The sequence below is a fragment of the Salinimicrobium oceani genome (assembly GCF_012037645.1).
Genome location: NZ_JAAVJR010000001.1, coordinates 57,672 through 519,044 on the forward strand (window position 1 = coordinate 57,672; position 461,373 = coordinate 519,044).

The following is a 461,373-nucleotide window of genomic DNA, read 5'->3' on the forward strand; positions in this document are numbered from 1 at the left end:
ATATAAAGCAGGAACATCAGGTTCCTCTGTGGTACCTATGAGTTCATACTTCCCCGGAACTTCTGTATAGGTGAAGGCTGTGGGAATAGGGGCGATCTCAATATCAACTTCTTCCTGTGAATACAAGTGCCAGCCTTTTTCCAGGTGCGCTGTGAATACAAGCGTGTAGATAGAATCGTTATCCTGTTCGATGGAAGCATTCCACTCGATGGGATCTTCGATATTATTCCCCAGGTTCTTTGGATCAAAAATCTGGGCCTGAAGTTGGAAAAATGAAACAATGAACAGGACTAAAAACGCCGTAATTCTCATGGTGTATAACTTATTCTCAATATTTTTTTTGACTCGTCATTTACTGCAAAGCGCCCATCCAGGCGATGGCCAATTACCCAAACGATCTTTTCACCGGAACAAAGGATCCAGCAATTTTCTTTCTGCGGCAAAGATAGCTTCTCATCTTTAAAAAACTTGCTCAGCTTCTTTTTTCCCTGCATCCCAAATGGATAAAAATAGTCGCCTTTCTGCCATTTCCTTACAATTAGTGGAAATTGTAACTGCTCACTATCCACGTGAATAGTTTTTCTTAGATCTGTAGAAACATCTTCAACTTTCTCAAAATGAAAGGTTCCCATTGGCAACATGACCACTTCTTCGTCCTCTTTGATCTCAAATATTTTTTGGTCATCAACGGGAATTGTGGTGAGCAAGAGACTATCCCTGTCTCTTATCAACCGGTGGGTTCTTGAAAAGACCATTTTCCCAGGCTGCGCATCCAGCAACCCATGAACATCCTCCCATTCTGTAAACCCAAAAGATTTAAAGAGTTCGTACAAGACGGCTTTGAGGTGGGGAAGTGTTTTGAGCAGTTTTATTCTAAAGGAATAGCCAAATTCTTCTTCCTTCGCTATCTGCGGAAAGAGTGCCGAGATATAGTCTTCTATGAGCTGGGAACTTTGCTGCAAATAGCTACGAGTTTTTCCGAAGCTATCCAGTAACTGCGGATTCAATTCCAGCAGCCGGGGAATCACCTCCAGCCGCACCTTATTTCTGAAATATTTAGCCGACTGGTTACTACTATCTTCCCGCCATTCGAACTTTTCGTTTTTTGCGTAGTTTTCAATTTCATTTCTGGTAAACGGCAAAAGAGGCCTTAAAATGCAGTTATTGACATCGGGCATTCCGGTTAGTCCTTCCAGACCTGTTCCCCTAATGAAATTGATCAACACAGTTTCCAGGTTATCATTGGCATGGTGAGCGGTAAAGATGTAATCGAATTGAAGAGTTTCACAAAGCTCGGTAAACCAGTTGTACCTTAATTCCCGGGCAGCCATTTGAATGGACATTTTCTTTTCGGCCGCATAGGCTTCAGTTTCAAATCCTTCAATAAAGACCTGTACATCGAGGGCATCTGCCAATTCCAGAACAAAGATTTCATCCTGGTCGCTTTCCTCCTCTCTCAAATTAAAATTACAGTGCGCAATGGAAAAGTTGAGACGGGCCTCTTTACATAAATGTGCAAGCACCACGCTATCAACTCCCCCACTAACCGCAACGAGGATCTTAGATTCTGCTACTTTGGGAAACTGGGCCTGTAAATGATTTTTAAAAGGTAGAAGCATAGGTTCCAAAGATATCAAAAATGCCCGTGCTTTTAGCTTCGATCCTGTTAAGCTTAAGGCTGCTTCTGCCCTTCTAGCACCTGTTTAAGTGCACCTGCCTTTATGAGACATTCTTCATATTCTTTCTCGGGAATGGATCTGGAAGTAATGGCGCCACCTACAGAAAAGGATACATACTTATTTTTTGCATTATAGAGAATGCTTCGAATAACAACGTTAAAATCGAAATTTCCATTAGGATCAAAATATCCTACCGCTCCACTATACAATCCGCGCCTGCTTTCTTCATAATGTTCAATGATCTCCATTGCCGAGATCTTTGGCGCTCCGGTCATACTCCCCATAGGGAAAGTGGTTTTAAGCACTTCAACTGGTGGAATCCCCTCCTCAAGTTGTGCTGTAACCGTTGAGATCATTTGATGCACCTGCTGGAAACTGTAGACCTTACAAAGTTCGGGCACTTGAACGCTTCCTTTTTTTGCCGTTTTTGAAAGGTCATTTCGAACCAGATCAACGATCATGATATTTTCTGATCTTTCTTTTGAATCCTGCTCGAGCTCCTGGCAAAGCCTGAGGTCTCTTTCAGGATTTAAAAGATCTCTTGGGGCTGTGCCTTTTATGGGTTGGGAGATCAAGGTATTCTCGATCTTTTGCAGGTACCTTTCTGGGGAAGCTGAAAGTAAAAAATGCTCATGATTCTTAAAAAAGCTCGCAAAAGGAGGTCTTGAGATCTTATTTAAGGCTGAAAAAGTGTGCAGGGGATCCAGCCCGACTTCTTCCGCATAAAACTCCTGGCAAAAATTAGCCTCATAAATATCTCCCCTGTGAATATGAGCCAGTATCTTTTCAACTTTGGAGTAATAGTCTTCCCTTGAGATTCTAGGTTTCACCTGAATTCCCTCATGGTTGGAAAAAAATTCCGGTCCAAAATGCTCTTTTTGAAGGAGCTGTTCAAGATCCTCTTCCATTTCATCATCCACTACGCCGAGATACTGCATCTCAAGTTCCCCGCCCCTTAGAATGAACAGTCTTTTCGGTTGAAAAAAGAAAAGATCGGGAAAGCCAAGTTGATCATGATTATCTGACTTCAGCTGCTCTACATCATTTTTAAGATCATAGGAGAGATAACCAAAGATCCAGTCTTTCGTGATCTCCTGATATTCCTGCAGCTTTTCAAAAGCCCGGTGATAATCGGTTTGCACTGCCGTAAATGCATCTACGGCAAGCATCGCATCTATCTGAGAATAATGATCTTTATGATCATTGCTGTCAAACCACACCACTTCGTTGTACTGCTGTGCCCAGCATAGTAGTTGCTGTTTTAACCGGGAAGCATCTTTGATTTTGACCTTTTTGGATACCCTCACTTACTCCTTTATTTGTTGGGAGAAAGCAGTAATTACTTCTGTGATTCCCAGGTCAAAGACTTCATTCAGGATGATCCCTTTCTCAGAATCGAAATTTTCATAAAATAGTGGCAGACTAAAACTTTCCACTACCTGTCCTCCAAACCGGGGAAACTGATTTTTACAATACTCCAAGGCCGAAGCGCCACCTCTTTTGCCTGGAGAAGTGCTCATTAAGAGTATCTTTTTCTCCTGGAGAAATTTTCTGTCCAGGCGGGAAAGCCAGTCTAATATGTTTTTAAAGAATCCTGAAACATTGGCATTATATTCATTCACAGAAATGATCAAAGCCGAAGCGTCGAGTATCTTCTCGTACAGCAACTTTACATTTTTCGGAAAGCCTTCTTTCTCTTCAACTGTGCTGTACATGGGAAAAATAACATCATGAAGATCCAGCACCTCGATCTCATGATCACTAATTCTATTTGTCACATTGAGTATCAACTGGTGATTAATGGAAGTAGGGCTACTGGAACCTGCAAAAGCGAGGATCTTTTTCATTCGGTTTTTTTTATTTGCTCAAAAATACGAATTCGGCCGAAAGCACAGAATTTAAAACCCGCATTGGCAAAACCTTTAGCCTTTCAACAATTTAGGCTTACCTTTGCGGCAATAAATTAATTATCTGTGACTTTCCAGGACCTCCAACTCAATACACCTTTATTAAATGCCCTTGCCGACTTAGGGTTGTCAACCCCCACTCCAATTCAGCAGGAGTCAATGCCTGTTATTTTATCGGGCAGAGATATGGTAGGTATTGCACAGACTGGTACTGGAAAGACCTTGGCTTATCTTTTACCTCTGCTTAAAACGCTAAAGTACAGCGAACAGAAAAATCCACGAATTCTTATTCTGGTTCCTACCCGGGAGCTTGTTGTACAGGTGGTTGAGGAACTCGAGAAGCTTACTCCATATATCAATACCCGGATTTTAGGAATATACGGAGGCACCAATATCAACACACAAAAACAGCTGGTAGCACAGGGGCTGGATATTCTCGTAGCTACGCCGGGAAGGCTTTATGATCTTGCTATCAACAGAGATCTACAATTAAAATCAATTCAAAAGCTGGTCATTGATGAGGTGGATGTGATGCTCGACCTGGGCTTTCGCTTTCAGCTAAACAATATTCTGGAGCTTCTTCCAGCTAACCGCCAGAATATTATGTTTTCGGCAACGATGACCCTGGATGTAGAAAATCTTATTCAGGAATATTTCCGAGCTCCCGAAACTATTTCTGTTGCGGCCAGTGGTACTCCGCTAGAAAATATAGATCAGCAACTATTTGAAGTCCCTAACTTTTATACCAAGATGAACCTGCTTGGGCATCTTTTAAAAGATAAGGAAGCCTATTATAAGGTGCTGATTTTCGCTGGGAATAAGCGAATCGCCGATAGGATCTTTTCCAATCTGGACCCTGTTTTTCCGGAAGAGTGTACCATAATTCATTCCAACAAGACTCAGAACTACCGTTTGAGAAGCATCAGGCAGTTTGGAGAGGGCTTTTGCCGCATACTCGTAGCTACAGACGTTATGGCGCGAGGACTGGATATTGAACAGGTAAGCCATGTGATCAACTTTGATACCCCAGCTTATCCCGAGAATTATATGCACAGGATTGGCCGTACAGGGAGAGCAAAAAAGGAAGGACAAGCCATCTTATTCACCACCCCTTCTGAAAGGGAAGACCTGGAAAAGATCGAATCGTTAATGAATTTCAAAATTCAGGTGACCCCGCTGCCTTCAGAAGTAACGATTTCCACTGAACTTATTCCGGAAGAACAACCCAAACCCGTAGAGATCAATAACCCCACAAATTTCTCAGATGAGGATAAGCCGGGTCCTGCATTCCATGAAAAAAGTGAGAAGAATAAAAAGGTAAATCTTGGAGGTTCCTACAAGAGAGAGATCAAGAAAAAATACAAAAAACCCAAGACCAGGGGAGACAAAAATTACAACCGCAAAAAGAAGAAATAGCGGCAATTCCCATTTTTGCTCTCAAAAAGTTTAAGAAAATCTTTAGTAAATGAAAAGTTAAGATAAAGTGTAGGATTTTATCGACAAAATTCCTGCATTCTGTCCACTCCTGAGCGGGGTTATTTCATTCTCTTCTTCCAAAGAAATCTATTTCCTCTTCATTCTTATGCTCATTTAAACCTGAATTCTGCTGCCTCTATATACAATTCAGGTCCAGATCCCTATAAAATCAAGTGAGGTTCACCTCCTAAAATTCAGGAAAAACGCGGCCTGCGGGAATTGAGGCAGAAAAAAAATAAAAAACTGAGCCTCTGGTACTTATAAATCAAAATTTTATACTAAATTTAACTTTACCCCCTGTCATATATTAATGAATTACGAGCAACAGTAATTACCTACTTGTTGTTTCTAATCTTATCCCCATGAAGAAACAAACTTTTATGCCGGAGGATTATACTATAGGTGCGGCACATAGCCTTTTTAATGCTTATAATGGCCATGACAATCAGGAGTTTTTACTTTTTATAAGTACTCCCGATGATCATGCCTTAAAGGCTATGAATTATCGTTCGCTTCAGTATTTCAAAAATTTTCAACCTTTCCCGTCGCAAGAAGATAATTTCTTCAAAGAAATAATTCATCCTGAAGATTATCACCTCGTACTTCATGTATTGGAGTGTGCTACCGAGTGCACCGAAATTGCAGAGAGAGGCGTTACTGTGAGAGTGCGATCTCCTTTTGGTTACTGGAAACGTTTCGAGTTTAAAAGCAGAAATTATACGGGGTTCAATAATGATGAGCAGTATGTCCTTACTTTAGCACGCCCGGTAGAGCCGGTAAAAATGTCGGCCAGGAAAGGAATCAATATAGAAACAGAGAAATCCCTTCAGGAAAGTTTGAGCCGATACAGAGTATTGGTTAATTCCTTAGATCAGGGCTTTGTTGTAATGGAAATGATCTTTGATCTGGAAAAAAATCCTCTGGACTACCTTTTTGTAGAGGTGAATCCCGCTTTTGAAGATCATACAGGGCTGCTTGAACCCTTAGGACGAACCATGAAGGAATTCTTTCAGCAACATGAGAGCCACTGGTTCCACACCTTTGGAAAGGTCGCTTTCACTGGGGAATCCATTCGGTTTGAAGAATATTCAATGGGACACGACCGCTGGTTCGATGTCTATGCATTTCCCATTGGGAATAAGAGAAGCAGAAAAGTAGCCTGTCTTTTTTCTGATATCACTCCTAGAAAAGAAAATGAGGAAAAACTAAGAAGGCTTAATGAAGATCTTGAATTAAAAGTAAAGAGCCGCACTTCTGAGCTGGAGGAGAAAAATGAACTTCTGCAACTGGTATTTGACACTGTAAAACAGGGAATCTTCTTGCTGAAGCCTCTCTTTGGTGAGAACTATGACATTGTAGACTTCACTTATGTACGGGTAAATAAGGTGGTGAATAGATATTACCATCAAAAGCGAATGGTAGGTCGCAGTTTTCTAAAGCTTAATCCAATAGCGACGGAAAGAGGCATTTTTGAAGCCTTTAAGCAAACCATGCTCACGGGAGAATCTGTTGACTTTGAAGTAGATTTTGAGCAGAATGGAAGAAAGAACTGGTTAAGGATCACTAGCAGGCGCCAAAAAGGTTTGTTGATCAACTCCTTTGAAAATATTACTCGTGAGAAGAACAAAACCCAGGATCTAAAAGACACCGTGCGGTTTAAAAAGCAATTGATCCAGACTACGCCAGACATTATTATGATCTTTAACCTGTATGATGAAAAGGTAAATTACATCAATAAAGACCTTTCTACCGAAAATGGTATGACCGTACAGGATGTTGAAGGTATGCCTCTCCTTAATATTCTGCCATTTGTGCATCCCCAGGACCGAACAAAGGCATTAGAATTTCATACCCGAATCACGGAAGCATCAGACCAGGATGTAATAGAACTGGAATTCAGGTTACGAGGCAAAGAAAAAGCATGGGAATATTACAGTGCGCGTGGTAAGGTCTTTATGAGGAATAAGAACGGGAAGGTCTACGAATACATCGTGCTGCTCAGGAATATACAGGAAGAAAAACGTATCCAACAGGCACTCATTTCAGCAGAAAAACTTTCTATAAAAGGAGAGATCGCCCGTACCCTTGCACATGAATTGAGGAATCCTCTGGCCAGTATCGGGATGTCTGCAGATATCCTGGATAAGGTCATTAAGGGACCTGAAAAAACCGGGGTCAAAAATTATATTGGTATTGTAAAAAGAAGTACTACCACCTTAAATAACCTGGTGACTGATCTTCTTTCTGTTTCGAATTATTCAAAGGCTTCCCTTAAAAAATGCTGCCTTGCCAGAACAACGAACAAAGCTTTGGCACTCGCAAAAGATAGGATCTATCTTACGAATATTACCGTATTTAAAAAATACAAAGGCTCCTATTTTATTAATGCTGATGAGGAAAAGCTGAAGATCGCCATCCTAAATATTATTGTAAATGCGAGTGAGGCCATGGAGCCCGATAAAGGAAAATTAAGGATTAACATCAATAAGAAAAAAGAGAATTATCTCCTCTCAATCAGTGATAATGGATGTGGCATTGAACCTGAGCAGCTGGACAGGCTCTTTGAATCCTTCTACACCCAGAAACCCGGAGGTTTGGGAATAGGTTTAAATTCTGTAAAAAATATCCTGGATGACCATGGCGCCACCATTAGCGTGGAAAGCATCCCCAAAAAGGGAACGACCTTTATTCTTAGCTTCCCTTGTCATGAAGACGTTTTAAAAGGAAATTGAGCACATCGAGATGCAAAAAACTGATTATTGTGTATCTTCGGCCTTGAAAAGTACATGAGATTCAGGTAAATTTCGTGTGTCAAACCAACTAAAATTGGAACCTGATATATGGGGATAATTGATTCCATAGGAAATCTGGTCATGAAAAGCCGGATAGACGACTTAGAACATGCTGTAAATAATCCTCATGAGACGCAGAAAAAAGTTCTGCGTCAGCTAATAGACACCACCAAGGACACCTATTACGGGAAAAAATTCCATTTTAACGAAATTGGAAATTACAGGCAATTTACAGAGCAGGTTCCTCTTAATAATTACGAGGATCTATACCCTTACATAGATCTTATTCTAAAAGGGGAGCAAAATGTCTTGTGGCCTACCCCAATTAAGTGGTTTGCGAAATCATCGGGCACTACAGGAGCTACAAGTAAGATCATTCCTGTTTCTACAGAAGGATTGGAGCAATGTCACTACCAGGGCGGGCGAGATATGCTTGCCTTATATATTAGGAATTATCCCGATGCACAACTCTTTTCGGGCAAGAACCTCTCTATTGGTGGTAGCCAGGAATCCAATTATCAAGGGGAAAAGAGATTCTATACTGCTAATATTTCTGCCATCGTCATGAAGAATTTGCCTTTTTGGGCTCAGTTTGGAAGGACTCCGGGACTGGATGTCACGATGATGAACAATTGGGAGGAAAAGATCAGGAAAATAGCAGAGATCACTACGCAGCAACGCGTAACGAGTCTGGCTGGTTCCCCCATGTGGATGTTACTCCTGTTGCAGCATATTATCAGGGAACGCCAAATTACACATATTCAGGATGTGTGGCCAGACCTGGAGGTATTTTTCCATGGTTCGGTCTCTTTCGCCCCATACAGGCCACTATTTGAAGAACTGGATCGTGATAAAAGTTTGCGTTACCTGGAGATCTTTAATGCAACAGAAGGCTTTTTCGCCTTGCAGGACCAACCAGATGACAGCTCCCTTCTTCTTATGCTCAATTATGGTATTTTCTACGAGTTCATTCCGGAAAAGGAATTCACATCAGATAATCCAAAGGTGATCCCTTTGAGCGAAGTCGAGCTTGGTAAGAATTATTCCATGGTCATAAGCACTAACTCTGGCCTGTGGCGATATAAAATTGGGGATACTGTGAAATTCACAAGTCTAAATCCCTACAGGTTTACCATTAGCGGTAGAACCAAACACTGTATCAACGTATTTGGAGAAGATCTTTTTGCTGAGCATGCAGAAAAAGCAGTATCTCACGCCTGTCGTGAAACCGGGGCAATTTTAAGAGATTTTACAGCGGCGCCATATTTTTATGACCGCAGTAAAAAGGGGTACCATGAATGGCTTATTGAATTTGTGCGATCCCCAGAAAATAAGGAGGCTTTTACTGAAATTCTTGACAAGGAACTCGGTAAATACAATGATGATTATGCCGCAAAAAGAAAAAACGATATTGCTATTGAAAGACCGGTGGTGAAGGAAATGCCCGAAGGTACCTTTTATGAATGGCTAAAGCGGAAGAACAAGCTCGGGGGCCAGCATAAAGTTCCAAGACTTTCCAACAGCAGGGAATTCGTGGAGGAGCTGCTATCGATCAAAAATTCAATGCAGGCAGAGATCTAGTGCTCTTCCTTCAGTAAGTCTTCAAGCAATTTCTTAAATCCTGAATCATTCCAGTTTGCCGATCCTTTTTTATCTACTACAACTTTTCCATTTCGTGAAATCACATAGGTGGTAGGCAGGCTTCTGGACCTCATCTTTTCAGGAGCAAGGCCAAGAGGTAGATAGACGGGAAGATCATAATCCTTTTTGTCCATAAATCTCTTCAGTTTTTCAGGATCTTCAGAAGTGACAAAGTAGAAATCCACACGATCTCCGTATTCAGAATATAATTTCTGAAAGGAAGGCATTTCAGCAATACAGGGAGGGCACCAGGTTGCCCACAGGTTCACAATTGCTACCTGGCCAATACTGTGCTTGAAATTTACAGGCTTGCCTTCAAGGTCCACGAGATTCCAGTTGTAGCTTTCCAGGTTTTCCCTGTCCTTTTCAGATATCCTCGTGGGGCTAAATGCGATCACTCTGTTCAAACCTATTTGTATGGGTTTTCTGGTTTGAGGTACGATCAAAAGGATGATGATGACAATGAAGATCAAATTTGACCAGTTCTTCTTGAGAAATTCCATGTGATGGCATTTAATTCACAAAAATAGCTGAATAATATTACCTGCGAAAAATGCCATTTTTGGACCAGATTTTTTTTTGAATATTAGTATCTTCCATTGTCAAAATTCAAAATAAAAAAAATGATCCCCACAAAGAAAATTAGTTTAGGATTGATAGCAGCCATGACCTTAGCTGGTTGTGGCTCTGGGAGCACAAATACTTCCCAAGATCCAGATATCACAATTTCTGATGAAAAAACATCTATGGAAAATATACTGTTACAGGAATGGAAAGGCCCGTATGGCGGAGTGCCTGCCTTTGATGAAATGAAACTTGAAGACCTGCAGCCGGCTATGGAGCAGGGAATGGCCCAGCATCTTCAGGAAATAATAGCCATTGCAGCAAATCCTGCACCTCCTACCTTTGAAAACACCATCCTGGCAATGCAGAAATCGGGTGAAGAACTGGACAGGGCTTTCACTTACTACAGCATTTGGAGCAGTAACCTTTCTTCGGAAGAATTTAGGGAGATACAACAGGTGCTTGCTCCCAAGATCTCAGAATATTCCTCAAAAATATCTCAGAATAAACAGCTTTTTGAAAGGATAAAGTCGGTTTATGAGCAATCTCAGAAAACTCCGCTGCCTCTACAGGAACAAAGAGCGGTACAGCTTATTTACGAAGACTTCGCCATGGAAGGTGCCAATCTATCTGAAACAGAAAAAGCCAGATACGCGGCTATAAACAAGGAACTTTCCCAGCTCTACACTAAATTTTCAAATAACGTCCTGGCTGAAGAAGAGAACTATGTTGTTTTCCTGGAGCAGGATCAATTGAGCGGACTTCCGGATTCTTATATCAAGGCTGCTGCAAAAGCTGCTGAAGATCGTGGCGAGAAAGGAAAATATGCAGTCCTCAATACCCGCTCGTCCATGGATCCCTTTCTCACCTACTCAGACGAAAGAGAACTTCGGAAGAAAGTTTGGACCAACTATTATTCAAGAGGTGATAACAATGATGAGTATGATAACAAGCAGCTCATCAAGGAGATCTTGAAATTGAGGGATGAACGTGTGGAACTCCTGGGCTATGAGAATTATGCGCAATGGCGCTTACAGAATCGCATGGCTAAAACTCCCGAGAGAGCCATGGAACTCATGGAAGCTGTATGGCCGGCGGCCCTTGCAAGGGTTGAGGAAGAAGTAGCCGATATGCAGGCCCTCGCAACTGCCGAAGGTAAAGACATCACCATAGCTCCCTGGGATTACAGGTATTATGCTGAAAAAGTAAGACAGGAGAAATATGATCTGGAATCGGATGAAGTAAAACAGTACCTCCAACTCGACAAGCTGACTGACGCTTTATTCTACACAGCATCTGAAGTTTTTAATTATGAGTTCAGTCCGGTTCCTGAAGGTACAGTACCTGTGTTTCATGAAGATGTAAAGGTGTGGGAAGTAACCGATAAAGATACAGGCGCTCATATTGGTCTTTGGTACCTTGACCCCTACGCGAGAAAGGGTAAACGGTCGGGCGCATGGGCTTCTCAATACCGAAGCCATTCAGAAATGGAAGGAGAAAAAGAAACAGTTCTGGCTTCCAACAATTCAAATTTTGTAAAACCGGCACCCGGGGAACCTGCTTTGATTTCCTGGGATGATGCAACTACTTTCTTCCATGAATTTGGGCATGCATTGCATTTCTTTGCTTCAGAAGTAAAATACCCGATTCTTAACAGCGGAGTAAGAGATTACACCGAATTCCAGTCACAGTTACTTGAGAGATGGCTATCGACAGATGAGGTGATCAATCAGTTCCTGGTGCACCACGAAACCGGAGAACCAATTCCGCAGGAGCTGGTGGCAAAGATCAAAAAGGCTGCTACGTTCAATCAAGGCTTTGCAACAACAGAATTCCTGGCCTCGGCTCTTATGGATATGAAACTTCATACTACAGATCCTGACGATATTGATATGGACACCTTTGAAGAAGAAACACTGGCAGCGCTTAATATGCCAGAGCAGATCGTAATGCGTCACAGAACTCCCCATTTTGGGCACGTTTTCTCAGGAGAAGGATATGCAACAGGTTACTACGGCTATTTGTGGGCCGATGTTTTGACCTCAGATGCCGCTGAAGCTTTCAAAGAGGCTCCGGGAGGATTTTATGATAAGAACGTCGCTGAAAAATTAGTGAAATATCTCTTTGCACCCAGAAACGCGATGGACCCTGCAGAAGCCTACAGGCTCTTTAGAGGTCGCGACGCCACCATTGATGCTTTGATGAGAGACCGCGGTTTCCCGGTACCTTCTCAGCAAAATTAGTATAACTTCTGTACAGTCATGAAAAGCGCCCAATGTAAAAATTGGGCGCTTACTTTTAGGACAGGTCTCTAAAATGGTCTTTTAATGCCTTCTCTGCAGCATGATAACCGCACATGCCATGCACTCCCCCACCCGGAGGTGTTGAGGAAGAACAAATATAAACCCGGGGATCTGGCGTAGCATATGGAGAAAGTTTGGCTATGGGCCTCGTAAAAAGCTGGGTGATGTCCTGTTTTCCTCCATTGATATCTCCACCAATAAGATTAGGATTGAACTGTTGAAGATCTGAGGTGTTCAATGTTGATCTTGCAAGAATTGTTTCTTTAAATCCTGGAGCTGCACGCTCGATCTGGTCTTCCACGATCTTTGTATAATCTTCTGTGCTGCCGTTAGGAACGTGGATATAAGCCCAGGCAGTGTGGTGGCCTTCAGGAGCCCTGGTGGGATCAAAGGGAGAATGCTGTGCAACAAGAACATATGGGGTGCTGGTCATGTTCTTTTGATGAATCTCTTTTTCAGAATTTTCAATCTCTTCTTTGGTAAATCCCAGGTGAATAGTGGCTGCTTTTCTACATTTCTCATTTGTGAATGGAATTGGCTCTTTTAGCGCCCAGTCCATTTTAAAAACACCCGCACCATACTTGTAGGCTTCCATTCTTTTGCGGTAAAGAAGATTAAAATTCAGACCTTTTATCTTTAAAAGCTGCTTAGGCGTAAGATCAAAAAGATAGGCATACGCATTAGGAAGATCTCTGATATCCCTGATATACTGAGAGAGAAAAATTTCTCCTCCCAGAGATTTGTAGTAGTCGAGTAAAGCTTTCGTAAAATTCCCAGCACCTCCTTTAGGAAATGGCCAGTTGTATTTGTGTGCGCTTGTGGTCAATACGAGACCGAACGAGGCGGATGCAATATTTGTCAATGGCAAGGTCGAATGAGCCGCAGAACCATAGAAAAATGCTTTCGTTTTGTCATTTTTAAAGTAATGATTCGCCAGCATCTGTGCAGAAGGCATGGCCTTAAGGCCAAATTTCAAAAATGGGATGGGATGTTCAGGAATTCCCAAAGGCCCCAAAAGGTCGCTGTTCAGCTTATCCCAGTTGTTAAGCAAAGGACGGAACAATTTTAGATATGCTGCTTCATCTTCTCCCAATTGTGCTGCCGTTTTTTCAATGTCTTTATAGCAGCCAAATGCCGTACCATCATCAAAAGGATGAGCATAGGCGATTTCGGGAAATATCCATTCCAGTCCAAAATTGTCAAGAGGTAGATCTCGAAAAAAAGGGGAAGCAAGCCCAAGGGGAAGAATTGCCGAACCCACATCGTGCTTGAAGCCAGGCATGGTCAATTCCATAGTTCTCGTGGCACCTCCCGGGGTAGCAGCTTGCTCAAAAATGGCAGTTTTTAATCCTTTTTTTTGCAGCCGAATTGCAGCAGCAATCCCATTGCTTCCACTTCCTACTACAATCGCATCATATTTTCCTGACATTACGGCAAATCATTTTCGAGATCAAGCCCATCGAGATAATCCTCAAAGGTGATCTCTCCATTTACTTCTCCAATCATATCATTAGTTGTGACAAACTTAAAATATTTGAGTTTGGCAGATATATCATCATCGACAAGTTCCGGGAGAAACATCCCCCATTCAGCGAGTTTCTCAGGCACCTGGATTACTTTACCTCCCACTTTTCTCTCTATCATCTTTGCCATTTCCATACGGGTGTGAATCAAAGGACCTCCTACTTCCTTTATCTCGGGACCTTCATATAAATGCTCTACCACCACCTTAGCAAGATCCTTTTGATGGATGCTGTTTGTTCTCGAATGCCCGTCTCCTACTATTGGAATGACCTTTCTTTTCGCCATAATAGCAAGATCGTTCAACCCCGAGAAAAAACCAACAGGTCTTATTATCGTATAATCCAGTCCCGATGCGCTTAAGGCATCCTCAAACATCTTATGAGATTTCGCCACTTCATATTCCAAAGCTTTATCTGCTCCCTTAATGGATACGTAGATAAATCGCTCTACACCATTCTTAACTGCGTCATCAAGTACGTTACTATTAGCATAGAAGTCATTTTCCATAAAAGACTTTCCTCTGTTTGTAAAGAGACTTACGCTTTTCCCGAGAGTAGAAACAACAATATCCACATCTTTTGTGATATCCTTTATTTTCTCGTTACCTTCACTTGCATCTGCTTTCCAAACGTCTTTTGTGTATGCAGCAACCTTTTCGGCCCCATCTGCTGAATGTACTAAGGCTCGTACATCCAATCCCTGCTCGCTTAGCAACTTGAGTACTTCAAGACCCAGAGCCCCGGAAGCACCAGCAAGGAGAATTTTTTTCTTCTTCATATACGTTCATTTACTCCTGAAATTACAGGAAATAATCTGAAGATATTACTGAAAGTCTGTGATTAACAAAAAATTAGACTGGCGATTGATCTTGCCGCTCCCGCTCCATTTCTCTGCGACAAAAATTCTTGAGATATTCTTTGGCCTTACTTAAGGAATGTATCTTGCGGTGGTGGCAGGTGACCTTCCCGGGCGTGCGGGTATTAATAAGCTTGGTGAGGGAATCTTTTTCGGAAGGTGCTAAACCATCCAGGTGAGGTTTCATAATTCTATAAAGCGTATGAGCATCCATATTTAAGGTTTTGAGCCTAACAGCTGCTATTACTCTGTTCTAAAGTTACAAAAAAATATTTGAGACCCATGAAAGGCATCCTTTTAACCATTTTTAAAAGTTGGCAATACAAATTCGCCCCCTTGAATCAAGAGGAAATGAAATAAAGGTGCTCTCCTTCTACTTGGTGAATTCAAGGATCACCAATACGATTGCTAAAAGTGCAACAAGAATAATGAGCCCCAGAACTATTGCAACAATAACTTTTTGCGCTGTAGAAAATTCCACAGTATAGTTATTCCAGATGTTTGTTAAAGCGTTCATATGAATAATGGTTTTCGGTAACTTTAGATCATATTGTTTTCAACTGCTTGTTAATTAGCTATAAGTTAAGCATTTATTGGTTTTCATACAAGAACCTTTAGAAAAAATTTTCTGAGGAATACGATAATCCTTGCGGAAGTATTACCGAGCTCAGCCGGAAATATGGCTCTGCCGAAATGTTTAGCTTAAGGTGGTCCTGGGGATTTCAAAACTTCCGGATTTATTATATTTTTAGCACTCCATCCATTTCACCTGCCTTATTTTTGCCTATCGATGACTAAAAGCAGAAAATATACTGAAGGCAGGATCTTTAATTCTCTGTTCAGCCTTGCCGCACCTATTATATTTGCAAATATTTTACAAACGGCTTATCAACTAATTGACACCTTTTGGTTAGGTAGGCTTGGTGCTGATGCTGTGGCGGCGGTGAGTATAAGTTTTCCATTATTGTTTTTGGTATTATCACTCGGCTCCGGGCTCACACTAGCTGGAACTGTTCTGGTTTCTCAGTATTTTGGAGCTGAAGACCAGAAGAAGGTAGATTTCAATTCTTCCCAAACCATGTCCCTCATTTTTTTTGTTGCCCTTGCCCTTTCCGGGTTCAGCTATTTTGCTGCCGCCCCTTTAATGCAGCTCATTGGTGCTGGACCTGAAATATTTCAGGATGCAGTAGATTATTTCCAGGTTTCCTCCCTGGGCTTTGTGTTTCTATTTATGTTCTTCTCCTTCCAATCTCTTATGCGTGGAATTGGCAATGTGATGCTCCCGGTGTACATTGTCCTGTTCACAGTTTTATTAAACCTTATTCTTGACCCGTTGTTCATCTACGGGTATGGACCAGTTCCGGGATTTGGAGTTGCGGGGGCTGCCGTTGCCAGTGTCATCACGCAGGCGCTATCTGCTGTTATAGGTCTCTTTATTCTCTTTCGAGGAAAGAGCGGAATAAAGATCCACTTCAATCAAATGAAACCACACCTTTTCACGCTCCGGCGGATATTTAACCTGGGGCTGCCGGCAAGTGTAGAACAATCTACCAGAGCTCTGGGCATGACTTTTATGGTAATCCTAGTCACCGGGTTTGGAAGTGAAGTCGTGGCAGCTTATGGAATTGGTGCCAGAATTTTGAGTTTCATCATCATTCCTGCACTAGGTCTTGCTATAGCCACAACTTCTTTGGTAGGTCAAAATATTGGTGCCATAAAGATCAAAAGAGCCGAAAAAGTAGCTACCCTTAGCAGCCAGGTGGCATTCTTTGGACTTACAGGAATGGGAATTCTCATGTTCTTATTTGCTGAACCTCTTACGGCATTCTTTATTCCTAATGACCCCGACGTCATAGAAGATGCTTCCTTGTTCATTATGATCATGGCTCCAAGTTTCGGGCTTTTAGGAGTACAGCAGGTTTTGAACGGAGTATTCAATGGTGCCGGCTTTACCAAAGCTTCCATGCTCATTTCCATTCTCAACCTGTGGATTATTAGATTTCCGCTGGCATTTCTCCTCTCTCACAAAACACATCTCGGTGCTGAAGGAATCTGGTGGTCTTTCCCAATTTCAAATGCTATTGCGGCGCTCGCAGCCTTTATCTATTTTAAACAAGGGTACTGGAAATTGCGACTTTTCCGGAAAAGAAACTAAAGCTCTCTCCTGATTCACAATTGATTAACAGAAAAATTATTTTGCTGTTAAATCTCTTTTTCTTCCGCCTTAAAAAAAAGAATTTAGGGTCATATATAACTTAAAAACCGAGAAGCAATGGCAAAATCTGATTCCAAGACCACCAAAGATCATAATACAATTAAAAAATGGACAGAGGCCAGAGATGGAAAACCGGCTGTTGTTGAGAGTACAGCCAATAATGAGAAGGGTGGCGGACTTTTAAGAATAAATTTTCCAGGATATGCTGAAGATAATTTAAAGAACATCTCTTGGGAAGAATTTTTCAAGATCTTTGATGAAAACAACCTGCAGTTCCTCTACCAGGAGGAAACAAAAGACGGTGGAGAGAGCAGGTTCTTTAAATTTGTAAGCGACGATTAAAGCTTATTAACCATTCTAAAAGAAAGGCTGTCCCCAGGGAACAGCCTTTTTCTATTTCTACTAAAAGTTAGCTTCTGTTTTTCTTCTTGGCGGCTTTAGCAGCGCGCTTTTCTTTTAAACTCAGCACGGGTTCTTTTTTAGCCGAATTTTTTGAGGGTGATTTCTCCTTTGCCATCTTAGATAATTTTGATTCAGGAGATAAATGTAATAAAACTGAAGGCACAAAATTTAGTTCCTGGAACAATCCACAAAAAAAACCTCTTAAAAAAGTCATTTTAAGAGGCTCTTCTAAACTATTGATATGTAAGCTTAAATATGAATGGGTCTATTGTCGGTTGCCGCCAGAGCAGCTTCCTTAACAGCTTCAGCATATGTGGGGTGAGCGTGACTCATCCTTGCAATATCTTCAGCCGAGGCTCGGAATTCCATTGCTGTAACAGCTTCAGCAATAAGATCGGCCACCCTGGCTCCTATCATATGAACCCCCAGAACTTCATCTGTAGCTTCATCTGAAAGTATTTTGACCATTCCTTCTATATCGCCACTGGCTCTCGATCTTCCAAGGGCCCGCATCGGGAATTTACCTTCCTTATACTTTACTCCTTCTTCTTTCAACTGCTCCTCGGTTTTTCCAACCGCAGCAACTTCTGGCCAGGTATATACCACACCAGGGATGAGATTATAGTCTATGTGCGGCTTCTGGCCTGCAATTACTTCAGCTACTAGCGTACCTTCTTCTGAAGCTTTATGTGCCAGCATAGGACCTTTGATCACGTCGCCGATGGCATAAATGTTCTTTACATTGGTTTGAAGGTGCTCATTTACCTCGATCCTTCCGCGGTCATCAATTTTCACACCTGCGGCAGCTGCATTAAGACCTTCTGTATAAGGTCTTCTTCCTACAGAAACAAGGCAGTAATCTCCTGTGAACGATACATCTTGATCCTTTTTGTCTTTAGCGCTAACCACCACTTCATTTCCTTTTCGCTCTACAGCATTCACTTTATGCGAAACGTAAAATTTCATCCCCTGCTTTTTCAGGCTCCTGGTAAGTTCTTTTGCAAGAGCCGAATCCATGGTAGGAATAATGCTGTCCATGTATTCTACAACTGAAACCTTAGCTCCAAGTCTCATATATACCTGCCCCAGCTCAAGACCTATCACGCCTCCACCAATAACCACCAGGTGCTCAGGAATTTCCTTAAGCTCCAGTGCCTCTGTTGAAGTGATGATCCTTTCTTTATCCAGGTTAATAAAAGGAAGATTTGAAGGCTTGGAACCCGTCGCAATTATGGAATTCTTTGCCTCAATAGCCTCCGTTTTACCTTCAGCATTTGTAATATTGATATGCGTTGCATCCTTAAAGGCACCAACGCCTTCAAAAACATCTATTTTATTCTTGTCCATAAGGAACTTGATACCATCTACTGTCTGGCTAACAACAGAACGCTTTCTCTCTATCATTTTTCCCAGGTTCACTTTTACCTCTCCGGGGATTTCTATCCCGTGTTCCTCAAAATGTCTAACTGCATCATCATAGTGATGGGAGGAGTCAAGAAGTGCCTTACTTGGAATACATCCCACATTTAAACAAGTGCCACCCAGGCTGGAATATTTTTCAATAAGTGCGGTTTTCATTCCCAGTTGGGCGCAGCGAATAGCGGCTACATATCCTCCAGGGCCCGATCCAATAACAGCAACATCATACGTGCTCATAAGTAAATTTTTTGTTGATTTTTTATAAGAGTTACAAAAGTACGACTATAATTGACATTTGAAAAGCCAGATGAATGCGCTATTCCACCTAAACTTTTAAAACCGTGCTATTCTTAACCGGACTAATTACAAAGGTACTTTGGGTACTGCCAATATGGTCAAGTGCCGTCAATTTATTAAGCATGAATTCCCGGTAGGCCTCCATGTCCCTTACCATTACCTTTAAGATATAATCATATTCGCCACTCACATGAAAAACCTCAAGAACCTCCGATAATTTTGCGACCTGGCTTTCAAAGGCAGTCACGTTGTTCTTGGTATGTTGAACAAGCTTGATCTGGCAGAAAGCCGTAAAAGCTCTGTCTACCTTTTCGGGTTTTACAAGAGCAACATATTTTGAGATCACTCCAGCCCTTTCCAGTTTTTTGATTCGTTCATAAACTGCGGTTACAGACAAACCCAGCTTCCCTGCAAGTTCTTTATTCGTTTTCTTTGCATCCTCCTGTAGAAGTCCCAGTAGTTTCCTGTCTAAAGTGTCTGTATTCATCTGTAAAATTTTCTCTTAAAATTCAGTTAGAGCAAAGATATAAGATTAATCATCCTAGGATTTACGCATTTATAGATTTATATTCTGAATTTACCTCCTTCTGTTGTTATTCTTTCTGAATCTCATTTCCTTTGAAATAACTATAAACAAGTTCATTATGAAATTCAAGCCCGCAGATAAGATCCAGGATCTTCAGTATTTCGGAGAATTTGGAGGAGTCAATCCCAGTATTTCCGATTCTTCCACTTATACTTTTCTTTCAGCAAAAACCATGTTCGACACCTTTGAAGGCAATGCCGAAGGTTGCTACCTCTATTCTCGTCATTCCTCTCCTTCTAACCTGTATTTAGGAGAAGCGCTTGCTGCCATGGAAGGAACTGAAGCTGCCAACGTAGCGGCTAGTGGTATGGGGGCTATAACTCCTGTTCTGTTGCAGTACTGCCAGGCAGGAGATCATGTTATCTCCAGCCGAACTATTTATGGTGGGACCTATGCTTTCCTCAAAAATTTCGCACCTCGCTTAAACATCAGCACTTCATTTGTAGACATAACAGACCTTCAAAAGGTGGAAGCTGCAATTTCTGAAAACACCAAAGTCCTTTATTGCGAAGCAGTAAGTAATCCGCTACTCGAAGTAGCCGATCTCAAAGGCCTATCAAAAATTGCAAAAAAGCATGGTTTAAAACTAGTAGTTGACAATACCTTTTCTCCCCTTGCAATTTCCCCGGCCACTATGGGAGCAGATGTGGTTATTCATAGTCTCACAAAATTCATCAATGGGTCAAGTGATACTGTGGGTGGTGTTGCCTGCGGAACCCAGGAATTCATTAATGAACTTCGTAGTGTAAATGATGGTGCCAGCATGTTACTCGGTCCCACCATGGATTCCCTGAGAGCCGCCTCTATTCTGAAGAATTTGCGTACGCTGCACATTCGCATTAAACAACATAGCCAGAATGCTCAATATCTGGCTGAGCAATTTGAAGCTGACGGTTTAAGAACGGTTTACCCTGGTCTGGAGAGTCATCCGGGCCACGAATTCTATAAGAGTATGATGAATGAAGAATATGGGTATGGAGGCATGCTAGTGGTAGACGCCGGGTCTCTGGAAAAGGCCAATGCCCTCATGGAGCTTATGCAGGAAAGAAACCTTGGTTACCTGGCGGTTAGCCTCGGATTTTATAAAACTCTATTTAGCGCCCCGGGCACTTCCACTTCTTCAGAAATTCCTGAAGACGAACAAAAGCAAATGGGCTTGACCGACGGGATCATCAGATTCTCTATTGGCCTTGATAATGACATTAAGCGCACGTACCAGATGATGAGGGAATGCATGGAAAAAACAGGAATTCTTTCCCCTTCAGAAGAAACAGCAGGTTAATTCAACCCCAAACATAAGGTACAGACGAACCAAGGGTAAAGCTTTGATTTTGAAGTAAGAAATAAGAGGATCCTAAAATGGCATTTTTGGATCCTCTTTTTTTTGAGCTTTTTCCAGCTAATCCAATATTTGAATCTTTATATTTGTGAGGTTTTGCCAGCCGCAGTGATCTCTGAAACTCTTGATCTGGATCATGTTTTAAATGGCTGAGATGTCGCATTTTTGAAAAAACAGTTATTTATGATTGAAATAAATAAGTATATAGATCACACTATTTTAAAAGCAACAGCTACAGAAAAAGATATTGTCGACTTATGCGCAGAAGCTAAAGAATACAATTTCTTTTCAGTTTGTGTAAACAGCGCCTTCGTACGTCTTGCTAAGGAGCAATTAAAAGGTTCTGACGTTAAGGTATGCACGGTGGTTGGTTTTCCATTGGGAGCAATGTCAACAGAAGCAAAGGTTTTTGAAACCAGGCAGGCGCTTAAAGACGGTGCCGAAGAGGTGGACATGGTAATCAACCTCGGAGCATTAAAATCAAGAAACTTCAAAATAGTAGAAGAAGAAATTGCAGCCATAAAAAGAGAAACAGGAGATAAGATCCTGAAAGTGATCATTGAGACCTGCTATTTAACTCCGCAGGAAATCGTCGTAGCCAGCGAAATAGCGGTGAAATCCAAAGCCGATTTTGTCAAGACCTCTACTGGTTTTGGAAATGACGGTGCAAGATTGGAAAATATCGAATTAATGAAGAATGCTGTCAACGGCAAAGCAAAATTAAAGGCCTCTGGCGGCATAAAAAATCTGGACACTGCGCTTTCATTCATTGAAGCAGGTGTCGAAAGAATAGGAACTTCTTCGGGAGTATCAATCGTAAAGGAATTAAATAAATGAGCATACACATTGGCGCCAAAAAAGGCGAAATAGCAGAAACAGTTTTATTACCAGGAGACCCTTTAAGAGCAAAATGGATAGCAGAGACCTTTCTCGAAGATATCACCTGTTACAATAAAGTGCGTAATATGTTTGGGTTCACAGGGACCTATAAAGGCAGAAGGATCTCTGTACAAGGCACAGGAATGGGAGTGCCATCTATTTCAATTTACGCACATGAATTGATCAATGATTTCAATGTGAAGAATTTGATTCGGGTAGGAAGTGCAGGATCTTACCAGAAGAACGTGAAACTTCGGGACATAGTTATTGCCATGGCTGCATCTTCAACATCTGGCATCAATCAATACCGATTCCAGGGAGCAGATTTTGCTCCTACTGCAAGTTTCGAGCTTTTTCAACAGGCTATCGAAAAGGCGAAGGAAAAAGATATCAAAGTAAAAGCGGGTAACGTCCTTACCAGTGATGAATTCTACGCAGACGAGTTCGAGTCATATCAAATGTGGTCAAACTTTGGTGTGCTATGCGTAGAAATGGAAACTTCAGGCTTATACACCCTTGCTGCAAAACACGGGGTAAGCGCGCTCTCTTTACTTACCATTTCTGATTCTCTTGTCACCGGCGAAAAAACAACTACCGAAGAAAGGGAGACAACTTTTAAAGGAATGGTCGAAATTGCCCTTGAGTTAGGGTAAAAGAAAATATACTAAAGAAACGAGTCTACCTGAAAGGATCTTATACGTCATCCTGATTTTACCCCAGGGTCCTAATAAATTGACTATCATCATAAATTGATAGCTGAAGCAAATTCAGATTGACGAAAAATGTACTTTTTAGACAGTCTCGTTTCTTAATTATTACCAGGTCAGATTTTCTCCAGGTCGTAACGATTGCTTTAAAATAATGCGGAATTGCCTCAGGAATTGAAGCCGCACCTTTCTAATTTTATTGAAAAAATCGTAACATTACCCTTTAAAATTTAGATCCCCCCTTAAATGGAAGACGAAAAATTTATCAAAGACACCAAAATTCTTGAAAATCGCGAATTAAATATCTGGGAAGCTCTCTTTCCTGTTTTTGCTTTAATTGGAATGCTCGCCTATAATGTGTTTGTTTATGGAGATGATTCCTTAAGTGGTTCAAATCAATTCATTTTACTACTTGGAGGTGCAGTTGCAGCCATCGTGGGAATCCTGAACAAAGTCTCATTTGATACCATGATCGAAGAAGTGGCCAATAACATCAAGTCTACTTCTGGCGCCATCCTCATTCTGTTAATGGTAGGGTCTCTGGCGGGAACCTGGCTAATTAGCGGCATCATTCCAACCATGATCTATTATGGCCTTCAAATTCTTAATCCTACCATTTTCCTGGCTGCAACCGTCATTATTTGTTCGGTTATCTCTGTAGCTACCGGAAGTAGCTGGACTACCAGTGCAACGGTAGGAATTGCTCTTATAGGAATCGCAGAAGCTCTGGGCATTTCTGTAGGTATGACTGCAGGCGCGATCCTTTCGGGAGCTTATTTCGGAGATAAGATGTCACCTTTGAGCGACACGACCAACCTGGCTCCTGCCATGGCCGGTACAGACCTTTTTACGCACATAAGGTATATGACCCTCACCACGGTACCAACTATAGTAATCACTCTGCTGGTCTTTATTATTCTAGGCTTCACTATTGAACCTGCGGGTACTGCAGATACTGGTGCTATCCTGGCATCAATTGACAGCGCCTTTAATATAAGTCCGTGGCTTTTTGTTGTTCCTTTACTGGTTATTGTGCTCATAGTCATGAAAACTTCCCCACTCATCGCACTCCTTCTTGGCACCTTGCTTGGTGCTGCGGCTGCCGTAATTTTCCAGCCAGAAGTGGTAGTGGCAGTTTCAGGATATGAAAGCTTTTCCTTTGAAGCAGTTTATGTTGGACTTATGAATGCCATTACCATAGATACATCTATAGTTACTGACAATGATCAATTGAATGACCTGTTCTCTTCGGGAGGAATGTCTGGTATGCTGGGAACTATCTGGCTTATATTATGCGCAATGGTCTTTGGTGGAATCATGGATGCCATTGGAGCATTAGCCACCATAAGTAGAGCACTTTTAAACCTTTTCCATACCACCTTCGGGCTTTTTGCGAGCACTGTTTTTAGTTGTATCACCCTGAACGCAACGGCATCAGATCAATATCTGGCGATAGTTGTGCCCGGTAAAATGTTTGCCAAAGCCTATCGCGACAAAGGCCTTGCACCTGAAAACTTAAGTCGGTCCTTGGAAGATTCAGGAACCGTGACCTCTGTACTTATTCCTTGGAATACTTGTGGTGCTTACCATAGTGGCGTCTTAGGAGTACCGGTGGCTTCTTATTTCGTATATGCAATCTTTAATTACCTAAGTCCCTTCATGACGCTTTTCTATGCTGCATTTAATATCAAGATCAAGCAGCTTTCTTAAAGTGCCAGAGCCTAATAACAGGAATTTATGATTAACTAGATTTAGCATTAGCAAAATCTATTCTGAAATAAAAAATAAAGATTTGCGTCCCTAGAAGGGCCGCTCTTTGTTTTTATCTTTGCACACGAAAAATAATCAATAATTAAAACATAAATCAAATGGCATTAGTAGGAAAAAAATTTCCAAACTTAGAAGTAAACGCAATGAATGAAATGGGTGACACCTTTAAGATCAATGTGTTTGAAGAAGCTAAAAATAATGGTAAAAAAGTCCTGCTTTTTTGGTATCCAAAAGACTTTACTTTTGTTTGTCCAACAGAACTTCACGCTTTCCAGGAAGCTCTGGGAGAGTTTGAGAAAAGAAATGTAATGGTAATAGGAGCCTCTTGTGACACTCCCGAGGTTCATTTTGCATGGCTTAACACCTCAAAAGATAACGGCGGTATAGAAGGTGTAACTTACCCTATCCTTGCCGATTCAAATAGAAACCTTGCGAACCAGCTGGGAATTCTTGATATCACTAATGAGAACTATAACGAAGAAACCGGCATCTACACTGTAGAAGGTGACAATGTGACCTATCGTGCTACTTACCTCATTGATGAGGAAGGAACGGTTTTCCATGAAGGTATCAATCATATGCCACTTGGAAGAAACGTAAAGGAATTCATTCGTTTAATAGACGCTTACACACACGTTCAGGAAAAAGGAGAAGTTTGCCCTGCTAACTGGGAAGAAGGAAAAGAGGCAATGAATGCCAACCGTGAAGGTGTAGCTTCTTATTTAAGCGCAAACTAAAAAAAAAGTAAAGCATCATGAGAGAACTAGATAATGATAATCTTGCAGCAGTAGTTTCTGAAAATGATACAGTAGTCGTACAGTATATGGCTGGCTGGTGTGGAAACTGCCGGGTGATGAAACCCAAGTTCAAAAAACTGGCTGCAGAAAACCAGAACGCAACTTTTCTCCTGGTAGATGCCGAAAAATTCCCTGAATCCAGAAAACTGGCCAAAGTAGATAATTTACCAACTTTTGCCACTTTTAAAAACGGGCAATTGGTCAACCAGGTACAGACGAATAAATTTGAACTTTTAAAAGACCTAGTGAATGAAGTTACCAGTAATTAGACATCTGCAAAAGAATAATGATCAGGTAAAACTGGAACACACGCTGGAAGTTCTTGAATCATTCTGCGACCACAGGTCTGTGAGTGATGAAGAAATGGACGTGGTGGGCGAATTGATCAGTAATATTTGTGGAGCTCTTGAGGTACAGAAGATGATAGATAAAGGTATGGCCGAACGCGATGCCGCAAATACTTTCATGCAAAAAGTCATGGGTTCTATAGACAGGTAATTATTTTACGCTGATATTCAAAAATGGGCTGCTTTTGTTTTTAAAAGCAGCCCATTCTGTTTTATGACAATTTTAGTAAAATCCACGAGGTAAAATTCTAAATTTAGTAGCTCAACCACCAAGAAAAACAGGATATGTCACAGATTATACAAAATGGAAAAACCGTAACTACATATGGGCATCTGCCCGAAAAAGGAGAAAGAGCTCCTCACTTTGAATTATTAAAGTCTGATCTCAATGTTGCAACGCTTCAGGATTTTAAGGGGAAGCGAGTAATTCTCAATATTTTTCCTAGTATAGATACTCACGTATGTGCCACTTCTGTAAAGAACTTCAATGCTAAGGCTGCCGAACTTGAGAATGTTGTTGTATTAAATATTTCCAGGGATCTCCCATTTGCTCAGGAGCGATTCAAAAAAGATAACGACCTTGGAAATGTCACCAATCTTTCCGACTTTCGGGAAAGAAATTTTGGAAAAGATTACGGTCTTGAAATGATTGATGGCCCATGGGAAGGATTATTGTCTCGAGTAGTTATTGTTCTTGACGAGAATGGAAAAATTCTTCATACAGAACAGGTAAAAGACATTGATAACGAACCAGATTATCTCGAGGCCCTAAAAGTACTTTTATAATGTATGATTTTATCACCGGCCGAATAAAAGGAGGTGGATATGCGATAAAGGGCGCCTGGTTGCTCTTAAAACATGAACCTAGTATTCAAGTTCAGTTTGTACTTGCTATACTTGTTACCGCTGCCGGTTTTTACTTTGACATTACTGCAACCGAATGGATTTTGCAACTACTGGCCATAGGGTTGGTTATGGGCACAGAAGGCCTCAACACAGCTATTGAAAATATTGCAGATTTTGTTCATCCAGATTATCACATTAAAATTGGCCTTATAAAGGATGTTGCAGCCGGGGCAGTTTTCTTTACAGCCGTAATTGCCGCCATCATTGGTGTGATCATTTATTTCCCATATATTTTCTATACTCTTTAAAGGAGTTAAAGAACTTTCAAATAGATTTTTCCTTTTCTTTATATTAGCTGGTGCGAATTTGTATTTTTGCCCCCAAACCCTTAATTCCATTATGGCTAATAAAAAAGCTGTCAAGAAATCCTCTTCTAAATCTACTTTTTCTAAGTCTTCGTTTGCGCTATCCCCAAAGGGCAAAGTGATTCTTGGAAGTTTTTTGATATTCTTTGGCCTTGCTTTATTGATCGCCTTCACCTCTTTCTTATTCAATTGGCAGGCAGATCAAAGTACACTGCAGCAATTTGACAATCGCGAAGTTGAAGCTCAGAATCTGTTGAGCAAATTTGGCGCAGCGATAAGTGACTTCTTTATTTTTGACGGGTTTGGAATTGCAGCTTATGCTATTGCTTTACTTACCATTACTACAGGGCTTTACTTTTTTCTAAGCCTAAGTAAGAAACCTCTTTTTCGATTCTGGTTCTGGGGGCTTCTGGTAATGGTTTGGCTGGCAGTCTTTTTTGGATTTTTTGCTGAATCAAATGCTATTTTGGGAGGTACTGTGGGATATGAAATGAATGATTACCTTCAGGACTACCTGGGCTTTACAGGTACTGTGCTTCTGCTTGCATTCTTATTTATCGTTTATCTCGTAGTGCGCTTGAAGCTGACGCCAGATAAGATATTTTCCATCTTTAAAAAAACTAAAAATACTATTTCTGAAGACTTTCGATCTTCAGCTTCAGTTTCTGAAACGGTCCAGGATAAAAAACCAGCCGCCGAAGTAAAGCCAGAACCTGTAAAACCTATTACACCAGCTCCTTCAGAACCTCCAAGACCTGCGCAACCTGCTTCAGAAAAGGTAGTTATAAAATCTAATGAAGATCCAGATGATGTAGCTATGGAAGTAGAAACAGCTCCCGAAGAGGAAGTGGACAACAGCTTAAGTAAAAAGCTCGTTGAAGATTATGGAGAATTTGATCCTACTTTGGAACTTAAAAATTACCAGTTTCCCACCCTGGAGCTGCTCAAGGACCACAATGCCAATGGCGGTGGCATCACTATCAATCAGGAAGAGCTTGAAGAGAATAAGAACAGGATCGTAGATACGCTCAAGAATTACAAGATCGATATTGCTCAGATCAAAGCTACAGTTGGTCCCACGGTTACCTTATATGAAATCATTCCTGAAGCAGGAATCAGGATATCAAAAATAAAAAGTCTCGAAGACGATATTGCCCTTTCCTTATCTGCCCTCGGTATTAGGATCATCGCTCCTATTCCGGGAAAAGGAACCATTGGAATAGAGGTGCCAAATAAAAATTCCACAATGGTCTCAATGAGGAGTGTAATTGCCTCTCCCCGATTCCAGAATGCAGAAATGGAATTACCTATGGCTTTGGGTAAGACAATTTCCAACGAAACCTTCGTTGTAGACCTCGCCAAAATGCCTCACCTCCTAATGGCAGGAGCAACCGGGCAGGGTAAATCTGTAGGTCTTAACGCAATACTTACCTCTTTGCTTTACAGCAAACATCCGGCTGAAGTAAAGTTCATCCTTGTAGATCCAAAAAAGGTAGAATTGACACTCTTTAATAAGATCGAGCGACACTATCTTGCCAAACTTCCAGATACCGAGGAAGCAATAATTACAGATAATACCAAGGTAATTAATACCCTCAATTCCTTATGTATAGAAATGGACAACCGTTACGAGTTGCTCAAGGATGCCATGGTTCGAAATATCAAGGAGTATAATGTAAAATTCAAGGCAAGAAAACTTAATCCTGAACAGGGCCATAAATTTCTGCCTTATATAGTATTGGTGGTAGATGAATTTGCAGACCTTATAATGACAGCTGGCAAAGAGGTGGAAACGCCAATTGCAAGGCTGGCCCAATTGGCTCGGGCTATTGGTATACATCTCATCATAGCAACCCAGAGACCTTCTGTAAATGTAATTACAGGAATTATCAAAGCAAACTTCCCGGCTAGGATCGCCTTCAGGGTGACTTCAAAGATTGATTCCCGAACAATTCTGGATAGCCAGGGTGCAGATCAGCTCATTGGAAAAGGAGATATGTTATTCACCCAGGGGAATACTTTACTACGGTTACAATGTGCTTTTGTTGACACCCCCGAGGTTGATAAGATCACCGAATTCATTGGTTCTCAAAAGGCTTATGCCGATGCTTATCACCTGCCGGAATACAGCGGCGAGGAAAGTGGCACATCTCTTGATATTGATGTAGGCGACAGGGATAATCTCTTCCGCGAAGCAGCTGAAGTCATCGTCCTGGCCCAACAGGGATCGGCTTCTTTACTTCAAAGAAAACTGAAGTTAGGTTATAACAGGGCAGGAAGAATTATAGACCAGTTGGAAGCAGCCGGCGTAGTTGGCCCCTTTGAAGGAAGCAAAGCCCGACAAGTTCTGGTACAGGATATAGACGGCCTTAACCAGCTTTTGAATGATGAATAGAAAATAAAAGAAATGAAAAAATTAGTTTTTGTAGCAGTAGCATTTATGACCTTTTTAGCAGGAACGGCACAGTCCGCAGACAAAGCTACGGCCTTGCTCAATGAAGTTTCCTCTAAAGTGGATTCTTACCAGAACATAGTTATCGATTTTAAGTACGGCCTTGAAAATACTGCTGAAAATGTAAAGCACGAAACCCGTGGCGACGTAAGTCTTCAGGGAGAAAAATATCTTTTGAATATCATGGGTACTACCAGGCTTTTTGATGGTAAGAAGTTATATACCATCATCCCGGAAGATGAGGAGATCAATATTTCCACCTATGATCCAAAAAAAGATCAGGACATCACGCCCTCAAAAATGCTTACCTTCTACAATGATGGATACAAGGCAAAATGGGGCCCTACCCAGGATATTAAAGGGAGAAAGATCCAGTATATTCAGCTTACGCCTATCGACTCCAAAGCCGAGATCAAGGAAATCCAGCTAGGAATTGATAAGCAGACAAAGCATATTTATAATCTTATCCAGACACAGGATAATGGAACAAAGATCACAATTACCGTGAACAGCTTTAAAACAGATCAACCCCTTCCTCAATCTCTCTTTGAGTTTAAGGAGAACAGGTACAAAGACTACTATATTAACAGACTCGACTAATTGAAGATTCTAGACAGGTACATACTTACCAGCTACCTAAAAACATTTTTCTCGGTTTTTGTAATACTCATGTTCATATTTGTATTACAAACTATCTGGCTGTATATAGGCGAATTGGCTGGAAAGGATCTGGACCTGGAAGTTATCTTTAAATTCCTGCTCTATTTTAGTCCTAAGCTTGTACCCCTTGTACTTCCGCTTACCATTTTACTTACTTCCATTATGACCTTTGGAAGTTTTGCAGAGAATTATGAATTCGCCGCTATGAAGTCGGCTGGAATTTCCCTGCAAAGGGCAATGCGTTCGCTTACCTTCTTTATTCTTTTTGTGAGTGTAACTGCTTTCCTTTTTGCCAACAACGTTATTCCTGCGGCCGAATACAAATCGATAAACCTTCGCAAAAACATTGCCCAACTCAAGCCTGCTATGGTGATTTCTGAAGGTGTTTTTAATGATCTGGGTCAGATCAACATCAAAGTGGATGAAAAGTCGGGTGAGAACGGGCAGTACCTGGAGAATGTTATTATTCATAAGAAGAATGAACGCAGACCAGGAAATTATACCGTGATCAAGGCAACCGAAGGCGAACTTGTAGGCGGCACCGGCACAAATATTCTGAGTCTTATTTTAAAAGACGGGAATTATTATGATGAGATCATGTCGAACTCTCCTAAAGACAGGATCAAAAAACCCTTTGCAAAGAGTTATTTTAAAGAGTACACCATTAATATGGATCTTTCGGGATTTAATGATGTAGATCTTGATGAAGAGCGATACAGCAATTCACACAATATGCTCAAGATCTCCGAATTAAATCAAACCATTGACTCCTTCTCCACCTCCTATAATGAGGAAATCGAAAGGTTATCTACTAATATGTATAACCGCACCGGACTAGAGAATTTGCGGAAAGAAATAAGACCCGAAGACAGTATAGCAAATCTGGAAGAAGGAATTCTTCCCTTATATGAAACTTACAGGGCTTCTCAAATCCTGAATCTTGCGTTAGGAAGCGTGACCCAGGCTAAAACCGTTTTAAACGCAAAACAATCTGAGCTTAATCAGGCTGCGAAAAGATTAAACAAATTTGAAATTGCTTTGCATGAAAAGTATGTACTGGCTTTTGCCTGTGTAATTCTTTTCTTTGTTGGAGCTCCTCTTGGCGCCATTATTCGAAAGGGAGGAATGGGATTGCCAATGGTTATTGCTATTTTGATGTTCCTCACCTACCACTTTATTGGAATTTTTGCGAAAAACAGCGCTGAAGAGGGACAAATAAGCCCCTTTTTGGGAACCTGGCTTTCTACGCTGGTAATGTTACCTCTGGGAATTATCCTTACATATAGGGCAACAACAGATCAAGGTCTTTTCAGTTTTAGTATACTTTTTGAGCCCTTTAAAAAGCTTCTGAAAAAGGCTCATATCATGGGACGATCCGAAAAGGATTAATATCTTTGCCTGAAATAATCACAGGTAAACCATGACCACGGAAACTTCTCTCAAACTACATACGATTAAAGAAGCTATTGACGACATAAGAGCCGGCAAGGTGATCATAGTTGTTGATGATGAAGACCGGGAAAATGAAGGAGATTTTCTCGCTGCCGCCGCAAAGGTAACCCCCGAAATGATCAATTTCATGGCTACCCACGGTAGAGGTCTTATTTGTGCACCACTTACAGAAAGGCGTTGTAAGGAGCTGGAGCTGGAAATGATGGTGGGAAATAGTACAGATCCTCTTGAAACTGCCTTTACAATTTCCGTAGATCTTAAAGGTAAGGGTGTTACTACCGGTATTTCAGCATCTGACAGAGCAGAGACCATTCGTTCCCTTATTGATAAGGAGACCCGCCCCAATGATCTAAGCCGCCCAGGTCACATTTTTCCATTAAAGGCTAAAGAAGGTGGTGTTCTTAGGCGCACTGGTCATACAGAAGCAGCCATTGATTTTGCACGTTTAGCAGGATTTGAGCCGGCAGGAGTTATCGTGGAGATCATGAACGACGATGGTACGATGGCAAGATTGCCCCAGCTCGTAAAAGTAGCAGAGAAGTTTGACCTTAAGATCGTTTCCATTGAAGACCTGGTTGCCTACAGAATGCAACATGATTCCCTTATAGTAAAAAAGGAAGATTTTGATATTGAAACGAGGTTTGGAAACTTCAGGTTAAGGGCCTATGAACAAACTACTAATAAACAGATCCATATTGCTCTGTCAAAAGGAGCATGGAAATCTACAGACCCGGTGTTGGTGCGCATGAATTCAACACTGGTCAATAATGACATTTTAGGGACCCTAACCAGTAATGCAGACAAAAAACTGGATGATATGTTCAAGGCTGTTAATGAAGAAGGCAAAGGCGCCATAGTCTTCATTAATCAGGAGAGCCAGTCAATGAACCTTCTTTCCAGACTTAAAGATTTAAAAACCCTTCAGAAGCAGGGAGAAATGAAGGCTCCTCCCCTAGTTCTCGATACCAAGGATTTTGGTATTGGCGCACAAATTCTGCATGACCTGGAAATTCATAAGATCAGGTTACTGTCTAATACTAGACAAACTAAAAGAGTGGGAATGATTGGATATGGATTAGAGATCACCGAATATGTGAACTACTAGAGTTCGATCACTGTCTCTTCGAGCGGTCTTCTTACCTTTTTTAACTCCGAAAAGAAATCGTCTTGTGCCCTGTATCCTACAGGCAGCGCAAGCACCGCCTCAAGGTTATGGTCGTCCAATTTGAGTAACCCATTATATTTTATGGGTTCAAAACCTTCCATGGGGCATGAGTCGATCTCTTCAACAGCACATACGGTAAGTAAGGTTCCCAATACAAGGTAAGCCTGATGTGTCGCCCAGATCTTCACTTCATCTATAGGCTTTTTCTCAAAACTTCCAATAAGAGATTCCCGAAATGGATCCAGGATCTCGTCTGGAGTTTTTCTGATATCCTGTACAGTTTTAAAATGTTTCTCTATAAAATCCTTGCCAACAGATTTTTCAATACAGATCACAAGAACATGTGAAGCAGTACCAATTTGTTTCTGGTTATAAGAAGCAGACATCAACTGCTCCTGAATCTCCTTATTCTGAACCACTACAAGCTTTAGAGGCTGCAGTCCATAAGAAGTAGCTGTAAGGTTAAAAGTTCTTTTTAATATTTCGATTTTCTCTGCCGGAAGGATCTTATTGGGATCAAATTTCTTTGTGGCATAGCGCCACTTTAATGCTTTAACACTCTTCATCTTTTTCCTTTGTGCAAAGATACATCAGCCTTACCGACGTTCCAAATAGCAAACCTGCCAGGCAGTGCCTGGTCCTTAACGCCTTCTGTCCTTTCGCTCGCGATACATACTATATACTTTCCGAAAAAGAAAGATACTTACGAATAAAACTACCAGAACTTCCAGTCCCAGTATAAGGTAAAATAAAATCATAGGCTAAAACCCAGGGATTTAAAATTTTGTACGAAAAAATTAAAATTAGCTTAAAGAAGCGTTAAACGTTACCGTTTTTGGCACGATCTGTACAATTTATAACACAATTTTGGCGCACAGATCCTTCAAAAATACCTAGGTTTAAGATATACATGAACATATAAAACAGCTCATTTAGGAGTCTGTTTTTGAACTTTTATTTTTCTGGTTAGAAATTAAGAAAAAACAATAATGGAATTATTTGTCAAGGCTCTTCCTGTGGAAGAAATTATAGAAAATTTTTCAAAACAATTTAAAACACCTTTTAAAAAAGATGGCGGAGAACTCACCGTTGAACTCCCTGAGCAAATGGGACAAGGATATATTAGAGGCTCCAGTTTTTCTTCTGGAGTAGGAATTATTGAATACCACGTGACATTCTATCACGACCTGCAAATCCATTTCACCATTAATGAAACGCATCCGCTAAAATTTATTTTCTGTTCTGAAGGTAAAGTAGACCATGCTTTTGAGGAAAATATGGAAGTGCATACCATAGACATGTATCAGAATGTGATAGTCTCAAGCAGCGGCCATAATGGTCATGTGCTCTTTTTCAAGGCGAATGAAACTGCTCATGTGACCAGTCTGGAAATTATAAGAAGTGAATTCAGTAAGCGTCGCAATTATGATTTTAAGGATCTGGACCCGAAAATGGATAAGATCTTTCGAGATAAGGTGGCTCAGGAATTATTCTTTTATCAGGGAAACTACAGCATCCAGGCTGCAGATATTGTTGAAGCCATCAGCAATAAAGAACATACTGGGTTTTTAAGGTCTATCTTCCTGGAAGGAAAAGCATACGAAATGCTTGCCAAGCAAATAAGTCAGTTTCACGATGACCAGCAAGACGGGAACAGGTCAATTATCTTGCGCCGCTCAGATGTTGAAAAAGTGAAAAAAGCAGTTGAAATTATTTCTCAGGACCTCAATAAGAATTATTCGGTAGATCATCTGGCCAAAGAAGTAGGAACCAACGTAAATAAGTTGCAGGAAGGATTTAAGTACATGTTCAATCTTACAGTAAACAAATACGTACAACAGGTGAAACTTGAAGCTGCGAAAGAGATGTTGCACAATTCAGATCACAACATTTCGCAAATTGTTGGACTTATTGGCCTTAACAACCGCAGCTATTTTTCTAAAATTTTCAAGGAGAAATATGGAGTAAGCCCTAAGTATTTTCTGCAACAGCACGCTGTAGAATTAGATCAGGACGTCGAGGACTAATATTCTGCTTATTCTCCAGAAAGGGCATTTATTGCTTTTTCAATATCAACTCCCTTTCCTAAAACAGGCTTGAAGAAATCGGGCTTTTCCTGAATCCTTGCTGGCATCGTCTTAATATTAAAGTCTCTCATATCCAGCCCCGGTTTTACCTCTTTCCAATCAAGAGGAGCTGAGACTGTCGCCCCGGGTTTCGGTCTTGCGCAATAAGGAGCTGCAAGGGTCTGCCCCTTTCGATTCTGTAAAAAATCAAGATAGATCTTCCCCTTTCTTTTTTTCACATTTCTTTCCATGGAAGTGAGATCAGGAAGCTCCTCTTTGATGAAATAACATAAGATCTTGGTGAAATCTTTTGCCTCATCGTAAGTATATCTGGCACCCAACGGGATGTAAATGTGGATGCCGCTGGAACCTGAAGTTTTTACGTAACCTTTGATCTTAGCCTTATCCAGCACTTCTTTGGCTACAAGAGCAACTTCAATTACCTGTTCAAAAGAGGTTTTTTCTGAAGGGTCTATATCGATAACTGTATAGTCTGGATATAACAAATTCTCTTTACTTGAATTCCACGGGTTTAGCTCAATGCATCCCAGGTTGGCCAGGTAAATAAGACTCGCCTCATTCTGACACATGAGGTACTCGATCTCCCTGTTATTGTGCTTTGAAAAGACCTTGATCGTTTCCAGCCAGTGAGGAAAGATACCGGCGGTGTCTTTTTGATAGAATCCCTCCTCGTTAATTCCGTTTGGATGACGATGCAGGTTTTGTGGCCTGTTGACAAGGTAGGGCAGAATAGTTTCTGAAACCTGAAGGTAGTATTCAATAAGATCATATTTTCTCAACCCCGATTCTGGCCAGTAAACCTTATCCAAATTACTTATAGGCACAGAGATCCCTCCTATTTCAAGTGCTTCCCCTTCCTTCTTTTTGGCGGGGTTTTGCTTTGGCACCTTTACTGTTTTCTCTTTGGTTACTTCCTGTGGAACCTTATCCATGCGCAGCCCCTTGAAAGAAGGATGTCTCATGTGACCAGAACGGGTCCATTCCGCAAATTTCACTTCACATATAAGTTCAGGATGAAGCCAGGTGGCCACCCGTCCCTTCAGGTTGATCTTCCTGGAAAAGGGTTTTTCCTGAGTGATCAAAGGCTGAAATTTTTCATGTAAATCCTTCTTGTTCTGATCGCTGAACCCAGTCCCACAATTTCCAATATATACTAACTCATCATCCCGATGCATTCCAAGAATTATCGAACCAAAAGGACCACCCGTGTCAGAATCTGTATAGCCGCAGATAAGGGCCTCCTGACTTTCAAAAGCTTTTATCTTTAACCATTTATCGCTTCTGATGCCGGGAGCATATTGAGAATCAGCTTTTTTGGCTATCACCCCTTCCATCCCAGATTCTACTGCCTGCTCAAAAAAGGTTTTTCCCATACTTTCCACATGGTCACAGTAAAATACCTGCGGAATATCTTCAATTACTGCTGGTAAAAGGCTTTTCCTTTCGGTAAGGGGCAGGTGCATAATATTATGGCCGTTGAGATACAGCAAATCGAAAACATAATATCTTAATTCCCCTGAAGGTGCCTTTTGATAATTCTGAAGCTTCTGAAACACCGGTTTACCCGACTCATCCAGCACCACAATCTCCCCGTCTAAAATGACATCATGAGGGATATTTTTTAATTGTTCATAGATCTCTCTGAATTTCGCTTTAAAGGAAATCCCATTCCTGGAGTAAAGATCTACCTTCCCTTTTTGAATATTTGCAAGGGCGCGATATCCATCCCACTTCAGTTCATAGATCCAGTTGGCCTTATTAAAGATCTCTGGGGCTTTTGTAGCCAGCATGGGCTTTACCAGTTCGGTGATCTCAAGTTGCTTTACCTTTTCGGTCGCCGCGTGATCACTCAAGTTTTCAGCATCATAAACAAGATCTGTTGAGAATTCGTCTTTCTTTTTAATAAGCAGCCATTGGTTGTCCTTTTCTCCTCCTCTTCTGGTATGGACCAATGCAAAAGTTCCTTTGATCTTAGTGCCCGAAAATGTAATTTTAAGATCTCCTTTTTTTAGCATTTTTAAGAGGTCTTTCTCAGTCCCTCCACCAGAAGCTTCGTATGTCCCTTCATCCCAGATACTCATTTCTCCGGCCCCGTAATTTCCTTTGGGAATAGTCCCGTGAAAGTTGAGATACTTTATAGGATGATCCTCGGTCATGATGGCCAGCCGCTTATCATCTGGATTCATGGAGGGTCCTTTAGGCACGGCCCAGCTTTTAAGGACACCTTCCATTTCCAACCGAAGGTCATAATGCAGGCGCCTCGCCCGGTGTCTTTGGATGACAAATCGCAGGCTCCCGTTATTTTTTCCAATCTCAGCATCAGGTTCGGGAGTCTTTGAGAAATTCCGTTTTTTGATGTACTCGTCAAGTGCCATTAAGATGCTTTACTTTTCTTTTTCTTTTTGTCGAGACTAGCTTTTAATTGCGCCATAAGATCGGTCGCAGGTGTCGCTTTGGATTCAAATTTCTCCACTTTCGTTTTCTTGCCTCCGGTTTTTGCTTTTATGATCTTTAAGAGTTGATCATTGTAGACATCCTTATATTTTTCGAAATTGAACTCTTCAGTATATTGTTCAATAAGAGACTTGGCCATATCTATCTCCTTTTTTGAGACCTTTGTATCTGGAAGTTTAAGCTCTGAAGGATCTCTAATCTCATCGGAAAATCTTATAACGTGCAGCACCAGGGCATCCTTGTAAACTCCTACAAGGCTCAGGTTTTCTTTTGCTCTCATTACAAAAGTAGCCACTCCTAATTTTCCCGTGTCTTTTAAAGCTTCCTTTAAAAGATTATAAGACTTCTCACCATCCTTTTGTGGTTCAAGAAAGTAAGGTTTTTTGAAGAGAACGTCGGCAACATCTTTTTCTTCAATGAATTCTTCAATATCAATGGTGCGCGACTTCTTCATATTGGCCTTGTCAAAATCTTCCTTTTCAAGGACAATGTATGAGTCATCCTGTCGATAACCTTTTACAATATCTTTCCATTCCACTTCTTCCCCTGTAACCTCATTAACGCGCTTGTATCTTATCCGCGCATGATCGTTCTTATCGAGCATATCCAGTTCCAGTTTCCTTTCTTCGCTCCCGGAATACATCTTAATGGGAATGGTTACTAAACCAAAGCTAATCGAGCCGTTCCATATTGACCTCATGACCTCAAATCCTTTAATGTTCCCATACAAGATACCTGAATTTTTGTGTCTTAAATTACTCATTAGCATTGCCTTAACTGAATCCTTTCAAAATTTTGAATTATCGTTAAGATTTGAGAAAAAAACCGCTAAAGCTTTCTTAATCCTTTTGTGACGGGAGCAAAAGCTTTTAAATTAGAAATAGGCGGCTTTGCCTTATAATCAGAAAATGAAAAAGACTATGAAAAGATTGGAAAAGAAAGTAGCTGTGATTACAGGCGGAGCTACAGGGATTGGCGAAGCGATCTCGAAAAAATTTGCTGCAGAGGGAGCCGAAGTATTTCTCATAGGCATGCCACAGGACCCTGTCAAGGATGTGATCAATGATATCAAAAAAACAAAAGCTAAAGCCATAGGTTTTTCTGCTGATATTTCTTCTGAAGAAAATGCACGCGCAGCAATTGAAACCGCTGTAAAGCACTTTGGACGTATCGATATTTTGATCAATAATGCCGGCGTTTACCCTGAAGCTAATACCATTGATGAATACACCATAGAAGCATTTGACAATCTCATCAAGAATAACCTTAGAACCGCATTTCTAATGACCAAATTTGCTATACCGCATTTAAAAAAAAGCCGTGGATGCATTGTCTCTGCCGGCTCTGAGGCAGGGAAAATTGGCATTCCAAATGTAACTCCTTACGGTGGTACAAAACGCTTCATTCACGCCTTCATGAAAGGAGTAGCTGCTGAACAGGCTAAGAATGGCATTAGAGCAAATTGTGTAGCTCCAGGGCCAATTGATACTGCATGGACACACAAGGAAACCAGTGATATCAATAAAAAGATCGAAAAGCAAATGATGAGTGCTACTCCTCTTGGACGCAGAGGTACGCCCGAGGAAATTGCGAATGTTTATCTCTTCCTGGCATCAGATGAAGCCTCTTATGTAACAGGAGCGATCTTCTCTGCCGATGGGGGAATAACTATAGGGAAAGGTCCCGTTGGGGATGAGGTGCCCTCAAAGCTAAAAAAAGAACCTAAAGGTAATCTAAAACTAAAGCATCAAATGGATGGTGCAACTAACATGAGATAAAAATTATGGCATTAAAAGCACTCTTTCTGAATTGTACATTAAAGAAATCTCCAGAAACCTCAAACACGGCCGCTTTCATCAAACAGGCGGAGAAAATCTTTGCAGAGCTCGACGTTAAGACCGAGCAGGTAAGGGTGATTGATCACCAGGTGAAGTTTGGAAATTCCTCAGATGAGGGTACTAGAGACGATTGGCCGGAAATCCTTGAAAAGGTAAAGGCCAGTGACATCATGATAATCGCAACCCCAATTTGGCGTGGTGACCGCAGCTCTGTTGCCAAACTTGTAGCCGAAAGGTTTGATGGGATCTGGAATGAGGCCGATGAGGCCACCGGCCAGTATCCTACCTTTAATAAAGTGGCCGGCGTAATGGTAGATGGCAATGAAGATGGTGCAAAAAAAGCCATTTCCAGTATCTGTTTTGATCTTTCAGAGCATGGTTTTACAGTGCCGGTGAACGCTTTTAGCTATTACGTTGGCAAGGCAGGACCTGGCCCTGCGTACATAGAAGCAAAAGGAGACAGGCATTTCTTCACCAATCGGAATCTTTATCACATGGTTTACAATCTGGTTCACCTGGCGAAGGTCCTTAAAGAAAAACCTTACCCAACCAATGTGAATGACCTCAAGAAAAAAGCGGAAAAAATAAGCGATACTGAAAACTAACCAATAAACCAAACACATATGCTTAACTGGCTCCTACACATTATCATTGATGCTGCTGTACTCCTAATTGCAGCAAAAATGTTACCTAAAGTTGAGATCAAGGGATGGAAGACAGCCCTGGTAGTAGCATTACTTATAGGTATCCTGAGCTTCTTTTTGAGCTGGATCCTCACTGCAGTTCTCAATATCGCAACTCTGGGATTATTTTTCTTTCTTGGCCTTGGTTTTATCACCAGGATCATCGCTTTCGCGATCATCATTGAACTGGCCGATAAGTTGAGTACCGGGTTTAAAACTCATGGCTTCATGCCTTCCTTATGGCTTGCTATACTCATTGCTATTGTAGGTTCTCTGGTAGATTGGATCATTCTTTAACAGAGGTGCCAAAAATGACAAATCCCGCCATAATTTCCTGGCGGGACTTTTTTATTCCCGAGGTCTGGATCGCAGATACTGTTTAGGCCAGCTAACTTCTGCTCCCAATTCCTGGGCTGCCTGGAATGGAAAATATGGATTCCTTAGCAATTCTCTTCCTAGAAAAATAAGATCGGCCTGCTCCTGTTCAAGTACTTCTTCAGCTTCCTTAGCTGTTGTGATCAAACCAACCGCAGCAGTCATTATTCCTGATTTTCTTTTTATTTCTTCTGAAAATGGCACCTGATATTTCTTCTGCACGGGAATATTTACCTTAGGCACCAGGCCACCAGAAGAGCAGTCGATAAGGTCTACCTCATTTTTCAGAAGCAACTTAGATAATTCTACTGCTTCTTCCAGATTCCAGCCTCCTTCAGCCCAATCTGTTGCCGAAATTCTTACGAACAGCGGTAGTTCCTCCGGCCATTCTTCCCTTACGGCATTTACCACCTCAAGCAGTAACCGGGAGCGGTTTTCAAAACTTCCGCCATAACTGTCCTTTCTTTTATTGCTTAGAGGAGAAAGAAATTCGTGAAGCAGGTAGCCGTGAGCAGCGTGAATTTCTACTACTTTAAAGCCCGCTCTTTTTGCCCTTTTTGCTGCCTTTCTAAAATCGCTTATCACCTTTTTTATACCAATATCATCAAGAGATAATGGGGCCGTATGATCTTCATAAAAAGAGATGGCAGAGGGCGCAACAGGTTGCCAGCCTCCTTCGTTTTCATTCACTACAGCTCCCCCTTCCCAGGGCCTCAAGGTAGAAGCTTTTCTTCCGGCATGCGCAAGCTGGATACCGGGAACACTTCCCTGTTCTTCCAAAAATGCCGTTATCTCCTTCAGTTTTTCCACGTGTTCATCTTTCCATATCCCAAGATCACCTGGAGAGATACGGCCTTCAGGAGAAACCGCAGTAGCTTCAGAAATAATGAGTCCGGCGCCTCCAACTGCCCTGGTGCCTAAATGTACGAGGTGCCAGTTATTTGCAAAACCATCTTCACTGCTGTACATACACATAGGAGAAACTCCAATGCGGTTTTTGAGTTCAATGCTTCTTATCTTTAATGGCCTGAAGAGCCGGTTCGAATTTTCTGTCATAAATTTTACTTTCGTTTGATCTTGATCTGTTCCTCCAAAATTAATGAAAGGAAAAGCATTAAGCCGGAAGGCATCATAGGAAAACCGGATCATGAGATCGACATACGTGATAAAAGATCAGGAAACGGCAGATCGCTATTTTCATGCTTTTATTTTTTCTACTGAAATTTTAAAATATCTTCGCTTATAACAACAGTAGCAAAATGGCCAAAAGAGTCTTTTCCCTTTCCAAACTTACCGAAGCTATCGAAAATGTGATCAATGCACATTGCAGCAAGGTTGTTTGGGTCAAGGCCGAAATAGTAAAGCTGAATCATTACCCCCACACCGGTCACTGTTATCCAGATCTTGTTGAAAAAAAGGATGGAAGGATCATAGCTGAATTGAAGGGAAATATCTGGAAGGCAAATTTTGATCATATTAATGAGAAATTCAGGCAGATCTTAAATGAAGATCTGCGTGATGACATGACGGTGGTTGTAAAGGCTACGGTAACCTATCATTCGGTTTACGGTCTGGCCCTGAATATTCTCGATATTGATCCTGAATATACTTTGGGCGAACTCGCTCGCCAGCGTGCAGAAGCCATAAAAAAACTCATGGCAGAAGGCCTTTTTGAAGCCAATAAAAAATTGTTGCTTCCTGTACTGCCAAAAACCCTTGCAATCATATCTGTAGACAGCAGCAAAGGATATCAGGATTTCATCAATGTGATTGAGCATAATCAATGGGGTTATAAAATTCACTATAAACTCTTTCCCGCAATTCTACAGGGAGAAAGGGCCGTGATCACCATAAGATCCCAGTTGTCGAGGATCAGAAAACACCAATCTAAATTTGACGCCGTTGCCATTATAAGAGGAGGGGGCGGGGATATTGGTTTAAGCTGCTATGATAATTATATTTTAGCAAAGGAGATAGCAGGCTTTCCAATTCCGGTTTTGACTGGCATTGGCCATTCCACAAACGAGACCGTTAGTGAGCTGGTAAGTTATCGAAGTTTCATCACCCCTACCAAGATTGCGGAATTTCTGCTCCAGGAGTTTAACGATTTTGCAATGCCTCTAAGAGAGCATGTACGCAGGTTAAAGAATGCATCGACGCTCCTGCTGGAAAGGCGTACTTCCCAGGTGGACCAGGTAACCAGCTCCTTTGGATTTTTGGCAGGTCGCACCTTAGTACATCACAAGAATATTCTTAAAAGTTATAATACAAGTTTAATTGGCAGCAGTAAAGGCAAATTCAAAGAGGAAGGGGCAGAGCTTAAGTCTCTTGCCGGTGCTGTAGCTTTACTATCTCCAAAGAGTATTTTAAAAAGAGGCTTCAGCATTACCAGGAAGGATGGAAAGGTCATTACCAGCACCGCATCGCTTAAACCAGGAGACCAGATTGAAACCGAATTATTTTCAGGAAAAACTTTTGCTACCATTACTAAAAATGAAGGCTAGACCACTATGGGAACTAAATTGACATATACAGAAGCATTTTCTGAATTACAGCAGATCGTGGAAGAAATGGAAAATTCTCAAATAGGAATTGACGAACTTGATGCCAAAGTAAAGCGTGCCTCTGCCCTTCTAAAGATTTGCCGGGAGAAGCTTTTTAAAACAGAACAGAACGTCCTGGAAACCCTTAAAAACATAGAATCAGGGGATTAAAACAACCTGATGGTTATTTCAAAATTTATTCGTAAGTTGCATGATTCTCTGTAATTTATAAAATTCAGCTTTTATCGAAGTTAAGCGTAAAAAAGATTTATCTGGTGACGTTGCTGCCATAAATCAGATCTCCATTGTTCCTCAATTGCTTCAAATCGTTTGTAGCACAACAAACCTTCGATTTGCCGCGATTGCCCGCGTTACAAATGAGAGATGGGTAGCCTGTGCTACAATGGATAATGTTCCACTTGGTTTAAATCCTAGTGATGAACTCAATATAGATGATACCTTTTGCCAGCAGGTTCACAGGGAGGGAGAGATCGTTATCTTTGATGATGTAGACAAGAGCGAGAGATACTGCGATCATCACGTGCCCAAACTCTACGGGATCAAAAGCTATATTTCTGTGCCAATCTACAAAAGGAATGGAGAATTCTTCGGAACGCTCTGCGCGCTTGATTCTGTTCCCGGTAATATTGATACTGACGAAGTAAAAGGTATGTTCAGGCTTTTTACAGATCTAATTTCCTTTCACCTGAATGCACAGGATGAAGTAAAAGCTGCAGAAGCTGAACTTCAGGAAGAGCGTAAAGTGGCCGAACTTAGAGATCAATTCATAGCCATTCTTGGTCACGATCTTAAGAATCCCATTGCCACCATGCGCATGAGTGCAGACATTCTCTTGAAGATGTCTAAGGAAGAGCTAACGCAGCGGCATGCAGCCATGATCAAATCCACCTCGTACAGAATGCAGGGCCTCATTGAGAACATCCTGGATTTTGCTCGCGGCCAAATGGGAGAAGGGCTTGTACTTGAGAAAAAAGCTCATAATGGCAGCCTGCAGGAAATGATGGAACAGGTCATTAAAGAAATAAAGATAACTACTCCAAACAGAGAAATTATTTTCACTTGTGAGCTACAGGATGAAGTGTGGTGTGATAAAAACAGAATTGGCCAACTGCTCTCAAACCTACTTGCAAACGCCGACCAGCATGGCCATGCAGATGCTCCTATTTTTGTTAAGGCAATTACAACCGGAACAAATTTCGAACTCAGCGTTACCAATAAAGGTAAGAAGATCCCTACGGAATCTCTTGAGCATCTTTTTCAGCCGTTCTACAGGGAAGATGATGATACCAAGAAAGGACTGGGACTGGGGCTGTTTATAGCTTCAGAAATTGCCAAAGCTCATGAGGGACAACTTCTGGTGACCTCGACAGAAGAAGAAACTTCGTTCACTCTTCAAATTCCAGCCAGCGCCTGAAAGAGGTTCCAAAAATGCCATTTTTGAGACCCCTAATTTTTACTTTTCCCTGACTTGAGATTTTTTATTGGAATTTGGTGAAAATTTGCAAAGCTTAAACATCCTGTGTTAAGGTTTATTAAGCATCTTGCCCGCAGCATGAAGTCTTTTTATCTTAGGTAGATACAAAACTACTGCTATGAAAAGAAATCAACACCCACAGGTAATTTCCCTCCCCGTTCCAGGCTTACAAAGATTCTGGATCAGCTTTTTTCTAATTGTTCTTTTAAGCGCTGCAGCGCTGGCACAAAAGCCCACGGTCAAAACAGACGCGGGCGATGTGAAGATCCATAAAATTGCTGAAAACCTTGATCATCCCTGGGGAATGGCTTTCCTCCCCGATTCCCGGCTTCTAGTCACCGAAAGAGCTGGTGCCTTGAGAATTCTGGAAAAGGATAGCACTCTTTCTGTACCGCTATCAGGAACTCCTAAGGTTTTTGCTGAAGGTCAGGGTGGTTTGCTTGATGTTGCTTTACATCCAAATTTTGAAGAAAATAATTATGTATACCTAACCTTTTCCGAGCCCGGTGAAAATAATACAGCGACAACAGCTCTAGGAAGAGGGAAGCTTTTAGGGAATTCTATCGAAGGTTTTGAAGTACTGTTCAGAATGGAACCAAAAGTTGAAGGTCCCAATCATTTTGGAGGTCGAATCATCTTTACTCCCGAAAATGACATTTTTCTCACCCTTGCTGAAAGGTTCAAATTTGAACCCGCCCAAGACCTCTCAAGTCATTTAGGAACTATTGTAAGACTTAAAGAGGATGGAACTCCTTCTGAAGCAAATCCTTCTTTTGAAGAATCGGGTGCCAGGGAAGAGATCTGGTCTTACGGTCACAGGAATATCGAAAGTGCAGCCCTTCATCCCGAAACCGGAACCTTGTGGGTAGCAGAGATGGGACCTATGGGAGGCGATGAATTGCAGCCTGTTGAAGCTGGTAAGAATTACGGCTGGCCAGTAGTGAGCTGGGGTGATAACTATGACGGCAGCAAAATTCCCAGGCCCACTACCCGACCCGAATTTGCAGATGCTTTAATCAAGTGGACGCCTACCATCTCTCCTTCGGGAATGATCTTTTACAACGGCGATCTTTTTCCTGAATGGAAGAACAGTATGATGATTGGCGGGCTCACTTCTACCGGAATCGTACGTGTTCAAGTAGATGATGGCAATGCAAAAGAAGTAGAACGCATTCCGCTTTCTGTAAGAGTAAGAGATGTGGAACAAGGTCCAGATGGGTCGATATGGGTGTTGACAGATGAGGATAACGGGAAGATCTTACAGCTAAAACCTCTGAAATGAAAATCGCCACTTACAATGTAAATGGCATTAATGCGAGGTTGCCGGTACTACTTCAGTGGCTTAAGGATTCTGAACCCGATGTAGTTTGTCTTCAGGAGCTCAAGTCTCCCGACGAGAAAATTCCGAAGGAAGAGATCATAAAGGCAGGTTACAAAGCCATCTGGCACGGCCAAAAACGGTGGAATGGAGTAGCTATACTCGCAAAGGAACATCTTGAGATCCAGGAAGTAGGCCGCGGCCTGGAAGGAGAGCCCGAAGATGAACAGAGCCGATACATAGAGGCAATGATCAATGATATTTTAATTGGCTGCCTCTACCTTCCCAACGGTAATCCCGCTCCCGGTCCTAAATTTGATTATAAATTAAGATGGTTTGACCGACTTTCCACCAGGGCAAAAGATCTTCTCGATCAAGATATCCCGGTACTTCTCACTGGAGATTTCAATGTCATGCCAACAGAAAAAGATGTATATAAACCTGAAAGGTGGATAGATGATGCGCTGTTTCGGCCAGAGGTAAGGCAAGCGTATCACAAGATCGTCGCCCAGGGCTGGACAGATGCAATAAGAAAATTATATCCTGAAGAAACTATCTACACCTTCTGGGATTACTTTCGGAATGCCTACGGAAGGAATGCCGGTTTGCGGATCGACCATTTTCTGCTAAGTCCGCAGCTTAGTGAAAAACTTAGGAATGCCGGAGTAGATAAGCAGGTGAGAGGTTGGGAGAAAACCAGTGATCACGCTCCTGTTTGGATAGAACTTGAAGTCTGAGCCCCGGCAGCTGTGCCCGATCTAATTTTTCTAAAGAGCAGGAAACTGAAGAGGAGCGTTAGTACCAGGGCAGTAGGCATAATGAAAACCACCGGAACTACATTTACACCTGTCATTGCCATAGCAACAATCTTTGCAACCAAAGCAGTTAACAGGAAGCAAAGGAAGATAAGGGTTACTGCGGACATCATGTAACCCAGATCTTTGTTTTTCCAAAGTAACAGGCCAGAAACAAAAGCCAGAGGAAGAAAGAGAGACAGATCCAGTCCCTGAACTGTGAGGCTTGTGTAATGCGCTACAGCAGCCGGAAAAATACTTCCGTCAAGCAATGGTGTAATAATGATCTCCAGCCACAGTAAAGCTATTGCTATCGACAGGAACATTAAGAATCCTCCAATAAGCTTTCGGCTTAAATCGGTATGGAATTTCTCTTTTAAACCAGAAAATCTTACTTCAAAAAGTGTGATCGCTAAGGCAAAAAATGAAAGCGATGTAATAAGAACATAAAGCAGGAAAAGAGTATTGTACATACCCATGTTCATATAGAACAGATAGGTTAGGAAGAAAAAATGCAATATTCCGGCATGAAAGAGAACAGCCTTCAGCTTTCCCCTTTTCAGGAAGTATAGGGAAACAAGAAGTACCGGGACTGCGATGAAAAGTGTAACATAATCATGTGCTATTCCCTGGATGGCTACATCTGCAGACATGTGTTGATAGAGTCCGCGGCCATAGATCTCCACTTCTTTTCCTCTAATGGATTCATAAAAATATGGCTCCCCTCCATTAGTGTAAAAGATTCCTGCAGCCGCTGCTATTGCTGCACTTATTGAAGTAAGAATTGACAATACCGAAATGATCCTGAAATTTCTCATTTTTAGAAGGAATTAAAGGATAAAGCTCAGAATCTGGAAGCTGAAAAACAATGATAAAAATCAAGCGTTCCAGTTCAACAGGAATAATTTCTATGGAACCTAAAACTATGCTCTCAAAAATGTCATTTTTGGGAGCTTTTTTAGTTAAAAAACCTGAGAGGCTATTGCCTTGATGTTAGCGCTCTTACCCATGGAATAATAATGAAGCACAGGAATACCTGCAGCAACCAGTTCCTTGCTCTGCTCGATACACCACTCGATCCCAACCTGGTGCACCTCTTCGTTATTGCTGCATTTTTCAACTTCGAGGGTAAGATCATTGGGCAGGTCGACGTGAAACCGGTGAGGAATAAGCGTAAGCTGCTTTTTTGTGGCAATTGGTTTGAGTCCCGGAATTATAGGAACTGTAATCCCGCTCTCCCTGCATTGAGCCTCAAATTCAAAGAATTTTTTATTATCAAAGAACATTTGTGTCACGACATATTCGGCTCCTGCCTCGATCTTTGCCTTTAGCCGCTGAATATCCTTCTGAAGGCTTGGAGCCTCCATATGTTTTTCGGGATATCCCGCCACGCCAATACAGAAATCGGTATTATGCCCGTTTTCCAGGGCCTCATCCAAAAACCGACCATGATTCATTTCAGAAATTTGCTGAACAAGTTCATTTGCGTAGTTATGCCCCTGAGGATCGGGGGAAAAGTAGATCTCGCTCTTTACTGCATCTCCTCTCAAAGCCATTACATTCTTAATTCCGAGGAAATCGAGGTCGATGAGGAAATTTTCAGTATCCTCTTTTGAAAATCCGCCGCAGAGAATGTGTGGTACAGCATCAACTTTGTATTTACTTTGTATCGCTGCACAAATCCCAACTGTGCCGGGTCTTTTTCGAACCACTCTTTTTTCCAATAAGCCTTTAGCGCGCTCAATATAAACATACTCTTCCCGGTGATAGGTCACATCAATAAAAGGAGGATTGAATTCCATAAGAGGATCGATCCCGTCAAAGATCGACTGAATATTCTGCCCTTTTAAAGGGGGTAAGATTTCGAAGGAAAAAAGGGTTTTATTTTTTGAAGCAGCTAAGTGTTCGGTTATTTTCATGGATAATTCTTCAGAATTCTATAGGATCTATTTTTTTTCTATTCATCTGCAATGGAAGGGCTGAGCCATTTTTCGGCCTCCTCAAGCGGAATTTCCTTCCTTTTGGCAAAATCTGCTACCTGATCTTTAGTGATCTTGCCAACTCCAAAATACCGGGCTTCGGGATTTGCAAAATAATATCCGCTTACACTTGCGGCAGGCCACATGGCAAGGCTTTCGGTTAGCTTTACCCCAATGCGCTCTTCCACTTTGAGAAGGTCCCATATTGTCAATTTTTCAAGATGATCTGGACAGGCTGGATATCCTGGAGCAGGCCGAATTCCTTTGTAGCTTTCTTTGATAAGCTCTTCATTGCTCAGGGCTTCATTGGGTGCATAACCCCAATCCTGAGTTCTTATTTTTTTATGGAGATATTCAGCAAAGGCTTCTGCAAGTCTATCGGAAAGCGCTTTTATAAGAATGGAGTTGTATTGATCGTGTTCTGCTTCAAAGCTCCTGGCAAGTTCTTCTGTTCCGAAGCCTGTGGAGACACAGAAGCAGCCAACGTAATCCTGTACTCCCGACTCTTTTGGTGCAATAAAATCTGCAAGTGCGAAATTCGGTTTTCCTTCGTATTTGCTTAACTGCTGCCTAAGGGTCCTGAAAATGACATTTTTGGCACCCGTTGTTGCTTCGGAATTCACTTCAATATCATCCGAATTTACAGAGTTTGCAGGAAACAGGCCAAAGACTGCCTTTGCTTTAAGCAGCTTTTTTTCGAGAATCAAATTCAGCAGTTCATTTGCATCTTTGAAAAGGGAGGTTGCATGTTCTCCTACGATCTCGTCATCAAGAATGGCCGGAAATCTTCCATGCAGCTCCCAACTTCTGAAAAACGGAGTCCAGTCTATAAACGGAAGCAATTTTTCAAGTTCCATATCTTCAATCACCTGAACTCCGAGTTGATTTGGTTTTGTAATTTCTGTTGTTTGCCAGTCAATCTGGTACCGGTTCTCTCTTGCTTCAGCAATACTTAGATATTCCTTGACCTTACTTCTCTTTTTGAAGTTCTTCCTGAAATTGTCGTATTCAGCTTTAAGATTGGCCCGAAATTCCTGATTGGTCTCTTTTTTCAGCAGCTCCCCTACCACTGTCACGGCCCTGGATGCATCATTAATATGAACTACTGCATTGCTGTAATGAGGATCGATCTTGACCGCAGTATGCGCCTTTGAAGTCGTGGCACCTCCAATCAATAACGGAACCTGAAATCCCTGTCTTTCCATTTCCTGAGCCAAAAAGGCCATTTCATCAAGAGATGGAGTGATGAGTCCGCTAAGGCCAATCGCATCAACCTGTTCGGCTTTTGCGGTCTCAATGATCTTTTGTGGTGGCACCATTACTCCCAGGTCAATGATCTCATAATTATTGCAAGCCAGTACGACGCTCACTATGTTTTTGCCAATATCGTGAACATCACCTTTAACGGTGGCCAAGAGGATCTTTCCAGCTCCCCCCGCCCCCGAACGAGGAGTAAAAGCTTCCTCCTCGGTTCGCACCTCTCCCTGGCTCCTCTCCTCCTTAAGAGTTTGGGGGGCTTTCTTCTCTTCTTCAATATATGGCAGCAAATGAGCCACTGCTCTTTTCATTACCCTGGCCGATTTCACTACCTGGGGCAGGAACATCTTTCCACTGCCAAAAAGGTCTCCTACTACGTTCATTCCTGTCATGAGCGGACCTTCAATTACATCTAAAGTACGGGAAGACCTCGATCTTGCCTCTTCCACATCTTCTACTATATACTGGTCTATTCCTTTTACCAACGCGTGGCTGATTCGTTTTTGCAGGGGCTCGTCTCTCCAGGAAAGGTCTACTTTACTTTCCTTTTCCTTTCCAACAACAGTTTCAGCAAAAGTGAGAAGTCGTTCTGTCGCATCATCCCTTCTGTCGAGAACAACATCTTCCACATGTTCCAGGAGTTCCTTCGGAATGTTATCATACACCTCCAGCAGGGCCGGATTAACAATTCCCATATTCATTCCTGCCTTAATAGCGTGATACAGGAACACAGAGTGCATTGCTTCGCGGACAGGATCATTTCCGCGGAAGGAGAAGGAAACATTACTTACTCCGCCGCTGAGGCTCACAAAAGGCAGATTTTCTCTGGCCCAACGAGTCGCTTCAATATAATCTAGAGCATTTCGGCGATGCTCTTCCATTCCCGTCCCCACAGGAAATATATTTAAATCGAGGATAATATCTTCGGGAGGAAATTTTGCTCTTTCCGTTAAAAGCTGGTAAGATCGTTTTGCGATTTCCACCCGTCGCTCGTAATTATCGGCCTGGCCTGTTTCATCAAAGGCCATAACTACCACAGCAGCCCCATAACGGCGTATCTTCCTGGCCTGAGCAAGAAAATCCTCTTCTCCTTCCTTTAAACTGATAGAATTCACGACACATTTGCCCTGCACTACCTGCAGCCCTGCTTCTATGATCTCCCATTTAGAGCTATCGATCATAATAGGAATACGGGCTATATCGGGTTCAGCAACTATGAGATTAAGAAATTTCACCATGGCTTCCTTTCCGTCAATGAGTCCGTCGTCCATGTTAACATCCAGGATCTGCGCTCCTCCTTCTACCTGTTCGCGCGCTACAGAAAGTGCTTCTTCGTATCTTTCTTCCTTGATCAATCTCAGGAACTTTTTGGAACCGGCCACATTGGTGCGTTCCCCAACATTAATGAAATTAGATTCGGGTGTCACCACTAGTGGTTCAAGCCCAGAAAGTTTTAGATGTCGCTCCTGCTTACCTGTCAAAAATGTCATTTTTGAGATACTTTTTTCTTCTACCATTTTTTACTCTGTTTCAGTTTCAGGTTGAACGAGATTCGAAAATTTTCTGGGAGCATAATCTTTAGCTACGCTTGCAATAGCCTTGATATGCGCGGGAGTTGTTCCGCAGCAGCCACCAAGAATATTGACGAGGCCGCGGGACAAATACTCCCGAATTTGCTCTGCCATCTCCTTCGGACTCTGGTCGTACTCCCCAAAGGCATTTGGCAGCCCGGCGTTGGGGTAGGCAGAAATTCCGAAATCAGATTTTCTGGCCAGGACTTCCAGGTGCGGCGTAAGCTGTTTTGCACCTAAAGCGCAATTGAATCCAACACTCAGCAGCGGAATATGAGAAATCGAGATGAGGAAGGCTTCAGCAGTTTGCCCACTTAAGGTACGGCCCGAAGCGTCGGTAATAGTCCCGCTTATCATCACCGGAATTTCGATCTGCATTTCTTCCTTCAGGTCTTCAATGGCAAAAAGGGCAGCCTTGGCATTCAAGGTGTCAAAAACCGTCTCTACCAGTAACACATCTACCCCACCGTCTATGAGAGCTTTTGCCTGCTCCTTGTAGGCAGCAGATAATTCTGTAAAGGAAATTGCTCTAAACCCTGGATCATTCACATCTGGAGACATGCTGGCTGTTTTATTGGTAGGACCAATAGCTCCCGCCACAAAGCGTGGTTTTTCAGGGTCTTCAAAAGTGACTTTCTGAGCCACTTCTTTAGCGATCCTTGCCGACTCATAGTTGAGCTCGTACACAAGGTCCTGCATTTGATAATCGGCCATTGCTATACTGGTAGCCGAAAAGGTGTTGGTTTCAACAATATCTGCTCCTGCATCGAAATACTTCCGGTGAATTTCGGCAATTGCTTTGGGCTGGGTAATGGATAAGAGGTCATTGTTGCCCTTGAGAGAAACAGGCCAATCCTGAAAACGATTTCCGCGGAAGTCATCTTCTGTGAACTTATATTCCTGCAACATGGTACCCATGGCACCATCGAGGATCAATATTTTTTGAGAGAGTAAATCTTCAATTTTTGACATATTTTGCACAATAGAGCTATCAAAAAAGAAGACGAAAAAGAATTCTTAGTTATCTATCCACAAATTTGTGGTAGAACGTAGCACCTTCTCCTAAGGAGGGTTGCTAAGGTTTCTTCGGGTCTAATCCCTCAACCTTTCTTGATAACTTGTTTAATAAATAAAGAACTGAAGCAAATATATCTATTAATGCCGGAAAACCAAAAATGCGGTGCTTTAAAAAAAAACAAAATCCCTATTTAACCTGCAGAAGAGAAAATTTCACTGCGGAAGCCATGACAATCAATTTTCCCAAAATGAGCTAAGCTCCTGCGGGGCTGATCATTAACCGGGGGAACAAAATTTCTTACCTTAAAAATTGAATTTTATTCTTCCTTATTTGAAAAAGCTTATTATATTTGCATCCGCTAAGGAGAAATGGCAGAGTGGTCGAATGCGGCAGTCTTGAAAACTGTTGAGGGTCACACCTCCGGGGGTTCGAATCCCTCTTTCTCCGCACTTTAAATGCTTCCCTGAAAGGGGAAGCATTTTTATTTTTAGGAAGGTTTAAACGGAGTTTAAAAAACCTGGATTAAAATATAAATATTTACAGGCGCAGCCTGAAGCATTGAAGGTGTGTAAGGATCCCCCTTTTTGGATCATCTTCAAATAATCCCTCTTTCTCCGCAAGGAAAATCCGCGAAAAAAAGTAGAACAAAAGCATTTTCTGGATCATTCCGGAAGGCCCTTCTGGGTTTCAGAAATAAAAAAACCACTAACTTATGAGTCAGTGGTTTTGTTTAAGATCGGTCATAATGTCCGAGACAAAAATTAAGGTTCGACAGCTGCCAGTCTTCCCGGAAATTTCTTAATACCCTACATATAATTAATTATCCGGAGTTTTGGAAAACTGCCCTCTCTAATTTTTTGTAAACTTAGTGCTTATTTCATACCGGAAAAAAACCGTTTAGGGAACGTATGGATTTTAAAAGTTACCGTTAGATCTTTAGTTCAAGCAGGATGCTCGTTCCCCCATTCTTACTGGAGAGGATCTTAACCGACTTATCAACCTCATAACCCAGAAGTGCCAGTCTTTCCTTTACCAGATTTACTCCTTTAGACTTATGAAGTTTATTTGAGGTCTCAAAATTATATCCCACACCATTATCTTCGATCTTGCACTGTAAAATGTCATCTGCCAACTTTTGAAACTGAATATGAAGTGTTGGGTTTACTATACTCGTAGGAAAGGCGTGGACAAAAACATTTTCGATAAATGTTTGAAGGAGCATAGTAGGTATTTCAACGTCATAAATATCGATTTCTGAATCTACCTGCAACTTTACTTCTATTGCGTTATTAAATCTTGTGTTTTCCACTCTAATATAAGATTGCAGATATTCAATTTCTTCAGAAAGTAGAATTGTGGGTTTAGTGCAGTGATCGAGGTTAAGCCTTATCAATTTTGCAAAGTCACTTAAGAACCTGGTGGCGTTGTCAATATCGTTTTCTACAATGTAATATTGGATGGAATTCATCGCATTAAAGATAAAATGAGGATTCATCTGTGCCAGGAGCGCTTCCATTTTTGTTTCTTCAAAACGCTTTTGGATCTGACCTTTCTGTTCCTCAAATCTGTGAGTTTGTTCCAGCTGATACCTGTAAATGACCAAGGTTGCCACCACGATCAAGCTTGCAATAAAAAAGCCAAACCACCAGGTTTTCCAAAATGGAGGAAGTATAGCTAAGCTCAAAAGTGGCTGGCTATAGCTGAACCCTGTACTTTCGTCTAAAATTTTGACGTGAATATTATATTTGTCTGATGGTAATGAAGGCAGAAAAATTTCGGGACTCGAAGTAGGCAGGCTCCAGTTATCATTGCTACTTAAGCGATATTGATACTTGAGCTTCTGGGGAAATGGATGTGCGTTGGTGCTAAACTTTATTAAGATCGTATTTTCATCATGAGCCAGTTCAAGACGTTCATTAGTGTTCAACGGTCCCACAGAAATTTTACTGTTGTTTATATAGACCTCTTTAAGGTTTACCTCATCTATAAGGGCTTGAGATTCGATAACCGCATCGAGATCTATGTTATAAATGCCGTTTTTGCTACCTATAGATAATACACTTCCATTCACCTTGGCACTTAATAACGGCTGGTCCAGACCTTGCTCCTCATCTAAAAATATATATCTGTGTTCTTTATAGAGCGTTAATCCCTTTTCTGTTCCAATTAAGAGCGTGCCATCATAAGCTTTTAAAAAGGAAATGGTATTTCCATTTATTTTCGCCCGTGGAATTTTTTCCAGCAGAGTAAAAACATGATCATCATTTACAAGAAAAACGTCCCCGAACTCGTTCGAGATAGCAAGATTGTCTCCAACTGCAGTGATATGTTTTAGCTTTTTCTCCTGCCAGGCACCATTTTCTAAATAAGATTTAAACTTTCCCTTCTCCCAGGTATACAATCCCGAAAAAATAGAAAGAAAGTATGTTTTCTTCTTTTTTGAAAGACTATTCACCACCATGGTGGGTGTTAAGGGATCGTCTGGTTCAAAATAAGTATAATTAAAAGCATCCAGGTCATCATACAACCTCACTCCTCCATACGGGTGGGTTTCGATTAGTTTACCCTGCTCTGTAAAATTGATCTCTTCAGAATGTAAGGGTAAGTATCGCTCCAACTCTCCCGACTCCTTTACGACGAAGATCCCGATATTCGTATTTACCCAATACGATTGCTGTGCATCTTTAATGTCATAAAATTTAATATCCTCTGCCCTTGTGCTGTAATCCAGCTCATAAAAATGATCTTCAAGTTTGGGTAATGGCATTTTCGTTCTGGACACAAAGTTTTCCTGCCAGTTTTTAAAAAGCGGCAAAGAGATCTTTTTCCCAGCAGCTGTTCCTCTAATAAGAACCCCATCATCAAATAAAGTAGCTGCAGTATTTCCTGTTTTTGCAAATCCAAGAATATTTTTGCCTTCAATCTCATTGAATTTGATCTGGGGATTTAGTGCGATTTCAAAGAGGCCAGCATCTTTGGTACCTACATAGAGCCTTTCAAACTTTTGATCATAAGCCAGGGAAACCACCTCTTTGCTTGGAACTTCAAAGTCGGCCATTCTTGGGTTCATTTTCTGATCCTTCAGCTCATAGATTCCGCCATTTGCATCATATATTCCCCATGCTCCCGCAAAAATTTCATCATTAATTGTTTTTACATAGTCCCATATTATTGACTTTCCCATTCTTTTTTCTGAAGGCAAAGTTTTTTCATGAGTAAATTCGGCGAGGCTGTGCTTTAAGTAATATCCCTTATTACTACTGAAGATACTATCGTTATCTACCAGAACAGAGTAAATATATTTTTGTCCATTTACTTTAATAAGTTCAGGGCGGTTCAGGTCTATTCTGTAAACTCCTGAAATATAGGAAACCACATAAGTTTCACCCCGATATTCAAAGAAATTCTGAATTCTGAAAAGCTCATTTCCGGGCGGAGTTTCAGGAGTCCATACTTTGAAAGTGTTAATGTCTATTATTGAAACTCCATCACTGGTTCCCACCAGCATTTTATCTTCAAAAGCATAGAGCTTCGTAATTTCATTATGCACCAGGCCCTCCTGTTCAGCAATAACTTTAAAATTATAACCATCATAGACACTCACTCCCCCGCCATAGCTCCCAAACCAGATCTTTCCATTTTTATCTTCTTCAATGGCCCAGCAGCTATTCAGGGCCAGACCATCTTCCTCAAAAAAATATTTGAAAACTTCGTTCTCCTTTTTCACCACTCCGTTTTCAGTGCCTATCCAGAGAATATTATTGCTGTCAACAAGAATCGACCTTACGGCGTTATTGGGTAAGTCATTGGCTGCAGTGTAGTTTTTACTGGGAAAGTTCTGTGAAAAGGATAAATTGAACCAGAACAGGCAGAAGAAGAGAAACTTAATGATTTTGTATGAGGGCATGAATAAATTCTTCTTCTTTGCGAAAAGAAACAGGAAGTTTCTCACCATTGGTTAATTCTACTTCCTTGTTTGCCTTATGATATCTCACTACGTAATTGAGATTGATGACGTAAGTTTTATGAATTCTTAAAAAAGAATTTTCAGGAAGCACTTCCTCTACATACTTCAAAGTCTTGGTTGCCATCTTTGTGTAGCCATCAATCCTTTTTATACTGCAGTAATTGCTTTCGGCTTTACAATACAGGATCTGGTTAGAGTGGATGAGCTCAAAACCCTCAACAGTAGGAAAAGCGATTTTATTGACCTGTTGATCGTTCACATTAAGATTTTCAAGCAGCAGAGTGAGTCTTTTTTGTGCGAAACTGCCTTTATTCTTATTCTCGAATTTTTTAACAGCTTCAGAAAGCTCCAGAGTATTAATTGGTTTCAAAAGATAATCCAGCGCACTGCGCTTAATTGCCTTGATAGCAAACTGATTGTAGGCAGTAGTAAAGATCACTTCGAAGTTCACCACATCAAAGTACCTGAAAAGTTCAAACCCATTCTTTTCAGGCATCTGTATGTCCAGGAAAACAAGCTCTGGTTCATATTCCTTTATAGCGCGAACCCCGGCATCTACAGAATTACATTTCTCTACAATGTTGAATCTATTTGGGAAAGATCTGTTCAGAGTTTTCTCCAACAGGTTCTGGGCATTGATTTCATCATCAATAATTACTGCTTTTATCATGCAACAAAACTACAATTTAATGACAATTTAGATCTTTTCTTTTTTAGGAAGCCAAAGCTAAGATTAAAATGGAGGAACTCAATTTTTAGCACAATTGTTAAATGCAGGTTAAACAGGATGAAAAGGTATAAATTTGTAGGAATATTTAAATTATCTTGGTGAATCAAGCATTAGCCTGCAAGGGCACCACAAGTGAGAAGCGTATCCCCCTACAGTACTCTTCTCACTTTTTTGTTTTCACTCATTTCCTTCGTTTAGAAAATATCGAATTATATCAGTAGTAGTCACTATCCCTGTAAGACAGTCATCATCTACTACAGGCAAGGCATGAAATTCAAATTCAAGAAATAATTTTGCGGCTTCAGCTATGCTTGTTTCCGAAGAAATCCATTCCACTTTTCTCGTCATGATCTGTTCGATAGTAAACATGTCATAAACCGCGCTTTCCACCTCTTCCCCATTGGCATCAACTGCATCTGCAAAGGAAATACGAAGCAGATCATTAAGACTAATCATTCCAACTATGTGTTCATTTTCAACTACCGGAAGATGCCTTATATGATTTTTCTTCATTAAAGACTCTGCTGTTGACAAACTATCTGAAAGTGAAAGTCGCAGTATATTTTTTGTCATGATTTGAGAAACAGGAATATCTTTTTTCATGAGATAGATGTTTAAAGACCATAGATGAATTACTTTAAAAATACGATAAAATCCTCTTATTAAGCGCTATTAACATTGAAAATTGTCCACAACGGCTGGCAAGTTCCTTGTTCCTTTAGAGAGTATCAGAAAATCTGTTATCTTGCCAGACTTATTTAAAACTTCAAATTAAACCATGAAAAAAGTATTATTATTTTCTCTTACTGTGAGTCTTCTGGGATGTAAGGCTCAGCAGCCCGGGGATGTGGCCGACGCTAACCCCATGGAATATGCTAACACCATTACGGCAGGAGAACTAAAGGACCATTTGTACACTTTCGCAAGTGATGAATTTCAAGGACGCGATACAGGGGAACCAGGTCAAAAAATGGCAGCAGAATACCTTAAGAACGAATACAAGAAATTAGGAGTAGTTTCTCCTTTAGGGGGTGATGATTACTACCAGGAAGTTCCAGGTTCTTACTTTACACGCGGTGAGATCAAGGATACCGAGAACGTGCTTGCATACATTAAAGGCAGCAGTATTCCTGAAGAAATTTTAGTTATTTCTTCTCATTATGATCACGTTGGTGTAGACGATGAAGGCAATATTTATAATGGTGCCGACGATGATGGCTCGGGAACAGTAGCCATTCTGGAAATCGCCGAAGCATTTAAAAAAGCTCAGGAAGACGGGTACACTCCAAAAAGATCTGTTCTGTTCCTTAACGTTACTGGAGAAGAAAAGGGATTGGTAGGATCAAAGTTCTATTCTGAAAATCCTGTTTTCCCACTGGCCAATACCGTTGCCAATTTGAACATTGATATGATTGGTAGAATTGGAAAAGACATGGAGAACGCAGGAGATTATGTTTACCTTATTGGAAGCGATAAACTGAGTACCGAACTTCACGAGCTAAGTGAAGCAGTAAATGAAAAATACCTGAACCTTAACCTGGATTATACCTATAACGATGAAAATGATCCAAACAGATTTTATTACAGAAGCGACCATTATCATTTTGCAAAGAATGACATTCCCATCATCTTCTACTTTAATGGAGTTCATGAAGACTATCACCGTCCAACAGATACACCAGATAAAATAGAATATGATCTGCTTGAAAAACGTGCAAAACTGATCTTCCTTACAGCATGGGAAATTGCTAACAGAGAAACCAGGCCATTTGTAGACAAGCCTACATTAACTGAAGCTGCTGAATAACAGGTTCTTTAAAGAAAAAGCCTCCCAGATTCGATCTCGGGAGGCTTTTTTTTTAGTATAAATCTTGTCATTCTCGTTTCTTAAAACTCAGCTTCCTAAGCACTTTTCTTCTAAAAGAACGAACCAGCCACAAAAAAAAAGCTCCTCGTTTTCACAAGGAGCTTATAAAACGGGTGGAAGACCGGGTTCGAACCGGCGACCTCCTGAACCACAATCAGGCGCTCTAACCAGCTGAGCTACAACCACCATTTTAATCGGAGGCAAATGTAGTATAAATCCTTTTTTTTACAAAAGAAAAAAATCTCTTTTTTTACTTCAAATCGAATAAGGAATCTACCGCTATATAACGGCTGGAATTAAATCCTTCGGCATATTCCACCCCAGTTAGCCTACCTAAATCTCTGGCTCTGTAGGTGATACTGTCAAAAAAATTACTGCTGGAAATAGGCGTTTCGGGCTCGTTGCTGTTTTCATCAAAAAATTGAGAACGATATGCCTTGACAGCTGCTAACTTCTTATCCATAAATCCCGTAACATCTACAACTACATCGGGCTCCAGATTTTTCCACTGGATGTAATGAAATACCTGTCTTGGGCGCCAGGGTTTTTGTGAATTCCCGTTGTAGATAGTTTCAATTTTCCTTAATCCGCTTAAAAAACAAGCATCTGCAACCAGTTGTGCTCCTTTTGCATGATCTATATGACGATCATCAACTGCATTGCACAAAACAACATCGGGTCGATATCTTCGCAGCACCTTCATGATCTCCAGCTGGTGTGAAACATTGTTCACAAAGAAGCCGTCGCTAAATTCCAGATTTTCCCGAACTGCCACTCCTAAGATCTTCCCGGCCTCCTCTGCTTCCTTGTCTCTTATTTCGGCTGTGCCACGCGTGCCCAATTCGCCCCGGGTGAGATCAAGGATTCCCACCTTTTTTCCGCGGGAAATTTCTTTGGCAAGTGTCGCAGAGCAGCTAAGTTCTACATCATCTGGGTGTGACCCAATGGCTAGTATATCTAATTTCATTTTTTAATTTGTCTGTCTTTAATCTTTATTCCTGTAATTTCCACCGATATCTGTTCAACGCCCCTTTAAGATTCAATTGAAAACTTCCATCTTTTGTGCTATAGGCGAATATCCAGCATATCTTTTCGGGTTTCCTCGAGCGCCTGTTCTATATCGGCAATGAGATCTTCAGTTTCCTCGATGCCCACAGAAAATCGCATGAGGTTATCGCTTATCCCCTGCTCCTGTCTTTCTTCAGGACTAAGAAGCGCATGTGAAGTTTTAGTTGGAGATAAGATGGTAGATTCTACCCCGGCAAGACTCATAGAAGGTTTGATAAGCTTCAGGTTCTTCATGAAAGTGGAAGCATCTAGCTCCTTCAACTCGAAGGAAAGCATTCCTCCAAATCCTTTCATCTGTTTTTTTGCAAGCTCGTGATCTTTATGGGAGCTGAGGCCTGGATAATAAACTGTTTTCACAAGCTCATGCTGCTCAAGAAACTCGGCCAGCTTCTGTGCATTCTCACTTTGCGCCCTTACTCTAATCCCCATGGTTTTTATACTTCTTTCCAGCAACCAGACTGTGTAGTCACTCAAACTCCCCCCTAAATTCTTGGCAAGCTGAAAGATCTTGTTGATCTTTTCTTCTGAAGCTATCACCGTTCCGGCAAGGATATCACTGTGGCCGCCCATATATTTTGTTGCCGAATGTATAGTCACGTCGATCCCAAAATCCAGCGGGGTCTGATTGACGGGTGAAGCAAAAGTATTATCTATCATGCTCACCAGCCCCTTCTTCCTGCACAAATTGGCTATGGCTTCAAGATCGGTAATGGTGAGAAGTGGATTTGAAGGTGTTTCAATATAGATCACTTTCGTATTTTCCCGAATTTCCTTTTCAAAGGCTTCGATAGACAAATTTTGTGTAAAACTGAATGCTATCCCGAATTTCTCGAATTCCTCTGTAACCAGGTTACTCGTCCCGCCATACAGCGTTTTTTGTAGCACCACATGGTCTCCCTGTTTCAGAAAAGCGAGTAGAGAAGTACTAACGGCTGCCATGCCGCTGCCAAAGATCAATGCGGCTTCCCCGTGCTCTAAGGCTGCCATCTTTTGGGCCAGCGCCTTCTGGTTTGGAGTATTGAAATAGCGCGGATAGCGCTTTGTCTCTACATCTTCAAAAGCATAAGAAGTAGACATGTATAATGGTGAAACTGCTCCCTTGAACTGCTCATCCTTAAGCTCTCCCACGTGGGTGCAAATGGTATTTAATCCCGGTTTTTTTCTGGTCATGATCGTTAAAAAAATTCTTCCCTAAGGTAAAAATAAATCCTGAAAATGAAGAGGCTTCAAAAATGCCATTTTTGACACCTCTTCCTGGAATTTCCTGCAATTTCTCGCTACTTTTCTATCTTTACCCTATGAAAACTTTATTTAAGAACGTTAAGCAGCTCATACAAGTGCGGGAAGAAACTCTGCAACCTTTAAAAGGTAGCGAAATGCAGGAACTTCCGGTACTGGATGATGCCTGGTTACTTGTTGAAGACGGAAAGATCGCAGACTTCGGAGCTATGGATACACTTCCCGATTTTGAAGAGGTCATGGAAATTGATGCCTCCGGAAAGATGCTGCTTCCCGGCTGGATCGACTCACATACTCATCTTGTGTATGCCGGAAATCGGGAGCAGGAATTTGTAGACCGCATTAACGGCCTCACCTACGAGGAAATAGCCGAAAAAGGTGGCGGGATCGTTAATTCTGCTAAGAAACTTCAGGAAACTTCTGAAGGTGACCTTTACCTGCAATCGGCTAAACGTCTTGAAGAGGTGATGAAGATGGGAACTACGGCAATAGAGATCAAATCTGGTTACGGTTTAACTACCGAAGCCGAATTGAAGATGCTGCGGGTCATTCAGAAATTAAAGCGCAACTACGATCTTCCTATTAAATCAACTTTTCTTGGAGCTCACGCCCTTCCGCCAGAATATAAGGAAGACAAAGAAGCTTACATAGACCTGCTCATCAACGAAATGATGCCGAAAGTTGTGGAAGAAAACCTGGCAACATATGTGGATGTTTTCTGCGAGAAAGGATATTTTTCGCTGGCAGATACCAGGAGGATCCTCAAAGCCGGTCGGGACTTGGGATTAACTCCGAAGATACATGTCAACCAGTTCAATGCCATAGGCGGAATACAGGCAGCCGTTGAAAATAATGCCCTCTCTGTTGATCATCTCGAAGTACTTTACCCTGAAGATATAGAAGCCCTTAAAGAGGGAGAAACCATGCCTGTTGCGCTTCCCTCCTGCTCGCTTTTTCTCGGCATCCCTTACACCCCTGCCCGAGAGATCATTGACAGCGGCTTGCCATTAGCGCTGGCTACAGATTATAATCCCGGTAGCACGCCCAGCGGCAATATGAATCTTGTGGTTTCCCTGGCCTGCATCAAAATGAAGATGAATCCGGAGGAGGCGATCAATGCAGCCACTGTGAATGCTGCTTACGCAATGGGCATTCTCGATACTCACGGCAGCATTACAAAAGGCAAAGCAGCCAATCTCATTCTCACAGAAGCCATTCCTTCCTACGGGTTCCTCCCTTATTCATTTGGTGCCAATCATATTGATTCGGTTTATATTAACGGTAAAAAAGTGCAGGGATGCTAAAGCTTTTTTCTGAAAGAGATATCGCAAAATTAGTCTCAAAGCGACCTGGAGAAACAAAACTTGGAGAAAGGATCAATTTTCTTCAGGATCTGGAAAGCCTTGAAAAAATCTCTGCAAAATTTGTCATTTTTGGAATCCCGGAAGATATCGGGGTTCGGGCTAACTTCGGAAAACCCGGAGCCGCAACTGCATGGGAAGATTTTTTGAGATCGTTCCTGAATGTTCAGGAAAACGATCATAATTCGGGGGAGGACATCCTGCTGCTAGGGGAAGTGAAAACTTCAGAAGCAATGGAAAAAGCCGGAAATATTGATGCTGCCGATCCCAATTATTTTCAGAAGCTGGGAGATCTCGTCGCACAGCTCGATTCCGCAGTAAGTGAGGTGGTCAAAAAAGTGATCTTAGCCGGCAAATTTCCTGTGATCATTGGCGGCGGACATAACAATGTGTATGGCAACTTAAAAGGTGCTGCCTCAGCTTTTGGAAGGCCGGTGAATGTTCTCAACATCGATGCGCACACAGATCTTCGCACCACAGATTATCGCCACAGCGGAAATGGATTTAGCTATGCTCTCAAAAATGGCTTTTTGAAGAGGTATTCCGTTTTCGGCTTACATAAAAATTATACGCCTCAATACATTTTTGATAAGAACCAGGAACTGGAAGATATGAACTTCAGTTTTTTGGAGGATCTGACTTCTGACAATTATAAATCAACTTTAGCTGAAAATTTAGACTTCGTAAAGTCCGAAAAATTTGGTCTGGAACTGGATTGTGATGTGATGGAAAATTTTCCGAGTAGTGCTGTTTCTCCTGCTGGGCTTAGCATAAACCAGGTTCGGAAACTTCTGCAGGTAGTGGCAAAAGAAAAAAATTGTTGTTATCTTCATATTTGTGAAGCCATGGCCAGCAGTCATTTTGCTTCTGGTAAGGCTTTAAGCTATTTCGTGACAGATTTTATAAGAGAGAGAAGATATGCATGAAAATATACAGGTTTATGTCAACTGGGCAGCTTTAATTATTGAATTTACAGGGGTTCTGGTGATGATCATCGGACCTTTTTTTGCGCTGTACAGATATTTCTTTAATGAACATGAAGATGGCAGTACTTACCGCACCTTTCGGCATGATTTGGGAAAGGCAATTCTTTTAGGCCTGGAATTTTTAGTAGCTGGTGATATTATTGCCACAGTGAGTACAGCGCCAACTATGGATAATGTGCTGGTGCTGGGATTAATTGTGCTTATAAGAACTTTTTTAAGTCTTTCTTTGCAGGTAGAACTGGAGGGCAAATGGCCCTGGCAAAAAAGACAAATAGGAGATTAGTTCATGGAGATCATTTCATTTGAACCCAGGTACGCCAAAGATTTCAAAGATTTGAATATTGAGTGGCTGGAGAAGTTTTTCTGGGTAGAACCTCATGATGAGGAAGTATTAGGGCAACCTGAAAAGTATATCATCAAACCCGGCGGTAACATCTTTTTTGTTAGAGAGGAAGAGAATATTCTCGCCACTGTTGCACTCATGAAAATGGATACCGGAGTTTTTGAACTCACTAAAATGGCAGTAACTCCTGCAGCCCGAGGAAAGAACATCGGTCAGCAGCTTATGAAGCACACCCTTGATTATGCTAAAAACAGGGGCTGGAGCAAACTTGTCATCTATTCCAGCCGCAAACTACACAACGCCCTGCATATCTATGAAAAGTATGGGTTTAGGGAAATCCCTATAGAAGCAAACAATCCATATGCTCGCGGGGACATCAAAATGGAATTACTACTTTCTTAAAGTACTATTAAAGCAGTGGTAAAAAGCTAGAGTTTTAGGTAGTTTTATGAAAATTATAATCATGAAACGACTTAGTTTATTACTTTTTGCAGGTTTTATCATAGTGGGATGCCGAAATAATTCTGAAGAAACAGACGGCACTGTTCCACAGGAGGAAGCTGCAGCAGCGAGGGATACTATGGAGACTGCCCAGATAGACATTCAGCCTGTCTCCCATGCTTCGGCAGTTATTAAGTGGAACAACACAACGATCTATGTCGATCCAGTGGGCGGTGCCGAAGCGTATGCCGAAAAGGACAGCGCAGATATCGTTTTAATTACAGATATCCATGGAGATCACCTGAATCCTGAAACACTGGGTAATCTAAAGATCGGGAACGTGATGATCATTGCGCCTCAGGCTGTAAAAGACCAGCTCCCTGATTCTCTGGCCACAAAGGTGAGGGTGATGAATAACGGCGAAAAACGCAACGAGCTCGGTTTTTCAATAGAAGCAATCCCCATGTACAACTTACGGGAAGAGGCTAAACAGTTCCATCCAAAAGGCCGGGGAAATGGATATGTGCTTGAAAATGAAGGCAAGCGGTTATACATAGCCGGAGACACCGAAGATATTCCTGAAATGAGAAATCTCAAAGATATTGATATTGCCCTTGTCCCCATGAACCTGCCTTACACCATGCCAGTCGAGAAAGCCGCTGAAGCAGTGATTGAATTTGGACCAGACAAGGTGTATCCTTATCATTTTAGAGGCCAGGATGGAAAAGCAGATGTCAACAGGTTCAAACAGCTGGTCAACGAAGGAAATGATGATGTAGAAGTAATTCTTGCCAACTGGTATCCGGAAGATGCCCAGGAATAATGCTCCAAAAATGACATTTTTGACCCCGCTCTCAAGGCGGGGTTTTTTATCTTGATCTAAATGAAAACTATCTTTTCCAGCCTCTTTTCTTTCTACCGTAACATTAAGAGCAAAATTGCCTTTTACCCTTCCCTGTTTGCCCTTTCTGGTTTGGTGTTTGCCTTTCTTATGATGTACCTCGAAGAAAGAGGAATTTCCGGTTACCTGGTGGAGAACATCCCGGTGCTGGTTGTCAACAATGGAGATACTGCTCTAACCATTCTTAGTGCGTGTATTACCGGTTTGATCTCTATGATGGTCTTTAGCTTTTCAATGGTGATGGTCCTCTTGAACCAGGCCTCTACAAATTATTCCCCACGCCTGCTGCCGGGCTTGATCTCAGATCATAAACACCAGATCATCCTTGGAATTTACCTGTCGAGCATCCTTTACTGTATCTTCATTTTATTCTCAATCCAGCCAACGGGAGATCAATACCAGATTCCGGGATTCTCTGTTCTTGTAGGCATTCTTTCAACGGTAATTTGCATATATGCTTTTATATATTTCATTCACACCATTTCTCAAAGTATCCAGATAACATTTATCCTGGATAAGATCTACATTTCGGCGAAAAGGAGAATGAACGTGCTTTTAGAGCGGGAAAAAGATGCTCCCACCGTCTTTCCAGATTCTTCAGGATGGTATAGCTATAACAATGAGTTCAGTGGCTATTTCAGAGATATCGATAGAGAAAATATCATAGAATTCTGCAAGGAAAAAGGTACAATGATAGAGATCCTTCCTGTAAGAGGAATGTTTGCACTGGAAGGCATACCCATGTTCCGCAGTAAAAAGGAACTAAATCGGGATGAGGTCAGCCAATTTTTTACGTATTTCCATTTTGCAAGAGAAGAATTAGTGAGCAATAATTATGTGCTGGCCTTTAAACAGATCGCCGAAGTGATTGCAAAAGCGATGTCACCAGGGATCAATGATCCCGGTACTGCTCTCAATGCTATAGATTATCTAACGGAATTACTAAGACTGAGAATGCTCAAAAGTGACCATTCCTATATTTGTGAAGACCAAAAGATCTTTGCCTGCGAACGTGCAGTACATTTTGAAGAGCTGCTTTACACGCTTCTCGCCTCGATTCGCACCTATTGCAAACATGACATAGTGGTGGTACAGAAGCTGGGCGCGATGTTCCAGTATTTACAGAAACAGAAATTCAAAGAGGCTACCTATCCCGCAACTCTTAAAACTGAAGCTGAACGACTACTGCGTGACGCTCAGGAAGTGCTGGATAACAAATCTGATCTCGATATTATTTCTGAAATGGCCACCAGGCTGAAGATTGCATTAGAATAATTGATGAACTTCCTTAAAAGCAGCAGATGTTTTGATAAAACCTGCCTGAAAAATATGCTCCAAAAATGACATTTTTGGAGCCCTATTATTCCTCGCTTCTCCTAAGGTAGACGGAATTATTAGACCTGAACATTTTATAGGAAAAAGATCTTGCTTCAGAAAAGTGCCAGGAAAATTATAATTCCTCCTCTATTTTAATTAGTTTTAAAATCTGCGTCAAAACTTGGAACATAAACTTCCTTGGTAACCAGGCGATTAGTCAATGATCAAAAATGTTTTATTAGTTTTTACAATATGCTTTAGTTTCGTTGTCCAATCTCAAAATCTTAAACTTCCCCTACAAGATACTTTAAGAGTATCACAAATTGCGCAACAAGAAGGCCTTTCTCAGCTCAACGTTTTGCAATTTGATTTTGATGAAAACGGATATTTGTGGGCAGGAACCGAAGATGGCCTCAACAGGTTCAATGGGAATGCTATGAAAGTGTTCTCCCAGAACTACCTGAATGGCTATGGACTCACCGATGATCACATTCGCGGACTTTTTTACAGCAATGATACGCTTTGGCTTGGCACCAATACCCATTCTCTTCAAGCTTATATTCCTTCCAGGGATGAATTCATCCATTTTAAGGAAACGGAGATAATCACTGCAGATCCTTCTCTGAGTTATGCCCACGGAATTTTTGAATTGAACAGCCAGTACCTGCTCGTTAGTACTTTAAAGAACGGCTTGTTGGTGGACAGGAAATTGAGGGAGCTACATAGAATCCCACTTCCCGAAATTTCTGCCAATGATTATATTCTGAGTATTTTTCAGAGATCAGAGAATGTTTTCTGGGTGGGCACCTACTTCAATGGAGTACTGGAACTGGACCTGGAAAGGAGAGTTTTCACCAACCTTGCCCATTTTGACGCCCTCGATAATGATCCAGTGCAGGCATTTCAGAAAGCAGAGAGAGGACAGCTATTAATAGGTACTCAAAAAGGGCTTTTTTCCTATGCTCTTGATAATGGAGAATTGGCGCCAATTCCGCAGCAACAGGAAGATGGGGTGCGATGTTTCTTTAACTGGAATGAAGAATATTACCTCATGGGAGTCACCCACGGCATAAAATTCCTCCATAAAGAGACTTTAAAGACAAAACCAGTGGTACTGGCAGGATTTGAAAAGGAGATCTATTCACCTGTTGAGATCCTGCAGATCAAGCAGGATTCCACCATGGGCATCTGGTTAGGCTCCCAGGGAAAAGGTTTGTTCTATTATCACCCCGCCCGCCAAAAATTCACTCCTAAACGCATTGATCTGAAAGATGAACCTGAAAAGGAATTCATTAGCATTTTTAATTTTCTGCGGGAAAAGGACACGCTCTGGATGACCACCACCATTGGATTTGTAAAACACGAACTTAAAAACGGAAACTATAAACTTTATCGTAAAGACAGGCTTGGATATACACTTATCAAAGATCAACACGGGCAGATATGGGGAGGCGGCTTTGATCAAGGGCTCGAAAAATATGATCGTGATAAAGATAGATTCATTGAGGTCACCCCCTTCACCTCTATTCCAGACCGCGACGTCGCCGAAATCATTCCCGTATCCAGAGACAGCCTTTGGGTAAGCACCTGGTCTTCGGGCATATTCTCTGTAGATCTTGAAAGCTATGCGTCCCGCCCAGTAAAGATCATGGGCAAGGACCTGTACAGATCCAGAGCCTCATACATTGATAAAGATGGATCCATTTGGCTGGGCGCCGATGATGGCCTCTACCATATCACTCCCAAAACCACCACAAAATATGAACACAGACCTGAAGAAGTTAATTCTTTAAGTAACAACAGAGTTTTCAGCATTACTAAAGATGAATTGAACAATTTATGGATAGGCACGGCCAAGGGTTTGAACAAGCTGAATCTCGAAACCGGTGAGATCACACAATACCTGGAACAGCCTGGGTTACCCAACGATTTTATATACGGAGTGCTTACAGATGAGAACAATGACGTTTGGGTGAGTACGAACAGAGGATTATCCAAACTGGACCAACCAGGTGAGACATTCACAAATTTCACTGAACAAGATGGTTTGCAGAATAACGAGTTCAATGGAAAGGCAGCTTATAAGGACAGCCTGGGCTATCTCTATTTTGGTGGGATGAATGGATTTAATGTTTTCCATGCAGATAGTATTCCGGTTAATCAGCATGTCGGGAAAACCATTATTGAAAACGTGGAGCTTTTCGGAAATCCTATTGAAAAGAACATTATCTATGCCGATACACTTTCTTTAAATTATGATGAGAATGTGATCACCTTCAATTACACCTCTCTTAATTTCTTGCTTCCGGAGAAAAACAGGTACCAGTTCAAAATGCTGGGCTTCGACAAGGAATGGAGGCCCATTACAAAAGAAAGAACCACAACTTATACCAACCTTAACCCCGGCACCTACACATTTATGGTCAAGGGAAGTAACAATGATCTGGTGTGGGGACAACCAGATAGTCTAGTCCTTACCATACGAGCGCCCTGGTTTGATACTACATTTTTCAAACTGTTTCTCATTTTTGCAGTATTGCTTCTTATTACGGCTATTTATCTGTTCAGGTATAATCAAAAGAAGGCCGAAAACCTGCGGCTCCAAAGAATGGTAGAGGGAAGAACCTCTGAACTTAAGAAATCCAATGAAGACCTGAATGTTGCCATGAAGCTTTCAAAGGAGCAAAATGAGAACATTGCTTTCCTGATGCAGGAATTGAATCACCGGGTGAAAAATAACCTGCAGCTCATTGCTAGTTTACTGGACATTCAAAAGGAAAGTATCAATGACGAACTGGCAAAAAATAATCTTCAGGCAGCTCAGAATCGACTCTTTACCATTGCTACAATCCATGACCTGCTGAGTGGAAAAAGGCCCGAAGAACATTTCAAACTGGACGAATTTGTATCGACATTGGCAAATGAGCTGGTGCGCTTTATGGGTGCCGGGGTACAATTGAGCTTTAACCTCCATAGTATGGAAGTACATAAAAAGTGTATAACACCTTTGGGGATCATTATTAATGAACTCGTAACCAACAGCCTTAAACATGCCTTTCCTGCGAATCAGGAAAGTAAACACCTTTGGATCTCCCTTACAAAGAAGAAATCTTTTATAGAACTGGAATATAAAGACAATGGAATAGGAATATCAAAAGAGCTGCGGGAAAGTAAAAATTCTCTTGGCTTTGATCTCATAGAGAATCTTGCAAGGCAATTAAAAGGCAGAATGGAAATAAAAAGAACTAAGAAGGGCACCCATATAATTGTCCTTTTTGAATGCTAAGGTTCAAGAGATTACGTAATTTGGAAGTGACTTATGAATAAGATATTATTAATTGAAGATGAAATTATTATAGCAGAGAGCCTGAGGTTATTCCTGGTAAAGCATGATTATAAGGTAGAGATAGCTTCTAACGTGGAGAAAGCAGTTGGAAATCTCGAGCGGTCTGAATTCAGCGGAGTGATATGTGACATCAATCTTCAGGAGATGATGAATGGTATTGAAATCATTCAGAGATACCATGACCTGGAGAAACATGGCCCTGTAATTTTCTTAACAGCTTATTCCAATCCACAGGTTATTGAAGATGCCGAGGCGGTTACTCCATATGCCTATATCATAAAGCCTTTTAATAATCAGCAATTGCTCACTACGCTCAATCTGGCTATAAAGAACAGGGCTGCTTTTTCACCACCTCAGAATTGTAAGGAACTCATAGAGAATCTGAGTGAGCGCGAAATCCAGATCCTGCAGTTACTGGCAACAGGTAAGACCAATCGCGAAATTGGCCGATCTTTGTTCATTTCCAAATTCACAGTAGATACTCACGTCAAGAACATCAAGGAAAAGCTGAATCTCAATAAAAAAGGAGAGCTCATAAGATTTGTATTATCTAACCGGCTCCAATCTTAAAGATGGTCAGAAAATAATGGCACAAAAAAACCCCTTACCAACTGTTCAACGAGCAGGAAGGGGCTTGAATTTAATAGAATAATTATCTATCTCACTAGTTTCTTGTACTTGATCCTCGTAGGCGTAACATCTCCAAGTCGTTTCTTCTTATTCTCTTCATATTCCGAGAAACTGCCTTCAAAGAAGTAGACTTCAGAGTTTCCTTCAAAAGCGAGAATGTGCGTACAAACGCGGTCCATAAACCAGCGGTCGTGGGAAATGATCACAGCACAACCTGCAAAGTTTTCCAGACCTTCTTCCAAAGCCCGAAGCGTGTTTACATCAAGATCATTGGTTGGCTCATCAAGTAACAGGACGTTACCTTCTTCCTTAAGGGTCATGGCTAAGTGCAGCCTGTTTCTTTCCCCTCCAGAGAGTTTACTCACTTTCTTGTTCTGCTCACTTCCGCTAAAGTTAAACCTGCTTAAATAGGCTCTGGAATTTACTTGTCGGCCGCCCATCATGATCAGCTCCTGCTCATCGCTGAAATTCTGCCATATGGTCTTTTCCGAATCAATATTAGTATGGCTTTGGTCAACATAAGCGATCTTAGCGGTATCACCCACCTCGAAAGTTCCTTTATCTGGTTTTTCCTCGCCCATGATCATTTTGAAGATGGTGGTTTTACCAGCCCCGTTGGGTCCAATAATTCCAACGATCCCCGCCTGCGGCAGTTTAAAATTAAGATCATCATAAAGCAGTTTATCTCCAAACGCCTTACTTACCCCCTGGGCTTCAATCACGTTTGTGCCCAGCCTTGGCCCATTGGGAATATAGATCTCCAATTGCTCGTCCATTTGCTTTTGATCCTGGCTAAGCAATTTATCATAGTTATTAAGACGGGCTTTTTGTTTTGCCTGCCTTCCCTTAGGTGCCATACGAGACCATTCCAACTCACGTTCGAGTGTCTTTTGTCTTTTGCTGGCCTGCTTTTGTTCCTGGGCCAGGCGTTTAGCCTTTTGGTCAAGCCAGGAAGAATAGTTTCCTTTCCATGGAATGCCCTCTCCCCTGTCAAGTTCCAGGATCCATCCTGCAACGTTGTCAAGAAAATACCGGTCGTGGGTCACGGCAATTACTGTCCCTTTATATTGCTGAAGGTGTTGTTCCAGCCATAACACAGATTCTGCGTCGAGGTGGTTGGTAGGCTCATCGAGCAGCAACACATCGGGCTCCTGAAGCAATAGGCGACATAGCGCCACTCTTCTTCTCTCCCCACCCGAAAGTACTCCGATCTTTTTCTCGGGGTCTGGAGTACGCAATGCATCCATGGCGATCTCCAGTTTAGTATCCAATTCCCACGCGTTGCTTGCATCGATCTGGTCTTGAAGTGCAGCCTGCTTATCCATAAGCTTCTGCATTTTATCGGGATCTTCATAAACCTCGGGCAGCCCGAACATGTCATTGATCTTATTGTATTCTTCAAGAATGGCAACAGTTTCGGCCGCCCCCTCTTTTACTATTTCCAAAACTGTCTTCTCGTCATCAAGCTTTGGTTCCTGTTCAAGGTACCCCACAGAATATCCCGGAGCAAAAACAACATCTCCCTGATAGTTCTTTTCTTCGCCAGCAATTATCCTTAGAAGCGTTGATTTTCCCGACCCATTTAAACCAAGAATTCCAATTTTCGCTCCGTAAAAAAAGCTGAGGTAAATGTTCTTAAGAACCGGAGTATTTGCTCCCTGGTACGACTTTGTCAAGCCCGACATGGAGAAAATCACTTTCTTGTCATCTGCCATAAAACGTGTTTTTTATTTATTTCTGAAGGATCTTTCGCCCTTCATTAAATTTCTGCTTAAAGAACAAATATCCAAAATTTCAGAATCATTTAAGGGATGCTGCTCAATTAAATTCCGAAGCAGGATCGCCTGTATTGCTTCTGAAGACTAACGAGCGGCAGACAGGTTATAAAAAACTATGTGATCTGAATCATTGCTGAAGCTATTTGCATCAGAATAACAAGGTTGAACTTCTGAAGAAGTCCGTTTTTATAAGGCCTCTAAAATGTCATTTTTGAGACCTCATTAAATTTTCCTTTCGGCAATTTCCAATCCTTTAAAATTTGCCGAAATACCTAATTCTGGGTATTGTGGTATTCCGGTTAAAAGAATACATTCACTTGAATGAATTTAAATATCAGGATATGAGAAAGTTAAAAGGATTCTTTTTAAGCGGATTATGTTTAACGATCTCATTATTATGTGCCACCTCTGGCCTCAGTCAGGAAATCACAACTTCCGAAAGAGATTATAAGGTGAGACCGGTAAGGCTGGGAATAAAATTAGGCTTTCCTAACGTTGCCGGGGGGAATCTGGAATATGTAACGCCTTTACTTAATGACAGGCTATCGGCAACCCTGGATTACTCCATCATAAAATCTGACTGGATCCTTGCTGAAGAAGAACCAGATAATACGGATAACACTAGTATGGATTTTTCTTACTTCGAAATTGGCCTGAACTACTATCTCTTTAAGTCGGGCAAAGGATTGTATACCGGTATAGGTTACAATAATTTCAGTTTTGAAGGCGAGACCAGTGTGGAGAGCAACGGTAGGGATGGCACCGGCTTCGTTGATTATAAACACGGCTCCCTTCACGTCAAGCTGGGCGCAAAGCTTGGAGGCCTTTTCTACTTCAGGCCCGAAATTGGTTACTCCTTTTCTTCCCTGCCAGAGACCATCAGTTACATTGCCGATTATGAAGATGGCACCTCAGAAACTGAAACTTTTGACCTGGTTGAAGAATTAGCAGTGCCAGATATTTTCTTTAAGGGATTAATGGCCAATATAGGAATTGGCTTTGCATTTTAAATTTGAAAAAGATTTGATTTCAGCAAGATCTTAAGGATCATACCTTTACCTAACCTCTTCATTGAGGGAGGAATACTTCTGCTAAACTCTGCCTTTTAGGGCGTTAAAAGCCCAGGACATAACGAAAAACCCGATTCCCACTGTAGAAAATCCTATAGCATAATCCTCATATTTCAATACACCCAATAAAACAAGGGCGATGCCAATAAGGAGCATGCAAAATGATGCCCAGGCAAAAATTGAATTCTTATTCATTCCCATCGGTCTTCAGATAATAGTTTTTGAAAAATCTGCTTAAAGGTGATAAAGGTATGGGCATGCAGGTGCCCGTACTATGACAAAGATCGTATTTTTAATTAATTTATTAAAGAAATTTTAGTTGTCGGGTTTTTGTATTTTAGCAACCATCGATAAAAACCGACAGGTGGAAATTTAACCCTTCTGCCAATTCTAAATAAAAAAACGATCATTTAACCTTATCAATGGATATTCAATTCAACAAAAACGAAGACCATAATAAATTACTAGTTTCCGACCTTAAACGACGCCTTAAAGAAATAAAATTAGGCGGTGGGGAAAAGCGAATTAAAAAACATCATGCCAAGGGCAAGATGACTGCGAGAGAAAGAGTAGATTACCTCCTGGACGATGCAGCCTCGGCAATAGAAATAGGCGCCTTTGCAGGAGATGGCATGTACAGGGAGCACGGAGGTTGTCCCAGCGGTGGGGTAATTGTAAAAATTGGAAAGGTTTCAGAGAAACAATGTATCATTGTTGCCAATGACGCTACTGTAAAGGCTGGCGCCTGGTTTCCTATTACCGCCAAAAAGAACCTCAGAGCTCAGGAAATTGCCATCGAGAACAGGTTACCCATCATTTATCTTGTGGATTCTGCAGGAGTCTATCTACCTATGCAGGATGAGATCTTTCCCGATAAGGAACACTTCGGAAGAATATTCAGAAATAATGCTGTAATGAGCAGCATGGGAATAACCCAGATCTCTGCTGTTATGGGCAGCTGTGTCGCCGGTGGGGCTTACCTGCCAATTATGAGCGACGAAGCTCTGATTGTGGAAAAGACCGGCAGTATTTTTCTGGCAGGCAGCTACCTGGTAAAAGCAGCTATTGGAGAAAGTATTGACAATGAAACCCTGGGCGGTGCCACTACCCACAGTGAAATTAGCGGGGTGACAGATTACAAGGCAAAAGACGACAAAGACGCTCTCGATACCATTAAAGGCCTAATGGACAAAATTGGTGATTATGAGAAGGCGGGGTACAACAGGAAAGCACCAAAAAAGCCGGTCAAAGATCCGCAGGAGATCTATGGGATCCTTCCTAAGCTGCGCCATGAGCAGTATGACATGAGAGAGATCATCGCCCGACTCGTTGATGATTCGGAGTTCCAGGAATACAAGGAAGGTTACGGACAAACCATTATCACGGCCTATGCCCGAATTGATGGTTGGGCCGTAGGAATTGTTGCGAACCAACGTAAGATCGTCAAAAATGCCAAAAAAGAGATGCAGTTTGGGGGAGTGATCTACTCAGATTCTGCAGATAAGGCAACAAGATTCATAGCCAACTGTAACCAAAAGAAGATCCCGCTGGTATTTCTTCAGGACGTGACAGGATTTATGGTAGGCAGCAAAAGCGAACACGGCGGAATTATCAAGGACGGCGCAAAAATGGTAAATGCAGTGAGTAATTCGGTAGTTCCCAAGTTTACCGTGATCATTGGAAATTCCTATGGTGCCGGTAATTATGCCATGTGCGGAAAGGCCTATGACCCGCGCCTCATTTTTGCATGGCCTAGTGCCGAACTGGCGGTTATGGGCGGCACACAGGCTGCAAAAGTACTGGCGCAAATTGAAACTGCTTCCATGGAAAAAAAGGGACAGCAAGTGGATGCCGAAAAAGAAAAGGAGGTATTCGAGGAAATAAAAGCAAGATATGACCGGCAAACCTCTGTATACTATGCAGCAGCACATTTATGGACAGACGCAGTGATAGACCCATTGGATACTCGCCGATGGATCTCAACAGGGATCGAAGCTGCCAACCATGCACCCATAGAAAAAGACTTTAACTTAGGAGTGATCCAAACCTAATTCCCCTCAAAAATGCGAAATTTTGCACTCATTCTGGTAGCCGGTCTTTTGGCTGCCACCCCAGGTAAAGCCCAGGTGTTATCGAACAAACAACAATTTACAGAAGCCGATACCCTGCGCGGGTCTCTGCGGCCAGAACGAGATTATGATGTTCTGAAATACGATCTCGACGTACGGGTAGTACCTGAAGAAAGATATATTTCAGGTTCAAATAAGATCAGCTTACAGGCTGAAGCAGATTTGCCGGTAATTCAGGTGGATCTTTTTCAGAATATGAAAGTAGATTCGATTTTGTTCCGAGGTAGAAGAATGGAATTCAAAAGAAGACATAATGCAGTCTTCATTGATCTGGTTCCAAAAATGACAAAAAACACTGTTGATTCCATACAATTCTATTATTCAGGAAAACCTGTTGTGGCCAAAAATGCACCCTGGGACGGCGGCTTCGTTTTTGAACAGGATGAAGAAGGTAATCCCTGGATCGCAGTTGCAGTACAGGGAACCGGAGCTAGCCTTTGGTATCCTAACAAAGATCACCAGAGTGACGAACCCGGGGAAGTGTCTATTGGAGTTGCAGTGCCCAATAACCTCATGAATGTATCTAACGGCCGTTTTGTAGGCAAAGATATCCTTGAAGATGGCTACACCCGCTGGAACTGGAAAGTGGAGAGTCCTATTAATAATTACAATGTGGTGGTCAATATTGGGAACTATGTTCATTTTAAGGATAAATTCCGAAATCTGGACCTCGATTATTATGTGCTGCCATACAATCTGGAGAAAGCTAAAAAGCAATTTGAGGAAGTAAAATTCATGATGGATTGCTTTTACGAAAAATTCGGAGCCTACCCTTTTGAAAAGGATGGCTTCAAACTTATTGAGACTCCGTACCTGGGGATGGAACATCAGAGTGCTGTTGCCTATGGTAACCAGTATAAAATGGGATATTTAGGAAATGATCTGAGCGGCACCGGCATTGGTTTGAAATGGGATTTTATCATTATTCATGAAACGGGACACGAATGGTTTGGGAATAGCATCACAGCTCGTGATATAGCCGATATGTGGATACATGAAGGCTTCACTTCCTATTCTGAAGCTGTGTATATTGAATGTCGCTGGGGTAAGGAAGAAGCTTTGGAGTACCTTCAGGGAATTCGGGCCGGCATTGGTAACAAACGCAGCATTATTGGAGATTATGGCGTGAACAGTGAAGGTTCTGGTGATATGTATCATAAGGGTGCCAACCTGCTCAACACGATTAGAAGTATCTATAATAACGATGAACTATGGTGGAAAACGCTTAAAGATTATACGGAAACAAACCGTCACAAGATCATTGGTACCAGCACTACCGAAGATTTCTTTAATGAGGCCATAGCTTATGACCTGCAGCCAGTTTTTGATCAGTACCTGCGGCACACTGCAATCCCCGAATTGCAGGTAAAGAAGCAGGGAAAGCAAGTATTGTTTCGCTGGAAAGCTGATGTAGCGGGTTTTGATATGCCGGTAGATGTCTTGATCAACGGCAAGGAAATTCGCCTTCACCCCACGAGTGAGTGGCAAACCCTTAAACAAAAAGTTAGCAATCCAGAGGAGATCAAGGTGGTTAATAAAGAATTTTACATCAACAGAAAAAACTTGTAAGCCACTTCTGAAATACAACAAAAGGTTTCTGATATTTCGGAAACCTTTTTTTTTGTACCCAAAGCTAAATAAGTGCCTAATTTTTAGTAATTTATACCTTCTAAATTTCAGGTCATGATGACGATAAAATCACTCAACAAGTGGGCCAATGCGCATACTTCTTATCCGCTTGACCTTCTAAGAATTATTCTGGGGGTATTCTTTTTTCTGAAAGGCGTCCAGTTTGTGGCGCAGACCCAGATGCTCACCGAACTCATTGCTCCACTAAAAGGCTATGGCGGGGTGATGTTGTTGATCCATTATATTGCACCCGCGCACCTGGTAGGTGGGCTGCTTATTGCCTTTGGATTATTGACCCGCTGGTCTCTTATTGCACAAGTGCCGATCTTACTCGGCGCAATTTTCATCAACTTTGTAGGTGCCTTCCACTGGGGCAATCTCTTACTGGCTCTGCTGGTTCTGGCTATAACAGGCTTCTATATTTACTATGGATCTGGAAAACATTCGTTGGACTATTATTTCAAGATGCAGGTCTAAGACATCCTGCTTTTAAGAGTATTAGCACGATGGATCTTTCCGTTTTGCGTTTCTTCAAATTTCTCTACGAAATATATCTTTTTTGGCACCTCAAATTTTCCGAGTTTACGGCAATTCTTTATTTCTCTTTCCAGGTTGTGAAGCGCGGTTTCGGAGAACTCGCTTTCTACCATTAGAACAAGCTTTTCACCCAATGCAGCATCGGGAAGGGAGGTTACAAAGAATCTATGTGCTATTATGGGCGCAAGCTTTGATTCAATTTCTTCAGGATATAATTTCACTCCTCCCGAATTTATCACGTTATCAATTCGGCCTTTCCATATAAAATTCTTTTCAGAAAGTAGTTCCACCACATCGTTGGTCACCAGGACCTCATCTGTAATTTGCGGAGCCTCAATTACCAGGCAGCCTCTATCGTCTGTAGATAACACCACATGTGGCAAAGCCGAGAACGGGATAGGATCATCCTCGTTTTTTCGGGAATTTACATGCCTGGCAGCGATATGTGAAACTGTTTCGGTCATTCCATAGGTTTCATATACCTCTGTACTTATACCCTGCACCAGGCTGCGCAAATTCGTTGAGACTGCTCCACCTCCTACTATAAGTTTCCTAATGAGGTGCAGGCGACTTAAAGAATTATCAAGCTGAAAGGGAGTCATTGCACAGAAGTCATAGATCTTAAAGATCCTGTCTAAGGGATTGGCCTTTGGAAGTTCCAGGTCGATTTTCCACCCCAGCAGCATGGCTCTTACCAACATCATCTTACCGGCAATAAAGTTGACCGGCAGGCAGTGCAGAGCCGTAGTCCCTGCAGGCAGTTCAAAGAATTTACCTGTAGCACGGGCACTATTGATCATGTATTGCTTTTTGATCCTTATGCGCTTTGGAGGTCCTGTGGATCCAGAAGTCTTTACCTCGACATAGTCCTTATCATTCAACCAGTCAAGCAGAAAGTTTCCAGCCTGTCCTTCATAGGGTTCTCCCTCCTTGATAAGGCTGTAAGCTACTGCTGCCAACTCTTCATTCGTATAATACAGACCGTTCAATCTGAATTCCGGATGAGTTTCTGGTAAACTGAATTGATTTTGCATTCCTTTAATAAAATTTAACTGCTTAAAGCCTAAAGTTAACAAATTGAGCAGAAAAACTAAATCTCTTCAGAATACTTTAAGGTTTCGGGCCGGGTCACCCTTCCAAATAATTTGTCTTTCCAGTTATTCCAGCGATAGGTTTTGGCCATAAGGAAAAGGAAAACCGGATACACGATAAGCACCGGAAGCAAAATATCCAGTCCTGCCGAGGGTTCAGAAACATCTTTCAGAACAGAGTTTGTTTCGAAAGCCGTCCAGTCGGCAGTGATCAGTAATGCTCCTACCAGGTTATTACCAGCATGGAATCCTAAAGCCAGTTCCATACCCTCATCCATGAGGGTCATGATCCCTAAAAGCAGTCCCGTACCAATGTAGTAGACCATAATAATATATCCCAGTTTTTCCACTTCCGGATTCCATAAGTGCAGACTACCAAAGATCACAGAGGTCACTATGAGCGGCACCCATTTGTTCCCAGCAAGTACTCCCAGCCCCTGCATAAGATAACCCCGGAATAAATATTCTTCAAAACTGGTTTGTAACGGCACCATGATCAATGCAATCGCTGCTAAAATAAGAAAAGGAACTGCTTGAAAATTCCATAAAAAATCTTCCGGCCTTAAATTATAGTCTATCAAAGTAGTAACCACGGTAAAAACTGCGATAATGCTAAACCCAAAGAAAACTCTTCCCCAGTCTACCTTTTTTCGAGAAGTGGTAGCATCTTTGATCTTTTGGTTATGAAGATATCTTATCACGAAGAACAGCGCAGCCAGCCCTACTGCAAAAGACAGTAGCAATAGAAAGAAAGCCAGATTTGACTCCAGTACGTTAAGCATTTCTTCCTGGGTAAGCGTGAGGATCTCGGGCCCTGTCTCAAGAAAGATCGCTGCCATTAACGGCAAAGCTCCAAATAATTGCCAGGCTAGAAAAACGAGGATGATCCCAATAAAATAACGCCACCACTCGGTTTTTGCGTTGTAAGCTTGCTTTATGAACATTGTATAAATTAAAGGTTAAAATTCCAGTTTTTGGATGGTCTGTACCACAATTCTCCTGCAGCAACTTCTAGAGGGGCTTCAAAATTGTTGGTGTACAATCCTCCCGTCCCCAATCCCTGGGGCATTTTATTTTCAAGAGTAATGGTATATTGAGCAATGGCGTTCAAACCCACGTTACTTTCAAGGGCACTCGTGATCCACCATCCCACATTATTTTGGGCAGCAGCTGTAATCCATTCATTAGTCCCTCGTATCCCTCCAATTAAACTAGGTTTAAAAATAAGATACTGAGGCTTTACTTTCTCAATAAGCTCCTCTTTATCATTGACTCCTGTAACGCCAATGAGTTCCTCATCAAGCGCAATAGGTAACGGCGTCCCGGCACATAGATTGGCCATTTCCTCCAGCTGGCCCGCCTTAACGGGTTGTTCTATACTGTGCAAGGATAAATCACTAAGGCGCTTCAATTTTTCCATAGCTTCGGAAGCTGAAAATGCCCCGTTGGCATCTACCCGAATTTCAATTTCATCTGAAGAAAATTCCTTTCTTATAAATTTCAACAGGTCCAGTTCGGCTTGAAAATCTATAGCTCCGATCTTCAGCTTAATACAGCCAAATCCCTGTTCTATTTTTTCCACGATCTGCTCCTTCATAAACTTCTTCTCTCCCATCCATACCAGTCCATTTATGGGGATCGAAGAATTTCCGCGGGTGAATTCAGAAGGAAATAAGAGGAATGGAGTACTGGCAGCGAGAGATCTGAATGCCATTTCTACTCCAAATTGTATACTGGGAAATTGCCGCAGTTCCTCCCAGAGTTTTGCAGGCCCCTCCTCTATATGCTCACATACCCATTTTAACTGTTCCTCATATTCTGGCCTGTCATCATAGCTAAGTCCTTTAAGAATTCCGCATTCTCCAATTCCTTTGCGGCCATCTTTTTCCAGGATCAAAAACCAGCTTTCCTTGTGAGTGATAATACCCCGTGATGTGCCGCTGGGCCGTTTAAAATTGAGAGTGTACTTTTGGTAGGTTGCTTGCACGATTCCAGATTACAGTTCTAGACTTTCCCCTGTTTCCAGAAGCATGAGATCCTTGCCTTTTTCATAAAATTTTCTTTTGGCCTCCTCATGATCAATTTCAATATATCCAAAAGTATCATAGTGGCAGCCTAAGACCTTGTCGCAGCCTACAAAATCACTGGCAATAATAGCATCCTCAATGCCCATTGTAAAATTATCTCCAATTGGTAAAATTGCCAGGTCGAGCTTTGTATGCATCGGGATAAGCTTCATATCCATAGTGAGCGCGGTATCTCCTGCAATATAAATGTTCTTGTGCTCTCCTTCAATGACAAATCCGCCGGGTTGGCCACCGTAACTGCCATCTGGGAAGGAACTGGTATGAATAGCATTAACATATTTGACGGTACCAAAATCGAAAGTCCATTTTCCGCCATGATTTAAGGGATGAACTTCTAAACCTTTTTTCTCGTAGTGTGAGGTGATCTCATAATTACTAATGATCACAGCTCCTGTCTTCCTGGCTATAGCTTCAGCGTCAAGAGTATGATCTTGATGAGCATGAGTGAGCAGGATATAATCTGCCTTGAGCTCTTCAATATTCACCTTATCTTTCACCTTCTCATTTCCTGTTATAAAAGGATCTACCAGGAGATTAATACCTTTTACTTCAATAGCAAACGTGCTGTGCCCATAGTGTGTGATCTTCATGATTTTCAGTTTTAACACAAATTACAAAATCCCTCAAATATACCTCTCAAAAATGCCATTTTTGAGCCTATATTATTTGAGCCAGAGAAAAAAGCAGCGCTAATAAGAATGTACTTAAAGCGAGAGTTTTCAGTTCCGGATCCAGTAGAACGGGATTATCATTTTCCATTACTCTTTTCAGGTGAAAGAGTAATGGAATAAAAGCAAACAGATAAAGCAGGTCGTCAATTCCTGTAAAGGAAAAAGCAGAGAAGAGAATACTGCTGGCAAATGCCAGCAGGAGCAGGAAATAATGATATTGTTTTGCATTCTCGGCGCCCATTTTTACTGCAAGCGTGTGTTTTCCTGCTTTTTCGTCGGCAGCCCTGTCCCGCATATTATTTAGGTTTAATACACCTGCGCTCAACGATCCAATTGCGGCAGCAGGTAGAAGCACTCTCCAGTCCCATGCCATGCTGTATAGAAAATAGGACCCATATACGCTCACAATTCCAAAAAAGAGAAAAACAAAGATGTCTCCCATGCCTTTATATCCATAGGCCGACTCTCCCACTGTATATTTTACGGCTGCTACAATTGCAGCTATTCCGAGGAGTAAAAAGAAGAGGCCGTAAAAAAGATTTCGGGTTCCAAAGGCCACCCAAATTAGCAGGACTGCAAAAATAAAGGTAAGTACCGCTGTACCTACCATTCCCCAGTACATTTCTTTCCGGGTAATCAAGCCGCTTTGCAAGGTGCGCTGTGGCCCTACCCTGTCTTCATTATCTGTACCCTTCACAAAGTCGCCATAATCATTAGCAAAGTTAGAAAGGATCTGCAGGCCCAGGGTCGTGGCAATGGCAAGAGCAAAAATTACAGCATTGAACTTTTCTTGTGCCACGGCAATCGAACTCCCCACTAATATTCCCGAAATAGACAGGGGAAGGGTACGCAGTCTCGCGGCACTCAACCAGGAATTAAAATTAGCCATTATCGCATTATTTTTACCAGTAATTCTTTTAGCAGATCGCCCTGCGGTACATTTGCTGCTCCCACGCCCTTGCCTTTTACATCGGCCTCTCGAAGAAAGGAAATGATACTACTCACCTTTTTCATATTGTAATTCTTCGCTGCCGTGACATAATCGCTCACGAAAAAAGGATTGATCTTTAAAACTTTGGCTACATTTCCTTTAGATTGATCGGACAGGGCGTGATACTGTTGCAACTGCGAGAAAAAGCTGAAGAGCAACGCAACGGTCACTACCATAGGATTGTCTTTTTCGTTTTGCGAGAAGTAGTTAATGATCCTGTGCGCCTTTAAAGAGTCCTTCATCCCTATGGCCTTGCGCAGCTCAAAGTTGTTAAAATCTTTGCTTATCCCAATGTTTTCCTCAATAAGTTCGGGGGTAATAGTTGTTCCTTTAGGCGCAATAAGCTGTAATTTCTGAAGCTCATTGTCAATTTTTCCCAGTTCATTTCCCAGGAACTCAAGCAGCATTTGGGCAGCTTTTGGAGCAATTTGGTAACCCCTGCTGTGCATTTCCTTTTGAATCCAGTCTACCACCTGGTTATCATAGAGCCGCTTATTGTCGTAAAGCACTCCATTCTTTGCTATCGCCTTGTGTAATTTTTTACGCTTGTCAAGTTTCTTATACTTGTAATTGATCACCAGCACTGTTGTTGGCTGCGGATTCTCGGCATAACTAGTAAGCTGCTCAATGGTTCTGGAGAGATCCTGTGCTTCCTTTACTATGATCACCTGCCTCTCGGCCATCATGGGAAAGCGCTTAGCGTTTCCTATAATATCATCTATAGAAACATCTCGGCCATAAAGCACCATCTGGTTAAAACCTTTCTCATCCTCCTGCAGCACGTGATCTTCTATGTAGTCTGAAATCTTATCAATAAAATACGGCTCCTCTCCCATTAAAAAATAGATAGGCTTCACCTCTCCTTTTTTGATGGCAGTCACAATACTTTTTACATCATCCATTTATTGGTGGTTTTCTGAAGGTACAGTGCAGAATTTTATTCTGAAAACTCTATTTTTGGGCATGCATACGCTTAACTTTCCCCAGTACTCATTCAGGCTCAAAAATAGCGAAAATAAAATAGCTGTTTTTGACGAGCTTCGGAAAAAATTTATTCTCCTTACTCCCGAAGAATGGGTAAGGCAGCACGTGGTCCAATTTCTTTTGCAGGAAAAGAGATTCCCCAAAAGTTTGCTGAATGTTGAAAAGCAGTTAAAGATCCATGATCTTGTAAAAAGATATGATATTATCGCATATCAACCCGATGGCGGTATTCACCTGGTGGTAGAATGTAAGGCCGCTTCTGTTCCTATTACTCAGGAAACTTTTGATCAGATTGCCCGATATAACCTGGCGCTCCAGTCAAAATATCTTATGGTGACCAACGGGCTGCAGCATTATTTTTGTCGGCTGGACTATGAAAATGAACGCTATGACTTCCTGCCCGACCTGCCGGAATGGGTTTGAAAAATGTCATTTTTGGCACCTCTCTTTTTTTTAACTTCTGAAGGTTGCTGGATTTTAACTTAATTTGCAGCAGTGAAAGTCGCCGTCGTCATATTGAACTGGAATGGAAAATCCCTGCTAAAGCAATTCCTACCTTCAGTTGTAAAGCATTCTCCAGAAGCTGAAATCTATGTAGCCGATAATGCATCATCTGATGATTCCATTGGTTTCTTAAAGAAAAATTTTCCGCAGGTAAGGCTCATTCAGAATAAATTCAATGGTGGATTTGCAAAAGGATACAATGACGCACTCGAGCATGTCAAGGAGGAAATCTTTGTGCTGCTCAATAGTGATGTGGAAGTGACACCTGGCTGGTTAGAGCCTTTGATCGAGATCTTTGATCAAAATGACGATGTTGCCGCTGTACAGCCAAAGATCCTCGACTTTAGAAAGCGGACACATTTTGAATATGCCGGTGCTGCCGGTGGATTTATTGATGCCCTTGGCTATCCTTATTGTCGGGGACGCATATTTGACACCCTTGAAAGAGATGAGCACCAATATGACGATACGACGCAGGTATTCTGGGCCACTGGTGCCTGCATGGGCATTAGGCGAAAGGATTTTTTTGATGCGGGAGGCTTCGATGAAGATTTCTTCGCACACCAGGAAGAGATAGACCTGTGCTGGAGACTCTTTAATCGCAATAGGAAAGTAATGGCAGCTGGTAACTCGGTTGTTTACCATCTTGGAGGGGGCACTCTTAATAATATGCATCCAAAGAAGACATTTTTGAATTTCAGGAACAGCCTTTTTACACTTGTGAAGAATGCTCCAAAGAAAGGATTACCTCAAAAAATCATTTTAAGACTTCTTCTTGATGGGGTCGCAGGGATGCGGCTGCTCCTGCTCCTCCAGCCTTCTCATACCCTGGCGATCCTAAAAGCGCATTTTGACTTCTACAAGAATTTAAGAAAAATGTGGCAAAAAAGGCTAAAAATTCAGAATAAAGAAAAATATTACACCGAATTTACCGTTGTAGGGGCATATTACCTGAAAGGGAATAAGAAGTTTACAAAGCTCTAATTTCCCTTAATTAGGTGTAATAAAATTTCGCAGAGAACTCAGATTTTGTATTTTTGACACGTTTAACATTTAATCACAACAATTAGGAATTATGAAAAAATTCATGCTTTTATCGGCCACTGCCGCTCTCCTTTTTTCTTCCTGTGTATCTCAGAAGAAATATGCCGAGTTGGAAGCTCAACAAAAAGAAACTCAAGATAAGCTCAACACTGCTACAGTGAAGCTTAACTCGTGTCTCGATGAAAAAGAAAGATTAAACCAGCAAATTAGCCAATTAAGCAATCAAAATACAGCGTTATTGAACAACGTAGGTGATCTTGCTACTTTATCTAAGAAAGAAGCTGAAAACCTTGAGCGTTCTCTGGAAAGTATCAAAGAAAAAGATATGAAGATCCAGCGTATGCAAGATGCTATCACTAAGAAAGACTCTGTTACTTTAGCTTTAGTAACCAGTCTTAAAGGTGCTCTTGGAAATATCAATGATGAAGATATCCAGATCAACGTAGAAAAAGGTGTGGTATATGTTTCTATTTCTGATAAACTTTTATTCGAAAGCGGAAAATACAATGTAACTCAACGTGCTAAGGAAGTTCTTGGTAAAGTTGCTACAGTTGTAAAGAACAGACCGAACATAGAGTTTATGGTTGAAGGTCATACAGACGACCAGCCAATTAGAAATGCAGTGCTTCAGGACAACTGGGATCTATCTGTGAAGAGAGCTACATCTGTAGTTCGCGTACTTCAGGAAGACCATGGAGTTGAGCCACAAAGAATGACTGCTGCAGGTAGAAGCTACTATGTACCAGTTGCATCTAACGACACTGCTGAAGGAAGAGCTCAAAACAGAAGAACACGTATCGTGATCCTTCCTAAACTTGACCAGTTCTACAACCTTATTGAAGAAGGTATGCAGACTGCTAAGTAAGCATTTCTCTTACAAGATCAAAGCCCGGCCAATGCCGGGCTTTTTTTGTTTCAGACCGTTTCCTTCAAAATTTCCTACAACTTTAACATGTTAATATTCAGTTAATTACGAAACATTAAGAAGGCTTTGGGTTATTTTTACGACCCCTACCCGAACCTAAAATCATACCTGCAATGTTACATGTGCCTGTTAGAAAAATCCTTCTAGTGGTTTCCCTGGCTTTTTTAGCCTCTTGTGAACCAGAAAACGTAAATATTGAAACTCCCGAAAGCAAAGTCCTGAACTCTCTTCTGGAAAAAAGCAACAAAGACCAGGGAAAATCAAACATTCCGAAAGCACCAAAGACAGAAAATCTTAGAGATCATATTCTGGAAGCGGTGTCGCCAACAGAATGTGGCGCAACAGAGTTCACGGAAGTGGTTTGGAGACATTTCTCTGCCCTGGCTTCAGATGAACTTGCAGTAGCCAGTATGGATCATTACTTATTCCTGCAGCAAAATGCAGTGCGACTTGGAATAGGAACCGATTATTTTGGCAGAAACGGGGAATATACCAAACATGTTGAAAGAACCAGGCGATCACTGGAAAGGTTCTGGAATATGCACAACCAGATAAGGGTGCTGGGTCAGCACAATGAAACTCTTGATCACCGGGAGAAATTATCTGAGATCATCTGGTATTCTATGCAGGATCTCGAATCTAAGGAAGACGTATATCCAATGGTCGATGAAATACTGGAAAGAAACAAACTTTCACCAGTGCTACCCGATTCTCCTTTCTTTGCTGCCGACGGCGTTGCACGCCCCGATAACGAGATTATCCTGGGGGATGGCCTTATACAAATGTTTTCTGAAACGGGACTCGAGGAATCGATCGTTTGGTCGGGAATCCTTTCTCATGAATGGGCGCACCAGGTGCAGTTTGATCATTTTGCAAGCTGGTACCCGGCCGGCACCTTTAGCTCTACCGCAGAAGAAACCAGGGCAGTGGAACTCGAAGCCGATTTCTTTTCTGGATACTATCTAACTCATAAAAGAGGAGCGACTTTTAATTGGAAAAACGTAGAGCAGTTCTTCGAACTCTTCTACCAGTCAGGAGATTGTTCTTTTAATTTTGAACAGCATCATGGCACTCCACTGCAACGTAGAAAAGCCACTTTTGAAGGTTACTTATTAGCAGAAGCTGCAAGTAAAAAAGGTCATATCCTAAAGGCAGAAGAACTTCATGAGATCTTTGTAAAACAGGTCCTGCCTCAAACCGTGAGTTCGCTATAGGATCTCGATGCTGCCTTTCCCCTCTCTTATCACCTCTGGTTCAGGAGTGGTGAGATCAATTACTGTTGAAGGAATATTATCGCCGTAACCACCGTCAATTACGAAATCCACAAGCTTATCCCACTTCTCCAGGATCAATTCTGGATCTGTGGTATATTCCAGCACCTCATCATCATCTCGAATGGAGGTCGAGATAATTGGATTCCCAAGGCCTGCCACCAGTGCACGACAAATATTATTATCGGGAACTCTTATGCCTACAGTTTTCTTTTTTCTAAAGACTGCTGGCAGATTGTTGTTTCCAGGCAGTATGAAAGTATATGGCCCAGGAAGATTCCTTTTTAGAATTCTAAAGGTTTGTGTATCGATCTGTCTTACGTAGTCTGAAAGATTACTCAGGTTCTCACAGATAAAGGAGAAATTTGCTTTTTCAAGTTTCACGCCGCGAATCTGAGCTATTTTTTCAAGAGCTGCGGTATTGGTGATATCACAACCCAGCCCGTAAATAGTATCTGTAGGATAAATGATCAAGGCACCATCTCGCAGGGCGTCAACTACACGTTTTATTTCTTTGGGATTTGGGTTTTCCTCATAGATCCTGATAAGTTCTGCCATAATGTGATTGATTTAAATGCACCAAAAATTACAAAATTCCGGTGCCTTCTAACAATAATTTCAGAAAAAATTAATCGATCCGCTCTACTTCACTTTCCAGTTTGAGTACTTCGTTCCCATTTTCCTGCTGTATGAACAGGGCTTTGTTCCCAGGTTTCCCTTTTCGCGTAACCTTTGTGCCCTTAATGGTAGTGGTCACTTCATGATCAAAGGTGTTCTTTACTTTGCCTTTTCCAAGGCCTTTCCCCCATTTCCATTGCACATTTGTTCCTTCTCTAATCATCTTTTTTCCTTAAAACTAAAAAAGAGGAAGTAGCCTAACACAAAGAATAACAAATACTTAACCTCAGGAAAGAACTTTTAACTTGGCGAACTTCAGCAGCAATTTCTTCAGCCCTCCATTTTCAAAATTGATCTCGGCTTTCTTATCCTGGCCCACTCCCTCTATGCTAAGAACTTTACCCTTTCCGAATCTCATGTGTTCCACCTCATCTCCAGTTTCCAGTTTAACTGCGGGCCCGGGCGGTACAGAGGTTGCAGCAGCGGTTGCAGGCCTCAGTTTTCTTAACTTTTGCAACTGCTCATCTGTTGGTTTATGAGAGGGCGGCGGCGTACCGTTTACCGGCTTGGATTGCCTGAACTTGCTTTTATCTACCTCTCCAAAAATGTCGGTATCGATAAGGGGTTTGTATTTGTAATCGTCCTGCGGAATCATGAAGTCAAGATATTTCTCTTCTATTTCCTCTATGAACCTACTGGGTTCGGCATCTACCAGTTTTCCCCAGCGATAACGAGACTGCGTATAGGTAAGAAATGCCTGCTTTTCGGCCCGGGTGAGGGCTACATAGAACAACCGCCTTTCTTCTTCGAGTTCAGAGCGGGTATTCATACTCATGGCAGATGGAAAAAGATCTTCCTCCATACCCACAATGTACACGTAAGGAAATTCCAGACCTTTTGCAAGGTGAATGGTCATTAGAGCAACGTGATCTTCATCTCCCGTTTCCTTATCCATATCTGTTGCTAAAGCAACATCTTCAAGGAATTCGGTTAGAGAACCTGTAGCATCGGCTAATTCCTTTTGTCCTTCTACAAAGTCTCTAATCCCGTTGAGCAATTCTTCGATATTCTCTATACGCGCAATACCCTCTGGGGTACCGTCTTTTTTAAGCTCCTGAAGAAGACCTGTTTTTTTGGCAACAGTTTCGGCTATTGTAAAAGCATCTGCCGTTTCGTTCATGATCTGGAAACTTTTGATCATGTTCGCAAAATTCTCCAGTTTGTTCTTCGTGCCTTTATTGATCTTTAGATCGATCTTATCCAGGTTCTCGATGATCTCAAAAATGGATCTTTTATAATGATTTGCGGCTATTGTTAATCGATCAATAGTAGTTTGTCCAATCCCACGGGCAGGGTAATTGATCACCCGTTTTAATGCCTCCTCATCCTTTGGATTGATCAGCAATCTTAGATATGAAAGAACATCTTTGATCTCCTTTCGCTGGTAAAAGGAAAGTCCGCCGTAGATTCGGTAAGGAATGTCTTTTTTCCTCAAGGCATCTTCCATCGCCCTACTCTGGGCGTTGGTGCGATAAAGAATGGCAAATTCCCCATTTTTCATCTGTTTTTCCATTTTATTTTCAAAAATGGAACTGGCAACGAATCGCCCCTCCTCCCCGTCTGTCAGCAATCGATTCACAACAATTTTAGGGCCTTCATCATTTGCGGTCCACACTACTTTGTCAAGACGGGTCTTATTTTTTTCAATAATGGAGTTTGCCGCCTCGACTATGTTTTTAGTAGACCGGTAATTCTGTTCCAGGCGATACATCTGTACATCATCGTAATCCTTCTGAAAGTTGAGGATATTGTTGATGTTCGCACCGCGGAAGGCGTAGATGCTCTGCGCATCATCTCCCACAACACATATATTCTGAAATTTATCTGACAGTGCCTTTACTATAAGGTACTGGGAATGGTTGGTATCCTGGTACTCATCAACCAAAATATACCTGAAGCGATTCTGATATTTCTGAAGTACATCTGGAAAGCGATTCAGGAGCTCATTGGTCTTTAGCAGCAGGTCATCAAAATCCATTGCCCCAGCTTTAAAACAGCGATCCACATATTCTTTATAGATCTCCCCCAGCCTCGGCTTTTTAGACATAGCATCAGCTTCCATAAGTTCAGGGTTCTGGAAGTAAGCCTTTACGGTGATGAGGCTGTTCTTATAAGATGAGATCCTGGAATAAACCTGCTTGTATTTATATACATCCTTATCAAGTCCCATCTCTTTAATGATCGCCGAGATTAGCCGTTGGGAATCCTGAGTATCATAGATAGTAAAGTTGGAAGGATAACCGAGCTTATCTGCTTCAAAGCGCAGCATTTTAGCAAAAATGGAGTGAAAGGTCCCCATCCACAAGTTCTTTGCCTCACTGTTCCCAACGATCCTGGCGATACGAGTTTTCATTTCTCGGGCTGCCTTGTTCGTAAAGGTGAGTGCCAGAATATTAAAAGCATCTACACCCTGGCTCATTAGGTAAGCGATCCTGTAGGTGAGCACGCGAGTCTTCCCCGACCCTGCACCGGCAATTACGATCATAGCTCCGTCCTTTTGCAGCACTGGAGCCCTCTGCGCGTCATTAAGTTCTGCTAAATAAGATTCCAATATAAAATTCCTTTTAAGGGGTGAAAATAACTAAAATGAGGCAAAAACTGAACGCAGGAGCCATATCTTTTTGCCTCAATTTGAAAAGGAGAAAGACTTAATTAATATTATTTTAAAGGGAATAATTTTGAAAGAGCAGCAGTATAAAGTAACTTCTGCTTTTGTACTCAAAAATTAAATTTATGGAGCCTGTTATGGAATTTTTCGCAGAAATGTCATGGTGGATGTGGTTGCTGGGGGTACTGCTTTTGATCGTTATCTATGATATCTTTATTAACAAGAAACATACGATCCTCCACAATTTTCCTCTAGTAGGGCACTTTAGATATATGCTGGAAAGCATTGGCCCCGAACTTCGGCAGTACATCGTTGCAGGAAACAGAGAAGAGTTGCCTTTTAACCGCATAGAACGTGGATGGGTCTATGCCTCTTCAAAGAATGAAAATAATTATGAAGGCTTTGGTACAGACCAGGATATTTATGAGGTGAACTATGTATTCATCAATAATGCGGTAATTCCCTTTACCATGCCCAAAGATCACATCAATCGTGAAGACCCGTATTTTCTGGCTTGTGCAAAGGTCATGGGTGAATTCCATAAAAGGAAACGCCCCTACAGGCCAGCCTCTGTGATCAATGTTTCTGCAATGAGTTTTGGGTCGCTCTCGGCCAGAGCGATCGAAGCTCTTAACATAGGCTGCAAAAAAGCTTACGCCTTCCATAACACTGGGGAGGGCGGACTTTCACCCTATCATAAAAAAGGAGCAGATGTCGTTTTTCAGATTGGAACCGGCTATTTTGGGGTTCGAAATCCAGATGGTTCCTTTTCAATGGAAAGGCTGGTAAAGCTCGTAGAGGAAAATCGGGAAATTAGAGCAATTGAGATCAAATTGTCACAAGGTGCAAAACCTGGAAAAGGCGGAGTACTTCCGGCATCAAAGATCACCAAAGAAATTTCTGAAATAAGACATGTGCCTATAGGTAAAGACGTGCTTTCCCCTCCTTCTCACAGCACCTTCAGTAATATGCAGGAGCTGGTGGATTTCATTGAAGAAATAGCAGAGCAAACAGGTTTACCTGTAGGTTTAAAAGCAGCCATTGGAAAGCTTGACGAGTGGGAGGAATTAGCTTCCATCATGGCAGAAACTAACAGAGGGCCCGACTTCCTGTCAATAGATGGTGGCGAAGGAGGAACAGGAGCTGCCCCTCCAAGTTTTGCAGATCATGTGGCTTTACCATGGACCTATGGATTTACAGATGTTTACAAAGTTTTCCAGGCAAGGGAACTTACCAACAGGATCGTGTTCATAGGAAGTGCCAAGCTGGGTTTCCCTGCAAAAGCAGCAATGGCTTTTGCCATGGGAGCAGATTGCATAAGTGTGGCCAGGGAAGCAATGCTAAGCATAGGCTGTATCCAGGCTCAATCCTGTCATACCAACACCTGCCCCACCGGGGTTGCCACTCAAAACCGATGGTTACAGGCTGGGATCAACGTTAAAAACAAATCGGAGAGGGTGAATTATTATTTTACAAATTTTAAAAAGGAACTGCTGGAGATCACCCACGCCTGTGGTTATGAACATCCATGCCAGTTCACAATGGATGATGTAGAGATCAATCTTGGAGATCGTTTCATTGCAAAAACTCTTGCCCAAACCTTCATGTACAACAAAACAAAAGTTCCTTTTGATTCTGTTGCTACTTTGGCAGGATGTCCTAACTTAGGGGGCTCATACAGAAAAGGAGAAGAAACCGATGTAAAAGAAGTGGAAACTGAAGATACCTCGGTCTCAGAACAATAATTAACATATGACAGAAGATTCTATTTGGCAGGTACTTTTCTATCTCTTACCTGCGGTAGTTGTAGGCGTTATTGCCTTTTATTTTTTCAATCTCCATATCCGCAATGAAGAAAGACGGCGGCGATTTCTGCTCCACAGGGAAACCCAGAAACAAGCTTTACCTGTAAGACTCCAGGCATATGAACGAATGGCGCTGTTCCTGGAACGCATTGCGCCTGGTAATCTCCTGGTACGGATAAAACCTGTTAAAAACAAAAAAGAGGATTATTCCAATCTCCTTATTAAAACCATTGAGCAGGAATATGAACACAATCTAGCGCAGCAGATCTATATTTCAGATGAATGCTGGAATGTGATCAAGGCTTCAAAAAATGCAACCATCAACAACATTAGAAAGACCGAAGCCAAAGATGAAATCGAAACAGCTGTAGATTTACGGCATCATATTTTGAATTCTCTCATCGACCAGCAACCTCCCAGTGAGACCGGGCTGGCCTACATCAAAAAGGAAGTAAAAACCCTCTGGTAACATAACTCTTTCGAAATTTCCTTTTGTTCATAAAGATTTCGAGAAAATACCCCTCAAAAATATCATTTTTAAGACCTTATTTTCAGCGCTGTTAGTGTGATAATTTAGTAAGCGCAATAGAGAGCCGCACTACGGAATATTGTTCAAGGTCTTTAATAAGCCGCGGGCAAATTCTCTGAAACGATAATTTGGATGCTGAGCAGCTTCCTCTAAGTGCTCTCTTACTTCATCATTAATAGCATCCAGCTGGTAAAGGTACCCAAAGGCTTTCTCCCTTACCTGGAATTTCTGATAAGGCGCTGTCAATTCTGAAAGCTGCTCGAAATAAACCTTTTTTGAGGCCGCAGGAACTTCAGCAGTTGCTAAAGAAAGTGTCAGCCATAAAGTTTCCACATTTTTATCTGGCAAACCTTTAATTCCTTCGAGCCGGTCGAGATATTCTTTCCTGTCCTGCGGAAAAGACATCCAAAGATGATATAGGGCCATTTCCATTGTAAGATAGGAGTCATCATTCAGCAAAGATTCATAGGCTGTCTTTAAGCTTAAGGGAACATTCTGCAAAGAAAAGGCAATAGCCTGGCGCGTATAAAGGTTGCCACTTGCGAAGGCTTTTTTATAAAGATCTGCAACTTCATTGGGATCTTCTAACGCTAATTGAAGTACAGCCTCCTGGCCCAGATAATCATTCACCGGAAATCGAAGCGCGCCCTGCAGTAAATTTCGCTTTTCACTAACAGGCAAAGGTTTGGCTGCTGCAAGTTCAAGATACTTCTGAATAAAAGGTGATCTTTTTAAAGACTCTAAAGCCTCTGTTCCCTGAAAAGCAACCTGCCGCAACCAATTCTTTTCAAAATCTGAAAGATCCAAGCCGCTGGCTGCCTCCATTTCGGCTAAGAAATTGATGGTTGTTGCTGAAGAAAATTCATACTTATTCAGGAAGTTCCTTATTCCCTCGTGGAAAGCCTCCTGCCCCACGAGCTCATTAAGAATGTGCAAAGCCCAGGCTCCTTTTTGGTAATAAGTTAGAGAACTGCCATTGCGCATAGCAACTGCCTCACCTTTTCCGGCATCACTGAGTTGCTTAAGTTCTTCGGCGGTTTTGAAAAGTTTCCGGTAGAAATAATCTTCTCCAAAGATCTCCTTTTCGGCAAGTAAGGCAAAGTAGGTAGCAAAACCTTCCTGAAGCCAGTGGTCATCATGAGTTGCAGCGGTGACTAAATTACCGAACCACTGGTGCGCAAGTTCGTGCGCATTGACATTGACGTAATTCTGATCATGGTAACCAATACTATCAATGAGATAAATATCTGAAAAGATCGTAGCCGCGGTGTTCTCCATTCCTGCATAAAGAAAATCCTGCACGGGAATTTGCTTGTAAACTTCCCACGGATAGGGAATGCCAGTCTCCTTCTCGAAAAAGTCAAGTAGAAATTCTGTAAATCTGTAAGTTGGCTCCACCCTGTTCTTCTTTCCGGTTGGATAATAAAGTTCGATGGGAATGTCATTTTTGGAAGATCTAACCACCTTCTCATAATCTCCGGCAGCCACGGCGACGAGGTAGCTGCTCATTGGGCTATTCATATCAAAGTCCCAACGAGCGAGAGAATCATTGATCTCCACCTGCTCCTTGAGAACACCATTGGCAATTACTGTCTTGTTATGTGGATATACAAAACTTAGATCAAATTCCAGTTTTTCTGTAGGGTCATCAAAACTTGGTAACCAGTGAGAAGTATATTTCCCCTGGCCCTGGGTCCACACCTGGTATTCCTGCTCCTGCTCCCCTTTCCTTACTTCCACGAAATACATAGCCTGGCTGGGTTTCGCTTTGTAATGGAACTGCAATTCCTGATTCTTTGCAGGATCGAAATGCTGTTTTATCCAGAATTTGCTGCCATTGGTTTGGTAATCGACCTTTCTTCCGTTAAGAAGTACTTCAGAAAATTCCATTTTACGAGCATCAATTCCGAGGGAATCTGTAGGGCTTACAACATCGAAAGAAAAACTAAGATCTCCTGAAACTGCCTTTTTTGAAGGCTCAATATTGACTACTGCTTTAAGGTGAGTAAAATCTATCGCCGATCTTTGCTGAGCCACTCCTCCCAAACTATAAAGTGCCAAAAATGATAAAAATACGAGGCCTTTCATTCTTCAAATATAAGCCTCCTGCACCAAAGATTTAAAAACTTACCTTCCTAAAAGGCTTTTTTTTATCTTCGTTTCCATGAATCCCAATCTGCTGCAAACTCCCATTGATTACCTCAAAGGCATTGGCCCCCAGAGAGCAGATATTCTTCGGAAGGAAATTGGAGTTCATACTTATGGAGACCTGCTCAACTTTTTTCCCAACCGTTACCTAGATAAAACCCGATTCTACAAGATCTCTCAGCTGGAGAAAAACTCCTCAGATGTTCAGGTAATAGGAAAAATTGTGCACCTGCGAACTGTCGAGCAAAAGAAAGGCAAACGGCTGGTGGCCGATTTTATTGATGACACCGGAAAAATGGAACTCGTTTGGTTTCGAGGGCAAAAGTGGATAAGAGAAAATCTTAAACTCAATACGCCTTACGTGATCTTTGGCAAAACCAGCTGGTTCAACGGACTCTTCAGTATGCCGCATCCCGAGATGGAACTTCTTGAAGATTATAAAAAGAACCTTCGAACGGCGATGCAACCGGTTTATCCATCGACCGAAAAATTAGGAAAAACAGGTATTACCAACCGCGTAATAAGCCGCTGTATACAACAGCTTTTTGTTGAAAGCGGAGGGAAATTCATAGATCCGCTGCCCGAGGAGCTAAGGCAGGAACTCCATTTGCTTCCCAAAGCCGAGGCCCTGTTCAATGCTCATTTTCCTAAGGACCAGGAGCTATTGGCAAAAGCTGAATTCAGGTTAAAATTTGAGGAGCTTTTTTACATCCAGCTGCAGCTGTTGATGAAGAATCTTATTAGAAAAAAGAAGATCAAAGGATTTCCCTTTGAGGAGGTTGGCACCTACTTCAGCGATTTCTACGAAAATCATCTTCCATTCGAGCTGACCAGTGCACAAAAGAGGGTAATAAAAGAAATACGGCAGGACCTGGGTAGCGGGGCACAAATGAACCGACTGCTGCAAGGAGACGTAGGATCTGGGAAGACTATTGTGGCACTCATGAGCGTTTTACTTGCGCTGGACAACGGATTCCAGGCTTGTATTATGGCTCCTACAGAAATTCTGGCAATTCAGCATTTCAACGGAATTTCGGAGTTAGTGGGCGAGCTGGGAATCAGCGTTCGGCTATTGACAGGTTCTACAAGAACTTCAGAAAGAAAAGAGATCCATGCGGCCCTGGAGAATGGAGAACTCAATCTCCTTATAGGTACTCATGCTCTTCTCGAGGAAAAAGTAAAATTTCAGAATTTAGGCTTGGCCATTATTGATGAGCAGCACAGATTTGGAGTTGCCCAACGTGCCCGCCTGTGGAAAAAGAATCATTTGCCACCACATGTGCTTGTGATGACGGCAACTCCTATTCCAAGAACCTTAGCCATGAGCTTATATGGAGATTTGGACGTTTCGGTGATCGATGAGCTACCTCCGGGTAGGAAGGAGATCAGAACGGTGCACAGGTACGACAGCAACAGGCTCAAGGTATTTCGCTTCATTAGAGATGAAATCAAAAAAGGCAGACAGGTGTATATTGTTTATCCGCTCATCCAGGAATCTGAGGCGCTCGATTATAAGGATCTTATGGATGGCTATGAGAGCATCGCCCGGGAATTTCCCACGCCTGAATTTCAGATTTCCATCGTTCACGGACAGATGAAACCGGCCGATAAGGATTATGAGATGGACAGGTTTGTGAAAGGAGAAACCCAGATCATGGTAGCTACTACAGTGATCGAAGTTGGCGTGAATGTGCCTAATGCCAGTGTAATGATCATTGAAAGTGCAGAGCGGTTTGGATTATCTCAATTGCACCAATTACGTGGCCGGGTGGGGCGAGGTGCCGAACAGAGCTATTGCATTCTTATGACGGGTCACAAACTTTCCAATGACAGCAAGACCCGCCTGGAGACCATGGTGCGTACTGCCGACGGCTTTGAGATAGCAGAGGTCGATCTAAAACTCCGTGGTCCGGGAGATCTTATGGGTACGCAGCAAAGCGGGATCCTGAATCTTAAGATAGCAGATATTGTCAAGGACAATGATACTCTCAAAACGGCCCGATATTATGCCCTACAACTGCTTAAGGAGGATCCCAATCTCGGGCTGGAAAAGAACAGGGTTGTGAAATTCACTTATTCTCAGCTGGTTAAGGAGAAAAACATCTGGAATTATATCAGTTAATTCCCACACGTCGATTTTTCTTACATTCTCATCGAATACCTGACGCCCAGTAATTTAGGGACGTGATTTTAGTTTAGATTCGTGATCAAATTAACCTAAACTACCAATCACTTATGAAAAAAATCTATTTACTATTTGTAGCTGCAGGTCTTGCAGCTTGTACCGCAGAGCCTGTAGAAAATTATGAACTAAATTCTTTAGATGCATCTGTGGCAGGGAAGAACAAAGTTGTTGCAACAGTTGTCTATGAAGGATTAGAAAATCCTGGATTTGCAACAACATCTTTTGACCTTATAAAATATCATTCCAATGATCCGACTAAAGATCAGATAAAAGGAAAGGTTTTTGTTTCCAATGACTGTAATAACATAATTTTTAAAGTAGAGGGAGAAGACGTTGGAGACATTAATTTAGGTATCTATACTGATGAAAACGATTTCCCGAAAATTAATGGTGCAAATTCAAATGTCGCACCAGAATTACCTATTACTGAAGATTCTTTTTCTAATGGCATCTACACTCTTCCTGTAGGTGATATAAAGGAAATATTTGTTTTTGTTAATGCCGGTGGACATTCCTGGGGTGGAGATCTACATTGGGGAAATGCTAATTATTTTTTATACGAGTTACAACTTGATACCTGTTCCACGCCTTGTACTTTTGGAAAAGGATATTGGAAGAACCATTCCAATGATAATCCTGGAGGACAAAATGACGTATGGCCTGTAATGAAGTTAACGTTAGGTGACCGGGATTATAACCGGGAAGAATTGAACAATATAATGGACGCGTCTAATAATGTAGGACATAGCTTAATCAATTTTTCTCAACATCTTATTGCAGCAAAATTAAATGTTGCAAACGGAGCAGGAAACGTGGACATAGAATATACAATTTCAGAAGCTGATTCACTCATTGGGAATATGGATATTTTATTAGGTGAGTTCACTCCCGAACAAAAACAATTAGCTAAAACTTTAAAAGAAATTCTTGTGAATTATAATGAATCATCGCCATGTGAGGATGATTCAGAAGCATAAAAAATAGATATAAAGAAGTAAAGATTAGGCCCCTGTACAGGGGCCTTTTTTATTTAAGGGTTTTCCCCCTATTTTCATTCAAAAGCTCCAGCCCTTTATATTTTATCTTAAAAAAGAGTAAATTTATTAGATAATAAGTTAAAAATAGGTTAGTTATGAGAAAGCATGGGGTGTTTATGAAATTTAGCTTTTTGTTGCTTATCATTTTCGCATTCGACGGATTTGCACAAGAAAAGACATCAACCTCTATACAGGAGGAAATTTACAAGGAGTATAAATCCAACGGGGTGGATCAGGCCATTTCAAAGTACCGGCAACACAAGAAGAATGCTGCACATGAACTTACACAGGCCGAACTTAATCTTGTAGCCTACAGAATTATGAATGAGGATAAAGACCTCGATGCCGCCGGAAAGATCTTCAAGCTTAACATGGAGGAGTATCCACAAGCAGCCAACCCTTATGATTCTTATGGAGATTATCTCGTGGAGAAAGGAAATGAAAAGGAAGCTAAAGAGTACTTCCAAAAATCGGCCGCCCTTTCCAAGAATTCACAGGATGAATGGGAGAAAAAGACGCTCTATCCCAACACGACAAGCAAACTGGCAAAGCTTGACAGGAAGCATAAACAAATGGACTTCCTGCTAGGTGACTGGAATATTGATGCAACCGCCTATCAGGACGGGAAAGAAACCATTAAGATGAAGATCAAGGATAAGATACAGTTCGATGAAGATACCAACTCAATTTTCATTCATCATTTTAATGAGCAAAATGAGCCAGATGGTATAAGGATCATCACCTATGATGCGCTTGACGATGAATTTGATGTAGCGTATTTCCATTCCGACAGGTTAAGAGGCATAGAGGTTTCCAGAATGAAAATGAAAACCATCGGGGATAATCAATTCGAATTCATGGATTCCTTTACCACTGGTGATGGAGAAGAAATGCAGTTAAAGCATGAAATCAAAAAAGTTTCTGACAGCAAAATGGATTGGGTGATCCTGGAGCAAAATGACAACAACGAATGGCAGCGAGTCTACGCTATGAACATGACTAAATAGCGCTGTTTTACTAGTAAAATTAAAGGAAGGAGCACATTTTCTCCTTCCTTTTTTTATTATGTCAAAATCATTCGTAATGCTATCTTTGCACCTGGAAAAAATTATTCAATGAAGATTTCATATAACTGGCTCAGACTATTTATCAAAGTTAACCGCACTCCTGAAGAAACAGGAGAATTACTTACCGATCTAGGGCTCGAAGTAGAAGGCATTCAGGAATTTCAAAGTGTAAAAGGCAGCCTCCGTGGTATTATCGTTGGAGAGGTACTCACCTGCGAGCAGCACCCAAATGCAGATCGTCTTAAGGTTACCACAGTTAACCTCGGAAATGGAGAACCTGTACAGATAGTTTGTGGAGCACCTAATGTTGCGGCAGGACAAAAAGTACCGGTCGCCACTGTGGGAACTACACTATATGATGACAAAGGTGAAGCCTGGGAGATCAAGAAAAGTAAGATTCGGGGAGAAAGCAGCCACGGAATGATCTGTGCTGAAGATGAACTTGGACTTGGGCAAAGCCATGATGGGATCATGATCCTTGACAGCAGTATTACTCCCGGCACCCCTGCAGCCGATCTTTTTGAAATTGAAGATGACCACGTTTTTGAAATCGGCTTAACCCCAAACCGCGCCGATGCCATGAGTCACTGGGGAGTTGCAAGAGATCTAAAAGCTGGCCTTCAACAACAGGGAGAAACACAGGAATTGATCACTCCCTCGGTAAGCAGCTTCCATATAGATAGCCGCAGCAAAAGAATTCCCGTAAAAATAAAGAATCCCGATCTGGTACCTCGCTACTGCGGAGTGACCATAACCGGAGTTGAAATAGCTGAATCCCCAAAATGGTTGCAAAACAGGCTAAAGGCAATAGGAATATCTCCCAAGAACAATGTTGTGGATATCACTAATTATGTGATGCACGAACTTGGGCAACCTCTTCACGCCTTTGATGCCGACCGAATTGCAGGAAATGAGATCATTGTTCAAACCCTTGCGGCCGGAACAAAATTCACCACGCTTGATGAGATAGAAAGAGAATTGCATGAAGAAGACCTTATGATCTGTGATGCAGAAAAACCCCTGGCCCTTGCTGGTGTCTTTGGAGGCATTGGAAGCGGAGTGACATTGGGTACTACAAACCTTTTTATTGAGAGTGCTTATTTCAATCCAGTAACCGTTAGAAAAACCGCCAAAAGACATGGCTTGAATACAGATGCTTCTTTTAGGTATGAAAGGGGAATTGATCCAAGTATAACAGAGTATGCACTAAAGCGGGCGGTTCTACTTATTCAGGAGATGGCTGGTGGTAGCGTGAGCAGTGATATTGACGATTACTATCCGAAGAAAGCAGAAGACTTCCCTGTTTTCCTCACTTTTGAAAAGATCAACACCTTGATTGGACAAAACCTTTCAAAGGAAACAATAAAATCTATCCTGGCATCCTTAGAGATAAGGGTGAATAATGTTACCGAAACAGGAATGGGTCTTACCATTCCTCCATACCGCGTAGATGTAAAGCGAGAGGCCGACGTTATTGAAGAGATCTTACGCGTCTATGGATATAACAATATTGAATTTGGAGAAAAGATCAATGCCTCCATTGCAAATTCTACCAGGTTCGAAGATTACAAGATCCAGAATCTTATCGCGAACCAATTGGTGGGACAAGGGTTCTTCGAAACCATGGCTAATTCTCTTACCAGTCCGGCACATTTTGGCTTGAGTGATAACCTGAAGGAAGAACAGGCTGTGAAAATGCTGAATCCACTTAGCCAGGATCTTTCGGTGCTTAGACAATCCTTGTTGTTTTCAGGTCTTGAAGCGGTAGCTTACAATCTTAACCGAAAGAGAGCCGACCTAAAATTCTTTGAATTTGGAAAGACTTACCACCAGTATGCTGGTGGGCGACAGGAAAATAAACATCTGGCTGTTTTCATTTCAGGAAATCGAAACAGAGAATCCTGGACTGGAGGCAATAAACCTGGTGACTTCTTCTACCTAAAGGGAATAGTGACCACAGTTCTGGAAAGACTTGGCATCAAAGAAGTAAAAAACTCACCTGTCAAAAATGACATTTTTTCTGAAGGAATTTCCTTTAATTCCGGTAAGACGCGATTGGTGGAATTTGGGGTGATCAAAAAGAAGATCCTTAAGAAATTTGACATTGAACAGGAAGTATTGTTTGCCGATTTTAACTGGGAGGCCCTTGTAGAGATCTCTAAAAGTCAACAGAACAAATTCAGGGAGATTTCGAAATTTCAGTCAGTGCGACGAGATTTTGCCTTGCTCCTGGACAACGGAGTGAAGTTTGAAGATATCTATGATCTTGCATTTCGAACCGAGAAGGATCTGCTTAAAGAGGTTAACCTGTTTGATGTTTACGAAGGTGCAAATCTTCCGGAGGGTAAAAAGAGCTACGCAGTTAGTTTTATCCTTCAGGATGAAAAGAAAACCCTCACTGATAAACAGATAGATAAAATAATGAAAAAGCTTCAGCAAAACCTGGAAAAACAGGTGGGCGCCGAGCTCAGATAAAAAAAAGAGGCTGTTCCAACGAACAGCCTCTTCTCTTTCATAGCAATTTCTTATTCCTGAAAGGTCTTTCCTTATTTAGGTAACCTCTCAAAAATGGCGTCTACATAAGACCTTAATTCGGTCTCTAGATTATTGCGCTCAATGACATCCTGGGCAGTTCCCCGCCAAACAATTTCGTTTGTTCGGCGGTCTATAAGGTCGATCACCAGAGTTCCCTCTTTATAAGGTATTTGCTCCACACTGGAACCAACGATTCGTGGTATGGTGAAGTAGTTGTTGTAAGCATAATTCCTGTAATAGGGCCCCACGTAGTACCCTGGCCTGTAATAGCTGTAATTGGTATAGACAGGATTCGCATTTACAGCCATCTCTTCATCCATCATAAGGTGGTAATAGACCAGAAGATCTGGTTGATTACGGTCCAGTCGGTAATTTTTCTCCTGCATGGAGGTACGAATCTCATCTATTACAACCTCGTTCACTCTGGCATTGTCATAATTTGATGTTTGTATAGTGTCTTGATTTGGCAGGAACGCATAGCTGGAATAACTGCTCATACTGCGCGCTACTTTTTTATTGGTATCTACCTTTGGCCCACAGCTGGTAACAAGAAGTCCTGCAAGAATACTAAGGCTCAAAAAGTGTTTAAAAGATCTCATTTTTGAAGGGTTTTAATGTTCTATTCTCAAGATAAGATATCCCCTGCATTTTGAATTTACTGAAAGAACATTTAAAATTACTTTAACCAAAGACTCTTAAATTTAACAATAGAAAAACTAAGAAACAGCTAAAATCAAATGTTTGTACTTGTTGCAGTTATTCTCTAAATTTAATAGCTAAATGAAATGGGAGATGCAGATAGAAAGAGTGAATCTTCAGAAAAAACTGGAGAAGCTTCAGAGAGGAGCCAGAAAGCAGGAAGAACTGCTCGAAGAAGTGCGTTTAATTCTTCAGGGAGAAAATATCTCCGCGAATGTTCTTCAGCGGATAACCGCAAGCGAAACTGATGAGGCTACAGAAAATATATTCCGATTTGACCTTTTAGAAACAGAAAGGATCTTCCACATCTCACAGATCCAGAAGTTATGCATACAATACCGGCTGCGGTTCTTAGGCACCCGGTATTTTAAAGGAGAGATCCCTCCAGAAGCCCTCACAGCAGTGCGCAGACTTGAAGCGCAGCATGAGACAGAGATGGCTGGCTTTAAGATAATGGCACCAGCGGCATATTTTAGATTGGAAAATGCCGACGATCCTATGCTCTTTGCGCCTATAGGAAATGGTTATTATTATCTCCTCCATAAATGGGGCACAGATATGCATCCATTGCGGAAATTGATGGTATGGCCGCTAAGAAACCTGGAAAATATCATCATTTTTAGCTTTTTTGCGAGTTTCTTTCTCACCTTTGGAGTAAGGGAAATATTTTTTCAAAGATTTCAGGAGACCTCTCAATTCATAGTTTTATTTATGTACACCTTCAAATCTTTTGTGGCGCTCACCTTTTTCTACGGAATTAGCCTCGGAAAAAATTTTAGCTCAGGAAACTGGAACAGCAAATTCTACAACGCCTGAAATGTTAAACTGAAATTAAATGAGACACAAAAAGGTTTATCTTAAGTAATTTTAGAACAAATACAGCAAAATGAACGAGGAAGAAGAATATAAAAGAGTTTATACAGGAAGTGAGGTCAATGTGCAGCACTTACAGAATCTTTTGAACGAAAAAGGTATTCCTAACAGGGTGCGCAATGACTTTGATTCCGGCTTAAGAGCAGGTTTTGGAGGCGGCTTACCGGGACAGGTATTGTTGTTTGCTAAGACTTCTCATTTTGAGGAAGCGCTGAAAATTGCCAGAGAAACTTTTCCTGAAGAGAATTAATGAAAATGAGTGCTGCCCCTAGAAGGAACTACTTCAATCTATTTTTAGGCATTGCTTTTTTAGGCTATGGTGGGTACAGGCTCTTTAGTTTTTTCAATGGCGCCCCCTACACTACTTTCAGGATCATTATCGCCCTGGGATTCATTATTCTTGGTGCTTTTGACCTTTACAAGTTTTATAAGAACAAACCTCCAATATAAAAGGGTTTCAAAAATGCCATTTTTGAAACCCTTTCTTCAATCTGTTCCTTAGTATCTAAGAACGGTCGTACATCTTCTCTCGCTGCTCCTTTATCTTCTTGTCACTCATATACTCATCAAAAGTGAGATACCTGTCTATCGCTCCGTTTGGAGTTAATTCTATCACTCTGTTTGCCACAGTCTGCGCAAATTCATGGTCATGGGTAGTAAATAATACCGTGCCTTTAAAATTCTTCAGGGAATTATTAAAGGCAGTAATAGACTCGAGATCGAGGTGGTTGGTAGGTTCATCGAGCATCAGCACATTTGCCCGCATCATCATCATACGACTCAGCATGCAGCGCACCTTTTCTCCTCCAGAAAGAACACGAGAAGTCTTTAAGGCTTCCTCCCCGCTAAAGATCATTTTCCCAAGGAAACCACGTATATAAACCTCTTCCCTCTCTTCTTCAGTTTTAGCCCATTGACGCAACCAGTCAACCAGTGTAAGATCATTATCAAAATATTCAGAATTGTCCAGTGGCAGGTAAGACTGGTTGGTGGTAACGCCCCAGTTGAATTTACCTGCAAGCGGCTTTTGCTTTTCATTTAAGATCTCATAGAAAGCAGTTGTGGCCCTGGAATCTTTAGAATAAATCACAACCTTGTCACCCTTTGCAAGGTTGATGTCTACATCTTTGAAAAGCGTTTCTCCTTCGATCGAAGCTGCAAGCCCTTCCACATTCAGGATCTGATCTCCAGCTTCTCTTTCTCTCTCAAAGATAATGGCAGGGTACCTGCGGCTGGAAGGCTTGATGTCATCAATGTTCAATTTGGCGATCATCTTCTTACGGGAAGTCGCCTGTTTCGATTTAGCCACGTTAGCACTAAAACGACGAATGAATTCTTCCAGTTCCTTTTTCTTTTCTTCAGCTTTCTTGTTTTGCTGTGAACGCTGACGGGCGGCTAATTGCGAAGACTCATACCAAAAAGTATAGTTCCCGCTGTAGTGATTGATCTTTCCAAAATCAATATCTGATATATGCGTACAAACCGCATCCAGGAAGTGACGGTCGTGAGAAACCACGATCACTGTATTGTCGTAATTGGCAAGGAAGTTTTCAAGCCAGTTAATGGTTTCATAATCCAGGTCGTTGGTTGGCTCATCCATGATCAAAACATCAGGATTCCCAAATAACGCCTGTGCAAGCAGCACCCGCACTTTTAGCTTGTTATCAAGATCGGCCATCAGGGTGTAATGATTTTCCTCCTTGATCCCTAAGCTCGAAAGCAAAGCCGCAGCCTCACTATCGGCGTTCCAGCCATTCATTTCTTCAAACTCTACCTGTAGTACTCCTACGCGCTCGCCATCGGCATCATTGAAATCTTCTTTGGCGTAGATCTCATCCATTTCTTTTTTGATCTTGTAAAGCGGCTTGTTTCCCATGATCACAGTTTCCAGAACAGGATGCTCATTATAGAGGTTGTGATTTTGCTCCAGAACCGACATTCTTTTTCCGGGCTCAAGATGTACGTGCCCCGAAGTAGGTTCCGATTGACCGCTTAGGATCTTTAAAAAGGTTGATTTTCCGGCGCCATTGGCGCCAATTACTCCATAACAGTTACCCTGGGTAAAGGTGGTATTTACTTCATCGAATAATATTCTTTTCCCGAACTGTACAGAAAGATTTGAAACTGATAACATATAGTCTACTCTAAATTTTTGCAAAAGTAGCTAATTAAGCTCATTACATAAAAGATTAACTTTTATAATTCCCTATTTAACGATGAGTTAACATTGTTGTGAGCCCGTCAAATCTACATTTGTTTCCCCATAAATTTTGGCCCTCCAGACCTTTGAACAGATTAGGATTAAATAGACTGTCCCGTGCCACGTCAGCACTGCTTTTGCTGTTGCTGATAGTTTTGTTTCAGGGCTGTGGTCACACCTCAGATAACCTTCAGAAGTCGACTTATATTGGAGGCGAAATTATTAATCCCACTACAGATCATGTTTTAATAAGGCGCCGGGGAAAACTGCTTGACACTGTTTTTCTCGACGAGGACAATAGATTCAGCTATAAGATCGATAGTGCCGAGCATGGACTCTATCTCATTCAGCATAAACCCGAAACGCAGAATCTCTACGTTGCCCCGGGAGACAGCCTGCTGTTGAGGGTCAATACCCTTGCCTTTGACGAGTCCATCCACTTCAGCGGAAAAGGCAATGCCGAAAACAATTTCATGTCTGAAATGTTTCTCCTGGACGAGGCTAATTCTAAGTTACTATTGTCCTTTGACGATTATCCTCCCGCCGAATTTCAAAAAATAGCAGATTCCATACACCAGGAAAGATTAAATGAACTGCAGAAAATCGCAAAAAAGAAAAAATTTTCCAATGATTTCGTTGCCCTGGCAAAAGATGTGATCAAATATGAAAATTTCGATCTTAAAGAGCGATATACCTATCTCGTTACAAAGTACTTTAAGGAATATGCGAAGCAGTTCCCAGAGAACTTTCACGATTACCGGAAAACTGCCGATTTTAATTCTGAAGCCTTGCAATGCAGCCCTGGTTATAAAAGGTTCCTGGAAAATTACCTTATTAATTATTCCCTTTCATGGTGCGCCACCAGCGGACTAGACTCTGCCGATTGTTCAAGCCTTACTGATGTGGAAAACGTCATGGCAAGGATAAGAAAGGCTGGGGAATTGGTTCAACTTTCTTCCCTTCGTCAATCCCTGCTCAAAAAGATCGCGGTGAGAGGTGTTGTCATGGCCGAAAGCAGAGATCATATCATTGCGATCATCAATGAGCTGCGAAATCAAAAATTACCAGAAGAAGACATTGACGAAATGCGGCAGCTGGGCACCATTCAACTTGCCTATCTTCCGGGCACTTCTGTAGCAAATGTGAGGCTCCTAAATCTGGAAGGAGAGTTTGTAAAGATCAACGATGTGCTGGAAAAACCAACAGTCATTTTTCTGTGGTCTGTTTACAAAACCGGCCATCTGGAAGAACATAAGCTTATCAACCAGTTTAGAAAGAAATATCCTGATGTTGACTTCATAGGTATTAATCTCGATATCAAGGAAGAACCAGCCTGGAGAGTTGCGGTACGAAACAATAATTATAATACCAATTTCGAATATCAACTGGCTCCTACCCGCATCAATAAAAAATTCTTCGAATATTACCTGGACAAAATGTTATTCCTCGATCCTTCAGGGGAAGTTGTAAACGGTGATACTTACCTCACCTCACCCAGGTTCGAAACCACCATCCTAGAACTACTTAATCAATAAAAAAGCCTTTCTTCCGCAGAAAAAAGGCTTCAAAAATGTCATTTTTGGAACTTATTAATTCCCCTTCTTATGATCGGCAAGGAACTTCTCGAGTCCTATATCAGTCAATGGATGGTTCAAGAGTCCGGTAATTGATGACAATGGTCCGGTCATAACATCTGCTCCAATTTTGGCACAATCGATCACATGCATGGTATGTCTTACAGATGCAGCGAGGATCTGAGTTTGAAAATTATAGTTATCGTAGATCTGACGAATTTCCATGATCAGGTTAAGACCATCTGTCGAAATATCATCAAGTCTTCCAATAAATGGAGAGACATAAGTTGCTCCCGCCTTTGCAGCCAGTAAAGCCTGCCCGGCAGAAAAAACCAGGGTACAATTTGTTTTGATCCCTTTGTCACTAAAGTATTTGATCGCTTTGATACCCTCTTTGATCATAGGTACTTTTACGATGATCTGCTCATGAAGCGCAGCAAGTTCCTCGCCTTCCTTTATGATCTCATCAAATGTAGTTGCAATTACTTCGGCGCTTACATCTCCTGTAGTGATCTCACAGATCTTTTTGTAATGTTCAAGAATGTTTTCCTTACCTGTAACTCCCTCTTTCGCCATAAGAGAAGGATTGGTGGTTACCCCATCAAGCACTCCAAGATCTTGTGCTTCCCTAATCTGGTCAAGATTTGCGGTATCAATAAAAAATTTCATAGTGTGTTGTTATAAATAATTAAAGCATATCGAAAAATCCCATTTTTCGAACTTCTGCAAAACTACAATTTATAATGCTTTAAGAGTAACCTCTCATACATTTTGTCGGGAAGTATCCTTTTGAGGGCAATGGAAAATTTTTGGAGTGGCTCGCCAACCTTGTAATGAGCTTTGGGTTCCTTTGTATGAATCACCTTTAAAATAGCTTTTGCCATAAGTAATGGATCTTTACCCGCATCAACATGCTCATTCATGATCTTAAGGGTATTACCATAAGGCTTTTCATAGGGCGAGTCTTTAACAACGGGCGCGTGATACCTTCCCGCAGCGATGTTTGTTGCAAAATCTCCCGGGGCAATATTGGTCATGTGAATATTGAAATCCTTTAATTCCATTCTAAAGGCTTCAGTTGTAAGCTCCAATGCGCCTTTTGAGGCCGAATAGATGCCGCGGTATGGAAGGCCCATATAACCCGCAATAGATGTGATATTGATAATAAGGCCTCCGTTGTTCATACGCATTTGAGGAAGCACAGCTTTAATTACATTGATAGGACCAAAATAATTAGTGTCAAATGCTTTTTTGATCTCCTCATCAGGAGTTTCTTCAATGGGACCGGTAATTCCAACACCGGCGTTATTGACCAGCACATCAATCTTTCCTGCGGCAGTAATAACTTCGGAAATAGCCGATTTGATTGTCTCTGGTTTCGTAACATCTAGAGCGATAAGCGGAAATGAAGTAACCTGCTGAGATGGATTTCTACTGGTTCCAAAAACGGTAAAATTCTTTGATAGAAGGAATTCGGCTATTGCTTTCCCAATTCCTGAAGAGGCGCCGGTAATAAGAACGACTTTTGAGGTTGTTTCTGTCATGCTGCAAAGATGCAAAAATCTGACATATGGAAACAAAAAATGGCAAGCTACCCACATCACACCGCTACGACCGCTTACCCTTGCTGCGTTCCCGCCCTGGGGGATTCAGCAGGAGCTGGTTGTGTGGGACTTGCCGGGGCAAATATACAACCTTTCATACTTTTTGCAAGTATTTTCTAAGCTGAATTAGTTATTTTAGCTCTGAAAAAATTACTACGAAGAATGAAGATTTATAACCTCTTCTTACTGTTTGGCTTAGGCCTAATTTTCTTTTCCTGCGGAAATGATCCTGAAGATGCTGATACCGAATTTGTACTCGAAATTCATGAAAATAAAAAGGAATTCAAGCTCGGGGAACAGCTGCAGGCACAGGTAAAAGGTAAAAAGGATTCGGTAATTTACTACCTGGGATCACAGCGCTTGAAAAAAACTGTAGGTGCAGAAAGCCTCAATTATACTTTTGACAAGGAGAAATTGGGTACATGGGATCTTACGGCTCATATTTATAATGATGGAAGTTTTACCGAAAGACAAACCGAGATCAGTCTTTTTAATGCGACTGCCCCTGTCACCTACACCTATGAGATCATTAATAAATTTCCTCATGCAACAGATGCTTATACGCAGGGCCTGGAGTTTTACAACAATGAACTCTACGAAAGCACGGGGCATTACGGCAGTTCATCCCTGAGAAAGGTTGACCTGCAAACAGGGGAAGTACTCCAAAAGATCGATATTCCCGCTAATTTTTTTGCAGAGGGCATCACCATTCTTAATGGAAAGCTCTATCAGCTCACCTGGAAAGAAGACAAGGGCTTCATATATGACATAGCAAGCTTCGAAAAGACCGGAGAATTTAGTTATGGGGAAAGTGAAGAAGGCTGGGGCCTTACCAATGACGGCAGTACAATTTATAAAAGCGACGGCACCGAAAAAATATGGTTCCTCGATCCTCAAACACTTTCTGAAGAAGGTTATATTCAGACGGTCACAGATCGTACAGTGGCCACGCAACTTAATGAACTGGAATGGGTGGAAGGAAAAATCTACGCCAATACGTATCAAAAGGATGGCGTTGCAATCATAAATCCGGAAAATGGCGCTATTGAAGGCGTGATCAATTTCTCCGGATTACGGGATGAACTTGGCAATACCGAAGATCTTGATCCTCTTAACGACGTACTTAATGGAATAGCTTATAACAAGCAGACCAAAAAGCTTTACGTAACCGGAAAAGACTGGGACACCTTGTTTGAAGTAGTCATAAAGGAAAATTAAATGGTAGTACCGGCAGAAACATATACGCACGAACTAAAGGTGACTCCCAGTGATCTTGATGATCTAAATCACGTTAATAACGTGCGCTATGTGCAATGGATTCAGGATATTGCTAAAGACCACTGGGAAGTAAGGGCAACAGGTGAGCTCAAGAAGAATTTTATCTGGGTCGTTATTCGACACGAGATCGACTACAAGAAACAAGCTTTTCTGGGCGATGATATCCTGGTTGAAACTTATGTGGGAGAAACCACCTTTGTGACCTCCGAACGATTTGTAAATATCAGGAATGCCGAATCTGGCGAGATCCTCGTGGCGGCCAAGTCCATGTGGTGCCTGCTGGATGCCAGTTCCAAACGCCCTACCAGGATAACCGAAGAACTTCGGACAGTATTTCACAAAAGATGAGATGCGTCTCCGCTTTTCTTTTGATGTTCCTCCTGGTGCTCTGGAGTTCCTGCAGGAGTGACTTTGAATCGGAAGAGTTCAGCGGAAAGCTCAAATTTTCCCGGGACACGGTTTTCCTCGACACTGTTTTTTCCAATCTAAGCACTTCCACCTATGCGCTGAAGGTTTATAATCTTTCCAATGAAGATATCCACATCCCAGAGCTTGGATTAAAAAATGGCGAAAATTCCATGTATCGCCTCAATGTGGATGGAATTCCCGGAAAGATCTTTGAGAACATTGAGATCCTGGCGCGCGACAGCATTTATATTTTTATCGAAACTACTGTAAGCGCTGCTACTTTTGAAGCGGAGGAGTTTTTATATCTCGACCTGTTGCAATTCAGATCTAAAAATCATGTGCAGGAGGTACCGCTGGTGACCCTCGTGAAAGATGCGATCTTCCTGTTTCCTGCCAAAGATGCGCAGGGTTTTTCAGAAACGATCTCCATTGGCGAGAATGCAGAGGGAAAGCCACAGGAAGTCACAGGATTCTACCTGCCCGAACAACGCCTGAAGTTCACGGCAAACAAAGCCTACGTGATCTATGGCTATGCTGCTGTACCCAAAGATGAGACCCTGGTGGTGGAGGCCGGAGCTCGGATACATTTTCATGAAAATAGTGGCATATTAGTACCCGAGGGTGCTTCCATTCAGGTAAAGGGAGAATTAAGCATGAACCCTGCTGAAATGGAAAAGGAGGTGATTTTTGAAGGAGACAGGTTACAAGGTGCATTTGCAGAGCTTCCCGGGCAGTGGGGCGCCATATGGTTGAGACCAGGCAGCAAAAACAACCTGTTTCAAAACACCACGATCAAAAATGCCAGCGTCGGAATTCTGGTGGAAGGAAATACAAATTCTCTTATTCCGCTGCAGCTCCATAATGTGCAGATCTATAATTCGGCCATTTCTGGAATACTTGCAGAAAATGCTGATATCTCTGGAAAAAACCTGGTGATCAACCGCAGCGGCCGTGCTTCACTTCATCTTACTGGCGGAAAACACAGTTTCATTCATGCTACAATAGTTAATTACTGGCAGCAGAACTTCAGGGATTATCCAGCATTATTCCTGGAGAATAATACAACAGAAAAAGCCGCACCTCTCGAAGCAGCCTTTTATAACTCGATCATTTTTGGAAATGAAAAAAAGGAATTAGGATTTAATATTGACGAGGAAGTAGAATACGATCTTAGATTCAGTCATAGCCTTATAAAATTCAATTCTTCCGGAGAAAATGCAGCCTGGTTTGACTTCAGCAATGAAAATATCTATTCTGGCATTCTCATCAACCAGGAGCCGCTTTTTATAAATGCTTCAGAAAATGATCTGCGCCTCAAGGAGCTTTCAGCGGCGATTGACCGTGGCGCTCCAGAATTTGGTGCACAGGTACCTCTCGATATTTCCGGAAACGATCGCACCTCCGCTCCCGATCTTGGAGCGTATGAATTCAAAGAGGATGCAGGAATAAAAAAAGCTGCCAGAAAATCCCTTTTTTGAGACCTCATGGCAGCTCTTCTTTATGTTGAGGACCGGGTTACAAAACCCGGCCCGGCTTAAATTTACATTTGAAATAATGGTCTTCCCTGCATCAGGTCGAGCACATCTTCTCTTACTCCCTCAAGTTTATCCTCATCCTGATAATTGGTGATCACTCTATCAATAAGTTCTACAATGGTGTCCATATCGTCTTCCTTTAAGCCACGCGTGGTGACTGCCGGAGTACCAATTCTGATTCCGGAAGTGACAAATGGGGATTTGTCATCAAAAGGAACCATATTTTTATTCACCGTTATCTCAGCCTTTCCAAGGGCCTCTTCGGCATCTTTTCCAGATATATTTTTGTTCCTAAGGTCGATCAACATCATGTGATTATCAGTTCCGCCAGAGATCACGTCATATCCTTTTTTCATAAAAGCTTCTGCCATTCGTTTGGCATTCTTTTTCACCTGTACCGTATAGTGCAGGAACTCGTCGGTAAGTGCTTCTCCAAATGCAACTGCTTTGGCTGCAATGATATGTTCCAAAGGCCCGCCCTGATTTCCAGGGAAAACCCCGCTGTTGAGTAGAGCTGACATCTTTTTCAAACTTCCGTTTTTGAGCTTTTCTCCAAATGGATTATCGAAATCTTTTCCCATCATAATGATCCCGCCACGTGGCCCGCGAAGGGTTTTATGCGTAGTAGAAGACACAACATGGCAATGAGGGATCGGGTCACTGAGAAGGCCTTTGGCGATCAAGCCAGCCGGGTGTGCAATATCTGCAAACAGAATGGCACCTACGCTATCGGCTATTTCCCGGAAACGCTTGTAATCAATTTCCCTGGAATATGCCGAAGCTCCAGCAATGATCATTTTAGGCTGCTCTTTTTCAGCTATTTTCTGAACTTCATCATAATCTATCAGTCCGGTTTCTTTATCCACTCCGTAGAACACAGGCTGGTAAAGCTTTCCGGAGAAATTCACGGGAGAACCGTGAGTTAGATGTCCGCCATGTGAAAGATCGAAACCAAGAAATTTATCTCCCGGTTTCATACAGGCATGGAATACTGCTGTATTTGCCTGGGAGCCCGAATGAGGTTGCACGTTGGCATATTCGGCATTGAAAAGTTCCTTTAATCTCTCGATCGCAAGATTTTCAACTTCGTCAACTACATCGCAACCACCATAATATCTCTTTCCGGGATAACCTTCTGCGTACTTATTTGTGAGCACAGAACCGGCTGCTTCCAGCACCTGCTCGCTAACAAAATTTTCACTTGCAATTAACTCTAAACCATTAAGTTGTCTTTCTTTTTCTGCTTCAATTAAATCAAACAATTCTTTATCCCGTTGCATATAAACTTTTTACGTTAAATAATACTCAAAAATAGCAAATACATTCGGTTCTTAGTAAGAAAATAATATATTTGGTTTGAATTGATTTTAACAAAATACCAACATTTATTATGTCCATTACAGCTAACGACCCTACAAGAAAAACATGGCTGGAAGTACCCGAAAACTCTGATTTTCCTATTCAAAATATTCCTTTTGGGGTTTTCCTCACAAGGGATGATATTATCACAATTGGTACCCGCATAGGAGATACCGCCATTGACCTTGGTGCTCTGCACCAGCTGGGTTATTTTGAAGGAATTCCTCTTACAGATGATATCTTTCTTCAGGATACCTTAAACGATTTCATATCTGACGGAAAGAAAACCTGGAGATTGGTAAGGAACCGTATCGCAGAAATTTTTGATATTAATAACAATGCTCTTCGCGATCATGAGGAGCATAGAAAAGTTGTGCTTTTTAGTCTTGATGAAATTGAAATGCAACTGCCGGTGCAGGTAGGAGATTATACAGATTTCTATTCAAGTAAAGAACACGCTACCAATGTGGGAACCATGTTTCGCGATCCCGAAAATGCACTGTTGCCAAACTGGCTGCACATTCCTGTAGGTTACCACGGAAGGAGCTCCTCGATAATCCCTAGTGGGATCCCGGTGCATCGCCCCCAGGGACAAACAAAACCAAAAGATGCCGATACTCCTGTATTTGGACCGTCAAAACGGGTGGATTTTGAACTGGAGATGGCTTTTATAACCACAGATGCTAATCATTTAGGAGAACCTATTCCTATTGAAGAAGCGGAGGATTATATTTTTGGGCTTGTGCTATTCAATGACTGGAGTGCTCGAGATATTCAAACCTGGGAATATGTTCCTTTGGGGCCATTTTTGGCGAAGAATTTTGCCTCTTCGATCTCCCCGTGGATCGTTACTCTTGATGCTCTGGAACCTTTTAGAGTAGAAAGTCCCAAGCCAGAAAAGGAGCTACTCGCCTATTTAAGATCAAAGGGAAAGAAAAGTTTTGATATTGAGCTGGAAGTCTTTCTACAACCAGAAGGCGGTGAGGAAACCAGAGTTTCTAAATCCAACTTTAAACATATGTACTGGAATATGAGTCAGCAGCTGGCGCATCACACTATAAATGGCTGCCCTGTAGTTTCGGGAGACATGATGGGATCTGGAACTATTTCGGGCCCCACTCCAGATTCTTACGGTTCCATGCTGGAACTCTCATGGAAAGGTGAAAAACCTATTGCACTTAAAGATGGAAGCACTCGCGCCTTTATAGAAGATAATGACACTGTTATTATGCGTGGCTACTGTCAAAAGGAGAATTACCGAATAGGCTTTGGAGAAGTAAGCACCAAACTGCTGCCGGTCTTTGAACCGAAGAAAAAATAAAATAAAAGAGCCGCTAATGCGGCTCTTTCTATTAGTCTCTAAGGGGTTCAGGTTATAATCTGTCTTCCCTGCTATTGCGATCTTCTCTATTACTATCGCGTTCCATGTCTCTTTCTCTCTCGGCATCTTCCTGTCTCTGCTTGTCACGATCACCAGCAGCATGTTGAGAAGGATTTCTTGTTTCCTCCTGCTGTTGATTTCTCCTTTGCTCTTCTTGACGATCTTGCCTGTTACGGTCTTCTCTTCTCTCTTCCATATTACAAGTTTTTTAGTTATTAAAAATTTTATTGTAACTAATATAAAGAGATATCATCCTCCTATAAACCTGATTATAAAAGATTTAACTGCATTTTATAGTTTAACATAAAACCAGTTTCCCTTATTTGATTTCTGCCTTTACGCTGGCGAGATCTATGGAATGATGAGAAGCATGATGCACCACTTTTCCATCCCTGATGATGATCATTTGCGGACTTTCATGTCTAACTCCAAAACGACTGGCAACTTCATTAGAAAGTTCGCGATTGGCCAGCAGATCCAGGAAATAAAGCTTTACTTCCTTGTCCTTAGGCAGGTCGTACTCCCGCTCGAAATTATTCAGTACCATTTTACTTATTCCGCAGCGGGTGGAGTGTTTGAAGATCACCACGGGTTGCTTTTCAGATTCTTTCTCAATTTCTTCTAATTGTTTGCTTTCGGTAAGCGCATGCCATGGCACCTCCTCGATTTCCTTCTTCACAATATCCCGCTCGCTTTTAAAAACTTTATCAAATAATCCCATTTTTGAATACTTAAATTAAACAATTCTAGTGCCTTGAAAAGTAAGAAATCTGCATGGTTTTCTCCTTATCAAAATACAAATTTAGTATATTTATAAGAGACAAAAAGTCATTGAATTTTCCTCTGTTCCAGTCATTTTGTCCGCTGTTTTTCACTGGTACATGCTTTGCTATTTCAGAAGAAAAAGATCAAACAACAACAACTATGAATTTGAATAACTTCACTATAAAAAGCCAGGAAGCCATTCAGCAGGCCCAGCAACTGGCTCAGGAATTAGGGCATCAGCAAATTGAGAACGAACACCTGTTTAAAGCGATTAGCCTTGTCGATGAAAATGTAACGCCGTTTCTTTTGAAGAAACTGAACATCAATGTGGGGCTTTTTCAACAGATCCTGGATAAGACCTTGCAGAGTTTTCCAAAAGTAAGCGGTGGTGATATCATGCTTTCCCGCGAAGCTTCGAGAACTTTAAATGATGCGTCTTCCATAGCGAAGAAAATGGGAGATGAGTATGTTTCCGTCGAACACCTTATTTTAGCCATTTTTGGATCGTCGAGCAAAGTTGCACAGATCCTGAAAGATCAAGGAGCTACAGAAAAAGCCTTAAAAGCCGCTATTCAGGAGCTTCGGAAGGGAGAAAATGTCACCTCTCAAAGTGCCGAGGAGACATACAATTCCCTGAATAAATACGCGAACCACCTCAACAAACTTGCCGAGGAAGGTAAACTGGATCCGGTAATAGGAAGGGACGAAGAAATAAGACGTGTACTTCAAATCCTATCCAGAAGGACCAAGAATAACCCAATGCTGGTTGGAGAACCTGGAGTTGGAAAAACTGCCATTGCCGAAGGTCTCGCACATCGTATCATTTCGGGAGATGTACCCGAAAACCTCAAGGACAAGCAGATCTATTCCCTTGATATGGGTGCCTTGATCGCAGGAGCAAAGTACAAAGGTGAATTTGAGGAAAGACTTAAAGCTGTAATTAAGGAGGTGACTTCTAGTGAGGGTAATATTGTACTCTTTATCGACGAGATCCATACTTTAGTTGGTGCCGGTGGCGGACAGGGCGCTATGGATGCAGCCAATATTCTTAAACCTGCTCTTGCGAGAGGCGAACTGAGAGCTATTGGGACAACCACGCTTGATGAATATCAAAAATACTTCGAAAAAGATAAAGCCCTGGAACGACGTTTCCAGAAGGTTACGGTAGATGAACCAGATACCGAAAGTGCGATTTCCATATTGCGTGGGATCAAAGAAAAATATGAGACCCACCACAAAGTGCGCATTAAAGATGAGGCGATCATCTCGGCTGTTGAGTTGTCTCAGCGGTATATCACGAACAGATTTTTACCCGATAAGGCTATCGACCTTATGGACGAAGCAGCTTCCCGACTTCGCATGGAGATCAATTCCAAACCCGAAGAACTTGATGTGCTCGACCGTAAGATCATGCAGCTGGAGATCGAAATGGAAGCCATTAAACGGGAGAATGATGAAACTAAATTAAAGGCTTTAAGGGCAGATCTTGCCAATTTCAAGGACGAGCGCAATGAGCTCCATGCCCAGTGGAAAAATGAAAAGGAGGTAGTAGATAACATCCAGACGGCAAAGTCCAGGATCGAGGATTATAAACTGGAAGCCGAACGCGCCGAGCGGGAAGGCAACTACGGAAAGGTTGCTGAACTTCGCTACGGAAAGATCAAGGAAGAACAGGAAAGATTAGCCGAGCTTCAGAAACAACTGGAAGAAAATCAGCAGGGAAAATCCTTGATCAAGGAAGAAGTTACTAATGAAGATATCGCTGAAGTAGTAGCAAAGTGGACAGGCATTCCTGTAACCAAAATGCTTCAGACAGAGCGTGAGAAACTTTTAAAACTGGAAGATGAGCTCCATAGAAGAGTTGTTGGCCAGGACGAAGCCATACAGGCAGTAAGTGATGCTGTACGAAGAAGCAGAGCCGGCCTGCAGGATCAAAAGAAACCAATAGGCTCCTTCTTATTTTTGGGTACTACTGGAGTAGGTAAGACCGAACTAGCCAAAGCTCTGGCCGATTATCTCTTTAATGATGAGAGTGCCATGACCCGCATAGATATGAGCGAGTACCAGGAGCGCCATGCAGTTAGCAGGTTGGTTGGGGCACCTCCAGGATATGTAGGTTACGATGAGGGCGGACAATTGACCGAAGCAGTTCGCAGAAAACCCTATTCTGTGATCTTACTGGATGAAATTGAAAAAGCCCATCCCGATACTTTTAACATCCTGCTCCAGGTGCTGGATGAGGGACGACTTACAGATAATAAAGGACGCCTAGCCGATTTTAAGAATACGATCATCATCATGACATCAAACATGGGTTCTCATATCATACAGGAGAAGTTTGAAGCAGTAGAGGATCTCGACACAGCAATGGAAAGTGCTAAAACTGATGTTCTGGCATTGTTAAAACAAAGCGTAAGGCCTGAATTCCTGAACAGGATTGATGATATTGTCATGTTCACACCTCTCAGCAAGAATGACATCAGGGAGATTGTAGGATTACAATTAAAAGGAGTAAGAAAAATGCTTGCAAAACAGGGGATCACTCTGGATGCTACCGCAGATGCTATTGAAGATCTTGCTCAAAAGGGATTTGATCCCCAATATGGTGCGAGGCCTGTGAAACGAACGATACAGAAAGAAGTTCTGAACAAGTTGTCTAAGGAAATTCTTAGCGGAAAGATCCATACGGAAAGTATTATTTTACTCGATTCCTTCAATGGGGAACTGGTTTTCAGAAATCAGGAAGAGATTGCCCAATAACAAATCAGACCCCGATATCGGGGCCTGATCTATTTTAAAAGATGTTTACCATCTGTCTATTTCGCGCTTTAGATCTTCTTTGCTGCGTCCGGTTCTTTCCTGAAGCCGTCCCAGCATTTCATCAAATTTTCCTTCGCGATAGGTCACATCATCATCTGTGAGATCTCCATACTTCTGTTTGAATTCTCCTTTGATCTGTTTCCATTTTCCTTCAATTTGATCATCATTCATAATTATAGTTTTATGGTTTCTTCCGAAATTAGGAAAAGAGGGCATACAACTCCATTAAAAATATCCCATTTTGCTCTTAAGATTTTGTTATTTTTATCGGCATGAAAAAGATTTTCCTTCTCGCTTTTTTAGCCACCGCCCTCTTTAGTTGTAAGAGTACACGCCTGGGCAGCACAGACAATGTGCAGGTAAAATTTTTAGATGATTATACGATCCCTGAAGATCTCGAAATAGAAAGCACCCGCGTAGGAGGCCTCTCAGGCATTGACTACCATGAAGGAACTTTATTTATGGTAAGTGATGATCCTTCAAATCCTCGCATCTACGTTGCAAGCCTGGAACTTTCCGAAGAAAATATTGACAGCCTTCAAATCAAAGAGGTCATCCTTCTGGAGAAAAATCATGACCAGCTTAAAAATGAGCATCTGGACCTGGAAAGTCTGATTTTTGAACCTGCGGAAGAAAACTTCCTTTTAAGTAGTGAAGGAAGCATCAACAAGCAAAAAGACCCTATGCTCTTCAGGGTGTCAAAAAGGGGAAATTTCGTAGATACTTTTCTGCTGCCCGAAAATCTTTTGGCAGCAAGTATTAAAAAGCCCAGGAACAACGGAACTCTTGAAGGTCTTGCAACCTCTTTTGACGGCAAAGGCCTTTGGGCAGCAATGGAACTGCCTCTGGAAACTGATGGTCCAAAACCGAAGTTGTATCCTACAAAATCACCTGTGAGGATCACCTATTTTGACAAGCAAAGTAAAAAAGCCACAAAACAATTTCCATACAGATTGGAGCGTATTGCAAAAATCCCATGGCTGTACTTTGCAGTAAATGGCGTAACTGATCTTCTGGAATATGCACCCAACAAGTTTCTCATTCTGGAAAGAGGTTTTGCTGCCGGTCACGGTCAAAAAGGAAATACCATTAGAATATTTGATGTGGACGCCAGCCTGGCCACAAATACCCTGGATATTAACAACCTGCGGGTTTCCTTCAACAATCCGGCGAAGAAAACTTTGTTGTATGATTTTAAATGGGCTAAGGATTTTCTTAGTCAGGAGATCATTGACAATATCGAAGGCATCACCTTTGGACCTGTTCTACCTAACGGAAACAGGTCTCTCCTACTAATTTCCGATAACAATTTCAATTCTATGGGACCACAGCTTAACCAGTTGATCCTCATGGAATTCACTCAAAGGGACTAACGCTATGAACTCTTATTTTATTATTCTGCTATCTTTCCTTTCCATGGGAGCTTCTCACAATTCAGCTGAACCACCTATGCAGGAAAGTACTACCTACTATTTTATTCGCCATGCAGAAAAGGACGAGGGTGATCCTCAAAATAAAGATCCGAAGCTAACAGCTGCAGGACATCTTCGGGCTGAAAAATGGGTGGATATCCTCAAAGAGGTACAATTCGACCTCATCATGTCCACCAACCTTGAAAGAACCCGTTCTACAGCTGCCAAGATTGCTGAGGCACAGGGAAAAGAGGTGCAATTTTATGATCCCCGCAATTTAAACAGCGTCGAATTTCAAGGGAAGACCAAGGGAAAGACGGTTCTGGTGGTTGGCCATAGCAACACTAATCCTGCGTTTGTTAATGCCATTCTTGGTGAAGAGAAATTTGAAGCTCTTGATGAAAAGGAATACGGAAGCCTTTTTATCGTAAATATAGATGCAGATGGCAAAAAATCTGCCCAGGTGAAATACCACAACTAGATATTCAAAAAAGCTATTCTGAAATCCCTTTTTTGAAAGAAAGTAAAATCTAATGTTGCTGAATAAGTTACGTCTTTTGAGGTCTACTCCGCTATTCGCTGCTATTCCTTGATCTCCACATTCAGAATTTCGTTCTCAATTTGGGACACTTTAATTAATTCCCCTTTTTGGAACATGTCATCAAGGTCTTGCAACGGGGTAGTGAGATCATTGGTCTTGTAATTCTCGTAATCTACAAATCTTATTCCTCCCTCAGTCCTTGGATTCACTGCCTTCCTGAACCTGATGCCGCCGTCATTTACGAAAAACCGGTAAGCCAGATAATCTACGCTGTAGTTCTCCTTATCAATCCAGTACATATAAACATCTTCGTGATCCTGGCCGCCGCCTTCCTGCCTGAAGGTCACCTTGATCTCGTGATATAATTTTCCATTTACAGTGTCCTGCCCCACCAGCTCTTTGACCACTGCATCATCGTTCAATCCAAATGGTAACTGCACAAAATAATGCACCGCATTAACACTTTCGGAATAAACCCCAGCCAGAGAATCTGAAATCGCTACCTCTTCGTCCTGGTGAAAGCGCTTAAAGCCCTTATTGTTCAACACGTCGTAATAGGTGGTGCCGGTAGAATCTGTGATCTTTCGCGTTAATTCAAATTCACCGCCATTTCTTTGACTGGTGTAAAGATTTCCGCGGAAGTTGAATTCAATGCTGGCACGAGAATATTTTTCGCCACCCGCCTGTTCAATTGCTTTGGCTACTATTTTGTCTGCTTCAGAAGTAGATGCTTCATCATTACAGGAAAACAACGCTAATAAAAGGGAGAAATAAAGATACTTTTTCATCATGGGGAACTGTAAAACGCAAAAATAACTTTTCTGTGAGTGAAACAGAAATTATCGCGTAGGTTTTAAGAATTCGCTAAATAGACTGCTATTTCAACAAAGCTTGTTATTTTTGTTAGCATGAAGAACGATATCAATATAAAGAACCGCAAAGCGAAATTCGAATACGAGATCCTCGATACCTATGTCGCCGGAATAAAGCTCGCCGGTACCGAGATCAAGGCCATTCGGGAAGGAAAGGCATCTATTGCTGAGAGTTTTTGTGAGTTCTCCAATAGTGAATTGTTCGTGATCAACATGACCGTTCAGGAATACTCGCATGCTACATATTTTAATCATGATCCAAAACATGCACGTAAGCTGCTTCTTAACCGAAAAGAACTTCGGAAGTTAGAAAAGGAAGTGAAAAATTCAGGTCTTACTATTGTACCCCTTAGGCTTTTCATCAATGACCGCGGACTTGCAAAGATGCAAATAGCTTTGGCTAAAGGGAAAAAATTGTTTGACAAAAGAGAGGTCATTAAAGACCGGGAAAACAAGCGAAAACTCGACCGGATTCAGAAGGAATACAAGTAGAAAAAATCCTTTCCTTTTGCCTTACACGAAACCTTAATTTCTGAATATCAATATATTAACTGCGTTGTATTCTTCCGAAGAAATCGGCCCTTCGGGATCATTTTTTTTAAACTAATTACTGGTTTTCCCCTATTTCATCTTCTCCAGCAGCAAACTATATTAGTTCTCCTATTTTGCCCTCCAAAGTTTAAAGTGGATCATTAAAGTCTCCACCTTTTACCTTTCCCCCTCTTGTTGCCTCGATCCTAAATGTTAGCCTGCTTGTGGTGTTTAAGTTTGAATATTAACCATTCAATATAACCAAAACCACTAACTATGAAGAAGACAAAACTTCTCTCCGCAATTTTCCTTAGCTTTTCCCTGCTGTTTGCTTCCTGTAGCAAAGAAGATGAATCTCCAGCCATAAACAAGGATACCGCTTACCTCTCCTTTCACACCCTCCTCAATGATCTCGCTCAAAAACAACAGAACAAACAGGTGAATTCTGATATTCCGGAATGTTCTGATGGTATTCCAGCGTTCGTAGAAATTATTCTTAGTCTGGACGAGGTTTATGTGGCTGGATCAGAATCTACTCCGCTAAGATTAGATCTTCACCCAAATCCAAGTGATATGGATGGAGACGGTGCTTTGGATTATTTTACCGAAGAGTCTGCCACCCTGGAACTTGTTCCCGGTACTTACACCCTAGAATACTTCACTGTACTTGATGCAGATGGGAACGTACTTTGGATAGCCCCAATGGATGATGGGCAGCCGGGAGGAATTGACGACATGGTGGAACAATCTCTTCCTATGGATATAAATCTTGGTGCAGGAGTTAAAAAATATCAGAATGTAGAAGTAGTTTGTTTCGATGACAGAAACGTAAACCAGTATGGGTACCTCTTTTTTGATCTTAATGGTTATGAGGTGATAGAATTTTGCATTTTTGGAAACTACTGTGATGAAACAGGCCGACATGCAGAATTTATTCAATATGAAGTAGATGTCTGGAAATTCAGTGGCGATGCCTTTTCTCCTAAAGGAGATGTACTTCATGAAAACCTTCAGAATTCTGTTATTGTTACCGATTATGAGGATTACGCAGAAACAAACTCCCTTCCTTTATGCTTTACCCTGCCCGATGGTCCTGGATTTGATGAGTATTATATTGAGATCACTCAACTTCAACCAGGTCCTGAACCCGTACTCATTCGCAGCGGTCTGATTTCAGATGTTGATGTTAGAAACTTGTTTAGCGGAGATGAAGCTATGGAATATTACCACTTTAGAGAGGGAAATTGTAATTTAAGTGATGATCCAATTCTGTTAAGTGATCACAGAAATATCCTTGATGTTACCTGGGAATTCACCTTCAACTTTGGGGATGCCATGATCGCGGCCGATGTTGATTTCTACGCAGATGGTACTGCCTCTTATAAACCTTATGGTGACGAGGCAGGAATTGTTTGGGGCACCTGGTCTTTTTTCGACAACTACCTATTCTATGACCCAGATGGAGACCAAGATATACTCGGATTCCTTGTGTCGGGAAAATGGACTAATAATTCTTTTTCTGGGGATTTCTGGCACAACGGTGTGAAAGATAGCTGGTCAGGATACCACAAAAATTAATGCTTTAGCGCTCAAACAAAAAGGAGGTCTCGAGCCTCCTTTTTTTATTTTTGTTAAGTTTCAGCTTTAATTTTTGTCTTCCAGTAATGGAACGAATCTGAAATTTCCAAATTCTGTTTTTTCAAATTCTGTATCAGATTTTCTCTCAAACAGAGTCATTACCTGCAGATCCTTCCCCACAGGGATCACCATCCTGCCACCAACTTTGAGCTGGCTTAGCAATGGCTTGGGTACAAAAGGAGCTCCCGCGGTAACTATTATCCTGTCAAACGGAGCGTATTCGGGTAGGCCTTTATAGCCGTCTCCAAAGCTCAAATAGCGCGGCCTGTATCCTATTTTGGAGAGAAACAACTTGGTTTTTTTAAATAACTCCTGTTGTCTTTCTATACTGTAAACCCTGGCTCCAAGCTCACATAGTACAGCAGTTTGATAACCACTTCCGGTACCAATTTCCAGAACGGAATCTCCCTTTTTTACTTGCAATACCTCTGTTTGAAAAGCGACGGTATAAGGCTGCGATATGGTTTGATCTGCAGCTATGGGAAAGGCCTTATCCTGGTACGCGTGATCTTCAAAGCTGCTATCCATAAAAAGATGACGCGGAATCTTTTTTATAGCATCAAGAACCTTTTCGTCTTTTATCCCTTTGTCTTCCACAACCTTGGCCAGCTGCAATCTCTTACCTTGATGTTTGATCGTATCCTTTCGCACCGTTTTGCTTTTGCGCAAAATTACATAAAGATTACCTCAGGATAAAGAAAAAATAGAAAGGCCGATAATGATTCCGGCGTAATTGGCATTGGCTTTAGCTCAATTAATATTATTTTTGTTCAAAACAGAAATTATGCTAAAAGCCGGCGTCCTGGGAGCAGGACACTTAGGAAAAATTCATCTGCGCCTTCTGCAGGAATCTCAGGAATATGAATTGGTTGGTTTCTATGATATAGATGAAGCCAGCGGGCGAAAGGTAGAAGAGGAATTTGGCTATAGATATTTCAACGACCTTGATGCGCTCATAGCTGCAGTAGATGTGGTAGATGTGGTTACCCCTACCTTATCCCATTTCGAAACTGGAAAAAAATCCATTCTGGCAGGAAAGCACCTGTTTATTGAAAAACCTATCACCAATACGGTTGAGGAAGCCGAAGAGCTTACGCGGCTGGCAAAAGAGCATAATGTAAAGGGGCAGGTGGGGCATGTAGAGCGTTTCAATCCTGCCTTTAAGGCGGTTGCAGGTAAGATCGATAACCCGATGTTCATTGAGGCGCATCGCCTGGCAGAGTTTAATCCGCGGGGGACAGATGTACCGGTTGTACTCGATCTTATGATCCATGATATTGATGCCATTCTTAGTGTCGTAAAGTCTGAAGTAAAGGAAATTAAGGCCAATGGAGTCTCGGTGATTAGTGATACACCCGATATTGCCAATGCGCGTATCGAGTTTGAAAACGGATGTGTTGCTAACCTTACAGCCAGCCGAATTTCCCTGAAGAACATGCGGAAGGCAAGGTTCTTTCAACGAGACGCTTACATCTCTGTAGATTTTCTCGAGAAGAAATGCGAGGTGGTAAAGATGAAAGATGCTCCCCAACAACCTGGGGATTTCGATATGATCCTTCAGAATGCAGAAGGTTTAAAAAAACAGATCTACTTTGATAATCCACAAGTGAACCCCAATAATGCCATTTTAGAGGAGCTGAATTCCTTTGCCCAGGCCATAAAGAATGATACCACTCCTGTGGTGAGTCTGGAGCAGGGAACCAATGCCCTGCGGGTAGCAAAAAAAATTATCCAATCATTTAACTAATATCACTATGAAAAATATTGCAGTAATTGGAGCAGGAACAATGGGCAACGGGATTGCCCATACTTTTGCCCAGTTTGGTTATAAAACAAACCTTATTGATGTTTCAGAAAAAAGTCTGGAAAGAGGCATGAACACCATCTCTGGAAATCTTGATCGCATGCTCGCCAAAGAAAAGATCTCTGAAGATGACAAGAACAACACCTTAAGCAATATCACAACCTTTACTGAGCTTTCCAAGGGAGTAAAAAATGTTGACCTGGTTGTGGAAGCAGCTACAGAAAACGTTGACCTCAAACTTTCTATTTTTAAGCAACTTGATGAGCTTTGTTCAAAAGATACTGTACTTGCTTCTAACACTTCTTCCATCTCCATTACAAAGATCGCTTCGGTTGTTTCAAATCCAGAGCGCGTAATTGGGATGCATTTTATGAATCCGGTGCCTGTGATGAAACTGGTAGAGATCATAAGAGGTTACAACACCAGTGATGCTATTACTTCCAGTATCATGGACCTTTCAAAAAAGCTGAAAAAGGAGCCGGTCGAAGTAAATGACTATCCTGGCTTTGTCGCAAACCGAATTCTTATGCCCATGATCAACGAATCTATAGAAACACTTTATAACGGCGTAGCTGGGGTTCAGGAGATAGATACAGTGATGAAACTAGGCATGGCACATCCTATGGGCCCTTTACAGCTTGCCGATTTCATCGGGCTCGATGTATGCCTCTCCATTCTTGAGGTAATGTACAACGGTTTTAAAAATCCGAAATACGCGCCCTGTCCTTTGTTGGTTAACATGGTACAGGCCGGAAAGCTCGGGGTGAAATCTGGAGAAGGTTTCTATGATTATTCAGAAAGTAGAAAAGCAGAAAAAATATCTCGCCAGTTCACCTCTTAAAAATGGCATTTTTGAACCCTCTTAATTAGCAATGTTTGGCACAAATCATTCCGTTTAAGGCAGTACGGCCCGCTCGTGACAAGGTAGGCCTTGTTCCTACCCGTCCGTTCCAGGAATATGCTGTAGAAGAAGTAAAGTTTCAGTTGGAACACAATCCGTTTTCTTTTCTTCACATCCTCAATCCGGGTTATAAATTTCAGAAAGAAATATCGGGAAGTGAGCGTTTTCAACTGGTTAAAAATCGATACCTGGAATTTAAGGAGGAAGGTATTTTTATTCAGGATGAAGTGCCGGCATATTATATCTATAAGACCATTTCCCGAAACCAGGTATACTCTGGGATCATTGCTGCCACCAGTGCCAATGATTATGAGAATGATGTGATAAGGAAGCACGAGGATACAATTTCTCACCGCGAGCAATTGTTCAAAGATTATTTGAAAACTGTAGGCTTTAACACAGAACCTGTGCTCCTCACCTATCCCGATAGTGACGTGATCAATGAGATAACTTCGGAAGTGATGCAGGAGCGACCAGAATATGAGTTTTCTTCGCTTAACCGTGATGTACATTACCTGTGGATCGTCAATGATCCTGAAAGAACTGAGAAGATAAGGGAGGAATTTGCCCAGATGGAGGCCGTTTACATTGCCGATGGTCATCATAGAAGCGCCTCCTCATGGCTACTGGCTAAGGAATCTAAAGAAAAGAACCCACAGCACACGGGCGAGGAACCCTATAATTTTTTTCTGAGCTATATGATTGCCCAGAGCAATTTGAAGCTTTATGAATTCAACCGGCTAATAAAAGACCTAAATGGCCTGGGGAAAAAAGAATTTCTCATGCAGCTGGACGAATGGTTCAGGATCGAAAATCGAGGCACTGAGTTTTATAAGCCTTCTAAGAAACACCATTTTTCGATGTACCTGGATGGAGAATATTACTCCCTATACCTGCGCAAAACCAATTATGAATTTACAGATTCCCTGAGCACCCTAGACCCTTACATCTTATACATCAAGGTGCTACGCCCGCTTTTAAGGATCGAAGATCTTAAAAATGACCATAGAATATCTTATCTTCCCGGTAGAAACGAAAGCTTCGATGTAAAAAAACAGGTCGACGAAGGCAATTTTGCTGTTGGCTTCGGAATGTTGCCCCTTACCTTTGATGAGATTAAACAAATTGCAGATGCCGGCCTCACTATGCCTCCCAAAAGCACCTGTATAGAACCCAAACTTAGAAGCGGATTAACGGTTTACGAATTCTGAAGAATCAATGCGTATGAATGTTGCAGACAATCTGAAAAAGATAAAATCAGAAATTCCGGAGGAAGTTAGCCTTGTTGCAATTTCCAAAACCAAGCCCGAAAATGACATTTTAGAGGCCTATAATACAGGGCACCGCATTTTTGGGGAGAACAAGATCCAGGAGATGACGACCAAATGGGAAAATCTTCCGAAGGATATTGAATGGCATATGGTGGGACATGTACAGCGAAATAAGGTAAAGTACATGGCCGAATATGTCACGCTTATTCATGCTGTAGACTCCCTGAAACTACTCAGGGAAATAGACAAGCAGGCAGAAAAATTCGGTCGCAACATCGATTGCCTGCTCCAGATCAAAATAGCCGAAGAGGATTCGAAATTTGGAATAAATGTTGCTGAAGCAAAGGGAATCCTGGAGAGCGAAGCTTACAGCAAAATGGCTCACGTCAAGGTGGTTGGCTTAATGGGAATGGCAACCCTTACAGACAATACTGACAAAATAAAAGAGGAATTTAGCTTTTTAAAGAGTACATTTGAAGAGTTTAGATCCAGGTATAATTCCTTCACAACTTTATCGATGGGAATGAGTGGCGATTATAAGATCGCCATTGAGTGCGGAAGTTCAATGATAAGAGTAGGAAGTTCAATATTTGGAGAAAGAAATTACAATAAATAAGGGTTAAGCATTTGTACGCAATTTTAGACATAGAAACTACCGGCGGGAAGTATAATGAAGAGGGAATTACAGAGATTGCTGTCTATAAATTTGACGGACATAAAGTAGTAGATCAATTCATAAGCCTTGTGAATCCCGAGATCCCAATACAGCCTTTTGTTGTTGGGCTTACGGGAATTAACAATGAAATGCTGCGAAATGCCCCTAAGTTTTTTGAGGTGGCAAAAAGAATTGTCGAGATCACAGAAGATGCAATTCTTGTTGCCCATAATGCAAAATTCGATTACCGTATCTTAAGGACGGAGTTTGGCCGACTAGGATTTGATTTTGAGCGCAAAAGCCTTTGTACAGTAGAACTTTCAAAAAAACTTATTCCCGGGCAGCCTTCATACAGTCTGGGAAAACTGGTAAGATCACTGGGAATTCCTTTGAGCGACCGGCACCGTGCAAGTGGAGATGCACAGGCTACGGTAAAGCTTTTCAAGATGCTGCTCGCTAAGGATTCAGATAAGGAAATTCTAAAAAATACCGTTAGAAATGCTCCCCGGCTCCAAATGGACACAAAACTCGTTCAGCTACTCGATGAACTTCCGTCGATAACCGGAGTTTATTATCTTCACAATGCAGATGGCGACATTATCTATATTGGCAAGAGCAAGAATATTAAAAAAAGGGTAAATCAGCATTTCACCAGCGAAAACAGGAAATCCCTGGAAATTCAGAAAGAAGTAGCCTCTGTGAGCTATGAAGCCACGGGAAATGAGCTGAATGCATTGCTTAAGGAAAATGAAGAGGTTAAACGTAACAAACCCAAATACAACAAGGCTTTAAAAAGATCTATTTTTTCCCATGCCCTGTATCAGATACGGGACAAGGATGGATTTATTCATCTTCGAATTGGTAAAATAGATGGTCGTAAAAAATATATAACAGCTTTTGCAAATCTACAACAGGCAAGGGCTGCACTTGAAAACATTCAGCAGGAATATGAACTCTGTCAAAAGTTTACGGGACTACATACCGGAAACGGCAATTGCTTTAGTTATAGCATTAAAGAATGTAAAGGTGCCTGTGCAGGCCAGGAGAATGTACTCGAGTACAATGAGCGCGTAAACCAGGTGCTCAATAAATACAGCTACGAAAATCAAAATATGCTGGTCATTGACCGCGGTAGGGAATTAGACGAGAAGAGCGCGTTATTAGTGGAAGAAGGAGAGTTCAAAGGAATTGGTTATTTTAACCTGAATTATCAATTGAACAACATGGAGATCATCAAATCGATCATTACCCCCATGAAGAGTGACAGAGATGCACAGCAGATAATTCAAAATTACCTACGAAAGAACAACCGACTGAAAATCATCCACTTAAATACTCATGACTAAATATTTACTTCTCCCATTTCTATTTATTTCTCTTTCTCTTTTCTCTCAAGAACAATTATTCAACCTTAAGGACCTTACTGTAAATAAAGCCGAACTTGAGGCTACAGGCTACAGCAAAGATGCTACGGCGAATGCTTTTTACATCTACGAAAATGGATACAGCCGGTTTCAACAGGGAGGAGATTACCATCTGCTTTCAGATTATAAAGCCAAAATTAAGATCCTGAACAAAGAAGGTTTTAAGCACGCCAGTATCCAGATCAGGCTCCGTAAGAATGGGTCAAATAGAGAAAAAATTCATGACCTGGAAGCTGCAACGCATTTTCTTGAAAATGGAATTATTCAGGTAAGACGGGTCAAACCAGAGATGATCTTCACTGAAGAGAACCCGGAATACGATGTGGTTAAGTTCACTTTCCCCTCTGTACAACCTGGAGCAGTAATCACCTACTCCTTTCAAAAGGAATCCCCATTCTACTTCAATTTTGAATCCTGGTGGTTTCAGGAAGACATTCCTAAAATGTACAGCCGGTATCTCGCCGATATTCCTGGGAACTACAGGTACAATATCAGGAAAGTAGGTACCCAGGCGTTGGACGTTGAAAACAATGACGTGAAGAAACGTTGCTTTCATATTCGTGGTATTCCTGAACCTGCAGACTGTATGAGTTCTGAATACGTAATGAAAGATATTCCCGCCTTTAAGGAAGAGAAGTACCTTACCTCAAGATATAATTTCCTGTCAAGAATTGAATATGAACTGCAGGAAATCTTCATCCCAGACGGGCGCACAAAGAAGTTCACAAAAACCTGGGACGATGTAGACAGGGAGCTTAGACGAGACAACGATCTGGGAAAACAGCTAAGAAAAACAAAATGGGTAGAAGGCGTACTGCCTGCCGCTATTAGCAGTAAATCCAATTCTCTTGAAAAAGCACAGGAGATCTTTGATTTCGTAAAGAACAACTATCGTTGGAATGGAGATTATAAGATCTTCCAGGATGTGAGCATTAAGGAGCTGTTAGAGGAAAAGACAGGTAACGTATCTGCCATCAATATCCTGCTTCACAATATCTACGTGGAAGAGGGATTTGAGGTACTGCCTCTTTTGAGCTCCACACGTGAAAATGGAATTCCCACCCAGTTATATCCCGTCCTCTCAGAATTCAATTACCTTATGGTTCATCTCACTCTTGATGAAAAGGAATACCTGCTGGACGCAACAGAGAAAAATACCAATTTTGGGATCACTCCTTTTCGCACCCTGAATAAATACGGAAGATTACTGGATTTTGAAAACGGTAGTAGCTGGTACCAAATAGAACCCGAAGGTATTTCAACCATCATTCTTCATGATTCTATAAAATTACATCCCGATGGTACGGCAACAGGTAAATCTCTACATTCCTTTTCTGGCTATCATGCCCTTTCTGTAAAGAATATCCTGGAGGATCTTAAGTCTGAAGAAATTTTTGAGGAGCTTTCAAATCCCAATCCGCATACAATGAGTCTAGCTGTTGCTCAGGCACAATCTTCAAATAAAGTTGATCTGTCTTTTGATCTTCAGAATTCGAGTCAGAAGATCAATGACCTCTATTACGTCAATCCCTTCAGCTTTAAGTTTTTCAGGGAAAATCCATTTAAGTTAAAGGAGAGAACCTATCCCATTGATTTCGGTTATAAGGATGCTTACACTTATAACATCAGCATTGAAATCCCGGAAACTCATGAATTTGTGGAACTTCCGGAAAATAGGGTGATCGCGCTTCCAGAAAAGGGAGGTTCTCTTCATTTCCTGACACAAAAAATAGATAACCAAAACCTTATGGTTCACTGCAGGGTCTACTTTCCCTTAGCTGTTTATGGCGCAGGTTACTATCCATACCTTCAGAAGTTTTTTACCGAAATGCTTAATATTCAGGAGCAGTCTATTATTGTGGTACGAGAAAAGGCTTAAAAATGTCATTTTTGACAGCTTATATGTTGAGGCGAGCAGTAACAATTCCTTCGAAATAAAGGTGTATCTGCCGAAAAATTTTATTTTTACGAGATAATCTATATCGGTGGCCGACTCAACTATACCTTCCTGGAAAAAAAAGCTTCATGAGATCATTTATGAAGCAGATACTCCTGCAGGTAAAGCTTTCGACATTGGCTTGCTGATTGTTATTGTACTGAGCATCGTTCTGGTAATGCTAGAAAGCATTCCCAGGATGAGTGAGCGCTATTACTGGGAGTTCTATACAGCAGAATGGATAATTACTGCGATCTTTACCTTAGAGTATATTTTAAGGATCGTTGTGATCAACAGGCCTTCCCGCTATATCTTTAGCTTTTACGGCATAGTAGACCTGCTTTCTACCCTTCCTACCTACCTTGCAATTCTTGGTGGTGGCCACAACCTGCTTTTTGCAGTAAGGGCGCTACGATTGCTGCGCATTTTCAGAGTCCTTAAGATCACGAGGTACATTGGAGAATCGCAACGCCTCCTGCTTGCCTTGAGGAACAGCCGGGCCAAGATCCTGGTGTTTTTGTACGCCGTGATCATTCTTTGCGTTATTATGGGAACGGTTATGTACCTGGTGGAAGGCCCCGAGAACGGCTATACCAGTATTCCCACCGGTATTTACTGGTGTATTGTTACCCTTACAACGGTAGGATTTGGCGATATCCATCCGGTGACGCCGCTGGGCCAGTTCATTGCATCGGTAATTATGATCACTGGCTACGGAATCATTGCCGTACCAACGGGAATAGTGACTTCCGAATTTTCAAAGTCATCAGCAAGACACACCCATGTAAATACGCAGGTTTGTCCTCATTGTAATGAATCCCAGCATCTCGACAAAGCGGAATATTGTCATAACTGCGGAAATCTCTTAAATGAATAAAAAATACCTGATCGCCGTTGTTGGCCCTACAGCTATTGGAAAAACTTCCCTTGCCATTGAAATTGCAAGGCATTATAATACAGAGATCATCTCTGCCGATTCCCGTCAATTTTACCAGGAAATGGAAATTGGCACTGCAGTTCCCTCTAAAAATGAACTTGCTGCTGTAAAACATCATTTCATCCAGCACATACCTGTCAAAAATGACTATTCTGTAGGAGATTTTGAACGAGATGCTATGAAGCTGCTTAAAGATCTTTTTGCTGAAAATGACGTGGTAGTTATGGTTGGAGGCAGCGGTTTGTTTGTAGATGCAGTGATCAACGGACTGGACGAATTTCCTGAAGTACCTTCATCTGAAAGGGAATTACTGAAGGAACAATGGGAAACAAATGGAATTGAATTCCTTCAGGCAGAGCTGAAGGAAAAGGATCCGGAGTATTATTCCGAAGTTGATCTGCACAATCCGCAAAGGTTAATACGAGCTCTCGAAATTTGCAGATCCACAGGTCTTCCTTATTCGAGCTTCAGAAAGAAAGGTGTCAAAAATCGCTTTTTTGAAGCCCTGTATATCGGACTATCTGCCGATAGAGAGGTCGTTTACGACAGAATAAATAAGCGGGTTGACCTAATGATGGAGCAGGGTTTATTAGCTGAAGTAAAGGCACTGGAACCACAAAAAGAGCTCAATGCACTCAACACTGTGGGATATAAAGAACTCTTCAGGTATCTGGAAGGCGACTGGAGCCTAGAAACCGCAGTTGCAGAAATAAAAAAGAATACACGGCGCTTCGCGAAAAGACAGTTCACCTGGTTCAGAAAGAATGATAAGATCAACTGGTTTGACCATTCCACTTCCGCCGGAGAGATCCTTACTTTTTTAGATAAAGAGATCAATCGTTCCTGATGATCGCTCTCTTCAAAAATTGTTTTTTATTGGTAAAGATCAGGATGGAATAGACTCCCGACTGGTATGCTCTTAGATCCAGCTTGTTGTCAAAGATCGTTTCTCCCTCGTATTGCTCTTCAAAGAGGAACCGGCCTCTCATATCGAAAACCTCAACTTTTTGAATCTCTAAGCTGGGGGAGGTTTGAAAGCGAACGAGTCCCGCACTGGGATTTGGATAAAGTATAATATAATCTCCTGCAGGCTCTGCTGGCGTTTCACAATGGTTATTTGGATCTTCAACAACTACCGTGATCTCGCAGGAACCCTCTTCATTGGGTGTAGAATAATTAAAAGTTATAACGTTTTCACCAAGCTCATTGCATGTAAAGCTGTCTTTACTAACAGTGTATTGGGCTGTTCCCGAACCACCCGAGAACAAGTCACGAGGATTAAGCACTGCTCTTCCGTTTTCACCTATTTCCAAAAGTATCCGATCCACACATTCCACCGGCTCTACCTCCTCGCTGTTAGCAATCACATTGACTTCCACCAGACAGGTGCTGCTGTTTCCTGAATTATCTGTAACAATAAACTCTACCTGTTGCAACCCCGCATCGGCTTCAGTAAAATTGTATTTACTAAGACTATAGGAGGAAATTCCGCAGTTATCTGTAGAATTGAGATCCAGTTGCTCGGCAGTGAGATTTGCTGTTCCCGAAGCATTTAGCCTTAACGTGATTTCCTGCACGCATTGAGCTACAGGTGGCAAATCATCAATAACCGTTACGTTGATGTCACAGCTACCCGTATATTCTCCCAGATAGGTCGCAGTGACCACCTGGGTTCCAATATCATCACAGGTAAAAAATTGCTTGCTTACCTCTATCTCTATATTGTCTGCTTCTCCCGAATATCTGAGGTTAAGTTCATATTCCCCATCATTACGTAGAGAAACTGTAATATCTTCGGGACAGGTCACTCCAGTTTCTTCTTCAAAAGCCACTACAGTAACCGCGGTTTCACAAGTAGCAGTATTTCCTGAACTGTCGGTTACGGTGAGAATAACTTGTTGAACTCCAATATCTTCAGTGGTAAAATCGGCTTTGCTAAGGCTCTTACTTACACTGCCACAATTATCTGCAGATCCATCATCCAGAATTTCTGCGGATAATTTTCCGAAGCCTTGTTCATTGAGATAAATTGTAAATTCTGAAACGCAGGAGATTACAGGGGCGAGATCATCCTTAACAGTCACCATAGCCGTACAAGAGGCTGTAGTTCCATTTGTATAATTGATCGTAAGATCTACTGGTACCGGAGCCGAAAGATCCTCACACGAAAAGCTATTCCTGTTGATAGATAAATTATCAATGGCAGAGTCGTTTGCATCACCGTCATAGATCTCATGAGGCTCCAGGGTCGCATTGCCACTGGCATCCAGATAGACAATTGCAGGCTTGCAAGAGGCAGGATTGGAAGCATCATCGACGACTACTATCGTTGTGGTACATTCACTAAGATTCCCTGAAGTATCTTCGGCAATAATCGTGATATTCTTTGTGCCGGTAGTTGTAAATGTATTTTGTGCAAGACGGTAATTTTTTAATCCGCAATTATCATCAATATTTTCAATCAGGTCCTCCACATCTACGCTTACAGATCCGTCTTTGAGCGTATAGGATTTCCCAGGGGGCACGCAGAAAATTTCAGGAGCAATGGCATCGCGAACAAGAATTTCTGTTTCACATTCCTCGATGCTACCATCCTTAAAGTGTACTGAAAGAGTCACCTCCTGCCGTCCCAGATCTTCACAGGTAAAGAACTGCCGATCTACAGTGAAATCTTCAATTAAAGGGTCATTTACATCCCCGTTAAAAAGCTCTTTAGGATCAAGAGTATTTTCGCCGGAAGCCTTAAGAAAAAGATCTGTTGTCTTACAGGAGATACTACTTCCTGAGGGAGTTATCACTACCGGAAAAGAACAGGATTCTGCCGTGTTTCCCGAAGCATCTACCAGCTGAAAGAACACATTGGTGCTCTGAGTAATTTCTGTACCTGCAGCGGGCACCTGCGAAATTGTTACTTCCCCGCAGTTATCTGAATATGAAACCCGATCTACATAATTGGGGAGCGAAAAACTTTCTCCCGAAGATAAACTGATATTCACCGGGCTTTCATCGCAAGAGGTAAACTGAGGTTTTGAATTATCAAGAAGCGGAATTTCAAAATTACATGTACCAATGAGATCCCCACTTTTATCAAGGCCATGATAGACCTGTATGTTTATCTTCAGGGTATTTCCAAGTCTTTCCTCACTCTGTTCTGTGTAAATTCCATTTACAAAATTCTTACGATCTATAATGAGGTAACCATAATCATTAGAGCTATAGTTGCAGTCTTCATCCAGTTGCTGGCTAATTCCATTTGCAGAGGCACATTGAAAAGAAGGTGCCTCCTCTTTTTGAAGTACCAACTGTACAGCACAGGCTTCAGAGCTGTTGCCGTATTCGTCAGATGCCGTGATAAGCACCTCTGTATCTGCGGTTATTTCTGAACCCTGGGGTAATGACTGACTATATTCAATTTCAGAACTACAATTGTCCGTGGCCTCCACCATGGGTAAGAGGTTTGGTATTCTATAAACCCCGTTTTCAGCCGAAACATATTGAACTGTGTTTGAAGGACAGGTCGTAAATACCGGCGGCTCTTCATCCTTAACCGTGATTTCAAGCGTACACGTACTTGTATTTTGAGCAGCATCTCGTGCTTCAAAGACTACATTATATACTCCCACAGTTAAAAAATCTCCCGTTTCAGGGCCACTTAGTTTTGTAATAACTGCAGTTCCACTGTTGTCGCTGGCCGATGGAAACTGATAATCTATTACAGCACCACAGGCTCCCTCTTCGGTTAAGGAAATTATAGGCTGTGGACAGGAGATGACAGGATCTTCCTCATCAACAGACTCCTCAATTGTTACTGTAAAGCTACAGGTGAATATATTATCTGCGGCATCTGTAACAACAAAGGTATTCGTGATAGTCTCCCCTACCGGAAATTCACTTCCAGATGGCAATCCCAATGTCTGCTGCATCGTTGAGCCCGGGCAGTTATCACCAAAGCTTGGCAGGGTGTAAGTCACAACCTTTGTTGTTTCTCCTATCGCTGCTGTTTCTGTAATGTTGGGCGGGCAGGTAATGGTGGGTACCTCATTGTCTGTAACAGTAATAGTGAAACTACATTCAGCAGTATTACCAGAACCGTCTGTAGCTGTATAAGTTACAGACGTAGAGCCAACAGCGAAAAATTCACCCGGTGCGGGACCAGTAGTAAGTTTGATCTCCGGAGCTACTCCTGACTCATCAGTAGCTTGAGGAATAGTATAGTTCACTAAAGCACCACAAGTGCCTGGATCATTTACCACGGTCTTACTACTTGCAGAACAATCAGAAAAAACGGGTTTTGTGGTATCTGGAGTTTCTTTTATGACTACCTGAAAAGTACATTTATCTGACTCATTTCCAGAATCATCGACTGCAAAAATTGTAATTGTAGTCGTCTCAGTTATCAAGGTGTTCGGTGGTGGATCTTGAACTATTTCAAGATCATCATCGCAGTTGTCTGTGAACTGTACAAGATCAGTGTAATTTTTCACAGAATGATTACCGTTGACTAATTCTTCCTCAGAGTCGTTAAGACAGGTAACCAGGACTGGAGCTTCAGTGTCATATCCGGCAGACCTTTCATACACTTCCAGGTCGAAGTCAAGGTCGAAATCAGGAACATTTGTACAACCGAGGAAGGGAAGACAATATCTTGACACATCACCGTCGAAGATTGCATTATTTACGAAGAGATTCCCGCAAGAAGAAATTGAAAAATCTATAGGAAAATCAATTTCAGAGGTTATTTTGGATCTAAAAGTATTATCTGGATTATAGAAATTTATATTGAAAACATTGTTCTTTATCCCATTTTTGATAATTTCAAAAACAGCATAAAATTCATTAAGATCATCAGTAGCTGCTAGCAGTCTTGGCAAGTCGATCTCATTTCCAAAGTCCGCTACCAAAATGTAATCATACTTGTCAATGATTATGCTTCCTGGAGCTCCCAAATTAGCAGAAGGCCCATTTCTTATTCCTAACGGATTAAAATTTGAATCGAAGTCAATAATTTTTACTTCTGCCTTATCATCCTGGCCTAATTCAGACATGTACAGCTCTCCAGTGCTATTTATCGCTATTCTGTAAGGGAAATTCAGAATTTCTCCATTTACATTATCAAACTCCTTTACAAGATTGTTCTTATAATTTCCTGCAGCGTCTTTTTTATAGATCTTTATTGCACTGGGCCTGGAAGGAGGAGGGTTTGCATCACCTAGATAATGATCGGCAACATAAAGGTTGTCATTGTTATCAAAAGTCAAACCCGATGGGCCTTTAAATTCATCTGGGCCAGTACCGTAGTCTCCATTTCCTAATGTCTCACCAGGAAGATATACACCCTGAGGAGAATAAACCCGGATAAATCGCCGGTTGCTTTCATTAGTTGCCACAAAGAATTTCCCTTCACTATTAATAGCGAAATCAAGGGCGTTGCTGAGCCTGTCACTTTGATTGGGAATAAAATTTATCAGTCCTCCGCTAGGCCCCACCTTTTTTATCCCACTACCAAAAGTCAGGACAAAGATTTCGCCGGAAGGAGCAACATCTACGGCAATTATTAAACGGTTGATTTTAGCCTGAGGATTCAGTGCATCTGCGACTGTAATACTAAAATCATCAAGATTCCTGGTTTGGTTAGGATCATGGGTATAATCTGGAGCTTGTCCCAGAAGTGACCATCCGCCAAGATTTGTAACAACAAGAAATAATATTGCAACACGCAATTTCTTTAAAGTGGAAATTCTCCAACCAAAAAAATGCCGCAGGAATACGGCAGTAGAATGACATTTTTGGATAGGGCGGAGTCTCCTCATTTAGTGCGGGTTACACGGCAAATATAAGTAAGTAAAACGAAGACCCCGAAAACTTATTGTTAACATACAAATACCCAACATTACCACAGGAGGTCCTGTGGTAATGTTGTGGTATTAGAAACTGAAAATCGTATGTCTAACTTTGAGCTTCCTCCTTGTTTCTAATTACAAGCCTGAAGCCTTCCCCGTGAATATTTAAAATTTCCACGTTTTCGTCCTTTTTAAGGTACTTACGCAACTTGGCAATGTAAACATCCATACTACGGGAGGTGAAATAGTTATCATCTCTCCAAATCTTCGTCAGGGCCAATTCCCTTGGCATAAGATCATTTTCATGTAAGGCGAGAAGTCGAAGTAGCTCGTTTTCCTTGGGAGATAATTTTGAAGGTTCTTCATCTCTAAAGGTCAGGAAACGAAGTTTTGAATTCAGGTGGAAATCTCCAATCTGGAATTCAAACTGCTTACTGTCGGCCACGCTGTCTGTAGCCTTGCGCTGCATGATAGCTTTGATCTTCATGAGCAGTACTTCGCTGTCAAAAGGTTTGTTAAGGTAATCGTCTGCCCCTACTTTGTATCCTTTTAGAACATCCTCTTTCATAGCCTTAGCCGTTAGAAAGATAATTGGAATTTCCTCGTTCTTCTCTCTAATTTCCTTAGCAAGAGTAAAACCATCTTTATAAGGCATCATTACATCGAGAATACAAAGATCGAAATCGTCCTTTTTGAACTTTTCAAATCCTTCCATTCCATTTTTAGCATGAGTGACCTCATAGTCATTCATAGCCAGGTAATCTTTTAATACCGTTCCGAAGTTCGGATCGTCTTCAACTAGTAAAATCTTCTTATTTTCAGTTTCCATAAATTAAGATATTAGTGGTAGTTTAATTATAAATGTACTTCCTTTTCCTTTCTCACTCTCCACGCTAATTTGTCCGTGGTGGTCATCGAGGATTCGCTTTGCGTAGGCAAGACCCAGGCCGTGGCCTTTGACGTTGTGAATATCACCTGTGTGCTCGCGATAAAATTTTTCAAATATTTTCTTCTGAACAGGTTTGCTCATTCCGCTTCCCTGGTCTCTGATTTTCATTACAATATAGTTCCTAACGTTCTCGGTATAGATATCTATCCTTGGATCCTCTGGTGAATATTTAATGGCATTGTCAAGAATATTCACTACAACGTTAGTAAAATGTGCACTGTTGGCCAGGATCGAAGATTTCAAGGCGCCAAAATGCGTCATCACATAACCCTGCCTGTCTTCTACGATCAATTCGACATGAGTAATAGCCTCTTCGATCAATTCATGAAGGTCAAGCCTCTCCTTCTTGAGATCTAATTCATTTTTCTCCAGGCGTGAAATTCTCAAGACATTCTCGACCTGAGCATGCATCCTTTTGTTCTCATCCCGAATCATTCTATGGTAATGGGCCACCTTCTCAGGATCACTGCTCACCTTCGGATTTTTGATCGCATCTAAAGCCAGATTAATGGTTGCAATAGGAGTCTTGAACTCATGCGTCATGTTGTTGATGAAATCTGTTTTGATCTCAGAGATCTGTCGTTGCCTAATAAGTTGTGAAAGCGCACTTGAATATGCGATCACAATGATAAGGGTGAAAATGATGGACAATGCGGCCATTAGCGTAATGGACGATAATACTACCTGTTTCTTTTCGGTGAAATTCACGAACAACTGATAATTGTTTGTATTGTTTCCCGCTCCAAATAGTGGCACCCTGTAAGTTGTCTTGGCATCCAACTCAAAATTTTCTGACCGCACTTTTGTGGCCAGGCCATTCCCATAGATCCCATACTCAAAAGAGGTATTCATCCCTCTGTTTTGTAGCTCATTCTGGATCAATTCCTCCAGGTATGTATTAGAAACTCGTTCATGTATGGGTTTCTTACTTGTATATTCATTCACAGTAGAACGGATAAATTCCTTCTCCACATCCTTCATCCGGAAAATGCGGTTGATCCTGCTTGAGGTGGCCAGCGCATCTTTGTTAAGGCTATCATTCTTCACCAGCGTGGACACTTTATCATTTATGAGCTTTTCAAACTGTATCGTGTCTAACGAAGCATCCAGAAAAGCAGCCGATAATTTATAATCCTCCTCCAGCACTCCCTGCGAATAGACATAAACGTCTTCAGAAAATTCATCCCGCTGTACCTGGAAAATTTCGCTCATCATAGCACTGTTTGGCTCTACGCCTAAACTGTCCACTAAATCCTGCATTGCGAAATAATAATTCTCCAGCTCATTATTTTCTATTTCCCTGGCAACCCTTCGCAGTATCTGTTTTGCATTGAAAGAAAATTGCTCTTCCTTGCTCTCAACCGTGTTCTTTATCCAAAATCCCTGAACGAATATTATTCCTATTAAAGAGAGGCTCATGAGAACCACCAAAAGAAAAAATATCTTTTTGTTCATATTTTCAAAAGTATGATTTTAACATTTAGCCAAATAACCATTTAACCAAATGTTAACAAAAGAAACTCAGTATTTACGCGCTCTTAAGGAGGGTTTCATGTAGTTTGAGTACCGCCGCACGTGTCCTGGTGAGGTCAAGATTTTCAATCACGAAATCTGCCAATTCCGCTTTTCTTTCATCTGTCCATTGATGATTCATTCTCGCTTCGATTTCTTCGGGTGAAGACCGATCTCTCATCTGGACTCTTTTTATTTTTTCTGAAAGTGGTGCGGTGATGAGAAGATTGAAATCACATTTTTTGTAGCCTCCTTTTTCGAATAATATAGCTGCTTCATAAACGACATATTCTGCATCCTGCTCATGTTTCCAGCGCTCAAAATATTGCGCCACTGCCGGATGGATGATGTCATTTAACCGCTCCAGTTTATTCTTGTCTGGAAAAACCTGGGAGGCAATAAATTTACGATTGGGATGTCCATTGGAATAGGCCTCATCGCCCAGTAGTCTTTTTATTTTCTCCTGCACCTCTACATCCTCTTCCATGATCTTTCTGGCTTCAAGATCTGCTATGAAAACTGGCACCCCCAGCTCTTTGAAGAAATTCGCTACTGTAGTTTTTCCACTACCAATGCCCCCGGTCAACCCCAGTGTTTTCATTTCTTGATAATAAACTGGATCCTTTTTTCATTCAGCCGAATATTGGAAGTGAATTCTGGCTTCTGAACCACCTCGGGAATGATGAAATCCTGGTTCTCCTTTACGCTCTTGAAGTTTGCCACCACCCGAAAATCTGAAGCAGTCACTTTACTGAAGTCCTTTAGATTCACCTGAAAAAACAAAACTGTCTCTTTTGGAAAGATCACCACATTAAGTCCTGCTGGTACATTGGTGAGCTCAATGGGCACCTGCACCTTGCCTTCTGTGAATTTTTCCACATCCAGGCTATACTTGATCTTGTTCTGGTAAAAACTAACATTTGGCAGCTGCGAAGTATCAAGCTGCACAGTGCCAGAAATGTCATTTTTAACCTTAGTAAGTGAAACGGCGGTGGTATAAAGTGCTGCAAGAGTGTCCAGTATATTGTCGGGACCGCTTACTCTTACAGAATCTGGGGTGAATCGTAAATCTTCTATTGCAGAATAGCCTGCGGCAAATTCAATATCGATTCGCGGAATCACCGGTAATTTCTTCTCCTGCTTTTGTTCAAAACCTATGACTACACCTTCCCTAATGAAATTGCTATCTTCAAAGTCTATATTGAGCTGATTAAGAATTTCTGCTCTGTGTTCATCAAATAGATATACCAACCGTCCATTTTCTTCATCTGCATTTGTGACATTGATCTCCAGAGTTGGCGGAAAAAGAGAGAACCAGGCAATTCTAAATCCATTTTCCTGCATGCGAAGTTCAACAGTTGTCGGGTTGTCCTCCTTCAGAAGCTTATCTGGTGGCACATTGATATAAACTACAGGAATCTGGAGGATCTCGTTATACTGCTTTGAAAATTGTACAAAGACCCATATGACTATGGCGAAAAGCAGAAAAAACAGAAAGGAATTAAAATCTGTCTTTTTAAACCTGGTTCTTGTACCTGACTTAATTCTTTTGAGCATTTTTAAAAAATAGCTCCGGAAAAATTTCTTCCGGTGGGGCGTTCAGGAACCTAAGATAGCAGGTTGACTTACAGAAACCAAACCCATACCCAAAAAACTGAAGCATCGCCGCAACCAGCGTCAAAAAAGCAATTTTCAGGCTTCCGTTAAGGTGCCAGGAATGGAAAAAGAGAAGAATCAAATAGAGTGCATAGCCTATTAATAACCAATACCACCCAAAAATGACAAAAACAACAGCTGTTATTATTCCAAAGCTAAAGAGCGTGGGAAACCAGTAGGTAATTTTGGCTGATTCCGGATGCCATTTATTAAGAATAGGCCTCACCAGGCCGAATTTCTTCACTTGTTGATAGAACTTGTTCCAGTCGATCCGGCGCTTATGAAAGACAAAAGCTTCAGGAAATAAGCGGGTCGTAAAATGCCCTTTTTGAAGCCTTAGTGCAAGATCGGGATCTTCGCCTGGGTGAATTCTTCCGAAGCCACCGCTTGCCTCAAAAGCTTCTTTTGAAAGTCCCATATTAAAACTCCTCGGCTGGAATTTCCCCAGCATTTTCTTTCCGCCTCGAATTCCGCCGGTGGTGAGGAAAGAGGTCATAGCGTAGTTGATCGCCTTTTGCAGGTCACTGAAATCTTCATGAGCAGCATCGGGACCTCCGAAGCAATGGACAAAATCCTTGTTGAGCTCCTCCTCTACTTCAGCTAAATACTGAGGCGGCAAAATAACATCTGAATCCAGGATCAAAAAGTAATTTCCGGCAGCCTTTCTCATTCCAAAGTTACGGGAATCACCGGGTCCGGAATTCAGCTTTTTAAAATAGCTGATCTTCAGGCGCTCTTCAAACTCCCTTACCACTTCTTCCGAAGAAATTGTAGAACCATCTTCCACGATCACCACCTCAAATGGCTTATCGTAATTGAGATGCAACATACTTTCAAGCAGCTCCCTTATTTCCGCCGGGCGGTTGTAAACGGGAATAATAAATGAAAAAGAGAGCTCCATAGCGCAAATGTATTAAAGAATTTGGGACAAGACCCAAAAAACAAGGGGTCTCAAAAATGGCATTTTTGAGACCCCTTACCTATAGATAATGAACTAGCTTACTCTCCTTTGCTCTTAACAAAAGCTTCCATCACCTGCTGACTCACTCCCATGTTGGAGAAGCCGCCGTCGTTGTACAGATTTTGCAGAGTTACTCTTTTCGTAAGGTCCGAGAACAGAGTGACAATGTAGTTGGCACAATCCATTCCGGTTGCATTTCCTAGTGGTGACATCTCTTCTGCATATGCAATGAAGCCGTCAAAACCTTTCACACCCGTACCTGCAGTAGTAGGCGTTGGGGACTGGGAAATGGTATTTACTCTTACCTTTTTCTCTTTTCCGAAGAAATACCCGAAACTGCGGGCAATTGATTCCAAATACGCCTTGTTATCGGCCATATCGTTATAGTCCGGGAAAACTTTTTGGGCTGCGATATAAGAAAGCGCCATAATGCTTCCCCACTCATTCATAGCGTCCTTCTTGTAAAGGCTCTGCATGGTCTTGTGAAAAGAAACCGCCGAAACGTCCCATCCTTTGGTCGTGAAATCATAATTCTGATTCGTGTAGTGATTGCCTTTTCGCACATTTACAGACATTCCGATAGAATGCAGCACGAAATCTAGTTTTCCACCAAGGATCTCCATGGCTTTTTCTACCAGGTTGTCAAGGTCTTCAACGCTGGTCGCATCTGCAGGAATGATCTCTGCATTTGTTTTTTCAGCAAGCTCCTTGATACTCCCCATTCTCATGGCGATTGGTGCGTTGGTAAGAACGAATTGCCCTCCCTCTTCATGCACTCTCAAAGCTGTTTTCCAGGCAATAGAATTCTCATCAAGGGCTCCAAAAATGATCCCTTTTTTTCCTTTTAGTAGATTATATGACATGGTTTGGTTTTATAGTGTTGTTAAGCGGGTAAATATAAGAAACATCTTTTAATTCAGAAGCGCTTTGGCGTGTGCCACGGCAGATTCGCTAATGTTTTTACCGCCCAGCATCATGGCCAGCTCTTCAATTCTGTCTTCCCCCTTCAATTCCTTGATATTCGTTATCGTGCTGTGGGCTGCATCTTCCTTGTAGATCTTGAAGTGCCTGTCCCCTTTTCCGGCGATCTGCGGAAGGTGAGTAATGACAATAACCTGCATGTTTTTTCCCATTTTCTGAAGGATACCGGCCATTTTTTGGGCAATATCTCCGGAAACTCCGGTGTCGATCTCATCAAAAATTATTGTCGGCAATTGACTGTAGGTGGCTAAAATGCTTTTTACGGCCAGCATTATTCTGGATAATTCCCCGCCCGACGCCGCTTTTTTGATGTCGTTGTAACTTCCGCCTTTGTTAGCAGCAAGTAGCCAGGTAAGTTTATCCTGCCCGTTTGCATAAAATTCCTTCTGTTGCTCCAGCTCGATCTTCAATGTCGCATTCGGCATTCCCAGGTCGTCGAGGATAGTCTCCACTTCCTGAATAAACTTCGGAATAATGCTTTTTCTGGAGGTATGTATCTCTGAAGCTATTTTGTGCAGCTCTTCTTTCTTCTCAAAAATGGCTTTTTCTGAACGCGCTATTTCTTCATCGGCATTTTCTGAAACTGCTACTTTCTTCGCCAGCTCCTCCTGAATTTCCTTCAGTTCCGCCACAGTTGCAACTGCGTGTTTCTTCTGAAGGTTATACAGCACCTGAAGCTTTGCGTTCACCTGCTCCAGTTCCGCCGGATTCGCTTCCACCTTATCTAAAGCCGAATCGAGTTCCGAAGCGATATCGTCAAGTTCGATGTTGACGCTCTGCAGCCGCTCAAACAGCTGATGATATTGATTGGAAATTCCGGAGATCTTCTGAAGACTATTCTTTGCCTCTCTCAAGGAAGCGGCTGCGCCTATCTCCTCCTGCTGAATATTGTTTATGGCACCTCCCAGCTGTTCGGTAAGCTGCTCTACATTGCTCAGCTCCTCATAGCGCTCCTCCAGCTCTTCCTGCATTCCCGGCTCGAGTTTCGCCTGTTGCAATTCGGTAAGCAAAAAAAGGTTGTAGTCATATTCTTTTGTAGCCTGGGCCTGGTCCTCTCTTAATTGCTGAAGTTCTTTCTGAAGCCTTTTAAGTTGCTGCAGCTCTTTTTGATATTCCTTCAGCCTGGCCTCATTTGCGGCCAAAGAGTCGATCACCAGAAACTGATAGTCATTATCTCCCAGGCTCAGGGTCTCATGCTGACTGTGAATATCCAGCAGTCTCTCCCCCAGCGCCTGCAGCGAAGAAAGATTCGCCGGAGTATCATTTATAAACGCCCGACTCTTGCCAGAAGGAAGTATTTCTCTCCTTATGATAGTTTGCGGTTCGTAGTCAAGATCTTCTTCAGCAAAAAGATCTTTCAGGTTGTATGAAGAAATGCTGAAAGTGCCTTCAATGACACATTTCTTTTCTGCATTTCGTATCGCACTAAAATCGGCGCGTTTGCCCAACAATAAAGAAAGCGCACCCAGCATAATGGATTTTCCTGCGCCGGTTTCCCCTGTAATTATTGTAAAGCCACTCCGAAGATCCATCTGTATATCTTCGATGAGGGCGTAATTCTTAATAGAGAGATTTGTGAGCAAAAGCCTGTAAAATTTCGTTAAAGATAAAGTAATTTATAATTGCCGATCAGCAATTAACACACGACAAATTTAAAAGAATCGAAGACGAAGCACCAAATTACAAAAGGATTTAAAATTCAAAATTCAGGGTTCAGAATTCTATTGTGGGAATTGTGCTGCCAAAGGTTTCCCTCCGATTACGCAGATTTGAACCCCTCCATGTTTTGACTCCTGGCTCTTAAATCTTGGCTCTTTATAAACTGATCACCGACCACTGAATACTGAATACTGAACTTAGTACCTAATATTCCCCCACTTTTCTGAATGGGTAGGAGCCATGGCATTGAGCGCATCTACCACTTCCCGAATGTCTACAGATGGGCCGCCACTAAAGATCTGCTGCACTTCATCTGCTTTGGCATCAAAAAATGTTCTTACAAGAAGGGAGTTGGGCCTGCGACTATGCATTCTTCGAAGATCAACAATTGCGACAGCGATCTCTTTCTTGCCTTCAACTGGCGACATGTGCATTACGTCCAGCCCTTGTCTATGATAGGTATAAAGCGCATTGCGGTATCCGGAATAGGTGTTGGAAAGCAAATCGGCATTCAATTGATATCTGGATCTACTGCCATCTGTAGCTTTCCATCCTCCATGTGCCCCCTGTTGGGCTGTACCCACAATTTGATTTGCAGTTTGAAAATGTGCCGTGCCACCCTGTTCAATAAACGTATCGGCATCAAGTCCTAAGATGGTGTAAGCGTAAAAACTAATGATCGAAACCAGATTGGACTCGTATTGGTTAGGACTGTAACTAAATGGCTGATACTCGGTATAAGAAAATGCGAGCTGTTCGTCATTAAAATTAAATACCGGGCTTACCATGGTCGATCCAAAAACGGGACGGGAGGATTGCACCTGAATGGTTCCCGTAAAATCATTGCCGTCATAACTGTTAATATTGATGAACATACTACAGTTGATTCGCTCCTGCGGAAGAAACTCCTGACTGGTCCACCTGGTTTGGTTGATGAATTCTGTTAGAGAATTTTCCAGGGTTTTGAACACAGAAGCATTTGCCTGCCCCGTTTGCTCGGCATTTATAACTACCTGGCAATTGAGCTCCTGTGCGACAGCTGTCCCACCAAATATCATCAAAACAACCGTCAATATTTTACGCATTGAGTAACCCAATTATTTCAGTTAATATATCCTGAGCCACTTCTTTCTTCGATTTTAGATCGAAGGCCTTTAAAGTTCCATTACGAAACAGGATCTTGATCTTGTTAGTTTCAGATTTAAATCCGGCACCCTGGTCATTCAAGGAATTAAGAACAATAAAATCGAGATTTTTCCTTTCCAGTTTTCCGGCTGCATTTTCTTCTTCATTTTCAGTTTCCAACGCAAATCCCACTAAGACCTGATTCTTTCTAGCACTTCCTAAAGTAGCCAAAATATCGGGATTTTTTACCAGTTCCAGCTCCATGATCTCCGAAGATTTCTTGATCTTTTGTGTGGCTGAAATTCTTGGTCGATAATCTGAAACTGCAGCCGAAGCGATAGCAACATCAACTTCAGAAAAATACTTTGTAGTGGCCTCAAACATCTCCATTGCACTCTGCACCCTTATCAATTTGATATCTTCATTCGGGTTTTGCAAATGAGTAGGGCCCGAGATCAGAATAACTTCAGCACCCGCAGCATGAGCAGCAGCAGCAAGTTCATAGCCCATTTTGCCGCTGGAGTGGTTTCCTATAAAACGTACGGGATCAATAGCTTCGTATGTAGGCCCGGCGGTAATTAATACCTTTTTCTTTCTTAGCGGAAGATTTGAAGATAAATGTTCCTCAATAAAATGAAGAATATCCTCAGGTTCTGCCATTCGCCCTTCCCCAGATAGTCCGCTGGCAAGCTCCCCAGAGGTTGCGGGGATCATGACATTCCCAAAAGATTGCAGCTTTTCAAAATTTTCTTTGGTAGAAGGATGCCTGTACATATCAAGATCCATCGCTGGTGCGAAAAAAACAGGACATTTTGCAGAAAGGTAGGTTGCAAGCAGGAAGTTATCGCTGTTTCCTGTGGCCATCTTGGAAAGCGTATTTGCCGTTACAGGAGCAATAAGTAAAAGATCGGCCCAAAGACCTAACTCCACATGATTATTCCATTGCTTTTTATGGTCTTCCTCTTTTGTAAAAGAGGAGATCACTTCGTTCTTGGAAAGTGTGGAAAGTGTGAGCGGAGTAACAAATTCTTTGGCAGCGGGGGTCATCACCACCTTTACCTCTGCCCCGGCCTTTATCAAAAGCCGTACTAAAAATGCTGTTTTATAAGCGGCAATACCCGCGGTAACGCCGAGAAGTATTTTTTTGCCGCTTAATACAGACATATGAAATTATTCTTCGCTTTTAGTGTTGCGATGATAAATTTTCCCATCAAGCCATTCCTGAACAGCTAAAGCATGTGGCTTAGGTAATTTTTCGTAAAATTTGGAAACTTCAATTTGCTCCTTGTTTTCGAAGATCTCATCTAAACTATCATTATAAGTAGCGAATTCATCCAGCTTCTCAAGAAGTTCCTTTTTGATCTCTGAGTTGATCTGGGTCGCCCTTTTGGCAACTATTGAGATCGCTTCATAAATATTATTTGTAGAAGCATCGATCTTGTTCTTGTCAAGAGTCGTAGTGTTTATTGGAGCATCTGTCTTCTTTAGATCTATCATATTCTCGTCGTCTAAAATTATAATTGTTGTTCTTTTTGTTCGATATCCTTAATGGCTGCCTCAGCAAGGCCAATAAATTCACCTTCAGGATAATATCTCTTGTAATCTTCGTAATAATCACGCGCCCTGGCTAACCTCTCGGGCATGGCATAGGCATAACTGTTGACGGCATAAATATAAGCCGATTCAAATCTGTAATAAAAAGCTTTTTCTCTAAAAGGAGATCCTGGATATTCAGAAATAAAATTATCAAAAGCAGTCATAGCAGCAATGTAACTTTCTGTATGATGATACTGCTTTGCAATCTCATAGGCTTTCTTTTCAAGCTTTACACGTAGTTCTGTGACCAAATCATTGGCTTCATCCATGTGCGTGCTTTCAGGAAACCTGTTAATGAATTCCTGCAGTTCCCCTATGGCCTTGTCAGTTTCTGACTGGTCTAAATAATATGGCGGGGAAAGGAAGTAATAACTTTTAGCTCCTTTATAGGCTGCCTCTTCAAGTTTTTCACTTTCGGGATAGGTTTCTACAAACCGTTCAAACTGGTATCCGGCGAGGTAATAATCATTTAACTGATAGTAAGTGTCAGCAAACAGAAACATTAATTTCTGGCCCTGAGGTTTGCCGCGATATTCCGGAACCAGTTGTTCGAAAAGCCTTAGCGCTTTTCGGTACTTTCTCCTGCTATTTTCTTCTGCGGCTTCATTGTAAAGCTTCTCGGCAGTTGAATATTTAAGGCTTGTGTCTTTGCTTTTCAGCACCTTTTGATATTCTCCACAAGAAGTAAAGAGAAAAACTATACTTAAAAATAAGATTATTTTCTTCATTCCGAATTTTAACATCTGGCAAAAATACTCTTTTCTACCTTATTATAAAAACTTTAGTTTCAGCCGGATTTCCGCTGAAAATAAAGGTCTGCTACAGCGTAGTGACTAAAAATTATCTATAAAAGCATCGATCTTTTGAGCAAGACTTTCAGTTGAAGAAACCAACGGTAAACGAAGATTGTTCTCAACGATATCCTTCTTCTTAAGAAGTGCTTTTATTCCAACTGGATTCCCTTCAGCAAAAATGAGATCTATTGAAGGAGCGATCTTGTAGTGTAACTTGTAAGCCGCGTCTACTTCCCGGTCAAGGCCTAATTTTACCATTTTTGAGAACTCAGCCGGAAGACCCTGTGCAATTACGGAGATCACCCCGTGTCCTCCCGCAAGCACCATAGGAAGGGTGATCATATCATCACCAGATATTACCAAAAAATCTCCTGGCACCGCCTCGATCACCTTCATTGCCTGCACCATATCTCCCGCTGCTTCTTTGATCCCTATGATATTTTCCACTTGAGCCAATCGCTTCACAGTTTCGGGCAACATGTTGGAACCGGTTCTTCCGGGAACATTGTACATGATTATAGGCTTTGGCGATGCCGCTGCTACGGCCTTATAATGCTGAAAAATTCCTTCCTGTGAAGGCTTGTTGTAATATGGAGATACAGAAAGCACTGCATCAAAGGCTTCAAGATTTGTATGCTTCACCTCTTCCACAACTTGCGCAGTATTATTACCCCCAATACCCAGAACAAGAGGAATACGCCCGTTATTTTCTGAAACCACAGTATCTATGACCAGTTGCTTCTCTTCTGTTGTAAGGGTTGCGCTTTCACCAGTGGTACCAAGAACTACCAGGTAATTGATGCCATTTTCGATCTGGAAATTCACCAGCTTCCTTAGTGCATTAACGTCTACCGAAAGGTCATTTTTGAACGGAGTGATCAATGCTACCCCGGTTCCATGAAATTTATTCATTATGCTGTTGTTTTTAAAATTTTCAAATACTCCTTAAGTTCTACAGTGAAAACTTCAGGCTTATCAAGCTCTGCGGAAATATTCAGGTCAAAAATGCCATTTTTATCTTGCGTTTTTCGACCTACCTTCAGCCGTGCCCGCATGACAGAAACGAGAAAATCGGCCATTTTATTTTTAGCGGAAGTAAAAGATATAAGCACGTCGTAATTGGCAGTCAGAAAAGCTGAAGACGTTTCACTCCAAGCACCGTTCCAGCTGAAATCTTTCAATGAAATAAATGGCTGCTCAAAAATGTCATTTTTGGGACCTCTTTTGTGGCAGATGATAATTTCCAGATCGCCCTCCTGAAGATCGAGTTCCTCCTGAAAGCGTTGGAATGTGGTAATAGCATTTTCATCACCTGGCTCCAGAAGAACAGCTATTTTTCCCCTTTTTGAATCAGCAGCCGACAGGTCTGCATAACCCTGCAATCTTTTGCGCGCTAACGCAATCTTGATATCTGAAATTTTCACCCCGCAAAATTAGGAATTATAACAACACAAGAAACGGGTTGCACCTGAATTTACTTACACAAGATGGAGCAGCCGAAGTTTCTTTTCGCGAGTGACATAAAAGAGGAACACTAATTTTAAAGCTGCGAATTTTATAAGCGTACCTACCACCTCAACACTCATATCCCTGAAATAAAAGACCTCCATATCGCGAAGTACATCCGAAAATATGAAGGAAAGGGTAAGGCAAATGAAGAATACCGATTTCTTAGAAAAGGAATTGAGGTAATATACCAGTGCAGCAATGGCCAGAAACAGAATATTCAGATAATAGATAATGTACAGAGAAAAGGTAAAGCTATTATTTACGCTGGGTTCAATTTCCAGTACATGAATGGATAACAGGTAGACGTAGATGGCTATTATGGCGAGGAAATATAGAGAAGTGAAGCGGCTGCCCTTTTCATATTCTGTGTGTTTAATAGCCTCTCTTGCAAGAAATATGTAACTCACCAGCCACAACCCCAGCTTCACCTGTTCAAAATACCAGAGATTTTTAAAACATGTGACAATAGTCGCCGCAACAGCAAGGGAAACAAACAATAGAAAATTGAGGTTCTTGAGAGGCGCCCTTTTGAGGTAATAGAAGGTTAATGGGAGGAAAAACAGTAGTTCTCCACCTCTTCTCATCCAGAAATCTTCATTAATGATACCTGCAATGTTTACAATAATCGCAAGGATTGTAAGGGAGGCAAAAACAATCTTTGGTTTCATATTTCAGGAAATATCCGGGTGCAATATAAAAATAATGTCAATAAAAAGTAAAGTTTGTTTAGATTTTAGCAATTGAATCTAAAATTAACTGCGGGTTTGCTTTCATTGTCTCAGAAGCCAGGGAGCCTCATGGATGGTCTTCGGTTTATCGCGTGTTTCACCATTGCGAAATATGCCAGAACATGGAAAAGCGGAAAAAAAATATTCACGCTGATATCAGATATCACAAAGAGCTTGAAGAACAGGGAAAGTTCAGAAATAAGTAAGGAGGCTGAAGCCAGCATTAGCCAAAGTGAGGCGTAATGCGATTTTAGAAGGTACTGGGTGAAAGTTATTGCAAGTAGCAGGGAAAGAGAAATGATATAAAAATAAATAACCATCTTTAAAGAGGGAACGACCTGTGGCACGAGATCGGCAATAGTATAATAAAGAAAAGCAAGAAATCCATACATGATCATCAACGAGAAGAATTCCACAAGATGCATTCTGGATTTTTGAAAACCAGTAATTGCAAAAATGTACAGGATCAAAATGGCTGCGCTAAATGACCAGAAGATCAATTCAATATTTTCACCAAAATCCTGAAGCATAAAAAGATCACGTGCATAAAGGAGAAGCAATGCCACGACCATAGGCAAAAACCATCTTTGTGCCACAACCCTATAGTACAGGATGAGGGTGGGAACTAAAAGAACAGTAGCAATGGCAGCCAGCTGCTCAAAGGAGAAAATAGATCCCACAATAAAAAGGAGACCCAGGAGCGTGAACAACCATAAAACTTTTTGATGGGCCTTCACCTAATTCCGGTAATTTTTACGCATATATTTCTACTTATTCTGAGGAAAAGTAAATATTTTTTCCGAGTATGCTGCAAAATCAATTAAAAATGTCATAATAACTCACTTTTCTGAAAAATTTATTTTTTTTCAGTCATCCCAGAGGAAGTTCCTATTTTTGTGACCAACCATATCAAACATGAAGAAATTTTCCCTTCTGCTCATCCTGGCCCTGGCCTCCTGCAAACTTTCACCAGATTACGCACCTGAAAGGATTGAAGGTAAACAACTCACAATTTCTGACAGTATTCCGCCGAATGCGTCTATCAGTGAATTTATTGAACCTTACAGGGAAAACATTGAAAAGGAAATGAACCTCGTGCTCTCCTATGCACCGGTTGACCTTACAAAAAGTGAAGGGGAATTAAATACGGCAATAGGTAATATGATGGCCGATGCCGTAATGGAGCTTGGAAATCCCATTTTTACGAAAAGGACCGGTAAGACCATCGATATTGTACTGCTCAACTATGGCGGAATAAGATCTTCAATTGGCAAAGGGGAGATCACCACTCGTACGGCCTACGAGGTAATGCCGTTCGAAAACGAATTGGTCATTGCCCACTTAAAAGGAGAAGATGTTCGGGAAATGGTGAGATATCTTATAGATGACGGCAGCGCTCATCCCGTTGCCGGGATTGAGCTTGAAATTGGAGAGGACAACACGATTAAAAAAATGCTCATCCAGGGAAAACCCTTAAATGACGAGCAATTGTATTTTGTTGCCACCCATGATTATTTACTTCAGGGAGGCGATAATATGACCTTCTTTTCCAACGCCCAGGAGGTAACACCGCTCAATTATAAGATCAGGAACATCCTTATTGATTACTTCAGGCAATACGACACTATTGCCCCCGTTAGAGATCAAAGGTTTATAAGAAGTAAATAATGAAAAGAAGAACTTTTTTAAAACGCAGTGCAGCAGCAGGAGCTCTTGCAGGAGCAGGAAGCTTAGGCCTCTTATCCTTTTCTTCTGAAAAGACCTTTAAGCACATCACGATATTGCATACTAATGATGTTCACAGTCATATCGACCCTTTTGACAGGGACCATCCACAATTCCCGGGAATGGGAGGTGTAGCGAGAAGATTCACGCTTATTGAAAACATAAGAAGAGAGAATCCAAATACCCTGTTACTGGATGCAGGTGACATTTTTCAGGGTGCGCCATATTTTAATTTCTATGGCGGGGAACTGGAATTTAAGCTTATGAGCAAGATGAAGTACGATGCAGCCACCATTGGGAACCACGATTTTGACAATGGCATTGATGGTTTGGCAGCCCAACTTCCTCATGCAGATTTCAAATTCCTGAGTGCCAATTACAATTTCAAAAATACTATTCTTGATGGGCAGGTTCAGCCTTACCACGTTTTTGTAAAAGATGACATCAGGATCGGAGTTTTTGGCTTAGGGATCAAGCTGGAAGGTTTGGTAAACAAAAACCTCTATAAAGAGACTGTCTATCAGGACCCCGTGGAAATGGCCACCCAAACCGTTCAAAAGCTAAAAGAAAATGAGAAATGTGATTTGGTGATATGTCTTTCTCACCTTGGATATAATTACCGAGATGAGACTATAAGCGACATGAAATTAGCATCGCTAACACGAAATATCGATCTCATTATAGGTGGACATACTCACACTTTCCTGCCTAAGCCTACAGTAACTAATAACCTCGACGGAAATAACGTGCTTGTGAACCAGGTGGGATGGGCTGGCGTAAATCTCGGAAGGATCGACTTTTTCCTTGATCCCGAAGGAGGTAAAAACAGTAAGGGCGCAACAATCCTTGTTTAAAATTTACCATAAATTTATATCTACCTGCTGCATCTGCCGCATTCTCGTGACCATATATTTTATAGTTTTACTATAATCAATTTAATTTCAAGGAGATAAAAACGGAGCGTATTTTCCCCCCTATTAAACACTTCTCCTGTTAAAGATCTCCTTATGATGTGGGGTCCTTACCCTAATATTTATGGGGAGATCAAAAGTTATTCAGGGGAATTGGTTTTCTGGCTACTTTCTGCTAATGGAGCCGGGATCGTGGTCACATTTAAAAGAACCCTTGGTATTGAAGATCTTGCTCCCCGGCCTGCAGGTACAGAGTCCTAATTATTTTCTGTGGGTTTTGGTGAGTCTTCTAATCATACTCCTGGTTGTATTAATCTTTGCTTTTCTCCTCAAGTATAAAGTAGATGTCACCACCAGGGCCTTATGGAGAAGGAACAGGCAACTTACTTTGGCAAAAGAAAAAGCTGAAGAGAACGAAAGATTAAAAACGATCTTTCTTCAAAACATGTCTCATGAGATAAGAACCCCAATGAACGGGATCATTGGCTTTCTAAGCCTCCTCAAGCAACCTGATCTCGATGCCGAATCCCGTCAAAAGTATATTGACATTGTAAGCAAAAGCGGAAAAAGATTATTGACCACCATCAACAATATCATTGAAATTTCAAAGATCGATTCAAAACAAATAGAAGTTCGGAATACCCAGGTAGATCTCATTGAGATCCTGAACTTTTATTACAATTTTTTCCTTCCGCAGGCAAAGGAAAGAAAGCTGGAGTTCAGGCTTAATTGCTTGATCCCGCCAGAAGACGCAACAATATTAACAGATAAGTTTATACTGGATAACATTCTCACCAATCTTATCAATAATGCTTTGAAATTCACAAAACAGGGATCGGTAGAACTTGGAGCCTCCGTAATGGAAAAGGAAGTATTATTCTATGTCAAGGACACAGGTATTGGCATCCCAAAGGAGCGTCAAAATGCCATTTTTGAAAGGTTTGTACAGGCGAATCTAAGCATGACAAGGGCGCATGAAGGTTCGGGACTGGGCTTGGCTATTGTCAAAGCTTATGTCGAAATCCTTAAAGGAAAGATCTGGCTTGAATCGCGAGAGGGAGAAGGCAGCACCTTCTCTTTCACTATTCCCTATGTCCCTTCGGAAGCTCCTCAGGAACCTGACACTGATGCCCAGCAGGAAAAACTTGAGACAGAGACCTTGAAGATCCTCATTGCAGAAGATGACAACATTAGTTTTCTTTTCATTCAGCAGCTCCTGAAGTCTCCCCAAATAACGCTGTTGCGTGCTAAAGACGGCAGCAACGCTGTTGAGCTGGCACGCAGAAATCCCGATCTTTCCCTGATCCTTATGGATATTAAAATGCCGCTGCTCAACGGGATCGAAGCTACTCACCAGATAAGGCAATTTAATCCCAGCGTACCCATAATTGCACAAAGTGCCTATACATTTTCAGGAGAACAGGAACAGGCGATAAAAGCAGGATGTAATGATTATATCACCAAACCCATCAACAAGAACATTCTACTTCAGCTAATCAAAAAATATACCCAGCAATAAATTTTCGGTAAATAAGGTCCGCAGAAAAACAGATCATTGCTTAAAATAAATTTCCTGCGCTAAGGCCCTTTTCCAGGGTGATACTTAAATATGTCTGACTCTATTTTTTAAGAATTTCTTTGTAAAAGAGATGATTTAAATCATGATTTTACTACCAGTTCCTGTTGTAGCTTTGCAACGCAAAAACAGAGCTGAACTTTTGATTTTTAGTATAATATGACTTTTTTCAGATTTGGTGCGAAACAGAAGATAGAATTCCAATATCTCAAAGTTGGGTTAAACTCAATAGCAGAGGCACCTGCTACACATCAAAAAACTAATTTTGCTTTGCTTTTGCAGAAAAACAGATGATTGTTAATTAAAAAGTTGACCATGATCAAAAGAATGTTTCTTAGAAGTTACAGACAAATGTGTTTTCAACAGAGATCGATGCTGGCTATCGTTCTTATTCTTTCAGTTATTCTAACAGCAATAATTTCAACCAGCTACTAAGCTCACTCCAGCATTTTCAGGAACTTCTGCTCATCGATAATTGGGATCCCGAGGTTTTCGGCCTTTGCCAGTTTGCTGGGACCCATATTTTCGCCGGCAACAACATAATTTGTTTTAGAAGATATGGAGCCAGAAACTTTGCCACCATTATCTTCGATCAGCTTTTTCAAGTCATTGCGGGACATATTAAAAACTCCGGAAACAACAAATGACTGGCCTTCCAGTTTATTGGTCTGGTTGGCTAATTTCTCAGCAGAAATCTCCAGCTGCACTCCGTAGTTCTGCAGTCGTTTCACTACCTCTACATTTTCCTGGGAAGAAAAGAAGTCCACTACGCTTTCTGCAATACGCTCTCCAATTTCCTCAACAGATTCCAGTTCCTCTTTGGAAGCCTGCATTAATTTTTCAACCGTTTTAAAATGCCTGGCCAGCTTTTTTGCTACAGTTTCGCCAACATACCTTATTCCTAACGCGAACAACACCCTTTCAAAAGGAATGGCTTTGGAATTCTCAATGCCATTGATAAGATTATCTGCCGACTTTTCGGCCATGCGCTCAAGAGGCAGGATCTGTTCCTTTTTCAACTCATACAGGTCGGCGTAATTCCCTATAAGGCCTTCATTGACAAATAATGCCACCGTTTCTCCACCAAGCCCTTCGATATCCATGGCTTTTCTCGATATAAAATGCTGAATACGACCAATGATCTGCGGAGGGCAACCATTGGAATTAGGACAGTAATGCTGCGCCTCACCTTCATTTCTCACTAAAGGAGTATCACACTCAGGGCATTCAGAAATGTAGTTTGTAGGTGCTGTATTGGGATCCCGTTTGGTAAAATCGACACCAATGATCTTGGGAATGATCTCCCCGCCTTTTTCAACATAGACCTCATCTCCTTCCCTGATATCGAGTTTTTCAATTTGATCGGCATTATGTAGGGAGGCTCTTTTGACTGTAGTTCCTCCCAATTGCACCGGCTCCAGATTGGCCACCGGAGTAATTGCACCCGTACGCCCCACCTGATAGGTGATCTTGGTGAGCCTGGTCGAAACCTGCTCGGCCTGGAATTTATATGCCATAGCCCAGCGTGGTGCCTTTGCTGTATATCCCAGTTCCTCCTGCTGGTGAAGATCATTTACTTTGATGACCACACCATCTGTCTCGTAGGGAAGATCGTGACGATGCACATCCCAGTAATTCACGAAATCAAGAACTTCCTTCAGGTTTTTGGCCAATTTGGCTTCCTGTGGAACTTTAAATCCCCACTGCCTGGCTTTTTGAAGACTTTCAAACTGCGTTTTAATGTCTCCAAGGTTCCCCGATAAATTGTAAAGCAAACAGTCTAAAGGCCTTTTTGCCACCTCACCGCTGTCCTGGAGCTTTAAACTGCCCGAAGCTGTGTTCCTTGGATTTGCATAAGGCTCCTCCCCTGCTTCTACGCGAGCAGCATTTAAATGCGCAAAGCCTTCATATGGAAGGACGATCTCTCCCCTTATTTCGAATTTTTCTGGATAATCGCTCCCCTTCAGTTTTAAAGGTACAGAGCGAATAGTACGCACATTATTAGTAACATCATCGCCTTTAAAACCGTCACCCCTTGTCACCGCCTGTTTAAACGCTCCATTTTCATAGGTGAGGCTAATTGAGGCTCCGTCGAACTTTAGTTCGCAGGTATAGTTTACTTCACCATCCACCTGTTTTCTAATCCTTTTTTCCCAGTTTTCCAGGTCTTCCTTAGAGTAGGAATTGTCTAAAGAGTACATTCTGTGGTCATGGACTACGGTTGCAAAGTTCTTGGTCACCGCACCGCCGACTCTTAAAGTGGGAGAATTTTCATCGTGATACTCGGGATGTTTTTCTTCCAGCTCCTGTAGCTCCTTTAACTTTTGATCAAAATCATAGTCAGAAATTTCAGGCTTATCCAGTACGTAGTACAAATAATTATGGCGGTGCAGTTCTTCCCGCAGCTGCTTAATTTTTTCTTCAGGTTTCATAGAAGTGTTAGTCTTTCGTCTCTATATGAGGCTCCAAAAATGGCATTTTTGACAGCTATTTTTATTTCAAAGGGAGATGCATGTGCTTTGTCTCCCACCGGGAACCAATCTTTCTCATTTTTATTGATGATAATAAATAATCCCATATCGTCTCCCGTAGCACAGAATCTTTCATAATCACCACTGAATTTCGTTAAGCCGAAATGGGTATTGAGGAAATCAAAATTTGCGCGCACCTGTGAAGTAGCAAGTCCAATCTCGCTGATCCCCAAAATTCCTGCTTCTGAAAATTCCCGGGTTTCCGATTCAAACAAATGTTCCCGTGAAATGAATTCCAGGATATTCTTATCATGGTCGTAGAAATAGACCGATTTTGCCTGCCAGGCTGGAAAATCCATGATCTTGTCCTGTCCATCTCTCAGGATCTCTACCCGCTCCTCCAGCCAGTTCAAAGCTTTAGTTTCCTGCCTTGCAGGAATGTGAAAAGCAATGTGATATGGTTTTGCACCCTCGTCTTTTGCAAATTCAAGCTTTGAATAACCTGCCTCCACCCTAAACACATCCTTAGCGATCCATTGCACCGGAAGGTTTAGAACCTCCTTATAGAAGCGGTATTGCGCTTCAGGTTGAGGAGTATAGATTTTCAGGAATTCGATCTTCATAGTTTAGTTCCGCTTAACATGCGGTCCACTCCGAAAATATCCTTTTTTAATCGGGTTTGGAAATTTTTTTCAGCTAAAAGCATTTCAGTTTCTTTACCGAGGTACTGGTTGATCTCAAAAAAGAGTTTTCCACCAGGATTTAAATTTTCGCCGGCTAATTCTGAAACCTTTCGGTAAAAAAGCAAAGGATCATTATCCTTAACATATAAAGCTGTTTCAGGCTCATAATCGAGCACATTTCGCTGCATCTCCTTTTTCTCCAGTTCCCGGACATAGGGCGGATTGGAAACTATTAGATCGAACTTCTGTGATAACGCGGGTAACGATAAGATATCTTCCTGCTGAAAATCAATTTCCACTTCATTCAAAACTGCATTTTTTCGAGCCACTTCCAAAGCCTTTTCAGAAATATCTACTGCCGAAATCCGGGCATTAGGCAAATGCTTTGCCAGTGCAATGGCTATACAGCCGCTTCCTGTTCCTATATCGAGGATCTGTATTTGCTGGGAGGGCTCGTATTCCTGAAGGATCCACGTTACCAGTTCTTCGGTCTCTGGTCTTGGAATAAGCACATTTTCATTTACCAGAAACTTCATACTATAAAAATAGGTAGCTCCGGTAATGTACTGCACAGGTTCATGCGCCACCAGCCTTTTTAACGCCAGCTCTAACCTCGCCTGTTCCTCCATTGATATCTCCCGCTGTGGATCGAGAGCTATACCAAGTCGTGATAAACCAAGAAACTCCTGCACAAGAATGTTGAAGAAAGAGCCTACTTCCTCCACGGGATAGGCTCCGGCTAAGGTCTCAAAAAAGTGATTTTTAAAGGCTGTTATTGTCATTAATATTTCTGAAAATCAATGTTTTCGTGGTCCATCCCTGGGAAAAAGTTTTAATTTTATAAATGCTCCCTAGAGATCTTTAATCATCCAGACAGAACAGTTATAATGACCAGTGTCTCCTAAAGGTCCCTCCAGGGGAGTGAAACCGCTACGAGCATATAGCTTTTTTGCGTGTTCCATATAAGGCATTGTCTCGAGGTAACATTTTTCGAAGCCTTCTTCCCTGGCAAAACTGAGGCACTTTTGCATCATTTCGGCTCCTGCGCCTTTTCCTCTAATTTCAGGAAGAAAATACATTTTTTGAAGCTCACAGATCTTTTCATTTCCATTGGCTAAAGGTGCGATCCCTGCGCCGCCAATGATCCTGCCATGCTCCTCCACCACAAAATAAGCCTGACCTGGTTTATCATATTCACTGTACATGTCGTTAAGAGAAGCGTCTTCGTAAGCTGTTCCCACTTTTGGTACTCCCATTTCAACCAGAACGCTTTGTACCACCTGTTTCACCTGCAGATTATCTTCAGGTTTTATTTTCCTTATGCTATAATTGCTCATTAATTTCAAAATTATTTGCCAAAAGTACTATATAAGGCGTTTCCTGCCAATATTGACTGCCACAACTTCTGCATTAGAGTGCCGTTCCGGTAGCATGGATCTCCAAAAAATTCTTCCTGAATAAATAATACTTCAGAAATGCTATTTTTGTGCGGTGAGCAATCATGAAAATTATATAGAACGCTGCATCCAGTTAGCCCGGAACGGACTTGGCAACACCTATCCAAATCCTATGGTAGGCAGCGTGATCGTACACCAGGATGTTATCATTGGTGAAGGCTGGCATCAAAAAGCAGGGGAAGCACATGCCGAAGTCCACGCCATTACCGCTGTAAAGAAAAAAAGTCTTCTAAAAGATGCTACTATTTACGTAAGCCTGGAACCCTGCAGCCACTATGGAAAAACCCCTCCCTGCAGTAATCTTATTATTGATAGCGGAATAAAAAAAGTGGTTATTGGAACAGTAGATCCCTTTTCCCAGGTTGCCGGAAAAGGAATTAAGAAGCTTTTTGATGCGGGTTGTGAGGTAAGAGTAGGTGTTCTGGAAGAGGAATGCAGGGAACTGAATAAAAGATTCCTTTCCTTTCATCTTAAAAAGAGGCCGTACATCATCCTAAAATGGGCGCAAAGCAGCGATCACTTTATTAGTCCGATTAATGAGGACAACGCAGAACGCGAACCAATCTGGATCACAAACCAGTATTCGCGGCAGCTGGTCCATAAATGGCGAACAGAAGAACAGGCGATTATGGTGGGAACAAATACTGCCGTAGTTGATAATCCAAAGCTGGACGTTAGATTATGGCAGGGAACCAATCCTGTGAGGGTGGTACTTGACAGGGAGCTTCGAATTCCTGCCGCATCACATTTGTTTGATAACAGCATTAAAACTCTGGTTCTTACCGAAAAAACTTCGGAAGAAAGGGGTGCCAAAAATGTCATTTTTGAGCAGGTAGATTTTCAGGCCGAGATTCCGCAGCAAGTTTGTGAGATCCTTTATAAGTATGAAATTCAGTCCCACATTATTGAAGGGGGAAGGCAGACTCTTCAAACCTTTATCGACGCCGGATTGTGGGACGAAGCGAGAATTTTTACCGGCAAGCAGATGCTGGGAAGCGGAACCAAGGCTCCCAGTCTTCATGGCCGTTTGAGTAGTGAAAAACAGATTGAAGGAGACGAGCTAAAGATCTACAACAATGATTAAAACAATAATTTTTGATTTCGGAGATGTTTTCCTGAACCTCGACAAACCAGCCACGGCCAGAGAATTAAAGAAGTACAATATTTCACATTTTTCAGAAGAGATGCTTCAGAAGAACCTGGAATATGAAAAGGGTTTAATAACTTCCGAAGAGTTCATTGAAAGCTATTGCAGCAGCTTTCCAGATCTTACTTCCGAAGCTTTTACCGGTACCTGGAATTCTATTCTTGTAGATTTCCCGGAACACAGGTTAAAATTTCTTCAGAAATTAAAACAGGAAGGGAAATTTGAACTTATTTTATTAAGCAATACCAATCACATCCATATGGACTGGGTGAAAAAGAATATCGCTTTCTTTGAGGAATTCAAGGCTTGTTTTGATGCTTTTTATCTTTCACAGGAGATCAATCTTCGAAAACCAGATCCCGAGATCTATAAGTTTGTTTTAGGAAAACACAGCCTCGATCCAGATGAAGTGTTATTTATTGATGACACTGCCGAAAACACGGCTGCTGCCTCAAAACTGGGGATCCACACCTGGAATATCGACCCTGTCACTCAAGATGTGACAGACTTATTCACCATTAAAAGCGACCTGTTTTGATCTACCTGTTGCTGAGTGTGCTTTCGTCGAGCGTGATCTTTGTTATTTTCAAGCTGTACGAACGCTTCGGAATAAATACCCTGCAGGCGATCATTTTCAATTATTTCTTCGCCTTTGCAAGTGGAATGCTCGTTGACCAGCAGCCGCTAAATCTTTCTAAAATCATTGGCGAACAATGGTTTTTAGGAACGGTGATCCTTGGCTTTCTCTTTATATCGGTTTTTTACCTGGCAGCCCTCACCACACAGCGCAGCGGATTATCGGTAGTCTCGGTAGCCACAAAAATGTCTGTAGCCATACCTGTGCTTTTTGGAATTTTTCTTTACAACGAAAGTACCGGGCCCATTAAGGTTGCCGGAATCATCCTGGCCATGGCAGCTGTTTATCTCACTTCAATAAAAAAGAAGGAAGGTATTAAGATCAAAAAAAGGAATTTAATTTTTCCAATGCTTGTATTCTTTGGAAGCGGGATCATTGACTCAACTCTTAAATTCCTGGAGACCACTTACGTAGCTGCAGAAGATGTTGCCCTCTTCTCCTCTACTATCTTTGCTATTGCAGGTTGTATTGGAGTATGTATCTTGACCATCCAGGCAGTTCTGGGAAAATTAAGGCTAAGCCTAAGAAATTTAATTGGAGGTATAGCATTAGGCATACCCAATTTTGGATCCATTTACTTTCTTGTACTTGCATTACGTACTGAGGGAATGGAAAGTTCGACTGTTTTTCCATTAAATAATGTTGCAATCGTAATGATCTCCACCTTCCTCGGAATTTTGCTATTTAAGGAGAAAATGCTTCCAAAAAATTGGATAGGCATTGGGCTGGCAATCATGAGCATCATTTTAATCGCAACTTCTGAATCATGGATGTAAAAGATACTTACAGGACGATCACCAGGGCTTCGGAGGAGGTGCTTTTTAAAGATAAGAACAGTAAATTCTTCGGATATGCCTTTCCAGTGACTTCTGAAACTGAAGTTAAGGAACACCTGGAAGACCTGAAAAAAAAACATCATGCTGCGCGGCATTGGTGTTATGCCTGGCAAATAGGTAAAGTCGATCCACAATATCGCGCTAACGATGATGGAGAACCTTCAAATTCGGCCGGAATGCCAATTTACGGTCAAATCCAGTCTTTTGATGTTACCAACATTCTTATTGTAGTTGTTCGATATTTTGGCGGAGTGAAATTAGGCGTTGGAGGTTTGATCCATGCCTATAAAACCACCGCCCAAATGGCATTGGAAGCGTCGAAAATAGTTACCCGGACCATAGATGTAAAATTCGAGATCAAATTTGATTATCCCGAAATGAATAAAGTGATGCGGGTGGTCAAAGAAAACAATTTAAATGTGGTAGATCAAATTCTTGAACTGGATTGCCGTATCATTCTTCTTGTTCGAAAAAAAGAAGCCGAAAGGATCTATGATAAATTTGATGCCACATATAAAGTAGCCATTAAAGAGCTGGAAGATCAATAACCTAATTTTTCCAGTAGGTTTTGCGGACATTTAATGGGCTTGTTCTTTACCATGTCCATAAAAACAAGAGTGGTTTCGGCCTCAGTTAATAATTCTCCGTGCTGATTATATATTAGGTAACGGAAAGAAATTCGGACGCCCGGTTTTTCTTTCAGAAAAGTTTCAATTTTAAGCTCGTCATCAAATTTTGCAGATCTTAAAAATTTGAGATGTAGCTCATAAACAGGAAGCATCACTCCCTCCTCTTCCATCTTTCTATAGGAGATACCAATTGCATCAAGCCAGTCAATTCGGGCGATCTCAAGATATTGCGCATAGTTGCCGTGGTAGACAACTCCCATTTGATCTGTCTCTCCATATCGAACTTTAACATAGGTGGAGTGGCTTTTCATGATTTTTTTATGTGTTTATTTGATTCGGTTTTGTACTTTCACAGAGAACGAAGTATGCTAAAATTTTTGTTAAAATTCAAGTGGCTGGATGTTTTTTTTTCAGATAATTTGTTCACATATTTGTTGCACTAATAAACCCGGGAGAAAGAAAATTTTCTCTTTTTCTTATGGAAGTCACTACTAACACACGAATCGTAAATTTAGAATCCGGAATGTCAGAAACTGCGCAATCAGTTTGGAATAGCTGCCTAGCTTTCATTAAAGATAACATTACACCACAGGCATATAAAACCTGGTTTGAACCTATACAGGCAGTTAAACTTACAGATAAGGCACTGAGCATCCAGGTACCCTCTAAATTCTTCTATGAGTGGCTTGAAGAGCACTATGTTAAACTTCTTAAAGTTTCGTTAAATCGAGTTCTCGGGGATCAGGCGAAATTGGTGTATGTAATAAGGATGGAAAATACCTATGGCAATAAACAACCTTTTACCGAAAAGATTCCAAGCACCAATAGATCGAACATGCAATCTCAGGAAGTAGATGTACCCATAAAGAATAAAAATCCTGAACTTAAGAATCCGTTTATCATTCCCGGAATAAGGAATGTCAAAATTGAATCTCAGTTAAACCCAAGTTACAACTTCGACAATTTCCTGGAAGGAGATTCAAATCGTCTTGCTCGATCTGCAGGATTAGCTGTAGCAAACAAACCAGGAGAAACTTCATTCAACCCCTTGTTGATCTTTGGAGGAGTAGGATTGGGAAAAACACATCTAGCGCATTCCATTGGTATTGAGATCAAGGATAAGTATCCTGAGAAAACTGTACTTTATATTTCTGCCGAAAAATTTACACAACAGTACATAGAGTCTGTCAAGAAGAATAACCGAAATGATTTTATTCATTTCTACCAGATCATAGATGTTCTTATAGTTGATGACATCCAGTTACTTTCCGGAAAAGCAGGAACACAGGATGTCTTCTTCCATATTTTCAATCACCTTCACCAGAACAGGAAACAGGTGATCCTTACCAGCGATAAGGCGCCGGTTGATATGCAGGATATTGAGCAAAGATTGCTTTCCAGGTTCAAATGGGGACTTTCTGCAGAGCTGCAACATCCAGATACTGATACCCGTATCTCTATCATTAAGAATAAACTCTACCGCGATGGCGTAGATATGCCTGAAGAGATTGTAGAATTCCTGGCAAACAATATCAAAACCAATATCCGCGAGCTAGAGGGTGCAATAATTTCCCTTATTGCGCATTCCTCTTTCAATAAGAAGGACATTACCCTTGATCTTGCAAAAAAGATCGTGGATAATTACGTGAAAAACACAAAGCGGGAGGTTTCAATCGATTATATTCAAAAGATAGTGAGCGAGTATTTCCAGATGGATGTTGAAACCCTTCAGTCAAAGACCAGAAAACGCCATATTGTGCAGGCACGGCAACTTGCTATGTTCTTTGCCAAAAAATTCACGAAGGCTTCTTTGGCAAGTATAGGCTCGCAAATTGGAAAAAGAGATCACGCCACTGTATTACACGCCTGTAAAACTGTCGACAACCTCGCGTCAACAGATAAGCAATTCAATAAATACGTTGAGGATATCAACAAAAAACTGACGCTTTAAATAATGAAAACCAGGATCCTCATGGTGTGTCTTGGCAATATTTGCAGGTCACCCCTGGCCGAAGGTATCCTGAAGTCTAAAGTTGACCCTCAAAAGGTTTTTGTTGACTCTGCAGGAACCAGCAATTATCATGTTGATGATTGCCCAGACCCTCGGTCCATCTCTATAGCCAAAGAATATGATCTCGATATCACTTCCCAGCGAGGAAGACAATTCTCTGTAAAAGATTTTGACGATTTTGACAGGATCTACGTAATGGACATGTCAAATTACCACGACGTTCTAAAGCTTGCCCGAAATGAAGAAGACAGGAAAAAAGTTGATCTTATTTTGAACGAGCTTTTTCCAGGAGAGAACGTTGAAGTTCCCGATCCTTATCATGGAGGTGCAGATGGTTTCAAGAAAGTCTATGAGATGCTAAATGAAGCCTGTGAAGTAATATCTAAAAAATATAACTGATTTTGAGTCTGTCCTTCTCACACTCCGGAAAACTTTATTTGCTGCCTACTACGCTTGGTGACAATGATCCTCTTGAGGTGTTACCAGCAACTGTTAAACAACAGATGGAAAAGCTCACCATTTTTATTGCAGAGAATGAGAAAACTGCAAGAAGATCAATTAAAAAACTCCTCCCCGAAAAGTCGCAGCCTTTACTGAAGTTTCACCTCCTTAATAAACATACAGATCCATTAGAGATACCTTCTTTTCTTGATGCATGTAAGGAAGGCCAGGATGTAGGCCTATTAAGTGAAGCGGGATGTCCTGGAGTGGCAGACCCGGGTGCTGAGGTGGTAAAAATTGCCCATAGAGAAGGTATAAAGGTAATCCCCATGGTAGGTCCATCCTCTATTTTATTGGCTATGATGGCCTCTGGAATGAATGGGCAGAATTTTGCCTTTAATGGTTATTTACCTATAGACAAGGGAGAGCGAAAAAATGAGATCAGAAATTTAGAAAAGTTATCGCTAGAGAAAAATCAAGCTCAATCTTTTATTGAGACGCCTTATCGCAATAATAAGATGCTTGAAGATCTTATTCTGTTCCTGCACCCGGCAACGCGAATTTGCGTAGCATGTGACCTTACCTTAGCTTCTGAATTTATTGCTACTAAAACAGCATCAGAATGGGGCAAAACAAAAGTGGACCTTCACAAAAGGCCCACGATCTTTATATTACAGAAGGATTATTGACCTTTGCAGTCCTGTCTGGCACTACAGAGGAAGTGTCGTATCCCGCGAACTTTTTAAAATAATGCTTAATCGAGGTTCCAAATCCGTCGTTAAAGCTATTGGCTCCATTACTTCTAAGAAATTTTTTGACATTTCCGGGGCCAGCGAGATGAGCGGCTGCAAGAATACCAGATTCTGTTATCTGAATTCCATTCACAACCTGATCTTTAAATTTCTCAATGTCTTTTCTTAAGATCCACTTATTACGGGAAGCATTAGCGTAAAAGGCTTCTTCCTGAAGATCGGGAGAATTAAGAAATAAGTTAGTATCCCGTATTCCAATTAACTTAAGAGTACCTCTTCCAAACTGGTATTTCCCCATGTAACCAAACTCATTGATTATCTTATAATCTCCCCCAGATTCTTTAAATCCCAGCGCTTCTTTAAAAGCAACATAAGATTTACCTAATTCTGGAAAACTGGTGGTTTCTGGCTCTATGACTAGAACCTCGGGCGCGGCAGGCACTTCAAAGACCATTTCCTCATTAAAAGTTCTGAATTCTTCCAGAACTGCATCGTTAATATCCTGCGCTTTTTTAGTTGAAAAGCTATAAAAGAATATAGACGCTCCTACAACCGGTAATACTGAAAATTTTGCAACTTTCTTCTTCATCCTATTTGTTTTTGTTCCAAGAAAAACCTTACAGATCTCCTCGAATCGGCCGACAAATGTAAGAATTTTTTTAATAATCTTACTATCAGCATGTTAAACCGATCTTAAAGGTTTATTTCCTGGTCCAGAATAAAGCATAGAACGTGCCAAAGACAGTTTTAGTACAGCAACCTATTTTCAATAGAGAAATGTCTACCTGTTAATTCTCTGTTGATTTATCCAGCGCACATATTCACTCTTGTTTCTATTGTGCTGCGCTAAAGTCTTTGCAAACTTATGATAACCGAAATTTTGCACATCGGCTACAAAATAAAAGTAGTCATGATCTTCATAATCCAGAACAGCATCAATAGAACTTATGTCGGGCATTGTTATTGGCCCTGGTGGCAAATGCCTGTACATATAAGTATTATACGGCGAGTCGATCTTGAGATCCTTATATAATACTCTTTTTATTATGGTGTCAAAATCCTGGAGTTGGTGTTTTAAAGCGTAGATAACTGTAGGATCTGCCTCCAGTTTCCATCCCTTCTGAATTCTATTCATATAGACTCCGGCTACTTTTGGCCTCTCATCAATTTTGGCTGTTTCCTTCTGCACAATAGAAGCTACAACTGTCACCTCATGAGGCGTGAGACCTATTTCTTTAGCTTGTTGTAACCTTTCCGAATTCCAGAACCTGTCGTATTCTGTTTTCATCCGTTGCCGAAAATCTGCCGCCGAGGTATTCCAGAAGAACTGGTATTTATTAGGGATATACATGGAAAGAGCGTTCTGCCGGTTAAAACCCTGTTCTTTTAAAAAAGCTGAATCGGTCATCATTTCTAAAAGGGATATACTATCTGCCTCGATCTGAGTGGCGACTCTTCCTGCCAGATCTTCAACCCGCTCCTGATTGTTAAAGGTTACCCACACCGGCTCATTCTTACTTCTTAGGGTATTTATAATCTCGTTATTGCTCATTCCCTTTTTCAGAATATACCTTCCTGCCTTTACATTACCGGCATAACCTTTTTTTTGTGCAATAAGATCAAATTTCTCCTTATCCTGCAGCAAAGGAAAAAGTTTTTCCCTAACCTCGTCATAGGTTGCATTTGTGGGAATGAAGACTTCTGCTGTTTCTTCTTCAAATGCTGTATTGGGATCAAAAATGACTTTATAAATATAAAATGAGAAACCTGCCAAACCTAAAATACCAAGTAAAGCTATGATAAGAAGAATTCTTTTGATGTACATGTTTTAAGTTAAGCAGTTGATAAGTAAGCTCGGCCTTGTACTCTCCGTTTACAAGATTCCAATCTTTTTTATTGGCAGAAAGTATAAATCCAGATTTTTCGAAAAGGATTCTACTCGAGGTATTGTCTTCCCCTACGTTAGCATACACCTGGTGCAATCCTAAATGAGCGAAACAATATTTCGCCACCAGATTCAAGGCTTCAGCACCGTAGCCTTTGTTCCGGTATTTGAGCGGAGCAATGAGAATACCCAGTGCTGCCCGACGATTTTTGGGATCAAAATCAAAAATATCGATGAGTCCCACAGTTTCACCATTGTGGGTTGAAATGACCAGCCGTAGCTGCTTCACCTCATAGATGTCCTTATGGGAATTTTCCAGGTACTGCTTCAAGATGTACCTCGAAAAAGGCACACTCGTTGCACTTACTTCCCAAAATTCTTCATTGTTCTCTATTTCAAATAGAAAGTCCAGATCTTCAGGCTCCAGCGCCCTAAGAAAGATTTCATCTCCTTTTAATGTCACCAATTGATTTCTCCTTTAAACACCTGCTTCGCAGGTCCAGTTAACCAGATATCTTTAAATCCTGTTCCCTCAGGTTTAAATTTTACAGCAAGCTGTCCTCCCAAAGTTTCCAGATGTATGGTGGTAGAATCGCTTCTTTTAGTTGCGGAAACGGCAAGTGCTACAGCTGTTACTCCGGTGCCACAGGATAAGGTCTCATCTTCAACCCCCCGCTCGTATGTCCTCACACTATAGGTGGCGTCATCTATTTGAGACACGAAATTAACGTTCGTCCCACCTGTTTCCTTATAGGCATCTGAATATCTCACTGCTGCTCCTTCTTTCCTGATGTCGATCTCAGTTATGCTTTCTGAAAAAATGACATGGTGTGGGGATCCGGTATTGATAAAAATGGCATTCTCTGTCTCTCTTATCCCATCGACGTTCATCATTTTTAGCCCAACAAGTTCATTCTCGATGACTGCTTCATGCACACCGTCTATAGCAGAGAAACGAGCTTCGCTTTTAATGATCCCCAAGAACGCTGCAAAAGCAACTAGGCATCTTCCTCCGTTCCCACACATACTGCTTTCATTCCCGTCTGCATTGAAATAGACCATTTTAAAATCGTCCTGGGGATCATTAGAATGCTCCAGCAAGATGAGGCCATCTGCTCCCACCCCAAATCTTCTGTCACATAAATTACGGATCAATTTGGTATCATTTTTGGATATTTCAGCCGACCGGTTATCAAACATGACAAAGTCGTTCCCTGTACCCTGGTATTTGTAAAATCCTAACTTCATAAAGCAATTGTGAGGGTCAAAGATACAATAAACCAGAAAAAAGACAGGGTGCCGAACCTAACCGAAATTTGATAATGCCGAACAAAAACGTCTAAATATTAATACTAATACATTCAGAAAGATGAAAAGAACAGCCAGTTTATTTTTGACTTGCATTCTGAGTGGAATCCTTACCCTTGGTGGATATTTTTTATTTTTCAACGAGGATACTATTTTCATTCAGGAGAGTCCGGGAATTCCCGCCTACACACCAGTTAACATGAATTCGCTTCCTAAGGACGGAGGTGTTGATTTTACAGAAGCCGCTAATAAATCGGTCAATGCCGTGGTTCACGTTAAAAACGTGGCGGCTGTAAGAAAGAGCCCTTTTTCCTCAACTACTGCCCTTGCACTCCAGGGAACAGGAAGTGGGGTGATCATTTCTCCAGATGGATACATTGTGACCAATAACCATGTTATTCAAAATGCTAATCGTTTACAGGTAACACTTAACAACAATCAGAATTATATGGCCGAGGTGATAGGATCTGATCCAAAATCGGACATTGCATTACTAAAAATAGATGCTGAGAATCTCGACTATCTCCCATTCGGAAATTCAGATAATGCCGAAATAGGAGAATGGGTTCTCGCAGTTGGTAATCCATTCAACCTGACTTCTACTGTAACTGCCGGGATAATTTCAGCCAAATCCAGAGATCTGGGAATGGATTCCAACGTATCCTCTTTTATCCAGACTGATGCAGCAGTGAATCCCGGGAACAGCGGTGGTGCACTGGTTAATACTTATGGGGAGTTGATAGGAATCAATACTGCTATTACGTCTCAAACTGGAACTTATGTAGGTTATGCCTTTGCTGTTCCCTCTAATAATGCCAGGAAGATCGTAGAGGACATTCTCGAGTTTGGCGATGTGCAACAGGGAATTTTAGGAATAAGGGGAGTTCAGGCCGCCAACCTTCCGAAGGAATTTAATGTAAATGTTTCTGAAGGAGTATATGTAGATGAGGTAGAACAAGGCAGTGGCGCAGATAAAGCCGGAATTGAATCTGGAGATGTTATTACAAGAATTGATAATGTCAATATCAGGAAATTTTCAGACCTCACAGGTTATATAGGCTCCAAAAGACCTAATGACATCGTTGAAGTCCAGGTGATTAGAGACGGTGAAGCCGAGGTTTTTAAAGTAAAACTGACAAAGTATGAAGTTTTTCAGATCAAAGAGATTGGTCTTGAGGTGACTAACGCCTCTCCTGAAGAACTTAGTAAGAAAAAAGTTGCAAATGGAGTTAAGATCACGCGGGGCCTTACACCGCAAATGCAAAATGAGCAACTTTACGGTACCATTATTACTGCAATTGATAATATCCCGGTTTCAAGTATTGCAGATGTGGAAAAAGTGATGAAGCGGAGAAATCCTAGTGATCCTGTCACTGTCACTTTTGTAACCCCCGATGGTGAAAAACAGAAATATGTTTGGAGATAATTAAAAGATAACCCTATATGAAAATTCCTGCCACAAGAGGCAGGAATTTTTTTGTTAAAGATGGTCTACGAAAACGTTTGAAATATATATTTTTGCCGAAAAATAAAACAACACAACTTATAAAAATGAGCACGAACGAAATTTACGAAAAAGAATTAGCCTTTCAGGCAGACCGTCGCAGGGCTGCAGTTCAATTTATAAAAACCGTAAGTGACCTTTGGTACGACAAATCAATAGAACTTGTACTTTTTAGAAATCAATTGATAGACAGGAATGTTAGTGATATTCTTGATCTACATGAGTATGCCGGAGAATTCGTGCAGAAACCCATCTCTATTTTTGATTCAGTAGAAATTGCTGAGGCCATTCAAAGACTGGATTTCCCACCTGCAAAGCTTGATATTGGAAAAATGACCTACGAGTATCATCTTGAGGATCAAAAATATGCTAATGCCACAGCTTTCGTTTCAGACAAATTGAAAGACGCGAAGAAAGTAGAAGAGCTCACCCCAAAAGATGTGGTGCTTTATGGCTTTGGAAGAATAGGTCGCCTGTTGGCTAGGGAATTAATGACCCGAACAGGAAAAGGAAGTCAGCTGAGATTAAGGGCCATTGTGACCCGAGGAAAAATAAACGAAACTGTACTTGAAAAGAGAGCAAGCCTGTTGAAAAATGATTCAGTTCATGGAGATTTTTCCGGCACTGTCTCTTATAACAGTGAAAAGAGTTGCCTTATTATTAATGGAACGACAGTTCATATGATCTCGGCAAATGAGCCGGAAGAGATTGACTATACGCAGTATGGAATTCAGGATGCCTTGATCATAGATAACACCGGCGCCTTTCGAGATGAAGAAGCACTAAGCCGGCACCTTGTTTCAAACGGAGCGTCAAAGGTACTGCTTACTGCCCCTGGAAAAGGAATACCGAATATTGTACACGGAGTAAATCACAAGGACTATGATCCGGATACCGTCTCAATATTTTCGGCAGCTTCCTGCACTACCAATGCAATAACTCCCGTCCTTAAGGCGGTACAGGATTCACTGGGTGTCACCCACGGGCACCTGGAAACTATTCATGCTTATACAAATGACCAGAATCTTGTTGACAACATGCACAACAAGTATAGAAGAGGGCGTGCTGCCGCCTTGAATATGGTGATCACGGAAACGGGTGCAGGCAAAGCAGTTTCAAAAGCGCTTCCTGTTTTTGAAGGAAAGCTTACTTCCAATGCTATTAGAGTACCTGTTCCCAATGGTTCTTTGGCTATTCTTAACCTCGAAGTAGAAACCCCCACAACAAAGCAAGGCATAAATGACATTTTAAAGAGGTATGCGCTCGAAGGAGATCTGGTAGAGCAGATAAAGTACTCGATAGATAATGAATTAGTATCCACAGACATTGTTGGTTCTGCTCAACCCTCCATTTATGACAGTAATGCAACGATCGTTACTCAAGATGGAAAAAACGTAGTACTGTATGTTTGGTATGATAATGAATATGGATACAGTCACCAGGTCATACGCCTGGCAAAATACATTGCAAAAGTGAGGCGATTCACTTATTATTAAAAAGGAGGTTTAATTAGTTTTCCTGCCCGTCAATTATATTGGCGGGTTTTTTTTATTAATTTCTTAACTACACAGAAAGCCTAATTTCTGGACATTTATAAATATTCATTACTTATGAATATTAAAAAAAGAAATCTCCTCCTTTTACTACTTGGCCTGGTTATCCTTGGCAGGATCTTATTACCCTATTTCCTGGAGAGATATGTTAATAGAGTACTTAATGATATTCCCGGTTATACTGGATATGTCGAGGATATCGATGTAGCTCTTTACAGGGGCGCTTATGTAATTGAGGGTCTGCACCTCGACAAAATAAATGCTGATGTCTCCACTCCTTTTCTCATGATCCCCAAGACAGATATTTCATTAGAATGGAAAGCTCTATTTAAAGGAAGGATCGTTAGTGAAATTTATCTGCATGATCCCGTGATCAATTATATCTACGAAGATCAGAAAAAAGGATCTCCAGAAGGGAAACCCAAAGTTGTAGACTGGAGACAGGCTTTAATTGATCTGGTACCTATTGAGATCAATCACTTCCAGATAAATAATGGTAAATTCAGTTATGTAGAATTTTCTGCAGATCCACAAATAGATCTGGTAATGGATCACATAGTCTTAAGCGCTACCAATCTCAGAAATGTGGAACGTGCAGGCGGCCCCTTACCCTCTACAATACATGCCACTGCTGTGTCCTTTGGTGGAGGCAGTGTTTTGCTCACGGGTAAAATGGATATAATGCAGAAGATTCCTGACCTGGACCTGGAATTTTCCCTTCAAAAAGCAGACGTCACAGCTTTAAATGATACATTTTTAAAATTTGCAGGAGTTGATTTTGCACGAGGCACCTTTGAGCTTTATGCAGAAGCTGCTATAGCCGATGGATATTTAAAAGGCTATATAAAACCCATGTTCATCGACACCGAGTTAATAGGGAAAGAAGATAAAGGCTTTTTCGAAAAGGTATGGGAAGGTTTCGTGGGAGTATTCAAATTTCTTCTCAAAAATCAAAGTACGGATACCCTCGCGACAAGAACCCCTTTTGAAGGGGATTTGAAAAATGTGGATACCGGATTAACAGCTACTATTTTAAATATTTTCAAGAATGCCTGGTTTAATGCCTTTACACCACAGGTGGAAGAAGACATTAATTATTCTGATGCAAAGCGGGCATCAGAAGATTAAGTAAAAAAAGATCCCAGCATAACCAAAGGGCAAGATTTAATTCTTTAATTTTGCGCGCCCTTTCACTTCGTGTACAGATAACCAGGAAGTTAAAAGAAAAAAATATTTTTTTCTTTTACAATATACAATTCCTGGTCTCGTTGTGGTAGTGGATAGAAAAATGAAAAAACAGCTATGAAAAAGATCCTTTTTGCCTCCCTTTTTTTAATGAGTATGACCAGTGGTTTTGCACAAATTTCTTCGGAAACCACCATTGATGAAAAGTTCCAGGAATTAATAACCAATTCAAATAATTTTAAGGGTTACAAGGTAGTGGACACCGAGGAACTCACTACGCTTCAAAATCTAACTTCAAACCGTATTGCTGAGTTAAAGCAGGAAATTGCCCTTTCCAAGGAGGCTACGGCAGCTCAGGAAAAAAAGATGGCCAGCCTAAGAGCTGAGATGGAATCTCTGGAGGCAAACCTTGCTGAGATCACCATGGAAAAAGATAACATTGACTTTTTAGGAATGTCCTTAAGTAAAGCGACTTATAACACTGTTATGTGGAGCGTGATTGGCATTTTAGTAGCATCACTTCTTCTTTTTGTAATTAGATTTAGAAGAAGTCACATCCATACTACTGAAGCCAGAAAGAATCTGGCAGAACTTGAAAAAGAATTTGATGCCTACAGAGTAAAAGCTTTGGAGAAAGAACAGCGTCTGGGCAGACTTTTACAAGATGAAAAGAACAAACACCTCAAAGTAGCCAAGTAATTCATCCTTTCTTTTCGTTTTCAATTATCTTTGCAGGTTAACAGATAACCTGCAACGCAAACCTCATTCCATGCGAATAGATATTATCACAGTCGTTCCCGATATTTTGAGAAGTCCTTTTGAAGCCTCTATTCTTAAAAGAGCTATTGAGAAAGGGCATGTCGAAATACACCTTCATAATTTGAGAGATTACGTTAGCGACAACTATAAGCAGGTAGACGATTACCAGTTTGGAGGAGGTGCAGGTATGGTCATGATGATCGAACCTATTGATAAATGTATCTCAACTTTAAAAGCTCAGCGGGATTATGATGAAGTGATTTATCTTACCCCCGATGGGGAAACTCTGAAGCAGGGAATTGCTAACGAATTATCCTTAAAGGAAAACCTTCTTATTCTTTGTGGTCATTACAAAGGTGTGGATCAACGAGTCAGGGATCATTTCATTACCCGCGAGATTTCCATAGGGGATTTTGTGCTTTCTGGTGGGGAATTGGGTGCTGCAGTTCTATGCGACGCGATCATACGTTTGTTACCCGGAGTACTGGGCAACGAAACCTCTGCTTTGACAGATTCCTTTCAGGATAACATGCTCGCTCCCCCAATATACACCCGTCCTTCAGATTATAAAGGATGGAAGGTGCCAGCTATTCTCACCTCTGGAAACACCCCTAAAATTGAAGAGTGGAGAGAGGAACAGGCCTATGAACGCACCAGAAGCCTGAGACCCGATCTACTTTCGGAAGAAGAAAAATAAAAACTGGCTTCTTCTTTTCAGAAAAGGAATTTTTATTACTTTTGCACACGTTTCTGGACCAACCTCTGGCGATACCCGTGAATGTTGCTTTAGACTTTATTTAAACCATTACAGATATGGAATCCTTAATTAAATTTGTACAAGACGAGTTTGTAACAACAAAAGATTTCCCTGAATTTTCAGCCGGAGATACTATTACTGTTTACTACGAAATTACTGAAGGTCAAAAGACCCGTACGCAGTTCTTCCGTGGAGTTGTGATCCAAAAAAGAGGAACAGGTGCTTCTCAAACTTTTACTATTCGTAAAATGAGTGGAACTGTAGGCGTGGAGAGAATTTTCCCACTTAATCTTCCTGCTCTTCAAAAAATCGAGATCAACAAGCGTGGAAAAGTTCGCAGAGCCAGAATTTACTACTTTAGAGAACTTACTGGTAAAAAAGCTCGTATTAAAGAAAGAAGAAGATAGTCCTTTCGAAATACCAATTATAAAGCCCCAGTATATGGGGCTTTTTTATTTCCTTAAACTTTAAGAATACTTTATAAGTTTCTGGGCTTTAAATAGTTGCAGAAGACAATTTCTCTTCGTAAATTTATTACAGAGTTTTAAGCTGAAAGAATGTCGCAAGGAATTCTTCCCTTGAACTCGATGTAGAGCAAAGATCTTTACATAAGTTTTTACCCTTTTGAATAACAATATGTTGACCATAGTTGGTTTAATTCGGTAAAAACGTTTTTGAATCATTTACACACACTCTTTTGGGACATGTAAATGATTTGGATGAAATAACAACCTGCTTGTGAAATTATAGATTTCACTTGAGAATGTAAAAGTTCAGCAAAGAATTGTTATTTCATTAGAGCCATTTCATTATCTAAATAGTGAAATGGCTTTTTTTTGTCTTTCTGACGCCTTATCTCCCTTATCTTCTACAAATTCTACTGTGAAAAGACCTTTTAAAATGGTAAATTGCATCCCCTAATTGTATAATCAAACCCTTTAATATGTCAAAGACACCAAAGATCATTTATACTAAAACAGATGAGGCACCGGCGCTCGCTACATACTCACTTTTGCCTATTGTTGAATACTTTACCAAACCTGCAGATATCGTACTGGAAACCCGCGATATTTCGCTCGCCGGTAGAATTCTGGCGCAATTTCCTGAAAGGATGAATGGCAAACCTGTTTCAGACGATCTGGCTGAACTTGGGGAACTCGCAAAACAACCTGAAGCAAACATCATAAAGCTCCCAAATATTAGCGCCTCCATTCCGCAGTTAAAGGCAGCAATTGAGGAACTTAAGCAAAAAGGATATGACCTGCCGGCATATCCCGATGAACCCAGGAATGATGAAGAGCGAGAAATAAAATCCAAGTACGACAAAGTTAAAGGAAGTGCCGTGAATCCGGTGTTGCGAGAAGGAAACTCCGATAGACGAGCGCCAAAGGCAGTGAAGAATTACGCGAGAAAGAATCCGCATTCCATGGGAGACTGGAGCAAGGATTCAAAAACTCACGTAGCTACTATGGGTGAAAATGATTTTCGTGCCAATGAAAAGTCTGTCACTCTTGAGGAAGCCACCTCGGTGAATATAGAATTTATCGGGACATCTGGAAACAAATCCATTCTTAAAAAGGACCTTCAGCTTCAAGAAGGGGAAATTTTAGATGGAACTTTTATGAGCAAAAAAGCCTTACTCAGGTTTTTGGAAGAGCAGGTAAAGGACGCCAAGGAAAAAGGAGTACTCTTTTCTTTGCACATGAAAGCGACGATGATGAAAGTGTCTGACCCAATTATTTTTGGGCACGCCGTTAGAGTTTTCTTTAAGGACGTCTTCAATAAATATGGAACCGAACTACAACAAGCTGGGGCCGATCCCAACAGTGGATTAGGAGATGTTCTTAGCGCCATCAATAACTTACCTGCTAGTAAACAAGAAGAAATAAATGCTGCTATTGAAGCAGACCTTAATGAAGGTCCAGATCTTGCGATGGTAAATTCAGATAAAGGAATCACCAACTTACACGTTCCAAGTGATGTGATCATTGATGCATCCATGCCTGCAATGATAAGAACATCTGGAAAGATGTGGAATGCAGATGGAAAGCCTCAGGATGCCAAGGCAGTAATACCCGATAGCAGCTATGCTGGTCTTTATGAAACGACAATTCAATTCTGTCAGGAACATGGTGCTTTTGATCCTACTACGATGGGCACGGTTCCAAACGTGGGATTAATGGCGCAAAAGGCCGAAGAGTATGGCTCTCATGACAAAACCTTTGAAATAAAAGAGGCGGGAAAAGTGCAGGTCGTAACAAAAGATGGGGAAATACTGCTGCAACATGAGGTGGAAGCAGGTGACCTTTGGAGGGCCTGCCAAACTAAAGATGCGCCGGTTAGAGATTGGGTGAAACTTGCTGTGAGCCGTGCAAAGGCGACAAATATTCCTGCCATTTTCTGGTTGGATAAAAATCGCGCGCATGACGCCGAAGTGATCAAGAAAGTCAATTCATATCTCCAGGAGCATGACACGAATGGTCTTGACATTAAGATCCTGTCTGTAGAAGAGGCTACTCAATACACTTTAGAGCGCGTAAAAGATGGAAAAGACACCATTTCGGTAACAGGAAACGTGTTGCGGGATTACCTCACCGATCTTTTCCCTATTCTGGAATTGGGAACCAGTGCAAAGATGCTTTCAATTGTGCCTCTTATGAATGGAGGTGGCTTGTTTGAAACTGGAGCTGGAGGATCTGCTCCTAAGCACGTACAGCAATTTGTAGAAGAAGGACATTTGCGCTGGGATTCACTTGGAGAATTTTTAGCCCTTGCAGTTTCACTTGAACATCTAGGGGGAAAATATGGTAATAAGAAGGCGCTTGTACTTTCTGAAGCACTCGACAAGGCAACTGAAAAATTCCTTGATCAGGACAAATCCCCATCCAGGAAAGTGAATGAACTTGATAACCGTGGCAGCCACTATTACCTCGCATTATATTGGGCTGAGGCTTTAGCCCAACAGAGCCAGGATTCACAATTAAAGGAGCATTTCACCAAGGTAGCTAAAGAACTTCAGGAAAATGAAGGAAAGATCTTGCAGGAATTGATTGACGCTCAAGGTTCACCTGTGGAAATAGGAGGATACTACTTCCCTGATGAGGAAAAAGTCAGCAATGCTATGCGACCAAGCCACACTCTTAATAAGATTTTAAAGAACTAGTCACTTTTTATTCAGGATAATACAGGGCCGGGACGAGATTTCCGGCCCTTTTTATTTTCAGGACGTATTTGAAATCACTACTTTACATCAGAACCAAAAGAAAAAAAGATGAAGAATCTTATATATCTGGCTTTTCTCTTTCTCAGTCTTGGCAGTCAAGCCCAAAGTGCAGACCTTTCTGTTGAAGTCTCTAATGTTTCAGGAACTAAAGGCATCGTCATCTTCAGCCTTTTCAATAAGAAAAATTTTATGGGTCCCTCGCCTTTATCATCTCTTAGAGCTAAAATTAAAGATGGTTTAGCATCAGCAAGTTTTAAGGATCTAAAACCGGGGGAATACGGGGTTATAGCACTTCATGACAAAAATGAAAATGGGAAAATGGATTACAGTGTACAGGGAATGCCCCTGGAGGATTACGGAGTTTCCAATAACACGCTGACTTTTGGGCCTCCACAATGGGAAGATGCGGCATTTATTATAGAATCCAAAGATAAAGAACTCAAGATCAGATTCTGAAAAGGCATAGGCAAAGTGATTTAAAATCTGTTTTTCCATAGAAAAAATAGATACTTTTGCGGTTCAGAAATAATAAGGAATGACCATTACACAACTACACTATGTTCTGGCAGTAGCCGAACATCAGAATTTCACCAAGGCAGCGCAGAAGGTTTTTGTTACACAACCAACCCTTAGCATGCAGATCCAGAAACTGGAAGAAGAGCTGGACGTACTCATTTTTGACCGAAGTAAGAAACCCATTGAGCTTACTGAAACAGGAAGAAAGATCGTATCCCAGGCGCGTAATATTGTCAACGAAAGTGACAGGATAAAAGATATTGTAGATCAACAAAAAGGATTTGTAGGAGGCTTATTCCGCCTGGGAGTCATACCTACCGTGATGCCTACGTTATTGCCAATGTTCCTGAACAACTTTATCAAAAGATATCCGAAGGTTAAGCTCAAAATTGAAGAACTGCATACTGAAGCTATAATCGAGCAACTTCAGGATGGACATCTGGACGCCGCAATTGCCGCTACTCCCTTAGATTTACCCAATATTAAGGAACAGGTTCTGTATTATGAGCCATTCGTGGGCTATATTCCGCAGGGCCATAGGTTGCATCGTATGGAAAAGATTAAGGTGGATGATCTCGACCTGGATGATATTCTACTTTTAGAAGATGGGCATTGCTTTAAGGATGGAATTCTGAACTTATGTAAGGCGAACCGAACTCCGGGAGAAAACGATCATTTTCAGCTTGAAAGTGGCAGTTTTGAGACCATGGTCAAGCTGGCGAATGAGGGACTTGGAATGACTCTTCTGCCCTATTTACATACCCTTGATCTAAAAGAAAGTGAGCACGCCAATATAAGAATGTTCCAGGAACCCAATCCTGCCAGGGAGGTAAGTCTTATCTATAACAAAAGTGAACTAAAAATGCAGATCATAGAGGCACTTCGACAAACGATCGCCGGAGTTATAAAAGGTGCTATTGCCTATCAAAATGTACAGATTATAAGCCCTGTACACAAGAAATAAAAAGAGCGGCTCGAAAGCCGCTCTTTTTTTAAGGATTTAAATAAATAAGACACTGATTAAGTTCGGGATTCTGTCTAATTAGAGAGAAAATATAAAGCTTTAATTCTTCAATCTCATACGGTAGTAATCGCTGAAGCGCCTTTTTCACCTCTTTACAGAAAAGCGTTACATCAAAACTTACTTTATGAAGTACCGTTTTGGTGTACTCAAACATCGCTCTTGCCATAGTTGTAAAAATAGTTGGTTAACCTGATTAAAAAAAAGTAATGGTTATCAATAAGCGAAAACGTTTTCGTTGGCTCAGTAAAAATAAGAATATTTTTTAAAAGAACCAGATGAAGAAGCTAATTTAACAACCTAGAACCTGTTATCTCCGCTCACAATATCTCCCAGGCCTCCTAAAATACTTCCTTCTCCTTTATCTTTTCCTCCACCTTGTGGTGCGGCAGCAAGAATTCTCCCCGCCAGCCTGCTAAATGGCAAAGATTGAACAAATACGGTACCTGGTCCTGTTAAGGTAGCATAGAATAAACCTTCCCCTCCAAAAAGGCTGTTTTTGATCCCTCCTATAAATTCAACATCATAATCAACGTCTCTTGTAAATCCAATAATACAACCGGTATCGACCTTCAGTTTTTCTCCTGGACCCAAAACCTTCTTGGCAGTAGTACCTCCAGAATGAACGAATGCCATGCCATCCCCTTCAAGCTTCTGCATGATAAAACCTTCCCCTCCAAAGAATCCTCGGCCCAGCCTTTTACTAAATTCCACACCAATGGATACTCCTTTTGCCGCACACAAAAAGGCATCTTTCTGACAAATAAATTTTCCGCTGAATTCCGTCAAATTAATAGGGATCACTTTTCCAGGATAAGGTGAAGCGAAGCTTATCTTCTTTTTTCCCTGCACATGGTTAGTGAAAATAGTCATAAAAAGACTCTCCCCTGTTAGTAACCTTTTTCCCGCACCCAGCACTTTTCCAAGAAAACCTTCGTTTTCACGAGATCCGTCCCCAAAGATCGTGTCCATTTGTATTCCATTCTCCATCATCATAAAGTTACCGGCTTCGGCAATAACAGCTTCCTGGGGATCGAGTTCCAGTTCTACATATTGCATCTCTTCCCCAAAAATTTCAAAATCTATTTCATGTGCATTCATGAGAGTATTATTTAAAGTTGTGTTCTATTATTTAATTTATACTTGTATTTGAAAGGCTTAGGATTTTAATTTTATCGTCCATTCAAACTCAAATGTCGAGATCTCCTGCCCTTCCTGGTTTACACCATGAGATTTCATCCAGAAGGTTTGACCTTCTCCGGTTCTTATTGTTTCTTCAAGAGCAGATGAGATAATATTTCCATCATTACAAATAAAGGAGATCTTTCCAACAGCTTTTTTAGTAAACCTGGAATTGCTTTGAATTACCAGCATTGAAACCGATCGGCCTGACTCTCTTACTGCTTTCATCACTAAAGCACCAGTACTTAACTCGGCTGCCATTGCCTGCACGGCAAAATAAAGTGAGTTAAATGGATTTTGATTGATCCACTTATGCCGTACAGTGGTGACGCAATGCTTCTCATCAAGATCTTTTACCCGCACTCCGCAAATCCAGGCGCTTGGCAATTTGAACATTAAGAAAGAGTTGATCTTTGGAGCAGAAATCTTCATGGTAGCTAATTAGTTTTCTTAAAAGTATTCAAAAATTACAAGATGCTCAAAAGTTAAATTTATGTAAACAATTAAAAATATTTAGTACTTTGTTTTGCACAATACCTTCTTAAAGATATATATTTGCATTAGAAAATCAATCAAAAATGACAAATCAATCGCTTAATCAAGACAAAACGGTAGCAGCCCTCATCCACCTGTCTACCTTTTCAATGTTCTTTTTTCCTTTTGGAAATTTCTTTTTCCCTTTGATCTTCTGGACGGCAAAAAGGAATGATCCTTTTGTAAATCATCACGGGAAACAGGCGCTCAATTTTCAGATCAGCTTATTTCTTTATTCCTTCTTTCTCATTATGGCAGGAGTTGCAGGTGCCCTTTTACTCGGTATTAGCCTGGACTTTGAGGGTTCGTTTTATATGAATGAACACCAACAGTGGATTGGAAATCCATTTGAGGCAACTCCCGTTGTCGTGTTCATTATGATCATGCTTCTGCTCCTGTTAAGTCTTTTTGTTCTGTTCATTTACGCCACCGTTTCTGCTACCGTAAGGGCCGGGGAAGGAAAATTATACAATTACCCTTTATGCATAAATTTCTTAGGGGCAGAAAAAGAACCTTCAGTTAGAAAAGATGCTGAAGTTCCGGAAGAACAAGAAAACCTATAAATCTAAAAATCATCAAAATCATCAATCAATCAAAAAATGAATAGTTCAACAAAACTCAAAACCAAACACTATGAAGATTGAAAACACCAAGGCCCAGATGCGTAAGGGTGTCCTGGAGTACTGTATTCTTTCAGTATTAAGAGACAACGACGCGTATGTAGCCGAGATCCTGGATACTTTGAAAGGCGCAAAACTTCTGGTAGTGGAAGGGACCATTTACCCTTTGCTCACTCGACTCAAAAATGCCGGACTCCTGAATTATCGCTGGGAAGAATCAACCAGTGGCCCACCGCGTAAATATTATGGCTTGACCGAAACTGGTAAAATTTTTTTAAAGGAACTCACCCTCACCTGGGATGAACTGCAAACAGCAGTAAATATAGTAACTACCCAAAAACCAAAAAATCATGAATAAGACAGTCAATATAAATCTTGCGGGCATATTCTTTCATATTGATGAAGATGCTTTCGCCCGGCTACAACATTATCTTGAAGCTATTAAACGTTCTCTTACCAACACCACTGGGCAGGAAGAGATCATTCATGATATAGAGGCCCGTATTGCCGAATTATTTGCTGAAAAAATTAAAACAGAGCGACAGGTTATTGGGGTCAAGGAGGTAGATGAAGTTATCTCAGTAATGGGGCAGCCCGAAGATTATATGCTCGATGAAGAGATCTTTGAAGATGAACCTGTTTACAAGAAAACTAAAGGCAGAAAACTATTCCGAGATACAGAGCATAGTTACATAGGTGGAGTTTCTTCAGGTCTTGCTCATTATATGCGAATAGATGCTATATGGATAAGACTGCTGTGGATCCTGTTAACGATCTTTTCGACCGGAGCTTTCATTCTAATTTACATAGCTCTGTGGATCTTCGTTCCTGAAGCCAAGACCACAGCCGATAAACTTGCAATGCGAGGAGAACCAGTTACCATCAGCAACATCGAAAGAAAGATTCGGGAAGGTTTTGATGATGTCTCTGGGAAGGTAAAGGATATCAACTATGAAAAATATGGCTACAAAGCCAGGGCAGGAGCAAGTTCGGCTGCTACAGCTGTAGGAGATGTGGTTATGTTCTTTCTAAAGCTGTTTGTTAAGCTCATTGGAATATTCCTTGTCCTCATTGCAGGAGCTACTCTAATAGGCTTGTTTATAGGGCTGTTCTCCATTGGCACCTTTGGTATCATTGAAGCACCCTGGACAGATTTTGTGGAACTCGCCGGCCCCGGTGCAGACAGTATCTGGGTAATCTCTATCCTTGCCTTCTTTGCAGTGGGGATCCCGTTCTTTTTCCTGTTTATTCTGGGATTGAAGATCCTGGTAAAAAACCTGAGATCAATTGGTCGAACTGCAAAACTAGTACTGCTGGCCTTGTGGATCATTTCTGTACTCGGTCTTATTTTCTTCGGAATTCAGGAAGCTACAGAACGCGCATTTGATGGGGAAGTGAGAATTTCAGAAACCTTACCTATTAGTGCCAGTGATACCTTGCACATTTCCATGTTCGGAGACAGGCAGCTCAATTCTACTCCTTATCGATCCTCCGATTTCAACATTTCTTATGACGAAAATGATACAAAAGTGATCTGGTCACAGGATGTTCAATTGATCATCAAATCTACCTCAGATTCTGTTGCAAGGCTGGAAGTGATCAAATTTGCTGAAGGAAAGAACTACGAGGAAGCTCGCGCAAGAGCTCAACAGATCAACTACAATACGAGATTTGCAAACGGCAACCTTGAATTAAGCGGATTGCTAACTACAAATCCCGATAATAAATATCGCGATCAAAGCGTGCAGGTAACAGTATTTATGCCCGTAGGTTCGATTCTACACGCTGCAGATAATACTTATTCCTTTCACCGGAACGAAGATTTCTATGGAGATGTTTTGCACAATGGGTATGAAGGCAGATATCTTAAGATAACCAGTGCAGGAGCTGAATGTCTGGATTGTCCTGCAGAAGAAGAGGATCCATGGGAAAATGAAGAAGACACCTGGGAAAATGAAAGCCACGTAAGGGAAAATGAAAATGACTGGGATCAACAGGAAGAAACTCCAGCAACCCCTGCGCAATCAACAGCCGTCGATACTTTATCGATCTAGACCATGAGTATTTTGATCGAAGTTATTATCACTGCTCTTCTTTCCTTCTTTATGGCTACTGGAGAAGTAAAGAGTGAAGTTTCTAAGGATAAGGTATCCATGGAAAAAATAACTTTCGCCAAAAGCGAAAAGTGTGACTAACATGATTGAATTAAAAAAGGAAAGGCTGCCAGTGATGGCAGCCTTTCCTTTTTTATCTTACTATTATTAGCCTTGTTTTTCGGCCACTTCTTCACTGCTCTCTACAGTAGCAAGATATCGCTCTGCATCTAGCGCTGCCATACAACCTGTACCAGCTGCAGTTATCGCCTGGCGATATTCCTTGTCCTGTACATCTCCAGAGGCAAATACGCCAGGAATGTTGGTTTTTGTACTTTTCCCCTGGGTAATAAGGTAACCTGTACTGTCCATATCCAGTTGCCCTTTAAAAATTTCAGTGTTGGGTTTATGCCCAATAGCAATAAACAATCCGGTGATCTTTATTTCCTCTTTCTCACCTGTCTGGTTATTGAGCATTCTTAGCCCCTCTACTACCTGTTCTCCTAAAACTTCGTCTACTTCTGTATTGAACCTTAGATCTATATTCTTGGTATTAAAAACTCTGTGCTGCATGGCTTTAGAAGCTTTCAGCTCATCCTTTCTAACGAGCATTGTCACTTTTGTACAGATATTTGCAAGATATGTAGCTTCTTCAGCAGCTGTGTCTCCACCTCCAACAATGGCAACTTCCTGTCCTTTATAGAAAAAGCCATCGCAAACTGCACATGCCGAAACGCCGCCACCTCGTAATTTCTGTTCACTGGGAAGCCCCAGGTATTTTGCAGTTGCACCTGTAGAAATAATCACGGTTTCGGCTTCGATCCATTTTGAATTATCTACGCAAATGCCATGAACACCTCCTACTTCCTTGCTAAACTGCACTTCGGTAACCATCCCCATTCTCACCTCCGTTCCGAATCTTTCGGCTTGCTTTTGAAGGTCCATCATCATGGCGGGTCCGTCAATTCCGTCGGGATATCCAGGAAAGTTATCTACTTCTGTGGTGGTGGTGAGTTGTCCTCCTGGTTCCAGGCCGGTGTACATAACCGGATGAAGATCTGCTCTAGCCGCATAAATTGCTGCAGTATATCCTGCTGGCCCAGAGCCAATAATAAGACACTTAATTCGTTCTTTGGTTTCGCTCATGATGTAAAAATTTCTTCCGGTAAAAATAGTAACTTTCGCAGAAACCTGCCGGGTTTAGAGATACAGATTTACTATGGATGCATAAGGTTCCTGAATCTTTTCATTTCTCACAGTTCTGCTATTCTTATACCTTTGCGCTATGATCGAACTCTCGCTTTTCAATGTCCTTGACCTTTTGGGTACCACCGCATTTGCTATTTCGGGCGCCCTGGCAGCGATGAACAGAAGGCTCGATCTCTTCGGAATTTTCATTATTGCCTTTGTCACGGCCATTGGAGGAGGTACAGTTAGAGATACGCTCATTGGAAACACTCCGGTTACCTGGATGGAAAATATCATCTATATCTATTTAATAGGCGTTGTTACCATTTTCTCCATCATCTTCAGAAGGAAGTTGAACTATCTCAAAAAGTCTCTTTTCCTTTTTGATACCATTGGGCTTGGGATTTTCACAATTACTGGTGTCGAAATAGGTATCCAAAATGATCTCAACCCCATTATTTCCATCACTCTAGGCGCTATGACTGGAACTTTTGGAGGTGTAATTCGCGATATTCTGTGTAATGAAATTCCGGTGATCTTTAGAAAAGAGATCTATGCTACTGCCTGCCTTATTGGTGGTCTCGCATTTATTATCCTACATGAAGTTGGAGTACCTCAAGACCTTATCTATCTTGTTACTTCCCTAACGGTCATCATAATTAGGCTAATTGTGGTAAAGTATCACATCTCACTTCCCTCCTTCTACCTTTCTTCGGAAAAGACACCTCTCTAAAATGCCATTTTTGAAGGCTCTTTCTGGCTCCTGAAAAATTTTGGATTAATTTCTCATACTTTTCTGTAACACTTTCATTTCCAGATAGTCTTTAAGATATAAGATGTAAAATCCCCCATTGTATCAATTATTAACTTTTAAAGATTGGAGTCATGAAACGTTTTAAACTTTTGCTGTTAACTCTCGCCATTTCCATCAGCACTGTTATCTATGCTGAAAAATCTAGGAAGATTTATGATCTGAACGCACTTTCTGCTGAAATTGAACTCTTACTGCGCAATGCCAACCAAACAATTCCTGAAGGAGAAACCGTAACATTATTCTTTTCCATTTCAGAAGAAATGGAGATCCAGGCCCTTAATGTAGCTTCCGCCAATAAAAAGACAAGCGAACTTCTTGAAAAGAAGCTGCAGCATCAAAAAGTCGATGGTAGAAAATGGAGGGAAGGAATGATCTATGAACTATCTATAAAAGGTCAAAAGACTTCCACTGCCTGTATCACTTCAAATTAGTGTGGTAGTTTATTTTTGAGCAGACCATACAGGAATGCTCCCAGCAATGCGCCTGCCAACACTACGAGTATCGACACATATCCCGCGCCTATTAAAGTATAAATAGGCCCGGGACATGCCCCCGCCAAAGCCCATCCAAGTCCAAAAATAACCCCTCCAAAAAGGTATTTTTTAACCCCCTTCTCCTTAGGGGAAATTTTAATGGGTTCCCCAGAAAAAGATCTTAATTCATACCTCTTTATAAGCTGAATTCCTATTATGCCAATTACGAGAGCAGATCCAATGATGCCATACATGTGGAAAGAATCGAACTGGAACATCTCATAGATCCGGAACCAGGATGCTGCTTCAGATTTAAACATCACAATTCCAAAGAATATTCCTATTGTCAAATAACTAAGTGTTCTTTTCATTTTAAAAAATTATAGGAAATAAAAAATGGACCATAAGGAGCCCGCCAATAAAAAACCCGATCACGGCGATCAATGAAGGAAGCTGAAGATTACTTAGTCCAGAAATAGCATGTCCAGAAGTACAGCCCGCAGCATAACGTGCGCCAAAACCAATTAAAATTCCACCCAACAGGAGCAGGAAAACTGCTTTGGGATCTAAAAGGGCTTCAATTGCAAATAGATTGTCGGGAAGATAAGCTTCCCCCGCGCTGTCAAAGCCTAAATCGTGAAGCTTTTCAACAGTGGTTGCAGCAATTTTCACATTATTATTATTGGAAAGGACATTTGCTGCCAAAAACCCTCCAATTGCTGCCCCCAGAATGACAATAAGATTCCATCTGCTTGCCTTCCAGTCAACATTAAAGTAAGCCGATTTCTTACCTGCACCGCACATCGTACACATGGTTTCGAGATTCGAAGACATGCCGAATTTCTTCCCCATAAAAATGAGCACAAACATGACCAGTGCGATCATTGGGCCGGCTACATACCAGGGCCAGGGTTCAAAAATAAATTCCATAGGGTATTTTTATGCAAAGGTAGCGCTTCAATCCTTTCTTGTGAAAACTTATGATCACGAAACCTGATGCTGCAATTACAGAAGCGCATGCTTTACATTCTGCAACACCTTTTCAGAAAGCCTTCTCTGGGTTTCTGCCGACCAGCCGGCACTTTTGTTAGCGGTAATGATGCGCGCCATCTTTTCGGCCTCTTCTGAAAGCTCCTTCTTTCCATCCCCGTCAAAAATGGCAAAATTTCCCTGCTTTTTTATCCAGGTCCTGAAGGCACTTTCTTCAAACGGAAGTCCTAAAGAAGTGTTGATAAGAATTTTACCGGTTCCAAAAATGTCAAATTCGGTAGCTGTTAAGATCACTGTATTTCTTGGAAGATGTATGGAGATCACATCTACGGTTTCCAGTAATCTTTTTAAAGGAAGGTAGGTTAGCTGCTCTTCCATATTCCTTTTCCGCGTCCGACTATAGTAATAGAGATCTGTCCCAAAAGCTCGTAAGCATTTTGCCAGTAATTGCCCGGTGACTCCCAGACCTATGATACCAATCTTCTTGTTGGTAAGTTCAACTGGCATTTCCCGCCATTGGTACGCACCCAGTCCGTGGAAAAGATGCACCAGTTCAGAAATAATGAATTCGGCCACTCCGGGATCTCCATAATCTTTAATTCCGGTTACAGTGATTCCTTTGCTTCGTGCAAATTTGACCGCAACGTTCGCTGAGGCATCGTCGTAGAGGCTGCAGGCCATGCCTATATATTTTAGATTTGGACAGTTTTTGATGATCTCCTCTGAAATTTGAGTTTTCCAGGAAACAATTATCGCATCGGCATCCCCAATCCTTTTCACAGTCTCCTCCTTCGTACCTGGAATATCGTTGTAAACGCAGAGCTCTTCTTCACTCAGCTCCTGCAACTCCTCAAGAGCCCAGGGCTCTAGTTTGGTATAGTCAACGCAGACAATCTTTTTAAACTTGTTTGACATGAGAAATTAGACAAGAGAATTGTGATTTTAGACGTGAGACGGTAGACGGTATAAATTGAATATTTTATATGGTTTATTTTGTAGGAGATATTTAATAAAGGCATTTCACGAACCCTTAATCCGGAACTAAAAAACGGCCACTTTAAACCTTGAATTTTGAATTCGAACTTTGAATAAACTGCCGGTTATAGCGGGATATTTCCATGCTTTCTGTCTATCCTAAGTACTTCCTTATTCTCCAACATGCTGAAGGCTTTAAGAAGTTTTCTTCGGGTATCTCGCGGCATGATGACCTCATCAATAAAACCTCGTTGTGCAGCTTTAAAAGGATTGGCAAATTTTTCGGCGTATTCTTTTTCTTTTTCAGAAAGCTTCAGTTCTGGATCTTCAGCGGCTTTGATCTCCTTTCTAAAAATGATCTCGCTGGCACCTTTAGCGCCCATTACAGCAATTTCGGCTGTGGGCCATGCATAATTTAAGTCGGCTCCAATATGTTTAGAATTCATTACGTCATACGCTCCACCATAGGCTTTTCGGGTAATTACTGTTACTCTAGGTACGGTAGCTTCACTCAACGCATACAGTAGTTTTGCTCCATGCAGTATGATCCCGTTCCACTCCTGGTCTGTCCCCGGAAGAAAGCCCGGAACATCTACCAGCACCAGCAATGGAATATTAAAACAGTCACAGAATCGCGTAAAGCGGGCTGCTTTTCTCGAAGATTCGACATCCAAAACCCCGGCCAGACTCATTGGCTGATTGGCGACAATACCAATGCTTCTTCCTCCCAAACGGGCAAAACCTACAATAATATTATCGGCATATGTCTTATGGATCTCAAAAAAGGAATCTTTATCGATGATTCCTGTGATCACCTCATGCATATCGTAGGGCTTATTAGAACTATTGGGAACAATATCCTCGAGTTCTTCTCTAATTTCATTACCAAAATCGAAAGGCAGTTTTTCTGGAGTGTCTTTATTGTTTTGAGGCATGTAACTCAGTAGTTTCTTAATGTCCTCCAGACAGGAAATGTCGTTTGCTGCAGTTCTGTGAGTAACCCCGCTTTTGGTGGAATGCGTGCTTGCTCCTCCAAGTTCTTCGGAAGTCACCTCTTCATTGGTTACCGTTTTTACAACGTTTGGTCCGGTCACGAACATATAGCTCGTGTCCTGCACCATAAGCGTGAAATCGGTCATCGCAGGAGAATAGACGGCACCACCGGCACAGGGACCCATGATCGCCGAAATTTGCGGAATTACTCCCGATGCCTGCACGTTTCTATAGAAAATATCGGCATAACCTCCCAAAGATCTCACTCCCTCCTGTATTCTGGCTCCTCCTGAATCATTCAATCCAATCACCGGAGCACCAACTTTCATAGCGTGATCCATGATCTTACAGATCTTTTCGGCATGCGTTTCTGAAAGAGAACCTCCAAAAACGGTAAAATCCTGTGCGAATACATAAACAAGTCGGCCATTGATGGTTCCGTAGCCGGTCACGACCCCATCTCCATAGTACTGCTGTTTCTCCATATCGAAATCGGTAGTGCGATGGGTGACAAGAATACCAATTTCTTCAAAAGAACCTTCGTCAAGCAGGTAATCTACACGTTCGCGTGCAGTGAGCTTTTTTTGCTCGTGTTGCTTAGCTATTCTTTTTTCACCTCCGCCCTTAAGGGCTTCAGCCATTTTTTCTTTTAGCTTATCAATATTTTGGCTCATGTTTTCTGCTTCAGCAATTAATGGTTGGGTAATCTTAATTGTTCTCTGTCTTTCAGGTATTGTTTTAGGGCTATCAAAGCAGCCAGTTCAGCCTGCTCCCTCGTCTGATTTTCCAGTTTCTCTGCGGAATAGTATTTTTTTACAAAGTGTGTATCAAAGTTTCCACTGCGGAAAGCTTCATGCTCAAAAACGAATTTTCCGAAAGGTAAAGTGGTACTCACTCCTTTTACCTCATACTCACCTATTGCCTGAAGCATACGCTGAATTGCTTCTTCACGGGTTTTTCCATAAGTTATAAGCTTTGCGAGCATAGGATCATAATAAATAGGAACTTCCATCCCTTCTTCAAATCCGTCATCCAGCCTTACTCCTTCTCCAGAAGGCCCGCGATATTTTTCAAGAAGCCCTACACTGGGCATGAAATCTTCTAAAGGATCTTCGGCATAAACCCTTAGTTCAACCGCGTGCCCCTTTATCTTCAGGTCTTCCTGTGAGAAAGAAATAGCCTCTCCTCTTGCAATTTTTATTTGCTGCTCCACAAGGTCGACGCCGGTGATCAATTCAGTGACAGGATGCTCAACCTGTAATCGAGTATTCATCTCCAGAAAATAGAAATTCCTGTTTTCATCCATAAGAAATTCCACCGTTCCCGCTCCAACATAATCACAGGCTTTCGCAACTTTTACAGCAGCTTCTCCCATTTGCTTTCGTAGCTCCTCATCGAGAATGACCGAAGGCGCTTCTTCCACAACCTTTTGATGCCGACGCTGAATGCTGCATTCGCGTTCGAACAAATGCAGGTAATTTCCATGGGTATCGGCAAGCACCTGCACTTCAATGTGCCGCGGACTCCCCACATACTTTTCTATAAAAACCGAACCATCTCCAAATGCCGATTCAGCTTCACTTATCGCCCGCTTCATTTGATCCTCCAGATCTTTTTCTTTTTCAACTATGCGCATTCCTTTTCCTCCCCCTCCAGCCGAAGCTTTGATTAGGATAGGGAAGCCAATTTCAGCAGCGATCTTTTTTGCTTTTTCAGGATCTGTAATGGCCTCGTCAATACCAGGCACCATAGGAATATCATATGCCTTGACAGCATCTTTTGCTGCAAGCTTACTCCCCATGATCCTGATCGCTTTAGATCCTGGTCCTATCCAGGTAATTCCGTTCTGTTCCACCTTTTCGGCAAAACCGGCATTTTCACTTAAAAATCCATAACCGGGATGAATGCCATCCACTTTTAGCTCTTTGGCTACTTCAATGATCTTGTCTCCTTTAAGGTATGATTGGTTTGAGGGTGCCTCACCTATGCAGACTGCTTCATCTGCAAACTTTACGTGAGGTGCGTTTCGATCTACAGTTGAAAACACAGCGACAGTTCTTATCCCCATTTGCCGTGCTGTTTTCATTACTCTTAGGGCGATCTCTCCCCTGTTCGCTACTAATATCTTTTTCATTTTTTTTGGAATTTGTTGCCTGAAAAAACTGGTGAGTTCTGCTTATTCCATTTCAATGAGCAACTGGTTTTTATCTACCGTCTGGCTTTTTTGAACACTAACTGATTTTACTATCCCATCTCGGGGTGCAGTTAAAGTATTTTCCATTTTCATGGCTTCGAGTACCAGGAGGTAATCTCCGGCCTTTACCTCATCTCCTTCTTTGACAAGTACGTCGAGAATAAGGCCAGGCATAGGAGCTTTGATGTCATTGATCACCTGCGCTGCAGCCAGACTTAATCCCATTTCTTCGATCAACAGATCTAATTCATTCGAAATTTTGATCTCAAAGTCCCTGGAATTTACCTTGACCGTATAGGACTTGTTTAAAAAATCTGACAGCACAAGCTGAGTCTTGAACGAGAGATGGTTCTTCAAGACATGAGCAGATCCTCCTGCAGTGTTCTCCAGATCCAGGTTGTCGATTTGTTCCTCTGTAAATTCAAATTCCATTTCCCCATCCACCAGAACTTTATATTTTTCTTTCATATCTGCCGTTTTTTGACGCTTCTGGTAAATATAAAAAAATATTTTTCCCTTTTTTTCCGAATTTTGCAAGTATGAGGCATAAAAAAACCACCTGAAAAAGGTGGTTTTTTGACATTTTTGGATCCCTTACATTCTAAAGAGCGCCTCGATATCCTTGGGTACTTGCATTGATCTTAAAGGGGGAACATTTGCTCCTCCTGTATTACCCGTTGGTATTTTGCCTACAAAAGATTTTACTCCCCCTACAAGTAACCTGGGGATTTGTCCCAGCACCTCACGCAGATCCTTGATCGCGACTCCAAATTTCAACATGAGCCAATGTGCGTGCGAATGCTCCAGGGGATATGCCTGCCCAATAATATGTGCACGTTCGAGGTGGTACCATGCATGAATCAGTTCCCCCTTCTGCAAGGCCCATTTGTACTGTACCAGCTCTCGAAGGTAATAATACTTCAGGCGTTTTGGGATCTTTGAATAGAACCTCATTCTTCAGAATTAACTGAATTTCTTGATATTATCGCTAAGGTCAAAAACCTTAGAGTTTCTAAAATGGTTTTCCAGGATGCTGCTTCCAGCCGAAGAACGATATCCGCCGGCACAATGCACAACTATGGGTTTGTCATTCGGAATTTCACCAGAGCGTTCCCGCAGCTGATTCAGCGGAATGGTCAAGGCATCATCAAAGATCTTTCCCTGCGCCACTTCACTATCATTTCTAATATCAACGATCGTGTAATCTTCTTTTTTATTCTCGAAATTCTCAAGATCCAATTCATCAGATCCTTTCATAACCGATGCAGACAGGGTAATTATACCTCTTACCTGCGCTTCATAACCTATTTTTGCAGTTCTTTCCAGGATTTCTCCTACTTGTTTGACGCTATTCACAACCAGGTAAAAAGGCTCCTCAGGTTTTATGATCGCCCCCAGCCAGGTTTCGAACTTATCATTTTCGCTTCTGGCCATAATATTGATACTATTGGGCAGGTGATTTTCTTTGTATTCTTTTTCATCCCTCACATCTACTACAGAAATTCCCTCCTCCACTTGTTCTGCCAGGAGCTGAAGTTTTACTGAAGCCTTTGTCTGCTGAACATTAGCTGCCCCGGCTTTGTTGACATCTACATTAAAACCAAAGTAATGCGGAATGAATGGCTGGTCCTGCAGAATTGTTTTTACAAACTCTTCTTCAGATTGTTCCTGAAAGGCCCAGTTATACTGGCGCTCATTTCCCAAAGTACTTGAAGAATCACTGCTCATGTTCTTACCACAAAGGGAACCTGCGCCATGGGCAGGATATACAAGCGCATCATCGGGCAAATCATTGTACTTATTTTGCATGGTATGATACATGGATTTCGCAAGTTCTACGCGCTTTGCGGTCATATTCCCCACCTTCTCTCTAAGGTCGGGACGGCCTACATCTCCAATAAATAAGGTATCTCCCGTGAAAAGAACGGTCTGTTCCTCATCTTCAGCTACAACAGTAATACTATCTGGCGAGTGTCCGGGAGTATTAATTGCTCTGAAATTTACCTTCCCAACTTGTATATCATCTCCTTCATCAAAAGCTTTATGTTCATAATCTGCACCCAATAATTTACTTACGTAAATAGTTGCACCTGTTTGTTCATGGATCTGGCAATGTCCACTCACAAAATCGGCATGCGGGTGAGTTTCAAAAACAGCAACGATCTGCGCATTATTTTCCTCAGCGTATTCGTAGTACGGCAAAGGATTTCTACTGGGATCGATCAACGCCATTTTTCCGTCACTTACTACAGCATAAGAATAATGAGCAAGAGGACTATCTTTAAATTGATGTATTTTCATAATGGATATATTGTATAACTAAAACTATAGCAAATTTAGCCTTTTTTGGAAGCTCAGTCAGTAACATGGGTTACAGAGATGGGAGAATGCTACTCAAATTCAGCACAATTTCCAGAAGGCGTATAGACTCCTGCAGCCTGTTGATAAACGAGCGTTGCACCAAGGTGCCCTGTATAAGTTAAAGTACCGGCACCAATCAATAGAAGGAGGATCATGACCAGCCGGAAAAGCATGTTCTTAAAAATGGGATATTTTAGCTGCCTTAGCAGATCTACACCAAGCCCGGCAGAAAAAAGCCACGCGGTAGTCCAGGCAAGATTTTCATGTTCCTTTAGTATGGTAGGATCGCATATCTTACGAGAAACTATACCATCGGCAAGATCTCCGGTAAAAACCGCCAGCCATAGACTTACAACCCCGGCAATCAACAAAACACTGCCCCCACGCTCCCACATTTCTCTGGAATACTTAAGGGCGATAATTTTGAACACCACAGCTGCAAGCAGTAAAGCAATGGGAAAATGAACAGACAGAGGATGAAAAACCTCTGTCCGCCAAAATTCAGGTATTTCTTCTATCATTACTCAAGCAACCTAACGGCAAGAGGATTCAATCTTTTCCCCTGCTTTTCTACCTCGACTTCCACTCGCATGCCTTCCTGAAGTTCAGAAAAGTCTACAGTAGTGCCATTGCGGGTAAGTTCAGTACTATCATTAAAATAAAGTTCCAGAGTTTTGTCGTCATCTGTTTCAACGTAGATCTCAGTCTTAGATGGCTCTACTTCTTTGATCGTACCTTCATAAGTTCCCGATTCTACAACGTCTGTACCTTCGCCACATGCGAAAAAAAGAAGAATAGTAGAAAATAATAAGGTGTTTACAATTTTAGCTTTCATAATATTGGTTTTTGGTGTTTCAAATACTGGTTTAGTCCTCAAATTTACCTAAAAACCTGCTCTTCCCAAAATGTTAGGCTTTCCTATGTAACATTTGTCACAAAGACTGTTTGTAGTAAGTTTTAAGTTTGCTACATATGGATCACAAAAGTTATTTAGCGATGCTCCTTGTTCTTATTTTCGTCGGAAAATTGGCCATTTTTGATGCTAAATTTCCGGCTTTGATATTTGAAGCCTCAGAAATAACGCTGGTAAATAATTGGTGTCCTAAAAAGCAAATGCAAATATCATCTCCTGAGGAATATACTTCAGAAAATTACACTTCCTTCCTGGAGATCGACTTCCTGTGCCATTCAGCCTATAATATTCAGTTAGGGGTTCCTTCAAACGTTCTTGCAGGAGAGAACTATAAAAAATATACTTATAATTCTCCAGGTATATTCTCAATACCTCATAAGAAGTACTATCCCCCTCCCAAAGCATGATCTTTCCTCAAGATCCAAAGGGCTGACAAATTGTAGACGCACCAGTCTTATTACAGCCAATTCGATAAACCTAATATAATTATCAATGCCGCACATTTTAGTGAAGCGTCATTCGGTTCAAGTATTCCGAATGATGTTAAGTGGGATATTTCTTGTAGCCAGTTTCAGCCATCTTTTAAAAGTGGAGAAAACGGTGCAACGTATAGATCAGGCGAAGTATAAAGCCATTGCCTATGTATTTGGAGAACCTAAAACCATGGTAATAGCATCGGGAATCGTGATGTTTATTGCAGGCATGGCACTGCTATCAGGTTTTAAAACCCGCTGGGCTGCTGGCATTCTCGCAGCTGTGTTGATCCCAATAACACTTACTATTCAAGTTGGCCAGATCACCACTCTCGGCCCGCTTTTTAAGAACATCGCCATCCTCGGCGGACTTATCTTTTTTATTATCAACGACTTCAATAATACCAAAAGCAACAACAAATGAAAAAAATAATTTTAGCAAGTATCGTAATCCTCCTTAGCCTGTTAACAAATTTTGTGCAGGCACAGGAAAAACATGAAGATCATATCAATTATGTAGTCCTCACCCGAAACGTTCCTCAGTTGAAACCAATACTACTCGCTGCAGAAGAACTTGCTGTCCAGGACGGGGAGAACTTCGGAGATTTCCAGGTCATAATATGCGGAAAAGCAGTACAGGACCTGACGGATAATGTGATCATGACCGACTTTTTAGAGAAAGCTAAAAAAACCGGAGTGATTATTAATGCCTGCGGATTTTCTCTGAAAAAATTTAATGTAGACAGAACAAAGATACCTGCAGGCGTCCAGATCGTAGAAAACGGAATTCTGTACAATTTCGAACTTCAGAAGAAAGCTTATCTAAGTATTGAACTTTAATTCCAGTAACTATGAATAAGAAACTAAAAAAAGCCGTGATAGAATATGGGGTCATTGGTGCTATTATCATTGGCCTTTTTGTGAGCGGACTTCATGCTGAAGTCTTTGGCTTCATACAACGGGGGATCTTAGCCACCGGACTTATGAATCCCGATATCGAAGAAAAGGCTGAACTAACTTTGTCTTCGCCTGCCAAAATTGGCATTCTGGATTTCGAATTGGTGAATTCTAAAGGTGAGAGCGTGAATCTGGAAAAGTTCCGAGGAAAGGTCATCTTCCTTAACTTCTGGGCCACCTGGTGCCCTCCCTGTATTGCAGAAATGCCAGGAATAGAGAATCTTTATCAGCAAGTAAAAGGAGAGCATGTCGAATTTGTTATGATCTCATTTGACCGTGAGTTTGAAAAAGCTAAGGATTTCAGGAAGAGTAAGGGCTATGATTTTGAGATCTATAAAGCGACAGGTCGTATTCCAGGTGCCTTCTCCTCTAATAGTCTTCCCACTACTTACGTGATCGACACCAAAGGAAACCTCGCCTTCACTCATCTGGGTATGGGGAATTTTGACACCAAAGATTTTAAAAAATTTCTATTAGATCTTCAGTAAACCAGGATATAATGGAGATCTACAGGCAATTGCATTACCTGCAGATCTTCTATTTTTTCTGGGCCACAAATCTTATCACTACTCCCAGGCCGTCATGTAATTTTCCTTCCTTCAGGTCTACTTCTGTTTCGTAGAACTCCAGGAATTTCAAATCGGCAAAATCCTTTTTAAGTTCTTCTGCGGAAAAAAGCAAGTCTTCCTCCTTTGGGCCTCCAACTCCAGGATTTTTTTCCTGGTAAACTCTATGTTTTTTACTGAAACCCTCGAAAAAAATGAGTCCGTCGCGACGAAGATAAGAGATCAGGAGTTTGTGGTATTCACTCCGAATTTCGGGTGGAAAATGAGCATAGATCAAAGCTACGGCATCAAAATCCCCTTTTTCGAACCCCAGCTCGGGCAGGTCGCCTACGTGGTAATCCAGAGCTACATTGTGCTTTTCTGCGAGCTGCAAGGCCTTTCTTTTTCCTTCCTTGCTTTGGTCAAATGCTGTAACTTTCCAGTCACACTTCGCAGCAAACACTGCATTTCTTCCCTCTCCCTCTGCAGCAAACAGGATTTCCCCGGGATCGAACTGGGTAAATCTCGACTGGAAGTATTCATTTGGTACCTCACCATATACATATTCTTCTGCACTATAACGCTCATCCCATTTTTCTTTCATGATCCTATATCTTTAATTTTTCTTCTGAAAACTGCAAAAAGTAAAATTCTGTGTCTTTCCTGATGGTGTTTTATGATCCAGATTCTTGCCATTCAACATATTGAATTCTTCTTCGAACAGCTTGCACATATCTCCTACCGAATATCGCTGCACCTCTAACCCACTACATTTTTCGGGACCTTTGTCTGAAAAAGTTCCCATAATAAGATAACCTCCGGGTTTTACAGCTTTATTCACCCTGTCCATATAATTTTTCTTTTGCTCGTTACCTGTAAGAAAATGAAAAGCGGCACGATCGTGCCACAGCTCATACTGCCTCTCTGGCACAAAATCTGAAGCATCGGCAACAATCCAATTGATATCGGCTGCTTTCTCACACATGCGCTCCTTTGCCCGTTCTATGGCCGTCGCAGAAATATCAAGAACAGTTACATCCTTGTAACCTAACGAAACAAGAAATTCGGCCAAAAAGCTATCCCCTCCCCCAATATCTATGATCGGAGCGTCTTTACTTATACCACAGTTTCTAATGAGCTCCAGGGAAACTTCGGGCATGGGTTCGTACCAACTTACTTCTGTAGGTTGTTTCTGGGAATAGACCTTATCCCAATATTGCTGATTCTCGTTCATAATTTTTTTCTTTATTCTCGAACAGCCACCAGGGCTGCTGTTGATGTTCTACTGAAAAGTCTATAGGAGCTCCTATTTTTGGAGTGAGATAAGATAAATTTGCCTGCTGCGCAGCCCTTGTAAATTGCTGTATAGGTTCATTCCATGGATGGTAGGAAAGCACAAATTTCCCCCAATGTACAGGAACAGTTTTTTTAGCCTTTAGATCTAAGGCTGCCTGCACAGTTTGCTCCGGAAACATGTGAATTTGAGGCCAGTACTTCCCGAACTGCCCGCACTCCAACAAAGCCAGATCAAAGGGGCCAAATTTTTCTCCGACTTTCCTGAAGGTTCCATCATAACCCGAATCTCCGCCTATAAAAATGCGGTATCCAAAGATATCTAATACAAATGATGACCATAAGGTCTGATTGCGCTTGAGGCTGCGTCCAGAAAAATGTCGGGAAGGAGTAGCAGTTAAATTGATCTCATCATCAACCTTAAAAGTCTCCCACCAGTCAAGCTCATTAATTTTGTCATTTTTGACACCCCAGGTTTCCAGATGTGCACCCACACCCAGCGAGGTGATAATTCTCTTCACCCTAGGGGCCAGTTTTTTAATACTTGGATAGTCCAAATGATCATAATGATCATGAGTGATCACAAGCAAGTCAATTTCGGGCATGTCCTGAGCCTTATAATGGTCTGCCCCGGGAAAAGCTTTTCCGAAGAACCTGAAAGGAGAAGCATTTCCGCTGAAGACAGGATCTACCAGTACCTTATAACCATTGATTTGCAGCAGGTAAGAAGAATGTCCAAACCACACCAGTTGAGGTCTGTCTTTATCAAGCTTCTTCAGATCTACCTTTGCATTCGGAATTTCTAAAGCAGGCCTTACAGAAGATGGTCTGAAGATCATCTTTTTAAGAATCCTGAACATGGATACACCTCCAGGATTTACCGAAGTCTGCTCCAGGTTTTGAAAGCTACCGTCTTTGTAATTAGGGGAGTTTTTGATCCGTTGCAGGCGTTGCCCTTTTGGATCTCTTCCGAACCTCTTCATCTTCATTGGTTATATTCTTCCTTTAAATTTAGGAAAAAATCTGCCGGTATCATTCCTGTATTCAGCATATTCAGAAAACTTCTCTAAAAGCCTGCGCTCCTCATACCTGCTTTTCAGAAAGAAAATTAGATACAGCAACAAACTAATAAGCAGTTTAAAGCCAGATCCCAGCCATAAAGCCGCTCCAAAGACAATGAACAGCACGCCGGAATAAATAGGGTGTCTCGCAAAAGCAAAGGCGCCGGTGGTCTTTAGCCTGGCATTTTCAGGAGGGCTTGGAAAAGGTGAGATCTTACTCCCAATTTGAACTAAAGCAACCAGAATAAGCAAAAATCCTATCGCGGCTGCTAAGAAACCCAAAGAATGAAGATTTTCAGATATCTGAAACTTCAGGCTTTCTACATCAAATAACCAACCGATGAAAACCAGGAACTGAAGGAGCACGTAAATTTTGTCTTTTCGGGGAATGGACATTTCAGTTTTTTTTCTTTCAGTTTAAAGATCAGATAAAAGTAAAAGATTCTGAAAGTTTATTTTCAGAAGTCGGGAACAACCGCATAAGCTTTTAGAAAATTTCTTTCCAAAAAATATAGAGTCCCATTAACAGCACGAACCAGCCAAATCCTTTTTTCAGTTTTCTGCCATCAATAAAACGATTTAACCAGATTCCCAGGAAGATTCCAGCTATTGAGATCAAAGTGAAGACAACGAGAAAAATCCAGTTGATCTCCAGGTTTTGTACGTCTCCAATAAATCCTATAAGAGATTTTACCGCAATGATGACAAGAGAAGTAGCAACAGCTCTTTTCATAGGCAGTTTAGCCATAAGAACCAGTGCAGGAATGATGAGAAAACCACCCCCTGCTCCTACTATTCCTGTAAGCACGCCTACCACAGCACCTTCAAGCGTTATGAATAGATAGTTGAATTTTACCTTTCTGGGTTTCGCTTCCTTTTCAGACGGTTCTAATATCATAGAAACCGACGCCATGATCATGATCAAGGCGAAAAACAGCATGATCCCTATATTTTTGGTCACATCAAAGTTCCCTATGCTGAAGATGATTTCTGGAATTGCCGGGACAAGAAATTTCCGCGTAAGATAGACGGCAATAAAAGCCGGAATTGAAAAAACCACCGCGGTTTTAAGATCGACCCTTTTCTTCTGAAAATTCCTGATTGATCCAAAAAGTGAGGTTGCTCCTACTACAAAAAGTGAATAAGCCGTGGCCGTCACAGGATTAATGGAAAGTAAATAAACAAGCACCGGAACTGTAAGGATGGAACCGCCACCGCCAATGAGGCCCAGCACTACTCCTATTAATAATGCACCTAAGTACCCTAAAATTTCTGTTATTCCCATTACGCTCAGATTCAGCCCCAAAAATACCTGCTCAAAGTATTCGGGTCTGTAACAAAGGTCACATTTTAAAGTTGATGTACAATAATGCTATTGCGTTGCAAGCCGATCTTACCCTCAATCTCCAGCTTTTTTAGCAGTCGGGAAACTACTACCCGGGAAGTGTGAAGATCATAGGCAATTTCCTGGTGGGTGATCTGGATCTGTTCAGACTTATTGATCTTGGCTTTGTCCTGCAAATAACGCATAAGCCGTTCATCAAGGTGAAGAAACGCGATAGTATCTATGGTGTCAAGCATCTCACTCAGCCTGTTATGATAACTTTCAAAAACGAAATTTCGCCAGCTCTTGAACCTGGAGGTCCATTCTTCCATTTTTTCGATGGGAATCATTACCAGGCGGGTATCTTTTTCTGCAATTGCTCTTATCTCACTCCTTGTTTGCCCCAGGCAACAGGATAAGGTCATGGCACAGGTATCGCCACGCTCCAGGAAATAAAGTAAAAGTTCATCCCCTTCCTTGTCTTCCCTAAGAATTTTAATTGCTCCTTCCAGAAGTAATGGCATGCTCTTTACATACTCGCCAATATCAATTATGGTGTCACCTGCCTTTACCTCTTTAAGTGCACCAAATTTCACGATCTCCTGCAGCAGGTCCTCTTCAAAAATAAAATGATAGGCTTCTCTGAGTTCTTTTTCAAGCATGAGTAAGTATTTGCTCCGGTAAATTTAGGACAATTCTTACTAAAGAGTGGTATTTTTCCAATAGCTCCCAGGCGGAAAAAATGTCTGAAGACAGCTGGAGGAAACTTTTTTCACCAGAATACTTATCTTTATTACCTAAACTGAAAGTATTGAAAATCTTTACAACCTTAACTAAGCTTCTCCTTGCTGCCACCTTCCTTCTGATGGTTTCCTGCCAGGAAAATAACAAGGAAAGGGTCACCGAAATGGACCTGCTGTTCTCTTCATTACAAACAGACCAGGCAAAATGGTGGCGCTATCATAAAACGAATATTGATCTTACTGCAGATTTTGCTGCACATGCTGAAGACGGAAATAACCTTTCAAAAAAGGCATTTTTTGAAGCTCTTTTGACCGGCGATTATATCGCCATCGAAAAAGACACTCCCGAAGACACAGAGCATTACCAGCTTTTCAAATTAACCGAAGAAGCCGATGAAGATATTAGTTACACCATCATTGCCGACAGTTACAGACAATACAAACATTTTGCGATGGAGGGTACAGAATTGCCAGGTTTCAACTTCACCGACCTTGATGGGAAAACATGGACTAAAGAAGAACTAAAAGGTAAAACCCTGGTAGTTAAAACCTGGTTCATTCGCTGTAAACCTTGTATCGAAGAAATGCCACAGCTCAATCAATCGGTTGAAGACTACAGCGACCGGGAAGATGTGGTTTTCCTAAGCCTTGCCCTGGATCCTGAAGATGAACTCCGAAAATTTCTTTCTGAAAAGGAATTCACATATGCCGTAGTGCCCAGTCAAAAAACCTTTATTGAAGATAGCCTGGGTCTGTCGATCTATCCAACTCACATTCTCGTAGCACCTTCGGGAAAGATCAGGAAGGTTGTGAACTCTGCTCCCGAAATGATTGCTGCACTAAAAGGTCTCCCGCTCGAAGTGAAGAAGAATGGCTCTGCACCGCCACCACCTCCTCCTCCTGGCAGCTGATTCAGGCCTAATTAAAAGTTCATATATATACTCCTCAAAAATGACATTTTTGAGGAGTATTTTTTTACTCTACTGAGAGATTCTTTTGGATATCCCGCACCGCACTTTCTAACCTGTACAATGCATTTTCAAAGGTTGTTTTCTGCTTTATCAATTCCTGTTCCGCCAGTTTCCTGTAATGCGAAACTCCCTCGAGCAGATTATTGCAGAACCCTCCCCAGCCTTTGATATCTCTTGCATTAGGATTAAAAGTGTTCTTGATTTCCTCCTTTAGGTAATCCACGTAAAGCTCCAGTTCCTTGATGAACATGTGCGGCCGTGAAGCCGATTGTGGAAGTTCCTGCCTACCATAAATATGGTCTGTCATTTCCTGCAGACTTGCAATTTTACTGAAGTTAGCAATGTTTGGACCAGGGCAAATAGTAACAGCATCAAGCTTCTTTACTACAGGAACCTTATAATTGAGAGCGGCAGCATTGCTAAGGCCAATGCACAAACACTCTTTGCTCAAGAGATCCTCTACCTGCAGCTGGTATTCCTCTTCTGGAAGTCCGGCATCTTTGAGTTGTTCCAGCTTTAGTTTTTGATATTTTCTCGAAGCTGTGCAAATAGGTTCTTTGGTGAATTCGGTGTTGGAGACCAGATATTTTTCAGTGCAAGGGCTTCCGGGTTTTCCTTTTTCGATGCGCGCCTGCCTTTCTTGATGGGCGGTAGTATTTCTAAGATAATTGAACCGCACTCCCAAGGGAGAAGCTTTGCTCAACACCACATCCTTTTCCTTGCTTTTACTTAAGAGTTCCAGTGTATTTTCATCAACTGTTGTGGCTTCAGGACACAACAGGAATGGAGTTCCCCAGCCGGTGCCATTAACCCCGTAATAGCCGTAAAGCAACTGTTGCTCGGCGGCTGTTCCAATTCCCCCCTGTACAGTAATGTTTACAGGGTGTGGCTTATCAAAACCTGCTGCTCCTTTCGCCCTAATGGCAGGATCGTACAAGCTATAAAGTTCCTGCGCCAGTTCCTCCTTTTTACTTCGGAATTCTTCCAGGATAGGACCAAGTAAATACCCCTGCGTTGCAAAAGCATGTCCGCCGCAATTCAAGCCAGATTCGATCCTGAATTCACTCACCCAAATACCTTTTTTGGCAAGATATTTCCCCTGAATAAGAGCTGAGCGATAATCACTCACCTTTATAATTACTTTCTTCCTGAAAATTCCCCATCCCAGGGCATCAAAATCTCTAAAATGCTCCAGGTAGTTGAACAAGCGCGGATTCATCCCTGCGGAAAAGATCACTGCTGAATTTTCCAGGTCACTTTCGGCATAAGCTTTTAATGCGCCCAAAGCATCAGAACCATCAGGTAGGATCTCGCCTTTGCTGTCCAGGTTGTTCTTATCTACCTTGGTCATGATATTAACTTCAATTCCGCCGGGACGCATATGCTTCCGAAGTAAAGCTTCCAGCTCTGCCTTTGCTTCACCCTGAGCCTGTAAGAACTGATGATATTTTTGCTTGAGACCGCTTTCCTCCGGCAGCATTTCGAAGTACTTTACAATTTCAGAACCTCTTTCAAAAGCCGATTCCTTTATCTTTTCAAACCTCATCTGCACATTACGGTTCACAAGATTGAGATAATCTGTAATGCGGCGCACGCGGTAGTTGTCCTCATGTTTTTCAATGGGTACATAGGTCTCCTCGTTCTGTTGATAATAGTGTTTCCTCATCATTTCGATGAGATTGTCCTCAATGATAGACAAGGCCGACGTGATGCCGTAAGAGGCTACTTTAATAGGCGTGTCAATAGTAAATGCAATTCCCATCACCGGAATGTGAAACCGGTGGGGATTTAGATCATATGTCATATTGTAGAATTTTAAAAGGCAAAACTTCAAAGATGAAGAACCTCTCGCTCCTGAAATATGATCGAGATCATGTTTTGGAATAGATCTGAGATCCTGCTTGCCTGTAACTTTAGAACCCTCATGAAATACAGCCTGCCTGTATGCTGAATTCGCTTCAGGAGATTCTATTTGGAAAGAAACCTGCCTTTTTATGTTCCCGCCACGACTTGCCTGCAGCTGGAATATTGAACACCCTCTAACATTTATTTTGCCAGAGTAGCTTATAAAAGTCTAGAGGATTTAGTAAAGCACTCTGAATCTTATAGTGCCCTCAATGCCTTTCATTTGCTCGATCACCTCCTCGTTATATGCCTTATTAATATCGGTGATCACATAACCTATGGTCTCATTAGTCTTGAGGTACTGCCCTACGATGTTGCAATCGTGCTGTGACAACACATTGTTGATATGTGCTATTATCCCGGGACGGTTGTGGTGGATATGAATAAGGCGGTGTGCGTTCTCCAAAATTGGCAACTGGAGGTTTGGGAAATTCACACTGTTTGTGGTACTCCCGGTGTTGATGTACTCGATGATCTTACCAGGCACGAAATTTCCTATGTTCACTTGTGCTTCTTCGGTACTTCCTCCAATATGGGGCGTTAAAATGACATTTTTGACACCTCTTAATTCAGACTGGAATTCCTCAGCATTCGTTTTTGGCTCCTGCGGAAAAACGTCCACTCCGGCTCCACGAATCTTTCCGCTTTCCAAATGTGCTCTCAGGGCTTTAAGATCTACCACATGGCCCCGGCTCAAATTAAGAAAAACCGCTCCATCCTTCATGAGCTGCAGTTCCTTCTCCCCAATCAGATCTTTATTTTCCTTACGACCATCTACATGAAGTGTCACCACATCAGATAATTGGAGTAGCTCTTCCAGGCTTTTACACTTGGTTGCATTTCCAAGAGCCAGTTTTTCCATGAGATCATAGTAGTACACATCAAATCCAATAGCTTCAGCAACTACAGAAAGTTGAGCGCCTATGTTTCCATAGCCAATGATCCCTAATTTCTTACCGCGGATCTCCCTGCTTCCCGCAGCCGATTTGTTCCAGGTACCGGCGTGCATTTCGGCAATCCTGTCTGGCAAGCCACGCATAAGAAAAATGATCTCTCCTATGGCCAGCTCCACCACAGACCTGGTATTGCTGAAAGGCGCATTGAAAACCGCAATTCCTTTTCTTAGACATTCGTCCAGGTCTATCTGGTTAGTTCCTATACAAAAAGCGCTAACTGCTATAAGTCTGTTGGCATTTTCCAGCACTTTTTTAGTTACCTGTGTCTTGGAACGTATTCCCAGGACAGAAACATCCTTTACCTTTTCTGCCAGTTCTTCCTCATCCAGTGCACCAGAGATGGTAGAGACATTATATCCTTCATTTTTCATGATCTTCACGGCGTCTTCATGGACATTTTCCAGCAGCAAAACCTTAATTCGGTTTTTGGGATATGAAATAGCTTTATTCATTTTGTGCAGGTATAGAAATTCATCAAGGCTCGGGGTAATATGGTCGGCTTTTTCAAGCACATTCCCACGCTCCACATTTTCTGTGAACGCATAAAATTTGTTCGCCAGGCCTGCCGCTTTGATCTCATAGTCTGTATACCCATCTCCAATGACATACACATCGCCTTGCAGGTCAAGGCTTTTAAGCATTTCCACTTTCCCGTTGTTGGAGGAAAGCACGTTCTCTGTGTCAAAAGCGGTTAGACTGCCATTTTCATCGGGCCGAAAGGTGTTGGCAAAGACATTCTCTTCCTTTATTCCGAACTCCTTTACAATAGGAACTATAAATTCTTTAAACCCGTTAGAGATAATATAGATGTTTTCATGATTTTCCTCAAAAAACTCGCGGTTGCGAATAAAGCTTGTTGAGACCTTGCTTTTTAGTCGATTCACCAGGTGCGGCAAATGTTTTTCTTCAGCATTGAGAAGGGCAAGTCGCTGCTCCAGGGATTCTCTAAAGGAGAGGTCTCCGGCCATTCCGCTGTTGGTTAGTTCTACCAGTTTTTGAAGCCGCTCCTCTTTTTCCTTGTGACCTTCAAGGGAGATCTCCCCTAAAATATCGAGCGCTTCTACCTGGGTGAAAGTGCTGTCAAAATCAATGACGAAATGCCTGTTGTTCTTCATGCTGAAATACTTGAAATCTACCCAAAACTAAGCTTTTTCCTAAACACGCGGAAGGTTTGAATGCAAAGACTACAAGATTTTCGGCATCCTGAAACAATGCTTCTAAAAATTAGTTTTTTCGGAAATATTTCAGCGGAAATCACTGCTCCCTCACAAGATTCGCAAGATGCCCTGGAATCAAAGAGAAGATTTAGGAATTTCTTAAGCTTCTGCCTGCTTCAGAAAAAACTGAATATCGCTATCTTCGGAAAAATCTGTTCAAAAAGCTCTTTTTGAAGCCTAAATTCAAGACACGAATGACAACATTTAAGGAAGTAACTACTCAGGAACTTATAGAAAAACAAAGTAAAGGCGCAGTGGTCATTGATGTTCGACCCGTAGATGCTTATAACGGCTGGAAGATCAAAAATGAACACAGGGGCGGACATATAAAAGGCGCCAGATCCTTACCTGCCAAGTGGGCAGGTTATATGGATTGGATAGAGGTGGTGCGACATAAAAAGATCGAAGCTTCGCAAGAGCTTATCATCTATGGATACAACAGGGACGAAGCTTCAAAAGTGGCAGCAAGTTTTGAAAAAGCTGGCTATTCAAAAATAGCAGTTTACAACCATTTTCTGGATGAGTGGACAAGCGATGATACGTTGCCAATGAGTTATCTTCCAAAATACAGGCAACTGGTTTCGGCGCATTGGCTTAAAGAGCTTATAGACGGAGGAAAGCCTGCAGAATATGACAATGATAAATTTGTGGTAGTACATTCCCATTACCGCAATCGTGATGCTTATTTAACTGGACATATTCCCGGTGCGATCGATATGGATACCAATGCACTTGAATCACCCGAAACCTGGAATCGTCGCAGCCCCGATGAATTGAAAAAGGCGTTGGAGGAACATGGAATTACTGCCGATACCACTGTTGTGCTTTACGGAAAATTTATGTTTCCAGACAATGATGATGAATTTCCAGGTAGTGCCGCTGGAGATATAGGTGCAATTAGAAATGCATTTATCATGATGTATGCAGGAGTAAAGGATGTACGCGTATTAAACGGCGGCTTCCAATCCTGGGAAGATGCTGGCTTTGAAACTAGCACTGAAGATGTCAAAAAACAGCCGGTACAAGATTTCGGGGTAAAGATCCCCGCCCATCCCGAACTTGCTGTTGATGTCCCGGAGGCAAAACAAATGATCGCTGCTCAAGATGCCGAGCTGGTTTGTGTTCGCAGTTATCCCGAATATATTGGAGAGGTTAGTGGATACAATTACATCGAAGCCAAGGGGAGAATTCCGGGAGCCATTTTTGCCGACTGTGGCAGTGACGCTTATCATATGGAGAACTACAGGAATGTAGACCATACGACCCGAGAATTTCATGAGATTATTGAAAATTGGGAACAAAACAATATTACACCAAACAAGCACCTGGCCTTCTACTGTGGTACAGGCTGGAGAGGTAGCGAAGCCTGGTTCAATGCATGGCTTCTTGGCTGGCCCCATGTTTCTGTCTATGATGGCGGGTGGTTCGAATGGAGTAATGATCCCTCTAACCCATTTGAAACCGGAGTCCCCGAAGCAGGTTCTTTAACCAGGAACCAATAGAAGTTGCTTCAGAAGCAGCAGATCTTTTAAGGCCAGAATTATAAAATTCCAGATCTCCCCTGTAAACACTAGGATTGCGAAAGCATGATAAGTAATTTCAGAAGGGATCAGAAGAATTGGTGCGGCAGAGTATCAACCTGGATCTCCCATAAGACTGGGAGTAAAAAATAGATCACCAACGTTATGATCAGGATAGAAAAAACATTCATCCAGATCCCGGTACGCACCATATCTTTTATTTCAAGATGGCCAGATCCAAAGACTACGGCATTTGGCGGGGTTGCAACCGGCAGCATAAAGGCACAAGAGGCAGCCAATGTTGCCGCGACCAGCAGGAAATAAGGATGTATGTTCATTGCTATGGCCATAGGAGCCAGGATTGGTAGTAGCATAGCTGTAGTCGCCAGATTGGAAGTTACTTCTGTCAGGAAATTGACTGCAGCCACGAGTATGAACACCATTAAAATTAAAGGCAGGTGCTCAAGAGCTGTGAGCTGTTCTCCTATCCACACTGCCAGGGCGCTTTCCTCAAATCCTTTTGCGAGCGCCATTCCGCCACCAAAAAGTATAATTATTCCCCAGGGAATCTTCACAGTATCCTCCCACACCAGCAGTCGGTTGCCATTTTTTCCTGAAGGTATTAGAAAGAGAAGGATTCCGGCAGTAACAGCAATAATGGTATCATCCAGGAACGGTAATATAGGCTGCAGCAAAAAGGAGCGGGTGATCCACGCTAAAGCTGTTAAAATAAAAACTGCAAGCACTCTTTTTTCCTGTTTACTGGTCTTTCCTAAGGATAGCAGCAACTTTTGAATTTCGGCTTTACCTCCGGGAAGTACCGTGTTACGAAGATCAAACGCAAACGTGGTGAGGTATTTCCAACAAACCACAAGTAAGAAAATAGAAATAGGCAGGCCTATTTTAAGCCATTGTAAAAAACTGATCTCAATTTGATAGAGCTTTTGAACCATTCCAGCCAGCACGAGATTGGGTGGAGTTCCAATAAGGGTTGCAATTCCTCCAATTGAAGCACTGTAAGCAATACCCAGCATAAGGGCCTTTCCAAAAATGGCATTTTCATTCCTCCTTGTTTCCGGGTCATCCTGTAACTGACTAATAATGGCGGCGCCAATGGGTAACATCATTACCGAAGTAGCCGTATTGGAAATCCACATGGAAAGAAAAGCAGTGGCGACCATAAACCCCAGCACGATCAATTTGAGATCTGTACCTATTAAATTAATAATGTTCAAAGCAATACGGCGATGCAAATTCCATTTCTCTATAGCTATGGCGAGTAAGAAGCCACCCAGGTAAAGGAATACAAACTTATCTCCATAGGATGCTGTGGTAGCGCCAATAGACAGAGCCCCAGTAAGCGGAAAAAGTACAATGGGCAATAATGCAGTTATTGCAATTGGCACTGCCTCTGTTACCCACCACAGGGCCATCCATAAGGTGATGCCCAGAACATGCCATGCCTGGACAGTCATGGAAGGAGGATGATCTATTGCCTGAAACCCAATAAAGATGACGGGACCAAGAAAACCTGCTATCGTTTTAAGAGAAAGATGCATAAGGCTCGGTTAAGGCTGATTGATCACTTTTCATCTACTTAAGGTTTTTCCAAATCATCTGTATCAGCCACTATGAATTTTGAATAGAACAATTACAGACAAAATCTTGATTATTCAAAATACCGCCAATTTTTCGGTTCCGGATTTCCCGCACTTCAGGAAATTTCAGAATTAAAAGTGCTGAAAAATGCTTCAGATACTGACAGAGGTCATATAATTGAGACGAGCCTGTCCTTAATTTTGAACCTGGATAAAATAAAGGAACTATGTTTTCAAAAGCCTGTGAATATGCGATAAGGGCTACTATTTTTATTGCATCTGAATCAGAAAACGGACGACGAGCCAGTCTCAAGGATATCTCCCGGGAAATAGATTCTCCTGAAGCCTTTACAGCAAAAACACTGCAAAAGCTCTCCCGTAGTGGGATCGTCATCTCTACAAAGGGAGCTCACGGCGGCTTTCAAATAAGGAAGGAAGAAATGGACAGCATAAAGATCTCCCAGATCGTGATTGCCATAGATGGAGATAAGGTCTACACGCGTTGTAGCCTTGGGCTGCACAATTGTTCCGAAGAACATCCCTGCCCCTTTCATTCCCGCTTTAAGCCGGTGAGAAATGAGTTAAAGGAGATCGTGGAAAATACGAGCCTGAAAGATCTTACCTCGGGACTTATATCGGGAGAGACTTTTTTAAAGATTTAAATTTTCAGTAAATATTTATGCTTGCACCTGCCCTAGAAAGGACTATCCTCCAACAGAAAATCAATAGCTTAAAAAAGGAAAAAAATGCAGTTATCCTGGCGCACTATTACCAGGAACCAGCTATTCAGGAGGTTGCCGATTTTATTGGTGATTCCCTGGAGCTCTCCAAAAAAGCAGCAGAGAGCACTGCAGATATTATCGTATTTGCTGGTGTGCATTTCATGGCCGAAACAGCAAAGATCCTTAACCCTTCAAAAAAGGTAATCTTGCCCGATATGCAAGCAGGCTGTTCCCTTGCCGAAAGTTGCCCTCCCGAAGCATTTAAAAAACTGAAAGCACAGTACCCAGATCATGTAGTGGTGACCTATATCAATTGCTCTGCCGAGATCAAGGCAATGAGCGACCTGGTCTGTACCTCATCAAATGCCGAAAAGATCATCAATTCCATACCTGCCGAAAAGCAGATCATTTTTGCACCAGATAAAAATCTTGGGAAATACCTTATTCAGAAAACCGGAAGACAGATGCTGCTTTGGGACGGGTCATGCATAGTTCATGAAGCTTTTTCCCTTGACAAGCTGTTGCAGCTATTCAGGGAGCACCCAAAGGCCAGGATCATTGCGCATCCCGAATCTGAGCCACAGGTTCTAAAAGTGGCAAATTACATAGGCTCTACTTCGGGGATGCTTGACCATGTAAAAAACAGCGACCACAATATTTTTATCGTGGCAACAGAAGCCGGGATACTGCATCAAATGCAAAAGGAAGTGCCATGGAAAACCCTCATCCCTGCCCCTGCCAAAGAAGATAATACCTGCGCTTGTAGTGAATGTGCCTTTATGAAATTGAATACTCTCCAGAAGCTATACACTTGTCTGGAAAAAGAAGCTCCGGAAATCTCATTTTCAGAAGGTATCATGGAGCAGGCCTTGGTTCCAATTCAACGTATGCTCCAACTATCATAGCTATGAAAACAGATGTTCTAATTATTGGTTCGGGGGTAGCGGGGTTAAGCTTTGCCATCAAGGTAGCCGAGGCACGGCCAGAGGTGGCGGTAACGATTATCACCAAGGAAGCTAAGGAAGTTTCAAATACTGCACATGCCCAGGGAGGCATTGCAGTGGTGCTTGACAGAATAGCGGACAGTTTTGATCTTCACGTCAAGGATACCCTTACAGCAGGAGGCGGACTCAACGATAGGGAAGTCGTGAAAATGGTGATCTCACAGGCTCCCGACAGGCTGCTGGAACTGGTGGAATGGGGAACTTCCTTTGATTCTGGAAAAAACGGGAAGTATGATCTTGCACTGGAGGGAGGCCACTCCCGGCCACGTATTGTGCATCATCGCGATCTTACAGGAAAAGAGATTCAGCAGAAGCTTATCATGAGGGCGAAAGCCTGTCAAAATATTCAGTTCTATGATCATTTTTTTGTAACAGATCTTATGCTTTCAGAAACAGGGAAGCATTGTATAGGGATCACAGCATTGAACAAAAGAACAGCACAGGAAACGAGCATTTCTTCAAAAGTCACCTTCCTGGCCAGTGGCGGGTGCGGGATGGTCTTTAAAAATACCACAAATCCAGCTGTAGCTACTGGAGATGGCGTTGCTATGGCATGGCGGGCAGGCGCAAGCATAAAACAGATGAATTTCATTCAATTTCATCCCACCGCAGTTTACGAAGAAGGTAAAAATCCTCTTTTTCTTATTTCTGAAGCGGTACGTGGCTTTGGAGCATATGTGGTGAACCAGAAAGGCAATCGTTTTCTTTACAAGAGTGACATGCGGGGAGAACTTGCAACTCGCGATGTAGTTTCTGAAGCCATTGTTAAAGAACTAAAATCTTCTGGTGAAAAATGTGCGTACCTGGATTGTCGCCATCTCGACCTGGAGAAATTCGGGCAGGAGTTTCCCACCATTATTTCCTATTGCAGTGAAATTGGGATTAACCTGGCGACAGATCGTATTCCAATTGTGCCGGCAGCCCACTACCAGTGCGGCGGAATTGAAGTTGATAATTTTGCTCGCACTTCCATTAAAAACCTGTATGCATCTGGAGAATGTGCATTTACCGGACTTCATGGATCCAATCGATTAGCCTCAAATTCCCTCCTGGAAGCCCTGGTCTTTTCCCACCAGGCTTCAAAAATGGTAGCAAGACAGCTGGATCTGATCCCTGCGCCTGTTGCTCCCAGGCAGAAAATACTGCTGAACCATGAAGACGAAGCAGATGATGACATCATTGCAAGCCTTAGCATTCGGCTGAATGAGATCATGGATTACGACCTGTTATATACGGCTTCAAAAAGGGAAAAAAAAGAAGCCTTAGAACAAATACAGTACCTGCAGGATGTGGTTGAGAACTATCCTCCATTCAACTCTGGCACCGTGTCCTTCTATGAATTCCGAAACAGGGTACAAACGGCGATGCTCATTCTAAAAGACAGCATAGCCTATAGTCTTCCAAAAAAGGGATTTTCTGAAGAGATTTTTTAAGCCCTTCAGGAGCTGTGAAAGTACTTCCTGCAGAATTTCAAAGACTCTTAATTGAAATTCACTTCAAAAATTATTGCAGCGCTTAACCTCCAAAAAGGTGATTTTTCAGCTATATTCTTTTCAGCTTTTCATTAATTACTAATGAAGGAATTAAAAAATTCGAACATCATTAAAGTTAAAAATCTGGCGCAGGTCCTGAGGATCATAGCTTTCAAAAAAGGAAAAAATAGGGATGAATTTTTATTGAAACACAGCAGCAGCAGCTGCAGAATTTATATACTTGCAACTTTAAAAGTTTAGAAACATGCCTTTTGTAAAACGCAAAACCGCCTCCAAGATAAGGAAGGCGCATCGTTATCTCGGGATCTTCCTGGGTCTGCAATTTTTGATGTGGACCATTAGCGGACTGTACTTTAGCTGGACCGATATTGATGAGATCCACGGCGATCATTTTCGAAAAGCTCATGTTCATCCCTCCTCCTTTTCCGATCTTTTAGGTATTTCTGAAGTTGCACCGGGAAAAGAGATCACTTCCCTGCAGCTCAGGGACATTGCAGGAGAACCTTTTTACTGGGTAAATGATGAAATTTTAGTACACGCCCGAAGTGGAGAGAAAAAAGATGAGATCTCTCAGGAAGAAGCTATTAAAATTGCCGGCAGGTACATGAAAGATAGCCTGAAGATCTCACAAGTGGAAAAGATCGAAGTCACCGGGGCTCATCATGAGTATCGGGGGAATCGTCTTCCGGCATATGTGATCTCCTATTCTAAGCCCGAGCACCTCAAAGCCTATGTTTCTGCAGTTGATGGCTCTTTCAGGAGTGTCAGGTTCCGGGACTGGCGTTGGTTCGATTTCCTGTGGATGACACACACTATGGATTATGAAACCAGGGACAATTTCAATACTACTGTACTTCGGCTTTTTTCCCTTTTAGGCCTCATTACCGTTTTGAGCGGCTTTCTTCTCTGGTTTATATCCTCACCAAGTATGATGAAACTATTTGGGAGGAAAGGAAAACTGAAAAAAAGAGGCAGGTTAGGCTGATTTTAAGCTGAAGTACTACATTCATCAAAAATTTGGGGAATTACTCCAGATCCTTGTTCTTCGCATCAAAACCCAGGAATTCAGGAATGGTATTTTCTGATATGTTTTCGAACATACAGGAACCGTACTAAGCCAATGATAAAAATGAAGGGTGCAAGTACAAGAAGGAAGACGCCCAGGTCGAACATCTCTTCCAGAGCTTCTACTTTAAGAATGGCTACTCCAGAACTTAAAATGACGATAAAGGTCCTGAGATAGGCTAAAAATGTACGTTCATTGGCCATTCGCGTCCTGTCAATAGCGAGCCAGTCTCTGGTGATCAAGGTTTCACCGGCCTCAGGATATTGTTTACTTCTTTTCAAATGCTTTCCAGGCTAAATAACCACCTTTTAGATCTATGATCGACTGAAATCCATGATCCAGTAACAGTGCTGCAGCTTTTGCACTTCTGTTCCCACTTCGGCAATAGAGATAAACGGGCTGGGACTTGTCGAAATCCTGCATCTGTAACAAAAAAGAATCGGCCATAAAATCGACATTTTTGGCACCTTTAATATGTCCATCATTAAATTCATTGGGGGTTCTCACGTCCACCAGCTGAACTTTTTCTATTTGAATTTCCTTTTTGTAAACCGCAGGAGCTAGCACCTTAAAAGCATCATTCTGCTGTGCGAAGGTGGAATAACCAAAAAGAAAAAGGACTAATAAAAGGCACCAGAATTTTTTCATACCATTAAAGATACAGAATTCTCTTGTGATGTAGCAAAAAGATGTGCTACGGCACCACATGATTATAGATCGCCATGAAATGACAGTAACTGCCGGCAAGTACAAAAAGATGAAAAATGGCGTGATTAAATTTGATCTTGCTAATGCTGTAAACCAGGGCTCCCAGCGTATAAGCCAAGCCGCCACTAAACAACCACCATAAGCCAGGAGAAGACAAATTTTCCTGTAAGGGTTCAATAGCAAAGATGATGACCCAGCCCATCCCCACGTACAGTAAAGTAGAAACGATCTTAAAGCGGCCAGTAAAAAAGAGCTTGATGATGGTACCTAAAATTGCTATCCCCCAAACTACTCCAAAAATGATCCAACCTGTAGGACCATTTAAAGTGACTACTGCAAATGGAGTGTAAGAACCAGCAATAAGAATAAAAATGGCAATATGATCAAAGATCTCGAGAGCATATCGTTTTCTAAGGTCTCTAGTACTGTGATATAAGGTTGAAGCCAGATACAGCAGCACGAGAGAAAGTCCAAAAGCAAGAAAGCTCAAAAATAGACCTAAATCATTCAGAGCGAGGGCCCTGAGAAGGAGAAAAAAAGATCCCACTATACTTAGAACAAGCCCAAGCGCATGTGAGATGATATTCAGATTTTCTTCTCCAGGAGAATAATATCTGATCTTAAGTGGCTTTTTCATCGCAAGGAAATAATAGTTTAAAATTACACCATGCTCCTGCCAAGTCCAAAATAAAGTATAAGTACTTGTAAGAATTCCCAGCGCAGCATTAGCTCTGCGGATTTACGGTATCGATGAAAGGTAAGTTTATCGGGTGAAAGGCATAATTTTTCCATAAAAAGCTTGGTAGTCTGCAAAATTCGATTAATTTAGCCCTCTCAGTATCACCTACTTGTACTATATGGACCTACTAATTGCACTTATTGCCATAGAAATTATAGCCTCAAAATTTCTCGTTTCCTATATTTCTGCATATCGTCCCGAAGGCGAATACGAAGAAAAGAACCCTCTTTTACGATTTGTGCTGAAAAACCTACGAACCCGCCCTGATGAGTGGATTTCTTTTTTCTTTACAAGTCTCTTCGTCAGTATCACGGTCTTGTTGCTTAATTCCTTTTACAAAGCAGCTCCTTTCCAATTTTTATTTGTTTTTACTGGTTTCTTTACAACCATTCTAAATTTGGGTGCAGCACACAGTACGTATTTTAGAAAAAATAATTTCATTACCCGAAAATTATTGAGATAAACAGATCCTTCTCCTTTAGCTGAATCATTTAATCATTTAAATTCCAGAATTGACCACTGCTGCCACAGTAGTTGCCAGGAAGTAATGACGGAGAATTCCGTTTAGACAAAAATCTGAGCGGGATATCATACAAAAAAGCAAATTATTTCTTAATAATTTAATGATTTTACATACCTTTATGATAATCTTGTTATAGATTTTACCCCAACCCTATCTTTTTCTTTCCTTAGTTACGACGATTGCTCCGTTCTTTTTGCGGTATAATTAGATCTTTAACTTATAAAAACAATCTGAAAAATGGACAGAAAAACTTTTATTCAAAAGACCACTGCAGGGATTCTTCTCGGCATTCCTGCTATTTCGATCCTGGGATGTTCTGGTTCTGATGACGGAGATTCAAATCCTAATCCTAATCCGCCGCCCACAGCAGTTAATTGTCTTGAAAATGGCACTTTAAGTTCAGTTGCAAGTAGTGCAGGCCATTCGCATAGCCTTACCATTTCCAAGGAAGATGTAGCTGCAGGTGTTGAAAAGACCTATGACCTTAGTCTCGTAAGTGGTCATGTGCACCAGGTCACGATATCTGCCGCTCAATTCTCTACCTTGAAGGCCAATAATTCAGTTTCGGCTACTTCAACTTCAGACAGTGGACATACCCATAGTATTTCCGTGAGTTGTGCTTAAATACGACGATATGAAAACGGAAAATGACCCTTCAAGATCTTTGACCTTGCCGAGCTACGCTTCAGCAGGAAAGATAAAGAGTATTCCAAGCAAAATTTCGTTTATATGGATCTTGCTTATGGCTCTGGGGATTAGTTCATGTAACTCAGACGATGACACCTCTAAGCCTCCTGTGGGAGAAATGGCACTTGACCTTGTTCTTTTTGCTGAAGGTTTTGTTTCCCCGGTAGGACTTATGGAGAGCCCCGATGAGAGTGGCCGATTGTTCGTTATTGACCAGGTTGGAAAAATATGGGTCCTGGACGACGCTGGAAATAAGGAGACTACCCCATTCCTGGACATTACCGATAAAATGACCCCACTGAATCCAAATTATGACGAACGCGGATTGTTAGGTCTGGCTTTTCACCCGGGATACCAAAATAATGGACGGTTTTTTGTCTACTATACCGCTCCTCCAAATGCAGGAGGGCCCGAAGAGGGGGAAACCTGGAACAATATAAGCCGCATTTCTGAATTTGCTGTTTCTGCAAATAATCCTGCCCTGGCCGATGCAGGTTCCGAAAAGATCATCCTGGAGGTAGATCAACCACAGGGAAACCATGAAGGAGGAACCATAGCTTTTGGCCCAGATGGTTATCTCTATATCTCCATTGGAGATGGTGGTGCTGCAAATGACGTCGCAGCCGGTCATGTAGAAGACTGGTATGACGTCAATGCAGGCGGTAATGGGCAAGATATTGAATCAAACCTCCTGGGAGATATCCTGAGAATTGATGTAAATGGCAGTCCGCCCTATGCCATCCCATCAGATAATCCATTTATAGATCACCCGGGATTGGATGAAATCTATGCTTACGGTTTTCGAAATCCCTTTAGATTCTCTTTTGACATGGGGGGATCAAACGTGTTATTGGCTGGAGATGCAGGACAAAACCTTTTTGAGGAAATAAATCTGGTAGAAAAAGGTGGGAATTATGGATGGAATGTCAAGGAAGGTACCGTCTGTTTCGACGCCTCAAATAATGAGAATATCCTGGAACAGTGTCCCGAGGAGGATGTTTATGGTAATGAATTGATGGATCCTGTCATTGTTATGAATAATTTTTCCAATCCCGCCGGGGGAAACACCATAACCATTATAGGGGGTTACGTTTACAGAGGAACAGATATTCCTGAACTCGCCGGGAAGTACATTTTTGGCTCCTTTTCTCAAGACTTTGAACCCAAAGGACAACTCTTTCAGGCCATTCCTGCAGCCGGTGCAATGTGGAGCTTTAACGACCTTGAACCCAAAAGTTATAGTGGCAATTTAGGTCACTATGTAAAAGGCCTGGGGCAGGATCTTAATGGCGAAATTTATGTTGCGGCTTCAACAAATATTGGCCCGAGCGGAAATACAGGGAAAATTTTAAAACTCGCTTTGGTCGAAGAATGATGGGTTAGAAATTCGCCTTCTAACCAAAAGTGATTTGTATACTACAAAAGGAAAATGCTGAAGTATATTTCGAATAGTATAAAAAGGCATGCCTGAAAGCATGCCTTTTTGTGCATTTTTGAAGCCTTTCCTCCTCTCCACCTTGTAAATTCTGCTTTAGCAGGAAGCTGGTTAATGCTAATGTCCTGCCTGGTGTTGTGGATTTGCATCGTAGGATGGTTCTCTTCTTGTCATAAGACTTGCCCCGACCTCCAGAAGTCCCAATATGACAAAAGGCCAGAAAGTCTCATCAGCAAAACCAAATAGCCAGGGAGAGATGATCAATAAAGCTCCGCCTAAAAGATCCATCATAAGATGGGTCTTCATAGCCAGGATCTTGAAAAGTCCCAGTTCGTAATCTGTGATCAAACTGTAAATAATTACCCCCGCGCCTAGTACAATGAGAATGGTACTGGCTGCACCTTCCGGAATCTTGAACAGGAGTGGAAAAAACATGAGGGTCGCTCCCATAATGTAGTCCAGATAACCGTGGATCTTTGTGCTTATCATATCATATTTTTTTAAAATTAGTAATATTAATTTAGGGAGATTTCCAGACAAAATAATTGTGCTAGTCACTGTTTAACAGGGATTTACACCGTCCTGCCAAGAACTTCTAAATTTTTAATCTATTGTATTTCCGAAATGATCAACATTAATCTTTTAAGATCATGTTGGAACTGCTGTTATAAAGCATAACATTTCCCGCCAAACGATCTTCAGTTGCCTTTATGCAGTCTTTCAATGTTTGGATGTAAGCAAGATCAGGAATCCTGTTTTTGTGCTCATCCAGATCAAATATTCCGCTGTTGTGATAATAGTTCAGGTTATCCCAATCGGGGCGGTCAATTACAGGATAGATGCAAATGCCCTGGAGATCTACACCTGCATCAATGGCTGCAAGGCATTCCTGAGTGATCTCCTGGATCCATTGGGCTCTTCCAGAACCAAAATGCCCGGTTTCAGAAAGGATCACCGGCTTTTCAAGGCGCGAATAAGCAGTGTGCAGTAACTGGTTCAATGGCAGGAGCTTTTCCTTTTCCAGTGGCCAGGAAAGTGTCCTGCCTTCATGATCCCATTGATTGCTGTGATAATAATTGAAACCCACTACATCAAAGAGCTCACCATTACCTCCCAGCTCCTCGCACATGTTTCCGGCAATCATATCTACCGCCTGGAACTGATGTGAATTCAGCTCGGCCAAAGCTGTTTCAGTGATCTCGCTGCTTCCTTTGTGGATCCAGATTAGAGGCTCTACGACGTAAATAACAGCGTGAGGCACAAGATTCCGAAGTATTTTCATTCCTTCAATTGCGGCCTTACAGAGATGATATTTTATATCGAAACCTGAATTTACTGCAAAAGGCACCGTTCCTCTTACATCTCCCGAATGCCAGGAGAGAAAACTTATTTCATTGACTGGCACAACATGTAACCTGTCTTTCGCGTATTTTTTATGGAACTGGGCAAAGGCTGTACAGAGAGATTTAAACCTTTCTAAAAAGAGTGGATGGGTGGGGAAAATAGCATCGGGATATCCAAAATGACAAAGATCCCACACCACCTCAATTCCCATGTTTTCTGCTATTCTCAACCTGTTTCGTACTTCAGAGAAATCAAAGACTCCCGGAGATTTTTCTACTGAACTCCAGCAGATCCCTTCCCGAACAACCTTGATATCAAGCTCAATTAAGAGCCTGTAATCTTGCTCCACCCTAAGGTCGTGCTGATTTTCCCGAAGCAGGTTTACTCTAAAACCCGATCGATTAATATGATCTGCACATTCAAAACCTCCCATAAAGAAGGAGTTATACCTTTTTCGCAATCTTTTTTCCATATTTCTTGCTTCTCTTTTTCACATTGTTTGCTTCCAAAACATGAAATAAATCCAGCGCATTTTTAAAGGCCTCGTCCATATTAAAGTATTTGTAATTTGCCAGCCTGCCAACAAAATATATATCCTCTAACTGTTCAGCTTCTGCTTTATACTTTTCATAAATTTCTCGATTCCTCGCATTGGGTACAGGGTAATAAGGTTCCCCTTCATCTGTAGTATACTCTCTTACAATAGTTGTTTTTTCTGAAGGCTGATTTCCAAAATGTTTATATTCAATGATCCGGGTGAAATTGACATCTGTCCCCGGATAATTTACCACTGAATTCTCCTGAAAGAATTCCTTATTAACGGTCTCGGTGACGAAATTGATGGAACGGTATTCCAGCTTTTCCATAAGACTGTGCTTGAATTCAAAAAACCGATCTATAGGTCCCGTGTAAAATAATTTGGAATATCCCGAAACCTCATCCTTAACATCAAAATAGTCGGTATTGAGCAGTACTTTAATTCTTGGGCTCGACAACATGCTTTCAAACATCTTTGTGTAACCTCCAAGGGGTAAGGCCTGATAGGTATCTGTAAAATAACGATCATCAAAATTTTTGCGCACCGGGATCCGTTCTAAAACCGAAGCGTCCAGTTCTTCAGGATATTTATCCCATTGCTTTTTCGTATAATGCCGAAACATCTTTTCGTAGAGCACACTGCCTACTTTATTGAGTACTGCTTCTTCTCCGTTAGTGGCGTTTTCAAAGGGAATCCTGTTCTTCTCAAGCCAGTCTGCCATCTCCTTTTCTGTAGAAATCTGCAAACCGAATATTCTGTTGACCGTCGTGATATTGACGGGGATAGGGACCAGCTGGCCATCAACTTTGGCTATAACTTTATGCTCCCATTTATACCATTTCGAAAATCTCTGTACATACTGCCACACCTCTTGGTGATTCGTGTGAAATAAGTGTGCCCCATATTTTGAAACAAGAATGTTGTTGTCATCAACATAATCATAACAATTACCTGCTATATGATTCCTCTTTTCAAGGATGACCACTCTTTTTCCTATTGCAGCGTAACGTTCTGCCAGTACTGCACCCGATATTCCTGCTCCTATGATCAATATATCTGCTTTCATGCTCCAACTTTTCTTTTTATGATCTTTTCCATTTTCATTGCCGTTTGATCCCAGGAAGTACTATCAAGAATCTCCTTATACTTCTCCCCGGTCTTAAGCTCCTTTGCATCTAAGAACTTGTCAATAGCAGTTGAGAACTCTTCAGGTCCATTTACTATAGATATACAGTCCCTATAATCTCTTTCCACGTCCTTTATTGCCGTAGAAATTATGGGTTTCCCTGCTGCCATGTATTCAAGTGTCTTGGTAGGACTAATAAATTTTGTCGCATCATTAAGTGCAAAGGGCATCATAGCAATATTAAAGGCAGCAATGTATGCCGGGAGGTCTTTATAATTTTTCATTCCGAGGTAATGGATGTTCTTTTCTCTTGGCAGGTCCTGCTCCTCTATTTTTGCCAGAGGTCCAATCATCACAAAATTTACATTAGGTCGTAGTTGGGCTACATCATGGAGAAGTTCCAGGTTGATTCTCTCATCAATAACCCCAAAATATCCAACAATAGGTTTCTTGATGGGTTCTATGTCGGCCGGCAAGGTCAAATCCTGTTCAACGGACTCAAAATGTTCTCGTTCTACAGAACTTGGAAAGCAAAACACCTGCTGATGGTGCTCTTTCTTTGCTTCATATAAAGATTTCCCTCCCGTAAAAACAAAATCGGCTTCAGAGAGCAGGAACTTTTCCTGCCTTACCAGTTGCGGATTTGCTCCTCGGAAAAGAGATAGTTCGTCCATACAATCATAGATCACCCGCTCGAATTCGAAATCCCCAAGCAACTCGCTGAAAGCTGCTGAATAGAACCACCCAATGGGAAAATGTCTCCTGGAAAGAAATTGTTTTAAAATATCTGCAATGCCGGCAATCTCTGAGCATCTTGGCTTTAGGACGTGAAGCTGCGTATTGATGACCTCCAGGTCGAAAGTGTTTCTCTCCTCTTCATGGAATGCAATAGGTTCTTCTATAAAAAGGACCTTAAATGATTTCGAAAGTCTACTAATAAGGTGCTGCGGGCGCTGGTAAACAAAACCCCACCTCAAATGCGAGAATACCAGCATCTCATAAGATCCTTCTGAATTCGCTGATATTTCCTGCTTCATCAACTGCCTGGAATTCTTTCCAGAGATCGTCCTTTTCTTCTCCATAATGCTCTTTTTAGGGTGTATTTGTCTGCCCCTGAAAAAACGGGTTTCCAGGATAAAATTTTTGAAAAAATGTAAAATGGATCTAAGAAGCAGGGGGCGGCTTTGCTCTAATTCCTTTATCTAAATGTAGACGGTTACCTACCTCTCCCAAAGGTATTTAAGAAAGAATTACCGCTTATTTTCATCATAATTAACAGCAGGAAAAATGGATTGAATTGATAAGAAAGGAATACTACTTCTATTAAATATATTTTATTATTCCCTTCACATTTCACTCCAGAAATATTTGAGGATCTGAGTTCCAAAAGGGAACTTTTCTTATTTGAACATTAGCAAAATTTTAATGCTTTCTGAAAAGAGGAATACATATTTAAGCTATAACTTGAAGATCGATGATGGAAACAGATTTTCCACCAGATGTTTAAAATTTGAAAGCAGCCATTAGTAAATGAGAAACCTCATAGTCATAGGAGCCTCGGCCGGAGGAATTCCTGCCATTAATACCGTGATCAATGAACTACCTTCCGAGCTTGACGCAGCGGTCCTTGTTGTTATGCATGTCTCCCAAAAATCAAACAGTACTACTATCGCAGCGGGTTTCCAACGGCATACTGCTCTTGTTTGCTCTGTAGCGAAAGATGGAGCTCTGCTAAAAAAAGGACATTTATTTGTTGCTCCTCCAGGGCAACATTTACTGGTAAAAAATGACCGACTCAAATTAACGAATGGGCCACATGAAAATAAATACAGACCTTCAATTGACGTATTATTCCGATCTGCTGCAGTAAACTATGGACATAGAACTATAGGCATTATTCTTACCGGTCTTTTTGAAGATGGCACTTCGGGTATGCACGCCATAAAGAGCAGTGGTGGAATCTGTATAGTTCAGGACCCTGTAGAAGCGCAGTTTTCTGATATGCCCCTCAGTGTTTTAAATAAGATCAAGGTGGACTATCTGGCTCGCTTAAGTAAGATTCCCGAGATCATAACTGAAATAATAAACCTTCCGCTTCCTCCGGCAAAGCCCATTCCAAGGGAATTGCAGATCGAAGCCGAAATAACAGAGAAAATGATGTCGGATTTAGATGATATGAAAAAGATAGGCGAGCATAGTGATTTCGTCTGTCCAGATTGTGGAGGCGGACTCTGGGCCTTAAAAAATGACCCGGTGCACCGCTACCGATGCCATACGGGACACGTTTTTACTGAAAAACTACTGCATGACCTGCAGGATCAAAAGATCGAAGAGTCTATTTGGGTTTCCCTGAGAATGTTGGAAGAAAAGGAAAATTTACTCCTGCTCATGACTAAGCGGAATAACGGGAACGGCCAATCAGAAGTTTCCGGATTTAAGGATGACCGCCTGTCAAATATCCAAAAGCACATTGCCAGCTTAAAAGCGCTGCTCAAGGTACTCAATCAGGATCTCCACAACCCCCCTCCTAAAATGGATCAATAGAGAGAGAAGCTGCTAAATTTTACCCAATTATTGTTTTGATTTTCGAAAGCAGGTCATCCATTTCAAATGGCTTGTAGATAAAATCATCAGCCCCGGCAGCTTTACAGGTTTTATCGGCATTACTAAGGGCAGACATCATTAAAACAGGAATATGCTTCGAAGTCTCCGATTCCTTCAACTTTGAGCATATCTCGGTACCATCTACTCCAGAAAGGCGCATATCCAGCAGAATAAGATCAAAATGCTCTTCGGCGACCTTATCTTCTACCTTTTTAGGGTTATTAACTACAATGGCTTTATAACCACTAAACTCCAGTAATGTCCGCAGCATCTCTCCTATACTCACGTCATCATCCACAATGAGTATCTTTTTTACATTATTTTCCATCATTCTTCATTTTATTACAACTTACAGGCAGGGTAAAAGTAAATTCTGAACCTTTACCTGGCTCACTTATTACATTGATGTATCCGCCATGCCTAATAACAATTTCATTTGCCAGGAACAGCCCTATCCCAAGACCAGAATATGTTTCTTCATTCTTTCCTTCAACTCTGTGAAACCTTTTAAAGATCTCTTTTTGATCTGCATGTGAAATGCCTATTCCCTGATCCTTTACACTAACTCCAACTTCCCCTTTCAGGTTTTTAAAAGTCTTTACAACGATCCCTTTTTCGTTAGGAGAATATTTGATCGCATTGGTGATAAAATTAATGATCACCTGTCCAATGCGGTCTTTATCTGCATGCACCACACATTCTTCGTCTTCCTCAACGCTAATATTATGATCGATCTCAGTTCTATTGATGTCCTGCACGGTCTCGGTTACAAGTTCATTGAGACTAAAGATCTGTTTCTTGAGCTCCAATCGATTGTCTTCAATTCTCGAGACATCGAGCATTTCAGAAATTAACCGGGTAAGCCTGCTTACCTGGTCATCTATCCGTTTTAGGGAGGATTTCAAGGGAAGACTGCCAATGGAATAACTGCTCTCCTGCTCCAGAAGGTTGAGCAGCAGTTGCACATAACCTTTGATCGATGTTACCGGAGTTTTTAATTCATGGCTCACCAGCTGAAGAAAGCCTTCTTTCCTGTTTTCTTCCTCCTTGATCTTTTCGATCTCTGTTGTTGCAGCTATCCATTTCTTTACTTTCCCGGTATCATCCTTTACAGGAACAGCCCGACTCAAGTGCCATTTGTATTCTCCTTTTCGGTTAAGGCACCTCATTTCTACTTCAAAATCACTTCCGGAAGCAAGACAGGCTTTCCATGACTCCACCACCTTTCGTCGTTCATCGGGATGAATGATCTTGATCCAGCCAGAATCTTTTAGTTCCTGTAAATTCAACCCGGTGTATTGTAGCCAGCTGCGGTTATAGTATTCGACATTTCCTACGGGATCTGCATAACTTACCTTTTCAGGTATGAGCTCGGCCAGCTCTTTAAAATGTTCCCTGCTTTTAAAAAGAGCCTGCTCTGCCTCCTTCTGAAGCTCAATATTTGTGCTGGAACCAAACCATTTTATGATCTCCCCGTCTGTACTAAAAAGCGGCAAGGCCTTAATGAGAAACCAGTTATAGGTGCCGTTAGCACTTTTAAGGCGACATTCCTGAGCAAAAGATTCACCAGATTCCAAAGATCTTCTCCAGCTTTTCAATACCTTCTGAAGGTCATTATGATGAACAAAATCGCTCCAGGCATCTTCAATTTTCTGTGAATGTTCAAAGGAAGAAATGCCCGTATACTGCTTCCACTTACTGTTGAAATATTCAAATTCTCCTGCCGGATTTGTTATCCATATGAGCTGCGGAATGGTTTCAGCAAGCAGTTTGAACTTGATCTCGCTTTTTTCCAAAGATTGCTCGGCCAGTCTTTTGTCTGTAATATCACCAAAGACAAGAAGTATCAGTTTTTCACCTCCTTCTTCTCTCACGATCTCCCGTGCATTCAGGATCATGGTCCTTTCGCCAATGTCTGGAAATTCCTGAGTGATCTCATATCCCGAGATACTCTTCTTCTCAGCGAGGACTTTCTTTAGCAATTGTTCCAGCTCCGGCTCTTTCCATTGTTTTTGACCTAAAGTAAGGATGGATCTGTTCTCCATTTCCTCCTCATTAGTCCTAAAAATCTTGTAAAACAGGTGATTTGCGCTCTTTATCCTTAAGTTCTGGTCAATAACTACCCAAGGCTCCCTCACCGTTTTAAGAATATCAACTGCAAAATTTCTTGCCGTGGTAAGACTTTTATTCATACTCACCAGTTCCTGATATAGACTGGTAAGCTCTTCATTGGTGCTCTGTAACTCTTCCTTACTGGTTTCCAGTTCCTCATTTAGCGTTTGCAATTCTTCACTGCCGCTCTGCAATTCTTCATTTGCACTCTGCAATTCTTCATTCGTAGCTTCCTGGTCTTCGGTGATGCTGCGCATATCTTCGCGGGCCTGCGTTAGTTCCCTCTTCAACTGCTTTATAAGAAGGTCCTTCTCATCCTGCTTATTTTCTGAAGGCGCTGTATCATAGGCTTCAAATCCCTGAAATCCCATCGCACCTGCCTGTGCCATTGGATCATGAAAGAGGATAAGATAATAGGGTTCAGCAAGATTAGGTAAAGGGATCGCTTCTATAGAAATTATTCTTTGTTTATTCCCGTCCTCAATTGGAATATTTTCTTTTGTTACTGCATCCCCACCTTTTTTGGCATGATGTACCAGGCTCCTTAGCTCAAAAGCAAGCCCTTGTTTTGCCATTTTTAAGAGGTTAAGATTCGGCTTGCCTGCCTGTGGTTCCAGGTAAGTACCGGTACGGCCCCTAAAATGCACAATATCCATAGCCTCGTCGATCACTACCCCGGCTGGAGTGTACCGGCTTAAGATGATCTCATCTGCAGTACGCTGAAAATCGGTTCTCGCGTTTTCTGCCTTAAAAGTTTTTCCGAAGTTTCTGAATTTATCCTCTCTTGCCTGGCTTGCCACCTGCATAAATCTACCCGGTCTATCCTTCGGAATAAAGATCTTTTGATGCTTTTCTGACTGATTGAATAATTCGGGCGCATTATTCGTTGTTTCAGATTTGCCTAAAATAAGATAGCCTTCTTTATTTAGCGCGTAATGAAAAGTGGTTATGGCTTTCTTCTGAAGGTAGGGTTGTAAATAAATTAGGACATTTCTACAGGTGATGATATCCATCTTTCCGAAGGGCGGATCCTTTAGAAAATTATGAGAAGCGAACACACATAACTCCCGTACCTCTTTCTTAATTTGAAATTTACTGTCAACTTTGGTAAAAAACCTGTCAATATATTCCGGTGCCAAGCTGTCAACTTCGCTCCTGGTATAGATGCCGCTACGTGCTTTTGCAATGGCCTTCTCGCTGATGTCTGTACCAAAAAGCTGCACTTTTAGAGGAAAACTTTCTTCAGAATTTCGCTCCTGCAAATAATCAATAAGACACATGGCAATTGTATAGGCTTCCTGACCTGTACTGCAACCTGCAACCCATATACGCACAGGTTCCTTTTCATTTTTGTTCTCAAGTACCTCTGGGAAGATATCATTGCACAGGACTTCAAACAAGTCCTTGTCTCTAAAAAATTCGGTGACCGGGATCAATAGATCCTGGTGTAAGATATCTTGTTCCTGCTGGTTTCCTCTCAACATCTCCAAATAAGCAGCGGGATTATCTGTACTGCTTAAAGCTATTCGTCTTAAGATCCTTCGTCTAATGGTAGTTTGTTTGTAATAAGTGAAATCTGTGCCTTTCCTTATTCTCAATAAAGCCAGTATTTGCTTATATACCTGTTGATTTTCATGGTCGGTCTCTTTATGATTCCACACATCTGCATAGAGATGATGCACCACTTCCATGATCCTTGGAGGAATATCCCGTGGTGGAAGTGTAAAATCTACCACACCTTCCATATTGGCACTTTTAGGCATGGAAGCATATTCTGCTGTTTCCTCACTTTGACTAAAGGTAATTCCTCCACTGTCTTTAATAGCCTTTAGACCCGCTGTACCATCACTGCCCTGTCCCGTTAAAATAACTCCAATGGCGTGTGACTGATAAACCTGCGCCAGCGATTTAAAAAAAAAATCTATAGGCAGGCTCTTCTCCTTATCTGCATGTTTCGGCATTGGGGTGAGATGTAATTGTCCCTCGTTGGAGATCAACATATTATTGCTGGGAACGATATATACATTATTAGGTTCTACAGTAATGCTGTCCTCTATTTTTAAGACGGGAATGGCGCTGCATCCCTGGAGCAGCTCGGGAAGCATGCTCTCGTGGCTGGGATCAAGATGTTGTACCAGAACATAGGCCATATTAGAATCTGGAGGAATGGCCTGGATAAATTCCTTAAAAGCTGCTAATCCTCCGGCCGAAGCACCTACCCCTATAACAGGAAAAATATTATCAGATTTTTTAAGGGATGCCATATTTCTTAAAATGTTATTTTTTGACATGAACTACCGTAATAAAGTTTCGCTTCACCGCCAGGATGGCCTGGAGCAGAAAAAACACAAGACCCTTCCTATCCATCGTTAATATGGAAAAAAAATATTCCTTTTCAATTAAACATGAACCATTAACAGCGGGGGAGATCTTTATTTACTAATGTAAAATAAAAGTTAATTAAATTTCACTATCGCTGCAGAAAAAGAAAAGAATATTTAAAAATAATAGCAAGTAAAGGACGTAGGTTAAAAAAACGAAAAACTAAAATCGCCACAACTCAGGTGTAGCCAAAGTCTTGCAGACAAACATCAGATTTTTAAGGTCCCCCTGCGCAGCTAATTTTCCTTTTCCACATATTTTACTGTGACAGGCTTTATTTCTTCCGAAGGCTCCTCTTCCTCAAAAACCTTTATTACAGAGATTTTTTAGAACTTTTATGAGACATTTCATTTTCAACGTCTTCACCAGAAAATACTGAGGTTAACAAAAAGGTAAAAACAGCAACAATAACTATTTCCATTTATCAAGAATATTTGATGAGAAATAAGGTTGCCGTAGGGAAGCAGCCCAAATGTAGGCATTAACTTTTTATTGATAAAATAGAGACAAATAAATTTTTAAACTGCAGCGGTATTTGTTTTTCAGCATTCCACCAAACACGACTGCAACAGCCAATTTGTTTTATATGAACCATCTCAAGACCGGCAACAAGCTTATTTTCAAATTGTTTTTGTCTGCAGGCATATTCATTCTGTCACAAAACGTCCGGGCCCAGAATTCAAAAACCTTGTTCTATGAAAATGAATTCAGCCTTTCAATACCGCACAAGGAACTTTGGTCAATAGACGTGGGATTAGGAAATCGAGGTATGCTGTTGACCAGCCACGAAACAGAAAAAAATAAAGGTTACCAACATGAACATGTGGAAGTCAACAGCTTTCTCAATTATGAGATTCACAAGCCAGTCACGCTGAGCCTAGGCCTAAGATATCGTCTTAGAGATTATTTTGACCCTTCTGAAACCAATGAATTCAGAATCATTGAACAACTGGAAATAACTCCCTCTGCCTCTTCCCTTCCCCTTTCTCACAGAATACGACTAGAGCAGCGATTCAGAGAAATTCTTGTGCACAGATTAAGATATGCAATAGATGCGTCATTTCAGCTTCACAATGGCATCACCGTAGTGGCAGGGACAGAATCCCTGTATGCAATTGCCGCTTTGGCAAAACCTGAAGCAGAACAGCGGTTTGCGTTAAGTCTGGAAAATCCGCTTTTAAAAGACCTTGAACTGGAACTAACTTTGGAATACAGGATGGAAGATCTTCTGCGGAACCTCGCTCACGAATTTTTTCTTATCACCGGGATCACCTTATCGCTCTAGACTTACAGTTCCTGAAAAAACATTTGTAAATAACATTTTTGACACCTAAGACAGATGTGCTGGCGCCCTCATGAGTTGAAGATCTCAAAGAAAGAGGTGCCGAAAATGGCATTTTTGGAAGGTTATTATTTTTCCCCTTTGGTCCAAAAAATACACCCGGCAAAAGCTGAAAATAAAAAAGCGATGCTTTCGCATCGCTTTTCTCCTGGTCGGGATGACAGGATTTGAACCTGCGACCCTACGCCCCCCAGACGTATACGCTACCGGACTGCGCCACATCCCGAATTGGAACTGCAAATTAAACAGCTTAATTGCAATTTTCAAAGGGAAAAATGGCTTTTTATCCAATCTCCTTACCACCTCAGTAAGCTTCAGTTCGAAAAACTGATTCGTCTTCTGAAACAAGGAAAAGGATCATCATCCTGCTGTGGTTTTCATTTTTTAGTTCATTTTACTGTTTACTGGTTTCAGCCAGGGTTCTTGTGTCGACATATTGTTGAAAAGCAACCACCTTCCCGTTGTGGACGGTCCATAAATGTGCAGCCTGCACATCGTATTGCTTTCCTCCTTTCCATTTCCCATCATAGCGCAAGGTAGCCAGTACCTTGTTATTGCTCATCTCATGGAGCTCGATCTCCTTCAGTTTAAAATATTCATGGTCTTCCCCTATTCGGCTAAAGACCCCTTTTAATACAGCATCTGGCCCCTGGTAAGGATTCCCATCGGCATATTTGTTTCCTTCAGCTTCATTCCAATTAACCGAGGGATCCATACCTGCAAGTACAGTAGGCACGTCTCCGGCCATAAAGGCATCATAGAGAGAATTAATAAGGCCTATGTTATTCGGCTCGCTCATGAGGCCAAGTTGCTGCATAAAGATCATACTGTCCATAAAATCATGCTCCTGGACAATTTTACCATTTTTCATTTTTACCAGGGTGACACCTTCCACATCTACAACTTTTCCGGTAGCCGGAATTCCGAAGAAATCACCCGTGTGTTTTCCCTTGAATCGCCAGTGTTTCACCAATTGATCCCCCTGTCCAAAAGCGTCAATTACCCTGAACTCAATATTGGAAAACCCTGTTAGAAAGTTCTGATAATATGCCTTGAAGTTCTGAATTCCCACCACGTTCTCCGGCTGACTTATCATGACGATGTTTTCATCAAAATTCGTGGCGTTGATCTGGTCGATTTGACCTTTGTTGATCACCTTATCCCAGGTGGTTTTGTACATCTTGAGATTCTGTTCCACCCGATTGTCCTGTGCATCAGCTGTGGACAAGCTGAAAATAAACAGGACAAATAAAAATATTGCGTTTTTCATTTATAAATATTTAGTAATTACTAAGTCTTCAAAAAAGAGATTTTTGAGCCTTGTTTTTCATTCTCTGAAGCCAACCACTTTGTCGTTTTTTACTAACCAGTAATGCTCAAAATCATGAGAAATGAAATCACATTCGGCAGGCTGTCGGCCGTTTACAATCCCTGTGACCAGCACTTCCTTCCTGTCTGTTGTTTCAAATCGAAGATCCTCAAATAATACAGTGGTCCAGCCACTTTGCATGATACTCGACATATTAATTTTATACCTGGAAATTCCCCTTTTTGACACCTCAGTTTGTTTCCAGTTGATTTCTGAAGTCAGGGCTTGCATATCTTCAACACTCCGATTTTTATCCTGAAGCATTTCATAGATCTCATTTACCAGAATATGATTTTTGTCTGCCATCTCCTCTGAAGTGATCGCTATAACACGTTGCTTCTGAAGGTTCTCCTGCCCACGTAGCCCTTCTGGCAGACTTACCAGGAAAAACAGAAATATGAACGTATAGCATATTCGCATAGCAATGGATTTTTTCAGAATAACGAGGGGGAAGATGTAAAAAGAAAATAAAATTACCACCAGACATTTAAGAAATATTGTACAGATGCGACAAACTTATTCGCACATAAAAAAAATATTATCAAGCAAACATCTAAAATACTATCTATTCAGCAGATAATTAATGAAATCCATATCTAACTTCACCATGCTGTTGGGAGAAACCTGCAGATATTCCTTCACATATCTCGACATGTGAGATTGGTCGAAATAGCCTGTTTGATTAGCGAGCTGCGTCCATGTGATCTCAGGATGAGTCTCCAAAAAGTTAAGCAGACACTTGAACTGATAGATCTGGGAGTAGACCTTAGGAGTTAATCCCACCTTTTTCCTGAAGTGACGCTCCAGCGTTTTTCGAGAAAAGCCAGTGTTTTGTTCAATTTCACTTATGCTTACATTTCCGTTTTTGTTGTGAATATAATCGAGAATGGATTCAAAATGGTCTTGCTGAGGTTCCGCTTTAATTCTTTTGCTGAAGAATTCATCTAAGATCTCAATTTGTTCGGCTTTCCCGGGCTGAGAAATAAGACGCTCCCAAAGCAAGTCTGCCTCCTCATTGCCTACTATTTCACCCAGGATCTTAGAGTCATTGGTAAGCTCCGAAAGATCATTTCCAAAGAGCCGATGCATCCCGGTAGGTTTAAAAAAGACGAGTATTGATTTTACCTCTCCTCTCATCTCTCCATAGACAGGACTGGTAACCTGGCCCGTGGCAACTGCACTTTCAGTGAAGAAATCCCGGCCGTCGATTTTACATGAAACCTTTCCGTGATTACTTCCAACGTTTATAATGAAGCCACTTAGAGCTAAGGGAGGTGAAAAGTAAGGATGAAATTCTCCTTCGGGAATTTCTATAACTCCATATGAAGCTATATACTCCTGAAGTGCAGGTGCTGGAAGATAGGTCTCAGGTTTAGGCATATTACAATTTAAAGCAGTAGGATTAGATCCATAAATAGTGGAACAATAAATACTCTTACTACTTATGATTGCAGGCACACCTGGGATTGTTCTAAGGTACTAAACATATTTGAAATTACTGCATTTCAGTGCGTTATGGATACAGGCCCACATGTAGAAGATCCTTCTATTTCTGCATTGAGAGAAAGAAAGGATTCAAGAAAGGCTTTAATGGCAGAAGAAGATCCTGAATTTGACTACCATTTAGGAAGTTCCTTTACCGGATCTATAGTAAAATCATGTAATTTCCAGTGCATTTCCTTGATCTCATCATAGCCCTGGATCAATTTATCCATATCTAATTCGCCTTTGGGCACCACAGCAATCTGACCGAAATAAACTTGTCCTGCTTCTCTAAATCGCACTTTTGCCTCTTTTACCCAGGGCCAGGATTTGACCCTGTTAGAAACATCTATGATGATCTCATCTTCATGTTCGGTTAACAGCCGTTGTGGATAACGATCCATAAGGTCAAGGGCTGCAGTTTTTGTATGTTTAAATCCATCTTTAAGAATAGATGCCGAGATAAAAATAGCCGCAACAGAATCTGCCCACCACAATCCCATTCCCACTCCAAGGATACCGAGAATGGCTGCAAGTGCTGTAAGATAATCTGCCTTTTGCGCACTGGCATCGGTGTAAAGGAGCTTATTGTGCAGTTTCTTGGCCATTGGAACCTTCTTTTGACCAAGCCACATTGCCGGTGCCGCGCTGTAGATCAACGCTGCTATCATGATCCAGCCCATCCATATTGTATAGCCAAAGATCTGCATGTGGCCTATGGTAGGATGTTCTTTTTTTATTAACGTCATGCTCGAATCAAAAACAAGAAAAAGACCCATCCCCAGGAGTGCGACGGCGCCTACAAGAAAAGCAATGGAAAAGACCCGGTGATATCCAAAGGGGAATTTGTCATTGGGCGCCTTGCTATTGATCTTACTCGCAATAAGAAATCCAGCAGAGGGTATGATGCTCAATACATCTTCAAGCCATGCTGTTTTCATGGCCTGGCTGGAGCCTAAAACCAGGTACATAAGTATGGTGACAGAGACAAGATAAACCAGGGTTATCCACTCCAGCTTCTTTGCCTTTTTAAGGGTTTCCCTTAAATGTGGCGGAAGTTCAAAGTCTTTGATACTTCTCATCCTTTTTTCTTTTTACTGAAAATATACCTCTCGAGCCGTTCCAGGAGCTTATTCTCCCCGCGGGGAATAAGGAAAACATGTCTGCTATCATAAGGGGTGGACAAGCCAGCCTTCTTTTTCCAAATAGTCTTTTTTTCCATTCCCCCGGCAACAATATGGAGATGATAATTGTGAAGCTCCTTAACAAGCTCACTTTCTGAACCTCTGGTGAATTCCAGTTGCAAACCTTCCCGTGCTGCAAATTCTCTCAACATTTTCACTTCGCTTCCAGAGGCTTCCTTTCCTTCAAAGATCACATAAGGAGGATTCTCTACCAGCCCTACTTTAAGCCCAGTGCTTTTGGCTTCTTCAAAGGAACCTTCAGGATCCTTTGGAAAAGTGCAGGAACCGAGAAGCAAACAAAAAAGAAGTAGGATAATTCTCATACTACAAGTTACCTAAAAGGACAGCAGTAGCAGCTGAGACAGGGTTAAGATTTTCCTAAACCTCCACTCTTTTACCTAAAAAAGAATGAACGCATCCAGACTTGAGCAGGCTAAACAGGGGCTTCTGTAACAATATTCATCTCAAATTTTGCTCGCTTTTTGATTTCTAGTTAAACTATCCCAAAACTAAAAACATCTTAGCAGCAATTTCTTAATTTGAAAGCACAAAATCAATAAAAATGAGATCTGAAGAGATTTTTGAAACAGTAAAATGCCAAGTTAAAAAACTTAATAAAAAGGAGAAAATACGATTGTGTTCCAAGATCATTCCGGAATTCGACCTGGTATTGAAGACTCGGAAAAGAGGGCGAAGCAAAAGTCTGGAACAAGCAAAGGAGAAACTTTCGAAAGATTTTTACTGGGCACTTTTTCAGGAGCAACAGGAACTACGCTAGTGGGATCTATTTCTCAAAAACGGCTGAGGCCGGTATTTATAAATATAACGCTATAAATGCAGCAACATTGGAGACAATTAGATATTTCTACAGGGTCGAAATGATCACACATAGACCTGCAGCCGAAGATAAGATCACTGTATTAAAAGAAGTAAAAGAAGAAGACCTGCATCTTTCAAGGTTACTGGCAACAAAATGTTTTCTTGATGAGAGTCAGGAGCTCAAGGGAAAATATTCCCCCTCTGGATTTGATACCTACGACACAAGGAAAGGCGTAGGATTTAACTACCAGCTCCTGTTAGTTGATACTGAAACAGAAGTGGAATATCTTATTGAAACCACTATGGAGCATGCAGGAGACCAGCTCACTGCCATGAGAAAAGAGGAAAAAGCTATTTTCTTTAAGCTTGGCCTCGACGATGAAATTCTTGCACTTTAAGAATTGATCACATTTATAAATTAAGCCTCCTCTCCCGTTTGGATGGAAAATTTTTAGGGGAAGAATCATCTTCGTATTTCTTTTTATCGTAATATTGCTATAAAGCATTTACGTTTAAATTTAAGACCTTTTATTATGAAAAAAGAACAGGACATAAAAGCTGCTGTGAAGGAGCGTTACTCAAAGATTGCAAAACAAGGTAAGGCCGAGAATGCCGCCTCCTGCTGTGGCGCAACTACACCCTCAAACAAAGTCTATAACATCATGATGGATGACTACTCTGGAACTAGAGGTCATGTTGAAGATGCAGATCTCGGTCTAGGCTGCGGATTACCTACTCAGTTTGCAAAAATCAAATCTGGAGATACCGTAATTGATCTAGGCTCGGGTGCCGGGAATGATTGCTTTGTAGCCCGTCATGAAACTGGTCAAGCTGGTAAAGTAATTGGAGTAGATTTCACTCCCGAAATGATAAAGAAGGCTCGAATAAATGCTGAAAAACTTGGATACAATAATGTTGAGTTCCGTGAAGGGGATATAGATGATATGCCTGTCAGCGATAATTTGGCCGATGTAATTGTAAGTAACTGCGTTCTAAATCTCGTGCCAGACAAACAGAAGGTAATTTCCGAGATCTACCGGGTTCTGAAACCAGGAGGCCATTTTAGTATTTCTGATATCGTACTGCTGGGAGAATTACCTGTATCTCTGAGAGAAGACGCCGAAATGTACGCAGGCTGCGTATCGGGTGCCATTCAAAAAGAGGATTATTTGCAGTACATCAAAGACGCAGGTTTCCAGAATCTGCAGCTGCAAAAGGAAAAACCAATCACTATTCCCGATGATATTCTCGAAAAATATCTTTCCCAGCACGAAATTGATGAATTTAAAAAAGGTAGCACAGGCATTTTCAGCATCACCGTTTACGCCGAGAAACCTGGAGCTATGAAAGAAAAGCCAAACCTGAAAATGGCTGAATTACAGGTTGAAGGAGCATGCTGTGAACCTAATTCGGGGTGTTGTTAATCGTCCTGCCGTCAGTTCGAGTTACTTTTTCTGAGCAATAGGGGAAAAAGAAATGCTCCCGTCAGTTCGAGTGATTTCTTTTAAAGCGAGAGCGGAAAAAGAAATTGTATCGAGAACAGAGGCGTAGCCGGGGACCGTCGATCGGCATACAAATCTGCCACTGCTGTCGCAGTTCCAGATTCACTTGGTTCTCGATATAAATTGATCCTGCTACCGCAGTCTCAATTCACTCGAACTGACGGTATCACTACAAAAAGATTATACTCTGCCATGGCAAAGTCCCGCCATCAGTTCGAGTGATTTCTTTTAAAGCGAGAGCGGAAAAAGAAATTGTATCGAGAACTGAGGCGTAGCCGGGGACCGTCGATCGGCATACAAATCTGCCACTGCTGTCGCTCACTCGGTTCTCGATACAAATTGATCCTGCTACCGCAGTCTCAATTCACTCGAACTGACGAGCACTTTCACAAAAAAAGCAGGCGATAAACCGCCTGCTTTTTTGTCATTTTTGAAGCATATAAACTATAACTTCTTCAAGCCTTTTGTCTCAGACTTATCTGCTTCCATAATGCTTATCGCATAACCACCTCCCGGCGCAGAACGCTGAGAAAGCTTCGACTTGTTGTTCACCACCACTTTCCTGATGTTATAAGCCTGCGGATTATCCTTATAATGCGCATCCTTTGTATCTGAATAGATCGTCGCCACGTAGGTCTTGCCTTTTTCGAGGAAATCAAGGTTGATCTTTGAAGTTCTCGGCGTCTCCCCGTTCACGTTTCCAACAAACCAGGTGTTAGTGCCTTTTTCTTTTCTGGCAATGGTGATGTAGTCTCCTGGCTCGGCCTCAAGGTATAGACTCTTTTCCCAATCCATTCCAACATCTTTGATAAACTGAAATGCATCTGGGAACCGCTCGTAATTTTCAGGAAGATCTGCTGCCATTTGCAGCGGAGAATACATAGTTACATACAAGGCCAGCTGATTAGCGATTGTAGAATTCACCCACGATTCATTATTGGGGCTGAATTTGCTGATGTCCATTTCAAAGATCCCAGGCGTGTAATCCATTGGTCCCCCAATTAACCGTGTGAATGGAAGTACTGTTACGTGGTTCGGTTTCGAACCTCCAAAAGCCTGATATTCTGTTCCTCTTGCCGACTCATTGGCAATAAGGTTGGGCCATGTACGGGCAATACCCGTTGGTCGTACAGCTTCGTGTGCATTGACCATGATCTCATAATCGGCAGCTTTTTCGATGGCATACTGATAATGATCCACCAGCCACTGACTATAGTGATTCTCTCCTCTTGGTAGAATGTCTCCTACATATCCGCTTTTTACAGCATTATAGCCGTTGTCTTTCATAAATTGATATGCAGCATCCATATGGCGCTCATAATTCCTTACAGAAGAGGATGTCTCATGATGCATGATCATCTCCACTCCTTTGCTCTTGGCATAATCTCTTATCTCTTCAAGGTTAAAATCTGGATAAGGAGTCATAAAATCAAAAACATAATCTTTTGAGTTTCCAAACCAGTCTTCCCAGCCCACATTCCAGCCTTCTACCAGCACCCCATCGAAACCATGCCTGGCAGCAAAATCTATATAACGCTTCACATTTTTAGTAGTTGCACCATGTGTAGCATTTGGCGTTGCGTTTTCAAAATCTGTTTCACCCAGCTTTACGGCAGCAAAGTCATTGGTAAAATGCCAGGAACTTTTCCCTGTGATCATTTCCCACCACACCCCAATGTACTTCATTGGCTTGATCCACGAAGTATCTTCCAAAGCCACGGGATCATTAAGATTGTAGGTCATTCTCGAAGCCAGGATCTCACGGGCATCATCACTAACAATGATCGTTCTCCAGGGGGTTTGGCCTGGAGCGATCATATAAGCCTTATTCCCGGTAACATCTGGAGTTAGCCATGAAGTGAATATCATGTTCTCATCATCCAGCTCCAGGTGCATAGCCGAATAATCAAGTAGTGCTGCTTCGTGCAGGTTGATATACAGCCCATCATCGGTTCTAAGTAAAAGGGAAGTCTGTACTCCGGTATCCGAAAAAGAGGTTTGAGAAAGGTTATCTGTAATTGACTCTTCCATTAGGCCTCGAATTTCACTTAACCGGGATTCGGTGTAATCATATTCCTGGGTATCGTAGTCTCCTGGAATCCAGAAGGCAGTATGATCTCCTGTCATGGCAAATTCGGTTCTTTCATCTTCCACTATGAAATGTCCCAGGTTTTGTTGCTGCGGAAATTCATATCTAAAACCTAGTCCGTCATTAAACACTCTGAACCTAATGATCATCTGCCGGTTTGTTGATTTTTGATTCAGTATTACGGCAAGTTCTTTATACTGATTCCGTATCTCGCTTTCTTCTCCCCACACCGGTTCCCAGGTCTCATCAAAACTAGACTCTTCACGCTCGATCACTTCAAAATTGTTAAGCAGCGAGTGCTCATCATCTTTTAATTTGAGCCCAAGTTTACTGGTTTTAATGACAGGTTTTCCCTTATATGTAAGGTTATAGGCAGGAGTGCCATCTTCCATAAGTTCAAATTGCATTTGCATCTCTCCATTGGGAGAAGTAACTTTTTGAGCCACTGCTACTGCGGAAAAATTCAGCAAACAAATAGCTAGTATCAATAAATTCTTCATTTTCATTTCTGAAATAATTTTACTTAAGAACACAAATATAAGCTTCTTGAAACGATGTTTCCCAAACAAAAAAGGCAGGTTAAATTTCCTGCCTTGCTCAAATTTTTAAGTCTTTACCTACTGAAGGTCTTTAGGAGAAAACTGGAATATTTTTGGTGTAAAATTCAGCATGATCCATGCCCAGTTCTGCGTTCTGTCTCTGTCTCCTCCCTTTAACACTTCCAAAGTTGCTGATGCAAACATCTGGGAATAACCAATACCTATGGAGAAATCGCGCTGTACCTTGTAAAGACCTACAAAATCTATTTCTGTACCTAAGTAAGGAGCATAACCCGCACCCACTTCAGCTGCTGAAGAAAAGAAATGAGGCGCAACGAAAACTTCGGATTTTGATGATTTCCAGGAGAGTTTCCCGTAGAGATCAAGGAGACCGACATCATTTTGATGGTTTCCCACGAAGAAATAATCCATCGAACCATTAAAGCCGTGATTTGTTCCGAAGAGCGGGGTGAAGGAAAAAATGTGCTCAGAGCTTTCACTTCTGTCTGTACCCGAAAAATATTCTCCTCCCATACCCAGGGTCCAGGCGGTGTTCAATTTATAATTCAGATTTATTCCAGCGTACCACGCATCCACTTCCCGGTCATTTCGCTCCCCTGTCTGACCATAGGCTGCTACATTTCCAAAAAAATTACCCGAATTGAATTGGTGAAAAGCACCATAAGTCTGCAGGTAATCCACTTTAGGGGAGGCACCTGCGAGACCATGTTCATAGCCTGTATTTAAAAGCAAAAAGCTGAAGCCAACCTTATTTACATCCAAATGATACCAGGCAAACTGCATGTTCTTATATGAATTGACATTATAAGGAATTCTGGCCACCGTTTCGGCCGATGAATTGTAGGCCGCACCTACATCAAGCCTGTGATTTCCTGCCAGCCACCAGGAAAGAAGCGCCGCATCATGACTTTGGGCCTGCTGCGCCCAATCTACTTCTCCGAGTATTCTTTGATTATCATATGTAAGCACCTGTCTTCCCACACGCAAAATAAACTGCGGACTCACCTGGTATTGACCATAAGCTTCAAAAACTGAGAGGGCATTATTATCTTCCAGCCGCATAGTGGGAGAATCTCCCCACACTCCTGTGCTCTGAACAGAGAATTTTACCTGCAGGGCTTCGTTTTCAAAACCCAGGAACAATCGTGACCGCTGGGAAATAAACGATGCCGGATCCTCCTCCTCCACAAGAAGCGTCTTAAACCCATTTCTGAATTCATATCTCGGTCTCAACTGCAGGCCGGCTTCAAAGTTCTGGGAATGCATGGAAAACGGGGAGAGGAAAATGCTTAACATAAGAAAGCAACAAGTTGTGAGTTTCATGAAAGCTGGTTTTATACTAGACAAAAGAAGATAAATTTGTCCGTGATAATTATGATCTTGCTCAGCTTCCCCGAAAGACTTTAAAGAGGTGAAGGTAAATTTTATACATTTGACGCAACATTGCCCCTCAAAAATGACAAAATTCAAGCTTCTTTTTTTTGTATGCCTCTTCAGCAGTTTCGTAGGCCATGCTCAGCAATTAGACACCGATAAACTTTACCTGCAGGCACTTCAGGAGTACAGGGAAGCTAGATATTCCGAGGCTCTTGATCTCACCAAAAAAGGCTTGGAAGTTGCTCCAGATTATCATGACATTAGGATCCTGAAGGTTAGAACGCTTTTCGCTCTTCAGAAATTTGAAGCAGCCGGAACTGATATAGACCTGCTTCTTGCCAATGCACCAGACTATGAAGGGGTGAAAAGCATTGCAATGCAGAGACTTAACCAGTTAAAAGGCGATATGGCCCTGAAATACAATGAAAACTTGCTGAACATCTATGGGTCCGATCCCGATATGATGATCTATAAAGCAAGGTTGCTTCTGGAAAATGGGAGGTTTGAGGATGCAAGGGTACTGGCATCGGAAACCTATTCTGCTTCAAACCTTGATGACGGGCAACGGTATGCAATACAGCAAATCATGAACTTAACAGTTAAGGATGCTGTACAGGTGACAGGCCAGTACATCACTTTCAGTGACAATTATTCCCGAAATAATTCGTGGTATGCCTTGAGCGCAGAGTACCAGCACAACTTCCCGCATCTCGCTCTTATAGGCAGAGCCACCTATTCTGACAGATCTTATAATGATGGTAGCCTCTACGAGATCGAAGCTTATCCCATTTTTTCTGATAAAATGTACGCCTTCGCTAATCTGGGCTTTTCTGAAGGGCAGATCTTTCCAGATTACAGGGCAAGTGCTTCTTTATTTTACAATTTTGCAACTTCCCTTGAAGCCGAAGCAGGCTTTAGAAGTTTGTTCTATAACGACAACAGCTATTTTACTGCAATTGCAGGACTCACCGCTTATACCGGCAAATTTTATCTCAATGCCCGTGCCTTTATTGGCCCTGAACGGCTCGAGCAAATGGTGCAGAATTATCAATTCAATGTACGCTACTATTTAAGCACTCCTGAAAATTACCTTTTTGGAAGGTTTGGCAGCGGCATCTCTCCCGATGAACCCACTTTATACACCCGGGCACAGGAAAATCCAACCCTGGAAGCTCGTTATTTCAACGCCGGTATAAATAAGACATTTGGGATGCACCATGTGATCTCCTTTAGCGGCGGAATACTTACCGAAGACCTGCCCAGAGAAGAAACTGGAACCCAGTACACTACCAGCTTTAGCTACAGATATAAATTTTAAGCTGAAGCTTCTGAACTAAATCCTTTACGAGTCATAGTACCCCAGCCAGATTCAATTCTGAAAAGCTTTTTGTAAAGCCCTTTCAACTGCCCGAAAACCAGCACCGGATGAAACAGAAAAGGTTCCAGGTATGAGGCCAGCAGTAATTCGGCAACCTCTCTAGCAGAAGAATAATGCCTGAAGTTGAGGATGTAAAAGAATACTGCAACAGATGAAAATATGCATCCCAATAAATAAACAGCTGTAAAAAGCAGTATTGCGGAATTCCAGTCGATCAAGCCATAATATCCAAAGATGATCATGAAAATGATCCCAAGAAATTCAATGATAGGAGCACCAAATTCGAAGAAGCACCAGTAAGGGAAAAAGATCATTCCCATCTTTCCGAATTTTGGATTGAGGAACAGGTATTTGTGCAGCTTTAAAGTTTCCCATAGCCCCCTAGCCCAACGATCCCGTTGTTTTACGAATATTTCATAAGTATGAGGCACTTCGGTCCAGCACAATGTTTCTGGCACGTAAACAACTTTATACTTTTTTTTCAGCTTTTCCATATGCACCCTCAGCCGTATGCATAGCTCGAGATCCTCTCCTACAGTTTTAGTATTAAAACCACCCACTTCCAGCAGTCTTGTACGTGGATACATTCCAAAGGCACCAGAAACGAGCATTAAACCATTTACCTCTCCCCAACCCATCCGGCCTATTAGAAAGGCTCTAATATATTCTACCACCTGTGTAGTGGTTAAAAGATCTTTGGGAACACGTAATTTTTTCAAAATGCCTTCCCTGATATCTGAATCATTGGCAACGCCTATGGCACCGCCACAGGCAATGATCTCACTATCTCCTTCTTCCAGATAAGGCCGCACCATTTTCAAGATCGCATCTTGCTCTACAATACAATCGGCGTCGGTACAAAGAACAAGTTCGGTAGTTGCGAAGTTGATTCCGCAGTTAATGGCGTCACTTCGGCCACCATTGTTCTTATCAATTATGGTGAGGTGTTTATATTGGATTTCGGTGCTTTTGTACACCGCCCGAACCATTGCGGTGGGAATAGGTTGTACAATAAAAGTCGAATCTACCGGCTTTAATTTATACTTCTCAATAAGCAGCTGCATCGAGTTGTCCTTACTCCCATCATTAACAACTATGAGTTCATAAAACGGATACTGAATGGACAAGAGGGATTTTACATTTTCTACGATGGTAAGACCCTCATTATATGCAGGCGCTACCAATGTCACCGAGGGAATATCTGTGGCGCTGACGATATCTTTCACCTCCAGGAATCTTGCCCTCCGTTTATTCCGCTTAACAGCTCTTGCAGAAAGAATGACTCCAAGAAAATAAATGGACAGCAGCAAAGCTCCATAAACAAAGAATATCCAGCTAATCTTTGTGTAAATGGCCTGGAGCAGTTCTGTCATATGACTTCTTTTAAGGCAACACCCGTAGCATACTGACTATAATAGAATTCGTGCACTAATTGTTCATAACCGCTGTTCCACAGAATTTCGGCTGCACTCAACTCCAAAATATCATTTTTGGACTTCAGGATCTTCTTGTAAAATTCCAGATCTGGAGTGCCAGATACCTGCTGCACGTATCTAAGCAGCTGTACCTGTTGTTCGGTATTATCGATCTTAAAGAGCTTGGATTTCACTTCCTCCAATTGTTCTCCCGTGAGCCGAAATGATTTAATACAATATATGGCAGTTTCACGACGATCAAAATCCTTATGATCCAGGAAACTGATAATATACCCTACCTCTGTGAACAGGTTGAACTTTCGAATGATGCGCATCAATAACTCCTGTGCATAAGGCCTTTGAGTAGCATAAGATTTTTGAAGATATTTTATCTGTGCTTCAGGATAATGAGCAAATAATTTCTCTACGATCTTTATTTGTTGCCATAAGGTCATCTCTCTTTTGAGATAAGGAAGAAAACGCAGGCTTTCCCAGCCAAGGAAAACAACCATGGCTATTTGTGCTTCCCGTCTTACAAAGATGTTGGGATTGTTCCTTTCCCTGGTTATTTCTTTGATGTACTGCACCTGTTCCATTTCATAGATCTCCCTGATTCCCCGGGCCTTGATATACCACTTCCTGCTGTTTAATTTTGAAAGAGAAGCTCTGTAAGGCGGAATCTGACTAAACAACACCTGCAACCGGGAATAATTCTCCCCCAGCATAGAACGTTGCGCTCTTATCATCAGGTCGATTAGGTACTGGATATTGCCCTTTTTGGAAGGTTTGGCGCCAGCCTTTTGCAGGGCTCGTTGCACCTTTAAAAAATGATAATCCTTTCCTTCTGAAGGATACAGAAACTTTCCTATTTCTTCGGCAAAAGTGACTTCTATTTTTAACAGCTGTTTCAATCTGCGTTTGCGGTATATCAGGCTGAACCCGATAGTGAGCCATACCATGATGAGAAAAACAGAAAGAAATTCGATAAGTAGGAGTAATTGTTCAGCCATACTAGTGGAGATATGTTTCTACCTTATCAAAATTGAAGGGAACTGCAAAAAACCCTGCAACATGTCCCATGTTGAGAATTTCCTGCCGTACTTTCTTCTGGCCCATGCTGGTTATGATGAGCAGGGTTTGGTGCTTGATGATCTCCTTTATCTGGAAAACATAGTCTAAAGGAGCGATACCGTCAAAAAGTATATCGGAAATTATGATATCAAAGTTTTCGCTCTGGTCCTCAATATTGAGTTCGTCCAGCGCTCGAATAGCCTTGCACTGGTACTGGTGCGATAATATCATTCTTTCCAGGACCTTTAATAGAATAAGGTCCTGCTGAATAATCAGGGCAGTTTTTGCCATAACAGATTTTGTAGGGATGTAGAATTGGGGCTCTACACTTACAAATCTAACAATTTCCTGTTATAATTATGTTAACGCTCTTTTTTTTAGATCATTTCTTTGTATTAACTCCAAAAAAGAAGGCCCAGCAGCATTGTGCAGGGCCCCAATTTTTAAAAGAGTCATTTGTTATACGATAACCTTTTCCCGTCGAAGCAAATCATCCATTTTACTGGCGAGTTCAAAGCATCGGCTTACCTTTTCAGTATCACTACAGGAGCGGGAATCGGGTTTATGGCCTTTACATGTAAAGTCATGCAGGTCGATCTCCCCAAACTTTTCATTTAAGGCTACACATCTTTTGAAAAGAGTGTTAATGTTCTCATCCCTTGCAGGTTCAATGCTGTTCTTGAGAAGATATCCTCTCATAAAACGCTCGATAGCGAATTGGGAATTCTTACAGACCAGATAAGATACTACATCCTCCTCGGGCCTGCAAAGCTCTTCGTTGGCTTCCCGAAGCTTTTTAACAGCTTCATCAAAGAGACCGGGTGCTTTGCTTTCCATAGAATTAAATTTAGTTGAACAGAGGCCTTTTTGGCAGGAATAAATACCTGCCAAAAAAGCCATTTTTAAAAGGTTACATATCTCTATGTAGTTCAAGTCTTTCCCACTTGGAATCCACTTCTTCCTGAGCCTGCTTTAACAAGGCTGCCCCGATTTCGGCATTTTCTTTGGCCACACGGGTGAAGCGGGTTTCGTTATACATGAACTCTTCGAGCGGTGCCTGTGGAGGTTTGGAATCCAGCTTAAATCTCTTTCCTTTTTCTTTTGAAGGATCAAACCTGAAGAGTGGCCAGTAACCTGTCTCCACAGCTTTTTCCTGCTGCCGTGGCCCATGCTTAAGATCATAACCGTGCTCCCCACAATGTGAGTACGCAATGATGATCGAAGGACCGGGATAAGCCGCAGCTTCTTCAATAGCTTTTAGAGTCTGCATATCCTTAGCTCCAATAGCAACCTGGGCTACATAGACGTTCTGGTATGAAACAGCCTGTAAGGCAAGACTCTTCTTAGAAGTTCTCTTACCCGATACAGCAAATTTCGCACTGGCTCCCAGCGGGGTTGCCTTAGACATTTGTCCGCCGGTATTGGAGTACACTTCGGTATCCATCACCAGGATATTGATGTCTTCTCCCGATGCCAATACGTGATCCACTCCGCCGTAGCCTATGTCGTAAGCCCATCCATCTCCTCCAAGGATCCAGACTGCCTTTTTACGCAGATATTCGGTGAGCTGATCTAGTTTCAGAGCTTCAGGAGTTCCAATGGTAGAAAGAATGTTCTTCAATTCAGCAATGTCGGCATGTTTTTGCTTTTTCTGAATTTCATCTGTTTCCGGATTATTCAGAATAGCATTCACAAGTTCTGAACCGATCACCGGCTCAAGTTCCTTCAGAAGATCTACTGCGATCTCCTGCTTCTTGGTGAGAGCTAATTTCATTCCTAATCCAAACTCAGCATTGTCCTCGAACAGGGAGTTAGCCCAAGCGGGACCTCTTCCGAATTCATTTTTCTTGTATGGAGTGGTTGGAAGGTTTCCGCCGTAGATAGAGGAACAGCCTGTAGCATTTGCGATCATAATGCTGTCGCCGTAAAGCTGGGTCAACATTTTGATATAAGGAGTTTCCCCACATCCCGAACATGCACCCGAAAATTCGAATAATGGTTCAAGGAATTGAGATCCTTTCACATTAGTGATTTGTAACTCGGTGCGATCGTAATATGGAAGGCCGGTAAAGTAATCCCAGTTCTTGTTCTCGGCTTCAGCAACATCAAGTTTGTTGCGCATATTAATGGCTTTGAAATTTTCCACTTCTTTGCTCTCTGCTGGACAAACGGCTACACAAAGATCACAACCGGTACAATCTTCTGGAGACACCTGAAGGATATAAGAATCTGTTCCTGTGAAAGGTCTTCCTTTAGCGGCAACTGTAGTAAGCGTAGCAGGAGCATCGGCAAGATCTGCAGTAGGAACTACTTTTGCACGAATTGCAGCGTGTGGACAAATAGCTACACACTTGTTACACTGGGTACAAAGGTCTGCCCCATCCCAAACAGGGACAAAGTCGGCAATACCACGTTTTTCATACTGAGTAGTACCTGTAGGGAATGTCCCATCAACAGGGAATGCGCTCACTGGAAGTTCATCTCCCTGGCCAGCCAGGATCTTACCAAGAACATCTTTCACAAAAGGATCGGCTTCGCCGGTCATCATTGGCTTAAGATACTTGTTGCTGGTAATTTGCTTCGGATAATCTACTTTTTGGAGGTATTCTAAAGATTTGTCGACCGCATTGAAGTTCATCTGCACGATCTTTTCTCCCTTGTGAGAGTAAGATTTTACAATAGCATCTTTGATCTTCTGAATAGCTTCATCTTCAGGAAGCACTCCGGATATCGCAAAGAAACAGGTTTGAAGAACGGTGTTTGTACGTTTTCCTAGCTTGGCTTCAAAAGCTACTTTTGTAGCATCTACCACATAGAATTTCAGTTCCTTCTCTACAATGTCTTCCTGCATTTTCTTCGGAAGCATATCCCAAACTTCCTCATTAGAGAAAGGAGAATTCAGAAGAAAAGTTCCTCCTTTTTTTATCTTTTTCAGCAGGTCATATTTCTCAACAAAATTGAACTGGTGACAAGCAATAAAGTCGGCAGTATTAATCAGATAACTGGAGAAAATTGGCTGCGGACCAAAGCGCAGGTGGGAAACAGTTTGTGAACCTGCCTTTTTAGAATCGTAAACAAAATATCCCTGAACATAATTATCTGTAGTTTCCCCAATGATCTTGATGGAGTTTTTATTAGCACCTACAGTACCATCGGACCCTAAACCATAGAACAGACAATTAAAGGTGGTTTTCTTCGTCTTGAAAACCGGGTTATAGAGAAGGCTGCTGAAGGTAACATCATCATTGATACCTACTGTAAAATGGTTCTTTGGCTGAGGTTTTTCTAGCTCATCAAAGATACCTTTTACCATGGCAGGATTGAACTCCTTGGAAGAAAGTCCGTAACGGCCGGCAACGACCTGCGGAATATTTCCACCGGTCTCGGCAAAAGCGGTGACTACATCCAGGTAAAGCGGATCTCCCGTACTTCCGGGTTCTTTGGTCCTGTCAAGAACAGCGATCTTTTTTACCGTTTTTGGCACCTTAGCAATGAAATCCTTTATGGAGAATGGCCTGTAAAGCCTAACGATCAATACACCAACTTTTTCATCAGAATTTAGCAAGGTATCAACGGTTTCTCTCACGGCACCTTCACCAGATCCCATGATAACAACAACTTTTTCAGCTTCAGGATGGCCTTCATAGTCGAAAAGGTTGTACCTGCGACCTGTGTGCATATAGAACTCGTCCATGATCTCCTGCACGATCTCGGGCACATTCTGGTAATATTGATTAGCCGCTTCACGTGCCTGGAAGAACACATCGGGGTTTTGGGAAGTACCACGGATTACAGGGCTGTCTGGATCAAGAGAGCGTTTCTTATGCTCCATGATCTTATCTTCGGGCATCATTGCCTTAATGATATCATCCGGAATCCCATCTATCTTGGAGATCTCGTGAGAAGTTCTAAATCCGTCGAAAATGTTCAGAAAAGGCACTCGTGATCTAATAGTAGCTACCTGCGAAATAAGAGCAAAATCCTGCGCTTCCTGAACCGAGCCTCCAAAGAGCATAGAAAAGCCCGTTTGCCGGGCTGCCATAACATCTGAATGATCTCCGAAAATGGAAAGCGCATGAGTTGCAATTGTTCTTGCTGCAACATGTATGACATTGGGCAGCAGTTCGCCTGCGATCTTATACATGTTGGGGATCATAAGGAGTAAACCTTGTGAGGCCGTAAAGGTCGTAGTCAATGCACCCGCCTGTAAGGAACCGTGCACAGCACCTGCCGCACCTCCCTCGCTTTGCATTTCTACAATTTTCGGAACATTGTTCCAAATGTTCTTTTTGCCTTTTGAACTATAAACATCCACATGCTCTCCCATGGGAGAGGCAGGGGTTATAGGATAAATGGCACATACTTCATTCGTCTTATGCGCTACACGGGCAACAGCTTCGTTGGCATCACAAATGAGTTTGGGAAATTCTTTCACCATAATATTGTTCTATATAATTAGGCACCGTGAAGCCAAACTTTTTTGGCCAGTAATTCTTCCTCGTTTTCTTCCATATCTTCTCTTGGATGTATACAATCCACAGGACATACAGAAACACATTGTGGAGAATCGTGGAAACCTTTACACTCGGTACATTTATCTGCTACGATGAAATAGAATTCATCAGACAATGCCTCGCGTTGCTCATTAGCATCCTTTTCTTCTCCTCCTGGCGTAATAACAATTCCTTCAAGTGCAGTTTCTTCTGCTAATGACCATTCCTGATCGGGTTCGTAGATAGCGGTATTCGGACATTCCGAAATACATGCATCACAGTTGATACACTCGTCTGTTATAAAAAGAGCCATAACTTTTATTTTTTGGATTAATAATAAAATTTCCAATAAAAGTATTGTGGCTTTACCTGCGCCGACATGACGGTAATCATATTTTCCTTAACTAAGAATTATTCTTAATAAGTTCATTTTAAAAACTATATGACCTGTATCATATTTCCTGCTGCGGAATGAATTTACATTTGAGTCAATATCCACACCTTTTGGTTTCACCACGAAGGTTTACAAAATCTCATGTATGATAGCAGCAGAAAAATCTCAAACTCAAGCCGAAGCTCTTGAAGCCGTTGTAATTCGCTTTGTGGGAGACTCCGGCGATGGAATGCAGCTCACCGGCACCCAGTTTTCTGACACCTCGGCAATGTTTGGCAACGATGTGGCTACTTTTCCAAATTATCCATCTGAGATCAGGGCGCCACAAGGCAGTCTTTACGGCGTTTCTGGTTTCCAGGTGCATATTGGAAGTGTAGAAATTAGTACTCCAGGTGATAATGTTGACCTCCTCGTAGCTATGAACCCTGCAGGACTAAAGACGAACCTCTACGCTGTAAAACCGGGACAGACCATTATTGTAGACTCAGATTCCTTTTCCAAAAAGAACCTGGAAAAAGCTCAATATGTAACTAACCCACTCGAGGACGGTAGCCTTTCAAATTACCGGGTGATTCAGGTGCCAATGTCATCTTTGACAAAAGAGGCTCTTAAAAATATTGAAGGCCTGGATCAAAAGATGATCACCCGCAGCAAAAACATGTTTGCTCTCGGAATGGTTTACTGGCTTTACAGCCGTTCTCCTGAACATACCATAGAATTCTTTAACAAGAAGTTCAAGACAAAACCTCATCTCATTGAGGCCAATACCAAAGTGCTTAATGCCGGATATTTCTATGCTGAAACTATAGAATTGATCCCGAACTCCTATAGTGTTTCTCCTGCAAAGATGCAGAGCGGCACCTACAGGATCATTATGGGAAATACAGCGACGGCCTGGGGCTTTCTTGCCGCTGCAGAAAAATCCGGACTCGAACTATTTTTAGGTTCCTATCCTATAACTCCTGCGACAGATATTCTACACGAACTGGTAAAACATAAACATTTTGGAGTAAAAGCATTCCAGGCAGAAGATGAGATCGCAGGGATTACCTCGGCGATCGGAGCTTCCTTTGCAGGAGATCTTGCTATTACAACTACTTCAGGTCCCGGACTCGCTCTAAAAGGGGAAGCTCTTGGCCTGGCAATGATGATAGAACTTCCGCTTGTGGTAGTGAACGTTCAGCGGGGAGGACCTTCAACAGGATTACCCACAAAAACCGAACAATCTGACCTCCTACAGGCCATGTATGGCCGCAACGGGGAAAGCCCTGTGATAGTGATCGCCGCAAGTACTCCGGCCAACTGCTTTATCTATGCCTATCAGGCTGCAAAACTTGCTCTTGAGCATATGACTCCGGTGGTACTGTTGACCGACGGTTATATCGCTAATGGTTCAGCTCCCTGGAGGATCAGAAAAGTAGAGGACCTGCCCGAGATCAAAACCAGAAAAGTTACAGAGGTAAAAGAAAACTGGCATCCGTACAACAGGGATGAGATCACTCTTGCCCGGGATTGGACTGTACCCGGCACTCCGGGCCTTGAACATCGCGTGGGAGGACTTGAAAAAGACCAAAAGACCGGAAACGTATCGCACGTGCCCGAGAACCATGAAGTGATGACGCAGGTAAGGTCCGAGAAGGTGAAAAGGGTACAGAGTTTCATTCCTGAACTTATTCCTGAATTTGCTTCAGAAGGTGACCTGCTTATAGTTGGTTGGGGAGGTACCTATGGTTCGCTTCATACCGCTGCCAAGCAATTGTATGACGAAGGCTTCAGAAATATTGGCTTTGCTCATTTCAATTACATCAATCCGCTTCCGAAAAATACAGAAGAAGTCTTCAAAAAGTTCAAAAAGGTGATCGTTTGTGAGCTGAACAACGGACAGTTTGCAAGTATTCTCAGAATGAACTTCAGCAGGGAATTCCTTCAATGTAATAAGGTACAGGGACTTCCTTTTGCCAATACCGAGCTCATAGAAAATTTCAAACAAATTCTAGCATAACATGGAAACTCTAACTGCAAATAAATATACGTATAAGGATTTTGCAAATGACCAGGAGGTAAGATGGTGTCCCGGCTGTGACGACTATGTTATTCTAAGGTCTGTTCAAAAAGCTCTGCCCGAAATGGGTGTCAAAAAAGAGGATGTGGTGTTCATTTCCGGAATTGGCTGCTCTTCGCGATTCCCTTATTATATGGGAACGTATGGAATGCATGGAATTCACGGAAGGGCTCCGGCAATTGCTTCGGGAGTAAAACTAGCCAATCCAAACCTCAGCGTATGGGTGATCACCGGGGACGGCGATAGTATGGCAATTGGCGGAAACCATTTCATTCACGTGCTGCGACGCAATATCAACCTAAATATCATCCTGTTCAACAACGAGATCTACGGACTAACAAAAGGACAGTTCTCCCCTACTTCTTTAGTAGGCCAAAAAACAAAATCCTCTCCATTTGGGAATACTCAGCCTCCATTCTCCCCGGGTGAATTGGCCATAGGTGCACAGGCGAGGTACTTCGCTCGTATAGGCGGAAATGCGCCAAAAGAAATGACAGATATTTTCATTGAAGCAGAAAAATTTAAAGGCACCTCTTTGGTAGAGGTCCTTCAAAACTGCGTGATCTTCAATGACGGCTGCTATGTAAAGTACACAGACAAGTCGGTAAGAGAAGACAAACAATTGTTCGTGGAGCATGGGAAGCCCATGATCTTCGGAAAAGAGCGCAACAAAGGACTGGTGCTTAACAAGCTAAAACTGGAGGTTGTGACCATAGGTGAGAATGGAGTAACTGAAGAAGACATCCTGGTTCACGATGCCAAAGAGAAAGATCCTACCATGCATCAAATGCTGGTAAGACTTGAGTATCCATTGGTAACCGGAATCATTAGAAGTTATGACGATGTGACTTTGGAAGAGAGAGAAGATGCGCTCACTGCGCAGATAAAGTCAAAGTCAAAATTTAAACAGACAGACGATTTGTTTTTTTCAGGAGAAACTTATGAAGTAAAGTAGCGTAGAACTGATGAAGATCAGTTCTTACCTGCAACTGAAACGTTAATTTTATTAACAAATAAACCTGTATCAAAATGGGTTCAGAAGCAATCATAGTCTTTCTTATCGCGGGGATCTTTTTGGTCGCCGGCGCCAACTTCCTCTCCAATCTCATCTCTTCAAAATCTGACAACCCTGCCAAGAGGGAGCCCTATGAAAGTGGAATGACCACTATAGGACCCACCTGGGTTCAGTTTAAAGTAGGCTACTACCTCTTCGCCATTCTCTTTCTCATTTTCGACGTGGAAGTTGCCTTTTTGGTGCCGTGGGCAGTGGTATTTGGAGAAATGGGAAGTATTGCCCTGGTAGAGATCCTCATCTTCCTCTTCATCCTGGGCTTGGGATTAGCATATGCATGGAAAAAAGGAGCATTGAAATGGGAATAGTAAACAATAAAGAACAGGCTGCCCAAAAAGGCAGAATTCCGGCAGATTTTCCGGGAGACGTAATTCCTGCAGGAAACGGTGGGAATATCCTGGTCACCTCTCTTGATAAAGTGATTAACTGGGGACGTGCCAACTCTCTTTGGTCGCTCTATTTCGGCACCAGTTGTTGTGCAATTGAGATGATGCAGACGGGTGCTGCACGTCATGATTATTCCCGCTTTGGTTTTGAAGTTGCACGCCCATCCCCCAGGCAAGCCGACCTTATTATTATTGCGGGAACTATCACCACAAAAATGGCTCCGGTACTACGGCGTTTGTACGACCAGATGGCCGAACCAAAATATGTCATAGCCATGGGTGCCTGCGCCATTAGCGGCGGACCATTCTTTTACAACTCTTATTCGGTCGTAAAGGGTGCAGATCACGTGATCCCGGTTGATGTTTATGTTCCAGGGTGTCCTCCGCGACCTGAAGCGCTGCTCGACGGAATGATCATGCTGCAGCAAAAGATCCTGAAAGAGAAAAGACTGGAAAAAGCTAATCCAATTGATGGTTTTGATGAAGGAATTTAAAATGAAATGGCTATGACAAATGAAGCAATACAACAAACCATTTTAAGCTGGTTTCCCGATCCCGAATTTCCTCAGCCGCAATTCTCTGAAGAAGGCTCTCAATACCTCACTGTTAATGTTGAACCGGGACAGCTGCATGAACTCATGCAACTGCTTAAAAATAATCCCGAAACCCATTTTGATTATCTGTTCTGTCTCACCGGAGTGGATTACGGAAAAGAATTCGGAGTGGTTTACCACCTGGAATCAACTGTGCACCGTCACACTCTTGTAGTGAAAGTGCAGACAAACCGTGAAAATCCTGTTTTTGACTCCGTACAGGATCTTTGGGCTACAGCCAATTATCACGAGCGGGAGGTTTACGATTTCTTCGGAATAAAATTTAGCAAACATCCCAATTTAAAACGGCTGTTCCTTACCGAAGACTGGCAAGGTTTCCCGCTTCGGAAGGATTATGTTGATGAAACAAACATGGTTGTAAAATAGGAATTATGGAAACAGCTACTTTAGAACCTACCACAATAAAAAAAGGCTTTAAGTCTGAAGAATACTTCATCAACATGGGGCCGCAACACCCTGCAACCCACGGAGTTTTGCGACTGCTGCTTACCATCGACGGGGAGATCATTAAAAAGGTAGAACCCGACCTGGGATATATTCACCGCTCCATCGAAAAGATGTGCGAGAGTAACAGCTATCAGCAAATAGTTCATCTTACAGACAGGCTTGATTACCTTTCATCTCATATCAATAACGAAGCAGTTTGCCTCTGCGTTGAAAAAGCGCTGGAACTGGAGATCCCCGAGAGAGTAAAAGTCATTCGCACCATCCTGGGAGAATTGACCCGAATTGCCTCTCACACTCTTTGGTGGGGCGTGATGGGTATGGATGTTGGTGCCCTCACCTCTTACTTCTACGGCTTCAGGGACAGGGAAATGATAAACGATATTTTTGAAGAGACCTGTGGTGCCCGTTTAACAATGAACTATAACGTTCCCGGCGGATTGATGCAGGATATACATCCCAATTTTGTAAAAAGGGTCAAGGAGTTCATTCCTCACTTTAGATCCAAACTTCCTGAATACGACCGGCTCCTCACCGGCAATATCATCTTCCAAAAAAGAACAAAAGGAGTAGGTATTTTGACTAAAGAAGATGCGATCAATTTTGGCGCCTCAGGCCCTGTGGCAAGAGCATCGGGATATTCCTGTGACGTCCGAAAATATCACCCGTACAGTGCACTTGAGAAGGTGAATTTCACTGAAGCTCTCGATACTGCCGGAGATTCCTTCGCAAGATACAAGGTAAGAATTGCCGAGATGTGGGAATCTCTAAACATTATCGAACAACTCATTGATAACATTCCTGAAGGTGATTTCAAGGTTGCGACCAACGCGGTGATTAAATTGCCAAAAGGAGATTTCTACCAGAAGGTCGAGACCGCCAGAGGGGAATTCGGTGTCTATATCATTAGCACCGGAACAAAGAATCCGTACCGGGTGAAATTCCGTTCTCCGGGGCTGTCCAACCTTTCCCTGCTCAACCACATTGCAGTAGGCGGGAAAATCGGAGACCTGGTCGCTACCATGGCCACTATAGATATTGTTGTACCTGATATTGATCGTTAACCTGACAAAAATGAACAGCATTTCAACCATAATCGATTGGTTTATAAATACAGGGGTGTTAAATATGGCCATGATCGCCCTGATCTATCTTTCTGTCTTTGCAGTGCTGGGGTTATTCCTGGTATTGCTTGAAAGAAAGGTAGCTGCATGGTTTCAGCTTCGGATAGGTCCGAACAGGGTGGGTTACCTGGGCTTATTTCAAACCATTGCCGATGCTTTAAAGCTAGTGTCCAAGGAACTTACAGGCACAGTGAAGGCCGATAAATTCCTCTACAACCTCGCCCCTTACTTCGTCATAGTCACCTCCTTAATGGCTCTAGCTGTTTTTCCATTCACCAAAGACCTTCAGGCTTTTGACATCAACATCGGGATCTTCTTTCTAATCGCCATTTCCTCTATTGGAGTGATAGGCATTCTTTTGGGAGGCTGGAGCAGCAATAACAAATTTGCTCTTATTGGCGCCATGCGCAGCGGAGTGCAAACGGTGAGTTACGAATTATCCGTCGGGCTTTCACTACTTACCATGGTGATCCTTACCGGCAGCCTTCAGCTTTCTGAAATTATTGAAGTACAAAAGAGCGGCTGGTTGATCGTGCAGGGACATATTCCCGCCATCATCGCTTTCATGATCTATATGATCGCAGGTACAGCCGAAACCAACCGTGCTCCCTTTGACATGGTCGAAGCCGAATCTGAACTTGGGGCAGGATATCATACCGAATATTCAGGGATGAAGTTCGCTTACTTCTTCCTGGCGGAGTTTATCAATATGTTCATCATTGCTGCTATCGCCACCACGATCTTCTTTGGAGGCTGGTTATCTCCTTTCGGGATCACAGATTCCCTGCCATGGATGGGGCTTTTATGGTTCCTTGCAAAGACTTTTGTGCTGGTGTTCCTCATGATGTGGTTCCGCTGGACTTTTCCGAGGTTAAGAGTTGATCAGTTGTTAACGCTCGAGTGGAAATACCTGCTTCCTATCAACCTGGTAAACCTGGTGCTAATGGCCGTGATCGTATGGCTTAACCTTACCATTCAAATCTAATTGCTATGGGTTATTTCTTTAATATATACCACGGAATTGCTACCCTCCTCACAGGGATGAAGGTTACCGGCAAGTATTTTCTAAATGCCCGTAAAGGTGCTATTACTCAGCAGTACCCAGACAATCGCGACACGCTAAAGATGTTCGAACGCTTTCGTGGGGAAGTGGTCATGCCGCATGATGAGAACAATGAACACAGCTGTACCGGCTGCCAGAAATGTGAACTCGCCTGCCCTAACGGAAGTATTGAAATTATCTGGGACCGCGTGATCGATCCTGAGACCGGTAAAAAGAAAAAAGCTATAGATCAACATATCTACCACCTTGGAATGTGCACCCAGTGCGGACTTTGTGTAGATGCCTGCCCTTCGGATGCTATAAAATGGGGACAAAATTTCGAAAATTCTGTTTACGACAGGACAAAGCTTACGAGAATATTAAACAAACCCGGGTCAAAGGTTAGAGCCGGCGTAGAAGAATAAGCCATGGAAAAAGTAATATTTTACATCCTAGCAATAATTATGGTTACCTCGGCAATTGCCGCGGTGAGCAGCCGGAAAATGCTTCGGTCGGTAGTATATCTCCTCTTCGTTTTAATAGGAGCTGCCGGACTCTATTTTCAGATGGATTACAACTTCCTTGCTGCCATTCAGCTAACGGTTTATGCCGGGGGGATCGTGGTCCTCATCATTTTCTCTGTCCTTCTTATTCAGCATATAGAAATGGAACTGGAAGTGGCCGGGAAATACAGGCAAACGATCTCTGTTTTACTTTGCCTGCTGGGTTTAAGTGTTTTCCTGGCAACCATCTATGCGCATCCTTTTGAAGCAGCCGGAGTGACTACAACTACTACCACAGCAGAAATTGGAAGAGCGCTGCTCAGCTTCAAAAAACAGGGTTTTATTCTGCCTTTTGAAGTGATAAGTGTACTGCTGCTTTCAGCAATGATAGGAGCTATTGTGATCGCAAAAGGTGGAAGAGCAATTAAGCAACCTCCCCTTGAAAAAATAGATCCCGAAAAGATCCTTCAGAAGATCTCGAAGGAAGTTAATGAAGAGAAAGTACCTGAAGAAGAAATAGGTGTCTAAAATGACATTTTTGAACCAGAATAATTTGAACACATCCGGCAGTTGCCGATAAATATAAAACCTATGATCCTGGGCGTAAGCATAAACGAAATCCTCACCCTCACTTCAATTCTGTTCTTCATTGGAGTATATGGGTTTATTACCCGAAAGAATCTCATCTCAATCCTCATCTCTCTGGAGTTGATCCTGAATTCTTCAATAATAAATTTTGTGGTGATCAATAAGTACCTCTATCCCGAGCTTCTGCAGGGAATGGTATACTCCATTTTCATCATAGCCGTAGCCGCGGCCGAAACTGCTTTGGCAGTGGCTATTATCATCAACATCTACAGGCGAACAGGCTCTGTAGAAGTTAACGAAACTGAAACCATGAAGCATTAATCTGTAAAAGAAATGAACCTCATCAACCTTCTTTTAATTCCTGCGATCCCCCTGGCCGTCTTCCTGGTCCTCGGGATCTTCAGCCATAAGATCAAACCGGCAGCATCGGGCGTTATTGGTGTGGCAGGTTTGGCTACCTCCACCCTCCTCTCCTACTATACTGCCTGGCAATATTTTTTTGTTTCCGGAAAAGCTAATGGTGCTTATCAAACCTTTATAGAGAAAACGGTCTGGATCAATTTTACCGATACACTGCATATAGACATGGGTGTGCTTGTGGACCCAATTTCGGTAATGATGCTTATCGTAGTTTCCACCGTCTCCCTAATGGTGCACATCTACAGTAGAGGCTACATGAAAGGCGATGATGGTTATACCCGTTTCTTCGCCTACCTTTCTCTTTTCACCTTCTCAATGTACGGACTGGTACTCGCCACGAACCTGTTCCAGATCTATATATTTTGGGAATTGGTGGGGGTATCTTCCTTCCTGCTCATTGGATATTATTATACAAAAACTTCGGCCATTGCAGCTGCTAAAAAGGCCTTTATTGTTACCCGCTTTGCCGACTTCGGATTTTTGATCGGGATCTTTATCATCGGCTTTTATACCAACACTTTTGACTTTCAACTACTAAATGATCCTGAAGGACCTGCGATCCTCACCTGGGCGTCCTCTTCCTTTATGGGGCTTTCGGTGATCACCTGGGCACTGATCCTCATCTTTATGGGTGGTGCGGGGAAATCGGCTATGTTCCCGCTACACATCTGGTTACCCGATGCGATGGAAGGACCTACCCCTGTCTCCGCTTTGATACACGCCGCAACCATGGTTGTTGCCGGTGTATATCTCGTTGCCCGCCTCTTCCCGATGTTCTATATGGTTGAAGATGGATTTTCGCTGCAGATCGTCACTTATGTAGGTGCCTTCTCTGCCTTATTTGCTGCTATCATTGCCATTACTCAAACCGATATTAAAAGAGTCCTCGCCTTTTCAACCATGTCCCAACTTGGTTACATGATGATGGCGCTCGGTGTTTCCGGCTTTGACGGACACGAAGGTGTAGGTTACATGGCTTCCATGTTCCACCTTTTCACCCACGCCATGTTCAAAGCCTTACTCTTCCTTGGAGCAGGCTCTGTGATCCACGCGGTACACAGTAATTTGCTGCAGGACATGGGAGGATTGCGAAAATATATGCCAGTGACCAACATTACGTTCCTTATTGCAGCTCTTGCTATTGCAGGAGTTCCACCACTGGCCGGGTTCTGGAGTAAAGATGAGATCCTTGTTGCAGCTTACAGCAACAGTCAGTTCATTTATGGAGTGGGTGTCTTTGTAGCAGGTTTAACCGCTTTCTATATGTTCAGGCTTTACTTCGGAATATTTTGGGGTAAGGACACAAAATATGCTCATACTCCGCATGAATCCCCTGCTTCCATGACCATTCCGCTTATTGTTCTGGCAGTGCTTACAATTACAGCAGGCTTCGTGCCCTTTAGTGAATTAGTAACTGCAGATAAAGCGGGATTTGAAGCTCATTTAAATTTACCTCTTGCAGCTATTGCTGTAGCGGTGGGTGCGTTGGGAATTTTCCTTGCCTGGATCTTCTACAAAAAGGAGAACGATCTGGCTTTGCGATTTGCGATGGCATTTGGATCCCTTTACAAGTGGACAACAAACAAATTCTATTTTGACGAGATCTATCTCTTCATGGCAAGGACCATCTTCTTTAAGAATGTAGCTGCTCCCATTGCAAAATTTGATAAAAAAGTGGTTGATGCCACCATGGAAGGAATAGGAAATCAAACTGTTGTGATCTCGGGAAAGATCAAAGGCTGGCAATCAGGTCGGGTGCAGGACTATGCTTTCGGCTTTATTGGAGGGGTAGTCATCCTCGCCCTGGTCTTCATTTACATTTATACTAACTAAAGTGTTATGGATATTTTAACTCTATTTGTCGTTGTTCCGGTTCTGGTGATCCTGGCACTGGTCTTCACCAAAGATCTAAAACAAGCAAGGATCGTATCCATGATTGGTGGATTGATCCAGCTGGGAATGGCTATAAACCTATTATTCGCATACTTCAGGGAGAGAGCAGTCAATGATGCTGTAATGCTCTTCACCAGAGACCTGGTTTGGTTTGAACAATTCAATATCCATTACAATATTGGAGTGGACGGAATCTCAGTTTCCTTGGTCCTGCTTACCTCCATCATCGTTCTTGCCGGAGTCTTTATCTCCTGGAAAATGGAAGAATTACCCAAGGAATTTTTTATTTCCCTGATCGTGCTGGCTACCGGAGTCTACGGGTTCTTTATTTCTATAGACCTCTTTACAATGTTTGTGTTTTACGAGATCGCCGTGATCCCAATGTACCTGCTAATTGGCATCTGGGGTTCCGGAAACAAAGAGTATTCTGCTATGAAGCTCACCTTGATGTTGATGGGAGCTTCCGCAGTTTTAATGGTGGGAATCCTTGGGATCTATTTCAATTCAAATGCCGATGGCGGAGCGTTAACTTTTAATATCCTTGAGATCGCCAAGGTGAACATTCCTTTTGAAGCGCAGAAGCTGTTCTTCCCTTTAACCTTTATCGGATTTGCCATTTTAGGAGCTCTATTTCCTTTCCATACCTGGTCACCTGATGGACATGCCTCTGCGCCTACTGCAGTTTCCATGTTACACGCCGGAGTTTTGATGAAGCTTGGAGGCTACGGAATCTTTAGAGTAGCTATGTTCCTGCTTCCTGCAGGAGCATTAGAGTGGAGCTGGTTCTTCATCATACTTTCGGCTACCGGGGTAATCTATGGCGCCTTTGCTGCCCTGCGTCAAACCGATCTGAAATATATTAACGCTTACGCTTCTGTGAGCCACCTCGGGATGGTCACCTTCGCGCTGCTCATGCTGAATAAAACAGCCTGGAATGGAGCCATCTTACAATCCCTGTCTCACGGATTCATGACGGCCCTGTTCTTTGCTTTGATCGGAATGATCTACGGTAGGACGCACACCCGGGATATTACAAAACTCGGTGGCTTGCTTAAGGTGATCCCTTTTATTTCGGTAATCTACGTAATTGCCGGAATGGCTTTGCTGGGGCTACCCGGATTCAGCGGATTTGTCGCTGAGATGAACATCTTTATGGGTGCATTTCAGCAGGACAGCATGTTCTACAGGATCGCCACCATTGTCTCTATTTCAGCAATAGTGGTAACTGCAGTATATGTACTGCGGGTGGTTGGAATAATGCTCATGGGCCCGGTGAAGAATGAAGCCTATACAAAACTTGAATCTACCACCTGGTATGAAAAAACAGGAATTATGTTATTGTTGATCCCCATTATAGGAATTGGTGTAGCTCCATTGTGGATAAGCAATTTAATTATGGAAAGCCTTCAGCCCTTCATCCAGGGAGTGCTATAAATTAAAAGAATAGAAAATGGAACTGAGTAGTTTTTTACTAATGCGGCACGAGATCTCCCTACTGGCGATCATCCTGCTGCTCATCATTGCCGAGATAGCAATTCTCGATCGTAAGAAAAGTAGTATTCTGCACCTGGCTTTGATTTTCTTTGGAATACATACCGCAATAGGATTCTTACCTCTTGCTGAAAGTTTTCTATTTGGAGGAATGTTCAGGAGTAATGACATGATCCACTTTTTTAAAGGCGTTTTTAACATCGGCGTTTTCACTCTTTTACTTCAGTCGGCGGAATGGCTGGAAAAGAATATGATGAATCAGGAAAGAGGAACAGAATTTTTCATCCTGTTGTTCGCTTCCCTGCTGGGAATATATTTTATGATCTCTGCAGGCGATTTTCTTATGTTCTACATAGGAATGGAACTTTCCACCCTACCCGTTGCTGCTCTTGCGGCCTTTGAAATCATCAAAAGAGAATCGGGCGAGGCCGGAATCAAATTCATTCTTTCGGCAGCTTTGGCTTCGGGAGTATCCCTGTTCGGGATCACCATGCTTTATGCCACCAACGGTTCCATCTATTTTGAGGATATACTAACTACCTTGACTGCGGAGAACCTTACCATTCTTGGATTCTTACTGTTCTTCGCCGGACTCGCATTTAAGATTTCCCTTGTGCCCTTCCATTTCTGGACTGCCGATGTCTATGAGGGAGCTCCAATTGGCATTGCCTCATACCTTTCTGTGATCTCCAAAGGTGCTGCAGCCTTTATATTGATGATCCTGCTTTTCACCGTGCTTAAGCCATTAATGCACATCTGGGAGCCTATGCTTTTTGTGCTTGCAGTGGCTACTATGTTTATTGGCAATATCTTTGCCCTTAGACAGGAGAACATGAAACGTTTCCTTGCCTACTCTTCCATTGCACAGGCAGGATTTATTCTCCTGGGGCTTATAAACGGAAGCCTGTTGGGAACTGCAACAGTAATTTACTTTGTAACCATTTATATTTTCTCCAATCTGGCAGCATTTGGAGTTGTGCAGGCTATTTCCACCCAAACAGGAAAAGAGAATATGAAGGATTATGAAGGGCTTTACAGAACTAATCCGAAGTTGAGTCTCGTCATGATGCTGGCACTTTTTTCTTTAGCGGGAATTCCGCCGGTAGCAGGTTTCTTCGGAAAGTTCTTCCTCTTCACGGCAGCAGCCAGTGAAGGTTATTACCTGCTGGTCTTTCTGGCGGTGATTAACGTAACCATTTCTCTTTATTACTACCTGCTGGTGATAAGAGCAATGTTCGTGCGAAAAGGGGAAGATCCAATCCCGTTTTTTGAAAACAAATTGTACATGAGACTTGGCCTGCTTATAACAGTAGTGGGAATCCTGGCCCTCGGCCTCTATAGCCCATTGTACGAATACATACATCAATTAAGTGCAGTTTTAAATTAAAAAATTATGGCATTAGATGGAAAACATAGCTTCGGAAGCATTGGAGAAACAAGAGTGAGCTTCATTGAGAAAAAGATCCATGGAGACAGGAAGGAATTTCTCACCCGACTTCTCGAGCACAACCAATTTGAGGTTTTGGTAGAGGAAGAAAAGAGAAAAACTCCTGAAGAGCCCCAGCTTTACACCCTTGGAGTAACAGATATTACTTTTAACCCTGTAGTCGCAGTGTTTGAACGAAAACTAAAAACATTTGATGGTCGAAAGGTAACGCCGGCATATTGGAATCAGCTTACCAATGAGGCCAAACCTCAATACTGGGAATAGGTTCAGTAGATTTTTGTTTAAGTTTAGGTTGGTCGGGGACGGCCGGGGCCTCTGCAATGCAGAGGCCTTTTTTTTACCTTCCAAAAATGCCATTTTTGACACCCTATTTCTGCGCCAGTTGCGTGGGTGGAATTGGTGCCGGGACAACATTTTCGACAGGTTTAGTGCTTTGCAGGTAGGCAAACATAGCCTCCAGGTCCTCGTCTGTAAGGTGCGCAAAGTTGAACCAGGGCATAGGAGGTAAAAGTTCTCTGGAATTTTCAAGTCCCTTGAATTTTCCTTTGCGCAAGGCGGTTTTGAATTGTTCCAAACTCCAGTTTCCAATACCGGTCTCATCAGAAGTGATGTTTGCAGAAAAAGAGGTGCCCCAGGGACCAACAGCTGCTGTAAGATCTCCATTCATGACCATATAACCAAGCGGCAGCTGAGACATATCTACTTTTGGTAGCTCTTGCCCCTGCTGAAATCCTGAGAGTTGCAACCCTTCAATTTCTTCCGGCCCCTTTTCTCCAAATTTCTTGGGAGAATGACAATCTGCACAACCAATGGTGGTGACAAGGTATTTACCTCTTTCCACTTGTTGATCCTGAGTTTCAGCAGCAGCAGTAACTGGAGTCTCAGGAACTTCTGCATAATTCTTATCCTGGCATCCTGTAAAAAGTACTACTGAGCAGGAGAAAAACAAAAAAATCAAAAAGGATTTTTTTGGAGCAAATTTCTTAAACGGAACAGCAGAATTTTTCATTATAAATAATTTATATTCCATAAATATCCCTAAATTTTAGATCGAAAACAAAACTAAACGTTAAGATGCTGAAATACTTGTTATTTTACTCCTTAGAGATTGAAAATGATTGATAGCTATTTCCTTATGTACGTTTTTTAATACAATTTGAAATGACCTCTTCAATTCTTCATAACAGGCTCAAAAACCTGAAGTTTTAGCTGTTAAAATTTTCTTAATAGAATTATTAGTATTAGACTTGCTGTTTAATAGCTAAAACCAGCATGAGCTTTAAAAAAACAGGATTTCCCCTAAAATCCGACAAACCGGTACTGGCCGGATTTTTAGTTTTTCTCACCGTCTTGCTCCTGGGAGCTTTTATTTACTGGCAACGATATCAAATTCTGCATGAGGAACGGGGCCGCGAGATGCGCGGAATCATACAGGTTATAGATAATAATATTTCCCAGGTCTTAAAAAGTAGTTATTCGGCTGCCTTAAGTCAGGCTTTATTGATCGGTGACAACGGAGAGATCAATGATTTCGAGATCAAGGCTAAGCAACTTCTGGAGGCAAATCCATTTCTTGATGCTATTCAACTGGTGCCAAATGGTGTGATCACTCATGTTTACCCATTGGAGGAGAACGAAGCGGCTCTCAATTATAACATTCTGAAGGACGAGACCCGCAACAAGGAAGCCTTACGAGCTATTGATGAAAAGAAAATGTATTTTGCCGGTCCTATTGAGCTTAAACAAGGTGGATTAGCTGTGGTAGGCAGGTTGCCCGTTTTTATTGAAGATGAGTTCTGGGGATTTTCTGCCGTGATCATTAAGTTCGAGAACTTCCTGAAGCATGCCGGTTTCAATAAATTGAATTCCAAAGATTATAAATTTCAGTTCTCAAAGGTAGATCCAGATACTGGAATTGCCACTTTTTTCCTAGATGAAGACTTATCATCTGATGCTTATTCCGAAGAAATTCTTTTCACCGACGGAAACTGGAAGATTCATATTGCGCCTGAAAACAAATTTGTTCCTTTCATAAGTCTGCTTCCTCTAGGCGTACTATTTTTATTTTTAGCATTCTGGTTAAAACATCGTACCGTAAAGATCATGAAACGCCCGGAGAGACTTCAGGCAATGGTCGATGCGCAGAACATTGAGATATTTAACAGTAATCTTCGGTTCAAGAAAATATTCAATCAGGCGGCAGTGGGAATGGCCAGAATGGACACAAGAACCGGAACCTTCATAGAAACCAATAAGCGTTTCAGAAACTTTTCGGGCTATTCAGAAAAAGAAATTACCGGAATGAGTTTCAGGCAGCTTTCACATCCCGAGGATATTGAGGAAAACCAGAAGCTCATGCAAAAATTACTGCAGGGGGAGATCAAGGAGTACAGCCTGGAAAAAAGAGCCATTAGGAAAAATGGTACGGTAGGTTGGATCAAACTTACTGTTTCTCCCTTATGGCACCCGGGCCAGGAGCCTTCTAATCATATTGCCATTATTGAAGATATCACGAAGAGCAAAGAAGCAGAATTACAACTGACGAAATCCTACAAGGTGCTGTTAGATCAAAATAAAAGACTGGTCAATTTCTCATACATCATCTCCCATGATTTGAGGTCGCATTCTACTAACATACAGTCCATCCTGGACCTGTATGGTATGAGTGAAATTCCGGAAGAAAAGGAACACTATGTTGAACTTCTTACTAAAGTTACCGCAAATCTCAACCAGACTTTACATCATCTCAATGAAGTAGTTTCCATTCAGAATAGTCCCAATTTGAAGAAGGAAAACCTTAACCTTCAGGAATTTGTAAACAAAACCATAGAGAATCTTTCAATTCAAATTCGTGAAAAGAAAGCAGAAATGATCGTGGAGATTCCAGAGGGGGCGAGGGTTTATTTTAATTCGGCTTATCTAGAGAGCGTGTTGCTCAATTTTATTTCGAATTCTTTGAGGTTCAGCGATGAAAATAGAAAACCTGTTATTGAGATCAGGGCTACTGAAAGAAACGGAAGATGGATCCTTCACATTTCAGATAATGGAATTGGAATTGACCTTGAAAAAAATATGGATAAGCTGTTTGGTCTTTACAAGACCTTTACCAACCGAAGAGACTCCAGGGGCATCGGACTTTTTATAACCAAACACCAGGTGGAAGCCATGGGTGGCGAAATTGAAGTGGAAAGCACCCCTGGGATTGGCACTACATTTAAAATCAAATTCCAGTGAAAAAGACGATCGCAGTAGTGGACGATGATGACATCTACAGGATCATCGTAAAGAAAATGATAAGCATAAGTGGCCTTTTTGAAGCCGACCATTTGTTCAATGATCCTCAAATGGCATTGAGATCTTTTAAGGAAGAAGGAATAAGTCCCGACATCATCCTGCTGGACGTCAATATGCCGAGCCTTGATGGGTGGGAATTCCTGGATAACCTGAAGTCATGTTGCCCTGATATTTATCACAGCTGTGATATTTACATCGTCACCTCTTCAATTTACAGCAAAGACCAGGAAAGAGCAAAGTCTTACCAGGAAGTAAAAGGTTTTATAAGTAAACCCATCAGTCAGGACATCCTGAAGAAAGTAGCTTCAACCCCTACACTTTAAGGACCAGCTTTAATCCTCAACAAGAAATTGGAGTCTGCCAGGATCTACTTCAACTACTATTTTTTCATTCTTATAATGCTTTAACAGGTCATCATCGACATGCACCTCCTCACCTTTCCACTGTAAAACTGCCTTTTTTCCCCGATAGGTTTTAGAGAGGGATCTTAAGGAGGTTTCGTTTTTTCTTCCCTGAAGCAAATCTTCCAGGTATTGCACTAACAACGCCCTGTTTTCTTCAGGAATGACCACAAGATCAAATTTCCCGTCTCCTGGATCTGCTTCCGGAGCTAAATAAAATTGTGGCCCAATGAACTTGATGTTCAGCAATTCAACCAGGAGAAAATTTGCTTTTATCGCTTCATCATCTATAATGATCTCTGCCTCTTTTGCCTCAAAATCTTTCACGATTTCAATTAAATTCATAAGGATGACCCTTAACTCCTTATCGGGATCTTCAATTTCCACTTCATTCTTTTCCATTTCTCTTATGAGCTTCGGAAATATGCCAAACCCCATCCCTTCTATAAAAAAATCAAAAGAGTCAATTCCTGAAATCTGACCTATATCGAAACTTTTTACCTGCTTTTCTTTCTTCAGGTTTTCGCTGTTTATTTCTGACGGAATCTCTAAGGTATGAGCGATATTGTTGGCTGTTCCAAAAGGGAGGATCTGAACAGGAATTTTTGAGACCTCAGCATTTTTTGAGATAAGTAGGGTCTGCGCTAGTTTTTGAACGGTACCATCTCCTCCTGCCACAAAAATGATCTCAGGATCTTTTGAAGTAAATTCCTGCCAGCCTGGTTGATCTGTAGAAAAATATGTTACATCATAATCTGCAGATGTTATCATTTTCTTCACCTCTGCTTTCTCGTGTTCTCCAGAACCTGCCGTAGGATTGTGGATAAGGACAGCCTTCTTCATATTTTAAACTTTTTAATAAATTTAATCAGGCAGCAACACTTCAAGATGCTTCTTAACATAGACTTATAATTCCTCTTGGTACTTTTTTCCCAAAGTTTTGTAATTTAAATATTGAATGTTTTAAAGAAGAGAATGATGAAGATCCTGGTAACTAATGATGACGGAATTTACAGCCCCGGGCTTTCCTCCCTGGCGAGATGTGCTGCAGAATATGGGGAGGTTATTGTGATGGCGCCCGATGTGGAACAATCTTCTATGGGACAGGCGATCACTTCTGCCCGACCCATAACCTATAAAAGATCTCCCATCCACTTTGAAGGCATGGAGGCATATCGCGTTAGTGGAACTCCGGCCGACTGTGTGGCACTGGGCACTCATTTATTTGACGACATTGACCTGGTACTTTCAGGAATTAATATAGGCTCCAACCTGGGAAACTCGGCCTGGCATTCAGGGACATTATCGGCTGCGAGACAGGCGGTTCTTTTTGGTATTAGAGGTATTGCATTAAGTGTATCTGTAGGCGACGATGAACCTGATTTCGATGCCCTGGAACCTTACGTGAAGCCAGCCCTAAAAGAGGTGATGCATGAATACGAAATGGAACTGCTCAACATCAACTTTCCTCGCAAACCACTGGGAGAGATTGCATGGACCTGTCAATCTATAAGGCATTATGACGGAAAAGTTATTCAACAGGAAGACCCTATGGGTAGAGAACATTATTGGTTTACTGTATTTCCTATAGAAGAAGTTGAGGAGGGAACAGATCGTTGGGCTGTCAAAAATGGCAAAACCAGCATCACTCCTATGATCCTGGATCTAACAAACAAGAAGATCTGGGAGTCAAAAAGGTGATTTTTGCTTTGTCCAAAAGCCTTTCTAGTGGAAACAAAAAATCCCTGCACCTTCGTGCAGGGATTTTTTTGTCGGGGTGGCAGGATTCGAACCTGCGGCCTCCTGCTCCCAAAGCAGGCGCGATAACCGGGCTACGCTACACCCCGAAATAATTCAAAATTCAATATCTAAAATTTGAATTTACTCAAAAGGGAATCTTGAACCTTAAATTCAAAATTTTGAATCCTCCTAAGCGGCTGCAAATATAGGAAATTAATCTTCTTAGAAACTAATTTTATTTACTCTTATCCCGTTTTGAAGCCTTTAGGTAGTTATTTAATTTACCCTGAAAATTCTTTTTGCTGAAATAGGTATGCCTGCTGAAGAATAACCCTGAATATTTAACTCATATAACCCTGGAACATCAGAAGTGTAGAATTCTATGCTCCCGTTTTTCGCCATCACTTTCGGGTTCCATAACAATTGTCTTCTAAAGTCAGGAATATGGTTTTCTTCCTCCTTCCCCTCCTTATATTCCTGTTTGAAATATCTCTTTGTTAATAATGGCCTTAAAAGAGTTGCCGAGGTGTAGTCCTCTTTGTCAAGAAGTTCGAAAAAATTACCTTCAATAGTTTTTACATGAATGATCCCATGGAAAACCTGCGGACCATAAAAATATTTCTCCCTAAGGATCCCTATTGACCTGATCGATCTCGCTGGATAATTGATCAAAAGTTCATGGTCCTGGACTACCACCCCATCTACAAGGAGTAAAGAGGGCATTTCGGAATCTACTAAAGAGTTCTCCCCTCGAGTTTTCAATAATTCTCCGGCAGCTGTCTTTTTCACTGTAATGTCTCTTACAATTTCAACCAGAGTTTCCTTTAGAGAATTGAATCTCGTATAGTCTCCAAGCTCGTAAGTTACCAGAAGATCCCCATAAAATGGAAGTTGTCCAGGCTTCTTGGAGACAGTGTCTTTCTTTACTACCGCATAGGCGTTTTCGATCTGATTATATACACTTTCTTCAACGAGGATCTCTTCAATTTCAGGACCTATTTTAAATTCTGAAAATAGTACGGAAGGTTCAAAGGCTGGAAAAGGCTGTAATTCGATCATAAAGTCTTCGCGGTCTTTGCCTATAATCTGGATCAGCGCCTCTTCTCCTCCACTGCCCGCTTCAACGTTAAACAAAAACAATCCATGTTCATCTGTAGCTGAAATTTTTAATTCAAAATTTTCCCCAGGAATGGATAAAGCTACATGCTTGTCTTGAAGCCCATCTACTTCATTCACATTTTTTGGAATGATGTAACCGGCAATGATCTCACCTCGTACCTCAGGAAGTAAAATTTCTGAATTTGAGCCAGACAAAGAAATATTCCCAGAAGTTCTGGAAATTTCTTCCGGATTTGTCATTTTTGGAACCTTTACCTTCAATTGTTTTCTAACAGAAACAGAATAAGTGCCTTCAGGATCCAGCTCGGCAAATTGAGAGATATCTACAGACACCTGTGATCTTCTGTCATAATTCGGAACTGCCAGATCTTCTTTTAAATCATCCAGGCTCTTTTTCGCCTGGAATAAGATGCTGTCATTTTTGATCCCTTCCCGCGGTATATCCACTGTTCGATCTGAAGTGTAAGGATTTACGATCACGAGATCCCCCTGGAAAATTTTGTCCCAATTGCTTTCATTGAGCATCCACTGAGTATAAGCCAACAGTTTATAGCTTCCTGTTGGCAGATGAGCCGGAATGAAGAAATCTCCCTGTCCCGTTCCACCATCAATCCTAACCTTTTGCCGAAATACAGAAGATCCATTCTCGCTCTTCAATTCCACATAAGCTATTTTGCTTAGTGAATTTTCAAGACCTGATATACTGTTTAAAAGATAGATCTTATAATACAAATATTCTCCAGAAAGAAGAAAGGTGGAATTATAATGCAAATGAACTTTCTCCTGCGGAAAAGACTTTAAAGCTTCACGCACCTGCATCTCATCAGCCATCTTTATCTGGCAAAAGGAATTTTCAGGAATGGCTAGAACCAGCAACAAAAAAGCACTTATCCTACCTATCCACATATTGAGATCTCTTTTCTTCATTCTTTAAAACCTATAGTTTTCTTTAACCGAATATTTATTCCTCCCAGAAATCTGGAACCACATTGGTGCCATAGACAGTACAATCCATACAATACAGAGGAACTACTCTGTAGTCTCCTGCTCCTTCTTCATCTGGGGGTTGCATATTGGCCTCCTCCAGAAATTTAACCTCACCCGCCCTGATCAAGGCTTTCAAGGTGGTAGCATCTGGTCGGGTAATTGGGCAATTGGTCACGAAGGTTGCACCTCCCTCAGAGAGAGAGTAAAAATCCAGAAAGTCAAAGAATATCCTTTTTGTTGCTACAGAAGCTACACTAAAAAATCCAATCACAGGCTCATCCGGCTGGGTTACCGAGTACATATTTCCCTGTAATAATCCTGGTTGTATTTGAGAAAAAAGACTTTCCGCTTGTGATAGATCCTTCAAGGTGTTATAGTAAGAATACGCACTTTGCGATAATACATACTGCTTCACTAAAAGGCTGTACCTCTGGGCAATTCTGGGATCATTCTTGGGTATAAAATTCAGGACATGTCCTTTTACCTTGTTTCCTCCGAGTAAAGTGGTATTGACCAGGTTAATATCTGTGGATTTATCGCTCCCAAAACAAGTATATTCCTCCTTTTCTTTAAGAACTAAAGTTATTTGATCATTCACTATATCAAAATCGTTTAAAGCAGACATTGGCGAAACCATCTTGAAATCTTCCTGATATTCATACATCAAAAATGGTGATTCGCCCGGTATGCTGCCGCTATCGACTTGCATTACGATTCCGCTAACTCCCTCCTCATTTATGATCTTACTGGCAGTGACATTTTCAATACTGGACTGCGGGGTAAGCACAGTCGGTTCAGACGCATAAACTTCATTACTGGAGGTATTGATCAACAGTTGGTATTCCATTCCTGGTTTTGCACTAAACTCCTCTCTCGATTCATAAATACCGGGTTCCACCTCCTGGAAAAGATATTCCCGCTGCCCCTCTTCCTGTACTATAACCTGTGCATTTACCTCTGGTGCAGCCTTTTCCTCTTCAAAACGAAAACTTCTGGATAAAACAATGCGGTGGTGTTGAACATTATCTGTAATTCTTCCTTCTACCACTAAAGCACTTTCAAACGTTTCCTGTTCAAAGTCAAAGGGTTCGACACATGATTGTAATGTTCCGGCGAAGAACAATAACATCCAGAGCGTGTTATTCTTTAAAAAGAAATATGATCTCAGTTTTATGGACATCAGAATTTAATATTATACGTTATAGTTGGTACTGGAATTGAAAAGATAGAACTTTGCAAGGCCCTAACTTCTCCTCCCTCGGTGACGAAAAACACAGAATAAGGATTGTTCCTTCCCAGGACATTATAAACAGAAATGTTCCAAAAACTGTGCGCCAGTTTCTTTATTTTGTGGTTTCCTTCGATGTTCAGACTCAGATCCAAACGATAATAATCGGGGATCCTATATGCATTTCTTTCACTGTAGTAGACATAATCTCGACCATTAAATGTGTACTGCCCTACCGGGAAGGTAACAGGGCGACCGGTTTGATAGACAAAATTTGTAGAAAAGCTGAAGCGTTTGGTCAGTTTGTAATTCCCAACGAAGCTGAAATCATGCGGTTTATCGAAATTTGAAGGAAAATATTCTCCATTGTTTACACGCTCCTCACTGTATTCACCATCCAACCTTATAAGGGATCTGTTATAACTGTACCCTACCCATCCGTTAAGCGCACCTCTTGATTTTTTTAGCAGGATCTCAACTCCGTAAGCTTTCCCTTCCCCCTGAAGCACTTCTGTTTCTACAGCTTCATTTAGGAACAATTGTGCTCCCACTTTAAAATCGAGCATATTCCTCACCTTTTTAAAATAAGTTTCTATGCTCATTTCATAAAGATCATTGTCGAAGTTTTTGTAAAGACCTAGGCTGTACTGGCTTCCTTTTTGGGGCTCAATGTTTCCATTAGACAATTTATAGGTATCTGTTGGAGAAATGGTAGTATTGTTGGAAAGCGTATGGATATATTGCAGGCTATTATTGAAACTTCCTTTAACCGAAAAGCTTGGCCATAGAAAATACCTGGCAGAAATTCGTCCTTCCAGGCCTCCATAGGTTTCCATTACCTCATTTTTACCATATGTTTTTCGTTCTATAACAGTGGCCTCACTTTTAGGAAATCCTGTGGCATAAACATTTTCAGTTCCGGCTCCCAAAGCCGCAAATTGTGAATACCGTGCCCCTATGTTGATCAGCAATTTTTCATTGACGGTAAAATTATCGGTGGCAAAAAGGGCAGTTTCTAAGCCTCTTTCTTTAGGAATTCGGAAGAGATCAACAGCAGAATCTGCGCCAAGAGGTCTAACTTCTCCAGGCTGGATGTTGTAAAGTTTTCCTGAAATTCCATATTCAAATTGATGTGTCTCATTATGACGGTAATTCAAATGAATTTTGACCTCTGTTTCGTTGATGTTATATGCTGAAGAAAAGTTGTCAAAACCTGAGAAACCTTCGTAATCGATCTGAAATTCATAATCACTATTACTTACTATCAAACTGGCGTCGTGCCTGTCATTAAGGGTCCTGTTATACCTCAGGGATCCAAGCCTGTTGCTGTAGCTGTAAATCGAATCTGAAGTGATGCTGAATTCGTCCCTACTAAAATATCCCGTGGCTTCGATCTCACTCTTCTCATCGAGAATATGGTTGTATTTGGCAACTACGTCATAGAACATGGCAGTGCTGTTCTTGAGGGATTCTTCATCCAAAGATCTAAGGATCCAGTCTGAATATGTACTTCTCCCTCCCACCAGCAATCCTGCTTTATCTTTGATCACAGGAAATTCTAAGGCCAGATTTCCAGTTACCGGACCAATTGAAGCCTCTCCCGAAAACTTCTGCGTAGTGGCATCTCTTGTGCTTATATCAAAAACAGAAGAAAGTCTCCCACCATATTCCGCAGGCATGTTGCCTTTGTAGATCTTTACTTCACCCGATGTAAAAGGATTCAGGGCAGAAAAGATTCCGAAGAAATGGGAAGGATTGTAAATGACAGCATCATCGAGAAGAATGAGGTTTTGATCTGCCTTACCACCTCTCACATTATAACCCGCAGCACCTTCGCCAGCTGTGGTGATTCCCGGTAAAGTAGTTGCAACTTTTAGAATATCGCGCTCTCCCAGGACTAATGGCACGGTTTTAATCTCCTGTACATTGATTTGGTTCACCCCTGTATTAGCTTCTCTTATATTTTCTTTTCGTTGCGCGTCAAGAGTGACTTCCTGTAGCATTTCGAGATTTTCTCCCAGGCCTATATCTAGTCTTCCATTGTTGAAGATGAGCACGCGCTTCTGAAAAGTTGCTGTGGTGATGGATTTTGTCTCCAGGATATTTTCTCCAGGAGGCAGCTTTAGCTCATAAAGACCGTTTATGTCACTTACAGCACCAAGATCATTTCTACCTCTCACAACTACTGCTATCCCAGGAAGAGGCTCGCCCGATTCTTTCGATGTTATTCTGCCAGACAAGGTAAAAGAACTTTGAGCGTCTCCATTTGCCCTCCCTATTCTCACCGTCTCCATTGCGCCATTATCGGCTACCCTGCCTGGATTGATCAAAGAGGGCACAGCCTGTGCATTCTGATCTTCCTTTTTCTCTTCATTACCAAAAAAACCGGGAGGTAATTTTGAATGTATTCTCACATTTTCTGTCAACACCACCCTCTGCCTGTCCATTATGTAATAATTGATCAAAGTATTCGCAAAGATCTCTTCCAGCACAACCTGCAGCCTGGCCTTCTGGTACGTACCAGTTGCTTTAAGATCCTGTATCCAATCCTCGAGGAAATAGAATTTCACATCAGTTTGATCTTCTATTTGTTGCAGGACCTCTGTAACAGGTGTTTGCTTTAGCTCTAAAGTTACGACCGGCTCTGTTTGAGACCACATAGACCATGAATTCAGAATTAAAATGAAGGATATCAGAAAATTATTTTTCATTCCTTATTCTTTGGAGCTATTTTCTAAATTGATATTACGGAAAAGATTCACCATGAACTGATCTCTGTTTATTTTCAAAGTTTTTCTCTCGGAAGAAAAGTAATTCCCAATGCTCTTTTCAGCATCAGGAAAAAGTTTTACGATTTCCCTTTTGGAATTAAATTCGTACAGCTTGTCTGAATGCTTTAGGAGGTAACCCATCTCTTTTGGTTTGAATTCATAGTAAACCACGCGATCCTTTATGAGCTGATTAATATTTCGAGCGTGTTTTTTGAGAAGTTGCATCTCCCCATTTTGTGCGAGCACTTCGTAAAATCCGTTTAACTCCTCACTTTCAGAGGATTTTATATTGGTGAAATAGTGGCCATTGATCTCAAACCCGTCTACTTTTTCCTTTATTAACTGGAAAAGTGAAAGATTACCTCTGTCCTTTGCCTGGATTAGAAGCAGGTCATCAAAAACATTATATTTAAGTAGTTGAGAAAAATAAGGCTGCCCGTTGTAATAAAGTGTTCCTTCAACAAATGCAGTAGTGAGAAAAAATTTGTGATTTTCATTGATCGTCCTATGTACTTCTTCATACCCTATCCCATTAAAAACACCTGTGTTAGAAGGGTTAACAAGCTCATCAAATTTATTGTAGACCTGCGCATTTGGAGCCTGCGCTACAGCTTTTGAAGGAATGATCATGATCATACCAATAAGGCAGAATAAAAACTTGATGAGGCGTCCCATTGTTATCGACTGTAAATTATATGTGTTCAGCGGAAAATTTCAAATCTAATGTATTTAGATTAACAATTCATTAGTAATTTTTAAAAGCATGTAAATTCCCATTTATCTGCAGACTTTCAACAGATGCATTCCTCCTAAAAAGGCTTATTCTGTTAGATTATCTGTTTTGTCTTCTGGTTATTTTCCTGAATTTCTTTCTATATTTGAATCAACAAAAATTCTATTATGAAGATTAGGATATTACTTGTTCCTGTATTTGCAGCCGCTTTTGTGATAGGCTGTGGGGAAAATGAAAAAGCAAAAGCAGAAGTCGATCAACAGGCCACAGAGAATGATTCCATTCAGGAAACAGTTTCTGTAACCATTCCTGAAGAACAATTAACGACTGCCGAATATGAATTTGAAGTAGTAGTGCCCGATCTTCAGATCGCTTGGGGTCTGGACTTTCTTCCTGACGGAAGTATGTTGATCACCGAAAAGAGCGGCGAATTAATACATTATAAGGACGAAAAAAAACAGCAGGTAAAAGCTTCACCTGAAGTTTACAACAGGGGGCAGGGAGGCTTCCTTGACGTGGCAGTAGGTCCTGATTTCAAAAATGACGGGTGGATCTATTTCACCTATGCTTCTACAGAGGGTGAAGGGGAAGGTGGAAATACCACCCTTATGCGTGCAAAACTTGAGAATAACCAGCTCACCAACAAAGAAGTTTTATATAAAGCAGTCCCCAACTCTACCCGTGGCCAGCACTTTGGCTCCCGAATCTCTTTCGACGGGCAGGGACATTTATTTTTCAGCGTTGGAGATCGTGGAGATCGTGATGTGAATCCTCAGGACCTTACCCGCGATGGCGGTAAAGTGTACAGGCTCAACCTTGATGGCAGCATTCCGCAGGACAATCCTTTTGTAGGAGAGGCAGGAGCTAAAGAAGCAGTCTTTTCCTATGGTCACAGGAACCCACAGGGGATGATCTTCAACAAGGAAACAGGCGAAGTCTGGGTGCATGAACATGGCCCACAGGGAGGTGATGAGATCAACGTCATCAAAAAAGGTGCAAATTATGGCTGGCCCCTCGTGAGCTACGGTATCAACTATGATGGCACCTCCTTTACTGATGAAACCGCCGGACCCGATTTTGAAGATCCTCTCTATTACTGGGTGCCTTCAATAGCTCCCAGCGGATTTGTCTTTGTGACTTCAGACAAATATCCAGAACTCAAAGGAGATGTACTTGTTGGCTCATTGAAATTCCAATACGTGGAACATCTTAGCCTCAATGGAAAAGAGGTCACTGCACGCGAAAAAATTCTTGAACAAATTGGTCGTGTAAGAGACATCGTGGAATCTCCAGACGGAGATCTGTATGTTTCGGTTGAAGGAATAGGAATCGTAAAAATCCTTCCGAAGCAGTAATGAAGAAATTTATTTTCTTTTTCCTGGTTATCTTTAGTTTCAGCTGTAAAAACACTTCTAACGAAAAGACTGCCGAAGTATCGCAACAACAACATTCACAGGAAATGCAGGAAAGTATGTCGAGGGGAGCGGAGATTTATAACAATTTCTGCGCTTCCTGTCATCTTTCTGGGGGAGAAGGCATCTCGGGAGTTTTTCCTCCTTTAAAAGATTCCGATTGGTTAAAGGAGCAGCAAAAAGCTTCAATTCACGCCATAAAATTTGGCTTGAAAGGACCTATTGAAGTAAATGGTGTGGCTTACGACAACCTAATGCCTGCTTTAGGCCTTAGTGACAGGGAAACTGCCGATGTTCTGAATTACATCAACAACACCTGGGGCAACAAGTTTGGAGAACCTGTAACCCCAGAAGATGTGGCCGCTATAGAAAAATAAAACGTATTTTATAAAACGGTAAATAATTAACTTTGCCGAAAATTTGAAATATGTTGATCATTGGAATCGCCGGAGGTACCGGCAGTGGAAAAACAACCGTAGTAAATCAGATCATTGAAGAACTGAAAAACGAAGAAGTGGATGTCATTTCACAAGATTCCTACTACCAGGACACCAGCCACCTTACCTACGAAGAGCGAACCAGGATCAATTTTGATCATCCAAAGTCCATCGATTTCGACCTGCTGGTTTCTCACTTAAAGGAACTTAAGGCAGGAAGGAGCATTCAGCAGCCTGTATATTCTTTTAAAGAACATAATCGTACCGGCGAAACCATAAAGATAGATCCGCGTAAGGTAATCATTGTAGAAGGGATCCTGATTCTTACCCACCCCGACATCAGGGAGATGTTTGACATCAAGATCTATGTTCATGCAGATAGTGATGAACGTCTCATTCGCCGCCTAAAACGTGACATTGCCGAGCGGGGCCGGGATCTTGATGAAGTTTTGAACAGGTACCAGACAACGCTTAAACCAATGCACCAGCAGTTCATTGAGCCCACCAAAGAGTTTGCCGATATCATTATCCCTACCAATAGATATAATACCGTAGCTGTTGATATTGTTCAGACCATTATTCGGCAGCGTTTACTCTAATTTTGTATATTTCGGGCTATGAAATTGAAAGAGATTCGCAGGAAGAAATGGTTTCGTATAGCCAGCAATAAGTATTTGCTCGTATTAGTGGCCTTTGCTTTCTGGATGCTCTTTCTGGATAGTAATTCGTGGCTTATTCACCGCGAGCTCGATCTTGAGATTGATGATCTTGAAAAGAACCGGGAATACTACCTCAATGAGATCTCAAAAGACAAAGCTATAATTGAAAATTTAAGTGATTCTCTTGAACTGGAGAAATTCGCCCGCCGCGAGTATTTCATGAAGAGAGACAATGAAGAGATCTATATAATTGAATATAAGGAGGCAGAGGAATAGGTTCTTAAAATGACATTTTTGGAGGTCTTTTAATTTAATTAAAATGAAAGAGAATTTATTCAGCGAGTTTGAAGAAGTATCGGCCAAACAATGGAAACAAAAGATCCAGTACGACCTAAAAGGTGCCGATTATAATGAAACTCTGGTCTGGAAATCATTGGATGGCATTAATGTAAAGCCATTTTATCATCCCGATGAAACTCCGCAGCCCGTTCGGCTTGCACCATCTTTAGGCTGGAATATCACCGAACAGATTTATGTATCTACTGCAGAAAAAGCGAACAGAAGAGCACTTGACTCGCTTCGGAAGGGAGCAGAAAGCATTTGGTTCCTTCTTCCTTCAGAAGAGACAGACCTGCAACAGCTTTTTCAGGATATCGATCTTGCTGAAGTTCCTGTATACCTGAAGCCGGAATTTGCTTCCGAAGCATTCTTTCTGCAACTGGATAAGCAAGTGAAGAAGCCCTCTAAAGTGCACCTGCAGTTCGACATCGTAGGCCACCTAGCAAGAACAGGAAACTGGTTTGAGAACAAGACTGAAGATCACAATGTTCTTAATATTCTGCTCCAAAAATGTGAAAATTTAGACTCGTTTCTTTCCATTGATGCAGCGCTCTACCAAAATGCCGGAGCTAACATTCCGCAGCAGCTGGCATATGCACTTGCTCATGCAAACGAATATTTGAATCATATTTCTGAACAGGAAGAGGTCCCAAAAAAGCTAAAATTTCAGTTCCTTCTGGCAACAGGTCCTAATTATTTCTTCGAGATTGCAAAGATCAGAGCACTTCGCTTTTTGTTTGAAACTTTGAGCAGCGAGTACAATTTTGAAGCTGAATGTGACATCCTTGTACAACCCACCCGCCGCAATAAGACCCTGTACGATTATAATGTCAATCTTTTGCGCACTACAACAGAATGTATGAGCGCTGTGCTTGGTGGGGCAAATAGCGTGTGTAACATGGCTTATGACGCGATTTACCACAAGAACAATAGCTTCGGAAGCCGAATTGCCCGCAATCAGCTCCTGGTCTTAAAACATGAAAGCTATTTCGAAAAAGTAGCAAATCCTGCAGAAGGTAGTTACTACATCGAGACCCTTACCCACGAATTGGGCGAAAAGGCCCTTGAGATCTTTAAAAACATTGAAAAAGGCGGAGGTTTCGTGACCCAGCTTAAAGAAGGCATTATTCAAAGAAAGATCTCTGAAAGTGCTAACCGGGAGCAGGAAGAATTTGACGAAGGAAAGCTTGTACTAATTGGCACGAATAAATTTCCCAATCCTAGTGATCGCATGAAAGAGGAGATCGAGCTCTACCCTTTCGTAAAGCAAAAGCCACGAAAGACTTTGCTGCAACCGATCATAGAAAAACGATTAGCGGAAAAAACAGAACAGGAAAGGCTAAAAAAGGAAGAACAGATAAACAGCGAAAAGTAATTTATGGGCAGAAAGGATCTTCAGCATTTGAAGCTGAAAAATATCAGGAAAGATTCAGCAACATCCAAAAGCACGTACAGCTTTCAGGATCTGCCTCACCTTAAATTTGCTGCAGGAATTCCGCCCTTCCTTAGAGGGCCGTATTCTACGATGTACGCAACCCGTCCCTGGACCATTCGCCAATATGCCGGATTTTCAACTGCCGAAGAGAGTAATGCTTTTTACCGGCGCAATCTTGCTGCGGGACAAAAAGGGCTTTCAGTAGCTTTTGACCTGCCTACGCACCGTGGATATGACAGTGACCACGAACGGGTGGTTGGAGATGTAGGCAAGGCCGGTGTGGCTATAGATTCTGTAGAAGATATGAAGATCCTCTTCGACCAGATCCCTCTCGACAAAATGTCGGTATCCATGACCATGAATGGTGCTGTTTTACCTATTATGGCATTTTATATTGTAGCCGCAGAGGAACAGGGCGTAAAGCCAGAGCTGCTTTCAGGAACCATTCAGAATGACATTTTAAAGGAGTTCATGGTGAGAAATACTTATATCTATCCTCCCACTCCTTCCATGAAGATCATTGCCGACATTTTTGAATATACGTCTCATCACATGCCGCGTTTCAACAGCATTAGCATTTCCGGTTATCATATGCAGGAAGCTGGTGCTACAAGCGAAATCGAGCTGGCCTATACTTTAGCAGATGGGTTGGAATACATTCGCAAGGGACTGGAGGCCGGAATGGATATAGATAGTTTCGCCCCCAGATTGTCATTTTTCTGGGCTATTGGACTTGATCATTTTACCGAGATCGCGAAAATGAGAGCAGCTAGGGCACTCTGGGCAAAATTGGTAAAGCAGTTCAATCCCAAGAATGAGAAATCGCTTGCGCTTCGAACTCATTGCCAAACCAGCGGCTGGAGCTTGACAGAACAAGACCCATTTAATAATGTGGCTCGAACTGTAATTGAAGCTGCTGCAGCTGCTTTTGGAGGAACCCAGAGCCTGCACACCAACGCCCTGGATGAGGCCATAGCCTTGCCTACAGATTTTTCTGCGCGAATTGCCAGAAATACACAGCTACATCTCCAACAGGAAACTATGATCACAAAAACTGTCGATCCCTGGGCCGGCAGCTATTATGTTGAGGATCTTACAGATAAAATTGCCACGAAGGCATGGGAGCTTATCATGGAAGTGGAGGAACTTGGCGGCATGACCAAAGCAATAGAAGCAGGTATCCCGAAACTTAGAATTGAGGAAGCAGCTGCCATTAAACAGGCCAGGATAGACAGCGGCCAGGACATTATAGTAGGGGTGAATAAATTCCGCAGAAAGAAGGAAGATCCCATAGTTACGCTCGAGGTCGATAATCAGACTGTGCGAAAGCAGCAAATAGAGCGTCTCAGAAAAATAAAGGCTGAAAGAAATTCGGAAAAGGTAAGTACAGCCCTTTTGGACCTAAGGAATACAGCCAAATCAGGTAAAGAAAATTTATTAGCTTTAGCCATTGTAGCTGCAAGAGAGAGAGCAACCTTAGGGGAAATTAGTGATGCTCTCGAAGAAGTATTTGGCAGGTACCAAGCAAAAATAAATTCCTTTAGCGGCGTGTATTCAAAAGAAATAAAAGACGATTCTTCCTTTAAAAAGGCGAGAGAGATGGCCAATAAGTTCGCAGAACTCGAAGGCCGACGACCGCGAATAATGATCGCGAAGATGGGACAGGATGGTCATGACAGGGGTGCAAAGGTTGTTGCTACAGGTTATGCCGATGTTGGTTTTGATGTGGATATCGGACCTTTATTTCAAACTCCCGCTGAAGCTGCGAAACAAGCCGTTGAAAATGATGTGCATATTTTAGGCGTTTCTTCTCTTGCAGCGGGCCATAAGACGTTAGTGCCGCAGGTAATTGAGGAGCTAAAGGACCTGGGCAGGGAAGATATCATGGTCATTGTAGGTGGAGTGATCCCTTCACAAGATTATCAGTTCCTATTTGATGCCGGCGCAGTAGCAGTTTTTGGTCCGGGAACTAAAATAAGTGAAGCAGCAATTCAACTCCTGGATATTCTTATTGAGGATCCAACGGAGTAAAATTGACTTTGCAATAGAAACACTTCAAGTTCAAAGTGCCTTTTTGAGCCTGTCTTTGACTGCTACCAAAAAAGCCCTAACTTCTCACTTCTAAAATCTAATTTCATATTATGGATTATACAAAGAAAATGCTTCGGGATGATGCATTGCAAGGCAAAACCATCGTAGTCACAGGAGGTGGCAGCGGACTGGGGAAAGCGATGACAAAATATTTCCTGGAGCTTGGTGCACAGGTAGCTATCACCTCGAGAAACCTGGAAAAACTGGAGCATACGGCCAAAGAATTAGAAGCCGAAACTGGCGGTAAATGCCTGCCATTGCAGTGTGACGTAAGAAATTATGAGCAGGTGGAGCATATGCTGCAGGAGACCATAAAGAGCTTTGGAGATGTGGATATTCTTTTAAACAACGCCGCAGGAAACTTCATTTCTCCCACAGAGCGTTTAAGCGCAAACGCTTTTGACACCATTATAGATATTGTTTTAAAAGGAAGCAAGAACTGTACGCTGGCCTTTGGAAAACACTGGATAGATTCTAAATCAAGAGATAAGACTGTATTGAATATTGTCACCACATACGCCTGGACGGGTTCTGCATATGTTGTGCCCAGCGCAACAGCAAAGGCCGGTGTGCTCGCAATGACCCGCTCTTTAGCAGTTGAATGGGCGAAGTATGGTATTAGAATGAATGCGATTGCTCCAGGACCTTTTCCCACAAAAGGAGCATGGGACAGGTTATTGCCGGGTGACTTAAAGGAAAAATTCGATCTCGCAAAAAAGGTTCCTTTAAAACGAGTGGGAGAGCATCAGGAATTAGCTAATCTCGCTGCATACCTGGTGTCTGACTTTTCAGCTTATGTAAACGGGGAAGTGATCACTATTGATGGCGGAGAATGGCTTAAAGGTGCGGGACAGTTCAATTTGCTTGAAGCAATTCCAGAACAGATGTGGGACCAACTCGAGGCAATGATCAAAGCGAAAAAGAACAATTAGAAATTGAAAGAATACCTTTCAAAAATGACATTTTTGGGCCTGCTTTCTTAGCCAATACTGCTAAAAACCTGTTAACAAATTACCTTTCGTAAACCTATAATAAATTGTATTTTTACCCTTTAAATCCAAAATAGTTGAATGGGTAAGATTATTGCCGTTGCAAATCAAAAAGGAGGAGTAGGTAAAACTACAACTTCAGTAAATCTGGCGGCATCCCTGGGGGTGCTGGAAAAAAAAGTTTTACTCATAGATGCCGATCCACAGGCCAATGCCACTTCCGGGTTGGGAATAGATGTTGAGTCGGTAGAGTTGGGAACTTACCAGTTACTGGAGCATTCCATCAAGGCCGAAGAGGCTATAATTAAAACTGAATCTCCAAACCTGCACATTATTCCTGCTCATATAGACCTGGTTGCCATAGAAATTGAGCTGGTAGACCAGGAGGAACGGGAGTATATGCTAAAAAAGGCTATAGGACACTTAAGGGAACAATATGATTATGTGATCATCGATTGTGCTCCTTCTCTGGGCCTATTGACACTTAATGCTTTAACCGCCGCCGATTCTGTTATTATTCCTATCCAGTGTGAATATTTTGCCCTGGAAGGCCTCGGAAAATTATTAAATACCATCAAAAGTGTGCAAAAGATCCATAATGCCAAATTGGACATCGAGGGATTGCTGCTCACCATGTATGATTCCCGCCTGCGTTTGTCAAACCAGGTAGTGGAAGAAGTTCAGAAGCATTTTGATGAAATGGTTTTCAAGACAATCATTCAACGTAATGTGCGTTTAAGTGAAGCCCCTAGTTACGGGGAGAGTATTATTAATTATGATGCAGGCAGCAAAGGGGCAACAAATTACCTGAGCCTGGCTCATGAGATCATAAAGAAAAATTCATAGAAGAAGATGGCGAAGGCTACGAAGAAACAAGCTTTGGGAAGAGGACTTTCAGCATTGCTGAAAGATCCGCAGAATGATATTAAGTCGGCCGAAGATAAAAATGCCGATAAGCTGGTTGGGCATATCGTGGAACTGGAGCTGGATGCAATTGAAGTCAATCCCTTTCAACCACGGACAAGTTTTAATGAGGAATCCCTTAGGGAACTAGCATCTTCCATTAGAGAGCTGGGGGTGATACAACCTATCACTGTTAGAAAACTCGATTACAATCAGTATCAGCTGGTATCGGGAGAGCGGCGTTTCAGAGCTTCTAAACTGGTAGGGTTAGAGACCATCCCTGCTTATATAAGAATAGCAAATGATCAGGAATCCCTTGAGATGGCGCTGGTTGAGAATATTCAGCGACAGGATCTCGATCCTATTGAGATCTCCCTGTCATATCAACGCCTTATCGACGAAATACAGCTTACACAGGAACAACTTAGCGAGCGTATAGGAAAGAACAGATCTACCATTGCCAACTATCTTCGTTTATTAAAATTAGACCCCATTGTGCAAACCGGCATGCGGGATGGTTTTCTCTCCATGGGTCATGGAAGAGCACTTATTAATATAGAAGACAGCCAGACGCAGTTGGAAATTTACGAGAAGATCCTTGCTAATTCCCTTTCTGTAAGAGAAACTGAAAAACTGGTGAGAGAGCTTCAGGATGGAAAACCAGAAACTAAACCGGCTGCCGCCGCACCTGCGGTTTCCCGAAATATCAAAAAGAGCATTAAAGAGTTTTCAGATAGATTGGGCGCTAAAGTAGATGTTAAGGTGTCAAAAAATGGAAAAGGAAAGCTAATTATTCCTTTTGCTTCCGAAGAGGACCTGGAACGACTAAAAAAGATCATACAGGGTGAAGATTAAGGATCTCATAGCATCCCTCCTTTTTCTGTTCTTTGCTATGCAGGTTGATGCACAGGAAGATTCTCTTCTGGTTGCACCTCAGGTAGTAGTAGAGGAACCCTCTTACAAACCTTATGATCCCTTATCACCCGCCCGTGCCGCTTTCTATTCGGCCGTACTTCCAGGCCTGGGCCAGGCCTATAATGGGAAATACTGGAAGATCCCCATTGTTTATGCCGCCCTGGGAGTAGGTGTATATTTCTATCATAATAACGATGAGCAGTATGACCGCTATCGCGCAGCGTACAAAAGCCGGATCGCAGGGAAAACTAATGACGAGTTCTCCAATGAAAATGGCCAGCCTATAATTTCCAATCAGGGATTGATCGAAGCCCAGCGGTTTTACCAGCGAAATAAAGAGATCTCTGTCCTGGTGACAGTAGGATTATATGCTCTAAACATCATTGATGCGAATGTAGACGCCCACTTGCAACAGTTTAATGTAAGTGAGGATCTTACTTTGAAACCGAAGATCGATTACGACCGCATGAGCGGTTCTGCAGGTTACGGGCTGAGTTTAAATTATAATTTTTAATGAAAATAGCACTTTTAGGTTACGGAAAAATGGGCAAGACCATCGAACGCTTAGCTCAGAATCGTGGCCATGAGATCATCTTCAGGATCAATGAAGATATTGAGAAGTTTGATTTGCAGCAGGTAGATGTTGCTATAGATTTCAGCATTCCAGCTGCTGCATTTAAAAATATCACCAGCTGTTTTGAGCAACAGGTGCCAGTAGTTTCAGGAACAACAGGATGGCTGGAAAAATACAGTGAAGCTGTGGAATTATGTCGTTCCAAAAATGCGGCTTTTATCTACGCTTCCAATTTTAGCCTTGGGGTCAACCTTTTCTTTGAACTCAACAAGAAGCTGGCACAAATGATGTCGAACTTTCCGGAATACGATGTTGCACTCGAAGAAATACACCACACTCAGAAGCTGGACGCCCCAAGCGGAACAGCAATCAGTCTTGCTGAACAGATCATAGAAAATTCAGCTAAAACCGGCTGGAATCTTGGAGAGGCTTCAAAGGAGGAAATTCCCGTTACAGCAAAACGAATTGAGAACGTACCCGGCACCCATTGCGTTTCTTACAATTCGGATGTAGACACAATAAAGATCGAACATATTGCCCACTCCAGAGATGGTTTTGCCCTGGGAGCTATAATTGCTGCAGAATGGCTTCAGCATAAAAAAGGAGTGTTTACCATGAAGGACGTTCTGTTTTAGAAATTTAAAATAAATCATACACATGAGTTTTACCTATTGGATCCTGTTTGTACTTCTGGTTCAGTTAATTCACTTTGCCGGAACCTGGAGATTATACCAGAAAGCAGGACGAAAAGCCTGGGAAGCCGCCATACCAGTATATAATGCTGTCATTTTAATGAAGATCATTAACAGGCCGTGGTGGTGGGTGATCCTGCTGTTCATCCCTATTGTGAATCTTATTATGTTTCCGGTTATATGGGTGGAAACCGTACGAAGTTTTGGCCGTACATCAACAACAGATACCATTCTTGCTGTTGTAACCTGTGGCCTCTACATTTATTACCTCAATTATGCTGGCGATGTAAAATACCGAGAAGATCGCAGTCTGCAGCCAGGTAGTGCGGCGGGTGAATGGATAAGCTCCATTTTGTTTGCGGTGGTAGCGGCTACCATTGTACATACTTATGTAATGCAGCCTTTTACAATTCCTACCTCCTCTCTTGAGAAGACCTTACTGGTGGGAGATTATTTGTTCGTGAGCAAATTTCATTATGGCGCCCGTACCCCAATAACTTCGGTAGCCTTTCCAATGGTGCACGATACCATTCCGGGGCTGGGCATAAAATCCTACTGGAACAAACCTTCATTACCTTATTTCAGATTCCCGGGGTTTCAGAATATTGAACGCAATGACATTGTGGTATTCAACTGGCCTATCGACACCGTAAGAATGTTCAGGGATCGATCTGGAATGCGTTACGACAAGCCTATAGATAAAAAATCGAATTACGTAAAAAGGGCGGTTGGCCTGCCTGGAGATTCATTGGAGATCATTAATGGCAAGATCCATATCAATAAGGAACCATTACAATTACCCGAGAGAGCAAAACCACAGTATTCGTATCAAGGGGTAACCAAGGGACAAGGATTTGATCCCTACACCCTGTATAAAATGTATGATATTACAGATCGATTTTATCATGACCCAAATACCAACCAGTTTTATATACAGTCACTTACAGAAGAGAACTTTCAACGGCTGAGAAATCATCCCAACGTCGCTTCCATTGAACGCATAATTTCTCCTGAAGGTGAAGGAGAAGCCGGAATTTTCCCAAATAACGGAAAGCGGGACTGGAATATAGATAACTTTGGCCCCGTATACATCCCTAAAAAAGGTGCAACCGTAAAGCTCGATGCCAATTCCTTTTCCCTTTACCGAATGATCATTGAAAACTATGAAGGTCTGGAAATGGGAAGGGAAAGAAAACTTACCGTGAATGGGGAGCAGGTGCTGTTAAACGGAAAGCCCATTGATTCTTACACTTTTGAGCAGGACTATTATTTCATGATGGGAGATAATAGACATAATAGTGAAGACAGCCGCTATTGGGGCTTTGTAGCAGAGAATCATGTAGTAGGAAAGCCGGTATTCATCTGGCTGAGCCTCGATCCTAATGCTTCGGGACCTAACAAGATAAGATGGGACCGCATGTTTACCACCGTAGGTGGAAGTGGAGAACCTGTGTCGTATTTCCCATACTTTCTCGTGGTGCTTGTAGGACTTGTAGGCTACAGTTTCTTTATAAAGAAGAAGCCTAAAAAATAACATTTTAGATGGAGAAGTTATTAGTACATCCCACCTATTTTGGCCCTATCTCTCAGTACATTGCAATGTTCAAGGCAAAAGAGATCATCTTTGAGAATGAGGATAATTATCAAAAACAGACCTATCGCAACCGCATGTACATCTATGGTGCGAATGGTAAATTGTTGCTGAATATCCCCATTAAACACACGGGCAATAAATCCAATCATCAAAAATATAAAGATGTAAGGGTCGAAAACAGTTTCCCATGGCAAAGCCAGCACTGGAAATCCCTGGAAACCGTGTATCGCACCTCCCCTTTCTTTGAATTCTATGAAGATGAATTTCAACCGCTTTACCAGAAGAAATTTGAATTCCTGATGGATTTTAATTATCAATGCCTGGAGCTGGCACTCGATTGTCTTCAAACAGAGATCACCTCTGGCAAAACCACCGAATTCATTTTACATCCTCAAAATATTACCAACGGGAGGCCGCTTGTTGATGCGAAACGGACACAGATGAAGATCTCCCCTTACCCACAGGTATTTCAGGAAAAATTTGGATTCATCAATGACCTGAGTATTATTGATCTTATCTTCAACGAAGGTCCAAACGCACTGAACTATCTCGAAAATGAGGAGTTAGTACTTCCCCAGATTTAGACTGGAACTTATTGGAAAATGATCTGAAAATGGCACCTCGTGGTTGCTAAAGGTAAGGATCTCCATTGATTCGTGTGGCAGGATAAAATCGATACGAAGTGGCAAAAAGCCGTTGAGTTCGAAAGTCTTTCCGAAGCCATTTCCAGCCTCCTTATAGGCATCATTCAGCCCTTGTGATCGCAACTCCCTGTAGATATAGGAGTAAGCAGTGTTATTGAAATCTCCCAGCACAATAGACCTGTTGTTGGTTTCCCGAAGCAGGTCTCTCACCATGTTCATTTGCCGCTCCTGCCTTACAAAGGTCTGTCCCATACCAAGAAAGACCCTTTTGGTATGCTGTTTTTCCATGTTCTCTAAATTCGGTTTAATGCCAAATGACTGAAAATGGACATTGACGATCCTAATCGTATCACCTCCCTTAAAAACATCGGCGAAAATAGCATTGTTATTACTGCTCGTAGGAAAATCGAGCGAGCCAGATTTAATTATCGGATACTTGGAAAAAATGGCCAGGCCGAATTCTGAATTCTCTTCCTTTAGCTTAATATATTTATGTGGAAAACTCTTGGCAATATTGAGTTCTCCATTATAATATTCCTGCATGGCAACCACATCGGCATCCTGCTCCTTAATAAAAGCTGAGATCTTTTCTGGAATATCTACATCTTCTGCCCATCCATACTGATTAAATTGCCGAACATTATAGGTAAGGATCTTTAAAACATTGTCTCCCTGATCTTCCTTTTCTTCGGAAGAGATCTCGTATACAGAAGTCACGTGATTCAAGCCTATGAGAAGTACAATTAGGGAAAGAAAAGCCTGTACACGCAGCCTGAAGAGCCAGAAGAGCAGGAAAATGAAGTTGATAACGATTAGGAAAGGTACCCCAAGACTAAAAACTGAAAGCAGTGCAAAGGTACTTGGAGGTATGTAGGGTAATAAATAGGAAAACAGCAAAGATATTGCGAACAAAACGTTCAGAAAGAACAGAAATTTGTCAAACCAGTTGAGACTCTTCATCAATTCTCTTTTCCGGCGTTGAACAAATAATCCTTCTCCTGTTTGGTAAGGCTGTCATAACCGCTTTTACTTATTTTATCCAGGATGGCATCTATCTTCTCCTGTTGCTCTCGCTTGCTTTTCGTCTTTCCACTATATGCTGAAGCAGTTCCTTCTGCCGGTTGTCTTTTGTGAACTGTTCTCAAGTTGCTTTTCCTCTTTGTTCCGGGGCTGGAAGCAAACATGTTTCCAAACCAGTCTAGCAGTTTCTCAAAACCACTCGCAATATTATTTCCTTTCCCTAACTGTTTAGCGTAAAGGTAACCAAAGCCTGCGCCGCCAAGATGGGCCAAATGTCCACCCGGATTTGAAATAGGGATCTGCACAATATCTACAATGACCAAAAATGCGGCTATCCACCATAATTTGATACTACCCAGTAAGATCAACCTTACTCTCATATGAGGGATATGAGTTGCGATCCCCACAAGAATAGCCATTACTGCAGCTGAGGCTCCAATGAGATAAGACTTCCCTGCTCCCTGGAAAGCTGGAAAAAGATTATAACTGGCCATATAGACCAGCGCTCCGAATATACCTCCCAAAAAGTAGAAATTCAGCAACTTTTTCGGAGAAAAATAAGTCAGAAAATAAACCCCGGAAAAGTAGAGAATGATCATGTTGGAAAGCAAATGCCATAAGCCACCATGTAAAAAAGCGTAGGTGATAATTGTCCAGGGCTTGAAGAGAAACTCCCCGGGCTCCTTTGGAAATACCAGCCACTCAAGCACTACATCTGCTTCGAAATTGAAAAGGAAAGCAAAGAGCTTAAATACAAAGAAGAGTACAAAAGCAATGACATTGACCGCTATTAGTTTTTCACTAATGGTGGCCATTTGTATCTTATATCTCAGGTTACTACTTCTTCTCACTAATCCCAGCGGTTTTGATTAAACTGGTTCTTTTTCCAGTACCACATCATTATAAAACCAAAAAGAGCTCCACCTACGTGTGCAAAATGGGCAATTCCTCCTCCAAATATAGAATATCCCGTGAATCCTGAAAAGAGGTCTATCGCAATTAATGCCGGAATAAAGAACTTTGCCTTTATGGGTACCGGAACAAAAAGTAGAAATAGTTCTACATTGGGAAACAGCATTCCAAACGCAACCAGGATCCCATATATTGCCCCAGAAGCTCCCACTGCAGGCGTAATATATGTTTGGAACATAGTTCTTAGAACATCCTGATCCACTCCCTCTGGAATTCTGAACTGACCACTGCTGGAGATCGAAGCATAAGATTCCCTAAGGTACTGCTCTACCTCTGTGACTCCGAATCCCGCATCAAGCAAGGCGTTATAGCCCACCTGGAAATGATAGTAGTTAACAAGGGTATGGATGATCGCCGCCCCGATACCTGCCGAAAAATAGAAAAAAAGAAACCTGTTCTTTCCCAGTACCTGCTCAATGGGGCTCCCAAAAGCCCATAAGGCATACATATTAAAGAGAATATGAAAAATGCTGTTGGGGTCATGCATGAACATATGAGTGATGACCTGCCAGATCTGAAAATTTTCATTTTCTATAAACCACAGCGAAAATAACTGATAGGCTGGATCTCCTAAAACCTGGCTCCCAATATATACTATGACATTAATTATTAATAGAACCTTTACGGTTTCGGTCATTCTTCCCATCTACATGAACTTTTTATCTAATTCGTCTACAGTTAAAGTAATAAATATTGGTTTATTAAAGGGTGATAAAGAGGTTTCCTTACACGCAAATAAGCTATTCACAATATTTTGTTGTTCGGCCGAATTCAACGCTGTTCCCGATTTCACAGCCATCCCTTTAGCCAAAGATTTTGAGAGCGTATCTACCTGCGAGAAACCCGTACCTGGCACCTCGTTCTCCAGATCACTTAATAATTGCTCCAGTAGAATCGCAACTTCACTTTCAGAGATCATCGTTGGAATCCCAGAAATTTCAACGGCGTCCCCCTTTATTTCTGAAAAGATAAATCCTGTTTGCTCCAAAGAATCCTTGATCTCCTTTAGCAGTTTGATCTCGTGGTTCGAAAAGCTTAGTTCCAGGGGAAAAAGTAACTGCTGACTCACAGCTGAAGTCACGGTAATGCTCTTAAGCAGCTCTTCATAAAGTATCCTCGTATGAGCCCGTTGCTGGTCAATCACCAGAATGCCACTTTTTAGGGTACTTATAATATATTTTTTATTTAGCTGAAAGGTAGTACTCCCCGTTTCCGTTTCATCACTTTGTCCAAAGAGATTTCCGGTTACCTCATCGCTTTCAAATTCCATATGCTCAAATCTGGTCCCTGTCTCACTCCCAGATCTTCCTAAGCCATTGTAAAGGCTTTCCCAGCTTCCTCCGGCAGGTTTCTCTCTCCTGAAGTTAGAAGAACTATATCCCCCACCCGTCCTTTCAGTTTGAAAGGGGTTGAAATTAGGATCTACTTCGACTTTTGGAGGCGTTACTCCTTTCTGCGAAAATTCATAAGGCGTATCCAGGGTTGCATCCCGGTCAAAATCAAGTACAGGCGCTACATTGAACTGCCCTAAGCTGTGCTTTATGGCACTGCGAAGAATAGTATACAATGCATGTTCATCGTCAAACTTGATCTCAGTTTTAGTGGGATGTATGTTGATATCTATGCTCTTTGGATCAACATCCAGGTAAAGAAAATAACTTGGATAAGCCTTATCCTTTAGCAGCCCTTCAAAAGCTGCGGTCACTGCGTGATTGAGATAAGGGCTTTTTATAAACCGGTCATTAACAAAGAAGAATTGCTCTCCTCTCCCCTTTTTGGCAAATTCCGGTTTTCCTACGAACCCATGAATCTTAACAATGGCCGTATTCTCCTCTACGGGCACAAGTTTTTCATTGGTCTTGCCTCCAAAAATATTTACAATGCGCTGCCTGAAATTGGTATCGGGCAGTTGAAAAAGTTCGCTGCCATTGTGCAGTAAGGAGAACTGTATGTTAGGATGGGCCAAAGCTACCCGTTGAAACTCATCTATGATATGTCGCAGCTCTACCGTATCGCTCTTCAGAAAATTACGGCGTGCAGGAATATTATAAAAGAGATTTTTCACACATATGGTGGTGCCGGCCGGTGTGACACAAACTTCCTGGGAGATGACCTCGCTGCCTTCAATCTTAATGCAGGTGCCCACCTCTTCATCCTGCTGTCGTGTTTTTAGTTCCACATGGGCAATGGCAGCTATAGATGCTAATGCCTCACCACGGAAACCTTTGGTCTTTAAACTGAAGAGATCTTCGGCCGAATTTATTTTTGAAGTAGCATGTCGCTCGAAACAGAGTCGGGCGTCGGTGGTACTCATCCCTTTTCCGTTATCGGTAATCTGGATAAGGGTTTTCCCTGCTTCCTTTACTAAGATTTTAATATTTGTTCCCCCGGCGTCAATGGCGTTTTCAAGCAGCTCCTTAATTACGGAAGCTGGCCGTTGCACCACTTCCCCTGCAGCTATTTGATTGGCAACATGGTCTGGCAGAAGATGAATAACATCTGTCATTTACTGCGGATTGGTAAAAATGGACAAATCGAAATCAATGATCCACAGAAAAATGAGAATCAAAACAGCCATGATATAGATCACTGTCTTGTTTATTTCGCGATTGCCGCGGTGACGGCTGCTCTCTCGCGCCTGTTTCCACTGGCTCCCAAAATCAATGGCATTGGTAGCCTCCCTGTACTTATTGAATTTCGAATCGAAGTTATAAACATTTCCGGTGTCTTTGCCTTTGTAGTAACGCGGGGTATAATTATACCGGTTGTTCTTCCTTTTCGGTGATACGATGTTGAGTTTTAGCATTACTGTTCTTTAAGATTCCGGAAATATCAAAAATACTCAAAATGCTCAGAATTTCCGAAGATTAGGTGACAAACTCTCAACTACAAAAACAGTGCCTTTTAAAAGAGTTTACAAGCGGGAATCCTTGCGAAGTTGAGCCATCTTAATAGCGGCGACTGCAGCCTCGGCTCCTTTATTCCCGTGCCTGCCGCCAGATCTGTCTATTGCCTGCTGCATATTTTGATCTGTCAAGACACAGAAGATCACCGGGATATCATTTTGCACATTAAGATCTTTAATCCCCTGTGAAACTGCCTCGCAAACAAAATCAAAATGCTTGGTCTCTCCTTCTATAACACTTCCAATGGCAATTATAGCATCCAGCATGTCATAAGACTCCTGCATCTTTTTGCAACCATAGATCAATTCAAAACTTCCCGGCACATTCCAACGCACGATCTTTCTCTCGAGCACCTCGTTTTCCAGTAAGACCTGCATCGCACCATTACAAAGATTTTCGGTAATACTGTCGTTCCATTCAGAAACAACAATCCCAAACCTGAATTCCTTCGCGTTTGGGATTTTGTTCTTATCGTATGCTGAAAGGTTTTTTCCTTCGGTCGCCATATAAATATGAATATTATTGCATTGCCTGTGCCTGACCAAGGTAAACTGATACCTTGTTAGCCTCGGCAGAGTCTGGATACTCCTTCTGAATTCTGGTGAGGTACTTTTCAGCCGCAGCTCCATTTCCTAATTTGATAGCAGTCACTGCTGCCTTCATTAGAAAACGCGGAGTGGTAAAGTTATTTTCCCTCATTTGTGCAGCTTCCTCATAGTAATCAAGAGCCTCTTCTGGCTGCTCCAATTGAAGGAACGCATCACCAATCGCACCCTTTGCAAGTGGCGCAAGAATTTGATCATCACTCTTAAAGTCATCAAGATGATCAATAGCCTGCTGATACTGATTCGTATTCAGGTAGGCCATCCCGGCATAATAGCGGGAAAGATTTCCTGCTTTTGTACCACCATAATTTTCAATGATGTCTTCAAATCCAAATTTTCCCTGTGCTCCGGTTAAGGCAAGGTTATATAGAGAATCACTTTGTGCGCCAGAGCTATTTAGGGCAGTCTCGAAATACTGCTGCGCTACAAACATTTCATTAGCAGCCTCTGCCTCCTTTGGTTCCTGGATAAATTCCTCGTAAGCGAGGTAACCAAGGATCACTGCGGCAGCAACTCCAATAATAATGAAGATATACTTTTGGTTGCGTGCAACCCATTCTTCGGTTTTTCCCGCACCTTCATCAAGTGTATTAAAAACTTCGGCAGTTGTTGATTGTTCCTCAACAGCTGTCTGTTGCTCTTCCTTAGTGTTGGGCTTATATCCTCTTTTCTTGTAAGTAGCCATAAATATTCGTTAATTGAAGCGCAAAAATAGAATTTTTCTTTAAAATTAAAAGGGATTTAAATTGTTTATTTATGCTAATTTGCACAGCCTGAAGGGCAAACCCCTTCTTGCAGATATCTTGCTGAATTCCAGTTTTCTATGTTTCTTAAAACCCTTTCCTTATTAAATTACAAGAATTTTACTTCGGCCGATTTTCAATTTGACCCAAAAATTAACTGCCTGGTTGGAAATAACGGGAAAGGAAAAACTAATGTGCTTGACAGCATCTATCACCTTTCCTTCGGAAAAAGCTATTTTAATCCTATCACCAGTCAGAACATTAATCATGATGCCGACTTTTTTGTGATTGACGGTAGTTTTGAAAAGAATAACCGGGAGGAGCAGGTTATTGTAAGCGCCAAACGTGGCCAGAAAAAGGTGATCAAACGCAACAATAAACCTTATGAAAAATTCAGCGAGCACATAGGATTTATTCCCACAGTGATCATCTCGCCGGCAGACAGGGATTTGATCATTGAAGGCAGCGAGACCCGCAGAAAATTTCTTGACGGCGTCATCTCTCAAAGTGACAATCAATATTTAAACAGTCTCATCAACTATGGAAAGATCCTGGCTCAAAGAAATTCATTGCTAAAGTACTTTGCGGCCAACAACAGCTTTGACCGTGACACCCTTTCTGTTTACGACATGCAGCTCGAGCAACTGGGAAATGAGCTTTACCAAAAGAGACAAAATTTCCTTCACACCTTTATTCCTATTTTTCAGAAGCGTTACCATATTATTAGTAATGGCCGGGAAGAAGTTTCCATTACCTATAAGAGCCAGCTGGAAGACGGAGATTTTAAAAATCAGCTGGAGGAGCAACTTCAAAAGGACATGGCTTTACAGTACACAAGTGTTGGCACTCATAAAGATGATCTCATCTTTGAAATAGAAGGGCATCCCATCAAGAAATTTGGTTCCCAGGGACAGCAAAAATCTTTTTTGATAGCCCTTAAACTCGCACAGTTCGATTTTATAAAAGACCTGGCAAAGGTTGCCCCGATCTTGCTTATGGATGATATTTTCGACAAACTCGACGAAAACAGGGTTGCTCATATTGTAGATCTTGTTGCGACAGATGAGCTGGGGCAGTTATTCATAAGCGACACTCACGGCGACCGCACCGAAAAAGTAGTAAAAGGAACCGGCCAGAGCTATAAAATGTTTAACCTGTGAAAAAAGCGTTTTTCCTCTTACTTTTTTCTGTGTTCATCTTTGGCTGTAATACGGTTACTTCCGAAGAAAAGATAGAGAACCTCAACGGCTACTGGGAGATCACGAAAGCCGAATTACCAGAAGGCATCACCAAAGAATTCCGTTTTTCTGAGCTTGTAGATTATATAAAGATCGACAGCACAGCAGGTTTTAGAAAAAAAGTAAGACCACAGCTCGATGGAAGTTTTATTTCTTCTGAAGATGAAGAATTTTTTAAGATAAAGGTTGAAAATGACAGCATTAATTTGTACTATTCAACTCCCTACGCAAAATGGAAGGAGACTGTTATCTCTTCCGAAGAAAATGAACTTATGATCCTTAATCCACAAGGAATCATCTACACCTATAAACGTTTTACCCCCTATAGCGGCAACTATGGCGAAGAGAATTAATGACCACATAAGTATAAGCGATGCTCTTAAAGAATTTGTGAGCGACAACAAACTGCAAAAAGGTCTGGACAAAGTGCATGTTCGGGAGGTATGGAACAGCCAAATGGGTCCGGCTATTGAAAAATATACTACCTCCATTAAACTGGACAGGGAAACTCTCTATGTGCAACTAAGCTCGTCTGTACTTAGAGAGGAACTAAGCTACGGCAAGGAAAAGATCATCAAAATGCTCAATGAAGAACTGGGAAGGGAACTAATTACAAAATTGATCTTACGCTGAAGTCATTCTATATTTAAACAAAAAAAACCACCTGAAAAGGTGGTTTTTTGTTTCTTATCTTCTCTAAGAGAATTAGAACATTTCTCTTCCTGCAAAGTGAAAAGCTCCTTCTATTTCTGCATTTTCATCGCTGTCACTTCCGTGAACCGCATTTTCTCCTATAGATGCAGCGAATTTCTTTCTGATAGTACCTTCTGCAGCGTCTTCAGGATTGGTAGCTCCAATTAGGGTTCTAAAATCCTCAACTGCATTGTCTTTTTCCAGGATAGCCGCAACAATAGGACCGCGACTCATGAATTCAACCAATTCCCCGAAGAATGGACGCTCTTTGTGGATATCGTAGAATCTCTCTGCATCGTGACGTGTCAACTGTGTAAGCTTCATAGCTACAATTCTAAATCCAGAAGCAGTGATTTGCTCTAAAATAGCTCCAATGTGTCCGTTCTCAACTGCATCGGGCTTAATCATGGTGAAAGTTCTGTTTCCTGCCATTATATCAATTTTTTAATTTGCTGCAAAAATAATCAAAACAATAGCATTTCCAATTGAATTATAGGGGAATAAAGCTTTAGCGGTCAGAATACCTTTCAAAAATGTCATTTTTGGCAGGTATTCCATTTGTTTTTTTGGATCTTCAAATATTCGGTATCTTCGCCCACTATGACAAATGAAGATATTTCAAGGGTTAAAGACCTGCTCGTTCCGGCTAAAAAAATTGTGATAGTACCCCATAAAGGACCCGATGGAGATGCCATGGGCGCTACGCTCGCCTTAAAAATTCTCCTCGAAGGCCAGGGTCATTATGTCCAGCTTATCGCGCCAAATGATTATCCCGATTTCCTGAAATGGATGCCCTACCAGGAAGAGGTCTTGATCTTTGAAAAAGAACCAAAAAAATGTGCAGCTCATATTGCTGAAGCCGAAGTGATTTTCACGCTCGACTTCAATAGCCTGTCTCGCACGGGTGACATGCAGCAACCTCTGGAAGCTGCAACTGCACAATTCATTATGATAGATCACCACCAGCAACCAGACGATTATGCAGTAGTGACCTACAGTGATGTCACTATGTGCTCCACCTGCCAAATGGTCTATCATTTTATTGAAAACATTGGCCTTTCAGAAAAGATCACCCCACAAATAGCGACCTGTCTTTATACCGGGATCATGACAGACACCGGTTCCTTTAGATACCGCTCTACCACCAGCCTAACTCATAAGGTCATTGCACATCTCATTGAAAAGGGCGCCGACAATACCGCAATTCACGAGAACGTATTTGATACCAGTTCGTATGGGCAGTTACAGCTGCTGGGTTGTGCCCTTCAAAATTTGAAGGTCGTGGAAGAACTTCGAACTGCATATATCACCCTCACCCAGGAAGAGCTGGACAGGCATAACTTTAGAAAAGGAGACACCGAAGGTTTTGTCAATTATGGCCTCTCGTTAAAAGGAATCGTTTTTGCTGCCATTTTTATTGAGCACAAGGCAGATAAGATTGTCAAGATCTCCTTTCGCTCTAAAGGTACTTTTTCGGTCAATGATTTCGCTCGCCGGTACTTTGACGGCGGCGGACATATCAACGCTGCAGGCGGCAAAAGTGATCTCTCCATAGAAGAAACAGTTGATAAATTTATTAGTATCTTGCCCGATTATAAAACTAGTCTGGCACTATGAAAATGAAACTCTTAATGCTGCTGGCGGGGCTGTTGATTCTTTCCTGCAAATCTCCCGAAGCCAGAAGACCCGTAACCCAGAAATCGGGTTCTTACATCAATGAATCCATAGCTCGCAACAGAAAGATCGTAGCCGAAGAAGAAGCACAGATCCAGAAGATCATAGAAAATGATTCCACACGGGAATACTTCTCCTCGCCAAACGGTTTCTGGTACTACTATAATGAAAAAGATACACTTTCCACGAGAACTCCCGAATTTGGTGATGTGGTAGAATTCGACTACAGCCTCACAACTCTTGAAGGAGAACAGATTTATACAGATGAGGAGATCGCTCCCCGCACCTACACGATGGACAAGGAACAATTGTTTTCGGGATTACGCCAGGGGCTAAAACTCATGAAAGAAGGAGAAACGGTAACCTTCCTGTTCCCGTCTCATAAAGCATTCGGATATTATGGTGATAAAAAGAGAATTGGGTCTGATGTCCCTGTGATCTCCAAAGTCACCCTCTTTAAAATTTCCGAAGAAAATGAAGATCAAAACAACCAAAACAATTAAAATTCAAATGAAGAAAACAAGTTTTTTGCTTCTATTAAGCATCCTTTTTGCATTTACAGCATGTAATGAAGAGTACCCAGATTTGGGAGACGGAATGTATGCTGAATTTAAAACCAATCATGGAACATTTGTAGCCGAACTATTTTATGAAGCTACTCCAATGACTGTTGCCAGCTTCGTGTCACTAGCCGAAGGTACAAGCACCATGTCTGAAGAACAGTACAAAAACAAGCCTTTTTACGATGGTCTCGTTTTTCACCGTGTCATTAAGGATTTCATGATACAAGGTGGAGATCCAGCGGGAACCGGAAGCGGTGGACCGGGTTACAAATTTCCAAACGAGGTGGTAGACAGCCTTACTCACGATTCAAAAGGCATACTTTCTATGGCGAATTCTGGCCCGCACACTAACGGAAGCCAGTTCTTTATCACCTTGAAGGAAACTCCCTGGTTAAACGGCCTGCACACAGTATTTGGAGAAGTAGTAGAAGGAATGGATGTTGTTGAAGCCATTGGCTCTCTTGAAACAGATCAAAGCGATCGTCCTATTGAAGATGTTGTAATGCAGGAAGTAAAGATCATACGCAAAGGAGGTGATGCCAAGAATTTTAAAGCTTCGGAAGTCTTAGCGCAAAAGCTGCAGGAATTCAAGACTGAAGCTGAAGCAAGGGAGCGTGAAAAAGCTGAAAAAACAGCAGCTATAAAACAACGTTACGAAGAGATCAAAGCCGATGCAAAGGAACTGGAAAGCGGATTAAAAATAGCCTTTCTTGAAGAAGGAACTGGACCACAGCCAACTTCCAGAGATACGGTGATGGTAAATTACCGCGGTTACCTTGGTACCGGAGAGATCTTTGACACCAACATCGAATCTGTAGCCGAAGAAGCTGGAATCCTTAATCCAAAAAGACAGCAAATGGGTGGATATTCCCCAATGGAAGTAGCTTATAATCCTAATGCACCAATGATCCCTGGGTTTAAAGAAGGAATTCAGCAAATGCAGGTTGGTGATAAAGCGGTATTGTTCATCCCGGCTCAACTGGGATATGGAGAGCGCGGGTATCCACCGGTAATTCCTCCCTCTGCCGATCTAATTTTCGAGGTAGAGATAGTAAAGATCAAGGAATAAACTCAGACAATAGGATAGTCACTATTAAAATTAGAAGGGTTCCAAAAATGACATTTTTGGAACCCTTTATTTTTATGCCTTTAATGAATTATACTTTTTCAGGAACGTTTTTAAGGACCTCCAGTACAAACTTCCAGTATTTCTGTGCCGAGGAGATGCTGGCGCGTTCATCTGGAGAATGTGCCCCGCGAATGGTAGGGCCAAAAGAGATCATGTCCATATCTGGATAATTTTTCCCCAGGATACCGCATTCCAGTCCTGCGTGGCAGGCGGCAATCTCTGCTTTCTCCGAATTCATTTCCTGGTAAAGATTGTCCAGCACTTTGAGAATGGGAGATTCCATGTTTGGCGCCCATCCAGGATACGCCCCCGACAATTCCACTTCAAATCCTGCCAGTTCAAATGCTGACCGAATGCTGTTGGAAAGATCAATTTTTGAACTTTCTACAGAAGACCGTGTAAGGCAAAGCACCTCAATTTTGCCATTTTTGACACTTACTCTGGCCAGGTTGTTTGATGTTTCCACAAGACCTTCAATATCCGGGCTCATTCTGTAAACGCCGTTTGGAACAGCATAAAGAGCTTTTACCAGTAATTCCTGTACCCACAATTCCATTACTCCGCCAGGGATCTCTGTTTCCGAAATTTCCATATGCAGCTTTGGCTCCAGTGTTTGATATTCCTGCTGAATGCTCTGCATGAGTTTCCCCATTTCAGCCGAAAAATCTTCTTTCTGTATCTTATCGACCACCACTACAGCCTCGCTTTCCCGCGGAATCGCATTTCTAAGTCCGCCGCCGTTGATCGCTGCGATGCGCATTCCGAAGTTTTCGAATCCGCCAAAAAGAATGCGGTTCATGAATTTATTGGCATTACCCAGGCCTTTGATGATATCCATCCCTGAATGCCCGCCCTGCAAACCTTTTACAACGATCTTATAAGTAATGGTATCTACAGGTACTTCTTCCTCTTTATAAGGCCGGGTCGCTGTAATGTCTACTCCGCCAGCACAACCAATACCTATTTCATTATCTTCTTCGGTATCAAGATTGAGTAAAATATCACCCTTTAGCACTCCCGGTCTTAAACCCATAGCACCTGTCATTCCTGTTTCTTCGTCAATTGTGAATAAAGCTTCCAAAGCTGGATGTGCGATCTCCTTACTTTCGAGGATCGCCATCATGGTGGCAACTCCCAGGCCATTGTCGGCTCCCAGAGTGGTACCCTTTGCTCTCACCCAGTCCCCGTCCACATACATTTCTATTCCCTGATTTTCAAAATCAAAATCTGAATCATTGTTCTTTTGGTGTACCATGTCAAGATGCGATTGCAGGACTACCACTTTCCTGTTCTCCATGCCAGGAGTAGCAGGTTTTCTAATGATCACATTCCCCACCTCATCAACTTCTGTCTCAAGTCCAAGATTGTTCCCGAAGTTCTTCATGAATTCGATCACTCTTTCCTCCTTTTTGGAAGGTCTGGGTACTGCATTAAGATCGGCAAATTTATTCCAGAGTGGCTTTGGCTCCAAAGCACGTATTTCTTCGTTCATTTTGTTGGTGTTTAGTGTTTCAAACAAAGATAATAAAGTGAAAAGAGGAAAGCCGAAACTAACAGCAGGAAACATGGGAAACTTCCAGTTCAAAGGACTAAATCCTTAAACGCAAAGCATTCCTATTGCCCACATCGAAAGAGAACAAAAACCAAAACCCGGAACCGTAACAGGGAAAGATTAAAAATTCTCACTCCTTCAAACTATCATCCAAAAAATCCTATTTTTGAGAGGTGAAGAAAAAAGTTGCGCTTATTCTTAGCATATTACTTCCGGTTCAGATCATCCTTATAAGGATCCTGGCCGGGTATCCTCATCTTGTGGAAGAATGGTACAGCAATGGCATTTATCCCTATACTTCTGCCCTTTTACGAAGAGGACTGGGATTTTTGCCTTTTTCACTGGGAGACCTGCTTTATGCCTTCCTTGTTATCTTATTGCTAAGGTGGTTCTACTTCAGGATAAAGCAGCGTTTTAGAGATCCGAAGCAATGGATCCTTAATGCAGTTGCGGCCCTCTCGCTTATCTACGCCTGTTTCAATTTGTTCTGGGGCTTGAATTATTACAGGCTTCCCTTACACAAGGCCCTGAATATAGAGAGCGATTACACTACCGAAGAGCTTATTGAGCTCACAAAAGATCTCATAGCTACTTCCAATGATATTCATTTTCTTATCACCCGCAATGACTCGCTGAAGGTTGAAATCCCTTACGACAAGACAGAACTCCTCGAACTTTCAGTAGCCGGGTATCATAATCTTGAAGACGACTTTTCTGAACTCGATTACAATGTTTCCAGTTTAAAAAGATCTTTATACAGCATCCCGCTCACTTACATGGGCTTTAATGGTTATCTGAATCCGCTTACCAATGAGGGCCAGGTGAACACCCAGATCGTTCCTTATAAGATCCCGACTACTGCCAGTCACGAGATTGGGCATCAGCTTGGGTTTGCAAAAGAAAATGAGGCCAATTTTCTCGCCTGTCTTACTACAATGAACCATGAGGATCCATATTTCAGATATTCTGGCTACACCTTTGCCCTAAGCTATTGTCTAAATGAACTCTACAAAAGAGATAAGGCATTGACCGAAGAACTTTTAAAGACCATCAACTTCGGAATTCTTGAGAACTATAAAGAGGTTAGGGAATTCTGGGAACAGCATAGAAATCCATTTGAGCCGCTCTTTATGTATACCTATAATTCTTTTCTGGTCGCCAATAATCAACCAGACGGGATGCGCAGCTACAGCTATGTTGTGGCCTTGCTGGTCAACTATCATAAAAGTCGGGGGCGCATGTAGTCTTTGGCGTTTTTGATTTTTTGCTATCTTACCGCTTCAAAATTTCCAATCCTAAACTATTTTATGAAAATCAGATTTTTATTTTGCCTGCTCATTAGTGCCGTAACCGGGCTGCAGGCGCAGGAGTATTTTCCTAAAAATGACGCTGTAAAGGCCGAGGTAAATACAAACTTTACGGTATTCAAAAATGCCAAAATTTACGTTGATCCTGCTACCACCATAACAGATGGTATGCTCGCAATTCGCAATGGGAAAGTAACCGCAGTGGGTAAGAATATCAACGTACCCGCAAATGCCGTTGTTGTAGACCTAAAGGGCAAGACTATCTACCCTTCCTTTATTGACCTTTACTCCAACTTCGGAATTGAAAAACCAAAAAGCGAAGGTGGAAACGGTTACGGTGGCAATCCACAATACGATGCCGGCCGTGAAGGTTACTACTGGAATGACCATATTAGACCCGAAACAAAAGCGCTTGAGAGCTTTAAATACAATGATGCTGAAGCTGAAAAACTTCGGAAGCTTGGTTTTGGAGTGGTGCAAACTCATATGCCCGATGGTATTGTGAGAGGCACGGGAATGCTCGTTGCCCTGAATTCTGAAGGTACTGAAGGCGACCGGCTCCTGGATGAAAGTTCTGCACAATTCCTTTCATTTGAAAAAAGTGCAAAATCAAAACAGGTCTATCCCTCCTCAAAAATGGGTGCTATGGCACTTCTAAGACAAACTTATCTCGATGCCGACTGGTATTCAAAAGGAAATTCGCAGACAAAAGATCTTGCACTGGAAGCCTTTAATGATAATAAAAACCTGGTCCAGATCTTCAAAACAGATAATGTGCTGGACGAATTACGTGCCGATAAGGTAGGAGATGAATTTGGAGTGCAATATGTTATTGTGGGAAGCGGAAAGGAATTCAAGAGACTCGATGCTATTAAAGCCACTAAGGCTACTTATGTTGTTCCCGTAAATTTTCCGGCACCTTTTGATATGGAGGACCCATATATTGCCAGCTATGCCAGCCTTTCGGAGATGAAGGAATGGAACCAGGCACCGGCAAACCTCAAAATGATGGCCGAAAAGAAAATTCCTTTTACTATTACCTCCCTTGATTCAGAAAAGGATTTTAGAGAACAACTTATTAAGGCAGTAGCTTACGGTCTGGACAAAAAAACTGCTCTAGAGGCCCTTACTACTGTTCCAGCCAGAGTGCTGGGCAAAGAAGGGCAGCTTGGAACTTTAAAGGAAGGCGCATGGGCTAATTTTATTATCACCTCCGGAGATTATTTTGAAAAGGAAACGACCATTTTTGAAAACTGGGTACAAGGTGAAAGGGCAGTGATCGAAGACCTCAACCTGGTAAATCTAAATGGTACATATAATGTAAAAGTAGGTGGTGACACTTACGTAGTAGCTATTTCTGGTGAAACAACACAGCCCAAGGCAGAGGTGAAATTAAATAATCACAAAATAGGTTCAAAGATCAGCTACAAAAATAACTGGTTGAACATGCTGCTTTCAGCCCCCGATACCACAAAGGCCGAATATACAAGGCTAAGTGCGAAGATCGTTGAAGTTCCAAAAAGTTTCGGCGGAAAAGCCATTTTAGGAGATGGTAAAGAAACCAGCTTTACAGCCACTAGAACAGCAGAAGCTTCCGCAGATAAAAATAAGAAGGAGACAGAATATCCAGAGGTTATGCCTGTGAGTTTCCCAAACATGGCTTACGGTTTTGAAAGCCTTCCGAAGCAACAAGACCTGCTTTTCAAAAACGCGACGGTATGGACGAATGAAGAGCAGGGAATACTGGAAAATGCCGATGTGCTTGTGCGCAACGGTAAGATCGCACAGGTGGGAAAAGACCTAAATGCACGTGGTGCCACAGTGATCGATGCCACAGGAAAACACCTTACCTCAGGAATAATTGATGAGCACTCTCATTTAGCGGCTTCAGCGATCAATGAAGCCGGACATAATTCTTCTGCCGAAGTACGTATGGAAGATGTGGTTGATCCCGATGACATTGGTGTTTACCGCAATCTTGCAGGCGGGGTTACAGCAATGCAGTTGCTTCATGGTTCGGCCAATCCTATTGGTGGACAATCTGCCATCCTGAAAATGAAGTGGGGTGCCACCCCAGATGAAATGCTGCTGGACAATAGTCCGAAGTTCATCAAGTTTGCACTTGGAGAAAATGTAAAGCAGGCAAACTGGAGCAGCAACTCCCGTTTCCCGCAAACCCGAATGGGAGTTGAGCAGGTATTTGTGGATTACTTCACCCGGGCGAAAGAATACGAAGCTCAAAAGAAAAGCGGCAAGCCTTACCGGAAAGATCTCGAAATGGAAGCTCTTTTGGAAATTTTGAAGGGTGAACGCCACATTACCGCCCACTCTTATGTGCAAAGCGAGATCAATATGCTCATGAAGGTTACCGAAGAGCTTGGTTTTAAGGTCAATACTTTTACGCACATCCTGGAAGGTTATAAGCTGGCAGATAAAATGGCGGAACACGGCGCCGGAGGATCAACTTTTTCTGACTGGTGGGCCTACAAGTACGAAGTTAAAGACGCTATCCCTCAGAATGCTGCGATCATGCACAATGCAGGCGTAACTGTTGCCATTAACAGTGATGACGCCGAAATGAGCCGCAGACTCAATCAAGAGGCGGCAAAAAGTGTAAAATACGGAGACATTTCTGAGGAAGAGGCCTGGAAGTTCGTAACTCTTAATCCCGCTAAACTGCTACATATCGATGATCGTGTAGGCAGCATCAAAACAGGTAAAGATGCCGACCTTGTGCTTTGGACAGCTCATCCGCTTTCCGTGTATGCTAAACCTGAAAAAACAATCATTGAAGGAGTAGTTTACTTTGACCTTGAAAGAGATCAAAAACTGCGTGAGGAAGTAGAGAAACAAAAGAATTTACTTACTACTCAAATGCTCAAGGCCAAGAACAACGGGCTAAAGACCCAGGCAGTAAAAGAATCCAGGAAAGAAGAAATGCATTGTGACACCCTTTAATAATTGATGACATGAAAAATTTTAAAATATATATGCTGCCGGTCCTGTTCTTCATTACAGGGAACCTGATGGCACAACAAACCCCGGCGCCACAACAGGAAAGAGCTGTAACCATAGTAGGTGCCACAGCGCACATAGGAAATGGCGAGGTGATCGAGAACAGTCTTATCATTTTCGAAGACGGTAAGCTCACCACCGTGACCGATGCAAATTCAACCAAGCGCCAGTATCCCGGAACGGTAATAGAAGCAAGAGGTAAACACGTTTATCCCGGGTTTATAGCTCCTAATTCCACTCTAGGCCTTGTAGAAATAGATGCTGTAGTACAATCTGATGATGAAGATGAACTGGGAGAGCTGCTGCCACACGTGCGCAGCATCATTGCTTACAATGCCGAAAGTCAGGTAGTGGAAAGCATGCGTCCAAATGGCGTGCTTGTCGGGCAGATAGCCCCAAGGGGTGGAAGGATCTCCGGCACTTCGTCCATTGTACAGTTTGATGCCTGGAACTGGGAAGATGCTGTTCTTAAAGAAGATGACGCTATTCATATCAATTGGCCAAACAGTGTTCGCAGAGGTCGCTGGTGGGAAGGAGAAGACCCAGGAGTCAAGCCAAATGATGATTATGAAAAGGACATTCGTACGCTATCACAGTTCTTCAACAACGCACGAGCTTACTTATCGGGACCTCAAAACACAGCTAATTTACCCTTTAGCGCTATGAAAAAAGTTATCGATGGAAAACAGAGCGTATTTATTCAGGCTGATGGTGAAAAAGAGATCATTGACATTCTACAATTCGCAAAAGAGCAGAAACTTGAGAACATTGTGCTCGTGGGTGGTTATAATGCCTATAAGGTAGCCGATGAGATCAAAGCAGCAAATATCCCTGTGCTGGTTGGTCGGGTACACAGCAATCCTAATCAGGAAGATAACCACTACGACCTGCCTTACAAAATGGCTTATCTCCTGCACAGCAAAGGTATTCTGGTAGGTTTGGAAAACAGCGGAAGTATGGAAAGAATGAACAGCCGTAATTTGCCATTTTACGCAGGTACGGTAACAGCCTATGGTGCAAATAAAGAGGAAGCGCTTAAAATGATCACTCTTAACACAGCGAAGATCCTGGGAATTGATGATACTCTCGGCTCCCTTGAGGTTGGAAAAGATGCCACTTTATTCATAAGTGATGGTGATGCTCTCGACATGCGCACCAATAAAGTATCCAATGCCTTTATTCAGGGTCGTGAGATTAGTCTCGAAAGCCACCAGACGCAACTGGCAAAGAGATATATCGATAAATACGGGCAACAGGAAAAGAAATAGATCCCGAAAATGCCCTTTTTGGAAGGCTGTTTAAGACTAACTTAAACAGCCTTTTTTTTATACTTTGAAATCTCCTGAATTCAAAACTACCTGTGTAGATGGCAGCACGGGTTTGCTATCATCTTCTGCAGTTATAAAAACACGAATAGGCTCATAAGGCGTACTGGTAGACAGCTTGCCACTGTTTTTTCGATTAATGTTCAAATTACCTATGTTGATGGTCCCGTGTTTTTTGGTGACCAGCCACACCACATAATGATTGCGTGCAGGCGTAAGCCTGTTAGGTGGCGCGAGATTCGTCACCTCTAGGGCCACATCAAAATTTTTGTTCGAATCTTTTTCCACTTTTACCACAGCTTCGGCTGCCGGGACTATTTCCGAAACCGGAAATGTCACTTGTTTGCTACACGCACTAATGAGGATCGCAGCAAAAATGTAACTGAGGATCTTAAAAGAATTTTGAAGAGAAAGTGCATTTTTGGAAGGGTTATCTTTTTTCATCTGCTTGTTTTCCAGTGAATTTACCACTTTTTTCCGGAATCTTAAAACTCGAACCTGCTGCCGAATTCTTTGTGATCCTGAAGTTTATATCTTTGCAGCATGCAGAAATTTATTAGCAGCTTTCAGAATCAAACAATAAAGAGACTTCTTCAGTTACAGGAAAAAGCACGGCTTCGAAAAAAGGAGAAAGCTTTTGTGGTTGAAGGAGTTCGCGAAATTGAACTGGCTTTAAAAGGCGGCTTTCAGGTTCAGGAGTTGTATCTAAACCCGGATCTGTTTCCTGCTGAAAAAGGGGAAAAACTTCTGGCTTCTGCTGCTGAAGTCATTCATCTCTCTCCAGAAGTTTACGAAAAAATCGCTTACCGCGGAAGTACCGAAGGAGTGATAGCAGTAGTAGCAGCCAAAGAGCACAGCCTGGATCAAATCAAATTCAAAAGCAAGAGTCCGCTGATCCTGGTTGCCGAAGCGCCCGAAAAACCGGGAAATATTGGCGCACTCCTGCGAACGGCAGATGCCGCCGCGGTAGACGCAGTGCTCATCGCGAACCCCCGGACAGATTTGTTTAATCCAAACATTATTCGCAGCAGCGTGGGCTGTGTCTTTACTAACCAAATTGCCACTGGCAGCACTTCAGAAATTATTGCATTTTTAAAGGCTCGTCAAATTGCCATTTTTGGAGCCGCATTACAAGCCTCGGTTCCCTATCACAGCGTAGATCTCACCGGCGGCTGTGCAATTGTTGTTGGCACTGAAGCCACAGGGCTCAGTGACGAGTGGCTGGAAAACACTACCCAAAACATCATTATTCCTATGGAAGGAGAAATAGATTCCATGAATGTTTCAGTCACCGCAGGCATACTGGTTTTTGAGGCAAAACGACAGAGGCGCTAAGCACTTCTTCATTCCTGAAAGGACTAGTTAACCCTTCATCTTCTTCCGCCTTAGAGTAAGTTTCTGCTTATATTAGCTTCTTAAAACTTTGGAACTTGACTGCACAAACTCTTTTCTTCATTATCGTAGGAATAATTCTCATAGACTTTCTCATAGATAAGCTACTGGACGCCCTCAATGCCAGTCGCTATAATGATCCAGTACCCGATACACTTAAAGATGTTTTTGATGAAACTGAATATGAAAAATCTCAGCAGTACAAGAAAGCGAACTACAAGTTTGGAATCATTTTCTCTACATTTTCTGTCATTGTTCTACTGTTGTTCCTCTTTCTGGACGGTTTCGACCTTGTAGACAGCATTGCCAGGTCTATTTCAGAAAATGAAATAGTGATTGCTCTTATTTTCTTCGGAATAATAATGATTGGCAGTGACCTCTTGTCTCTTCCCTTTTCCTGGTATCACACCTTTGTAATTGAAGAGAAATTCGGTTTTAATAAAACGACCCCAAAAACATTCATTTTTGACAAGCTAAAAAGCTGGGGGATGATGATCGTGCTGGGCGGCGGTATCCTTGCTCTTATTGTCTGGTTCTACCAGTTTGCCGGAGAAGATTTCTGGTGGTATGCCTGGATCCTCGTAGCAGTCTTCAGCATCTTCCTCAATATGTTTTACGCCCGGCTCATTGTCCCGTTGTTTAACAAGCAGTCTCCCTTACCCGAAGGTTCCCTGCGGAACAAGATAGAAACTTACGCAAAAAAAGAAGGATTTAAACTGAATAAGATCTTTGTAATTGATGGCTCCAAACGCAGTACAAAAGCCAATGCCTATTTTTCAGGATTTGGCAATGAGAAGAGAGTAACGTTATATGATACGCTTATCAATGATCTTGAGGAAGAGGAGATCGTGGCAGTTCTCGCCCATGAAGTTGGGCATTACAAGAAAAATCATATTATCATCAATCTCATCATAAGCATTCTCACTACCGGATTGACCTTATGGATTCTCTCACTTTTTGTTGGGAATCCATTGCTTTCTGCTGCATTAGGAGTCGAACAGCCGGGATTCCATATTGGCCTGGTTGCCTTCGGAATTCTCTACAGCCCTATTTCTGAAGCTACAGGGATCATCATGAATTATCTCTCGCGAAAATTTGAATACCAGGCAGACGATTTTGCAAAAACTACTTACAAGGCACAGCCTTTAATTTCCGGATTAAAGAAACTGTCCAGGAACAGCCTTAGCAATCTTACTCCTCATCCCGCCTATGTTTTTGTACATTATTCTCACCCACCATTGTACAGTAGGTTCAGGAATCTCGAGGATTAATTAATTGCCAGTTTTTAATCTTAATCGTATTTTTAAATCATGATGACGGAAGCTGCTATAGAAAAAGAAAATAAGGAGATTGCACAGCAATACAAAAAGCTTCTGCGAATTAGTTACCAGACGCTTACTGAAGATGATAAAAAGTTGATTCGGCAGGCATTTGATGTAGCCGTCGATGCTCATAAGGATCAACGTCGAAAATCGGGGGAAGCCTACATTTTTCATCCTATTGCTGTCGCAAAGATCGTGGCTTCAGAAATTGGACTTGATGCGACCTCCATTGCCGCTGCACTGCTTCACGATGTGGTGGAAGACACCAGTTACACCCTTGAAGATATTCGAAGACTGTTTGGAGATACTGTTTCCCGAATTGTAGACGGCCTCACCAAGATCTCCAACCTGGAACATGATAAGGATGTTTCCCTGCAGGCAGAAAACTTCAGGAAGATGCTGCTCACCCTCAACGACGATGTGCGGGTGATCATCATTAAGATCGCCGACAGGCTGCACAACATGCAGACCATGGATTCCATGCGAACAGACAAGCAGGAAAAGATCGCTTCAGAAACACTGTACATCTACGCTCCCCTTGCCCATCGCATTGGGCTTTATAATATCAAAACCGAACTTGAAGACCTCGGATTAAAATATACCGAACCCGATGTTTACCATGAGATCCTGAAAAAGATAAGAGAGAGCAAAGAAGAACAGGATAAATACATAGATGCATTTACACAGGTGATCCAGGATTCCCTTGATAGGGAACAAATGCAGTACACCATCAAAGGCCGACCAAAATCCATCTATTCCATAAGGAGAAAGATGAAGAACCAGAATGTCACTTTTGACGAGGTGTACGATAAATTCGCTGTGAGAATCATCTATAAATCTGATTCGGCAAATGAAAAATTTCTGGCCTGGAAGATCTACTCTATTGTCACAGATCACTTTCGCCCCAACCCTACGCGCCTAAGAGACTGGATCTCCTCTCCCAAATCAACGGGATATGAAGCGCTGCATATCACGGTAATGGGTCCAAAAGGACGGTGGGTGGAAGTACAGATACGCAGTGAACGTATGAACGAAATCGCCGAAAAAGGTTATGCCGCTCATTATAAATATAAGCAAGGCAGCAATCAGGAAGACGGGCTTGAGGAGTGGGTGAACAAACTTCAGGAGGCACTGGAAAGTTCAGAAGTCAATGCTGTAGATTTTGTTGAACAGTTCAAGCTCAACCTTTATTCAAAAGAAATTTTTGTTTTCACTCCGCAGGGAGAGTTAAAATCTTTACCTAAAGGCGCTACACCTTTGGATTTTGCCTTCAGCATTCACACAGAGGTAGGACTACGTACACGAGGGGCACGCATCAATGGTAAACTTGTGCCTCTTAGCACTACATTGAACAGCGGGGACCAGGTGGAGATCATTACTTCAGAAAAAGCAAAACCCAATTCCAACTGGCTGGATTACGCGACCACAGCCAGGGCCAGGGCTAAAATAAAATCTTCCCTCAGGGAAGAAAAGAAAAACATTGCTGAAGAAGGTAAAGCCATTCTCACCAGAAAGTTAAGAGCACAAAAGATCCCATTTAATGAAAAGACGATCAATGAACTCGTCATCTTTTTTAAATTAAAAACAAGTCTTGATCTTTTTTACAGGGTTGGCGTTGGCACGATAGATAATCAAAAATTAAAGGATTATGCAGCCTCGCGCAGCAATGCCCTGGTAAGTTTTTTTAAGAGCAAGATCAGGAAACCGAGTCCTGTTGAAGATATTGACAGGGAGGAGATCACGGCAAAATACGATCAGCTGGTATTTGGGCGAGACGAGGAAGTTTTAGATTATAAACTGGCCAACTGCTGCAATCCAATTCCGGGAGACAGCGTATTTGGATTTATAACCGTGAGCGAAGGTATCAAGGTGCATAAAAAAGACTGTCCAAACGCTATTCAGCTGCAAAGTAATTTTGCCTACAGGATCATTCAGGCAAAATGGAAAGACTCTACCCAGGAAGAATTTAAGGCCGTGATCAAACTAACGGGAATTGATAATATTGGACTGGTGAACGATGTGACCAAAGAGATCTCCAACAACATGAATGTGAACATTCGAAATATCAATTTTGATAGCCAGGACGGTATCTTTACAGGCCGTATAACTGTAGTGGTCAAAAACAACAGCATCCTTAAAAAGCTGATAGAACACCTTAAAAAAATAAACGGTATAGATAAGGTCTCACGTGAATAATCTTATACCTTTGCACCCATATCATGAGCAAGAAATTAGTCAATAAAAACGACCAGGCAATTGTAAAAAATGTTTTTACAAAGTTCCTGGAAGACAGAGGACACCGTAAGACGCCCGAGCGTTTTGCTATCCTGCAGGAGATATACAACAGCGATGATCATTTTGATATCGAATCCCTCTATATCAAAATGAAAAACAAAAAGTACAGGGTAAGCCGGGCTACTCTTTACAACACTATTGAACTTCTTTTAGAATGTGGCCTGGTGCGAAAACACCAGTTTGGCAATAACCAGGCACAGTACGAAAAATCTTATTTTGATCGAAACCACGACCACATTATCCTAACAGACACCGGCGAGGTAATTGAATTTTGTGATCCCAGGATCCAGTCGATCAAACAGACTATTGAAGAGGTTTTTGATATAGAGATCAGTACACATTCCTTATATTTTTACGGAAACAAAAAAACAACCGAATAACCTGAATTTTTATGGCAGTAGATTTACTTCTTGGATTACAATGGGGAGATGAAGGAAAAGGAAAAATTGTAGATGTCTTTACCAAAAAATATGATGTCATCGCCCGCTTCCAGGGAGGACCAAATGCCGGACATACCCTGGTATTTGACGGCAAAAAACATGTACTTCACACCATTCCGTCAGGAATCTTTCACGATAACACGATCAACCTTGTAGGTAATGGAGTAGTGATCGACCCTGTGATCTTTAAAAGAGAACTTGACAACCTGGAAAAAGCGGGAGTGGATTATAAAGACAAGCTCGTAATTTCAAGAAAGGCCCATTTGATCCTGCCTACGCATCGCCTGCTCGACGCAGCAAGTGAGGCTTCAAAAGGTAAGGCAAAGATAGGCTCCACGCTAAAAGGTATTGGACCTACTTACATGGACAAGACCGGAAGGAACGGGATTAGAGTTGGAGATCTTGAATTAAGTGACTGGAAGGAACGTTATAGAAACCTGGCCGATAAGCATGAGGCTATGATAAGTTTCTATAATGTGGATATTGAATATAATTTAGGAGAACTGGAAGCTGAATTCTTTAAGGCTATAGAAACTTTAAGAACCCTTGAATTCATAGACAGTGAAGAGTATCTTTTCCAGGCACAGAAAAATGGAAAATCAATTCTTGCTGAAGGCGCCCAGGGATCATTACTGGATATCGATTTTGGTACTTATCCTTTTGTAACATCTTCAAATACTACTGCAGCAGGAGCCTGCACAGGATTGGGAGTGGCTCCAAACCAGATCAAAGAAGTTTTTGGGATCTTTAAAGCTTATACGACTCGTGTAGGAAGTGGTCCTTTTCCAACCGAACTTTTTGACGAAGATGGAGAAAGAATGGGACGTGTAGGAAATGAATTCGGAGCTACAACGGGAAGACCTCGCCGCTGCGGCTGGTTGGATATAGTAGCTTTAAAATATGCAGTTCAGGTTAGCGGGGTGACCCAGTTAATCATGATGAAAGCCGACGTGTTAAGCGGATTCGAAACATTAAAAGTTTGTACCGCCTACAATTATCGTGGAGAGCAGATAGCACATTTGCCTTACAACATTGAAGCGGAAAACGTTACGCCGGTTTATACTCACTTTAAAGGCTGGGAGAAGGATCTAACAGGATTGTCGTCATCTAACGAACTCCCACAAGAATTAAAGGACTACATCTCCTTTATTGAAAAGGAACTTGAGATCCCTGTCAAAATAGTCTCTGTAGGTCCCGACAGGATCCAAACCATAGAACTATAACAGGTGTCAAAAATGACATTTTTGAGAGGTGTTGCTTTTGCAACACCTTTTTTTATGTAATTCATTGAAATATTGTGAAAAATCTGTTCCGCATTTATCTTTTTTAATATATTGCTGAAGTTAAAAAAACGTTAACACGTAATGAAAGCCGTTTATACGCTCCTCCTAATCCTTTTTCTTTCTTCAGCAGCAACTGCACAGGAGAATTATCTTGATACCATTGCCCAAAAGGCCTGTGATTGCATCGAAACCCAAAAGCTTATCGAACAGTACGAAGGGGAACAATTAACTATGCAGATGGGAGTTTGCCTCATGACTGCTTCTGGGGCATACCGGGAGCAGCTAATGAAAGACCACGATATTAATTTTGACCGTCTTGACCTGGAAGGTGAAAAACTTGGAATTCTCATTGGCTCCAGGATGGCTTTTATCTGCCCAAATTTTATTATTTCTGCCGCAGGAGATGGCTCAGATGAAGAAGTTGCAAACTTCAGCGCTACCGGGGTCATTACTTCAATTTCAGAAAAACCCTTCGTGGTTTTTACCATTAAAAATGACCAGGGAAGAACTACAGATTTTTTCTGGCTCACTTTCATAGCATCTGAATTTGATCTACAACACGATTTTAAAAAGCTCGTGGGAAAAAAGGTGGATGTCACTTACGTGGAGGAAGAACTTTTTGATCCCAGGATCAACGATTACAGGTATTTCAATCATCTTGTCACTTTAGAACTGGCAGAATAAAAATGTCGTTTCAACAGTACTATTTTCAGTTCGGCCAGCCAAAATACAGCCGTCACAAGCCATGAGGAAAAAGATCTTTTTTACTTTTTATTTTTTTATAGTTTCAATATCGCTCTTTGCACAACAGCAGGAAGAAGAGGTTAAAGTAGTAGACACACCTCCCATCGCGAGAGGATGCGATCCAGAGGCAGACAACGCCCAATTAAAAGCCTGTTTTACACGAATTGTTTCTGAACAAATAGTAAATAAGCTTAATTTCAGTTATATACGCAAGCAGGACCTCAAACCGGGTCAGTATACGGTTCGCACCTTCTTTTCCATTGATTCAAAAGGACGGGTTAGAGATGTACGAGCCGAATTTCCGAATCAGAAGATCGCGAAACATTTTGTCAGAGCAGTAAAATCCATCGCCACGGTAGAACCCGCCTATCTTGACGGGGAACCGGTAAAGATCTTTTACACTATGCCTTTTAAGTTCGGGATAGACTAAGGACAGTGCCGAACAAAGAGTCGAAACTGGAAGATCCCTTGGCCTTTTCTAAAGGATCTTCCAATATATTATTTTCTTATCCTCTTGTTAACCAGCCTCTTTTACTTGCTGTTGCAATAGCATATGGAGTTATCCAGAATAGGCCGAATGTATACAGAATACTGTAGGAATAGGCCCAAAAAGATTCTGACAGCTTATATTTCCTTGCATAAAACAACACTGGAAAACTTGACCAGATCAAAATGCTGAATAAGGTTGAGCTAATGAATAACAGAGGATCCATTGAAATGAAGAAGATCATCAACAGGATGGTAGGATAGCTCATCACCAGCTTTAGTAATTGATTCAGGAATAAGATTCGTGAACCTGTTTTTGAACCTTTCCTGAAATCTGTAAAAACGTACTTTGCCATTGCGATATTCTCCCGCACATTGCTTCTCCCCCATCGTATGAACATTTTGTAAAGGCCTGTGTATTTTTCAGGCACATTAGTGTATGCAAATGCATTTCGTTGAAAGAGCACATGATATCCCTGTTTCAGGATCATGTTTGTCATTGCTCTATCCTCACCAATATCTGAAGGTCTTCCCATAAAAGTTTGGTTGATCCACTCCTCCAGACAACCAAAAACAGCTTCTCTCTTATAAGCAGCAAGCGCTCCCGGAGTACAAAGTACAGACTCCAGACTGCTTTCGGCCGAGCGAACGAATTCAAAACTCAGCACAAAACTTACGTCAAGCATCTTGGGAAGCAGCGCCTTTTGGCCATTGTTAAGTACACGAATATTACCGGCTACGGCACCACATTTGGGATTTACAACAAACGGGCTCACCAGGTTCCGAAGTGTCTCGGAAGTCACTTCCGAATCACTGTCAACTGTCACAAATACTTCTCCTGTTCCCAGATGGAAGCCACGATAGAGTGCATGGCGTTTTCCCTTGTTTTCGGGCTGCTGAAAAATGCTCACCCGGTCACCAAGTTCCTGCTTAGCTTTCTGCATCCATTCCCAGGTATCATCCTTACTCCCATCATCAATAGCCAACAGTTCTAATTTATGTGCAGGATAGTCACTTTTGGCAAGACTCTTAAGAGTAGCCCAAACTTGTTTTCCTTCGTTATAGGCCGGTACAATCACAGTGACCGAAGGCAACTCCTCATCACTCACGCCCGAAACGGGTTTGTACCTCAAATATAAATAGAGGTTGTAAAAGAAGAATCCAGCCCGAAATAACAGGAGGGTTCCGGTAATTAGTAAAAAGATCATTCCCCATGTCGAATTTAGTCCCTCCAGACTGTAGCGACCAAATTCCCCCTGCATAATAAAGAAGAGATATGCAGCACTTAGCAACAAGGCAAAACTGCTGGCTCTTACTATTACTCCTTTTAAATTTTTTGGTTTCTGAATTTCCTGTAGATCACCCTGGGTTGCATTTTTCTCTACAGAAGTAAAATCTTGATCTTGAAATAAATCTTTATCTTTCATTATAAGCTTATCCTTATTTTATTTTGGCAGCCTAAAAGCTGCACTACTCCCAGCGCACCTAGCAATCCATGTACCAAGAATGCATTGACCTCATTAAGAGGCCCCAATTTTTCATACTTTAAAACAGTTGGGTAAGAATTCCCCAGTTTTCCCATTACTTTCCCCATTGTAGCCAAATACTGACATAATCGGGTTCTAGCTCTGTCATGCTCAGCTGCCATTCATGACAAGCAAGCATTAAAATACTTTCTTTTGGGAAAAAAGAAGATTTTGGTCTGGCAGAGATGGATAGACATAAGATCGGTGGACGGAATATTTAATTTTATAAATCTACTGTAAGACCTTGGCTACAACCATAGAAGCAGTTGATGTAGCCATCCCTAAAAGATTATAGCGATCCATTTATTTCCTTCAGAATTCACTACTTTTGAAGCTAAATTTTTTTTAGTGCAAAACGTCCGACTTCTATTCATTTTTGTTTTTCTCTTTGCCTGGTCCAGCACCAGTTTTGCGCAACAGAGAAAGATACGGTATGAGAGTGAGCGTACCATTAAGAACGAAGAACGGTATCCTGGCGCTTTTATCTTGAGTAAAGTAAATGACCAGGTCCATTTTACTCATGAAGGTATAGAAGTATGGTGCGATCAAGCCATACATTACGCAGAGGAGAATTTTTTTAAGGCCTACGGAAATGTTCGAATGGTGCAGGGAGATACCGTCACCATGACCAGCCAGTATGCCGAATACAATGGAAATACACAGTTTGCCTTCGCAAGCGGAAGAGTCTTTATGCAGAATCCGCAGTCAAGTTTACAGACAGACACACTGTTTTTTGACCGCACCAAGCAACAGGCATATTACCGCAGCGGGGGAACCATTCGCGATAGTGCAAGTGTTTTAAAAAGTAGAATTGGGAGATATTATCTGGAAGACGAGAAATATACTTTCTCTTCCGAAGTGGTGATCACCAATCCCGATTACGTTTTAAGATCTACTCAGCTCGACTTCTATTCTGAAACAGGACATGCCTATATGTATGGCCCTTCCACCATTACGAGTGATGCTTCAACGATCTACTGCGAACGCGGATTTTACGACACTCGCGGAGATACAGGATATTTTGTAAAGAATTCAAGAATTGACTATGAAAATCGCATTTTAGAAGGGGATAGTCTCTACTTCAACAGAAACACAAATTTTGCATCTGCCACAAATAACATCAAGGTTACAGATACTGTCAATAAAAGCGTGGTTCGAGGACATTATGCCGAAGTTTTCAGAGATAAGGATTCGGTCTTCATTACCCGGAAAGCGGTAGCCGTAGCCCTGCAGGAGCAGGATTCGGTATATATTCATGGAGATACGCTGATGATCACCGGGAAGGCCGATGACAGGGTGATTCGTGGATTTTACGGAGTGCGGCTTTTTAAGAGCAATATGAGCGGTAAGAGTGATTCAATTCATGTGCGGGAAAAAACAGGGCTTACCCAAATGCTGGGAAGACCGGTGATATGGTCAGAGAACAATCAGCTTACGGGTGACACTATACATTTATTGAACAACGTAGTGACCGAAGAAATGGATTCATTAAAAGTGTTTGACAACGCTTTTATGATCCAGAAGGATAGCCTGGGAGGTTATAATCAGCTTAAGGGGAAGGAGATGTATGGAAAATTTGAAGACAACAAATTAAGCCAGGTCGACCTTGTTAAGAACACAGAGACCCTTTATTATATGCGTGATGACCCTGGAAATCTTATTGGCATCAATAAAACCCTTTCCAGTTCGATCACGGTACATTTCGAAGACCAGCAGGTAGTTGATGTATACTATTATCAACAGGTGGATGGCGTATTATATCCTGAAGAAGATCTGCCTCCTAATGCGAGGGAGCTGAAGGGCTTTAACTGGCGGGGGGAGGAAAAACTGAATTCGGTAGCCGACCTTTTCATCGATGAAGCCGATTATGAACCCGTACCAATAGAAGGGATACCTTTACCTGAAGAAGAGGAAAGCTTCTTTGAAGAACGCGAAGACAAGAAACATTTGTTAAACGAGAAGTCCCGACTAAAACAGAAGGACTTGCAGGAAAGAGCGATTGACACTCTACCAGCAACTCAGGACAGCACTTCCAGACCAGAACCTCTCATTGAGGAAGAGCTATTGGAAAAAACACCAGTACAGGATACTTTACAGCAGCCTTCAGGCACGCAACAGCCTTCACCTGCACAAAAAAAGGATAGTATTTCTCCTGTAGTGATCCCTTCAACCAAAAAGGAATAAGCACGTGAAACAGCAGTTTTTGAAATATCAGGCGCAGACATCGCCCTATCCTCTCGCACTTGAAGTTTCTCATGCCAAAGGTTCCTATATTTTCGATGTTTCAGGAAAGTCTTATCTGGATTTTGTTGCAGGCGTTTCTGCATGTACTCTGGGACATTGCCATCCACGAGTGGTAAATGCTGTAAAGACACAGGTAGAAAAGTATCTGCATGTCATGGTTTACGGCGAGTATGCGCAGGGTCCGGCTGTAGCACTGTGTCAGCTTTTGGCAGAACATTTACCAGGGCGGCTCGAAAAGACCTATCTCACAAATTCAGGCACCGAAGCGATCGAAGGCGCAATGAAATTAGCCAGGCGTTACACCGGGAGATCGGGGATCATTGCAGCCAGGAATGCGTATCACGGGAATACTATGGGTTCCTTGAGCCTTATGACCTTTGAAGAACGTCAAAAACCTTTCAGGCCATTGATCGGTGATGTATCGTGGATTTCCTTTAACGAGGAAAGCGACCTGGAAAAGATCAATGAAGACACTGCAGCCGTTATTCTGGAAAGTATACAAGGTGGCGCAGGATTCATTCAACCCCAGGATAATTATCTACAGAAGGTAAAGCTGCGCTGTGAAAAAGTTGGAGCTCTCCTAATTTTGGATGAGATCCAGCCTGGATTTGGACGCACGGGAAAACTCTTTGGCTTCGAGAATTTCGGGGTAATACCAGATATTGTGGTGATGGGAAAAGGAATGGGCGGCGGAATGCCCATTGGGGCCTTCACCTCCACTTCAGGAATTATGGATAGCCTTAGTGACAATCCAAAGATGGGACATATTACCACTTTTGGAGGTAATCCTGTGATTGCTGCCGCTGCGCTGGCGACACTTCAGGAAATTACGGAAGGAGACCTGGTGGCGCAAAGTCTTGAAAAAGAGCAAATCTTTAGAGACTTACTGGTGCATCCGTTGATAACAGAGATAAGAGGTCGTGGATTAATGCTGGCTCCAATCCTGATTTCAGAAGAAATTGTGAACGAACTGGTTTTGAAAGCCAAGGATAAAGGTCTCATTTTGTTCTGGTTACTTTTCGAAAAAAAGGCGGTGAGAATCACGCCTCCCCTCACTATTACTAAGGAGAAAATTGAAGAAGGATGCGGCATAATTATTGAAATACTTAACGAACTAATGCAGCAGAATTAGAGGTGTTAATTACTTTGTTAACAACAAATTTGGTTTTAACCCTTGCCGCTGTAGAACATTTTTAACTTTAATACTGTAGAAATCAGTAACAAACTGCTTATGCAATTAAGCCATAACGAAGAAAACAATTTCTCCCTTACTCGTTTTGAATCAATGCTGAAGACCAATGATGTCTTGTTTTTCGATTCTGAAGAGTTTGAAAACATAATTCATCATTATCTCGAGAATGGAAAAATTGCCCTTGCCAAGAAAGCTGTTAAATTAGGATTATCACAACACCCTACTTCAGTTAACCTGAAGTTGTTAAGAGTGGAAATTCTGGTTTTTGAAGACAAACTTGATCAAGCCGAGGGAATACTGAACGAAATTTACGACCTGGAATCTTCTAATGAAGAGATCTATATTCAGAAAGCAAATATTCTTTCCAAAAAGGACCTGCATCATGAAGCGATCAAAATGCTCGAAACAGCATTGGAAATAACTTATGATGAAGCCGATGTATATTCCTTACTGGGAATGGAATACCTTTTCCTTGAGGATTTCGAGAATGCGAAGCAAAATTTCATGAAATGTCTCGAGGCAGATGAAGAGGATTATTCTGCTTTATATAACATCATGTACTGTTTTGACTTCCTGGAGCAAAAACAAGGCGCAATAGATTACCTCAATTCTTTTCTCGATCGCAATCCATATTCTGAAGTCGGCTGGCACCAGCTTGGGAAGCAGTATTTCGATCTCAAGAATTACAGCAAAGCCTTATCTGCCTTTGATTTTGCCATCATTAGCGATGACACTTTTATTGGAGCTTATCTTGAAAAAGGAAAGGTGCTTGAAAAGCTTGGAAGACTAAATGAGGCCATTGAGAATTACACCATCACCATGGATCTAGATGACCCTACCTCTTTCGCATATCTTAGAATTGGAAAATGTTATGAAAAACTCGGGCTTGATGAGCTCGCGTTAAAGAACTACAGGCAAACAGTTCATGAAGATCCGCTTTTAGACAAAGGCTGGATAGCCATCACCGATTTCTTTTACAAGAAGGGGAATTACCAGAAATCTCTCTACTACATCAATAAGGCAATAAATATTGATGGAGAAAATGTATTGTACTGGAAGCGATATGCGCGTATTAATAACAAACTGCAACACCTTGAAGAAGCTGAAAGAGGTTATCGCCGTACCTTAGAACTTGGAAACTATGAATTGGAGACCTGGATCAAGAGATGTGATGTCCTTATCGATCTGGGTGAATTTGAGGCCGCTATTCAGAATCTCCTGCAGGCAGTAGAATTTTATCCCGAAACAGCCGAAATTGAATATCGTCTTGCTGGTCTTTATTTTATGCTGCACGAACCTGAAAAAGGAAATTTCCACCTCAACAATGCTTTAAAAATGGATTCGGAGTATTACATCATCATTGAAGAACTCTTTCCATCCATCTTTGCAAGGAAATCTGTCAAGGATAAAATAAAGCTGCACCTTAAATCCTGCAGTTAATTCTTTTAACTTTGCGCTCTTCAAAAAAAGGCGATGCAACGAAGTTTTAAAGATTACCTCATTATTTCCATCAAAGGAATGGCAATGGGAGCGGCAGATGTTGTTCCGGGTGTTTCTGGTGGTACAATAGCTTTTATTTCCGGGATCTACGAAGAGTTGATCAATACCATTAGTGGTGTTCAGATTGGTCTTTTAAGAACCTGGAAAAGCGAAGGTTTTAAGGCGATGTGGACCGCCCTTAACGGCAACTTTATCGTGGCCCTGCTAGGAGGGATTTTAATAAGCATCTTTTCTGTGATGCGGGTGACGAATTACCTTCTTGAGCATCATCCCATTCTTATTTGGGCGTTCTTTTTTGGTCTTGTCCTGGCCAGTGTTTATTATGTTGCCAAACAGATCCAGAAATGGACTTTTAACGTTTTTCTGTTCCTGATCCTGGGAGCAGGAGCGGCATTTTACGTTACCTCCCTGCCACCAATGACTGCGGCTGCAAGTGATCTTTTCCTGTTCTTTGCAGGAGCGATTGCAATTTGTGCCATGATCCTTCCAGGGATATCGGGTGCTTTTATTCTTGTCTTGCTCGGCGCCTATAAAACTGTAAGCGAAGCGGCTCATGATTTTGATCTTAAGACTTTAGGTATCGTAGCACTCGGAGCTGTGTTTGGCCTCCTCTCCTTCTCCCGATTGCTTAAATGGCTGTTTCTCAATTACAGCACCCTCACGCTGGCGACGCTTACGGGTTTTATTGCCGGATCTCTCAATAAGATCTGGCCGTGGAAGAGAGTTCTTGAGACTGCCGAGTTTGGAGATAAATCTATTGTGATAAGAGACGAATCGGTAATGCCGTGGAATTTTGATGCACAGCCTCACACCTTGCAAGCCTTCTTTTTAATGCTTGCAGGATTTCTTCTTATTCTTATCTTAGAGGGCCTCGCAGAAAAAAAACCGGCGCAGGAAAATGCAGGAGACCCGAACCTTTAGTGATAAAATTTTCCTGGTGATCAAAGGCATCCTTATGGGTGCCGCAAATAAAGTTCCTGGAGTTTCGGGAGGGATGGTCGCATTTGTCGCGGGCTTCTATGAAGAGTTCATCTTCTCCTTGCGAAGAATTAACCTCAACTCTTTAAAGCTACTAGTGAACGGCAGGTTCCGCAGCCTTTGGTATTACACCAATGGTCGCTTTCTTTCCCTGCTTGTTCTGGGAATGGTGATTAGCTATTTCTCAGTTTCCCTTTTGCTAGATTACCTCATCACCCACTATGAACTTTACGTATGGGCCACCTTCTTCGGAATGATCTTAGGCTCTATCTACTATATTAGCAAAGACTTTGAAGAGTGGAACCAACGCAATATAGGATTTGTGCTGCTGGGCATCCTGGTCGGCGTTAGCATTAGCTTTTTAGAACCGGCTTCACAGAACGACAACCTGTGGTTTGTCTTCTTCTGTGGTATTATCGGGGTTTCGGGGATGACACTCCCTGGATTATCTGGATCTTTCATTCTCATTCTTCTGGGAAACTATGTACTTCTCCTGGTAGATTCGGTAAATGCTCTTTTTCTTACGCTAAGTGATGTCGCTACCTTCGACTTTAGTTTTACTCATGATGAAGACAGGATGCGCTTACTTCAGGTGCTTCTGGTCTTTACTGCAGGATCTGTTGCGGGCCTCGTGAGTTTATCTCATGTGCTGGGTTTCCTGTTAAAACACTACAAGAACAGGACTTTTGCAGTGATCATTGGCTTCATAACCGGGTCTTTGGGCGTCGTCTGGCCCTGGAAGGAAGCTGAATTTCGTCGTGACAGTCAGGGCGCTTTTCTCTTCGATAAGAATGGAGACAGGATCATTGACAATTACGATAGATACATTCCGGAGCTTTCGGCTTTCAATACCTGGTTAGCTGTCTTATTTATTGTGCTGGGGGCTGCGATCGTACTGTGGATCGCTTTTGTTGAACTCCGAAATAAAAAGAACCATGAGTAGATTCGGCCTTATTGGAAAAAACATCTCCTACTCCTTCTCTCGCAAGTATTTTTCTGAAAAATTTGCTGCGGAAGGGATAGCCGCTACCTACGAGAATTTTGACCTGCAACACATTGCTCAATTTCCTGAAATACTTCAGAAGTATGATGATCTCGCAGGATTTAATGTCACCATTCCATATAAGGAAGCAATTATGCCATTTTTGGATAGGCTCGATACAACAGCACAGGAAATTGGAGCTGTAAACACTATTAAGCTTGAAAAAAACGGCAGCCTTACCGGTCATAATACAGATTACTTCGGATTTCTGAAGGCCCTGGAACCGGAACTCGAAAAACAACATCAAAAAGCCCTTATCCTGGGCACTGGCGGGGCATCAAAAGCCGTTATTTACGCTTTGAAAGTTCTTGGGATCGAACCACAACTTGTCTCCAGAACAGGTTCCAAAAATGCCATTTTATACACCCAACTTTCCGAAGAAATTATTGAGCAACACAAGCTCATCATCAATACCACTCCCCTGGGAACTTTTCCACAGGTCGAGGAATGTCCTGCAATACCTACCAGGTATTTAGGAAATGAACACCTGGTTTTTGATCTTATTTATAATCCATCACAGACCAAACTATTACAGCTGGCAGCGGCTAAGGGTGCCAAGGTCCAAAATGGCCAGAACATGCTCGAACTACAAGCTCAAAAAGCCTGGCAAATCTGGAATGAGGAATAGGAACTTCTGCGCACTTTCCCGTTCATAAATAGCCGTAAACCCTTGTTAGGTATGTTGGGAGTTGTTATCTTTCAGACTTATTACTGAATGACGAACCCTAACATTGAAAGATATGTCTGAGAAAGAAAATCTGTCGAACAAGAACCTTCCGGAAAAGGAAAGCACCAGCCTGAACTCACAGGATGAAAAAAACCATCTGGAAGAGACAGAACGTACAACTGAAAACCCTTCCGCAGAAAAGGAAGAAAGAGATTCTATTGCAGATGCAATGGTTGATGAGGCCAAAGCAGCCGAAGACAAGAGAAACCCTGAAACAGGTACCTCTCCCGAATCGGCTTTTGACCATGATGATGAGGAAGAGGAAGGAGCTCCAGTCTCTCAGCAAAAAAATGATAAAGATCCAAAAGTAGAGAAACCTGAAGCCCAGCAGAATTCTGAAGATCGCGGCGAAAAAGATTCTATTGCAGATGCAATGGTTGAAGAAGCGAAGTCTACAGAAGACAAAAAGGATGCTGAAAAACTAACTTCGCCGGAATCTGCTTTGGAAAGTGATGAACAGGATGAAAAAGAGGCGAATTCAAAGGCAGAAGAATCCAACGGCGCTTCGGAAAACCAACCCACAACCGATCCTAAAAATCCCTTTTTTGACTCCTCAAGTCCGGGAACGGCCAGTGAAAAGGTGGAGGACACTTCAGGAACTAAAGAAGCTTCGGGGAAGCGGGATGCTCAAAGTGAGGTAGACGACGCGGTAGCCGAAGACAGCGAAGATGAAACTACAGGAGAGCGCCACGAGATCGAGAAAAAAGATTATCACGCCATGAGCAAAGAAGCTTTGGTAGATGAACTGGAAAAACTTGTGAAGACCGAAAAGGTGCAGGCCATAAAAGAGCACGTTGAAGAGTTGCGCGCCGAATTCAATGCCAAATTTGATGAAGAAGTAGAAGAAAAAAAGGAGGAATTTCTTGCCGATGGCGGGAATATCATTGACTTCCACTATTCTACCCCTTTAAAAAAGCAGTTTAATTCTCTATATTTTGATTACAAGGAGAAACGAAATAAATATTATCAGCAACTCAAGCAGGACCTTAACAAGAATCTTGAGAAAAGGCTAGAAATAATTGAAGAACTTAAAGGGCTTCTTGATGTTGAAGAGAATATCAACACTACGTACAAGCATTTTAAGGACCTGCAGGACAGGTGGAAAACCGCGGGACCGATTCCTCGTGATAAGTACAACACGGTATGGAACACCTATCATCACCATGTAGAGAACTTCTATGACTTTTTGCATCTCAACCGAGAGTTCAGAGATCTTGATTTCAAACACAACCTGGAGCAAAAACTAAAGATCATCTCCCGTGCAGAGGAACTCACACAGGAACCAGATACAAACAGAGCTTTCAGAGAATTACAGATGCTCCATAAAATGTGGAAAGAAGATCTGGGCCCTGTAGAAAAGGAATACCGGGAAGATATTTGGCAAAAATTCAGCGATGCCACTAAGCAGATCCACGACAAGAGGCAGGAATATTTTGAGCAGCAGGAAAAGCAGTTTGAGAAAAATCTTGAGAAGAAAGAAGAGATCATAAGTAAGCTTCAGGAAATTGCTTCGCAGGAATACAAAACACACAAGCAGTGGCAACAAAAGATCACCGAAGTAGAAGCTCTGCGTGAGGCCTTTTTCAATGCGGGAAAAGTTCCCCGGCAGGTGAATGATGACACCTGGAAAAAGTTCAAAGAAGTAGTTCGCACCTTCAATAGAAATAAGAACGCCTTCTACAAGAACCAAAAAAGGGAGCAGTTTGAAAACCTGGAGAAAAAACAGGAGCTGGTAAAACTTGCAGAAGAACATAAGGATAGTGAAGATTTTAAGGCGACTACGCCCCTAATGAAAAAGATCCAGAGTGACTGGAAAAACATAGGACACGTTCCTCGCAAGGACAGTGACAAGATCTGGAAAAAGTTTAAAGCTGCCTGCAATCATTATTTCGACAGGCTGCATGCCTCAAGAAATGAAGAGAACAAAGAGGAAAATGATGCCTTTGACCAGAAGCGCGACCTCCTGGAAAAGCTTAAAAATATCGAACTCTCTGGCGACAGGAAAAAGGATCTTCCTACCATAAAGAAATTTATCGAAGACTGGAAAAACCTGGGCAGAGTGCCGCAAAACAAAAGGTATATTGAAGGGAAATTCAATAAAGCGCTCGATCATGCATTTGATAAACTCGATCTTGATAAAAAGCAAAGTGAAATGCTCAAGTACGAAAATAAGGTACAGGCTCTCGAGGATTCCGACGATTCCCGTAAGCTGAACAATGAGCACTATTTCTTAACCAAGAAGATCGAGGAAACCAAAGCCGAAATAAGACAACTTGAAAACAACCTGCAGTTCTTTTCAAATGTAGATGACAGTAATCCTTTGGTTCAGGATGTTCACAAGAATATTAGAGACCACAAGGAACAGCTAAAGATCTGGAAAGAAAAATTAGAGAAAGTAAAATCTCTTTACGACGAGTAGACTTATAGCCTAAAAAAGAACACCTCTCAAAAATGACATTTTTGAGAGGTGTTCTTTTTTACAGAAAAATCTCGAACAAAGCTGATCTTATAGCTTCTTTGCTTCTTCCCAATAAATATCCATTTCGGCCAGGCTCATGTCCTTAAGGCTCTTTTTCTGCTCCCTGGCCTTTCCTTCGAGATATTGAAACCTTTTAATGAATTTCTTATTCGTTCGCTCTAAGGCATCTTCCGGATTGATCTTCAGGAATCGGGCGTAATTGATCATGCTAAACATTACATCGCCAAATTCCTCCTCCATTTTCTCTCCGTTGTTGGTATTTATTTCGTGCTGTAGTTCTTCCAGTTCCTCCTTCAGCTTCTCAAATACCTGCTGCGGTTCTTCCCAGTCAAAACCTACACCGGCCACTTTATCCTGAATTCTGCTGGCTTTTACTAATGCCGGCAATGAAGCTGGCACTCCTTCCAGAACACTCTTTTTTCCTTCTTTAAGCTTCAGCTGTTCCCAGTTTCGTTTTACATCCTCTTCATTGCTCACTTTGGTGTCGCTATAAATATGCGGATGCCGGCTAATTAATTTTTCAGAAATACCATGGGCAACATCGGCAATATCAAAATCTTTGGTCTCACTTCCTATCTTGGCGTAAAATACTATGTGTAATAAGAGATCTCCGAGCTCCTTTTTCACCTCCTCAAGATCATTATCAAGAATGGCATCTCCCAGCTCATAAGTCTCTTCTATGGTCAAGTGACGCAGCGACTGAAGGGTCTGTTTCCGATCCCACGGACATTGCTCTCTAAGCTCATCCATTATAGTAAGTAACCTGTCAAAGGCTTTTAGCTGTTCTTCTCGTGAATTCATATTCTAGTTTTGAAGCTGGTAAGTTAGGATTTACGAAAACAAAAAACCAACTGAAAATCAGTTGGCTCTTTTATTTTATCACATATTGGGCGTCTATTCTTCCTCGCCGCCCATATCTTTTGAGCTAGTATCTTTTGAAGCTTCTTCTTCTTCTGTAGCTTTTTCGTCACTCTTACTGAAGTCTGTCACCCCTTTGCTGATAAGCAGGTTATACCATTGAAAGATCTTTTTGATGTCACTTAAGTAAACCCTTTCCTCATCATAATCTGGCAGCACTTCCTGAAAATACGCTTCCAGTTTAGCCTTGGATTCTTTATGGCTTATTGCTTCTCCCCCATTTTCCTTATCATATATTTTCTGAAAAACTTCCCTTAACGGAACCTCTTCAGTATAAGTATAAATTGCGATCTCGCTTAGCAGACTTACGTTGTGGCGCATATTCACAGAAATTTTCTTTCCGTCTAACATAGATTCTGCCACAAAACCACCACGGGTTTGGGCTTTAAGTTCATACAATCCTGGTTTTCCAGAGATCGACAACACTTTATCTAACTTCATATTTTTAATTTTTGGAAGGCAAATATCTTACCTCCTGCCTAGAAAACAAAACTTATTAACGGCCTTTTTTAACTTCAGGGAATCTCATGCGGTACTCCACATTGATCTTACCCTTAGAGATATTGGAAAGTTTTCCTTTAATTAGCCTCTTTTTAAGACTACTAAGCTTATCTGTAAAGAGAATTCCCTCGATATGATCATATTCATGCTGGATCACACGTGCAGCAAGACCGTCATATTTCTCTGTATGTTTATTAAAATCTTCATCGTAATATTCTATGGTGATCTCAGGTTTTCTGAAAACATCCTCCCGAATATCAGGAATACTTAGACAACCTTCGTTAAAAGCCCATTCATCACCATTTTCCTCGAGAATAGTGGCGTTGATAAAAACCTTCTTAAGATTCTCAAGGTCTTTTCTTTCCTCTTCAGAAAGGTCTTCATCTTCTGCAAAGGGTGCGGTGTCAATGAGAAAAAGTCTTATTGGCAATCCCACCTGCGGTGCAGCAAGACCCACTCCATATGCGCCATACATGGTCTCCCACATATTTTCAACCAGTTCTTTCAGGTTTGGATAATCGGTAGGAACTTCTTTTGCTTTTTTTCGTAAAACCGGGTCTCCGTAAGCTGTTATTGGTAGTACCATTTTATTGTATATTGTATATTGTATATTGTATATTGTATATAACAGCTGTCATTTCGTGCTCGCCTTAATTACTTCGGAAGCTCCCTCTTCAGCTATTTTTCATTAATCACATAAAGATTTGAAAATCTTCTTATAAGTTCTTTGCACAACGATTTAAGCCAAATGAAATATCATGAGGATTACATTACTTATAAAGATAAGATTGTAAAATAATCGTCGCACTTATCTCATCCACCAGGGCCTTATTTTGCCTCTGCTTCTTTTTTAGTCCACTATCGATCATTGATTGAAATGCCATTTTTGAGGTAAATCTTTCGTCCACTCTTTCCAGTTTCATTTCAGGGAAAGCCAGAGAAAATTTCTTGATAAATTCCTGAATTGACGATTCACTTTGGGAAGCAGTGTTATCCATTTGCTTTGGTTCTCCAAGGAGTACAAGCTCAACCGCTTCATCAGAAAAATATTTTTTCAGAAATGTCAGTAAATCAGCAGTGGGTACAGTTGTGAGGCCCGAAGCTATGATCTTCAGTTCATCTGTTACCGCAATTCCTGTGCGCCTGGTACCGTAATCTAATGCTATTATTCTTCCCATAAATGTGTTGCAAAGATAGCTTTAATAGTGGAAATTCGAAACTGACTGCTGCTGTCTATTCCCTGGATGCATAATGGTTGCAAAAGTTTAATTTTGTTTCTTCGCAGATTAATTCTGAATTATGCCAGAGACCACACCAAAAAAGATATTTACCACACTTCTTCTCATCATCCTTTTTCTGTTATTGCTGAATATTGGTAGCTATTTCCACCTTATCCTCGAAGGAGGCCATCCTGAAGATTTCTTTTTTAGGAAGACTAATTTTAATATGGAAAAGAATTTACCTTCTATTTTTTCCAGTATTCTCCATTTTTCCTGTGCTGTTTTATTACTTATCATAGGACTAAAGCTGGAAGAATTTAAAAAACGCAAACCCTTCTGGTTCTTACTCAGTTTTCTCTTCCTGTTTACAGGACTAGATGAACTTCTCCGGATCCACGAGAAAGTAGGGAAAGCGATTTCCAGCAGCATCGAGACCTCCGGAATTTTCCTTTTTTCATGGGTTATACCTTATGGCATTGCAGTTATCATCATCTCCCTTTTCCTGATCAAGCCATTTTTCTCCCTTGATAAAAAGACCATAAGAAATTTCCTGATCTCAGGATTTACTTTTTTACTAGGAGCTGTAGGGGTAGAAATGTTTACCGGCTGGTATATAGAATATCACAACCTGGATCTTACAAGGTTACTGGTAATAATTGATGCCTTTATCTTGTCTACCATAGAGGAACTTCTGGAAATGCTGGGATTAACTTATTTTATTTATTCACTTTTAGTCTTAAAATCGGAGCACAAAAAATTAACTTTGCGCTATTAATAAAACAGACTTTAAGATGCAGGACTTGAGAAAATCAATTGAAGAAGCCTGGGATAACCGAGAGCTTCTCAAGGAAGATCAAACAATTAAGGCAATAAAAGAGGTCATTGACCTACTTGATAGTGGCAAATTAAGAGTGGCCGAACCAGTTCATGAAGGCTGGCAGGTAAATGAATGGGTAAAAAAAGCCGTAGTTCTATATTTTCCCATTCAGAAGATGGAAACCCTGGAGGCCGGAATATTTGAGTACCACGACAAGATCCCATTAAAAAGAGGCTACAAGGAAAAAGGTATTCGTGTGGTACCTAATGCAGTTGCCAGGCACGGAGCTTATATTTCCGGCGGAGTAATATTGATGCCCAGCTATGTAAATATTGGCGCGTATGTAGATGAAGGAACTATGGTGGACACCTGGGCTACTGTGGGGAGTTGTGCCCAGATAGGAAAAAATGTACATTTAAGCGGAGGTGTTGGAATTGGAGGGGTTCTTGAACCTTTACAGGCGGCACCGGTCATTATTGAGGACAATGCTTTTCTAGGCTCCCGTAGCATTGTAGTGGAAGGCGTTAAAGTTGAAAAGGAAGCAGTCTTAGGAGCAAATGTAGTTTTAACGGCATCGACCAAGATCATTGACGTTACAGGAGACGAACCTGTTGAGATGAAAGGCATAGTTCCTGCACGTTCTGTAGTAATTCCTGGTAGCTACACTAAAAAGTTTCCTGCAGGAGATTACCAGGTTCCCTGTGCCCTTATCATTGGAAAAAGAAAGGAAAGCACCAACAAGAAAACTTCTCTTAATGATGCGCTTAGGGAACATCATGTGGCAGTGTAATTAGTGTAAAACAGCAGAAATAGTAATCAAAGGTCTTCCTGCGGAAGGTAGCTTATAAGGTTCATGAAAATACTTATCATCCAGAACAAGAGAATTGGAGATGTGCTTTTAGCTTCTATTATACCCAATAGTATAAAAAAGTATCATCCCAATGCTCACGTTACCTTCTTTTGCTATGACAATGCTGCACCAGTTCTGGAACAGAATCCTAACATCGACAGGATCATTGCTGTAAAGGAAAAGGAGCTGAAAAAGATCAAGAACCTGGTTAGATATTCCAAATCTCTGAGAAAGGAGAGATTTGATATAGTAATAGATCCCTATGTCAAATTTCAAAGCCAGGTTCTTAGTCTAATGAGCGGTGCGAAACAAAGGATCAGCTATCAAAAGAAGACATTACCATTTGCCTACACTACCCAGATCCCTTTTCTGAAAAACAAAGTCTCAGAATTCGGCAAAGCCATTGATGATCGGCTTAACCTGGTTACAGCAATGGACAAAAATATTGTACCTGAACCCTATCCACAGCTCTTCCTAAGTCAGCCAGAAATTGAGCATGGAAAAAAAATGCTCGAGGGACTGGATGATAATAAAAAGACCTTAATGATTGGAGTGCTTGGCAGCAATGCTTCCAAATCACTCCCCCTGGAGTACACTGTGGAAATTATTAACTTCCTGGTCGCTAATTATAATTTGAATATTCTGTTCAATTATATTCCTTCGCAACAGGATATTGTGGATGAGATCCTGAGTAAGATCACCCCTTCAAATAAGGTATATCCGGGTATTATAGGTAAGGATATTCGTGAATTTATTCAGATCATGTATCACTGCGATCTCCTCATCGCCAATGAGGGTGGTAGTGTTCATATTGCCAAGGCACTCAAAAAAGCAACTTTTACGATCTTTTCTCCTTACATCGTAAAGGATTTCTGGGCCACCTTTGAAAATGAACCACAAAATCAATCCGTTCACCTGAAAGAAGTTCGTCCCGACCTTTTCGAAAACAAAAGCAGAAAAGAAATCGCAGCAAGAAGTGAAGAGCTTTATAAGGAGCTCACACCTGAACTCATTATTCCAAAATTAAAAAGCTTTCTGAAGGAAAATAATTTTTAATCCTTTTTGATCCCATAGGCAGTAGACACGCGTTTTTCCTCTCTTGTAGTTTTTCTTATCGCGAGGTTCTTGTCTATGGATTCCTGATTTTTATAACCCCGGGCGTGATCCAGATGCAGGCAAATGGCGCTGTATCTTATTTGCTTTGGCTTGATCCCCGAATTCACCAGGCGCTCTCCCAATTCCCTGTCCTGTCCTCCATACTGCATTCGTTCATCAAATCCATTGACCCGAACGATATCTTCCTTCCAGCCAGATGAATTGTGTCCATTCCAGGTTGCAGACGTGGGAGTGAGCGCATTAAGAACAAAGCTTTTAAATCCTTTAGCGTCAATTTTATTATTCTTAAATGAGGATTTCAATCCGTTCCTTTTCAACCAGGCAAGATCAAAACATCTCCCAGTTAGAATATCTTCCTTCTGAATTTTATGCGAAAGATCCATGGATAGCTTATGGTATCCTCCGCTTAGGAAATAACCATGGCTTCTGTATTCCACATGTTTTTCCACAAAATCATTTCTCGCAATACAATCACCATCGCTCATAATGATATAATCGGCACTCGCGGCAACAACAGCTTTGTTAAGGATCTCAGATTTTTGAAAGCCTCTGTCTGGATGCCATACATGCTTCACGGGAATTTCGGTCTTTGACTTGAAATCATTTATGAGCTGTTTCGTCTCTTCCCTGGAACCATCATCGGCAATAACGATCTCAAAGTTCCTGTAGCTTTGAACCGAATAACTCCATAAAGTTTTCTCCAGCCATTCTTCCGCATTATAGGTACTAAGGATGACAGAGGTGTCTATTGACTTCATTTCAACTGAATTTTGAGCAAAATTACTTAATTTTGACAACTTCTAAATTGATCTCCAACAATAGATGCAGGCACCTATAACGGTATTAATTCCTACCTATAATGAAGAAAAACTCGTTGCGCAGGCTATTAGCTGCGCCGGTTTTGCAGATGAAGTCCTGGTAATAGACTCGTATAGCACAGATAGAACGGTAGAGATAGCTGAAGCCATGGGATGTAAGGTGCTTCAAAGAAGCTTTGATAATTTTTCGAATCAGAAAAATTATGCTATTTCCAGGGCAAAGCACGATTGGATCCTCGTCCTTGACGCCGATGAATATCTTACCTACACCTTGCGCAAAGAGATTACAGCGGCTGTTATGGAGCCTGAACATGAAGCTTATAAAATGCCCTTTAAAAATTACTTCATTAATCGCTTCATCGATTATGGTAGTAACGCGCTTAAAATAAAAACCCGGTTTTTTAACCGAAAACATTGTCACTATAAGGGCCTTGTACATGAACAGCTCATCTGTGAAGGCACTACAGGAGTATTTTCAGGAAAGATCCTTCATTATACCTACAAGGATCTTAAACATTTTTACGAAAAGAAGAATCAATACTCCGATCTGCAATCGCAGCAGTTGTTCCAAAAAGGGAAAAATACGAGCTATTTACAGATCCTCTTTAAACCGGCATACAGGTTCCTGAACGAATATATTCTGAGATTAGGGTTTCTTGACGGCATTCCAGGCCTCACTTCTACTGCAATGAATGGATATGGCGTTTTGAGCAGGTATGTCAAACTACTCATTCTTCAGAAGAAAATTAGAGATCCGCAGCTTATGGATTATAACAACTTTACCCGTTCCTTAATGGCAAAGGCCAGGGCTGATGGCTTTGCAAGAGCAAAAACTCAAAAGATCTATAAAGTCCAATTCATTGTCACCCCTATGGTAACTTTCTGGAAAGATTTTGTCTTCGGAGGGAATATTTCAAAAGGAAAGGAAGGATACATTCACAGCTATCTCAAAGGCTTTCAAACGTTCAACACGCTGTTGTACCACTGGCTTCACAAAAGGAACATGGAGTAATTTATTTCTTTAGCCCAAGCATTTTCTTCATTTCTTGCTTCCTCCTGGCCTTTTGCTGAAACTGCTGAATATAGAACCACATTTTATCAAATACTTCAGCTTCAGATTCTTTAATGAGTTTAGAATATTCGTTAGCCATCACTTCAACCATATGTTTCATAGGCGTAATACGGTGAAAATTTCTCATGCGGGCCTCGAAGTTCATCGTTTTAAAATTCATCCGATTAAGATCAACCAGAAAAAATTTATAGTCTCCACCATTCAGCTGGATCAAGGTATTCCCTGGTGAATGATCCTTAAATTCTATCTTATTTTCATGCAGTTGATAGGTAAACCGCGTAAATGCTCTGAGGATCTTTTCATGATCTGGATAATCGGGTTCATGAATTAATTCTCTGTAGGTAAGGTCGTAAGGCACCTGTTTACTGAAGTAGTAGCTGCGCCCAAAAAATATTCCGTCTTCTTCAACGTAACCAATTGGAGCCGGAGTTCCAATCCCGTGTTCCAGCAGGTAATTCGCATTCTCAAAAGAGCGACGGGCTTTAGACTTTAAAAAGTATTTATAGACCACCTTATTTATAAAATTCGGGATCCGGAAAGACTTTACATTGACCACCTCCCCTTCTACCTGAAACAACTTCAATTGATTGCGACCATCTTTAATGACTTCTCCTTTTTTTCCAAATTCATCAAGGATCTTGTAGATCTTGTCTTTCCAGGACGAGTAAGATGGAGATAACGTTAATTTCATAGGCTGAAAATTCTGCCACAAATTTAATATTATATTTGTAACCTAATTCTGAACAAGTTAATGCGCATCGCAGTAGTCATCCCCTTTTATAAAGCAGATTTTAATGCCATAGAAGAAAGATCCTTTAATCAATGTGTTAAGGTGCTCAAGAACTATGACATCATCTTTGCGCTTCCAGAGGGACTTGAACTAAAAAAGGATTCTGATCTCGTAAAGACCGAGGTTTTTGAGAAAAAATACTTCAGGAATATTGCAGGTTACAATAAACTTATGCTCAGCACAGAGTTCTATGAGCGATTCCTGGCTTATGATTATATTCTTATTTATCAGTTGGATTCCTTTGTTTTTAAGGATGAACTAAGATCCTGGTGCGAAAAGGACTATGATTATATTGGAGCTCCATGGATTGCAACAAGAAACATTGTTTCGTCCCTTCTAAAGCCATTCCAGTCAAAAAGTATTAAAAGAAGAGAACCTGTTTTCTACAAAGTTGGCAACGGAGGTTTTTCTCTCCGAAAAACCAGGTCCTTTTTTAACATTGCCAAACAATTATCAAAAGAGATCAAGGAACAGCTCGAGGAAAAACACGGGGAGATCTATACCAATGAAGATGTTTTCTGGTCCATAAAGGTGCCCGAATACTTTCCGGAGTTTAAGATCCCGGGCTACATTGAAGCTGTTGATTTTGCAATAGACAGAAAACCCAAGATAGCTTTGAAGCTCAATGCCCACGAATTGCCATTTGGCTGCCATGGCATAGATAAACCTAAAGTAAAGGATTTCTGGGAACCTATTGTAGAAAAGGAATACCAGAACAATCTTTAATTATGGGGAAAGCTTTGAAATCAAAGATCAGGCGTTTCCTGGAATTTTCTTTTGGAAGCCAGCCTTCAAACTTCAAACAGATCCCCATAATCATCAATAACTTTAATCGGGTTACTACTTTAAAACAGCTCATCTTTGATCTAGAATCGCGAGGCTATTATAACATCGAGATCATTGACAATAATTCGAGCTATCCTCCCCTGCTTGAATATTACGAGCAATGTTCTTATAAGGTACACAGGTTAAAGAAGAACATAGGTTTTAAGGCCTTGTGGAAAAGTGGGCTCTGGTACAAATTTTTGAGAGGTTATTACTGCTATACAGATTCCGATCTTTCTTTAAACGAAGATTGCCCCGATGATTTTATGGAAGTTTTTTACAGGCTTTTAAAGAAATATCCAGAAGTTTTTAAGGTCGGTTTTTCCCTGAAGATCAACGATCTGCCGGACGAGTATGACCGGAAGCAGGAAGTCGTTGACTGGGAATCAAGGTTTTACACGCAGGAAAAGGAAGAGAATGTTTTCATTGCACCCATAGATACCACTTTTGCGCTCTACCGACCTTTCGCACGCCGAGGGAAGCGAGACGGGAGTGACGAGATCTTAAGAGTAGGACCGCCTTACCAATGTCAACATTTACCATGGTATGTCAATTCTGCCGCCCCTTCAGAAGAGGAACTTTTTTATATCAATTCAGTAAGAAAGATCACCCACTGGACGAAAAATGCATAAGCTTCTGAAACCTACAGGTGTCAAAAAATAGTTTTTATGAACGTCTTACATTTATCTGCGGTCAAGATATGGGGTGGTGGCGAAAATCACATCGTAAACTTGTGCAGAGAACTGGAAGACCTGGCCCCAGAGGTCAAAAACTTTATTCTTTGCAAGGAAAACAGTGATTTCCATCTCCTGTTGAAAAATGAAGATTTTGAGGTTATTTCTGCTCCCCTGGCTTATAAACTTGATTTGCGCTACGTTAAAAAGATCATCTCTTCCTGTAAGAAAAACAGCATTGATCTTATTCATATCCACGACAGCACCGCGTTGGCATTAGCAGTACTGGCAGATAAATTTTCGGACTTACCGCCTTTCATTTTAAGCAAGAAAACCTCTTTTCCTATTCGGCCCCGCCGTCGAACTCTGTTCAAGTACAATTATTCCAAGATCCAGAAGATCTTATGCGTATCTCATTTCACAAAGAAGATCGCGGCGCAAAGCATAGTTGATCCTCATCGCCTGCAGGTAATTTATCATGGCACCCGTTTCAAAAATATATCCCGGAAATCCCCTTTTTGGATAAGAAGCAAATATAACCTTCCAAAAAAGGCATTTTTAGTAGGAAATATTGCCAACCATATAGAGGCTAAAGACCTTGAAACTCTAGTGCGTACTGCACATGAACTTGTAAACCTGAAACATCGAAAAGATCTTTTTTTTATTCAGATTGGCAACTTCAGCAAGTTAACCGGCAGCTTAAAAAATCTGGTGACAGAATTTTCCCTGGAGAAGCATGTGCTTTTTACAGACTATATCCCTACAGCTTCTGCCCTTATTCCTCAACTTGATGCGATGCTCATTACTTCTGAAATGGAAGGTATTCCGCAGGTGATCTACGAATCTTTCTATCACGGGGTTCCGGTAGTGAGCACAAATGTGGGTGGAATCCCTGAAGTTATTGATGACAAAGTGAATGGACTGCTCAGTGATCCGCATGACCAGATCGCCCTTGCTGAAAACCTTCTGTTTTTGATGGATAATCCACAGGTAATCCCGAACTTTGCCAAAATTTCGAAGGAAAGAGTAGAAAAACATTTTACGAGCCAGATCATGGCTTCAAAAACTCTTTTGGAATATAAAAAAGCAACCAATGGTAGATTACACGGAAGAACTGAATAATGCGTATGCCGCGCTTAAAAGAGGAGGAATAATTCTTTACCCCACAGATACTGTTTGGGGAATAGGCTGCGACGCGACAAATGCCGATGCTATTGACAAAATATTTGCCTTAAAAAAGAGAAGTGAGGAAAAGGCGCTTATTTGCCTGGTCTCAGATTTTAAGATGCTCAATCAATTTGTGGAAGAAGTACCCGAAGTGGCTTATGACATCCTAAAATATGCGGCCAAACCTACCACGATCATTTATGACAAACCCATAAGGGTTGCCGAGAATCTTGTTGGAAAAGACAACACTTTGGGCATACGCGTAACTAAAGATGAGTTTTGTCAAAAACTGCTTCGGAAGTTAAAGCGTCCCCTGGTCTCCACATCAGCGAATATCAGCAGCCATCCCACCCCCGAATCTTTTGCTCAAATCTCTCCGGAAATTTTAAAAGGTGTGGACTATGTGGTAAATTTGCAGCAGTCGATCAAGACTCCTAAACCTTCGGCAATTATCAAGCTTAGTAACGACGGAAAGGTTAAGGTAATTAGGAAATAAAATGGCCAGAGCCAAGAATACACGAATTATTTTAGGCGCACTCATAAGGGTAAGAATAAATAATTGAATGGCGCATATTCTATATAAAGAAGAAAGCTATAGTATTGTAGGAGCCTTATTTGAAGTGTATAATCATTTAGGCAGTGGCTTTTCCGAAATAGTTTATAAGGACGCCTTAGAATATGAATTCAAATTAAGAAGAATTCCTTTTGTACGGGAAAAAGAATTTTGCGTTTTCTATAAGGATCATACGTTGACGCATAAATTTTTTGCGGACTTTGTAGTTCAGGACAAAATCATTTTGGAAGTAAAATCAGTAGAAAACCTACACGACAAACATATTGCCCAAAGTATAAATTATCTGAAAGTTTCAGGTTGTAAATTAGCCATCTTAGCCAATTTTCACAAGGACTTACTTGATCATCGCCGAATAGTTCTCTAAAATATTCGTGAATTCGTGGCAAAAAAGAAATAAAAGTGAATAACTACAAGCGAGCCCTCTCAAATAATATTTTTAAAGTAATCTCCCTGGCTGCAAAGGAGCTGCAACTGGAAACCTACGTCATAGGAGGTTTTGTGAGAGATTACATCCTGCAGCGAGGAGAGCACAAAGATATTGACGTAGTAGCTGTAGGCAGCGGGATTGAACTCGCGCAAAAGGTTTCGGCCTTACTTCCACATCAACCTAAAGTTCAAATCTTTAAGAACTATGGAACTGCAATGTTGCGGGCGTATGATATGGAGGTGGAGTTTGTTGGTGCCCGTAAAGAAAGCTACTCTGAAGAGAGCAGGAATCCCGAAGTGGAACAGGGAAGTCTTGAAGATGACCAGAACCGCCGGGATTTCACCATTAATGCTTTGGCATTAAGTTTAAATGATGAAAATTTTGGGGAACTGCTAGATCCTTTCAATGGGCTACAGGATATCAATGCCGGGGTAATCAGGACTCCGCTTAGCCCCGATGTTACCTATTCAGATGACCCTCTGCGCATGCTGAGGGCCATAAGGTTCGCATCACAGCTGCAGTTTAGAATCGAAAATGAATCTCTGCAGGCCATTACCAGGAACAGGAACCGCATCAAGATCATTTCTCGGGAAAGAATAGTTGATGAACTCAACAAGATCCTGCTTTCTCCAAAACCGTCGGTAGGATTCAGCTTGTTGCACAAAACCGGATTACTCGCCCTACTCCTGCCCGAATTAACTGCTCTGGAAGGGATTGACGAAATTGAAGGACAAAGGCACAAAGATAATTTTTGGCATACCCTTGAAGTGGTAGATAATATTTCAGAAAATACAGATGATCTCTGGCTGCGTTGGGCCGCCCTGCTCCACGACATAGGAAAAGCACCAACCAAGAAATTTGATGAAAAACTTGGCTGGACCTTTCATGGACATGAATTTGTAGGATCAAAAATGGTCTACAAACTATTCAAACGGCTCAAAATGCCTCTGAATGAGAAAATGAAGTTGGTTCAAAAACTGGTATATATGAGTTCGAGGCCAATTGTACTTTCTCAGGAAGTAACAGATTCTGCAGTAAGAAGGCTTATTTTTGATGCGGGGAATGATATTGAGGCTCTAATGACCTTATGTGAGGCAGATATCACGACAAAAAATCCCCGCAGGTACAGGAAATACCACAATAATTTTAAGGTGGTAAGGCAAAAGATCAAGGAGGTAGAAGAAAGAGATCACGTGCGTAATTTTCAACCCCCTGTTTCTGGAGAGGAAATCATGGAGACTTTTAATTTAAAGCCTTCCCGTGAAATCGGAATCATAAAAGACGCTATTAAAGAAGCCATTTTAGAGGGGGTAATTCCCAACGAATACGAGGCGGCGAGAGCATTCATGCTTGAAAAAGGAAAAGAAATTGGCTTATCGACCAAGTAAATATGTTTTATCCTTACCTATATTTTCATGAAAGACAATAAAAAGGTCGTTTTCTGGCTGTTTACCGGCTGCTTTTTAATTTTCGTAATGGTCGTTGTTGGAGGGATCACCCGTCTTACCAATTCCGGGCTTTCGATTTCTGATTACAAATTGATCACAGGAACCATTCCTCCACTTACAGAGGAACAATGGGTGGAAGAATTTGAATTCTATAAACAATTCCCTGAATACAAAAAGCTTCACTATCACTTTACTCTTGAAGATTTTAAAGGTATTTATTTTTGGGAATGGCTGCACAGGCTAATTGGACGGCTAATAGGAATTGTTTTTCTCTTGCCCTTCCTTTATTTTCTGGTAACGAAACAATTGACCCGACCAACGACCTTTAAATCTTTGATCTTGCTCCTGCTTGGAGGTTTCCAAGGGTTCTTGGGCTGGTATATGGTCAAAAGCGGCCTGGTAGATAATCCTGCAGTGAGTCATTACAGGCTCGCGGCACACCTCACCACAGCCTTTATCACTTTTGCATATTGTTTCTGGGTAGCCATGGATCTTATTTACCCTCGAAAAAAAGAAGTTAATAACAGCTTTAGAAAATTAGTTTGGATTGGAATGGTCATCCTGCTCATTCAAATTATTTGGGGCGCATTTGTTGCCGGTCTCGATGCAGGATGGATCCATAATTTCTGGCCACAAATGACCGGAGGAGAATGGATCCACGAAACCGTATACATCGAGCAGAAGCCGCTATGGAAAAATTTCATAGAAGGCAAAAGCGGGGTGCAGTTTGTACACAGGTACCTGGCTTATCTGGTAGTTGGAATCATCCTGTACATCTGGTACAGGTCCAGGAATCTCAGCCTTACCCTGCCGCAGCAAAGAGGCATACAATGGCTTGTAGGTCTGGTCTTTCTGCAATTTCTGCTGGGAGTTCTAACCCTTATTTACGCAGTACCTTTATGGCTGGGAGTGGCGCATCAGGTAGGAGCCTTTTTCCTGCTCACCGCCATGACTTTTACCCTCCACAGATTTAGCAGATAGCCGGGAATTGTCATCTAAAAATGTATCTTTGCAATCCAATTTTTGATTTATGCTTTACAGATTTCGAATTATTCTAGATGCCGAAGAAGATGTTTTTCGTGATGTAGAAATCATGGCCGATAATACCCTTGAAGACCTTCATAATACTATCCTGCAGTCTTTTGGTTTTGATGGAACAGAAATGGCTTCATTTTACATTAGTGACGACGACTGGAATCAAGGTGAAGAAATATCACAATTTGATGTCACTGAAGGCACCGGTTCGGTGAGACTAATGAATGAAACCACACTCGATGATGTAGTTTCTGAAAGCCAGACCAAACTCATTTATGTTTACGACTTTTTGAGTATGTGGACCTTCTTGGTGGAACTTGCTGAAGTTGCAGAACCTGAACCCGGAATGGACTATCCTAATCTCATGTTCGTTCACGGACAATTACCACTTTCAGCTCCAGAAAAAGATTTTCAGGCAGAGTCCGATGATCTGGGTCCCGATTTCGATGAAGATTTTGACGTTGATGATTACGACGATCTTTCTTTCGACGAGAACTGGAACTAAACTTAAATTCCCTATTTTTCGCACCTTATTAATCCGGTAACTTAACCGTAGCTTTTCAATATGATCAACCTATATAATGCTCACATTGAGTCTCTTTCTATTCACCGAGTAGGAAACAAAAGCAGAAATGAAAATATCTTTCTTTCTGCCCAGCCTTTTCATTTGGACGACGAGATCACCCCACTTATCAAGGAATACTTTCTCAAGCCTTTCCGTGATAAGGAGGAGAATTACTTCCAGTTCTCTAATGAGGTAGATGTGGAATTCAATCCGCTATTTGAGATCGCCAATAAAGTATTTGACAATCCACAGGATATCCACGAACAGTCAAAAAAGATAACTACGCTCCTCTTTGAACAGTCTGCACATCCACATATTAAGAGTGGAGAAGTTTATGTTGTCTATTTTGACAACATGATGCTGGACAATGAAAAGACAAATGCTATCGGGATCTTCAAATCTGAGCTAAAACATGATTTTCTTCAGTTTCAGGAAAAGGAAAGCATTCTGGAAATGATCATCCAACAGGGTATTAATCTGAACAAATTAGATAAAGGAGCAATTATATTCAATAAGAACCGGGAGGAAGGTTATAAAATCCTTTCTGTCGATTCAAATAAGTACGATACGAAATACTGGCTTGAAAATTTCCTCGGAGTGGATGTACTGGCCGATGAGAATTTCCATACCAAAAAGTATTTGAAGTTCTGTCAGAATTTCGCCAAAGATGTAGTCCTTCCTGCGGAAGACAAGAAGGAAGAAGTCATGTTCATGAACCGAAGCGTTGATTATTTTGCCAAAAATGACGAATTCGAAGAGACTTCTTTTCTTAATTCGGTGATAGATAATCCCAGCCTGATCCCTGAATTTCAGAACTACAAGACAGAAAAGGCACCAAAGTACAAGATCGAAGACCTTACAAGCTTTCCTATTTCAAACACTGCAGTAACTGCGGCTCGTAAATCAATCAAGAACACTATTAATCTTGATACCAATATTCAGATCAAAATGGATTTTATTAATCCGGAGTCTGCCGAGAAATTTGTGGAAAAAGGATGGGATGAGGAACGACAAATGTATTACTACCTGGTCTATTTCAACAAGGAGCAGAAAAGTTAATAGGGTTCTGGACCTTTATTGCTTATCCTGGACACATTTGCGGCCAGAAACAAAAAACAAAGAGCTTCAAAAATGTCATTTTTGAAGCTCTTTGTTTAAACCGTTTATCTAAGGCTAAATCAGTCTTTTCATATTCACGTCTTCGTAGTTGCGTTTTACGAAATCTAAGGCGGTTCTAATGATCTGTCCCATCGATCTTGCCCGTTTGAATTTCATATCATTCGAGAATTCATATAATTCCCGCCGAAGCTGCTTTACATTACCCTCATTAGAGATTTGATCATTTAAGATGCATCTCATGAGCTCCTTATATCTTGATTGTGCATTGATGATCCTTTTTGCCAGCAAAGAGCGCTCTTCCCTTCTGTATTGTTCAATCGAGGAATCCTGCAATTTTTCTGCAACCAGCTGTACCATTTTGTAGTTTTCCTTAAAAAACTGCGGTCGGTAGACTTTTAGATTTCCTTCAAAACACTGCTGATCGAAATCTATTGCCCTGATTTGATATTCCACATGATCAAAATCGTGAGTGGGAATGATGACGTAATTATAAGAGCGCATATCCCCGAGCAGTCTTATAGTGCAGCGTTCATTGAACTTTACGAACTGCTTTGCGATCTGGGTTTTGGCCCTTTCATCACATAATGGCAGTTCATCATCTATAAAAACATCGCCCGGTATGCCGGCAATGTGCTCCTCAATAAGCGTATCGCGATACACCAAAAAGTTTATCCTGTGGGGAGAGAGAATGTGCTCAAATTCGAGTCCGTAGATTCGGGAGGCATCCGCTTTTTTGACATAGAAATAGGTGAAACTATCGTTGAGAATATTTCTGATCTTAATTCGGAAGGGTTTGGAATTTCCGAAGGTACAATAATCGATAGCATCTACATTGAGGAACTCCAGGGAGTCATCACTACCATCTGAATGCAGAATCGTATAGACCTGTTTTAAGCTGTTATCGATCTCGTTCCTTTCGTGATCTGGATAATAACAGCGTACCCAGTAAGTATCTTCCTCATGCTGGTCATAAACTACTATGGAGCCAGAGAACCTGAGCAGATCATCGTAAAAGACCGGGATTTTTGTATTGCGATTGTATTTGGCGAGGTATTTATGGAACCGGTCATTGACTGGGAAGGAGGGTTTCTTTTTTGACATTAATTTTTCCGGCATACCTTGAATTTCCTCAAAAATAAGACTTCTTTTTCTTTCGCCCTGTAACAAAACGTTAACTTAGGCGTCGTATGTTAAAACCGGTTAATTGTGAATACTATACTCCGCCTGAACAACCTTACTAAAAAATTTGGCCCTGTCACCGCAGTAAACAATCTCTCTTTTTCCATCGAAAAAGGTAATGTTTATGGCATTCTTGGCCCCAATGGCAGTGGAAAATCGACTACCCTGGGAATTGTGCTGAACGTGGTGAACAAGACCAGCGGGGACTTTCAATGGTTTGATGGCACGCAGAGTACTCATGAAGCCTTGAAAAAAGTAGGAGCTATTATAGAGCGTCCCAATTTCTATCCTTACATGACTGCCGCACAAAATCTGGAGCTGGTGTGTAAGATTAAAAATGTGGAACCGGTGAATATTGATGAAAAGCTGAAACTTGTGGGTTTACTGGATCGAAAGAACAGCAAATTCCGCACTTTTTCACTAGGTATGAAACAGCGGCTTGCCATAGGATCCGCCTTACTCAACGATCCCGAAATTCTTATTCTTGATGAACCTACTAATGGATTAGACCCCCAGGGAATTCATCAAATTAGGGAGATCATCACGAGAATTGCAGCCACAGGAACCACGATCCTCCTCGCCTCGCACCTTCTAGATGAGGTAGAGAAAGTTTGCACGCACGTAGTCATCATTAGAAAAGGAGAGAAATTATATAGCGGCCCAGTCGACCAGATGAACGCCAGCTTCGGATTCTTTGAACTCATGGCTGCTGATTCAGAAAGGCTGCAGGCACTTTTACTAGATCACCCGGCCTTTGGAAAGGTGATCCAAAAAGGGGACCTGGTCACGGCTTTTCTGGAAGAGCCTCTTGAACCCGAAACTCTTAACGCTTACCTCTTTGAAAATGGTCTTACGCTTTCGCAACTTGTGAAACGTAAAGAAAGTCTTGAAGAGCAATTTTTACTTCTAACCAACGAAATGACCGCCTAATGCTACGTCTCCTGAATATAGAATACCACAAGTTGCGCTACAGTAAATCTTCAAAGATCTTAATAACAACTTATTTTATCCTTATCACCTTTATCGCATTGATTGCGTCAATAGAATTTAAATTCGGCGGAATCCAGTTTAGAGTTGCCGACCAGGGAATTTTCAATTTCCCTTACATCTGGCATTTTAACAGCTATATTGCTGCGCTTTTAAAGCTTTTCCTGGCGATTGTCATTGTGTCAATGATGTCTAATGAATACAGCAACAGGACGATAAAACAGAACCTGATTGACGGCCTTAGCAAAAAGGAATTCATCCTGTCCAAATTTCTTACTGTCGTCTCCTTTGCTTTCCTTTCTACAATATTCCTGTTTATAGTATCCCTTATTCTGGGGCTTTCATTTTCAGATTATACCGAAATTTCTATTATCTTTTCTGATCTCGAATACCTCCTGGCGTATTTTGTAAAACTCACCGGCTTCTTTGCTTTTTGTATGTTCCTGGGAATACTTGTGAAAAGATCGGCATTTGCTCTGGGATTCCTCTTTGTTTGGTGGATCCTGGAAAGTATCGCAAGGGGTGTGATGGAATACAAGCTTTTCAGAGATTCCAACATTGCTGAAAATATTGCGCAGTTTTTCCCTCTGGAATCGATGAGCCTCTTGGTAAAGGAACCTTTTTCACGACTCAACGTCATCCAGTCGGCAGCCACACAACTAGGATCGGAATTCGAGAAGGATTACGGGATCTACTGGTACCAGTTGCTTATTGTGCTGGTATGGATAGGTATTTTCGTTTACCTTTCTTATGCCCTGCTGAAAAAGCGCGACCTATAATTTACCTGATTTTTAAGTTTTTAGCAGCAGAGTTTATTTGCCTGTAGCTTCAAAAATGGCTATTTTTGCGGGTCATCAAAAGGCCTATGAAATTCAAAGTAAAATCTGATTTTAAACCTACCGGAGACCAGCCGCAGGCAATCAACCATCTGGTTAAAGGCATCAGGAATAATGAGCGGTATCAAACCTTGCTGGGAGTAACGGGATCGGGAAAAACCTTTACTGTTGCCAATGTCATTGAGGAGGTCCAGAAACCCACTCTTGTTCTTGCTCATAACAAAACACTTGCTGCACAACTATATTCAGAATTTAAACAGTTCTTTCCAGAGAATGCTGTTGAATATTTCGTTAGCTACTACGATTATTACCAGCCAGAAGCTTTTATTCCCACCTCGGGCACTTATATAGAAAAGGATCTTTCCATAAACGAAGAGATCGAAAAAATGCGGCTAAGTACCACCTCTTCCCTCCTTTCGGGAAGAAGAGATGTTATTGTGGTAGCGTCTGTTTCCTGTCTCTACGGAATTGGAAATCCGGTAGAATTTAGGAAAAACGTAGTTTCCATTGAACGAGACATGGTCATTTCCCGCACTCAGCTACTTCATAAACTTGTTCAGAGCTTGTACTCACGTACAGAAGCAGAGTTTACCCACGGGAGCTTCAGAATAAAAGGAGATACGGTGGATATTTACCCGAGTTACGCCGATAATGCTTTCAGAATTCATTTTTTTGGCGACGAGATCGAGGAGATCGAGGCCTTTGATCCGGCCACGAATGAAGTCATTGAAAAATATGATCGTCTGAACATTTATCCTGCCAATATGTTCGTAACCTCGCCAGATGTACTGCAGGGAGCAATTCGGGAAATCCAGGATGACCTCGTAAAACAGGTAGGATATTTTCAGGAAATCGGAAAACACCTTGAAGCAAAACGCCTGGATGAGCGTACAAATTTCGATCTGGAAATGATAAGGGAGCTGGGATATTGCTCTGGGATAGAGAATTATTCGAGGTACCTTGATGGGAGACCGCCTGGCACAAGGCCTTTCTGCCTGCTGGATTATTTCCCCGATGATTATCTTATGGTGGTAGATGAGAGTCACGTGACGATTCCGCAGGTCCATGCTATGTATGGTGGTGACAGGTCCAGAAAGGAAACCCTGGTCGATTATGGCTTCAGACTTCCAGCAGCAATGGACAACCGGCCTTTGAAGTTTGAGGAATTTGAAATACTTCAGAACCAGGTTATTTATGTTAGTGCAACCCCTGCAGATTACGAGCTGCAAAAAACCGAAGGTCTCTATATCGAACAGGTGATTAGACCCACAGGCTTACTTGACCCTGTTATCGAGGTGAGACCCAGCCTGAACCAGATCGATGATCTTATCGAGGAAATTCAGCAGCGAATTGAGAAGGACCAGCGAATCCTGGTTACCACTCTCACAAAGCGTATGGCGGAAGAACTTACTAAATATCTTACCCGCATTGACATTCGCTGCCGCTATATTCATAGTGATGTAGACACCCTCGAAAGAGTTGAGATCATGCAGGATCTAAGAAAAGGGCTTTTTGACGTTCTTGTTGGGGTCAATCTTTTACGAGAAGGCCTCGATCTTCCTGAAGTTTCACTTGTTGCCATTCTGGATGCCGATAAGGAAGGATTTCTCCGGAGCAACCGGTCCCTGACGCAAACGATAGGGCGAGCTGCACGACACCTTGAAGGTAAAGCTATCATGTATGCCGACAAGATCACAGACAGCATGCAGAAAACGATAGATGAAACCGAATACAGACGTGCAAAACAGCTTAAATACAACGAAGACCACAATATTACCCCCACCGCGCTAAAGAAGTCTTTTGAGAATATGCTGGTACGAAAAAAACCGGAACCTTATACTTACGAAATAGCACCAGATCTAAAAGCAGCCGAAGCCGAAACAGAATATTTTAGTAAACCCCAGCTCGAAAAGAGAATTCGGGAAAAACGTAAAGCCATGGAAGCTGCAGCAAAGGAGCTGGATTTTATGACTGCGGCAAAACTTCGGGATGAGATCAAAATGCTTCAGGAAAAGGTACAGGAAGCTCCATAAAATGTTAAAATTTTTATAGGAGCTTGTGCTTCAGCAGAATAAAATCTTTATATTCAGATTTATTCAGTAACGCCTCCCCATAAAACTTTTGCATCGTGAACAAGTTTCTCTTTTCGGGATTGGCATTTTTTTGTGCTCTTTTTGAACTAACAGCCCAGGTTGGAATTAACACTACAGATCCTAAGGCACAACTGGACATCGCTATTGACAATCCTGCTGCTCCCGGCCCAACAGACGGGATTTTAATCCCCAGAATTGCAGCATTTCCCAGCAGTAATCCTACCCCAGATCAACATGGAATGCTGGTTTTTCTCACCTCTCAAAAAGGGGAATTTTCACCAGGCTTTTATTGGTGGAATTCTACTGTGGGTAAATGGGATTCCCTGGGAGCAAAGGCCGCTTTTGATTTTTATAAGGTAGGCACAACTGCAGCTTCAGGAAATCCAGATGACATGATCTATAGGAAGGGCAACGTGACCATTGGTGGCTCTTCTCAAAATGTAAAGCTGAAAGTGATGATCGATGCACAGGAGGAACATACCACCCGCACGGGCCTGGAAGTTGACAATGCGAGCTCATCGGCCAAAAATGTGACTTATGGAATAGTGAGCAGCAATAACAGTATCACTTCAGATAAGAAGTACGGGATCAAAAATTCTGTAAGTGCAAATGGCATTGGGATCCATTATGGGATATTTAATGAAGTTAACCAGAACACTAACGAAGAGATCTATGGGATCTTTAACGACGTGGGCAAGACCTTTGGCTCTACCAAAAATCATTACGGGATCTACAATGAAATTGGCACCTCGCAAGGCACCGGATTCGTCTACGGAATATACAGCACTGCATTTGGTGTGGATCCAAAAAAGGTATATGCAGGGTACTTTGCGGGACGAGTAGGCATTGGAAATACAGGAAATGATTATGTACTGCCCGATGTGCGGGGTTTACAGGACCAGGTGCTTATGACCGATGCCACGGGGAATGTGAGCTGGAAATATCCCAATTCGGGCACTTATTCCTCTACAACTTCTGCTACCGGAGCATTTGTTATTCCTGATGAAACCTATACTTTGCGCATCAACAATCAGGTGAATAGTGTGATCATTCCCGACGCCGCGCTTCATAAAGGTCGCATCATTTACCTCATCAACTGGCCAGGCAATTCACGAAAAACTCTTGACTTTCTCAACAACAATGATCTTTTCGACATCACTACCAACACAACGGTGACGGGGATTGACCCCGGACAAAAATTCCTGATCCAAAGCGCCGGAAATCGTTGGATCCTGCTTGATAAATAAAAAAACGCCCCGAAGGGCGTTAAACATCTGGAAGAAAAATTACTTGATGTCGATCAGCTTTTTAGCCTGAACTTTAGCTTCCTCTCGCTTCGGAAGTTTTATTTTTAGGACTCCCTCCTTGTATTCTGCAGATATTTTTTCGCTATCCACACTTTCAGGAAGACTAAAGGCTCTTTTAAAACTGCTGTAACTGAACTCTCTTCTGGTAAATCTACCATTGCTGTCTTTTTTCTCTTCTTCTCGCTTATCTTCAGAAGAAATGGTGAGGACGCCGTTATCCAGCTCGAGATTGAAATCCTTTTTGGTTTTTCCAGGAGCAGCAACTTCAAGACTAAATTCATCGTCAGTCTCAGAAATGTTTACTGCTGGTACAGAAGTTCCAATTCTGTTGTAGCCGGAGTTACCATTATCCATCCAATCGGTCTTGAACATGTCATCAAAAATTGATGGCAGCCAGTTGTCTGTGTTTCTTTTAATAAGGTTCATAACATTAATATTTTAGGTTAAACTTTTTTATTTTTTCTGAAATGTTATTGGCAATTTAAATACCACTTCAAAATAACCGCCTTTATGTCATATTTATTAGTTTATTATGTGTCAAATTGTCATTTAAGCTACTGACTTTTAAATCTCCTCTCCTTCTTCCGCTTTCACTTTCTTTTATTCCTTCAGGTTGTGTATTTTTACAACTTCAAACCTCACCTATGCCCTTATCTAATAATGACATCTTTAAGAAACTTCGTGTAGCTCTAAAATTAAGAGATGAAGATATTGTCCACATTTGTTCTCTTGTAGATTTTAAAGTCACCAAAAGTGAAATTGGAGCGATCTTTAGAAGCGAAGATCATCCAAAGTATATGGAGTGCGGAGACCAGTTCCTCCGGAATTTTCTTAACGGCCTGGTGATCTATAAGAGAGGCCCCATGCCTAAAAAAGAAGATAAGAAGTAGCACATGGAAATAGTTACCGAAAAAAGAATTGTAACTGCTGCAGAAGTTTCCATGCTCAACCAGAAATACAGGACTCTAAATCTGCATGAAAGAATTGCCGAACTCTACAACGACTTTAATGCTGCCGAAGTAATGCTCACCAGTTCTTTCGCTGCCACCTCGGCCTTTCTGCTCAAATTGTTTTCTGATGTAAACAGAGATCAATTGGTTTATTTCATAGACACGGGTTATCATTTTCAGGAGACCCTGGAGTACAGGCAAAAGCTTACAGAACTTTATGGGCTAAGAGTAAAATCCATTAGCGCGCTCAAGGAGGAACACGATTTCACAACGAGCGATGAAACCTGGAAAAAGAATCCTGATTTTTGCTGTCATATCAATAAAGTTAAGCCTCTCGATACGATCAAAGCGAAGTACACTGTGTGGGTAAGCGGTTTAATGGAGTGGCAAAGTGATCACAGAGCCTCCCTCGATATTTTCGAGAACCGCGGCGAGATTTTAAAATTTTATCCACTTCTGGATGTAAGCAAAGAAGAGCGGGATGAGTTTATCGAGAAGCAACAGTTACCATTCCACCCTCTGGTTTCAAAAGGATACCATTCTATTGGCTGTTCTCATTGTACAGTAGCGGGAGAAGAAAGAAGCGGACGCTGGAATAACAATCCAAAGACCGAATGTGGTTTACACCTATAAAAAAACCCGGAGTGATTACTTCCGGGTTTTTGATTTAAAAAGGTCTTTCAACTTACCCTCTTCACAACAGTAAGCTCGTAGATCTTACCTTTCATCCAATTTTTTTCAGGCAGCTGTGTACTTTCAAGCTTTTCCTGTAAATATCTGCTCACTTCTTTATCTGCCGAAGCTACAGATACATTTTGGATCTTCTGGTCTTCAGAAACTGAAAAGAATACCGTGATCTCAAGATCTTTATTTTCGGCCAGTTTTACATCTTTTAGTATTCTTTCAATTTCTACGGAAACAGAATCGGGATTGATGAGATTGTTTCCGGTTTCAGCTTTTGTGGCCGAGCAAAGGATCATTGCTAATCCAACTAACAACAGTTTCAAATTTTTCATGTGGTTCGATTTTTTGATTAATTGATTCGATTTGATAATTGATGATTTACTATAAAGACTTTTAAACCAGGACCTTGTTACAGGTTATTATTGAATTAACAAATTTTTAAGACTATTCGTTGTAAGGAAATTAAAAGACCCGGTGATGAGCCGGGTCTTTTAATTAGTTTCTAGCCTGTACCTTTACAGGCAGTTCGTAGATCTTGTTGGAATACCAGGAGGCTCCGTGGAGCTTTTGTTGATCCAGCCGCTTTCTTAGAAACTCATTGACCTCCTCATTTGGCGAACTGATTTCTTCAATGGAGATTCGTTTATCACTTGTTACAGTAAAGATGACTTTTACTGTAAAATCTTCTTCAATGATCAGATCTGAATTTCTCAACATCTTTTCGATCTCTAAAGAAATGGCTTCTCCCTTCTCGATTTCTGCATTTTCGGCAAAAGAAATTGTTGTGCTGAATGCAACTACAAATGCGATGAGTAAATTTTTAAAGTTTTTCATGATTGTTTGTTTTTTGATTAATGATTATTACTAACTGATTACTATAAAGACCATGTTCAAGCCCGGATTGTTACAACCGGTATCCAGGTTAACAGATTTTTAGCAAACCGCACTTTATTTTACCCTTTTTGAACAGGATAAAATTAGGTCAAGCTTAGACGAGAAAGAAAAAATTCAGGTTACGGAAAAGTTGAGGAATGATTATATAATAATAAACGGGAGGCAGTGGTGAGATCTCTTTCAGAAAAGTCAGGCCACAAAAAAACCCCCGGAGTTTTCCGAGGGTTCAAATACTATTATATGTAAAGCTTAAGAAAGTACTTCCTGCACCTTATCTGCAGCTTCCTGGAATTCAACAGCACTGTAAACATCCAGGCCACTGTTATCAATAAGCTCCTTAGCTATATCTGCATTTGTTCCTTGTAGGCGAACAATAATTGGAACATGAATATCTCCCATGTTCTTGTAAGCATCCACAATTCCCTGCGCAACGCGGTCACATCGCACAATTCCTCCAAAGATATTTACCAGGATCGCCTTCACGTTCTCGTCTTTAAGGATGAGACGAAATGCTTCCTCTACCCTCTTGGCATCGGCAGTACCACCTACATCAAGAAAGTTAGCTGGCTCTCCTCCTGCCTGCTTGATCAGGTCCATCGTAGCCATTGCCAGTCCTGCACCATTCACCATACATCCTACGTTTCCGTCAAGGTCCACATAGTTCAAACCTACAGCTTTTGCTTCAACTTCTACAGGATTCTCCTCACGTACATCACGCATTTCTGCATAATCTTTATGACGGTATAAAGCATTGTCATCTAAAGTTACCTTCGCGTCAACAGCCATTATTTTATCATCACTTGTCTTAAGAACCGGATTAATCTCAAATAAAGAAGAATCAGATTTTGAGAAAGCTTCGTAAAGAGCCATCACAAATTTTGTCATCTCTTTAAAACCATTTCCGCTAAGGCCAAGGTTAAAGGCAATTCTTCTTGCCTGGAACGGCAGTAATCCAACAGCTGGATCGATTTCTTCTGTAAAGATCAAGTGCGGCGTTTCTTCAGCCACTGTTTCGATATCCATTCCACCTTCTGTAGAATACATGATCATGTTTCTACCTGTACTACGGTTTAGAAGCACAGACATGTAATATTCTTCGGGCTCACTGTCTCCAGGATAATAAACATCTTCGGCCACAAGTACCTGATGCACTTTTTTTCCTTCAGCAGAGGTTTGCGGAGTTACCAGGTTCATCCCAATAATTTGTCCTGCGATGTCCTCAACTTCCTGAAGATTCTTTGCGAGTTTTACTCCTCCACCTTTTCCACGGCCACCAGCATGTACCTGAGCCTTGATCACATGCCATCCGGTACCTGTCTGTTCAGTAAGTTTCTTTGCAGCTTCTACTGCCTCTTTAGGATCCTGGGCAACAATGCCACGCTGTATGCGCACTCCAAAACTGCTTAAAATCTCTTTTCCCTGATATTCGTGTATGTTCATAATAAGGTGTTTCTTCAGTATTTGTTACGGTTGACAAAAGTAACAAATGTTATAGGATTCTGCCAATATTTTTTAGGAATGACGCCGGGTTCCGGAATTTTATTTCTTTTTCCCTGTGAGGCGGAATTCTGTAAAATCTAAAGGGTCAAAATTTCTGAAGTGTCCATTGAGTTCAATGACCTGTTTGGTGCGGTTCATTTCCTGTACCACAGGGATGGTGATGAGCAAATGATTGATAAGATATTCCTGGCGCGCCTTTTCTGAAGTCATTTTCAGCAGGTCGTATTCCTGTTCAAGCGATAGACCAATCTTGTGGGCAAGCGTAAAACTTCTGAAGCTGGGTAGATCAAGCTTTGGCTTCGGAATCTCCAGATGCAGATACAATTCGTATATAAGTTCCAGTAACTGCTTTTTTACAGTCTCTGTAGAATCATCCTTATCTTCCAGGAACTGTACCTCTCCCCCGGCATACAATTTTCCATGCTCCTGCTCCTCGAACTGCTTTATCCTAAAAGCTCTCATTCCTTCGCAAATCACATCACTGGCACCAGATCCATACCGTCTCACCACTTTGAGCAATTTCATCTCTGTCCCGAATTCCAGTTTATTTCCAATGTAAGAAGGAATGCCGAAGGATTTTCCAGTGCTTTCACAGTCTTCGATCAATTCCTTATACCGCTCTTCAAAAATGTGCAATGGCAGCCTCTCTCCTGGAAACACTGTACTCTTTAATGGAAAAAGCGCGAGTCTGGTAGTCATAAAGCAATGGTTAATAAAGGAAATTTACAAAAATCTGAAGAGCATTCTTCAACTTCTTTCAAAAATTTGGAACATGAAAACATATAGAAATATAACGAATTGTTAGAATTCGTTATTTTCAATATCGTCCTGCAATAAGTTACAAAATTCCCCATTACTTTTGCATCTTCAAAGTAGTACCATGAATAACAGAGAGCTTTTAACAGTAGCAGAAAAATATGGAAGTCCGGTTTATGTATATGATTCTGAAAAGATCACTTCCCAGTACACACGCCTCACCAGTGCCTTTAGCAAGGTAAAACATCTGCGTATACATTATGCTGTTAAGGCTTTGTCCAATATATCCATCCTCAGCCTTTTTCAAAGTCTGGGGGCCGGCCTTGACACGGTTTCCATTCAGGAAGTAAAGCTGGGACTGGAAGCCGGAGTTGAGCCATCCAAAATCATTTACACTCCCAATGGGGTTTCTCTTGAGGAAATAGAAAAAGTGGCCGAAATGGGGGTGCAAATCAATATCGACAACCTTTCCATCCTTGAGCAGTTTGGGACCAGGCATCCAAAAGTTCCGGTTTGCATAAGGATAAACCCTCATGTTATGGCCGGTGGAAATACCAATATTTCTGTTGGTCACATTGATTCAAAATTCGGGATCTCAATTCACCAGATTCCCCATGTTTTAAGGATCGTTGAGAATACCGGAATGAACATCAACGGAATTCACATGCATACCGGCAGTGATATCCTTGATATTGAAGTTTTTCTTTATGCTTCTGAAATTCTTTTCGATACAGCCCGGCATTTCAAAGATCTGGAATTCATTGATTTTGGAAGTGGCTTCAAAGTACCTTATAAAGAAGGTGACATTGAAACAAATATTGAAGAGCTGGGAGAGAAGCTCACAGCAAAATTCAATTCCTTTTGTAAGGAATATGGCAAAGATCTCACCCTTGCCTTCGAACCTGGAAAATTCATGGTTAGTGAAGCCGGGAAGTTTTTGGTAAAGGTCAACGTGATCAAGCAAACCACGTCAACAGTATTTGCGCAGGTAGACAGCGGCTTTAACCACTTGATACGCCCTATGTTCTATGGCTCCCGACATGAGATCCACAATATCTCCAATCCTGGCGGCAAAGAAAGATTCTACTCTGTAGTTGGTTATATCTGTGAAACCGACACTTTCGCGAGTAACCGCCGAATTTCAGAGATCAAGGAAGGCGACATCCTGGCATTTGACAATGCCGGAGCATATTGTTATTCTATGGCCAGTAATTTTAATTCCAGGTTTCGTCCGCCAGAAGTGTTGTGGCATGAAGGCGAAGCTCATCTTATAAGACAAAGGGAAACTTTTGAAGATATTACCCGCGGACAATTAAAAGTGGACTTTTCAGTACAGACTGAGCTCTAAAAATTACCTTCCAAAAATGTCATTTTTGGAACTCCTTTAGTTTATAAACTTCTTCCCAATTCCAGCCTGCATATTGTAGGCTGGAAGTAAATTGCCTGTCGGTATGTTCCCTGTTACTGTAATCATATCCATGTTTCTTCCAGTAGCTCCTCAGCGTTTTTAATTGATCGGGCTTATATTCTCCGGCATCCGGCTCTTCCAGTCCCAGCTCCAGGTATTTTTCAATGGCATTGAGGGTAGAATTGATCTTATTGTATTGCACTGTCGTTTTCTCCCATTCAAGCTGCACTACCATTAGCACTTCATAAAGCCTTGCAAGCTGAACTATCAATGCCGAGTCATGATTTTTGGTAAGAAAGTAATTACTCATTGGGAAAGCCAGATAGCTACTGGAATTCTTCAGAATTTGCTGTCTTAGATCCCCGGCGTCCGAAACGAGACTCGAAAGATCTTCCTGGTTCTTAAAGAATTGATACAATTCCTCGACATCTTCTCCTACTGTAGAAATAAAGAACGAAAGTTGCTTTTTTGAGAGCACTGCGTTGATAATGCTCAACAAATAAGTAAGACCGGTGGTGATTAGAATGAAGCCAGAGAACGATAGGATACCGGTAAGGATCCTGCTTTGGTCATTTCCTGGAACAAAATCTCCAATGCCAAGAGTAGACAGAACATAAGAGGTGTAGTAAAAGATCTCAGTTCTTGTTGCCGGCAAGCCAGTAGTGGCATTCACTACCATTTCCTCACCTGCAGTAAAAACTATAAAAGCTCCAAGAAACAATAGGGAGAGCCACATAAATGTGGTGACCAGCAAATGAATTATACCTGAATATAAAAAGATCTTCCTGTTACGATTTTGAAGAATAAGGCGGTTGAGGATCTGATTTACAATCCTGGAAAAAATCCCAAATCCATTCCCGGAAAGGGTTGTGTGAAAGAAATCCAGGAAAATCAGTACAATTAAAGTAAGCCCTATTGCTATTTGAACTGTCTGCATGATTCTAAAATTAAATAAAAATTGACAATCAATACCTTAAACTTTTCTAAAGCTGCTCCACATCATTATAATTCCCTGCTGCAATTTTGGTAACTTCATGCAAATCAAATTCTTATCACTATGTTTTCAGGAAATACAAATTTGAAAGAGGTGCAACAGATAAGACCGTTGGAAAATTCAAAAGATCTTGACCCGCTTATAGAGAAAATAGGAAATTCGAAGTACGTACTCTTAGGGGAAGCAAGCCACGGCACACACGAATATTACACCTGGCGCGCAGAGATCTCCAAACGCTTAATTGAGGAAAAAGGATTTTCTTTTATAGCCGTTGAGGGCGACTGGCCCGATTGTTTTAAGATCAATCGCTGGATCAAAGATCTTCCCGATGCTTCTAATTCTATTGTTGAAGTTCTTAAGGAATTCCGACGCTGGCCTACATGGATGTGGGCCAACTGGGAAATTGCGGCTTTTGCCGATTGGCTTAAAACACATAACAACAGCCTCGAATTTGATAAGAAAGTGGGGTTCTATGGGCTGGATGTATACAGCCTATGGGAATCTATGGAAACCATAGTTAAATATCTAGAGAAGGAAGATCCCGAAACTGCAGCCCTCGCCCGACAGACGGCCGATTGCTTTGAACCTTATAGAGAGAACGATTCTTACGTTACTGCATATCGGGGACTCAAACAAAAGTGCAGAAACGAAGTAGTGCAGCTGTTGAAGGAGGTACGTCAAAGAACAGATCAGTACGAAAATGAACCCGAAGCGGGGCTTAATGCCGAACTCAATTCCCTCGTCCTCAAGAATGCAGAAAAATATTACGAAGCTATGGCCCAGTTTGACCACTCTTCATGGAACGTGCGAGATAATCATATGGTCGAAACACTCAACACCCTCATGGATTACCACGGCAAAGACGCTAAGGTGATCGTTTGGGAGCACAATACTCATATTGGAGATGCACGCGCTACAGATATGGCTGCCTCTGGCCTGCACAATGTAGGGCAACTGGTGCGCCAGCAACATAAGAAAGATGGAGTTGTGCTGGTTGGCTTTGGATCTTATGAAGGTTCTGTAGTGGCAGGAGAATTCTGGGGTGCACCTATGGAAAAGATGGAACTGCCCAGAGCCATTGACGGGAGTATCGAAAAAATGCTCCACACCCTGGGAGCAGAAAATAAATTGTTGGTCTTTGAGGAAGGTTCAGAACTCAATAAAAGGCTGAAGGAAAAGATTGGGCACCGTGCTGTGGGCGTAGTTTATGATCCTCACAGGGAACGAGGGAATTATGTCCCTTCAAAAACGGCAAAAAGATATGATGCTTTTCTCTACCTCGACAAAACACAGGGATTGCATCCTTTACATTTCAAACCCGATGGCAGTAAAACTCCCGATACCTATCCCTTCGGAATTTAAGGCAGATATATGAAGATCAAGATCCTTGGCACCCGCGGAAAAATTGAACCTAAAGCCGAAAGACACATCAATCATACCGGCTTTCTTATAGATGATAAGATCCTTATTGATGCAGGAGAGCCCGAATATATGGATTACGCTCCTGAAGCGGTAGTCTTTACGCATTTTCATCCCGATCATGCATTTTTCGTTCCCGATAAGAAAAAGTTTTCTCCCAAAATTCCTCTTTTTGGGCCCGAAGCTCATGAGCTTATTCCGCAGCTGAAAGTGATCACGACCCACTTCAGGATCGGAGCCTATAGCTTTACGCCTATATCGGTTATACACGCCTTAAGGCTAAGATCTTTGGGATATATTATTCAAAAAGGTCAAAAAAAGCTCTTCCTTACCGGAGATGTTGCCTGGATCGAAAAGGCAAATTTGGAAAATATTCCACAACTTGACCTAGTCATCACCGAAGCGACCTTTATCAACAAGGGCGGAAGGATCAACCGAAAGAAAGACCGCATTTTTGGACATACCGGCATACCCGATCTAATTCGGTTACTCGGCCCACACACTAAAAAGCTGGCTTTTTGCCACTATGGGGAATGGTTCTTTGAAAGAGATCCTGCAGCAAGTATGAAAAGAATAAAAGCCTTACAAGAAGAAGTGGAGCTTATTCCTGCGTATGATGGGATGGAAATAGAAATTTAATTATTCAAAAAGCTCCATGAGTTCCTGAGCGTTTCTGGGGGCATGAGCATGAATGTCGTTATTGAAATAGATATAGATCTCTTCCAGCCCGCTGTCCATGATCTTTTTGTGCCACTCTTTAAGTTCTGCTTTAGTATATAGGTGGTCGTACCAGTCTTTACCTGTGCCGTGGAAACGAAGATATCCGGTCTTATCAGTAGTTATGAGATCATCAGGAAATTCAGGACTTGAGATTGAAGAGAAAATGATTCCGTAATTTTCAAGGAGGTCATAAACTTCCTTATCATACCAGGATTCGTGACGAAATTCCAGCACATTTTTAAATTCCCGATCTAGTGTCTTGCAAAAATTCTCGAGTTTTTCATCATTCCGATGTAAATTGGGCGGGAGCTGCCATAAGATACAGCCCAGGTTAGTTTTTAGAAGCTTAGCCAGGAGTTCAAAATCCTTCACGCTTTGATCGGCATCTTTTAATTTTTTCCGATGGGTTACATATCTATGGCCTTTGAGCGTAAATTGGAAATTGTCGGATACCGTCTCCCTCCAGTTAAGAAGGCCTTTTTCACGCGGAAAGCGATAAAAAGTATTATTGATCTCTACGGTGTCAAAAATGGAAGAATAATGCTCCAGCCATTTCCGTTGCGCCAGCTTCTGCGGATAAAATGGCCCGCGCCATTCTTTATAATTATAGCCGGAACAACCTATATGCACCTTCATTTCTCCTCTTTTTGACAGGAAGGGCAAAAATAGGTACTCCTGCCGGCAACCTTGATCTGCTTTATTTCCCCTTCGCATTTTGGGCAGTCGGCGCCATCTTTGCGATGCCGGATAAGGTAATCTTCCGGGAAATCATCTCGCACACCTTCCTTTTCAATTGCCAGTTCCAGCACTGCTATCATTTCCTTATACAGCTGTTTCTTTTCTGAAGCACTAAGATGATTTGTCCGGGATTTTGGATGGATCCCTGCCTGATACAGCATTTCATCTGAATAGACGTTGCCCAGTCCCGCCATAACGTGTTGATCCATAAGCACCGCTTTTATGCTACCGGTCTTATCCTCCAGCAGTTTCAAAAATTCATTTTCTGAAAGCTGAAGCGCATCTTCTCCAAGTTCATTTTCTGCCTTAAATTCCACAAGGGTTTCAGCCAAGAAAATTTTGCCGAGTTTTCTTCGGCAGCTGTAAGAAAGCTTGTAATCATCATCAAACGAAATGATCATTTTGGCATATTTGGGCGGCTCCTGGTTCGCATAATATTCCAGTTTGCCGGTCATTCCGAAGTGAAAGATGAGCCATGATTTGTCCGTAGTTGAAAGTCCCAGGTATTTCCCCAGACGTTCCGTTTTCTCAAACTTTTCTCCTACAAGTGCTTCTTCAAATTTTGAAGCAGGAGATTGCAGGAGCGAAGTCTCAGGAAATTCCACCTTCGTGATCTTTTTTCCAACAGAAGTCTCTCTCACATAGTTTCGAAAAAGGGTTATTTCTGGTAGCTCTGGCATAAAACATGTTTTTGTCTGGTTCCTTAAATTAACGAAAAACAATAGGCCAGCCTATAATTTAAGAAAAATTTCAAAATATCTGTTTCAGGAAAGCTTATCTTATTTGTGGCACATAAATCCCTGCAATTTTGAAGAAAAGAGTTTGCATCATTCTCCTGCTTGGGCCCCTTTTTGCGGCCAACTGGAGCTGTGCAGCAAGAAAAGATATGGAAGAAAAAAATATCGTTTACCAGAACAATAAGATCATTCCCGAAAGCATTTTTGAAGAAGCAAAAACTGCACTTTCCTTTTACCCGGAATTGAAAGATGTGGAGATCGAGTTCAGATACAAAGAAGACATCAAAAAATCCTTTATGCAGGCGCAGCCGCGTTTCTCTAATCTCTTTAAAGGAAAAAAGAACAGAAGCTACTTCATCTACATAAGCAGCCGGTTTTTAATTGAGGAAGAGGAATTCTCCATGGCCGAAGTGCCTTCAGAAGTACTTATTGGCTGGCTTGGGCATGAACTGGGGCATATTATGGACTACAGGGAAAAATCGGCAATGGGCCTTGTGATCTTTGGTTTGAGATATGTCACCTCCGAAAACTATATTAAGGAAGCCGAACGTGCCGCTGATACTTATGCCGTACACAGCGGAATGGGAGATTATATTCTTGCCACCAAGGATTTTATTTTAAATCACTCACATTTGTCTGACCATTACAAGGAGAGAATTTCGAGGCTGTACTTGTCGCCCGAAGAGATCCTGGTACTCGTCAATAAGCTGGAGGAGGATCTGGAAAATGTTGAAAAGGATGGCAGATAAGGCCGTCCAGTAATTATTAATTCCCATTTCTTTCGATTCTGTTCTTCATGAGGCCTTTCGATTTCTTCTGGAAAAGCAAAAATATTCTTAGAAAATCTGAAAAGTAAATTTTCTGGCATATGGGTTGATTTAATATAGTACAACGTTTCATTACAGCCGAGACATTAATTTCAATGGAAAAGATCAGATCCTCAGGTTTATTATATAATAACTCTAAACAGCAGAAACAAAAGTCGGCAATCAGCAGGTCATGGCGGTTCCTTTCAATTCTTCTTATCCTCTTTTCAGCATTTACCTGGGGCTGTGCAGCACAAAAAAGCAATGAGCACAACAACCTTATCTTTCAAGATAATAAGATCATTCCCACGAACATTCTGGGGGAAGCCAGGCTCGCCCTTTCCCATTACCCCGAACTTGAGGCTGTAAAAATTGAATTCAGGTACAAGAAGAATATAAAAAATGCCTTTATGCAGGCACAGCCGAATCTCGCAGACCTTTTCAAGGATAAAAAGAATCGCAGCTACTATGTTTTTATGAGCAGTAAATTTCTCATCGAAAATGAAGAATTTTCAATGGCCGAGGTTCCTTCAGAAGTTCTTGTTGGCTGGCTTAGCCATGAACTGGGACATATCATGGACTACCGGGAAAAATCGGCTTTACAGCTGCTAAAATTTGGTACACGTTATGTCACTTCAGAAAATTTCATCAGGAAAGCAGAGCGCACGGCAGATACTCATGCGGTAAATCATGGCCTGGGAAACTATATTTTTGCGACCAAAGATTTTATTCTCAACCATTCCCGGCTATCTGACTCTTACAAAAAGAGGAAAGCACGCCTTTATCTCTCCCCTGAAGCTATCCGGCTGCTAGTGAATAGCCTTGAGGAAGATCTCGCCATAGAACTAGAGCCAGAGGAAGAAGAAAGCTAAATGCTAATAATGGTTTATTGGTAATTGCTTATTGTTTATTGTTTATTGCTAATTGTTAACTGCGATCTGATCTCACAAATTTTTCCCATTCCGCAAATTTTTCCTCATTCATCACTTTCTCCATTTTCACCTGTCCCCCTTTCTTCTTGTTCGCGGCGCTCCATTCGGTAAAGACCTCTGGCCCTACTTTCACCACCTCAACTCCTTTAAGGGCTTTGCTCCTGGCCACTCCATAGTTTTTATTGGCCGCCTTTAAAGCTTCGTCTAAGGCAGCAGCCAGCTCTTTTTCGTCTGCATCGCCTTCTTCAATTCCCAGGTACCATTTGTGAATGTATTCCTCCTGGTCATTTTTTACAGCTGCGACGGTAAATTCGGGAATGGTGATTCCGAACTGCTGCTCCAGTTCCTTTACTGCATCGTTCATTTTGTTTACTGAAAGTTGGGACCCCACAACATTCAGAAAGAATTTTGTTCGGCCCGTGATACGGATCTCCTTTCGGTCAACATCGGTAAATTTAATGGTGTCGCCAATCACATATCTCCAGGCACCAGATACCGTGCTAATAAGCAGTACATAATCCACTTCAGGCTCCACCTCTTCCAGTTTTACAGTAGGAGCATTATTTCTTATGGCACCATCTTCGGCAATATATTCAGGCTTAAAGGGAACGAATTCAAAGTAGATACCGTTGTCTAGCACCAGCTTCATGGCATGAGTTTCGGGCCTGGCTTGAAAGGCCATAAATCCTTCCGAAGCCAGGTAAGTATCAATGACCACCAGCGGGTGAGCAACGAGTTTTTCAAAAGCCTTTTCATAAGGTTCAAACGCCACACCACCCGTAGTATATACCAGCAGGTTGGGCCATATCTCATGAATATTCTTCGCGTTGTGGTACTCAAGAATCTTTTTGATCATAAGCTCGGTCCAGGAAGGAATACCAGACATAGCACCAATGTCCCAGTTCTTTGCCTCCTTGGCAATTTCGAGCACCCGTTCATCCCAATCCTCTATCTGCGAAATTTCAACGCCAGGCTTGTAAAAATTGCGAAACCAGAAGGGAATGTTACTGGCGCTAATTCCACTAATTTCCCCTTCCTCATGGTCTTCCACCTTATTTAAGTCTGTAGAACTTCCCAGCATCATGATCTCCTTTTGAAAAAAATCTGATGGCAGGTCGTAATTAGCAAGGGAGGCCACTTGTTTCAATCCGGTTTGACGAATGGCCTCAACCATATCATCTGTAACAGGAATTCTTTTGCTCGACTTGCCTGTTGTTCCAGAACTAAGAGCAAAATATGGCGGATTACCAGGCCAGGTGACATTGTCCTCTCCTTGATGCATTTTGCTCCACCACTCCTCATTGATCTTGTTATAATCAAAAAATGGAACCCGTTCTGCATAGGCTTTTCGAATATCATCTGCCTTTAGGATCTCCGCAAACTCGTAATGCCGGCCAAACGCAGTATCCTTTGCCTTTTCCAGCAGCCCCTGCAGCACTTTTTCCTGCGCTTCTACCGCATTGGGCTCGGTAGTGACGGCATCTGTTGCGTGAATGATTCCCTTAATGATAGATCCTATTACAGCCATAAATTCAGTTTGAGCGGAAGTTAGTTAAAACCTGAAAAAGCATAGGAAATCCATATTTAAAATTATCAGGATTTTAACCTTTGGGTCGGGTCATAACTACTGAAAAATTTTCAGAAAAAAGACATCGCGATTTTCCCTTTTTTGAGACCTTAGCCGAATGCAACTTCAGCCAGATTATAAAGCACTTCTTGAACTCGCACACGCCAAGATGCATTTCGGTAAATACAAAGGCCGTTACCTTTCTGAACTACCTGAATTTTACCTGGTCTGGTTTCGGCAGCAGGGATTTCCGAAGGGTAAAACAGGAGAGTTGCTGCAGCAGGTCCTGGAACTCAAGGTAAACGGGATGGAAGACATACTGCGCACCATTAGAAGGAAATATCCAAAATAGCAGCAAAAGATCATTTTTTGTGCACTTCAAAACCCTTAAAGTTTTGCTAACATATTATAGTGCAAATGGTTTCTTTTTCTTTTCTTCTTTGTAATTTAGCGCGCTGAATAAGAACGCACCAAATACCTCTCTAAAATGGCTGAAACCAAGTATATTTTTGTCACAGGCGGTGTTTCCTCTTCCTTGGGAAAAGGGATCATTGCTGCATCTTTGGCAAAATTACTGCAAGCTCGCGGGTACAAAACCACTATTCAGAAACTGGATCCCTATATTAACGTAGACCCGGGAACTTTGAATCCTTATGAACACGGAGAGTGTTATGTGACCGAAGACGGGGCAGAAACCGATCTTGACCTGGGGCATTATGAAAGATTCCTGAATGTCAACACTTCGCAGGCCAATAACGTTACCACCGGTCGTATTTATCAAAGCGTAATTGAAAAAGAGCGACGTGGTGAGTTTCTGGGAAAGACCGTACAGGTTATTCCTCACATCACCAATGAGATAAAGGAAAGAATCCAGTTGCTTGGAAAGAACCACGACTATGATATCGTGATCACCGAGATTGGAGGAACCGTTGGGGATATTGAATCCTTACCATATATTGAGGCTGTACGTCAACTTAATTGGGAGCTGGGAGACGATAACGCCCTTATCATTCACCTTACGCTTGTTCCTTTTCTTGCCGCAGCAGGAGAACTGAAGACCAAGCCTACGCAACACAGTGTAAAGACGCTGATGGAAAGTGGATTAAGAGCAGATATCCTTGTTTGCAGAACAGAGCACGAACTTTCTGATGATATCCGAAGAAAATTGGCGCTCTTCTGCAATGTAAAACAGGAAGCTGTCATTCAATCCATTGATGCTTCTACTATTTATGATGTTCCTAACCTGATGCTGAAGGAAGGTCTCGATACGGTAACTCTTAAAAAACTGAATCTACCAGACGAAACTACACCTAATCTTACCCAGTGGAACGAATTCCTGAAGCGACACAAAAACCCGAAGCACAAGGTCAATATTGGATTAGTAGGAAAATATGTAGAATTACAGGATTCTTATAAATCGATTCTTGAAGCTTTCATCCATGCAGGCGCCGCTAATGAAGTAGAGGTGAATATTGAAAGTATTCATTCCGAATTTATCAATGATACTACGATCAAGAACAGGATTGCCCATTTAGACGGCATCTTGGTAGCTCCAGGATTTGGAGAACGCGGTATTGAAGGAAAGATTGATGCTGTTCGCTACGCCAGAGAAAATGACCTGCCCTTCCTCGGAATTTGTTTAGGAATGCAAATGGCAGTGATCGAATTCGCAAGAAATGTACTGCATTTAAACAAGGCAAACTCCACAGAAATGGATCCAGCAACTCCCCATCCGGTCATTGACCTCATGGAGGAACAAAAGGAGATCACCCACCTTGGAGGTACTATGAGGCTTGGCTCGTGGGAATGTACAGTGAAGGATAACTCTATTGCGCATGATGTATATAAGAGCAACCAGATCTTTGAAAGACACCGTCACCGCTACGAGTACAATAATAAATACGCCGAGCAGCTGGAAGCTCAGGGGCTTCGCAGCACAGGTATTAACCCCAAGACCAATCTTGTGGAGATCGTTGAGATTCCCGAACATCCATGGTTCGTGGGAGTACAATATCACCCCGAGTACAAGAGTACAGTTGCTAATCCACATCCGCTTTTCACAGCATTTGTAAAAGCTGCCAAAGAATACTCACAGGTAAAAAAAGGTGCCAGCATGGCACAATAGCCACTTTTGGTCAGGAAATTGACTAAAGCAAATGACCGCGGAAGATTCCGCCCTCTTTATTTAAATTTATAATGGAAGAAAAAAAGTTAGACGTTAATTCCTTAATAGGGTTTCTCCTCATTGGTGGAATCCTGCTTTGGATGCTATACATGAATCCATCTGCTCCCGAAGAAGTCGAGCAGACCACCACAGAACAGGTTGTAACTCCCGATGCTTCACCAGAGATCACCCCTGCGCAAGCCGTGCAGACCAGTGATTCGGCAGCCATAGCCCAGGCAGCCAGCCGTTTGGGTGCGTTTGGTTATTCGGCCACCTTAGCTTCAGCTACAGAGAATGAGACCAGTGTAGAAAATGATGTTCTTGCCCTCTCCCTCTCTAACAAAGGAGGATACATTTCTGAAGCAAGAATGAAGAATTTCAAAACCTACGATTCCATTCCTGTTTACCTTATTAAAGACGGGAATGCAGCTTTTCATCTTAATTTCACCACTACAGACGGGAGAGTGCTTAACACAAAAGATCTCTATTTCGAACCTAGTGTTACTAAAAACGGGGAGACCACTGTTGTCTCCATGAAATTAAAAGTATCGGCCAATGAATTTCTTGAATACCGGTATGTTTTAAAACCTGGAGAATACATGCTGGATTTCAGCATACGTTCACAAGGATTGAATGATGTTTTCAATGCTTCGGCTCCCATCACTCTTGACTGGCAGCTAAAAGGCTACCGCCACGCGAAAAGTATTCCTTACGAGAACCGCTATACAGAGCTGGTTTATGAATATGATGGCGGTGACGATGATTATGTTACCGATGGTACAGATGAAGAAGAAAATATTTCTTACGTTGCCTACAAGCAACACTTTTTCTCATCCATTCTTCTAACAGACACCCCTTTTCCTAATGGAAAACTTACTGCCGAAGATCTTGTGGAAGACGAAGAGGTAGATACGGTTTATACAAAAGCCTTTGCTTCTACTTTTCCTTTAGAATTAAAAGGAGGGGAACTCAACTATAATATGAACTGGTATTACGGTCCCAGTGACTATAAGATCCTTAACGATTACGACCGAAATCTTGATGAGATCCTGCCACTTGGCTGGGGAATTTTTGGATGGATCAACAGGTATCTTTTCATTCCGTTCTTTGCTTTTATAACGAATTATATGGGTTATGGTCTGGCGATCATTGTGATGACCATTGCGATCAAGCTCGTTCTATCGCCTGTTCAATACAAGCAGTATCTCTCCCAGGCAAAGATGAAAGTGCTTAGGCCAGAGATCAACGAGCTTAATGAGAAGTACAAGGATAATCCAATGAAAAAGCAACAGGAGACTATGAAGCTTTACAGCAAAGCTGGTGCCAGCCCTATGAGCGGGTGTCTCCCGGCCTTGATGCAGTTACCGGTTTTCTATGCGCTTTTCATGTTCTTCCCCAGCGCCTTCCAGTTACGGCAAAAAGGATTTCTATGGGCAGATGACCTTTCCAGTTATGATACCATAGCCCAACTGCCTTTCTATATACCTTTTTATGGAGATCACGTGAGCTTGTTCCCTATCCTGGCATCTATCGCCATCTTCATCTATATGATGATGACCACGGGACAGAGCATGCAGAATATGCAGCAACCAGGGATGCCGAACATGAAATTCATCATGTACCTATCTCCCCTCTTTATGCTGATCTTCTTTAACAACTATGCGAGTGGACTTTCTCTGTACTATCTTACTTCCAACCTTATTACTATTGGGATCATGCTGGTGATCAAGAACTTTATCATTGATGAGGAAAAGATCCATGCGAGAATTCAGGAGAATAAGAAGAAGCCTAAAAAGCAAGGGAAATTTGCACGCAAGATGCAGGAGATGATGGAGCAGGCCGAGCAACAACAAAAGAAAGGCAAGAAATAATTTCATTGATCATAAATTAGAAGAGCCCGGAAAATCCGGGCTCTTCTGCATTAACCAACCTATCAATACGTGTTACATAGCGGGTAACACAACCGTGTCAATTACATGGATCACCCCATTATTAGCCTGGACATCTACGGCAATGATATTTGAAGTTCGATCATTAGCATCAGTGATCACTGCACCATCTCCAAGATTAATCGTAAAGGATTGATCTGCGAAGGTGCCAACTTCCATCCCGTCAGAAAGATCTTCAGAACGAACATTTGCACCAGTAACCACATGATAACTCAACGTAGACGCAAGAACATCTGAAGGAATATCTTCAAGAGAAGACATTTCGAGCTCCTCCAGCAAAGCCACAAAGGCATCATTAGTTGGGGCGAAAACAGTATAAGGAGCAGGAGCATCAGTTTCCATCAGGATCTCCACAAAGGCATAGTCTTCTTCCCGGGTTAAGGCTGCAACGAGTATTTCAAAAGTAGGATCGGCTAAGGCGAAAGTCACTATATCGGGCAGGCCTATCACCGCATCTACAGCGTGAATAATCCCGTTATCGACCTCTACATCGGCCATGGTCACAGTGGCAACTCCATTGATCACTACTCCATTTTCGGTGTTGATGTACATGCTCAGGTTCTCGTCTGAAGCACCTCCAACCGCCATACTTTGAATATAACCGGTAGAAAGATCGGAAGCCATGATCTCTCCCATCTGTACATGGTTAAGCAATACCTGCGTTAGCAGTGCCACAGGAACATCATTAAGGCCTGAGAAGCCATTATCAGACAAAAAAGCTGCAAAGGCATCATTGTCGGGCGCAAAGACCGTATAATTTTCTGCGCCGTCAAGCGTTGAAGTAAGGCCAGTCACTTCAAGAGCTGCGGCCAGGGAAGAATAATTTTCGTTGCTCGCTACAAAGTCCGCAATGGTATTTGTTTCGATCATTGGTGGAGAGACGGCGTCATCATCGTCACTACAGGACGTCGCTCCGGAAAAAAGGAGCACTATTGCAGTGAATTTTACTAGTTTTGGAAACAGTTTCATTAGAGTTTATTTAAAGTTACACCTCAAAAGTAAATCATAATGCTAAAGCAAACTGTTTAAGTTTAGTTAAACTTTTTTAAACAATATAAGTAATGCTATTTAAAAGAAACTGGGAATTAGTGATTTGCATTTTAATATACACTATTAATAATACAGCGATCGCTCAAGAAGTTAACACCTTTGACAGCCAAGGGAATAAACATGGAAAGTGGAAGGAGTATTTTGACTCTGGAAAGGAAATGTTGAAATATGAAGGGGAATTTATCCACGGAAAAGAAACTGGTATGTTTAAGTTTTATCAGGAAGGATTAAAACAGCCCGCTGCACTTATGCATTTTAGTCCTTCCCATGATACGATAAGAGCAACCTATCTTTCCCAGCGGGGAAAAACGATAAGCGAGGGGAAACTCCTGAACAAGCAGCGTACTGGCACATGGAAGTACTACCATAAGGATCTGGACCGGGTAATGATGATAGAAAATTATGAGGCAGGCAAGTTGCATGGCGACAGGAAGATTTTTTATGAAGATGGCACCCTGGCGGAGGAGGCTCATTATGTGGCAGGAGAGTTGCATGGCTCCCGAAAATTATTATCTGTAAAAGGTGTGGTACTGGAAGATCTGCAATACGTTAATGGGGAGCTTCACGGCCCTGCAAAATTTTACAATGGAAAAGGAGTGCTTATGAGTGAAGGTGCATATAAGCGCAATAAACACCATGGCACCTGGCGCTATTATGAGCAGGGAAAATTAAAGCGCGAAAAACAATATTAACCGCCAAGGTCCTGCATGTAAATTTTAATATCTTTACTTAAACCCAAAAAAAGAAGAATCATGAAAAAGTACTTTTTTTTACTGGCCGCATTTGGCTTCTTTCTTATTACCTCCTGTAGTGATGATGACGACAACGGCGCCGAGAACGGAACGATCATAGCAAACTGGGAACTTACAGCAGTAACACCTCAAATCCCGGGATGGGATCCTTCTGCCTGCCCCGAAAACCCTGATATTACTTTTACCGAAAATGGCAGTGCCATGTGGACATTATATGATTCAGAAAATGACTGTGCTGAATTTTCAAGTTCCGGCACCTGGGAAAAAAATTCAGATAACACTTACACCATTTCCATTCCGAACTTCGGAACGTTTGACGGGACCGTTAAATTTTCGGGAGCCAATAAGTTTACTTTCACCACCTCGTTTCAATCTATTCCGGTGGTGCTGACTTTCGAAAAGTAAGTACAAAAACATCATTTTTCAAAGGCGGTCCAAAGACCGCCTTTTTTATTGCAACACCCTCATCTGCATTCAGGCTAAGCTTCCAAAAATGGCAAATTTTTATGTAATTTTGCAGCTTATTTAGAGACAGAGGAACAAGGAGTAAGAAATATGAAAAGAGTTGTTGTAGGATTATCTGGTGGTGTGGATTCAAGCGTAACAGCCTATCTTCTTAAGGAGCAGGGTTATGAGGTAATAGGGCTCTTTATGAAGAACTGGCACGATGAAGGCGTTACCATTTCCAAGGAATGCCCATGGCTGGATGATTCAAATGACGCCATGCTCGTGGCCGAAAAGCTTGGAATTCCATTTCAAACGGTAGATCTTAGTGCAGAATATAAAGAGCGCATCGTAGATTACATGTTCAACGAATACGAGCGGGGCCGCACCCCTAATCCCGATGTACTTTGCAATAGGGAAATAAAGTTTGACGTCTTTATGAAAATTGCCCTTTCCCTGGGAGCCGATTTTGTAGCTACAGGCCATTATTGTCGCAAGGGTGAAACCGAGGTCAATGGACAGCCAGTTTACCAGTTACTTTCAGGAAAGGATCGCAACAAGGATCAATCTTATTTTCTTTGCCAGCTTTCCCAGGAACAACTTGCAAAAACCCTGTTCCCCATTGGTGATCTTCAGAAAAGTGAAGTGCGAAGAATTGCTGCGGAACAGGATCTTGTAACCGCCGAGAAAAAAGATTCTCAAGGACTTTGTTTTATCGGAAAAGTACGGCTTCCGGAATTTCTTCAGCAGAAGTTACAGCCAAAAGAAGGTGACATTGTGGAAATATCTGCTTCTGAAGCAAAGTTTTCAGAAGAAACACCTGCATTTCAGAATAAAGAAGAAGAACTGGAATTTCTTTCCAGAAAATACCGCTATTCTCCTGCTGAAGGAAAAAAGGTAGGAAGGCACCAGGGTGCGCATTATTTCACCAAAGGCCAGAGAAAAGGACTGGCAGTAGGCGGCACCCCCGAACCTTTGTTTGTTATTGAAACAGATGTAACTGAAAATGTGATATACACCGGCCAGGGAAAGGACCACCCCGGAATTTTCCGCACTGCACTGTTTGTCTCTAAAGATGAAACTCATTGGGTGCGGCCAGATCTCCAGCTGAAGCCAGATGAAGAAATGCGGGTCAAAGCAAGGATCCGTTACCGGCAGGAGCTACAGGACGCTGAGCTTCACCAAACAGAGAACGGATTGTATGTTGTTTTCGATCAACCCCAGGCTTCTATTACCGAAGGACAATTTGTAGCCTGGTACCTGGAAGATGAGCTGATAGGTTCAGGAGTTATTTCGTAATATTCGAAAACTTTCAGGGTTGGAAACCATGAAAAAGTCGGGAAAAATTAAACAACCACATGACCAATAACAGAATTACGCAGCTTTTCAATATTCAATATCCCATAATCCAGGCAGGAATGATCTGGGCGAGCGGCTGGAAACTTGCCAGTGCGGTAAGTAACGAAGGCGGATTAGGAATTATTGGGGCGGGTTCAATGTATCCAGAAGTGCTTCGGGAGCATATCCAAAAATGCAAGAAAGCGACCTCCTTTCCATTTGCGGTCAATGTGCCCATGTTGTATCCTAATCTGGAGCAGATCATGGAGATCATTATTGAGGAGGGAGTTGAGATCGTCTTCACCTCTGCCGGGAATCCAAAGACCTGGACCTCCTATCTGCAGGAAAAAGGCATAAAAGTAGTTCATGTGGTTAGTAGTGTCAAATTTGCGCTTAAAGCAGAAGCGGCAGGTGTGGATGCTGTAGTTGCTGAAGGTTTTGAAGCCGGGGGCCATAATGGCCGGGATGAAACCACCACTTTCACGCTCATCCCCATGGTGCGGGAACAAATTAGAATTCCACTCATAGCTGCCGGAGGTATTGCTACTGGCAGGGGCATGCTGGCAGCCATGGTGCTTGGGGCAGATGCTGTACAAGTAGGCAGCCGATTTGTGGCCAGCGAAGAAGCTTCTTCTCACCCTAAATTTAAGGAACTGGTTGTAGCGGCTAAAGAAGGAGACACCATTTTAACCCTTAAGGAACTGGCCCCGGTAAGACTTCTCAAAAATCGCTTTTTTGAGCAGGTATCTGAGCTCTATACTCAAAGCCCCAGCCGCGAACAGCTTATACAACTTCTGGGACGAGCAAGGGCCAAAAAAGGTATGTTTGAGGGAGACCTTGAGGAAGGGGAACTGGAAATTGGACAAATCTCCGGTCTTATTCATGACATCAAACCTGCTGCACAGATCGTGAGGGACATGATGAGAGAGTTTGATGAAGCTAAAGCTGAAGTTACGGCTCTTTAAGAAGAAAAACTTTTCAGTTTTTTTAGCTCCTCCTCAATAAATTTTTGCCACTTAAGCTGAGCTTCCTGATCCATGGAATGCCGGGTTTCAGCATCGAAATCGTTTTGCATTTTAGCCCTTTCGGCTTCTGTTTTTTGATACAATGCCTGCAATGCCGGTTTTAGGTTTTGCGATTTTTTAGGTCAAATGCTTCCATTGCTCTTCTCAATTTACGGGCATGAAGCTCTGTAATATCAAAATGCAGCTGCTCATGAACCAGCAATTGTGCTGAGCCTTTTCCATTTTTGACCCAGGATTTCTCTGGAAAGAAAAATGCTGCTACTTCATAGAGAAATTCCGTTTCAGCGCCAAGAGTTTTCATAGACCAGGAATAGGACATTCCCGAGCTCGTGTTGGCGTGAAAGGGATTAGAAAGATCAGGCTCCGCTTCAAAGTTTGTCCAGCTTAAGGGAGCTGGCGTCCAGCTAATCTTCCTCTCTGGCATCTGCGCCTGGACCGATAGGCTTAAAAAAAGAAAAAGAAAACCGCTATAAAGAAGTTGTTTCACTTTCATAATGAAAACTAATATCGAGGACAATGTCTGGATGTAAACTGTAAAGCACGGGACATGTCTTTGCCGCACGTTCCAGGATCTTCCTTTCTTTGTCATCGTAGGAAGTCGGGAAATTTATGGCAACTTTTATGCCCGAAATCCTTCTTGGATCGGCAGCCATGGTCTTGGTAACTTCGGCAGATGCACCAGTAACCTGAAGGTCGAGATCTCTCGCTTTTATGCCAATAATTGTAAGCATACAACTGGCAAGTGCAGTAGCCACGGTATCTGTAGGAGAAAATGCTTCTCCTTTTCCCTGGTTATCCACAGGGGCATCTGTAATAAAGGAACTTTTACTTTGCAGGTGTTCACAGGAAGTTCTGAGCTCCCCAAGGTAAGTCACTTTTGATGTCATTATCGAACAGCGTTTAAATTCAGGTTACGATCGTATGCAAGAATGTAAATGGCCTTGTTAATATAACCTCCAGCAGGCCTGAGGTCATAGTCAAATTTATTTTCAACATACTGCGTAGTTCCTTCTTCATTAATAGAAGAATAAAGATCTGGTGCAGATGCTAACCTCAACAAGACATCGTAAGTCACATCGAAACCACGCACGGCATACCTGTTTGGCACTACTCCATATTTGTCTGAATATTTTTTGATAAAGTTGCGGTTTTGAGATGGATCATAAGAGCGCTCTACAGATGGATAATGAAAATTCAGTTTTCCTAAATGGGTGTTTGAAATATTATCACTGTCAAAGGAACTGTTCCTGTCGGTCGTTAGCAGGGTTATATTATAAGGACCTGCAATGGAATTCAAATAGGAAGTAGCGTTACTTAACACTCCAATCTTGGTAGATTCCAGGATCACCCAGTTGGGCCGGGACTTGTCGAGTGCGGCAGCCATTTCAGCCTGACTAATATTTCCGCCCTCGCGAGGTGTTACCATACGTGCAGCAGGAAAAGCTGCAGTTAACTTACGACGTTTTTCTACAGCACCGGCATCGGCAATGATCACAAGATTTTTCCCATTAGCGTTTTCGGAGATATAAGATATCATGGCATCGGCAAGCATTTCATCTGTGGGTACAGTCTGCAGAAAATTATCCAGAGAACCCGCCTCTTTCTTGGTTAGTGGCGAAATAACCGGAATGTTTCTGCTCTCCAGGCCTCGTGCAGCGGTCTCCACTGTAGATTGCACCAGGGGACCTATCACGGCATCCACATTACTAAAATTATGAGAATTGAGAAGCCGGTTTACTTTTCCGGAGTTACCTTCAGTATCCAAAAATGTTACATTTGTTGAAATACCCAAGGTACGGGCAGAATCTATAGCCATCAAAACTCCGCTGTAAAAGTCCAGAGAGATTTGCATCACCCGGTCTTTCCTGATCCTTTCATTCACATTACTTGTAGAATCGGTCGTGACGATCTTATTTTTATTAAAGGGCAGCATGACCACCAAATTCTTTGGCTCGTAGTTCGAAATACGACGCTCCAGGTTTACCACATCTGCCTCCTCATATTCCTCTACGGGTGCAGCATCATCATTATTAGGAATTTTCAGAACCATTCCAGATTTAAGTCCATCTGCAAGTGCAGGATTCAGAGAAACTAAAGAGTCCCGGCTAATTCCGAAGCGCCTTGTAAGACTAAAAAGGGTTTCCTGGGGTTGCACCTGGTAATATTTAAATAAAGGACCTTCTACCTCAACTACCTTTTCCACATTACCATTTTTCACTTTGATCACCATTCCTGGCTGCAGGGTTTGCATGGTGGGATTAAGACGCTGAAGATCGGCAATGGTGATGTTGTATTTCCTGGATATTCCGTAAAGGGTTTCCTGTGGCAGCACCACATGCTCCTTAAGAGATAGATCAAGAATATTTCCTGAAGGGGGTGCAAGAGGTGTTTCCTTGAGGGAAGAAGCCTTTGGGATCCTTATCTTTTCTCCCTTTTTCAATTCCTGAGAATAAAGGTGCTTGTTGTACTTCTTGATATCTTCAATGCTTACATTATACTGCTGGGATAAGCTGAAAAGCGTCTCCTGTTTTTTAACCCGGTGCATTTCGAATTCAGTATGCTGCTGCTCCTTCTTCTCCCCATTCGAAGGCTGTTGTTCCCTTTCAGCTCCAATAGGCACGACAAGCTTTGCGTTCGGTTTCAATCCGCGGCGGGCATCAGGATTGTATTTAAAAATGGTCTCTTCAGAAATATTGTACTGGCGTGCAATGTCTGAAGTTGTCTCTCCTGCTTTTACAATATGATATTTGTACTGCTGTGCAAAGGACTGCAATACAAAGAATTGAAAAATAAGGAAAAGCAATGCTATTTTTTTCATAGGTCAATTTTTATTCCCACTCGATCGTGGCAGGTGGTTTGGAGCTGATATCATATACTACCCTATTAACGCCTTTAACTCTGTTAATTATTGTATTGGAAGTTTTTTGCAGAAAATCGTAAGGAAGGTTTACCCAATCGGCCGTCATTCCATCAGTTGATTCCACTGCTCTTAAAGCAACTACTTTTTCATAGGTCCTTTCATCTCCCATCACGCCCACAGAATTCACCGGCAGCAGAATTGCTCCTGCCTGCCAGACTTTATCATACAACATCCATTCTTTAAGACCGTTGATGAATATAGCATCTACTTCCTGCAGAATGCGCACCTTTTCGGGCGTAATATCTCCCAGGATTCTTATCGCCAGTCCGGGACCGGGAAAAGGGTGTCTTCCTAAAAGTTCCTTATCTATTTCAAGTTCTGCCCCCACTCTTCGCACTTCATCTTTAAAAAGCATTCTAAGCGGTTCCACAACCTTTAGTTTCATATAATCTGGCAATCCTCCCACATTGTGGTGAGATTTAATTGTTGCTGAAGGACCATTCACTGAAATGGACTCAATAACATCTGGATAGATCGTACCCTGTGCAAGATATTTAACATCCTGAATGCGGTGAGCTTCATCATCAAAAACATCAATAAAGGTCTTCCCTATCGCCTTCCGCTTTCCTTCAGGGTCTGATATCCCTGCGAGGGCATCCAAAAAACGTGCCGAAGCATCTACCCCTCTTACGTTTAGCCCCATGTGTTTGTACTGGTCAAGCACACTCTCAAATTCATTTTTACGCAGCAAACCATTATTTACGAAGATGCAATAAAGATTTTTTCCAATGGCTTTATGTAAAAGCACAGCAGCCACTGTTGAATCCACGCCTCCGCTCAATCCCAGAACTACCTTGTCATCTCCTATTTGCGCCTTAAGTTCATTTACGGTCATATCAACAAAGGCTTCAGGAGTCCACTCCTGTTCCACGCCGGCAATATGAACCAGAAAATTTTCCAGCAGCTGTTTCCCATCTGTAGAATGATATACTTCTGGATGAAATTGAATTGCATAGGTTTCTTCGCCTTCAATGCGATAGGCAGCATTCAGCACATCGGGTGTGCTTGCCAGCCTCACGCCATTTTCAGGTAACTCCTTTATGGTATCACTATGGCTCATCCACACCTGTGAATTTTCAGTAATGCCATCAAAAAGCTCCTCGCTATCTTTTATAACCGAAAGATTTGCGCGGCCGTATTCTCTTATTTCTGAAGCTTCGACTTTTCCGCCATTGAAATGAGCCAGATACTGTGCTCCATAACATACGGCCAGAAGAGGGAGCTTTTTTCTAATTTTTGAGAGGTCTGGGTGAGGAGCCTGCTCCCCTCTCACCGAGAATGGACTACCCGAAAGTATTACTGCTTTAAAGGTTGAAAGTTCCTGCGGAATCTTATTAAATGGATGAATTTCGCAGTAAATGTTGAGTTCTCTTACGCGTCTTGCTATTAACTGCGTGTACTGCGAACCGAAATCTAAAATGAGGACGTTGTTGTGCATGTGCAAAAATAGGAATTTGAACCTATTTTCCTCCTACACGGCAGGTTTTTTGTCTTCGCTTATGCACTGTAAGAAAAAACTTCCAGCTATTTCCGATTTATCACTTCCTACTGTTATAACCATAGCGTTCTGAAGGTGATGCGAGCCGTTTATCTATGAGCCGTTCAAGATTTTTATCGATGTAATGCATTTTATATCGATAAAATACAGCAAATAAAAATATTTTAATTATTTTCAATTTCAGAAAAACGCCCTGCCAGTACCACGATGAAATTCAGTGTTGCAAATTTGTTTCTTATTCGGTTGAAAGAGGGCCAGCATGTTTCCTATAATGAAAATCCTGAGATCATTTCTTTTCTTGAAGAACTTAAGCTCGTGGAGGTATACAACAAAAAGGTGCTACTTACCCATAATGGAGGACTTGCTGCAGGAATGGGAGTCGAGGATTACCTGAAGTACAACAAGATCGAAAAGGATATTCTGGATTTTTCGCTGGAAAAGAATCGCATAAAGAACCGAATGCTGTTACTGGCATTTTGCCTCCTCTTTCTTCTCTTCATTATTGCGCTTGCCAGCAATCTCTCCTTCCTGCAGGTGCTTTAAAAATTAAACTTTTCCCAAAGCTTCGGCAGCATTACCGGACTTTAATAAATTTGAGAAACCGCTATTCTCTTGAGCTTATGAATCTTTCCATTGCATCAGAATTCAGAAAAGTCGCTTACATTAATTACAGGATCCCTGCCGAGATCATTGAAAAATTTCTCCCAAAACATACAAAACCCGATCATTACAACGGGGACTGTATGCTGAGCCTTGCAGGCTTTCAGGTGAAGAAATTAAAAGTTGCTAATGTGAAGCTGCCATTACTAAAAGAGTTTGATGAAGTAGACCTGCAAATCTATGTCAAGCGCTTTGATGGTGCAAAATGGAGAAATGGAATTGTGGTGATCTCGCGAATTTTCAACCAGCCGGCACTTACAGCATTGACCAACACATTTTTTAAAACCAACTATGTGGCGCAAATGGCATCCGGAACTGTAAAAGAAACTGATGCTTCTTTACAAGTCAAATACTCATGGCAGTTGAATGAAGAGGAGCAGAGCTTTAAGGTAAGGAGCAATCAACTTGCCGCTCCTTATGACAAGGATACCGAAGCAGCATTTGTTTTAGACCGCCCCTACGGCTATGTTAAGTCAGATGAAAAAACTTTCGAATACGAGATAAAGCATGCGGCCTGGCATTTATATACGGTAGAGGAATATTCTATAAATGTGGATTTTTCCCGACAGTTCGACCCGGCCTTCAATGTCTTGAATTCACAGGTTCCCCATTCCGTAATTCTTACTGAAGGATCAACCCTCGAGTTTGGTGAAAATCGAGAGATCACCTCCTGAACCTTCGTCCCTTCTCTCTATCTCTTTAAAAGTTTTTTCTCATTATTTCATGGTATCGAGAATGATATCAATATCGGCCTCGGTGGTTTCAGGATTGATAAAGCAGAACCGTGAGATGGTCTCATATCCATCTTCTCCCATCCATTTTGTAGGTGTAACCAAAGCTATTCCCGCCTTATGATTTCTATAGGTCCAATCCCTGTAATCTTCTGCCGTCCATCCTTTTCTTCGGAAAAGCACTACAGAAAGGCTTGCGGGCCTTACCAGCTCCAGATTCTCATCTGCTTCTATTTTCTTAGCAGCAATTTGTGCCAGCTGTATGCCTTTTTCAATGGCGTTGGTATATTTTTCGGTCCCGTGCATGGCCAGTGAAAACCATAAAGGCATGCCACGTAATCTTCGGGTAAGTTGGATCTGGTAATCGGCAGGATTAAAACCTTCGGCTCCTTCATCTTTAAAGATCTCCAGGTAGGAACCTTTCTGGGAGTGTGCATCTGCAGCGTATTGCATATCCTTATAGATCACAGCTCCACAATCGTAGGGTGAAAAAAGCCATTTATGAGGATCTATGGTAATACTATCTGCTCGCTCAATTCCGTTGAAAAGATGACGTACAGATGGTGCCGCCAGAGCACCGCCACCATAAGCTGCATCCACATGGAACCATACCTTTTCCTTTTCACATACGTCTGCAATAGAATCCAGTTCATCAATGATCCCGGCATTAGTCGTTCCTCCAGTAGCAACCACTGCAAAAAGTCTTTCCCGGTCCTTAGGTTCAAGCTCAAGAATTGCCGATTGTAGTGCGTGGCCTCTCAGGTTTTCATCTGGACAATCAATCATTACCACATCTGCATCCATTACCCTTGCCATCGCCTGGATAGAGGAGTGTGCTCCATTGGAAGTGAGCAGCAAAGCCCGTACTCCAATATTGGCTGTATCTCTTTTGCGCCAGGCTTCCCGGGCTGCCACCAGGGCAGAAAGATTGGCTGCAGTACCTCCACTGGTGAAAACTCCAAAGGCACCTTTTGGAAGACCTGTTAATGACACCAGCCACTTCATTGCCTGATTTTCACAAAATATTCCACCAGCACCTTCCATCCAGTAAGCTCCATGTATACTTGAGGCCGAAGTAACAAGATCAAACATGATCGCCGCACGCGTGGGCGCTGCTGGCACAAATGCCAAATGACGCGGATGATCGATTGGTACTGTGGCCTTGACCAGAATGTCCCTGAACATTTTGAAAGCCACCTCCCCTCCTATTCCATTTGGAGTTACAGTTTCTCCGATCATTTCGAACAGTTCCTCTTCCCGTTTTGGAGCTCCTAATTCTGGTGTGACATTAGAAATACGATCAACGGTATATTTCATGACATCAAGGGTCATCTCGACGAGATCGATGTCTATTTTATGCATTTTCGTCATAACGAAAGTATATCAAATTTTAAATCAAGAGGCCGAAGCTGCTCCAGCAGTCCGACAACAAGGTGCTCACCGTACTCCAAGTAGAATTCAGAAAAATTATGGTGTCTTTCCTGAAGACCCTTTCCAGGAAAAAGGTCCTGCTGCAATGCGGCAATACGTGAAACCTCATCTTCCAGCTTTCTTTTTTGTGCCTTGAGCAGTCTTTTTTCGAGATGCTCAAGTCCCTTTAGTTGTTTTACCTCCTGGGCCTTAACGGCGTTTAGAAAAGATTTATCTGTTTGCTCTGCGAGCTCGTAAAGACCACTGAATTGTTCTACCAGGTGTTCCTTTTGCGGAGAGAAATCGATATCAATATTAGAGATCTTGCGTACTTTTCTATTGATCAACTCGTGCGGCTTCAAAAATAGTTCCTGCAAAGAAATGTTCAGTTTTTGCCTTTTTTGATCCTGCTTCTTTGATTGGAGCAGCACAGAATTCCGAAGTAATAATATAGGAAAAGTCACCTTCACACTTTCGAAAAGCGCTTTTAGCTGCAGCCAGTACGCCAGCTCTCCTCCCCCTCCAATATAACAGAGATTTGGCAGGATCACCTCCTCATAAAGCGGCCGCAGCAGTACATTGGGACTAAACCTCTCCGGATGCTCGTCAACAAGCTTCTCCAGTTCTTCCCTGGTCCAGGAAATTTCCTGCTCGTGCACAAAAAATTTCCCGTCCTTTTCAATAATGCGCTCCCTAAGTCCCTGCTCCATATAGAACAGATTGATCTCCCGCGGATTCACCTGCACCGCATATCCGTTTTTCTCGAGAGTTTCAGAAGTTTCTTTTACGTTTCTAAAGCTTAGCTGCTGAAATAATTCCTCCTTTACATATGGAGTAAAAAAGCGCTTCAGTTCTGGACGGTGGGCATCAAGAATGACCAGTCCTTCTTCTCCAAAAAGTTCATTGGCCAAATATCGAGTGGCATCGGCAAGATTTTCATGTTGCAGATATGCCTTTTCAAACCAAATTTTAAGTTGTTCAGCATTCTTACTATTCCCAATTTCAGCTGAAAAGAGTTCAAAAACATCCTGAAGACCTTCTGTTGGAAATTCTCCTACCGGTCCTCCCGTTTTTTCAGAATCAGGTGGATTCCACTGAAACTTCTTTCCGTGGAGATGAAAGAAACTTATCTCTTCAAAATCATGATCTTCTGTAGCCATCCAGTAAAGCGGGACAAAATTATATTCCGGATATGCCTTTTTAAGATCGGCAGCAAGATTAATGGCAGTAACGATCTTGTAAAGAAAATATAATGGGCCGGTAAAAAGGTTGAGCTGATGCCCAGTGGTTACAGTAAAGGTCTTATCATTCGCTAAAAGTGCGATATTTTTGGCTGTAGCTTCAGAGGTTTGCAGGTCCCTGTATTGTTCCTCCAGAACATTGATCAAGGCCGTACGTTTTTCCCCGCCTCCTGCTGCATTATAATTCTCTTGTTTGGAGGTGATCTGCTTTCCGAAGTTATCCAGCGTAGGGAATAATTCATAAAATGGCTTTACATTCTCTTTTTGATCCAGGTAGTCGGTAATGACAGCAGTAAAGTAATTTGTTTCCCGATAGGAGAGAGAATGTTTCTGCATTGAAATGAATTTTCGCAAATATACAACTCTGCGCGCTGGCTGTAAAATGCGGATATAGATATTCCCACAGATAATGTTTTATATTTACAAGCTAATATGTTAACTTCTTTTAGCCTTATGAAAAGATTTACTGTCTTATTTACTGCACTTCTATTTAGTATTCAATTCGCATTTGCACAACAATCTCCCGAAGAATTCCTGGGATATCCTCTCGGAACAAATTTTACACGGCACCAGAAAGTGGTGGAATATTTCACCCATGTTGCCGAGAATTCACCTCTCGTTCAATACAACACATATGGAGAAACTTACGAGGGTCGCCCACTTACTTATGCCGTCATCTCTTCTAAAGAGAATCTTCAAAATTTAGAGCAGATCAAGCAGGAACATTTGAAAAATGCAGGAATTGGGGGTTCTCCCGCGAGCTCTGCTTCCAAGAAAGCCATTGTATGGCTAAGTTATAATGTACACGGCAACGAGGCCTCAAGTACCGAAGCTTCCATGCAAACCATTTACGAACTGGTCACCCAAAAGAGTGATTGGTTAAAGGATCTGGTAGTGATCATTGACCCAGCCGTTAACCCCGACGGGCGAGATCGATATGTAAACTGGTATAAGCAGGTCAAGGCTACTCCATTTAATACCTCGCCAATGGCTATAGAACACAATGAGCCATGGCCGGGAGGTAGGCCAAACCATTACCTTTTTGATCTCAACAGGGACTGGGCATGGGCAACACAGACAGAAACCCAGCAGCGACTAAAGATCTACAACCAGTGGCTACCACATATTCATGTAGATTTTCACGAACAGGGCAAGAACAGCCCGTACTATTTTGCACCAGCAGCCGAGCCATTACATGAAGCCATCACACCATTTCAACGAGATTTTCAAAAAGAAATAGGTAAAAACCATGCGAAATATTTTGACCAGGAAGGCTGGTTATACTTTACAAAAGAAGTTTTCGATCTCCTATACCCAAGTTACGGAGATACTTATCCTACCTATCTGGGCGCTATTGGCATGACCTACGAACAGGCAGGGCAGGTTGGACTTTCCATAGAAACTGATCATGGATATCTTCTCACTTTAGTTGACAGGGTAGCACATCACCATACTACCGGACTTTCAACTGTAGAGGTAGCAGCTCAAAATGTAGAGCGACTGAATAGTGAATTTGCAAGATTCTATAAAGACAGTGAAAATGGCAGCCTTAAATATGTGCTCTCGGGCCATAAAGATAAGATCGCTCTTTTAAAGGAGCTGCTTGATAAGCACGAAATAAAATATGCTCATGCTACAAATGGAAAACTTAAAGCTTACGATGCTTTAGAAAAAAGGAACAGAACTGTAGATCTTGATCAAAACAGCCTGGTTCTCTCAACTGCACAACCTAAGGGCAAAATGCTGCGTGTCCTCATGGAACCTTCAACTAAACTTCCAGATTCCCTGACTTATGACATAACAGCCTGGAGCCTTCCTTATGCCTATGGGTTACATGCATTAAGCACACAGGGAAATGTTCCTACAGCTGCTGCAGAAAAGGCACCTGCAGTTCAAAATTCTGCTTCCCCACAGGCAGCAGCTTATCTCACCACCTGGAACAGCATGAAGGATGCCCGATTCTTATCTGACCTTCTAAAGGCCGGAATCATGGTGAGATTTACCGAAACCGCACTTGAGAATTCTGGCAAAAAATTTGGGCCGGGAAGTCTTGTCATCACTAAAAGTGACAATAGAAAAGTTGAAAATTTTGAAAAGACGCTATTAGATCTTGCTACCGAGCACCAAAGAGACCTTACTGCCACCAGCACCGGATTTTCAACCTCTGGTCCAGATCTTGGTTCTTCACAAGTAAGAATAATAAATACGCCCAGAATTGGCCTTTTAAGAGGGGAAGGAACTTCTTCTTTAAATCATGGGGAGCTGTGGTATTTCTTTGAACAGGATCTTAATTACCCTGTAACCTCCATCGACACAGAATATTTTGAGGGTGTCGACCTAACCAAACTCGATGTCATTGTACTACCTTCTGGAAATTACAGAGCCCTACTTGATGATGAAGGCCGGGCCCGTCTGGTTTCCTGGGTAAGAGAAGGCGGAAAAGTGATTGCCATAGGTAACGCCTTAAACAGTTTTGCAGGTAAAGATGGGTTCAACTTAAAAGAGAATAAAGAAGAGGATCAGGATTCCATTCCAAAACCTAACCTCATTCCTTATGCGCAAAGGGAGCGTTCAGAAATTAAGGATCTTATTACAGGCAGCATCATCGAAACCAGAATGGACAATTCTCATCCCATGGCTTTTGGGTACGACGACACCTACCTGAGTCTAAAACTGAGTAATGACAGCTACAGCCTTCTTAGCGAAGGTTACAATGTGGGATATCTTGATGGATCTCCTAAAATAGTAGCTGGTTTTGTGGGAAGTGAAGCAAAAGATAAGCTTGACAATTCCCTCACTTTTGGGGTAGAACCAATGGGAAGCGGAACTTTTATCTATTTTGTTGACAATCCACTTTTTCGGGCTTTCTGGCAAAACGGAAAACTCCTGTTCGCAAATTCTTTGTTCTTTGTAAATAACAGCAGGATCACAAACTATACTCAAATTTCCAGTTCACATGCTAATTAATATCCTTTTACTTCTGGGTGGCTTTGTTGCCCTTATTTTTGGTGCCAACACTCTTGTTGATGCTGCCTCGAGTCTAGCATCCCGATGGGGAGTTCCCAGTATAGTTATAGGCTTAACGATAGTGGCCTTTGGCACCTCAGCTCCCGAACTGGTAGTAAATGTTTTTGCAGCTACTTCCGGAAGTACAGATATGGTCTTAGGAAATGTATTGGGAAGCAATATTTTCAATGTCCTGGGAATTCTGGGGATTTCAGCGCTTCTTTTTCCGCTAAGCGTAAAAACCAATACTACCTGGATCGAGATCCCGCTAAGCCTGCTGGCCGGGATCTGCGTTCTTGTGATCGCGTCAGATATTTTCCTTGATGGATCTGCCGGCAATCTTATTTCAAGAAGTGACGGGATCATTCTGCTATTGTTCTTTCTAATTTTCCTGGTGTATAACCTGGTGGTAGCAAAGAGCGGAGGTGCAGACGAGGAAATGGAGACCAAAAATTACAGCACAGGAAAAGCTGTGATGTTCATCATATTAGGACTGGCAGGTCTTGTACTGGGAGGTCGGCTAATTGTCACCAGTGCCGTAGAAATTGCTGAAGTGATTGGTCTTTCTGAAAGAGTGATCGGCCTTACCGTAGTTTCCATTGGTACTTCCCTACCCGAGCTTGCCACTTCGATCATTGCGGTGAGAAAGAAGAATGTGGATATCGCCATAGGAAATGTGGTGGGATCCAATATCTTCAACATCTTCTTTATCCTGGGAGTCTCGGGCACAATCGTACCTCTTGATATCAACCCCAGTTCAATATTCGATATTGCGGTCAATATTTTGGCTGGATTACTGCTTTTTATCTTTGTCTTTACCGGGCGAGGCCGCAAAGTTGAACGCTGGGAGGGAGCTGTTTTCCTTCTGGGTTATATCGCCTATGTCACTTATTTAATCATGTAATTCTGAATGTAATCTGAATGAAAGCACCTTTAAATTTTTATATCCTTTCTTTCCTGCTAAGTCTTGTCGCGGGAACTGCCACAGCTCAGCAAACTACTGAAGCTAAAGGCTTCGAAGTAGCTTATGAGACTTTTAGCCTTGACAACGGCCTTAAAGTCATTTTCCATGTAGATCGATCAGACCCTGTTGTTGCTGTAGCCTTGACCAGCCATGTAGGTTCTGCTCGTGAAAAAGAAGGAAGAACCGGGTTTGCTCACCTTTTTGAACACCTGCTGTTCCTTGAATCTGAAAATCTTGGAAAAGGCGGATTAGATAAACTTAGCGCCCGAATTGGAGGAAGCGGTGCCAACGGCTCTACCAGCCGGGACCGCACGAACTACTACCAGACTGTACCGAATGATGCCCTGGAAAAAATGATCTGGGCAGAAGCCGATAAGCTGGGATACTTTATCAACACCGTTACAGAACCTGTCCTTGCAAAAGAAAAGCAGGTGGTAAAAAACGAGAAAAGACAAAGTATTGACAACCGCCCTTATGGACATACCATGTATGTGATAGACAAAAATCTGTATCCAAAAGATCATCCATACAATTGGCAGGTAATAGGATCACTTGAGGATCTTCAAAACGCCACCTTGCAAGATGTCAAGGAATTTTTCAATCGCTGGTATGTGCCTAATAATGTCATTTTAACGGTGGCAGGTGATTTTGATACCCAACAGGCAAAGCAATGGGTGGAAAAATATTTTGGAGATATAAAAAGAGGTGCCGAGATCGAGGATCTTGAGAAAATGCCTGTAAGTCTTGAGGAGACGCGAAAGCTTTATTATGAAGACAATTTTGCTCGTTTACCCGAACTCACCATGGCCTGGCCATCTGTTCCTTCATATCACGAAGATGCCTACGCCCTGGAGGTACTTTCCACCTATTTGGCCGAAGGAAAAAATGCACCTTTTTACAAAGAGCTGGTCGCTAAGAAGAAGCTTACCCCCAATGTTCAAATGTACAATTACACCTCAGAGCTTGCAGGGCAGTTCATGTTACAGGTAAGAGCTTATGACGGGAAGGACCTGGATAGCGTATATGACGCAGTGCAGGAAACCTTTAAGAAGTTTGAAGCTGAAGGTATTTCTCATAAAGATCTTACTCGTATCAAAGCAGGCCAGGAAACCGCATTTTACAACAGCCTTTCCAGTGTGCTTGGCAAAGGGTTTCAGCTGGCGCAATATGAGATCTTCGCAAATGATCCTAATATGATCAATAAGGAGATAGATTACATTCTTGCCGTTACACCGCAGGACGTAATGAGAGTTTACAAGAAGTATATTCAAAACAAGCCTCTTGTTGCCACCAGCTTTGTTCCGAAGGGACAAATCGAACTGGCACTTAAAGGATCTCAACTCGCCCAGGTAGAGGAAGAACAGATCGTAATGGGTGCCGAACAGGAATTCGATCTGGAAGAAGAAGTTACATATGAAAGAACAGCATCCAGTTTCGACAGGACTGTGGAGCCGCCATACGGAGACGCCCCGAAGGTGAAAGTTCCTGAAATATGGGAGGAAACGTTAAAGTCTGGTCTTAAAATTCATGGCATTACGAATTCTGAAGTGCCTCTTGTCCAGTTCATGCTGGAGATAAAAGGAGGAATGCTGCTGGAGGAACCTTCGAAAATCGGAGTTTCTAACCTGCTGGCGAGCCTGATGACAAAAGGAACAAAAAACCGTACTCCGCAGGAACTGGAAGAAGCCATTGAACTTTTAGGTGCCAGTATAAGAGTAAATGCTACAGATGAAAAACTCATTATTAGTGGAAGCACTTTAGCTAAGAATTACGACGAAACAATGGCGCTAGTAAAGGAGATCCTTTTGGAGCCACGCTGGGATAATGAAGAATTTGCTTTAGCTAAACAGCAGGTGATTAGCCGCATACAGCAGGATAAAGGTTCTCCTAACAATATTGCAAGCAATGAATTCCGAAGGCTCATTTACGGTGAGAATCACATCCTGTCCAACAACAACTTAGGAACTGAAGCCTCTGTAGAAAACATCACGCTTGAAGATCTGAAAACATATTACAACAAGAATGTTTCTCCCAACATCGCATCATTCCTGATCGTGGGAGACATAGAGAAAAATGCTGCTGTAAATGAGGTGAAAGAATTGACCAAAGACTGGGGTGTCAAAAATGTGAAATTTAAAGACCTTCCTGTGGTCACTGCACCTACGGCTTCCAAAGTTTACTTTTATGATGTGCCGGGTGCAAAACAATCTGTCTTGCATATTGGATACCCTGCCCTTTCAGAAACAGATAAGGAATTCTTTCCCGCTACAATTATGAATTACCGCCTGGGCGGCGGCAGTTTCGCTTCCCAGCTAACGCAGGAACTAAGAGAAGGAAAGGGATATACTTATGGAATTCGTTCGGGGTTTGATGGCAGCACTATTAAAGGGCCTTTCCTAATCTCCAGCGGAGTGAGGTCCAATATTACTTATGAAGCTGTAGCACTGGTTAAGGATATTCTTGAAAATTACCCGAAGAACTTTAATGAGCAGGATCTAGAGGTGACCAAAGGGTTCATGATAAAGAGTAACGCCCGCAAATTTGAGACGATGGGATCAAAACTGCAAATGCTTCGGGAAATCTCAGACTACAACCGGGAAAAAGATTTCGTACTGAAGCAGGAAGAGACTGTGAAAAATATGAAGGTGAGTGACATCAAAGCTTTGGCCAGGAAATATGTGGATCCATCAAAAATGTACTATCTCATTGTAGGCGATGCAGAAACACAGCTTCCACGCCTGGAAGAACTCGGCTTCGGAAAACCCGTGCTCCTGAATCCAGAGGCAAAATAATTTCTAATACCTCATGAAAAAGGAATTTTTGATACCTCTTAAAAAAGACATTTTTGATACCTTTTGAAAAAGGCATTTTTGATACCTCTTGAAAAAGGCATTTTTGATACCTCTTAAAAAAGGCATTTTTGATACCTCTTAAAAAAGGCATTTTTGATACCTCTTAAAAAAGGCATTTTTGATACCTCTTAAAAAAGGCATTTTTGATACCTCTTAAAAAAATGCCCGGGAAGTTCCCGGGCATTTTTTTATTTCAGAAGTCTTGGCTCATGGCTCATGGCTCTTAGCCTTGGCTTTTGGCTTTTAGCTTTTAGCTTTTTAGTCCATCCACTTTCCACTTTCCACTTTCCACTTTCCACTTTCCACTTTCCACTAAAAAAATCTACTTCTTTCTTCCTTTTTTCTTTCTGTGTTTTAAAACTTCGGCCTCTCTGAAGAAAATGATCTCTTCAGCAATGTTAGTGACCAGATCTCCAATACGCTCCACTTTTTTTATTACTGAAAACAGCAGCATCACCTGGTCGATCACTTCAGGATTTGCCTTTACTTCTTCAGAAATAATAGCGAAAGATTTCATATTGATCTCATTAAGTATCTTATCTTTCTTAAAGACCTTTCGCGCAACTTTGGTATCTACCTGGTTATAGGCAACGGTTATATCATCAAGCATGGACAAAGCGGTAGTGAACATTTCTTCTACGCGCATCCTGTCCAGGAGTCTTTGCTCGATCTGGGTGTCGATCTTCACGATGTAGTTGGAAATTCCATAAGCGTGATCTCCTACTCTTTCGAGGTCAAAATTGATCTTCCTCAAAGCAAGCACAAATCGAAGGTCACTCGCTACAGGATTGTGAAGGGCAATGAACCTCTCACAGTCGCGGTCAATTTTAAGGTCCAGCGCATTTACCCTGTTCTCTGTATGTAAAACTTCTTCGGCAAGATCGCTGTCGTGGTTAAAAAAGGCTTCCTGCGCATTTTCGAGCTGCTTGGTACAAAGTTCAAGCATCTCAAGTCCCGCCTGGTTTAATGCCTCTCTATGTTGGTCTAAAGTGATCATGAGTGTATAGGATTATCCGAATCTACCGGTAATATAATTCTCGGTTTGTTGTTTTTCGGGGTTGGTAAATAGCTTTTTTGACTTGTCGTATTCAATGAGTTCTCCCATGTAGAAAAAAGCAGTATAGTCGCTTATTCTTCCTGCCTGCTGCATGTTGTGAGTGACGATCACAATGGTATATTTCTCCTTTAGCTCGTAAATAAGCTCCTCGATCTTAGCCGTTGAAATAGGATCTAAGGCAGATGTTGGTTCATCCATAAGAATAATGGAAGGTTCTACAGCTAGCGTTCTGGCAATACACAGCCGTTGCTGCTGCCCGCCCGATAATGCTAAGGCAGATTTATTGATATCTTCCTTGACCTCGTTCCACAATCCCACCTGTTTAAGGGAATCCTCTACCTTATCTCTCAGATAACTTTTGTCCTTGATCCCTTGTATTTTTAATCCGTAGGCAACATTCTCATAAATTGACTTCGGAAATGGATTTGGCTTTTGAAAAACCATTCCCACCTGCTTTCTTAGCTGCTCAACGTTGATCTTCTTCTTATAGACATTTTTGCCGTCAATAAGGATCTCACCTTCCATTCTAAATCCATCCACATAATCATTCATACGGTTGAAAAGACGAAGAAAGGTGGATTTCCCACATCCTGAAGGTCCTATAAAGGCCGTGATCTTGTTTGCCTTTATATTCATATTGATCCCTTTGATGGCCATGAAATCGTCGTAAAACACCTTGACTTCCTTAGCCTGAAGTTTGTGCTTTCGTTTGAGGGATTTATCTAATGTATCTTTGTTTTCTTTCATTTTATTTTAATTTACTCTGCCATCTGTTCCTGAAGTATACTGCGATTCCATTCATTACAAAAGTAATCAACAAAAGAATGATGATGGCTGCAGCGGCATTGACCTCAAAGCCATGCTGCGGTCTGGAGATCCAGTTAAAGATCTGAATAGGTAAAACCGAGAATTCATCCATAGGCGACTCGGGCGCAAATGGCACATAGGCGAGCGCTCCAATCACGATCAAAGGAGCGGTTTCTCCAACTGCCCTTGACAGGGCCAGAATGATCCCGGTGAGTATCCCACCAAACGATGCGGGTAATAACTGTCTGGACACGGTTTGCCATTTTGAAGCCCCAAGTGCAAAAGAAGCATCTCTTACCGACTTAGGAACGGCTTTTAAGGCTTCTCTTGTAGAAACTATCACGATAGGCAGAATCAATAATGCCAAGGTAAAACTACCGGCCAGCACGCTCGCTCCCATTTCCATGATCCTTACAAAAACCTCCAGTCCCAAAAGACCATAGATGATTGATGGTACTCCCGCGAGATTGGAAATATTTACTTCCAGAAGAGAAGCCATCTTGCTTTCTTTCGCGTATTCCTCAAGATAGATCGCAGCGGCAATCCCCAGAGGCAAAGCAATGATCGTGGTAAAAAAGAGGATCCAGATACTTCCCATCACGGCAGTATAGATTCCTGCCCTTTCGGCTTTCCTTGAAGGAAGATTTACGAGAAAATCCCAGTCAATTCTTTGTATCCCGTCTACAAGGATAGAACCAATGAAGATGGTTAGTAAAACAAGGCCCAGAAAGGTACAGATGATTCCCCACACCTTAAAGACCTGGTCGAACAGTCGGTTCTTTCTAATGTTATTCATATTTCTCCCTGAATTTTTTTCTAATCCTGTAGCTTATGGTATTCAACAGGAATGTAAAAATGAACAGCGTGATCCCTGCTGCAAAAATAGTTCGATACTCAAGTGACCCGTGTTGCACGTCCCCAAGACTTACCTGAACGATATATGCGGTAATGGTCTCGACCGGAACCGTAGGATCGAACGTTAGCCTGGGCTGCTGACCTGCTGCAATGGCTACGATCATGGTCTCTCCAATAGCCCTGGAAATAGCCAGAATGATGGAAACTATGATCCCCGAAGAAGCTGCGGGTACCAGTACTCTAAAGGAGTTCTGTAATTTAGTAGATCCCATTCCATAGGCAGCTTCCCTAAGTGAATTGGGTACTGCGTGTAAGGCATCCTCGCTCAGGGAGGAGATAAAGGGAATGATCATAATTCCCATCACCAGCCCGGCAGATAGGGAGTTGAATCCCGAGAGTCCTGGAATAAAGCTTTGCAGAAAAGGAGTAACAACGGTCAAAGCAAAGAAACCATAAACAACAGTAGGCACTGCGGCGAGCAGTTCTAAAGCAGGTTTAATGGTCTTCCTGAAGCTTCTTGGTGCATATTCGCTAATGTAGATACTAATCGACAGACCAACTGGTACAGCAAATATGATCGCTATAAAAGAGGTCAACAGAGTTCCTGAAAGTAAAGGAAGGATTCCGAAGTGCTTGTCGGAATAAAGCGGAGTCCACTGTGTGTCTGTAAAGAATTCAATGATCGAAACTTCACTAAAGAACCTTACTGCCTCAATGGAAAGCACCAGAATAATTCCAACAGTCACAGCAATGGTGACCAGGGCACTGGCCTGTAACCCTCCTTCAATTACTCTTTCTTTAATTTTTCGCATTTAAAAAGAAAAATTTTCCGGGGCCTTAACCCCGGAAGATAAATTTATTGCTGAGTATTATACTGCTCTACGAAAGAAGTGAATTTCTCCTGCTCTCTCTTATATTCTTCATCGGTCAAAGGAATATAACCCACGTCCTTTAGAAGACTTGGTGCTTCTGTAAGATAGAAATTAACGAAATCTACTACCGAAGGATTTTCAAGAGAAGAACTATTTACATAGATGAATAGTGGACGGGAAAGTGGTGCGTATGTACCATTGCTCACAGTTTCTGTTGAAGGCTCAACACAACCTTCACCTCCGTCTACCGGTACCATTTTCAATTTATCTGAATTTTCTTCATAGTACGCCAGGCCAAAGAATCCAAGACCATACTTATCTCCTGAAACGCCTTGTACAAGAACGTTGTCATCTTCACTTGCGGTATAATCCCCCCTGCTGCTTCCGCTTTTTCCAACGATAGCTTCAGTAAAATAATCAAAGGTTCCAGATGCAACTCCAGGTCCAAAAAGGTGAATTTCCTCATCTGGCCAGGTTGGATCTATCTGGTTCCAGCGTGTAATAGTTCCCTGCGCTGCAGGCTCCCAAATCTTTTTAAGTTGCTCAACAGTGAAACAACTCACCCAATCATTCTCTGGATGCACTACAACAGCAAGTCCATCATAAGCTACTTCAAGTTCAACAAAGGAGATTCCATTTGATTCGGCTATTGCCTTCTCATCATCTTTGATGGGTCTGGATGCATTTGTAATAGCAACCTCTCCTCTTCCAAATTTCTGAAATCCGCCGCCGGTTCCTGAAACTCCTATGGTCACATCCACATCTGGATCTTCGGCTCTGTACTCTTCAGCAATAGCTTCGGTTATTGGATAAACTGTACTGGAACCATCAATGGTGATTGCAGATTTATTGTCTTTTTTCTGATTCCCACAAGAGGCCAGGGAAACACTTATTGCAGTTAATAAAATAATTTTCTTCATGACTAATTGTTATAGGTGAATATCAAATTGTAATCTATAGGTCAAACCATCATTAAGCCCCAGGTTAAGATCTGTATAACTTATATCGGTCTGGATTTTTAGTTTGTGCTTGGCAATATATTTTGAAAACCCTAGGGTATATTGGTCTTCTACCTGCTGGGTTATTACATCATCCAGATCAATAGTGGTATACCTCCCTAATATCTGAAAATTATTTCTGAAAAGATAACCTGCCTGAAAATTAAAGCCTTTTCCAATGTTTACAGCATCTCCAGTAAGCGTCCCATCGGCATTTCTTGCAAATGGTTGATCGGAATTGCGATCTGCATATTCTGCCATAGCCGAGATTCCTCTGTACTTGAACATTGCATCAACAAAGAGGGTAGTAACATCAGTTTCGTAGAAACCATAATCGGTCTCCATGTAGGAACCCATGTTAGATCTGGTTTTTACCGCTCCATCGTTATGATCATAAGCAACCCCAACAGCCAGTTTAGGTGTTGTTTCGCGGTCGAAATCGGCACCCGAATAATCATTGAAGTCTCCAAAAGGCAACACTTCAAGACGTCCGGTATATTGAAAGCCTCCAAGATTTCCTGCCGTTATGTTTCTTCCCTCTCCCTGAGCTATAGAGAAAGCCTCTCGCATCAAGATCTTTCCGAAGTAGGTCTCGTGGTGCAATTGAAGGCCAAGATCGCGGTCAATATTAAATCGGCTATTAACAAGAGAGCGATCTACGGTTTCCATATTTCCTGAAGAGATAAGACGTTCACGGTTCCCCGGAAGTTTTGTCTGTCCCACCCAAAGCTCAAAATTTTCATAGAAGTTCCATTTTACCACAGCATCAAGAATATATCTCGGACTGTCTGAAGTAAAAGGAGAAGCTCCGGAAATATCCCTGTTCGATAAACCGAGCTCTAATTTATATTCCAATTTGGGGGAGTATGCAAATCCCTGAAACTTAAGTCGCGCTCTCCTGATTAAAAAATTAGCTTCTGCATTTCCTAAACCATCAGCTTCCGACACATCCCAGTTGGATGTAAAAAGAGATTGCATTCTAATCGCAAAATTTGCGCTGTAAGAACTGTCTTTGGCCACAACATTGATAAGTCCTTTTCCAAACTTATTTTCTGTTATATCTTGGCCTTGCACATTTAAATTCATTAAAAAGGCCAGGGCGAACAGAAGGCCGGTGGTAATTTTCATGATTTCTTAGTTTTTGTCTGCGGCAAAGGTGCGACGGCAATGTTAAGTCAATGTTATGACCAAGTTATTTATAAGTAAAAGGTTGCCCGAAGGCAACCTTACCTCATACATCTAAATCGACAAAAACTAAGAGTATATGATTGTGACTCAAAGATGCCCACTTCCTGCAAAGTGGATGTTATCTTAAAATGAAGCTAACTTTAAAAAAAGTGCATAGCTTTTATCTCCAGCAAATGATGGTCCCATTTTAAAAATTTTCTAATTTGTATGCTTATATATGAGCTGTGAGTAAGAATTTTATACAAGAGTACCTGTCCTTTTTTCTTAGTGGAAGTATACTCTTAATTCTGGTAGTACTCTATTTCGTTCACCCTCCCTTTAAAACTGAAATTGATCTTGCCTGGGAAATTCTCTTGAGTGAAGACAGCAACAGGATAGAAACCTACGTAAAACAGTACGGCATTTGGGGACCCGTTGCGATCATTGTATTCATAATTCTTCAAATGTTCCTTATCATCTTTCCATCCTGGCTGCCCATTATTGTGGGTGTGCTCGCTTATGGCTTCTGGTGGGGAATACTCATCAATCTTATAGGGGTGGGAATAGCCTCTACAATTGGATATTTCATAGGAAAACGTTTTAAGAATATCCTAAGGGAAGAGAGATATGAAAAGTGGAAGTACTGGATTGAACATTACAGTTTTGGCACCGTTGTCCTCTTTCGCATCTCTCCCTTCTTTTCAAATGATGCCATAGCTTTTATAGCTGGGATCTTCAGGATGTCGTATAAAAAATTTATGTTCGCAACCTATGCCGGGATGGTGCCCCTATCTTTTGCGGTTGCCTATTTTTCCAGTGACCTGGACAGGCTTGAAAATGGTTTATACTGGATTGGCGGTGTTGGGGCAATTCTCTACGGTTTTTATGTCTATCTTAATTACAGAAAAAAGAAAAATGAAAAAAGATCTGTTTCCCATTGACGAGGTGAGAGCTAAATTTCCTGCACTGAATTTTCAGGATCAGGATCAGGTATTTCCAGTCTATTTTGATGGACCCGGGGGCACCCAAATGGTACAGGCATGTATTGACCGAATGCTGGAATATATAGAAACCGGCATAGCTAATCTCCACGGAAGTTTCTCAACCAGCGTAAAGACCGATGCACTTTTAGCAGAGGCCAGGGAAGCCGTTGGAGATCTTCTTAACTGTGCTGCCAATGAAGTCGCCTTTGGGCAGAATATGACCAGCCTTGCCTTCCAGGTGTCTCACAGCCTTCGCCCACTGCTTCAAAAAGGAGACGAGGTGGTGGTTACCCAGCTCGATCATCGTGCAAACGTCGATCCCTGGATACACCTGGCAAAGGAAACCGGGGCCATTGTAAAATTCATTCCGGTAGATAAGGAAAAACTGGTTTTGGATCTCAGCCACCTCGATAACATCATTAACAATAAAACAAAAGTTGTCGCGATAGGCCTTTCCTCCAATCTCACAGGAACTGTGAGTGACGCAAAGAGGATCTTTAAAGCTGCAAAAAAGGTAAATGCAATAACCATTGCCGATGCAGTTCATGCGGTACCTCATTTTCTTATTGATAAACAAGAGCTGGGCAGCGACATCTTGTTCTGTTCTGCCTATAAATTTTTTGGTCCACACCTGGGAATAGCAGCTATTGAAAAAGGCCTTTTTGAGAGGTTAGAAATTCCGAAGTTACAGCCGGCTCCAAACGAGATCCCTTACAGGCTCGAAACCGGCACCCAGAATCACGAAGCCATCGCCGGACTTTGTGGCGCAATAAGTTTTATTGAGAACCTGGGTTCTGGGAAAGATCGAAGAGAGCGATTGAGATCTGGAATGCTGGCAATCGAAACGCATGAACAGGAACTTATGGAAAGCCTGGAATCTTTTTTACTTGCCACTCCTGAAGTCACACTCTATCGCGCTTCTAAAGAAGTACCAAGAACACCCACCTTTGCTTTCAGAATTGACGGAATTCACTCTCGTGATGCCACCGCCTTTTTTGCTGAAAAATTCAACCTCTGTATAGCCGATGGTCACTTTTATGCCGCTACGATGGCCGAAGTTTTTCCGGTGATGGAAACAGGCGGATGGATACGCATAGGTTTTGCACCATACAACACTTTAGAAGAAATCGAGATCTTCAAAAAAGCGCTGAAGGAGTTGCTCATTTTGAAAAGCAGGGAATGATCTTTCGAATCATCAGGTTTTTTGCCAAAGGTTTACTGGCATTTCTGCTTTTGATGTTGCTCTACTTTGTTGGGGCGATAATAGGCTCTGTGATCCCTGTAAATCTTGCGCAGCCAGAAAATGGAGAAATTAGCATTTATCTCAGAAGCAACGGCGCCCACACAGATTTTATTTTTCCGATAGAGAATGAAGTGGTGAACTGGAATAAATTAATAAGTGCAGAACATATCCTCTCAAAAAGAGGAAATTTCAACTATATTTCTTTTGGCTGGGGTGATCTCGAATTTTATCAGAAGACACCCGAATGGGATGATGTTGCTTTTCCCACCGCAATGCAAGCTGTTTTTTTACCCACCCCTTCGGCCATGCACGTGGAATTTGAAAGCGGAATAAGGATGCATCAGCCTACTATTCCTATTAACATCACCCGGCAGCAGTATCTCAAACTGAGTGAATATGTGTACCAGAGTTTTGAGAAGAATCCGGCGGGTGACATCAAGCCGGTTAAAGCGCTGCATTACAATAAGAATGATGCCTTTTTTCATGCCAATAGGGCTCTTAATCTTTTTTATACCTGCAACACCTGGGTCAACAATGGATTAAAGTATGCCGATATGAAAGCCTGCCTTTGGACCCCGTTTGACACAGGGATCTTCTACCAATACCAGTGATTTTATACATTATTTAAGAAGCTGCGCCCGCAACTTTTTAGCTAAAAATCTTAACTTCAGACTCATAGCTAATCAAATCCACACCTGTTATGAGTTACATTGATAAGATCACAGAAGTTTTAGGCGATGATGCTGCTTATTTGCTCAAACATAGCAGCCAAAAAATTCCGAAGGAAAGATTGCATGTTCCGGGACCAGAAACGGTAGATAATTTTTCTGAAAGTGACCGGAATCCTCAGGTTCTAAAAAGCCTGGCACAGCTATACAACAATGGCGCCCTTGGTGGAACCGGCTACCTCAACATTTTACCGGTAGACCAGGGAATTGAACACAGTGCTGCCGCTTCTTTTTATAAGAACAAGGATTATTTTGATCCCGAAAATATCATCAAATTAGCTATTGAAGCCGGCTGTAACGGAGTTGCATCTACTTTTGGAGGACTCGCATTACACGCCCGGAAATACGCTCACAAAATTCCTTTTGTTGTAAAGATAAATCACAATGAGCTAATGACCTATCCCAACAAATATGACCAGATTCCCTTCGGAAGTGTTCGTGAAGCCTGGGATATGGGTGCAACAGCTATTGGTGCTACTATTTACTTCGGAAGTGAAGAAAGTACCAGACAAATTCAGGAAGTAGCTGCAGCCTTTGAAGAGGCACATCAGCTGGGAATGGCCACCATTCTATGGTGCTATACCCGAAATTCAGCATTTAAAAAAGACGGAAAGGATTACCACACCGCCGCCGATCTTACAGGTCAGGCGAATCATATTGGTGTCACGATCAAAGCCGACGTGATCAAACAAAAGCTTCCGGAAACCAACTTCGGGTTCCAGGACATCAATTTTGCTAAACACTCAAAAGAAATGTACGAGAGTCTTACCACAGATCATCCTATAGATCTCTGTCGCCTGCAGGTAGCGAATTGTTACATGGGGAAGATTGGGCTCATCAACTCCGGCGGAGGTTCCGAAGGAGATTCAGATTTTAAGGCGGCTGTAAAAACAGCCGTGATCAACAAACGTGCCGGCGGCTGCGGACTCATCATGGGGCGTAAGGCCTTTCAACGGCCACTAAAAGATGGTATTGAGATCCTTCGAAGCGTTCAGGAAGTTTATTTAACGAAAGAGATTGATCTGGCTTAGGAAGTATTGAGTGGACCTGCAAGGTTTTCAAAACCTTGTAGGTCTGTTAATAGGAGTAATACTGGTCCAGGTTGAGACCCTGAAATAAATTCAGGGTGACGCGAATATCAGTACGTCATGCTGAACTTGTTTCAGCATCTTATAAAAAACTCACAGGTTTTGAAAATGAGGTTTAGAAATTTTATCTAATCCCTGATCACCGATTACTGACCACTCACTTTAAACAGCTCCTTCCGCTTGGGTTTTTCTACGTTAGCATTCACAGGCTCTCCAAAAAGGTCAAAATCGGCGGCATCTGTAATCTTAACATCGTAAAAATCTCCGGTTTTCAGGTAGATCTTAGTCGCATCTATGTGTACCTCGTTATCAACATCGGGGGAATCGTGTTCTGTTCTACCCACATAATTCTCCCCTTCCTTTCTGTCTATGACAACCCGAAAGGTCTTTCCTATTTTTTGCTGATTCAGTTCCCAGGAGATCTGCGACTGAATTTCCATTATTTCATTAGCCCTTTCCTGCTTCACTTCCTGCGGCACATCATCTTCAAGATTGTAAGCGTGGGTGTTCTCCTCATGAGAATAAGTAAAACAGCCAAGGCGCTCAAAACGCATGTCTTTTACCCATTGTTTCAGCTCCTGAAAATGAGCTTCAGTTTCACCCGGATACCCAACAATAAGAGTGGTTCGAATTGCCATTTCTGGCACCCTGCTGCGGAACTCCTTCAGCAAATTCGTAGTTTTTTCATGTGTGGTTCCGCGGCGCATGGACTTCAGCAGATCATCTGAAATATGCTGCAACGGAATATCGAGATAGTTACAGATCTTAGGTTCCCGTTTCATCAGGTCCAGCACATCCATTGGAAATCCGGTTGGAAATGCATAATGCAGCCTGATCCATTCAATTCCTTCAACCTTCACCAGGTTCTCAAGAAGTTCGGCTAAATTTCGCTTTTTATAGAGGTCAAGTCCGTAGTAGGTAAGATCCTGCGCAATAAGAATAAGTTCCTTCACGCCCTGTGCGGCAAGTTTTCGGGCTTCCTCCACCAGATTTTCAATAGGTGTGGATTTGTGTTTTCCACGCATTAGCGGAATAGCACAAAAGGAACACGGCCTGTCACAACCTTCGGCAATTTTCAGGTACGCGTAATTCTTCGGAGTTGTTGTTAATCGCTCTCCTACCAATTCATGCTTATAATCGGCTTCAAGGGCGGCCAGAAGTTCCGGCAGCTCGGTGGTTCCGAAATACTGATCAACATTGGGAATTTCCTTTACAAGATCTGGCTTGTAGCGCTCACTGAGACATCCGGTCACGAACACCTTGTCCACCTCACCCTGCTCCTTCAGCTCTACGTACTCTAAAATGGTATTTACCGACTGTTCTTTTGCGTTATCTATAAAGCCACAGGTATTGATCACCACAATATTTCCTTCCTGCTCATGCACCACATCCTTGTTATTGGCCTTCAACTGCCCCATCAAAACTTCACTGTCATAGACATTCTTGCTACAGCCAAGGGTGACTACATTGATCCTGTTCTTCTTTAACGACTTTGTTCTCATACAATTATAATCTTTCTTCACTTACTCGGGGAAATAATAAATTTCCTCAAAAAGGGCTGCAAAGATACGATCTTATCTTCAGAATTAAACTTTTGGGAAAAGAGTTTGAAAAATAACATTTTAGAGCCCCCGTGTCTTTTTTCTGAAAGCTTCCTGCAGCTTCTTAGTAATGGCTCCGGCTTCGGAAGAATTATATAACTCCCGGTCATTCTGAAATACCGAAGTCACGTGAAGGATCTGGGTTGTAGTACCCGTGAGGAAGATCCCTTCCATTGCTGAAAGCTCTTCAAGGCTAACGGCTTCTTCAATCACTTCAATTTCCAGTTCGGTACAAAGCTCAATCACAAATCGCCGGGTAATTCCGGAGAGAATCTCGGGGCCTTCGGGATGAGTATAGACCTTTTGGTCTTTAATAAAGAAGATACTGCTGTGAGAGCCCTCGGTAATTCTATTATTCCTGAACAAGACATTCTCAAAATGCCCTTTTTGAATAGCTTCGGAATTCAGCATGGTATTGGCCATCAAGGAAATGGATTTGATGTCACAGCGCTGCCACCTGATATCCGGAGAAAGCTTGATAGTTAATTTCCTGTCTTCAAATCCCTCAAGCTGAACGGCAAAGGCATACATTAGAAAAGTTGGTTCTACCTGCTGCGGAAAATGATGCGTACGAGGAGCTTTACCCCGTGTCACCTGCAGGTACACAGCACAATCATTTTGTGCCAAACCCGCCCGATCTACCGCCTCAAAAATGAGCTTTTTGAGATCCTTTTTTTCGAATTCAAGGTCAATTTCCTTCAGGCAGTAACTCATTCTATCCAAATGTTCCTGAAGCAAAAAAGGTTTTCCGCCGTAAAATGGCGTCACTTCATAAATCCCGTCACCAAACATGAAGCCGCGATCGAACACAGAAACTGTAGCTTCGGCTGCAGGAAGCCATTTTCCGTTCATGTAAACTTCGGAAGGATAGGAATTTTTCATAGATAGTAAAATAATATGCCTTGACATCTGAATCCCGAAGGGATGAAATAATTATAGGATCGAATGATGGACAAGCACACCCGACCCCAAAAGGGGTCGTACAGAACCCGAACCTATCATCTTTCAGCTCGCTAATTATCTTCGGAACAACCTTATAGAACCTGTAATTATTCTATCCATTGGAATAAATATTCGTCTTTGTGCTCAATCCTGTACTTGTTCAGAAACTCTTTGTATTCCTCTTTAAAAGAACGTCTCTTATGATGTTCCTTTTGATTCTTAATATATGTAATCACATTATCCAATGCAGAATGAGAATAGGAAAATGCACCGTAACCTTCCTGCCACTCAAATCTTGATTTTAAAAAATTCCTCTGATTAATAAATTCATTGGAAGCTTTCTTAATTTCTCTGACAAGATCTGATAAACAACAAGAAGGTTTCATCCCAATAAGGATGTGAATGTGGTCTGGCATTCCATTAATGGCAAGTAACTTTTGATTTTTATTTGTGATTATTCCTGTAATATATTTATACAACTCTTGTTCCCACTGCTCAGCGATTAAGCTGTTTCGGCCTTTAACAGCAAAAACAATTTGAACATACAGTTGTGAGAAGGTTCCCGGCATCGAAATTCAGTTAATGAAATCAATTTAATAAAAATAAATACTGTTTTAGAAAAAGTAGGTATTCGACCCTTTCGGGGTCGTCACATAATTTATGAAATATTTTCTATAAAAATATGACCCTTTCAGGGTCCAGGTAGCGTATTGAATTAAGTTTCGGGTCTGCTTTTTTTCCAAGTCATATTCTTAAATTCCAATGGAATTTCATTTTTATTGAAAAAATGGCGACACTTTCTTTCTGCACAAATAGGATTCAGAAATACCTTTTAGAAAGAGAATGCGACCCTTTCGGGGTCGTTACTTAATTTATGAAATGTATTCTATAAATATGACCTTTCAGGGTCCGGTTAGCGTACTGAATTAAGTTTCGGGTCTGCTTTTTTCTCCAAGTCATATTCTTGAATTCCAATGGAATTTCATCTTTTTTGAAAAAATGGCGACACTTTCTTACTGCACAAATAGGATTCAGAAATACCTTTTAGAAAGAGATTAATTCGACCCTTTCGGGGTCGTTACTTAATTTATGAAATGTATTCTACAAAAATATGACCCTTTCAGGGTCCAGGTAGCGTATTGAATTAAGTCTCGGAGTCTTCTCTGTTTTTCGTTATATTCTTAAATTCCAATGGAATTCCTTCTTTATTAAAAAATTGGCGACAATTTCTTTTTTCACAAAAAGCCATTAAAGATACCTTTTAGAAAGAGAATTCGTCCCTTTTGGGATCGTCACATAATTTATTAATTGTATTCTATAAAAATAAGACCCCTTCAGGTTCCGGTTAGTGTACTGAATTAAGTTTCGGATCTGCTTTTTTTCCAAGTCATATTCTTAAATTCCAATGGAATTTCATCTTTATTGAAAAATTCACAAATAGGATTCAGAAATACTTTTTAGAAATAGAACTATTCGACCCTTAAAAATTTAGATCCTTTCAGGGTCCATTTCGTTTACTATGTAAATTTAGCTCTCTGCCGCTTAAATCCCGAAGGGATTTCATCCATATAGCAAAATCGCCCGTATAAAGTTTCCGACCCCGCAGGGGTCGCACCAGACTAATACCCTCCTATAAAAATCCAACCTTGGAAATAGAAAATGTTCTCAGTCACACACTTACAAGTTCCCTTAAAGAAAAAATCCTCCCGAATTTACGGAAGGATCTTTAAAGATATCTTGTTCTAACAGAATTAAATCTGTTCAACGAACTCTGCAAACACCTTTTTATGATGTTCAAGATCGAGGTCTGGAGAGACAGATACCCGCGCGATATAATCCTTATCGCTTTCTTTGGTCGTCCCCTGGGTAGAGGTTGCAGGTATGGTCCAGTAACAGCCTTTCAACTGCCCGTAACTTACGCAGTACTTACTCTCATTTGGGATCTTGGTGATCATCATGTCGATCAATTTTTGATTTAGCTTTCTTTTGTAAGTCTCCTTTTCTTCAGGGGTGTTGCCTTTGGTAGGCAGATCTAAAGAAAATACTGAAGGTGTGAAACCCTGCTGAGCCAGTTCTTCAGAAACAAAATTGATCTTTGCTTCGGGTAAAGTTTTCCTAATGAAATTCACGAATGCCCGCGTGTTTTTATATGCTTCTGCAATCCGTTGATTCATGGATGGCAATTGTTCTGCCAAAATCTCCACCTGAAGAGCTGTAGCCTCATTATCGCAGAGCTGCAGATGCTTTTCAATTTTCGGCATCAGGTCAGCTGCTTTTTTATTGGCAACACAATATCCAGCCGTACACCTTCCGCCACTTGGAAACTTTGATCCGCTAACATAAGAAATTGTCCTTACGGAGGAGAGAATGCCGTTCTCTCCCAAAAACTGAACATTGGGACAAAAAGTCTGATCCAAAATAAAAACAGGATCAATAGCATCTTTTCCCGCTTCAGTCTTACGTTTTGTACTCAGCACAGTTCTCAACTTATCAAGATCGGGAACTTCAACTCTTGGATTGGTCGGGATTTCAGCAATGATATAAGGCACGGCATCTTCCTTTGCCACCTGGTTCAGGACCTGATCGATGCTCTGCACCATATCATTATCCCTGTCCACCAACAGGTCCATGATCTCTACATGATCCACGCAGGCAGCCACTCTCCTGGCCTGGTCATTTGTACCTCCGTAGCAGTTTGGAGGTACAATGATCTTGATCTTCTTTCCCCTGTGCTTGTGGAGAGCGTCGTCAACAAGTCCCATCATGATCGCATATTGCATGGAAAGACCTGAAGAGGCAAGCAGCGCCGGACTTTCGGCAGCGGTGATCTCCCTTATCGAATCGAGAACACTGGCCTTATTTGCACTTGTATCGGCCTTAGGCTCTATTGTGGAAATTTGACCAGTAAGCAACTTTAAAGCTGAAAAACAATTCGCCGGAGTCATCGCTATGGTCTCCCTCCTGCGCACATGCTGAATTTCCTTGATGTAGTTCTTATTCGCTTCTCCATTGACCAGCAACAGGCTGCCCAGTTGAGGATGCGTACTAATCAAAAAGTCGATACCCGAATTCAAATTAATTTTTCCAAAATCCTGCTCCTCTGATATAAAAACAGTACTACCATCAAACTCTGAAATCTCCTCAATTCCCTGAATCTGATTTAATTCAAAGTCATAATTATAAACGCTTCTTACTGCTTCAGCATCAAAGGCAGCGGGTAGTTCTCCCTTGCAAAGTATCCGGGTTTTTTTATTGTCAAATAAGTTCTTTCGCAGCACTGCAAGTACGGGAACCGTGCGTGAAGAAAAACTGATAACACTTTCAGGACTTAAAGTATTTAAGCTGGCAATGGTCCATTCCAATACTGTGGACAAAGGATGACCCAGCCTGATATAATCATAGGCAGTAGGAAGACCCGCCAGGGCCGAGGGATTCGATTGATTTTCATCAAATAATAGCTCGAACTGTTCTAAAAATTCAGTTTTGGCCAGTTCTTCATTGTAAATATCCAATCGATGTGTGGTTAACTTCAGCCAGTCATCTGGCATATTTTCCAGAACATCTTTTATGTAATTCAGCACTTTATTCTCTTTCATGTTATAATTTTTCAAAGAGTGTGAATATAGATTTCTTAGCGCTGTTTTAAAAACATATTGAGGAGTTTTGTTCTTATATTCCTATAGGCTTCACTTATGAGACAATGGCCTTGCTTTTCTCAGGTCCAGGGGGCCCTGCTTTGCGATTTTGATGAGGCAATTCCGAACCTTTCCCAAAAGTACAGGGTGTGCTGATTTTATTTCTCACGGATAAGATTTTCTGCATATCGAAATCCAGAGACCACAAGGTTCTTCCTGTTTTTAGCCTTTTCCTCAAAGGAATTGAGCTGTTTTCTGTTGATCTTTCGGCCGTTTACAAAAACCAGCTCAGGTCTCTTCAGGGCCGATAGATCCTCGAGAGGATTATTATTCAGCAACAGCAGATTTGCGATTTTTCCTTTTTCAATGCTGCCCATATTTTCCATGACGGCATGAGTTCCTGAAGCATTGTAAGTAGCTGTTTTAAGGACCTCATAATTGGTTAGCCCAGCTTCTTTATAAAAGCCGAGTTCCCTGTGAATAGAAAAACCCGGAACGGTGACTCCAATACCGGCATCTGTTCCGCAAATAATAGGAACTCCCGCTTCATGCATTTCCCTTATGATCTTTAGATGAAACTCATGTTGCGCCTTTATGGAACCGACTATTGCCCGATCTGTCCTTTTAGAATCCTGCCACCTGTCAAATTGCGCCTGGCTGTCCACCTTTCTGATAAGAGGATTCATGTATTGCAGATTTTCGGAATCCAGGATCTTATCATTTGTGAGGATCTGATAAATGTTGTTGTAAACGGTTAAAGTTGGACAAAATTTCGTGGTTCCGGAGGCCGAGAAATCTGAAACTACTTCCTTTAATTTAATAGTATCCAGAACATAATTCAGAGGTTGCTGAATGATATCCTCGGCATGTTCTACAGAGCGTATCTGCGGTTTAAAATGGTAATTATAGGATACTTTTTGTGAGGGATGTGCTATAATGTCCATTTGCGAGGCTGCAGCCTGTTCAACAACAGCATCAAATATTTCGGGAGTTAAGCCGTAATAGGTCTTGATGAAATCGTAACCTCTTTTCTTATAGAAAATCACCCTGGCCTTCGCCTCTTCGGCACTTCTCAGCTGTAAGTTGTCATCGCCAATATATTCAGGTCCGGTAAGTTTTGGCCCCGTTGTAAAGAAAAGTGGAGCTATGATCTCAGCATTATTGACTGCCTCCTTCATTCTTAAATGCATGGGTAATCCCCAAAGATTCCTTACCGCCGTGACGCCATTGGAAAGATATAATCCCAGCTCATATTCATCCCAAACGTGCACATGCATATCGATTAAACCCGGAGTTAGAAATTTCCCGTCTCCCTTGATAATTTCTACACCTTCAACCGTGAATTTATCACTGATGTTCTCGATGACGCCTTCCTTAATATAAACCGTTTTTCCAGTCAAAACAGTATCTGCATTCATGGGAATTACATTCACATTCTGCACCAGGTATGAATTGTTAGCAAAGGCTCCTTCTTTTTCCACTTTTAAATAGCCTGTGCCCCGACTATCTATCCAAATGAGGATAAGCGCTGTTAAGAGGAGAATTCCAAAGAGGGAAAGCACGATTTTCAGAAGCTTTTTAAATATTTTCATGGTGTTGGAGTGGTCGATGTGAGCGTATAGAAATCGTCTCCTTTGCATTTAAACTGGTTTCAGCAAATGCAATACAGGGGGTTACTTTCCGTGATATTTCATGTTTGGCAAGGCTTCATCATTCTTTAAATACCTGTCAAACCAGTGGAGAACCAGATCATTTACTTCATTTTTAAATTCAGAAATTCCATGGTCGCCACCCTCAAACATCACCAGCCTGTATGGAATTCGATATTTCTCAAATTGGAGAGCCATATTTAAACTCTGCTCTGGTTTAACCCGCCAGTCGGCATTTCCATGTAACATGAGAATGGGAACATCTTTAGGAAAGCGATCTACCCATTTTACGGCAGATCTTTTCTCAAGTTCTGCCTGCTTATTTTTGTCATATTCCGGAATCAATTCTGCCAGGACGCCCTTTTCCATTTCGGGTCGGTCGGCAATGGTCTGGAAGTTATCTGAAACTGCACCACCTACCACAGCTGCCTTAATTTTTTCAGTCTGGGTAAGAGCGATATAGGTCATCATACCGCCACGACTCCATCCATACATTCCAATTTTACTGGTGTTGGCAGATGGTATTTCCTTTAACACTTCTGGTAGAATGGTGATATCGTTGACATCTTTACCTCCAAATTCTTCCTGGCCTTCGCCCCCGGCATTCCCCCTGTACTGGCTTGCAATAACCACATAACCCTCTTTTGCAATCTGGCCAAGAGTAATGGCACCATGGGCGATAACCAAGGATCCAAAATTCCGATTTCCACCGCGGTTATAAATGATACAAGGATAATCTCCTTTTTTCTTTGGTTTTACAAGAAGACCATTCACTTTAAGACCATCACTAAGGTAGGTGATACTGTAAATGTCGATGCTATCCATATATTGGAAGTTCTCCTTCCAGACTTTTTCTCCATTGACTTCAGTGGTTAGTCGTGGATAAATGGGCGTTTCCGAAAGGTCGGAGATTAAATGTTGTCTTAGAAGAAGTTTTTCCTGAGCCTTTCCGGAAGCAAATAAAAAGAGGCAAGCTAAAAGATAAACGTATTTCATGGCCGTACTGGAATTGAATTAATAAAGCTGCACGAGGAAGGAGCAATATGCATTAAAGATTTAACCGACTGATTCCTTCTGTTTTTAAAAATACAATTTTTTCTTAAAACTGTGTTTTTTGCGTTAATTGTCAAGCATTTGGATATCGTCTTTACCTATTGTAGTACGGTGGCAACACAGGCGAGGTTATGCAATGAATTTACTGACAGGTGGTGCTGTCCTTCTTCCCTGTAAACAATTTACTGAAGAAGTTGCCAATTCTGGAAAAGAGGTTTTGCCTGCGGATAATTACCACCTCACCCATGATATACGTATCGAGCTTCATTTGTATTTTTAGATGCCGGCTTTTCCTGTAAAATCTGTATTCCTGGGTTTCAAAACCTATGTAAGAGAAAACCAAAAAATTTTCTTCAGCCAATTCAGCAACAGGAATAATTATAGAGAAATTACCGTGAAAATCGGTTTGAGTGGCTATTTGAGTATTCTTCAAATGTATATTCACTCCAGGTAAGACAAGCTCATCGGTATCAAAAACGGTTCCTTCTATTTTAATGGAATCTGTTACAGGTTGCTTCTGAAAAACGCTCCTCCATTTGCTTACTCCTGAATGTTCAATTGGAGCAGAATTATTGCCCGCGCTTGCAGGTGCCGAAAATCCAAGAATCGTACCCAGGCCAAGCATAAATACGAGCTTTGAAAGGTGAAGGTTTTGTTTTGAGGGATCAAAACAAGCATCCTGAAGTTGGGTTTTGTCAAACCGCCCACAGATTTTCTTCTCCTGCACAAGGATACTCAGGATCTCATTTCTCCTGTACCCGCTAAAGTCCATAACACCTTTTTGACACTGCTCACAGAACCTACCATTTTTAAGCCCTGTCATCCTGTTCCAATCCTGGTTACAAGGCTCTTTTATTTCTAATTTCGTGCGCATTATTGTCTGATCTTCAAATCCTAATATACATTTTTACCTCAGCATTAATGCCCTGCTCATCAAAGCTTCTGCGGAACCTTTTCTCTCTTACGATGTAGGGTCCAGTAGATCTCAATTATTGCTATGCAGATTATGATCATGAACGAATTGATCTTGTTCAAGGTGGTGTGAGCTGCAAAACCACTAATTAAGGTGTATAGCGCCACAAGCATTAAAATAACACTTACTACCAGACTAAAGATATAACTGAACAATCGGGATATGGGATAAATGCCCAAATGCCTAATTATTTGCAGTACCGCATAATACAAAAAGAGTAAACTGGAACCTAAGATCAAACCCATATCCAGGGCAGCGATCCTGGAAAAGTCATCAGAAACAAGTAACCTGTAATCGATCTGAAGAATTCTAAAAAGAAGGTAAGCTGAAACATAAATGCCTGCTATTATTGAAAGTATCTTAAGTCTGCTCATATAATTCTGTTCAAAAATGTAAGCTTGTGGTAATTAATAGGCGTCAAAAAAGCCCTTTTTGAGAGGTCTTTAGTTGAGCTCAATACCTTCAGAAGAAGCTATGCTAATTCTTCCTGCTGCCTCTAAAGCTATTAAAAATCTGTTAGAGAAATGTACTTCCTATCTTCACAATCAGTTTCGCTCAGCAAGAGCTGATCTTAAGAGGTCTCAAAAATGTCATTTTCGGGAGGAGAGTCGAAAAAAAAAGCGGCTGGAATTAAATTCAGCCGCTTTATATTTTTGCCATTTTTTTCAAAGCACTAGCTGCTGCTGTACCCAAAGACTGAACTGCGCTTCATAGATCCTGGTGAGAATGATCACCGCTGCTCCTATTCCTACAAACCACCAGGAATATTGCTCCCGTCTTACTAAAATCCAGGCTATACTGCCCAGTAGAAGATAAGGTAGCATTAACAGCAGGTTGGGTACGAGCCAGGCTCCTCCAAAAAGGGCAATAGCCTTCATAAGGATATAAAAGATACTGTAAAAAAGGATGATCTTCGTAAGGATCACCAGGTTTCTCTGTGACATCAATTATCGGTAATTCCCGGGTGCTTTTCTGAGATTGGTCTGCTGTTCAAAACCATATCCTATTTCCAGCAACTTATCCTCCTCAAAGGGTTTAGCTATAAAGGTAATGCTCTTTGGTTCTCCCGTCTTTTCTAGTCCGGCAGGAACTGCAAGCGCGGGATATTTGGCCACGGCTGCATAAGCTGCATGGTAATTATTTATCGAAGCCACAGCATCCAGGTTGTGTTGCTGCATTGGCACGTCGAAAAACTTTCGGCCGTTACGTTCCAGCTCGGCAGATATCCTTTCAAGCTCTGCTGCACTGGTAGTATCGGCTACAATTGCATCAAAAAGCTGTTGCCCATATGGTGCTCTTAGCAGGCTGTCTTTCAAGTTATATTTGGTAATGGCCTCCACATTTTTAAAGGTAACTTCGCTACCGGCATATTTAGATAAATATTGTGGCAGGTCCTTCTTCATATCGGCGTTGAGCAGGGTTAGAAAGTTATCCAGCTGCACTTCGGGCGCATCAAATTCGACCACAATTGCTCCTTCATTCCTCATTTGTTCTACAGCTGACTTATATAAGGAATCTGACAACAATGATCTCATGACGCCAATCCTCTTTCCATGAAGGCCTTCAGAAGAAAGTCCTCTCAGGTAATTCTTTCCGCCTTCTACAGAAACCGCATCTTCTACGTCTTTTCCGGTAAGGGCGTTCAGCAGGATCGCATTATCTATCACAAACTTGGTCATGGGTCCAGGGGTGTCTAAAGTGCTGGAAATTGGAACAATTCCGCTGCGGCTCAACAGGCCAATTGTCGGCTTTAAACCCACTACAGAATTCTTGGAAGCAGGTGATAAAATTGAACCTGCAGTCTCTGTTCCTATCGCGGCCACCGCGTAATTTGCTGCTACCGCCACGCCACTTCCAGAACTGGAACCTCCGGTTTCAAATTCTTTTCTTCCGTAGGGATTCAGTGTTTGACCACCAACTGCACTATATCCTAATGGGCAGCCATCGCAGAAATAATACGCCCATTCACTTAGATTTACTTTCCCAAGAATAAGCGCTTTGTGCCGCTCTAAACGATCAACAATAAAGGCATTTTTGGAAGGTTTGTTCTCTGCAAGTGCAAGTGCTCCAGCCGTAGTCTTCATGCCTGCAGTGTTTATGTTGTCCTTTAAGAGGATAGGCATACCGTAAACTGACTGCTCATTAACTGCCGGGGCACCACGGGCATCGAGCTGCCTTGCCTGCTCCACCACTTCAGGATTAAGGGCAATAACGGCATTCAGGGATTTATTGTTGTCACTTTCAATTTGACGTATCCTGTAGATATAAAAAAGTGTAAGATCTTCATAGCTAAGTTCGCCGGCTTTAATAGATCGCTGTAATTCAGGAATACTTCTTTCGAGAATAATTGGCTTTAGCCGCTCATATTTTTCAGAAGAGAATTCTGCCAGATCCTTTTCAAAGGGAGCCCAAATATTGTTCTTATCAAGATATTTTGAATTGATCAATTTAAAGCGCATTCTCTCATTTTCATGAGCTGCCTGGGCTTCGAGTTCTTCAGTTTCGTCTACAGCTTCCCAGCGCACCTGGGGGCCAGCCGCAGTCTCTCCTTGTTTGGGATCGATTTTACATGAAAATAACAACAGACTTAAAAAAGAGAGTAGGTAAATTTTTTTCATAAGGAAACGTGGATTTTATTTAAAGAAAGAATCTACAAATTCATATTTATTGAAAACCTGCAGGTCTTCAATGCCTTCGCCAACTCCTATATATTTTACGGGGATCTGGAACTGGTCACTTATTCCAATCACAACTCCACCTTTTGCTGTACCATCCAGTTTAGTAACGGCAAGGGAAGTCACTTCGGTTGCTGCAGTAAATTGTTTTGCCTGTTCAAAGGCATTTTGGCCCGTAGAACCATCAAGCACCAGCAGCACTTCATGAGGCGCATGATCTACTACCTTCTGCATTACCCGCTTCACCTTGGTGAGCTCGTTCATTAAGTTCACTTTATTGTGAAGTCGGCCGGCAGTGTCAATGATCACAACATCTGCATCCTGCTTTACTGCACTTTGAACAGAATCAAAAGCCACCGAAGCAGGATCACTACCCATTTGCTGTTTTACAATTGGCACCCCTACCCTGTCTGCCCAAACTTGTAACTGGTCAATTGCAGCAGCCCGAAAAGTATCGGCTGCGCCCAGAACTACTTTTTTACCTTCTTTTTTAAATTGGTAGGCAAGCTTTCCAATGGTAGTGGTCTTACCCACTCCGTTTACGCCAACCACCATGATCACATAAGGTTTTTTGTCAGTAGGCACGTAAAAATCTGTAGCATTACCAGAATTGGTTTCAGATAAAAGAGCTGCGATTTCCTCCCGCAGGATCTTGTTCAGCTCTTCGGTGCCAAGAAATTTATCTTTCGCAACCCGGGCTTCGATCCTGTTAATGATCTTGACCGTAGTACCTACGCCCACGTCACTGCTCACCAATACATCTTCCAGGTCATCAAGAACTTCATCATCAACTTTAGATTTTCCCGCAACAGCTTTTCCCAATTTGGAAAAGAAATCATTTTTGGACTTTTCAAGGCCTTTATCGAGGGTCTCTTTCTTCTCCCGGGAGAACATCTTCTTAAATAAACTCATTATTTGGTATGGTCTTTACTTAAACAATTGGCAGTGCCTGCTATTGGCATAGCCGGAGGTAAATATACACAAAAACAAAAAGCCGTCCCGATAGCTACCGGGACGGCTTTAGTGTATTTTGAAAATAACTTATTTCTTGTTCAGGAAGTCATTTACCAATTCGGGAGCCATAATTCCTTCAACAAAAGTATAGGCACCGGTCTTTGGAGATTTCACCATTTTAATGGCTTTAGTTAATCTCTTTGATCCTGTCTGTAATGTTGCTACTGATTTCTTTGCCATGACTTACTTATTTAATTTCTTTATGAACCGTCATCTTTTTTAGGATAGGGTTGAATTTCTTCAACTCCATTCTATCTGGCGTGTTCTTCTTATTTTTTGTTGTAATATATCTTGAAGTACCGGGCTGTCCCGATGCTTTGTGCTCTGTACACTCTAATATAACCTGAACTCTGTTACCTTTCTTTGCCATTTTACTGCGTCTTAAATGTTAGGATTACTTGTTTAAAAATCCTTTTTCCCTTGCTTCTTTGATTACAGCTGAGATTCCCTTCTTATTAATATTCTTAATTGCAGAAGTAGATACTTTTAAAGTGATCCATTTATCTTCTTCAGGGATATAAAAACGTTTTTTAACCAAATTGGCGTCAAATTTACGTTTTGTTTTATTCATCGCGTGGGAAACATTGTTTCCTACCATTGCTTTCTTACCTGTAAGTTCACAAACTCTTGACATTGCTCTATACTTTAACTCGTTATTTCAAAACAGGCTGCAAATTAACGATTTTTTTACCTAATAGCCAATACCCAAAGAAAATATTTTTCTGAAATTCCTTCGGAAGCCCTGCCGCGGAACAAGCCTTTAAAAATGCCACTTTTGACACCTCCTTATAAAGTTGCTCATTTCTTCTGAAAGAAATAGTTTAATTTGCCAACGCCTGAAGCAGTTTTTTATAGCTGACGGAGCAGCAAGAAGCCTTCTTCTAACCCAGAAAATCAACCAGGTAACTCTCTCCTTCTATCGTAATAAACCTACAAGGTCAAAAAAGACCTTGCAGGTTAGGCGAAGTTGGCGTGGATTTAATCCACGCAGATTTAAAAAAATTAGTTTCTCGGAAGGTTTCCTTTTCCTATCGTAAGAGACTTCTGTCGTAATACACTCTATTAATAAACCTACAAGGTCAAAAAAGACCTTGCAGGTTTGGCGCAAATTTAAAAATCGTACTTCTAAGTTCTAGGTTCGTACTTCACGATATTTCCTTCAGGATCATTTCAAATGCTTTTTGGACAGTCTGTTTTACTACCTGGTCTCTGCTGTTTCCAAAAATGAATTTTTTGGAGTAAATTTTTTCCGGAGTTGCCAGACCTATATAAACCGTACCAACTTCTGCATCACTGTCGCCCTTGGTAGGGCCGGCATTACCGGTTGTTGAAAGAGCATAATCTGTTCGGAACATCTTTTTTGCATGCTTAGCCATGGCTTCGGCAACCTCAGCGCTAACTACACTGTACTTTTCGATGAGATCTTTAGGCACACCCAAATTTTCGCTCTTCACATTTGTGGCGTAAGAAACCATGCCGCCAATAAAACAGGATGATGCCCCTGGATGAGTAGTGAATTCGGCTGCCAGCGCGCCACCCGTGCAACTTTCTGCTGCCGAAAGAAATTTTTTCTGAGAGGTAAGGAGTTTGCTTATTTGCACCGCGATCTTTTCATCTTCCTCCTGCTCCTCGGCAATAATATCTCCCAAAAGCTCATAAAGGCCTTCTACCTGCTTCTCTACTGCACTTATCAACTCCTCCTCGTGCTCACCTTTCCCGGAAAGCCGCAGCCGTACGCTCCCAAGATCGGGCAGGTAAGCAAGCTTAATGTGGGAAGGAAGCTTTTCTTCAAAGGCAGCAAGCCGGTTGGCAATAGCACTTTCTCCTTCGCCTTGGGTGAGGATGGTTTTATGGTAAATGTATGGGCGATGGAATTTTTGCTGTAACCTCGGAATGACCTCTCCCTCCATGAGCTGCATCATTTCATAAGGCACTCCCGGCAATGAAATGAATACCTTTCCATCCTTTTCCATCCACATCCCCGGAGCTGTTCCATATTTATTATGGAGAGGCACTGCTTTAGAAGGCAACATGGCCTGTTCCCGGTTAAGATCGGAGATTGGCGTCTTTTTATATTTCGAAAACAGCTCCTCAATATGCCCCAGTACCTTTTCATTTAGCACCAGCTGATCTTCAAAAAATTCGGCAAAAGTATATTTGGTGACATCATCTTTTGTGGGACCAAGGCCGCCGGTAAGGATAATGATATCTGCCCTTTTTGACGCCTCTGCTAAAGTAGTGCGTATATGCGCCTTTTCATCCTGAACTGAAGTGATCTGGTAGACAGAGATCCCAATAAGATTGAGCTCTTTGGCAATAAAAGCTGAATTTGAATCAACGATCTGCCCAATGAGGATCTCGTCTCCAATGGTAATTATCTCTGCAGTCATTACAGGTCAAAATCTTCCTTTAGCTCCAGCTCTGCCTTTTTGTATTTGGCTGTAATAATGCGACCGGCCTCATGAACCTCATCCTCATTCTTTCCCGCTTTAGACCAATCCTCAATGATTCTTATCTGCGGCATGAGCTCCAGCCCAAACATTTGAAGATTAGGTTTCATTTTGTGGGCATATTGATAGGCCTGTGCCGAATTTCCTTCAAGAATAGCCTGGTTCATACCCTCTAGATCTGGTGGGATCTCTTCAAGAAATGTCTGTACAACGACCTTGACAAAATCTTGATCGCCGCCTGCCATTTCTTCGACGCTTTCTAAATTGTAGTTGCTCATTTAACCTGTATTGAGAAAATCTGTTTGTCTTCTATAAATCCCGTAAGCTCATCATTGATCGCTACCGGTCCTACACCTGCAGGAGTTCCTGTAAAAATAATGTCTCCGATCTTCAATGTGAAATACTGTGAAATATATTCAATTATTTCGTCAATTTTCCACAACATGTGAGAAGTTGTACCTCTTTGTACCACTTCTTTATTTTTATTTAAACTAAACCTAATATTACTGAGGTCTCTAAAATGACTTTTTTCGATCCATTTTTCTCCGATCACTGCCGAGCCGTCAAAAGCTTTTGCCTTTTCCCACGGCAAACCCTTATCCTTTAATTTCTTTTGGAGATCTCTTGCTGTAAAATCTATTCCCAGGCCAATCTCGTCGTAATATTTATGGGCAAATTTCTGCTGAATGTATTTCCCAACCCTATTTATCCTTACCAGGAGCTCTACCTCATAATGTATATCTTCTGAAAACGGCGGAATAAAAAAAGGCTGTTTCTTGAGGAGAATGGCAGTATCGGGCTTCAGGAAAATTACCGGCTCCCCGGGCCGTTCATTTTGTAACTCCGCAATATGCTCGGTGTAATTACGGCCAATACAGATTATTTTCATCGGCTGAAATAGATTATTTTAGTTTCGTGTTAAGTTTCCTTAGTTTGATCGCGGTAAGTACTTTTTTGGTGTACAGGGGAAAATCTGCATTCTGGAACCATCCAAAATACCCTGGCTCTTGTTCTAAAATATCTTCCACGCTCTTTCCTTTGTGTTTTCCGAAGGTGAAAACTTCCTTTCCCTTTTTATCATAGGCGATAAAGCCCGCAATATCTGCACAATCTTTCCTCGCCGTAAAAGCAGAGAGCCATTTTACATCATTCTGCAGTTGATCTTCATACCTGTCCAGTTGCGACATCAGTACTTCATAGGTGGCCTTGGTATCTACCTCGGCACCATGAGCTCCTTCCAGGTCTTTTCCGCAGTAAAACTTGTAGGCAGCAGAAAGCGTGCGCTGTTCCATTTTATGAAAAATGGTCTGCACATCTACCGCCAGTGAATTCTTCATATCGAAATCTACACCCGCACGCAGCATTTCTTCTGCCAGCAATGGAATATCGTAACGGTTGGAGTTGTAACCCGCCAAATCACAGCCCTTGATCATCTCGTAAATAGTACCTGCCAGCTCTTGAAAAGTTGGTTCATTTGCCACCTTCTCATTAGTGATTCCATGTACCGCAACCACCTCTTTGGAAATAGGAACGGTAGGATTTACGAGCCAGGTCTTACTCTCGCGATTTCCGTTCGGGAAGATCTTTAAAATAGAGATCTCAACGATCCTGTCTTTGGCCACGTTTGTACCTGTGGCTTCAATATCAAAAAAACATAAAGGTTTTGTAAGCTTCAATTCCATGCGCGGATATCATTTTGGTAAAGATAATATTTCCTCAAACTTTTTGCAGGGAATGAGGTGAAGTTTGGACAAAAAGAAAAGCCATGACCCTTGCGTCATGGCTTTAAAAAATTTATTCCAGATCCTTTACAGGTCTCGATTCTTGTCAAATTTCTCCAGGTACTGTGCTACTCGCTGAACAAACTGTCCTCCCAGCGCACCGTTTACTACCCTGTGATCATAACTGTGAGACAGGAACATCTTATATCTTATTCCAATGAAATCACCATCGGGCGTTTCAATAACCGCCGGCACCTTTCTAATAGCACCAAGTGCGAGAATTGCCACCTGCGGCTGATTAATAATCGGAGTTCCCATGATACTTCCAAAAGTTCCCACGTTGGTTACTGTGTAGGTACCTCCCTGGATATCATCGGGCTTGAGCTTGTTCATCCTGGCGCGGTTTGCAAGGTCGTTCACTGCTCTTGCCATTCCTACCAGGTTTAACTGATCGGCATTCTTGATGACCGGAACAATAAGGTTTCCATCTGGAAGAGCTGCTGCCATTCCAAGATTAATGTTCTTGCGCTTAATGATCTTATCCCCATCTACAGAAATATTGATCAATGGGAAATCTTTAATTGCCTTAGCCACTGCTTCCATAAAAATTGGAGTAAAGGTGAGCTTCTCTCCTTCTCTTTTTTCAAAAGCATCTTTATTTTTCTTTCTCCAGTTCCAAATGTTGGTGACATCTACCTCAATAAAAGACTGTACATGAGCAGAAGTCTGCACGCTTTCTACCATATGATGTGCGATCATCTTGCCCATACGCGACATCTCAATGATCTCATCTTCCCCATTTACGCTCACCGGAGTTTTGGCAGGTTGTGGCGCAGCTTTAGGCTGAGGTACTGCTGGCTGAGCCGCAGGCTGCGAGGCGCGGTTTTCAAGGTATCCTAAAATGTCATTTTTGGTCACTCTTCCATCCTTGCCCGTACCTTCTATACGTTCCAGCTCCTCAAAGGAGATCCCTTCTTCTTTTGCAATATTCTTTACAAGCGGGGAATAGAATCTGTTGCTATCGCTAAAATCGGCTGAGCTGATCTCTTTTGCCTGCTCTACACGCTCCTCGGCCGCAGCAACTGCTTCTTCGATCTCGGGGGTTGGCACTTGCTGGTCTGCCACCGGAGTAGCATCTGCCTGGCCCTCTCCCTCTGTTTCAATAATGGCAATGGTTTGCCCTACCTGAACTACATCATCTGCATTGAAAAGCTTTTCTACCAGAACTCCATCCACCTCACTGGGAACTTCGCTATCCACCTTGTCGGTTGCAATTTCCAGAACGGCTTCATCGGCTTCAATGCTGTCTCCAACCTCTTTTAACCAATTTGTAATGGTTGCCTCTGCAACACTTTCCCCCATCTTGGGTAATTTTAGTTCAAATTTTGCCATATTCTTATCTCGAGGATGTTCTACTTTAAATTGACTGCGAATTTATTAAAAAAATAGCTCTGTCAATAATGATTATTCAGTTGCAGGAATTTTTTAAGCTGAATTTAACCTTCAGCCTCCTGCCACTCTTGTGTAAATTTACAATTTTTTAGTGAGTGCTCCTTCCGCAGGTCAATTCCTAAGAGAGCTCTCAAATGGTATCCTGTTCGTAATACTGCGGCCCAGGGTCACCTCATCTGCATATTCCAGCTCATCTCCCACCGAAATTCCGCGGGCGATAGTACTGGTTTTGATCTCGAGACCTTCAAGTTGCTTAAAAATATAAAAGTTTGTCGTATCACCTTCCAACGTACTGCTAAGCGCGAAAATGATCTCCTTAATTTCCCCTTTTTGAGCCTTCTCTACTAAAGACCTTATTGTGAGTTGCGAAGGACCTACTCCTTCCATAGGGTTGATCTTGCCTCCCAGAACATGATAAAGACCGCGGTACTGACTGGTATTTTCAATTGCCATTACGTCGCGAATATCTTCCACCACACAAACCACTTCCCTTTGCCTGCTCTTGTTCGCACAGATCTCACACAATTCGGTATCACTAATATTGTGACAGTTGCTGCAGAATTTTACGTCTGTCTTTAGATCCAGCAAGGCTTTACTCAGGGCCACAGTTTGCGACTCTGGCTGCTTCAAAAGATGCAGCACCAGCCGTAAGGCTGTCCTTCTTCCTATTCCCGGAAGTTGAGACATTTCATTCACTGCTTCCTGTAGTAATTTCGATGAAAATTCCATGCTCCAAAATTAAAGTATTTTAAAACAATTCTCGAATAAAGTAGTCTTTTTACCGATGCTGCAGATATTCTTAAGTTTTGTAATTTGCCCCCGAAATTCAAACTCATGCAGCCCTCTTCCATCCTTCTACTAATTGCAGTGTATTTCCTAACCCTAATAGGAATTTCCTGGTTCACCGGAAAAAAATCTGACAACAATACATTTTTTAAAGCCAACCGGCAGTCGCCGTGGTACATCGTAGCCTTTGGAATGATAGGGGCCTCGCTTAGCGGGGTAACTTTCATTTCTGTGCCGGGATGGGTGGAAGCCAGCCAGTTTAGCTATATGCAGGTTGTACTGGGATACGTGGTGGGTTATGCGGTGATCGGGCTCGTGCTGCTTCCCCTGTATTACAGGATGAATCTCACCTCGATCTACACGTACCTCGAAGGAAGATTCGGGACTTATTCGTATAAAACAGGGGCATCTTTTTTCCTGCTCTCGCGTGTGGTAGGATCAAGTTTCCGGCTTTTTTTGGTGGCAAATGTCTTGCAAATCATCCTTTTTGACAGCTTAGGAATTCCCTTTTGGGCGACCGTGATCATGACCATTCTGCTCATTTGGCTCTATACCTTTAGAAGCGGGATCAAAACCATTGTCTATACCGATACTTTGCAAACGCTGTGTATGCTCATTGCGGTTGGAGTTAGTATTTATTATGTTTCTGATGACCTGGGAATCCAGGGAGGGGATCTTGTCTCTCACATCTCCAATAGTGAGCTCTCAAAAATGTTCTTTTTTGATGACATTAAAAGTGCCGATTATTTCTGGAAACAGTTCATTTCGGGTGCCTTTATTACGATAGTAATGACTGGGCTGGATCAGGATATGATGCAAAAGAACCTCACCTGTCGCAACCTTGGTGATGCACAGAAGAATATGTTCTGGTTCACCATTATCCTTGTGTTTGTAAACCTCTTGTTTATGGCATTGGGAGTCTTACTTACTGAATACGCGCGTGCTAACGGAATAGAAGCCTCAAAAGATGACCTTTTTCCAGTGATCGCAACTTCGGGCGAATTAGGAGTGGGAATTGCTGTCTTTTTCATCCTCGGTTTGATTGCCGCAGCATATAGTAGTGCAGATAGTGCTTTAACCGCGCTTACCACTTCCTTTAGTATAGATATCCTGGATATCGAAAAACGATATGCTCCCGAAAGACAGGAACTAGTGAGAAAATTAATTCACATAGGAGTTTCTATCGTGCTCATCCTGGTGATCATTGCCTTTAAATATATCATCAAGGATGAGAGTGTAATCGCCAAGCTCTTTGTTTTTGCGGGTTATACATACGGACCTCTGTTGGGACTCTATAGCTTCGGACTTTTCACAAAGCTGCAGGTACGGGATAAACTGGTACCTGTGGTCGCAGTGCTCTCCCCAATCCTCACTTACATCATTAGCATTAACAGCCTGGTATGGTTCGGATTTGAATTTGGATTCTTTGTCCTTATCCTCAACGGACTCCTCACTTTCTTAGGTCTAATATTGCTTAGTAGAAAGTAGGATAAGGGTACAGGCAACCTCAACTTCAACCTGGTTCTTTTGTAGCAGGCGGTAAAATTCAGGATTCTCTGTTCCTGGATTAAAGATAACGCGCTTTGGTTCTAAGGACAGGATGTAGTCATAATATTCTTCCTGGCGAGGCGCGCCAAGATAAAGAGTTACAGTGTGTATATCTGTAAAAGGCAATTTTTCAGTTTCAATGTTCACGCCTGCAACTTCGCCCTTTCGCAATCCAATTGCAACAGTAGGAATATTTGCCCCCTTGAGCCGGTTAATAGCAATATGTGCATAGCGCCCAGGATTTGTAGAGGCACCCAGTACAAGTGTTTTCTTCGTCATTCTAATTTTTTTGTCATTAAGTGTAACAAAGGTCATCCCAATGTAGTCTTTAAGATAAGAAATATTTCCCGCATGGGCGCGATTTGAGAAACATTGATGGTTAGTGTTATAAGAGCCCCATGTTAACCCATACATTTTTGTATGGGTTTTTTTGTCTCATTTTTGTATAAGAATTGCCTTACTCAAAGGTTAAATTTTAAAAAATCCTGTAACAAAGCGGTTGCTGTGTAGTCTATTAATTATACCACAACTGCATAATTTGTGAAACCTTGTGTTCAATGATTATGCATTACAAGGTAATATGCTATATATAATCATCATCAAATCAATCAAAAAATGAAACAGTTTATTTTATTATTTATGCTTGCCTTCGGAAGTTTTTCCGCAGCAGCATTTACAGATCCTACAGAATTAGGAACTATCACCGGGCAGGTGATGGACATGGAATTCAAAGAACCCATTCCTTACGCCACCATTACCGTAACAACTCCTGAAGGAGAGATGGTCACTGGCGCAGTTACTTCTGGCGACGGAAGTTTTGCCGTTGAAAAACTTCAGGATGGTTCGTACATCTTTAAAGTTCAGTTCATGGGCTATAAACACTTCTCGAAGGAAATTGAGGTTTCTGGCGGAAACAGGGAGATCAAAATCGGAACTATTTTCCTGGAAGCTGAAGTAGCGCAACTGGACAGCGTTGACGTAGTGGCCGAAAGATCTACCATTGAACAGCGTATTGATCGAAAGGTGATCAATGTGGGAAAAGATCTTACTACTGCAGGAGCTTCAGCCAGTGAGATAATGAATAACATCCCCAGTCTTTCTGTAGACCAGGATGGAAACATTTCCATGCGGGGAAATGACAATGTACGTATCCTGGTAGACGGGAAACCTACCAATATTCCGGCGGCACAACTGCTAAAACAAATTCCCAGCACTTCTATTAAGAGCATAGAGTTGATCACCAACCCTTCAGCCAAATATAATCCTGAAGGCATGAGTGGGATCATTAACATCATTCTTCACAAGAATTCGAACCTTGGCTTTAACGGCAATCTAAACAGCGGCGTCACAGTAGGCGAAAATGTAAGATATAACGCCTCTCTTAACATGAACTACCGCACTGGAAAAGTGAATTTCTTTACCAACCTTGGCACCAATGGAGGAAAAAGAGAAAATCACGGGATCATCAACAATTTTACGCAGAATTACACTGAAGTTATAGGTTTTTATAGCGATAGTGAATCTTACCTGTTCAAAATAGGATTGGATTATTATATAGATGACAAGAATACTTTTTCCTTTTATACCAACCAGAACCTGTATACCGGAGAACCTCGGGGAGAAGCGAATATTTTATTCAATTCTACTGCTATGGAAAATATTTATCAGGATTTCTTCCTGGAGAACGACAACAGCACTCAAACTTATAATGCAGTATTTAAAAGAGATTTTGAAAAGGACGGTCATAACATCATTTTTGAAGTAGATCACAGCATTACAGATGATGCCGAAGTCGCGCGGTTCGAATATTCTGGCGCAGGTGCCAATGAATATAATTCTTACCGGGACAAGGTTGAAGACGACATAAGCAATACAAATTTCAACATCGATTATGAGAATCCGCTTTCTGAAGTCTCCAAACTTGAACTGGGTGCAGAGGCAAGATTGAGAAGCAGTACTAACGATTACCGTACCACCAACACAAATCTTGAGGACGCATTATATGATTATGACAATAATATTTATTCCTTCTATTCCACTTTTGGGCAAAGCTTTAAGAAATGGTCCTATCAATTGGGAACAAGGTTTGAACATTACGCTGTAGAGGCTATATTGGATGGAGATCTCATCTATGAGAATGATTATTTCACTCTCTACCCTTCGGCTTTTGTTTCATACAAATTCAATGATATGAAGACGCTGCAGTTGAGCTACGGAAGAAGAGTGGATCGTCCCGGCCTGAACCAGGTAAATCCTGTAAGAGAATTTTCTACTCCGCGAATCACAGGAGTTGGAAATCCTGAACTCGATCCACAATTTACCAATTCCCTGGAGATGAACTACACCCACAACTTTCAAAAGGGAAGCTTTACGGGCGGAGTGTTCTATAGGTTGATAGAAGATGAAATAAGCCAGGTACTTATTATAGATCCCGAAGATCCTTCCCGAATGCTCCTTACTTACGAGAACTGGAATGATAACACTGCATACGGAGTGGAACTTAGTGGAAGATACAAGCCATTTCGCTGGTGGAGCATTAATCCGAGCTTTGAATACTACAACAGTACCGAAAAAGGCGTGGTAGGAGATGTTTATCAGGAGGTGGAAAGCTCTGCCTACAGTCTTAGGCTCAATCAAAGTTTTGAAGTGACTAAAAAACTTACCCTGCAAATGTTTGGCTTGTACCGCAGCAGCACAGAACTGCTACAGATCAATCCTGAAGAATTTTATTTCATAAATGCTGGTGCCCGATATAATTTCCTTAATGACAAAGCGACTTTAAGCCTTAATATTAATGACATTTTTGACACCCAGGAATTCACGTTCTACAGCGATGTACCCTACTCCCAGCGAGGAAATTTTCAGGGCGATTCTCAGAATGTCTATCTCGGCTTCTCCTATAGATTTGGCGGAGGCAAGAATAAGGCACTCGACAGGAAACAAAGGGATGATAACACCAACTCTGGTGGAGGAATATTTTAATGATGTTGTTTAATTAGCCAAAAAAAATCCGCAATTGAAAAGTTGCGGATTTTTGACATTTTTGAGCCCAAATAATACCTAAGACCTGGCTCTTGACTCTTGGCTCTAACGTCTTTTTTCTACCACTTCATAATAGCGCTTGCCCAGGTAAAGCCACTTCCAAAAGCTGCGAGCACCACTGTGTCTCCTTCCTTGATCTTACCTTCTTCCCAGGCTTCAGTAAGGGCTATAGGAATAGAGGCTGCTGTTGTATTTCCATAGCGTTGAATGTTGTTATAAACCTGATCATCACTCAACCTGAACTTTTGCTGAATGAACTGCGAGATCCTAAGATTCGCTTGATGCGGAATAAGCATATCAATATCTTTCACCTCGAGCCCGTTGGCTTCCAGGCCTTCCTTGATGACTTCAGAAAAACGAACTACCGCGTTCTTAAAAACAAACTGGCCGTTCATGTAGGGATAATATATGATATCATCTCCCTGCGGATTTTCCTCAATAATTTCGGGTACCCAGTGCATGGTACTCGGACCTTTTAAAGACAATTCCAAAGCATGTTTTCCTTCCGAATGAAGGTGGGTAGAGAGTATTCCCTGCCCGTTATGGTCACTTCGGGTGAGCACTGCAGCTCCTGCCCCATCTCCAAAGATCACAGAAACTCCGCGGCCACGGGTTGTAAAATCCAAACCTCCACTATGATTTTCGCTACCTATTAGCAGCACATTCTTATACATTCCGGTCTTGATGTATTGATCGGCTACTGAAAGTCCGTAGATGAATCCGCTGCACTGGTTTCTAACATCAAGTGCAGGACAGGTGTGAATGTCAAGCATCTCCTGGATTTGTACACCACCTCCCGGAAAGTAGTAGTCGGGAGAAAGGGTGGCAAAAACGATAAGATCTATATCATCTTTGGTGATTTTAGCCCGTTCAATGGCAATTTTGGCAGCCTTTGCTCCCATTACGGCCGTAGAATTGCCATCTCCTTTTTTAATATGGCGCCGTTCTTTTATTCCGGTACGTTCCTGTATCCAGGCGTCATTTGTATCCATGACCTTGGAAAGATCATCATTAGTCACCACATTTTCGGGCACGTAGAACCCCAGGCCCGCTATCTTAGATTGGTACATGTAGAATTATTTAAGCCTTAATAAATTATTTCTCTTAAATTTAAGCAATTAATAAAAAGTTGCTCCGCAATATAAGAAACATTAACATCTTGACAGCGCAGCACCTCTTAACCTAATTATACTTTATTGTATCATGAAAAAAGTCTTTTTAAGCCTCCTCTCTGTTATTTGCTTTACAGGACCAACATTTGGGCAGGAAAACCTCACCTATCAAAAACCACCACAGGAGATCCTGGAACTTGTGGATGTGCCACTGGCTCCGTCCACACTCATTGACAGCAAGGCTGAGAGAATCGTATTTCTCTACCGCGATCAATTCAAATCTATTGCCGAATTGAGTGAAGAAGAAATGCGCCTGGGCGGATTAAGGATCAATCCAGTAACGAACATTAGCAGCCGCGCGACTTATTACAATAACATCATGGTAAAGGACATGAAAGCCAGTGAGCCTACTCAGGTGAAAGGTCTGCCTGAAAATCCCCGCCTCACCAACTTCAGCTGGTCACCAGATGAGTCAAAAATGGCATTTACGCACACTACTTCAGAAGGAGTAGAACTCTGGGTAGCCAATCTTCAAACCGCAACAGCGAAAAAACTTACCGGCCCAAATTTGAATTCCAACATGAGAGATGTGCTTAACTGGTATAAGGACAATTCGGCCATTTTAGTAAAAATGCTTCCGCAGGACCGTAAAAAGCTAATAAATCCTGAAACTTCTGTACCAACCGGCCCTACAGTTTCTGTAAGCGACGGAAAAGAAGCTCAAAACAGAACTTACCAGGATCTGTTGAAAAATCCGACAGATGAGTTTAACTTTGAACAATTGGCCCGGGCTGAACTTGTAAAGGTGGACCTCAACGGAAAGACTTCAAAATGGCTGGAGCCTAAAATGTATGACGACATTTCTTTTTCTCCAGATGGCAATTATGTAATGGTGAGCCACATCAAAAAGCCCTTTTCCTACCTGGTGCCTTATTATCGCTTCCCTTCAGAAACAATGGTATTTACCAAAGAAGGTAAACTTGTTAACCAGGTGAATCAGGTGCCGCTTACTGAAGATCTTCCGAAGGGATTCATGGCAGAAAGAGAAGGCAGAAGAAATCTTAGCTGGAGAAGTGATGCTCCTGCTACTCTTGTTTATGTTGAAGCTCTTGATGGTGGTGATCCCGAAAAAGAAGTTGACTTTAGAGATGAAGTTTTTCTACTGAAAGCTCCCTTTAAAGGAGAAGGAAAGCCTATTCTTAAAACCAAGGATCGCTTTAGCGGGATTCTCTGGGGTGATGAGAATATTGCCATTGCTTATGACTACTGGTGGAACAATAGAAACACCCGCACTTATATTTTTGATCCTTCAAACCCAAGCCAGCAACCAAGAGTACTATTTGACCGCAACTACCAGGACCGTTACAGTGATCCCGGAGGTTTTGTAAGGGAAAAGAACAAGTATGGGCAACAGGTCTTAAAAATAATAGATGACAATGCTTTTCTTCTGGGTGACGGCTTTACTCCTGAAGGCCAGTATCCTTTCGTAGACCGCCTGGATCTTGAGACCGGAGAGACAGAAAGACTTTACCAGTCCAGCTACAACAACAAAAAGGAAACTTTGGTTGAAGCTATAGATATGGAAGAAGGAGAGATCCTTGTGCGAATTGAAACCGCCACAGAATATCCCAATTATTTCATTCGCGACATCGACAACGAGGAAGACCTCACAAGGGTCACCTCCTTTGAAAATCCATTCAAGAGCCTGCAAGACGTCACCAAAGAAGTGATCACTTATGAGCGGGAGGATGGACTTGAGCTTAATGGTACTTTATACCTTCCGGCAGGTTATGACAAGGAGAATCCGCAGAAGTTACCAATGATCGTATGGGCTTATCCACGCGAATATAAGGACAAGAATTCTGCTTCTCAGAATACTTCCAATGCAAATGATTTCACCTATCCTTACTATGGCTCCCCTATTTACTGGGTTAACCGCGGATATGTGGTTCTGGATGATGCCTCTTTCCCAATTGTGGGAGAAGGTGAAGAAGAGCCGAATGACAGCTTTAGAAAGCAATTAGTGGCCAATGGAAAAGCAGCTATTGATGCTGTTGACGAAATGGGATATATTGACAGGGATCGCGTTGCGGTAGGCGGACACAGTTACGGTGCATTTATGACTGCCAACCTGCTCTCCCACTCCAATCTTTTTGCTGCCGGAATAGCACGTAGCGGAGCATACAACCGTACACTTACTCCTTTTGGTTTCCAGAGTGAAGAGAGAAACTACTGGGAAGCTCCTGAAGTTTACTACAATATGTCACCTTTTATGCATGCCGATAAAATGAAGACGCCCCTATTGCTAATCCATGGGGAAGCCGATAATAATTCCGGCACCTACCCAATGCAGAGTGAGCGTTATTTCAATGCTTTAAAAGGACTTGGGGCTACGGCCAGGCTGGTAATGCTGCCAAAGGAAAGTCATGGTTACAGTGCAAAAGAATCTGTACTTCATGTGCTTTGGGAGCAGGATCAATGGCTCGAGAAGTATGTGAAGAATAAAGGACAGGAAGATGGTACTGAAGATGGAAAAATTGAACAGCAAACGCCTCAGCTTCAGAATTAGTCGCAATTCATTTCAAAAAAAAGCCCGCTTTCGCGGGCTTTTTTCATTTTTAGATCACCTCTACCAGGTGTCGAAGGCATCAAAATCGTTGAATTCATTTTCATCCACAAAATTGTCGTCGTTGACATCCCAGTCACCAAAGGTGCTGATGTTCCATTCTTCGTTGTCTATAAATCCATCGGCATTCTCATCATACCTGTCAAACCAGGTATTGTCGCTCATCCCATCATTCCACTCGTTAGAGTCAAGCCTTCCGTCCTGGTTTATATCCAGAGCAGTATAATCTTCTTCAATAAGACTTTCTCCTACGCCCGTTTCTACACCTTCATTCCATTCGCTCTCGTCAACGAAATCATCTCTGTTTTGGTCTAAATTGTAGTAGGTCCTGTCCCAGAATTCAACGTCATCTATACTGCCATCGCTGTTAACATCCCAGTTCTGATATCCCTGATTGTTCCTTTCACTGAATTCAGCCTGATTCAATTTTCCATCCATATCACTGTCGAAACTGTCGAAATCCTGAGAAAAGGCAAAGCCGCTCAAGAAAAAACAGCTCATAAATAAAAATGCTTTCATTCCTTTCATAATTATGTGTTTTTAGTTCAACTTCATTTAGGTTTTCTCAACTAATGTAACACTGAAAGTAACTGACCTAAAGCACTTTATGATTTTTAACAGGAGGTTCCCCAATTTTAAATGATTACTAACACAGGTGTCAAAAAAGGTAATTTCAGAGCACATTTGCTGGCCTGCTGCGGTGAGCTTTTTCACGACTGATCACCAATAACTTTTTTTCCTGACAGATCTTAGCTTGAAACAGCCCTTTCGTATTTTTTGTAATTATTGATGTTTACAGTCGCACCCAGGTCATGTAGTAAATTAAAGAGCCCAAAGAAAGTACGATTGATGTACAGAAAATGTTTGCTGCCACGATTGCCGTTCATTTCTCTCAACTCTTCATCTTTGCTGTACTTTTCACTCAGGCTGCTCACAGAGTTCCAGAAATGTTCATTTGAAAAATCGAAAGTCTCATCATGAAAAGGTGCAGTGAATAGACTTAGCATCTGGAAGAAGAGTTCAGAAAAAAAAGCGATTTCTTTTGGAGAATCCTCCTTTTTCAGAATTTCAAGATCGAACAATCGGGCGTTAAAGATTTCAGGATCATTGATCTTATCTTTCTGGGCCAGTTCAAAATAAGGTCCGTAAAATTCCTGGGGGATCTTTTTGATACACCCAAAGTCTATTGCGATCAAGTTATCCTCATGGTCAACGAGGAAATTTCCGGGGTGAGGATCGGCATGTACAGATTTCAGGACATGCATCTGGTACATATAAAAATCCCACAGCGCCTGTCCTATCCGGTTTGCTTTATCCTGGCTGGTATTCTCCTTTGCAAATTCACTCAAATGAATGCCCTCCATCCAGTCCATACTAATAATTCGCTCACTTGACAGGTCGGGATAATACTTTGGAAATTTAAGGTTTGGGATATGACTACAAGCTTCAGAAATTTCAAGGCTCTGATTTACCTCGAGCACATAATCTGTTTCTTCAAGCAGCTTGCCTTCCACTTCTTTAAAATATCTTTCTGAATCTTTCCCGCGCAGGTTAAACATCTTTACTGCAATAGGCTTTACCATGGCAAGATCTGAGCTTATGCTTTCTGCAACGCCGGGATACTGGATCTTGACTGCGAACTTCTGCCCATCTTTTGTAGCCCTATGCACCTGGCCAATGCTGGCGGCATTTACAGATTGCAGATCAAAGCTGTCAAAAACAGCATCGGGATCCTGGCCAAAATATTTCCTGAAGGTCTTTTTCACCAAAGGAGCAGATAATGGCGGAACGCTGAATTGTGCAAGACTAAATTTTTCCACATAAGCACCTGGCAACAGGCTCTTTTCCATTGACAGCATTTGCGCCACTTTTAAGGCACTCCCTTTTAAACTTTTCAAGCCGTTGTAGATATCCTCGGCATTGTTTTCATCCAGTTCATTTCGGGAAATCTCTCCGTTAATTGCCTTTTTTGAATAGTATTTCAGGTAGTTTCCTCCCACTTTCAATCCGGTTTGGACCATTTTGCTGGTGCGGCTTATTTTACCTGTAGGAATTTTATCTATAGTTTTCATAGGATGTATATTAAAAGCCCGAAGTCGGAATCGTAGGGGCTAGACCGACTGCGGGCAGGTGCCTGAAGCATTTAGATGATCATCAGGACATTTTTTCTTTCCAAAGGAATTTCCCCAGGTCCACCACTCTTTCTAAAGGAGAGTTTTCGAAGAGATCAAATACTGTATTTACAGACTTTTCAATAGCTACATCTGTGCTTTCAAATTGCGGCGAATTATCATCTAACCAAAATTTAAGTAAGAACATCATCTGGACCCAGGCAGCTTCAGAAAAAACAGTTTCAGAATTTTTTAATAATCGACTTTGCTTCTCTTCGTTTTGCGTTCGGACCAATGCAGCTGTGAAATTTTTTAATTCTCGTCGCAGACCCGATAATTGTCTGACATTTTTAGCCAGGCTTGACTCGTTTTTTAATGTAAACAAGACATAGCTACGATTTGCTGTAAGCATCTCGAAAAAAGTGTAATACAGGGTGAGCATTTTTTCCCTGTTATTGAAGGAACTGAATTCTTTACTTTTCTCCATCAGCTCCAGAGTAAGTTCAAAAAATCGTTCCCAAATTCTCTTTTTCAGGCCGTCAAAGCTTCCGAAGAAATTGTAGAAATCGGTTTCAGAGATTTTATTTAAACGCGTGAACTTATAGACTGTACCTGGCTCTTCCTCCTTTTCGAGCACATATTCCATGTACAATTCTATAAGTCGCTCCTCATTAAGTTGCGCCTCTGCATTTTCCTTTTGATCTATTGTGGTCATATCTTGAATATTAATTCTTTACAAAGATAAATTATTTTGTTTAAAAAAACATGGTGTTATTTAAACAAAATAATTATTTACCTGGTTCTCATTTAGAAACACATGAATAGTCGGAAGAAACTGCTAAAAATTACTTCTGCTGTCAGTTTGTCAGCGAACTCGGGTTGGTACTTTTTTTGACTTCCTAGAGCGAACATTAAATTTTAATAAACTAAAATATATGGCAACCGGAAACATTAACGTCTCTGTTGAAAACATCTTCCCTTTAATTAAAAAGTTTTTATACAGTGATCACGAGATCTTTCTTAGGGAATTGATCTCTAACGCGACAGATGCTACTCTTAAACTAAAACACCTCACTACAATTGGCGAAGCCAAAGTAGAATATGGCAGTCCCGTTATTGAAGTTAAGATCGATAAGGAAAAACAGCAACTTATCATTAGCGACCAGGGAATTGGAATGACAAAAGAAGAGGTTGAAAAATACATCAACCAGGTGGCATTTTCGGGTGCTGAAGAATTCTTGGAAAAGTATAAGGATTCTGCTAAGGACAGTGGCATCATTGGGCACTTTGGATTAGGTTTTTATTCAGCCTTTATGGTGGCCAACAAAGTGGAGATCATTACAAAATCTTATAAAGACGAGCCTGCAGCTCACTGGATTTGTAAAGGTACTACAGAATTCACTTTAGAAGAAGCCGATAAAAAAGAGCACGGAACAGATATCATTCTTCATATTAATGAAGATGACAAGGAATTTCTGGAAGAAAACAGGATAGAAGAATTGCTTGTGAAGTACAACAAGTTCATGCCAATTCCTATTAAATTCGGAACCCGGGAAGAGACTTTAGATTTACCTGAAGATGCTCCCGAAGATGCTAAACCCGAAACAAAGACAGTAGACAATATTGTCAACAATACTAACCCTGCATGGACAAAGCAGCCGACAGATCTCGAGGATAAGGATTACAAGGATTTTTACCGAGAGCTCTACCCAATGCAGTTCGAGGAGCCGTTGTTCCACATTCACCTCAACGTTGATTATCCTTTTAACCTTACAGGGATCCTTTACTTCCCAAAAATGTCTCAGGACATGAACATTCAGAAGGACAAGATCCAGCTATATCAAAACCAGGTGTTCGTTACAGATAATGTAGAGGGAATAGTTCCTGAATTCCTTACGATGTTGCGTGGAGTTATAGATTCTCCAGATATCCCGCTGAACGTTTCCCGCTCTTACCTGCAGGCAGACGGAGCAGTGAAAAAAATCTCCAGCTACATTACGCGTAAAGTAGCAGATAAGCTGAAGTCTCTGTTCAATAACAATCGTGAAGATTTTGAAAAGAAATGGAATGACATCAAGATCGTAATCGAATACGGAATGCTTTCTGAAGATAAGTTCTTCGAGAAGGCAAAAGACTTCGCGCTTTATCCTACTGTTGATGACAAATACTTCACTTTTGCTGAATTGATCGAGAAGATCAAGGACAACCAGACAGATAAAGATGGTAACCGTGTGATCCTTTATGCTTCAAATAAAGATGATCAACACAGCTACATTGAATCTGCAAAGGAAAAAGGCTATGAGGTGTTGCTTCTTGATTCTCCAATTGTATCTCACCTGCTTCAAAAACTGGAAATGGGAGAAGAGAAAGTTTCTTTTGTTCGTGTGGATGCCGATCATGTAGACAACTTAATCAAAAAAGATGAAGAGAAGATTTCCAAACTTAACGAAGAGGAAAAAGAGAAGCTTAAAACAGATTTTGAGAAGGTAATTCCAAAAGAGAAGTATAGCGTGCAGCTTGAATCTATGGACAGTAATGCGGCGCCACTTATCATTACGCAGCCAGAGTTCATGAGAAGAATGAAAGAGATGCAGCAAACCGGAGGTGGAGGAATGTTTGGAATGGGTAATATGCCAGAGATGTATAACCTTGTTGTGAATACCAATCACCCACTCATCACCGAGATCCTGAATACCAAGACAGAGAAAAAACAGGAGCGTTTGATCAAGCAATCCCTTGACCTGGCGCGACTTTCACAGAACCTTCTAAAAGGGGAAGAATTGACCTCCTTTATAAAGCGTAGCTTTGAGATGATCAAGTAAGCTGAAGACCTTTAATATGTAAAAAAGCCGTTTCACTAATATAGTGGAACGGCTTTTTTACTTTAATGTCACTTCGTAGATTACAAACACCTCTATACAAAAACTTAAGAGCCTAAAATTTCCTGAAGTCGATTAAACATTCTGGAGTGCTAAGCCACTGGTTCCAGCAGGTTCTTGAAAATGGTATCGAAGAATTGTGGAATGTTATAAGGCTTATTGATGATATCGTTCATACCTGCCTTTAAAATCTCTTCTTTCATTTCTCCCACTTCTACTGCAGTTAATGCTATTACCGGTACATCTGGATTGAATTCCCGTATTTTCATGGTGGTTTCCATCCCATTCATTCCCGGCATATTAACATCCATTAGAACAACATCAACCGTTTGTACCTTAAGGATTTCCAGTGCCTCTTCTCCACTGGAAGCAACCAGGCATTCAAAGTCTTTCTTTTTAAGGATCCTTTGAGTAACTACCTGGTTAATGCGGTTATCATCTACGATCAATATCTTTTTTAGAAGTTGTGGTAATGTTTCAGGTGAGGCTCCTCCCAGGTGTCGTATGCTCTCATTCTCTGCACCCTGTTCAAAATTGATCTCGAAACTAAAAACAGAACCTTCCCCTTCTACACTTTCCAGCTGAATTTCTGAATCAAATAACTGAAGTAGTTTTTTAACAATAGGCAATCCTAAGCCGGTACCCTGATAATTGAGGTTCTGGATCTTTAACTGGGAAAATTCTTCAAAGATCTCTTCCTGTTTGTTCTTTGGAATTCCAATCCCAGTATCGCCCACCTCGAAATAAATTCGGCACCTGCCATCTTTGCAATTCACAGTTTCGGCTTTGATCCAGACCTTACCTTTTTCGGTAAATTTCACTGCATTACCTAGCAGATTCATCATGATCTGTGAAAGCCGCATGGAATCGCCCACGAGGTATGGAATTCCCGGGTCGACATTGAGTTCAATATTGACCATACGATTATTCCGTGTGGTCTCAAAAGTTTTGATAATTCCCTGAAACAGTTCATGGATGTTGAAGGTATTATTCTCCAGGTGCACCAGGTTGGATTCCATTTTATTCATTTGGAGCACGTCGTTGATCAAGGCAAGAAGATAATCTGCAGAAAATTTCAATGACTTAAGATCTTCTTCCTGTTCTTTATTTTGATTTTCTTCCAGCAGTAGTGAGGTAAGGCCCACTACCCCGTATAAAGGAGTCCGAAGTTCATGGCTCACCGTAGAAAAGAAGCGGGTTTTTAAGGTGGACAGCCTTTCAGCTTCATCTTTAGCCGATTTCAATTCGATATTTTTTTCCTTCAGCTGGGAAATCAGTTTCTTTCGAATTCCATTATTTCTGAATAAAAGAATCAGAAAGAAAAACATGACTACCAGGGAAACTACCATGATGGCCGAAATTTGCTGTGTCTTTTCCAAGACTTCGTCCTTGTAAAGTTGCTCTCGTCTAGCAGCCTCCAGGTTCTTTTTGTATTCTTCAGTTTCAAAGAGCTCATATACTGCCTCTCGCTGAAGATTTTTCTCTCTGGCGAAAAGCTGCTCCCGGTATTCCTGATGTTTGGTAAGTGCAATGTAAGCCTCATCGGCATTTCCACTGTTCTTCAGCATCTTTGCGTATTCTTCATAGGCAAAAGAAGCTTCGACGATAAAAGAATTTTTCTCGGCTAGAGAAATACCTTTTAGGAAATAGTCTTTTGCTTTACCGTAATCCTCTTTGCCGGAGTAGTACATCCCATACAGGGTATATAGATTACTCTTGGCCTCCCCACCTTCATCTTCAGTAAAAATCTGTGAAGCCTGTTCCAAATAAGGAAATGCCCTTTCAAACATTCCATTTTCCAGCAAGGTCCAGGCAATATTGACCACAGGGACCAATACCTGTGACTGGTCTGGGTTCCTGGAGGCTATTTCAATAGCCTTCTTGTAGAAATCAAAGCCTTTTGAAACGGTATTCTTGTTGGAAGAATAAATATTCCCAAGATTATTATATGCATACCACAGCAAAGTATCATTCTTGCTGGATTTCGCATATTCAAGGGCTTTCAGGTAATTTTCCTTTGCCCTTGCAGTGTCTTCCAGCATTTCATAGGTAATCCCTAAGAGATTATACCCGTGGTTTAGCTGGTAATGGTCATTCTTACCCGAGGCAAGATCGATGAGTAGAAGAGATTGGTCAATAGATTTATTGAAATCATAATTCTCTAAAGCCTCACTGGCAGCTTTAGCTATCTTGTCTGTGCTGTCTTTATAGGTCTCTTTTTGATTTTGAGCCGAGAGTGTAAGACATAAAAGAACGCCAATAACATTTAAGATGTAATTTTTTCTCAAATTGCGACGGTTAAATTCATTATAGGGCGCTGCAAATTATTTATTTTTAGCGTCTTATGCAACAAAAAAAAGGAATACCAGAAGAATTTTATTAAAAAACTGGTGACATCTTATGCCGCCTGCGGAAAAGCAAAAAAAAGCCTGAACAGTTTGTTCAGGCTTTAAAAGATTAGCATTTTGAAGATCAGTCTTATGCAAAGATCTCATTAAGGATCCTGGCTAGTCTCAAACCTCCTTTTTGAAGCTGATCATGCACTACCGGAAACCATTCGTACATATACTCATAGCCTAGTTTCTCTCCTACTTCTACAGAATCATAAACCTTATTAGCCAGGGCTTTTGATTCGTACATCCAGTCAAGAACAGAACCTGCCTGGATCTTCTTTATTTCCTCTTTTGAAAGTTCATCGGAATTGTGAGCGAGTTCTGTATAGCTCATCTGGAAATCATTGATCATTTCACTATCCCAAAGTCGATGAAGATTTGAGCCTTGTCCAAACCATCTTATTTGTATATCATTTCCTCCTTTATCCTCACCGCGGCCTGCATGCAGGGGCTGGTGAAGATCTCCTACAAAATGCACCAGCATTTTCAGAAAGAAGGCTTTTTCTTCTTTTGAAGCATCCTTATCTTTTAAAACTGCCATACAAGTTTTTATAGCCTGTACCAGGTCACCATCTGGATTTGCTTTCTCCTTTGAATATTCGGTTTCTCCTGGTTCCAGGTTTACGTAATGCCATACGTTATACTTTCGGTATGCAGGATCACTTTTAATATCGTCGCCATAGGTAGAAACAAAAGCAAGATTCTGTCCATCCAGGATCTCACGCACCTTCTGCTTTGCCTTTTTTGTAAGATGCTGTTCAGCAACTTCTCCAGTAGCCCTGTGGCCGGTTCTACCCCAGTCGTTTTCTGAAGCAAAACTAAGACTGGAAATAAGCAGAGCTGCAGCCAGTAAATAAATTTTCATCTGTATATTTTTTTAGGTCCTCAAAGATAGAAAAAGGAGGAAGTTTTTTCTGAATTTTCAAAAATCCTGCCGAATTTTCTCATTTTTGAAGCTCTAGTGCTAAAGATGAAATTGTAACTTCGCAATAATCAAAGGGAAGTTCCAATCCCTCTGACTCCCATAAATCTATTATAAGATCACCCATGAAAAATAGCATTTTAAGCCTCATTTTATTTATTGCTACTGCAGTAAACGGGCAGGTAACAGATTTTAAATCCACTGATCACGACATCAATGAATTTATAAAGGGAACGCTTGTTACTCCTGCAACAGATGGCCCCGTGCCTCTGGTCCTTATGCTCCAGGGCTCTGGTCCTACAGATCGTAATGGGAACCAGTCTTTCATGAAAAATGATGCTTTTAAAAAGCTTGCTCATGCCCTTGCTAAAGAAGGCATAGCTACCTATCGTTACGACAAAAGGATCTTTCAGGTTCAGAAACTCGGTATTCAGGAACAGGATATGCGATTTGATGATTTTGTAATTGATGCCGTAACTGCCATTGAACATTTTACATCCAATCCACAGTTTACAAAAATAGTGGTTCTTGGTCACAGCCAGGGTTCCCTGGTTGGGATGCTTGCAGCTAAAGGCCGTGCGCAGGGATTTATTTCCATAGCGGGTTTAGCCCAGCCCATAGATGCTGTTCTCACCGAGCAGATCACATCCCAAATGCCTGGACTAAAGGAAAATGTGGAGCAGGCATTTTCAGAAATGAGAGCAATTGGCAGTACGTCGAGTTATAACCCTGTTCTGGAATCGATCTTTCGGCCATCGGTGCAGCCATTCATCCTCTCCTGGATGCACTACGATCCTAAGGAGGAAATAAAAAAGCTGGACATTCCGGTACTTTTGATCAACGGCAGCAACGACCTTCAGGTCAAAGAAACTGAAGCTGAAAATCTTCAAAAAGCATATCCGCAGGCTGAAATTGTCATTCTCAAGAACATGAATCACATTCTTCGGGAGATTGAGGGTGATAACCTGGTCAATTCAAAATCCTATAACGAACCCGGTTTGCCTTTACATCCGGAACTTGTAAAGCCACTAGTTGAATTTATAAAAAAATAATGGCAAGATACAAGATCGTATTTTCAGATATTGACGGGACGCTGCTCAATAAAGATCGGGAGTTATCGCCGCTAACTCTTCAGGTTATTCGGCAGCTTCAAAGAGAAGTGCCCGTCGTCCTCATCTCATCCAGAATGCCACAGGCTATGCAACATTTACAACAGGAGTTGCACATTGCGCACCAACCTCTTATTTGCTATAATGGCGCACAGGTGATCATAGAGGGTGAAACCAGGAGCTCAAAGGAAATTCCGTGGAAAACCATAGACGCCCTTCATGCTTTCAATAAGACCCTTGACTGCCATCTCAGCGTTTACAATGATACTGACTGGTTTGTGCCCGCAATGGATTTCTGGGCTAAAAGGGAAGAAAACAACACCAAAGTCACACCTGTTGTGCGACCCCTTGCTGAGGTTCTTGAAGACTGGGAGCATTCAGAGAAAGGTGCACACAAGATCCAGTGTATGGGAGAACCTGAAAAGATTGACGCAATTGAAAAATTTCTTGCGGGTCATTTCCCAGATCAACTTCACCTCTATCGCTCTAAAGATACTTACCTGGAGATCGCTAACAAGAATGTTTCTAAGCTCACTGCCATTAAAATGCTACTCTCCAGCCATTTTAAACTCTCTTTGGAAGAGAGTATAGCCTTTGGTGATAATTATAATGACTATGAGATGTTAAAGGCCGTTGGACTTGGCGTAGCTGTAGGAAATGCAAAATCTGAAATTCTTGAGATCGCAAAGCAGGTTGCAAAGCATGGAAAAGAGGATGGGGTGGCCCTCAGTCTCAAAGAACTTTTTAACCTTTCTTGATTTTAATATATTTTTAAGACACTCCTAAAAATTGTATTTTGCCCGTCTTAAAGGTAATTTATGGATAATCCCCCAATTTTCACAAATGACGCGATAGTCCTGGGACTATTAATGTTGTCCTTAGGTTTTGTTTTTTTTACTTCCTCCAAAAAAGAAGGCGTCTGGTTCAAATTCTATAAGGTAGTGCCCGCGCTCCTCATGTGTTACCTCATCCCGGCAATTCTCAATTCCCTGAATATAATTTCAGATGAGACTTCCCAGCTCTATTTTGTCGCCAGCCGATACCTGCTTCCGGCATCTTTGGTCTTGATGACCCTGAGCATTGACCTGAAAGCAATTTTCAACCTCGGGCCAAAAGCCTTGATCATGTTCTTCACCGGAACCATAGGAATCATTATTGGCGGCCCCCTCGCCATTCTTATCATCTCCATATTTTCTCCTGAAACTGTAGGTGGTGTAGGCCCCGACGCGGTGTGGAGAGGATTATCTACCCTTGCAGGAAGCTGGATTGGCGGTGGTGCCAACCAGGCCGCAATGCTTGAAATTTTTGAATACAATCCAGATCTTTATGGAGGAATGGTGCTGGTAGACATTGTAGTGGCCAATCTCTGGATGGCTATTCTCCTAATGGGTATTGGAAAAAGCGATCGCATAGATAATTGGTTAAAGGCAGACAATTCTGCAATAGAAAGCCTTAAAAAGAAGGTAACTGCCTATGCGGATAGCGTTACCCGAAATCCCAGTCTCGCCGATCTTATTATCATGCTGGCCCTGGCATTTGGGGCCGTGGGATTTGCCCATTGGGGTGCCGATGCAATAGCTGCATATCTCACTTCAAACTTTGAAGTATTTAATGATAACAAATCTGCTCTGGCTTCTTTCGCTTCCACCTTTTTCTGGATGATCTCCATTGCAACGGCAGTAGGTATTATCCTTTCCTTTACAAGAGCTAAGGAATATGAAGGGGCCGGAGCCAGTAAATTAGGAAGTGTTTTTATATACTTTCTTGTGGCCACAATAGGGATGAAAATGGACCTGACCATGGTCTTTGACAATCCACATCTCATAACCATAGGCCTTGTGTGGATGGCCATACACGCAGGACTGCTCATTCTGGTTGCTAAATTGATCAAAGCACCTTATTTCTTTTTAGCTGTAGGTAGCCAGGCTAACGTAGGAGGCGCAGCCTCAGCTCCGGTAGTTGCCGCTGCTTTTCATTCCTCACTTGCAACTGTTGGGGTATTGCTCGCAGTTTTTGGTTATGTCGTGGGAACCTATGGAGCAATTTTAAGTACCATTCTAATGCAAATGGCTGCCGGCGGGTAGCAGAATGATGTAAATTTTTAGCATATTTGCGCGCATTTTTAACTACATATTACTACATGAAAAAATTTGGATTACTCTTATTGGCACTCGTTTTCGTAGCTGCATGTTCAAACCAGGAAACCAACCTTGAGATCCAGGGAAAGGTACAGGGATTAAAGAAAGGAACTCTTTACCTTCAGAAAATTGAGGATACTGCCCTTGTCACTATTGATTCTGTAGTAGTAAAAGGCGATGAAACCTTTTCCTTCAAGACTTTTATTGAGAGTCCACAGGTGTTATACCTTTACTTAAACAAAAAGGATAACAGTGTTTATAATGATCGTATCAGGTTCTTTGCAGAACCGGGAGAAATGATCGTGAATACAACGCTCAAAAATTTTGAGGGAGACGTCATTGTTGAAGGTTCAGAAAACCATGAAAGACTTATGGAATACGAACAAATGATGCAACGTTTCAACTCTCGAAATCTCGAACTCATTCAAAGGAGCCTAGCAGCCCAGGAATCTGAAGATCAGGATTCCCTTGATGCTACAGACATGGAATATGAGAGCCTCATTAAAAGAAGGTATCTCTATACGGTAAATTTTGCACTTAATAATAAAGACAGGGAAATCGCTCCTTTCCTGGCCATATCTGAAGTCTATGATGCCAATATCAAGTACCTCGATACCATCTATTCTGCTTTAACACCAGAAGTAAAGGAATCTCTCTACGGAAAAAGTCTGCAGGATTTTCTCGAGGAACGCAGAGCTTTAGAGAAGCAAACGGCCGAAGATTCGGTAACAAAGGCATAAGCTTCAATTAGAAAAAGCAAACTGCTTTTAAAAAAGTGCTCCTAAACACTGCACAGCTGTTTAGGAGCATTTTTATTTCCCACACATGCTTGCACTTCTGCAAGAAATTAGGGAATTAAATAATTATGATACCACTGCCAAAACTCCTATCCTTCAACATTGTTAATAAGAGTGGATTGCCGGTTCTTCACCATTACGTACAAAAAAACCTCTCAAAAAATGAGAGGTTTCTAATTTTGAGCCGATGGAGGACTCCCCTCGTCTACGCTCGGGACAAGCTTCTCATCACTCCATAAAAAAAAGCTCCTTCATTTCTGAAGGAGCTTTTGAGCCGATGGAGGGACTCGAACCCACGACCTGCTGATTACAAATCAGCTGCTCTAGCCAGCTGAGCTACATCGGCAAAAACTCTGAATTACAGAGCGTTTATTTTCTCTACAAGATCTCGGGCTTTTACCTCAAGTTCCTTTTCTATTGCTTTGAAATGTTGTTTTTTATTCTCAACATCCTTTTGATTCATCTTCCCTATCAATTCGTCAAAATCAGAAATTGCCTCGTCAACAACTTCTTCAGATTTTGCAGGATCCTCATCTGGATGCGTGATCTGGTGCAGATAAGCAGCCTCGATAATATCTCCGATTACGTAATTGATATCTCTTTTTAATGTTCTTCTGTTCGCCATCTTATCGCTAATTTTCAGCTGCGAATTTACATTATTTCCCGATTCAAAAAACAGTTTTCTAAAAAAAATTATTCTCCGCGGTAAGTAACGTAGTTTCTTGGAGTTTCAAATAAGGTCACCTCCAGGTCAAGATGAGATGCCAGTTCTGGGCGCAAAGTTTGCCATATCACTACGGCAATATTCTCGGCTGTCGGATTAAGATCTTTAAATTCCGAAACCTCTTCGTTTAGATTTTTGTGATCAAATGGCAGTTCTACCTTTTGATAAATGAGCTCTTTAAGATCTTTTAGGTCCATAACAAATCCGGTTTCTTCATTAATCTTTCCGGTCACAGCTACAATGAGCTCATAGTTGTGCCCGTGGTAATGTGGATTGCTGCACTTTCCAAAAACTCTTTGATTTTTCTCGTCATTCCAGTCTTTTCGATAAAGCCGATGTGCAGCATTGAAATGCGCCTTTCTATGTACCGTTACTTTCATTGCTGTATATGCTTGTAGTATTTCTCAAAGATGATCTTGAACCACTCTGTATATTGAGCAGGATGTTTTTGCATGTCCTCTTTGAGCTCCTCCAGTCCTACCCACTTGTAACTGTCTGCTTCCTCAGGATTTAGATTCGGTTCCTCATTATAAGTTCCCACCAGGATGTGATCAAATTCATGTTCTGTAAGGCCATTATCGAATGGCGCCTTATAGATAAAGGAAACCGTTTCCTTGAGATCTGTGGTAAAGCCCATTTCCTCCTGTAATCTTCGCTTTCCGGCAGCTATGTTGCTCTCTCCTTCCCGCTGATGGCTGCAACAGGTGTTGGTCCAGAGTCCTGGAGAATGATATTTTTCCGGAGCTCTGCGCTGGATCATCAATTCATTCTTGTCATTAAAAATAAAAACTGAAAAAGCCCTGTGCAACAAGGCTTTCTCGTGCGCCTCCATCTTAGGCATGAGGCCTATTTGCTCATCACGTTCATTTACGAGGATAACTTGTTCTTCTTTCATAGCAGAATTTGAGTCCCAAATGTACAAAATCACGACGGAAATTACCTTTTTTGACACCTATCAAAAGCTCTAAAGCTCCCTGCTGCACAGCACCAAATTCACGATCAATTATTTATCTTTGCAGCCTTAAACAGAAATATGAAGTTTTTAGACGAGATCAAAAGACGCAGAACCTTTGGGATCATTTCTCACCCCGATGCCGGTAAAACCACCTTAACAGAAAAGCTTTTACTTTTTGGAGGGGCAATCCAGGAAGCCGGAGCGGTGAAATCTAACAAGATCAAAAAAGGAGCTACCAGTGATTTCATGGAAATAGAACGCCAGCGGGGAATTTCGGTGGTGACTTCGGTCCTTGCTTTCGAGTACCAGGGAACAAAGATCAATATTCTGGACACTCCCGGGCATAAGGATTTTGCTGAAGATACTTTCAGAACACTTACTGCGGTAGATAGTGTGATTGTGGTGATCGATGTTGCAAAGGGTGTGGAGGAACAAACTGAAAAGCTGGTCGAGGTATGCCGAATGCGTAACATTCCTATGATCGTTTTCATTAACAAGCTGGACAGGGAAGGAAAAGATGCTTTTGAACTGCTCGATGAGATCGAACAAAAGCTGAATCTTACAGTAACTCCACTCAGTTTCCCAATTGGGATGGGTTATGATTTCAAGGGAATATATAATATCTGGGAACAGAATGTGAACCTTTTTACCGGCGACCCAAGAAAAGACATTGAAGAAACGGTAGAGATCTCAGACCTTGCTTCAAAGGAGCTGGATGATCTTATTGGAAATAAAGCAGCGGCTACTTTAAGAGATGAGCTGGAACTTGTGCATGGAGTATATCCAGATTTTGACAAAGAAGCCTATCTGGCAGGAAATCTCCAGCCCGTTTTCTTTGGTTCTGCTTTGAATAACTTTGGAGTAAGAGAATTACTCGACTGCTTTATAAGTATCGCACCTCCGCCCCGTCCAAAGGACAGTGACATTAGGAAAGTAGAGCCTGCTGAAGATAATTTTACAGGCTTCGTTTTCAAGATACATGCAAATATGGACCCTAAGCACCGTGACAGACTTGCTTTTATCAAAATTGTTTCTGGAAAATTTGAGCGCAATACGCCATACCTGCATGTAAGGCACAATAAAAAATTGAAATTTTCCAGTCCAAATGCCTTCTTTGCTGAAAGGAAGGAGATCGTAGATGTTTCGTATCCCGGAGATATTGTTGGCCTGCACGACACTGGAAACTTTAAGATTGGCGATACCTTAACTGAAGGCGAGGAACTACAGTATAAAGGAATCCCTAGTTTTTCACCAGAGCATTTTCGTTACATCAACAATGCCGATCCCATGAAGTCTAAGCAATTAGAAAAAGGGGTCGACCAGCTAATGGACGAAGGGGTAGCACAGCTTTTTACCCTGGAATTGAACGGCCGAAAGGTCATTGGCACCGTGGGAGCCCTTCAATTTGAAGTTATACAGTATCGCCTGGAGCATGAGTATGGTGCAAAGTGCACCTATGAAAATCTAAACGTGCACAAGGCTTGCTGGGTTGAACCAAATGATACAAAAAGTGAAGAATTCAAGGACTTCAAAAGAGTAAAAGCAAAATTCCTGGCTCATGACAAACGAGGACAATTAGTATTCCTTGCCGATTCGGCATTCTCCCTGCAAATGGCCCAGCAGAAATATCCGAATGTCAAATTCCACTTTGTATCGGAATTTAAATAGTAGCTGAAGAAAAGACGATAAATATAAGAGCCTTCAAAAATGACATTTTTGAAGGCTCTTATATTTAAGACTAAAAGGGAAAATTCAAAGCTCCTTCATAAAACAATAGCTTTTCTCGACCCCGGCGTACTGCCCATAATTGTCCATCCTGTTATATCCCATTTTTTGGTAAAGACGAATTGCTTCCGGCTGATTGATGCCCGTTTCAAGAATGCACTTAATAAACCCTAGATCTGCAGCCCAATTTTCTAATTCCTGAAGGATTTTTCCAGCATAAGCATTTCCCCTGCTCTCGGGCCTGGTATACATTCTCTTTACTTCGGCGGTTTGAGGATCATAAGCCTTTAGAGCGCCACATGCCACAGCCCAATCGTTCTCATACAACAAAACCACGTGCTGAATTTTATCTACTTTATTGAATTGATCGTAAAAAGCATGGTCCTCTCCATCTGTAATTGCAAGTTCCCGATCCAGGTCTTTAATGAGGCTGGTGAAATTAGGATCTTGTGCCGTTGTACGTTTTATCTTTATGTTCTTCATGACGTTAGTGGTTCATCAGAATAGTTTGTAAGACAAGTAAAAGTCTGAAAGAAATGTGGCCCTCCATTAATTAAATATACTAGAATTCAAAAATGGAGCAGCCTTCAGATTTTTCAGATTTACTATCAAAAAAACCGAAGCAAGTGCTTGGGTTAAAGAGGTTCCAAAAATGACATTTTTGGAACCTCTTATTTTTCAGAATATTTTTTAAGCCTGACCGGTGGGACCGAAATTCAGAGGAATGGGTGGTTGATCATAATCCTTTATCTCTCCGTGTGCTTTTTCAAACCTGTGAACATTTTCTCCCAGGGCTTTTAATAATCTTTTTGCGTGCTGCGGAGTGAGAATGATTCGAGACTTCACTTTACTCTTAGGAGTACCTGGCATAATGCTCACAAAGTCCACTACAAATTCAGAAACAGAATGGTTGATAATAGCCAGGTTGGAATAAGTTCCTTCAGCTACTTTTTCGTCAAGTTCTATATTGATTTGTCCTTTTTTTGATTTTTTACTGTTGTTATTTTCGTCGCTCATTGTAAATTTTTATTTCATTTAAAAGTACAAAAAAATCCCGACCATGTTGGCCGGGATTCTTGGGTTTAAACAGAAAAGGCCGCAACCGCGGCCTTTTACTAATTATAATTTACTTCCTGCTTTTTCTCAAGCATTTCGTCAAATTCTTCTTTAGAACCAACTATGATATTCTCGTACTCCCTTAAACCGGTACCGGCAGGAATTCTATGTCCAACAATAACATTTTCTTTTAGTCCTTCAAGATCATCTACCTTACCGCTTACCGCTGCTTCGTTAAGAACCTTCGTAGTTTCCTGGAAGGACGCTGCAGATATGAACGACTTGGTTTGAAGTGAAGCTCTGGTGATACCCTGTAGTACAGGCGTAGCTGTAGCAGGAGTTACGTCTCTTGCAGTAGCAAGATTCTTGTCTTCTCTTCTAAGAATAGAATTCTCGTCTCTCAATTCACGCGGAGTAACAAGTTGCCCAGCTTTCAGATTTTCTGAATCCCCGGAATCCTCTATTACTTTCATTCCAAAGATCTCATCGTTTTCTTCGGTGAAATCATCCTTGTGAACCAACTGGTTCTCAAGGAAAATAGTATCTCCCGGATCAACGATCCTAACCTTACGCATCATCTGTCTCACAACTACTTCGAAGTGTTTATCATTGATCTTCACCCCTTGTAGTCGGTAAACTTCCTGCACTTCATTCACAAGATACTGCTGTACAGCACTTGGACCTTTAATAGCAAGAATATCTTCCGGCGTTACAGAACCATCAGAAAGTGGCATTCCCGCACGTACATAATCATTCTCCTGAACAAGGATTTGGTTAGAAAGCTTCACAAGATACTTCTTAACTTCTCCTAGTTTAGATTCGATGATGATCTCACGGTTACCACGCTTGATCTTTCCGAAGGAAACAACTCCGTCGATCTCACTTACCACAGCAGGGTTAGATGGGTTACGCGCTTCGAAAAGCTCGGTCACCCTTGGAAGACCTCCTGTAATATCCCCGGACTTCGAAGATTTACGTGGGATCTTAACCAGGATCTTACCTACTTTGATCTTCTCATCGTTGTCCACCATAAGGTGAGCTCCAACAGGAAGGTTATATGAACGAATAACTTCGTCTTTCTTACCAAGGATCTGAAGAGTAGGAATAAGCTTTTTATTACGGCTTTCAGAAATAACTTTTTCCTGGAATCCTGTTTGCTCATCGATCTCCACCTGATAGGTCACCCCTTGCTCGATATTCTCATATCTGATCTTACCGGCAAATTCTGAAATGATCACCCCGTTATAAGGATCCCACTGGCAGATCACCTCATCTTTGGAAACTTTGTCTCCATTTTTAATAAAGATCTGCGATCCATAAGGAATGTTACTTGTACTAAGCACGATTCCAGATTTTAGATCCTTCAGTTTTAATTCTGAAGTCCTTGAAATTACGATCTCTGCCTCACTACCATCAGGAGCTTCTCCTTTCACGGTTTTAAGATCTTCGATCTCTGCAACTCCTGGGAACTTCGCGATCAACTTGTTCTCTTCAGAAATGTTTCCTGCAATACCACCCACGTGGAAGGTACGAAGGGTAAGCTGCGTACCCGGCTCTCCAATAGACTGGGCAGCCACAACACCAACGGCTTCACCTTTTTGTACCGTTTTATTGGTAGCAAGATTACGACCGTAACATTTCACACAAATACCTTTTTTAGCCTCACAAGTAAGAGCAGATCTTACTTCAACACTTTCAATAGGAGCATCTGTTATCTTCTTAACGATATCTTCGTCGATCTCAACACCCGAAGCTACAAGTAGCTCATTTGTCAAAGGATCATAAACATCATGAAGGGCAGTTCTACCAAGAATACGCTCTCCAAGTGACTCTACGATCTCCTCATTCTTTTTCAACGGCGACACATCAACTCCTCTAAGAGTACCACAATCTTCTTCGTTGATGATCACATCCTGTGATACGTCAACAAGACGACGGGTTAAGTAACCAGCATCGGCAGTTTTAAGTGCGGTATCAGCAAGACCTTTACGCGCTCCGTGAGTAGAGATAAAGTATTCAAGAATCGATAGTCCTTCCTTAAAGTTGGAAAGAATCGGGTTCTCAATAATTTCTCCACCTCCAGAAGTCGATTTCTTAGGCTTGGCCATCAATCCACGCATTCCGGTCAACTGACGGATCTGTTCTTTAGATCCCCTTGCACCAGAATCAAGCATCATGTACACCGAGTTGAATCCTTGCTGGTCTTCACGAATACGCTTCATAGCCAATTCCGTTAGGCCTGCATTCGTAGAGGTCCAGATGTCAATAACCTGGTTATAACGCTCGTTGTTGGTGATAAGACCCATGTTATAGTTCCCGATGATCCCTTCAACCTGCTCGTTTGCCTCATCGATCATGCTTTGCTTCTCTTCAGGAATAATAATATCCCCTAAGCTGAAGGAAAGACCTCCACGGAATGCAAATCCATATCCCATTTCTTTAATGGCATCAAGGAATTCGGCAGTTTCAGGAACACTCGTTACTTTCAGGATGTTTCCAATAATATCACGTAGTGACTTTTTGGTAAGTACATCATTCACATAACCGGCTTTTTCTGGCACGGCCTGGTTGAATAATACTCTACCTACAGTAGTCTCTATGATTTGATTTACAAGCTGTCCTGCCTCATTGTAATCTTTTGCACGAATCTTAATGATCGCATTAAGATCTACCATCTTCTGGTTGTAAGCGATCACTACCTCTTCAGCTGAATAGAAAGTGAGGCCTTCTCCTTTAATAGGCACTTCGGGAGTAGATTTTCTGGACTTTGTCATATAGTAAAGTCCCAAAACCATATCCTGAGAAGGTACAGTTACTGGAGAACCGTTGGCAGGGTTCAAAATGTTGTGAGAACCTAGCATCAACAGCTGTGCCTCAAGGATAGCCTCGGGCCCAAGTGGAAGGTGAACAGCCATTTGATCCCCATCAAAGTCGGCGTTGAATGCAGTACACGCAAGTGGGTGTAACTGGATCGCCTTACCTTCAATAAGTTTTGGCTGGAATGCCTGGATACCAAGTCTGTGAAGGGTTGGAGCCCGGTTAAGTAACACGGGATGCCCTTTCAACACATTCTCAAGAATATCCCAAACAACAGGTTCTTTTTTATCTATAATTTTCTTGGCAGACTTCACAGTCTTAACAATACCTCTTTCGATTAGTTTTCTTATCACGAAAGGCTTGTAAAGTTCGGCTGCCATGTCTTTTGGAAGACCACATTCGTAGAACTTCAATTCTGGTCCAACAACAATTACCGAACGTGCTGAATAATCCACACGCTTACCAAGCAGGTTTTGACGGAAACGCCCTTGCTTTCCTTTTAAGGAATCAGAAAGGGATTTCAACGGCCTGTTGGAATCGGTTTTTACTGCTGAAGATTTACGAGTGTTATCGAACAACGAATCAACAGATTCCTGAAGCATACGCTTCTCGTTACGAAGAATTACTTCAGGAGCTTTGATCTCCATCAACCTCTTCAAACGGTTGTTACGAATAATCACTCTGCGGTAAAGGTCATTTAAATCTGAAGTCGCAAAACGTCCTCCATCAAGCGGCACTAGTGGACGCAATTCTGGCGGAATGATTGGAATGACCTTCATGATCATCCATTCTGGTCGGTTTTCGCGATTCTTATTTGCATCACGAAGTGCTTCCACAACCTGAAGTCTTTTAAGAGCTTCAGTTTTACGTTGTTTTGAAGTTTCGTTGTTTGCCTTATGTCTTAATTCATAAGAAAGAGAATCAAGATCTATTCTTTGCAAAATGTCAATAAGACATTCCGCACCCATTTTTGCAATGAATTTGTTTGGATCGTTATCATCCAGGTAAAGGTTTTCCTGCGGAAGGGTATCCAGAATATTCAGGTACTCTTCTTCCGTAAGGAATTCCATCTTTTTAAGAGGCGCCCCCTCTTCATTCTTGGCAATACCCGGCTGAATAACCACATACCTTTCGTAGTATATGATCATGTCAAGCTTCTTGGAAGGTAAACCGAGCAGGTAACCAATTTTGTTAGGTAAAGAACGGAAGTACCAGATGTGAGCAACAGGGACAACAAGATTGATATGCCCCACGCGATCTCTACGCACTTTCTTTTCAGTTACCTCTACACCACATCTGTCACACACGATTCCTTTGTAACGGATCCTTTTGTATTTTCCACAGGCACATTCATAATCCTTCACAGGACCAAAAATACGCTCACAGAAAAGCCCATCCCTTTCGGGTTTGTGCGTACGATAATTGATAGTTTCAGGTTTAAGGACCTCTCCACGTGACTCGGCAAGAATCGACTCAGGAGAAGCTAAACCTATAGAGATCTTGTTGAACCTCTGTACTGTATTCTTATCATTATTTCTAGCCATAATACTTTTTATGTAGTAATCAGTTTTCAGTAAACAGTATTCAGTAAAATTATGCTGGATACTGCTTACCGGCTACTGGTGACTTTTTTATTCTTCTAATCTAATATCTAATCCCAATCCTTTCAACTCGTGCATCAATACATTGAAAGATTCAGGTAGTCCAGGTTCAGGCATTGGCTCACCTTTCACAATGGCTTCATAAGTCTTGGCTCTTCCTATAACATCATCAGACTTCACAGTAAGGATCTCACGAAGGGTCGCCGAAGCACCGTATGCTTCAAGGGCCCAAACCTCCATCTCTCCAAAACGCTGACCTCCAAATTGAGCTTTCCCTCCAAGTGGCTGCTGCGTGATCAATGAGTATGGTCCAATAGATCTTGCGTGCATCTTGTCATCGATCATGTGACCTAACTTAAGCATATAGATCACCCCAACAGTTGCAGGCTGGTCAAAACGATCTCCTGTTCCACCATCATAAAGATAAGTGTGTCCAAAACGTGGAATTCCGGCTTCGTCTGTCAGTTCATTGATCTGATCTAGAGTAGCACCATCAAAAATTGGAGTCGCATATTTCTTCCCTAATTTTTGTCCGGCCCATCCAAGAACAGTTTCATAGATCTGTCCAATGTTCATACGTGAAGGTACACCAAGAGGGTTCAACACAATATCAACAGGAGTTCCATCTTCAAGGAACGGCATGTCTTCCTGGCGTACAATACGCGCAACGATACCTTTGTTCCCGTGACGTCCTGCCATCTTATCCCCTACCTTTAGCTTACGCTTCTTAGCGATATAGATCTTAGCAAGTTTAAGAATACCTGCAGGAAGTTCATCTCCCACAGAAATTGTAAATTTCTCTCTCCTTAGGTTCCCCTGGATGTCATTTTCCTTAATTCTGTAGTTGTGCAGAAGATCTGCAACTAACTGGTTAAGGTGATCATCTGTTGTCCAGGTACCCTGAGTAAGGTGAGCGTAATCATCAACAGCATGAAGCATCTTCTGAGTGTACTTCTTACCTTTTGGAAGGATCTCTTCCCCAAGGTCGTTCATCACACCCTGTGCAGTTTTACCACCTATGATTGCGAAAAGCTTATCAACTAGTTCTGCCTTTAAAATGGCAAATTTCGCCTCATATTTTTTCTCAAGTGCAGCAACGTCTTCCTTATCCTGAGCTCGCTTACGCTTATCTTTAATAGCACGGGCAAACAATTTCTTGTCGATTACCACACCTCTTAAAGATGGAGAAGCTTTTAGAGAAGCATCTTTGACATCACCTGCCTTGTCACCGAAGATTGCTCTAAGAAGTTTCTCTTCGGGAGTAGGATCACTTTCTCCCTTAGGAGTGATCTTTCCGATAAGAATATCTCCAGGCTTCACTTCGGCACCTATTCTAATCATTCCGTTCTCATCAAGGTCTTTTGTAGCCTCTTCTGAAACGTTAGGAATGTCATTTGTCAATTCTTCGTTACCAAGTTTGGTATCTCTTACTTCAAGTGCATACTCATCGATGTGAATAGAAGTGAAAATATCATTTCTTACCACATTTTCTGAGATCACGATCGCATCCTCAAAGTTGTAACCTTTCCAAGGCATGAAGGCCACCTTCATGTTACGTCCTAAAGCAAGTTCCCCTGCCTCGGTAGCATAACCCTGACAAAGTACCTGACCTTTAGAAACTCTGTCTCCTACTCTAACGATAGGTTTCAGGTTAATAGAAGTACCCTGGTTGGTCTTTCTGAACTTCACCAGCTCATAAGTCTTCGAATCTGAGTCAAAGCTAACCATGCGCTCTTCCTCTGTCCTGTCGTACTTAATGGTGATCTTTTGTGCATCAACATATTCTACAGTTCCTTCTCCTTCAGCATTGATCAATACACGCGAATCTGTAGCTACCTGTCTTTCCAATCCTGTACCAACAATTGGAGAATCAACTCTCAATAGTGGAACTGCCTGGCGCATCATGTTTGATCCCATCAAGGCACGGTTCGCATCATCATGCTCCAAAAATGGAATAAGAGATGCAGAAATAGAAGCGATCTGGTTTGGAGCAACGTCAATGTAATGTACACTTGTTGGCTCCACCAGCGGGAAGTCACCTTCCTCACGGGCAGTAATCCTTTCGCGCTCAATAGTACCATCATCAGAAATAGGAATGTTCGCCTGGGCGATCAATTTTCCTTCTTCTTCTTCAGCACTTAAATAACGAGGCGCATCTTTAGTATTCACTTTTCCATCGATCACCTCACGATAAGGAGTTTCCAGGAATCCCATGGAGTTCACTTTCGCATAAGATGACAATGAAGAGATCAAACCAATGTTTGGTCCTTCAGGAGTTTCAATAGGACAAAGCCTTCCGTAGTGCGTATAGTGAACGTCACGCACCTCAAATCCAGCACGCTCACGGGAAAGACCACCAGGCCCTAGAGCCGAAAGTCTACGCTTGTGAGTGATCTCTGCAAGTGGATTCGTCTGGTCCATGAACTGAGACAACTGGTTAGTACCAAAGAAAGAGTTGATCACAGAAGAAAGTGTCTTCGCGTTGATCAAATCTATCGGGGTAAATACCTCGTTGTCACGCACGTTCATACGCTCACGAATAGTTCTTGCCATACGGGCAAGTCCTACTCCAAACTGCTGTGATAACTGCTCTCCTACTGTTCTAACACGACGGTTAGACAAGTGATCGATATCATCAACTTCAGCTTTGGAGTTAATAAGTTCAATTAAATACTTTACAATGGTGATGATGTCCTCACGGGTAAGCACTTGCTTATCCATAGTTACATCAAGACCAAGTTTTTTGTTCATTCTGTAACGTCCTACTTCTCCAAGGCTGTAACGCTGATCTGAGAAGAAGAGCTTGTCAATAATACCGCGCGCAGTTTCCTCATCTGGCGGCTCTGCATTACGAAGCTGACGGTATATGTGTTCCACCGCTTCCTTTTCGGAGTTGGTTGGATCTTTTTGTAATGTATTGTGAATAATAGCATAATCGCCGGTTTGATTATCTTCTTTATGAAGAAGAATCGTCTTGGAACCGGTTTCAACTATTTCTTCGATATGTTCCTTTTCAAGAACCGTATCACGATCTAAAATGATCTCATTTCGCTCGATGGAAACTACCTCTCCCGTATCTTCATCTACAAAATCTTCATACCAGGTGTTCAATACACGGGCGGCAAGTTTACGACCAAGCACTTTTTTAAGTCCTGTTTTAGAAACTTTCACCTCTTCAGCAAGGTCAAAGATCTCCAGAATGTCTTTATCGCGCTCAAAACCTATGGCACGGAAAAGTGTAGTTACAGGTAATTTTTTCTTTCTATCGATATACGCGTACATCACGTTATTGATATCGGTAGCGAATTCAATCCACGATCCTTTGAATGGAATTACTCGGGCAGAATAAAGTTTCGTTCCGTTGGCGTGGAAGGATTGTCCAAAGAATACTCCGGGAGACCGGTGCAACTGAGAAACGACTACGCGCTCAGCTCCATTGATACAAAAGGTACCACTCGGGGTCATGTAAGGAATAGTCCCCAGATACACATCCTGAACAATAGTTTCAAAATCTTCATGTTCTGGATCTGTACAGTAAAGCTTTAACCGTGCTTTAAGCGGCACACTATAGGTCAATCCACGCTCAATACATTCCTGAAGAGAGTATCGCGGCGGGTCCACAAAATAGTCTAAAAATTCTAGTACGAATTGGTTACGGGTGTCCGTAATGGGAAAGTTCTCCATGAAGGTATTATATAAACCTTCATTTCCTCTTTCTTCTGATTTTGTTTCTAGTTGAAAGAAGTCCTGGAATGACTTGATCTGGATATCCAGAAAGTCGGGGTAAGCAGGCCTGTTCTTTACAGAAGAGAAACTCAATCTTTCAGTTTGCGTTGCTAACATCAATGGACGGAATTATGTTATATTAAAAAAATAGGTGCGAAATAAACAGGAAATGTTTATATACGCAAAATGGTTTAGACCTCCGGGAACCAAATCCCGGGGTCTAAACCTATAATAGTGTGTGGGGTTAGCTTACTTAAGCTCAACCTCAGCTCCTGCTTCTTCTAACTGTGCTTTTAATGCTTCAGCTTCGTCTTTAGAAACTCCCTCTTTTACTGGTTTTGGAGCACCATCTACCAATTCTTTAGCATCTTTCAAGCCAAGACCGGTAAGTTCTTTTACTAATTTCACTACGGCTAGTTTAGATCCACCCGGAGCTTTAAGGATTACGTCAAATTCAGACTGCTCTTCAGCGGCTTCTTCACCACCAGCAGCAGCACCACCAGCAACAGCAACAGCTGCAGCAGCAGGCTCAATCCCGTATTCATTTTTCAAAATATCAGCTAACTCATTAACTTCTTTTACTGTTAAGTTAACTAATTGTTCTGCGAAATCTTTTAAATCTGCCATTTTCTATCGTTTTTAAAATGTAATGTAATTTATGTTTGTTAAAAAGTGCGTACTATATTATCCTTCTTTTTCAGAAAGGGTCTTAAGAATTCCTGCGATTTTACCACCACCAGATTTAAGTGCCGAAATAACATTTTTGGCAGGTGATTGTAGTAATCCAACGATATCTCCAATAACTTCTTCCTTAGATTTGATGCTAACCAGGGTATCCAGTTTATCATCTCCAATGAAAATAGCTTCTTCAATAAATGCGCCTTTTAGTAAAGGACGGTCAGATTTTTTTCTGAATTCTTTAATTACTTTAGCCGGACCATTTCCTGTTTCAGAGAACATGATGGAAGTATTTCCCTTCAATACTGAAGGAAGATCTCCAAAGTCCTTATCTGAACTCTCCATAGCCTTAGCCAGAAGTGTATTCTTAACTACCGCAAGCTTCACGTTTGCTTTAAAACAAGCTCTGCGTAAATTTGACGTATTCAAGGCGTTCAAACCTGAAATATCTGCTAAATAAATAGTGGTATTATCAGCTAACTGGGCAGTTAAATCTTCAATTACTCTTGATTTTTCTTCTCTTGTCATAATCCAATAATATTATTGCTCAGTGAACCTTTTAGTATCAATCTCAACACTAGGACTCATAGTGCTAGACATGTGGATACTTTTAATGTATACACCTTTAGCAGCCGTAGGTTTTAATTTAACCAGGGTAGTTAATAATTCTCTTGCGTTTCCTGCTATCTTATCTGCTTCAAAAGAGGCCTTTCCAATACCAGCATGAACAATACCTGTCTTATCTACTTTGAAGTCGATCTTACCGGCTTTAACCTCAGATACAGCTTTAGCTACATCCATAGTTACAGTTCCGGTCTTAGGGTTAGGCATTAAGCCTCTTGGTCCAAGAACTCGTCCCAGGGGTCCTAATTTACCCATAACGCTAGGCATAGTGATGATCACATCAACATCTGTCCAGCCACCTTTGATCTTATCAAGGTACTCGTCTAAACCAACATAATCTGCGCCGGCTTCTTTAGCTTCTGCTTCCTTATCTGGAGTCACAAGAGCTAAAACCTTTACGTCTTTACCAGTACCGTGAGGTAAGGTAACTACGCCACGCACCATTTGATTCGCCTTACGTGGATCTACGTTCAAACGAACGGCGATATCCACAGAGGAATCAAAGTTTACGTTAGTAATCTCTTTTATTAAAGCTGAAGCTTCTGCAACCGAATAAGTTTTACCTTTTTCAAGTTTAGACTGTGCTTCCTTTTGCTTTTTAGTCAATCTTGCCATTTTTAATTTCTTTTTGGATTAAAAAGGTGCCTGTCCTTTTACAGTAATTCCCATAGATCTTGCTGTTCCAGCTACCATCTTCATTGCAGACTCAATAGTGAATGCATTTAGATCCTGCATTTTATCTTCAGCAATGGCTCTTACCTGATCCCAAGAAACACTAGCTACTTTCTTACGGTTTGGTTCTCCTGAACCCTTCTTAGCCTTCGCAGCTTCTAAAATCTGAACTGCAGCCGGTGGAGTTTTGATCACAAAGTCAAAAGACTTATCTTTAAAAACAGTGATCACAACAGGTAATACTTTCCCCTGCTTATCCTGGGTTCTGGCATTGAACTGCTTACAGAACTCCATGATATTTACCCCGGCAGCACCTAAAGCTGGTCCAACTGGTGGTGATGGGTTAGCAGCACCTCCGCGAACTTGTAACTTAACAACCTTACTTACTTCTTTTGCCATTTTATTAATTTTAAGACGATAGTTTTGTTAGTGGAAGCATACTAAAACTATCCAAAAATATATAGTGTAACAGTTATTATACTTTTTCTACCTGCATATAGCTAAGCTCCAGCGGTGTCTTTCTACCAAAGATCTTCACCATCACCTCAAGCTTACGCTTCTCTTCATTGATCTTCTCAACTGTCCCGTTGAACCCGTTAAAAGGACCATCAATTACTTTAATAGTTTCACCAATAGTAAACGGAATCGCTACATTATCTGCCTTAACAGAAAGTTCATCCACTTTACCTAGCATTCTGTTAACCTCAGATTTTCTTAAAGGCACAGGATCTCCGCCTTTTGTTTCACCAAGAAAACCAATAACGCCGTTAATAGATTTAATGATATGGGGAATTTCACCACCCAGGTTGGCAAGGATCATGACGTAACCAGGAAAATAAACCCTTTCCTTGTTCACTTTCTTACCATTGCGAATCTGGATAACTTTTTCGGTAGGAACAAGAACCTGTTCTACAAAATCTTCAAGGCCTTCGTGAGCAATTTCACGCTCAATGTACTCCTTTACTTTATTTTCCTGTCCGCTAACGGCACGAACCACATACCAGCTTTTATCTTTAACCTCTGCCATTGCAATAATTTTTTATGATTTGATCCACTCAAAATATTGCTCTATCACGCCACTGAAAACAGTATCTACACCCCAGATTGCCAATGCGAAAATCACTGAAAAGACCAATACTATAATAGTGAGTCTTTGCGCCTCTGCCCATGTAGGCCAGGTAACGTGGTTTTTCAATTCATTGTAGGACTCCGAAACGTAATTTGCTATTCCTGCCATGGTTTAATTTTTTTCTCACTTAACCTTGAAATTAAGTGCCGGCTCCGTTTCCTGCCTCTTCTTTCGGAAAGAATACGGTGGCCTTGTAGTTGATCAATATATTTTGAAAAAGAGGTTTTTATAAGACCACTCTTGCGCACGGGTTGAGAGACTCGAACTCCCGACACCTGGTTTTGGAGACCAGTGCTCTACCAACTGAGCTAAACCCGTAAATATAAGTCAAGGTTTCCCGCCCATGACGGGAAACCTTAACTTTTTTATAAACCAGTAATTAGTCTAAAATTTCAGTTACCTGACCAGCACCTACAGTTCTACCACCTTCACGGATAGCGAAACGTAGACCAACATTCATTGCAATAGGCTGGATCAAATCAACGTGAATTGTCAAGTTATCACCTGGCATTACCATCTCTACTCCTTCTGGAAGAGAAATTGTTCCAGTTACGTCTGTTGTACGTACGTAGAACTGTGGACGGTAATTGTTATGGAATGGAGTATGACGTCCACCTTCTTCTTTCTTAAGGATATAAACCTCAGCTTTGAATTTAGCGTGTGGAGTTACAGATCCTGGCTTAGTAATAACCATACCTCTAGAGATTTGAGTTTTCTCAATACCTCTCAATAGGATACCAACGTTATCACCTGCTTCACCTCTATCAAGAATCTTACGGAACATTTCAACTCCAGTAATTGTAGAAGTAAGTTTTCCAGCACCCATACCAATGATCTCAACTGGATCTCCAGTGTTAGCTACACCAGTCTCGATACGACCAGTTGCAACAGTACCACGCCCAGTAATAGAGAATACATCCTCGATAGGCATAAGGAATGGCTTGTCAACATCACGCTCTGGAAGTTCAATCCACTCATCAACAGCCTCCATCAAATCAAGAACAGTCTTTGTCCACTTCTCATCACCGTTAAGAGCACCAAGAGCAGATCCTGAAATTACAGGTCCGTTATCTCCATCATACTCGTAGAAAGAAAGTAGATCTCTTACTTCCATTTCAACTAGTTCAAGAAGCTCCTCATCATCAACAAGGTCAACTTTATTTAGGAACACAACAATTCTTGGGATACCAACCTGACGTCCAAGTAGGATGTGCTCACGCGTTTGTGGCATAGGACCATCTGTAGCCGCAACCACAAGAATAGCACCGTCCATTTGAGCAGCACCAGTAACCATGTTCTTCACGTAATCGGCGTGACCAGGACAGTCAACGTGTGCATAGTGACGCTTCTCAGTTGAATATTCAACGTGTGAAGAGTTAATGGTAATACCTCTTTCCTTTTCTTCCGGAGCATTATCAATTTGATCAAAAGATCTAGCTTCTGAATAACCGGCATCAGCCATTACCTTAGTAATCGCTGCTGTTAAAGTTGTTTTTCCGTGATCTACGTGTCCAATGGTACCTATGTTAAGGTGCGGCTTGGACCGATCGTAAGTTTCCTTTGCCATAATTAATACTTATTTAATCTTAGTTATATATTAGTGTTCAATTTTATACAAATCTCTGAGCCAACGACGGGAATTGAACCCGTGACCTCTTCCTTACCAAGGAAACGCTCTACCCCTGAGCTACGTCGGCAAAAAAAGTCACCTCCGACAAAGCTATTTTGGGGAGACAACTAAACGGTTCAAAGAATATCTACTTATTTTACTCCTAGCAGAAAAACACGCCGTAGCGTGATATTCATAAGGTTAAAAAGAAGCAATCTTCTCTTTTAACTCCAGCCCTTCTTTTAAAACCTATCAAGAAAAAGCCCTTTTCAACTTACAATGCAAGTTTTTAAAAAACCTTCTCAGCAGTTTTCATTTAGAAAAACTCAGAGCGGGAGACCGGGTTCGAACCGGCGACATTCAGCTTGGAAGGCTGACGCTCTACCAACTGAGCTACTCCCGCGTTTCAATTCAAAATTTAGAATTCACAATTCAAAATCAATCTTGAATTTTGAATTCGAAATCTTGAATTAAAGTGGTGGGGAGAGCAGGATTCGAACCTGCGAAGTTAAAAAACAACAGATTTACAGTCTGTCCTCGTTGGCCGCTTGAGTATCTCCCCAATTTTTACCTTTTCAATATTTCAGAGAACCATTGCTTTGAAATGGCTACTTTTTTGAAGCCGCAAATTAACAGAAAATTAATTTACTATACAAAGCTTTTTAATTCAAAATTTAATGAACTTTCAAAAATGAAATTTTTACAAAATTTCAGAGCCGATGGAGGGACTCGAACCCACGACCTGCTGATTACAAATCAGCTGCTCTAGCCAGCTGAGCTACATCGGCCTAAGACCTCTTTTTTCACAAAAAAAGTCCGCTATTTCTAACGGACTGCAAATGTATAAATTTAATTCTGTTCTCAAAACATTTGAGAAAATATTTTTTAGGCTACCTGCACATTAAATTTGCGCTTTCGCTTTTGAAGTTGTCGCTCTAAAGAACTAACACATTCATCCACACCCACTTCAAACCTTTTTCCTTTCTTTTTACAAATAATTTCATCTCCGGGAATACTCAGTAAAATTTCTGAAATTTTATTCTCTTTTAGGCTGGTGTTCTCCACTTTTAAATAAACTTCAGCAAAGGTAACATTGTCGAAATGATTTTCCAGTTTGTCCAGCTTCTTCTGAATAAAATTTACCAGTTTTTGATCTGCATGGAAGTTGACGGATTGTACGTTGACTTTCATAAAATTTAAATTTTAATTAGACAATTACTCAGATCCCTTCTTATTGTTCCGCGGGTGCGCACTTCTGTATACCTTGTTGAGCTCTGCCATACTGTTGTGGGTATAAACCTGAGTGGCAGCAAGACTGGAATGTCCCAGAAGTTCTTTGACAGCATTTAAATGAGCGCCCTGGTTCAACAAGTGAGTAGCAAAGGAGTGTCGTAAAATATGCGGACTCTTCTTTAACTTACTCGAGATACCTCTAAAGTAATTATTAATTGCTCTGTAAACAAGGGAATCGTACATTTTAACGCCTGCTGCTGTAAGAAATAAATGGCCTTGAGATTTCTCATTTTCAACAACCTCTCTTTCCTGAAGATAGTCCTTCAAAGTATCATTTATAACAGGGAGGAGCGGTATAAATCTCTCCTTGTTCCCCTTCCCCTTCACCTTTAGCATTCCCGCGGAAATATCAAGGTCCCCCAGCTTTATCCCTATCAATTCACTGCGTCTTATTCCTGTAGTATAAAAAAGTTCTACCATCAACTTGTTGCGGATCCCCTCAAAATCAGCCGCCGGAATTTGAAGCAGAGCTTCATCTACCTCATTCTCAGAAAAAGGAACCTGCAAATTCCTGGAGGTCTTAAGTGCCTTGTGTTTTGCCAATGGAGAGACCACAAGCTGTTTCGATTTTTGCAGGAACCTGTAATACGCCTTTAGGGAAGAAACTTTACGATTGATGCTATTATTGGAAAGCCCCTGCTCTACAAGATGAACGATCCAGGTACGCACCTGCTGGTAATTCACCTCCTTTAGATCGTGTTGCCCGTAGCATGTAACAAGAAAATAAGAGAAAGATTCAAGGTCTGCCTTGTATGCAGCAATGGTATGCGCAGAATTCTGCTTTTCCAGTTCCAGATATTGATAAAAGGGATCGAATTGATTTTGGGGCATAAAAAAACTGTTGACAGACAAAGTTATTAAACTTTAATCTATCAACAGTTAATATTATATACCTAAGAACCAGGCTTAGGAATTGATACTAGATCTCTTCCTGATCTCTTAGATGCTGAATGTAAGCAGCTTTTTGGATTTGAGCCCTACGTTCTACTGACGGTTTTGTGAAAGCTTGACGATCTCTCAACTGTCGCATTGTTCCTGTACGATCAAATTTACGTTTGAAACGCTTCAGCGCTCTATCAATATTCTCTCCGTCTTTAACTGGTATAATTAACATAGTGTCACCTCCTTTCTTTAGAAATTATTAAGGCTGCAAAGATAATTTAAATCTCCAAACCCGCAATTATTCAATTATTTTATTTTAAAAAATTTTCATCCCAAACTAATCCTGCATCTCATAACCCAGGGAAGGCTGTAGTCCTCAGGCACAACCTTGAACTTTAAACTTTGAACCTCGAACCTCGAACCTTGAACCTTGAACCTTGAACCTTAAACCTTAAACTATTTAGCTGCCGGTTTATATTCTTTCCCGTCGATTAGCATTTTTGCAATGATCTCCCGAAGTATTTCCGAAGTACCTCCTCCTATAGGTCCAAGACGACTATCGCGTAGCAATCGCGCCAATGGATAATCTTCCATATAGCCATACCCACCAAGGAACTGAAGACATTTATAGATCACTTCATCTGCAATTTTAGTAGAAAGTAATTTCGACATACTTGCCTCTTTTACAACATAAACCCCGCGGTGCATTCTTTCAGCAATGGAATAATTGAATTCCTTTGCCATTTCTACCTCACTCGCCATATCGGCATAAGTGTGTCTTAAGGCCTGGAATTTATCGATAGTTGTTCCAAATGCCTCTCTTTCCTTCATATATTGTAGGGTATAGTCGAGGGCAAATTCTGCCCTGGCATGTGCATTGATCCCCATGATGAGCCTCTCAAACGCGAAATGCTGCATGATATACGGAAAACCTTTGCCTTCTTCCCCCATAAGGTGGGAAGCGGGGATTTCCACATTATCAAAAGCAATTTCTGCAGTGTCCGATGCTCTCCAGCCTAATTTATCAAGTTTAGTTGCAGAAATACCAGGAGTATCTCTGTCCACAATAAATATGCTCATTCCCTTCCCTTTCAGCTCCGGATTTGTCTTTGCTGCAACAACCAGGTAGTCTGAATAAACGCCATTTGTGATAAAAGTTTTTGAACCATTGATCACATAGGAATCACCTTTTTTGACAGCCGTAGTTCGCATTCCCGCAACATCGCTGCCTCCTGAAGGTTCAGAGATGCACAAACAGCCAATTTTCTCTCCACTGATACTTGCAGTAAGATATTTCTCCTTTATTGCCTCATCTCCTTCTTTGGCAACATGTGTCATGGCAAGATATGCATGAGCCCACATCGCCGCTGCAAATCCACCGCTGTTGATCTTTTGCAATTCTTCCAAAAAGATCACCGTATAAAAAATATCGAGATCGAGCCCTCCATATTGCTCAGGATAATTAAGTCCAAAATATCCCATTTCTCCAAATTTCTCCCAGACGAAACGGTCAATAGTTCCGGATTTTTCCCACTTTTCGATATGTGGAACCACTTCTTTCTGTAAGAATTCCTGAAAGCTTTTTCTAAATAAGTCGTGCTCTTCTGTAAAATATCTGCTGTTCATAAAGTTGTTTTCGAAAATTGATTTTTATAACCTGAAAAAAATAAGGAAGTGCGAAAAACCTAGTTTTTCTGGTCGATTGTCAAATATAAATTAATTCTGTCTAATTTCTCGACCGGAAAATTCTTAATCTGTTGCAGGTCCTCGAAATTCGTGATCTCTCCTGCTTCTTCCCTGTATTTCACTATGGCCCGGGCCTGCTCATAATTAAAATATGGCAGTTCAACCAGCTGCATTACAGTAGCCGTATTTATGTCTAGTCGTTCTTTGGAAGGTTCTTTCACCTCAAACCTCTGCAGCACTCTTTCAATTACCTCAGGAGAGAGTCCGTAAACATCGCGGAGCTGAGCCTCACCTCTAAAATTCCCCAGTACGTTTCTATAGTTAATGATCCTGCCTGATAGCTTTTCTCCAATGCCGTTCACCTTTCTGAGATCTTCAGCCGTAGCGGTATTTAAGTCGGCTTTTGGAAGAGGTGCCGAAAATGCCCTTTTTGACACCTTATTTTCTCCGGAAGTATTTCTCCGAAAATCGGGAAATTGAAAGGCAGGGGAGATTTTCCTAAGCAGACTATCTGAAATTCCTGTCACCTTCTGAAATTCTTCCGCAGAATTGATCCAGAGATCCCGACTGCGAAAATCATGTAACCTGTCGATCTCCTCAACAGACATCCCCAGTAGGTATCCCTTATGATCTGAAATGAAATTGGGATTAAAGGGTCTTAAAGCAGCAGTATCCCCGAGCTTCGCAACCTCCTTTAAAGAATCAACCGAGCGCTGCATTTGCTCTACCAGCTCCTCTGTTTTCCTGTCTTGAGTTGCTTCCGAAGAAACAGGGAAAAAGAAATACACAAGCTGTAACAGAATGATGACAGCCACCAAAACAAAAATCCCATTCTGCTGACTTCTAGTGAAAGCAAAATGGGATTTCAGATTTTTCATATTTTGTAAGAGCGCTTAAGAAGCCTTTTTCACTCTTTCTCTTTCTGGCTTTCGGAAAAGTTCCCCAGCCTTCAGCTTTCTCCTGTAGGCATCAAGATCCTTTTTCACCTCACCACTCATAATATACAGTCCAATGATGTTAGGGAATGACATTGCAAGGATCATCATATCTGAAAAATCCAGAACTGCTCCCAAACTTACAGAGGCACCTACTACGACGAAGAAAAGGAAAAGCGACTTATAAACAACTTCTGTCTTCTTGCTTTTTCCAAAAAGATAGGTCCATGCGCGCATTCCGTAATAAGACCATGAGATCATAGTTGAGAAGGCGAAAAGGAATACTGCTGTCGCTAAAACATATGGGAACCAGGAGATCACACTTCCAAAAGCACTGGATGTCAACTCAACACCTCCTACTCCTTCTACTTCGTGCATTCCTGTAAAGATCAAAACAAGTGCGGTAAGAGTACAAACTACAACGGTATCAATAAAGGGCTCGAGCAATGCTACAAAACCTTCAGATGGTGGGTTATGAGTCTTGGCAGCACTGTGTGCGATAGCAGCAGAACCTACCCCGGCTTCATTAGAAAAAGCAGCTCTTTGGAAACCTACAATCAAGACCCCAATTACACCACCTTTTAAAGCACTCGGACTAAAAGCTCCGTCCCAGATCGCTGAAAATGCAGGCCCAATATTTTCGATGTTAACTCCAATAACGATCAAAGCTCCAAGAATGTAAATCCCTGCCATTACCGGCACGATCTTTCCTGTAACTTTCGCAATACTGGAGATCCCTCCAATGATCACGATTCCCACAAGCACCGCTACAATGAGTCCGAAGATAAATCCATTCCCTACAAGAATAGGAAATTCTCCAGCCAGGATCACGAAGGATTGATTGGCCTGGAACATGTTTCCTCCACCAAAAGAGGCTCCAATGGCAAGAATCGCAAAGAATACCGCCAGGAATTTACCTAATCCCTTTTGGCCTCTCTTCTCAAGACCATATCTGAGGTAATTCATAGGCCCTCCAAATAAAAGACCTTCACTGTTAATAAAACGATATTTTACACCTAGAGTACATTCCACGAATTTGGAAGACATTCCAAGAAGACCGGCAATGATCATCCAAAAGGTCGCACCTGCACCTCCCAGGGAGATCGCAACGGCCACCCCGGCTATATTTCCAAGACCTACGGTTCCAGAAACCGCTGTTGCCAGGGCCTGGAAATGCGTTACCTGGCCAGGCGCATTAGGGTCATCATATTTTCCCTTTGCAAGTTGCAAGGCATGTTTGAATCCACGTATGTTGATAAAGCCCATTCTTACCGTAAAGAACAAAGCTCCCAGTACCAGCCATATTACAATAAATGGGATATCCTTTTGCTGGAAATCCCCATTGGGGTGAGTAAGCGCCACAGGATTATCATAATCGATTGCCGCAAGATACTGCGCCCCCTGCTCGATGACATGTTCCTTATTTTCTGAATTATAGATCACGCCACCCTCCTGAACAAGATATCTAAGGGTACCACTTGCATTGGCATAGGCTGTAATATTTTCACCATCTTTAGAAACAACGGCAATGGCTTCCCCTTCTTCCACTTCAGTACCTTCGGGCTGCAGCCATTGGGCCAGGACGAACTTTCCATCTACATTTGCCTCCCAATCTGGTGCAGGAACTCTCCTGAAATCTGCATAAACTACAGGATCGTAAATACCTATTGCCGAGAATGGATCCCAGAAAAGAATACTTCCCATACTTGCAACTATAGGTGCAAACGTGCCATTGAAATGTTCTGTGATTTCCTTAGCAGGTACCTTATAATTCTTTTCGAGCTCGTTTCCGGCAGCATCTGTAATCATGACCGAATAATCCATCCCTTCCACAAGACCTTCGGCCCGGGGAGAATCAAGAGGAGTGCTCTGGCTGGACCATTTGTACTGGTAAGGAGGTGTTCCTCCCTGTACATCGAGCTCAACAAAGCCATCATTTATTTCCTTGGTAGGATTTTGAACATTAGCGTCTACCTGCAGCTCCTGGCCATAGGTAGTAAGAATAAAAGCAGAAAAAAAGAATGAAAGTAAGGACTTTCTCATATAAAAATTTTAGAATAGTAATTGGAATTTTCGGCGAAGCAAGATGCTAAAAATATTAACGTTTTCAAATTTTATCGAGTTAAAAAGCAAATAAAACGTTAATCCAACAGCGGTTTTGACGGGCAAGCACACCTTAGAGATCAAAAACCGAGGTTCGCTTAGAGTAGATCATGTCTTTGAACTTCAAAAGAAAAGCCAGCGTGAGATAAATGGCGAAACCAATTCCAAAAGTTGCAAAAGAGAGGTAAATAAAAAACAGTCTTACGTTCTTGGCTCTCATTCCCAGCTTATCGGCAAACCTGGAGGAGACATAAAATCCATGCCTTTCAAAAAAGTTCCTTATCTCGTTGATAAATTTTTGCATGTTGCGAAGATATTAAATCTGAGGCTCTTTCTGAAGGATCTTAAGTCCTACAGCGCACCTGAGGCATGCATTTTTATCGCAGTACTCATTTTTTAGCTGCAGCAATGCCTGCGATTCTAATGCTGTTTCAGCACACCCGGGTCTAAGTGTCCGGAATTTGTTAATGATCTGGTTCTCTTCGGGAGCAAGCGCCGCAATAACTCCCAGAAGTTGATCCATCTCTCCGCCGAGGCTTTTTATGTAGGTAAAATTCAGAGGTACAATAGTATTAATGATCAGGAGATCGAGAAATTTTTTGCTCAGTTTTTTTCTTCTGAAACTGTGGCCACTCCTAAAGGTGTAGTGCGTATTCCAAAAATCATTCAGCTGGACATCAAACAATTCATAAACAGTTTGTGCTTCAGAAATATGCCTGAGGGCAGAAAAAAGAGCTGCGTTTTTATGATAGACCGCGGCAAGCTGAACCAAGCGTATTTCCGGAAAATTATCGGGCCGCAGCCTGAAATATTTTACCGGCAAAACTCCTTTTTGAGAAAGCTTAAATTTTTGACATAAAAAATTGTATTCTGTTTTGAGCTGCAGATAGTAAGCATCTTCATTATGCAGGGTCAAAAGTCCTGCCTGCCCCAA

At 41.8% G+C, this 461,373-nt stretch carries 429 protein-coding genes, 10 tRNA genes, 1 other RNA gene and 1 riboswitch (2 of these 441 running past the window's edge); of the genes, 219 read left to right on the top strand and 221 right to left on the bottom strand.

The window, feature by feature from the left end; all coding sequences use genetic code 11:
• The 4 genes in view from HC175_RS00210 to HC175_RS00225 are tightly spaced (at most 53 nt apart) and all read right to left on the bottom strand, a layout consistent with a single transcriptional unit that may run on beyond the window.
• Window positions 1–312 carry the start of a protein-disulfide reductase DsbD family protein gene (locus tag HC175_RS00210; RefSeq protein ID WP_168136510.1) on the bottom strand. It extends 1,707 nt beyond the left edge of the window, so the window shows 312 of its 2,019 coding nt (coding positions 1–312); it begins with the start codon at window positions 310–312; its stop codon lies off the left edge, out of view.
• Window positions 309–1,619 (bottom strand): tRNA lysidine(34) synthetase TilS, encoded by a 1,311-nt coding sequence (gene tilS / locus HC175_RS00215; RefSeq protein ID WP_168137103.1) that lies wholly within the window; start codon window positions 1,617–1,619, stop codon window positions 309–311. Before tilS ends, HC175_RS00210 begins: the two co-directional genes overlap by 4 nt.
• Window positions 1,620–1,672: 53 nt before the next feature.
• Entirely contained in the window at window positions 1,673–2,986 is a 1,314-nt protein-coding gene (locus HC175_RS00220; protein WP_168136511.1) for an anthranilate synthase component I family protein, read from the bottom strand.
• Complete coding sequence (locus tag HC175_RS00225) at window positions 2,987–3,526, bottom strand: NADPH-dependent FMN reductase (protein ID WP_168136512.1); 540 nt, start codon at window positions 3,524–3,526, stop codon at window positions 2,987–2,989.
• A 126-nt stretch (window positions 3,527–3,652) separates the two neighbouring features.
• Here HC175_RS00225 and HC175_RS00230 point away from each other — a divergent pair, with 126 nt between their 5' ends.
• The 3 genes from HC175_RS00230 to HC175_RS00240 all read left to right on the top strand — a co-directional run bounded on the left by HC175_RS00230 (window position 3,653) and on the right by HC175_RS00240 (window position 9,435).
• Window positions 3,653–5,002, top strand: a complete 1,350-nt coding sequence (locus HC175_RS00230; RefSeq protein ID WP_168136513.1) for a DEAD/DEAH box helicase — start codon at window positions 3,653–3,655, stop codon at window positions 5,000–5,002.
• A gap of 422 nt (window positions 5,003–5,424) precedes the next feature.
• Window positions 5,425–7,794, top strand: coding sequence for a PAS domain-containing sensor histidine kinase (locus tag HC175_RS00235; RefSeq protein ID WP_168136514.1), 2,370 nt, complete (start codon window positions 5,425–5,427; stop codon window positions 7,792–7,794).
• Window positions 7,795–7,902: 108 nt separating this feature from the next.
• Window positions 7,903–9,435 carry a GH3 auxin-responsive promoter family protein gene (locus HC175_RS00240; protein ID WP_168136515.1) on the top strand — a complete coding sequence of 511 codons (1,533 nt, stop codon included), beginning with the start codon at window positions 7,903–7,905 and terminating at the stop codon, window positions 9,433–9,435.
• Here the strand turns inward: HC175_RS00240 and HC175_RS00245 are convergent.
• A complete protein-coding gene (locus HC175_RS00245) occupies window positions 9,432–9,998 on the bottom strand; it encodes a TlpA family protein disulfide reductase (RefSeq protein ID WP_168136516.1) in 567 nt (188 codons plus the stop codon). The two genes, HC175_RS00240 and HC175_RS00245, sit on opposite strands and share 4 nt — an antisense overlap.
• A 120-nt stretch (window positions 9,999–10,118) precedes the next feature.
• On the opposite strand from HC175_RS00245, the gene HC175_RS00250 reads away from it, so the two are divergent.
• On the top strand, window positions 10,119–12,302 hold the full coding sequence (locus HC175_RS00250; protein WP_168136517.1) for a M3 family metallopeptidase: 2,184 nt from the start codon (window positions 10,119–10,121) through the stop codon (window positions 12,300–12,302).
• Between the two features lie 55 nt (window positions 12,303–12,357).
• Here HC175_RS00250 and HC175_RS00255 read toward each other — a convergent pair whose 3' ends face one another.
• From HC175_RS00255 to HC175_RS00270, 4 genes are all read right to left on the bottom strand, one after another.
• A complete protein-coding gene (locus HC175_RS00255) occupies window positions 12,358–13,791 on the bottom strand; it encodes a phytoene desaturase family protein (RefSeq protein ID WP_168136518.1) in 1,434 nt (477 codons plus the stop codon).
• On the bottom strand, window positions 13,791–14,663 hold the full coding sequence (locus tag HC175_RS00260; RefSeq protein ID WP_168136519.1) for an SDR family oxidoreductase: 873 nt from the start codon (window positions 14,661–14,663) through the stop codon (window positions 13,791–13,793). The genes HC175_RS00255 and HC175_RS00260 overlap by 1 nt, the downstream gene beginning before the upstream one ends.
• 73 nt (window positions 14,664–14,736) lie before the next feature.
• Window positions 14,737–14,955 (bottom strand): hypothetical protein, encoded by a 219-nt coding sequence (locus HC175_RS00265; RefSeq protein WP_168136520.1) that lies wholly within the window; start codon window positions 14,953–14,955, stop codon window positions 14,737–14,739.
• 159 nt (window positions 14,956–15,114) lie between these two features.
• Window positions 15,115–15,258 carry a hypothetical protein gene (locus tag HC175_RS00270; RefSeq protein WP_168136521.1) on the bottom strand — a complete coding sequence of 48 codons (144 nt, stop codon included), beginning with the start codon at window positions 15,256–15,258 and terminating at the stop codon, window positions 15,115–15,117.
• A gap of 273 nt (window positions 15,259–15,531) precedes the next feature.
• Between HC175_RS00270 and HC175_RS00275 the strand changes: the two genes are divergently transcribed.
• Both HC175_RS00275 and HC175_RS00280 read left to right on the top strand, forming a co-directional pair.
• On the top strand, window positions 15,532–16,896 hold the full coding sequence (locus HC175_RS00275; protein ID WP_168136522.1) for an MATE family efflux transporter: 1,365 nt from the start codon (window positions 15,532–15,534) through the stop codon (window positions 16,894–16,896).
• Window positions 16,897–17,013: 117 nt separating this feature from the next.
• Entirely contained in the window at window positions 17,014–17,298 is a 285-nt protein-coding gene (locus HC175_RS00280) for a hypothetical protein (protein WP_168136523.1), read from the top strand.
• A 309-nt stretch (window positions 17,299–17,607) separates the two neighbouring features.
• Here HC175_RS00280 and lpdA read toward each other — a convergent pair whose 3' ends face one another.
• Both lpdA and HC175_RS00290 read right to left on the bottom strand, forming a co-directional pair.
• Window positions 17,608–19,014 carry a dihydrolipoyl dehydrogenase gene (lpdA, locus tag HC175_RS00285; RefSeq protein ID WP_168136524.1) on the bottom strand — a complete coding sequence of 469 codons (1,407 nt, stop codon included), beginning with the start codon at window positions 19,012–19,014 and terminating at the stop codon, window positions 17,608–17,610.
• A gap of 88 nt (window positions 19,015–19,102) precedes the next feature.
• On the bottom strand, window positions 19,103–19,561 hold the full coding sequence (locus HC175_RS00290; protein WP_168136525.1) for an Lrp/AsnC family transcriptional regulator: 459 nt from the start codon (window positions 19,559–19,561) through the stop codon (window positions 19,103–19,105).
• A gap of 157 nt (window positions 19,562–19,718) precedes the next feature.
• Here HC175_RS00290 and HC175_RS00295 point away from each other — a divergent pair, with 157 nt between their 5' ends.
• The 13 genes from HC175_RS00295 (at window position 19,719) to ribB (ending at window position 32,379) form a co-directional block, all read left to right on the top strand.
• Window positions 19,719–20,942: an aminotransferase class I/II-fold pyridoxal phosphate-dependent enzyme gene (locus HC175_RS00295; RefSeq protein ID WP_168136526.1), complete on the top strand. Its 1,224-nt coding sequence runs from the start codon at window positions 19,719–19,721 to the stop codon at window positions 20,940–20,942.
• 243 nt (window positions 20,943–21,185) lie between these two features.
• Window positions 21,186–21,836, top strand: coding sequence for a deoxyribose-phosphate aldolase (deoC, locus tag HC175_RS00300; protein WP_317172073.1), 651 nt, complete (start codon window positions 21,186–21,188; stop codon window positions 21,834–21,836).
• A complete protein-coding gene (gene deoD / locus HC175_RS00305) occupies window positions 21,833–22,531 on the top strand; it encodes a purine-nucleoside phosphorylase (protein WP_168136528.1) in 699 nt (232 codons plus the stop codon). The genes deoC and deoD overlap by 4 nt, the downstream gene beginning before the upstream one ends.
• Before the next feature lie 300 nt (window positions 22,532–22,831).
• Window positions 22,832–24,295: a Na+/H+ antiporter NhaC gene (gene nhaC / locus HC175_RS00310; RefSeq protein WP_168136529.1), complete on the top strand. Its 1,464-nt coding sequence runs from the start codon at window positions 22,832–22,834 to the stop codon at window positions 24,293–24,295.
• 158 nt (window positions 24,296–24,453) lie between these two features.
• Window positions 24,454–25,092, top strand: coding sequence for a peroxiredoxin (locus HC175_RS00315; RefSeq protein WP_168136530.1), 639 nt, complete (start codon window positions 24,454–24,456; stop codon window positions 25,090–25,092).
• Between the two features lie 17 nt (window positions 25,093–25,109).
• On the top strand, window positions 25,110–25,421 hold the full coding sequence (locus tag HC175_RS00320) for a thioredoxin family protein (protein WP_209309888.1): 312 nt from the start codon (window positions 25,110–25,112) through the stop codon (window positions 25,419–25,421).
• A complete protein-coding gene (locus HC175_RS00325; RefSeq protein ID WP_168136531.1) occupies window positions 25,402–25,650 on the top strand; it encodes a DUF6952 family protein in 249 nt (82 codons plus the stop codon). Before HC175_RS00320 ends, HC175_RS00325 begins: the two co-directional genes overlap by 20 nt.
• Before the next feature lie 134 nt (window positions 25,651–25,784).
• Window positions 25,785–26,285 carry a thiol peroxidase gene (gene tpx / locus HC175_RS00330; RefSeq protein ID WP_168136532.1) on the top strand — a complete coding sequence of 167 codons (501 nt, stop codon included), beginning with the start codon at window positions 25,785–25,787 and terminating at the stop codon, window positions 26,283–26,285.
• The gene (locus HC175_RS00335) at window positions 26,285–26,653 is read left to right on the top strand and encodes a diacylglycerol kinase (RefSeq protein ID WP_168136533.1); all 369 of its coding nucleotides are present in this window, start codon (window positions 26,285–26,287) and stop codon (window positions 26,651–26,653) included. Before tpx ends, HC175_RS00335 begins: the two co-directional genes overlap by 1 nt.
• A gap of 91 nt (window positions 26,654–26,744) precedes the next feature.
• Window positions 26,745–29,105 carry a DNA translocase FtsK gene (locus HC175_RS00340; RefSeq protein ID WP_168136534.1) on the top strand — a complete coding sequence of 787 codons (2,361 nt, stop codon included), beginning with the start codon at window positions 26,745–26,747 and terminating at the stop codon, window positions 29,103–29,105.
• 12 nt (window positions 29,106–29,117) lie between these two features.
• The gene (lolA1, locus tag HC175_RS00345) at window positions 29,118–29,762 is read left to right on the top strand and encodes an outer membrane lipoprotein periplasmic chaperone LolA1 (RefSeq protein ID WP_168136535.1); all 645 of its coding nucleotides are present in this window, start codon (window positions 29,118–29,120) and stop codon (window positions 29,760–29,762) included.
• A complete protein-coding gene (locus HC175_RS00350) occupies window positions 29,763–31,211 on the top strand; it encodes an LptF/LptG family permease (RefSeq protein WP_168136536.1) in 1,449 nt (482 codons plus the stop codon). It abuts the gene before it with no gap.
• A 31-nt stretch (window positions 31,212–31,242) separates the two neighbouring features.
• Window positions 31,243–32,379 (top strand): 3,4-dihydroxy-2-butanone-4-phosphate synthase, encoded by a 1,137-nt coding sequence (ribB, locus tag HC175_RS00355; protein WP_168136537.1) that lies wholly within the window; start codon window positions 31,243–31,245, stop codon window positions 32,377–32,379.
• Here the strand turns inward: ribB and HC175_RS00360 are convergent.
• The gene (locus tag HC175_RS00360) at window positions 32,376–33,005 is read right to left on the bottom strand and encodes an NAD(P)H-dependent oxidoreductase (protein WP_168136538.1); all 630 of its coding nucleotides are present in this window, start codon (window positions 33,003–33,005) and stop codon (window positions 32,376–32,378) included. The genes ribB and HC175_RS00360 overlap by 4 nt on opposite strands.
• Window positions 33,006–33,428: 423 nt before the next feature.
• Here HC175_RS00360 and HC175_RS00365 point away from each other — a divergent pair, with 423 nt between their 5' ends.
• Window positions 33,429–34,466, top strand: a complete 1,038-nt coding sequence (locus tag HC175_RS00365; RefSeq protein WP_168136539.1) for a helix-turn-helix domain-containing protein — start codon at window positions 33,429–33,431, stop codon at window positions 34,464–34,466.
• An 8-nt stretch (window positions 34,467–34,474) separates the two neighbouring features.
• Here HC175_RS00365 and ligD read toward each other — a convergent pair whose 3' ends face one another.
• Both ligD and ku read right to left on the bottom strand, forming a co-directional pair.
• The gene (ligD, locus tag HC175_RS00370) at window positions 34,475–36,901 is read right to left on the bottom strand and encodes a DNA ligase D (RefSeq protein WP_168136540.1); all 2,427 of its coding nucleotides are present in this window, start codon (window positions 36,899–36,901) and stop codon (window positions 34,475–34,477) included.
• On the bottom strand, window positions 36,901–37,680 hold the full coding sequence (ku, locus tag HC175_RS00375; protein WP_168137105.1) for a non-homologous end joining protein Ku: 780 nt from the start codon (window positions 37,678–37,680) through the stop codon (window positions 36,901–36,903). The genes ligD and ku overlap by 1 nt, the downstream gene beginning before the upstream one ends.
• A gap of 220 nt (window positions 37,681–37,900) precedes the next feature.
• Here ku and HC175_RS00380 point away from each other — a divergent pair, with 220 nt between their 5' ends.
• The 3 genes from HC175_RS00380 to HC175_RS00390 are packed head-to-tail and all read left to right on the top strand — an operon-like array spanning window position 37,901 to window position 39,798.
• Window positions 37,901–38,758 (top strand): SDR family NAD(P)-dependent oxidoreductase, encoded by an 858-nt coding sequence (locus tag HC175_RS00380; RefSeq protein WP_168136541.1) that lies wholly within the window; start codon window positions 37,901–37,903, stop codon window positions 38,756–38,758.
• Window positions 38,759–38,763: 5 nt separating this feature from the next.
• Window positions 38,764–39,423, top strand: a complete 660-nt coding sequence (locus tag HC175_RS00385; RefSeq protein ID WP_168136542.1) for a flavodoxin family protein — start codon at window positions 38,764–38,766, stop codon at window positions 39,421–39,423.
• 18 nt (window positions 39,424–39,441) lie between these two features.
• Window positions 39,442–39,798: a phage holin family protein gene (locus HC175_RS00390; RefSeq protein ID WP_168136543.1), complete on the top strand. Its 357-nt coding sequence runs from the start codon at window positions 39,442–39,444 to the stop codon at window positions 39,796–39,798.
• A 51-nt stretch (window positions 39,799–39,849) separates the two neighbouring features.
• On the opposite strand, the gene namA is transcribed toward HC175_RS00390, so the two are convergent.
• Window positions 39,850–40,932 carry an NADPH dehydrogenase NamA gene (gene namA / locus HC175_RS00395; RefSeq protein ID WP_168136544.1) on the bottom strand — a complete coding sequence of 361 codons (1,083 nt, stop codon included), beginning with the start codon at window positions 40,930–40,932 and terminating at the stop codon, window positions 39,850–39,852.
• Between the two features lie 203 nt (window positions 40,933–41,135).
• Between namA and xseA the strand changes: the two genes are divergently transcribed.
• From xseA to xth, 5 genes are all read left to right on the top strand, one after another.
• Window positions 41,136–42,380 (top strand): exodeoxyribonuclease VII large subunit, encoded by a 1,245-nt coding sequence (xseA, locus tag HC175_RS00400; protein WP_168136545.1) that lies wholly within the window; start codon window positions 41,136–41,138, stop codon window positions 42,378–42,380.
• A gap of 6 nt (window positions 42,381–42,386) precedes the next feature.
• Window positions 42,387–42,590: an exodeoxyribonuclease VII small subunit gene (gene xseB / locus HC175_RS00405; RefSeq protein WP_168136546.1), complete on the top strand. Its 204-nt coding sequence runs from the start codon at window positions 42,387–42,389 to the stop codon at window positions 42,588–42,590.
• Between the two features lie 145 nt (window positions 42,591–42,735).
• Complete coding sequence (locus HC175_RS00410) at window positions 42,736–43,854, top strand: GAF domain-containing sensor histidine kinase (protein WP_168136547.1); 1,119 nt, start codon at window positions 42,736–42,738, stop codon at window positions 43,852–43,854.
• A gap of 178 nt (window positions 43,855–44,032) precedes the next feature.
• On the top strand, window positions 44,033–45,196 hold the full coding sequence (locus HC175_RS00415) for a PQQ-dependent sugar dehydrogenase (protein ID WP_168136548.1): 1,164 nt from the start codon (window positions 44,033–44,035) through the stop codon (window positions 45,194–45,196).
• On the top strand, window positions 45,193–45,969 hold the full coding sequence (gene xth, locus HC175_RS00420; RefSeq protein WP_168136549.1) for an exodeoxyribonuclease III: 777 nt from the start codon (window positions 45,193–45,195) through the stop codon (window positions 45,967–45,969). The genes HC175_RS00415 and xth overlap by 4 nt, the downstream gene beginning before the upstream one ends.
• Here the strand turns inward: xth and HC175_RS00425 are convergent.
• From HC175_RS00425 to HC175_RS00440, 4 genes are all read right to left on the bottom strand, one after another.
• Window positions 45,936–46,844 carry a YfhO family protein gene (locus tag HC175_RS00425; RefSeq protein WP_168136550.1) on the bottom strand — a complete coding sequence of 303 codons (909 nt, stop codon included), beginning with the start codon at window positions 46,842–46,844 and terminating at the stop codon, window positions 45,936–45,938. The two genes, xth and HC175_RS00425, sit on opposite strands and share 34 nt — an antisense overlap.
• Window positions 46,845–46,988: 144 nt before the next feature.
• Window positions 46,989–47,945 (bottom strand): methylenetetrahydrofolate reductase [NAD(P)H], encoded by a 957-nt coding sequence (gene metF, locus HC175_RS00430; RefSeq protein WP_168136551.1) that lies wholly within the window; start codon window positions 47,943–47,945, stop codon window positions 46,989–46,991.
• 38 nt (window positions 47,946–47,983) lie between these two features.
• Window positions 47,984–50,779 carry a methionine synthase gene (gene metH / locus HC175_RS00435; protein ID WP_168136552.1) on the bottom strand — a complete coding sequence of 932 codons (2,796 nt, stop codon included), beginning with the start codon at window positions 50,777–50,779 and terminating at the stop codon, window positions 47,984–47,986.
• Between the two features lie 3 nt (window positions 50,780–50,782).
• Window positions 50,783–51,805, bottom strand: coding sequence for a homocysteine S-methyltransferase family protein (locus HC175_RS00440; RefSeq protein WP_168136553.1), 1,023 nt, complete (start codon window positions 51,803–51,805; stop codon window positions 50,783–50,785).
• Between the two features lie 46 nt (window positions 51,806–51,851).
• Window positions 51,852–51,953: riboswitch (SAM riboswitch) on the bottom strand.
• A gap of 260 nt (window positions 51,954–52,213) precedes the next feature.
• On the opposite strand from HC175_RS00440, the gene HC175_RS00445 reads away from it, so the two are divergent.
• Window positions 52,214–52,298 (top strand) — tRNA-Ser (locus HC175_RS00445).
• Window positions 52,299–52,779: 481 nt separating this feature from the next.
• Here HC175_RS00445 and HC175_RS00450 read toward each other — a convergent pair.
• The 3 genes from HC175_RS00450 to HC175_RS00460 all read right to left on the bottom strand — a co-directional run bounded on the left by HC175_RS00450 (window position 52,780) and on the right by HC175_RS00460 (window position 57,151).
• Window positions 52,780–55,758 carry a sensor histidine kinase gene (locus HC175_RS00450; protein ID WP_168136554.1) on the bottom strand — a complete coding sequence of 993 codons (2,979 nt, stop codon included), beginning with the start codon at window positions 55,756–55,758 and terminating at the stop codon, window positions 52,780–52,782.
• A complete protein-coding gene (locus HC175_RS00455) occupies window positions 55,736–56,488 on the bottom strand; it encodes a LytR/AlgR family response regulator transcription factor (RefSeq protein WP_168136555.1) in 753 nt (250 codons plus the stop codon). Before HC175_RS00455 ends, HC175_RS00450 begins: the two co-directional genes overlap by 23 nt.
• A 237-nt stretch (window positions 56,489–56,725) precedes the next feature.
• On the bottom strand, window positions 56,726–57,151 hold the full coding sequence (locus HC175_RS00460; protein ID WP_168136556.1) for a CBS domain-containing protein: 426 nt from the start codon (window positions 57,149–57,151) through the stop codon (window positions 56,726–56,728).
• 175 nt (window positions 57,152–57,326) lie between these two features.
• Between HC175_RS00460 and HC175_RS00465 the strand changes: the two genes are divergently transcribed.
• Window positions 57,327–58,355, top strand: a complete 1,029-nt coding sequence (locus tag HC175_RS00465; RefSeq protein WP_168136557.1) for a M28 family metallopeptidase — start codon at window positions 57,327–57,329, stop codon at window positions 58,353–58,355.
• A gap of 171 nt (window positions 58,356–58,526) precedes the next feature.
• On the opposite strand, the gene HC175_RS00470 is transcribed toward HC175_RS00465, so the two are convergent.
• The 3 genes from HC175_RS00470 to HC175_RS00480 form a co-directional block, all read right to left on the bottom strand.
• Window positions 58,527–58,602 (bottom strand) — tRNA-His (locus tag HC175_RS00470).
• 63 nt (window positions 58,603–58,665) lie between these two features.
• A complete protein-coding gene (gene bshB1, locus HC175_RS00475) occupies window positions 58,666–59,382 on the bottom strand; it encodes a bacillithiol biosynthesis deacetylase BshB1 (protein ID WP_168136558.1) in 717 nt (238 codons plus the stop codon).
• A gap of 98 nt (window positions 59,383–59,480) precedes the next feature.
• A complete protein-coding gene (locus tag HC175_RS00480; RefSeq protein WP_168136559.1) occupies window positions 59,481–60,653 on the bottom strand; it encodes a trans-sulfuration enzyme family protein in 1,173 nt (390 codons plus the stop codon).
• A gap of 128 nt (window positions 60,654–60,781) precedes the next feature.
• Between HC175_RS00480 and hutI the strand changes: the two genes are divergently transcribed.
• The 8 genes from hutI to HC175_RS00520 all read left to right on the top strand — a co-directional run bounded on the left by hutI (window position 60,782) and on the right by HC175_RS00520 (window position 69,987).
• On the top strand, window positions 60,782–62,026 hold the full coding sequence (hutI, locus tag HC175_RS00485; protein WP_168136560.1) for an imidazolonepropionase: 1,245 nt from the start codon (window positions 60,782–60,784) through the stop codon (window positions 62,024–62,026).
• Window positions 62,020–63,009 carry a formimidoylglutamase gene (locus HC175_RS00490; protein WP_168136561.1) on the top strand — a complete coding sequence of 330 codons (990 nt, stop codon included), beginning with the start codon at window positions 62,020–62,022 and terminating at the stop codon, window positions 63,007–63,009. The genes hutI and HC175_RS00490 overlap by 7 nt, the downstream gene beginning before the upstream one ends.
• Complete coding sequence (locus tag HC175_RS00495; RefSeq protein ID WP_168136562.1) at window positions 63,002–63,352, top strand: DUF1622 domain-containing protein; 351 nt, start codon at window positions 63,002–63,004, stop codon at window positions 63,350–63,352. The genes HC175_RS00490 and HC175_RS00495 overlap by 8 nt, the downstream gene beginning before the upstream one ends.
• A 3-nt stretch (window positions 63,353–63,355) precedes the next feature.
• The gene (locus tag HC175_RS00500; RefSeq protein WP_168136563.1) at window positions 63,356–63,814 is read left to right on the top strand and encodes a GNAT family N-acetyltransferase; all 459 of its coding nucleotides are present in this window, start codon (window positions 63,356–63,358) and stop codon (window positions 63,812–63,814) included.
• A gap of 61 nt (window positions 63,815–63,875) precedes the next feature.
• Window positions 63,876–64,676 (top strand): MBL fold metallo-hydrolase, encoded by an 801-nt coding sequence (locus HC175_RS00505; protein ID WP_168136564.1) that lies wholly within the window; start codon window positions 63,876–63,878, stop codon window positions 64,674–64,676.
• 60 nt (window positions 64,677–64,736) lie between these two features.
• Window positions 64,737–66,029, top strand: a complete 1,293-nt coding sequence (locus tag HC175_RS00510; RefSeq protein ID WP_168136565.1) for a DUF2254 domain-containing protein — start codon at window positions 64,737–64,739, stop codon at window positions 66,027–66,029.
• A gap of 262 nt (window positions 66,030–66,291) precedes the next feature.
• Window positions 66,292–69,357: a ligand-binding sensor domain-containing protein gene (locus HC175_RS00515; protein ID WP_168136566.1), complete on the top strand. Its 3,066-nt coding sequence runs from the start codon at window positions 66,292–66,294 to the stop codon at window positions 69,355–69,357.
• A 33-nt stretch (window positions 69,358–69,390) separates the two neighbouring features.
• Window positions 69,391–69,987, top strand: coding sequence for a response regulator transcription factor (locus HC175_RS00520; protein WP_168136567.1), 597 nt, complete (start codon window positions 69,391–69,393; stop codon window positions 69,985–69,987).
• Window positions 69,988–70,073: 86 nt separating this feature from the next.
• On the opposite strand, the gene ettA is transcribed toward HC175_RS00520, so the two are convergent.
• The gene (ettA, locus tag HC175_RS00525; RefSeq protein WP_168136568.1) at window positions 70,074–71,762 is read right to left on the bottom strand and encodes an energy-dependent translational throttle protein EttA; all 1,689 of its coding nucleotides are present in this window, start codon (window positions 71,760–71,762) and stop codon (window positions 70,074–70,076) included.
• 404 nt (window positions 71,763–72,166) lie between these two features.
• Here ettA and HC175_RS00530 point away from each other — a divergent pair, with 404 nt between their 5' ends.
• Window positions 72,167–72,835, top strand: coding sequence for a hypothetical protein (locus HC175_RS00530; protein WP_168136569.1), 669 nt, complete (start codon window positions 72,167–72,169; stop codon window positions 72,833–72,835).
• 81 nt (window positions 72,836–72,916) lie between these two features.
• Here the strand turns inward: HC175_RS00530 and HC175_RS00535 are convergent, their stop codons facing one another.
• Window positions 72,917–73,096, bottom strand: coding sequence for a CAL67264 family membrane protein (locus HC175_RS00535; RefSeq protein ID WP_029037509.1), 180 nt, complete (start codon window positions 73,094–73,096; stop codon window positions 72,917–72,919).
• A 221-nt stretch (window positions 73,097–73,317) separates the two neighbouring features.
• Between HC175_RS00535 and HC175_RS00540 the strand changes: the two genes are divergently transcribed.
• The 3 genes from HC175_RS00540 to HC175_RS00550 all read left to right on the top strand — a co-directional run bounded on the left by HC175_RS00540 (window position 73,318) and on the right by HC175_RS00550 (window position 77,130).
• On the top strand, window positions 73,318–74,946 hold the full coding sequence (locus HC175_RS00540) for an acyl-CoA carboxylase subunit beta (RefSeq protein ID WP_168136570.1): 1,629 nt from the start codon (window positions 73,318–73,320) through the stop codon (window positions 74,944–74,946).
• Between the two features lie 12 nt (window positions 74,947–74,958).
• Window positions 74,959–76,593, top strand: coding sequence for a M1 family metallopeptidase (locus HC175_RS00545; protein WP_168136571.1), 1,635 nt, complete (start codon window positions 74,959–74,961; stop codon window positions 76,591–76,593).
• Window positions 76,594–76,707: 114 nt separating this feature from the next.
• A complete protein-coding gene (locus tag HC175_RS00550) occupies window positions 76,708–77,130 on the top strand; it encodes a DoxX family protein (RefSeq protein WP_168136572.1) in 423 nt (140 codons plus the stop codon).
• On the opposite strand, the gene HC175_RS00555 is transcribed toward HC175_RS00550, so the two are convergent.
• The 6 genes from HC175_RS00555 to holA all read right to left on the bottom strand — a co-directional run bounded on the left by HC175_RS00555 (window position 77,127) and on the right by holA (window position 82,932).
• Window positions 77,127–78,224, bottom strand: coding sequence for an AMP-binding protein (locus HC175_RS00555; RefSeq protein WP_168136573.1), 1,098 nt, complete (start codon window positions 78,222–78,224; stop codon window positions 77,127–77,129). The genes HC175_RS00550 and HC175_RS00555 overlap by 4 nt on opposite strands.
• Before the next feature lie 56 nt (window positions 78,225–78,280).
• Window positions 78,281–79,225 (bottom strand): CPBP family intramembrane glutamic endopeptidase, encoded by a 945-nt coding sequence (locus tag HC175_RS00560; RefSeq protein WP_168136574.1) that lies wholly within the window; start codon window positions 79,223–79,225, stop codon window positions 78,281–78,283.
• 8 nt (window positions 79,226–79,233) lie between these two features.
• Entirely contained in the window at window positions 79,234–80,268 is a 1,035-nt protein-coding gene (locus tag HC175_RS00565; protein WP_168136575.1) for an o-succinylbenzoate synthase, read from the bottom strand.
• A gap of 9 nt (window positions 80,269–80,277) precedes the next feature.
• Window positions 80,278–80,958 carry a metal-dependent hydrolase gene (locus tag HC175_RS00570; protein WP_168136576.1) on the bottom strand — a complete coding sequence of 227 codons (681 nt, stop codon included), beginning with the start codon at window positions 80,956–80,958 and terminating at the stop codon, window positions 80,278–80,280.
• A 67-nt stretch (window positions 80,959–81,025) separates the two neighbouring features.
• Entirely contained in the window at window positions 81,026–81,928 is a 903-nt protein-coding gene (gene menA, locus HC175_RS00575; RefSeq protein WP_168136577.1) for a 1,4-dihydroxy-2-naphthoate octaprenyltransferase, read from the bottom strand.
• On the bottom strand, window positions 81,928–82,932 hold the full coding sequence (gene holA, locus HC175_RS00580; RefSeq protein WP_168136578.1) for a DNA polymerase III subunit delta: 1,005 nt from the start codon (window positions 82,930–82,932) through the stop codon (window positions 81,928–81,930). Before holA ends, menA begins: the two co-directional genes overlap by 1 nt.
• Before the next feature lie 61 nt (window positions 82,933–82,993).
• On the opposite strand from holA, the gene HC175_RS00585 reads away from it, so the two are divergent.
• The 4 genes from HC175_RS00585 to HC175_RS00600 all read left to right on the top strand — a co-directional run bounded on the left by HC175_RS00585 (window position 82,994) and on the right by HC175_RS00600 (window position 86,701).
• Window positions 82,994–83,437, top strand: a complete 444-nt coding sequence (locus tag HC175_RS00585; protein WP_168136579.1) for a type I restriction enzyme HsdR N-terminal domain-containing protein — start codon at window positions 82,994–82,996, stop codon at window positions 83,435–83,437.
• A 72-nt stretch (window positions 83,438–83,509) separates the two neighbouring features.
• Window positions 83,510–84,502: a glycosyltransferase family 2 protein gene (locus HC175_RS00590; RefSeq protein WP_168136580.1), complete on the top strand. Its 993-nt coding sequence runs from the start codon at window positions 83,510–83,512 to the stop codon at window positions 84,500–84,502.
• A 91-nt stretch (window positions 84,503–84,593) separates the two neighbouring features.
• The gene (locus HC175_RS00595; RefSeq protein ID WP_168136581.1) at window positions 84,594–85,427 is read left to right on the top strand and encodes an OmpA family protein; all 834 of its coding nucleotides are present in this window, start codon (window positions 84,594–84,596) and stop codon (window positions 85,425–85,427) included.
• A 173-nt stretch (window positions 85,428–85,600) separates the two neighbouring features.
• Window positions 85,601–86,701, top strand: coding sequence for a hypothetical protein (locus tag HC175_RS00600; protein ID WP_168136582.1), 1,101 nt, complete (start codon window positions 85,601–85,603; stop codon window positions 86,699–86,701).
• Here the strand turns inward: HC175_RS00600 and HC175_RS00605 are convergent.
• The 3 genes from HC175_RS00605 to HC175_RS00615 form a co-directional block, all read right to left on the bottom strand.
• Window positions 86,696–87,316: an L-threonylcarbamoyladenylate synthase gene (locus HC175_RS00605; RefSeq protein WP_168136583.1), complete on the bottom strand. Its 621-nt coding sequence runs from the start codon at window positions 87,314–87,316 to the stop codon at window positions 86,696–86,698. The two genes, HC175_RS00600 and HC175_RS00605, sit on opposite strands and share 6 nt — an antisense overlap.
• A 70-nt stretch (window positions 87,317–87,386) precedes the next feature.
• Entirely contained in the window at window positions 87,387–87,599 is a 213-nt protein-coding gene (locus HC175_RS00610; RefSeq protein ID WP_168136584.1) for an HVA1 family protein, read from the bottom strand.
• Window positions 87,600–87,662: 63 nt separating this feature from the next.
• A complete protein-coding gene (locus HC175_RS00615; protein WP_168136585.1) occupies window positions 87,663–89,987 on the bottom strand; it encodes an ATP-dependent helicase in 2,325 nt (774 codons plus the stop codon).
• A gap of 182 nt (window positions 89,988–90,169) precedes the next feature.
• On the opposite strand from HC175_RS00615, the gene HC175_RS00620 reads away from it, so the two are divergent.
• Both HC175_RS00620 and HC175_RS00625 read left to right on the top strand, forming a co-directional pair.
• Window positions 90,170–91,789: an FMN-binding glutamate synthase family protein gene (locus tag HC175_RS00620; protein WP_168136586.1), complete on the top strand. Its 1,620-nt coding sequence runs from the start codon at window positions 90,170–90,172 to the stop codon at window positions 91,787–91,789.
• A gap of 7 nt (window positions 91,790–91,796) precedes the next feature.
• A complete protein-coding gene (locus HC175_RS00625) occupies window positions 91,797–92,318 on the top strand; it encodes a DUF7935 family protein (RefSeq protein ID WP_168136587.1) in 522 nt (173 codons plus the stop codon).
• 129 nt (window positions 92,319–92,447) lie between these two features.
• Here HC175_RS00625 and HC175_RS00630 read toward each other — a convergent pair whose 3' ends face one another.
• Window positions 92,448–94,466 (bottom strand): M1 family metallopeptidase, encoded by a 2,019-nt coding sequence (locus tag HC175_RS00630; RefSeq protein ID WP_168136588.1) that lies wholly within the window; start codon window positions 94,464–94,466, stop codon window positions 92,448–92,450.
• Between the two features lie 76 nt (window positions 94,467–94,542).
• Here HC175_RS00630 and recG point away from each other — a divergent pair, with 76 nt between their 5' ends.
• The 4 genes from recG to pheT all read left to right on the top strand — a co-directional run bounded on the left by recG (window position 94,543) and on the right by pheT (window position 101,290).
• Window positions 94,543–96,648: an ATP-dependent DNA helicase RecG gene (recG, locus tag HC175_RS00635; protein ID WP_168136589.1), complete on the top strand. Its 2,106-nt coding sequence runs from the start codon at window positions 94,543–94,545 to the stop codon at window positions 96,646–96,648.
• A gap of 113 nt (window positions 96,649–96,761) precedes the next feature.
• On the top strand, window positions 96,762–97,688 hold the full coding sequence (locus tag HC175_RS00640) for a hypothetical protein (RefSeq protein ID WP_168136590.1): 927 nt from the start codon (window positions 96,762–96,764) through the stop codon (window positions 97,686–97,688).
• Between the two features lie 176 nt (window positions 97,689–97,864).
• Window positions 97,865–98,755 carry a tetratricopeptide repeat protein gene (locus HC175_RS00645; RefSeq protein ID WP_209309889.1) on the top strand — a complete coding sequence of 297 codons (891 nt, stop codon included), beginning with the start codon at window positions 97,865–97,867 and terminating at the stop codon, window positions 98,753–98,755.
• Between the two features lie 108 nt (window positions 98,756–98,863).
• Window positions 98,864–101,290, top strand: a complete 2,427-nt coding sequence (pheT, locus tag HC175_RS00650; protein ID WP_168136592.1) for a phenylalanine--tRNA ligase subunit beta — start codon at window positions 98,864–98,866, stop codon at window positions 101,288–101,290.
• Window positions 101,291–101,361: 71 nt separating this feature from the next.
• Here pheT and HC175_RS00655 read toward each other — a convergent pair whose 3' ends face one another.
• Window positions 101,362–101,949, bottom strand: coding sequence for a DUF4136 domain-containing protein (locus HC175_RS00655; RefSeq protein ID WP_168136593.1), 588 nt, complete (start codon window positions 101,947–101,949; stop codon window positions 101,362–101,364).
• A 181-nt stretch (window positions 101,950–102,130) separates the two neighbouring features.
• Between HC175_RS00655 and HC175_RS00660 the strand changes: the two genes are divergently transcribed.
• The 3 genes from HC175_RS00660 to HC175_RS00670 all read left to right on the top strand — a co-directional run bounded on the left by HC175_RS00660 (window position 102,131) and on the right by HC175_RS00670 (window position 103,372).
• The gene (locus HC175_RS00660; protein WP_168136594.1) at window positions 102,131–102,865 is read left to right on the top strand and encodes a hypothetical protein; all 735 of its coding nucleotides are present in this window, start codon (window positions 102,131–102,133) and stop codon (window positions 102,863–102,865) included.
• A gap of 70 nt (window positions 102,866–102,935) precedes the next feature.
• A complete protein-coding gene (locus HC175_RS00665) occupies window positions 102,936–103,172 on the top strand; it encodes a putative signal transducing protein (RefSeq protein WP_168136595.1) in 237 nt (78 codons plus the stop codon).
• Window positions 103,173–103,177: 5 nt separating this feature from the next.
• A complete protein-coding gene (locus HC175_RS00670; RefSeq protein WP_235942486.1) occupies window positions 103,178–103,372 on the top strand; it encodes a hypothetical protein in 195 nt (64 codons plus the stop codon).
• Between the two features lie 55 nt (window positions 103,373–103,427).
• Here the strand turns inward: HC175_RS00670 and HC175_RS00675 are convergent, their stop codons facing one another.
• A complete protein-coding gene (locus HC175_RS00675; protein ID WP_168137106.1) occupies window positions 103,428–105,056 on the bottom strand; it encodes an ABC-F family ATP-binding cassette domain-containing protein in 1,629 nt (542 codons plus the stop codon).
• A gap of 209 nt (window positions 105,057–105,265) precedes the next feature.
• On the opposite strand from HC175_RS00675, the gene HC175_RS00680 reads away from it, so the two are divergent.
• The gene (locus tag HC175_RS00680; protein ID WP_168136597.1) at window positions 105,266–106,657 is read left to right on the top strand and encodes a TlpA family protein disulfide reductase; all 1,392 of its coding nucleotides are present in this window, start codon (window positions 105,266–105,268) and stop codon (window positions 106,655–106,657) included.
• Window positions 106,658–106,711: 54 nt separating this feature from the next.
• Here HC175_RS00680 and fsa read toward each other — a convergent pair whose 3' ends face one another.
• The 3 genes from fsa to ffs form a co-directional block, all read right to left on the bottom strand.
• A complete protein-coding gene (fsa, locus tag HC175_RS00685) occupies window positions 106,712–107,365 on the bottom strand; it encodes a fructose-6-phosphate aldolase (RefSeq protein ID WP_168136598.1) in 654 nt (217 codons plus the stop codon).
• Between the two features lie 62 nt (window positions 107,366–107,427).
• Window positions 107,428–108,240 (bottom strand): SDR family oxidoreductase, encoded by an 813-nt coding sequence (locus tag HC175_RS00690; protein ID WP_168136599.1) that lies wholly within the window; start codon window positions 108,238–108,240, stop codon window positions 107,428–107,430.
• Window positions 108,241–108,277: 37 nt separating this feature from the next.
• Window positions 108,278–108,376, bottom strand: an RNA gene (ffs, locus tag HC175_RS00695) — signal recognition particle sRNA small type.
• Window positions 108,377–108,462: 86 nt separating this feature from the next.
• On the opposite strand from ffs, the gene HC175_RS00700 reads away from it, so the two are divergent.
• From HC175_RS00700 to HC175_RS00710, 3 genes are read left to right on the top strand one after another with little or no spacing between them, the layout of a single operon-like run.
• Complete coding sequence (locus tag HC175_RS00700; RefSeq protein ID WP_168136600.1) at window positions 108,463–109,518, top strand: glutaminyl-peptide cyclotransferase; 1,056 nt, start codon at window positions 108,463–108,465, stop codon at window positions 109,516–109,518.
• A complete protein-coding gene (locus HC175_RS00705; RefSeq protein ID WP_168136601.1) occupies window positions 109,519–109,926 on the top strand; it encodes an acyl-CoA thioesterase in 408 nt (135 codons plus the stop codon).
• The gene (locus tag HC175_RS00710) at window positions 109,923–111,464 is read left to right on the top strand and encodes a choice-of-anchor Q domain-containing protein (RefSeq protein ID WP_168136602.1); all 1,542 of its coding nucleotides are present in this window, start codon (window positions 109,923–109,925) and stop codon (window positions 111,462–111,464) included. The genes HC175_RS00705 and HC175_RS00710 overlap by 4 nt, the downstream gene beginning before the upstream one ends.
• Before the next feature lie 62 nt (window positions 111,465–111,526).
• Here HC175_RS00710 and glyA read toward each other — a convergent pair whose 3' ends face one another.
• Window positions 111,527–112,801 carry a serine hydroxymethyltransferase gene (glyA, locus tag HC175_RS00715; protein WP_168136603.1) on the bottom strand — a complete coding sequence of 425 codons (1,275 nt, stop codon included), beginning with the start codon at window positions 112,799–112,801 and terminating at the stop codon, window positions 111,527–111,529.
• Window positions 112,802–112,911: 110 nt separating this feature from the next.
• Here glyA and fahA point away from each other — a divergent pair, with 110 nt between their 5' ends.
• Entirely contained in the window at window positions 112,912–114,201 is a 1,290-nt protein-coding gene (fahA, locus tag HC175_RS00720; RefSeq protein ID WP_168136604.1) for a fumarylacetoacetase, read from the top strand.
• Between the two features lie 52 nt (window positions 114,202–114,253).
• Here fahA and HC175_RS00725 read toward each other — a convergent pair whose 3' ends face one another.
• On the bottom strand, window positions 114,254–114,457 hold the full coding sequence (locus HC175_RS00725) for a hypothetical protein (RefSeq protein WP_168136605.1): 204 nt from the start codon (window positions 114,455–114,457) through the stop codon (window positions 114,254–114,256).
• 123 nt (window positions 114,458–114,580) lie between these two features.
• Window positions 114,581–114,982, bottom strand: a complete 402-nt coding sequence (ytxJ, locus tag HC175_RS00730; RefSeq protein WP_168136606.1) for a bacillithiol system redox-active protein YtxJ — start codon at window positions 114,980–114,982, stop codon at window positions 114,581–114,583.
• Between the two features lie 203 nt (window positions 114,983–115,185).
• Here ytxJ and clpB point away from each other — a divergent pair, with 203 nt between their 5' ends.
• Window positions 115,186–117,786, top strand: a complete 2,601-nt coding sequence (gene clpB, locus HC175_RS00735) for an ATP-dependent chaperone ClpB (RefSeq protein WP_168136607.1) — start codon at window positions 115,186–115,188, stop codon at window positions 117,784–117,786.
• 45 nt (window positions 117,787–117,831) lie between these two features.
• Here clpB and HC175_RS00740 read toward each other — a convergent pair whose 3' ends face one another.
• Window positions 117,832–118,017: a CsbD family protein gene (locus HC175_RS00740; RefSeq protein WP_168136608.1), complete on the bottom strand. Its 186-nt coding sequence runs from the start codon at window positions 118,015–118,017 to the stop codon at window positions 117,832–117,834.
• A 101-nt stretch (window positions 118,018–118,118) separates the two neighbouring features.
• Between HC175_RS00740 and HC175_RS00745 the strand changes: the two genes are divergently transcribed.
• Complete coding sequence (locus HC175_RS00745; protein ID WP_168136609.1) at window positions 118,119–119,219, top strand: esterase-like activity of phytase family protein; 1,101 nt, start codon at window positions 118,119–118,121, stop codon at window positions 119,217–119,219.
• 4 nt (window positions 119,220–119,223) lie between these two features.
• Window positions 119,224–119,739 carry a SixA phosphatase family protein gene (locus HC175_RS00750; protein WP_168136610.1) on the top strand — a complete coding sequence of 172 codons (516 nt, stop codon included), beginning with the start codon at window positions 119,224–119,226 and terminating at the stop codon, window positions 119,737–119,739.
• A gap of 101 nt (window positions 119,740–119,840) precedes the next feature.
• Here the strand turns inward: HC175_RS00750 and HC175_RS00755 are convergent, their stop codons facing one another.
• A complete protein-coding gene (locus HC175_RS00755) occupies window positions 119,841–120,590 on the bottom strand; it encodes a DUF6503 family protein (RefSeq protein ID WP_235942487.1) in 750 nt (249 codons plus the stop codon).
• A gap of 117 nt (window positions 120,591–120,707) precedes the next feature.
• Here HC175_RS00755 and smpB point away from each other — a divergent pair, with 117 nt between their 5' ends.
• Window positions 120,708–121,163: an SsrA-binding protein SmpB gene (smpB, locus tag HC175_RS00760; RefSeq protein WP_168136611.1), complete on the top strand. Its 456-nt coding sequence runs from the start codon at window positions 120,708–120,710 to the stop codon at window positions 121,161–121,163.
• Between the two features lie 315 nt (window positions 121,164–121,478).
• A complete protein-coding gene (locus tag HC175_RS00765; protein ID WP_168136612.1) occupies window positions 121,479–122,780 on the top strand; it encodes a hypothetical protein in 1,302 nt (433 codons plus the stop codon).
• 66 nt (window positions 122,781–122,846) lie between these two features.
• Here the strand turns inward: HC175_RS00765 and HC175_RS00770 are convergent, their stop codons facing one another.
• Window positions 122,847–123,491: a protein-L-isoaspartate(D-aspartate) O-methyltransferase gene (locus HC175_RS00770; RefSeq protein ID WP_168137108.1), complete on the bottom strand. Its 645-nt coding sequence runs from the start codon at window positions 123,489–123,491 to the stop codon at window positions 122,847–122,849.
• A gap of 133 nt (window positions 123,492–123,624) precedes the next feature.
• Between HC175_RS00770 and HC175_RS00775 the strand changes: the two genes are divergently transcribed.
• From HC175_RS00775 to miaA, 8 genes are all read left to right on the top strand, one after another.
• Window positions 123,625–124,587: a Gfo/Idh/MocA family protein gene (locus HC175_RS00775; RefSeq protein ID WP_168136613.1), complete on the top strand. Its 963-nt coding sequence runs from the start codon at window positions 123,625–123,627 to the stop codon at window positions 124,585–124,587.
• A 7-nt stretch (window positions 124,588–124,594) separates the two neighbouring features.
• Window positions 124,595–125,485, top strand: a complete 891-nt coding sequence (locus tag HC175_RS00780) for a 3-hydroxyacyl-CoA dehydrogenase family protein (RefSeq protein ID WP_168136614.1) — start codon at window positions 124,595–124,597, stop codon at window positions 125,483–125,485.
• Window positions 125,486–125,520: 35 nt separating this feature from the next.
• Window positions 125,521–126,756 carry a DUF1015 domain-containing protein gene (locus HC175_RS00785; RefSeq protein ID WP_168136615.1) on the top strand — a complete coding sequence of 412 codons (1,236 nt, stop codon included), beginning with the start codon at window positions 125,521–125,523 and terminating at the stop codon, window positions 126,754–126,756.
• 13 nt (window positions 126,757–126,769) lie between these two features.
• The gene (locus HC175_RS00790) at window positions 126,770–127,432 is read left to right on the top strand and encodes a YggS family pyridoxal phosphate-dependent enzyme (protein ID WP_168136616.1); all 663 of its coding nucleotides are present in this window, start codon (window positions 126,770–126,772) and stop codon (window positions 127,430–127,432) included.
• Between the two features lie 11 nt (window positions 127,433–127,443).
• Window positions 127,444–128,817 carry an exonuclease domain-containing protein gene (locus tag HC175_RS00795; RefSeq protein WP_168136617.1) on the top strand — a complete coding sequence of 458 codons (1,374 nt, stop codon included), beginning with the start codon at window positions 127,444–127,446 and terminating at the stop codon, window positions 128,815–128,817.
• Entirely contained in the window at window positions 128,810–130,774 is a 1,965-nt protein-coding gene (locus tag HC175_RS00800) for a hypothetical protein (protein WP_168136618.1), read from the top strand. Before HC175_RS00795 ends, HC175_RS00800 begins: the two co-directional genes overlap by 8 nt.
• Before the next feature lie 100 nt (window positions 130,775–130,874).
• The gene (locus HC175_RS00805) at window positions 130,875–131,708 is read left to right on the top strand and encodes an ion transporter (protein ID WP_438865914.1); all 834 of its coding nucleotides are present in this window, start codon (window positions 130,875–130,877) and stop codon (window positions 131,706–131,708) included.
• Window positions 131,701–132,615, top strand: a complete 915-nt coding sequence (miaA, locus tag HC175_RS00810; protein WP_168136620.1) for a tRNA (adenosine(37)-N6)-dimethylallyltransferase MiaA — start codon at window positions 131,701–131,703, stop codon at window positions 132,613–132,615. The genes HC175_RS00805 and miaA overlap by 8 nt, the downstream gene beginning before the upstream one ends.
• On the opposite strand, the gene HC175_RS00815 is transcribed toward miaA, so the two are convergent.
• The 16 genes from HC175_RS00815 to HC175_RS00890 all read right to left on the bottom strand — a co-directional run bounded on the left by HC175_RS00815 (window position 132,602) and on the right by HC175_RS00890 (window position 151,788).
• Window positions 132,602–137,578: an HYR domain-containing protein gene (locus HC175_RS00815; RefSeq protein WP_168136621.1), complete on the bottom strand. Its 4,977-nt coding sequence runs from the start codon at window positions 137,576–137,578 to the stop codon at window positions 132,602–132,604. The two genes, miaA and HC175_RS00815, sit on opposite strands and share 14 nt — an antisense overlap.
• A gap of 136 nt (window positions 137,579–137,714) precedes the next feature.
• Window positions 137,715–138,437: a response regulator transcription factor gene (locus tag HC175_RS00820; protein WP_029037458.1), complete on the bottom strand. Its 723-nt coding sequence runs from the start codon at window positions 138,435–138,437 to the stop codon at window positions 137,715–137,717.
• Window positions 138,438–138,440: 3 nt separating this feature from the next.
• Window positions 138,441–140,012, bottom strand: a complete 1,572-nt coding sequence (locus HC175_RS00825) for a sensor histidine kinase (RefSeq protein ID WP_168136622.1) — start codon at window positions 140,010–140,012, stop codon at window positions 138,441–138,443.
• A gap of 73 nt (window positions 140,013–140,085) precedes the next feature.
• Window positions 140,086–140,670: a dephospho-CoA kinase gene (gene coaE / locus HC175_RS00830; RefSeq protein ID WP_168136623.1), complete on the bottom strand. Its 585-nt coding sequence runs from the start codon at window positions 140,668–140,670 to the stop codon at window positions 140,086–140,088.
• On the bottom strand, window positions 140,667–141,626 hold the full coding sequence (locus HC175_RS00835) for a CdaR family protein (protein ID WP_168136624.1): 960 nt from the start codon (window positions 141,624–141,626) through the stop codon (window positions 140,667–140,669). Before HC175_RS00835 ends, coaE begins: the two co-directional genes overlap by 4 nt.
• Window positions 141,610–142,626, bottom strand: coding sequence for a glycosyltransferase family 2 protein (locus HC175_RS00840; RefSeq protein ID WP_168136625.1), 1,017 nt, complete (start codon window positions 142,624–142,626; stop codon window positions 141,610–141,612). The genes HC175_RS00835 and HC175_RS00840 overlap by 17 nt, the downstream gene beginning before the upstream one ends.
• A 98-nt stretch (window positions 142,627–142,724) precedes the next feature.
• A complete protein-coding gene (locus HC175_RS00845) occupies window positions 142,725–143,549 on the bottom strand; it encodes an enoyl-ACP reductase FabI (protein ID WP_168136626.1) in 825 nt (274 codons plus the stop codon).
• 48 nt (window positions 143,550–143,597) lie between these two features.
• Window positions 143,598–145,250, bottom strand: a complete 1,653-nt coding sequence (gene recN / locus HC175_RS00850; RefSeq protein WP_168136627.1) for a DNA repair protein RecN — start codon at window positions 145,248–145,250, stop codon at window positions 143,598–143,600.
• Between the two features lie 273 nt (window positions 145,251–145,523).
• Window positions 145,524–146,411, bottom strand: coding sequence for a type IX secretion system protein PorD (gene porD, locus HC175_RS00855; RefSeq protein ID WP_168136628.1), 888 nt, complete (start codon window positions 146,409–146,411; stop codon window positions 145,524–145,526).
• Window positions 146,404–147,615 carry a bifunctional phosphopantothenoylcysteine decarboxylase/phosphopantothenate--cysteine ligase CoaBC gene (gene coaBC / locus HC175_RS00860; protein WP_168136629.1) on the bottom strand — a complete coding sequence of 404 codons (1,212 nt, stop codon included), beginning with the start codon at window positions 147,613–147,615 and terminating at the stop codon, window positions 146,404–146,406. Before coaBC ends, porD begins: the two co-directional genes overlap by 8 nt.
• A 6-nt stretch (window positions 147,616–147,621) precedes the next feature.
• Entirely contained in the window at window positions 147,622–147,945 is a 324-nt protein-coding gene (locus tag HC175_RS00865) for a DNA-directed RNA polymerase subunit omega (RefSeq protein ID WP_168137109.1), read from the bottom strand.
• Between the two features lie 20 nt (window positions 147,946–147,965).
• A complete protein-coding gene (locus tag HC175_RS00870) occupies window positions 147,966–148,775 on the bottom strand; it encodes an outer membrane protein assembly factor BamD (protein WP_235942488.1) in 810 nt (269 codons plus the stop codon).
• 105 nt (window positions 148,776–148,880) lie between these two features.
• Window positions 148,881–149,753: a 4-hydroxy-tetrahydrodipicolinate synthase gene (gene dapA, locus HC175_RS00875; protein WP_168136631.1), complete on the bottom strand. Its 873-nt coding sequence runs from the start codon at window positions 149,751–149,753 to the stop codon at window positions 148,881–148,883.
• Window positions 149,753–150,265 carry a DUF6913 domain-containing protein gene (locus HC175_RS00880; RefSeq protein WP_168136632.1) on the bottom strand — a complete coding sequence of 171 codons (513 nt, stop codon included), beginning with the start codon at window positions 150,263–150,265 and terminating at the stop codon, window positions 149,753–149,755. Before HC175_RS00880 ends, dapA begins: the two co-directional genes overlap by 1 nt.
• A gap of 54 nt (window positions 150,266–150,319) precedes the next feature.
• On the bottom strand, window positions 150,320–151,018 hold the full coding sequence (locus HC175_RS00885; RefSeq protein WP_168136633.1) for a hypothetical protein: 699 nt from the start codon (window positions 151,016–151,018) through the stop codon (window positions 150,320–150,322).
• A gap of 110 nt (window positions 151,019–151,128) precedes the next feature.
• Window positions 151,129–151,788: a hypothetical protein gene (locus HC175_RS00890; protein WP_168136634.1), complete on the bottom strand. Its 660-nt coding sequence runs from the start codon at window positions 151,786–151,788 to the stop codon at window positions 151,129–151,131.
• Between the two features lie 205 nt (window positions 151,789–151,993).
• Here HC175_RS00890 and HC175_RS00895 point away from each other — a divergent pair, with 205 nt between their 5' ends.
• From HC175_RS00895 to HC175_RS00910, 4 genes are all read left to right on the top strand, one after another.
• Entirely contained in the window at window positions 151,994–152,746 is a 753-nt protein-coding gene (locus tag HC175_RS00895) for a 5'-nucleotidase C-terminal domain-containing protein (protein ID WP_168136635.1), read from the top strand.
• On the top strand, window positions 152,746–153,657 hold the full coding sequence (locus HC175_RS00900) for a metallophosphatase (protein ID WP_168136636.1): 912 nt from the start codon (window positions 152,746–152,748) through the stop codon (window positions 153,655–153,657). Before HC175_RS00895 ends, HC175_RS00900 begins: the two co-directional genes overlap by 1 nt.
• Before the next feature lie 153 nt (window positions 153,658–153,810).
• Entirely contained in the window at window positions 153,811–153,975 is a 165-nt protein-coding gene (locus HC175_RS00905) for a hypothetical protein (protein WP_168136637.1), read from the top strand.
• Entirely contained in the window at window positions 153,935–155,233 is a 1,299-nt protein-coding gene (locus tag HC175_RS00910; protein ID WP_168136638.1) for a hybrid sensor histidine kinase/response regulator, read from the top strand. Before HC175_RS00905 ends, HC175_RS00910 begins: the two co-directional genes overlap by 41 nt.
• Before the next feature lie 494 nt (window positions 155,234–155,727).
• Here HC175_RS00910 and ligA read toward each other — a convergent pair whose 3' ends face one another.
• The 4 genes from ligA to HC175_RS00930 all read right to left on the bottom strand — a co-directional run bounded on the left by ligA (window position 155,728) and on the right by HC175_RS00930 (window position 159,781).
• Window positions 155,728–157,722, bottom strand: a complete 1,995-nt coding sequence (gene ligA, locus HC175_RS00915) for an NAD-dependent DNA ligase LigA (protein WP_168136639.1) — start codon at window positions 157,720–157,722, stop codon at window positions 155,728–155,730.
• Window positions 157,719–158,384: a VOC family protein gene (locus HC175_RS00920; RefSeq protein WP_168136640.1), complete on the bottom strand. Its 666-nt coding sequence runs from the start codon at window positions 158,382–158,384 to the stop codon at window positions 157,719–157,721. Before HC175_RS00920 ends, ligA begins: the two co-directional genes overlap by 4 nt.
• Window positions 158,381–159,226 carry a peptide chain release factor N(5)-glutamine methyltransferase gene (prmC, locus tag HC175_RS00925; protein WP_168136641.1) on the bottom strand — a complete coding sequence of 282 codons (846 nt, stop codon included), beginning with the start codon at window positions 159,224–159,226 and terminating at the stop codon, window positions 158,381–158,383. The genes HC175_RS00920 and prmC overlap by 4 nt, the downstream gene beginning before the upstream one ends.
• A 69-nt stretch (window positions 159,227–159,295) precedes the next feature.
• Window positions 159,296–159,781: a GNAT family N-acetyltransferase gene (locus HC175_RS00930; protein ID WP_168136642.1), complete on the bottom strand. Its 486-nt coding sequence runs from the start codon at window positions 159,779–159,781 to the stop codon at window positions 159,296–159,298.
• A 154-nt stretch (window positions 159,782–159,935) separates the two neighbouring features.
• Between HC175_RS00930 and ribD the strand changes: the two genes are divergently transcribed.
• Genes ribD through HC175_RS00950 form a run of 4 tightly spaced genes read left to right on the top strand, consistent with a single transcriptional unit; the run spans window position 159,936 to window position 163,069 of the window.
• Window positions 159,936–160,985 (top strand): bifunctional diaminohydroxyphosphoribosylaminopyrimidine deaminase/5-amino-6-(5-phosphoribosylamino)uracil reductase RibD, encoded by a 1,050-nt coding sequence (gene ribD, locus HC175_RS00935; protein WP_168136643.1) that lies wholly within the window; start codon window positions 159,936–159,938, stop codon window positions 160,983–160,985.
• Complete coding sequence (locus tag HC175_RS00940; protein ID WP_168136644.1) at window positions 160,978–161,586, top strand: HAD family hydrolase; 609 nt, start codon at window positions 160,978–160,980, stop codon at window positions 161,584–161,586. The genes ribD and HC175_RS00940 overlap by 8 nt, the downstream gene beginning before the upstream one ends.
• Window positions 161,583–162,461: an EamA family transporter gene (locus HC175_RS00945; protein WP_168136645.1), complete on the top strand. Its 879-nt coding sequence runs from the start codon at window positions 161,583–161,585 to the stop codon at window positions 162,459–162,461. The genes HC175_RS00940 and HC175_RS00945 overlap by 4 nt, the downstream gene beginning before the upstream one ends.
• Complete coding sequence (locus HC175_RS00950; protein ID WP_168136646.1) at window positions 162,452–163,069, top strand: IMPACT family protein; 618 nt, start codon at window positions 162,452–162,454, stop codon at window positions 163,067–163,069. The genes HC175_RS00945 and HC175_RS00950 overlap by 10 nt, the downstream gene beginning before the upstream one ends.
• On the opposite strand, the gene HC175_RS00955 is transcribed toward HC175_RS00950, so the two are convergent.
• Window positions 163,063–163,461 carry an acyl-CoA thioesterase gene (locus HC175_RS00955; RefSeq protein ID WP_168136647.1) on the bottom strand — a complete coding sequence of 133 codons (399 nt, stop codon included), beginning with the start codon at window positions 163,459–163,461 and terminating at the stop codon, window positions 163,063–163,065. The two genes, HC175_RS00950 and HC175_RS00955, sit on opposite strands and share 7 nt — an antisense overlap.
• Window positions 163,462–163,673: 212 nt before the next feature.
• On the opposite strand from HC175_RS00955, the gene dnaA reads away from it, so the two are divergent.
• From dnaA to HC175_RS00970, 3 genes are read left to right on the top strand one after another with little or no spacing between them, the layout of a single operon-like run.
• Window positions 163,674–165,101: a chromosomal replication initiator protein DnaA gene (dnaA, locus tag HC175_RS00960; RefSeq protein WP_168136648.1), complete on the top strand. Its 1,428-nt coding sequence runs from the start codon at window positions 163,674–163,676 to the stop codon at window positions 165,099–165,101.
• A gap of 3 nt (window positions 165,102–165,104) precedes the next feature.
• Window positions 165,105–165,560, top strand: a complete 456-nt coding sequence (locus HC175_RS00965) for a low molecular weight protein-tyrosine-phosphatase (protein ID WP_168136649.1) — start codon at window positions 165,105–165,107, stop codon at window positions 165,558–165,560.
• A 2-nt stretch (window positions 165,561–165,562) separates the two neighbouring features.
• Entirely contained in the window at window positions 165,563–166,291 is a 729-nt protein-coding gene (locus tag HC175_RS00970; RefSeq protein ID WP_168136650.1) for an SAM-dependent methyltransferase, read from the top strand.
• On the opposite strand, the gene HC175_RS00975 is transcribed toward HC175_RS00970, so the two are convergent.
• From HC175_RS00975 to dapF, 4 genes are all read right to left on the bottom strand, one after another.
• Window positions 166,269–166,943 carry a peptidoglycan-binding protein LysM gene (locus HC175_RS00975; protein WP_168136651.1) on the bottom strand — a complete coding sequence of 225 codons (675 nt, stop codon included), beginning with the start codon at window positions 166,941–166,943 and terminating at the stop codon, window positions 166,269–166,271. The two genes, HC175_RS00970 and HC175_RS00975, sit on opposite strands and share 23 nt — an antisense overlap.
• Before the next feature lie 192 nt (window positions 166,944–167,135).
• Window positions 167,136–168,179, bottom strand: a complete 1,044-nt coding sequence (mltG, locus tag HC175_RS00980) for an endolytic transglycosylase MltG (protein ID WP_168136652.1) — start codon at window positions 168,177–168,179, stop codon at window positions 167,136–167,138.
• On the bottom strand, window positions 168,100–168,702 hold the full coding sequence (locus HC175_RS00985; RefSeq protein ID WP_317172057.1) for a GNAT family N-acetyltransferase: 603 nt from the start codon (window positions 168,700–168,702) through the stop codon (window positions 168,100–168,102). The genes mltG and HC175_RS00985 overlap by 80 nt, the downstream gene beginning before the upstream one ends.
• The gene (gene dapF, locus HC175_RS00990) at window positions 168,699–169,487 is read right to left on the bottom strand and encodes a diaminopimelate epimerase (protein WP_168136654.1); all 789 of its coding nucleotides are present in this window, start codon (window positions 169,485–169,487) and stop codon (window positions 168,699–168,701) included. Before dapF ends, HC175_RS00985 begins: the two co-directional genes overlap by 4 nt.
• 121 nt (window positions 169,488–169,608) lie before the next feature.
• On the opposite strand from dapF, the gene HC175_RS00995 reads away from it, so the two are divergent.
• The 9 genes from HC175_RS00995 (at window position 169,609) to HC175_RS01035 (ending at window position 180,008) form a co-directional block, all read left to right on the top strand.
• A complete protein-coding gene (locus tag HC175_RS00995; protein WP_168136655.1) occupies window positions 169,609–170,973 on the top strand; it encodes a S1C family serine protease in 1,365 nt (454 codons plus the stop codon).
• Between the two features lie 125 nt (window positions 170,974–171,098).
• Window positions 171,099–172,547 (top strand): glyceraldehyde-3-phosphate dehydrogenase, encoded by a 1,449-nt coding sequence (locus tag HC175_RS01000; protein WP_168136656.1) that lies wholly within the window; start codon window positions 171,099–171,101, stop codon window positions 172,545–172,547.
• Window positions 172,548–172,661: 114 nt separating this feature from the next.
• Window positions 172,662–173,732, top strand: a complete 1,071-nt coding sequence (locus HC175_RS01005; protein WP_168136657.1) for an AsmA family protein — start codon at window positions 172,662–172,664, stop codon at window positions 173,730–173,732.
• Between the two features lie 174 nt (window positions 173,733–173,906).
• Complete coding sequence (locus HC175_RS01010) at window positions 173,907–174,488, top strand: hypothetical protein (protein WP_168136658.1); 582 nt, start codon at window positions 173,907–173,909, stop codon at window positions 174,486–174,488.
• 70 nt (window positions 174,489–174,558) lie between these two features.
• Complete coding sequence (gene trmD / locus HC175_RS01015; protein WP_168136659.1) at window positions 174,559–175,245, top strand: tRNA (guanosine(37)-N1)-methyltransferase TrmD; 687 nt, start codon at window positions 174,559–174,561, stop codon at window positions 175,243–175,245.
• Between the two features lie 116 nt (window positions 175,246–175,361).
• The gene (gene rplS, locus HC175_RS01020) at window positions 175,362–175,712 is read left to right on the top strand and encodes a 50S ribosomal protein L19 (protein WP_168136660.1); all 351 of its coding nucleotides are present in this window, start codon (window positions 175,362–175,364) and stop codon (window positions 175,710–175,712) included.
• A gap of 536 nt (window positions 175,713–176,248) precedes the next feature.
• Entirely contained in the window at window positions 176,249–178,468 is a 2,220-nt protein-coding gene (locus tag HC175_RS01025) for an NADP-dependent isocitrate dehydrogenase (RefSeq protein ID WP_168136661.1), read from the top strand.
• A 108-nt stretch (window positions 178,469–178,576) separates the two neighbouring features.
• Window positions 178,577–178,984 carry a DUF2141 domain-containing protein gene (locus HC175_RS01030; protein WP_168136662.1) on the top strand — a complete coding sequence of 136 codons (408 nt, stop codon included), beginning with the start codon at window positions 178,577–178,579 and terminating at the stop codon, window positions 178,982–178,984.
• A 79-nt stretch (window positions 178,985–179,063) separates the two neighbouring features.
• Window positions 179,064–180,008, top strand: coding sequence for a LysR family transcriptional regulator (locus HC175_RS01035; RefSeq protein WP_168136663.1), 945 nt, complete (start codon window positions 179,064–179,066; stop codon window positions 180,006–180,008).
• A 28-nt stretch (window positions 180,009–180,036) separates the two neighbouring features.
• On the opposite strand, the gene HC175_RS01040 is transcribed toward HC175_RS01035, so the two are convergent.
• From HC175_RS01040 to HC175_RS01050, 3 genes are all read right to left on the bottom strand, one after another.
• The gene (locus tag HC175_RS01040; RefSeq protein WP_029037416.1) at window positions 180,037–180,234 is read right to left on the bottom strand and encodes a hypothetical protein; all 198 of its coding nucleotides are present in this window, start codon (window positions 180,232–180,234) and stop codon (window positions 180,037–180,039) included.
• Window positions 180,235–180,365: 131 nt separating this feature from the next.
• Entirely contained in the window at window positions 180,366–181,166 is an 801-nt protein-coding gene (locus tag HC175_RS01045) for a TIGR00266 family protein (protein WP_168136664.1), read from the bottom strand.
• A 57-nt stretch (window positions 181,167–181,223) separates the two neighbouring features.
• Window positions 181,224–181,679, bottom strand: a complete 456-nt coding sequence (locus HC175_RS01050) for a DUF4442 domain-containing protein (RefSeq protein WP_168136665.1) — start codon at window positions 181,677–181,679, stop codon at window positions 181,224–181,226.
• A gap of 146 nt (window positions 181,680–181,825) precedes the next feature.
• On the opposite strand from HC175_RS01050, the gene HC175_RS01055 reads away from it, so the two are divergent.
• From HC175_RS01055 to HC175_RS01070, 4 genes are all read left to right on the top strand, one after another.
• The gene (locus HC175_RS01055; RefSeq protein WP_168136666.1) at window positions 181,826–182,344 is read left to right on the top strand and encodes a DUF4870 domain-containing protein; all 519 of its coding nucleotides are present in this window, start codon (window positions 181,826–181,828) and stop codon (window positions 182,342–182,344) included.
• Between the two features lie 70 nt (window positions 182,345–182,414).
• Window positions 182,415–182,759 carry a PadR family transcriptional regulator gene (locus tag HC175_RS01060; protein WP_168136667.1) on the top strand — a complete coding sequence of 115 codons (345 nt, stop codon included), beginning with the start codon at window positions 182,415–182,417 and terminating at the stop codon, window positions 182,757–182,759.
• Window positions 182,752–184,455 (top strand): PspC domain-containing protein, encoded by a 1,704-nt coding sequence (locus HC175_RS01065; RefSeq protein ID WP_168136668.1) that lies wholly within the window; start codon window positions 182,752–182,754, stop codon window positions 184,453–184,455. Before HC175_RS01060 ends, HC175_RS01065 begins: the two co-directional genes overlap by 8 nt.
• A gap of 3 nt (window positions 184,456–184,458) precedes the next feature.
• A complete protein-coding gene (locus HC175_RS01070) occupies window positions 184,459–184,596 on the top strand; it encodes a hypothetical protein (protein WP_168136669.1) in 138 nt (45 codons plus the stop codon).
• A 66-nt stretch (window positions 184,597–184,662) separates the two neighbouring features.
• On the opposite strand, the gene trxB is transcribed toward HC175_RS01070, so the two are convergent.
• Window positions 184,663–185,640, bottom strand: coding sequence for a thioredoxin-disulfide reductase (gene trxB / locus HC175_RS01075; protein ID WP_168136670.1), 978 nt, complete (start codon window positions 185,638–185,640; stop codon window positions 184,663–184,665).
• A 139-nt stretch (window positions 185,641–185,779) separates the two neighbouring features.
• Between trxB and HC175_RS01080 the strand changes: the two genes are divergently transcribed.
• Window positions 185,780–186,415: a trimeric intracellular cation channel family protein gene (locus HC175_RS01080; RefSeq protein ID WP_168136671.1), complete on the top strand. Its 636-nt coding sequence runs from the start codon at window positions 185,780–185,782 to the stop codon at window positions 186,413–186,415.
• A 152-nt stretch (window positions 186,416–186,567) separates the two neighbouring features.
• Window positions 186,568–186,927: a hypothetical protein gene (locus tag HC175_RS01085; RefSeq protein ID WP_168136672.1), complete on the top strand. Its 360-nt coding sequence runs from the start codon at window positions 186,568–186,570 to the stop codon at window positions 186,925–186,927.
• Here HC175_RS01085 and HC175_RS01090 read toward each other — a convergent pair.
• From HC175_RS01090 to HC175_RS01135, 10 genes are all read right to left on the bottom strand, one after another.
• Window positions 186,924–187,340: a DUF6691 family protein gene (locus tag HC175_RS01090; protein WP_168136673.1), complete on the bottom strand. Its 417-nt coding sequence runs from the start codon at window positions 187,338–187,340 to the stop codon at window positions 186,924–186,926. The two genes, HC175_RS01085 and HC175_RS01090, sit on opposite strands and share 4 nt — an antisense overlap.
• 1 nt (window position 187,341) lies before the next feature.
• Entirely contained in the window at window positions 187,342–187,899 is a 558-nt protein-coding gene (locus tag HC175_RS01095; protein ID WP_168136674.1) for a YeeE/YedE family protein, read from the bottom strand.
• A gap of 75 nt (window positions 187,900–187,974) precedes the next feature.
• Entirely contained in the window at window positions 187,975–188,874 is a 900-nt protein-coding gene (locus tag HC175_RS01100; protein WP_168136675.1) for an NAD(P)-dependent oxidoreductase, read from the bottom strand.
• A 185-nt stretch (window positions 188,875–189,059) separates the two neighbouring features.
• Complete coding sequence (locus HC175_RS01105) at window positions 189,060–190,601, bottom strand: acyl-CoA carboxylase subunit beta (RefSeq protein ID WP_168136676.1); 1,542 nt, start codon at window positions 190,599–190,601, stop codon at window positions 189,060–189,062.
• 17 nt (window positions 190,602–190,618) lie between these two features.
• Window positions 190,619–192,061 (bottom strand): acetyl-CoA carboxylase biotin carboxylase subunit, encoded by a 1,443-nt coding sequence (accC, locus tag HC175_RS01110; RefSeq protein WP_168136677.1) that lies wholly within the window; start codon window positions 192,059–192,061, stop codon window positions 190,619–190,621.
• Window positions 192,062–192,103: 42 nt separating this feature from the next.
• Window positions 192,104–192,589, bottom strand: coding sequence for a biotin/lipoyl-containing protein (locus HC175_RS01115; RefSeq protein WP_168136678.1), 486 nt, complete (start codon window positions 192,587–192,589; stop codon window positions 192,104–192,106).
• 126 nt (window positions 192,590–192,715) lie between these two features.
• Window positions 192,716–193,075, bottom strand: coding sequence for a DUF3703 domain-containing protein (locus HC175_RS01120; protein ID WP_168136679.1), 360 nt, complete (start codon window positions 193,073–193,075; stop codon window positions 192,716–192,718).
• A 9-nt stretch (window positions 193,076–193,084) separates the two neighbouring features.
• Window positions 193,085–194,422 (bottom strand): MBL fold metallo-hydrolase, encoded by a 1,338-nt coding sequence (locus HC175_RS01125; RefSeq protein WP_168136680.1) that lies wholly within the window; start codon window positions 194,420–194,422, stop codon window positions 193,085–193,087.
• Window positions 194,423–194,511: 89 nt separating this feature from the next.
• On the bottom strand, window positions 194,512–195,003 hold the full coding sequence (locus tag HC175_RS01130) for a DUF2231 domain-containing protein (protein ID WP_209309892.1): 492 nt from the start codon (window positions 195,001–195,003) through the stop codon (window positions 194,512–194,514).
• Complete coding sequence (locus HC175_RS01135) at window positions 195,003–195,317, bottom strand: hypothetical protein (RefSeq protein ID WP_168136681.1); 315 nt, start codon at window positions 195,315–195,317, stop codon at window positions 195,003–195,005. Before HC175_RS01135 ends, HC175_RS01130 begins: the two co-directional genes overlap by 1 nt.
• Window positions 195,318–195,454: 137 nt before the next feature.
• Between HC175_RS01135 and HC175_RS01140 the strand changes: the two genes are divergently transcribed.
• From HC175_RS01140 to HC175_RS01155, 4 genes are all read left to right on the top strand, one after another.
• The gene (locus HC175_RS01140; RefSeq protein ID WP_168136682.1) at window positions 195,455–195,802 is read left to right on the top strand and encodes a hypothetical protein; all 348 of its coding nucleotides are present in this window, start codon (window positions 195,455–195,457) and stop codon (window positions 195,800–195,802) included.
• 85 nt (window positions 195,803–195,887) lie between these two features.
• The gene (locus tag HC175_RS01145; protein ID WP_235942489.1) at window positions 195,888–196,292 is read left to right on the top strand and encodes a DoxX family protein; all 405 of its coding nucleotides are present in this window, start codon (window positions 195,888–195,890) and stop codon (window positions 196,290–196,292) included.
• Window positions 196,289–196,708 (top strand): sulfur reduction protein DsrE, encoded by a 420-nt coding sequence (locus tag HC175_RS01150; protein ID WP_168136683.1) that lies wholly within the window; start codon window positions 196,289–196,291, stop codon window positions 196,706–196,708. The genes HC175_RS01145 and HC175_RS01150 overlap by 4 nt, the downstream gene beginning before the upstream one ends.
• Window positions 196,709–196,719: 11 nt before the next feature.
• A complete protein-coding gene (locus HC175_RS01155; protein ID WP_168136684.1) occupies window positions 196,720–197,313 on the top strand; it encodes a TlpA family protein disulfide reductase in 594 nt (197 codons plus the stop codon).
• Window positions 197,314–197,362: 49 nt separating this feature from the next.
• On the opposite strand, the gene HC175_RS01160 is transcribed toward HC175_RS01155, so the two are convergent.
• The 6 genes from HC175_RS01160 to HC175_RS01185 all read right to left on the bottom strand — a co-directional run bounded on the left by HC175_RS01160 (window position 197,363) and on the right by HC175_RS01185 (window position 201,710).
• The gene (locus HC175_RS01160; protein WP_168136685.1) at window positions 197,363–197,974 is read right to left on the bottom strand and encodes a class I SAM-dependent methyltransferase; all 612 of its coding nucleotides are present in this window, start codon (window positions 197,972–197,974) and stop codon (window positions 197,363–197,365) included.
• A gap of 12 nt (window positions 197,975–197,986) precedes the next feature.
• Window positions 197,987–198,604 carry a class I SAM-dependent methyltransferase gene (locus tag HC175_RS01165; protein ID WP_168136686.1) on the bottom strand — a complete coding sequence of 206 codons (618 nt, stop codon included), beginning with the start codon at window positions 198,602–198,604 and terminating at the stop codon, window positions 197,987–197,989.
• Window positions 198,576–199,652, bottom strand: coding sequence for an MBL fold metallo-hydrolase (locus tag HC175_RS01170; protein ID WP_235942490.1), 1,077 nt, complete (start codon window positions 199,650–199,652; stop codon window positions 198,576–198,578). Before HC175_RS01170 ends, HC175_RS01165 begins: the two co-directional genes overlap by 29 nt.
• A gap of 3 nt (window positions 199,653–199,655) precedes the next feature.
• The gene (locus HC175_RS01175) at window positions 199,656–200,120 is read right to left on the bottom strand and encodes a methyltransferase family protein (protein WP_168136687.1); all 465 of its coding nucleotides are present in this window, start codon (window positions 200,118–200,120) and stop codon (window positions 199,656–199,658) included.
• A gap of 91 nt (window positions 200,121–200,211) precedes the next feature.
• Window positions 200,212–201,009: a sulfite exporter TauE/SafE family protein gene (locus HC175_RS01180; RefSeq protein WP_168136688.1), complete on the bottom strand. Its 798-nt coding sequence runs from the start codon at window positions 201,007–201,009 to the stop codon at window positions 200,212–200,214.
• A gap of 65 nt (window positions 201,010–201,074) precedes the next feature.
• Window positions 201,075–201,710, bottom strand: a complete 636-nt coding sequence (locus HC175_RS01185; protein ID WP_168136689.1) for a Crp/Fnr family transcriptional regulator — start codon at window positions 201,708–201,710, stop codon at window positions 201,075–201,077.
• A gap of 149 nt (window positions 201,711–201,859) precedes the next feature.
• Between HC175_RS01185 and HC175_RS01190 the strand changes: the two genes are divergently transcribed.
• Entirely contained in the window at window positions 201,860–202,702 is an 843-nt protein-coding gene (locus HC175_RS01190) for a TlpA family protein disulfide reductase (RefSeq protein WP_168136690.1), read from the top strand.
• Between the two features lie 64 nt (window positions 202,703–202,766).
• Here HC175_RS01190 and HC175_RS01195 read toward each other — a convergent pair whose 3' ends face one another.
• On the bottom strand, window positions 202,767–204,566 hold the full coding sequence (locus HC175_RS01195) for a nitronate monooxygenase family protein (RefSeq protein ID WP_168136691.1): 1,800 nt from the start codon (window positions 204,564–204,566) through the stop codon (window positions 202,767–202,769).
• A 279-nt stretch (window positions 204,567–204,845) separates the two neighbouring features.
• Window positions 204,846–206,738 (bottom strand): phosphoglycerate dehydrogenase, encoded by a 1,893-nt coding sequence (serA, locus tag HC175_RS01200; protein WP_168136692.1) that lies wholly within the window; start codon window positions 206,736–206,738, stop codon window positions 204,846–204,848.
• Between the two features lie 296 nt (window positions 206,739–207,034).
• Between serA and HC175_RS01205 the strand changes: the two genes are divergently transcribed.
• Window positions 207,035–208,342: a rhodanese-like domain-containing protein gene (locus HC175_RS01205; RefSeq protein WP_168136693.1), complete on the top strand. Its 1,308-nt coding sequence runs from the start codon at window positions 207,035–207,037 to the stop codon at window positions 208,340–208,342.
• 107 nt (window positions 208,343–208,449) lie between these two features.
• Here the strand turns inward: HC175_RS01205 and HC175_RS01210 are convergent, their stop codons facing one another.
• Entirely contained in the window at window positions 208,450–209,919 is a 1,470-nt protein-coding gene (locus HC175_RS01210; protein WP_168136694.1) for an SLC13 family permease, read from the bottom strand.
• A gap of 266 nt (window positions 209,920–210,185) precedes the next feature.
• Here HC175_RS01210 and HC175_RS01215 point away from each other — a divergent pair, with 266 nt between their 5' ends.
• The 4 genes from HC175_RS01215 to HC175_RS01230 all read left to right on the top strand — a co-directional run bounded on the left by HC175_RS01215 (window position 210,186) and on the right by HC175_RS01230 (window position 214,162).
• The gene (locus tag HC175_RS01215) at window positions 210,186–210,620 is read left to right on the top strand and encodes an RrF2 family transcriptional regulator (protein WP_168136695.1); all 435 of its coding nucleotides are present in this window, start codon (window positions 210,186–210,188) and stop codon (window positions 210,618–210,620) included.
• A gap of 17 nt (window positions 210,621–210,637) precedes the next feature.
• Window positions 210,638–211,585 carry a quinolinate synthase NadA gene (gene nadA / locus HC175_RS01220; RefSeq protein WP_168136696.1) on the top strand — a complete coding sequence of 316 codons (948 nt, stop codon included), beginning with the start codon at window positions 210,638–210,640 and terminating at the stop codon, window positions 211,583–211,585.
• Between the two features lie 2 nt (window positions 211,586–211,587).
• Window positions 211,588–213,117, top strand: coding sequence for an L-aspartate oxidase (nadB, locus tag HC175_RS01225; RefSeq protein WP_168136697.1), 1,530 nt, complete (start codon window positions 211,588–211,590; stop codon window positions 213,115–213,117).
• Window positions 213,118–213,421: 304 nt separating this feature from the next.
• The gene (locus HC175_RS01230) at window positions 213,422–214,162 is read left to right on the top strand and encodes a PepSY domain-containing protein (protein WP_168136698.1); all 741 of its coding nucleotides are present in this window, start codon (window positions 213,422–213,424) and stop codon (window positions 214,160–214,162) included.
• Between the two features lie 80 nt (window positions 214,163–214,242).
• Here HC175_RS01230 and HC175_RS01235 read toward each other — a convergent pair whose 3' ends face one another.
• The 3 genes from HC175_RS01235 to trhA are packed head-to-tail and all read right to left on the bottom strand — an operon-like array spanning window position 214,243 to window position 215,588.
• A complete protein-coding gene (locus HC175_RS01235; RefSeq protein ID WP_235942491.1) occupies window positions 214,243–214,524 on the bottom strand; it encodes a DUF202 domain-containing protein in 282 nt (93 codons plus the stop codon).
• Window positions 214,511–214,891, bottom strand: coding sequence for a rhodanese-like domain-containing protein (locus HC175_RS01240; protein WP_168136699.1), 381 nt, complete (start codon window positions 214,889–214,891; stop codon window positions 214,511–214,513). The genes HC175_RS01235 and HC175_RS01240 overlap by 14 nt, the downstream gene beginning before the upstream one ends.
• 46 nt (window positions 214,892–214,937) lie before the next feature.
• Window positions 214,938–215,588 carry a PAQR family membrane homeostasis protein TrhA gene (gene trhA, locus HC175_RS01245; RefSeq protein ID WP_168136700.1) on the bottom strand — a complete coding sequence of 217 codons (651 nt, stop codon included), beginning with the start codon at window positions 215,586–215,588 and terminating at the stop codon, window positions 214,938–214,940.
• Window positions 215,589–216,450: 862 nt separating this feature from the next.
• Here trhA and HC175_RS01250 point away from each other — a divergent pair.
• Window positions 216,451–216,837: a hypothetical protein gene (locus HC175_RS01250; RefSeq protein ID WP_168136701.1), complete on the top strand. Its 387-nt coding sequence runs from the start codon at window positions 216,451–216,453 to the stop codon at window positions 216,835–216,837.
• A 10-nt stretch (window positions 216,838–216,847) separates the two neighbouring features.
• Complete coding sequence (locus tag HC175_RS01255) at window positions 216,848–218,275, top strand: PQQ-dependent sugar dehydrogenase (protein WP_209309893.1); 1,428 nt, start codon at window positions 216,848–216,850, stop codon at window positions 218,273–218,275.
• Between the two features lie 177 nt (window positions 218,276–218,452).
• On the opposite strand, the gene HC175_RS01260 is transcribed toward HC175_RS01255, so the two are convergent.
• From HC175_RS01260 to HC175_RS01275, 4 genes are all read right to left on the bottom strand, one after another.
• Window positions 218,453–218,824: an SPW repeat domain-containing protein gene (locus HC175_RS01260; protein WP_168136702.1), complete on the bottom strand. Its 372-nt coding sequence runs from the start codon at window positions 218,822–218,824 to the stop codon at window positions 218,453–218,455.
• Window positions 218,825–218,969: 145 nt separating this feature from the next.
• Window positions 218,970–220,151 (bottom strand): glycoside hydrolase family protein, encoded by a 1,182-nt coding sequence (locus HC175_RS01265; protein WP_168136703.1) that lies wholly within the window; start codon window positions 220,149–220,151, stop codon window positions 218,970–218,972.
• Window positions 220,123–221,283 (bottom strand): UDP-galactopyranose mutase, encoded by a 1,161-nt coding sequence (glf, locus tag HC175_RS01270; RefSeq protein WP_168136704.1) that lies wholly within the window; start codon window positions 221,281–221,283, stop codon window positions 220,123–220,125. Before glf ends, HC175_RS01265 begins: the two co-directional genes overlap by 29 nt.
• Entirely contained in the window at window positions 221,280–222,425 is a 1,146-nt protein-coding gene (locus tag HC175_RS01275) for a glycosyltransferase (protein ID WP_235942492.1), read from the bottom strand. Before HC175_RS01275 ends, glf begins: the two co-directional genes overlap by 4 nt.
• A 448-nt stretch (window positions 222,426–222,873) precedes the next feature.
• On the opposite strand from HC175_RS01275, the gene HC175_RS01280 reads away from it, so the two are divergent.
• Window positions 222,874–223,887 carry a chemotaxis protein CheB gene (locus HC175_RS01280; RefSeq protein ID WP_168136705.1) on the top strand — a complete coding sequence of 338 codons (1,014 nt, stop codon included), beginning with the start codon at window positions 222,874–222,876 and terminating at the stop codon, window positions 223,885–223,887.
• A gap of 19 nt (window positions 223,888–223,906) precedes the next feature.
• Here HC175_RS01280 and HC175_RS01285 read toward each other — a convergent pair whose 3' ends face one another.
• The gene (locus HC175_RS01285) at window positions 223,907–224,278 is read right to left on the bottom strand and encodes a response regulator transcription factor (protein WP_235942493.1); all 372 of its coding nucleotides are present in this window, start codon (window positions 224,276–224,278) and stop codon (window positions 223,907–223,909) included.
• Complete coding sequence (locus HC175_RS01290; protein ID WP_168136706.1) at window positions 224,265–228,323, bottom strand: CheR family methyltransferase; 4,059 nt, start codon at window positions 228,321–228,323, stop codon at window positions 224,265–224,267. Before HC175_RS01290 ends, HC175_RS01285 begins: the two co-directional genes overlap by 14 nt.
• Window positions 228,324–229,027: 704 nt before the next feature.
• On the opposite strand from HC175_RS01290, the gene HC175_RS01295 reads away from it, so the two are divergent.
• Window positions 229,028–229,726, top strand: coding sequence for a DUF2490 domain-containing protein (locus HC175_RS01295; RefSeq protein ID WP_168136707.1), 699 nt, complete (start codon window positions 229,028–229,030; stop codon window positions 229,724–229,726).
• Between the two features lie 206 nt (window positions 229,727–229,932).
• Here the strand turns inward: HC175_RS01295 and HC175_RS01300 are convergent.
• The 6 genes from HC175_RS01300 to HC175_RS01325 form a co-directional block, all read right to left on the bottom strand.
• Window positions 229,933–230,009: transfer RNA gene (locus tag HC175_RS01300), tRNA-Pro, on the bottom strand.
• Window positions 230,010–230,177: 168 nt separating this feature from the next.
• Window positions 230,178–231,053 (bottom strand): ester cyclase, encoded by an 876-nt coding sequence (locus HC175_RS01305; RefSeq protein WP_168136708.1) that lies wholly within the window; start codon window positions 231,051–231,053, stop codon window positions 230,178–230,180.
• A gap of 57 nt (window positions 231,054–231,110) precedes the next feature.
• A complete protein-coding gene (locus tag HC175_RS01310; RefSeq protein WP_168136709.1) occupies window positions 231,111–231,572 on the bottom strand; it encodes a hypothetical protein in 462 nt (153 codons plus the stop codon).
• Between the two features lie 141 nt (window positions 231,573–231,713).
• Entirely contained in the window at window positions 231,714–232,532 is an 819-nt protein-coding gene (locus tag HC175_RS01315) for a helix-turn-helix domain-containing protein (RefSeq protein WP_168136710.1), read from the bottom strand.
• A gap of 236 nt (window positions 232,533–232,768) precedes the next feature.
• Window positions 232,769–233,716 carry a cation diffusion facilitator family transporter gene (locus HC175_RS01320; protein WP_168136711.1) on the bottom strand — a complete coding sequence of 316 codons (948 nt, stop codon included), beginning with the start codon at window positions 233,714–233,716 and terminating at the stop codon, window positions 232,769–232,771.
• Complete coding sequence (locus HC175_RS01325) at window positions 233,713–234,141, bottom strand: transporter substrate-binding domain-containing protein (protein ID WP_168136712.1); 429 nt, start codon at window positions 234,139–234,141, stop codon at window positions 233,713–233,715. The genes HC175_RS01320 and HC175_RS01325 overlap by 4 nt, the downstream gene beginning before the upstream one ends.
• Window positions 234,142–234,380: 239 nt before the next feature.
• On the opposite strand from HC175_RS01325, the gene HC175_RS01330 reads away from it, so the two are divergent.
• The 3 genes from HC175_RS01330 (at window position 234,381) to HC175_RS01340 (ending at window position 236,061) form a co-directional block, all read left to right on the top strand.
• Window positions 234,381–234,596 carry a hypothetical protein gene (locus HC175_RS01330; protein WP_168136713.1) on the top strand — a complete coding sequence of 72 codons (216 nt, stop codon included), beginning with the start codon at window positions 234,381–234,383 and terminating at the stop codon, window positions 234,594–234,596.
• 67 nt (window positions 234,597–234,663) lie between these two features.
• On the top strand, window positions 234,664–235,035 hold the full coding sequence (locus HC175_RS01335) for a hypothetical protein (RefSeq protein ID WP_168136714.1): 372 nt from the start codon (window positions 234,664–234,666) through the stop codon (window positions 235,033–235,035).
• A 135-nt stretch (window positions 235,036–235,170) separates the two neighbouring features.
• Window positions 235,171–236,061: an arsenite methyltransferase gene (locus tag HC175_RS01340; protein ID WP_168136715.1), complete on the top strand. Its 891-nt coding sequence runs from the start codon at window positions 235,171–235,173 to the stop codon at window positions 236,059–236,061.
• A gap of 522 nt (window positions 236,062–236,583) precedes the next feature.
• Here the strand turns inward: HC175_RS01340 and HC175_RS01345 are convergent.
• Both HC175_RS01345 and HC175_RS01350 read right to left on the bottom strand, forming a co-directional pair.
• Window positions 236,584–238,728 carry a glycoside hydrolase family 97 protein gene (locus HC175_RS01345; RefSeq protein WP_168137117.1) on the bottom strand — a complete coding sequence of 715 codons (2,145 nt, stop codon included), beginning with the start codon at window positions 238,726–238,728 and terminating at the stop codon, window positions 236,584–236,586.
• Window positions 238,729–238,845: 117 nt separating this feature from the next.
• Window positions 238,846–240,111 carry an alginate export family protein gene (locus HC175_RS01350; RefSeq protein ID WP_168136716.1) on the bottom strand — a complete coding sequence of 422 codons (1,266 nt, stop codon included), beginning with the start codon at window positions 240,109–240,111 and terminating at the stop codon, window positions 238,846–238,848.
• A gap of 133 nt (window positions 240,112–240,244) precedes the next feature.
• On the opposite strand from HC175_RS01350, the gene HC175_RS01355 reads away from it, so the two are divergent.
• Entirely contained in the window at window positions 240,245–241,483 is a 1,239-nt protein-coding gene (locus tag HC175_RS01355) for a YaiO family outer membrane beta-barrel protein (RefSeq protein ID WP_168136717.1), read from the top strand.
• Here the strand turns inward: HC175_RS01355 and HC175_RS01360 are convergent.
• The 6 genes from HC175_RS01360 to HC175_RS01385 form a co-directional block, all read right to left on the bottom strand.
• Entirely contained in the window at window positions 241,480–242,916 is a 1,437-nt protein-coding gene (locus HC175_RS01360) for a glycosyltransferase family 2 protein (protein WP_168136718.1), read from the bottom strand. The genes HC175_RS01355 and HC175_RS01360 overlap by 4 nt on opposite strands.
• Window positions 242,913–243,968, bottom strand: coding sequence for a hypothetical protein (locus HC175_RS01365; protein ID WP_168136719.1), 1,056 nt, complete (start codon window positions 243,966–243,968; stop codon window positions 242,913–242,915). Before HC175_RS01365 ends, HC175_RS01360 begins: the two co-directional genes overlap by 4 nt.
• A 1-nt stretch (window position 243,969) precedes the next feature.
• On the bottom strand, window positions 243,970–244,320 hold the full coding sequence (locus tag HC175_RS01370; protein WP_168136720.1) for a response regulator: 351 nt from the start codon (window positions 244,318–244,320) through the stop codon (window positions 243,970–243,972).
• Window positions 244,321–244,488: 168 nt separating this feature from the next.
• Window positions 244,489–244,866: a hypothetical protein gene (locus HC175_RS01375; protein WP_168136721.1), complete on the bottom strand. Its 378-nt coding sequence runs from the start codon at window positions 244,864–244,866 to the stop codon at window positions 244,489–244,491.
• 73 nt (window positions 244,867–244,939) lie between these two features.
• Window positions 244,940–248,467, bottom strand: coding sequence for a pyruvate:ferredoxin (flavodoxin) oxidoreductase (gene nifJ / locus HC175_RS01380; RefSeq protein WP_168136722.1), 3,528 nt, complete (start codon window positions 248,465–248,467; stop codon window positions 244,940–244,942).
• A 17-nt stretch (window positions 248,468–248,484) separates the two neighbouring features.
• Window positions 248,485–248,835: a 4Fe-4S binding protein gene (locus HC175_RS01385; protein ID WP_168136723.1), complete on the bottom strand. Its 351-nt coding sequence runs from the start codon at window positions 248,833–248,835 to the stop codon at window positions 248,485–248,487.
• A 226-nt stretch (window positions 248,836–249,061) separates the two neighbouring features.
• Here HC175_RS01385 and HC175_RS01390 point away from each other — a divergent pair, with 226 nt between their 5' ends.
• The 14 genes from HC175_RS01390 to HC175_RS01455 all read left to right on the top strand — a co-directional run bounded on the left by HC175_RS01390 (window position 249,062) and on the right by HC175_RS01455 (window position 262,266).
• Window positions 249,062–250,918 (top strand): 2-oxoacid:acceptor oxidoreductase subunit alpha, encoded by a 1,857-nt coding sequence (locus HC175_RS01390; RefSeq protein ID WP_168136724.1) that lies wholly within the window; start codon window positions 249,062–249,064, stop codon window positions 250,916–250,918.
• A 1-nt stretch (window position 250,919) separates the two neighbouring features.
• Window positions 250,920–251,933: a 2-oxoacid:ferredoxin oxidoreductase subunit beta gene (locus tag HC175_RS01395; protein ID WP_168136725.1), complete on the top strand. Its 1,014-nt coding sequence runs from the start codon at window positions 250,920–250,922 to the stop codon at window positions 251,931–251,933.
• Window positions 251,934–252,007: 74 nt separating this feature from the next.
• Window positions 252,008–252,358 carry an NADH-quinone oxidoreductase subunit A gene (locus HC175_RS01400; protein WP_168136726.1) on the top strand — a complete coding sequence of 117 codons (351 nt, stop codon included), beginning with the start codon at window positions 252,008–252,010 and terminating at the stop codon, window positions 252,356–252,358.
• Window positions 252,349–252,930, top strand: coding sequence for an NADH-quinone oxidoreductase subunit B (locus HC175_RS01405; protein ID WP_168136727.1), 582 nt, complete (start codon window positions 252,349–252,351; stop codon window positions 252,928–252,930). Before HC175_RS01400 ends, HC175_RS01405 begins: the two co-directional genes overlap by 10 nt.
• A 12-nt stretch (window positions 252,931–252,942) precedes the next feature.
• Complete coding sequence (locus tag HC175_RS01410) at window positions 252,943–253,416, top strand: NADH-quinone oxidoreductase subunit C (RefSeq protein ID WP_168136728.1); 474 nt, start codon at window positions 252,943–252,945, stop codon at window positions 253,414–253,416.
• 5 nt (window positions 253,417–253,421) lie between these two features.
• Window positions 253,422–254,558, top strand: coding sequence for an NADH-quinone oxidoreductase subunit D (locus tag HC175_RS01415; protein WP_168136729.1), 1,137 nt, complete (start codon window positions 253,422–253,424; stop codon window positions 254,556–254,558).
• A 10-nt stretch (window positions 254,559–254,568) separates the two neighbouring features.
• On the top strand, window positions 254,569–255,603 hold the full coding sequence (nuoH, locus tag HC175_RS01420) for an NADH-quinone oxidoreductase subunit NuoH (protein ID WP_168136730.1): 1,035 nt from the start codon (window positions 254,569–254,571) through the stop codon (window positions 255,601–255,603).
• Between the two features lie 5 nt (window positions 255,604–255,608).
• A complete protein-coding gene (locus tag HC175_RS01425) occupies window positions 255,609–256,085 on the top strand; it encodes a 4Fe-4S dicluster domain-containing protein (protein WP_168136731.1) in 477 nt (158 codons plus the stop codon).
• A gap of 3 nt (window positions 256,086–256,088) precedes the next feature.
• Window positions 256,089–256,691: an NADH-quinone oxidoreductase subunit J family protein gene (locus HC175_RS01430; protein ID WP_168136732.1), complete on the top strand. Its 603-nt coding sequence runs from the start codon at window positions 256,089–256,091 to the stop codon at window positions 256,689–256,691.
• 63 nt (window positions 256,692–256,754) lie between these two features.
• Complete coding sequence (gene nuoK, locus HC175_RS01435; protein WP_168136733.1) at window positions 256,755–257,072, top strand: NADH-quinone oxidoreductase subunit NuoK; 318 nt, start codon at window positions 256,755–256,757, stop codon at window positions 257,070–257,072.
• 12 nt (window positions 257,073–257,084) lie between these two features.
• Entirely contained in the window at window positions 257,085–259,004 is a 1,920-nt protein-coding gene (nuoL, locus tag HC175_RS01440) for an NADH-quinone oxidoreductase subunit L (protein ID WP_168136734.1), read from the top strand.
• A gap of 6 nt (window positions 259,005–259,010) precedes the next feature.
• Complete coding sequence (locus HC175_RS01445; RefSeq protein WP_168136735.1) at window positions 259,011–260,498, top strand: complex I subunit 4 family protein; 1,488 nt, start codon at window positions 259,011–259,013, stop codon at window positions 260,496–260,498.
• 16 nt (window positions 260,499–260,514) lie between these two features.
• Window positions 260,515–261,942 (top strand): NADH-quinone oxidoreductase subunit N, encoded by a 1,428-nt coding sequence (locus HC175_RS01450; protein ID WP_168136736.1) that lies wholly within the window; start codon window positions 260,515–260,517, stop codon window positions 261,940–261,942.
• A gap of 6 nt (window positions 261,943–261,948) precedes the next feature.
• Window positions 261,949–262,266: a hypothetical protein gene (locus tag HC175_RS01455; protein WP_168136737.1), complete on the top strand. Its 318-nt coding sequence runs from the start codon at window positions 261,949–261,951 to the stop codon at window positions 262,264–262,266.
• A gap of 103 nt (window positions 262,267–262,369) precedes the next feature.
• On the opposite strand, the gene HC175_RS01460 is transcribed toward HC175_RS01455, so the two are convergent.
• Window positions 262,370–263,011, bottom strand: coding sequence for a c-type cytochrome (locus HC175_RS01460; RefSeq protein WP_168136738.1), 642 nt, complete (start codon window positions 263,009–263,011; stop codon window positions 262,370–262,372).
• A 263-nt stretch (window positions 263,012–263,274) separates the two neighbouring features.
• On the opposite strand from HC175_RS01460, the gene HC175_RS01465 reads away from it, so the two are divergent.
• Window positions 263,275–265,236, top strand: coding sequence for a PAS domain S-box protein (locus HC175_RS01465; RefSeq protein WP_168136739.1), 1,962 nt, complete (start codon window positions 263,275–263,277; stop codon window positions 265,234–265,236).
• On the top strand, window positions 265,233–265,619 hold the full coding sequence (locus tag HC175_RS01470) for a response regulator (RefSeq protein ID WP_168136740.1): 387 nt from the start codon (window positions 265,233–265,235) through the stop codon (window positions 265,617–265,619). Before HC175_RS01465 ends, HC175_RS01470 begins: the two co-directional genes overlap by 4 nt.
• A 9-nt stretch (window positions 265,620–265,628) precedes the next feature.
• Here HC175_RS01470 and HC175_RS01475 read toward each other — a convergent pair whose 3' ends face one another.
• Window positions 265,629–266,540 carry a diacylglycerol/lipid kinase family protein gene (locus HC175_RS01475; RefSeq protein WP_168136741.1) on the bottom strand — a complete coding sequence of 304 codons (912 nt, stop codon included), beginning with the start codon at window positions 266,538–266,540 and terminating at the stop codon, window positions 265,629–265,631.
• Between the two features lie 132 nt (window positions 266,541–266,672).
• On the opposite strand from HC175_RS01475, the gene surE reads away from it, so the two are divergent.
• On the top strand, window positions 266,673–267,398 hold the full coding sequence (gene surE, locus HC175_RS01480) for a 5'/3'-nucleotidase SurE (RefSeq protein ID WP_235942494.1): 726 nt from the start codon (window positions 266,673–266,675) through the stop codon (window positions 267,396–267,398).
• A gap of 71 nt (window positions 267,399–267,469) precedes the next feature.
• Here surE and HC175_RS01485 read toward each other — a convergent pair.
• From HC175_RS01485 to HC175_RS01505, 5 genes are all read right to left on the bottom strand, one after another.
• A tRNA-Pro gene (locus HC175_RS01485) sits at window positions 267,470–267,544 on the bottom strand.
• A 169-nt stretch (window positions 267,545–267,713) separates the two neighbouring features.
• Window positions 267,714–269,483, bottom strand: coding sequence for a hypothetical protein (locus HC175_RS01490; protein ID WP_168136742.1), 1,770 nt, complete (start codon window positions 269,481–269,483; stop codon window positions 267,714–267,716).
• Window positions 269,484–269,517: 34 nt separating this feature from the next.
• Complete coding sequence (locus HC175_RS01495; RefSeq protein ID WP_168136743.1) at window positions 269,518–270,723, bottom strand: DUF4249 domain-containing protein; 1,206 nt, start codon at window positions 270,721–270,723, stop codon at window positions 269,518–269,520.
• Window positions 270,723–273,482, bottom strand: a complete 2,760-nt coding sequence (locus HC175_RS01500) for a TonB-dependent receptor (protein WP_168136744.1) — start codon at window positions 273,480–273,482, stop codon at window positions 270,723–270,725. The genes HC175_RS01495 and HC175_RS01500 overlap by 1 nt, the downstream gene beginning before the upstream one ends.
• A gap of 3 nt (window positions 273,483–273,485) precedes the next feature.
• A complete protein-coding gene (locus tag HC175_RS01505) occupies window positions 273,486–274,217 on the bottom strand; it encodes a hypothetical protein (RefSeq protein ID WP_168136745.1) in 732 nt (243 codons plus the stop codon).
• Window positions 274,218–274,442: 225 nt separating this feature from the next.
• On the opposite strand from HC175_RS01505, the gene HC175_RS01510 reads away from it, so the two are divergent.
• From HC175_RS01510 to HC175_RS01570, 13 genes are all read left to right on the top strand, one after another.
• Entirely contained in the window at window positions 274,443–275,630 is a 1,188-nt protein-coding gene (locus HC175_RS01510) for a PQQ-dependent sugar dehydrogenase (protein ID WP_168136746.1), read from the top strand.
• Complete coding sequence (locus HC175_RS01515; protein ID WP_168136747.1) at window positions 275,630–276,064, top strand: c-type cytochrome; 435 nt, start codon at window positions 275,630–275,632, stop codon at window positions 276,062–276,064. The genes HC175_RS01510 and HC175_RS01515 overlap by 1 nt, the downstream gene beginning before the upstream one ends.
• 50 nt (window positions 276,065–276,114) lie before the next feature.
• Window positions 276,115–276,723: a uridine kinase gene (udk, locus tag HC175_RS01520; RefSeq protein WP_168136748.1), complete on the top strand. Its 609-nt coding sequence runs from the start codon at window positions 276,115–276,117 to the stop codon at window positions 276,721–276,723.
• A gap of 18 nt (window positions 276,724–276,741) precedes the next feature.
• Window positions 276,742–277,059, top strand: a complete 318-nt coding sequence (locus HC175_RS01525) for an FtsB family cell division protein (protein WP_168136749.1) — start codon at window positions 276,742–276,744, stop codon at window positions 277,057–277,059.
• A gap of 43 nt (window positions 277,060–277,102) precedes the next feature.
• The gene (locus HC175_RS01530) at window positions 277,103–278,497 is read left to right on the top strand and encodes a methylmalonyl-CoA mutase subunit beta (protein ID WP_168136750.1); all 1,395 of its coding nucleotides are present in this window, start codon (window positions 277,103–277,105) and stop codon (window positions 278,495–278,497) included.
• 3 nt (window positions 278,498–278,500) lie between these two features.
• Entirely contained in the window at window positions 278,501–280,588 is a 2,088-nt protein-coding gene (gene scpA, locus HC175_RS01535) for a methylmalonyl-CoA mutase (RefSeq protein ID WP_168136751.1), read from the top strand.
• A gap of 110 nt (window positions 280,589–280,698) precedes the next feature.
• Window positions 280,699–281,580: an SDR family oxidoreductase gene (locus tag HC175_RS01540; protein ID WP_168136752.1), complete on the top strand. Its 882-nt coding sequence runs from the start codon at window positions 280,699–280,701 to the stop codon at window positions 281,578–281,580.
• A 138-nt stretch (window positions 281,581–281,718) separates the two neighbouring features.
• On the top strand, window positions 281,719–282,483 hold the full coding sequence (locus HC175_RS01545; RefSeq protein ID WP_168136753.1) for a ParA family protein: 765 nt from the start codon (window positions 281,719–281,721) through the stop codon (window positions 282,481–282,483).
• A 6-nt stretch (window positions 282,484–282,489) separates the two neighbouring features.
• Complete coding sequence (locus HC175_RS01550) at window positions 282,490–283,395, top strand: ParB/RepB/Spo0J family partition protein (protein ID WP_168136754.1); 906 nt, start codon at window positions 282,490–282,492, stop codon at window positions 283,393–283,395.
• The gene (locus HC175_RS01555) at window positions 283,385–283,969 is read left to right on the top strand and encodes a DUF5683 domain-containing protein (protein ID WP_317172059.1); all 585 of its coding nucleotides are present in this window, start codon (window positions 283,385–283,387) and stop codon (window positions 283,967–283,969) included. The genes HC175_RS01550 and HC175_RS01555 overlap by 11 nt, the downstream gene beginning before the upstream one ends.
• Window positions 283,969–284,664 (top strand): 4-hydroxy-tetrahydrodipicolinate reductase, encoded by a 696-nt coding sequence (dapB, locus tag HC175_RS01560; protein ID WP_168136755.1) that lies wholly within the window; start codon window positions 283,969–283,971, stop codon window positions 284,662–284,664. Before HC175_RS01555 ends, dapB begins: the two co-directional genes overlap by 1 nt.
• Before the next feature lie 22 nt (window positions 284,665–284,686).
• Entirely contained in the window at window positions 284,687–286,255 is a 1,569-nt protein-coding gene (gene lepB / locus HC175_RS01565; RefSeq protein WP_168136756.1) for a signal peptidase I, read from the top strand.
• 8 nt (window positions 286,256–286,263) lie between these two features.
• The gene (locus HC175_RS01570; RefSeq protein WP_168136757.1) at window positions 286,264–286,899 is read left to right on the top strand and encodes a WbqC family protein; all 636 of its coding nucleotides are present in this window, start codon (window positions 286,264–286,266) and stop codon (window positions 286,897–286,899) included.
• Here the strand turns inward: HC175_RS01570 and HC175_RS01575 are convergent.
• The 7 genes from HC175_RS01575 to HC175_RS01605 form a co-directional block, all read right to left on the bottom strand.
• Window positions 286,879–287,919: an endonuclease/exonuclease/phosphatase family protein gene (locus HC175_RS01575; protein WP_168136758.1), complete on the bottom strand. Its 1,041-nt coding sequence runs from the start codon at window positions 287,917–287,919 to the stop codon at window positions 286,879–286,881. The two genes, HC175_RS01570 and HC175_RS01575, sit on opposite strands and share 21 nt — an antisense overlap.
• Window positions 287,919–288,830: a rhomboid family intramembrane serine protease gene (locus HC175_RS01580; protein ID WP_317172060.1), complete on the bottom strand. Its 912-nt coding sequence runs from the start codon at window positions 288,828–288,830 to the stop codon at window positions 287,919–287,921. Before HC175_RS01580 ends, HC175_RS01575 begins: the two co-directional genes overlap by 1 nt.
• Window positions 288,830–289,597 carry a rhomboid family intramembrane serine protease gene (locus HC175_RS01585; protein WP_168136759.1) on the bottom strand — a complete coding sequence of 256 codons (768 nt, stop codon included), beginning with the start codon at window positions 289,595–289,597 and terminating at the stop codon, window positions 288,830–288,832. The genes HC175_RS01580 and HC175_RS01585 overlap by 1 nt, the downstream gene beginning before the upstream one ends.
• Complete coding sequence (gene mutL / locus HC175_RS01590) at window positions 289,598–291,457, bottom strand: DNA mismatch repair endonuclease MutL (RefSeq protein ID WP_168136760.1); 1,860 nt, start codon at window positions 291,455–291,457, stop codon at window positions 289,598–289,600. It lies immediately after the preceding gene.
• Window positions 291,458–291,757, bottom strand: coding sequence for a hypothetical protein (locus tag HC175_RS01595; protein WP_168136761.1), 300 nt, complete (start codon window positions 291,755–291,757; stop codon window positions 291,458–291,460).
• 108 nt (window positions 291,758–291,865) lie between these two features.
• Complete coding sequence (gene ribH, locus HC175_RS01600; protein WP_168136762.1) at window positions 291,866–292,363, bottom strand: 6,7-dimethyl-8-ribityllumazine synthase; 498 nt, start codon at window positions 292,361–292,363, stop codon at window positions 291,866–291,868.
• Between the two features lie 13 nt (window positions 292,364–292,376).
• Complete coding sequence (locus HC175_RS01605; RefSeq protein ID WP_168136763.1) at window positions 292,377–293,147, bottom strand: tetratricopeptide repeat protein; 771 nt, start codon at window positions 293,145–293,147, stop codon at window positions 292,377–292,379.
• Between the two features lie 138 nt (window positions 293,148–293,285).
• Here HC175_RS01605 and recF point away from each other — a divergent pair, with 138 nt between their 5' ends.
• From recF to HC175_RS01620, 3 genes are read left to right on the top strand one after another with little or no spacing between them, the layout of a single operon-like run.
• The gene (gene recF / locus HC175_RS01610; RefSeq protein WP_168136764.1) at window positions 293,286–294,365 is read left to right on the top strand and encodes a DNA replication/repair protein RecF; all 1,080 of its coding nucleotides are present in this window, start codon (window positions 293,286–293,288) and stop codon (window positions 294,363–294,365) included.
• Window positions 294,362–294,796 carry a lipocalin family protein gene (locus tag HC175_RS01615; protein ID WP_168136765.1) on the top strand — a complete coding sequence of 145 codons (435 nt, stop codon included), beginning with the start codon at window positions 294,362–294,364 and terminating at the stop codon, window positions 294,794–294,796. Before recF ends, HC175_RS01615 begins: the two co-directional genes overlap by 4 nt.
• Window positions 294,780–295,076, top strand: coding sequence for a DciA family protein (locus tag HC175_RS01620; RefSeq protein ID WP_168136766.1), 297 nt, complete (start codon window positions 294,780–294,782; stop codon window positions 295,074–295,076). Before HC175_RS01615 ends, HC175_RS01620 begins: the two co-directional genes overlap by 17 nt.
• Window positions 295,077–295,148: 72 nt before the next feature.
• Here HC175_RS01620 and HC175_RS01625 read toward each other — a convergent pair whose 3' ends face one another.
• Window positions 295,149–295,568 carry a nucleoside-diphosphate kinase gene (locus HC175_RS01625; protein ID WP_168136767.1) on the bottom strand — a complete coding sequence of 140 codons (420 nt, stop codon included), beginning with the start codon at window positions 295,566–295,568 and terminating at the stop codon, window positions 295,149–295,151.
• Window positions 295,569–295,736: 168 nt separating this feature from the next.
• On the opposite strand from HC175_RS01625, the gene HC175_RS01630 reads away from it, so the two are divergent.
• The 3 genes from HC175_RS01630 to HC175_RS01640 are packed head-to-tail and all read left to right on the top strand — an operon-like array spanning window position 295,737 to window position 298,442.
• Window positions 295,737–296,753 (top strand): DHH family phosphoesterase, encoded by a 1,017-nt coding sequence (locus HC175_RS01630; RefSeq protein ID WP_168136768.1) that lies wholly within the window; start codon window positions 295,737–295,739, stop codon window positions 296,751–296,753.
• Window positions 296,750–297,313, top strand: coding sequence for a gliding motility-associated peptidyl-prolyl isomerase GldI (gene gldI, locus HC175_RS01635; protein ID WP_168136769.1), 564 nt, complete (start codon window positions 296,750–296,752; stop codon window positions 297,311–297,313). The genes HC175_RS01630 and gldI overlap by 4 nt, the downstream gene beginning before the upstream one ends.
• A 7-nt stretch (window positions 297,314–297,320) precedes the next feature.
• Window positions 297,321–298,442, top strand: a complete 1,122-nt coding sequence (locus tag HC175_RS01640) for a peptidylprolyl isomerase (protein WP_168136770.1) — start codon at window positions 297,321–297,323, stop codon at window positions 298,440–298,442.
• Window positions 298,443–298,530: 88 nt separating this feature from the next.
• Here the strand turns inward: HC175_RS01640 and HC175_RS01645 are convergent, their stop codons facing one another.
• On the bottom strand, window positions 298,531–299,994 hold the full coding sequence (locus HC175_RS01645) for an aminoacyl-histidine dipeptidase (RefSeq protein ID WP_168136771.1): 1,464 nt from the start codon (window positions 299,992–299,994) through the stop codon (window positions 298,531–298,533).
• 233 nt (window positions 299,995–300,227) lie between these two features.
• Between HC175_RS01645 and HC175_RS01650 the strand changes: the two genes are divergently transcribed.
• The 3 genes from HC175_RS01650 (at window position 300,228) to HC175_RS01660 (ending at window position 305,644) form a co-directional block, all read left to right on the top strand.
• A complete protein-coding gene (locus HC175_RS01650; RefSeq protein WP_168136772.1) occupies window positions 300,228–301,298 on the top strand; it encodes a DUF3810 domain-containing protein in 1,071 nt (356 codons plus the stop codon).
• Window positions 301,299–301,361: 63 nt separating this feature from the next.
• On the top strand, window positions 301,362–304,319 hold the full coding sequence (locus tag HC175_RS01655; protein WP_168136773.1) for an amidohydrolase family protein: 2,958 nt from the start codon (window positions 301,362–301,364) through the stop codon (window positions 304,317–304,319).
• Between the two features lie 11 nt (window positions 304,320–304,330).
• Window positions 304,331–305,644 (top strand): amidohydrolase family protein, encoded by a 1,314-nt coding sequence (locus HC175_RS01660; RefSeq protein WP_168136774.1) that lies wholly within the window; start codon window positions 304,331–304,333, stop codon window positions 305,642–305,644.
• Between the two features lie 57 nt (window positions 305,645–305,701).
• Here the strand turns inward: HC175_RS01660 and HC175_RS01665 are convergent, their stop codons facing one another.
• Window positions 305,702–306,145, bottom strand: a complete 444-nt coding sequence (locus HC175_RS01665; protein ID WP_168136775.1) for a hypothetical protein — start codon at window positions 306,143–306,145, stop codon at window positions 305,702–305,704.
• A 99-nt stretch (window positions 306,146–306,244) separates the two neighbouring features.
• Here HC175_RS01665 and HC175_RS01670 point away from each other — a divergent pair, with 99 nt between their 5' ends.
• From HC175_RS01670 to HC175_RS01700, 7 genes are all read left to right on the top strand, one after another.
• The gene (locus HC175_RS01670; protein WP_168136776.1) at window positions 306,245–307,036 is read left to right on the top strand and encodes a TrmH family RNA methyltransferase; all 792 of its coding nucleotides are present in this window, start codon (window positions 306,245–306,247) and stop codon (window positions 307,034–307,036) included.
• Window positions 307,037–307,131: 95 nt separating this feature from the next.
• On the top strand, window positions 307,132–308,364 hold the full coding sequence (locus HC175_RS01675) for a M48 family metallopeptidase (RefSeq protein ID WP_168136777.1): 1,233 nt from the start codon (window positions 307,132–307,134) through the stop codon (window positions 308,362–308,364).
• A gap of 42 nt (window positions 308,365–308,406) precedes the next feature.
• A complete protein-coding gene (locus HC175_RS01680; protein WP_168137121.1) occupies window positions 308,407–310,611 on the top strand; it encodes a RelA/SpoT family protein in 2,205 nt (734 codons plus the stop codon).
• Window positions 310,612–310,634: 23 nt separating this feature from the next.
• Window positions 310,635–311,090 carry a Fur family transcriptional regulator gene (locus tag HC175_RS01685; RefSeq protein WP_168136778.1) on the top strand — a complete coding sequence of 152 codons (456 nt, stop codon included), beginning with the start codon at window positions 310,635–310,637 and terminating at the stop codon, window positions 311,088–311,090.
• An 11-nt stretch (window positions 311,091–311,101) separates the two neighbouring features.
• Window positions 311,102–312,373 carry an adenylosuccinate synthase gene (locus HC175_RS01690; protein ID WP_168136779.1) on the top strand — a complete coding sequence of 424 codons (1,272 nt, stop codon included), beginning with the start codon at window positions 311,102–311,104 and terminating at the stop codon, window positions 312,371–312,373.
• A gap of 141 nt (window positions 312,374–312,514) precedes the next feature.
• The gene (locus HC175_RS01695; protein WP_168136780.1) at window positions 312,515–313,117 is read left to right on the top strand and encodes a hypothetical protein; all 603 of its coding nucleotides are present in this window, start codon (window positions 312,515–312,517) and stop codon (window positions 313,115–313,117) included.
• A 61-nt stretch (window positions 313,118–313,178) separates the two neighbouring features.
• Window positions 313,179–313,607 (top strand): hypothetical protein, encoded by a 429-nt coding sequence (locus HC175_RS01700; RefSeq protein ID WP_168136781.1) that lies wholly within the window; start codon window positions 313,179–313,181, stop codon window positions 313,605–313,607.
• Between the two features lie 76 nt (window positions 313,608–313,683).
• Here HC175_RS01700 and HC175_RS01705 read toward each other — a convergent pair whose 3' ends face one another.
• A complete protein-coding gene (locus HC175_RS01705; protein ID WP_168136782.1) occupies window positions 313,684–315,090 on the bottom strand; it encodes a glycosyltransferase family 2 protein in 1,407 nt (468 codons plus the stop codon).
• Between the two features lie 447 nt (window positions 315,091–315,537).
• Between HC175_RS01705 and HC175_RS01710 the strand changes: the two genes are divergently transcribed.
• From HC175_RS01710 to HC175_RS01740, 7 genes are all read left to right on the top strand, one after another.
• Window positions 315,538–317,373, top strand: coding sequence for an OstA-like protein (locus tag HC175_RS01710; RefSeq protein WP_317172062.1), 1,836 nt, complete (start codon window positions 315,538–315,540; stop codon window positions 317,371–317,373).
• Between the two features lie 4 nt (window positions 317,374–317,377).
• A complete protein-coding gene (locus HC175_RS01715) occupies window positions 317,378–318,565 on the top strand; it encodes an aspartate aminotransferase family protein (protein ID WP_168136783.1) in 1,188 nt (395 codons plus the stop codon).
• A gap of 99 nt (window positions 318,566–318,664) precedes the next feature.
• A complete protein-coding gene (locus HC175_RS01720; protein WP_168136784.1) occupies window positions 318,665–320,065 on the top strand; it encodes a tetratricopeptide repeat protein in 1,401 nt (466 codons plus the stop codon).
• A gap of 33 nt (window positions 320,066–320,098) precedes the next feature.
• Entirely contained in the window at window positions 320,099–321,046 is a 948-nt protein-coding gene (locus HC175_RS01725) for a DUF368 domain-containing protein (RefSeq protein WP_168136785.1), read from the top strand.
• Window positions 321,024–322,046: a DUF368 domain-containing protein gene (locus tag HC175_RS01730; RefSeq protein WP_168136786.1), complete on the top strand. Its 1,023-nt coding sequence runs from the start codon at window positions 321,024–321,026 to the stop codon at window positions 322,044–322,046. Before HC175_RS01725 ends, HC175_RS01730 begins: the two co-directional genes overlap by 23 nt.
• Entirely contained in the window at window positions 322,039–322,773 is a 735-nt protein-coding gene (locus tag HC175_RS01735) for a shikimate dehydrogenase family protein (RefSeq protein ID WP_168136787.1), read from the top strand. The genes HC175_RS01730 and HC175_RS01735 overlap by 8 nt, the downstream gene beginning before the upstream one ends.
• A gap of 112 nt (window positions 322,774–322,885) precedes the next feature.
• The gene (locus HC175_RS01740) at window positions 322,886–325,291 is read left to right on the top strand and encodes a DUF349 domain-containing protein (RefSeq protein ID WP_235942495.1); all 2,406 of its coding nucleotides are present in this window, start codon (window positions 322,886–322,888) and stop codon (window positions 325,289–325,291) included.
• A gap of 87 nt (window positions 325,292–325,378) precedes the next feature.
• Here the strand turns inward: HC175_RS01740 and mazG are convergent, their stop codons facing one another.
• From mazG to ruvX, 4 genes are all read right to left on the bottom strand, one after another.
• Entirely contained in the window at window positions 325,379–326,152 is a 774-nt protein-coding gene (gene mazG / locus HC175_RS01745; protein WP_168136788.1) for a nucleoside triphosphate pyrophosphohydrolase, read from the bottom strand.
• 93 nt (window positions 326,153–326,245) lie between these two features.
• On the bottom strand, window positions 326,246–326,710 hold the full coding sequence (locus HC175_RS01750; protein ID WP_168136789.1) for a DUF5606 family protein: 465 nt from the start codon (window positions 326,708–326,710) through the stop codon (window positions 326,246–326,248).
• 55 nt (window positions 326,711–326,765) lie between these two features.
• Window positions 326,766–327,356, bottom strand: a complete 591-nt coding sequence (def, locus tag HC175_RS01755) for a peptide deformylase (RefSeq protein WP_168136790.1) — start codon at window positions 327,354–327,356, stop codon at window positions 326,766–326,768.
• A 184-nt stretch (window positions 327,357–327,540) separates the two neighbouring features.
• On the bottom strand, window positions 327,541–327,948 hold the full coding sequence (ruvX, locus tag HC175_RS01760) for a Holliday junction resolvase RuvX (RefSeq protein ID WP_168136791.1): 408 nt from the start codon (window positions 327,946–327,948) through the stop codon (window positions 327,541–327,543).
• Window positions 327,949–328,069: 121 nt separating this feature from the next.
• Between ruvX and HC175_RS01765 the strand changes: the two genes are divergently transcribed.
• The 3 genes from HC175_RS01765 to HC175_RS01775 all read left to right on the top strand — a co-directional run bounded on the left by HC175_RS01765 (window position 328,070) and on the right by HC175_RS01775 (window position 330,713).
• Window positions 328,070–328,765, top strand: a complete 696-nt coding sequence (locus tag HC175_RS01765; protein ID WP_168136792.1) for a hypothetical protein — start codon at window positions 328,070–328,072, stop codon at window positions 328,763–328,765.
• Window positions 328,766–328,781: 16 nt separating this feature from the next.
• Window positions 328,782–329,597 (top strand): 2,3,4,5-tetrahydropyridine-2,6-dicarboxylate N-succinyltransferase, encoded by an 816-nt coding sequence (locus HC175_RS01770; protein WP_168136793.1) that lies wholly within the window; start codon window positions 328,782–328,784, stop codon window positions 329,595–329,597.
• Between the two features lie 63 nt (window positions 329,598–329,660).
• A complete protein-coding gene (locus tag HC175_RS01775) occupies window positions 329,661–330,713 on the top strand; it encodes a glycosyltransferase family 9 protein (protein ID WP_168136794.1) in 1,053 nt (350 codons plus the stop codon).
• Here HC175_RS01775 and HC175_RS01780 read toward each other — a convergent pair.
• Complete coding sequence (locus HC175_RS01780; RefSeq protein WP_168136795.1) at window positions 330,710–331,531, bottom strand: glycosyltransferase family 2 protein; 822 nt, start codon at window positions 331,529–331,531, stop codon at window positions 330,710–330,712. The genes HC175_RS01775 and HC175_RS01780 overlap by 4 nt on opposite strands.
• Window positions 331,532–331,595: 64 nt before the next feature.
• Between HC175_RS01780 and HC175_RS01785 the strand changes: the two genes are divergently transcribed.
• Window positions 331,596–332,603 carry a glycosyltransferase family 2 protein gene (locus tag HC175_RS01785; RefSeq protein ID WP_168136796.1) on the top strand — a complete coding sequence of 336 codons (1,008 nt, stop codon included), beginning with the start codon at window positions 331,596–331,598 and terminating at the stop codon, window positions 332,601–332,603.
• Window position 332,604: 1 nt separating this feature from the next.
• On the opposite strand, the gene HC175_RS01790 is transcribed toward HC175_RS01785, so the two are convergent.
• A complete protein-coding gene (locus HC175_RS01790; protein ID WP_168136797.1) occupies window positions 332,605–333,354 on the bottom strand; it encodes a lipopolysaccharide kinase InaA family protein in 750 nt (249 codons plus the stop codon).
• 60 nt (window positions 333,355–333,414) lie between these two features.
• Between HC175_RS01790 and HC175_RS01795 the strand changes: the two genes are divergently transcribed.
• The 9 genes from HC175_RS01795 (at window position 333,415) to HC175_RS01835 (ending at window position 341,227) form a co-directional block, all read left to right on the top strand.
• Window positions 333,415–334,179 (top strand): DUF5672 family protein, encoded by a 765-nt coding sequence (locus HC175_RS01795; protein ID WP_168136798.1) that lies wholly within the window; start codon window positions 333,415–333,417, stop codon window positions 334,177–334,179.
• 14 nt (window positions 334,180–334,193) lie between these two features.
• The gene (locus HC175_RS01800) at window positions 334,194–334,910 is read left to right on the top strand and encodes a glycosyltransferase family protein (protein ID WP_209309894.1); all 717 of its coding nucleotides are present in this window, start codon (window positions 334,194–334,196) and stop codon (window positions 334,908–334,910) included.
• 36 nt (window positions 334,911–334,946) lie between these two features.
• A complete protein-coding gene (locus HC175_RS01805) occupies window positions 334,947–336,074 on the top strand; it encodes a glycosyltransferase family 4 protein (protein WP_168136800.1) in 1,128 nt (375 codons plus the stop codon).
• Window positions 336,046–336,615 carry an L-threonylcarbamoyladenylate synthase gene (locus HC175_RS01810; RefSeq protein ID WP_168136801.1) on the top strand — a complete coding sequence of 190 codons (570 nt, stop codon included), beginning with the start codon at window positions 336,046–336,048 and terminating at the stop codon, window positions 336,613–336,615. The genes HC175_RS01805 and HC175_RS01810 overlap by 29 nt, the downstream gene beginning before the upstream one ends.
• Window positions 336,616–336,682: 67 nt before the next feature.
• Window positions 336,683–337,057 (top strand): GxxExxY protein, encoded by a 375-nt coding sequence (locus HC175_RS01815; RefSeq protein WP_168136802.1) that lies wholly within the window; start codon window positions 336,683–336,685, stop codon window positions 337,055–337,057.
• A 35-nt stretch (window positions 337,058–337,092) separates the two neighbouring features.
• Window positions 337,093–338,508, top strand: a complete 1,416-nt coding sequence (locus HC175_RS01820) for a CCA tRNA nucleotidyltransferase (protein WP_168136803.1) — start codon at window positions 337,093–337,095, stop codon at window positions 338,506–338,508.
• A gap of 27 nt (window positions 338,509–338,535) precedes the next feature.
• Window positions 338,536–339,549: a COX15/CtaA family protein gene (locus tag HC175_RS01825; RefSeq protein ID WP_168136804.1), complete on the top strand. Its 1,014-nt coding sequence runs from the start codon at window positions 338,536–338,538 to the stop codon at window positions 339,547–339,549.
• Between the two features lie 49 nt (window positions 339,550–339,598).
• Window positions 339,599–340,108, top strand: a complete 510-nt coding sequence (locus HC175_RS01830) for an IS1096 element passenger TnpR family protein (protein ID WP_168136805.1) — start codon at window positions 339,599–339,601, stop codon at window positions 340,106–340,108.
• Window positions 340,109–340,168: 60 nt separating this feature from the next.
• On the top strand, window positions 340,169–341,227 hold the full coding sequence (locus HC175_RS01835; protein WP_168136806.1) for a nucleoid-associated protein: 1,059 nt from the start codon (window positions 340,169–340,171) through the stop codon (window positions 341,225–341,227).
• Between the two features lie 114 nt (window positions 341,228–341,341).
• Here the strand turns inward: HC175_RS01835 and HC175_RS01840 are convergent, their stop codons facing one another.
• A complete protein-coding gene (locus tag HC175_RS01840) occupies window positions 341,342–342,403 on the bottom strand; it encodes a hypothetical protein (protein WP_168136807.1) in 1,062 nt (353 codons plus the stop codon).
• 90 nt (window positions 342,404–342,493) lie between these two features.
• On the opposite strand from HC175_RS01840, the gene HC175_RS01845 reads away from it, so the two are divergent.
• The 4 genes from HC175_RS01845 (at window position 342,494) to HC175_RS01860 (ending at window position 347,629) form a co-directional block, all read left to right on the top strand.
• Entirely contained in the window at window positions 342,494–343,396 is a 903-nt protein-coding gene (locus tag HC175_RS01845) for an ABC transporter ATP-binding protein (protein WP_168136808.1), read from the top strand.
• Window positions 343,396–344,232, top strand: a complete 837-nt coding sequence (locus HC175_RS01850) for an ABC transporter permease (RefSeq protein WP_168136809.1) — start codon at window positions 343,396–343,398, stop codon at window positions 344,230–344,232. The genes HC175_RS01845 and HC175_RS01850 overlap by 1 nt, the downstream gene beginning before the upstream one ends.
• Window positions 344,233–344,318: 86 nt before the next feature.
• Window positions 344,319–346,322, top strand: coding sequence for an excinuclease ABC subunit UvrB (gene uvrB, locus HC175_RS01855; RefSeq protein WP_168136810.1), 2,004 nt, complete (start codon window positions 344,319–344,321; stop codon window positions 346,320–346,322).
• Between the two features lie 95 nt (window positions 346,323–346,417).
• Window positions 346,418–347,629: a hypothetical protein gene (locus HC175_RS01860; RefSeq protein WP_317172063.1), complete on the top strand. Its 1,212-nt coding sequence runs from the start codon at window positions 346,418–346,420 to the stop codon at window positions 347,627–347,629.
• 39 nt (window positions 347,630–347,668) lie between these two features.
• On the opposite strand, the gene HC175_RS01865 is transcribed toward HC175_RS01860, so the two are convergent.
• Window positions 347,669–348,115, bottom strand: coding sequence for an Hsp20/alpha crystallin family protein (locus HC175_RS01865; protein WP_168136811.1), 447 nt, complete (start codon window positions 348,113–348,115; stop codon window positions 347,669–347,671).
• A 218-nt stretch (window positions 348,116–348,333) separates the two neighbouring features.
• Here HC175_RS01865 and HC175_RS01870 point away from each other — a divergent pair, with 218 nt between their 5' ends.
• Together HC175_RS01870 and HC175_RS01875 are read left to right on the top strand one after the other, a co-directional pair.
• Window positions 348,334–348,579 carry a DUF1456 family protein gene (locus tag HC175_RS01870; protein WP_168136812.1) on the top strand — a complete coding sequence of 82 codons (246 nt, stop codon included), beginning with the start codon at window positions 348,334–348,336 and terminating at the stop codon, window positions 348,577–348,579.
• A 3-nt stretch (window positions 348,580–348,582) separates the two neighbouring features.
• Window positions 348,583–349,272 carry a phosphoadenylyl-sulfate reductase gene (locus HC175_RS01875; protein WP_168136813.1) on the top strand — a complete coding sequence of 230 codons (690 nt, stop codon included), beginning with the start codon at window positions 348,583–348,585 and terminating at the stop codon, window positions 349,270–349,272.
• A gap of 47 nt (window positions 349,273–349,319) precedes the next feature.
• Here HC175_RS01875 and HC175_RS01880 read toward each other — a convergent pair whose 3' ends face one another.
• From HC175_RS01880 to HC175_RS01895, 4 genes are all read right to left on the bottom strand, one after another.
• Window positions 349,320–349,655: a hypothetical protein gene (locus HC175_RS01880; protein WP_168136814.1), complete on the bottom strand. Its 336-nt coding sequence runs from the start codon at window positions 349,653–349,655 to the stop codon at window positions 349,320–349,322.
• Between the two features lie 163 nt (window positions 349,656–349,818).
• Window positions 349,819–350,157: a hypothetical protein gene (locus HC175_RS01885; RefSeq protein ID WP_168136815.1), complete on the bottom strand. Its 339-nt coding sequence runs from the start codon at window positions 350,155–350,157 to the stop codon at window positions 349,819–349,821.
• Between the two features lie 309 nt (window positions 350,158–350,466).
• Window positions 350,467–351,657, bottom strand: coding sequence for an ADP-forming succinate--CoA ligase subunit beta (sucC, locus tag HC175_RS01890; RefSeq protein ID WP_168136816.1), 1,191 nt, complete (start codon window positions 351,655–351,657; stop codon window positions 350,467–350,469).
• 99 nt (window positions 351,658–351,756) lie between these two features.
• A complete protein-coding gene (locus HC175_RS01895; protein WP_168136817.1) occupies window positions 351,757–352,416 on the bottom strand; it encodes an LON peptidase substrate-binding domain-containing protein in 660 nt (219 codons plus the stop codon).
• A 181-nt stretch (window positions 352,417–352,597) separates the two neighbouring features.
• On the opposite strand from HC175_RS01895, the gene lysA reads away from it, so the two are divergent.
• On the top strand, window positions 352,598–353,821 hold the full coding sequence (gene lysA / locus HC175_RS01900; protein ID WP_168136818.1) for a diaminopimelate decarboxylase: 1,224 nt from the start codon (window positions 352,598–352,600) through the stop codon (window positions 353,819–353,821).
• Window positions 353,822–353,840: 19 nt separating this feature from the next.
• Here the strand turns inward: lysA and HC175_RS01905 are convergent, their stop codons facing one another.
• Window positions 353,841–354,818, bottom strand: coding sequence for a potassium channel family protein (locus tag HC175_RS01905; protein ID WP_168136819.1), 978 nt, complete (start codon window positions 354,816–354,818; stop codon window positions 353,841–353,843).
• Between the two features lie 120 nt (window positions 354,819–354,938).
• On the opposite strand from HC175_RS01905, the gene HC175_RS01910 reads away from it, so the two are divergent.
• Together HC175_RS01910 and HC175_RS01915 are read left to right on the top strand one after the other, a co-directional pair.
• Window positions 354,939–356,237: an erythromycin esterase family protein gene (locus tag HC175_RS01910; protein ID WP_168136820.1), complete on the top strand. Its 1,299-nt coding sequence runs from the start codon at window positions 354,939–354,941 to the stop codon at window positions 356,235–356,237.
• Between the two features lie 9 nt (window positions 356,238–356,246).
• The gene (locus tag HC175_RS01915) at window positions 356,247–356,933 is read left to right on the top strand and encodes an MBL fold metallo-hydrolase (protein WP_168136821.1); all 687 of its coding nucleotides are present in this window, start codon (window positions 356,247–356,249) and stop codon (window positions 356,931–356,933) included.
• On the opposite strand, the gene HC175_RS01920 is transcribed toward HC175_RS01915, so the two are convergent.
• Both HC175_RS01920 and HC175_RS01925 read right to left on the bottom strand, forming a co-directional pair.
• Window positions 356,934–357,650, bottom strand: coding sequence for a DUF72 domain-containing protein (locus tag HC175_RS01920; protein ID WP_168136822.1), 717 nt, complete (start codon window positions 357,648–357,650; stop codon window positions 356,934–356,936).
• Window positions 357,647–358,432 carry an Fpg/Nei family DNA glycosylase gene (locus tag HC175_RS01925; protein WP_168136823.1) on the bottom strand — a complete coding sequence of 262 codons (786 nt, stop codon included), beginning with the start codon at window positions 358,430–358,432 and terminating at the stop codon, window positions 357,647–357,649. The genes HC175_RS01920 and HC175_RS01925 overlap by 4 nt, the downstream gene beginning before the upstream one ends.
• Window positions 358,433–358,560: 128 nt before the next feature.
• On the opposite strand from HC175_RS01925, the gene HC175_RS01930 reads away from it, so the two are divergent.
• Both HC175_RS01930 and HC175_RS01935 read left to right on the top strand, forming a co-directional pair.
• Window positions 358,561–359,238: a hypothetical protein gene (locus HC175_RS01930; protein WP_317172064.1), complete on the top strand. Its 678-nt coding sequence runs from the start codon at window positions 358,561–358,563 to the stop codon at window positions 359,236–359,238.
• A gap of 173 nt (window positions 359,239–359,411) precedes the next feature.
• Entirely contained in the window at window positions 359,412–360,167 is a 756-nt protein-coding gene (locus HC175_RS01935; protein ID WP_317172065.1) for a hypothetical protein, read from the top strand.
• 55 nt (window positions 360,168–360,222) lie between these two features.
• On the opposite strand, the gene HC175_RS01940 is transcribed toward HC175_RS01935, so the two are convergent.
• On the bottom strand, window positions 360,223–361,755 hold the full coding sequence (locus HC175_RS01940; RefSeq protein WP_168136824.1) for a GH3 family acyl-acid amido synthetase: 1,533 nt from the start codon (window positions 361,753–361,755) through the stop codon (window positions 360,223–360,225).
• Window positions 361,756–361,912: 157 nt separating this feature from the next.
• Between HC175_RS01940 and HC175_RS01945 the strand changes: the two genes are divergently transcribed.
• From HC175_RS01945 to yidC, 3 genes are all read left to right on the top strand, one after another.
• Window positions 361,913–362,146, top strand: coding sequence for a DUF3820 family protein (locus HC175_RS01945; protein WP_168136825.1), 234 nt, complete (start codon window positions 361,913–361,915; stop codon window positions 362,144–362,146).
• 135 nt (window positions 362,147–362,281) lie between these two features.
• On the top strand, window positions 362,282–363,919 hold the full coding sequence (locus HC175_RS01950; RefSeq protein WP_168136826.1) for a CTP synthase: 1,638 nt from the start codon (window positions 362,282–362,284) through the stop codon (window positions 363,917–363,919).
• A gap of 71 nt (window positions 363,920–363,990) precedes the next feature.
• Window positions 363,991–365,829, top strand: coding sequence for a membrane protein insertase YidC (gene yidC / locus HC175_RS01955; RefSeq protein WP_168136827.1), 1,839 nt, complete (start codon window positions 363,991–363,993; stop codon window positions 365,827–365,829).
• 72 nt (window positions 365,830–365,901) lie between these two features.
• Here yidC and HC175_RS01960 read toward each other — a convergent pair whose 3' ends face one another.
• Window positions 365,902–366,876, bottom strand: a complete 975-nt coding sequence (locus tag HC175_RS01960; protein ID WP_168136828.1) for a fasciclin domain-containing protein — start codon at window positions 366,874–366,876, stop codon at window positions 365,902–365,904.
• 92 nt (window positions 366,877–366,968) lie between these two features.
• Here HC175_RS01960 and HC175_RS01965 point away from each other — a divergent pair, with 92 nt between their 5' ends.
• The 4 genes from HC175_RS01965 to HC175_RS01980 all read left to right on the top strand — a co-directional run bounded on the left by HC175_RS01965 (window position 366,969) and on the right by HC175_RS01980 (window position 370,456).
• A complete protein-coding gene (locus tag HC175_RS01965; protein WP_168136829.1) occupies window positions 366,969–367,649 on the top strand; it encodes a toxin-antitoxin system YwqK family antitoxin in 681 nt (226 codons plus the stop codon).
• 60 nt (window positions 367,650–367,709) lie between these two features.
• Window positions 367,710–368,114, top strand: coding sequence for a lipocalin family protein (locus HC175_RS01970; RefSeq protein WP_168136830.1), 405 nt, complete (start codon window positions 367,710–367,712; stop codon window positions 368,112–368,114).
• A gap of 150 nt (window positions 368,115–368,264) precedes the next feature.
• Entirely contained in the window at window positions 368,265–369,452 is a 1,188-nt protein-coding gene (mnmA, locus tag HC175_RS01975; RefSeq protein ID WP_168136831.1) for a tRNA 2-thiouridine(34) synthase MnmA, read from the top strand.
• Window positions 369,453–369,511: 59 nt separating this feature from the next.
• Window positions 369,512–370,456 carry an NAD(P)H-dependent flavin oxidoreductase gene (locus HC175_RS01980; protein WP_168136832.1) on the top strand — a complete coding sequence of 315 codons (945 nt, stop codon included), beginning with the start codon at window positions 369,512–369,514 and terminating at the stop codon, window positions 370,454–370,456.
• Between the two features lie 160 nt (window positions 370,457–370,616).
• On the opposite strand, the gene HC175_RS01990 is transcribed toward HC175_RS01980, so the two are convergent.
• Genes HC175_RS01990 through guaA form a run of 4 tightly spaced genes read right to left on the bottom strand, consistent with a single transcriptional unit; the run spans window position 370,617 to window position 374,874 of the window.
• The gene (locus HC175_RS01990; RefSeq protein WP_209309895.1) at window positions 370,617–370,940 is read right to left on the bottom strand and encodes a hypothetical protein; all 324 of its coding nucleotides are present in this window, start codon (window positions 370,938–370,940) and stop codon (window positions 370,617–370,619) included.
• Between the two features lie 43 nt (window positions 370,941–370,983).
• A complete protein-coding gene (locus HC175_RS01995) occupies window positions 370,984–371,403 on the bottom strand; it encodes an OsmC family protein (RefSeq protein WP_168136835.1) in 420 nt (139 codons plus the stop codon).
• Window positions 371,403–373,334, bottom strand: a complete 1,932-nt coding sequence (locus HC175_RS02000) for a LysM peptidoglycan-binding domain-containing protein (RefSeq protein WP_168136836.1) — start codon at window positions 373,332–373,334, stop codon at window positions 371,403–371,405. The genes HC175_RS01995 and HC175_RS02000 overlap by 1 nt, the downstream gene beginning before the upstream one ends.
• 10 nt (window positions 373,335–373,344) lie before the next feature.
• Entirely contained in the window at window positions 373,345–374,874 is a 1,530-nt protein-coding gene (guaA, locus tag HC175_RS02005; protein WP_168136837.1) for a glutamine-hydrolyzing GMP synthase, read from the bottom strand.
• Window positions 374,875–375,177: 303 nt separating this feature from the next.
• Here guaA and HC175_RS02010 point away from each other — a divergent pair, with 303 nt between their 5' ends.
• Window positions 375,178–375,477: a hypothetical protein gene (locus HC175_RS02010; RefSeq protein ID WP_168136838.1), complete on the top strand. Its 300-nt coding sequence runs from the start codon at window positions 375,178–375,180 to the stop codon at window positions 375,475–375,477.
• A gap of 50 nt (window positions 375,478–375,527) precedes the next feature.
• On the top strand, window positions 375,528–376,268 hold the full coding sequence (locus HC175_RS02015) for a DUF2071 domain-containing protein (RefSeq protein ID WP_168136839.1): 741 nt from the start codon (window positions 375,528–375,530) through the stop codon (window positions 376,266–376,268).
• 42 nt (window positions 376,269–376,310) lie between these two features.
• Here HC175_RS02015 and HC175_RS02020 read toward each other — a convergent pair whose 3' ends face one another.
• Both HC175_RS02020 and bshC read right to left on the bottom strand, forming a co-directional pair.
• Window positions 376,311–377,687 carry a pyridoxal phosphate-dependent decarboxylase family protein gene (locus HC175_RS02020; protein ID WP_209309896.1) on the bottom strand — a complete coding sequence of 459 codons (1,377 nt, stop codon included), beginning with the start codon at window positions 377,685–377,687 and terminating at the stop codon, window positions 376,311–376,313.
• Between the two features lie 5 nt (window positions 377,688–377,692).
• Complete coding sequence (bshC, locus tag HC175_RS02025) at window positions 377,693–379,312, bottom strand: bacillithiol biosynthesis cysteine-adding enzyme BshC (RefSeq protein WP_168136841.1); 1,620 nt, start codon at window positions 379,310–379,312, stop codon at window positions 377,693–377,695.
• A 117-nt stretch (window positions 379,313–379,429) separates the two neighbouring features.
• Here bshC and HC175_RS02030 point away from each other — a divergent pair, with 117 nt between their 5' ends.
• Genes HC175_RS02030 through HC175_RS02040 form a run of 3 tightly spaced genes read left to right on the top strand, consistent with a single transcriptional unit; the run spans window position 379,430 to window position 385,738 of the window.
• Entirely contained in the window at window positions 379,430–381,943 is a 2,514-nt protein-coding gene (locus tag HC175_RS02030) for a M14 family metallopeptidase (RefSeq protein ID WP_168136842.1), read from the top strand.
• Window positions 381,933–382,886, top strand: a complete 954-nt coding sequence (locus HC175_RS02035; protein WP_168136843.1) for a calcium/sodium antiporter — start codon at window positions 381,933–381,935, stop codon at window positions 382,884–382,886. Before HC175_RS02030 ends, HC175_RS02035 begins: the two co-directional genes overlap by 11 nt.
• 17 nt (window positions 382,887–382,903) lie before the next feature.
• Window positions 382,904–385,738, top strand: coding sequence for a M16 family metallopeptidase (locus HC175_RS02040; RefSeq protein WP_168136844.1), 2,835 nt, complete (start codon window positions 382,904–382,906; stop codon window positions 385,736–385,738).
• A 382-nt stretch (window positions 385,739–386,120) separates the two neighbouring features.
• Here HC175_RS02040 and phoU read toward each other — a convergent pair whose 3' ends face one another.
• From phoU to HC175_RS02070, 6 genes are read right to left on the bottom strand one after another with little or no spacing between them, the layout of a single operon-like run.
• Window positions 386,121–386,795: a phosphate signaling complex protein PhoU gene (phoU, locus tag HC175_RS02045; protein WP_168136845.1), complete on the bottom strand. Its 675-nt coding sequence runs from the start codon at window positions 386,793–386,795 to the stop codon at window positions 386,121–386,123.
• Window positions 386,796–386,807: 12 nt separating this feature from the next.
• Entirely contained in the window at window positions 386,808–387,602 is a 795-nt protein-coding gene (gene pstB, locus HC175_RS02050; protein ID WP_168136846.1) for a phosphate ABC transporter ATP-binding protein PstB, read from the bottom strand.
• Window position 387,603: 1 nt separating this feature from the next.
• On the bottom strand, window positions 387,604–388,458 hold the full coding sequence (pstA, locus tag HC175_RS02055; protein ID WP_168136847.1) for a phosphate ABC transporter permease PstA: 855 nt from the start codon (window positions 388,456–388,458) through the stop codon (window positions 387,604–387,606).
• Window positions 388,451–389,329: a phosphate ABC transporter permease subunit PstC gene (pstC, locus tag HC175_RS02060; protein ID WP_168136848.1), complete on the bottom strand. Its 879-nt coding sequence runs from the start codon at window positions 389,327–389,329 to the stop codon at window positions 388,451–388,453. Before pstC ends, pstA begins: the two co-directional genes overlap by 8 nt.
• A gap of 44 nt (window positions 389,330–389,373) precedes the next feature.
• A complete protein-coding gene (locus tag HC175_RS02065) occupies window positions 389,374–390,309 on the bottom strand; it encodes a PstS family phosphate ABC transporter substrate-binding protein (protein WP_168136849.1) in 936 nt (311 codons plus the stop codon).
• Between the two features lie 9 nt (window positions 390,310–390,318).
• The gene (locus HC175_RS02070) at window positions 390,319–391,515 is read right to left on the bottom strand and encodes a porin (RefSeq protein ID WP_168136850.1); all 1,197 of its coding nucleotides are present in this window, start codon (window positions 391,513–391,515) and stop codon (window positions 390,319–390,321) included.
• 284 nt (window positions 391,516–391,799) lie between these two features.
• On the opposite strand from HC175_RS02070, the gene HC175_RS02075 reads away from it, so the two are divergent.
• From HC175_RS02075 to HC175_RS02090, 4 genes are all read left to right on the top strand, one after another.
• Window positions 391,800–392,495, top strand: coding sequence for a TVP38/TMEM64 family protein (locus HC175_RS02075; RefSeq protein WP_168136851.1), 696 nt, complete (start codon window positions 391,800–391,802; stop codon window positions 392,493–392,495).
• Entirely contained in the window at window positions 392,470–393,720 is a 1,251-nt protein-coding gene (locus HC175_RS02080) for a cysteine desulfurase-like protein (RefSeq protein WP_168136852.1), read from the top strand. The genes HC175_RS02075 and HC175_RS02080 overlap by 26 nt, the downstream gene beginning before the upstream one ends.
• Window positions 393,717–394,391, top strand: a complete 675-nt coding sequence (locus tag HC175_RS02085; RefSeq protein ID WP_168136853.1) for a TIGR02117 family protein — start codon at window positions 393,717–393,719, stop codon at window positions 394,389–394,391. Before HC175_RS02080 ends, HC175_RS02085 begins: the two co-directional genes overlap by 4 nt.
• An 89-nt stretch (window positions 394,392–394,480) precedes the next feature.
• The gene (locus HC175_RS02090) at window positions 394,481–395,539 is read left to right on the top strand and encodes a class I fructose-bisphosphate aldolase (protein ID WP_168136854.1); all 1,059 of its coding nucleotides are present in this window, start codon (window positions 394,481–394,483) and stop codon (window positions 395,537–395,539) included.
• Window positions 395,540–395,742: 203 nt separating this feature from the next.
• Here the strand turns inward: HC175_RS02090 and rimO are convergent, their stop codons facing one another.
• From rimO to recR, 20 genes are all read right to left on the bottom strand, one after another.
• Window positions 395,743–397,098, bottom strand: a complete 1,356-nt coding sequence (gene rimO, locus HC175_RS02095; protein WP_168136855.1) for a 30S ribosomal protein S12 methylthiotransferase RimO — start codon at window positions 397,096–397,098, stop codon at window positions 395,743–395,745.
• Window positions 397,099–397,218: 120 nt separating this feature from the next.
• Window positions 397,219–398,079, bottom strand: coding sequence for an aminotransferase class IV (locus HC175_RS02100; protein WP_235942496.1), 861 nt, complete (start codon window positions 398,077–398,079; stop codon window positions 397,219–397,221).
• Window positions 398,080–398,246: 167 nt separating this feature from the next.
• Window positions 398,247–398,708, bottom strand: a complete 462-nt coding sequence (gene tnpA, locus HC175_RS02105) for an IS200/IS605 family transposase (protein WP_168136857.1) — start codon at window positions 398,706–398,708, stop codon at window positions 398,247–398,249.
• A gap of 1,182 nt (window positions 398,709–399,890) precedes the next feature.
• Window positions 399,891–401,735, bottom strand: a complete 1,845-nt coding sequence (locus HC175_RS02110; protein ID WP_168136858.1) for a PLP-dependent aminotransferase family protein — start codon at window positions 401,733–401,735, stop codon at window positions 399,891–399,893.
• A 197-nt stretch (window positions 401,736–401,932) separates the two neighbouring features.
• Window positions 401,933–403,414 carry an amidohydrolase family protein gene (locus HC175_RS02115; RefSeq protein WP_235942497.1) on the bottom strand — a complete coding sequence of 494 codons (1,482 nt, stop codon included), beginning with the start codon at window positions 403,412–403,414 and terminating at the stop codon, window positions 401,933–401,935.
• A 33-nt stretch (window positions 403,415–403,447) separates the two neighbouring features.
• Window positions 403,448–404,419: an alpha/beta hydrolase family protein gene (locus HC175_RS02120; RefSeq protein ID WP_168136859.1), complete on the bottom strand. Its 972-nt coding sequence runs from the start codon at window positions 404,417–404,419 to the stop codon at window positions 403,448–403,450.
• Between the two features lie 199 nt (window positions 404,420–404,618).
• Window positions 404,619–405,350 (bottom strand): carboxypeptidase-like regulatory domain-containing protein, encoded by a 732-nt coding sequence (locus HC175_RS02125; RefSeq protein ID WP_168136860.1) that lies wholly within the window; start codon window positions 405,348–405,350, stop codon window positions 404,619–404,621.
• A 59-nt stretch (window positions 405,351–405,409) separates the two neighbouring features.
• Window positions 405,410–405,823: a hypothetical protein gene (locus HC175_RS02130; protein WP_168136861.1), complete on the bottom strand. Its 414-nt coding sequence runs from the start codon at window positions 405,821–405,823 to the stop codon at window positions 405,410–405,412.
• Window positions 405,824–406,114: 291 nt separating this feature from the next.
• Window positions 406,115–406,393, bottom strand: coding sequence for a hypothetical protein (locus tag HC175_RS02135; RefSeq protein ID WP_168136862.1), 279 nt, complete (start codon window positions 406,391–406,393; stop codon window positions 406,115–406,117).
• A gap of 3 nt (window positions 406,394–406,396) precedes the next feature.
• Window positions 406,397–408,067, bottom strand: coding sequence for an amidase family protein (locus tag HC175_RS02140; protein ID WP_168136863.1), 1,671 nt, complete (start codon window positions 408,065–408,067; stop codon window positions 406,397–406,399).
• 15 nt (window positions 408,068–408,082) lie between these two features.
• Window positions 408,083–409,036 (bottom strand): signal recognition particle-docking protein FtsY, encoded by a 954-nt coding sequence (ftsY, locus tag HC175_RS02145; protein ID WP_168136864.1) that lies wholly within the window; start codon window positions 409,034–409,036, stop codon window positions 408,083–408,085.
• A gap of 129 nt (window positions 409,037–409,165) precedes the next feature.
• The gene (locus HC175_RS02150; RefSeq protein WP_168136865.1) at window positions 409,166–409,318 is read right to left on the bottom strand and encodes a DUF4295 domain-containing protein; all 153 of its coding nucleotides are present in this window, start codon (window positions 409,316–409,318) and stop codon (window positions 409,166–409,168) included.
• 7 nt (window positions 409,319–409,325) lie between these two features.
• Complete coding sequence (rpmG, locus tag HC175_RS02155) at window positions 409,326–409,508, bottom strand: 50S ribosomal protein L33 (RefSeq protein WP_013070733.1); 183 nt, start codon at window positions 409,506–409,508, stop codon at window positions 409,326–409,328.
• A 24-nt stretch (window positions 409,509–409,532) separates the two neighbouring features.
• The gene (gene rpmB, locus HC175_RS02160; protein ID WP_097056779.1) at window positions 409,533–409,772 is read right to left on the bottom strand and encodes a 50S ribosomal protein L28; all 240 of its coding nucleotides are present in this window, start codon (window positions 409,770–409,772) and stop codon (window positions 409,533–409,535) included.
• Between the two features lie 511 nt (window positions 409,773–410,283).
• Window positions 410,284–411,528, bottom strand: a complete 1,245-nt coding sequence (locus HC175_RS02165; RefSeq protein ID WP_168136866.1) for a competence/damage-inducible protein A — start codon at window positions 411,526–411,528, stop codon at window positions 410,284–410,286.
• A complete protein-coding gene (locus HC175_RS02170) occupies window positions 411,528–411,866 on the bottom strand; it encodes an Hpt domain-containing protein (protein WP_168136867.1) in 339 nt (112 codons plus the stop codon). Before HC175_RS02170 ends, HC175_RS02165 begins: the two co-directional genes overlap by 1 nt.
• Window positions 411,863–412,477, bottom strand: coding sequence for a fumarylacetoacetate hydrolase family protein (locus HC175_RS02175; RefSeq protein WP_168136868.1), 615 nt, complete (start codon window positions 412,475–412,477; stop codon window positions 411,863–411,865). The genes HC175_RS02170 and HC175_RS02175 overlap by 4 nt, the downstream gene beginning before the upstream one ends.
• Before the next feature lie 13 nt (window positions 412,478–412,490).
• Entirely contained in the window at window positions 412,491–413,270 is a 780-nt protein-coding gene (locus HC175_RS02180) for a 3'-5' exonuclease (protein ID WP_168136869.1), read from the bottom strand.
• A gap of 126 nt (window positions 413,271–413,396) precedes the next feature.
• Window positions 413,397–414,701, bottom strand: a complete 1,305-nt coding sequence (locus tag HC175_RS02185; RefSeq protein WP_168136870.1) for a dihydrolipoamide acetyltransferase family protein — start codon at window positions 414,699–414,701, stop codon at window positions 413,397–413,399.
• A 171-nt stretch (window positions 414,702–414,872) separates the two neighbouring features.
• Window positions 414,873–415,490: a recombination mediator RecR gene (gene recR / locus HC175_RS02190; protein WP_168136871.1), complete on the bottom strand. Its 618-nt coding sequence runs from the start codon at window positions 415,488–415,490 to the stop codon at window positions 414,873–414,875.
• 105 nt (window positions 415,491–415,595) lie between these two features.
• On the opposite strand from recR, the gene HC175_RS02195 reads away from it, so the two are divergent.
• Window positions 415,596–417,035 carry a sodium:solute symporter gene (locus tag HC175_RS02195; protein ID WP_168136872.1) on the top strand — a complete coding sequence of 480 codons (1,440 nt, stop codon included), beginning with the start codon at window positions 415,596–415,598 and terminating at the stop codon, window positions 417,033–417,035.
• On the opposite strand, the gene HC175_RS02200 is transcribed toward HC175_RS02195, so the two are convergent.
• The gene (locus HC175_RS02200) at window positions 417,012–417,374 is read right to left on the bottom strand and encodes a CoA-binding protein (RefSeq protein WP_168137128.1); all 363 of its coding nucleotides are present in this window, start codon (window positions 417,372–417,374) and stop codon (window positions 417,012–417,014) included. The genes HC175_RS02195 and HC175_RS02200 overlap by 24 nt on opposite strands.
• A gap of 336 nt (window positions 417,375–417,710) precedes the next feature.
• On the opposite strand from HC175_RS02200, the gene HC175_RS02205 reads away from it, so the two are divergent.
• Window positions 417,711–420,077 (top strand): TonB-dependent receptor, encoded by a 2,367-nt coding sequence (locus tag HC175_RS02205; RefSeq protein ID WP_168136873.1) that lies wholly within the window; start codon window positions 417,711–417,713, stop codon window positions 420,075–420,077.
• A 119-nt stretch (window positions 420,078–420,196) separates the two neighbouring features.
• Here HC175_RS02205 and HC175_RS02210 read toward each other — a convergent pair whose 3' ends face one another.
• A complete protein-coding gene (locus tag HC175_RS02210; protein WP_168136874.1) occupies window positions 420,197–421,207 on the bottom strand; it encodes a 3-oxoacyl-ACP synthase III family protein in 1,011 nt (336 codons plus the stop codon).
• 133 nt (window positions 421,208–421,340) lie between these two features.
• Here HC175_RS02210 and HC175_RS02215 point away from each other — a divergent pair, with 133 nt between their 5' ends.
• A complete protein-coding gene (locus HC175_RS02215) occupies window positions 421,341–423,818 on the top strand; it encodes a S9 family peptidase (protein ID WP_168136875.1) in 2,478 nt (825 codons plus the stop codon).
• 60 nt (window positions 423,819–423,878) lie between these two features.
• Here HC175_RS02215 and HC175_RS02220 read toward each other — a convergent pair whose 3' ends face one another.
• The 3 genes from HC175_RS02220 to HC175_RS02230 all read right to left on the bottom strand — a co-directional run bounded on the left by HC175_RS02220 (window position 423,879) and on the right by HC175_RS02230 (window position 426,701).
• A complete protein-coding gene (locus HC175_RS02220; protein ID WP_209309897.1) occupies window positions 423,879–424,394 on the bottom strand; it encodes an EF-hand domain-containing protein in 516 nt (171 codons plus the stop codon).
• Window positions 424,395–424,624: 230 nt separating this feature from the next.
• Window positions 424,625–425,947: an ABC1 kinase family protein gene (locus HC175_RS02225; RefSeq protein WP_168136877.1), complete on the bottom strand. Its 1,323-nt coding sequence runs from the start codon at window positions 425,945–425,947 to the stop codon at window positions 424,625–424,627.
• 82 nt (window positions 425,948–426,029) lie between these two features.
• Window positions 426,030–426,701 (bottom strand): TetR/AcrR family transcriptional regulator, encoded by a 672-nt coding sequence (locus HC175_RS02230; protein ID WP_168136878.1) that lies wholly within the window; start codon window positions 426,699–426,701, stop codon window positions 426,030–426,032.
• 220 nt (window positions 426,702–426,921) lie between these two features.
• Between HC175_RS02230 and htpG the strand changes: the two genes are divergently transcribed.
• On the top strand, window positions 426,922–428,808 hold the full coding sequence (htpG, locus tag HC175_RS02235) for a molecular chaperone HtpG (protein ID WP_168136879.1): 1,887 nt from the start codon (window positions 426,922–426,924) through the stop codon (window positions 428,806–428,808).
• Window positions 428,809–428,957: 149 nt separating this feature from the next.
• On the opposite strand, the gene HC175_RS02240 is transcribed toward htpG, so the two are convergent.
• Window positions 428,958–431,153 (bottom strand): tetratricopeptide repeat-containing hybrid sensor histidine kinase/response regulator, encoded by a 2,196-nt coding sequence (locus HC175_RS02240; protein ID WP_235942498.1) that lies wholly within the window; start codon window positions 431,151–431,153, stop codon window positions 428,958–428,960.
• 190 nt (window positions 431,154–431,343) lie between these two features.
• Window positions 431,344–432,123, bottom strand: a complete 780-nt coding sequence (locus HC175_RS02245) for a S1/P1 nuclease (RefSeq protein ID WP_168136880.1) — start codon at window positions 432,121–432,123, stop codon at window positions 431,344–431,346.
• 182 nt (window positions 432,124–432,305) lie between these two features.
• On the opposite strand from HC175_RS02245, the gene HC175_RS02250 reads away from it, so the two are divergent.
• The 4 genes from HC175_RS02250 to HC175_RS02265 are packed head-to-tail and all read left to right on the top strand — an operon-like array spanning window position 432,306 to window position 436,167.
• On the top strand, window positions 432,306–433,232 hold the full coding sequence (locus tag HC175_RS02250; RefSeq protein ID WP_168136881.1) for an alpha/beta hydrolase family protein: 927 nt from the start codon (window positions 432,306–432,308) through the stop codon (window positions 433,230–433,232).
• On the top strand, window positions 433,232–434,047 hold the full coding sequence (locus HC175_RS02255) for an HAD family hydrolase (RefSeq protein WP_168136882.1): 816 nt from the start codon (window positions 433,232–433,234) through the stop codon (window positions 434,045–434,047). The genes HC175_RS02250 and HC175_RS02255 overlap by 1 nt, the downstream gene beginning before the upstream one ends.
• Before the next feature lie 60 nt (window positions 434,048–434,107).
• Window positions 434,108–435,373 (top strand): DUF819 family protein, encoded by a 1,266-nt coding sequence (locus HC175_RS02260; protein WP_168136883.1) that lies wholly within the window; start codon window positions 434,108–434,110, stop codon window positions 435,371–435,373.
• A 56-nt stretch (window positions 435,374–435,429) separates the two neighbouring features.
• Window positions 435,430–436,167, top strand: a complete 738-nt coding sequence (locus HC175_RS02265) for a DUF4369 domain-containing protein (protein ID WP_168136884.1) — start codon at window positions 435,430–435,432, stop codon at window positions 436,165–436,167.
• Window positions 436,168–436,496: 329 nt separating this feature from the next.
• Here the strand turns inward: HC175_RS02265 and HC175_RS02270 are convergent.
• From HC175_RS02270 to idi, 4 genes are all read right to left on the bottom strand, one after another.
• Window positions 436,497–436,570: transfer RNA gene (locus tag HC175_RS02270), tRNA-Thr, on the bottom strand.
• 12 nt (window positions 436,571–436,582) lie between these two features.
• Entirely contained in the window at window positions 436,583–436,849 is a 267-nt protein-coding gene (locus HC175_RS02275) for a hypothetical protein (RefSeq protein ID WP_168136885.1), read from the bottom strand.
• A gap of 68 nt (window positions 436,850–436,917) precedes the next feature.
• Window positions 436,918–437,328 (bottom strand): 6-pyruvoyl trahydropterin synthase family protein, encoded by a 411-nt coding sequence (locus HC175_RS02280; RefSeq protein ID WP_168136886.1) that lies wholly within the window; start codon window positions 437,326–437,328, stop codon window positions 436,918–436,920.
• Entirely contained in the window at window positions 437,325–437,843 is a 519-nt protein-coding gene (gene idi / locus HC175_RS02285; RefSeq protein WP_168136887.1) for an isopentenyl-diphosphate Delta-isomerase, read from the bottom strand. Before idi ends, HC175_RS02280 begins: the two co-directional genes overlap by 4 nt.
• Before the next feature lie 138 nt (window positions 437,844–437,981).
• Here idi and HC175_RS02290 point away from each other — a divergent pair, with 138 nt between their 5' ends.
• Complete coding sequence (locus HC175_RS02290) at window positions 437,982–439,571, top strand: peptide chain release factor 3 (protein ID WP_168136888.1); 1,590 nt, start codon at window positions 437,982–437,984, stop codon at window positions 439,569–439,571.
• Window positions 439,572–439,655: 84 nt separating this feature from the next.
• Here HC175_RS02290 and HC175_RS02295 read toward each other — a convergent pair whose 3' ends face one another.
• The 24 genes from HC175_RS02295 to HC175_RS02410 form a co-directional block, all read right to left on the bottom strand.
• A complete protein-coding gene (locus HC175_RS02295) occupies window positions 439,656–440,111 on the bottom strand; it encodes a GNAT family N-acetyltransferase (protein WP_209309898.1) in 456 nt (151 codons plus the stop codon).
• A 207-nt stretch (window positions 440,112–440,318) separates the two neighbouring features.
• Window positions 440,319–440,645 carry a DUF3467 domain-containing protein gene (locus tag HC175_RS02300; RefSeq protein ID WP_168136889.1) on the bottom strand — a complete coding sequence of 109 codons (327 nt, stop codon included), beginning with the start codon at window positions 440,643–440,645 and terminating at the stop codon, window positions 440,319–440,321.
• 98 nt (window positions 440,646–440,743) lie between these two features.
• Window positions 440,744–445,045 carry a DNA-directed RNA polymerase subunit beta' gene (rpoC, locus tag HC175_RS02305; protein ID WP_168136890.1) on the bottom strand — a complete coding sequence of 1,434 codons (4,302 nt, stop codon included), beginning with the start codon at window positions 445,043–445,045 and terminating at the stop codon, window positions 440,744–440,746.
• An 87-nt stretch (window positions 445,046–445,132) separates the two neighbouring features.
• Window positions 445,133–448,945, bottom strand: coding sequence for a DNA-directed RNA polymerase subunit beta (gene rpoB / locus HC175_RS02310; protein WP_168136891.1), 3,813 nt, complete (start codon window positions 448,943–448,945; stop codon window positions 445,133–445,135).
• Window positions 448,946–449,077: 132 nt separating this feature from the next.
• A complete protein-coding gene (rplL, locus tag HC175_RS02315) occupies window positions 449,078–449,455 on the bottom strand; it encodes a 50S ribosomal protein L7/L12 (RefSeq protein ID WP_097056746.1) in 378 nt (125 codons plus the stop codon).
• Window positions 449,456–449,512: 57 nt separating this feature from the next.
• On the bottom strand, window positions 449,513–450,034 hold the full coding sequence (gene rplJ, locus HC175_RS02320; protein WP_168136892.1) for a 50S ribosomal protein L10: 522 nt from the start codon (window positions 450,032–450,034) through the stop codon (window positions 449,513–449,515).
• 12 nt (window positions 450,035–450,046) lie between these two features.
• Window positions 450,047–450,745 (bottom strand): 50S ribosomal protein L1, encoded by a 699-nt coding sequence (gene rplA / locus HC175_RS02325; RefSeq protein ID WP_168136893.1) that lies wholly within the window; start codon window positions 450,743–450,745, stop codon window positions 450,047–450,049.
• 18 nt (window positions 450,746–450,763) lie between these two features.
• Window positions 450,764–451,201, bottom strand: a complete 438-nt coding sequence (gene rplK / locus HC175_RS02330; protein ID WP_168136894.1) for a 50S ribosomal protein L11 — start codon at window positions 451,199–451,201, stop codon at window positions 450,764–450,766.
• 76 nt (window positions 451,202–451,277) lie between these two features.
• Window positions 451,278–451,829, bottom strand: coding sequence for a transcription termination/antitermination protein NusG (nusG, locus tag HC175_RS02335; RefSeq protein WP_168136895.1), 552 nt, complete (start codon window positions 451,827–451,829; stop codon window positions 451,278–451,280).
• A 12-nt stretch (window positions 451,830–451,841) separates the two neighbouring features.
• Window positions 451,842–452,039, bottom strand: a complete 198-nt coding sequence (gene secE, locus HC175_RS02340; protein WP_168136896.1) for a preprotein translocase subunit SecE — start codon at window positions 452,037–452,039, stop codon at window positions 451,842–451,844.
• A 137-nt stretch (window positions 452,040–452,176) separates the two neighbouring features.
• Window positions 452,177–452,249 (bottom strand) — tRNA-Trp (locus tag HC175_RS02345).
• 61 nt (window positions 452,250–452,310) lie between these two features.
• The gene (gene tuf / locus HC175_RS02350) at window positions 452,311–453,498 is read right to left on the bottom strand and encodes an elongation factor Tu (protein WP_168136897.1); all 1,188 of its coding nucleotides are present in this window, start codon (window positions 453,496–453,498) and stop codon (window positions 452,311–452,313) included.
• A gap of 58 nt (window positions 453,499–453,556) precedes the next feature.
• Window positions 453,557–453,628, bottom strand: a tRNA-Thr gene (locus tag HC175_RS02355).
• Window positions 453,629–453,870: 242 nt separating this feature from the next.
• Window positions 453,871–453,943: transfer RNA gene (locus tag HC175_RS02360), tRNA-Gly, on the bottom strand.
• A 73-nt stretch (window positions 453,944–454,016) separates the two neighbouring features.
• A tRNA-Tyr gene (locus tag HC175_RS02365) sits at window positions 454,017–454,102 on the bottom strand.
• A 152-nt stretch (window positions 454,103–454,254) separates the two neighbouring features.
• A tRNA-Thr gene (locus tag HC175_RS02370) sits at window positions 454,255–454,328 on the bottom strand.
• 97 nt (window positions 454,329–454,425) lie between these two features.
• Window positions 454,426–454,731: a ribosome hibernation-promoting factor, HPF/YfiA family gene (hpf, locus tag HC175_RS02375; protein ID WP_168136898.1), complete on the bottom strand. Its 306-nt coding sequence runs from the start codon at window positions 454,729–454,731 to the stop codon at window positions 454,426–454,428.
• Window positions 454,732–454,755: 24 nt separating this feature from the next.
• On the bottom strand, window positions 454,756–455,664 hold the full coding sequence (locus HC175_RS02380) for a tyrosine-type recombinase/integrase (protein ID WP_168136899.1): 909 nt from the start codon (window positions 455,662–455,664) through the stop codon (window positions 454,756–454,758).
• 88 nt (window positions 455,665–455,752) lie between these two features.
• Window positions 455,753–455,947: a 30S ribosomal protein S21 gene (gene rpsU, locus HC175_RS02385; protein WP_029035711.1), complete on the bottom strand. Its 195-nt coding sequence runs from the start codon at window positions 455,945–455,947 to the stop codon at window positions 455,753–455,755.
• 224 nt (window positions 455,948–456,171) lie between these two features.
• Window positions 456,172–457,341, bottom strand: a complete 1,170-nt coding sequence (locus tag HC175_RS02390; protein WP_168136900.1) for an acyl-CoA dehydrogenase family protein — start codon at window positions 457,339–457,341, stop codon at window positions 456,172–456,174.
• Window positions 457,342–457,400: 59 nt separating this feature from the next.
• Window positions 457,401–458,279 carry a ComEA family DNA-binding protein gene (locus HC175_RS02395; protein ID WP_168136901.1) on the bottom strand — a complete coding sequence of 293 codons (879 nt, stop codon included), beginning with the start codon at window positions 458,277–458,279 and terminating at the stop codon, window positions 457,401–457,403.
• A gap of 15 nt (window positions 458,280–458,294) precedes the next feature.
• Entirely contained in the window at window positions 458,295–460,379 is a 2,085-nt protein-coding gene (locus tag HC175_RS02400) for an amino acid carrier protein (RefSeq protein ID WP_168136902.1), read from the bottom strand.
• 133 nt (window positions 460,380–460,512) lie between these two features.
• Window positions 460,513–460,743 (bottom strand): PspC domain-containing protein, encoded by a 231-nt coding sequence (locus HC175_RS02405; RefSeq protein ID WP_168136903.1) that lies wholly within the window; start codon window positions 460,741–460,743, stop codon window positions 460,513–460,515.
• Window positions 460,744–460,755: 12 nt separating this feature from the next.
• Window positions 460,756–461,373, bottom strand: the final stretch of a protein-coding gene (locus tag HC175_RS02410) for a DUF2851 family protein (protein ID WP_168136904.1). Its footprint extends 669 nt past the window's final position; only the last 618 of its 1,287 coding nucleotides appear in the window; its start codon lies beyond the right edge, outside the window; its stop codon occupies window positions 460,756–460,758.

Excerpts from the sequence above, each read along its gene's own strand:
- HC175_RS00765 (WP_168136612.1), top strand. The coding sequence starts at position 121,479 with ATGAAGAAGACAAAACTTCTCTCCGCAATTTTCCTTAGCTTTTCCCTG.
- HC175_RS01750 (WP_168136789.1), bottom strand. The coding sequence starts at position 326,710 with ATGAAGTTAGATAAAGTGTTGTCGATCTCTGGAAAACCAGGATTGTAT.
- HC175_RS01530 (WP_168136750.1), top strand. The coding sequence starts at position 277,103 with ATGAAAGAGAATTTATTCAGCGAGTTTGAAGAAGTATCGGCCAAACAA.
- HC175_RS00595 (WP_168136581.1), top strand. The coding sequence starts at position 84,594 with ATGAAAAAATTCATGCTTTTATCGGCCACTGCCGCTCTCCTTTTTTCT.
- HC175_RS02280 (WP_168136886.1), bottom strand. The coding sequence starts at position 437,328 with ATGAAAGTAACGGTACATAGAAAGGCGCATTTCAATGCTGCACATCGG.
- HC175_RS01135 (WP_168136681.1), bottom strand. The coding sequence starts at position 195,317 with ATGAAAGCTAAAATTGTAAACACCTTATTATTTTCTACTATTCTTCTT.
- porD (WP_168136628.1), bottom strand. The coding sequence starts at position 146,411 with ATGCGTAAAATATTGACGGTTGTTTTGATGATATTTGGTGGGACAGCT.
- HC175_RS01305 (WP_168136708.1), bottom strand. The coding sequence starts at position 231,053 with ATGAAAAACGCAATATTTTTATTTGTCCTGTTTATTTTCAGCTTGTCC.
- HC175_RS01545 (WP_168136753.1), top strand. The coding sequence starts at position 281,719 with ATGGGTAAGATTATTGCCGTTGCAAATCAAAAAGGAGGAGTAGGTAAA.
- HC175_RS00280 (WP_168136523.1), top strand. The coding sequence starts at position 17,014 with ATGGCAAAATCTGATTCCAAGACCACCAAAGATCATAATACAATTAAA.
- rplL (WP_097056746.1), bottom strand. The coding sequence starts at position 449,455 with ATGGCAGATTTAAAAGATTTCGCAGAACAATTAGTTAACTTAACAGTA.
- HC175_RS01310 (WP_168136709.1), bottom strand. The coding sequence starts at position 231,572 with ATGCGAATATGCTATACGTTCATATTTCTGTTTTTCCTGGTAAGTCTG.
- recG (WP_168136589.1), top strand. The coding sequence starts at position 94,543 with ATGAATCCCAATCTGCTGCAAACTCCCATTGATTACCTCAAAGGCATT.
- HC175_RS02185 (WP_168136870.1), bottom strand. The coding sequence starts at position 414,701 with ATGGCAAAATTTGAACTAAAATTACCCAAGATGGGGGAAAGTGTTGCA.
- HC175_RS01105 (WP_168136676.1), bottom strand. The coding sequence starts at position 190,601 with ATGAGCCAAAATATTGATAAGCTAAAAGAAAAAATGGCTGAAGCCCTT.
- HC175_RS01045 (WP_168136664.1), bottom strand. The coding sequence starts at position 181,166 with ATGAATGCACATGAAATAGATTTTGAAATTTTTGGGGAAGAGATGCAA.
- rpmB (WP_097056779.1), bottom strand. The coding sequence starts at position 409,772 with ATGTCAAGAGTTTGTGAACTTACAGGTAAGAAAGCAATGGTAGGAAAC.
- HC175_RS01255 (WP_209309893.1), top strand. The coding sequence starts at position 216,848 with ATGAAAACGGAAAATGACCCTTCAAGATCTTTGACCTTGCCGAGCTAC.
- HC175_RS01740 (WP_235942495.1), top strand. The coding sequence starts at position 322,886 with ATGTCTGAGAAAGAAAATCTGTCGAACAAGAACCTTCCGGAAAAGGAA.
- HC175_RS01390 (WP_168136724.1), top strand. The coding sequence starts at position 249,062 with ATGATAGCAGCAGAAAAATCTCAAACTCAAGCCGAAGCTCTTGAAGCC.
- HC175_RS00605 (WP_168136583.1), bottom strand. The coding sequence starts at position 87,316 with ATGGCAGAACTTATCAGGATCTATGAGGAAAACCCAAATCCCAAAGAA.
- HC175_RS01205 (WP_168136693.1), top strand. The coding sequence starts at position 207,035 with ATGACAACATTTAAGGAAGTAACTACTCAGGAACTTATAGAAAAACAA.
- HC175_RS00800 (WP_168136618.1), top strand. The coding sequence starts at position 128,810 with ATGACTAAATATTTACTTCTCCCATTTCTATTTATTTCTCTTTCTCTT.
- coaE (WP_168136623.1), bottom strand. The coding sequence starts at position 140,670 with ATGAAAACACTGGGGTTGACCGGGGGCATTGGTAGTGGAAAAACTACA.
- rplS (WP_168136660.1), top strand. The coding sequence starts at position 175,362 with ATGGAATCCTTAATTAAATTTGTACAAGACGAGTTTGTAACAACAAAA.
- HC175_RS01455 (WP_168136737.1), top strand. The coding sequence starts at position 261,949 with ATGGCATTAGATGGAAAACATAGCTTCGGAAGCATTGGAGAAACAAGA.
- HC175_RS01730 (WP_168136786.1), top strand. The coding sequence starts at position 321,024 with ATGCAGGAGACCCGAACCTTTAGTGATAAAATTTTCCTGGTGATCAAA.
- HC175_RS01385 (WP_168136723.1), bottom strand. The coding sequence starts at position 248,835 with ATGGCTCTTTTTATAACAGACGAGTGTATCAACTGTGATGCATGTATT.
- HC175_RS01330 (WP_168136713.1), top strand. The coding sequence starts at position 234,381 with ATGAGATCTGAAGAGATTTTTGAAACAGTAAAATGCCAAGTTAAAAAA.
- HC175_RS00610 (WP_168136584.1), bottom strand. The coding sequence starts at position 87,599 with ATGATTAGAGAAGGAACAAATGTGCAATGGAAATGGGGGAAAGGCCTT.
- HC175_RS01680 (WP_168137121.1), top strand. The coding sequence starts at position 308,407 with ATGACGGAAGCTGCTATAGAAAAAGAAAATAAGGAGATTGCACAGCAA.
- HC175_RS01065 (WP_168136668.1), top strand. The coding sequence starts at position 182,752 with ATGAATAAGACAGTCAATATAAATCTTGCGGGCATATTCTTTCATATT.
- HC175_RS01895 (WP_168136817.1), bottom strand. The coding sequence starts at position 352,416 with ATGACTACCAGACTCGCGCTTTTTCCATTAAAGAGTACAGTGTTTCCA.
- glyA (WP_168136603.1), bottom strand. The coding sequence starts at position 112,801 with ATGCAACGGGATAAAGAATTGTTTGATTTAATTGAAGCAGAAAAAGAA.
- HC175_RS02220 (WP_209309897.1), bottom strand. The coding sequence starts at position 424,394 with ATGAAAGCATTTTTATTTATGAGCTGTTTTTTCTTGAGCGGCTTTGCC.
- HC175_RS01720 (WP_168136784.1), top strand. The coding sequence starts at position 318,665 with ATGCAATTAAGCCATAACGAAGAAAACAATTTCTCCCTTACTCGTTTT.
- holA (WP_168136578.1), bottom strand. The coding sequence starts at position 82,932 with ATGGATGATGTAAAAAGTATTGTGACTGCCATCAAAAAAGGAGAGGTG.
- HC175_RS01775 (WP_168136794.1), top strand. The coding sequence starts at position 329,661 with ATGAAAATACTTATCATCCAGAACAAGAGAATTGGAGATGTGCTTTTA.
- HC175_RS01925 (WP_168136823.1), bottom strand. The coding sequence starts at position 358,432 with ATGCCAGAGCTACCAGAAATAACCCTTTTTCGAAACTATGTGAGAGAG.
- HC175_RS01910 (WP_168136820.1), top strand. The coding sequence starts at position 354,939 with ATGTTTTCAGGAAATACAAATTTGAAAGAGGTGCAACAGATAAGACCG.
- HC175_RS00505 (WP_168136564.1), top strand. The coding sequence starts at position 63,876 with ATGAAACGACTTAGTTTATTACTTTTTGCAGGTTTTATCATAGTGGGA.
- dapA (WP_168136631.1), bottom strand. The coding sequence starts at position 149,753 with ATGAATAAATTTCATGGAACCGGGGTAGCATTGATCACTCCGTTCAAA.
- HC175_RS01850 (WP_168136809.1), top strand. The coding sequence starts at position 343,396 with ATGCTACGTCTCCTGAATATAGAATACCACAAGTTGCGCTACAGTAAA.
- HC175_RS01285 (WP_235942493.1), bottom strand. The coding sequence starts at position 224,278 with ATGATGGAAAATAATGTAAAAAAGATACTCATTGTGGATGATGACGTG.
- HC175_RS00320 (WP_209309888.1), top strand. The coding sequence starts at position 25,110 with ATGAGAGAACTAGATAATGATAATCTTGCAGCAGTAGTTTCTGAAAAT.
- tilS (WP_168137103.1), bottom strand. The coding sequence starts at position 1,619 with ATGCTTCTACCTTTTAAAAATCATTTACAGGCCCAGTTTCCCAAAGTA.
- metF (WP_168136551.1), bottom strand. The coding sequence starts at position 47,945 with ATGAAAATAACCGAACACTTAGCTGCTTCAAAAAATAAAACCCTTTTT.
- bshB1 (WP_168136558.1), bottom strand. The coding sequence starts at position 59,382 with ATGAAATTAGATATACTAGCCATTGGGTCACACCCAGATGATGTAGAA.
- HC175_RS02395 (WP_168136901.1), bottom strand. The coding sequence starts at position 458,279 with ATGAAAAATCTGAAATCCCATTTTGCTTTCACTAGAAGTCAGCAGAAT.
- ribH (WP_168136762.1), bottom strand. The coding sequence starts at position 292,363 with ATGGCGACCGAAGGAAAAAACCTTTCAGCATACGATAAGAACAAAATC.
- HC175_RS01265 (WP_168136703.1), bottom strand. The coding sequence starts at position 220,151 with ATGGAAAAAAGATTGCGAAAAAGGTATAACTCCTTCTTTATGGGAGGT.
- ligD (WP_168136540.1), bottom strand. The coding sequence starts at position 36,901 with ATGGCACTTGACGAGTACATCAAAAAACGGAATTTCTCAAAGACTCCC.
- HC175_RS01685 (WP_168136778.1), top strand. The coding sequence starts at position 310,635 with ATGAGCAAGAAATTAGTCAATAAAAACGACCAGGCAATTGTAAAAAAT.
- HC175_RS00550 (WP_168136572.1), top strand. The coding sequence starts at position 76,708 with ATGATGACGATAAAATCACTCAACAAGTGGGCCAATGCGCATACTTCT.
- HC175_RS01400 (WP_168136726.1), top strand. The coding sequence starts at position 252,008 with ATGGGTTCAGAAGCAATCATAGTCTTTCTTATCGCGGGGATCTTTTTG.
- HC175_RS00365 (WP_168136539.1), top strand. The coding sequence starts at position 33,429 with ATGGAATTATTTGTCAAGGCTCTTCCTGTGGAAGAAATTATAGAAAAT.
- HC175_RS01210 (WP_168136694.1), bottom strand. The coding sequence starts at position 209,919 with ATGCATCTTTCTCTTAAAACGATAGCAGGTTTTCTTGGTCCCGTCATC.
- ettA (WP_168136568.1), bottom strand. The coding sequence starts at position 71,762 with ATGGCAGATGACAAGAAAGTGATTTTCTCCATGTCGGGCTTGACAAAG.
- HC175_RS01690 (WP_168136779.1), top strand. The coding sequence starts at position 311,102 with ATGGCAGTAGATTTACTTCTTGGATTACAATGGGGAGATGAAGGAAAA.
- HC175_RS00290 (WP_168136525.1), bottom strand. The coding sequence starts at position 19,561 with ATGAATACAGACACTTTAGACAGGAAACTACTGGGACTTCTACAGGAG.
- HC175_RS00645 (WP_209309889.1), top strand. The coding sequence starts at position 97,865 with ATGAAATTTAGCTTTTTGTTGCTTATCATTTTCGCATTCGACGGATTT.
- HC175_RS00675 (WP_168137106.1), bottom strand. The coding sequence starts at position 105,056 with ATGTTATCAGTTTCAAATCTTTCTGTACAGTTCGGGAAAAGAATATTA.
- HC175_RS00825 (WP_168136622.1), bottom strand. The coding sequence starts at position 140,012 with ATGAACAAAAAGATATTTTTTCTTTTGGTGGTTCTCATGAGCCTCTCT.
- lpdA (WP_168136524.1), bottom strand. The coding sequence starts at position 19,014 with ATGAGCACGTATGATGTTGCTGTTATTGGATCGGGCCCTGGAGGATAT.
- HC175_RS01430 (WP_168136732.1), top strand. The coding sequence starts at position 256,089 with ATGGAAAAAGTAATATTTTACATCCTAGCAATAATTATGGTTACCTCG.
- HC175_RS02170 (WP_168136867.1), bottom strand. The coding sequence starts at position 411,866 with ATGAGCAACTACAATTTAGAAAGCGTCGAAGAAATGGCAGGCGGCGAT.
- HC175_RS00515 (WP_168136566.1), top strand. The coding sequence starts at position 66,292 with ATGATCAAAAATGTTTTATTAGTTTTTACAATATGCTTTAGTTTCGTT.
- HC175_RS02210 (WP_168136874.1), bottom strand. The coding sequence starts at position 421,207 with ATGTACCAATCTAAGATAGCGGGCCTGGGGTTCTACGTGCCCGAAAAT.
- HC175_RS01905 (WP_168136819.1), bottom strand. The coding sequence starts at position 354,818 with ATGCAGACAGTTCAAATAGCAATAGGGCTTACTTTAATTGTACTGATT.
- accC (WP_168136677.1), bottom strand. The coding sequence starts at position 192,061 with ATGAAAAAGATATTAGTAGCGAACAGGGGAGAGATCGCCCTAAGAGTA.
- HC175_RS02000 (WP_168136836.1), bottom strand. The coding sequence starts at position 373,334 with ATGAAAAAAATAGCATTGCTTTTCCTTATTTTTCAATTCTTTGTATTG.
- HC175_RS02195 (WP_168136872.1), top strand. The coding sequence starts at position 415,596 with ATGCAGCCCTCTTCCATCCTTCTACTAATTGCAGTGTATTTCCTAACC.
- nusG (WP_168136895.1), bottom strand. The coding sequence starts at position 451,829 with ATGGCAGAGGTTAAAGATAAAAGCTGGTATGTGGTTCGTGCCGTTAGC.
- HC175_RS00690 (WP_168136599.1), bottom strand. The coding sequence starts at position 108,240 with ATGACAGAAACAACCTCAAAAGTCGTTCTTATTACCGGCGCCTCTTCA.
- HC175_RS02405 (WP_168136903.1), bottom strand. The coding sequence starts at position 460,743 with ATGCAAAAATTTATCAACGAGATAAGGAACTTTTTTGAAAGGCATGGA.
- udk (WP_168136748.1), top strand. The coding sequence starts at position 276,115 with ATGTTGATCATTGGAATCGCCGGAGGTACCGGCAGTGGAAAAACAACC.
- HC175_RS00725 (WP_168136605.1), bottom strand. The coding sequence starts at position 114,457 with ATGGAAGAGAGAAGAGAAGACCGTAACAGGCAAGATCGTCAAGAAGAG.
- rplK (WP_168136894.1), bottom strand. The coding sequence starts at position 451,201 with ATGGCAAAAGAAGTAAGTAAGGTTGTTAAGTTACAAGTTCGCGGAGGT.
- recR (WP_168136871.1), bottom strand. The coding sequence starts at position 415,490 with ATGGAATTTTCATCGAAATTACTACAGGAAGCAGTGAATGAAATGTCT.
- HC175_RS01175 (WP_168136687.1), bottom strand. The coding sequence starts at position 200,120 with ATGTCCATTCCCCGAAAAGACAAAATTTACGTGCTCCTTCAGTTCCTG.
- HC175_RS01035 (WP_168136663.1), top strand. The coding sequence starts at position 179,064 with ATGACCATTACACAACTACACTATGTTCTGGCAGTAGCCGAACATCAG.
- HC175_RS01315 (WP_168136710.1), bottom strand. The coding sequence starts at position 232,532 with ATGCCTAAACCTGAGACCTATCTTCCAGCACCTGCACTTCAGGAGTAT.
- HC175_RS02230 (WP_168136878.1), bottom strand. The coding sequence starts at position 426,701 with ATGACCACAATAGATCAAAAGGAAAATGCAGAGGCGCAACTTAATGAG.
- HC175_RS00360 (WP_168136538.1), bottom strand. The coding sequence starts at position 33,005 with ATGAAGAGTGTTAAAGCATTAAAGTGGCGCTATGCCACAAAGAAATTT.
- HC175_RS02130 (WP_168136861.1), bottom strand. The coding sequence starts at position 405,823 with ATGAGCAGACTTAAGATACTTTCAATAATAGCAGGCATTTATGTTTCA.
- HC175_RS01260 (WP_168136702.1), bottom strand. The coding sequence starts at position 218,824 with ATGATAAGCACAAAGATCCACGGTTATCTGGACTACATTATGGGAGCG.
- HC175_RS01055 (WP_168136666.1), top strand. The coding sequence starts at position 181,826 with ATGACAAATCAATCGCTTAATCAAGACAAAACGGTAGCAGCCCTCATC.
- HC175_RS01410 (WP_168136728.1), top strand. The coding sequence starts at position 252,943 with ATGACAAATGAAGCAATACAACAAACCATTTTAAGCTGGTTTCCCGAT.
- HC175_RS01170 (WP_235942490.1), bottom strand. The coding sequence starts at position 199,652 with ATGAAGATGAAGAGGTTCGGAAGAGATCCAAAAGGGCAACGCCTGCAA.
- HC175_RS00325 (WP_168136531.1), top strand. The coding sequence starts at position 25,402 with ATGAAGTTACCAGTAATTAGACATCTGCAAAAGAATAATGATCAGGTA.
- HC175_RS00265 (WP_168136520.1), bottom strand. The coding sequence starts at position 14,955 with ATGGATGCTCATACGCTTTATAGAATTATGAAACCTCACCTGGATGGT.
- hutI (WP_168136560.1), top strand. The coding sequence starts at position 60,782 with ATGAAAACTTTATTTAAGAACGTTAAGCAGCTCATACAAGTGCGGGAA.
- tpx (WP_168136532.1), top strand. The coding sequence starts at position 25,785 with ATGTCACAGATTATACAAAATGGAAAAACCGTAACTACATATGGGCAT.
- HC175_RS01140 (WP_168136682.1), top strand. The coding sequence starts at position 195,455 with ATGGATCACAAAAGTTATTTAGCGATGCTCCTTGTTCTTATTTTCGTC.
- HC175_RS00655 (WP_168136593.1), bottom strand. The coding sequence starts at position 101,949 with ATGAGATCTTTTAAACACTTTTTGAGCCTTAGTATTCTTGCAGGACTT.
- HC175_RS02180 (WP_168136869.1), bottom strand. The coding sequence starts at position 413,270 with ATGGAATTGAAGCTTACAAAACCTTTATGTTTTTTTGATATTGAAGCC.
- metH (WP_168136552.1), bottom strand. The coding sequence starts at position 50,779 with ATGGTAGAAGAAAAAAGTATCTCAAAAATGACATTTTTGACAGGTAAG.
- HC175_RS00270 (WP_168136521.1), bottom strand. The coding sequence starts at position 15,258 with ATGAACGCTTTAACAAACATCTGGAATAACTATACTGTGGAATTTTCT.
- HC175_RS00625 (WP_168136587.1), top strand. The coding sequence starts at position 91,797 with ATGACAGAAGATTCTATTTGGCAGGTACTTTTCTATCTCTTACCTGCG.
- guaA (WP_168136837.1), bottom strand. The coding sequence starts at position 374,874 with ATGCACAACAACGTCCTCATTTTAGATTTCGGTTCGCAGTACACGCAG.
- pstC (WP_168136848.1), bottom strand. The coding sequence starts at position 389,329 with ATGCGAAAAATTAAAGAAAGAGTAATTGAAGGAGGGTTACAGGCCAGT.
- HC175_RS00315 (WP_168136530.1), top strand. The coding sequence starts at position 24,454 with ATGGCATTAGTAGGAAAAAAATTTCCAAACTTAGAAGTAAACGCAATG.
- HC175_RS00260 (WP_168136519.1), bottom strand. The coding sequence starts at position 14,663 with ATGAAGAAGAAAAAAATTCTCCTTGCTGGTGCTTCCGGGGCTCTGGGT.
- HC175_RS01160 (WP_168136685.1), bottom strand. The coding sequence starts at position 197,974 with ATGAAAGAAAAATGGGATGAGCGTTATAGTGCAGAAGAATATGTATAT.
- HC175_RS01785 (WP_168136796.1), top strand. The coding sequence starts at position 331,596 with ATGCAGGCACCTATAACGGTATTAATTCCTACCTATAATGAAGAAAAA.
- phoU (WP_168136845.1), bottom strand. The coding sequence starts at position 386,795 with ATGATCACTTTAGACCAACATAGAGAGGCATTAAACCAGGCGGGACTT.
- HC175_RS02200 (WP_168137128.1), bottom strand. The coding sequence starts at position 417,374 with ATGACGAAGAAAACACTTGTACTGGGTGCCTCTACAAATCCTGGGCGC.
- HC175_RS02150 (WP_168136865.1), bottom strand. The coding sequence starts at position 409,318 with ATGGCAAAGAAATCAGTAGCAACATTACAGACAGGATCAAAGAGATTA.
- HC175_RS01990 (WP_209309895.1), bottom strand. The coding sequence starts at position 370,940 with ATGCCAGAGAGGAAGATTAGCTGGACGCCAGCTCCCTTAAGCTGGACA.
- HC175_RS01320 (WP_168136711.1), bottom strand. The coding sequence starts at position 233,716 with ATGAGAAGTATCAAAGACTTTGAACTTCCGCCACATTTAAGGGAAACC.
- HC175_RS02115 (WP_235942497.1), bottom strand. The coding sequence starts at position 403,414 with ATGCAAAGGAGACGATTTCTATACGCTCACATCGACCACTCCAACACC.
- HC175_RS02245 (WP_168136880.1), bottom strand. The coding sequence starts at position 432,123 with ATGAAAATTTATTTACTGGCTGCAGCTCTGCTTATTTCCAGTCTTAGT.
- HC175_RS01405 (WP_168136727.1), top strand. The coding sequence starts at position 252,349 with ATGGGAATAGTAAACAATAAAGAACAGGCTGCCCAAAAAGGCAGAATT.
- menA (WP_168136577.1), bottom strand. The coding sequence starts at position 81,928 with ATGGCTAATTTTAATTCCTGGTTGAGTGCCGCGAGACTGCGTACCCTT.
- HC175_RS01515 (WP_168136747.1), top strand. The coding sequence starts at position 275,630 with ATGAAGAAATTTATTTTCTTTTTCCTGGTTATCTTTAGTTTCAGCTGT.
- HC175_RS02225 (WP_168136877.1), bottom strand. The coding sequence starts at position 425,947 with ATGAAAACTATAGATAAAATTCCTACAGGTAAAATAAGCCGCACCAGC.
- ruvX (WP_168136791.1), bottom strand. The coding sequence starts at position 327,948 with ATGGGAAGAATAATAGCATTAGATTACGGTACCAGGCGCACAGGAATT.
- HC175_RS00775 (WP_168136613.1), top strand. The coding sequence starts at position 123,625 with ATGCTAAAAGCCGGCGTCCTGGGAGCAGGACACTTAGGAAAAATTCAT.
- HC175_RS00905 (WP_168136637.1), top strand. The coding sequence starts at position 153,811 with ATGATGTGGGGTCCTTACCCTAATATTTATGGGGAGATCAAAAGTTAT.
- lepB (WP_168136756.1), top strand. The coding sequence starts at position 284,687 with ATGAGTTTTACCTATTGGATCCTGTTTGTACTTCTGGTTCAGTTAATT.
- HC175_RS00670 (WP_235942486.1), top strand. The coding sequence starts at position 103,178 with ATGAGTGCTGCCCCTAGAAGGAACTACTTCAATCTATTTTTAGGCATT.
- HC175_RS00570 (WP_168136576.1), bottom strand. The coding sequence starts at position 80,958 with ATGAAGATCACACACTATGGGCACAGCACGTTTGCTATTGAAGTAAAA.
- HC175_RS01415 (WP_168136729.1), top strand. The coding sequence starts at position 253,422 with ATGGAAACAGCTACTTTAGAACCTACCACAATAAAAAAAGGCTTTAAG.
- ku (WP_168137105.1), bottom strand. The coding sequence starts at position 37,680 with ATGAGGTCAATATGGAACGGCTCGATTAGCTTTGGTTTAGTAACCATT.
- HC175_RS01980 (WP_168136832.1), top strand. The coding sequence starts at position 369,512 with ATGACCAATAACAGAATTACGCAGCTTTTCAATATTCAATATCCCATA.
- HC175_RS01575 (WP_168136758.1), bottom strand. The coding sequence starts at position 287,919 with ATGAAGAGTCTCAACTGGTTTGACAAATTTCTGTTCTTTCTGAACGTT.
- HC175_RS01640 (WP_168136770.1), top strand. The coding sequence starts at position 297,321 with ATGAAGAAAACAAGTTTTTTGCTTCTATTAAGCATCCTTTTTGCATTT.
- HC175_RS00845 (WP_168136626.1), bottom strand. The coding sequence starts at position 143,549 with ATGTCATATAATCTACTAAAAGGAAAAAAAGGGATCATTTTTGGAGCC.
- HC175_RS00250 (WP_168136517.1), top strand. The coding sequence starts at position 10,119 with ATGATCCCCACAAAGAAAATTAGTTTAGGATTGATAGCAGCCATGACC.
- prmC (WP_168136641.1), bottom strand. The coding sequence starts at position 159,226 with ATGACAATAACAGCCTTTAAAAATCACTTTTTTGAGACCTTAGCCGGA.
- mltG (WP_168136652.1), bottom strand. The coding sequence starts at position 168,179 with ATGTACATCAAAAGAATTCTTCTTATCATAGCTTTACTTGGTATTTTA.
- rpoB (WP_168136891.1), bottom strand. The coding sequence starts at position 448,945 with ATGTTAGCAACGCAAACTGAAAGATTGAGTTTCTCTTCTGTAAAGAAC.
- trmD (WP_168136659.1), top strand. The coding sequence starts at position 174,559 with ATGCGAATAGATATTATCACAGTCGTTCCCGATATTTTGAGAAGTCCT.
- HC175_RS00335 (WP_168136533.1), top strand. The coding sequence starts at position 26,285 with ATGTATGATTTTATCACCGGCCGAATAAAAGGAGGTGGATATGCGATA.
- HC175_RS00535 (WP_029037509.1), bottom strand. The coding sequence starts at position 73,096 with ATGGGAATGAATAAGAATTCAATTTTTGCCTGGGCATCATTTTGCATG.
- secE (WP_168136896.1), bottom strand. The coding sequence starts at position 452,039 with ATGGCAGGAATAGCAAATTACGTTTCGGAGTCCTACAATGAATTGAAA.
- nhaC (WP_168136529.1), top strand. The coding sequence starts at position 22,832 with ATGGAAGACGAAAAATTTATCAAAGACACCAAAATTCTTGAAAATCGC.
- HC175_RS00530 (WP_168136569.1), top strand. The coding sequence starts at position 72,167 with ATGAGAAAGTTAAAAGGATTCTTTTTAAGCGGATTATGTTTAACGATC.
- HC175_RS02120 (WP_168136859.1), bottom strand. The coding sequence starts at position 404,419 with ATGAAATACGTTTATCTTTTAGCTTGCCTCTTTTTATTTGCTTCCGGA.
- surE (WP_235942494.1), top strand. The coding sequence starts at position 266,673 with ATGATGAAGATCCTGGTAACTAATGATGACGGAATTTACAGCCCCGGG.
- HC175_RS02070 (WP_168136850.1), bottom strand. The coding sequence starts at position 391,515 with ATGAAAATTACCACCGGCCTTCTGTTCGCCCTGGCCTTTTTAATGAAT.
- HC175_RS01815 (WP_168136802.1), top strand. The coding sequence starts at position 336,683 with ATGGCGCATATTCTATATAAAGAAGAAAGCTATAGTATTGTAGGAGCC.
- HC175_RS01350 (WP_168136716.1), bottom strand. The coding sequence starts at position 240,111 with ATGAAACTCACAACTTGTTGCTTTCTTATGTTAAGCATTTTCCTCTCC.
- HC175_RS01425 (WP_168136731.1), top strand. The coding sequence starts at position 255,609 with ATGGGTTATTTCTTTAATATATACCACGGAATTGCTACCCTCCTCACA.
- HC175_RS01725 (WP_168136785.1), top strand. The coding sequence starts at position 320,099 with ATGCAACGAAGTTTTAAAGATTACCTCATTATTTCCATCAAAGGAATG.
- HC175_RS00710 (WP_168136602.1), top strand. The coding sequence starts at position 109,923 with ATGAGATGCGTCTCCGCTTTTCTTTTGATGTTCCTCCTGGTGCTCTGG.
- rpsU (WP_029035711.1), bottom strand. The coding sequence starts at position 455,947 with ATGTTAATTATACCAGTTAAAGACGGAGAGAATATTGATAGAGCGCTG.
- HC175_RS01735 (WP_168136787.1), top strand. The coding sequence starts at position 322,039 with ATGAGTAGATTCGGCCTTATTGGAAAAAACATCTCCTACTCCTTCTCT.
- HC175_RS01835 (WP_168136806.1), top strand. The coding sequence starts at position 340,169 with ATGATCAACCTATATAATGCTCACATTGAGTCTCTTTCTATTCACCGA.
- HC175_RS02215 (WP_168136875.1), top strand. The coding sequence starts at position 421,341 with ATGAAAAAAGTCTTTTTAAGCCTCCTCTCTGTTATTTGCTTTACAGGA.
- HC175_RS00490 (WP_168136561.1), top strand. The coding sequence starts at position 62,020 with ATGCTAAAGCTTTTTTCTGAAAGAGATATCGCAAAATTAGTCTCAAAG.
- HC175_RS00975 (WP_168136651.1), bottom strand. The coding sequence starts at position 166,943 with ATGAAGAAGAAAGTTGCAAAATTTTCAGTATTACCGGTTGTAGGAGCG.
- HC175_RS00425 (WP_168136550.1), bottom strand. The coding sequence starts at position 46,844 with ATGAGAAATTTCAGGATCATTTCGGTATTGTCAATTCTTACTTCAATA.
- HC175_RS00460 (WP_168136556.1), bottom strand. The coding sequence starts at position 57,151 with ATGAAAAAAGATATTCCTGTTTCTCAAATCATGACAAAAAATATACTG.
- xseB (WP_168136546.1), top strand. The coding sequence starts at position 42,387 with ATGGGAACTAAATTGACATATACAGAAGCATTTTCTGAATTACAGCAG.
- deoD (WP_168136528.1), top strand. The coding sequence starts at position 21,833 with ATGAGCATACACATTGGCGCCAAAAAAGGCGAAATAGCAGAAACAGTT.
- HC175_RS00560 (WP_168136574.1), bottom strand. The coding sequence starts at position 79,225 with ATGTTCATAAAGCAAGCTTACAACGCAAAAACCGAGTGGTGGCGTTAT.
- HC175_RS02110 (WP_168136858.1), bottom strand. The coding sequence starts at position 401,735 with ATGAAAGAGAATAAAGTGCTGAATTACATAAAAGATGTTCTGGAAAAT.
- HC175_RS01940 (WP_168136824.1), bottom strand. The coding sequence starts at position 361,755 with ATGGCTGTAATAGGATCTATCATTAAGGGAATCATTCACGCAACAGAT.
- HC175_RS01060 (WP_168136667.1), top strand. The coding sequence starts at position 182,415 with ATGAAGATTGAAAACACCAAGGCCCAGATGCGTAAGGGTGTCCTGGAG.
- HC175_RS01655 (WP_168136773.1), top strand. The coding sequence starts at position 301,362 with ATGAAAATCAGATTTTTATTTTGCCTGCTCATTAGTGCCGTAACCGGG.
- HC175_RS01810 (WP_168136801.1), top strand. The coding sequence starts at position 336,046 with ATGGTAGATTACACGGAAGAACTGAATAATGCGTATGCCGCGCTTAAA.
- nadA (WP_168136696.1), top strand. The coding sequence starts at position 210,638 with ATGCTTGCACCTGCCCTAGAAAGGACTATCCTCCAACAGAAAATCAAT.
- serA (WP_168136692.1), bottom strand. The coding sequence starts at position 206,738 with ATGAAGAACAACAGGCATTTCGTCATTGATTTTGACAGCACTTTCACC.
- HC175_RS00660 (WP_168136594.1), top strand. The coding sequence starts at position 102,131 with ATGAAATGGGAGATGCAGATAGAAAGAGTGAATCTTCAGAAAAAACTG.
- HC175_RS00555 (WP_168136573.1), bottom strand. The coding sequence starts at position 78,224 with ATGCAAAATCAATTCAGTTTACCAGAAACTCATCCGGAATTCAGATTG.
- dapB (WP_168136755.1), top strand. The coding sequence starts at position 283,969 with ATGAAAATAGCACTTTTAGGTTACGGAAAAATGGGCAAGACCATCGAA.
- HC175_RS00820 (WP_029037458.1), bottom strand. The coding sequence starts at position 138,437 with ATGGAAACTGAAAATAAGAAGATTTTACTAGTTGAAGACGATCCGAAC.
- HC175_RS00415 (WP_168136548.1), top strand. The coding sequence starts at position 44,033 with ATGAAAAGAAATCAACACCCACAGGTAATTTCCCTCCCCGTTCCAGGC.
- HC175_RS00480 (WP_168136559.1), bottom strand. The coding sequence starts at position 60,653 with ATGACCAGAAAAAAACCGGGATTAAATACCATTTGCACCCACGTGGGA.
- HC175_RS01700 (WP_168136781.1), top strand. The coding sequence starts at position 313,179 with ATGAGGAAAAAGATCTTTTTTACTTTTTATTTTTTTATAGTTTCAATA.
- rimO (WP_168136855.1), bottom strand. The coding sequence starts at position 397,098 with ATGAGAACAAAGTCGTTAAAGAAGAACAGGATCAATGTAGTCACCCTT.
- HC175_RS01840 (WP_168136807.1), bottom strand. The coding sequence starts at position 342,403 with ATGCCGGAAAAATTAATGTCAAAAAAGAAACCCTCCTTCCCAGTCAAT.
- HC175_RS01865 (WP_168136811.1), bottom strand. The coding sequence starts at position 348,115 with ATGAACCTTATTAAAAGAAACACAGACAACTGGCTGCCATCAATTTTT.
- ftsY (WP_168136864.1), bottom strand. The coding sequence starts at position 409,036 with ATGAGTTTATTTAAGAAGATGTTCTCCCGGGAGAAGAAAGAGACCCTC.
- hpf (WP_168136898.1), bottom strand. The coding sequence starts at position 454,731 with ATGAAAGTCAACGTACAATCCGTCAACTTCCATGCAGATCAAAAACTG.
- miaA (WP_168136620.1), top strand. The coding sequence starts at position 131,701 with ATGAATAAAAAATACCTGATCGCCGTTGTTGGCCCTACAGCTATTGGA.
- HC175_RS01375 (WP_168136721.1), bottom strand. The coding sequence starts at position 244,866 with ATGGAAAGCAAAGCACCCGGTCTCTTTGATGAAGCTGTTAAAAAGCTT.
- HC175_RS01370 (WP_168136720.1), bottom strand. The coding sequence starts at position 244,320 with ATGGCAAAAACTGCCCTGATTATTCAGCAGGACCTTATTCTATTAAAG.
- HC175_RS00385 (WP_168136542.1), top strand. The coding sequence starts at position 38,764 with ATGGCATTAAAAGCACTCTTTCTGAATTGTACATTAAAGAAATCTCCA.
- HC175_RS02030 (WP_168136842.1), top strand. The coding sequence starts at position 379,430 with ATGAAAAGATTTACTGTCTTATTTACTGCACTTCTATTTAGTATTCAA.
- uvrB (WP_168136810.1), top strand. The coding sequence starts at position 344,319 with ATGAAATTCAAAGTAAAATCTGATTTTAAACCTACCGGAGACCAGCCG.
- nuoH (WP_168136730.1), top strand. The coding sequence starts at position 254,569 with ATGAACAGCATTTCAACCATAATCGATTGGTTTATAAATACAGGGGTG.
- HC175_RS01000 (WP_168136656.1), top strand. The coding sequence starts at position 171,099 with ATGAGCACGAACGAAATTTACGAAAAAGAATTAGCCTTTCAGGCAGAC.
- HC175_RS01100 (WP_168136675.1), bottom strand. The coding sequence starts at position 188,874 with ATGTCAAACAAGTTTAAAAAGATTGTCTGCGTTGACTATACCAAACTA.
- HC175_RS02065 (WP_168136849.1), bottom strand. The coding sequence starts at position 390,309 with ATGAAGAAAATTATTTTATTAACTGCAATAAGTGTTTCCCTGGCCTCT.
- HC175_RS01165 (WP_168136686.1), bottom strand. The coding sequence starts at position 198,604 with ATGAACGAGAATCAGCAATATTGGGATAAGGTCTATTCCCAGAAACAA.
- HC175_RS00780 (WP_168136614.1), top strand. The coding sequence starts at position 124,595 with ATGAAAAATATTGCAGTAATTGGAGCAGGAACAATGGGCAACGGGATT.
- HC175_RS01875 (WP_168136813.1), top strand. The coding sequence starts at position 348,583 with ATGGAAATAGTTACCGAAAAAAGAATTGTAACTGCTGCAGAAGTTTCC.
- HC175_RS02300 (WP_168136889.1), bottom strand. The coding sequence starts at position 440,645 with ATGAGCGACGAAAATAACAACAGTAAAAAATCAAAAAAAGGACAAATC.
- rpmG (WP_013070733.1), bottom strand. The coding sequence starts at position 409,508 with ATGGCAAAGAAAGGTAACAGAGTTCAGGTTATATTAGAGTGTACAGAG.
- HC175_RS01215 (WP_168136695.1), top strand. The coding sequence starts at position 210,186 with ATGTTTTCAAAAGCCTGTGAATATGCGATAAGGGCTACTATTTTTATT.
- nifJ (WP_168136722.1), bottom strand. The coding sequence starts at position 248,467 with ATGGTGAAAGAATTTCCCAAACTCATTTGTGATGCCAACGAAGCTGTT.
- HC175_RS00380 (WP_168136541.1), top strand. The coding sequence starts at position 37,901 with ATGAAAAGATTGGAAAAGAAAGTAGCTGTGATTACAGGCGGAGCTACA.
- pstB (WP_168136846.1), bottom strand. The coding sequence starts at position 387,602 with ATGAAAGAAAACAAAGATACATTAGATAAATCCCTCAAACGAAAGCAC.
- HC175_RS01790 (WP_168136797.1), bottom strand. The coding sequence starts at position 333,354 with ATGAAATTAACGTTATCTCCATCTTACTCGTCCTGGAAAGACAAGATC.
- HC175_RS01070 (WP_168136669.1), top strand. The coding sequence starts at position 184,459 with ATGAGTATTTTGATCGAAGTTATTATCACTGCTCTTCTTTCCTTCTTT.
- HC175_RS01920 (WP_168136822.1), bottom strand. The coding sequence starts at position 357,650 with ATGAAGGTGCATATAGGTTGTTCCGGCTATAATTATAAAGAATGGCGC.
- HC175_RS01095 (WP_168136674.1), bottom strand. The coding sequence starts at position 187,899 with ATGGAATTTATTTTTGAACCCTGGCCCTGGTATGTAGCCGGCCCAATG.
- HC175_RS00965 (WP_168136649.1), top strand. The coding sequence starts at position 165,105 with ATGAAAACCAGGATCCTCATGGTGTGTCTTGGCAATATTTGCAGGTCA.
- HC175_RS00295 (WP_168136526.1), top strand. The coding sequence starts at position 19,719 with ATGAAATTCAAGCCCGCAGATAAGATCCAGGATCTTCAGTATTTCGGA.
- HC175_RS01010 (WP_168136658.1), top strand. The coding sequence starts at position 173,907 with ATGAAAAAGATCCTTTTTGCCTCCCTTTTTTTAATGAGTATGACCAGT.
- HC175_RS02265 (WP_168136884.1), top strand. The coding sequence starts at position 435,430 with ATGAAAAAATTTGGATTACTCTTATTGGCACTCGTTTTCGTAGCTGCA.
- HC175_RS00900 (WP_168136636.1), top strand. The coding sequence starts at position 152,746 with ATGAAAAGAAGAACTTTTTTAAAACGCAGTGCAGCAGCAGGAGCTCTT.
- HC175_RS00895 (WP_168136635.1), top strand. The coding sequence starts at position 151,994 with ATGAAGAAATTTTCCCTTCTGCTCATCCTGGCCCTGGCCTCCTGCAAA.
- HC175_RS01005 (WP_168136657.1), top strand. The coding sequence starts at position 172,662 with ATGAATATTAAAAAAAGAAATCTCCTCCTTTTACTACTTGGCCTGGTT.
- clpB (WP_168136607.1), top strand. The coding sequence starts at position 115,186 with ATGAATTTGAATAACTTCACTATAAAAAGCCAGGAAGCCATTCAGCAG.
- nuoL (WP_168136734.1), top strand. The coding sequence starts at position 257,085 with ATGAACCTCATCAACCTTCTTTTAATTCCTGCGATCCCCCTGGCCGTC.
- HC175_RS00245 (WP_168136516.1), bottom strand. The coding sequence starts at position 9,998 with ATGGAATTTCTCAAGAAGAACTGGTCAAATTTGATCTTCATTGTCATC.
- HC175_RS01540 (WP_168136752.1), top strand. The coding sequence starts at position 280,699 with ATGGATTATACAAAGAAAATGCTTCGGGATGATGCATTGCAAGGCAAA.
- HC175_RS00815 (WP_168136621.1), bottom strand. The coding sequence starts at position 137,578 with ATGAGGAGACTCCGCCCTATCCAAAAATGTCATTCTACTGCCGTATTC.
- HC175_RS01570 (WP_168136757.1), top strand. The coding sequence starts at position 286,264 with ATGGAGAAGTTATTAGTACATCCCACCTATTTTGGCCCTATCTCTCAG.
- HC175_RS02135 (WP_168136862.1), bottom strand. The coding sequence starts at position 406,393 with ATGTCACAGAGAAACCTGGTGATCCTTACGAAGATCATCCTTTTTTAC.
- HC175_RS01630 (WP_168136768.1), top strand. The coding sequence starts at position 295,737 with ATGACAAATGAAGATATTTCAAGGGTTAAAGACCTGCTCGTTCCGGCT.
- mnmA (WP_168136831.1), top strand. The coding sequence starts at position 368,265 with ATGAAAAGAGTTGTTGTAGGATTATCTGGTGGTGTGGATTCAAGCGTA.
- HC175_RS02165 (WP_168136866.1), bottom strand. The coding sequence starts at position 411,528 with ATGACTGCAGAGATAATTACCATTGGAGACGAGATCCTCATTGGGCAG.
- HC175_RS01280 (WP_168136705.1), top strand. The coding sequence starts at position 222,874 with ATGAGAAACCTCATAGTCATAGGAGCCTCGGCCGGAGGAATTCCTGCC.
- HC175_RS01705 (WP_168136782.1), bottom strand. The coding sequence starts at position 315,090 with ATGAAAGATAAAGATTTATTTCAAGATCAAGATTTTACTTCTGTAGAG.
- HC175_RS02255 (WP_168136882.1), top strand. The coding sequence starts at position 433,232 with ATGGCAAGATACAAGATCGTATTTTCAGATATTGACGGGACGCTGCTC.
- HC175_RS00930 (WP_168136642.1), bottom strand. The coding sequence starts at position 159,781 with ATGAGCAATTATAGCATAAGGAAAATAAAACCTGAAGATAATCTGCAG.
- HC175_RS02205 (WP_168136873.1), top strand. The coding sequence starts at position 417,711 with ATGAAACAGTTTATTTTATTATTTATGCTTGCCTTCGGAAGTTTTTCC.
- HC175_RS01795 (WP_168136798.1), top strand. The coding sequence starts at position 333,415 with ATGCGCATCGCAGTAGTCATCCCCTTTTATAAAGCAGATTTTAATGCC.
- xseA (WP_168136545.1), top strand. The coding sequence starts at position 41,136 with ATGGCCAAAAGAGTCTTTTCCCTTTCCAAACTTACCGAAGCTATCGAA.
- HC175_RS02260 (WP_168136883.1), top strand. The coding sequence starts at position 434,108 with ATGGATAATCCCCCAATTTTCACAAATGACGCGATAGTCCTGGGACTA.
- tnpA (WP_168136857.1), bottom strand. The coding sequence starts at position 398,708 with ATGCCGGGAACCTTCTCACAACTGTATGTTCAAATTGTTTTTGCTGTT.
- HC175_RS02175 (WP_168136868.1), bottom strand. The coding sequence starts at position 412,477 with ATGAAAATAATCTGTATTGGCCGTAATTACACCGAGCATATTGCGGAG.
- HC175_RS01275 (WP_235942492.1), bottom strand. The coding sequence starts at position 222,425 with ATGGAGAAGAAAAGGACGATCTCTGGAAAGAATTCCAGGCAGTTGATG.
- HC175_RS00500 (WP_168136563.1), top strand. The coding sequence starts at position 63,356 with ATGGAGATCATTTCATTTGAACCCAGGTACGCCAAAGATTTCAAAGAT.
- HC175_RS01365 (WP_168136719.1), bottom strand. The coding sequence starts at position 243,968 with ATGGCTGAACAATTACTCCTACTTATCGAATTTCTTTCTGTTTTTCTC.
- HC175_RS01915 (WP_168136821.1), top strand. The coding sequence starts at position 356,247 with ATGAAGATCAAGATCCTTGGCACCCGCGGAAAAATTGAACCTAAAGCC.
- HC175_RS01345 (WP_168137117.1), bottom strand. The coding sequence starts at position 238,728 with ATGAAGAATTTATTGATACTAGCTATTTGTTTGCTGAATTTTTCCGCA.
- HC175_RS01155 (WP_168136684.1), top strand. The coding sequence starts at position 196,720 with ATGAATAAGAAACTAAAAAAAGCCGTGATAGAATATGGGGTCATTGGT.
- HC175_RS00995 (WP_168136655.1), top strand. The coding sequence starts at position 169,609 with ATGAAAAGAACAGCCAGTTTATTTTTGACTTGCATTCTGAGTGGAATC.
- HC175_RS01660 (WP_168136774.1), top strand. The coding sequence starts at position 304,331 with ATGAAAAATTTTAAAATATATATGCTGCCGGTCCTGTTCTTCATTACA.
- HC175_RS01195 (WP_168136691.1), bottom strand. The coding sequence starts at position 204,566 with ATGACATATGATCTAAATCCCCACCGGTTTCACATTCCGGTGATGGGA.
- ytxJ (WP_168136606.1), bottom strand. The coding sequence starts at position 114,982 with ATGGGATTATTTGATAAAGTTTTTAAAAGCGAGCGGGATATTGTGAAG.
- HC175_RS01965 (WP_168136829.1), top strand. The coding sequence starts at position 366,969 with ATGCTATTTAAAAGAAACTGGGAATTAGTGATTTGCATTTTAATATAC.
- scpA (WP_168136751.1), top strand. The coding sequence starts at position 278,501 with ATGGGCAGAAAGGATCTTCAGCATTTGAAGCTGAAAAATATCAGGAAA.
- HC175_RS02250 (WP_168136881.1), top strand. The coding sequence starts at position 432,306 with ATGAAAAATAGCATTTTAAGCCTCATTTTATTTATTGCTACTGCAGTA.
- HC175_RS01970 (WP_168136830.1), top strand. The coding sequence starts at position 367,710 with ATGAAAAAGTACTTTTTTTTACTGGCCGCATTTGGCTTCTTTCTTATT.
- HC175_RS01130 (WP_209309892.1), bottom strand. The coding sequence starts at position 195,003 with ATGATAGAAGAAATACCTGAATTTTGGCGGACAGAGGTTTTTCATCCT.
- HC175_RS02040 (WP_168136844.1), top strand. The coding sequence starts at position 382,904 with ATGAAAGCACCTTTAAATTTTTATATCCTTTCTTTCCTGCTAAGTCTT.
- HC175_RS01395 (WP_168136725.1), top strand. The coding sequence starts at position 250,920 with ATGGAAACTCTAACTGCAAATAAATATACGTATAAGGATTTTGCAAAT.
- yidC (WP_168136827.1), top strand. The coding sequence starts at position 363,991 with ATGGAAGAAAAAAAGTTAGACGTTAATTCCTTAATAGGGTTTCTCCTC.
- trhA (WP_168136700.1), bottom strand. The coding sequence starts at position 215,588 with ATGAAAAAGCCACTTAAGATCAGATATTATTCTCCTGGAGAAGAAAAT.
- HC175_RS01605 (WP_168136763.1), bottom strand. The coding sequence starts at position 293,147 with ATGGCTACTTACAAGAAAAGAGGATATAAGCCCAACACTAAGGAAGAG.
- HC175_RS01040 (WP_029037416.1), bottom strand. The coding sequence starts at position 180,234 with ATGGCAAGAGCGATGTTTGAGTACACCAAAACGGTACTTCATAAAGTA.
- HC175_RS02400 (WP_168136902.1), bottom strand. The coding sequence starts at position 460,379 with ATGAGAAAGTCCTTACTTTCATTCTTTTTTTCTGCTTTTATTCTTACT.
- rplJ (WP_168136892.1), bottom strand. The coding sequence starts at position 450,034 with ATGACAAGAGAAGAAAAATCAAGAGTAATTGAAGATTTAACTGCCCAG.
- gldI (WP_168136769.1), top strand. The coding sequence starts at position 296,750 with ATGAAAATGAAACTCTTAATGCTGCTGGCGGGGCTGTTGATTCTTTCC.
- HC175_RS01325 (WP_168136712.1), bottom strand. The coding sequence starts at position 234,141 with ATGAGAATTATCCTACTTCTTTTTTGTTTGCTTCTCGGTTCCTGCACT.
- HC175_RS00510 (WP_168136565.1), top strand. The coding sequence starts at position 64,737 with ATGAAAACTATCTTTTCCAGCCTCTTTTCTTTCTACCGTAACATTAAG.
- HC175_RS00705 (WP_168136601.1), top strand. The coding sequence starts at position 109,519 with ATGGTAGTACCGGCAGAAACATATACGCACGAACTAAAGGTGACTCCC.
- HC175_RS01805 (WP_168136800.1), top strand. The coding sequence starts at position 334,947 with ATGAACGTCTTACATTTATCTGCGGTCAAGATATGGGGTGGTGGCGAA.
- HC175_RS02275 (WP_168136885.1), bottom strand. The coding sequence starts at position 436,849 with ATGGCGAACAGAAGAACATTAAAAAGAGATATCAATTACGTAATCGGA.
- HC175_RS01995 (WP_168136835.1), bottom strand. The coding sequence starts at position 371,403 with ATGACATCAAAAGTGACTTACCTTGGGGAGCTCAGAACTTCCTGTGAA.
- fsa (WP_168136598.1), bottom strand. The coding sequence starts at position 107,365 with ATGAAATTTTTTATTGATACCGCAAATCTTGACCAGATTAGGGAAGCA.
- HC175_RS00225 (WP_168136512.1), bottom strand. The coding sequence starts at position 3,526 with ATGAAAAAGATCCTCGCTTTTGCAGGTTCCAGTAGCCCTACTTCCATT.
- HC175_RS01780 (WP_168136795.1), bottom strand. The coding sequence starts at position 331,531 with ATGAAGTCAATAGACACCTCTGTCATCCTTAGTACCTATAATGCGGAA.
- HC175_RS01665 (WP_168136775.1), bottom strand. The coding sequence starts at position 306,145 with ATGAAAAAAGATAACCCTTCCAAAAATGCACTTTCTCTTCAAAATTCT.
- HC175_RS02140 (WP_168136863.1), bottom strand. The coding sequence starts at position 408,067 with ATGAAAAAAATTTACCTACTCTCTTTTTTAAGTCTGTTGTTATTTTCA.
- HC175_RS02100 (WP_235942496.1), bottom strand. The coding sequence starts at position 398,079 with ATGAAAAATTCCTATCCTTCCGAAGTTTACATGAACGGAAAATGGCTT.
- namA (WP_168136544.1), bottom strand. The coding sequence starts at position 40,932 with ATGACAGAAAATTCGAACCGGCTCTTCAGGCCATTAAAGATAAGAAGC.
- HC175_RS00700 (WP_168136600.1), top strand. The coding sequence starts at position 108,463 with ATGAAGATTTATAACCTCTTCTTACTGTTTGGCTTAGGCCTAATTTTC.
- HC175_RS01355 (WP_168136717.1), top strand. The coding sequence starts at position 240,245 with ATGACAAAATTCAAGCTTCTTTTTTTTGTATGCCTCTTCAGCAGTTTC.
- HC175_RS01450 (WP_168136736.1), top strand. The coding sequence starts at position 260,515 with ATGGAACTGAGTAGTTTTTTACTAATGCGGCACGAGATCTCCCTACTG.
- glf (WP_168136704.1), bottom strand. The coding sequence starts at position 221,283 with ATGAAAGCAGATATATTGATCATAGGAGCAGGAATATCGGGTGCAGTA.
- HC175_RS01150 (WP_168136683.1), top strand. The coding sequence starts at position 196,289 with ATGAAAAAAATAATTTTAGCAAGTATCGTAATCCTCCTTAGCCTGTTA.
- HC175_RS00465 (WP_168136557.1), top strand. The coding sequence starts at position 57,327 with ATGAAAAAAGTATTATTATTTTCTCTTACTGTGAGTCTTCTGGGATGT.
- HC175_RS00390 (WP_168136543.1), top strand. The coding sequence starts at position 39,442 with ATGCTTAACTGGCTCCTACACATTATCATTGATGCTGCTGTACTCCTA.
- HC175_RS00740 (WP_168136608.1), bottom strand. The coding sequence starts at position 118,017 with ATGAATGATGATCAAATTGAAGGAAAATGGAAACAGATCAAAGGAGAA.
- trxB (WP_168136670.1), bottom strand. The coding sequence starts at position 185,640 with ATGAGCGAAACCAAAGAACGAATTAAGTGTCTTATTATTGGCTCTGGG.
- HC175_RS01490 (WP_168136742.1), bottom strand. The coding sequence starts at position 269,483 with ATGAAGAAAAGAGATCTCAATATGTGGATAGGTAGGATAAGTGCTTTT.
- HC175_RS00920 (WP_168136640.1), bottom strand. The coding sequence starts at position 158,384 with ATGAAGATCGAATTCCTGAAAATCTATACTCCTCAACCTGAAGCGCAA.
- HC175_RS00840 (WP_168136625.1), bottom strand. The coding sequence starts at position 142,626 with ATGGAGCTCTCTTTTTCATTTATTATTCCCGTTTACAACCGCCCGGCG.
- HC175_RS00340 (WP_168136534.1), top strand. The coding sequence starts at position 26,745 with ATGGCTAATAAAAAAGCTGTCAAGAAATCCTCTTCTAAATCTACTTTT.
- HC175_RS00545 (WP_168136571.1), top strand. The coding sequence starts at position 74,959 with ATGCGAAATTTTGCACTCATTCTGGTAGCCGGTCTTTTGGCTGCCACC.
- HC175_RS01340 (WP_168136715.1), top strand. The coding sequence starts at position 235,171 with ATGAAAAAAGAACAGGACATAAAAGCTGCTGTGAAGGAGCGTTACTCA.
- HC175_RS01505 (WP_168136745.1), bottom strand. The coding sequence starts at position 274,217 with ATGGGACGCCTCATCAAGTTTTTATTCTGCCTTATTGGTATGATCATG.
- HC175_RS01625 (WP_168136767.1), bottom strand. The coding sequence starts at position 295,568 with ATGGCAGGAAACAGAACTTTCACCATGATTAAGCCCGATGCAGTTGAG.
- HC175_RS01465 (WP_168136739.1), top strand. The coding sequence starts at position 263,275 with ATGAGCTTTAAAAAAACAGGATTTCCCCTAAAATCCGACAAACCGGTA.
- bshC (WP_168136841.1), bottom strand. The coding sequence starts at position 379,312 with ATGCAGAAACATTCTCTCTCCTATCGGGAAACAAATTACTTTACTGCT.
- HC175_RS02020 (WP_209309896.1), bottom strand. The coding sequence starts at position 377,687 with ATGCATAAAATAGACATCGATCTCGTCGAGATGACCCTTGATGTCATG.
- HC175_RS00870 (WP_235942488.1), bottom strand. The coding sequence starts at position 148,775 with ATGAAGAAAATAATCTTATTTTTAAGTATAGTTTTTCTCTTTACTTCT.
- def (WP_168136790.1), bottom strand. The coding sequence starts at position 327,356 with ATGGTACTACCAATAACAGCTTACGGAGACCCGGTTTTACGAAAAAAA.
- HC175_RS00540 (WP_168136570.1), top strand. The coding sequence starts at position 73,318 with ATGGATATTCAATTCAACAAAAACGAAGACCATAATAAATTACTAGTT.
- HC175_RS01585 (WP_168136759.1), bottom strand. The coding sequence starts at position 289,597 with ATGGGAAGAATGACCGAAACCGTAAAGGTTCTATTAATAATTAATGTC.
- HC175_RS02390 (WP_168136900.1), bottom strand. The coding sequence starts at position 457,341 with ATGAACAGCAGATATTTTACAGAAGAGCACGACTTATTTAGAAAAAGC.
- HC175_RS01525 (WP_168136749.1), top strand. The coding sequence starts at position 276,742 with ATGAAATTGAAAGAGATTCGCAGGAAGAAATGGTTTCGTATAGCCAGC.
- HC175_RS00235 (WP_168136514.1), top strand. The coding sequence starts at position 5,425 with ATGAAGAAACAAACTTTTATGCCGGAGGATTATACTATAGGTGCGGCA.
- HC175_RS01085 (WP_168136672.1), top strand. The coding sequence starts at position 186,568 with ATGAAACGTTTTAAACTTTTGCTGTTAACTCTCGCCATTTCCATCAGC.
- HC175_RS01645 (WP_168136771.1), bottom strand. The coding sequence starts at position 299,994 with ATGAACGAAGAAATACGTGCTTTGGAGCCAAAGCCACTCTGGAATAAA.
- HC175_RS01885 (WP_168136815.1), bottom strand. The coding sequence starts at position 350,157 with ATGAAAAACTTTAAAAATTTACTCATCGCATTTGTAGTTGCATTCAGC.
- lysA (WP_168136818.1), top strand. The coding sequence starts at position 352,598 with ATGAATAACAGAGAGCTTTTAACAGTAGCAGAAAAATATGGAAGTCCG.
- HC175_RS01290 (WP_168136706.1), bottom strand. The coding sequence starts at position 228,323 with ATGGCATCCCTTAAAAAATCTGATAATATTTTTCCTGTTATAGGGGTA.
- HC175_RS01765 (WP_168136792.1), top strand. The coding sequence starts at position 328,070 with ATGCCAGAGACCACACCAAAAAAGATATTTACCACACTTCTTCTCATC.
- HC175_RS00745 (WP_168136609.1), top strand. The coding sequence starts at position 118,119 with ATGAAAAAGATTTTCCTTCTCGCTTTTTTAGCCACCGCCCTCTTTAGT.
- HC175_RS00750 (WP_168136610.1), top strand. The coding sequence starts at position 119,224 with ATGAACTCTTATTTTATTATTCTGCTATCTTTCCTTTCCATGGGAGCT.
- HC175_RS02080 (WP_168136852.1), top strand. The coding sequence starts at position 392,470 with ATGAAAAAAGATCTGTTTCCCATTGACGAGGTGAGAGCTAAATTTCCT.
- HC175_RS01115 (WP_168136678.1), bottom strand. The coding sequence starts at position 192,589 with ATGAAAGAAAAATATAAAGTTCTGGTGGATGGGGAAATGGAATTTGAA.
- dapF (WP_168136654.1), bottom strand. The coding sequence starts at position 169,487 with ATGAAGTTAGGATTTTACAAATACCAGGGTACAGGGAACGACTTTGTC.
- HC175_RS00450 (WP_168136554.1), bottom strand. The coding sequence starts at position 55,758 with ATGCCCTCATACAAAATCATTAAGTTTCTCTTCTTCTGCCTGTTCTGG.
- HC175_RS01510 (WP_168136746.1), top strand. The coding sequence starts at position 274,443 with ATGAAGATTAGGATATTACTTGTTCCTGTATTTGCAGCCGCTTTTGTG.
- HC175_RS01460 (WP_168136738.1), bottom strand. The coding sequence starts at position 263,011 with ATGAAAAATTCTGCTGTTCCGTTTAAGAAATTTGCTCCAAAAAAATCC.
- HC175_RS01550 (WP_168136754.1), top strand. The coding sequence starts at position 282,490 with ATGGCGAAGGCTACGAAGAAACAAGCTTTGGGAAGAGGACTTTCAGCA.
- HC175_RS01295 (WP_168136707.1), top strand. The coding sequence starts at position 229,028 with ATGAACCATCTCAAGACCGGCAACAAGCTTATTTTCAAATTGTTTTTG.
- HC175_RS01030 (WP_168136662.1), top strand. The coding sequence starts at position 178,577 with ATGAAGAATCTTATATATCTGGCTTTTCTCTTTCTCAGTCTTGGCAGT.
- HC175_RS01240 (WP_168136699.1), bottom strand. The coding sequence starts at position 214,891 with ATGAAAAAATTCTGGTGCCTTTTATTAGTCCTTTTTCTTTTTGGTTAT.
- HC175_RS01935 (WP_317172065.1), top strand. The coding sequence starts at position 359,412 with ATGGAAAAGATCAGATCCTCAGGTTTATTATATAATAACTCTAAACAG.
- mutL (WP_168136760.1), bottom strand. The coding sequence starts at position 291,457 with ATGACAGATGTTATTCATCTTCTGCCAGACCATGTTGCCAATCAAATA.
- HC175_RS00885 (WP_168136633.1), bottom strand. The coding sequence starts at position 151,018 with ATGAAACCAAAGATTGTTTTTGCCTCCCTTACAATCCTTGCGATTATT.
- idi (WP_168136887.1), bottom strand. The coding sequence starts at position 437,843 with ATGAAAGAAGAACAAGTTATCCTCGTAAATGAACGTGATGAGCAAATA.
- HC175_RS02290 (WP_168136888.1), top strand. The coding sequence starts at position 437,982 with ATGAAGTTTTTAGACGAGATCAAAAGACGCAGAACCTTTGGGATCATT.
- HC175_RS01960 (WP_168136828.1), bottom strand. The coding sequence starts at position 366,876 with ATGAAACTGTTTCCAAAACTAGTAAAATTCACTGCAATAGTGCTCCTT.
- HC175_RS00835 (WP_168136624.1), bottom strand. The coding sequence starts at position 141,626 with ATGCTCAAAAGAATTAAGTCAGGTACAAGAACCAGGTTTAAAAAGACA.
- HC175_RS02090 (WP_168136854.1), top strand. The coding sequence starts at position 394,481 with ATGAGTTACATTGATAAGATCACAGAAGTTTTAGGCGATGATGCTGCT.
- HC175_RS00630 (WP_168136588.1), bottom strand. The coding sequence starts at position 94,466 with ATGAAAGGCCTCGTATTTTTATCATTTTTGGCACTTTATAGTTTGGGA.
- HC175_RS01770 (WP_168136793.1), top strand. The coding sequence starts at position 328,782 with ATGCAGGACTTGAGAAAATCAATTGAAGAAGCCTGGGATAACCGAGAG.
- HC175_RS01120 (WP_168136679.1), bottom strand. The coding sequence starts at position 193,075 with ATGAGGTTCTATTCAAAGATCCCAAAACGCCTGAAGTATTATTACCTT.
- HC175_RS01360 (WP_168136718.1), bottom strand. The coding sequence starts at position 242,916 with ATGACAGAACTGCTCCAGGCCATTTACACAAAGATTAGCTGGATATTC.
- mazG (WP_168136788.1), bottom strand. The coding sequence starts at position 326,152 with ATGAATTCACGAGAAGAACAGCTAAAAGCCTTTGACAGGTTACTTACT.
- HC175_RS01870 (WP_168136812.1), top strand. The coding sequence starts at position 348,334 with ATGCCCTTATCTAATAATGACATCTTTAAGAAACTTCGTGTAGCTCTA.
- HC175_RS00665 (WP_168136595.1), top strand. The coding sequence starts at position 102,936 with ATGAACGAGGAAGAAGAATATAAAAGAGTTTATACAGGAAGTGAGGTC.
- HC175_RS01025 (WP_168136661.1), top strand. The coding sequence starts at position 176,249 with ATGTCAAAGACACCAAAGATCATTTATACTAAAACAGATGAGGCACCG.
- HC175_RS01090 (WP_168136673.1), bottom strand. The coding sequence starts at position 187,340 with ATGAAAAGAACACTTAGTTATTTGACAATAGGAATATTCTTTGGAATT.
- HC175_RS00240 (WP_168136515.1), top strand. The coding sequence starts at position 7,903 with ATGGGGATAATTGATTCCATAGGAAATCTGGTCATGAAAAGCCGGATA.
- rplA (WP_168136893.1), bottom strand. The coding sequence starts at position 450,745 with ATGGCAAGATTGACTAAAAAGCAAAAGGAAGCACAGTCTAAACTTGAA.
- HC175_RS00440 (WP_168136553.1), bottom strand. The coding sequence starts at position 51,805 with ATGTCAAAAATTGAAGATTTACTCTCTCAAAAAATATTGATCCTCGAT.
- HC175_RS00620 (WP_168136586.1), top strand. The coding sequence starts at position 90,170 with ATGGAGCCTGTTATGGAATTTTTCGCAGAAATGTCATGGTGGATGTGG.
- pstA (WP_168136847.1), bottom strand. The coding sequence starts at position 388,458 with ATGAATAACATTAGAAAGAACCGACTGTTCGACCAGGTCTTTAAGGTG.
- HC175_RS01230 (WP_168136698.1), top strand. The coding sequence starts at position 213,422 with ATGCCTTTTGTAAAACGCAAAACCGCCTCCAAGATAAGGAAGGCGCAT.
- HC175_RS01250 (WP_168136701.1), top strand. The coding sequence starts at position 216,451 with ATGGACAGAAAAACTTTTATTCAAAAGACCACTGCAGGGATTCTTCTC.
- HC175_RS00520 (WP_168136567.1), top strand. The coding sequence starts at position 69,391 with ATGAATAAGATATTATTAATTGAAGATGAAATTATTATAGCAGAGAGC.
- HC175_RS00495 (WP_168136562.1), top strand. The coding sequence starts at position 63,002 with ATGCATGAAAATATACAGGTTTATGTCAACTGGGCAGCTTTAATTATT.
- HC175_RS01950 (WP_168136826.1), top strand. The coding sequence starts at position 362,282 with ATGGCTGAAACCAAGTATATTTTTGTCACAGGCGGTGTTTCCTCTTCC.
- ribB (WP_168136537.1), top strand. The coding sequence starts at position 31,243 with ATGACCACGGAAACTTCTCTCAAACTACATACGATTAAAGAAGCTATT.
- HC175_RS01125 (WP_168136680.1), bottom strand. The coding sequence starts at position 194,422 with ATGAAAATACATCAATTTAAAGATAGTCCTCTTGCTCATTATTCTTAT.
- HC175_RS01445 (WP_168136735.1), top strand. The coding sequence starts at position 259,011 with ATGGATATTTTAACTCTATTTGTCGTTGTTCCGGTTCTGGTGATCCTG.
- HC175_RS00585 (WP_168136579.1), top strand. The coding sequence starts at position 82,994 with ATGCATACGCTTAACTTTCCCCAGTACTCATTCAGGCTCAAAAATAGC.
- coaBC (WP_168136629.1), bottom strand. The coding sequence starts at position 147,615 with ATGTCTGTATTAAGCGGCAAAAAAATACTTCTCGGCGTTACCGCGGGT.
- HC175_RS00640 (WP_168136590.1), top strand. The coding sequence starts at position 96,762 with ATGAAAAAAATCTATTTACTATTTGTAGCTGCAGGTCTTGCAGCTTGT.
- HC175_RS01595 (WP_168136761.1), bottom strand. The coding sequence starts at position 291,757 with ATGCTAAAACTCAACATCGTATCACCGAAAAGGAAGAACAACCGGTAT.
- htpG (WP_168136879.1), top strand. The coding sequence starts at position 426,922 with ATGGCAACCGGAAACATTAACGTCTCTGTTGAAAACATCTTCCCTTTA.
- HC175_RS01475 (WP_168136741.1), bottom strand. The coding sequence starts at position 266,540 with ATGAAGAAGGCTGTCCTTATCCACAATCCTACGGCAGGTTCTGGAGAA.
- HC175_RS00790 (WP_168136616.1), top strand. The coding sequence starts at position 126,770 with ATGAATGTTGCAGACAATCTGAAAAAGATAAAATCAGAAATTCCGGAG.
- HC175_RS01620 (WP_168136766.1), top strand. The coding sequence starts at position 294,780 with ATGGCGAAGAGAATTAATGACCACATAAGTATAAGCGATGCTCTTAAA.
- smpB (WP_168136611.1), top strand. The coding sequence starts at position 120,708 with ATGAAGAACGATATCAATATAAAGAACCGCAAAGCGAAATTCGAATAC.
- HC175_RS01945 (WP_168136825.1), top strand. The coding sequence starts at position 361,913 with ATGCAACTTCAGCCAGATTATAAAGCACTTCTTGAACTCGCACACGCC.
- HC175_RS02295 (WP_209309898.1), bottom strand. The coding sequence starts at position 440,111 with ATGAAGAACATAAAGATAAAACGTACAACGGCACAAGATCCTAATTTC.
- xth (WP_168136549.1), top strand. The coding sequence starts at position 45,193 with ATGAAAATCGCCACTTACAATGTAAATGGCATTAATGCGAGGTTGCCG.
- HC175_RS01825 (WP_168136804.1), top strand. The coding sequence starts at position 338,536 with ATGAAAGACAATAAAAAGGTCGTTTTCTGGCTGTTTACCGGCTGCTTT.
- dnaA (WP_168136648.1), top strand. The coding sequence starts at position 163,674 with ATGTCAGAAACTGCGCAATCAGTTTGGAATAGCTGCCTAGCTTTCATT.
- HC175_RS01145 (WP_235942489.1), top strand. The coding sequence starts at position 195,888 with ATGCCGCACATTTTAGTGAAGCGTCATTCGGTTCAAGTATTCCGAATG.
- tuf (WP_168136897.1), bottom strand. The coding sequence starts at position 453,498 with ATGGCAAAGGAAACTTACGATCGGTCCAAGCCGCACCTTAACATAGGT.
- HC175_RS01880 (WP_168136814.1), bottom strand. The coding sequence starts at position 349,655 with ATGAAAAATTTGAAACTGTTGTTAGTTGGATTAGCAATGATCCTTTGC.
- HC175_RS02380 (WP_168136899.1), bottom strand. The coding sequence starts at position 455,664 with ATGCCCCAAAATCAATTCGATCCCTTTTATCAATATCTGGAACTGGAA.
- recF (WP_168136764.1), top strand. The coding sequence starts at position 293,286 with ATGTTTCTTAAAACCCTTTCCTTATTAAATTACAAGAATTTTACTTCG.
- HC175_RS00940 (WP_168136644.1), top strand. The coding sequence starts at position 160,978 with ATGATTAAAACAATAATTTTTGATTTCGGAGATGTTTTCCTGAACCTC.
- HC175_RS01495 (WP_168136743.1), bottom strand. The coding sequence starts at position 270,723 with ATGTCCATAAAACTGAGATCATATTTCTTTTTAAAGAATAACACGCTC.
- HC175_RS01695 (WP_168136780.1), top strand. The coding sequence starts at position 312,515 with ATGAAAGCCGTTTATACGCTCCTCCTAATCCTTTTTCTTTCTTCAGCA.
- pheT (WP_168136592.1), top strand. The coding sequence starts at position 98,864 with ATGAAGATTTCATATAACTGGCTCAGACTATTTATCAAAGTTAACCGC.
- HC175_RS02085 (WP_168136853.1), top strand. The coding sequence starts at position 393,717 with ATGATCTTTCGAATCATCAGGTTTTTTGCCAAAGGTTTACTGGCATTT.
- HC175_RS00255 (WP_168136518.1), bottom strand. The coding sequence starts at position 13,791 with ATGTCAGGAAAATATGATGCGATTGTAGTAGGAAGTGGAAGCAATGGG.
- HC175_RS01185 (WP_168136689.1), bottom strand. The coding sequence starts at position 201,710 with ATGCTTGAAAAAGAACTCAGAGAAGCCTATCATTTTATTTTTGAAGAG.
- HC175_RS00755 (WP_235942487.1), bottom strand. The coding sequence starts at position 120,590 with ATGATGAAAAAGTATCTTTATTTCTCCCTTTTATTAGCGTTGTTTTCC.
- HC175_RS00955 (WP_168136647.1), bottom strand. The coding sequence starts at position 163,461 with ATGAAAAGCCACTCCACCTATGTTAAAGTTCGATATGGAGAGACAGAT.
- HC175_RS01500 (WP_168136744.1), bottom strand. The coding sequence starts at position 273,482 with ATGAAAAATAATTTTCTGATATCCTTCATTTTAATTCTGAATTCATGG.
- HC175_RS00455 (WP_168136555.1), bottom strand. The coding sequence starts at position 56,488 with ATGATAAAAGCAGTAATTATTGATGATGAAATCAATGCCCAGAACCTG.
- HC175_RS01830 (WP_168136805.1), top strand. The coding sequence starts at position 339,599 with ATGCTTTACAGATTTCGAATTATTCTAGATGCCGAAGAAGATGTTTTT.
- nuoK (WP_168136733.1), top strand. The coding sequence starts at position 256,755 with ATGATCCTGGGCGTAAGCATAAACGAAATCCTCACCCTCACTTCAATT.
- nadB (WP_168136697.1), top strand. The coding sequence starts at position 211,588 with ATGAAAACAGATGTTCTAATTATTGGTTCGGGGGTAGCGGGGTTAAGC.
- lolA1 (WP_168136535.1), top strand. The coding sequence starts at position 29,118 with ATGAAAAAATTAGTTTTTGTAGCAGTAGCATTTATGACCTTTTTAGCA.
- HC175_RS01080 (WP_168136671.1), top strand. The coding sequence starts at position 185,780 with ATGATCGAACTCTCGCTTTTCAATGTCCTTGACCTTTTGGGTACCACC.
- sucC (WP_168136816.1), bottom strand. The coding sequence starts at position 351,657 with ATGAACATACACGAATATCAGGGAAAAGAGATTTTAAGCAGTTTTGGA.
- fahA (WP_168136604.1), top strand. The coding sequence starts at position 112,912 with ATGTCCATTACAGCTAACGACCCTACAAGAAAAACATGGCTGGAAGTA.
- ligA (WP_168136639.1), bottom strand. The coding sequence starts at position 157,722 with ATGAAACCTGAAGAAAAAATTAAGCAGCTGCGGGAAGAACTGCACCGC.
- HC175_RS00950 (WP_168136646.1), top strand. The coding sequence starts at position 162,452 with ATGGATGTAAAAGATACTTACAGGACGATCACCAGGGCTTCGGAGGAG.
- HC175_RS00600 (WP_168136582.1), top strand. The coding sequence starts at position 85,601 with ATGTTACATGTGCCTGTTAGAAAAATCCTTCTAGTGGTTTCCCTGGCT.
- HC175_RS02035 (WP_168136843.1), top strand. The coding sequence starts at position 381,933 with ATGCTAATTAATATCCTTTTACTTCTGGGTGGCTTTGTTGCCCTTATT.
- rpoC (WP_168136890.1), bottom strand. The coding sequence starts at position 445,045 with ATGGCTAGAAATAATGATAAGAATACAGTACAGAGGTTCAACAAGATC.
- HC175_RS00275 (WP_168136522.1), top strand. The coding sequence starts at position 15,532 with ATGACTAAAAGCAGAAAATATACTGAAGGCAGGATCTTTAATTCTCTG.
- HC175_RS01180 (WP_168136688.1), bottom strand. The coding sequence starts at position 201,009 with ATGGGAATAACAGAAATTTTAGGGTACTTAGGTGCATTATTAATAGGA.
- HC175_RS01670 (WP_168136776.1), top strand. The coding sequence starts at position 306,245 with ATGCAGAAATTTATTAGCAGCTTTCAGAATCAAACAATAAAGAGACTT.
- HC175_RS02125 (WP_168136860.1), bottom strand. The coding sequence starts at position 405,350 with ATGCGCACGAAATTAGAAATAAAAGAGCCTTGTAACCAGGATTGGAAC.
- HC175_RS01050 (WP_168136665.1), bottom strand. The coding sequence starts at position 181,679 with ATGAAGATTTCTGCTCCAAAGATCAACTCTTTCTTAATGTTCAAATTG.